Annotated in this window: 352 protein-coding genes, 11 tRNA genes, 3 pseudogenes and 1 riboswitch (1 of these 367 only partly in view); of the genes and pseudogenes, 151 read left to right on the top strand and 215 right to left on the bottom strand. The window is 72.3% G+C overall.

Annotated features, from left to right (window positions below; genetic code table 11):
* Positions 1-32: 32 nt before the first annotated feature.
* The 5 genes from IE241_RS07365 to IE241_RS07345 form a co-directional block, all read right to left on the bottom strand.
* Entirely contained in the window at positions 33-1,133 is a 1,101-nt protein-coding gene (locus IE241_RS07365) for an alpha/beta hydrolase (RefSeq protein WP_229898890.1), read from the bottom strand.
* Positions 1,134-1,280: 147 nt separating this feature from the next.
* A complete protein-coding gene (locus tag IE241_RS07360) occupies positions 1,281-2,579 on the bottom strand; it encodes a hemolysin family protein (protein ID WP_190020794.1) in 1,299 nt (432 codons plus the stop codon).
* Positions 2,576-3,073, bottom strand: a complete 498-nt coding sequence (gene ybeY, locus IE241_RS07355; protein WP_030368892.1) for an rRNA maturation RNase YbeY — start codon at positions 3,071-3,073, stop codon at positions 2,576-2,578. Before ybeY ends, IE241_RS07360 begins: the two co-directional genes overlap by 4 nt.
* 6 nt (positions 3,074-3,079) lie before the next feature.
* On the bottom strand, positions 3,080-4,081 hold the full coding sequence (locus tag IE241_RS07350; protein ID WP_190020793.1) for a PhoH family protein: 1,002 nt from the start codon (positions 4,079-4,081) through the stop codon (positions 3,080-3,082).
* Positions 4,082-4,217: 136 nt separating this feature from the next.
* A complete protein-coding gene (locus IE241_RS07345; RefSeq protein ID WP_190020792.1) occupies positions 4,218-5,399 on the bottom strand; it encodes a PfkB family carbohydrate kinase in 1,182 nt (393 codons plus the stop codon).
* 71 nt (positions 5,400-5,470) lie between these two features.
* On the opposite strand from IE241_RS07345, the gene IE241_RS07340 reads away from it, so the two are divergent.
* Positions 5,471-6,835, top strand: coding sequence for a 6-phospho-beta-glucosidase (locus tag IE241_RS07340; RefSeq protein ID WP_190020791.1), 1,365 nt, complete (start codon positions 5,471-5,473; stop codon positions 6,833-6,835).
* Positions 6,836-6,922: 87 nt separating this feature from the next.
* Positions 6,923-7,720, top strand: coding sequence for an HAD family acid phosphatase (locus IE241_RS07335; RefSeq protein ID WP_190020790.1), 798 nt, complete (start codon positions 6,923-6,925; stop codon positions 7,718-7,720).
* Between the two features lie 10 nt (positions 7,721-7,730).
* Here the strand turns inward: IE241_RS07335 and IE241_RS07330 are convergent, their stop codons facing one another.
* The 5 genes from IE241_RS07330 to IE241_RS07310 are packed head-to-tail and all read right to left on the bottom strand — an operon-like array spanning position 7,731 to position 12,066.
* Positions 7,731-8,639: a ribonuclease Z gene (locus IE241_RS07330; RefSeq protein WP_190020789.1), complete on the bottom strand. Its 909-nt coding sequence runs from the start codon at positions 8,637-8,639 to the stop codon at positions 7,731-7,733.
* 10 nt (positions 8,640-8,649) lie between these two features.
* Positions 8,650-9,006: a histidine triad nucleotide-binding protein gene (locus IE241_RS07325; RefSeq protein ID WP_190020788.1), complete on the bottom strand. Its 357-nt coding sequence runs from the start codon at positions 9,004-9,006 to the stop codon at positions 8,650-8,652.
* A gap of 42 nt (positions 9,007-9,048) precedes the next feature.
* Positions 9,049-10,203, bottom strand: coding sequence for a tetratricopeptide repeat protein (locus IE241_RS07320; protein WP_190020787.1), 1,155 nt, complete (start codon positions 10,201-10,203; stop codon positions 9,049-9,051).
* Positions 10,204-10,205: 2 nt separating this feature from the next.
* Positions 10,206-11,501, bottom strand: a complete 1,296-nt coding sequence (locus tag IE241_RS07315; RefSeq protein ID WP_190020786.1) for an ATP-binding protein — start codon at positions 11,499-11,501, stop codon at positions 10,206-10,208.
* Positions 11,502-11,535: 34 nt separating this feature from the next.
* Positions 11,536-12,066: a hypothetical protein gene (locus tag IE241_RS07310; RefSeq protein ID WP_190020785.1), complete on the bottom strand. Its 531-nt coding sequence runs from the start codon at positions 12,064-12,066 to the stop codon at positions 11,536-11,538.
* Between the two features lie 348 nt (positions 12,067-12,414).
* On the opposite strand from IE241_RS07310, the gene IE241_RS07305 reads away from it, so the two are divergent.
* The 5 genes and pseudogenes from IE241_RS07305 (at position 12,415) to IE241_RS07285 (ending at position 18,765) form a co-directional block, all read left to right on the top strand.
* A complete protein-coding gene (locus IE241_RS07305) occupies positions 12,415-13,671 on the top strand; it encodes a glycosyltransferase (protein ID WP_190020784.1) in 1,257 nt (418 codons plus the stop codon).
* The gene (locus IE241_RS07300; protein ID WP_373300599.1) at positions 13,668-15,347 is read left to right on the top strand and encodes an ArnT family glycosyltransferase; all 1,680 of its coding nucleotides are present in this window, start codon (positions 13,668-13,670) and stop codon (positions 15,345-15,347) included. Before IE241_RS07305 ends, IE241_RS07300 begins: the two co-directional genes overlap by 4 nt.
* A 74-nt stretch (positions 15,348-15,421) precedes the next feature.
* Positions 15,422-15,931 (top strand): annotated as a pseudogene (locus IE241_RS07295) (GtrA family protein); the annotation flags it as partial.
* A gap of 89 nt (positions 15,932-16,020) precedes the next feature.
* Entirely contained in the window at positions 16,021-18,405 is a 2,385-nt protein-coding gene (locus tag IE241_RS07290) for a galactose oxidase early set domain-containing protein (protein WP_229898952.1), read from the top strand.
* A 69-nt stretch (positions 18,406-18,474) separates the two neighbouring features.
* Positions 18,475-18,765 (top strand): hypothetical protein, encoded by a 291-nt coding sequence (locus tag IE241_RS07285; RefSeq protein WP_190020782.1) that lies wholly within the window; start codon positions 18,475-18,477, stop codon positions 18,763-18,765.
* On the opposite strand, the gene IE241_RS07280 is transcribed toward IE241_RS07285, so the two are convergent.
* The 4 genes from IE241_RS07280 to IE241_RS07270 all read right to left on the bottom strand — a co-directional run bounded on the left by IE241_RS07280 (position 18,762) and on the right by IE241_RS07270 (position 21,310).
* A complete protein-coding gene (locus tag IE241_RS07280) occupies positions 18,762-19,091 on the bottom strand; it encodes a hypothetical protein (RefSeq protein ID WP_190020781.1) in 330 nt (109 codons plus the stop codon). The two genes, IE241_RS07285 and IE241_RS07280, sit on opposite strands and share 4 nt — an antisense overlap.
* A 52-nt stretch (positions 19,092-19,143) precedes the next feature.
* A complete protein-coding gene (locus tag IE241_RS07275) occupies positions 19,144-20,148 on the bottom strand; it encodes a GlxA family transcriptional regulator (RefSeq protein ID WP_229898888.1) in 1,005 nt (334 codons plus the stop codon).
* A gap of 548 nt (positions 20,149-20,696) precedes the next feature.
* A complete protein-coding gene (locus IE241_RS34915; RefSeq protein WP_373300618.1) occupies positions 20,697-20,837 on the bottom strand; it encodes a DUF6255 family natural product biosynthesis protein in 141 nt (46 codons plus the stop codon).
* Positions 20,838-20,860: 23 nt separating this feature from the next.
* Positions 20,861-21,310, bottom strand: coding sequence for a hypothetical protein (locus tag IE241_RS07270; RefSeq protein WP_190020779.1), 450 nt, complete (start codon positions 21,308-21,310; stop codon positions 20,861-20,863).
* A 137-nt stretch (positions 21,311-21,447) separates the two neighbouring features.
* Here IE241_RS07270 and IE241_RS07265 point away from each other — a divergent pair, with 137 nt between their 5' ends.
* Positions 21,448-22,323 carry a helix-turn-helix domain-containing protein gene (locus tag IE241_RS07265; RefSeq protein WP_229898886.1) on the top strand — a complete coding sequence of 292 codons (876 nt, stop codon included), beginning with the start codon at positions 21,448-21,450 and terminating at the stop codon, positions 22,321-22,323.
* Positions 22,324-22,335: 12 nt separating this feature from the next.
* Entirely contained in the window at positions 22,336-22,536 is a 201-nt protein-coding gene (locus IE241_RS07260; RefSeq protein WP_190020778.1) for a DUF397 domain-containing protein, read from the top strand.
* Between the two features lie 580 nt (positions 22,537-23,116).
* Here the strand turns inward: IE241_RS07260 and IE241_RS07255 are convergent.
* From IE241_RS07255 to hrcA, 5 genes are all read right to left on the bottom strand, one after another.
* A complete protein-coding gene (locus IE241_RS07255; protein WP_190020777.1) occupies positions 23,117-23,863 on the bottom strand; it encodes a helix-turn-helix transcriptional regulator in 747 nt (248 codons plus the stop codon).
* Between the two features lie 98 nt (positions 23,864-23,961).
* Entirely contained in the window at positions 23,962-24,714 is a 753-nt protein-coding gene (locus IE241_RS07250) for a 16S rRNA (uracil(1498)-N(3))-methyltransferase (protein ID WP_190020776.1), read from the bottom strand.
* Positions 24,711-25,904, bottom strand: coding sequence for a nitronate monooxygenase (locus tag IE241_RS07245; protein WP_373300598.1), 1,194 nt, complete (start codon positions 25,902-25,904; stop codon positions 24,711-24,713). Before IE241_RS07245 ends, IE241_RS07250 begins: the two co-directional genes overlap by 4 nt.
* Positions 25,905-26,095: 191 nt before the next feature.
* A complete protein-coding gene (gene dnaJ / locus IE241_RS07240) occupies positions 26,096-27,232 on the bottom strand; it encodes a molecular chaperone DnaJ (RefSeq protein ID WP_190020775.1) in 1,137 nt (378 codons plus the stop codon).
* Positions 27,233-28,249, bottom strand: coding sequence for a heat-inducible transcriptional repressor HrcA (hrcA, locus tag IE241_RS07235; protein ID WP_179080842.1), 1,017 nt, complete (start codon positions 28,247-28,249; stop codon positions 27,233-27,235). It abuts the gene before it with no gap.
* A 186-nt stretch (positions 28,250-28,435) separates the two neighbouring features.
* Between hrcA and IE241_RS07230 the strand changes: the two genes are divergently transcribed.
* Both IE241_RS07230 and IE241_RS07225 read left to right on the top strand, forming a co-directional pair.
* Positions 28,436-29,179: an MBL fold metallo-hydrolase gene (locus IE241_RS07230; protein WP_190020774.1), complete on the top strand. Its 744-nt coding sequence runs from the start codon at positions 28,436-28,438 to the stop codon at positions 29,177-29,179.
* A gap of 68 nt (positions 29,180-29,247) precedes the next feature.
* Positions 29,248-30,075: a DUF3097 domain-containing protein gene (locus IE241_RS07225; RefSeq protein WP_190020773.1), complete on the top strand. Its 828-nt coding sequence runs from the start codon at positions 29,248-29,250 to the stop codon at positions 30,073-30,075.
* 127 nt (positions 30,076-30,202) lie between these two features.
* Here IE241_RS07225 and hemW read toward each other — a convergent pair whose 3' ends face one another.
* From hemW to lepA, 3 genes are all read right to left on the bottom strand, one after another.
* Positions 30,203-31,435, bottom strand: a complete 1,233-nt coding sequence (hemW, locus tag IE241_RS07220; RefSeq protein WP_190020772.1) for a radical SAM family heme chaperone HemW — start codon at positions 31,433-31,435, stop codon at positions 30,203-30,205.
* A gap of 84 nt (positions 31,436-31,519) precedes the next feature.
* Positions 31,520-33,409, bottom strand: coding sequence for an AMP-dependent synthetase/ligase (locus IE241_RS07215; protein WP_190020771.1), 1,890 nt, complete (start codon positions 33,407-33,409; stop codon positions 31,520-31,522).
* Positions 33,410-33,649: 240 nt separating this feature from the next.
* Positions 33,650-35,512: a translation elongation factor 4 gene (lepA, locus tag IE241_RS07210; protein ID WP_190020770.1), complete on the bottom strand. Its 1,863-nt coding sequence runs from the start codon at positions 35,510-35,512 to the stop codon at positions 33,650-33,652.
* 213 nt (positions 35,513-35,725) lie between these two features.
* Here lepA and rpsT point away from each other — a divergent pair, with 213 nt between their 5' ends.
* Positions 35,726-35,992, top strand: a complete 267-nt coding sequence (rpsT, locus tag IE241_RS07205) for a 30S ribosomal protein S20 (protein WP_168097138.1) — start codon at positions 35,726-35,728, stop codon at positions 35,990-35,992.
* Positions 35,993-36,291: 299 nt separating this feature from the next.
* Here the strand turns inward: rpsT and holA are convergent, their stop codons facing one another.
* A complete protein-coding gene (gene holA, locus IE241_RS07200) occupies positions 36,292-37,278 on the bottom strand; it encodes a DNA polymerase III subunit delta (RefSeq protein ID WP_190020769.1) in 987 nt (328 codons plus the stop codon).
* A 72-nt stretch (positions 37,279-37,350) separates the two neighbouring features.
* Between holA and IE241_RS07195 the strand changes: the two genes are divergently transcribed.
* On the top strand, positions 37,351-37,623 hold the full coding sequence (locus IE241_RS07195) for a hypothetical protein (RefSeq protein ID WP_079110497.1): 273 nt from the start codon (positions 37,351-37,353) through the stop codon (positions 37,621-37,623).
* Position 37,624: 1 nt separating this feature from the next.
* Here the strand turns inward: IE241_RS07195 and IE241_RS07190 are convergent, their stop codons facing one another.
* From IE241_RS07190 to IE241_RS07160, 7 genes are all read right to left on the bottom strand, one after another.
* Positions 37,625-38,524 (bottom strand): arylamine N-acetyltransferase family protein, encoded by a 900-nt coding sequence (locus tag IE241_RS07190; protein WP_190020768.1) that lies wholly within the window; start codon positions 38,522-38,524, stop codon positions 37,625-37,627.
* Positions 38,525-38,571: 47 nt separating this feature from the next.
* On the bottom strand, positions 38,572-41,298 hold the full coding sequence (locus tag IE241_RS07185; protein ID WP_190020767.1) for a ComEC/Rec2 family competence protein: 2,727 nt from the start codon (positions 41,296-41,298) through the stop codon (positions 38,572-38,574).
* Entirely contained in the window at positions 41,295-42,158 is an 864-nt protein-coding gene (locus IE241_RS07180; protein WP_190020766.1) for a ComEA family DNA-binding protein, read from the bottom strand. Before IE241_RS07180 ends, IE241_RS07185 begins: the two co-directional genes overlap by 4 nt.
* A gap of 122 nt (positions 42,159-42,280) precedes the next feature.
* Complete coding sequence (locus IE241_RS07175) at positions 42,281-43,126, bottom strand: DegV family protein (protein WP_190020765.1); 846 nt, start codon at positions 43,124-43,126, stop codon at positions 42,281-42,283.
* A gap of 142 nt (positions 43,127-43,268) precedes the next feature.
* Positions 43,269-44,018 carry a hypothetical protein gene (locus tag IE241_RS07170; protein ID WP_190020764.1) on the bottom strand — a complete coding sequence of 250 codons (750 nt, stop codon included), beginning with the start codon at positions 44,016-44,018 and terminating at the stop codon, positions 43,269-43,271.
* A gap of 168 nt (positions 44,019-44,186) precedes the next feature.
* On the bottom strand, positions 44,187-47,078 hold the full coding sequence (locus IE241_RS07165; protein ID WP_190020763.1) for a leucine--tRNA ligase: 2,892 nt from the start codon (positions 47,076-47,078) through the stop codon (positions 44,187-44,189).
* A 345-nt stretch (positions 47,079-47,423) separates the two neighbouring features.
* Positions 47,424-49,397, bottom strand: coding sequence for a S53 family peptidase (locus IE241_RS07160; protein WP_190020762.1), 1,974 nt, complete (start codon positions 49,395-49,397; stop codon positions 47,424-47,426).
* Between the two features lie 295 nt (positions 49,398-49,692).
* On the opposite strand from IE241_RS07160, the gene IE241_RS34595 reads away from it, so the two are divergent.
* Both IE241_RS34595 and IE241_RS07155 read left to right on the top strand, forming a co-directional pair.
* The gene (locus IE241_RS34595; protein WP_268254357.1) at positions 49,693-49,821 is read left to right on the top strand and encodes a hypothetical protein; all 129 of its coding nucleotides are present in this window, start codon (positions 49,693-49,695) and stop codon (positions 49,819-49,821) included.
* On the top strand, positions 49,818-51,353 hold the full coding sequence (locus tag IE241_RS07155) for an NADH-quinone oxidoreductase subunit NuoF family protein (protein WP_190020761.1): 1,536 nt from the start codon (positions 49,818-49,820) through the stop codon (positions 51,351-51,353). The genes IE241_RS34595 and IE241_RS07155 overlap by 4 nt, the downstream gene beginning before the upstream one ends.
* 102 nt (positions 51,354-51,455) lie before the next feature.
* On the opposite strand, the gene IE241_RS07150 is transcribed toward IE241_RS07155, so the two are convergent.
* A tRNA-Ala gene (locus IE241_RS07150) sits at positions 51,456-51,528 on the bottom strand.
* Positions 51,529-51,712: 184 nt separating this feature from the next.
* On the opposite strand from IE241_RS07150, the pseudogene IE241_RS07145 reads away from it, so the two are divergent.
* A pseudogene (locus IE241_RS07145) lies at positions 51,713-52,969 on the top strand (glycosyltransferase 87 family protein); the annotation flags it as partial.
* 37 nt (positions 52,970-53,006) lie between these two features.
* On the opposite strand, the gene phsA reads toward IE241_RS07145, so the two are convergent.
* The 9 genes from phsA to IE241_RS07100 all read right to left on the bottom strand — a co-directional run bounded on the left by phsA (position 53,007) and on the right by IE241_RS07100 (position 59,533).
* Positions 53,007-54,812 carry an O-aminophenol oxidase PhsA gene (gene phsA / locus IE241_RS07140; RefSeq protein ID WP_190020760.1) on the bottom strand — a complete coding sequence of 602 codons (1,806 nt, stop codon included), beginning with the start codon at positions 54,810-54,812 and terminating at the stop codon, positions 53,007-53,009.
* Positions 54,813-55,035: 223 nt separating this feature from the next.
* Positions 55,036-55,269, bottom strand: coding sequence for a hypothetical protein (locus IE241_RS07135; RefSeq protein WP_058044482.1), 234 nt, complete (start codon positions 55,267-55,269; stop codon positions 55,036-55,038).
* Between the two features lie 125 nt (positions 55,270-55,394).
* A tRNA-Ala gene (locus IE241_RS07130) sits at positions 55,395-55,467 on the bottom strand.
* A 124-nt stretch (positions 55,468-55,591) separates the two neighbouring features.
* On the bottom strand, positions 55,592-56,248 hold the full coding sequence (locus IE241_RS07125; protein ID WP_190021078.1) for a histidine phosphatase family protein: 657 nt from the start codon (positions 56,246-56,248) through the stop codon (positions 55,592-55,594).
* A complete protein-coding gene (rsfS, locus tag IE241_RS07120; RefSeq protein ID WP_190020759.1) occupies positions 56,245-56,694 on the bottom strand; it encodes a ribosome silencing factor in 450 nt (149 codons plus the stop codon). Before rsfS ends, IE241_RS07125 begins: the two co-directional genes overlap by 4 nt.
* Positions 56,695-56,800: 106 nt before the next feature.
* Positions 56,801-58,351: an LCP family protein gene (locus tag IE241_RS07115; protein WP_190020758.1), complete on the bottom strand. Its 1,551-nt coding sequence runs from the start codon at positions 58,349-58,351 to the stop codon at positions 56,801-56,803.
* 35 nt (positions 58,352-58,386) lie between these two features.
* The gene (nadD, locus tag IE241_RS07110) at positions 58,387-58,992 is read right to left on the bottom strand and encodes a nicotinate-nucleotide adenylyltransferase (protein ID WP_190020757.1); all 606 of its coding nucleotides are present in this window, start codon (positions 58,990-58,992) and stop codon (positions 58,387-58,389) included.
* Between the two features lie 59 nt (positions 58,993-59,051).
* Positions 59,052-59,216: a hypothetical protein gene (locus IE241_RS07105; protein WP_189383120.1), complete on the bottom strand. Its 165-nt coding sequence runs from the start codon at positions 59,214-59,216 to the stop codon at positions 59,052-59,054.
* Between the two features lie 149 nt (positions 59,217-59,365).
* Positions 59,366-59,533 carry a hypothetical protein gene (locus IE241_RS07100; RefSeq protein ID WP_190020756.1) on the bottom strand — a complete coding sequence of 56 codons (168 nt, stop codon included), beginning with the start codon at positions 59,531-59,533 and terminating at the stop codon, positions 59,366-59,368.
* A gap of 76 nt (positions 59,534-59,609) precedes the next feature.
* On the opposite strand from IE241_RS07100, the gene IE241_RS07095 reads away from it, so the two are divergent.
* Positions 59,610-60,725: a M48 family metallopeptidase gene (locus IE241_RS07095; protein WP_190020755.1), complete on the top strand. Its 1,116-nt coding sequence runs from the start codon at positions 59,610-59,612 to the stop codon at positions 60,723-60,725.
* A gap of 97 nt (positions 60,726-60,822) precedes the next feature.
* On the opposite strand, the gene IE241_RS07090 is transcribed toward IE241_RS07095, so the two are convergent.
* The 5 genes from IE241_RS07090 to proB form a co-directional block, all read right to left on the bottom strand.
* Positions 60,823-61,920, bottom strand: coding sequence for an SCO2583 family membrane protein (locus IE241_RS07090; protein WP_190020754.1), 1,098 nt, complete (start codon positions 61,918-61,920; stop codon positions 60,823-60,825).
* Between the two features lie 158 nt (positions 61,921-62,078).
* Entirely contained in the window at positions 62,079-62,717 is a 639-nt protein-coding gene (locus IE241_RS07085) for an SCO2584 family spore wall biosynthesis protein (protein WP_190020753.1), read from the bottom strand.
* A 50-nt stretch (positions 62,718-62,767) separates the two neighbouring features.
* A complete protein-coding gene (locus IE241_RS07080) occupies positions 62,768-64,087 on the bottom strand; it encodes a glutamate-5-semialdehyde dehydrogenase (protein WP_190020752.1) in 1,320 nt (439 codons plus the stop codon).
* 73 nt (positions 64,088-64,160) lie between these two features.
* The gene (locus IE241_RS07075) at positions 64,161-64,544 is read right to left on the bottom strand and encodes a DUF8830 family protein (protein ID WP_229898950.1); all 384 of its coding nucleotides are present in this window, start codon (positions 64,542-64,544) and stop codon (positions 64,161-64,163) included.
* Between the two features lie 357 nt (positions 64,545-64,901).
* The gene (proB, locus tag IE241_RS07070; RefSeq protein ID WP_190021076.1) at positions 64,902-66,002 is read right to left on the bottom strand and encodes a glutamate 5-kinase; all 1,101 of its coding nucleotides are present in this window, start codon (positions 66,000-66,002) and stop codon (positions 64,902-64,904) included.
* Between the two features lie 273 nt (positions 66,003-66,275).
* Here proB and IE241_RS07065 point away from each other — a divergent pair, with 273 nt between their 5' ends.
* Positions 66,276-68,312 carry a CDP-glycerol glycerophosphotransferase family protein gene (locus IE241_RS07065; protein ID WP_190020751.1) on the top strand — a complete coding sequence of 679 codons (2,037 nt, stop codon included), beginning with the start codon at positions 66,276-66,278 and terminating at the stop codon, positions 68,310-68,312.
* A gap of 333 nt (positions 68,313-68,645) precedes the next feature.
* Here the strand turns inward: IE241_RS07065 and obgE are convergent, their stop codons facing one another.
* The 15 genes from obgE to folC form a co-directional block, all read right to left on the bottom strand.
* Positions 68,646-70,082, bottom strand: coding sequence for a GTPase ObgE (gene obgE / locus IE241_RS07060; RefSeq protein ID WP_190020750.1), 1,437 nt, complete (start codon positions 70,080-70,082; stop codon positions 68,646-68,648).
* Between the two features lie 125 nt (positions 70,083-70,207).
* Positions 70,208-70,462 carry a 50S ribosomal protein L27 gene (gene rpmA / locus IE241_RS07055; protein ID WP_058044469.1) on the bottom strand — a complete coding sequence of 85 codons (255 nt, stop codon included), beginning with the start codon at positions 70,460-70,462 and terminating at the stop codon, positions 70,208-70,210.
* Positions 70,463-70,476: 14 nt separating this feature from the next.
* Entirely contained in the window at positions 70,477-70,797 is a 321-nt protein-coding gene (gene rplU, locus IE241_RS07050; RefSeq protein ID WP_030366503.1) for a 50S ribosomal protein L21, read from the bottom strand.
* A 303-nt stretch (positions 70,798-71,100) separates the two neighbouring features.
* Positions 71,101-75,276 carry an Rne/Rng family ribonuclease gene (locus tag IE241_RS07045; protein ID WP_190020749.1) on the bottom strand — a complete coding sequence of 1,392 codons (4,176 nt, stop codon included), beginning with the start codon at positions 75,274-75,276 and terminating at the stop codon, positions 71,101-71,103.
* Between the two features lie 221 nt (positions 75,277-75,497).
* Complete coding sequence (locus tag IE241_RS07040; protein ID WP_190020748.1) at positions 75,498-76,283, bottom strand: TIGR03936 family radical SAM-associated protein; 786 nt, start codon at positions 76,281-76,283, stop codon at positions 75,498-75,500.
* Positions 76,284-76,423: 140 nt separating this feature from the next.
* Entirely contained in the window at positions 76,424-78,349 is a 1,926-nt protein-coding gene (locus IE241_RS07035) for a TIGR03960 family B12-binding radical SAM protein (protein WP_190020747.1), read from the bottom strand.
* A gap of 117 nt (positions 78,350-78,466) precedes the next feature.
* Positions 78,467-80,005 (bottom strand): CYTH and CHAD domain-containing protein, encoded by a 1,539-nt coding sequence (locus IE241_RS07030; RefSeq protein ID WP_190020746.1) that lies wholly within the window; start codon positions 80,003-80,005, stop codon positions 78,467-78,469.
* Positions 80,006-80,124: 119 nt separating this feature from the next.
* Positions 80,125-81,324 (bottom strand): rod shape-determining protein RodA, encoded by a 1,200-nt coding sequence (gene rodA, locus IE241_RS07025; RefSeq protein ID WP_190020745.1) that lies wholly within the window; start codon positions 81,322-81,324, stop codon positions 80,125-80,127.
* Entirely contained in the window at positions 81,321-83,459 is a 2,139-nt protein-coding gene (gene mrdA, locus IE241_RS07020) for a penicillin-binding protein 2 (protein ID WP_190020744.1), read from the bottom strand. Before mrdA ends, rodA begins: the two co-directional genes overlap by 4 nt.
* Positions 83,456-84,073: a rod shape-determining protein MreD gene (gene mreD, locus IE241_RS07015; protein ID WP_190020743.1), complete on the bottom strand. Its 618-nt coding sequence runs from the start codon at positions 84,071-84,073 to the stop codon at positions 83,456-83,458. The genes mrdA and mreD overlap by 4 nt, the downstream gene beginning before the upstream one ends.
* Positions 84,074-84,075: 2 nt before the next feature.
* Positions 84,076-85,008, bottom strand: coding sequence for a rod shape-determining protein MreC (mreC, locus tag IE241_RS07010; RefSeq protein WP_190020742.1), 933 nt, complete (start codon positions 85,006-85,008; stop codon positions 84,076-84,078).
* 297 nt (positions 85,009-85,305) lie between these two features.
* Positions 85,306-86,325: a rod shape-determining protein gene (locus IE241_RS07005; RefSeq protein ID WP_058046895.1), complete on the bottom strand. Its 1,020-nt coding sequence runs from the start codon at positions 86,323-86,325 to the stop codon at positions 85,306-85,308.
* Positions 86,326-86,621: 296 nt separating this feature from the next.
* The gene (ndk, locus tag IE241_RS07000) at positions 86,622-87,035 is read right to left on the bottom strand and encodes a nucleoside-diphosphate kinase (RefSeq protein ID WP_190020741.1); all 414 of its coding nucleotides are present in this window, start codon (positions 87,033-87,035) and stop codon (positions 86,622-86,624) included.
* 56 nt (positions 87,036-87,091) lie between these two features.
* Entirely contained in the window at positions 87,092-87,436 is a 345-nt protein-coding gene (locus tag IE241_RS06995) for a DUF4233 domain-containing protein (protein ID WP_190020740.1), read from the bottom strand.
* Positions 87,437-87,438: 2 nt separating this feature from the next.
* Positions 87,439-88,965 carry a bifunctional tetrahydrofolate synthase/dihydrofolate synthase gene (gene folC / locus IE241_RS06990; RefSeq protein WP_190020739.1) on the bottom strand — a complete coding sequence of 509 codons (1,527 nt, stop codon included), beginning with the start codon at positions 88,963-88,965 and terminating at the stop codon, positions 87,439-87,441.
* Between the two features lie 129 nt (positions 88,966-89,094).
* On the opposite strand from folC, the gene IE241_RS06985 reads away from it, so the two are divergent.
* The 7 genes from IE241_RS06985 to IE241_RS06955 all read left to right on the top strand — a co-directional run bounded on the left by IE241_RS06985 (position 89,095) and on the right by IE241_RS06955 (position 96,905).
* Positions 89,095-90,231 carry a PAS domain-containing sensor histidine kinase gene (locus IE241_RS06985; protein ID WP_229898884.1) on the top strand — a complete coding sequence of 379 codons (1,137 nt, stop codon included), beginning with the start codon at positions 89,095-89,097 and terminating at the stop codon, positions 90,229-90,231.
* Positions 90,228-90,980, top strand: a complete 753-nt coding sequence (locus IE241_RS06980) for a response regulator transcription factor (protein WP_190020738.1) — start codon at positions 90,228-90,230, stop codon at positions 90,978-90,980. The genes IE241_RS06985 and IE241_RS06980 overlap by 4 nt, the downstream gene beginning before the upstream one ends.
* A 113-nt stretch (positions 90,981-91,093) precedes the next feature.
* The gene (gene wecB / locus IE241_RS06975) at positions 91,094-92,224 is read left to right on the top strand and encodes a non-hydrolyzing UDP-N-acetylglucosamine 2-epimerase (RefSeq protein WP_190020737.1); all 1,131 of its coding nucleotides are present in this window, start codon (positions 91,094-91,096) and stop codon (positions 92,222-92,224) included.
* 208 nt (positions 92,225-92,432) lie between these two features.
* Complete coding sequence (locus IE241_RS06970) at positions 92,433-93,800, top strand: XrtP-associated glycosyltransferase (RefSeq protein WP_190020736.1); 1,368 nt, start codon at positions 92,433-92,435, stop codon at positions 93,798-93,800.
* Between the two features lie 193 nt (positions 93,801-93,993).
* Positions 93,994-95,193 (top strand): hypothetical protein, encoded by a 1,200-nt coding sequence (locus IE241_RS06965; RefSeq protein WP_190020735.1) that lies wholly within the window; start codon positions 93,994-93,996, stop codon positions 95,191-95,193.
* Between the two features lie 117 nt (positions 95,194-95,310).
* Entirely contained in the window at positions 95,311-95,934 is a 624-nt protein-coding gene (locus IE241_RS06960) for an RNA polymerase sigma factor (protein WP_190020734.1), read from the top strand.
* Positions 95,931-96,905: a CU044_5270 family protein gene (locus IE241_RS06955; RefSeq protein WP_190020733.1), complete on the top strand. Its 975-nt coding sequence runs from the start codon at positions 95,931-95,933 to the stop codon at positions 96,903-96,905. The genes IE241_RS06960 and IE241_RS06955 overlap by 4 nt, the downstream gene beginning before the upstream one ends.
* A gap of 80 nt (positions 96,906-96,985) precedes the next feature.
* On the opposite strand, the gene IE241_RS06950 is transcribed toward IE241_RS06955, so the two are convergent.
* A complete protein-coding gene (locus tag IE241_RS06950; RefSeq protein WP_190020732.1) occupies positions 96,986-99,619 on the bottom strand; it encodes a valine--tRNA ligase in 2,634 nt (877 codons plus the stop codon).
* A 99-nt stretch (positions 99,620-99,718) separates the two neighbouring features.
* On the opposite strand from IE241_RS06950, the gene IE241_RS06945 reads away from it, so the two are divergent.
* The 3 genes from IE241_RS06945 (at position 99,719) to IE241_RS06935 (ending at position 102,419) form a co-directional block, all read left to right on the top strand.
* Positions 99,719-100,501: a hypothetical protein gene (locus tag IE241_RS06945; RefSeq protein ID WP_190020731.1), complete on the top strand. Its 783-nt coding sequence runs from the start codon at positions 99,719-99,721 to the stop codon at positions 100,499-100,501.
* Positions 100,502-100,600: 99 nt separating this feature from the next.
* Positions 100,601-101,362: a hypothetical protein gene (locus tag IE241_RS06940; RefSeq protein ID WP_190020730.1), complete on the top strand. Its 762-nt coding sequence runs from the start codon at positions 100,601-100,603 to the stop codon at positions 101,360-101,362.
* 136 nt (positions 101,363-101,498) lie between these two features.
* Positions 101,499-102,419 (top strand): hypothetical protein, encoded by a 921-nt coding sequence (locus IE241_RS06935; RefSeq protein ID WP_190020729.1) that lies wholly within the window; start codon positions 101,499-101,501, stop codon positions 102,417-102,419.
* Positions 102,420-102,473: 54 nt separating this feature from the next.
* Here the strand turns inward: IE241_RS06935 and IE241_RS34040 are convergent, their stop codons facing one another.
* The gene (locus IE241_RS34040; protein ID WP_229898882.1) at positions 102,474-102,881 is read right to left on the bottom strand and encodes a hypothetical protein; all 408 of its coding nucleotides are present in this window, start codon (positions 102,879-102,881) and stop codon (positions 102,474-102,476) included.
* Positions 102,882-103,033: 152 nt separating this feature from the next.
* On the opposite strand from IE241_RS34040, the gene IE241_RS06925 reads away from it, so the two are divergent.
* Positions 103,034-103,276 (top strand): GntR family transcriptional regulator, encoded by a 243-nt coding sequence (locus tag IE241_RS06925; protein ID WP_190020728.1) that lies wholly within the window; start codon positions 103,034-103,036, stop codon positions 103,274-103,276.
* Between the two features lie 18 nt (positions 103,277-103,294).
* On the opposite strand, the gene IE241_RS06920 is transcribed toward IE241_RS06925, so the two are convergent.
* The 9 genes from IE241_RS06920 to IE241_RS06880 all read right to left on the bottom strand — a co-directional run bounded on the left by IE241_RS06920 (position 103,295) and on the right by IE241_RS06880 (position 110,916).
* Entirely contained in the window at positions 103,295-103,714 is a 420-nt protein-coding gene (locus IE241_RS06920) for a hypothetical protein (RefSeq protein ID WP_190020727.1), read from the bottom strand.
* A 140-nt stretch (positions 103,715-103,854) separates the two neighbouring features.
* A complete protein-coding gene (locus tag IE241_RS06915) occupies positions 103,855-104,376 on the bottom strand; it encodes a DUF4232 domain-containing protein (protein ID WP_190020726.1) in 522 nt (173 codons plus the stop codon).
* Positions 104,377-104,565: 189 nt separating this feature from the next.
* Positions 104,566-104,982, bottom strand: coding sequence for an ACT domain-containing protein (locus IE241_RS06910; RefSeq protein ID WP_190020725.1), 417 nt, complete (start codon positions 104,980-104,982; stop codon positions 104,566-104,568).
* A gap of 72 nt (positions 104,983-105,054) precedes the next feature.
* Positions 105,055-105,786 carry a hypothetical protein gene (locus tag IE241_RS06905; protein ID WP_308433639.1) on the bottom strand — a complete coding sequence of 244 codons (732 nt, stop codon included), beginning with the start codon at positions 105,784-105,786 and terminating at the stop codon, positions 105,055-105,057.
* A 328-nt stretch (positions 105,787-106,114) separates the two neighbouring features.
* Entirely contained in the window at positions 106,115-107,404 is a 1,290-nt protein-coding gene (gene clpX / locus IE241_RS06900; protein ID WP_030366476.1) for an ATP-dependent Clp protease ATP-binding subunit ClpX, read from the bottom strand.
* A gap of 142 nt (positions 107,405-107,546) precedes the next feature.
* Positions 107,547-108,200, bottom strand: coding sequence for an ATP-dependent Clp protease proteolytic subunit (locus tag IE241_RS06895; RefSeq protein WP_058044444.1), 654 nt, complete (start codon positions 108,198-108,200; stop codon positions 107,547-107,549).
* Between the two features lie 96 nt (positions 108,201-108,296).
* Positions 108,297-108,902, bottom strand: coding sequence for an ATP-dependent Clp protease proteolytic subunit (locus IE241_RS06890; protein ID WP_058044443.1), 606 nt, complete (start codon positions 108,900-108,902; stop codon positions 108,297-108,299).
* A 364-nt stretch (positions 108,903-109,266) separates the two neighbouring features.
* Positions 109,267-110,643 carry a trigger factor gene (gene tig / locus IE241_RS06885; protein ID WP_190020724.1) on the bottom strand — a complete coding sequence of 459 codons (1,377 nt, stop codon included), beginning with the start codon at positions 110,641-110,643 and terminating at the stop codon, positions 109,267-109,269.
* A gap of 196 nt (positions 110,644-110,839) precedes the next feature.
* Positions 110,840-110,916 (bottom strand) — tRNA-Pro (locus tag IE241_RS06880).
* Between the two features lie 185 nt (positions 110,917-111,101).
* Between IE241_RS06880 and IE241_RS06875 the strand changes: the two genes are divergently transcribed.
* A tRNA-Gly gene (locus IE241_RS06875) sits at positions 111,102-111,175 on the top strand.
* A gap of 71 nt (positions 111,176-111,246) precedes the next feature.
* Here the strand turns inward: IE241_RS06875 and IE241_RS06870 are convergent.
* On the bottom strand, positions 111,247-111,441 hold the full coding sequence (locus IE241_RS06870) for a hypothetical protein (RefSeq protein ID WP_190020723.1): 195 nt from the start codon (positions 111,439-111,441) through the stop codon (positions 111,247-111,249).
* Positions 111,442-111,668: 227 nt separating this feature from the next.
* Between IE241_RS06870 and IE241_RS06865 the strand changes: the two genes are divergently transcribed.
* On the top strand, positions 111,669-112,751 hold the full coding sequence (locus tag IE241_RS06865) for an acyltransferase family protein (RefSeq protein ID WP_190020722.1): 1,083 nt from the start codon (positions 111,669-111,671) through the stop codon (positions 112,749-112,751).
* 30 nt (positions 112,752-112,781) lie between these two features.
* Here IE241_RS06865 and IE241_RS06860 read toward each other — a convergent pair whose 3' ends face one another.
* Together IE241_RS06860 and IE241_RS06855 are read right to left on the bottom strand one after the other, a co-directional pair.
* Positions 112,782-113,225, bottom strand: coding sequence for an HD domain-containing protein (locus tag IE241_RS06860; protein ID WP_190020721.1), 444 nt, complete (start codon positions 113,223-113,225; stop codon positions 112,782-112,784).
* A 39-nt stretch (positions 113,226-113,264) separates the two neighbouring features.
* Positions 113,265-114,404: a PP2C family protein-serine/threonine phosphatase gene (locus IE241_RS06855; RefSeq protein WP_190020720.1), complete on the bottom strand. Its 1,140-nt coding sequence runs from the start codon at positions 114,402-114,404 to the stop codon at positions 113,265-113,267.
* 148 nt (positions 114,405-114,552) lie between these two features.
* Here IE241_RS06855 and IE241_RS06850 point away from each other — a divergent pair, with 148 nt between their 5' ends.
* Positions 114,553-115,782, top strand: coding sequence for a GNAT family N-acetyltransferase (locus IE241_RS06850; RefSeq protein ID WP_190020719.1), 1,230 nt, complete (start codon positions 114,553-114,555; stop codon positions 115,780-115,782).
* A gap of 49 nt (positions 115,783-115,831) precedes the next feature.
* Here the strand turns inward: IE241_RS06850 and IE241_RS06845 are convergent, their stop codons facing one another.
* The gene (locus tag IE241_RS06845; RefSeq protein ID WP_190020718.1) at positions 115,832-116,650 is read right to left on the bottom strand and encodes an Fpg/Nei family DNA glycosylase; all 819 of its coding nucleotides are present in this window, start codon (positions 116,648-116,650) and stop codon (positions 115,832-115,834) included.
* A 169-nt stretch (positions 116,651-116,819) separates the two neighbouring features.
* The gene (locus IE241_RS06840) at positions 116,820-117,308 is read right to left on the bottom strand and encodes a ribose-5-phosphate isomerase (protein ID WP_190020717.1); all 489 of its coding nucleotides are present in this window, start codon (positions 117,306-117,308) and stop codon (positions 116,820-116,822) included.
* A gap of 167 nt (positions 117,309-117,475) precedes the next feature.
* On the opposite strand from IE241_RS06840, the gene IE241_RS06835 reads away from it, so the two are divergent.
* Positions 117,476-118,918, top strand: a complete 1,443-nt coding sequence (locus tag IE241_RS06835; RefSeq protein ID WP_190020716.1) for an amino acid permease — start codon at positions 117,476-117,478, stop codon at positions 118,916-118,918.
* An 89-nt stretch (positions 118,919-119,007) separates the two neighbouring features.
* Here IE241_RS06835 and IE241_RS06830 read toward each other — a convergent pair whose 3' ends face one another.
* Complete coding sequence (locus tag IE241_RS06830; RefSeq protein WP_190020715.1) at positions 119,008-119,610, bottom strand: biotin transporter BioY; 603 nt, start codon at positions 119,608-119,610, stop codon at positions 119,008-119,010.
* A 282-nt stretch (positions 119,611-119,892) separates the two neighbouring features.
* Here IE241_RS06830 and IE241_RS06825 point away from each other — a divergent pair, with 282 nt between their 5' ends.
* The 3 genes from IE241_RS06825 to IE241_RS06815 all read left to right on the top strand — a co-directional run bounded on the left by IE241_RS06825 (position 119,893) and on the right by IE241_RS06815 (position 123,723).
* Positions 119,893-121,287, top strand: coding sequence for an amino acid permease (locus IE241_RS06825; RefSeq protein WP_190020714.1), 1,395 nt, complete (start codon positions 119,893-119,895; stop codon positions 121,285-121,287).
* Positions 121,288-121,458: 171 nt separating this feature from the next.
* The gene (locus IE241_RS06820; protein ID WP_190020713.1) at positions 121,459-122,871 is read left to right on the top strand and encodes an amino acid permease; all 1,413 of its coding nucleotides are present in this window, start codon (positions 121,459-121,461) and stop codon (positions 122,869-122,871) included.
* A gap of 210 nt (positions 122,872-123,081) precedes the next feature.
* Positions 123,082-123,723: a superoxide dismutase gene (locus IE241_RS06815; RefSeq protein ID WP_190020712.1), complete on the top strand. Its 642-nt coding sequence runs from the start codon at positions 123,082-123,084 to the stop codon at positions 123,721-123,723.
* Between the two features lie 132 nt (positions 123,724-123,855).
* On the opposite strand, the gene IE241_RS06810 is transcribed toward IE241_RS06815, so the two are convergent.
* Both IE241_RS06810 and IE241_RS06805 read right to left on the bottom strand, forming a co-directional pair.
* On the bottom strand, positions 123,856-124,449 hold the full coding sequence (locus tag IE241_RS06810) for a hypothetical protein (RefSeq protein WP_190020711.1): 594 nt from the start codon (positions 124,447-124,449) through the stop codon (positions 123,856-123,858).
* 178 nt (positions 124,450-124,627) lie between these two features.
* Positions 124,628-125,269 carry a DsbA family oxidoreductase gene (locus IE241_RS06805; RefSeq protein WP_268254355.1) on the bottom strand — a complete coding sequence of 214 codons (642 nt, stop codon included), beginning with the start codon at positions 125,267-125,269 and terminating at the stop codon, positions 124,628-124,630.
* Positions 125,270-125,375: 106 nt separating this feature from the next.
* On the opposite strand from IE241_RS06805, the gene pepN (IE241_RS06800) reads away from it, so the two are divergent.
* The gene (pepN, locus tag IE241_RS06800; RefSeq protein ID WP_190020710.1) at positions 125,376-127,967 is read left to right on the top strand and encodes an aminopeptidase N; all 2,592 of its coding nucleotides are present in this window, start codon (positions 125,376-125,378) and stop codon (positions 127,965-127,967) included.
* Between the two features lie 334 nt (positions 127,968-128,301).
* A complete protein-coding gene (locus IE241_RS06795) occupies positions 128,302-129,357 on the top strand; it encodes a hypothetical protein (protein ID WP_190020709.1) in 1,056 nt (351 codons plus the stop codon).
* A 17-nt stretch (positions 129,358-129,374) separates the two neighbouring features.
* Here IE241_RS06795 and IE241_RS06790 read toward each other — a convergent pair whose 3' ends face one another.
* Entirely contained in the window at positions 129,375-131,123 is a 1,749-nt protein-coding gene (locus IE241_RS06790) for a TIGR03767 family metallophosphoesterase (protein ID WP_190020708.1), read from the bottom strand.
* A 497-nt stretch (positions 131,124-131,620) separates the two neighbouring features.
* Here IE241_RS06790 and IE241_RS06785 point away from each other — a divergent pair, with 497 nt between their 5' ends.
* The 5 genes from IE241_RS06785 (at position 131,621) to pepN (IE241_RS06765) (ending at position 140,327) form a co-directional block, all read left to right on the top strand.
* A complete protein-coding gene (locus IE241_RS06785) occupies positions 131,621-134,926 on the top strand; it encodes a S8 family serine peptidase (RefSeq protein ID WP_190020707.1) in 3,306 nt (1,101 codons plus the stop codon).
* 254 nt (positions 134,927-135,180) lie between these two features.
* Positions 135,181-136,095 (top strand): trypsin-like serine peptidase, encoded by a 915-nt coding sequence (locus IE241_RS06780; RefSeq protein WP_190020706.1) that lies wholly within the window; start codon positions 135,181-135,183, stop codon positions 136,093-136,095.
* Positions 136,096-136,151: 56 nt separating this feature from the next.
* Positions 136,152-136,442: a carboxypeptidase-like regulatory domain-containing protein gene (locus IE241_RS06775; RefSeq protein WP_190020705.1), complete on the top strand. Its 291-nt coding sequence runs from the start codon at positions 136,152-136,154 to the stop codon at positions 136,440-136,442.
* Between the two features lie 155 nt (positions 136,443-136,597).
* Positions 136,598-137,626 carry an aspartate-semialdehyde dehydrogenase gene (locus IE241_RS06770; RefSeq protein ID WP_190020704.1) on the top strand — a complete coding sequence of 343 codons (1,029 nt, stop codon included), beginning with the start codon at positions 136,598-136,600 and terminating at the stop codon, positions 137,624-137,626.
* Between the two features lie 127 nt (positions 137,627-137,753).
* Complete coding sequence (gene pepN, locus IE241_RS06765) at positions 137,754-140,327, top strand: aminopeptidase N (RefSeq protein ID WP_190020703.1); 2,574 nt, start codon at positions 137,754-137,756, stop codon at positions 140,325-140,327.
* Between the two features lie 583 nt (positions 140,328-140,910).
* Here pepN (IE241_RS06765) and IE241_RS06760 read toward each other — a convergent pair.
* The 3 genes from IE241_RS06760 to malQ all read right to left on the bottom strand — a co-directional run bounded on the left by IE241_RS06760 (position 140,911) and on the right by malQ (position 144,493).
* Complete coding sequence (locus IE241_RS06760) at positions 140,911-141,885, bottom strand: acyl-ACP desaturase (RefSeq protein WP_190020702.1); 975 nt, start codon at positions 141,883-141,885, stop codon at positions 140,911-140,913.
* A 190-nt stretch (positions 141,886-142,075) separates the two neighbouring features.
* Complete coding sequence (locus IE241_RS06755) at positions 142,076-142,282, bottom strand: hypothetical protein (protein WP_444545146.1); 207 nt, start codon at positions 142,280-142,282, stop codon at positions 142,076-142,078.
* A gap of 108 nt (positions 142,283-142,390) precedes the next feature.
* Positions 142,391-144,493: a 4-alpha-glucanotransferase gene (malQ, locus tag IE241_RS06750; RefSeq protein WP_190021072.1), complete on the bottom strand. Its 2,103-nt coding sequence runs from the start codon at positions 144,491-144,493 to the stop codon at positions 142,391-142,393.
* 222 nt (positions 144,494-144,715) lie between these two features.
* Between malQ and IE241_RS06745 the strand changes: the two genes are divergently transcribed.
* Positions 144,716-147,664: a glycoside hydrolase family 84 protein gene (locus tag IE241_RS06745; protein ID WP_229898879.1), complete on the top strand. Its 2,949-nt coding sequence runs from the start codon at positions 144,716-144,718 to the stop codon at positions 147,662-147,664.
* Positions 147,665-147,751: 87 nt separating this feature from the next.
* Here IE241_RS06745 and IE241_RS06740 read toward each other — a convergent pair whose 3' ends face one another.
* On the bottom strand, positions 147,752-148,288 hold the full coding sequence (locus IE241_RS06740) for an HNH endonuclease (RefSeq protein WP_030366446.1): 537 nt from the start codon (positions 148,286-148,288) through the stop codon (positions 147,752-147,754).
* A 254-nt stretch (positions 148,289-148,542) separates the two neighbouring features.
* On the opposite strand from IE241_RS06740, the gene IE241_RS06735 reads away from it, so the two are divergent.
* Positions 148,543-149,628 carry a mechanosensitive ion channel family protein gene (locus IE241_RS06735; protein ID WP_190020700.1) on the top strand — a complete coding sequence of 362 codons (1,086 nt, stop codon included), beginning with the start codon at positions 148,543-148,545 and terminating at the stop codon, positions 149,626-149,628.
* 88 nt (positions 149,629-149,716) lie between these two features.
* Here IE241_RS06735 and IE241_RS06730 read toward each other — a convergent pair whose 3' ends face one another.
* Positions 149,717-150,217, bottom strand: coding sequence for an FBP domain-containing protein (locus tag IE241_RS06730; RefSeq protein ID WP_190020699.1), 501 nt, complete (start codon positions 150,215-150,217; stop codon positions 149,717-149,719).
* 168 nt (positions 150,218-150,385) lie between these two features.
* On the opposite strand from IE241_RS06730, the gene IE241_RS06725 reads away from it, so the two are divergent.
* The 8 genes from IE241_RS06725 to IE241_RS06690 all read left to right on the top strand — a co-directional run bounded on the left by IE241_RS06725 (position 150,386) and on the right by IE241_RS06690 (position 159,848).
* Complete coding sequence (locus IE241_RS06725; protein WP_190020698.1) at positions 150,386-151,549, top strand: ROK family transcriptional regulator; 1,164 nt, start codon at positions 150,386-150,388, stop codon at positions 151,547-151,549.
* Positions 151,550-151,646: 97 nt separating this feature from the next.
* Positions 151,647-152,900 carry a 6-phospho-beta-glucosidase gene (locus IE241_RS06720; protein WP_190020697.1) on the top strand — a complete coding sequence of 418 codons (1,254 nt, stop codon included), beginning with the start codon at positions 151,647-151,649 and terminating at the stop codon, positions 152,898-152,900.
* Positions 152,891-153,922, top strand: coding sequence for an N-acetylglucosamine kinase (locus IE241_RS06715; protein ID WP_190020696.1), 1,032 nt, complete (start codon positions 152,891-152,893; stop codon positions 153,920-153,922). The genes IE241_RS06720 and IE241_RS06715 overlap by 10 nt, the downstream gene beginning before the upstream one ends.
* Positions 153,923-154,424: 502 nt before the next feature.
* Positions 154,425-154,829: an apotyrosinase chaperone MelC1 gene (gene melC1, locus IE241_RS06710; protein ID WP_190020695.1), complete on the top strand. Its 405-nt coding sequence runs from the start codon at positions 154,425-154,427 to the stop codon at positions 154,827-154,829.
* 61 nt (positions 154,830-154,890) lie between these two features.
* Positions 154,891-155,712 carry a tyrosinase MelC2 gene (melC2, locus tag IE241_RS06705; RefSeq protein ID WP_190020694.1) on the top strand — a complete coding sequence of 274 codons (822 nt, stop codon included), beginning with the start codon at positions 154,891-154,893 and terminating at the stop codon, positions 155,710-155,712.
* 238 nt (positions 155,713-155,950) lie between these two features.
* Complete coding sequence (locus tag IE241_RS06700; RefSeq protein ID WP_229898877.1) at positions 155,951-157,342, top strand: GlnX family signal transduction membrane protein; 1,392 nt, start codon at positions 155,951-155,953, stop codon at positions 157,340-157,342.
* Between the two features lie 44 nt (positions 157,343-157,386).
* Positions 157,387-158,421 (top strand): glutamate ABC transporter substrate-binding protein, encoded by a 1,035-nt coding sequence (locus tag IE241_RS06695; RefSeq protein ID WP_190020693.1) that lies wholly within the window; start codon positions 157,387-157,389, stop codon positions 158,419-158,421.
* 71 nt (positions 158,422-158,492) lie between these two features.
* Positions 158,493-159,848: a hypothetical protein gene (locus IE241_RS06690; protein WP_190020692.1), complete on the top strand. Its 1,356-nt coding sequence runs from the start codon at positions 158,493-158,495 to the stop codon at positions 159,846-159,848.
* A 10-nt stretch (positions 159,849-159,858) separates the two neighbouring features.
* On the opposite strand, the gene IE241_RS35085 is transcribed toward IE241_RS06690, so the two are convergent.
* Positions 159,859-160,275, bottom strand: a complete 417-nt coding sequence (locus tag IE241_RS35085) for a hypothetical protein (RefSeq protein ID WP_444545145.1) — start codon at positions 160,273-160,275, stop codon at positions 159,859-159,861.
* A 10-nt stretch (positions 160,276-160,285) separates the two neighbouring features.
* On the opposite strand from IE241_RS35085, the gene IE241_RS06685 reads away from it, so the two are divergent.
* From IE241_RS06685 to IE241_RS06670, 4 genes are all read left to right on the top strand, one after another.
* Entirely contained in the window at positions 160,286-162,448 is a 2,163-nt protein-coding gene (locus tag IE241_RS06685; RefSeq protein ID WP_444545144.1) for a serine/threonine-protein kinase, read from the top strand.
* A gap of 3 nt (positions 162,449-162,451) precedes the next feature.
* Positions 162,452-163,762, top strand: coding sequence for a PP2C family protein-serine/threonine phosphatase (locus IE241_RS06680; protein WP_190020690.1), 1,311 nt, complete (start codon positions 162,452-162,454; stop codon positions 163,760-163,762).
* A 128-nt stretch (positions 163,763-163,890) separates the two neighbouring features.
* Positions 163,891-165,270: a vWA domain-containing protein gene (locus IE241_RS06675; RefSeq protein WP_190020689.1), complete on the top strand. Its 1,380-nt coding sequence runs from the start codon at positions 163,891-163,893 to the stop codon at positions 165,268-165,270.
* Positions 165,271-165,404: 134 nt separating this feature from the next.
* Positions 165,405-166,478: an FHA domain-containing protein gene (locus IE241_RS06670; protein WP_190020688.1), complete on the top strand. Its 1,074-nt coding sequence runs from the start codon at positions 165,405-165,407 to the stop codon at positions 166,476-166,478.
* Positions 166,479-166,520: 42 nt separating this feature from the next.
* Here the strand turns inward: IE241_RS06670 and IE241_RS06665 are convergent, their stop codons facing one another.
* Positions 166,521-167,516, bottom strand: a complete 996-nt coding sequence (locus tag IE241_RS06665; protein ID WP_190020687.1) for a methyltransferase domain-containing protein — start codon at positions 167,514-167,516, stop codon at positions 166,521-166,523.
* Positions 167,517-167,600: 84 nt separating this feature from the next.
* On the opposite strand from IE241_RS06665, the gene IE241_RS06660 reads away from it, so the two are divergent.
* Positions 167,601-168,005 (top strand): globin, encoded by a 405-nt coding sequence (locus IE241_RS06660; RefSeq protein WP_190020686.1) that lies wholly within the window; start codon positions 167,601-167,603, stop codon positions 168,003-168,005.
* 24 nt (positions 168,006-168,029) lie between these two features.
* Here the strand turns inward: IE241_RS06660 and IE241_RS06655 are convergent, their stop codons facing one another.
* The 7 genes from IE241_RS06655 to IE241_RS06625 all read right to left on the bottom strand — a co-directional run bounded on the left by IE241_RS06655 (position 168,030) and on the right by IE241_RS06625 (position 177,732).
* On the bottom strand, positions 168,030-168,794 hold the full coding sequence (locus IE241_RS06655) for a DUF8010 domain-containing protein (protein WP_190020685.1): 765 nt from the start codon (positions 168,792-168,794) through the stop codon (positions 168,030-168,032).
* The gene (locus tag IE241_RS06650) at positions 168,791-169,261 is read right to left on the bottom strand and encodes an acyl-CoA thioesterase (RefSeq protein ID WP_190020684.1); all 471 of its coding nucleotides are present in this window, start codon (positions 169,259-169,261) and stop codon (positions 168,791-168,793) included. Before IE241_RS06650 ends, IE241_RS06655 begins: the two co-directional genes overlap by 4 nt.
* Before the next feature lie 2 nt (positions 169,262-169,263).
* Positions 169,264-170,928 (bottom strand): energy-dependent translational throttle protein EttA, encoded by a 1,665-nt coding sequence (gene ettA / locus IE241_RS06645; RefSeq protein WP_190020683.1) that lies wholly within the window; start codon positions 170,926-170,928, stop codon positions 169,264-169,266.
* Positions 170,929-171,168: 240 nt separating this feature from the next.
* Positions 171,169-172,674: a Cys-Gln thioester bond-forming surface protein gene (locus IE241_RS06640; RefSeq protein WP_190020682.1), complete on the bottom strand. Its 1,506-nt coding sequence runs from the start codon at positions 172,672-172,674 to the stop codon at positions 171,169-171,171.
* A 337-nt stretch (positions 172,675-173,011) separates the two neighbouring features.
* Positions 173,012-173,494, bottom strand: coding sequence for a single-stranded DNA-binding protein (locus IE241_RS06635; RefSeq protein ID WP_190020681.1), 483 nt, complete (start codon positions 173,492-173,494; stop codon positions 173,012-173,014).
* Between the two features lie 267 nt (positions 173,495-173,761).
* Positions 173,762-176,116, bottom strand: a complete 2,355-nt coding sequence (locus IE241_RS06630) for a GTPase (protein WP_308433638.1) — start codon at positions 176,114-176,116, stop codon at positions 173,762-173,764.
* Complete coding sequence (locus tag IE241_RS06625; protein ID WP_190021068.1) at positions 176,113-177,732, bottom strand: dynamin family protein; 1,620 nt, start codon at positions 177,730-177,732, stop codon at positions 176,113-176,115. The genes IE241_RS06630 and IE241_RS06625 overlap by 4 nt, the downstream gene beginning before the upstream one ends.
* Positions 177,733-178,037: 305 nt before the next feature.
* Here IE241_RS06625 and IE241_RS06620 point away from each other — a divergent pair.
* A tRNA-Arg gene (locus tag IE241_RS06620) sits at positions 178,038-178,110 on the top strand.
* Here the strand turns inward: IE241_RS06620 and IE241_RS34910 are convergent.
* Positions 178,072-178,485, bottom strand: coding sequence for an STAS domain-containing protein (locus tag IE241_RS34910; RefSeq protein ID WP_373300617.1), 414 nt, complete (start codon positions 178,483-178,485; stop codon positions 178,072-178,074). The two genes, IE241_RS06620 and IE241_RS34910, sit on opposite strands and share 39 nt — an antisense overlap.
* Positions 178,486-178,820: 335 nt before the next feature.
* Here IE241_RS34910 and IE241_RS06610 point away from each other — a divergent pair, with 335 nt between their 5' ends.
* Positions 178,821-179,243, top strand: coding sequence for a YjbQ family protein (locus tag IE241_RS06610; RefSeq protein ID WP_190020680.1), 423 nt, complete (start codon positions 178,821-178,823; stop codon positions 179,241-179,243).
* 22 nt (positions 179,244-179,265) lie between these two features.
* Here the strand turns inward: IE241_RS06610 and IE241_RS06605 are convergent, their stop codons facing one another.
* Positions 179,266-179,742 carry a DUF5994 family protein gene (locus tag IE241_RS06605; RefSeq protein WP_190020679.1) on the bottom strand — a complete coding sequence of 159 codons (477 nt, stop codon included), beginning with the start codon at positions 179,740-179,742 and terminating at the stop codon, positions 179,266-179,268.
* Positions 179,743-180,078: 336 nt separating this feature from the next.
* On the opposite strand from IE241_RS06605, the gene IE241_RS06600 reads away from it, so the two are divergent.
* The 4 genes from IE241_RS06600 to IE241_RS06585 all read left to right on the top strand — a co-directional run bounded on the left by IE241_RS06600 (position 180,079) and on the right by IE241_RS06585 (position 189,103).
* Entirely contained in the window at positions 180,079-180,645 is a 567-nt protein-coding gene (locus tag IE241_RS06600; protein WP_190020678.1) for a DUF5994 family protein, read from the top strand.
* Between the two features lie 2 nt (positions 180,646-180,647).
* Complete coding sequence (locus IE241_RS06595) at positions 180,648-180,956, top strand: hypothetical protein (RefSeq protein ID WP_190020677.1); 309 nt, start codon at positions 180,648-180,650, stop codon at positions 180,954-180,956.
* 63 nt (positions 180,957-181,019) lie between these two features.
* Complete coding sequence (locus tag IE241_RS06590) at positions 181,020-181,268, top strand: hypothetical protein (protein ID WP_190020676.1); 249 nt, start codon at positions 181,020-181,022, stop codon at positions 181,266-181,268.
* A gap of 419 nt (positions 181,269-181,687) precedes the next feature.
* Positions 181,688-189,103: a laminin G domain-containing protein gene (locus IE241_RS06585; protein ID WP_190020675.1), complete on the top strand. Its 7,416-nt coding sequence runs from the start codon at positions 181,688-181,690 to the stop codon at positions 189,101-189,103.
* 66 nt (positions 189,104-189,169) lie between these two features.
* On the opposite strand, the gene IE241_RS06580 is transcribed toward IE241_RS06585, so the two are convergent.
* The 5 genes from IE241_RS06580 to IE241_RS06560 form a co-directional block, all read right to left on the bottom strand.
* The gene (locus IE241_RS06580) at positions 189,170-190,285 is read right to left on the bottom strand and encodes a DUF5937 family protein (protein WP_190021066.1); all 1,116 of its coding nucleotides are present in this window, start codon (positions 190,283-190,285) and stop codon (positions 189,170-189,172) included.
* 2 nt (positions 190,286-190,287) lie between these two features.
* Positions 190,288-190,779, bottom strand: coding sequence for a methylated-DNA--[protein]-cysteine S-methyltransferase (locus tag IE241_RS06575; protein ID WP_190020674.1), 492 nt, complete (start codon positions 190,777-190,779; stop codon positions 190,288-190,290).
* 24 nt (positions 190,780-190,803) lie between these two features.
* Positions 190,804-192,279, bottom strand: a complete 1,476-nt coding sequence (locus IE241_RS06570; RefSeq protein ID WP_190020673.1) for an AlkA N-terminal domain-containing protein — start codon at positions 192,277-192,279, stop codon at positions 190,804-190,806.
* 188 nt (positions 192,280-192,467) lie between these two features.
* The gene (locus tag IE241_RS06565; protein ID WP_190020672.1) at positions 192,468-192,707 is read right to left on the bottom strand and encodes a chaplin; all 240 of its coding nucleotides are present in this window, start codon (positions 192,705-192,707) and stop codon (positions 192,468-192,470) included.
* Positions 192,708-193,063: 356 nt separating this feature from the next.
* The gene (locus IE241_RS06560) at positions 193,064-194,032 is read right to left on the bottom strand and encodes a polyprenyl synthetase family protein (RefSeq protein ID WP_229898874.1); all 969 of its coding nucleotides are present in this window, start codon (positions 194,030-194,032) and stop codon (positions 193,064-193,066) included.
* A 645-nt stretch (positions 194,033-194,677) separates the two neighbouring features.
* Between IE241_RS06560 and IE241_RS06555 the strand changes: the two genes are divergently transcribed.
* The 4 genes from IE241_RS06555 to crcB are packed head-to-tail and all read left to right on the top strand — an operon-like array spanning position 194,678 to position 197,372.
* Complete coding sequence (locus IE241_RS06555; RefSeq protein WP_190020671.1) at positions 194,678-196,069, top strand: styrene monooxygenase/indole monooxygenase family protein; 1,392 nt, start codon at positions 194,678-194,680, stop codon at positions 196,067-196,069.
* 36 nt (positions 196,070-196,105) lie between these two features.
* Entirely contained in the window at positions 196,106-196,585 is a 480-nt protein-coding gene (locus IE241_RS06550; RefSeq protein WP_190020670.1) for a fluoride efflux transporter FluC, read from the top strand.
* Positions 196,582-197,016, top strand: a complete 435-nt coding sequence (locus IE241_RS06545) for a DUF190 domain-containing protein (protein ID WP_190020669.1) — start codon at positions 196,582-196,584, stop codon at positions 197,014-197,016. Before IE241_RS06550 ends, IE241_RS06545 begins: the two co-directional genes overlap by 4 nt.
* Positions 197,013-197,372, top strand: coding sequence for a fluoride efflux transporter CrcB (gene crcB / locus IE241_RS06540; protein ID WP_190020668.1), 360 nt, complete (start codon positions 197,013-197,015; stop codon positions 197,370-197,372). The genes IE241_RS06545 and crcB overlap by 4 nt, the downstream gene beginning before the upstream one ends.
* A 6-nt stretch (positions 197,373-197,378) precedes the next feature.
* Here crcB and IE241_RS06535 read toward each other — a convergent pair whose 3' ends face one another.
* The gene (locus IE241_RS06535) at positions 197,379-198,272 is read right to left on the bottom strand and encodes a LysR substrate-binding domain-containing protein (protein WP_190020667.1); all 894 of its coding nucleotides are present in this window, start codon (positions 198,270-198,272) and stop codon (positions 197,379-197,381) included.
* Between the two features lie 89 nt (positions 198,273-198,361).
* Here IE241_RS06535 and IE241_RS06530 point away from each other — a divergent pair, with 89 nt between their 5' ends.
* From IE241_RS06530 to IE241_RS06520, 3 genes are read left to right on the top strand one after another with little or no spacing between them, the layout of a single operon-like run.
* A complete protein-coding gene (locus IE241_RS06530) occupies positions 198,362-199,066 on the top strand; it encodes a succinate dehydrogenase cytochrome b subunit (RefSeq protein ID WP_190020666.1) in 705 nt (234 codons plus the stop codon).
* 2 nt (positions 199,067-199,068) lie between these two features.
* Positions 199,069-201,024, top strand: a complete 1,956-nt coding sequence (locus tag IE241_RS06525; RefSeq protein WP_190020665.1) for a fumarate reductase/succinate dehydrogenase flavoprotein subunit — start codon at positions 199,069-199,071, stop codon at positions 201,022-201,024.
* Entirely contained in the window at positions 201,024-201,776 is a 753-nt protein-coding gene (locus tag IE241_RS06520) for a succinate dehydrogenase/fumarate reductase iron-sulfur subunit (protein ID WP_190020664.1), read from the top strand. Before IE241_RS06525 ends, IE241_RS06520 begins: the two co-directional genes overlap by 1 nt.
* 74 nt (positions 201,777-201,850) lie before the next feature.
* Here the strand turns inward: IE241_RS06520 and IE241_RS06515 are convergent, their stop codons facing one another.
* The 3 genes from IE241_RS06515 to IE241_RS06505 all read right to left on the bottom strand — a co-directional run bounded on the left by IE241_RS06515 (position 201,851) and on the right by IE241_RS06505 (position 205,801).
* Positions 201,851-203,554, bottom strand: coding sequence for a sigma-70 family RNA polymerase sigma factor (locus IE241_RS06515; RefSeq protein WP_190020663.1), 1,704 nt, complete (start codon positions 203,552-203,554; stop codon positions 201,851-201,853).
* 151 nt (positions 203,555-203,705) lie between these two features.
* Positions 203,706-205,265, bottom strand: coding sequence for a PH domain-containing protein (locus IE241_RS06510; protein ID WP_190020662.1), 1,560 nt, complete (start codon positions 205,263-205,265; stop codon positions 203,706-203,708).
* Positions 205,262-205,801, bottom strand: coding sequence for a PH domain-containing protein (locus IE241_RS06505; RefSeq protein ID WP_190020661.1), 540 nt, complete (start codon positions 205,799-205,801; stop codon positions 205,262-205,264). The genes IE241_RS06510 and IE241_RS06505 overlap by 4 nt, the downstream gene beginning before the upstream one ends.
* Positions 205,802-205,895: 94 nt before the next feature.
* On the opposite strand from IE241_RS06505, the gene IE241_RS06500 reads away from it, so the two are divergent.
* Complete coding sequence (locus tag IE241_RS06500) at positions 205,896-206,495, top strand: TetR/AcrR family transcriptional regulator (RefSeq protein WP_190020660.1); 600 nt, start codon at positions 205,896-205,898, stop codon at positions 206,493-206,495.
* A 456-nt stretch (positions 206,496-206,951) separates the two neighbouring features.
* On the opposite strand, the gene IE241_RS06495 is transcribed toward IE241_RS06500, so the two are convergent.
* The 6 genes from IE241_RS06495 to iolC form a co-directional block, all read right to left on the bottom strand.
* Positions 206,952-209,048, bottom strand: coding sequence for an FUSC family protein (locus IE241_RS06495; RefSeq protein WP_190020659.1), 2,097 nt, complete (start codon positions 209,046-209,048; stop codon positions 206,952-206,954).
* 61 nt (positions 209,049-209,109) lie between these two features.
* Positions 209,110-210,603: a CoA-acylating methylmalonate-semialdehyde dehydrogenase gene (locus IE241_RS06490; RefSeq protein ID WP_190020658.1), complete on the bottom strand. Its 1,494-nt coding sequence runs from the start codon at positions 210,601-210,603 to the stop codon at positions 209,110-209,112.
* Positions 210,604-210,622: 19 nt separating this feature from the next.
* A complete protein-coding gene (gene iolD, locus IE241_RS06485; protein ID WP_190020657.1) occupies positions 210,623-212,503 on the bottom strand; it encodes a 3D-(3,5/4)-trihydroxycyclohexane-1,2-dione acylhydrolase (decyclizing) in 1,881 nt (626 codons plus the stop codon).
* Positions 212,500-213,360: a 5-deoxy-glucuronate isomerase gene (gene iolB / locus IE241_RS06480; RefSeq protein ID WP_190020656.1), complete on the bottom strand. Its 861-nt coding sequence runs from the start codon at positions 213,358-213,360 to the stop codon at positions 212,500-212,502. Before iolB ends, iolD begins: the two co-directional genes overlap by 4 nt.
* A gap of 326 nt (positions 213,361-213,686) precedes the next feature.
* Complete coding sequence (locus IE241_RS06475) at positions 213,687-214,574, bottom strand: Cgl0159 family (beta/alpha)8-fold protein (RefSeq protein WP_229898872.1); 888 nt, start codon at positions 214,572-214,574, stop codon at positions 213,687-213,689.
* Positions 214,571-215,653 (bottom strand): 5-dehydro-2-deoxygluconokinase, encoded by a 1,083-nt coding sequence (gene iolC / locus IE241_RS06470; RefSeq protein WP_190020655.1) that lies wholly within the window; start codon positions 215,651-215,653, stop codon positions 214,571-214,573. The genes IE241_RS06475 and iolC overlap by 4 nt, the downstream gene beginning before the upstream one ends.
* Positions 215,654-215,844: 191 nt before the next feature.
* Between iolC and IE241_RS06465 the strand changes: the two genes are divergently transcribed.
* The 5 genes from IE241_RS06465 to IE241_RS06445 all read left to right on the top strand — a co-directional run bounded on the left by IE241_RS06465 (position 215,845) and on the right by IE241_RS06445 (position 219,822).
* Positions 215,845-216,771 carry a sugar phosphate isomerase/epimerase family protein gene (locus IE241_RS06465; protein ID WP_190020654.1) on the top strand — a complete coding sequence of 309 codons (927 nt, stop codon included), beginning with the start codon at positions 215,845-215,847 and terminating at the stop codon, positions 216,769-216,771.
* Between the two features lie 55 nt (positions 216,772-216,826).
* On the top strand, positions 216,827-217,846 hold the full coding sequence (locus IE241_RS06460) for a Gfo/Idh/MocA family protein (RefSeq protein WP_190020653.1): 1,020 nt from the start codon (positions 216,827-216,829) through the stop codon (positions 217,844-217,846).
* Positions 217,847-217,953: 107 nt separating this feature from the next.
* Positions 217,954-219,003 carry a Gfo/Idh/MocA family protein gene (locus IE241_RS06455; RefSeq protein ID WP_190020652.1) on the top strand — a complete coding sequence of 350 codons (1,050 nt, stop codon included), beginning with the start codon at positions 217,954-217,956 and terminating at the stop codon, positions 219,001-219,003.
* A 189-nt stretch (positions 219,004-219,192) separates the two neighbouring features.
* Positions 219,193-219,399, top strand: a complete 207-nt coding sequence (locus IE241_RS06450) for a helix-turn-helix transcriptional regulator (RefSeq protein WP_058046882.1) — start codon at positions 219,193-219,195, stop codon at positions 219,397-219,399.
* 192 nt (positions 219,400-219,591) lie between these two features.
* Positions 219,592-219,822, top strand: a complete 231-nt coding sequence (locus IE241_RS06445; protein ID WP_190020651.1) for a heavy-metal-associated domain-containing protein — start codon at positions 219,592-219,594, stop codon at positions 219,820-219,822.
* Positions 219,823-220,329: 507 nt separating this feature from the next.
* Here IE241_RS06445 and IE241_RS06440 read toward each other — a convergent pair.
* On the bottom strand, positions 220,330-221,616 hold the full coding sequence (locus IE241_RS06440) for a citrate synthase (protein WP_190020650.1): 1,287 nt from the start codon (positions 221,614-221,616) through the stop codon (positions 220,330-220,332).
* A 265-nt stretch (positions 221,617-221,881) separates the two neighbouring features.
* Entirely contained in the window at positions 221,882-224,116 is a 2,235-nt protein-coding gene (recD2, locus tag IE241_RS06435; RefSeq protein WP_190020649.1) for an SF1B family DNA helicase RecD2, read from the bottom strand.
* Between the two features lie 322 nt (positions 224,117-224,438).
* Between recD2 and IE241_RS06430 the strand changes: the two are divergent.
* Positions 224,439-225,113, top strand: a pseudogene (locus IE241_RS06430) (sugar phosphate isomerase/epimerase family protein); the annotation flags it as partial.
* Here IE241_RS06430 and IE241_RS06425 read toward each other — a convergent pair.
* The gene (locus tag IE241_RS06425; protein ID WP_190020648.1) at positions 225,103-226,077 is read right to left on the bottom strand and encodes an EamA family transporter; all 975 of its coding nucleotides are present in this window, start codon (positions 226,075-226,077) and stop codon (positions 225,103-225,105) included. The pseudogene IE241_RS06430 and the gene IE241_RS06425 sit on opposite strands and share 11 nt — an antisense overlap.
* Positions 226,078-226,181: 104 nt before the next feature.
* Here IE241_RS06425 and IE241_RS06420 point away from each other — a divergent pair, with 104 nt between their 5' ends.
* The 3 genes from IE241_RS06420 (at position 226,182) to IE241_RS06410 (ending at position 228,793) form a co-directional block, all read left to right on the top strand.
* Entirely contained in the window at positions 226,182-227,087 is a 906-nt protein-coding gene (locus IE241_RS06420) for a LysR family transcriptional regulator (protein WP_190020647.1), read from the top strand.
* A 104-nt stretch (positions 227,088-227,191) separates the two neighbouring features.
* Positions 227,192-227,812, top strand: a complete 621-nt coding sequence (locus tag IE241_RS06415; RefSeq protein ID WP_190020646.1) for a TetR/AcrR family transcriptional regulator — start codon at positions 227,192-227,194, stop codon at positions 227,810-227,812.
* Between the two features lie 357 nt (positions 227,813-228,169).
* Positions 228,170-228,793: a hypothetical protein gene (locus tag IE241_RS06410; protein ID WP_229898870.1), complete on the top strand. Its 624-nt coding sequence runs from the start codon at positions 228,170-228,172 to the stop codon at positions 228,791-228,793.
* Between the two features lie 24 nt (positions 228,794-228,817).
* On the opposite strand, the gene IE241_RS06405 is transcribed toward IE241_RS06410, so the two are convergent.
* The 6 genes from IE241_RS06405 to speB form a co-directional block, all read right to left on the bottom strand.
* Complete coding sequence (locus IE241_RS06405) at positions 228,818-230,248, bottom strand: S28 family serine protease (protein WP_190020645.1); 1,431 nt, start codon at positions 230,246-230,248, stop codon at positions 228,818-228,820.
* A 114-nt stretch (positions 230,249-230,362) separates the two neighbouring features.
* Positions 230,363-230,944 carry a dihydrofolate reductase family protein gene (locus IE241_RS06400; protein WP_190020644.1) on the bottom strand — a complete coding sequence of 194 codons (582 nt, stop codon included), beginning with the start codon at positions 230,942-230,944 and terminating at the stop codon, positions 230,363-230,365.
* 77 nt (positions 230,945-231,021) lie between these two features.
* The gene (locus tag IE241_RS06395; protein ID WP_190020643.1) at positions 231,022-234,948 is read right to left on the bottom strand and encodes an ABC transporter ATP-binding protein; all 3,927 of its coding nucleotides are present in this window, start codon (positions 234,946-234,948) and stop codon (positions 231,022-231,024) included.
* A gap of 46 nt (positions 234,949-234,994) precedes the next feature.
* On the bottom strand, positions 234,995-236,098 hold the full coding sequence (locus IE241_RS06390; protein WP_190020642.1) for an esterase-like activity of phytase family protein: 1,104 nt from the start codon (positions 236,096-236,098) through the stop codon (positions 234,995-234,997).
* Positions 236,099-236,159: 61 nt separating this feature from the next.
* A complete protein-coding gene (kdpB, locus tag IE241_RS06385) occupies positions 236,160-238,142 on the bottom strand; it encodes a potassium-transporting ATPase subunit KdpB (protein ID WP_229898942.1) in 1,983 nt (660 codons plus the stop codon).
* Between the two features lie 374 nt (positions 238,143-238,516).
* Entirely contained in the window at positions 238,517-239,488 is a 972-nt protein-coding gene (speB, locus tag IE241_RS06380) for an agmatinase (protein WP_190020641.1), read from the bottom strand.
* Positions 239,489-239,669: 181 nt separating this feature from the next.
* On the opposite strand from speB, the gene IE241_RS06375 reads away from it, so the two are divergent.
* Positions 239,670-240,458 (top strand): phosphatase, encoded by a 789-nt coding sequence (locus tag IE241_RS06375; RefSeq protein WP_190020640.1) that lies wholly within the window; start codon positions 239,670-239,672, stop codon positions 240,456-240,458.
* Between the two features lie 86 nt (positions 240,459-240,544).
* Here the strand turns inward: IE241_RS06375 and IE241_RS06370 are convergent, their stop codons facing one another.
* The 4 genes from IE241_RS06370 to IE241_RS06355 form a co-directional block, all read right to left on the bottom strand.
* Positions 240,545-240,790 (bottom strand): hypothetical protein, encoded by a 246-nt coding sequence (locus tag IE241_RS06370; RefSeq protein ID WP_190020639.1) that lies wholly within the window; start codon positions 240,788-240,790, stop codon positions 240,545-240,547.
* A 52-nt stretch (positions 240,791-240,842) separates the two neighbouring features.
* Positions 240,843-241,748: an acyl-CoA thioesterase II gene (gene tesB / locus IE241_RS06365; protein ID WP_190020638.1), complete on the bottom strand. Its 906-nt coding sequence runs from the start codon at positions 241,746-241,748 to the stop codon at positions 240,843-240,845.
* Positions 241,749-241,768: 20 nt separating this feature from the next.
* Positions 241,769-242,926, bottom strand: a complete 1,158-nt coding sequence (locus IE241_RS06360) for an acyl-CoA dehydrogenase family protein (protein ID WP_190020637.1) — start codon at positions 242,924-242,926, stop codon at positions 241,769-241,771.
* A gap of 134 nt (positions 242,927-243,060) precedes the next feature.
* Complete coding sequence (locus tag IE241_RS06355) at positions 243,061-243,726, bottom strand: SACE_7040 family transcriptional regulator (RefSeq protein ID WP_190020636.1); 666 nt, start codon at positions 243,724-243,726, stop codon at positions 243,061-243,063.
* 104 nt (positions 243,727-243,830) lie between these two features.
* On the opposite strand from IE241_RS06355, the gene IE241_RS06350 reads away from it, so the two are divergent.
* From IE241_RS06350 to IE241_RS06335, 4 genes are read left to right on the top strand one after another with little or no spacing between them, the layout of a single operon-like run.
* A complete protein-coding gene (locus IE241_RS06350) occupies positions 243,831-245,462 on the top strand; it encodes a carboxyl transferase domain-containing protein (RefSeq protein ID WP_190020635.1) in 1,632 nt (543 codons plus the stop codon).
* Between the two features lie 8 nt (positions 245,463-245,470).
* A complete protein-coding gene (locus tag IE241_RS06345) occupies positions 245,471-247,618 on the top strand; it encodes an acetyl/propionyl/methylcrotonyl-CoA carboxylase subunit alpha (RefSeq protein ID WP_190020634.1) in 2,148 nt (715 codons plus the stop codon).
* Positions 247,615-248,553, top strand: a complete 939-nt coding sequence (locus IE241_RS06340; protein ID WP_190020633.1) for a hydroxymethylglutaryl-CoA lyase — start codon at positions 247,615-247,617, stop codon at positions 248,551-248,553. The genes IE241_RS06345 and IE241_RS06340 overlap by 4 nt, the downstream gene beginning before the upstream one ends.
* A gap of 9 nt (positions 248,554-248,562) precedes the next feature.
* Positions 248,563-249,723: an acyl-CoA dehydrogenase family protein gene (locus IE241_RS06335; protein WP_190021061.1), complete on the top strand. Its 1,161-nt coding sequence runs from the start codon at positions 248,563-248,565 to the stop codon at positions 249,721-249,723.
* 229 nt (positions 249,724-249,952) lie between these two features.
* On the opposite strand, the gene IE241_RS06330 is transcribed toward IE241_RS06335, so the two are convergent.
* Positions 249,953-251,593 (bottom strand): beta-N-acetylhexosaminidase, encoded by a 1,641-nt coding sequence (locus IE241_RS06330; protein ID WP_190021060.1) that lies wholly within the window; start codon positions 251,591-251,593, stop codon positions 249,953-249,955.
* A gap of 171 nt (positions 251,594-251,764) precedes the next feature.
* Here IE241_RS06330 and IE241_RS06325 point away from each other — a divergent pair, with 171 nt between their 5' ends.
* The 3 genes from IE241_RS06325 (at position 251,765) to glmS (ending at position 254,936) form a co-directional block, all read left to right on the top strand.
* On the top strand, positions 251,765-252,682 hold the full coding sequence (locus tag IE241_RS06325; RefSeq protein WP_190020632.1) for a DUF4429 domain-containing protein: 918 nt from the start codon (positions 251,765-251,767) through the stop codon (positions 252,680-252,682).
* A gap of 86 nt (positions 252,683-252,768) precedes the next feature.
* Positions 252,769-253,044, top strand: coding sequence for a hypothetical protein (locus tag IE241_RS06320; protein ID WP_190020631.1), 276 nt, complete (start codon positions 252,769-252,771; stop codon positions 253,042-253,044).
* 77 nt (positions 253,045-253,121) lie between these two features.
* Positions 253,122-254,936, top strand: coding sequence for a glutamine--fructose-6-phosphate transaminase (isomerizing) (gene glmS / locus IE241_RS06315; protein WP_190020630.1), 1,815 nt, complete (start codon positions 253,122-253,124; stop codon positions 254,934-254,936).
* 323 nt (positions 254,937-255,259) lie between these two features.
* Here glmS and IE241_RS06310 read toward each other — a convergent pair whose 3' ends face one another.
* Complete coding sequence (locus IE241_RS06310; protein WP_058044349.1) at positions 255,260-255,781, bottom strand: universal stress protein; 522 nt, start codon at positions 255,779-255,781, stop codon at positions 255,260-255,262.
* Between the two features lie 379 nt (positions 255,782-256,160).
* Here IE241_RS06310 and IE241_RS06305 point away from each other — a divergent pair, with 379 nt between their 5' ends.
* The 4 genes from IE241_RS06305 (at position 256,161) to IE241_RS06290 (ending at position 259,009) form a co-directional block, all read left to right on the top strand.
* Complete coding sequence (locus tag IE241_RS06305) at positions 256,161-256,493, top strand: hypothetical protein (RefSeq protein WP_190020629.1); 333 nt, start codon at positions 256,161-256,163, stop codon at positions 256,491-256,493.
* Between the two features lie 368 nt (positions 256,494-256,861).
* Positions 256,862-258,223, top strand: a complete 1,362-nt coding sequence (locus tag IE241_RS06300) for a helix-turn-helix domain-containing protein (protein WP_190020628.1) — start codon at positions 256,862-256,864, stop codon at positions 258,221-258,223.
* 5 nt (positions 258,224-258,228) lie between these two features.
* Entirely contained in the window at positions 258,229-258,837 is a 609-nt protein-coding gene (gene orn / locus IE241_RS06295; protein ID WP_190020627.1) for an oligoribonuclease, read from the top strand.
* Positions 258,838-258,936: 99 nt separating this feature from the next.
* A tRNA-His gene (locus IE241_RS06290) sits at positions 258,937-259,009 on the top strand.
* 133 nt (positions 259,010-259,142) lie between these two features.
* Here IE241_RS06290 and IE241_RS06285 read toward each other — a convergent pair.
* Complete coding sequence (locus tag IE241_RS06285) at positions 259,143-260,579, bottom strand: NsdA family TPR-like regulatory protein (protein ID WP_229898864.1); 1,437 nt, start codon at positions 260,577-260,579, stop codon at positions 259,143-259,145.
* Positions 260,580-260,856: 277 nt separating this feature from the next.
* On the opposite strand from IE241_RS06285, the gene IE241_RS06280 reads away from it, so the two are divergent.
* Together IE241_RS06280 and IE241_RS06275 are read left to right on the top strand one after the other, a co-directional pair.
* Positions 260,857-261,303: a hypothetical protein gene (locus tag IE241_RS06280; protein ID WP_229898863.1), complete on the top strand. Its 447-nt coding sequence runs from the start codon at positions 260,857-260,859 to the stop codon at positions 261,301-261,303.
* Between the two features lie 67 nt (positions 261,304-261,370).
* Complete coding sequence (locus IE241_RS06275; RefSeq protein ID WP_190020626.1) at positions 261,371-262,240, top strand: spermidine synthase; 870 nt, start codon at positions 261,371-261,373, stop codon at positions 262,238-262,240.
* Positions 262,241-262,292: 52 nt separating this feature from the next.
* Here the strand turns inward: IE241_RS06275 and IE241_RS06270 are convergent, their stop codons facing one another.
* The 4 genes from IE241_RS06270 to IE241_RS06255 are packed head-to-tail and all read right to left on the bottom strand — an operon-like array spanning position 262,293 to position 267,508.
* Positions 262,293-263,660, bottom strand: coding sequence for an AAA domain-containing protein (locus IE241_RS06270; protein WP_190021057.1), 1,368 nt, complete (start codon positions 263,658-263,660; stop codon positions 262,293-262,295).
* A gap of 17 nt (positions 263,661-263,677) precedes the next feature.
* Positions 263,678-265,219: a hypothetical protein gene (locus IE241_RS06265; protein WP_190020625.1), complete on the bottom strand. Its 1,542-nt coding sequence runs from the start codon at positions 265,217-265,219 to the stop codon at positions 263,678-263,680.
* Positions 265,210-266,568 (bottom strand): hypothetical protein, encoded by a 1,359-nt coding sequence (locus tag IE241_RS06260; RefSeq protein WP_229898861.1) that lies wholly within the window; start codon positions 266,566-266,568, stop codon positions 265,210-265,212. The genes IE241_RS06265 and IE241_RS06260 overlap by 10 nt, the downstream gene beginning before the upstream one ends.
* On the bottom strand, positions 266,489-267,508 hold the full coding sequence (locus IE241_RS06255) for a phosphatase PAP2 family protein (RefSeq protein WP_190020624.1): 1,020 nt from the start codon (positions 267,506-267,508) through the stop codon (positions 266,489-266,491). Before IE241_RS06255 ends, IE241_RS06260 begins: the two co-directional genes overlap by 80 nt.
* A gap of 372 nt (positions 267,509-267,880) precedes the next feature.
* Between IE241_RS06255 and IE241_RS06250 the strand changes: the two genes are divergently transcribed.
* From IE241_RS06250 to IE241_RS06215, 8 genes are all read left to right on the top strand, one after another.
* The gene (locus tag IE241_RS06250) at positions 267,881-268,474 is read left to right on the top strand and encodes a histidine phosphatase family protein (protein ID WP_190020623.1); all 594 of its coding nucleotides are present in this window, start codon (positions 267,881-267,883) and stop codon (positions 268,472-268,474) included.
* A 224-nt stretch (positions 268,475-268,698) separates the two neighbouring features.
* Positions 268,699-270,021, top strand: a complete 1,323-nt coding sequence (locus tag IE241_RS06245) for an ABC transporter substrate-binding protein (protein WP_229898859.1) — start codon at positions 268,699-268,701, stop codon at positions 270,019-270,021.
* Positions 270,022-270,066: 45 nt separating this feature from the next.
* A complete protein-coding gene (locus tag IE241_RS06240; RefSeq protein WP_190020621.1) occupies positions 270,067-271,059 on the top strand; it encodes a carbohydrate ABC transporter permease in 993 nt (330 codons plus the stop codon).
* Between the two features lie 9 nt (positions 271,060-271,068).
* Positions 271,069-272,031, top strand: coding sequence for a carbohydrate ABC transporter permease (locus IE241_RS06235; RefSeq protein WP_190020620.1), 963 nt, complete (start codon positions 271,069-271,071; stop codon positions 272,029-272,031).
* A gap of 46 nt (positions 272,032-272,077) precedes the next feature.
* Positions 272,078-273,466, top strand: a complete 1,389-nt coding sequence (locus tag IE241_RS06230) for a GH1 family beta-glucosidase (protein WP_190020619.1) — start codon at positions 272,078-272,080, stop codon at positions 273,464-273,466.
* 95 nt (positions 273,467-273,561) lie between these two features.
* Positions 273,562-273,930, top strand: a complete 369-nt coding sequence (locus tag IE241_RS06225; protein WP_190020618.1) for a DUF8844 domain-containing protein — start codon at positions 273,562-273,564, stop codon at positions 273,928-273,930.
* Positions 273,931-274,148: 218 nt separating this feature from the next.
* Positions 274,149-274,814 (top strand): bifunctional DNA primase/polymerase, encoded by a 666-nt coding sequence (locus IE241_RS06220; RefSeq protein WP_229898857.1) that lies wholly within the window; start codon positions 274,149-274,151, stop codon positions 274,812-274,814.
* A 103-nt stretch (positions 274,815-274,917) separates the two neighbouring features.
* Positions 274,918-274,991 (top strand) — tRNA-Lys (locus IE241_RS06215).
* A 63-nt stretch (positions 274,992-275,054) separates the two neighbouring features.
* On the opposite strand, the gene IE241_RS06210 is transcribed toward IE241_RS06215, so the two are convergent.
* Entirely contained in the window at positions 275,055-276,278 is a 1,224-nt protein-coding gene (locus IE241_RS06210; RefSeq protein ID WP_190021055.1) for a M6 family metalloprotease domain-containing protein, read from the bottom strand.
* 356 nt (positions 276,279-276,634) lie between these two features.
* Here IE241_RS06210 and IE241_RS06205 point away from each other — a divergent pair, with 356 nt between their 5' ends.
* Positions 276,635-278,443, top strand: a complete 1,809-nt coding sequence (locus IE241_RS06205) for a putative bifunctional diguanylate cyclase/phosphodiesterase (protein ID WP_190020617.1) — start codon at positions 276,635-276,637, stop codon at positions 278,441-278,443.
* A gap of 27 nt (positions 278,444-278,470) precedes the next feature.
* Here IE241_RS06205 and IE241_RS06200 read toward each other — a convergent pair whose 3' ends face one another.
* Entirely contained in the window at positions 278,471-279,559 is a 1,089-nt protein-coding gene (locus IE241_RS06200) for an LLM class flavin-dependent oxidoreductase (protein WP_190020616.1), read from the bottom strand.
* 273 nt (positions 279,560-279,832) lie between these two features.
* Between IE241_RS06200 and IE241_RS06195 the strand changes: the two genes are divergently transcribed.
* From IE241_RS06195 to IE241_RS06170, 6 genes are all read left to right on the top strand, one after another.
* Positions 279,833-280,591, top strand: coding sequence for an IclR family transcriptional regulator (locus IE241_RS06195; RefSeq protein ID WP_190020615.1), 759 nt, complete (start codon positions 279,833-279,835; stop codon positions 280,589-280,591).
* Positions 280,592-280,685: 94 nt separating this feature from the next.
* Positions 280,686-280,759 (top strand) — tRNA-Lys (locus IE241_RS06190).
* A 138-nt stretch (positions 280,760-280,897) separates the two neighbouring features.
* On the top strand, positions 280,898-281,374 hold the full coding sequence (locus tag IE241_RS06185) for a hypothetical protein (RefSeq protein WP_229898853.1): 477 nt from the start codon (positions 280,898-280,900) through the stop codon (positions 281,372-281,374).
* 57 nt (positions 281,375-281,431) lie between these two features.
* A complete protein-coding gene (locus IE241_RS06180) occupies positions 281,432-281,830 on the top strand; it encodes a hypothetical protein (protein WP_190020614.1) in 399 nt (132 codons plus the stop codon).
* Positions 281,831-281,909: 79 nt separating this feature from the next.
* On the top strand, positions 281,910-282,755 hold the full coding sequence (locus IE241_RS06175; RefSeq protein WP_190020613.1) for a DsbA family protein: 846 nt from the start codon (positions 281,910-281,912) through the stop codon (positions 282,753-282,755).
* Positions 282,756-282,764: 9 nt separating this feature from the next.
* The gene (locus IE241_RS06170) at positions 282,765-283,613 is read left to right on the top strand and encodes a cytochrome c biogenesis CcdA family protein (protein ID WP_190020612.1); all 849 of its coding nucleotides are present in this window, start codon (positions 282,765-282,767) and stop codon (positions 283,611-283,613) included.
* A gap of 79 nt (positions 283,614-283,692) precedes the next feature.
* Here the strand turns inward: IE241_RS06170 and IE241_RS06165 are convergent, their stop codons facing one another.
* The 3 genes from IE241_RS06165 to IE241_RS06155 form a co-directional block, all read right to left on the bottom strand.
* Positions 283,693-284,283: a lytic polysaccharide monooxygenase auxiliary activity family 9 protein gene (locus IE241_RS06165; RefSeq protein WP_190020611.1), complete on the bottom strand. Its 591-nt coding sequence runs from the start codon at positions 284,281-284,283 to the stop codon at positions 283,693-283,695.
* A gap of 71 nt (positions 284,284-284,354) precedes the next feature.
* Positions 284,355-285,011 carry a nucleoside/nucleotide kinase family protein gene (locus IE241_RS06160; RefSeq protein WP_190020610.1) on the bottom strand — a complete coding sequence of 219 codons (657 nt, stop codon included), beginning with the start codon at positions 285,009-285,011 and terminating at the stop codon, positions 284,355-284,357.
* A gap of 126 nt (positions 285,012-285,137) precedes the next feature.
* Entirely contained in the window at positions 285,138-285,647 is a 510-nt protein-coding gene (locus IE241_RS06155) for a C40 family peptidase (protein WP_190020609.1), read from the bottom strand.
* A 142-nt stretch (positions 285,648-285,789) separates the two neighbouring features.
* Here IE241_RS06155 and IE241_RS06150 point away from each other — a divergent pair.
* The 3 genes from IE241_RS06150 (at position 285,790) to glxA (ending at position 290,004) form a co-directional block, all read left to right on the top strand.
* Positions 285,790-285,863 (top strand) — tRNA-Lys (locus IE241_RS06150).
* A gap of 305 nt (positions 285,864-286,168) precedes the next feature.
* A complete protein-coding gene (locus IE241_RS06145) occupies positions 286,169-288,052 on the top strand; it encodes a glycosyltransferase family 2 protein (RefSeq protein ID WP_190020608.1) in 1,884 nt (627 codons plus the stop codon).
* The gene (gene glxA, locus IE241_RS06140; protein ID WP_190020607.1) at positions 288,049-290,004 is read left to right on the top strand and encodes a radical copper oxidase GlxA; all 1,956 of its coding nucleotides are present in this window, start codon (positions 288,049-288,051) and stop codon (positions 290,002-290,004) included. The genes IE241_RS06145 and glxA overlap by 4 nt, the downstream gene beginning before the upstream one ends.
* A 57-nt stretch (positions 290,005-290,061) precedes the next feature.
* Here glxA and IE241_RS06135 read toward each other — a convergent pair whose 3' ends face one another.
* The 12 genes from IE241_RS06135 to IE241_RS06080 form a co-directional block, all read right to left on the bottom strand.
* Positions 290,062-291,096, bottom strand: coding sequence for a glycoside hydrolase family 6 protein (locus IE241_RS06135; RefSeq protein WP_190020606.1), 1,035 nt, complete (start codon positions 291,094-291,096; stop codon positions 290,062-290,064).
* Between the two features lie 151 nt (positions 291,097-291,247).
* Entirely contained in the window at positions 291,248-291,913 is a 666-nt protein-coding gene (locus tag IE241_RS06130; RefSeq protein ID WP_190020605.1) for a class F sortase, read from the bottom strand.
* 19 nt (positions 291,914-291,932) lie between these two features.
* Positions 291,933-292,580, bottom strand: coding sequence for a hypothetical protein (locus IE241_RS06125; protein WP_190020604.1), 648 nt, complete (start codon positions 292,578-292,580; stop codon positions 291,933-291,935).
* Positions 292,581-292,717: 137 nt separating this feature from the next.
* On the bottom strand, positions 292,718-293,497 hold the full coding sequence (locus tag IE241_RS06120; RefSeq protein ID WP_190020603.1) for an HAD-IIA family hydrolase: 780 nt from the start codon (positions 293,495-293,497) through the stop codon (positions 292,718-292,720).
* Between the two features lie 122 nt (positions 293,498-293,619).
* Positions 293,620-294,735, bottom strand: coding sequence for a 2-aminoethylphosphonate ABC transporter substrate-binding protein (locus IE241_RS06115; RefSeq protein WP_190020602.1), 1,116 nt, complete (start codon positions 294,733-294,735; stop codon positions 293,620-293,622).
* A gap of 31 nt (positions 294,736-294,766) precedes the next feature.
* Positions 294,767-295,588: an ABC transporter permease gene (locus IE241_RS06110; RefSeq protein ID WP_190020601.1), complete on the bottom strand. Its 822-nt coding sequence runs from the start codon at positions 295,586-295,588 to the stop codon at positions 294,767-294,769.
* The gene (locus IE241_RS06105; protein WP_190021053.1) at positions 295,572-296,414 is read right to left on the bottom strand and encodes a 2-aminoethylphosphonate ABC transporter permease subunit; all 843 of its coding nucleotides are present in this window, start codon (positions 296,412-296,414) and stop codon (positions 295,572-295,574) included. Before IE241_RS06105 ends, IE241_RS06110 begins: the two co-directional genes overlap by 17 nt.
* A gap of 29 nt (positions 296,415-296,443) precedes the next feature.
* Positions 296,444-297,586, bottom strand: coding sequence for an ABC transporter ATP-binding protein (locus IE241_RS06100; RefSeq protein ID WP_229898851.1), 1,143 nt, complete (start codon positions 297,584-297,586; stop codon positions 296,444-296,446).
* On the bottom strand, positions 297,583-298,284 hold the full coding sequence (locus tag IE241_RS06095) for a phosphonatase-like hydrolase (RefSeq protein ID WP_268254354.1): 702 nt from the start codon (positions 298,282-298,284) through the stop codon (positions 297,583-297,585). The genes IE241_RS06100 and IE241_RS06095 overlap by 4 nt, the downstream gene beginning before the upstream one ends.
* 5 nt (positions 298,285-298,289) lie before the next feature.
* Positions 298,290-299,414 carry a TIGR03364 family FAD-dependent oxidoreductase gene (locus IE241_RS06090; protein WP_190020600.1) on the bottom strand — a complete coding sequence of 375 codons (1,125 nt, stop codon included), beginning with the start codon at positions 299,412-299,414 and terminating at the stop codon, positions 298,290-298,292.
* A gap of 140 nt (positions 299,415-299,554) precedes the next feature.
* Positions 299,555-300,340: a GntR family transcriptional regulator gene (locus IE241_RS06085; protein WP_229898849.1), complete on the bottom strand. Its 786-nt coding sequence runs from the start codon at positions 300,338-300,340 to the stop codon at positions 299,555-299,557.
* Positions 300,341-300,439: 99 nt separating this feature from the next.
* Positions 300,440-301,282, bottom strand: a complete 843-nt coding sequence (locus IE241_RS06080) for a hypothetical protein (protein WP_190020598.1) — start codon at positions 301,280-301,282, stop codon at positions 300,440-300,442.
* Between the two features lie 211 nt (positions 301,283-301,493).
* Between IE241_RS06080 and IE241_RS06075 the strand changes: the two genes are divergently transcribed.
* Positions 301,494-301,700, top strand: coding sequence for a DUF5988 family protein (locus IE241_RS06075; protein ID WP_190020597.1), 207 nt, complete (start codon positions 301,494-301,496; stop codon positions 301,698-301,700).
* A gap of 2 nt (positions 301,701-301,702) precedes the next feature.
* Complete coding sequence (locus IE241_RS06070) at positions 301,703-302,161, top strand: hypothetical protein (RefSeq protein ID WP_190020596.1); 459 nt, start codon at positions 301,703-301,705, stop codon at positions 302,159-302,161.
* Here the strand turns inward: IE241_RS06070 and IE241_RS06065 are convergent.
* Complete coding sequence (locus IE241_RS06065; RefSeq protein WP_190021050.1) at positions 302,109-303,290, bottom strand: ROK family protein; 1,182 nt, start codon at positions 303,288-303,290, stop codon at positions 302,109-302,111. The two genes, IE241_RS06070 and IE241_RS06065, sit on opposite strands and share 53 nt — an antisense overlap.
* An 83-nt stretch (positions 303,291-303,373) precedes the next feature.
* On the opposite strand from IE241_RS06065, the gene IE241_RS06060 reads away from it, so the two are divergent.
* From IE241_RS06060 to IE241_RS06050, 3 genes are all read left to right on the top strand, one after another.
* Complete coding sequence (locus IE241_RS06060) at positions 303,374-304,507, top strand: Gfo/Idh/MocA family protein (RefSeq protein WP_190021049.1); 1,134 nt, start codon at positions 303,374-303,376, stop codon at positions 304,505-304,507.
* A 97-nt stretch (positions 304,508-304,604) separates the two neighbouring features.
* Complete coding sequence (locus tag IE241_RS06055; RefSeq protein WP_190020595.1) at positions 304,605-305,306, top strand: hypothetical protein; 702 nt, start codon at positions 304,605-304,607, stop codon at positions 305,304-305,306.
* Complete coding sequence (locus IE241_RS06050; protein ID WP_190020594.1) at positions 305,303-306,268, top strand: phosphotransferase; 966 nt, start codon at positions 305,303-305,305, stop codon at positions 306,266-306,268. The genes IE241_RS06055 and IE241_RS06050 overlap by 4 nt, the downstream gene beginning before the upstream one ends.
* Before the next feature lie 33 nt (positions 306,269-306,301).
* On the opposite strand, the gene IE241_RS06045 is transcribed toward IE241_RS06050, so the two are convergent.
* Positions 306,302-306,958: a TetR/AcrR family transcriptional regulator gene (locus IE241_RS06045; RefSeq protein WP_190020593.1), complete on the bottom strand. Its 657-nt coding sequence runs from the start codon at positions 306,956-306,958 to the stop codon at positions 306,302-306,304.
* A gap of 96 nt (positions 306,959-307,054) precedes the next feature.
* Here IE241_RS06045 and IE241_RS06040 point away from each other — a divergent pair, with 96 nt between their 5' ends.
* Positions 307,055-307,984 carry a zinc-binding dehydrogenase gene (locus IE241_RS06040; RefSeq protein ID WP_190020592.1) on the top strand — a complete coding sequence of 310 codons (930 nt, stop codon included), beginning with the start codon at positions 307,055-307,057 and terminating at the stop codon, positions 307,982-307,984.
* A 44-nt stretch (positions 307,985-308,028) separates the two neighbouring features.
* On the opposite strand, the gene IE241_RS06035 is transcribed toward IE241_RS06040, so the two are convergent.
* Positions 308,029-308,838, bottom strand: coding sequence for an alpha/beta fold hydrolase (locus tag IE241_RS06035; RefSeq protein ID WP_190020591.1), 810 nt, complete (start codon positions 308,836-308,838; stop codon positions 308,029-308,031).
* Positions 308,839-308,989: 151 nt separating this feature from the next.
* Here IE241_RS06035 and IE241_RS06030 point away from each other — a divergent pair, with 151 nt between their 5' ends.
* Positions 308,990-309,850 carry a helix-turn-helix transcriptional regulator gene (locus tag IE241_RS06030; RefSeq protein ID WP_190020590.1) on the top strand — a complete coding sequence of 287 codons (861 nt, stop codon included), beginning with the start codon at positions 308,990-308,992 and terminating at the stop codon, positions 309,848-309,850.
* Positions 309,851-309,857: 7 nt separating this feature from the next.
* On the opposite strand, the gene IE241_RS34905 is transcribed toward IE241_RS06030, so the two are convergent.
* Positions 309,858-310,094 (bottom strand): DUF6255 family natural product biosynthesis protein, encoded by a 237-nt coding sequence (locus IE241_RS34905; RefSeq protein WP_373300592.1) that lies wholly within the window; start codon positions 310,092-310,094, stop codon positions 309,858-309,860.
* Complete coding sequence (locus tag IE241_RS06025; protein ID WP_190021111.1) at positions 310,091-310,438, bottom strand: hypothetical protein; 348 nt, start codon at positions 310,436-310,438, stop codon at positions 310,091-310,093. The genes IE241_RS34905 and IE241_RS06025 overlap by 4 nt, the downstream gene beginning before the upstream one ends.
* A gap of 199 nt (positions 310,439-310,637) precedes the next feature.
* Here IE241_RS06025 and IE241_RS06020 point away from each other — a divergent pair, with 199 nt between their 5' ends.
* Entirely contained in the window at positions 310,638-311,501 is an 864-nt protein-coding gene (locus tag IE241_RS06020; RefSeq protein WP_190020589.1) for a helix-turn-helix domain-containing protein, read from the top strand.
* Positions 311,498-311,740, top strand: a complete 243-nt coding sequence (locus IE241_RS06015; protein WP_308433635.1) for a DUF397 domain-containing protein — start codon at positions 311,498-311,500, stop codon at positions 311,738-311,740. The genes IE241_RS06020 and IE241_RS06015 overlap by 4 nt, the downstream gene beginning before the upstream one ends.
* On the opposite strand, the gene IE241_RS06010 is transcribed toward IE241_RS06015, so the two are convergent.
* From IE241_RS06010 to IE241_RS05980, 7 genes are all read right to left on the bottom strand, one after another.
* A complete protein-coding gene (locus tag IE241_RS06010) occupies positions 311,725-311,967 on the bottom strand; it encodes a hypothetical protein (RefSeq protein ID WP_190020587.1) in 243 nt (80 codons plus the stop codon). The genes IE241_RS06015 and IE241_RS06010 overlap by 16 nt on opposite strands.
* A 97-nt stretch (positions 311,968-312,064) precedes the next feature.
* Entirely contained in the window at positions 312,065-312,922 is an 858-nt protein-coding gene (locus tag IE241_RS06005; protein WP_190020586.1) for a fumarylacetoacetate hydrolase family protein, read from the bottom strand.
* A gap of 132 nt (positions 312,923-313,054) precedes the next feature.
* The gene (locus IE241_RS06000; protein WP_229898845.1) at positions 313,055-314,164 is read right to left on the bottom strand and encodes an amidase domain-containing protein; all 1,110 of its coding nucleotides are present in this window, start codon (positions 314,162-314,164) and stop codon (positions 313,055-313,057) included.
* A gap of 234 nt (positions 314,165-314,398) precedes the next feature.
* On the bottom strand, positions 314,399-314,908 hold the full coding sequence (locus IE241_RS05995) for an RICIN domain-containing protein (RefSeq protein ID WP_190020584.1): 510 nt from the start codon (positions 314,906-314,908) through the stop codon (positions 314,399-314,401).
* Positions 314,909-315,022: 114 nt separating this feature from the next.
* Entirely contained in the window at positions 315,023-316,483 is a 1,461-nt protein-coding gene (locus IE241_RS05990; RefSeq protein ID WP_229898938.1) for a sodium:solute symporter family protein, read from the bottom strand.
* A 41-nt stretch (positions 316,484-316,524) separates the two neighbouring features.
* Positions 316,525-316,722 carry a DUF3311 domain-containing protein gene (locus IE241_RS05985; RefSeq protein ID WP_229898843.1) on the bottom strand — a complete coding sequence of 66 codons (198 nt, stop codon included), beginning with the start codon at positions 316,720-316,722 and terminating at the stop codon, positions 316,525-316,527.
* A gap of 189 nt (positions 316,723-316,911) precedes the next feature.
* Complete coding sequence (locus IE241_RS05980) at positions 316,912-318,210, bottom strand: DUF445 domain-containing protein (RefSeq protein ID WP_190020582.1); 1,299 nt, start codon at positions 318,208-318,210, stop codon at positions 316,912-316,914.
* Between the two features lie 406 nt (positions 318,211-318,616).
* Here IE241_RS05980 and IE241_RS05975 point away from each other — a divergent pair, with 406 nt between their 5' ends.
* Positions 318,617-319,942 carry an SGNH/GDSL hydrolase family protein gene (locus IE241_RS05975; protein WP_190020581.1) on the top strand — a complete coding sequence of 442 codons (1,326 nt, stop codon included), beginning with the start codon at positions 318,617-318,619 and terminating at the stop codon, positions 319,940-319,942.
* 37 nt (positions 319,943-319,979) lie between these two features.
* On the opposite strand, the gene IE241_RS05970 is transcribed toward IE241_RS05975, so the two are convergent.
* The gene (locus tag IE241_RS05970) at positions 319,980-320,675 is read right to left on the bottom strand and encodes a DUF1707 SHOCT-like domain-containing protein (protein ID WP_373300591.1); all 696 of its coding nucleotides are present in this window, start codon (positions 320,673-320,675) and stop codon (positions 319,980-319,982) included.
* A gap of 334 nt (positions 320,676-321,009) precedes the next feature.
* On the opposite strand from IE241_RS05970, the gene IE241_RS05965 reads away from it, so the two are divergent.
* Positions 321,010-323,391 (top strand): transglycosylase domain-containing protein, encoded by a 2,382-nt coding sequence (locus IE241_RS05965; RefSeq protein WP_190020580.1) that lies wholly within the window; start codon positions 321,010-321,012, stop codon positions 323,389-323,391.
* A 34-nt stretch (positions 323,392-323,425) separates the two neighbouring features.
* On the opposite strand, the gene IE241_RS05960 is transcribed toward IE241_RS05965, so the two are convergent.
* The 3 genes from IE241_RS05960 to IE241_RS05950 form a co-directional block, all read right to left on the bottom strand.
* A complete protein-coding gene (locus IE241_RS05960; protein ID WP_058044297.1) occupies positions 323,426-323,746 on the bottom strand; it encodes a DMT family transporter in 321 nt (106 codons plus the stop codon).
* Between the two features lie 31 nt (positions 323,747-323,777).
* Positions 323,778-323,838: riboswitch (guanidine-III (ykkC-III) riboswitch) on the bottom strand.
* Between the two features lie 11 nt (positions 323,839-323,849).
* Positions 323,850-324,152, bottom strand: a complete 303-nt coding sequence (locus IE241_RS05955; RefSeq protein ID WP_058046871.1) for a GroES family chaperonin — start codon at positions 324,150-324,152, stop codon at positions 323,850-323,852.
* A gap of 103 nt (positions 324,153-324,255) precedes the next feature.
* Positions 324,256-324,576, bottom strand: a complete 321-nt coding sequence (locus tag IE241_RS05950; RefSeq protein ID WP_190020579.1) for a DUF3618 domain-containing protein — start codon at positions 324,574-324,576, stop codon at positions 324,256-324,258.
* Positions 324,577-324,717: 141 nt separating this feature from the next.
* Here IE241_RS05950 and bcp point away from each other — a divergent pair, with 141 nt between their 5' ends.
* Positions 324,718-325,185 (top strand): thioredoxin-dependent thiol peroxidase, encoded by a 468-nt coding sequence (bcp, locus tag IE241_RS05945; protein WP_190020578.1) that lies wholly within the window; start codon positions 324,718-324,720, stop codon positions 325,183-325,185.
* A 44-nt stretch (positions 325,186-325,229) separates the two neighbouring features.
* Here bcp and IE241_RS05940 read toward each other — a convergent pair whose 3' ends face one another.
* Together IE241_RS05940 and IE241_RS05935 are read right to left on the bottom strand one after the other, a co-directional pair.
* Entirely contained in the window at positions 325,230-326,471 is a 1,242-nt protein-coding gene (locus tag IE241_RS05940) for a sensor histidine kinase (RefSeq protein WP_190020577.1), read from the bottom strand.
* A complete protein-coding gene (locus tag IE241_RS05935) occupies positions 326,471-326,998 on the bottom strand; it encodes a hypothetical protein (RefSeq protein WP_190020576.1) in 528 nt (175 codons plus the stop codon). The genes IE241_RS05940 and IE241_RS05935 overlap by 1 nt, the downstream gene beginning before the upstream one ends.
* Before the next feature lie 234 nt (positions 326,999-327,232).
* Between IE241_RS05935 and IE241_RS05930 the strand changes: the two genes are divergently transcribed.
* Positions 327,233-328,726 carry an MFS transporter gene (locus IE241_RS05930; RefSeq protein WP_190020575.1) on the top strand — a complete coding sequence of 498 codons (1,494 nt, stop codon included), beginning with the start codon at positions 327,233-327,235 and terminating at the stop codon, positions 328,724-328,726.
* 92 nt (positions 328,727-328,818) lie between these two features.
* Positions 328,819-328,902, top strand: a tRNA-Leu gene (locus IE241_RS05925).
* 101 nt (positions 328,903-329,003) lie between these two features.
* Here the strand turns inward: IE241_RS05925 and rdgB are convergent.
* From rdgB to IE241_RS05905, 4 genes are all read right to left on the bottom strand, one after another.
* Positions 329,004-329,606: an RdgB/HAM1 family non-canonical purine NTP pyrophosphatase gene (gene rdgB, locus IE241_RS05920; protein ID WP_190020574.1), complete on the bottom strand. Its 603-nt coding sequence runs from the start codon at positions 329,604-329,606 to the stop codon at positions 329,004-329,006.
* A gap of 38 nt (positions 329,607-329,644) precedes the next feature.
* Positions 329,645-330,025: a hypothetical protein gene (locus IE241_RS05915; RefSeq protein ID WP_190020573.1), complete on the bottom strand. Its 381-nt coding sequence runs from the start codon at positions 330,023-330,025 to the stop codon at positions 329,645-329,647.
* 106 nt (positions 330,026-330,131) lie between these two features.
* A complete protein-coding gene (gene rph, locus IE241_RS05910) occupies positions 330,132-330,863 on the bottom strand; it encodes a ribonuclease PH (RefSeq protein ID WP_190020572.1) in 732 nt (243 codons plus the stop codon).
* 88 nt (positions 330,864-330,951) lie between these two features.
* On the bottom strand, positions 330,952-331,185 hold the full coding sequence (locus IE241_RS05905) for a PTS sugar transporter subunit IIB (protein WP_030369451.1): 234 nt from the start codon (positions 331,183-331,185) through the stop codon (positions 330,952-330,954).
* A gap of 203 nt (positions 331,186-331,388) precedes the next feature.
* Here IE241_RS05905 and IE241_RS05900 point away from each other — a divergent pair, with 203 nt between their 5' ends.
* Complete coding sequence (locus tag IE241_RS05900) at positions 331,389-332,714, top strand: PTS transporter subunit EIIC (protein ID WP_190020571.1); 1,326 nt, start codon at positions 331,389-331,391, stop codon at positions 332,712-332,714.
* Between the two features lie 377 nt (positions 332,715-333,091).
* On the top strand, positions 333,092-334,303 hold the full coding sequence (locus tag IE241_RS05895; RefSeq protein ID WP_190021046.1) for a PTS transporter subunit EIIC: 1,212 nt from the start codon (positions 333,092-333,094) through the stop codon (positions 334,301-334,303).
* Positions 334,304-334,401: 98 nt separating this feature from the next.
* Here the strand turns inward: IE241_RS05895 and IE241_RS05890 are convergent, their stop codons facing one another.
* Complete coding sequence (locus tag IE241_RS05890; protein WP_190020570.1) at positions 334,402-335,154, bottom strand: MBL fold metallo-hydrolase; 753 nt, start codon at positions 335,152-335,154, stop codon at positions 334,402-334,404.
* 258 nt (positions 335,155-335,412) lie between these two features.
* On the opposite strand from IE241_RS05890, the gene IE241_RS05885 reads away from it, so the two are divergent.
* Positions 335,413-337,608: an NACHT domain-containing protein gene (locus IE241_RS05885; RefSeq protein ID WP_190020569.1), complete on the top strand. Its 2,196-nt coding sequence runs from the start codon at positions 335,413-335,415 to the stop codon at positions 337,606-337,608.
* A gap of 28 nt (positions 337,609-337,636) precedes the next feature.
* Here IE241_RS05885 and IE241_RS05880 read toward each other — a convergent pair whose 3' ends face one another.
* From IE241_RS05880 to clpS, 6 genes are all read right to left on the bottom strand, one after another.
* Complete coding sequence (locus IE241_RS05880) at positions 337,637-338,587, bottom strand: PLP-dependent cysteine synthase family protein (protein ID WP_190020568.1); 951 nt, start codon at positions 338,585-338,587, stop codon at positions 337,637-337,639.
* A gap of 15 nt (positions 338,588-338,602) precedes the next feature.
* A complete protein-coding gene (locus IE241_RS05875) occupies positions 338,603-338,884 on the bottom strand; it encodes a MoaD/ThiS family protein (protein ID WP_190020567.1) in 282 nt (93 codons plus the stop codon).
* Between the two features lie 119 nt (positions 338,885-339,003).
* On the bottom strand, positions 339,004-339,426 hold the full coding sequence (locus IE241_RS05870; RefSeq protein ID WP_190020566.1) for a M67 family metallopeptidase: 423 nt from the start codon (positions 339,424-339,426) through the stop codon (positions 339,004-339,006).
* A gap of 109 nt (positions 339,427-339,535) precedes the next feature.
* A complete protein-coding gene (locus tag IE241_RS05865; protein WP_190020565.1) occupies positions 339,536-341,032 on the bottom strand; it encodes an amino acid permease in 1,497 nt (498 codons plus the stop codon).
* Positions 341,033-341,350: 318 nt separating this feature from the next.
* Positions 341,351-341,953, bottom strand: coding sequence for a DUF2017 domain-containing protein (locus IE241_RS05860; RefSeq protein WP_190020564.1), 603 nt, complete (start codon positions 341,951-341,953; stop codon positions 341,351-341,353).
* Positions 341,953-342,264 (bottom strand): ATP-dependent Clp protease adapter ClpS, encoded by a 312-nt coding sequence (gene clpS, locus IE241_RS05855; protein WP_190020563.1) that lies wholly within the window; start codon positions 342,262-342,264, stop codon positions 341,953-341,955. The genes IE241_RS05860 and clpS overlap by 1 nt, the downstream gene beginning before the upstream one ends.
* Positions 342,265-342,434: 170 nt before the next feature.
* On the opposite strand from clpS, the gene IE241_RS05850 reads away from it, so the two are divergent.
* Positions 342,435-343,763, top strand: coding sequence for a nicotinate phosphoribosyltransferase (locus tag IE241_RS05850; RefSeq protein ID WP_190020562.1), 1,329 nt, complete (start codon positions 342,435-342,437; stop codon positions 343,761-343,763).
* A 176-nt stretch (positions 343,764-343,939) separates the two neighbouring features.
* The gene (locus tag IE241_RS05845; RefSeq protein WP_190020561.1) at positions 343,940-344,533 is read left to right on the top strand and encodes an isochorismatase family protein; all 594 of its coding nucleotides are present in this window, start codon (positions 343,940-343,942) and stop codon (positions 344,531-344,533) included.
* A gap of 141 nt (positions 344,534-344,674) precedes the next feature.
* Here the strand turns inward: IE241_RS05845 and IE241_RS05840 are convergent, their stop codons facing one another.
* Positions 344,675-345,001 carry a hypothetical protein gene (locus IE241_RS05840; RefSeq protein ID WP_190020560.1) on the bottom strand — a complete coding sequence of 109 codons (327 nt, stop codon included), beginning with the start codon at positions 344,999-345,001 and terminating at the stop codon, positions 344,675-344,677.
* A gap of 147 nt (positions 345,002-345,148) precedes the next feature.
* Positions 345,149-347,560, bottom strand: a complete 2,412-nt coding sequence (locus tag IE241_RS05835; protein WP_190020559.1) for an immune inhibitor A domain-containing protein — start codon at positions 347,558-347,560, stop codon at positions 345,149-345,151.
* A gap of 362 nt (positions 347,561-347,922) precedes the next feature.
* Between IE241_RS05835 and IE241_RS05830 the strand changes: the two genes are divergently transcribed.
* Positions 347,923-348,180 (top strand): hypothetical protein, encoded by a 258-nt coding sequence (locus tag IE241_RS05830; RefSeq protein WP_190020558.1) that lies wholly within the window; start codon positions 347,923-347,925, stop codon positions 348,178-348,180.
* Here the strand turns inward: IE241_RS05830 and IE241_RS05825 are convergent.
* Positions 348,166-348,813: an RDD family protein gene (locus IE241_RS05825; RefSeq protein WP_190020557.1), complete on the bottom strand. Its 648-nt coding sequence runs from the start codon at positions 348,811-348,813 to the stop codon at positions 348,166-348,168. The two genes, IE241_RS05830 and IE241_RS05825, sit on opposite strands and share 15 nt — an antisense overlap.
* Before the next feature lie 120 nt (positions 348,814-348,933).
* Positions 348,934-350,445 carry an RDD family protein gene (locus IE241_RS05820; RefSeq protein ID WP_190020556.1) on the bottom strand — a complete coding sequence of 504 codons (1,512 nt, stop codon included), beginning with the start codon at positions 350,443-350,445 and terminating at the stop codon, positions 348,934-348,936.
* Between the two features lie 358 nt (positions 350,446-350,803).
* On the opposite strand from IE241_RS05820, the gene IE241_RS05815 reads away from it, so the two are divergent.
* Positions 350,804-351,214, top strand: a complete 411-nt coding sequence (locus tag IE241_RS05815; protein ID WP_190020555.1) for an SsgA family sporulation/cell division regulator — start codon at positions 350,804-350,806, stop codon at positions 351,212-351,214.
* Positions 351,215-351,267: 53 nt separating this feature from the next.
* Here the strand turns inward: IE241_RS05815 and IE241_RS05810 are convergent, their stop codons facing one another.
* Complete coding sequence (locus IE241_RS05810; RefSeq protein ID WP_190020554.1) at positions 351,268-352,659, bottom strand: FAD-binding oxidoreductase; 1,392 nt, start codon at positions 352,657-352,659, stop codon at positions 351,268-351,270.
* A gap of 38 nt (positions 352,660-352,697) precedes the next feature.
* Entirely contained in the window at positions 352,698-353,840 is a 1,143-nt protein-coding gene (hppD, locus tag IE241_RS05805) for a 4-hydroxyphenylpyruvate dioxygenase (protein ID WP_190020553.1), read from the bottom strand.
* 121 nt (positions 353,841-353,961) lie between these two features.
* Between hppD and IE241_RS05800 the strand changes: the two genes are divergently transcribed.
* The 5 genes from IE241_RS05800 to IE241_RS05780 are packed head-to-tail and all read left to right on the top strand — an operon-like array spanning position 353,962 to position 358,236.
* Positions 353,962-354,441 (top strand): Lrp/AsnC family transcriptional regulator, encoded by a 480-nt coding sequence (locus IE241_RS05800; RefSeq protein ID WP_190020552.1) that lies wholly within the window; start codon positions 353,962-353,964, stop codon positions 354,439-354,441.
* A gap of 50 nt (positions 354,442-354,491) precedes the next feature.
* Positions 354,492-355,139 carry an ABC transporter permease gene (locus IE241_RS05795; protein WP_190020551.1) on the top strand — a complete coding sequence of 216 codons (648 nt, stop codon included), beginning with the start codon at positions 354,492-354,494 and terminating at the stop codon, positions 355,137-355,139.
* Positions 355,132-356,370 carry a betaine/proline/choline family ABC transporter ATP-binding protein gene (locus tag IE241_RS05790; protein WP_190020550.1) on the top strand — a complete coding sequence of 413 codons (1,239 nt, stop codon included), beginning with the start codon at positions 355,132-355,134 and terminating at the stop codon, positions 356,368-356,370. The genes IE241_RS05795 and IE241_RS05790 overlap by 8 nt, the downstream gene beginning before the upstream one ends.
* Positions 356,371-356,375: 5 nt before the next feature.
* On the top strand, positions 356,376-357,197 hold the full coding sequence (locus tag IE241_RS05785) for an ABC transporter permease (protein WP_229898934.1): 822 nt from the start codon (positions 356,376-356,378) through the stop codon (positions 357,195-357,197).
* A 1-nt stretch (position 357,198) separates the two neighbouring features.
* Positions 357,199-358,236: a glycine betaine ABC transporter substrate-binding protein gene (locus IE241_RS05780; protein WP_190020548.1), complete on the top strand. Its 1,038-nt coding sequence runs from the start codon at positions 357,199-357,201 to the stop codon at positions 358,234-358,236.
* Between the two features lie 35 nt (positions 358,237-358,271).
* Here the strand turns inward: IE241_RS05780 and IE241_RS05775 are convergent, their stop codons facing one another.
* From IE241_RS05775 to IE241_RS05760, 4 genes are all read right to left on the bottom strand, one after another.
* Positions 358,272-359,081, bottom strand: a complete 810-nt coding sequence (locus tag IE241_RS05775) for a hypothetical protein (RefSeq protein ID WP_190020547.1) — start codon at positions 359,079-359,081, stop codon at positions 358,272-358,274.
* Between the two features lie 93 nt (positions 359,082-359,174).
* Positions 359,175-359,816 (bottom strand): IclR family transcriptional regulator, encoded by a 642-nt coding sequence (locus tag IE241_RS05770; RefSeq protein WP_190020546.1) that lies wholly within the window; start codon positions 359,814-359,816, stop codon positions 359,175-359,177.
* Positions 359,817-360,117: 301 nt separating this feature from the next.
* Positions 360,118-361,905, bottom strand: coding sequence for a DEAD/DEAH box helicase (locus IE241_RS05765; protein WP_190020545.1), 1,788 nt, complete (start codon positions 361,903-361,905; stop codon positions 360,118-360,120).
* 70 nt (positions 361,906-361,975) lie between these two features.
* Complete coding sequence (locus tag IE241_RS05760; protein ID WP_190020544.1) at positions 361,976-363,445, bottom strand: MFS transporter; 1,470 nt, start codon at positions 363,443-363,445, stop codon at positions 361,976-361,978.
* 208 nt (positions 363,446-363,653) lie between these two features.
* On the opposite strand from IE241_RS05760, the gene IE241_RS05755 reads away from it, so the two are divergent.
* Positions 363,654-364,235 carry a hypothetical protein gene (locus IE241_RS05755; RefSeq protein WP_190020543.1) on the top strand — a complete coding sequence of 194 codons (582 nt, stop codon included), beginning with the start codon at positions 363,654-363,656 and terminating at the stop codon, positions 364,233-364,235.
* Positions 364,236-364,278: 43 nt separating this feature from the next.
* Here IE241_RS05755 and IE241_RS05750 read toward each other — a convergent pair whose 3' ends face one another.
* The 3 genes from IE241_RS05750 to IE241_RS05740 all read right to left on the bottom strand — a co-directional run bounded on the left by IE241_RS05750 (position 364,279) and on the right by IE241_RS05740 (position 367,004).
* Positions 364,279-365,370, bottom strand: coding sequence for a YeiH family protein (locus tag IE241_RS05750; protein WP_190020542.1), 1,092 nt, complete (start codon positions 365,368-365,370; stop codon positions 364,279-364,281).
* Entirely contained in the window at positions 365,370-365,924 is a 555-nt protein-coding gene (locus tag IE241_RS05745) for a cysteine dioxygenase family protein (RefSeq protein ID WP_190020541.1), read from the bottom strand. Before IE241_RS05745 ends, IE241_RS05750 begins: the two co-directional genes overlap by 1 nt.
* A 174-nt stretch (positions 365,925-366,098) precedes the next feature.
* Positions 366,099-367,004, bottom strand: coding sequence for a LysR family transcriptional regulator (locus tag IE241_RS05740; RefSeq protein ID WP_190020540.1), 906 nt, complete (start codon positions 367,002-367,004; stop codon positions 366,099-366,101).
* Positions 367,005-367,101: 97 nt separating this feature from the next.
* On the opposite strand from IE241_RS05740, the gene IE241_RS05735 reads away from it, so the two are divergent.
* The gene (locus IE241_RS05735; protein WP_190020539.1) at positions 367,102-368,103 is read left to right on the top strand and encodes an alpha/beta fold hydrolase; all 1,002 of its coding nucleotides are present in this window, start codon (positions 367,102-367,104) and stop codon (positions 368,101-368,103) included.
* A gap of 88 nt (positions 368,104-368,191) precedes the next feature.
* Positions 368,192-368,263 (top strand) — tRNA-Cys (locus tag IE241_RS05730).
* 54 nt (positions 368,264-368,317) lie between these two features.
* On the opposite strand, the gene IE241_RS05725 is transcribed toward IE241_RS05730, so the two are convergent.
* On the bottom strand, positions 368,318-368,938 hold the full coding sequence (locus IE241_RS05725; protein WP_190020538.1) for a hypothetical protein: 621 nt from the start codon (positions 368,936-368,938) through the stop codon (positions 368,318-368,320).
* 309 nt (positions 368,939-369,247) lie between these two features.
* A complete protein-coding gene (locus tag IE241_RS05720; RefSeq protein WP_190020537.1) occupies positions 369,248-370,003 on the bottom strand; it encodes a GntR family transcriptional regulator in 756 nt (251 codons plus the stop codon).
* Positions 370,004-370,501: 498 nt separating this feature from the next.
* Here IE241_RS05720 and IE241_RS05715 point away from each other — a divergent pair, with 498 nt between their 5' ends.
* Positions 370,502-370,690: a hypothetical protein gene (locus IE241_RS05715; protein ID WP_190020536.1), complete on the top strand. Its 189-nt coding sequence runs from the start codon at positions 370,502-370,504 to the stop codon at positions 370,688-370,690.
* The gene (locus IE241_RS05710; RefSeq protein WP_190020535.1) at positions 370,687-370,929 is read left to right on the top strand and encodes a hypothetical protein; all 243 of its coding nucleotides are present in this window, start codon (positions 370,687-370,689) and stop codon (positions 370,927-370,929) included. The genes IE241_RS05715 and IE241_RS05710 overlap by 4 nt, the downstream gene beginning before the upstream one ends.
* Positions 370,930-371,018: 89 nt before the next feature.
* On the opposite strand, the gene IE241_RS05705 is transcribed toward IE241_RS05710, so the two are convergent.
* The 5 genes from IE241_RS05705 to IE241_RS05685 form a co-directional block, all read right to left on the bottom strand.
* Positions 371,019-371,486: a barstar family protein gene (locus tag IE241_RS05705; protein WP_229898841.1), complete on the bottom strand. Its 468-nt coding sequence runs from the start codon at positions 371,484-371,486 to the stop codon at positions 371,019-371,021.
* Between the two features lie 43 nt (positions 371,487-371,529).
* The gene (locus IE241_RS05700) at positions 371,530-371,949 is read right to left on the bottom strand and encodes a hypothetical protein (RefSeq protein WP_190020534.1); all 420 of its coding nucleotides are present in this window, start codon (positions 371,947-371,949) and stop codon (positions 371,530-371,532) included.
* Between the two features lie 111 nt (positions 371,950-372,060).
* On the bottom strand, positions 372,061-372,498 hold the full coding sequence (locus IE241_RS05695; protein ID WP_190020533.1) for an SMI1/KNR4 family protein: 438 nt from the start codon (positions 372,496-372,498) through the stop codon (positions 372,061-372,063).
* 134 nt (positions 372,499-372,632) lie between these two features.
* Positions 372,633-373,085 (bottom strand): hypothetical protein, encoded by a 453-nt coding sequence (locus tag IE241_RS05690; protein ID WP_190020532.1) that lies wholly within the window; start codon positions 373,083-373,085, stop codon positions 372,633-372,635.
* 10 nt (positions 373,086-373,095) lie between these two features.
* Entirely contained in the window at positions 373,096-373,272 is a 177-nt protein-coding gene (locus tag IE241_RS05685) for a hypothetical protein (RefSeq protein ID WP_190020531.1), read from the bottom strand.
* 301 nt (positions 373,273-373,573) lie between these two features.
* Here IE241_RS05685 and IE241_RS05680 point away from each other — a divergent pair, with 301 nt between their 5' ends.
* The 3 genes from IE241_RS05680 to IE241_RS05670 are packed head-to-tail and all read left to right on the top strand — an operon-like array spanning position 373,574 to position 375,891.
* Positions 373,574-374,044 carry a hypothetical protein gene (locus tag IE241_RS05680; RefSeq protein ID WP_229898839.1) on the top strand — a complete coding sequence of 157 codons (471 nt, stop codon included), beginning with the start codon at positions 373,574-373,576 and terminating at the stop codon, positions 374,042-374,044.
* Positions 374,045-374,082: 38 nt separating this feature from the next.
* Positions 374,083-375,366, top strand: a complete 1,284-nt coding sequence (locus tag IE241_RS05675; RefSeq protein WP_229898837.1) for a hypothetical protein — start codon at positions 374,083-374,085, stop codon at positions 375,364-375,366.
* 33 nt (positions 375,367-375,399) lie between these two features.
* Positions 375,400-375,891, top strand: coding sequence for a hypothetical protein (locus IE241_RS05670; protein ID WP_190020529.1), 492 nt, complete (start codon positions 375,400-375,402; stop codon positions 375,889-375,891).
* Positions 375,892-376,417: 526 nt separating this feature from the next.
* Here the strand turns inward: IE241_RS05670 and mycP are convergent.
* The gene (gene mycP, locus IE241_RS05665) at positions 376,418-377,545 is read right to left on the bottom strand and encodes a type VII secretion-associated serine protease mycosin (RefSeq protein WP_190020528.1); all 1,128 of its coding nucleotides are present in this window, start codon (positions 377,543-377,545) and stop codon (positions 376,418-376,420) included.
* 1,203 nt (positions 377,546-378,748) lie between these two features.
* Between mycP and IE241_RS05660 the strand changes: the two genes are divergently transcribed.
* Positions 378,749-378,940: a hypothetical protein gene (locus tag IE241_RS05660; protein ID WP_190020527.1), complete on the top strand. Its 192-nt coding sequence runs from the start codon at positions 378,749-378,751 to the stop codon at positions 378,938-378,940.
* A gap of 319 nt (positions 378,941-379,259) precedes the next feature.
* Here the strand turns inward: IE241_RS05660 and IE241_RS05655 are convergent, their stop codons facing one another.
* The 10 genes from IE241_RS05655 to IE241_RS05610 all read right to left on the bottom strand — a co-directional run bounded on the left by IE241_RS05655 (position 379,260) and on the right by IE241_RS05610 (position 391,889).
* A complete protein-coding gene (locus tag IE241_RS05655; protein WP_190020526.1) occupies positions 379,260-379,787 on the bottom strand; it encodes a DUF2563 family protein in 528 nt (175 codons plus the stop codon).
* A 107-nt stretch (positions 379,788-379,894) separates the two neighbouring features.
* Positions 379,895-382,216 carry a xanthine dehydrogenase family protein molybdopterin-binding subunit gene (locus IE241_RS05650; protein ID WP_190021043.1) on the bottom strand — a complete coding sequence of 774 codons (2,322 nt, stop codon included), beginning with the start codon at positions 382,214-382,216 and terminating at the stop codon, positions 379,895-379,897.
* Positions 382,217-382,248: 32 nt separating this feature from the next.
* Entirely contained in the window at positions 382,249-384,558 is a 2,310-nt protein-coding gene (locus IE241_RS05645; RefSeq protein WP_190020525.1) for a 2Fe-2S iron-sulfur cluster-binding protein, read from the bottom strand.
* The gene (locus IE241_RS05640) at positions 384,555-385,451 is read right to left on the bottom strand and encodes an FAD binding domain-containing protein (protein WP_190020524.1); all 897 of its coding nucleotides are present in this window, start codon (positions 385,449-385,451) and stop codon (positions 384,555-384,557) included. The genes IE241_RS05645 and IE241_RS05640 overlap by 4 nt, the downstream gene beginning before the upstream one ends.
* A gap of 298 nt (positions 385,452-385,749) precedes the next feature.
* Positions 385,750-387,417: a beta-N-acetylhexosaminidase gene (locus IE241_RS05635; protein WP_190020523.1), complete on the bottom strand. Its 1,668-nt coding sequence runs from the start codon at positions 387,415-387,417 to the stop codon at positions 385,750-385,752.
* A 5-nt stretch (positions 387,418-387,422) separates the two neighbouring features.
* Positions 387,423-388,280, bottom strand: coding sequence for a carbohydrate ABC transporter permease (locus IE241_RS05630; RefSeq protein WP_190020522.1), 858 nt, complete (start codon positions 388,278-388,280; stop codon positions 387,423-387,425).
* Complete coding sequence (locus IE241_RS05625; RefSeq protein ID WP_190020521.1) at positions 388,277-389,197, bottom strand: carbohydrate ABC transporter permease; 921 nt, start codon at positions 389,195-389,197, stop codon at positions 388,277-388,279. The genes IE241_RS05630 and IE241_RS05625 overlap by 4 nt, the downstream gene beginning before the upstream one ends.
* Before the next feature lie 3 nt (positions 389,198-389,200).
* Positions 389,201-390,505: an extracellular solute-binding protein gene (locus IE241_RS05620; protein WP_190020520.1), complete on the bottom strand. Its 1,305-nt coding sequence runs from the start codon at positions 390,503-390,505 to the stop codon at positions 389,201-389,203.
* Between the two features lie 221 nt (positions 390,506-390,726).
* The gene (locus IE241_RS05615) at positions 390,727-391,023 is read right to left on the bottom strand and encodes a DUF3039 domain-containing protein (RefSeq protein ID WP_190020519.1); all 297 of its coding nucleotides are present in this window, start codon (positions 391,021-391,023) and stop codon (positions 390,727-390,729) included.
* Between the two features lie 269 nt (positions 391,024-391,292).
* A complete protein-coding gene (locus IE241_RS05610; protein WP_190020518.1) occupies positions 391,293-391,889 on the bottom strand; it encodes a YqgE/AlgH family protein in 597 nt (198 codons plus the stop codon).
* A gap of 229 nt (positions 391,890-392,118) precedes the next feature.
* Here IE241_RS05610 and murA point away from each other — a divergent pair, with 229 nt between their 5' ends.
* Positions 392,119-393,462 (top strand): UDP-N-acetylglucosamine 1-carboxyvinyltransferase, encoded by a 1,344-nt coding sequence (murA, locus tag IE241_RS05605; protein WP_190020517.1) that lies wholly within the window; start codon positions 392,119-392,121, stop codon positions 393,460-393,462.
* Between the two features lie 356 nt (positions 393,463-393,818).
* Here the strand turns inward: murA and IE241_RS05600 are convergent, their stop codons facing one another.
* The 5 genes from IE241_RS05600 to IE241_RS05580 form a co-directional block, all read right to left on the bottom strand.
* Complete coding sequence (locus tag IE241_RS05600; protein WP_004951951.1) at positions 393,819-394,100, bottom strand: HU family DNA-binding protein; 282 nt, start codon at positions 394,098-394,100, stop codon at positions 393,819-393,821.
* Between the two features lie 273 nt (positions 394,101-394,373).
* A complete protein-coding gene (locus tag IE241_RS05595; RefSeq protein WP_190020516.1) occupies positions 394,374-395,807 on the bottom strand; it encodes an NAD-dependent malic enzyme in 1,434 nt (477 codons plus the stop codon).
* A 488-nt stretch (positions 395,808-396,295) separates the two neighbouring features.
* On the bottom strand, positions 396,296-398,737 hold the full coding sequence (locus tag IE241_RS05590; protein ID WP_373300586.1) for a HelD family protein: 2,442 nt from the start codon (positions 398,735-398,737) through the stop codon (positions 396,296-396,298).
* A 110-nt stretch (positions 398,738-398,847) separates the two neighbouring features.
* On the bottom strand, positions 398,848-399,609 hold the full coding sequence (locus IE241_RS05585; RefSeq protein ID WP_190020515.1) for an anti-sigma factor family protein: 762 nt from the start codon (positions 399,607-399,609) through the stop codon (positions 398,848-398,850).
* Positions 399,606-400,151: a sigma-70 family RNA polymerase sigma factor gene (locus IE241_RS05580; protein WP_190020514.1), complete on the bottom strand. Its 546-nt coding sequence runs from the start codon at positions 400,149-400,151 to the stop codon at positions 399,606-399,608. Before IE241_RS05580 ends, IE241_RS05585 begins: the two co-directional genes overlap by 4 nt.
* A gap of 273 nt (positions 400,152-400,424) precedes the next feature.
* Here IE241_RS05580 and IE241_RS05575 point away from each other — a divergent pair, with 273 nt between their 5' ends.
* On the top strand, positions 400,425-401,390 hold the full coding sequence (locus tag IE241_RS05575; protein ID WP_190020513.1) for a CHRD domain-containing protein: 966 nt from the start codon (positions 400,425-400,427) through the stop codon (positions 401,388-401,390).
* Between the two features lie 34 nt (positions 401,391-401,424).
* Here IE241_RS05575 and IE241_RS05570 read toward each other — a convergent pair whose 3' ends face one another.
* The gene (locus IE241_RS05570; protein WP_190020512.1) at positions 401,425-402,012 is read right to left on the bottom strand and encodes a CGNR zinc finger domain-containing protein; all 588 of its coding nucleotides are present in this window, start codon (positions 402,010-402,012) and stop codon (positions 401,425-401,427) included.
* A gap of 314 nt (positions 402,013-402,326) precedes the next feature.
* Complete coding sequence (locus IE241_RS05565) at positions 402,327-403,286, bottom strand: LysR family transcriptional regulator (protein WP_190020511.1); 960 nt, start codon at positions 403,284-403,286, stop codon at positions 402,327-402,329.
* 84 nt (positions 403,287-403,370) lie between these two features.
* Here IE241_RS05565 and IE241_RS05560 point away from each other — a divergent pair, with 84 nt between their 5' ends.
* A protein-coding gene (locus tag IE241_RS05560) for an MFS transporter (RefSeq protein ID WP_190020510.1) crosses the window boundary here: on the top strand, positions 403,371-404,438 show its 5' portion. Its footprint extends 165 nt past the window's final position; the window shows 1,068 of its 1,233 coding nt (coding positions 1-1,068); the start codon lies at positions 403,371-403,373; its stop codon lies off the right edge, out of view.

Genomic DNA, 404,438 nt, shown 5'->3' with positions numbered 1-404,438 from the left:
CCCTCCGCGTGTGAGATCCGTAAGAAGGGTGATCAGGAGGAGGGCGTCGGCCCCTCCATCTGGTCGCCGATCCACTTCATGGGCTCTTCCATGTTCTTGAGGTAGGTGGCGCCGTTGTGGGTGCCGCCGGGTATCTCCCAGGTCTTGGTGTGGACCGGGCCCTTGCCGTAGGTGGCGGTGAACTTCTTGACGTCGGCGATCATCTTGGCGTTCTCTTTGGAGCCGTACTGGAAGGCGATGTAGACGTCCGGCCCCTTGGTGGCCGCCAGCTGCTTGGCCAGCACCTCGGGGTTGTTCTCCGCCTTCTCCTTCTCGTGGCCCCGCCACAGCGGCGAGTCGGGCACGATGTCCGGGCCGTTGGCGATCGCGGTCTTGAACTTGTCGGGGTGCTTCAGCACGGACTTCAGGCTCGCGAAGCCACCGGTGGAGGAGCCCATGTAGCTCCAGCCGTCGCGGGACTTGATCGTGCGGAAGTTGGCCTTCATCAGGTCCGGGACGTCCTCGGTCAGCCAGGTGCCCATCTTCGCCTGGCCGGGGATGTCACTGGCGTCCCAGTAGATGCCCTTGTCGTCCGGGCCGGGGTTGAGGATCGGCATGGCCAGCAGGAACGGCTTGCTCTTGCCCTCCTGGTACCACTTGGAGACGCTCTTCTCCAGCGAGAGCTTGTCCGGGCCGAACTCGCCGAACGCCCAGTAGTTGCTGTCGTTCCCGGGGCCGCCGGGCAGGGCGATCATGACGGGGAAGCCGCTGGAGGCGAACTTCGGGTCGTCGGTGTACTCCTTGGGCGCCCACACCCACACCTTGCCCTTGAACCCGGACTTCTTGCCGTCCAGCGTGACGACGCTGACGTGGGTGCCGTCGGCGAGCGTCTTGGCGTTCTTGAAGGACGCCTGCGGTCCCGTGGGCATCAGGGTCTTCGCGTCGGCGCCCTTCCCGCCGGTGCCGCCGCCGGCCTGGCCGTAGCTGACGGGATCGCCCTTGTCCGTGAAGGGCGGTATCTCGTAGTAGCTCATCACGGGCCAGGCGATCAGCCCGAGCGTGGCTACGGACGCCACCGCGATGACCCAGCGTCGGGCGCGGTGGGAACGGCGGCGGCCTCGGGACTGGTAGGCCCCGGTGGACGGGTTCGTCATCGTGGTGCTCCGGCAGGCAGTGGCGATCGGTTCTGTGCCTGCAGATGAACGAATCCGGCCCCGGGGTTCCGGATTCGCCCCGGCAATCCGCCTCTGATACGAAATGCTCATAAAGCCCCCGGCCGCGACGCCGGGGGCTTTACAAGATCAGTGCACCGGTTCCACCAGCACCGTCACGATGCGGTTCCGCCGGCCCGCCGCCGCCTCCGCCGTGAGCCGCAGGCCCTGCAGCCCGCCCCCGGGCTCGCCGAGCCCGTAGTCGGCGAGGTCCACCTCGGCCACGGCGCCCGCGATCGGCACCCGGCCCAGGGACTTGGCCAGCAGGCCGCCCACCGTCTCCACGTCCTCGTCGTCGAGCTCGTCGAGGCCGTAGAGCTCGCCGAGGTCGCCGAGGTCGAGGCGGGCGGTGACGCGGTAGCGGCCGTCGCCGAGGTCCTCGACGGGCGGCAGCTCGCGGTCGTACTCGTCGGTGATCTCGCCGACGATCTCCTCCAGGATGTCCTCGATGGTGACGATGCCGGCGGTGCCGCCGTACTCGTCGATGGCGACGGCGCAGTGGTTGCGCTGCTGCTGCATCTCCCGCAGCAGGTCGCCGGCGTTCTTCGTGTCGGGCACGAAGACGGCGGGCCGCATCGCGGTGGAGACCAGCTCGGACTCCGCGTCGCGGCTGATGTGCGTCTTGCGGACGAGGTCCTTGAGGTAGACGACGCCCACGATGTCGTCCTCGCTCTCGCCGGTGACCGGGATCCGGGAGAAGCCGGAGCGCAGGGCCAGGGTGAGGGCCTGGCGGATGGTCTTGCCGCGCTCGATGACGACGAGGTCCGTGCGCGGCACCATCACCTCGCGCACGAGGGTGTCGCCGAGCTCGAAGACGGAGTGCACCATGCGGCGCTCCTCGTCCTCGATCAGCGACTCCTGCTCGGCGAGGTCGACCATCGCCCGCAGCTCGGCCTCGGAGGCGAAGGGGCCCTTGCGGAAGCCCTTGCCGGGGGTGAGGGCGTTGCCGATGAGGATCAGCAGCTGCGGCACCGGGCCCATGATGCGGGCGAGCGGCAGCAGCACGTAGGCGGCCGCGGTGGCGGTGCCCAGCGGGTGCTGGCGCCCGATGGTGCGCGGGGAGACGCCGACGGCCACGTACGAGACGAGGACCATGACGGCGATGGCGACGGTCAGCGCCTGCCAGGTCTTCTCGAAGCCCTGCAGGCAGACGTAGGTGACCAGCACTCCGGCCGCCATCTCGCAGGCGACGCGGACCAGCAGGGCCACGTTCAGATAGCGGGTGGGGTCGGCGGCGACGGCCAGCAGCCGGGCGCCGCCGCGCCGCCCGGACCGGACGGCCTCCTCGGCGCGGAACCGGGTGGTCCGCGCGAGGCCGGCCTCGGCGCAGGCGGCGAGCCAGGCGACGACGAGCAGCAGGACCGCGACCGCGATCAGCTGCCCGTTCACGTGATCGTGGGCGCCGGGGAGGGCCCCTCGATCCCGCGCTCGGCGCGCCAGCCGTCGACGATGGCGGCCTGCAGGCCGAACATCTCGGCCTTCTCGTCGGGCTCCTCGTGGTCGTAGCCGAGGAGGTGGAGGACGCCGTGGACGGTGAGCAGCTGGAGCTCCTCGTCCATGGAGTGACCGGTGGGGGCGTCCTCGCCCTGCTTCTTGGCGACCTCCGGGCACAGCACGATGTCGCCGAGGAGGCCCTGCGGGGGCTCGTCGTCGTCCTTGGCCGGGGGACGGAGCTCGTCCATCGGGAAGGACATCACATCGGTCGGCCCGGGCAGGTCCATCCACTGGATGTGGAGCTGCTCCATGGCTTCGGCGTCGACAACGATGACCGAGAGTTCGGAGAGCGGGTGGATGCGCATCCGGGCCAGGGCGTAGCGGGCGATGTCGAGGACCGCCTGCTCGTCGATGTCCGTGCCGGATTCGTTGTTGACGTCGATAGCCATCGTTTTTTACCGGGGGGTGCTTTCGTTTCGGCTGTCGTACTGCTCGTACGCGTCGACAATACGGCCGACGAGCTTGTGCCGGACGACGTCGTTGCTGGTGAGCAGGGAGAAGTGGACGTCCTCCACCCCTTCGAGGATCTCCCGCACCTGGCGCAGTCCGCTCTTCGTACCGCCGGGGAGGTCGACCTGGGTGATGTCGCCCGTGATGACGATCTTGGAGTCGAAGCCGAGCCGGGTGAGGAACATCTTCATCTGCTCGGGGCTGGTGTTCTGGGCCTCGTCCAGGATGATGAAGGCATCGTTGAGGGTGCGGCCGCGCATGTACGCGAGCGGCGCGACCTCGATCGTCCCGGCGGCCATCAGGCGCGGGATGGAGTCGGGGTCGAGCATGTCGTGCAGCGCGTCGTAGAGCGGGCGCAGGTAGGGGTCGATCTTCTCGTAGAGCGTGCCGGGCAGGAAGCCGAGCCGCTCGCCCGCCTCGACGGCCGGGCGGGTCAGGATGATCCGGTTGACCTGCTTGGACTGCAGGGCCTGGACGGCCTTGGCCATCGCCAGGTAGGTCTTGCCGGTGCCGGCGGGGCCGATGCCGAAGACGACCGTGTGCTTGTCGATCGCGTCGACGTAGCGCTTCTGGTTGAGCGTCTTGGGCCGGATCGTGCGGCCGCGGCTGGAGAGGATGTTCTGGGTGAGGACCTCGGCGGGGGTCTCGGCCCCCTGCTCCTCGTTCCTGAGCATGGCGATCGAGCGTTCCACCGCGTCCTCCGTCATCGGCGCACCCGTGCGGAGCACCAGCATCATCTCGTCGAACAGGCGCTGTACGAGGGCGACTTCCCGCGGCTCCCCGGTGGCGCTGACCTCATTGCCCCGTACGTGGATGTCCGTCGACGGGAACGCTTTCTCGATGACCCGCAGGAGGGAGTCACCGGAGCCCAGGACCGTCACCATGGGGTGCTTGGCCGGGACCGTGAACCTCGCCGTCGCCTGCGGTCGTGTGGGTGTCTGAGTCATGGGCCGGCCCGAAGGCCTGCTCATCGCCTCTTTTCTGCACTCCTGTGTCCGGCCGGTGTCCGGAAAACCTTGGAATACCAGGGTACGACGGCAGGCCCTGGGGCCCGAGAGTTTTTCCTGCGCCTCCGGCGGGGGCCTACGGCCTGCGGAAGCCCAGCGTGGGCACGGCCCGGCGCAGCGGCCAGGGCCGGGCGGCCGCGGGCAGCAGTCCGTCGAGGAAGCCGTAGCGGCGGCGGACGGCCGGGCTCTGGTCGTCGTAGGAGCGCACGTGGTTCCACCAGGCGGCGATCTCGACCCACCCGGGGGCCGACAGCGACCCTCCGAATTCCTGTACGGACAGGGCGGCCGTCAGCCCGGCGAAGGCGAGCCGGTCGGCGAGCGGCCAGCCGGCCAGGGTGCCCGTGACGAAGCCCGCGACGAAGACGTCCCCGGCGCCGGTGGGGTCGAGCGCCTCGACGGCGATCGCGGGGACCTCCGCGCTCTCCCCCGTACGGCTGTCGACCGCGAAGGCGCCCTTCTCCCCCATCGTGACGACGGCGACCGGCACCTTCTCGGCGAGCGCGCGGGCGGCGGCGCGCGGGCAGTCGGTGCGGGTGTAGCGCATGGCCTCCTCGGCGTTCGGCAGGAAGGCCTCGCAGTGCTCCAGGCCCGCGAGGTCGGCCGGATCCCAGCGGCCGGTCTCGTCCCAGCCGACGTCCGCGAAGACCCTGCTGCCGCGGGCCGCCGCCCGGGCGATCCACTCCTCCTCGCGGCCGGGCACCAGCAGGGCCACGCAGGCCCGCGACGGGGGCGGGCACTCGGGCGCGGGCACCCCTCCGTCACCGGGCGGCGGCACCTCGTGCCCGTGCGAGACCATCGTCCGCTCGCCCTCGTAGGCCATCGAGACGGTCACCGGCGAGTGCCAGCCGGCCACCGTGCGCGACAGGCCGAGATCGATTCCCTCCCCTTGCGCGAGCGCCTCCCAGCAGTACTCCCCGTACATGTCGTCGCCGAAGGCCGCGGCGAGGGAGGTGCGCAGGCCCAGCCGGGCCAGGGCGGTGGCCATGTTCGCGATGCCGCCCGGGCTCGACCCCATGCCGCGCGCCCAGGACTCCGTGCCGCGCACGGGGGCCGAGTCCAGGCCCGTGAAGATGATGTCGAGGAAGACCGTTCCGGTCAGGTACACGTCGGTGGGCGGGTCCTCCGCCGAGCGGACCTCGGCCAGCGGGTCGAGGACGGCAGCCGCCCCCTGGAACTCGAATCCCTCGGTGCGCTCGCCCGGGCAGTGCCCGTTCCGGATGTCCTGCCGGGGCGTCGAGTGGGGCGAAGAGGTCGTCATACGCGCTCGCTGCTCCTCTCACGGGGTGCGGATCCGGACAGTGTGCCCGATGCTGAGGTACCTTCCGGAATATGAGGCTGACGATTCTCGGCGGTGGCGGGTTCCGGGTGCCTCTGGTGCACCGGGCCCTCCTGGACGACGCGCGGCGCGACACCCCGGGCCGCTGTACGGAACTCGTGCTCTACGACACCGATTCCATGCGCATGAGAGTGATCGCTTCGGTGCTGGCGGCGCAGGCCGAAGGGGTGCCCGGCGCCCCTTCCGTGCGCATCGCGCACAGCCTGGACGACGCACTGCGCGGCACCGACTTCGTGTTCTCGGCCATCCGGGTGGGCGGCACGGCCGGCCGGGTGCTGGACGAGCGGATCCCCCTGAGCGAAGGGGTGTTGGGGCAGGAGACCGTCGGCGCGGGCGGGGTCCTGTACGGCCTGCGCACGGTGCTGGTGGCGCTGGAGATCGCGGAACGGGTCGCGGCGGTCGCCCCCCGCGCATGGGTCATCAACTTCACCAACCCTGCGGGGATGGTGACGGAGGCGATGTCGGCCGTCCTGGGCAGACGGGTGATCGGCATCTGCGATTCACCCGTGGGGCTGGTCCGGCGGGCGGCGCGGGCCGCCGGAGCCGACCCGGATCGGGTGACCTTCGACTACGTGGGGCTCAATCACCTCGGCTGGCTCAGATCGTTGAGCCTGCACGGCAAGGACCTGCTGCCGGGGCTGCTGGCGGACGACGACGCCCTCTCCTCCTTCGAGGAGGGCAAGCTCTTCGGCGCGGACTGGCTGCGCGCCCTGGGGGCCCTGCCCAACGAATACCTCCACTACTACTACTTCCGCAGGGAGACCCTGCGCTCGGTGCTGGAGTCCCCGGAGACCCGCGGCCAGTTCCTCGACCAGCAGCAGAGCGGCTTCTTCACCGAGGCGGCGGCCGCGCCGGAGCGCTCGTACGAGCTGTGGGAGCGCACCCGGCTGCAGCGCGAGTCCACCTATATGGCGGAGAGCCGCGCGGCGAGCGGCGGCTGGCAGCGCGACTCCTGCGACCTGGACGGCGGCGGCTACGACAAGGTGGCGCTCGCGCTGATGCAGGCCGTCGCCCGGGACGAGCCCACGCGCCTGATCCTCAACGTCCCCAACGGCACGACCGTCCCCGGGCTGGCCCCCGAGGCCATCATCGAGACGGTCTGCGAGGTGGACGCCCGGGGCGCCCGGCCGCTGCCGTGCGCGCCCCTGCGCGAGGACCAGCTGGGGCTGATGCTGCAGCTCAAGGCGGTCGAGCGGGCCGCGATCACGGCGGCGGTGCACGAGGACCACGACGCCGCGCTGCGCGCCCTGGCCCTGCACCCGCTGGTCGACTCGCCGGCGGTGGCGGCCCGCATCCTGGAACGGGCCGGGCGGGGCGCCCGGCGCAGGGGCGGGGAAACGACGCCCCTACTCGCGTAGACAAGGCTTGACCTGCACTTGCTTGACCTGCACCGGCCAAGGCCCTAGCTTCGCGCTGCACCGCCCTTGCTACTCAGGAGTACACACGTGCAGCTCAGCCTTGCGTCCAAGCGCGTCCGCATCGCCGCGGCCGGCGCCGCCCTCGCCGTCGGCGCCGGTCTCTACACGGCCGGCGCCGCCAGCGCCGAGCACTCCGTGCCGCGCACGGACAAGGAGATCCCGAACCTCACCAAGGTGACGGACAAGATCAAGGCCTACTACGGCGACACCGTCGACAAGAACGGCCAGCACTACGCGTCGCCGGACAGCAACTACGCCAAGCAGGTCGCCGACATCGAGAAGAAGGCGAAGGCGCAGCTGGAGAAGGCCGTCAAGAACCAGGCGGGCAAGAAGGGCGCCCCCAAGCCCGCCATCGTCCTGGACGTGGACGACACGACCCTGCTCACCTACAACTACGAGCTCCAGCAGGGCTTCCACTTCACGCCCGAGTCGCAGGACGCGTACCTGAAGTCCACCGACATGGCCCCGGTCTTCGGCATGCCGCAGCTCGTCAACTGGGCGCAGTCCAAGGGCATCACGGTCTTCTTCGTCACCGGCCGCGACGAGCACCAGCGCGACTGGAGCGTGCGCAACCTCAGGAACGCCGGCTACAAGCCCGCCGCCGACACCGCGCACTTCTACCTGAAGAACAAGAAGACGCCGCCGGCGTACCTGCCGTGCGGCGCCACGTGCACCACCGTCGAGTACAAGGCGGGCACGCGCAAGCACATCGAGTCGCAGGGCTACCGCATCGTCGCCAACTTCGGCGACCAGTTCAGCGACCTGCAGGGCGGGTACGCGCAGCACACGTACAAGCTGCCGAACCCGATGTACTTCCTGCCGTAACCGCCTTGCCCTAACGCCTTTTGGGCACGGGCACCCGCATCAGGTCCCGGGCGACGGTGAGTTCGCCCTCGAAGCCCGCCGCCCGGGCCTGCTCCGCGAAGACCGCCGGGTCGTCGTACCGCTGCGAGAAGTGCGTCAGCACAAGGTGCCGCACTCCCGCCCCGGCGGCGACCCGGCCCGCCTGGCCCGCCGTCAGGTGGCCGTGGTCCTCGGCGAGGGAGGCGTCCTCGTCGGTGAACGTCGACTCGATGACGAGCATGTCGCAGCCCTCGGCCAGCTCGTACACCCCGTCGCACAGGCGGGTGTCCATCACGAACGCGAACCGCTGCCCGCGCCGGATCTCGCTCACCTCGTCCAGGGTGACGCCGCCGACCGCGCCCTCGCGCTGCAGCCGGCCCACGTCCGGCCCGGCGATGCCGTGCGCGGCGAGCCGCTCGGGCAGCATGCGCCGGCCGTCGGGCTCGACCAGGCGGTAGCCGTAGGACTCCACCGGGTGCGAGAGCTTGCGGGCCTCCAGGCGGTACGAGGGCTCCTCGGCCAGCACCCCGCCCGCGCCGGAGACGGGCTCCTCCACCAGCTGCACCGTCTCGCGGTAGGCGGTGGCGTACCGCAGGCGCTCGAAGAAGCGCTTGCCGCTGCGCGGGTAGTGCGCGGTGACCGGGTGCGGCACCTGGTCGAGGTTGATGCGCTGGATCACCCCGGCGAGGCCGAGGGAGTGATCGCCGTGGAAGTGGGTGACGCACAGCCGGTTCAGGTCGTGCGCGGCCACCCCGGCGCGCAGCATCTGCCGCTGCGTGCCCTCGCCCGGGTCGAAGAGCAGGCCGGTGCCGTCCCAGCGCAGGACGTAGCCGTTGTGGTTGCGGTGTCGCGTGGGCACCTGGCTGGCGGTGCCCAGGACGACGAGTTCACGTACGGACAAGGGGTGCTTCCTAGCCGGGGGGCCAGTTGAAGCCACGGCCGCCGAGGACGTGGGCGTGCGCGTGGAAGACGGTCTGGCCGGCGCCGGCGCCGGTGTTGAAGACGATGCGGAAGCCCTTGTCCCCGTTCTCCTGGAGGGCCACCTCGCCGGCCGTCTTCAGCACGTCGGCGGCGAGCAGCGGCTCGGCCGCGGCGAGAGCGGCCGCGTCCGGGTAGTGCGCCTTGGGGATGACCAGGACGTGCACGGGCGCCTGGGGGTTGATGTCCTGGAAGGCGAGGGTGGTCTGCGTCTCCTTGACGACCGTCGCCGGCACCTCCCCCTTGACGATCTTGCAGAACAGGCAGTCCGCCTGCGGTTCTCCCGCCACCGGTGGGCTCCTCACGGGTCGTCGGCTCGTACCGTCCGGATGTTACCGGGCGGCCTCCGATTCCTTCCGGCGGGCGCTCTTCAGCCGCTTCTCCTTCGCCTTCCTGGCGTCCTCGCGCTCATTGCGCCGCCGGGCGTTGCCCCACCACATGGCGAGCACCACGGGAACGCCGCCGATCCACGCGAGCGCCTGCTCGTAGCCCCGGTCCGTCCAGGGCACGGTCACCAGCAGCACCGCGCAGAGCGTGCCCCACAGCGAGTGCACCACGGCCAGCTTCGCGGCGAAGGCGCGCCGGATCACCGACAGCAGGGTGAGCTGGGCGCCCTGCGGGAGCTTGTAGTACGTGCGCCAGATGCACAGCCCCCACGCCACGCACATCAGGAAGAAGAACCACATCCGGGTGCCGAGCGGTGCGGGCAGGGAGGTCGGGTCGTCGCCGGTCGGGAAGGCCCGGGAGGTGATGGCGGCGTACACGAGGCAGAGCAGGGCGACCCAGCGGGTGCGGCGCACCAGGCGCAGGGCGACGTCCTCCAGCTTGGAGGCGACGTACGCGTTCCCGGGGTCGGTCCCCAGAGCCGCGGTGTACTCCCTGGCCAGCTCCGGCAGCCTGAGCTCGCGGGACTCGTCCTTGAGCCCGGCGAGCACGGCGCGCGCGTCGGCATCCTCGGGGGCGAAGCTCAGGACGTCGCGCATCGTCTGCTGCGCGCCCGCCTTGTCCCCCATGTCGATCAGGACGGAGTACCGGGCGAAGTGCGAGTTCACGGACTCCGGGCTGACGCGCACGGACTCGTTCGCGGCCGCCAGCGCACCGTCGAGATCGCCCGTCGCGCGCAGCGCCTTCGACAGCGACTGATAGGGCGTCTGGTGGTGCGGCGAGATCCGTATCGCCTCACGGGCCGCGGTGACGGCCTCGTCCGCACGGCCGAGGCGCCACAGCGCCTCGCTGCGGTAGATGTGGCCGTCGGTGTGGGACGGGTTGAGGCTGAGCGCGGCCTCCGCCATGACCAGGCTCGCGGGCCACGCCTGCTTCCGGTAGAGGCAGCAGGCGAGCAGGGCGTAGACGTCGGCGTCCTTGTGGGAGACCTCTCTCGTGTGCCGGGTGAGGAGGTCGCAGGCGTCGTCGACCCGGCCGACGGTCAGCAGCGCCTCGGCACGGGCCACGTTCGGGTGCCCACCGCCGTAAGGGGTGTCACTCACGCTCAGAGCATCCTCTTCTTCTTCAGGTACGCCAGCAGCTCGTCGTACTGCCCGCCCTCGTTGGCGAACTGGGCGACGCTGCGCGCCGAGTCGAACCACGGGCCGGTCGACGGGCGCAGCTGGGCGAGGGCCGCGAGCAGGTCGTCCGTCTCGATCATGCGGGGCCGGCCGGTGCGGACCGAGTCCATCAGGGCGCGCTCGGCCGCGCTCTCGCACAGGTGGCGCAGGTCCGCGCCGGAGAAGCCGTCCGTGCGCTTGACCAGCTTGCGCAGGTCGATGCGGGCCACCGGGCGGTCCTTGAGGTGGTGGCGCAGGATCGACTCGCGGGCGGCCTCGTCGGGCGGCAGCACCAGCACCGTGCGGTCGAGGCGGCCGGGGCGGCGCAGGGCGGGGTCGACGTCCCAGGGGTGATTGGTGGCGGCGAGCACGAACAGGCCCTCGTTGGCCTGGGCGTCCACGCCGTCCAGCTCGGTCAGCAGCTGGTTGACCGTGGTGCGCAGGCCGGAGTGGCGGATCTGGCTGCGCTTGGCGCCGAGGGCGTCCAGCTCGTCGAGGAAGACGACGCAGGGGGCGTTGCGGCGGGCCGTCTCGAAGAGTTCGCGCAGGTTGCGCTCGGAGTTGCCGATCCACATGTCGAGGACGTCGGTGATGCTGACCGTCATGAAGCGGGCGCCCAGCTCGCCGGCGACGGCGCGGGCGATGTACGTCTTGCCGCAGCCGGGCGGCCCGTACATCAGCAGTCCGCCGCGCAGGCTCTTGCCGTAGAGCTTGCGGAGTTCGGGGTTGCGCATGGGGGCCAGGAAGGCGGCCTGGAGGCGCTCCTTGACCTGCTCCATGCCGCCGACGTCGGCGAGGGAGAGGCCCGCGGTCTCCACGTCCCAGGCGCTGACGCCGGCCGGGTCGTCCTCGCCGTCGGCGGACAGCGGCTGCGGCTGCTGATCCGGCTCCGGCTCCGCCTCCGAGGACTCGACGAAGCGCGGCGGGATGACGTCGGACAGCTCGTCCTCGGCCTGCTTCCAGTCGTAGCGGGGCGGTTCGGCGGGCGCGGGGGCAGGTGCGGGGGCGACCGGCGCCGTGGCCGGGGCCGTCACCGGCGGGGCGACGGCGCGGGCGATCAGCGCCTGCGCCTCCGCATTGCCCGGTTCCCGCTGCAGGGCCGCGGCGACCTGGGATATCGCGTCCTGGCCGTGCCCCGCTTCGAGGAGGAGCTGGGCGAGGTGCAGGCGCAGGGGCACGTCGTCGGGCGCGGCGTCGACGGCCGCGCGCAGGCTCTTGATGAGCGGGGACTCTTCGGGCATGGACCAAGGGTAAGCGGGGGCCGGGGAGGGCTCTTTACTTGGATTGCTGATGCCCGTCCTGCCAGTGTTTGTCACCCTTGTTGTCCACGGGCTTGTCGCCCTTGTTGCCCTTGTTTCCGGTGCTCTTGTCGCCGCCGCCTTTGCCGCCGCCACCGCCGCCGCAGTCGCCGCCGCCGTTCGTCACGCCGCTCCCCGAGCAGTCGCCGAGGACGCTCGCCGTGAAGACCGTCTTCCCGTCGACCTTCGCCGTCAGCTTCCCCTGCACGCACGAGTCGTCGTAAAGACCCGTCACCCGCCCGTAGACGATGATCTTCTGCCCGCCGCTGGTGCGGCCGTCGCAGTCGACCCCGACGGCGGTGACCGGGCGCGCGCCGCCCTTCTCCGTCACGCCGGGGTCCTCGGCCTTGCCCGTGCAGGTCAGCCACTGGACGGGATAGCCGTCGTGCTCCAGTCGGGCGGTGGCCCGCTTGTCGGCGGTCACGGCGACGATCACCGAGTCCAGCCCGCCCGGGCCCTCCTGGCGGCAGCCGGTGAGCCCCACTGCGGCCGCGGCCGTGAGCGCCACCGCACCCGCTGCACACAGCACCGATCGTCCCCGTAGGCGCCTCAATGCCCGCATACGCGGCAGTTTCCCACTCACGGGCGCCGGGCGGAAGGCCGGGCCGGTCCGGCAACGTCCCAACTCCCCATGATCGACCGTAAGTTCGGAAACACAGGATTTATCAATTACGTACCTGAGTTTCACCTGCCCCCCTTAATCTCTCCTGCGAAGGGGGACACACGCGCACTGGGGAGTCGCGTGAGGGGGCATTCAACGACGCTGCGGGGGCCGGGGGGTCTTGGCCGCCGTGCGGCTCGTGGCTGACTCAGCGCTTCAGGGCGCGCCCACGGCATCGGTTCAGGGGGGAAATCTTTGCTGACGTCCGTATTGGTCTGCGCCGTGTCACTGGCACTGTTCTGGATGGCCGCCTTCACGCTGTGGTGGCAGATGCACGCCTGGCGCACGCCCGAGACGCTCGCGGCGACGCGCTTCGAGCCGGCCGGTGACACCGGCGCCCTGTCGTTCTCGCTGCTGGTGCCCGCCCGGCACGAGCAGGCCGTCCTCGAACACACCGTCAGACGCCTGCTGGAGTCCACGCACGCGCGCTACGAGATCCTCGTCATCGTCGGGCACGACGATCCGGAGACCGCGGAGGTCGCCGAGCGGATGGCCGCCGCCGCGCCCAACCGCGTCCGGGTGATCACCGACACCCACGCCGTGAAGAACAAGCCCAAGGCGCTCAACACCGCGCTCCCGCACTGCCTGGGCGACGTGGTGGGCGTCTTCGACGCCGAGGACCAGGTGCACCCCGCGCTGCTCGCGCACGTCGACCACGCCTTCCGCAGCACCGGCGCCGACGTCGTGCAGGGCGGCGTCCAGCTCATCAACTTCCACTCCAGCTGGTACAGCCTGCGCAACTGCCTGGAGTACTTCTTCTGGTTCCGCAGCCGCCTGCACCTGCACGCGGAGAAGGGCTTCATCCCGCTCGGCGGCAACACCGTCTTCGTCCGCACCGATGTGCTGCGCGAGGCGGACGGCTGGGACGCCGAGTGCCTCGCCGAGGACTGCGACCTGGGCGTCCGGCTCTCCAGCAAGGGCAAGCGCGTCGTCGTCGCCTACGACCCCGAGATGGTCACCCGCGAGGAGACCCCGGGCTCGCTGATGAGCCTGCTCAAGCAGCGCACCCGCTGGAACCAGGGCTTCCTGCAGGTCTACCGGAAGCGGGACTGGCGGCAGCTGCCCGGCTTCGGGCAGCGGCTGCTCGCCCGCTACACCCTGATGACACCGTTCCTCCAGGCCTTCACGGGCGTGGTCGTCCCGCTCAACATCGCGGTCACGCTCCTGCTCCACGTCCCCGTGTACGTCGCGTGGCTCACCTTCCTGCCGGCCGTCACCGCCCTCGTCACCTTCGTCTTCGAGATCGTCGGCCTGCACGACTTCGGCGTGCAGTACGGCCTGCGCGTGCGCTTCGTGCACTACCTCAAGCTCGTCCTCGGCGGCCCCTGCTACCAGCTCCTCCTCGCCGGAGCCGCGATCCGCGCGGTCTGGCGCGAGCAGCGCGGCCGCAAGGAGTGGGAACTCACCGCCCACGCCGGCGCGCACCTCAGCCGAGAGGACGTCACGACGTGACCGCCGCCTTCCCCGCCGCCCCGGCCCGCCCGGCGGCGGCCCTCCGCCACGCCTCGGCCCGGCCCGCGGCCCGCCCCGTGCTGCGCCTGCGCCGCTCCCGCCCCGACCTCCTGCTGTGCGGACTGCTACTGGTGGCCGTCCTGCTCGTCCAGGGCTGGAACATCACCGGCTACCCGGGCCTCAGCGACGACGAGGGCACGTACCTGGCCCAGGCGTGGGCCGTCCAGCAGGGCGAAGGCCTCGCCCACTACACCTACTGGTACGACCACCCGCCGCTGGGCTGGATCCAGATCGCCGCGCTGACGTGGCTGCCCTCGCTCGTCTCGCCCGAGACGCTGACCGTCGCCCCGATGCGCTGCGCGATGCTCGCGGTCACGGCGGCGAGCTGCGTCCTGCTCTACGTACTGGCGCGCCGGCTCGGCCTGCAGCTGTGGGCCGCGGGCCTGGCCACGGCCCTGTTCGGGCTGTCCCCGCTCGCCGTCGTCCTGCAGCGGGAGATCTTCCTCGACAACATCGCCGTGATGTGGATGCTGCTGGCCTTCTGCCTCGCGGCCTCCCCCCGGCGGCACCTGTGGCACCACTTCGGCGCGGGCGTGGCCGCCGCGGTCGCCGTGCTGTCGAAGGAGACCATGCTGGTCGTCCTGCCCGCGCTGCTGGTGACCATGTGGCGGCACAGCCACCGCGACACCCGCAAGTTCGCGGTGACGGGCGCGATCACCGTGTGCGTGCTGATCGGCCTGTCCTATCCGCTGTTCGCGCTGCTCAACCACGAGCTGTTCCCCGGCCCGGGGCACGTCTCGCTCGTCGACGGCGTCACGTACCAGATGAGCCGGGCCGGCTCGGGCTTCCTCCTCGACACCTCGTCCGCCGCGCACGACGTGCTGGGCTCCTGGCTCTACTACGACCGGGTGCTGCCCGCCGGCGGCCTCGCCGCCGCCGTCGTGCTCCTGGCCGCCTTCCGCCGCTCCGTGACCGGCCGGGCGCTCGCCGGGCCCGCGCTGGCCGTGCTGCTCCTGGCGGCCGTGGCCATGCGCCCCTCGGGCTACCTGCCCGCCATGTACGTCATCCAGGCCCTGCCGTTCCTGTCCCTGGCCCTCGCCGGAGCGGCCGCGTCCGCCGGCTGCGCGCTGCTGCGCACCCGGCCGGGCTTCCGCCGGCGCTGGTACGCGGCGCGCTGGACCGCCCTCGTCCTGCTCGGCGTGACGGCCGCCGCGTACGTGGTGCCGCGCTGGTACGACGGCGACCGCGCCGCCCTCACCACCGACGTCAACGCCCCCTACCGCGCCGCGAAGGCCTGGCTGTCCGACCGGGGCAACGTCCCCGACCCGGCCCGTACGCGCATCCTCGCCGACGACGCGATCTGGCTCGACCTGGTGCACTCGGGCTACGGCCCGGGCACGGGCGCCATCTGGTTCTACAAGGCCGACCTGGACCCGGCCGTGAGCAGGACGCTGCCGCGGGGGTGGCGGGACCTGGACTACGTGGTCGCCTCGCCGACGGTGCGGCGCGACGCCTCCCATCTGCCGCTGGTCAAGGGGGCGCTGGAGCACTCGGAGGTGGTGGCGGCCTTCGGGCGGGGGGACGACCGGATCGAGGTCCGGCGGGTGGGGCAGAGAGGGCTTGGTGGGCAGGGCGGACGGGACGGGCGGGGCGGACCCGCGGAGGGCGCCCCGTGACGCTCTTCGAGACGGGGGCGCCTCAGGGGGCGGACGCGGCCGAGGCCACCGCTGAGGCCACCACGGAGGCGGCGCCCCAGGAAGGGTTCCGCTTCCCGGGGCGCCTCGCGACGCTGCACGCCTCCGCCCCCTGGGCCCGGATGCTGCTGTTCGGCCTCATCGGACTCACCGGCTTCCTGCCCAACCTGCTGGGCCTGCACCTGCTGACGGTCGCCGGGCTGCACTACGTACCGGCGGAGATCGCCGCCAACCAGCTCGGTGTGCTCTGGAACTTCCTCCTGATCGAGCACCTGCTCTTCCGCGACCGGCGCCGCCACCGCCACTGGGCGGACCGGGTGGCCCGCTTCGCGCTCCTCGCCAACGCCGATCTGCTGCTGCGGATCCCGCTGATCGCGCTGTTCGCCGGCGTGCTGCACCTCGGCGTGCTGCACGCGACGGTCATCGCCCTGCTGACGACCTTCGTGCTGCGGTTCGCGGCCACGGAGGCCCTGGTCTATCTGCCGCGCAAGGCCCGCAAGGGCCCCGAGAGCCGCAAGAGCCGCAAGAGCCGCGAGCGGCACAGTGGAGAAGGGACGGATGCATGACCCTGCCGACGGGACGGAACCTGCTGAGGGGACACAGCAGACGCAGCAAGCGCAGTAGACGCAGCAGACGCGCACGGCTGGCGGCGGCGATGCTCGTGACCTGCGCGGCCTCCGCCGGTCTGCTGCTGTCGTCGCCCGGCCCGGCCAGCGCCGGCTCGAACCTGCTGGTGAACCCCGGCTTCGAGTCCGTACGCGGGGACGGGGAGCCGGCGTGCTGGGAGAAGTCCGGCTGGGGCGACAACGACTTCTCGTACGCGCTGACGGGTGCCGCGGAGGCCCACAGCGGCGGGCGGGCGCTGTCGGTGACACTCACCCGGCGGCTGAGCGGGGACCGCAAGGCCCTGATGCTGGAGGACACCTCCTGCGCGCCGAACGTGAGCCCGTCCCACCAGTACGACCTGTCCCTCTGGTACAAGTCGACGACGCCTGACGCGTCCGTCACCGTCTTCCGGCACGACGTGAAGGACGGCTGGCAGTACTGGACCGATCTGAAGACCCTGCCGGTGAGCGCGGGCTACGCGCGGGCGGAAGTCCGTACGCCCGTCGTGCCGCCCGGCACGGACCAGATCACCTGGGGCGTCTCGGTGTACGGCACGGGCACGGTCACCACCGACGACTACGCGATGGAGGACGCCACCCAGCCGGCGCCCGGCGACGCCTGCACCGCGGGCGACGCGTGCACCAAGGGCAGCTGGGCCGTGATGCCGTTCAGGAACCCCGTCCGCAGCATGCACTCGGTCGTCCTGCGGAACGGCAAGGTGCTGCTCGTCGCGGGCTCCGGCAACGACCCGGAGCTGTTCAAGGCGGGCACGTTCACGTCGGCGGTCTACGATCCGAAGACGGGGGCGATGAAGACCGTCCCGACGCCGGTGGACATGTTCTGCGCGGGCCACGTCCAGCTCTCCGACGGGCGCGTCCTCATCATGAGCGGCAACAAGGCCTACCCGGCGGCCGACGGCAGCCACGGCTACGAGGGCTTCAAGGACTCGTACCTCTTCGACCCGGCGACCGAGTCGTACGTGAAGACGAACGACATGAACGACGGCCACTGGTACCCGTCCGCGACGATCCTCGGCAACGGCGACGTGATCTCCTTCGGCGGGCTGCGCGAGGACTCCACGGGCAGCGTGACCGCCGAGAAGTTCAGCCAGGCGCAGCAGAAGTGGCTGCCGGTGAACGAGGTCAACCAGACCTGGTCGTACTGGGGCCTGTACCCGTCGATGATCCTCATGCAGGACGGGCGGCTCTTCTACTCCGGCAGCCACGTGTTCGGCAACGGCACGCCGGGCACGGGCGCGTCGGTCTACGACTACGGCACCAACAAGATCACGGACGTGCCGGGGCTGCAGGACAAGGACCACCGCGACCAGTCGGCGAGCGTCCTGCTGCCGCCCGCGCAGGACCAGCGGGTGCTGACGATGGGCGGCGGCAACGTCAACACCAACCCCGAGGCGAACCGCTACACGGACATCATCGACCTGAAGCAGCCGAACCCGGCGTACACGCCGGGCCCGCTGCTCCCGCAGGGCGAGGTGGACCAGGGCCGGGGCCGGAAGCCGGAGACGGGCGGCCAGGGGAAGATGTACGTCTCGGCGGTCCTGCTCCCGGACGGCAAGGTCCTGGAGACGGGCGGCGGCCTGCACGACCGGGCGGACCCGGTCTACGAGGCGTCGCTGTTCAACCCGGCCGCGGGCACGTTCCAGCCGGGCCTGGCGACGGACCCGATCCCGCGGACGTACCACTCGTCGGCGTTCCTGCTGCCGGACGGGCGGGTGATGGCCGTCGGCGACAACCCGGGCAACGGCACCTTCGACGACCACGTCTCCGTCTACACCCCGCCGTACCTGTACAAGGGCGCGCGCCCGCAGATCACGTCGGTCGCGACGGACCAGTGGAGCTACGCGAGCACGCAGCGGATCACGGTGGACCGCCCGGTGGTCAAGGCGGAACTGATCCGCCCGGCGGCGGTCACCCACTCCTCCGACCCCAACCAGCGCTTCGTCGACCTGCCGATGAGCGTCGGGTCGGACGGCAAGACGATCGACCTGAACGTGACGAGCAACCCCGACCTGGCGCCGCCCGGCTGGTACATGCTCTTCACGGTCGACGCGGCGGGGGTGCCGTCGGTGGCCTCGTGGGTGCACCTGGGCGGGCCGCAGGCGATGGCGGCGGAGGCGAGCCCGAGCGCGAGCCCGATGGTGCACGGCTTCGCGGGCGGCATGCCGCACTCCGCGGAGAAGAAGCCGGAACCGAAGCGCACGTCGGCGAAGGTGGACACCCGGATCGCAGGCTGCGACCGCCACTACGGCGCGGAGAACGTGTGCGTGCCGACGGTGTTCCCGAAGGCGGTGGCGCCGACGACCGCCGCGCGCTGCGAGTGGCTGGGCAAGCACGGCTACAAGGGCCTGAGGGTGAACGGGAAGGACGATCCGCTGAGGCTGGACCCGGACGGGAACGGGAGGGTGTGCGGATGAGTACGTAGCCGCCGGACTGCGGCCCCTGCCGGGGGAACTCGCGGCGGGGGCCGCATATGATCCGGCATCATGCGTATAGCAATTCCCGCCCTGGTCGCCGTCGGCGGCCTCGCAGCGGTCGTCTTCGGTCTGCGTCTCGCCTTCAACATCGGCGGCGCCGCCGACTCGTACGCGGCCATGGCCCGGGCGCGGTCCGAGCGGATCTACCGCCGCCTCACCGGCTCCGACAGCCTGAGCCTCCCGTCCGTCACCCACAGGGGCCTCACCACGACCAACTTCCGTCTGCGTGGTGCGGCCCTGACGTTCGCAGGCCTCCTGATGACGACGGCGGGAACGGCTCTCCTGTCGATGCGCCTCTAGACATCCCGTGGATCGGCAGCCGCCAACAAGCCGATCACCGGAGGCCCTTCCCGGTACGCCCAGGTGGACGGCCGACGCAGCGCCTCCTCAAGAACGTCGCCGGTCAACCGCTCCCCGGCCTCATGCGCCGGCCACTCGTCGCTCCGGTAGACCTCGACGTATCCGGCGCGCTCCCACCGGCCGATGATCTCGGTGAAAACGGGAACGACGGCCGAGCACTCGGCATCATCTCCGCCACGGGTCCAATCGGCCACGACGGACCAAAGGGGCGACATTTCCCGGGCGTTGACGAGAACGCATTCCTCTTCCTCGGACAGCTGGTCCACGGTCACTCCCACCCCTTGGCCGCAATCACTCCATGTGGCACAGCGCAAACGATCATGCCAGTCGGGGTCCGGAACCGGAACCCTCTGCCCCCGGCGGGGACTGGCGTCGGAGTTGGCCCGGGGTGGTGGCGAGGCGTTCGCGGAGGAGAGTGGTGAGGGTGGTGGCGTTCTCGTAGCCGACGCGGCGGGCCACGGCGTCCGTCGGCAGCCCGGTCGTACGGAGCAGGTGCGCGGCCTGTTCGAGACGGATGCGCTGCGCGAAGCGGAGGGGCGAGATACCGAGGACGCGGTCGACCGCGCGCTGCAGGGTGCGCTCGCTCACGCCCAGGCTGCGGGCGGCGTCCGCGATGCGCAGGGGCCGGTCGAGGTGTTCGCGCACCCAGCGCTCGTACCCGGCGACCATCGGGTCGGTACGCGCCAGGTGGCCGGGCACGGCGTAACCCGCCTGGGCGGGGCGGGTGTCGATGAGCAGGTAGCGGGCGGTGAGCTCGGCGAGGGCCGGGCTGCCGTCCCGTACGAGCGAGAGCGCGAGGTCCAGGTGCGCCGTGGCGGCGCCGGCCGTGCTCACGCCCGGCGCGTGGGTGAGCATGCGCGTCTCGTCCAGCAGGACCTCGGGGTAACGCTGCCGGAAGTCGGGAGCGAGCCACCACGTGGTGGTGGCGGGCTGCCCGTCGAGCACCCCGCTCTCGGCGAGCAGAAACGTGCCGGTGCAGGCGGCGGCGAGGGGCGTACGGGCGGCGCGGGCCTGCCGGACGAGTTCCCGTTCGGGCGCCTGGTCCGGCGAGGCGACCCACGCGGTCAGCGGCCCCGGCCGCTTGTGCCCGACTCCGGGCACGACAAGGGCGCCGGGCGCCGGGGCGGCCTCCGGAGCCACGGTTTCCACCCGGTGCCCGACGGCGGTCCGTACGGGCCCGCGCGGACTGACGCAGGCCACCTCCCACGGGGGCGGGGGCTGCGGCACCTCGTGGCGCAGTTCGTTGGCCGTCCGCAGGACGTCGAGCACGGACGCGAGCCCGGAGTCGAACACGCCGTCCACGACCAGAACCGAGATCTTCACGCCGGAAACGGTAAGGGAGGCGCCGGGTCCGCCAGGGGGACGGCGTGGCCGGGGCCCGTCGATTGCCCGCATGACCACACCGAAGGACGCGCGAACGTGCGTACGCACGAACGGGGGAGCGGGCTCGTCCCGTGCCGGTCGGGCGCTGTCAGCGAGGGACTTCACCCTCACCGTTGCACGAAGTGCACGGTGCTTCGTGCTGCCACCCCTCCTCGTCCTCCCACTCGATCTTTCCGCTCCCCTGGCACGATGAGCACAGCGGCATCAGTACCGACACCCCGATCCGGTCGTATACGGCGTCCTCTTCCAGGAGGATCGCGCCCACCCCTGGCGGCGCGTTCTTGGTGACCTTGATCCGCAGACGGCCTTCCCACGTCCCGGCGACAACGCCCTCAACCCCGTCGGCCCAGCCTGTACCGCTCGCTTCGACACGGATCCTGTCGCCATCCCGGACAGCCACTGCCGATCACTCCCATCGCCCTGTTTCCCCGTCAGGGAGCCATGCTGCTGCTCACGGACAGTGGCACACAAGCCGTCCCGGCCACCCGCTATGTGCCGCCGCCCGGCTCCCATTGCGGCAACTCCGGGATCAGCAGCGCCGCATAGCCCGTAAAGCGCCGGGTTCCGCAGCGGTCGCACCTCGCCGCGTCCCCCTCCTGCGTCCACCCCGACACATGCGCGCACCTCACCACGAGCCTGCCGACCACGGTGGTCACCCGGTCGCCCCTTCCACGACGCGGTGCGCGTTGCGGAAGTGCCTGCGTACGGCGATGGCCGCGTCCACGGCCCCCTCCCCACCCCGCGCTACCGCCTCGCGCCGGGCCGCCTCCAGTTCGGCGCACTCCTTGCACCCGACCAGCGATACGGACGACGCTGCGCGGGCGTGCCGCTCGGTCACCTCGGCGATGTGGCCACCCACGCTCACCTGCAGCCGGCCGCCGCCCTCTCCCCCACGCAGCCGCAGCCGCAGCGGTGCCCCTGCGGGGGCCGGCGCGTTGGCGATGAGCTCGGCCGTCAACGTCTCGGCGGCGTCCGCCAGTTCCGTCATTCCGCGCTCCCCGAGGACGGCCCGCAGCACGGCCCGTGCGACCGCTTGTGCGGACGGGTCGCATGGCAGTTCGAGGGTGTACGTCCAGGGCAGCGGTACGGATACGGTTGCCACGAGGCCTCCCGACGAAGAGGTGGATTGGGCCATCCGAGGTGGCCCGCGTCACACCGTAGCGGCCTCATGAGATACATCCCATGGAAAGCGTGGGATGCGTCCCACTTGCAATCCGTTCGAGCGATGGCGTCATACACATGCACGAGCAGCGAAGGAACGCGATGCCACCGAGTACACCTCCACCGACCATCCGGCGGCGTCGCCTGGGCGCTGAACTGCGCAGGCTTCGGGAGCGTGCCGACCTGACCGCAACAGAGGCCGGGGCGCGTCTCGGCATCACGCAGTCGCGAATCAGCAGCATCGAAGCCGGGCGCTACGGTGTAAGCGCCGACCGGGTACGCGCCCTGGCACGTGCCTACGACTGCTCGGACGAATCGCTCGTCAACGTACTTGCCACGATGACAGGCGAACGCAAGCGCGGCTGGTGGGAGGAGTATCGCGAGCTGCTACCGGCGAACCTGATCGACATCACCGAACTTGAGCACCACGCCACGGCCGTGCGCGTGACCCAAGTGGTGAACATCCCCGGGCTGCTCCAGAGCAGCGAATACACACGCGCCGTCTTCCGCGAAGCTGTACCGACGCTGCTGCCCCACGAGATCGAGCACCGGGTTTCTCATCGGATCAAGCGCCAAGCAGTCCTCTACAAGGACAACCCGCCACCCTACGAAGCCGTTGTCCATGAAGCCGCCCTGCGTATGCAGTTCGGTGGGGCCGAGGCTTCCAGAAACCAGCTCAAGCACCTGATCGACATGAGCGAACGGGAGAACATCACCATTCTGGTGATCCCCTTCGGGGTGACCTTCCCCAGCACGGGCGTGGGAGTTGACTACTTCCACGGTCCGGTCTCCCAGCTCGACACCGCAGCAGTCGACATCGCTTACAAGGACTCGTTGATCGACGCCCCGGCACAGCTGGAGAGGTACAGCGCAATGCTCAGCAGGATGCGTGCAATCGCTCTCGATCCCGAGCCTTCACGTAACCTCATCCACCGTATTGCCGAAGCCACCTGAGAGGAGTCGACTGTGACCGCACTGCACTGGCAGAAGTCCACCTACAGCGAGCATGGCAGCTCTTGCGTCTACCTCGCCGCCACCCCCGGCGGCACCGTCCTCCTCCGTGAGAGCGACGCCCCCACCGACATAATCGCCGCGCCGCCGAGCAGACTGCGCCCCCTGATAACCCGCATAAAAACCGGAACGCTCAGCGCGAGCGCCCCCCGCTGACGCGGCGGGCCGCCGGTACCCCCGTATCCGGCGCCCCGCCGCGACCGTTCCGTAGGAGTAGCCTCGCCGAGAAGGGGCCCGCCGGGCCATAGGAAGATCTTCCTACGCCGGAGCTGCGCCACCGAGGCTCCGGCCGCTGCCGGTCATGGTGCGACCTCCGGCGCAAGTGCTAGCTTGGTATGCGTGCGGCTGGGCGCCCGGTTGCACACATAGAGACCCCCGTCCCGGAGGGCTAGTCCGTGACGAGGGTCGACCGAAACCGACTCGGACGGCGTGTGGCCGTCAGCCCTCAGGTTCTGTGAGGACTGCCGGTCACCGTCCGGTCAACCACCTCCCGAACTCGCGGATCACCGCGAAGATCCGTTCGCGAAGAGGCTTCTTCCGGTGGCGTCCCATGGGCGCCCCCTCCCTACAAACGCACCCTGCCCGGGGGTGCTCCGGGAGGACGCCCACGCCGGGCGCCCTGGGCGAGCGTCCGGAGAGATGTATCCACGTCCTCGTGGGAGGGGGCGCACTAGGTGCGCCGCAGGTCACAATACCGCTTCCAGGCAGTCGAGTTGGGGCCGGACGAGTCACCCGTTCAGGCGACCAGCCCCTCCGCCCGCGCCACGACCAGCGTCGACACCCGGTTGTTCGTGCCCAGCTTTCGATAGATCCGTTCCAGGTGGCGGTTCACCGTGTGCGGGGAGATCGCCAGGCGGCGGGCAATGGCGGCCGCGGTGAGGCCCTCGGCCAGCAGGCCGAGCACCGTCGCCTCGCGCGGCGTCAGATCACACGACGGCACGGGAGCCACCGCACTACGCAGCCGCTTCAGTTCGTACACGTGGCTGGCCATCGTGCGGATCACCGGCTGGATCCGGGTCAGGAAGGCGAGGTCGTGCGGTGTGAAGTCGCCCCGGCGGCCGATGAGGGCGACGCACATCTTGCCGTCCTCGCAGGCGAGGGGCACGCCGACCTGCTGGGTGACGCCGAAGTCGCGGCGGGCTTCCTCGTACCAGGCGGTGTTGCGCCAGCCGTCGCAGATGTCGGCGATGTTGACGGGGGCCTGTTCGGACAGGCCGTAGTCCAGGAGGGGGTGGCGTTGCCGGATGCGCCGCTGGACGAGGCCGTCCACGACGGTGCTCAGCTCGTCCGGCGCCCACCCCCGTACCGTCCCCGTGCCTTCCGACAGCAGTACTTCGGAGAACGTGGCCGAGTCACAGCCCAGGGAGTCCAGGAGCTCCCGGGAGATCACATGCCAGACCGAGTCGACGTTCTCGTTCTCCAGGACCGCGACGACGAGATCGAGCATCTGGCCGTAGTCCCGTGTACGGAGTTGTGCTGCCATGGCAGACCTCGCTCCCCCCTCGTGACCCCCGTCATCCTCATACCTCTCGAAGTCGTCTTACTCGGACCGCGGGCCGCAGGCCACACCGCCCGGAACCCTCAGGACCAGCGGCCCGTACGCCCCAGCAGCAGCGCCGTGGCCGCCGTGCCCGCCGTCGACGTGCGCAGGACGCTCGCCCCCAGGCGGTACGGCCGGGCGCCCGCCTCGGCGAAGGCCGCGAGCTCCTCGGGGGAGACGCCTCCCTCGGGGCCGACCACGAGGACGATATCGCCGGTCGGAGGCAGCGGGGCCGTGGCGAGGGGGGCGCTGTGGCCCTCCTCGTGGAGGACGGCGGCGAAGGCCGCGCCGGCGAGGAACGCGGCGACCTGGCGGGTCGTCATCACCTCGGCGACCTCGGGGAAGCGGAGGCGGCGGGACTGCTTGCCGGCCTCGCGGGCCGTGGCGCGCCACTTGCCCAGCGACTTCAGACCGCGGTCGCCCTTCCACTGGGTGATGCAGCGGGAGGCGGCCCACGGGACGATCGCGTCGACGCCGGTCTCGGTCATCGTCTCGACGGCGACTTCGCCGCGGTCACCCTTGGGCAGGGCCTGGACGACGGTGATACGGGGTTCGGGCTGCGGCTCGGAGCGTACGGACGTCACCGCGACGTCGAGCCGGTCCTTGCCCTCGACGGCGGCCACGGTGCCGAAGGCACCCGTACCCTGACCGTCCGTCAGGCCGATCTCCTCGCCGACCCGGAGGCGGCGGACGGAGACCGCGTGGCGCCCTTCGGGGCCGTCGAGGGGGAAGACGGTACCGGGAAAGACACCCGTCAGGGCGTCCTCCTCGACCAGGAACACCGGCGCTGTCATGACTTGCTCCCTCGCATTTCACTGCCCCGCATTTCACTGCCCCGCGTCTCGCTGCCGCGCGATTCGCTGTCCCGCGATGCGCTCCCCCGTACCGTGCCCTGCTCCCCCTGCGTCGATGTACCGCGCGCCGCGTCGAGTTCGCCGATGAGCGTCTCGACGAGCGCGGCGGCGGGCAGGGGCCGGACCAGGCGGTGGCCCTGGCCGGCCCACAGGGCCATCGCCTGCGGGTCGCCCGCTTCGGCGGCGGCCTTGCGCAGCCCGGCCGTCAGGTAGTGGACCTGGGGGTAGGCGGCGGGGGCGTACGGGCCGTGCTCGCGGATGAAACGGTTCACCAGGCCGCGGGCGGGGCGGCCCGAGAAGGCCCGGGTGAGCTCCGTACCGACGAACAACGGGTCGGTCAGGGCCTGTTTGTGCAGGGCGTGGGCACCGGACTCGGGGCAGGCCAGGAAGGCGGTGCCGAGCTGCGCGGCGCTCGCGCCCGCGGCGAGGACGGCGGCTATCTGCTCGCCGCGCATCAGCCCGCCGGTGGCGATCACGGGGAGGTCGACGGCGTCGCGGACCTGGGCGAGCAGGGACAGCAGGCCGAGGCCCGCGCCCGCGCCGTCGGCGTGCGGGTCGTCGCGGTGGGTGCCCTGGTGGCCGCCGGCCTCGACGCCCTGGGCGCACACGGCGTCCGCTCCGGCATCGCGGGCGGCCAGCGCCTCGGCGGCGGAGGTCACGGTGACGACGGTCAGCGTGCCGACGGCGGCGAGGGCGGCGACGGCCTCGGGCGAGGGACAGCCGAACGTGAACGAGACGACCGGCACCGGGTCGTCGAGGAGGATCGCGAGCTTCGCGTCGTAGGCGTCGTCACCGCCGTGATCCCGGTCGCCGAGCGGCGTCTCGTACCAGGCGGACTCGCCGGCGAGCTGCTCGGCGTAGACCTCGACGGCGGCAGGGTCGGCGACGGGGGGCTGCGGCATGAACAGATTCACACCGAAGGGCGCGGCGGTGCGGGCGCGAAGCTGCTTGATCTCTTCGTACATCGCCGCGGGCGTCTTGTACCCGGCGGCCAGGAAGCCGAGGCCGCCGGCCTCGCAGACCGCGGCCGCGAGCGCCGGCCCCGAGGCGCCGCCGGCCATGGGCGCCTGCACGACCGGGTGCCGGCACAGGCCGGCGAGCGCGGAGGCCACCCTGGGTTCGAATGCCATGACCACATCGTGTCACAGACCATGTCAATCACCGGACGGGCTCGATCCGAGCCCGTCCGGTGAAAAAGACCACAGAGAACCGTAAGGGCTCAGCGCCCGTTGAACGCGTCCTTCAGCCGCGAGAACAGCCCCTGCTGCCCCGGCTTGCTGTGCCCGCCCGGGGGCCAACCCCCGGACCCCCGGCCCGGCGCCTACCGCCCGTTGAACGCGTCCTTCAGCCGCGAGAACAGCCCCTGCTGCCCCGGCTTGAACTCGCCCATCGGACGCTCCTCGCCCCGCAGCTTCGCCAGCTGCCGCAGCAGGTCCTCCTGCTGCGGGTCCAGCTTGTTGGGGGTGATGACCTCGACGTGCACGATGAGGTCGCCGCGCCCGCCGCCGCGCAGGTGCGTGACGCCGCGCTGGTGCAGCGGGATCGACTGACCCGACTGCGTGCCGGGCCGGATGTCGATCTCCTCGATGCCGTCCAGGGTCTCCAGCGGCACCTTGGTGCCGAGGGCCGCGGCCGTCATCGGGATGGTGACCGTGCAGTGCAGGTCGTCGCCGCGGCGCTGGAAGACCGTGTGCGGCTTCTCGTGGATCTCCACGTAGAGGTCGCCGGCGGGGCCGCCGCCGGGGCCTACCTCGCCCTCGCCCGCGAGCTGGATCCGGGTGCCGTTGTCGACACCGGCCGGGATCTTGACCGTCAGGGTGCGCCGCGAGCGGACGCGGCCGTCACCGGCGCACTCCGGGCAGGGGGTGGGCACGACCGTGCCGAAGCCCTGGCACTGCGGGCACGGCCGGGAGGTCATGACCTGGCCGAGGAAGGAGCGGGTGACCTGCGAGACCTCGCCGCGGCCGCGGCACATGTCGCACGTCTGGGCGGAGGTGCCGGGGGCCGCGCCCTCGCCGCTGCACGTGGTGCAGACGACGGCGGTGTCGACTTGGATCTCCTTGGTCGTCCCGAAGGCGGCCTCGTCGAGGGTCACTTCGAGACGGATCATGGCGTCCTGGCCGCGCCGGGTGCGCGAGCGCGGGCCGCGCTGCGACGCCTGTCCGAAGAAGGCGTCCATGATGTCGGAGAAGTTGCCGAAGCCCGCGCCGAAGCCACCGGCGCCGCCACCGCCCCCGGATGCCGAGAGCGGGTCGCCGCCGAGGTCGTAGACCTGCTTCTTCTGCGGGTCCGAGAGCACCTCGTAAGCGGCGTTGATCTCCTTGAACCGCTCCTGCGTCTTCGGGTCCGGGTTGACGTCCGGGTGCAGCTCGCGGGCGAGGCGGCGGAAGGCCTTCTTGATCTCGTCCTGCGAGGCGTCGCGGCGTACGCCCAGGACCGCGTAGTAATCCGTGGCCACTTACGACTCCGCCAGGATCTGTCCGACGTAACGTGCCACTGCGCGTACCGCTCCCATCGTTCCGGGGTAGTCCATGCGGGTCGGTCCGACCACGCCGAGTTTGGCGACTGCCTCGTCGCCCGAACCGTAGCCGACGGCGACGACCGATGTGGAGTTCAGTCCCTCGTGAGCGTTCTCATGGCCGATGCGCACCGTCATCCCGGAGTCCTTGGCCTCGCCCAGCAGCTTCAGCAGCACGACCTGCTCCTCCAGCGCCTCCAGCACGGGCCGGATGGTGAGGGGGAAGTCGTGACCGAAACGGGTGAGATTGGCGGTGCCGCCGATCATCAGCCGCTCCTCGGTCTCCTCGACCAGCGTCTCCAGCAGGGTGGCCAGCACCGTAGAAACGGTTCCGCGGTCCTCCTGCTCGAAGGACTCGGCCAGATCCGCCACCAGCTGCGGGACGTCCGTGAACCGGCGGCCCACGACGCGGCTGTTGAGCCGGGCGCGCAGATCCGCGAGAGAGATCTCACCGATCGGGGCCGGGCAGTCGATCATGCGCTGCTCGACCCGCCCGGTGTCCGTGATCAGCACGAGCATGACGCGGGCCGGAGCCAGCGAGAGCAGCTCCACATGGCGCACCGTCGAACGGGTCAGCGACGGATACTGCACCACCGCGACCTGCCGGGTCAGCTGCGCCAGCAGGCGGACCGTGCGCCCCACGACGTCGTCCAGGTCGACGGCGCCGTCCAGGAAGTTCTGGATGGCGCGCCGCTCCGGCGTCGACAGGGGCTTGACGCCCGCCAGGCGGTCGACGAAGAGCCGGTAGCCCTTGTCGGTCGGGATACGGCCGGCGCTGGTGTGCGGCTGGGCGATGAAGCCCTCCTCCTCCAGCGCGGCCATGTCGTTGCGCACCGTGGCCGGGGAGACGCCCAGCCGGTGCCGCTCGGTGAGGGCCTTGGAGCCGACCGGCTCCTCGGTGCCCACATAGTCCTGGACGATGGCGCGCAACACCTCGAGCCTGCGTTCGCTCAGCATCGCGCGCACCTCCAAGTCCAGACCGTCTTACGGGGCCCGTTCCTGGCACTCAGCAGTCGCGAGTGCCAAAGCCCTCCAGCCAGTGTACGGCCGTGCACCACAGGCAGGGCAAGAGCCGTCCCCGCCGCGTGCCCGCGGGGGCCCGCCGGGCGGGCAACCGTACCGCGCTCCCGCTAGCGTCCTGGTATGGACAGCGGTCAGCAAGGCCAGGGGGATGCAGCACGGTGGGAGCGGCTCGCGCCGGGCGTCGCGCGCCGCCGAATGCCGACGTGGGACGCCACCGTAGGGGTCGTCGCGGGCAGTACGGGCGTGCTGCTCGTGGACACCGGGTCGACGGTCGCGGAGGGCGCGGAGCTCGGGCGCGAGGTGCGCGAGCTGTTCGGCCGGGGAGTGACGCATATCGCTCTGACGCACCCCCACTTCGATCACGTCTTCGGCACGGCGGCCTTCCCGGGCGCGGAGGTGTACGGGGCCGTGGGCGCCGCCGAGCTGATGCGGCGCGAGAGCGAGGAGCTGCGCCTGGACGGCGAGCGGTACGGGCTCGCGCCCGAGGCCGCGGCGGAAGCCGTCGAGCGGCTCGTCACGCCCCGGCACCCGGTCAGCGGGGAGCTGACGCTGGACCTGGGCGGCGGGCGGCAGGCGCTCCTCGCCAACCTCGGGCCCGGCCACACCGCGCACGATCTGGCGGTCTTCGTCGCGGGCTCCGGCGGGGCGCCCGAGGTCGTCTTCTGCGGGGATCTGGTGGAGGAGTCCGGCGAACCCCAGGCGGGTCCGGACGCGCTGCCTCACCGGTGGCCCGCGGCCCTCGACCGGCTCCTCGCGCTCGGCGGCGAGGACGCGGTGTACGTACCGGGGCACGGGGCGGTGGTGGACGCGGCGTTCGTACGGGCGCAGAGGGACGCCTTGGCGGCGCGCTTCGGCGTGTCGTAACCGTGAGTCGTAGCCGTGCGTCGTAGCCGTGAGTCGTAGCCGTGCGCGCCGCGGGAAGAATGATCTCCATGCGCAGCAGACAGTACGGACCCGATCTCACTCCCCCGTGGAAGAAGCAGCAGCCCGCGCCCGAGGTGCCCGCGGACGTCGATCTCGTGGTCGAAGAGGTCACCACCGGGTTCTGCGGAGCGGTGATCCGCTGCGAGAAGACGGCGCAGGGGCCGGTGGTCACCCTGGAGGACCGCTTCGGCAAGCACCGCGTCTTCCCGATGGAGCCCCGCGGCTTCCTGCTGGAGGGGCGCGTCGTCACCCTCGTACGCCCCACGGGTGCGGCACGCACGCCTGCCGTGCCCGCACGGACGGCCTCCGGCTCGATCGCCGTCCCCGGAGCCCGGGCCCGCGTCGCCCGGGCGGGGCGCATCTACGTGGAGGGCCGCCACGACGCGGAGCTCGTGGAGCGGGTGTGGGGCGACGACCTGCGCATCGAGGGCGTGGTCGTCGAATACCTGGAGGGCGTCGACGACCTCCCGGCGATCGTCCGCTCCTTCGCCCCCGGACCGGACGCCCGGCTGGGTGTCCTGGTCGACCACCTCGTGCCGGGGTCGAAGGAGTCGAGGATCGCGGCGGAGGTGACGGGCGAGCACGTACTGGTCGTGGGTCACCCGTACGTGGATGTGTGGGAGGCGGTCAAGCCGTCGTCCGTGGGCATCCGGGAGTGGCCGCGGGTGCCGCGGGGGCAGGACTGGAAGACCGGGGTTTGCCGGGGGCTGGGGTGGCCGGAGAACACGGGGGCCGCGTGGCAGCGGATCCTTTCGGGCGTGCGCTCGTATAAGGACCTTGAGCCGGAATTGCTGGGGCGCGTGGAAGAATTGATCGATTTCGTGACGGCCCCCTGACCCCGGGCGCCGGGCGCCGGGCGAGCTGAAAGTTTCAGCCCGTCCGGCGTTTGAGGACGACGCGCGTCAGCGCGGACAGGGGGCTGGGGCGCAGCCCCAGGAAACGGCGAAAGGGTGGGACCGGGGCTCAGTCCACCAGGTCCCGCACGACCGCATCGGCGAGCAGCCGCCCCCGCAGGGTCAGCACGGCGCGGCCGGCCTCGTACGGGCCGGAGGCCAGCAGGCCGTCCGCCAGGGCGCGCTCGGCCGCCGCCAGGCCCGCCGGCTTGAGCAGCGACAGCGGGCACCCGTCCACCAGCCGCAGCTCCAGCAGGATCCGCTCCACCCGCTGGTCCTCCTCCGGCAGGACCTCGCGGCCCGCGCCGGGCGACCGTCCCTCGGCCAGCGCCTGCGCATACGCGCCCGGGTGCTTCACGTTCCACCACCGCACGCCCCCCACGTGGGAGTGCGCGCCGGGGCCTGCGCCCCACCAGTCCGCGCCGCGCCAGTAGAGCTCGTTGTGGCGGCAGCGGCCGGCGTCGGTCGTGGCCCAGTTGGAGACCTCGTACCAGGAGAAGCCCGCGGCCGTGAGCGCCTCCTCGGCGATGAGGTAGCGGTCGGCGTGGACGTCGTCGTCGGTCATCGGGACCTCGCCGCGGCGGATGCGGCGGGCGAGCTGGGTGCCCTCCTCGACGATCAGCGCGTACGCGGAGACGTGGTCGGGGCCGGCGCCGATGGCCGCGTCCAGCGAGGCCCGCCAGTCGTCGTCCGACTCTCCGGGGGTGCCGTAGATCAGGTCCAGGTTGACGTGCTCGAAGCCGGCCGCGCGCGCCTCCGCGACGCAGGCCTCGGGGCGGCCCGGCGTGTGCGTGCGGTCGAGGATCTTCAGGACGTGCTGCCGGGCGCTCTGCATGCCGAAGGAGATCCGGTTGAAGCCGCCCTCGCGCAGCTCCGCGAGATAGCGCGGGTCGACGGACTCGGGGTTGGCCTCGGTGGTGACCTCCGCGCCGTCCGCGAGGCCGAACTCGTCGCGGATCGCCGCGAGCATCCGTACGAGGTCGGCGGCGGGCAGCAGCGTGGGCGTGCCGCCGCCGACGAAGACGGTCTCGACGGGGCGCGGGTCGTCGCCCAGCACCTTCCGCGCGAGGCGGATCTCCTCGGCGACCGTCTCGGCGTAGTTGTCCCGCGAGGCGAGCGCGCCGCCGGAGCCGCGCAGCTCGCTCGCGGTGTACGTGTTGAAGTCGCAGTACCCGCAGCGCGTCGCGCAGTAGGGCACGTGCAGGTAGAACCCGAGCGGCCGCTGCCCGGCGCCGGCAAGGGCGTGGCGGGGCAGGGCCCCGTCCTCGGGCATGGGTTCGCCGTCAGGCAGTACGGAAGGCATGGGTCCATTGTCCGGCATCGCCGGAGCGGGCCGGCCGGGCCGGGACCGCGCCGGTTCCGCACCGGCCGGGTCACCTCCCTGCGATCACTTCTCGCGGGCCCCCTCGTACATCTCCTCGATCAGGTCCTTGTAGCGCCGCTCCACGACCGGCCGCTTCAGCTTCAGGCTCGGCGTGAGCTCGCCGTGCTCGACGTCGAGGTCGCGCGGCAGCAGCCGGAACTTCTTGATCGTCTGCCAGCGCTGCAGGCCCTCGTTGACCCGCTCCACATAGCCCTGGACGAGCTCGGTGGTCTGCGGGTCCGCGACGACCTCGGCGTAGGACTTGCCGGCCAGGCCGTGCTCGGCGGCCCAGGTCATGAGGGTGGGCTCGTCGAGGGCGAGGAGAGCGGTGCAGTAGTTGCGGTCGGCGCCGTGCACGACGGCGTTGGAGACGAAGGGGCACAGCGCCTTGAAGCGGCCCTCGATCTCGGTCGGTGCGACGTACTTGCCGCCCGAGGTCTTGATCAGGTCCTTCTTGCGGTCGGTGATGCGCAGATAGCCGTCGGGCGAGAGCTCGCCGATGTCGCCGGTGTGGAACCAGCCGTCGCTCTCCAGGACCTCGGCGGTCTTCTCGGGCAGGCCGTGGTAGCCGGCCATGATGCCGGGGCCGCGCAGCAGGATCTCGCCGTCGTCGGCGATGCGGACCTCGGTGCCGGGCAGCGGCTTGCCGACGGTGCCGGTGCGGTAGGCCTCGCCGGGGTTGACGAAGCTGGCGGCGCTGGTCTCGGTGAGGCCGTAGCCCTCCAGGATGTGGATGCCGGCGCCGGAGAAGAACAGGCCGATGTCCACGGGCAGCGCGGAGGCACCGGATACGCAGGCGCGCAGCCGGCCGCCGAAGGCCTCGCGGATCTTCGCGTAGACGAGGGCGTCCGCGATCTTGTGCTGGGCGGCGAGGCCGAAGGGGACGGTCCTGATGCCGGTGCGGCGGAAGTTGTCCTGCGAGACCCTGGCATACTCGCGGGCGACCTCCGCCGCCCAGCGGAAGATCTTGTACTTGGCCCCGCCGCCCTCGCGGGCCTTGGCGGCGACGCCGTTGTAGACCTTCTCGAAGATGCGCGGGACGGCGGCCATGTAGGTGGGCCGTACGGCCTGGAGGTTCTCGGCGATCCGGTCCTGCCGCCCGTCGATCGCGCTGACGTGCCCGGTGCTGATCTGGCTGCAGGTCAGCACCTTGCCGAAGACGTGGGCGAGCGGCAGCCACAGGAACTGCACGTCGTCGGGGCGGACCATGCCGGTGGCCTGGATGGCGCGCGCCATGTACGACCAGGTGTCGTGGGGCAGGCGGACGCCCTTGGGGCGGCCGGTGGTGCCGGAGGTGTAGATGAGCGTCGCGAGCTGATCGGAGCGCAGGGCCGCGATCCGCTCGCGGACGGTCTGGGGCTCGGCCTCCAGGCGGGCGGCGCCGCGCCGCTCCAGCTCGGCGAGGGAGAGCACCCAGCCGTCGGGGTCGCCGTCGGCGGGGATCGCGTCCTTCTCGTCGATGACGACGACGTGGGCGAGCCCGGGCAGGTCGGCGCGGTGCTCGCGGGCCTTGGCCAGCTGGGCGGCGTTCTCCGCGATGAGCACCCGGCTCTCGGAGTCGGAGAGGATGAACGCCGTCTCCTCGGCGTTGGTGCTGGGGTAGACCGTGGTGGTGGCGGCGCCGGAGCAGAGCACCCCGAGGTCGGCCAGGATCCACTCCACGCGGGTGGCGCTGGAGAGGGCGACGCGCTCCTCGGCCTGCACGCCGAGGTCGGCGAGGCCCGCGGCGATCGCGAGGATCCGCTCGGCGGCCTGGCCCCAGGTGAGCGAGGCCCAGGTGTCGGGACCCTGGCCGGAGGGGGCGGGGACCGGATAGCGGTAGGCCTCCGCGTCGGGTGTCGCCTCGACGCGTTCGAGGAGGATCGTCGCCACGGAGGGCGGCCGGTTCTCGATCAAAGCCTGTGTCTCGGTCACGGCGTCCTCCGGGGCCCGAATTCGTTGCTGGTGACTCACGAGTAACCTTCCAAGCAGTGATCAGCGTAAGCCGCCCGGGCCCGCTGCGTAAGAGCCTGAGATGGGCTTGTCGAAGCTGTGACCAGCACGCGCGCCCCGGGAGCGGTCAATGACGCGAAAGCGCCCGTCCCCCGGAGGGAACGGGCGCTTTCGCAGGCGCTGAGGACGGCTGGGGACGAGTGTCCCCGGGGGTTACGGGGGTTACTTCTTGCCCTTCTCCCCGGCCTCGTCGCTGGACAGCACCGCGATGAAGGCCTCCTGGGGGACCTCCACGCTGCCGACCATCTTCATCCGCTTCTTGCCTTCCTTCTGCTTCTCCAGCAGCTTCCGCTTACGGGAGATGTCACCGCCGTAGCACTTGGCGAGGACGTCCTTGCGGATGGCGCGGACGGTCTCACGGGCGATGACGCGGGAGCCGATCGCGGCCTGGATCGGCACCTCGAAGTTCTGCCTCGGGATGAGCTCGCGCAGCTTGGCGACGAGGCGGACGCCGTACGCGTACGCCTTGTCCTTGTGGGTGATCGCGGAGAAGGCGTCGACCTTGTCGCCGTGCAGCAGGATGTCGACCTTGACCAGCTCGGCGGTCTGCTCGCCGGTGGGCTCGTAGTCCAGGGAGGCGTAGCCGCGGGTCTTGGACTTCAGCTGGTCGAAGAAGTCGAAGACGATCTCCGCGAGGGGAAGGGTGTAGCGCAGCTCGACCCGGTCCTCGGAGAGGTAGTCCATGCCCATCATGGTGCCGCGACGGGACTGGCAGAGCTCCATGATCGCGCCGACGAACTCGGTGGGCGCGAGGACGGTCGCCTTGACGACCGGCTCGTGCACCTCGGCGATCTTGCCCTCGGGGAACTCGCTCGGGTTGGTGACGACGTGCTCGGCGCCGTCCTCCATCCGCACGTTGTAGACCACGTTGGGAGCGGTGGCGATGAGGTCGAGGCCGAACTCGCGCTCCAGCCGCTCGCGGACCACGTCCAGGTGGAGCAGGCCGAGGAAGCCGACGCGGAAGCCGAAGCCGAGGGCGGCCGAGGTCTCCGGCTCGTAGACGAGGGCGGCGTCGTTGAGCTGCAGCTTGTCGAGGGCCTCGCGCAGCTCGGGGTAGTCCGAGCCGTCCAGCGGGTACAGGCCCGAGAAGACCATGGGCTTCGGGTCCTTGTAGCCGCCCAGGGCCTCGGTGGCGCCGTTCTGCTGGGAGGTGATCGTGTCACCGACCTTGGACTGCCGGACGTCCTTCACACCCGTGATGATGTAGCCCACCTCGCCGACGCCGAGGCCGTCGGCCGGGAGCATCTCGGGCGAGTTGGTGCCGATCTCCAGCAGCTCGTGGGTGGCGCCGGTCGACATCATCTTGATGCGCTCGCGCTTCTTGAGCTCGCCGTCGACGACACGGACGTAGGTGACCACGCCGCGGTAGGAGTCGTAGACCGAGTCGAAGATCATCGCGCGGGCGGGGGCGTCCTTGACGCCGACCGGGGCCGGGACCTCGCGGATGACGCGGTCGAGCAGCTCGGGCACGCCGACGCCGGTCTTGGCGGAGACCTTGAGGACGTCCTCGGGGTCGCAGCCGACGAGGTTCGCGAGCTCGGCGGCGAACTTCTCCGGCTGGGCGGCAGGCAGGTCGATCTTGTTGAGGACCGGGATGATCGTGAGGTCGTTCTCCATCGCCAGGTAGAGGTTGGCGAGAGTCTGGGCCTCGATGCCCTGCGCGGCGTCGACCAGGAGGATGCAGCCCTCGCACGCGGCGAGCGAGCGCGAGACCTCGTAGGTGAAGTCGACGTGACCAGGGGTGTCGATCATGTTGAGGATGTGGGTGTTGCCCTCATCGTCCGTGGGCGCCCACGGCAGACGGACCGCCTGGGACTTGATCGTGATGCCGCGCTCGCGCTCGATGTCCATCCGGTCGAGGTACTGCGCGCGCATCTGCCGCTGGTCGACCACGCCGGTCAGCTGAAGCATCCGGTCGGCGAGCGTCGACTTGCCGTGGTCGATGTGCGCGATGATGCAGAAGTTGCGGATCAGAGCCGGGTCGGTACGGCTCGGCTCGGGCACGTTGGTAGGGGTCGCGGGCACGCAGGATCCATTCGGTGACTTCGGCGCTTGAACGCCAGTCTCGGCGGGAGTCGGGTATACGACTCCCCCATCGTCCCATGACCGGCGGGCTCGGTCCGGTTTGGGCGGCCGGAGGGGCTACTGGTAGCCTGGTCCACTGTGCCTGTCGTGCCCTCTACACGGTGGTCACACCACGCAGTACTCGAAATCCAACGAACCTGAAAAGGCTCTTTCGTGGCGAACATCAAGTCCCAGATCAAGCGGAACAAGACCAACGAGAAGGCGCGCCTGCGTAACAAGGCCGTCAAGTCCGCGGTCAAGACCGCTGTCCGTGCGGCCCGCGAGGCCATCGTCGCCGGTGACGCCGCCAAGGCCACCGCCGCCGTTGCCCTGGCCGGCAAGAAGCTCGACAAGGCCGCCACCAAGGGTGTCCTGCACAAGAACGCCGCCGCCAACAAGAAGTCGGCGCTGGCCAAGCAGGTTGCCGCCCTCAAGGGCTGAAGCCTCTCCGGGGCGTGAGCCCCGGTCCTTCGCCGGCACCGGAACCAGCGGACCCTCTCTACCGCTCCGGTACGGCACCCCGCCGCGCTCGGTCGTTCGCCACGCGTGCGCGGCATGAGCCTCACGGCTCGATGAACGAACCCGGGGCCCCGGGTCACCCTTTCCCCAAGGGTGACCCGGGGCCTTTGGGTATTCTCGGCGCCTTTGGGCATGCTCAGCGTCTTTGGCGCATTCTCGGCCTGTTTGCGTGCCCCCCCCCGGCTGCAGCTGGGGGGCACGCAAGCAAGACAGGCAGCGGGTCAGCCGCGGCTACGGGCCGCCCTCGCAACGGCGACGACGGCCTTCTCCAAGGCGTACTCCGGATCATCGCCCCCGCCCTTGACGCCGGCGTCGGCCGCCGCGATGGCCAGCAGCGCCGCGGCCACCCCGTCCGCCGACCAGCCCCGCATCTGCTGCCGCACCCGGTCGATCTTCCACGGCGGCATGCCGAGATCCCTGGCCAGATCCCCGGGGCGTGCCCCGCGCGGGGCGGAGGCGAGCTTGCCGATGGCGCGGACGCCCTGGGCGAGCGCGCTCGTGATCAGGACGGGGGCGACGCCCGTGGACATCGACCAGCGCAGCGCCTCCAGCGCCTCGGCGGTCCGCCCCTCCACCGCGCGGTCGGCGACGGTGAAGCTGGAGGCCTCGGCGCGGCCCGTGTAATAGCGGCTGACGACGGCGGCGTCGATCGTGCCGTCGATGTCGGCGACGAGCTGCGCGCAGGCGCTGGCAAGCTCCCGCAGATCGCTGCCGATCGCATCCACCAGGCTCTGGCAGGCCTCGGGCGTCGCGGAACGGCCGGCCGCCCGGAACTCGCCCCGGACGAACGCCAGCCGGTCGGCAGGCTTGGTCATCTTGGGGCAGGCGACCTCCCGCGCCCCGGCCTTGCGCGCCGCGTCCAGCAGGCCCTTGCCCTTGGCGCCGCCCGCATGGAGCAGCACCAGGGTGATCTCCTCGGCGGGCGCGGAGAGATACCCCTTCACGTCCTTGATCGTGTCCGCGGAGAGGTCCTGGGCGTTGCGGACGATCACGACCTTGCGCTCGGCGAAGAGCGAGGGGCTGGTCAGCTCGGCGAGGGTGCCCGGCTGGAGCGCATCGGGGGTGAGGTCGCGGACGTCGGTGTCGGCGTCGGCGGCGCGGGCGGCCGCGACCACCTCCCGGACGGCGCGGTCCAGCAGGAGATCCTCCTGGCCCACGGCGAGCGTGAGGGGGGCGAGCAGATCGTCGGTTGCAGTCTTCCTGGCCATCGCGTCCAGCATCCCACGCGCTACTGACACCTCCCCCCGCACAGCCGCCCCGCCATATCGCACAATGTGCGAGTGAGCAGCCGTTATCTCTCCTCAGACACCGATTCCGTACGACACCTCCTGGTGCTTCCCGACCGTGACGCCGCCGAGGAGGCGGCCGAGGAGGCCGCCCAGCGCTTCACCCTGGACGACGACCCTCAGATAGTGCGCGAGGCCCTGGCCGGCGAGGACGACGCCGAGGACGCCCAGTGGCTGGTCGTCCTGGAGGACCCGGAAGGGGAACTCGACCTCGCCGCCCTGCGCGAGCTGGCCGAGGAGTACGACGGCTGGCTCGAAAGGGAGTGACTCACCCCTGCGCGGGGACGGGGCCGCGCGCCTGCGGGCCGCGCGCCTGCGGGCCGGGCGCCTGAGGACCGGAGGCTTGCGGGCCGGGTGCCTGGGGGCCGCGCGCCTGCGAGCCACTCGGCTGCAGGCCGCCCGCCGGCGGTATGCGCTCCAGCTCGATGCCGAAGTGCTCCCGGAAGGCGGGCAGGACCTCCTCCTCCGTCAGCGCCCGCACCTGACGGCCCGTCGGACCGGTGGTCACCAGAGTGCGCTCGCTGATGGTGACCCGGCCCTCGCCGGCAAGCATCGAACAGATCACCGCCTGCGTGAAGTGGGACTTGGGCGAGGTGCGGTGCCACCAGCAGCAGCCCTCGAAGTCCGCCAGCTCCCGGGGCCGGCGTTCGAGGCGGTACTGCAGCTCACCGTCCTTGAGGACATCGAGGTCCCCGTCCTCCGTCTCGGCTATCCGGAAGGTCCCGGCGGGGTCGGGCTGTTCCCCCCGCTCGTCGAACCGCAGGGGATAGTGGCTGTTCCTGCCGAAGCCGACGTCCACCAGCCACGGCTCCCCGGCCTCCACCCGCAGCGCGAGGTGGTCGAAGGGCGGGCCGAACGAGCCGTCGGGCCCCACCACCCGCCCGGCCAGCAGCGTGACCCGGTAGCCCAGGGCACTCAGCAGCGCGGCGAAGGCACCGTTGAGTTCGTAGCAGAATCCGCCGCGCCCGGCGGTCACCTTGGCCACCAGGGCGGCAGGGTCCAGCACGACCTCCTCGCCCAGGTGGACCGAGAGGTTCTCGAAGGGCACGGCGTGCAGGTGGCGGATGTGGAGCTCTCGCAGGGCGGCCGCCTCCGGCGCGGACGGGCGGGCGGCGCCGATACGGGCCAGGTAGGCATCGGCGTCCGCACTGCTGATGATCTTGTTCATGGGTCAGTTATCCCTCAGGTCGTGGGTGATGTCATCGGCCCGTGGTCTTAGGTTGTGGTCCTGGCGACCGCGGTGACCGTCGCCCCGCTGCCGGTCACCGCGACCGGCCCGTCGGTGTCCGTGCGCACGACGGCCGCGCCCTGCTCCCGGAGCGCGCCGAGGGTGCGCGGCGACGGGTGCCCGTACGGGTTTCCGGCACCGGCCGAGACGACGGCCAGGCGGGGGCGGAGCCTGCGTATCAGCTGCGGGTCCTGGTGCGCGGAGCCGTGGTGGGCGACCTTCAGGACGTCCACGGCGGGCAGTTCGGGGTGCGCCTCCGCGAGGGCATGCTGAGCGGGCGGTTCGAGGTCGCCCAGGAGCAGCGCGGTCAGGCCGCCGCTGCGGACCAGCAGGGTGACGCTGGCGTCGTTGGGGCCCTCCTCCGCCACCGCCGACGTGCCCGCGGGCGGCGGCCACAGCACCTCCCACTCCAGCTCCCCCAGGCGGCCGCGCTCCCCCGGCCGGGCCGTGGTCACGGGCACGTGCGCGCGCCCGGCCTCGCGGCGGACGAAGGCGGCCCGGCCCGGGGGTTCGGCGAGCGACGTCGTCTCGACGGCCCCGACCGCGCGCCCGCGCAGCACCCCGGGCAGGCCGTCGACATGGTCGGCGTGGAAGTGGCTGAGCAGCACGAGCGGCACGCGGTCGACGCCTAGGGCGCGCAGGCACCGGTCGACCGCGCGGGGCTCCGGCCCGGCGTCCACGACCACCGCGCTCCCCTCGCCCGCCGCGAGGACCAGCGCGTCTCCTTGCCCCACGTCGCACGCGGCCAGGCGCCAGCCGGGCGGCGGCCAGCCCGTCACCGCCCGGGTCAGGGGCGCCGGGCGGACGATCGCGACGAGCAGGAGCAGTGCACAGCCCGCGCAGGCCCAGGGGCTGCGCAGCAGCCCGCGGGCGGCGAGCACGGCCGCAGCCGTGACCGCGGCCAGCAGCAGGCCGCCGGCCCAGCCGCCCGGCCAGCCGAGCTCCGCACCGGGCAGGTCCGCGCCCGTGCGGGCCACCGTGGCGGCCCAGGACGCCGGCCAGGAGGCGAGCCGGGCCAGCCACTCGGCGACCGGCGGGGCCACGGGGGACACCGCCATCGCGGCGAAGCCGAGCACCGTGGCGGGCGCGACGGCCGCCTCGGCGAGGAGATTGCAGGGCACCGCCACCAGGCTCACCCGCTCCGCGAGCACGGCGATCACCGGCGCGCAGACGGCCTGCGCCGCCGCGGCGGCCGCCAGAGCCTCGGCCGGGCGCCGTGGCACCCCCCGGCGCTGCAGGGCGGCGCTCCAGCGCGGCGCGAGGGTCAGGAGGGCGCCGGTGGCCAGCACCGACAGCAGGAAGCCGGGGCTGCGGGCGAGCCAGGGGTCGTAGAGCACGAGCAGCAGGGCGGCAGCCGCGAGAGCGGGCAGCAGACTGCGTCGGCGGCCCGTGGCGAGGGCGAGCAGCAGCACCAGGCCGCACGCGGCCGCACGCAGCACGCTCGGCTCGGGGCGGCACACCACGACGAATCCCAGCACGAGCCCCGAGCCCAGCACCGCCGTGGCCCGCAGGGGCACCCCGAGCCGGGCCGCGAGCCCGCGGCGCTCGGCGCGCGCGGCCAGGTGCGGCGGGCCGACGAGCACCGCCAGCAGGATCGCGAGGTTGCTGCCGGAGACGGCCAGCAGGTGCGTCATCCCCGTCGCCCGGAAGGCGTCGTCGAGATCCTCCGGCACCCGGGAGGTATCCCCCACCACCAGCCCGGGAAGCAGCGCGCGTGCGTCCGGGGCCAACCCGTCCGTGGCGGCCCGCAGGCCCGCGCGGAAGCGAGCCGCCACGCGCTGGACCGTACTGGGGCCGCCGACGACGGCGGGCGGCTCCCGGCCGCCGATCCGCAGGACCGCGGCGGGCGGAGGCCCGGAACCTCCCGCCCGGAACGGCAGGGCCAGACGCCCCTCGGCCCGGACCCGGGTCGAGGGCAGCAGCCCGGCCCACGAGGGCGGCGCGATCAGCAACACGGGCGTCCGGACGACGCTGGTGACGCCCCCGGCGGCGACCTTGGCGGCCTCGGCCCCGATCACGACGCCGGGCGCCGCATGGACGGCTCCCCGCGCGTGGGGACGCGTGGCCCTGGGGTCGGCCGTGACCGTGGCCTCGACGGTGACACCGGCCTGCCTGCGGGCCAGCTCGGGCAGCGGCCCCCGGCGGGCCTCGGTACCCCGCAGGGCACCCACCGCGGCACCGGCGGCGGCACACAGCAGGACGGCAGCGAGGGCGACGACGATCCCGCGCCACGGCCCTCGTGCGGCGGCCGGGGAGCCGTCTCGCGGGCCCGGCGGGCCGGCCGGGGCACCGCCTTGCGGGGCTCGCGGCTCTGGCGGATCTGACGCGGCGCCGCCCTGCGGGCCGGGTAAGCCGACCACGCCACCGCTCGAGCCCCGCGAGCCGGTCGCGGCGCCACCCTGCGAACCTCGCGAGCCGCTCGTGCCGCCGTCCAGCTGACACGGCGAGCCCGCCGCAGCACCGCCCCGCAGGCCCCGCAAGCCCGTCGCGCCTCCGTCTCCCCCGCCGACCATGAGCGCGCCGGCCATCAGCGCACCCGCCGCCAGCGCCCCCGTCCCCGCCGCCACGGCCACCGCCCACCCCGTCGCCGTCAGGGCCGCGGCCGCAGCCGCCCACGCCGCGAGCGCGGGTGCAACCAGCCGCAGGTCCGGCGGGCCCTCGCGGCGGGGACCCGGCAGGGTCTCGGGCGGCCCGGTGGCGGTGGCGGTCGTCATGGCTGCACCAGGGGGCGGAGGTCGGTGAAGCGACGGCTGCCGATGCCGTTCACCCGGCGGAGCTCCTCGACGGAGCGGAAGCCGCCGTGCTGCGTGCGGTAGTCGAGGATGTGCCGGGCCAGGACGGGCCCGACGCCCGGCAGGGCGTCCAGCTGCTCGGCCGTCGCGGAGTTCAGGCTCAGCGGCCCGCCCGGCGGCGCCGGAGGGCCTCCCGCAGCCGCCGAAGCCCCGGAGGCCCCGGAGGCCGCCGCGGATCCGGGGCCGCCCGGAGCGCCCGTGGCCCCCGGAGCGCCCACCACGATCTGCTCGCCGTCCACGAGGACGCGCGCCCGGTTGATGCCCGTCGTATCCGCTCCCGGGCGGGCTCCCCCGGCCGCGGCCAGCGCATCGGCCACCCGCGAACCGGGCGGCAGCCGCAGCACGCCGGGCCGGCGGACCTTGCCCGCCACGTCCACCACCACCGCCCCGCCCGTCGTACGGGCCGCGGAGGGCACGGCGGGCGCGGGCGAGGACGGGAAGGCACCGGCCGCCGCAGCCGGTGCCTCCCGCGCGGGCACCCGCACGGTCTGCGGGCGCCCGGCCACGAAGTGGTACGCGGCGAACGCGCACGCAGCGACCAGCACGACCGCCAGCGCCGCGAGCGCCCTCGGCTCGATACCGCACCGCAGCTGCACCCACAGCGGCAGCCGCTCCCGCAGCGCCAGCCGCCAACCCGCCCCTCTCCGGGGGTGGTTGACAGTGCCGGAATCCTCCGGAACCGAGGCGGACCCCATCGACCGCCCCGGGAACAGCTCCCCCGCCCGCTCACGCAGCGAAGGGCCGCCGGGCTCAACTGCCGTGGCTTGCGGGCGATCCGTCATGCGCAAGACCGTAGGGCGATCGACGCGATCCCGCTCGGACGGCCCGATTCCCGTGGAAAACCCGGTAGTTGTGGATAACCCCGTCACCCCATCAGGGGAATGGCGGGCACGGGCCCCTCTCCCTACTTCGCTGCCACCACCACGCCCAGCAGCCCCGGACCCGTGTGCGCCCCGATGACCGCCCCCACCTCGCTGACGTGCAGCTCCTCCAGCGCCGGCAGCCGCTCCCGCAGCCGGTCGGCCAGCAGAGTCGCACGGTCGGGAGCGGCCAGATGGTGGACGGCGATGTCGACGGGAGCCGCCCCCGCGCGCTCGACCGCGATCTCCTCCAGCCGGGCGATCGCCTTGGACGCCGTACGCACCTTCTCGCGCAGCACGATCCGGCCGCCCTCCAGCTGCAGCAGCGGTTTGACGGCGAGCGCCGAGCCCAGCAGGGCCTGGGCCGCGCCGATGCGGCCGCCCCGCCGGAGGTAGTCGAGGGTGTCGACGTAGAAGAAGGCGGCCGTGCCCTGGGCCCGCTTCTCGGCGGCGGCGACGACCTCGTCGAGGGTGCCGCCGGCGTCCGCCGTCTCGGCCGCGGTCAGCGCGCAGAAACCGAGGGCCATGGCGACCATGCCGGTGTCCACGACCCGCACCGGCACCTGCGCATCGCGCGCCGCAAGCACCGCGGCGTCGTACGTGCCGGAGAACTCGGCCGACAGGTGCAGCGAGACGATGCCCTGCGCACCCGCCTCGGCCGCCGCGCGGTAGGCGGCCGCGAAGACCTCGGGGCCGGGCCGGGAAGTGGTCACCGACCTGCGCTTCTGCAGCGCCTGGGCCACACAGCGGGCCGAGATCTCGGTGCCCTCTTCGAGCGCCTCGTCACCCAGCACGACGGTCAGCGGTACGGCGGTGATGCTGTGCCGCTCCATCGCCCGCTGCGGCAGATAGGCCGTTGAATCAGTAATGACAGCGACATGGCGGGACATGTTCCGGAGATTACCCGCAGGGGCGCTCCGACGGCAGTACGGGCCCCGTACAGGTGATCATCCCGCGGGACCGCCGGACAACGGAAGCCCGCATGGGGTACACCCCACATGAGGTACACCCCGCATGGGGTACACGCAGAGGTCAGGTGGTGCTCTCCGGGCGGCTCGTCTTCTGCCAGGAATAGCCCGGCTGCCGCCATCCGTCCCGCTCCCGCCCGGTGATCGCACGGGGCTCGGGCTGCTCCCCGGCCGGTGCACCGGCGCCCGGAGCTCCGGCCGGCTCCCCGGCCGCCGCGCCTGCCATACCCGCCGAACCCGCCGAACCCGCCGCCGCTCCGCCCACCGGCTCGTCGCTCCAGTGCCGCAGCGCCCCCGCCTCCATGCGGATCTGGCCGCTCAGCGTCTCCAGGTCGTCCTCGGCGAAGCGCCGGGCGCGGTCCTGGGCGGCGAAGCGCAGCGAATCCGCCGAGTCCTTGACGCGGGCCGTGCGCTCGCGGAGCTCGGGCAGGCAGGCCGCGACGCGGGCCTTGTCCGGCTCGCTCTCCAGGCGCTTGAGGTCCTCGTCCAGCTCGTGGCCGTGGGCGCTGAGCCGCTGGAAGAGGGCCAGGGCCTCGGAGAGCGAGGGGTCGTCGGGTGCGGCGGTCTGCAGGGCGTCCTGCGTGGCGCGCATCGACGTGCGCAGCGACAGGCGCAGCTGGGCGACCTCCCCGGCGGCTCCCGGCTGGGCGAGCTGTCTGGCCTTCAGGCGGGTGTCCTCGACCGTGCGGCGCGCCTGGTGGACCGTGCGGTCCACTCCGCGCTTGACCGCCCGGACCGTCCTGACCGTGGCGATCACCCCGAGTGCGACGAGGACCGCGAAGATCAGTACGACGATCACGGCCACGGCTTCCATGACGCTCCTCGGGACGGTGTGGGGACGGCGTCCGCCGCCTCCCCTCCACCGTAAACGGCACGGGCAGGCCGGGGGTTCCAAACGAACCCCCAACCTGCCCGTAGGGAAGAACCCTCAGGGAGAACCCTCAGGAAGGGCCCTCAGGGAGACCCCTCGGAAGAACCCGTGTTACGCCGGGACGATGTTCACCAGCTTCGGCGCCCGCACGATGACCTTGCGGATGCCCGCGCCGCCCAGCGCCGCGACGACCGCCTCGTCACCCAGCGCCGCCTTCTCCAGCTCCTCGTCGGAGATCGACGGGGAGACCTCGAGCCGCGCCTTGACCTTGCCCTTGATCTGGACGACGCAGGTCACGGTCTCGTCGACCAGGTAGGCCGGGTCGGCGACGGGGAAGTCCTGGTGGACGACCGAGGCGTCGTGGCCGAGCTTGTGCCACAGCTCCTCGGCGATGTGCGGGGCCAGCGGGGCGATCAGCAGCACCATGGCCTCGGCGACGGACCGCGGGACCTCGCTCAGCTTGGTCACGTGGTTGTTCAGCTCGGTGATCTTGGCGATGGCGGTGTTGAAGCGCAGGTTCGCCAGGTCCTGGCCGACGCCGTCGACGGCCTTGTGCAGGGCGCGCAGCGTCGCCTCGTCGGCCTCGCCGTCCACGACGGTGACCTCGCCGGTGGCCTCGTCGATCACGTTGCGCCACAGGCGCTGCAGCAGCCGGTACTGGCCGATGACGGCGCGGGTGTCCCAGGGGCGGGAGACGTCCAGCGGGCCCATCGCCATCTCGTACAGGCGCAGGGTGTCGGCGCCGTACTCGGCGCAGATCTCGTCCGGCGTGACGGCGTTCTTCAGGGACTTGCCCATCTTGCCGAGCAGCCGGCTGACCTTCTCGCCCTGGAAGTAGTACGCGCCGCCGCGCTCCTCCACGTCGACGGCGGGGACGGGCATGCCGCGCGAGTCGCGGTAGACGTACGCCTGGATCATGCCCTGGTTGTAGAGCTTGTGGAACGGCTCGGCCGAGGAGATGTGGCCCAGGTCGAAGAGGATCTTGGACCAGAAGCGGGCGTACAGCAGGTGCAGCACGGCGTGCTCGGCACCGCCGACGTACAGGTCGACGCCGCCGTGCGGCTGGCCCTCGCGCGGGCCCATCCAGTACTGCTCGGCCTCGGCGGAGACCAGCTTCTCGTCGTTGTGCGGGTCGAGGTAGCGCAGCTCGTACCAGCAGGAGCCCGCCCAGTTGGGCATGGTGTTGGTCTCGCGGCGGTAGCGCTTGGGGCCGTCACCGAGGTCGAGGGTGACGTTGACCCACTCCTCGTTGCGGGAGAGCGGGGTCTCGGGCTCGGTGTCGGCGTCGTCGGGCTCGAAGGTGCGCGGCGAGTAGTCCTCGACCTCGGGCAGCTCCAGCGGCAGCATCGACTCGGGCAGCGAGTGGGCGACGCCCTGCTCGTCGTAGACGATCGGGAAAGGCTCGCCCCAGTAGCGCTGACGGCTGAAGAGCCAGTCGCGCAGGCGGTAGTTGACGGTGGCCTCGCCGATGCCCTGCTCCGTCAGCCACTCGGCCATGCGGGTCTTCGCCTCGGAGACGACCAGGCCGTCCAGGGAGACGCCCTCGCCGGCCGAGTTGATGATCTCGGCGTCGTAGGAGTCGAAGGACTCCGCCCAGGCGGACGGGTCGGTGCCGCGGTCGTCGGCCGGCTGCACGACGCAGTGCATCGGCAGGTCGAAGGCGCGCGCGAAGGCGAAGTCGCGGCTGTCGTGGGCGGGGACGGCCATGATCGCGCCGGTGCCGTAGCCCATCAGGACGTAGTCGGCGGTGAAGACGGGCAGCTTCTCGCCGTTGGCGGGGTTGACCGCGTAGACGCCGGTGAAGACGCCGGTCTTCTCCTTGGCGTCGGCCTGCCGCTCGACGTCGGACTTGGCGGCGGCCTCCTTGCGGTAGGCGGCGACGGCCTCGGCCGGGGTGGCGTGCCCGCCGGTCCAGTCCTCGTGCGTGCCCTCGGGCCAGGCGGCCGGGACGACGGAGCGGTGGGCCTCGTCCTCGGTGACCAGCTGGTGCTCGGGGGCGACGACCAGGTACGTGGCGCCGAAGAGGGTGTCCTGGCGGGTGGTGAAGACGGTGACCTTCGCGTCCGGGTGGCCGTCGACGGCGAAGTCGACGCGGGCGCCGACGCTGCGGCCGATCCAGTTGCGCTGCTGCAGCTTGATGGCCTCGGGCCAGTCCAGGGCGTCCAGGTCCTCCAGCAGGCGGTCCGCGTAGGCGGTGATCCGCATGTTCCACTGGCGCAGCTTGGACTTGAAGACGGGGAAGTTGCCGCGCTCGGAGCGGCCGTCGGCGGTGACCTCCTCGTTGGCCAGCACGGTGCCCAGGCCGGGGCACCAGTTGACCGGCGCGTCGGAGGCGTAGGCCAGGCGGTAGCCGCCCAGGACGTCCTCGCGCTCGGCGGCGCTCAGCTCGCTCCACGCGCGCGTGCCGCCCGGCACCTCACGCTGCCCGCTCTCGAACTGCGCGACCAGCTCGCCGATCGGGCGGGCCTTCTTCGCCTCCTCGTCGTACCAGGAGTTGAAGATCTGCAGGAAGATCCACTGGGTCCACTTGTAGTAGGCCGGGTCGATCGTCTCGAAGGAGCGGCGCTTGTCGTGGCCCAGGCCCAGACGGCGCAGCTGCGCCTTCATGTTCTCGATGTTGGCCTCGGTGGAGACCCGCGGGTGCGTGCCGGTCTGCACGGCGTACTGCTCGGCGGGCAGGCCGAAGGCGTCGAAGCCGAGGGTGTGCAGGACGTTGTGGCCGGTCATGCGGTGGTGGCGCGCGTAGACGTCGGTGGCGATGTAGCCGAGCGGGTGGCCGACGTGCAGGCCCGCACCCGAGGGGTACGGGAACATGTCCATGATGAACTTCTTGGGGCGGGCCACGACCGCGGCGTCGCCCGCGAGGTCGCCGCTCGGGTTGGGCGCCTCGTACGTGCCCTCGGCGTCCCAGGCGTCCTGCCAGCGTGCCTCGATGTCGGCGGCCAGCGCGGCCGTGTAGCGGTGCGGGGCAGCCACCTCGGCGGCGGTATTGGTCTCGCTCATCGTCCTCTAAGCTCCATCGATCGTCGTCGTCTCTACCTGCGGCACCTGCGGAAATGAAAAATCCCCTCGCACAGGAGGGGACGCCGCGCCGATGCCGACCGTGGTCACCGGTCGGTACTGATCAGCGCGGCCCGCTAAGCAGAAGGCGTACGGCACGCATGGATTCAGATTACCGCAGGGGCCACAGGGCCCGCACCGTCGGTGCGGGCCCTGTGGCCCCGGGTGAGCGCCGTGCCGGCGGGCCTTGTCCGGCGGGTGCGGGCCGTACGTGGCCGGTCGCGCCCACGCGGCGGAGCCGCATATAGAAACCGCCCCGCGCCCCTTACGGGGCGCGATTCGGCCTGCTCAGCGCCGGTGACCCGGGACGTACGACGTCACGTACGAGTCGCCCGGCGAGCCGACGCCCGTGACGTCGTCATAGCCGACGACGGCCGAGAGCGAGCTGTCGCCGCCGAGGCTGCGCAGCGAGGTGACCAGGCCGTCCTTGGCGTCCACGCTGTTCTTGTAGTCGACGCGGACGACGCCGATGCCCCGGCCCTTGCCGAGCGGGTGGTCGGTGACGTCGTGGTAGGCCGCGGTGCCGTAGCGGTCGTAGATCGCGGGGTTGGCGAAGCCGATCGGCACGCCGTGGCGGGCCTGCTGGGCGAGCGCCTGGACGCCGGCGATCACGGGTGCGGCGAGCGAGGTGCCGCCGATGCGGTACTCGTCGTACTTCACCGAGCCGTCGGGGAAGGTCTGGGTCTGGCCGACGAGGAAGCCCGTGCTGGAGTCGGCGACGGCCGCGATGTCGGGGCCGACGCGCATGGGGGTGCTGCCGTTCGCCTTGGCGAGGGCGTCGGGGACGACGCCGCGCTGGTAGAAGGGCTGCTGGTGGATCTTGCTGGTGCCGCCGCCGGCGCCGCCGGTGAAGGCGGAGCCCTCCCAGCTCAGGCCGTCCTTGGAGAGCTCGGCCTTGTGGGTGCCCCAGCCGGTCTCCCACATGTACTTGTCGCCCTTGCCGACGGCGAGCGAGGTGCCGCCGACGGAGGTGACCCACGGCGAGTTGGCGGGGGTGTCGACCTGCTTGGTGCCGTGCTTGGTGACGTTGTCGCCGTCGTCGCCGGAGGAGAAGTAGAAGCCGATGCCCTCGACGGCGCCGGTCTGGAAGACCTGGTCGTAGGCGGCGGCCACGTCCGGGGTCTCGTTGCTCTCGACGTCGCCCCAGGAGTTGGAGACGATGTCCGCGAGCCGCCCGTCGACGATCTTGTGCAGGGCGTCGATCAGGTCGTCGTCCTGGCAGGAGCGGCCTGCGACGTAGACGATGCCGGCGTCGGGGGCGACGGCGTGGGCGGCCTCGATGTCGAGGGTCTCCTCGCCGTACCAGCCGGCGGCGTCGCACTCCTTCTCGCCGGTGTGCGTCCAGTCGCCCGGCAGCACCTGGGAGTACTGGCCCTTGCTCCAGCCCTTGTCGCCGTTGCGCTTGGCGTACTGCTGGACGTCCTGGGCGATGGTCGGCGAGGCGTACGCGTCGGTGATGGCGATCGTGACGCCCTTGCCGGTGAAGTTCTTCGCCCCGTACGCGGCGCGCAGCTGCTTGCCCGTGTAGCCCTTGATCGCGTACGGCGCGTGCGAGCCGTACGCGGACGGCAGGGTCGTGTTCACGTTCGAGCCGTAGTACGTGGAGAACGGGCCGGCGTTGCGGAAGGCCGTCGACGGGCCGGGGAGGGTCTCGCGGTGCTTGGCCAGGCGCGGGGCGTCGTTCAGGCCCACGACGGTCAGGACGGCGCCGTCGAGGGAGGCGGGGACGGAGGCGGCGGCGGAGGGCGCGTGGTAGGTGTGCCCGTCCTTGGCGTAGCGGTGCAGCTCGGTGCCGAAGGCCTTCTTCGCCGCGGCGGCGTCGCCGGTGACGGAGACGTAGTGGTCGTTGGTGCCGGTCACCTTCAGGCCGGAGGACGTCAGCCAGCCGGTGACCCCGGCTATCTGGTCCTTCGTCGCGCCGAACCGTTCCTTCGCCTGACGCGCCGTCAAGTACTTGCCGTAGGACTGCGACGCCGGGTCGGAGACGGCCCGGGCGTAGGCGGCGAGGCCCTTGGCGTCCCGGCCGGCCAGGTAGACGCGGGCGGTGACGTTCTCCGACGGGGCGGCGGTGCCGCGGTCGGCCGAGGGCGTCGCCCACAGCGGCTTGGTGCCCGCCAGCGTCTGCCGGTCGTGCGGTCCGGGCCCCTGCGGGGCCTGGGCCGCCAGGGCGGCGGGCGTGCCGAGCGCGAGCGCCCCGGCGGCCAGCGGCAGCGCAGCCGCCAAGGCCATTCCGGCACGCACGCGGGTGCGGCTTGATCTCATGGAACCCCCTGCGAAACGAGTGGTCGCGAACAGAGGGCGCGCCGCCCGCACACGAGTGCCGGCATGGGCACGCCCATAGCGCGTCACTCTTTCGGCGAACGGCTCATCCATGGGACATGGCTGCGCCAAGAAGAGCCCAAGAAGAGATCAAGGAAGCGCCACGAAAGCCCCGGGAGCCGGCAGAACGGCCGAAGTGGCGCTGAACGAACCGACGTTAGCAGTGGTGAGGCCCCTCGTACCGAGGTTGTGCGAAGCGGACCGCACGCCGCCGGTGAGCTCCCTACGGTGCCGTGCCATGGACCTCCTCGACTTCCTCGACCGCACCGGTGGCGCCCTCGGCCCGGCCCCGCTCACCGCGACGGCGGCCCGGGGGCGCATAGGGGCGGACCGGCTGCCGCCGGGCGCACCGGGCGGGGCCCGGTGAGCGCCGCGCTCCCGGAGCAGCCGGCGGTCCTCTCCCTGGGGCCGCCGCGCCTGCTGGCCGGGCTGGACAGGGCGGCCCGGCTGGACCGCAGCGCGCACCTGTCGGTGCACGGCTCGCTGCCCCAGCACACCGAGGCGCAGCTGACGGCGCTGGCGGAGGCGGTCGCGCTGCGCGGCCGCGGCGGCGCGGGCTTCCCGTTCGCGCAGAAGCTGCGGGCGGTGGGGCGGACGGCGCAGCGGCGCGGCACGCGCCCCTCGGTGGTGGTCAACGGCTGCGAGGGCGATCCGGCCTGCCGCAAGGACACCGTGCTGCTCGCGCGGGCGCCGCACCTGGTGCTGGACGGGGCGCTGCTGGCCGCGGCCGCGCTCGGCGCCGGCTCGGTGGTGGTCGGGGTGACCCGGGCGGCGGCCGAGGCCTCGGTGCGGGAGGCGCTGGCCGAGCGGGGCCTCACCGACCGGCACGGGCGGCCCGCGCGCGGCCGGTCCGTGCGCGCCCGGGTGGTGCGCCTGCCCGAGCGGCTGGTCTCGGGCGAGTCCTCGGCGCTGCTGCGGGCCGCCGACGGCGGGCTGCCGCTGCCGCCCGGCCGGCACGGCAGGGCCTCGCAGGAGGGCCTGGGCGGGGCGCCGACGCTGCTGTCCAACGCCGAGACCTACGCCCAACTCGCCCTCGCCGCCCGCCTGGGAGCCGAGGGCCATGCGGCCGTCGGCACCGCGGGCGAACCCGGCACGCTGCTGCTGACCGTCTCGGGCGCGGTGCCGGAGCCGCAGGTCGTGGAGGTGCCGTGCGGGGTGCCGCTCGCCTCCGTCCTGAGGGCGTGCGGCGCCGCACCGGCCCCGCAGGCGGTGCTGACCGGCGGCTATCACGGCGCCTGGCTGGACGCGGCGACGGCTGCCGGGGCCCCGGTGTCGTACGAGGGCCTGGCCGCCCGCGGCGGGGCGCTGGGGGCGGGCGCCGTGCTGCCGCTGCCCCCGGGCACCTGCCCGCTGGGCGAGACCGTACGGGTCGCGCACTGGCTGGCCGCCGAGTCGGCCGGGCAGTGCGGGCCGTGCAGGCTCGGGCTGCCCACGCTCGCCGGGGCACTGGCGGACGTCGCGGCCGGCGGCGGGCGGAGTGCGCTGGAGACCGTACGGGAGGCCGCCGGGGCCGTTCGGGGGCGGGGAGCGTGCGGGCATCCGGACGGTGCCGCGCGGTTCGTCCTGAGCGCGCTGTCGGCCTTCACGGACGACCTCGCGGCGCACGTCCTGGGCGGCGGCTGCGGGCGCCCGACGGCCGGGGTGCTGCCGCTGCCCCCGCCCGGCGGTACGGACGCCGCCACGGGCGCCCCGCGGCGCGTGGAGCGGCTGGCGGTGGACTGGACGCTGTGCAAGGGACACGGGCTGTGCGCGGACCTGCTGCCGCAGCTGGTGCGCACCGGGCCGGACGGCTATCCCGCGCTCGCGGACGCCGGGGTGCCGGACCATCTGCGGGGCCGGGCGCAGCGGGCCGTGCGCCGCTGCCCCGCGCTGGCCCTGCGGCTGGACAAGGAGCGCTAGCGACCCGGCGGCCGCGCGCAAGAACGAAGGAGCCGCGTAGGGATTAGGGATAGGGAAACGATAAGCGGGCCGTCCGATTCCGGACGACCCGCTTATCTCCTGTGGAGCTAAGGAGAATTGAACTCCTGACCTCCTGCATGCCATGCAGGCGCTCTACCAACTGAGCTATAGCCCCGTGTTCTGTTATCCGCCGGGATCGGTTCGGGTCGTTTCCCTTGCCGGTTCCCCCTGGCGACATCGACAACATTACACGGAGACCCCCGCCACCTGCCAAATCGGCCGCCCGGCAGCACCGAAAACCTGGGCGAATGGGATAACATCGCCCACTATTCGCCCGATTTGTCACCCGTGGAACCGGAGTGCTCCTCGTGCCAGCCTGGCCCGGCCGCCCCGGCCGCCGCAGCACCCTGGCCGCCGCCGCGGGCTGTCTGGTCTCCTTCTGCCTCTTCCTCCTGGCCCAGCGGGCCTCCCACGTCGCCTCCATCGACGTCCTCGTCTACCGCGCCGAGGGGTGGACCGTGCGCACCGGCGGCGACCTCTACGCGATGCGCGCCACGCACCGCGGCCTGCCCGCCACCTACCCGCCCTTCGCCGCCCTCCTGTTCACCGCCCTGACCCTGCCCGGCACGACCGCGCTGCGCATCCTCACCGAGCTCGCCAACCTCGGCCTGCTGCTCGCCCTCGTCCACCTCTCCGTACGGCTCGTCGACGGGCGCCCGCGCGCCGCCGTGACGCTCACGGCGGCCGCCCTGTGCGTCTGGTGCGAGCCCGTGTGGCAGACCCTGCGCAACGGGCAGATCAACCTCCTCGTCGTCGTGCTGGTGCTGTGGGACCTGACGCGGCCCGCCGGCCACCGCTGGGCGGGCCTGGGCACCGGCCTCGCGACGGGCATCAAGCTCACCCCCGCCCTGTTCGTCGTCCACCTGGCGGCCACGGGCCTGGCCCGCCGGGCGGACGGCGCGGGCGGTGACGGCGGGGGCGGTACGGGCGACGCAGGCAAGGCAGCAGGCAAGGCAGGCAACGGACCGTGGCTGCGCCGGGCGGCCGTCGCCACCGCCGCCTTCGCCGGCACGGTGGCCCTCGCCGCGCTGGCCCTGCCGCACGACTCGCGCCGTTTCTGGACGGACGCCGTCTTCACCACCGAGCGGGTCGGTCACGCCGAGGGCACCGCCAACCAGTCGCTGCGCGGCGTCCTCGCCCGGTTGCTGCACACCGGCGACCCCGGCCCGTGGTGGGCGGTCACGGCGGTGGCCGTCACGGTGCTCGGCCTCACGGTCGCGGTCCGGACACAGCTGTCCGGGCCGCGGGCCGCCGCCTGGGGCGCCCTGTCCTGCGCGGCCACCGCACTGCTCGTCAGCCCCATCTCCTGGTCGCACCACTGGGTGTGGTGCGTTCCGGCCGGGCTGCTGCTCGCCCGCGAGGCGGCCGCCCGCGGCAGCCGCGTCTGGTGGGCGGGCACCGCGGTGGCCGCCGTGCTGTTCTGCTCCTACGTGCTGTGGCGGGTCCCCCACGGCGCGCAGCGGCCCGAACTCCGGCAGAACGGCGGCCAGATGCTGCTCGCCGCCGGCTACCCGGCGGCCGGGGCGGCCTTCCTCGCCCTGGCCGCCGCCCGGGCCGCGGGCACCGGGGCGCACCGCCCGGCGCGGGGCGGCCTCAGTGGCCGTGACCCCCGTGACCCCCATGGCCGCCGTGCTCCCCGTGATGGAACTTCAGTACCTCACCCGGCATCACCACGAACGGACGCATCATCCCCATGTCCTCGTGCTCCAGCAGGTGGCAGTGGTACATGAACCGGCCCCGCGCCCCGCGGAAGCGGCCGATCACGTTGACCATCTGCCCGGCCGGCACCTGGATCACGTCCTTCCAGCCCGCGTCGCCCTCCGACACCGGCGCCCGCCCCCCGAACTCCAGCGGCGTGCGCGTGCCGCCCAGGGCGGCGTCGAAGGGGCTCTGCGGGCCCGCGGGGTAGAGATCGCGACTGAGGACCTGAAAGTCGATCAGGTGGATGTGCATCGGGTGCGTCGGGCCGCCCAGGTTGAGGAAGCTCCACTGCTCCCAGCCGTCGTAGGTGACCATGAAGCCGAGGGCGTCGTCGAAGGACTGGGCGGCCCTGCGGTACGTCCGCAGCTTGCCGTCCGCGCCCTTGACCTGGATCACCCCCTCGCCAGGGATCTGTACGTCCCCCGGCTCGGCCTTCTGCATCTCCCACATGCCGGGGTGGGCGTTCCCGGCCGTGCCGGGCGGGACCAGCGCGATCAGCCGGTGCTCGTGCTCGGGCACCGTGTCGTGGGTGAGCCGCTCGAAGGAGCTGGAGATCACCGACGGCAGCACAAAGGGGTCGCGCTCCTCCTCGTCCGCCACCCGGAACTCCATGACCTGCGGGTACGGCACTCCCGGGGCCTCGTTGACCAGCCGGACGCGGCGGCCCCGCAGCAGCCCGAAGTCGATCAGCAGGTCCATCCGCTCGGCGGGCGCCACGGACAGCGGCCCGTCCAGCGGCAGCGGACGCGGCAGCAGCCCGCCGTCCGTGCCGATCTGCCAGGCGGCGCCCTGCACCGGCGCACCGGTCTCCTCGTCGATCAGCCGCAGCGCGTAGGTCCGCGCGTTGGAGCCGTTGAGCAGCCGGAAGCGGTACCACTGCGCCGTCACGTCCAGGTACGGCCAGATGACGCCGTTGACAAGGGTGTAGGGGCCGTTGAAGGACCGGGTGACGTTCTTGCCCTGGGCGTCCTTGCCGACGATCACGGTCTTGTGGAGCAGCCGGCCGGTCAGCTTGCCGTCCGGGTCCTGGTCGAGGTTGCGGTCCTGGATGATCAGCGGGATCTCGCGCTCGCCCGAGGGCAGGTGCAGCGCGTCCTCCTCGGCGTCCCGGACGAGGTACATCCCCGCAAGGCCCGCGTAAACGTTCCAGCGGGTGATGTCCATGGCGTGGTCGTGGTACCACCAGGCCACCGCACGGTGGTCGTTGGGATATTCGGAGAGCTGGCTGTCGCCCGGCGCGACGGCGTTCTCCGACCAGCCGTCGTTGCCGCCGCCGGTGGGCGCCCCGTGCAGGTGCGTCACCGTCCACGCGGGCAGCGCCGCGACGTCGGCCAGCGGTACGGCGCCGCTGCGGCCGGGCACGGTGTCGGGCGCCGGGGCGCCGGGCAGCTGCGCCGCCTCCACGGCGGTCACCGGGTGAGGGCCGGTGAGGCGGTTGCTCCAGGTGACGCGCAGCCTGCGGCCGCGGCGCACCTCGATGGTCGGTCCCGGAACGTGGCCTTCGTAGGCCCATACGCGGGTGGGCGGCAGCTGCGAGTGCAGCCGGACCCAGGTGGTGGTCTGTTCGATCTCGATGCCGCGGAGCGCTTCGGTCCGGCCGGGCCGCAGCACCGGCGGGACGCGCAGGGCGTCGAGAAAGGGTGTGAGTTCGGCCACGGCCTCTTCGGAGCCGGCCGGGCTGATGACGATTTCGGTCACGCGGTGTCCTCCGCATGCTTCCCCCGTACCGCCGGCCGTTCCCGGCGGCAGCTTCACCCCTCAGGACGCGTGCGCCTCTGGCGAGGTTGCCGGACATGAAGGAAATCCGGGGAAAAAACGGGAAACCACAGGTTCCGCCACCCTGTGGTGCGCGGTCGTGTGCGTTCCGGTCCGCGGCCGTTCAGGCCGGCGCCGGGGGCCTCCGCCCCCGGCCGGAGAGCCGTCAGGCCGTCGCGAAGGAGTAGAAGCGCTTGAGCGTGCAGTGCTCGTCCAGCAGCCGCCCGTAGATCGGCTCGCCTTCCAGCTCGCGGTAGGTCTCGATGGGGTCGCCTTTTATGATCAGCGCCCGTGCGCACTCCACGCACCAGTACTGGAAGGCCGAGTTGAGCGGTTCCATGTCACGGACGATCGGCGTGCCGCTGCCGCACCAGTCGCACTTCCGGCTGTGAGCACCCATGGGTCAGCCGTTCCCTCCCCTTCGGCCCGTCCTCCGCTCCCTGACGGTCGGATTCTGCCACGGGAATGTGCCCCCAAAGCAAACGATCCCGCCTCCGGTGAGGGAGACGGGATCGTTTCGAACTGTGGAGCTAAGGAGAATTGAACTCCTGACCTCCTGCATGCCATGCAGGCGCTCTACCAACTGAGCTATAGCCCCGCTGCTCTCAGGTCTTCCGGCGTTTTCCCCCGGCGTTCCCCGCGAACAAGAAGAACTTTAGCCTGCCACCTGCCCGGATGTGAAATCCGGGCCCCGGGAGCACCCCGGGGCACCCCGGAGGCGCTCAGTCGTCGTCGCCGAGCACCGGCTCGGGGAGCGTGCCCGCGTTGTGCTCCAGCAGGCGCCAGCCGCGCGCGCCCTCGCCCAGCACCGACCAGCAGCAGTTGGTGAGGCCGCCGAGCGCCTCCCAGGAGCGGGACTCCAGCTGGAGCAGCCGGCCGATGGTGGTGCGGATGGTGCCGCCGTGGCTGACGACGACGAGGGTGCCGTCGTCCGGCAGCTTCCCGGCCTGATCGAGGACCACCGGGGCGGCCCGGTCGGCGACCTCGGTCTCCAGCTCACCGCCGCCGCGCCGGACCGGCTCACCGCGCTTCCACGCCGCGTACTCCTCGCCGTGCCGCTCGATGATCTCGTCGTGCGTGAGGCCCTGCCACACGCCCGCGTACGTCTCGCGCAGCTCGGCGTGGGTGGTCACCGGCAGGCCCGTGACGACGGCGAGCTCGGCCGCCGTGGCCGTGGCCCGCCTGAGGTCCGAGGCGATGATCGCGTCCGGCCGGAGGCCGGCCAGCAGCCGGGCGGCCCGGCGCGCCTGCGCCACGCCGGTCCCGGTCAGCTCGATGTCCGTGGAGCCCTGGAAGCGGCGCTCCAGGTTCCAGGCGGTCTGGCCGTGCCGCCACAGGACGATGCGGCGGCCCCGGCCGCCGCTCTTGCCGCTGCTCAGCTCAGCTCACCGTCCGTGCCGTCGAAGCCCGCCTCCGCGCCCGTCTCGCGGGCGTGCTCCTCGCCCTTGCCGCGGGTCGCGACGGCGTCGGCGGGCAGCTCGATCTCCGGGCAGTCCTTCCACAGCCGCTCCAGGGCGTAGTAGACACGCTCCTCGCTGTGCTGCACGTGGACGACGATGTCGACGTAGTCGAGCAGCACCCAGCGGGCGTCGCGGTCGCCCTCACGGCGCACCGGCTTGGCGCCGAGCTCCTTGAGCAGGTGCTCCTCGATCTCGTCGACGATCGACTTGACCTGGCGGTCGTTGGGGGCCGAGGCCAGCAGGAAGGCGTCGGTGATCGACAGCACGTCGCTGACGTCGTACGCGATGATGTCGTGCGCGAGCTTGTCGGCGGCCGCCTGGGCGGCGGCCTTGATGAGCTCGATGGAGCGGTCAGTGGCGGTCACAAGCCATGCTTTCGTTGAAGAGGATCCGGGTACCCACCAAGGGTCTCACGACCCACCGGCGGCCCTCCTGGGCATTACGGGCGGCCCGCAGGCCGCGGCCGCCCGCTCAGCCCTTGTAGTCCTTGCCCAGGACCACGGTGACGTCGGCCGTCGTCGCGTCCTTCGCCTGCTTCACCGCGCCCGCGGGCAGCCCCAGCGTCTTGGCGACCTCCCTGGCCTCCGCCGCCCGCTTCTCGTCCGCGTAGAGCACCGCCGAGGCCGTCGCCGCGGATCCCGCCGTGCCGCCGTCGATCACGCTGTAGCCGCTGTTGACCAGCGTGATCTGCGCGGAGGTGGCGGCTCCCTTGCCGCCTGTGGCGTTCTTCACGCTCACCCGGGGCGCCGCGTTCCGGTCGGTGTTCCTCACCGTGCCGCCCAGGACCTCCTTGACGACGCCTCCGGTGGCCTTCTCACCGAGGGTGCCGTCCTTCTCCGCGGGCAGCAGCGCGGTGGCGTACGAGCCCTTGCGGGCCAGCGCCGCGATGTGGGCCAGGGAGGCGCCCAGCTGCTCGGTGGAGAGCGAGGGGTCGGGGATCTGCGCGAGCGACTCCACGGTGCGCGTGGCCGAGGCGCTGTCGTCCGGCACCTTCTTCAGCACCGCCTGCATGACCTGGCCGAACCGGGACAGCTGCTTGCCCTCGTCCTCGCCGGGCCCGCGGTAGGTGGCGTAGGCGACCGCCGTCCGGCCGCTCAGGCTCTGCGCGGTGCCGCGCCGGACCACCGGGCTGTCGCCGGGCTTCTCGCCGGGGACGTCGGTGTCGGTGTCGGTCTCGATGCCGCCGACGAGCTCGACGAGGTTCTCCAGGTAGGGGGTGTCCAGCCGCCAGCTGCCCTTGATGTCGGAGCCCAGCAGCGTGTTCAGGGCGTCGCGGGTGGCACCGGTACCGTCGTCCTGCACGGACTTGCCGAGCGTGGTGGAGCCGGCCCCGCCCTCCTTGGCGACGGCCAGGGTGTTCGGCAGCAGGACGGTGGTGGCCTTCTTGGTGGTCTCGTTGTCGACCAGCAGGGCGGTGGAGGAGCCGCCGCCGTGGGTCTGCCGCAGATGGACGACGATCACGTCGCGCTTCTGCCCCCCGCCGGCCGCGGCCGCGCTCTTCTTGTCGTCCGAGCCGGTGAGGAACAGATAGCCCGCCGCACCGCCCAGTGCGAGGACGAGCACCACGACGAGGGCGACGATCCGGTTGCGGCCCTTGCGCTTGCGCTCGTCGCGCCGCTCGGTGCGGCTCTCGCTGAACTTGAGCCAGTCGATGACGTCCTCGGAGTCCTCGTCGGGCTCCTCGATGAACGAGAACTGCTCGGTGCGGTAGTCCGCTGCCGCGGTGGGGACGGGCGCCGCCTCGCCGGGTGCCCGCCGCGGCTCCGGGATGCGCTGCTGCGCCTGCTGCGGCTGTTCCGGGGCGTACGGGGCATAGCCGTCGTAGCCGTCGTAGGTCTGCTGGACGGGCTGCTGGGCCTGCTGGGCGTACGGGTCGTAGCCGTACGCCGTCTGCTGCTGGAGGGGCTGCCCGTAAGCGTCATACACCCGCTCGGGCGCGTCCGGGTGGTACACCGGCTGCCCGTGGGCGTCGTAGCCGTACACCTGCGGCTGATGTGCGTACGGGTCCTGTCGGTCGTTCACCGGTTCCCCTCAGTGCCCCTGTTGTTGCGTGCCGCTCAGCGCCGGTAGAGCTTGCGCTTGTTGATGTAGCGCACCACACCGTCGGGGACCAGATACCAGACCGGGTCGCCCTGCGCCACGCGCGCGCGGCAGTCGGAGGAGGAGATCGCGAGGGCCGGCACCTCGACGAGGGAGACGCCGCCCTCCGGCAGCCCCGGGTTGGCCAGTATGTGGCCGGGCCGGGTCACGCCGATGAAGTGGGCCAGGGAGAACAGCTCCTCCGTGTCCCGCCAGGTCAGGATCTGGGACAGCGCATCGGCGCCGGTGATGAAGAACAGGTCCGAGTCGTCGTTGAGGGAGGCGAGCTCACGGAGCGTGTCCGTGGTGTACGTCGGCCCGCCGCGGTCGATGTCGATCCGGCTGACCGAGAACTGCGGGTTGGACGCCGTGGCGATCACCGTCATCAGATAGCGGTCCTCGGCCGGGGACACCTCCCGGTGGCTCTTCTGCCACGGCTGCCCGGTCGGTACGAAAACCACCTCGTCCAGGTGGAAACGCGCGGCCACCTCGCTCGCGGCGACCAGGTGGCCGTGGTGGATCGGGTCGAAGGTCCCGCCCATCACGCCGAGTCGCCGCTTCACGGGCCCTGTCTGCTCTCCCATGCGTGCAGACCCTACTGGGCGGGGCGGAGCGCCCGACCCGCAGGGACCGGCTCGCTCGCTCAGCGGTCGCGGTTGAAGCGGGTGGTGACCCACAGCAGGAGCAGCAGGATGACCAGGGCGGCGCCACCGGTCATGAAAGGGCTGATGCTGGGGTGCGTGTCGACGTGCTCGCCCTCGGAGGCGAGGGTGGCGAGGGCGGTGTGCGCTGAAGCGAAGGCAGTCATCGTCGGCAGGACCTATCCGGGACGGTAGCGGGCAGAGATTTCTGCCACATCGTATGCGGGGGCCGCCGCCGGGCTCACGCCGACTCCACGCTTTACGCCACGCGTCGGGGCGCGTCCGGGGCCCGCCGGGCCCCTTGCGTCCGTTTGCGTCAGTCCTTCTTGTAACCGCGCAGCAGGAACCAGGCCAGGAAGACGATCCCGACGACGCCGACGATGAGCACGGTGCGGATGACCACGCCCGGGCCCTGGTCGTCCTTGGAGACGGCGAGGAGCTCGGTGAGGCCCGGCTGGGCGGCAAGTGCATGCAGATGGGGCATGTCTCCACGGTAGCCCTGTCGGTGGCAGCGCCTAGGGTGGGGTCCGGAAGGTGCATACGCCGCCGAGGGGGTCTCGATGAGTGACAGCAGCAACGGCAGCCACGGCCACGCTCCGGAGGAGCGCCTGCCGGGGCGGCAGCGCAAGCGCTTCCCGGACATCTCGTCGCGCGCCTACGAACACCCGGCGGACCGCTCCGCCCTGGTGGCGCTGCGCAAGCTGAGCGGCTTCGACACGGTCTTCAAGGCGCTGAGCGGGCTGCTGCCCGAGCGCAGCCTGCGCCTGCTGTTCCTCTCGGATTCGGTGCGCGTCGGCGAGCAGCAGTTCCAGCACCTGCACACGATGCTCCTGGACGCCTGCTACATCCTGGACCTGCCGAAGGTCCCCCCGATGTACGTCACCCAGGACCCGCAGCCCAACGCCATGTGCATCGGCCTGGACGAGCCCGTCATCGTCGTGACGACGGGCCTGGTCGAGCTGCTGGACGAGGAGGAGATGCGGGCCGTCGTCGGCCACGAGGTGGGGCACGCCCTGTCCGGGCACGCCGTCTACCGCACGATCCTGCTGTTCCTGACGAACTTCGCGGTCAAGGTGGCCTGGATCCCGCTGGGCAACGTCGCGATCATGGCGATCGTGACGGCCCTGCGCGAGTGGTTCCGCAAGTCGGAGCTGTCCGCGGACCGGGCGGGCCTGCTGGTCGGGCAGGACGTCCGGGCGTCGATGCGCGGCCTGATGAAGATCGCCGGCGGTAACCACCTGCACGAGATGAACGTGGACGCGTTCCTCGCGCAGGCCGAGGAGTACGAGGCGGGCGGCGACCTGCGCGACTCCGTCCTGAAGATCATGAACATACTGCCGCGCAGCCACCCGTTCACGACGGTGCGGGCGGCGGAGCTGAAGAAGTGGTCCGAGAGCCGGGACTTCCAGCGGATCATGGACGGGCACTACCCGCGGCGCGCGGAGGACAAGGACACCTCGGTGACGGACTCCTTCCGGGAGTCCGCGAACCACTACGCGGAGTCGGTGCGGTCCAGCAAGGACCCGCTGATGGGGCTGGTGCGGGACATCGCGGGCGGCGCGGGTGACCTGGGCGGTCGGCTCAAGGACGTCTTCACGGGGCGCCCCGGGGGCCCGGCGAACGGTTCCCCGAAGGAGGGCCCGGAAAGCCCGCCGGAGGGCGGAGGAAAGGCCTAGCGGCCACGCCGGAGGCCGTTCGGCACCGCCGGACATGCCGGTGGGAGTTGCGCGCCGCTGCGGCGGCAAGAACTCTGCCGGGCTCGGCGAAGCCCGGCTAGCGCGCCGGCGGCGGCGCCGGCTGGGCGCTGGCCGCGAGCGAGCCGCACACCGCGGCGCCGGCCGACCCCGTGGCGTACGGGTCCGTGTCGCCCGGCACGGACCCGTCCGGCTTCTGGCCGGCCAGCAGCGGCCGCAGGTAGACCTCGTCGTCGGCCGAGCAGGACTCGGGCCCGGCCTGCACGTAGCTCTGGACCACGATCAGGTGGTGCTCCTGCAGCCCGTCCCGGTCGAAGCGGAACTTCATCGCCCGCCGCACGGTGAACAGCGAGGACTTGTCCGCGTCCGCGCCGTGGTCCGCGGAGGCCTTCGCCGGCCGCAGGGCGTAGACGAAGGTGTGGTCGGTCGTGACCTCCAGCGTGGCCGGTCCGCTCTCGGCTATGGAGAACACGCCGCGGGTGCGCACGGGGGTGTCGACGAGGGAGACCTGGGCGGGATCGAAGCGCACGAGCCAGCCGGTGGCCGCGTGCCGCCCGTCGTCGACGGGCCGGTCGAAGCTGCGATCGAACTGGTCGAGTTGGGCGGGATCCAGCAGCAGCCGGACGGTCCGCTGGCCGCCTCCGGTGAGGACGGCGGGGTCGAGGGCGGACTTCACCGTGTACTCCTTGGCGGCGGCGAGGGCCGCCATCACCTGGCTCTCGGAGAAGTGCGCGGTGCTGCGCGCGGCGGGCAGGTTGACGCCTTCGGCGCCCAGCCGGAACTGCGCGGCGGGGCTGTGCTCGAACAGCTCCTGCGCGCCGCCTCCGGGCACGGGGTCGTGCGGGGCGAGCGGGACGAGCGTGGCCCGCATGGGCTCGGCGGAGGGCACGACCGGGTCCTTGTAGGGATGGCGCAATCCCATATAGACGGCCGTACCGAAGGCCAGGGCTATGAGGATCACCAGGACGATCACCTGGCGTGAGGTGCTGACCCGGGACCACACGTGCCGGTTACGGACGGCGAGCGCGTGGTCACCCATGCGCTCGCTGGCCGAGAGCTCCTGGAGCCGGGCAGCGCGGACGAACGATTCGTCGAAGACGACGGATCGGTACTCGTCGTCCCCACCTGCCGGGACACCCTCGGGCGTGCCCTCAGGTGGGTCTCCAGGCCCGTCCATACATCAAGAGTAGGTCTGCCGGGGCTTCGATAAACGCCCTGGTACACGACAAGTTCCGAAGAAAATCTGCCTGCCGGGGGCACGCACATATGTGCTGGTCACAGCGGTTGCGGGGGGTGAGCCCCTGGCCCGGGGCCGGGTGGCTTCCCCGGTCCCGCTCAGGGCCGGGGCACCGCCGAGGCCACCGGAGGCTCGGAATCCGCCGATACGGACGGCAGCGGGCCCGGCCGTGCCCCCGCCGGGGCGTCCACCCCGGTGGTCGCGGGCGGCGGATCGGAGCTCGGCCGATTGCCCGAGGAGGCGCTGCGGTAGACGGCGGCGAAGGCGAGGGCCACCACGCCTATGCCCATCACCACGGCGAGCACCCAGGCCACCGGCCGGTGCCAGCGGGCATGGCCCCGGTAGGGCCGCCGGGGGGCGCCGTGGCGGCCGTACGGCCCGTAGGCGTCATCGGGGTCGAGGTCGTGGGTGAGGGTGGGCCAGGTGCCCGCACGGCCCGGGTGGTACCCGGGCGCGGCGCCGCCGAAGCCGTCCTCGTAGTCGTCGTAGGGATCGTCGTCGGCGGGGCCTGCGCCGGACCGGGAGCGCTGAGCGGACTGCGAGGTCTCGCTCTCGGCGCGGGCCCGGTCGGCGGCGAGCATCCGCTCGACCGCTGAGGGCTCGTGGATCCTGGCGGACCGCACGAACTCCTCGTCGAAGACCACGGAGGCGAAGGGGTCGTCCCGATCGTCCCCGCTGCGGTAGCTGTCGGGCTCCTCGCCGTCCGGGAACGGCTGGCCCCCCACGTCGTCCGGCACCCGTCCAGCGTAGCCCCGGAAGGGTCAATCCGTGCGGCCCGTAGGGGAATTCAGCTCGCGGGCAGCCCGCCGCCGCGCACGTGCCCGTCGCCCGTGACGATGTACTTCGTCGAGGTCAGCTCGGGCAGGCCCATCGGGCCGCGCGCGTGGAGCTTCTGCGTGGAGATGCCGATCTCGGCGCCGAAGCCGAACTGGCTGCCGTCCGTGAACCGTGTCGAGGCGTTGACCGCGACCGTCGTCGAGTCCACGAGCTGGGTGAAGCGGCGGGCGGCGGCCTGCGACGTGGTGACGATGGCCTCGGTGTGGCCGGAGGACCACAGCCGGATGTGGCGGACGGCGGCGTCCAGGTCGTCCACGACCGCCGCGGCGATGTCGTACGAGAGGTACTCGGTCTCCCAGTCCTCGACGGTCGCCGGCACCACGGTGGCCGGGCTGCCCTCGGCCAGCGCGAGGACGCGCTCGCAGCCGTGCACCGTCACCCCGGCCTCGGCCAGGGCGGCGAGCGCCTTCGGCAGGAACTCCTGCGCGATGTCCCGGTGGACGAGCAGGGTCTCGGCGGCGTTGCACACGCTCACGCGCTGCGCCTTGGAGTTGACGAGGATGTCCACCGCCATGTCCAGGTCGGCCTGCGCGTCCACGTACACGTGGCAGTTGCCGGTGCCCGTCTCGATGACCGGGACCGTGGACTCCTCCACGACCGTACGGATCAGGGAGGCGCCGCCGCGCGGGATCAGCACGTCGACCATGCCGCGGGCGCGCATCAGCTCGCGCACCGACTCGCGGCTCTCGCCCGGCACCAGCTGCACGGCGTCGGCCGGCAGGCCCGCGCCGCCCACGGCGTCGCGGATGACGCGCACGAGCGCGGTGTTGGAGGCGTACGCGGAGGAGGAGCCCCGCAGCAGGACGGCGTTGCCCGACTTCAGGCACAGCGCGGCCGCGTCCACGGTCACATTGGGCCGGGCCTCGTAGATGATCCCGACGACGCCGAGCGGCACCCGGACCTGCCGCAGGTCGATGCCGTTGGGGAGGGTGGAGCCGCGGACGACCTCGCCCACGGGGTCGGGCAGGGCCACGACGTCCCGGACGTCCTTGGCGATGGCCCGCACCCGCTCGGGGGTGAGGGTCAGGCGGTCGACCACGCTCTCGCTCGTACCGGCGGCACGGGCCTTGGCCACGTCCTCGGCGTTGGCGTCGACGATCTCCTTCGTCCGCACCTCAAGGGCGTCGGCGATGGCCAGCAGCGCCTCGTCCTTCACCGAGCGCGGCAGTGGCGCGAGCTCCGCGGCGGCGCCACGGGCGCGGTAGGCGGCGCGCAGCACCGGGGACTGCGGCATCGGGTCGGCGAGGGGGGAGGGGAAAACGCTGCTCATGGCTCGAAGGGTAATCGTGCGGGGCCGGGGGCCACCACGTGTTCCGGACTGTGGACGTCCTGCGGCCCGCCGCTCAGAACGGGTGCACCCCCACCGGCGTGGCCGGAAGCGGGCCGTAGCCCTCCGCGATGCGCTGGTGGTAGGTCTCCCGGTCGATGACCTCCAGGCCCACGATCTCCCACGGCGGGAGCCGGGCCGTGGAGCGGTGCTCGCCCCACAGCCGGAGCGCGACCGCCGCGGCGTCGTGCAGATCGCGCGCCTCCTCCCAGTACCGGATCTCGGCGTGGTCCTGGGCATAGCGGCTGGTCAGCAGAAAGGGATGGTCGTGGGCGAGCTGCTCCAGCGCGCGCCGGACCTCGGCGAGCGGCGCCTCGGCCCCCGAGACGCTGAGGGTGATGTGCCACAGCCGGGACACTTCCACCGCATCGCCCCCGCCCCCACCGCCGATGCTGGTCAGTGTGCGCGGCTCCGTGCGCGGCTCCCCCACGGCCCCGCGGGCCTGGGCGGAGGAGCCCACAGCCGTGGCCGGGGGCGTACCTCCAGCGCGGGGCAGCGCCCCTGGGCGCCCTCGTCTCACCGGCGGCCTCCTGTTGCTCGCTGCTCCGCGTGCGTGCGGCGGAGCGGTGGTGCGCGGGAACCCGCCTGCCCGGAACGGCGCCCCGCATGTGCCTCGCATCAAAGTTGACCAGTCTGCGGGCGGCTGCGTGGCGTTTTTACGGAAAGGCCCCATGGAAAGGCTGGACTTACCACACTCTGTCGTCACCCTGTCGCGCGTTGTTCGACGCCCGTCAACGGCACAGCACGATGAGGCCTGTCAACGGCGCAGCACGACGAGGTCGTCGCGGTGCACGACCTCGCGCTCGTACTCGGGCCCCAGCTCCCTGGCCAGGTCGCGGGTGGAGCGGCCGAGCAGCTGGGGGATCTCCGCCGCGTCGAAGGCCACCAGCCCTCGTGCGACGGCCCGGCCCGCGGCGTCGCGCAGCTCGACCGGATCGCCCGCGCTGAATTCGCCCTCGACCCGGGCGATGCCCGCGGGCAGCAGGGAGCCGGTGCCGTCGACCACGGCCCGTACGGCGCCGTCGTCGAGTGTCAGGGCGCCGCGCGGCGTGGAGGCGTGGGCGAGCCACAGCAGGCGGTCGGCGGAGCGGCGCCCGGTGCGGTGGAAGAACGTGCCGGTGGGGCGGCCCGCGAGGGCGTCCGCGGCCTGGCTGGCCGAGGTCAGGACGACCGGGATGCCGGCGGCGGCCGCGATCCGGGCGGCGTCGACCTTGGTGACCATGCCGCCGGTGCCCACGCCGGCCTTGCCCGCGCTGCCGATCGAGATGCCCTCCAGGTCCTTCGGCCCGGTGACCTCGTCGATCCGCGAGGTGCCCGGCGTGGACGGGTCGCCGTCGTAGAGACCGTCCACGTCGGAGAGGAGCACCAGCAGGTCGGCCCGTACGAGGTGGGCCACGAGGGCGGCCAGCCGGTCGTTGTCGCCGAAGCGGATCTCGTCCGTGGCCACGGTGTCGTTCTCGTTGACGACCGGGACCGCGCCCATGGCCAGCAGCTGGTCCAGCGTCCGGCGGGCGTTGCGGTAGTGCGCGCGGCGGCTGGTGTCGTCCGTCGTGAGGAGCACCTGTCCCACGCGCCGGCCGTAACGGGCGAACGACGCGGTGTAACGGGCCACGAGGAGGCCCTGGCCGACGCTGGCGGCGGCCTGCTGGCGCGCCAGGTCGCGCGGGCGCCGGTCGAGGCCCAGCGGGGCCAGGCCGGCCGCGATCGCGCCGGAGGAGACCAGCACGACCTCCTTCTCGCCGGTGGCCTTGGCGAGCGTGTCGACCAGCGCGTCAACGCGGTCGGCGTCCAGCCCTCCGCCCGCGGTGGTGAGCGAGGAGGACCCCACCTTGACCACGATCCTGCGGGCCCCCGCCACGGCCGCCGCGCGGGCCCCTTGCTGCTCCCCTGCCCCAGTCACTGCACACACCTCGGGTGATCGCCGGTCGCCCGCCTCTTCCGGGCTGCCTCAGGCCCGCAAATCTACCGTCTGAGATTGTGGTCGTTCGGCCCTGTTTTGCGATGATTGCCGTCACGGAAGATTGCTCGTGGACCGGCCCGCGTCATACGGTCGGTAGTCGACCGTTGCCCAGGCACGGTTCCCCCACGCCCACCCGCCCCCCCTCTAGTCCGCCTGCCAGGAGCCCTCCCAGTGCCTTCTGCCGGAACAGCCTCCCGACGCGCCGTCCAGGCCGCGGCGCTGATCGCGATGCTGGTGTTCTTCGCCACGCAGCTCGTCGGCGCCCTGCTGCCCAACGTGCCGTTGCTGATCGCCGCCTCCGCGGCGGGGCTCGCCCTCGATCTCTACCTGCAGCACCGTGACCCCGGTCTCGTCGCCGTCCTCGGCAAGGTCCGCTTCGACGTCATGGTCCGGCAGCTGCTGCGCGACATGCTGGTCCTCCTCGGGCTGCTGCGGCTCCAGGGCGACGGCTCGCTGCGCGGATACGCCCCCGTCTTCGTCGGGCTCGTCCTCTTCTACGCCGCGCACCTCGCCTGCCAGGCCACCGCGATCCTGGTCCGGCGCAGCCGCACGCTGCCCTTCGTGACGCGCAACATCGACACCTCCGGCCTGCGCCTGACCGCCGCCCCGCCGCGTCTGCTGGCCCGCCAGCACGGCCGCCGGCTGCTGCGCTTCGCGATCCCGGCCACCGCGGGCCTGCTGGTCACCGTCGGCACCGAGAAGCCCCTGTGGGGCGTGCTCGGCGTCGGCGCGGCCTTCCTGCTCGCCGCCGGCGGCACGCTCCACCTCGCGGGCTGGCTGCGGCCGAAGAAGCGCATCGCCAGCGAGCAGCGCGCCCTGGAGTGGCTCGACCGCTGGCTGGCCGACTACAAGCCCTCCGCCGGCATGTACTTCTCGGGCGGCACCACCTCGGCCTACCAGGCCAACATGTGGCTCTCCACCCTCGCCGCGCTCGACGGCAACCCCGTGATCGTGCTCCGCGAGCGCTTCATGGTGCAGAAGATCGAGGCCACCGACGTGCCGATCATCTGCATCCCCAAGGTCGTCCACCTGATGGCCCTGGAGAAGTCCTCGCTGAAGATGATGATCCACCCGGCGAACTCCGGTAAGACCTCGCAGGTCCTGCGGATGCCGTCGATCAAGCACGCCTTCATCAACCACGGCGAGAGCGACAAGCTCTCCAGCTGCAACCCGTACTCCAAGGCGTACGACGAGATCTGGGTCGCCGGCCCCGCCGCCCGCGAGCGCTACCAGCTCGCCGACATCGGCGTCGACGACCGCGACGTCGTCGAGGTCGGCCGCCCGCAGCTGGCGCCGATCCGGCCGTACGCGGGCGCGCCCACGCGCGAGTTCACCACCGTGCTGTACGCCCCCACGTGGGAGGGCTGGGACGGCAACCCCGGCAACACCTCGGTGATGCTCGCCGGCGAGAACATCGTCCGCGCGCTCCTCGCCGACCCCAAGGTGCGCCTGCTCTACAAGCCGCACCCGATGACCGGCTCCGTCGACCCGCGCGCGGGCCGTGCCAACGAGCGCATCCAGGCCATGATCCGCGAGGCCGTCGCCGCGCGGACCGGCGCCCGCCCGGGCCCGGAGGCCGCCGCCGAGCTGGCCCGCCGCACGACCGAGCTCGACCGCCTGACGACGAGCACGTTCCGCGACAGCGCGGACGAGATCGAGCGGATGATGCTCCAGGGCACCCCCGAGGCGGGCCGCGCCGCGACCGTCGAGGCCGCCACCGCCGCCTGGGAGGCCGCCTACTGGGCCTCCCTGCCGGAGTGGGAGCACCAGATCATCACCACCGCCCGCCCGGCGCTCTTCAGCTGCTTCAACGAGGCGGACGTCCTGATCAGCGACGTGTCGAGCGTCGTCTCGGACTACCTGATCAGCGAGAAGCCGTACGCCGTCGCGAACACCAGCGGCATGACCGAGGAGGAGTTCCGCACGAACTTCCCGACCGTCAGCGCGGCGACCATCCTCACCCCGGAAGCCGGGGAGGTCGCGGGGCTGCTCGCGGCCGTCCGCGACCCCCGCCTGGACGGCCTCGCCGAGGCCCGCGCCGAGCTCAAGGTCCAGCTGCTCGGCCCGTCCGACCCGCCGTCGCTCGTCCGCTTCAACGCGGCGGCGCTGGCGCTCGCCGCGGAGGCGGACGCCCGCCGCGCACGGATGGAGGCACGCGCCTCCGAGATCCCGACACAGCGCGAGGCGGACACGGCTGCCGCCGTGTAACGCCGCGTCACCTTCGTGCCCCGTAAGGGGCGCGGGGCTGTGCCGATCTGCGGCTCCGCCGCGTGGGCGCGACCGGTCGGCGCGCGGCACCACGCCCCGTAAGGGGCGCGGGGAACTGCGCGAGCAACCACAGTCGGCCCGCAGCCGACGTAGCACCTGGCCTCCGGCCATACGTAAGGCCCCCGGGAGGGATCTCCCGGGGGCCTTACGTGTCAGTCACGGCCCAATGAGCCTGCGCGCTGCGCCAGTCGGGCGGCTGCGGGCCGCCTTCGGCTGGTCGCGCAGTTCCCCGCGCCCCTTACGGGGCGCACGGACGCGCCCTGCGCGGAGCCGTTAGAACGGGTTGAACTCGTCGAACTCGCGGTCCGCCTCGTCCCGCTCCGCGTCACGGTCACGGCGCCGCTGCGCCGCAGGCCGCGGCGCCTCAAGGCGGTGGTCCTCGCCACGGCGGCCCAGCATCTCCGCACCGGCGGCCATCGACGGCTCCCAGTCGAAGACGACCGCGTCGTCCTCGGAGCCGATGGCGACGCCGTCGCCCGCGCGGGCACCGGCCTTCATCAGCTCCTCCTCGACGCCGAGGCGGTTGAGGCGGTCGGCCAGGTAGCCGACGGCCTCGTCGTTGTTGAAGTCGGTCTGGCGCACCCAGCGCTCCGGCTTCTCGCCGCGCACGCGGTAGAGGCCGTCCTCCTCCAGGGTGACGGTGAAGCCCGCGTCGTCGACGGCCTTCGGGCGGATGACGATGCGGGTCGCCTCCTCCTTCGGCTTGGCGGCGCGCGCCTCGGCGACGATGCCGGCCAGCGCGAAGGACAGCTCCTTCAGGCCCTGCCGGGAGACGGCCGAGACCTCGAAGATGCGGTAGCCGCGGGCCTCCAGGTCCGGACGGATCATGTCCGCGAGGTCCTGGCCGTCGGGGATGTCGACCTTGTTGAGGACGACGATGCGCGGCCGGTCCTCCAGACCGCCGTACTGCTGCAGCTCCGCCTCGATGACGTCGAGGTCGGTCAGCGGGTCGCGCTCGGACTCCAGCGTGGCGGTGTCCAGCACGTGCACGAGCACCGAGCAGCGCTCGACGTGGCGCAGGAACTCCAGGCCGAGGCCCTTGCCCTGGCTGGCGCCGGGGATCAGGCCGGGCACGTCGGCGATGGTGTAGACGGTGGCACCGGCCGTGACCACGCCCAGGTTCGGGACGAGCGTGGTGAAGGGGTAGTCGGCGATCTTCGGCTTGGCCGCGGAGAGCACCGAGATCAGCGAGGACTTGCCGGCGCTCGGGTAGCCGACGAGGGCCACGTCGGCGACGGTCTTGAGCTCCAGGACGACGTCGCCGGTCTGGCCGGGCTCGCCCAGCAGGGCGAAGCCGGGCGCCTTGCGGCGGGCCGAGGCCAGCGCGGCGTTGCCGAGGCCGCCGCGGCCGCCCTGGGCGGCGATGTAGGTGGTGCCCTCGCCGACGAGGTCGGCCAGGACGTTGCCCTTGGCGTCGAGGACGACGGTGCCGTCCGGGACGGGCAGGACGAGGTCGGAGCCGTCCTTGCCGGAGCGGTTGCCGCCCTCGCCGGGCTTGCCGTTGGTGGCCTTGCGGTGGGGGCTGTGGTGGTACTCCAGCAGGGTGGTGACGGACTGGTCCACGACCAGGATCACGTCGCCGCCACGGCCGCCGTTGCCACCGTCCGGGCCGCCGAGCGGCTTGAACTTCTCACGGTGAACGGAGGCGCAGCCGTGGCCTCCGTTACCCGCGGCGACGTGCAGCTCGACGCGGTCCACGAAGGTGGTCATAGCGGTGTGCCTCCAGGTACATACGGGATTGTCTCTGTTGTAACGCAACGAGGGCGGCCCCACTTCCCGGCAGGGAAGGGAGGTCCGCCCTCGCTTATCGCTCTACGGCTATCCGATCCGAAGGATCAGACGGCCGGAACGATGTTGACGACCTTGCGGCCACGGTGGGTGCCGAACTGCACCGCACCGGCCTCAAGCGCGAACAGCGTGTCGTCGCCACCGCGACCGACACCGGCGCCCGGGTGGAAGTGGGTGCCACGCTGGCGGACCAGGATCTCACCGGCGTTGACGACCTGACCGCCGAAGCGCTTCACGCCGAGCCGCTGAGCGTTGGAGTCGCGACCGTTCCGGGTGGACGATGCGCCCTTCTTGTGTGCCATGTCTCCTCAGTCCCTTACTTCGCAGCCGTGGGGATGCCGGTGATCTTCACCGCGGTGTACTGCTGGCGGTGACCGATGCGCTTGCGGTAACCGGTCTTGTTCTTGTACTTCAGGATGTCGATCTTGGCACCCTTGTGGTGGTCGACGATCTCGGCCGAGACCTTGATGCCGGCCAGGACCCACGGGTCGCTGGTGACGTTCTCGCCGTCGACGACGAGCAGCGTCGAGAGCTCGACCGCGTCGCCCACCTTGCCGGTGGAAATCTTGTCAACCTCGACGATGTCGCCGACAGCAACCTTGTGCTGGCGACCGCCGCTACGCACGATTGCGTACACGCGGATCTCACTCTCTCGCTAGTAAAGGGACCTCTGATGCCAGCCGCTCGCACGGGCCGGGGCCCGTGACTGTCCGAGTGGACGAACGGCCTCTCCCGGCGGGCCGGGAGGGGTTTGCTCAGTGGCGTGGCGCCGTAACAGACACCGACCGTCAAGATTACGTGCCCTTGACGAACGGGTCAAACCGGCCCCTCGCCGGGGTGGCCGTCTCCGCGCAGGGCACGCACGACCACGCCGAGCTCGGCCCCGGCGGGGCCGGAAGACGGGGCCCGGCCGTCACCGGCCGGGCCCCGTCCACGTCACTCAGTCCTCCGAGGAGGACACCGCTTCCGCGGCCTTCTTCGTCGCCCGCTTGGCCGGGGCCTTCTTGGCCGCCGTCTTCGTGGCGGCCTTCTTGGCCGTGGCCTTCTTCGCGGTCGTCGTCTTCTTGGCCGCCGTCTTCTTGGCAGCGGCCTTCTTCGCCGGAGCCTTCTTGGCGGTGGCCTTCTTCGCGGCCGTCTTGCGGGCGGGCTTCTCGGCCGGGGCCTCGGCCTCGGCGACGCCCTCGGCACCCTCGACGCCCTCGGACACCGGCTCGGAGGCCGGCTCCGCGGCCGCGGCCACGGACGGGACGACCACCACGGCGGCCTCCGTGTCCGACGGCGAGCCCGCGGGCGCGGACGCCCGGCGGGTCACCCGGCGGCGCGGCCGGGCGGGCGCGGCCGGGGCCGCCTCCGCCACGGGCTCGGCCACGGGCTCGGCGACGGCCTCCGGAGCGGCGGCCTGCGGCGCAGGCGCCTCCACGACGACCTCGGGCTCGGCTGCGGCGGCCCGCGGCGCACCCGCCGGGGCGGACGCCTTACGGGTCGCCCGGCGGCGCGTACGGCCACGCTTGGAAGAGGCGGCCTCCGCCTCCGCGGCGCTGCCGAACCACTCCTCGTCGCCGCCGATCGACGGCTGCAGCTGCGCCTCCGTGACGGCCACGGGCTCCAGCTCGGGCTCCTCGTGGGCCGGCTCGGCGGCGGCCGCGGGGGCCTCCTCGACGGCCGGAGCCGCCTCGTGCACGTGCTCGTGCTCGGGCGCGGCAGCCGCACCCTTGCCCTTCTTCTTGCCGCGCTTGCCGCCACCGCCGCCGCCGACGGACGCCGGCTGGTCCATGTGGACGATCACGCCGCGGCCGTTGCAGTGCACGCAGCTCTCGGAGAAGGACTCCAGCAGGCCCTGGCCCACCCGCTTACGGGTCATCTGGACCAGACCCAGCGAGGTCACCTCGGCGACCTGGTGCTTCGTCCGGTCCCGGCCCAGGCACTCCAGCAGGCGCCGCAGCACCAGGTCCCGGTTGGACTCCAGCACCATGTCGATGAAGTCGATCACGATGATGCCGCCGAGGTCGCGCAGCCGCAGCTGGCGCACGATCTCCTCGGCCGCCTCCAGGTTGTTCCTGGTGACCGTCTCCTCCAGGTTGCCGCCCTGGCCGGTGAACTTGCCGGTGTTGACGTCGACGACGACCATCGCCTCGGTCCGGTCGATCACCAGCGAGCCGCCGCTCGGCAGCCAGACCTTGCGGTCCAGCGCCTTCATCAGCTGCTCGTCGATCCGGTACGTGGCGAAGACGTCGACGTCCGACGTCCACTTCTGCAGCCGCTCGGCCAGGTCGGGCGCGACGTGCGAGACGTAGCCGTGGATGGTCTCCCAGGCCTGGTCACCGCTGACGATGACCTTGGAGAAGTCCTCGTTGAAGATGTCGCGGACGACGCGGACGGTCATGTCCGGCTCGCCGTAGAGCAGGCTCGGCGAGCTCGTCGAGATCTGCTTCGACTTCTTCTGGATGTCCTCCCACTGCGCCTGCAGACGCTCGACGTCACGGCGCAGCTCGTCCTCGCTCGCGCCCTCGGCGGCGGTGCGCACGATGACGCCCGCGTCCTCGGGGACGATCTTCTTGAGGATGGTCTTCAGGCGCGCGCGCTCGGTGTCGGGGAGCTTGCGGCTGATGCCGGTCATCGAACCCTCGGGCACGTACACGAGGTAGCGGCCCGGGAGGGAGACCTGGCTGGTCAGACGCGCGCCCTTGTGCCCGATCGGGTCCTTGGTGACCTGGACGAGCACGGACTGGCCGGACTTCAGCGCGGTCTCGATGCGGCGCGGGCCGTTGCCCATGCCGAGCGCCTCGAAGTTGACCTCGCCGGCGTACAGGACGGCGTTGCGGCCCTTGCCGATGTCGACGAAGGCGGCCTCCATCGACGGCAGCACGTTCTGGACCTTGCCCAGGTAGACGTTGCCGACGTAGCTGGTGGCCTGCTCCTTGTTGACGAAGTGCTCGACGAGGACGTTGTCCTCCAGCACGCCGATCTGGGTGCGCTCGCCGCTCTGGCGGACGACCATCACCCGCTCGACGGCCTCGCGGCGGGCCAGGAACTCGGCCTCCGTGATGATCGGCACACGGCGGCGGCCCTGCTCGCGGCCCTCACGGCGGCGCTGCTTCTTCGCCTCCATACGGGTCGAGCCCTTGATGGACTGCACCTCGTCGAAGCCGGTGCCGGGCTCGCGCTCCTCGCGCTTGCGGGGCTCGCGGACCTTGACGACCGTACGCTCCGGCTCGTCCGCACCCGGCTCGGTGTCGACGGCCTCACCGCTGCGGCGGCGACGGCGACGGCGACGACGGCTGCCGGCGCTGCCGGCGGCCTCCTCGGCCTCGGCCTCGCCCTCCTCGGGCTCCTCCTCGCGGGCCTCGGCCTCCTCGGCCTCGGCGGCCTGCTCGTCCTCGAACTCGCCCTCGGCGTCCGCGGCCTCGCCACGGCGGCGGCGACGGCCACCCCGGCGACGGCGACGCGACGGGCGCTCGCCCTGCTCCTCGTCCTCGGCGGCGGCCTCGGCCTCCTCGGCCTCCGGCTCCTCCTCGGCGGCCGGGGCGGCGGCAGCGGGCTGCGCCTGCTCGGCCTCGGCGGGCTCGCCACGGCGGCGGCGACGGCGGCGGCCGGCGGGCTGCGCCTCGACGACGCGCTCCTCCACGGCCTCGACCTCGGCCGGCTCCTCCTCCTCGGCGGCCGCGGCTGCGGCAGCCGCGGCGGTCTCCGGGGTCTGGAACATCGGCTCGGTGAAGACGGGCGCCTGGAAGACGGCCGTCGGGGGGCGCACGGCGCGGCGGCGGCCACCACGCGCAGGGGCGGCGGCCTCCGCGGCCGGTGCGGCCTCGGTGGTCCTGGCCTCGCGGGCGCGGCTCGCCTCCTTGGCGGCCTCAAGAGCGGCGGCGGCCTGCTCGGCGTCACCGGCGGCGACGCGGCGACGCGTCCGCGCACGGGCCGGAGCCGGCTCGGCGGCGGCCTCGGCGGGCTGCTCGGCCGGGGCGGCGGCGGGGGCGGTGGCACGGCGGCGCGTACGGCGGCCACGGGGCTCGGCGGCGGGGGCCTGCTCCTCGGGCTCGGCGACGGCCTCGGCGGGCTCGGTGACCTGCTCGGCGGCCTGCGGGGCACCCGCCGGAGCGGTCGCCTTACGGGTGGCACGGCGGCGCGTACGGGCCGGAGCGGCGCTCTCCTGCGGCTCTTCGGCCACGGGCTCGGCGACGGCCGCGGACGGCTCCACGACGGCCTCGGCGGCCTGCGGCGCACCGGCCGGAGCGGAGGCACGGCGCACGGCGCGACGGCGCGGACGGGCAGGAGCAGCGGCCTCTGCAGCCTCAGGGGCGGCCTCGGCGACCGGGGCCTCCACGGCCTCGGCGACGACCGGCTCGGCGGCCTCGGCAGCCTGCGGCGCACCCGCCGGAGCGGAAGCACGGCGCACGGCGCGACGGCGCGGACGGGCAGGAGCAGCGGCCTCTGCAGCCTCAGGGGCGGCCTCGGCGACCGGCTCGGCGGCGGCCGGGGCCTCGACGGGCTCGGCGGCGGCCTCGGCGGCCTGCGGGGCACCCGCCGGGGCGGTGGCCTTACGGGTGGCACGGCGGCGCGTACGGGCAGGGGCTGCCGGAGCGGCCTGCAGCTCCTCGGCCTCCTCCTCGGCCTCTTCCGCGACGGCGGCGGCGACGGCCGGCTCGACCGGCTCGACGACGGCTGCGGCACCCTTCGGCGCACCCGCCGGCGCGGTGGCCTTACGGGTGGCACGGCGGCGCGTACGGGGAGCGGGCTCGGCCGCGGGCTCCTCGGCGGGCTCGGCGGTCAGATCCACCGGCTGCGGGGACTCGGCCACCTCGGGGGCGGTCGCCACGGCCGGCTCGGCGGCCTTCGGCGCACCGGTGGACGCGGTGGCCTTACGGGTGGCGCGGCGGCGCGGGCGGGCGGGCGTCGAAGGAGCGGCCGAGGCCTCGGCCTCCGGCGCCGCAGGGGCCTCCGCCGCAGGTGCGGCGGCGGCTTCGGGGGCCTCGGACGAGGCTGCGGCTGCGGCCGGCGGGCCCGCGGGGCGGGAAGCCGCACGGCGGCGGCGACGTGCCGGCAGCGTGTCGCCGGGGCCGGTGTTGTCGGATTCGGTCCCGGCAGGGCCGGGCTCAGTGGGCTCAATGGATTCGAGCATGCGGGCGGTTCTCCCGTCACGCTCCCGGGCGCCGCGCCGGTTCCGGCCCGCCGGCCCGCGTGATGTGCGCGGTACCGCCGTCCGGGGCGCGGTCGCCGCACGGGAGCTGTCGTCTCGCTCGCCGGGTCCGATGCTCATCGGCACCGGCGAAAGTCTCCTGGTCAGTGCGCCTGCCGCACCGGGTGGCTCCCTGGTGTCCGGCGGCGCTTCGACGGCCGTCCTTACGCGGAACCTTCCGGCACCTGCACATCGCCTGCGGGGCTCGGCCCGGCGGCCGTGGTGGGGAAGGCCGGGGCGGCTTCGCGGTCGGGCGCGAGCGGGTCGGTCACCGTGCCGGACTCCTCATCGAGCAGCCCCTGCGCCAGCCTGGTCACCGCAGCGGGGACCGGCGGCGCCAGGTCGGCCGTAGCGCGGAGACCGGACAGGACGTCGTCGGGTCGAACGGCGGGTGTGGCATGCCGAACAACCAGCCGCAGTATCGCACAGGGACCGTCGCCGGGCCTATCGGCCGCGGCGTCCCGCGCTTCGAGCCGGACCACGGCGCCACGGGCGTCGAAGGTCCGCACCCCGTTTTTGGTGCGGCGCTGGACGTCCACCTGCTCGGCGGCCGTGAACGCCGCCACGGCGCGCTCGGCGTCCGCGGCCTCCACGCCGTCCAGCCGCAGCTCCCAGACGGAGGCCTCCAGCCGGTCGGCGAAGGAGGACGTACGGGCCTCCACGGCGTCCGTGATGTCCAGCCCGTCCGGCAGCGACTCGTCGAGCAGCTTGCGCAGCTGCTCCACGTCGCGGACCTCGGCGAGCTGGATCTCCAGGTACTCGGCCTCACTGCCCGTGCCGGTGGGTGCGGCATTGGCGTACGACACCTTGGGGTGCGGGGTGAAGCCCGCCGAGTACGCCATGGGCACCTCGGCGCGCCGCAGGGCGCGCTCGAAGGCGCGCTGGAAGTCACGGTGGCTGGTGAACCGGAGGCGGCCGCGCTTGGTGTAGCGCAAGCGAATGCGCTGCACCGCGGGAGCGGGCGGGGGGCCTTCGGGCTGTCGCTTGCCCAGTGGTCTGATTCCTTCGTGAGAGCGGTCGTACTGCTACCTAGAGTACGTGCCGCGGGGGCCCTGCCAACCCGGCAGGACCCCCACTCGAACAAGCGTTCTTACTTGACGACGGAGAGCGGCAGCAGCTTCTTGCCCGTCGGGCCGATCTGGATGGACGTGTCCATCTGCGGGCACACGCCGCAGTCGAAGCACGGCGTCCAGCGGCAGTCCTCGACCTCGGTCTCGTCAAGGGCGTCCTGCCAGTCCTCCCAGAGCCAGTCCTTGTCGAGACCGGAGTCCAGGTGGTCCCAGGGCAGGACCTCCTCGTACGTACGCTCGCGCGTCGTGTACCAGGCGACGTCCACGCCCTGCTCCGGCAGCGTCTGCTCGGCGCACTTGATCCAGCGGTCGTAGGAGAAGTGCTCGCGCCAGCCGTCGAAGCGGCCGCCGTCCTCATAGACCGCGCGGATGACTGCGCCGACCCGCCGGTCACCGCGCGAGAGCAGGCCCTCGATGATGCCGGGCTTGCCGTCGTGGTAGCGGAAACCGATCGAACGGCCGTACTTCTTGTCACCGCGGATCTTGTCGCGCAGCTTCTGCAGGCGGGCGTCCGTCTCCTCCGCGGAGAGCTGCGGGGCCCACTGGAACGGGGTGTGCGGCTTGGGCACGAAGCCGCCGATGGAGACGGTGCAGCGGATGTCGTTGGAGCCGGAGACCTCGCGGCCCTTGGCGATCACGTTGACCGCCATGTCGCCGATCTGCAGCACGTCCTCGTCGGTCTCGGTCGGCAGGCCGCACATGAAGTACAGCTTCACCTGGCGCCAGCCGTTGCCGTACGCCGTGGCGACGGTACGGATCAGGTCCTCTTCCGAGACCATCTTGTTGATGACCTTGCGCATGCGCTCGGAGCCGCCCTCGGGGGCGAACGTCAGACCGGAGCGGCGGCCGTTGCGCGTCAGCTCGTTGGCGAGGTCGACGTTGAAGGCGTCCACGCGGGTGGAGGGGAGGGACAGACCGATCTTGTCCTCCTCGTACCGGTCCGCCAGGCCCTTGGCGATGTCACCGATCTCGGTGTGGTCGGCGGAGGACAGCGAGAGGAGGCCGACCTCCTCGAAGCCGGTCGCCTTGAGACCCTTGTCGACCATCTCGCCGATGCCGGTGATGCTTCGCTCCCGCACGGGGCGCGTGATCATGCCGGCCTGGCAGAAGCGGCAGCCGCGGGTGCAGCCGCGGAAGATCTCGACGGACATGCGCTCGTGGACGGTCTCCGCGAGCGGCACGAGCGGCTGCTTCGGGTACGGCCACTCGTCCAGGTCCATGACGGTGTGCTTGGACACGCGCCACGGCACGCCGGACTTGGTGGGCACGACACGGCCGATGCGGCCGTCCGGCAGGTACTCGACGTCGTAGAAGGCCGGGACGTACACCCCGCCCGTCTTCGCGAGACGGAACAGCAGCTCCTCGCGGCCGCCGGGGCGGCCCTCCGCCTTCCAGGCCCGGACGATCTCGGTGATCTCCAGGACGGCCTGCTCGCCGTCGCCGATGACCGCGCAGTCGATGAAGTCCGCGATCGGCTCGGGGTTGAAGGCGGCGTGACCGCCCGCGAGGACGATCGGGTCGTCGATCGTGCGGTCCTTGGACTCCAGCGGGATGCCGGCCAGGTCGAGCGCGGTGAGCATGTTGGTGTAGCCCAGCTCGGTGGAGAAGCTCAGGCCGAAGACGTCGAACGCCTTGACCGGCCGGTGGCTGTCCACGGTGAACTGCGGCACCTTGTGCTCACGCATGAGCTCCTCAAGGTCCGGCCACACGCTGTACGTGCGCTCGGCGAGGACGCCCTCGCGCTCGTTGAGGACCTCGTAAAGGATCATGACGCCCTGGTTGGGCAGGCCGACCTCGTAGGCGTCCGGGTACATGAGGGCCCAGCGCACGTCCGTGCTCTCCCACGGCTTGACCGTGGAGTTGAGCTCTCCACCGACGTACTGGATGGGCTTCTGCACATGCGGGAGCAGGGCCTCGAGCTGTGGGAAGACCGATTCGGCAGTCATCTGGGGGGACCTTCGTGAGCTGGCAAGGGGCGACTCTCAAGCGTAACGTGCCGGGAATCGCCCCTTGCACGCGATCTTGACCAGCCCTGCATCTGCGGGGAGCAGCCGGGCTTAAGGTCACGCCCGCAGCTTCGCCCGGTACCGCTTCCGGGACGCCTTGCGCCACACCAGCGGCAGCTCCGTCTCGTCCCACGCGGCCCGCCGCTCCTCCCGGCCGTACAGCAGTCCCAGGGTGAACGTGCTCTCCCCCGCCGCGTGGGCCTCCGCCGCGAGGGTGCGCAGGGCCGTGCGGGTCATGACGCTGTCCTGGTGGTCGCCGAGGAGCGTCTGGACCTTCTTCATGCGGGACGTGAAGCGCTTGGCCGGCTTGCCGAGCGCGGGCACGGCGGCCTCGGCGGCGTAGCGGGCGCGCTTGGCCGCCTTGCGGGCGTCGTGGAGGGCGGTGTCGCGCCGGGGGCCGCGGCCCGTGGCGAGGGCGTGCTCGACGCGGCCGGCCAGCCGCTCGTAGTCGTGCAGGACGGCCCCGGCCAGGACCTCCGGCGCGGGGAGCGCGGCGGCCTTGCGCAGGGGCGGGTCGGCGAGGAGGGCGTCGAGCGCGTCCAGGAGGGCGAGGTAGCGCTCGCCGTCGAGGAGGGCGAGGACGCGCTTGCGGGAGCCCCTGACGCGGCCGGCCGCGTAGATCCGCAGCCGGGCACGGACGGGCCCGAGGACGAGCGCGTCCGGCAGTGCGGCGAGGTCTTCCTGCAGGCGGGCGGCGATGACCTCGCGGTCCCGGTCGGCGCCGAGCTCCTCGGCGAGCCACTTCAGCTCCACGCCGAGCGGGTCGGTGACCTTACGGTCCAGGACGTCGCGGTACGTGCGGAAGGCGCTGCGCAGGCGGCGCGTGGCGACGCGCATCTGGTGGACGGAGTCCTCGGCGTCGCGGCGGACGGCGGTGTCGTACACGAGCAGGGCGTCGGCCTGCTGCCGTACGTAGGCGAGGACGTGGTCCCCGGCGGTGGCGGGGCCCCGGTGGCCCTTCTTCCCCGGCTTCTCCGCCTTCTTCCCGTCCCCCGTTTCCTGCAGCGCCCTCGCCAGCTTCGACGGCGCGTCGGAGGGGCTCAGGCCCTCCTCCAGGAGGCACTCCTCGACGGTGTCGAGGAAGGCGGGATCGGTGCCGCTGCCGAGCTCCACCTCGAACTCGGTCCAGCGGGCGCTGCGGCCGCCGTCGCCGAGGCGGTCGGCTCTGACCTTGTCGGCGCTGGCCTCGGCGAGGAGCGTGCCCCGGGCGTCGAGGAGGCGGCTGACCTCGCGGCGGGAGCGGATGCGGACGAGGGGGACGAGCGCGGCCTGCCGGACGCGGGCCCGGACGAGGGCGGCGAGGGCACGCGGCACGTCCGGTGAGAGGGGCGCCCGGATCTCGTCCCGCACATTGGGGGCGACGGGCAGCTTGAGGTGCCAGCCCTCGTCGGAACCGCCGGTGCGGCGGCGCAGGGTGATGCCGGCGGCGGCGAGGCGCCGGTCCGCGGTGTCGTAGTAGACGGCGTCGAGTTTGTGCGTGCCTTCGTCGGTGACGCTCGCGACGCCCGCGACACGGCTCAGGTCGGGCAGCGACGCGCCTCCGGCGTGGTTCCCGGCTTCGTACTTCCGCTCGATCTCGCGCAGAGTGTCCGCCATAGTGCCGAATCTAGTGCGCATGTGCCCCACGGGGCAGCCCTTTGTCAGCCGCGCCGCCGTACCCGGGGCTCCGCCCCGGACCCCGGTCCTCAAACGCCGGACGGGCTGATTTTCTCCGGCTACGCCGACACCGGGCGCTGCACCTTGATCGACTGCAAGAGCCCGATCGCGATCCACGCCGCGAACATCGACGATCCCCCGTACGACACGAACGGCAGCGGCAGGCCCGTCACCGGCATGATCCCCAGGGTCATCCCGATGTTCTCGAAGGACTGGAAGGCGAACCAGGCGATGATCCCGGCTGCCACGATCGTCCCGTAGAGCTCGGTCGTCTCGCGGGCGATCCGGCACGCGCGCCAGATGACGACGCCGACGAGGAAGATGATCGCCCCGGCGCCGACGAAGCCGAGTTCCTCGCCCGCGACGGTGAAGATGAAGTCGGTCTGCTGCTCGGGGACGAACTGCCCGGTGGTCTGGGAGCCGTGGAAGAGGCCGGAGCCGAGGAGGCCGCCGGAGCCGATGGCGATACGGGCCTGGTTGGTGTTGTAGCCGACGCCGGAGGGGTCGAGCGCGGGGTTGGCGAAGGCGGCGAAGCGGTTGATCTGGTACTCGTCGAGGACGCCGAGCTGCCAGATGAGGACACAGCCGAGGACGCCGGTGCCGAGCAGCCCGGCGACCCAGCGGTTGGAGGCGCCGGAGGCCAGCAGCACGGCGAGGACGATGACGACGAGCACCATCACGGAGCCGAGGTCGGGCATCAGCAGGATGACGACGATGGGCAGCGCGGCGAGGCCGAGGGCCTCGACGACGGTGCGGTGGTCGGGGTGGAGCCGCTCCCCGGCGTCGACCTTGGCGGCGAGCAGCATCGCCATGCCCAGCGCGATGGTGATCTTGGTGAATTCGGAGGGCTGGAGGGAGAAGCCGCCGCCGAGCTGGATCCAGGACCGGGCGCCGTTGATGGTGGCGCCGAGCGGGGTGAGGACGGCGACGGTGAGCACGACGGAGATGACGTAGAGGATGGGCACGGCGCCACGCAGGGCGCGGTGGCCGACCCAGACGGCGCCGACGGCCAGGCCCAGGCCGATGCCGGTGTTGAGGATGTTGCGGAGCAGGAAGTAGTACGGGTCGCCCTGGTTGAGCTCGGTGCGGTTGCGGGTGGCCGAGTAGACGAGGAGGGTGCCGATGCCGGAGAGGGCGAGGGCGGCCCAGACCATCACCCAGTCGAGGCGGCGGAGGACGGAGTCGCGGGCGGTGAGGCGGCCCCAGGCGGAGCGCTCGGGGCTGTAGCGGCGGGCGCGGTAGCCGTCGGTGGCGGTCACGTGTCCTTCTCCTCCTTCCGGGCCGAGGGGCTGGGCGGGGGCGGCTCGATGGGCTGGGCCTCGATGGTGCCGTCCTTCTCGATCTTCGGCAGGCCGGTCTGCGGGTGCGGCAGGAGGGCCTTCTTGGCGTCGATCTTGCCCTTCTCGTCGACGCCGTAGAGGGCGTTGTAGATGTTGCGCACGGCGGGGCCGGAGGCGCCGGAGCCGGTGCCACCCTGGGAGATCGTCATGATGACGGCGTAGTCGCCGGTGTAGGTCGCGAACCAGGAGGTCGTCTGCTTGCCGTAGACCTCGGCGGTGCCGGTCTTGGCGTGCATCGGGATCTCTTTCTGGGGCCATCCCTCGAAGCGCCAGGCGGCGGTCCCCTGGGTGGCGACGCCGGCGAGGGCGGCGTCGATCTGGTCGCGCGTCCTGCCGTCGAACGGGAGCCTGCCGTGCGACTTCGGGGCGATCTCCTGGACGGTCCTGCCGTCGGGGCTGATGACGGCCTTGCCGACGGTGGGGTTCCAGAGGGTGCCGCCGTTGCTGATGGCGGCGTAGATGGTGGCCATCTGGAGGGGGGTGACAAGGGTGTCGCCCTGGCCGATGGAGTAGTTGACGGAGTCACCGGCGCGCATGCGCATGCCGGACTCGCAGTTCTCCTTGGCGATCTGCCCGGCGTAGCTGTTGTCGGTCTTGCCCTGCTTGCACCAGGAGTCCTTGTTGGCCTCCCAGTACTTCTTCTTCCACTCGCGGTCGGGGATGCGGCCGGTGACCTCGTTGGGGAGGTCGATGCCGGTCTCCTTGCCGAGGCCGAACTCGTGGGCGGTCTTGTAGAACCAGTCCCCCGGGTGCTTGGGGTTGTTGCCGCCGTCCTTCTGCCACTGGCGGTAGGCCAGGTCGTAGAAGACGGTGTCGCAGGAGACCTCCAGGGCCCGGCCGAGGTTGATGGGGCCGTAGCCCTTGGACTCGAAGTTCTTGAAGACCTGGTTGCCGATGCTGTACGAGGCGGAGCAGTTGTAGTTGTCGTTGAAGGCGTAGCCCGCCTTGACGGCGGCGGTGGCGGAGACGACCTTGAAGATCGAGCCGGGGGCGGCCTGGCCCTGGATCGCCCGGTTGAGCAGCGGGAAGCCGGAGTCCTTGCCGGTGAGGTTCTGGTAGTCCCTGGCGGAGATGCCGCCGACCCAGGCGTTGGGGTCGTAGGTGGGGTTGGAGGCCATGGCCACGACGCGGCCGGTCTTCGCCTCCATGACGACGACGGCGCCCGCGTCGGCCTTGTAGTTGGTGCCGGTGTTGCGGTCGACCTCCTTGCGGGCGTCCTTCATCGCCTGGTCCAGCTCCCGTTCCGCTATGGCCTGCACGCGGGCGTCGATGCTGGTGACGACGTTGGCGCCGGGGACGGCCTTGTCGCTCTTGGCCTTGCCGATGACGCGGCCGAGGTTGTCGACCTCGTAGCGGGTGACGCCGGCCTTGCCGCGCAGCTGCGAGTCGTACTGCCGCTCCAGGCCGGAACGGCCGACCTGGTCGGAGCGGAGCAGCGGGGAGCGGCCGGCCTTGGCCTTGATGATCTCGTCGTCGGTGACGGGCGAGAGGTAGCCGAGGACCTGGGCGGTGTTGGAGCCGCCGGGGCCGGCGTAGCGGCGGACGGCGGTGGGCTCGGCGGTGATGCCGGGGAAGTCCTCGGCGCGCTCGCGGATCTGCAGGGCCTGCTGGGTGGTGGCCTCGTCGGTGATGGGGATGGGCTGGTAGGGCGATCCGGCCCAGCAGGGCTTGGGGGTCTTGGCGTCGCACAGCCGGACCTTGGCGGTGACGTCCTCGGGCTTCATGTTCAGCACGCCCGCGAGGCGGGTGAGGACGGTGCGGCCCTTGTCCTTCATCTTCATCAGGTCGGTGCGGCTCGCGGAGACGACGAGGCGGGTCTCGTTGTCGGCGAGGGGGACGCCGCGGGCGTCCAGTATCGAGCCGCGGGTGGCGGGGGCGACGACCTGCTGGATGTGGTTGTCGGCGGCTTCGGCGGTGTACTCGTCGCCGTTGCGGATCTGGAGGTACCAGAGCCTGCCGGCGAGGGTGAGCAGGAGGGAGAAGACGAGGATCTGGATGACGACGAGGCGGATGGTGACACGTGAGGTCCGTCCACCGTCAGGCAGGTTGCTCACAGCCGCTTCACCCCCTTCATCCGTCCCGGCCGGCGCAGCCCGGTGCGCTGGCCGCCTACGCGTCCGGTGCGGCTGCCGCCCATCGTGCTGGGGCCGTCGGCGGACAGCGGGTCGGGCTGGACGCGCCTGGCCATGGCCATGACGAGCGGCACGACGAAAGGCGCCAGCAGCAGGTCGTAGAGGGCCGCGGTGAAGACGAGGCTGGTGAGGCCGACGTTGCGGGCGGCGGTGTCGCCGACGAGGGAGCCGACGCCCGCGTAGAGCAGCGTGGAGCCGACGGCCGCGGCGACGACGACGAGCATGGGCACGGTGGCCGAGCGCAGCTTGCCCGTCTCGGGCCGGGCGAGACCGACGAGATAGCCGATGACGCACAGGACCAGGGCGTAGCGCCCGGTGGCGTGGTCGGCGGGCGGGGCGATGTCGGCCAGCAGGCCGGCGCAGAAGCCGATGACGGCGCCGTTGGTGTGGCCGTGGACGAGGGCGAGCCCGACGACGACGAGGAGCAGGGGGTCTGGCACGGCTCCCGGCAGGTGGAGCCGTGCCAGGACGGTCACCTGCACGACGAGGGCGACCACCACGAGCGCGGTCGAGAGCAGGATCCGGTTGAGGCGCATCGTCAGTCCTCGGGTTTGGCGCTCGCGGAGGGCGTGACCGTGACGGTCACGGTGGGCGTGGGCTTGGGCGCTTCCGGCTTGGGCGGAAGCACGGTGTCGCGGGGGTCCGTCCGCGGGGGTTCGACGACGACGCCGACGATGTCGAGCTTGCTGTAGCCGACGAAGGGACGGACCTGGAGGGTGCGGGTCAGGCTGCCGCCGGCGGGTTCGACGCGGGTGACCTCGCCGACGGGGACGCCGGGGACGAACGGCTTGTCCCTGCTGGAGCCGAAGGTGACGAGGCGGTCGCCGGGGCGGACGGCCGCCTTGCCGTTGAGCAGTTCGACCCGCAGGACGCCGGCGCCCTGGCCGTTGGCGAAGCCGAGCTCGCCGCTCTTCTCCATGCGGGTGCCGACGGTGAACTTGGGGTCGTTGGCGAGCAGGACGGTCGCGGTGTCGCGGGCGACGGTGGTGACGCGGCCGACGAGGCCGTCGCCGTTGAGGACGGTCATGTCGCGCTTGATGCCGTCGCGGCTGCCGGCGTCGATGGTGACGGTCCAGGAGAAGCCCTGGGCCGCGCCTATGGCGATGACCTGGGCGCCCTTGATGCCGTACTGGCCGCGGCCGGCGGTCTTGAGCATGGCGTCGAGCTCGGCGGCCCGGCCGCGGTTGCGGTCGTCGCTGCCGAGGCGCTGTTTGAGACCGGTGTTCTCGCGCTCCAGGGCGCTGATGCGGTTGTGCCGCTCGTCGGAGTCACGCACGGCCGCCACGGCGTTGCCGACGGGGTCGACCGCGGAGGCGACGCCCTTCTCGACGGGGCCGAAGACGGAGGCCGCCGCGTGCCGGACGCCGTCGAGCGGGGACCGCTCGCCACCACGGATGTCGACCGTGATCAGTGCGAAGGCGATGGCGACCAGCAGCACCAGCAGCAGCCGGCTCTCTCGTGTGTCCCTCACGTGCGGCGGCGTGCCCTTCTCGTAGGACCGGCGGGCTGCGGGGCGGGCCGGTCATCCGGAGCGTTGTGCCTGTATATCAGGTTGTTTCCCGGCAGCGGCGGTACGCGGGGTGCCTTTGGCGCCACCCCCTGCCAAGGGGGTGGCACCGGTCCCCCGGCAGGTGGAACGCGCCGGGCGCGGCGCCCCGGGAGGCGCCCCCGGGCGACGTTCCGCAGCAGCGCTCCGGGGCGCCGCCCCCGGCGCCGGAGCGCCGCCTGCCGCCGCGGTCGCGGCGCACCCGCCCGGAGGGCGAGCGCGTCAGCGGCGCGGCTGGGCGTCCAGGACCTGCTGGAGGGCCTCGAACTCCTCGACGCACTTGCCGGAGCCCAGGGCGACGGAGTCCAGCGGGTCCTCGGCGATGTGGATCGGCATGCCGGTCTCCCGGCGCAGCCGCTCGTCGAGGCCGCGCAGGAGGGCACCGCCGCCTGTGAGAACGATGCCGCGGTCCATGACGTCACCCGAGAGCTCGGGCGGGCACTTGTCGAGGGTGGTCTTGACGGCGTCGACGATGGAGTTGACGGGCTCCTCGATGGCCTTGCGGACCTCGCCGGCGGAGATCACGACGGTCTTGGGCAGACCGCTGACGAGGTCCCGGCCGCGGATCTCGGTGTGCTCGTCCTGTTCGAGGTCGTAGGCCGAGCCGATGGTGATCTTGATCTGCTCGGCGGTGCGCTCACCGAGGAGGAGGCTGTACTCCTTCTTGATGTGCTGGATGATCGCGTTGTCGAGCTCGTCGCCCGCGACGCGGATGGACTGGGCCGTGACGATGCCGCCGAGGGAGATGACCGCGACCTCGGTGGTGCCGCCGCCGATGTCGACGACCATGTTGCCGGTGGCCTCGTGGACGGGCAGGCCGGAGCCGATCGCGGCGGCCATGGGCTCTTCGATGATGTGCACCTGGCGGGCACCGGCCTGGGTGGAGGCCTCGATGACGGCGCGCCGCTCGACGCCGGTGATGCCGGAGGGCACACAGACCACGACGCGGGGCCGGGCCATCCAGCGCCGCTTGTGGATCTTGAGGATGAAGTAGCGGAGCATGCGCTCGGTGATCTCGAAGTCGGCGATCACGCCGTCCTTCAGCGGCCGGACCGCGACGATGTTGCCCGGGGTGCGGCCGATCATCTTCTTCGCCTCGGCACCCACCGCGAGGATGCCGCCGGTGTTGGTGTTGATGGCGACGACGGATGGCTCGTTGAGGACGATTCCGCGGCCTCTGACGTACACCAGCGTGTTGGCGGTCCCGAGGTCGACAGCCATGTCACGGCCGATGAACGACATGTTGTTCCCCATGAGGATACGTCTGGCCTTCCCAGCTGGAGCGAGTGCTTACTTGAGGTCGGCAGGGTGTGCTGCTGCTGCGGTGCGCCGCGGGCGCGGAAGCTCTCATCGTAGTCTCGACCGGGCGAAGGCGGTGCGAGGGTTCCTCCGCCATTGTCGGCGGAAGTCGAGCTCCCCCCAGTAATGGTGACGTCGTGTCGGAGTGAGAGGTTCCCCCGTTCGCCACGCATATGCCAGGGGCGACCGAAATAAAATCGGTCGCCCCTGATCGGAAAGGCTCCGGGCCTGATGCGCTATCAGGCGAGGCCGGGAAAGAAAATCTTGATTTCCCGCTCGGCCGACTCCTCGGAGTCCGAGGCGTGGATGAGGTTCTCGCGCGTGATGGTGCCGAAGTCACCACGGATGGATCCCGGGGCGGCCGAAATCGGGTCCGTCGGGCCGGCCAGGGCGCGCACGCCCGGGATGACGCGCTCGCCCTCGACGACCATCGCGACGACGGGGCCGGAGGACATGAAGCCCATCAGCGGCTCGTAGAACTCCCGGCCCTCGTGCTCGGCGTAGTGCTGGGCGAGGGTCTCGCGGTCGAGGGTGCGCAGCTCCAGCGCGCTGATCGTCCATCCGGCCTTGCGCTCGATGCGGGCGACGACCTCGCCGACCAGCTTGCGCCTGACGCAGTCGGGCTTGAGAAGGACGAGGGTGCGCTGGCTCATACTGCGGCTCCTTGCGGACGATCGGGTCTGGTGGGCCAGAGGGTACAGGGGCCGGGCTAAGCGGCGTCGGCCGCCTGGGCGGCGAAGCGGGCCTTGGCCTCGTCGATCTTGCGGCCGAAGTGGACGGACGCCCACCACAGGCCGCCGAAGATCACCCCGAGGATGAACATCATCGGGACGATGAAGCCGCTCAGGACCAGGCCGATCTGCAGCAGCCAGCCCAGCTGGACGCCGCCGGGCCGGGAGAGCATGCCGCACAGCAGCACGCTGAGCACCATCGCCGTGGCACTGACGGCCCAGACGGTGCCCGCCGAGAGGTCGGAGGTCTGCATGGCCACCAGGCCGGCGAATCCGATGACGAAGAATTCACCGATCAGAGTGCTGGCGCACAGCATCCGCATGATCAGCCCTTTCCGAGGAGCAGCCGGGCCTCGCCGACCGTGATCACCGAGCCGGTCACCAGGACGCCCGCGCCGGAGAACTCGGCCTCCTCCTCCGCGAGGGTGATCGCGGCCTCCAGGGCGTCGTCCAGGCGGGGCTCGACCTGCACGCGCTCGGCGCCGAAGATCTCGACGGCGAGGGCCGCGAGCTCGTCGGGGTCCATGGAGCGCGGGGTGGAGTTACGGGTCACCACGACCTCGGCGAAGACCGGCTCGAAGGCCTCCAGCAGGCCGCGGACGTCCTTGTCGGCGCTGGCGCCGACGACGCCGATGAGGCGGCTGAAGCCGAACGCCTCGGTGACGGCCTCGGCCGTGACCTGCGCGCCGGCCGGGTTGTGCGCGGCGTCCAGCACGACGGTGGGGCTGCGGCGCACGACCTCCAGCCGGCCCGGGGAGGAGACCTGCGCGAAGGCGCGGCGGACGGTGTCGGTGTCGAGCGTGCGGGCGTGCTGCGAGCCGATCCCGAAGAACGCCTCGACGGCGGCCAGGGCGACCGCGGCGTTGTGCGCCTGGTGGGCGCCGTACAGCGGCAGGAAGACCTCGGGGTACTCGCCGCCCAGGCCGCGCAGCGTCAGCAGCTGGCCTCCGACGGCGACCTCGCGGGAGACGACGCCGAACTCCATGCCCTCGCGGGCGACGGTGGCGTCGACCTCGACCGAGCGCTTGAGCAGCACCTGGGCCGCATCCACCGGCTGCTGGGCGAGGACGACGGTGGCGTCCTGCTTGACGATGCCGCCCTTCTCGCCGGCGATGTCGCCGGGCGTCGCGCCGAGGCGGTCGGTGTGGTCGAGGGAGATGGGGGTGACGACGGCGACGCCGGCGTCGACGACGTTGGTGGCGTCCCAGGTGCCGCCCATGCCGACCTCGACGACGGCGACGTCGACCGGGGCGTCGGCGAAGGCGGCGTAGGCCATGGCCGTCATGACCTCGAAGAAGGACAGGCGGTAGTCCTCGCGGTCGTCGACCATCTCCACGTACGGCTTGATGTCCTGGTACGTCTCGATGAAGCGCTCGGCGGAGATCGGGGCGCCGTCGAGGCTGATGCGCTCGGTGATCGACTGGACGTGCGGGCTGGTGTAGCGCCCGGTGCGCAGGTCGAAGGCGCCCAGCAGCGACTCGATCATGCGGGCCGTGCTGGTCTTGCCGTTGGTGCCGGTGATGTGGATCGCGGGATAGGCGCGCTGCGGCTGCCCCAGGATGTCCATCAGGGCCTCGATGCGCACCAGCGAGGGGTCGAGCTTGGTCTCGCCCCAGCGGCCGGCGAGCTCGCTCTCGACCTCGCGCAGCGCCCGGTCGGTCTCGGGGTCCTCGGGGCGGGCGGGGATGTCGCCCTGCGGCGGCCCGGCCTGGGCGCGCAGGGTCCGGCTGCCGGCCTCGATGACGGCGAGGTCGGGGTCGCGTTCGGTCTCGGCATCGACGATTTCCGCGAAGCGGTCATCGCCGTCGGGGCCGGTGCTGCCGTTGTCGTCGTTCAGGGGGCGCTCGCTCACGCGGACCAGTCTACGGAGGGGGTACGACAGAGCGGGCGGCAGGCCCGGCGCCCTTGCCCTACGGTTTTCCCAGAAGGTCCCTTATTTCCCATAAGACCCCTTAGATCTCTTAAGTACGGGAGCCGGGTGGTGAGCGAAGACGCCGGGGTGAGCGACGAGGCGGGCGGCGGGGTGGGCGAAGACGACGGCCGGTGGCGGACACTGCTGGACGCCCTGCTGGAGGCGCTGCCCGCGGGCGCCGTCGTGCAGGGCCCGGACGACCGGGTGCTCGCGGCCAACCGCAGGTTCACCCGTATGTTCGGCGCGGAGGTCCGGGCCGGCGGCATGCCCGTGTTCGGCGCGGAGAGCCGGGCCGGCGGCATCCCGGGCGGCCGCCACGTCCACCGGACGGCCGAGATCCCCCTCGCCGACGGCCGCACCCTGCGCCGCGTGATCGAGCCGCTGCGCCACGGGGGCGCCTACCTGGGCGCCCTGTGGACCTACGACGACATCACCGAGCACAAGCGGCGCGAGCGGGACCTGGAGCGGGACAACGTGGCGCTCACCGAGCTCGCCCGGCAGCGCAACGCCTTCACCGCCGCCGCCTCCCACGAGCTGCGCACGCCCCTGACCTCCATCATCAGCTTCTGCGAGCTGCTCACCGACCCCGCCTTCGGCGCCCTCACCCACGAGCAGGCCTCCTTCCTGGAGGCCGTCCGGCGCAACGCCGACCGCATGCAGCGGGTGATCTCCGACCTGCTGCTGACCACCCGCATGCGGGCCACCGCGGGCCTGGAGCTCGAATTCGGCGCCGTGGAGGTGGACCGGATGCTGCTGGACGCCGTCCTCGACCGGATGGGCGCGGCGCAGGAAGCGGGATTGTTCACCGTTCTGGAGTGCGCTCCCGGCCCCCTCCTGAGGGGCGACCGGCACCGGTTGCAGAACGTCCTGGCCAATCTTCTGGAGAATGCCGCGAAATACACCCCCGCGGGTGGCCGGATCTCGGTCACGGCGGCACCGCACGGCGAGTTCTGGGAGATCGAAGTCGCGGATACCGGAATCGGCGTCCCGGAGGAATTCCGCGAGGAGATCTTCAATGGTTTCGTCCGGGCCCCGAACGCACGTACGGGGGGTTATCCCGGCACCGGTCTCGGACTCGCCATCAGCCGCGCGATCGTCCAGCTGCACGGGGGAGCGATCACGGTCGGCGGCGCGGAGGGCGGGGGCGCCGCGTTCGTGATCCGGCTGCCGGTCGCCGGGCCCCCTCCGGCCGGGGAGACGGCATGACCCGCGTGCTCGTCGTCGAGGACGACCCCGACCTCGCCCTCGCCCTGCGCACCCTCCTCACCCGTGCGGGCTACGAGGTCGCCCACGCCGACAACGGCCGCGAAGGGCTGCGGCTACTGTTCGCCGAGCGCCCCGCCCTCATGCTCCTCGACATCGGGCTGCCGCAGCTCGACGGCTGGGAGGTGCTGGAGCGCACCCGCGACCTCAGCGACCTGCCCGTCCTGCTGCTCACCGCCCGCGGCGCCGAGACCGACCGGGTCCGCGGCCTGCGCGCCGGCGCCGACGACTACCTGCCCAAGCCCTTCGGCAACGACGAGCTGCTCGCCCGCGTCGAGGCGCTGCTGCGCCGCACCGCGCCCACCCGCTGGGCCGGCGACTCCTTCGACGACGGGCTGCGGCTCGTGCCCGAGCGGCGCTCCGCCGTCTGGCAGGGACACGAGGCCCGGCTCAGCGACATCGAGTACCGGCTGCTGCAGGTGCTCGTCCGCAACCGGGGCCGGGTGATCACCACCGACCAGCTGCTCGACCGGGTGTGGGACGACCCCGAGGGCACCGGCCGCGAACGGGTGAAGTTCGCCGTGCTGCGGCTGCGGCGCAAGCTGCGGCAGGCCGCCGGCGACGAGGCCGCGGACCCGCTGGAGGCCGTACGGGGCCTCGGCTACCGCTACCGGGCCGACGGCGGGGACGAAGGCCCCGGGGACGAAGGCCCCGGCGACGGGGAGGACGAAAGTCCCTTCCGACGGCTTTAGGCACGCTTCAGGCGATTCGCAACCATCCGGCAACCGAAGACACCCCAGGGGTGCAACCGAGGCACCGCAAGGTCGTGAGCTGTCAGCAGCCCGTCGGCCCCAGGAGTCACCTCGTGCAGTCCCTGCCCGCCCGTAGCGTCGCCGTCGTCCTCGGCACCCGCCCCGAGCTGGTCAAGCTCACCGACCTCGTACGCCTCCTGGGCCCCGCCGCCCACCTGGTGCACACCGGTCAGCACTACGACGAGGAGCTGTCCGGCCGCTTCCTGACCGAGCTGGGCCTGCCCGAGCCGACGTTCCTGACGGGGGTGGGCGGGCAGCCGCGCGCCGTCCAGATCTCCACCGCCCTCGCACAGCTCGACGAGCTGTTCACCGCCGAGCCGCCGCTCGCCGTCGTCGTCCAGGGCGACACCAACGCGGCCCTCGCCGGCGCGCTCGCCGCGAACGCCCGCGGCATCCCGCTGCTGCACGTCGAGGCCGGCCTGCGCAGCCACGACCGCAACATGCCCGAAGAGCACAACCGCGTCCTCATCGACCGCATCGCCGACGTGCTGTGCGCGGCCACCGAGGACAATCGCGCGAACCTCCTCGCGGAGGGCGTCGAGGACGCCCGCATCGCCGTGACCGGCAACACGGTCGTCGAGGCCGTGCACGGGCAGCTGCCGTCCGCCGCCGAGCGCGCGGAGCTGCTGCGGCAGCACGGGCTGACCGCCGACGCGTACGTCCTGGCCACGATCCACCGCCCCGAGAACACCGACTCGCCGGAGGCCCTGCGCGCCATCTTCGGCGAGCTCGCCGCGCTCGCGGCCGACGGCCGGCCCGTCGTCCTGCCGCTGCACCCGCGCACCCGGGCCCGCGTCGAGGCCGCCGGCCTGGAGCACCTGCTGGCGGGGCTGACCGTCACCCGCCCGCTCGGCTACGGCGAGTTCCTCGCCCTGGCCCGGCACGCGGCGCTGCTGGTCTCCGACTCGGGCGGCATCCAGGAGGAGTGCACGGTGCTGGGCCGGCCGCTGGTGGTCGTCCGGCGCTCCACGGAGCGGCCGGAGGCGATGGCGGACTTCGCGGACCTGGTCGAGCCGGGCGCGGAGATCGGCTCTTCGGCGCGGCGCCGCCTCGCCGAAGGCCCTGCGGGCCTGGCCCGGCTGGCCGCGCTGCCGAGCCCGTTCGGGGACGGCCTGGCGTCGGACCGCATCGTGACGCTGCTGACGGCGATCGCCGCGCCGCAGCAGCTGGCGGCGGCCGCGTAGGGGGCCTCTCCCCCACCCCGCCCCTTCCCGTAACCGGGGGCAAGCCCCCGGACCCCCGAGTTCTCAGCCGTCCGGCGTTTGAGGACACCGCGCGGCAGCGCGGACAGGGGGCTGGGGCGCAGCCCCAGGAAACGGCGAAAGGGCGGGACCGGGGCCCCTCCCCCGCAGCAGACGGCCGCCACCACGTCACCCACCCCCGGAGCCCCGCATGTTCTCCAGCCCCTTCCTCCTCGTCTTCCCCTTCTTCCTCCTCGCCTGCTTCCTCCTCTACTGGGCAGGCGCGCGGCACGCGTACACGCGCCGCCCCGAGGCCGGGAACGGCGACCCCAACACCTTCGACTGGCACTTCTTCGTCCCGTGCCGCGACGAGGAGGCCGTCGTCGGCACCACCGTCGAGCGGCTGCGCGCCGATCACCCGCGCGCCCACGTCTGGGTCATCGACGACGACAGCGACGACCGCACCGGCGCCATCGTCGCCGGGCTCGCCGAGACCGACCGCCGCGTGCACCTGGTCAGCCGCGTGCGGCCTGACGCCCGCCTGGGCAAGGGCGCGGCACTCAACGCCGCGTACGACGAGCTGAACCAGTTCCTGTCGAAGGACGCCGACCGCGAGCGCGTCGTCGTGTGCGTCATCGACGCCGACGGCCAGCTCGACCCGCACGCGCTGGAGCGCGTCAGCGGCCCGGCCGGCTTCGGCGACCCGGAGACCGGCGGCGTGCAGGTCAGCGTCCACATGCGCAACGCCGGCGACCCGCGCCCGCTCGGCGAGGACAGCGGCCGCCTCCGCAACGCCTTCGCCCGCCTCCTCGTCCGCATGCAGGACATGGAGTTCTCCGTCTCCAACGCCGGCATGCAGCTGCTGCGCGGCCGCACCGGCTCCGTGGGCCTCGGCGGCAACGGCCAGTTCACCCGCCTCGCCGCCCTGGACCGCATCGCGGCCGCCGAGCGCCGCCCCTGGCAGCGCGGCGCCCTGCTGGAGGACTACGAGCTGGGCCTGCACATGATCCTGAACGGCGACCGGATATCCCACATAGCCGACACCTGGGTCTCCCAGGAGGGCCTCCCGCACGCCCGCCGGTTCCTCACCCAGCGCACCCGCTGGGCCCAGGGCAACCTGCAGTGCGTCCGCTACGCGCCGCGCATCGTCTCCTCGCGTCACTACGGCGGCAAGGGCGTCCTGGAGACGCTGTACACCTTCCTGCAGCCGGTCGCCCACCTGGTGACCCTGGCGCTGTGCGCCGTCATGTTCGTCCTGCTGGGCCTGACCGCCGCGCAGGACGGCGTCGGCGAGGCGTTCGGCGGCATGCTCGCGCTGTGGCCGCTGGTGCTGGGCCTGGCCGTCGTCTCGGTGCTGCCGTTCGTGCTGTGGGGCCCGGTCTACCGCCGCGACCGCGCGTCCGACCGCTCACTGCTGTCCGCCCTGCTGTGGGGGCTCGCGCTGTGGCTGTACGCGTACCACCTCTTCCCGGCGTCGGCGCGCGGCTTCGTCCGGATGCTGCGCGGCCGCAACGGCTGGGCGAAGACGCGGCGCAACGCCGAGGTCGTCACGTCGGGCCCGGTCGCGATCGAGAGCTGACGTCGAGAGCTGACGGGGGGCGGGGCGGCCACAAACGCGCAAACCATGAAGCGCGTCACACTTCCGCCCCGCCGGGCAACCTCCGCCCCCGTTCCGTCATCTGACCCCCGGTGACACATGTCCGGAGCAGGTCCGGGCAGCGGAACGGGAGCGTTGTGCGGTGCGGGTACGGGTACCGGAAATCAGCACACGGATGCACTTGCTGCTGCTGACGGCGTGGACCGCGCTGTGGTTCGCCCTGGTGGAGCCCAGCGGCGGCTTCTCCTGGCACTATCTGCGCACCGGCGGCGAGCTGATCTACCAGGGGGCGTCGGGCGACGGCACCGGCGGCCTCAACCTCTACGCCCACCACCCCGAGCTGCAGATGGGCCCCATCAGCTTCCTTGTGGCGGGCCTGTTCAACCCCTTCTCCGAGCACACCGGCCAGTTCCTGGCGGCGGCCGTCATGTCGGCGCTGGGCCTGGTCATCGTGGTGCTCGCGGGGCGCAGCGCCGCCATCCACTTCCTGGGCACCGGCACCAACCACCAGCGCCTGCGGCAGCGCGTCCTGATCGCGGGCGCGGCGTTCATCCCGATGTGGATCGAGGTGTCGGTCCGCTTCGGGCACCTGGACGACGTGCTGGCGCTGTTCTTCACCGCGCTGGCCGTCTGGTTCCTGACCCGCTGCAACCCGGCGGCCGTCGGCGCCTGCCTGGCCCTGGCCATGGACTCGAAGCCGACCGCCCTGGCCTTCGTGCCGCTGATCCTCGCCCTGCCCCGCGACCGCTGGCTGCGGGCGGTCCTGTGGTGCGCGGCGCTGCTGGCCGTCGCCTGGCTGCCGTTCTTCGTCGCGGCCCCGGACTCCTTCGCCGCGGCGAAGTTCACCATCCCCAACAACCCGGCCTCCGCGCTGCGCTGGCTGGGCGGCAACACCCCCGTGACCCCCGACTGGGCCCGCCCGGCGCAGGCCGCCCTCGGTCTCACGCTGGGCGCGGTCGCCGTGTGGCGCGGCCGCTGGGCCGGGGTCGTGCTGCTGGGCGCGAACGCCCGCATCCTCCTCGACCCCAGCGTCTACACGTACTACACGGCCTCGGTGCTGCTCGGCACCCTGCTGTGGGACGTGTGCGGGCAGCGCCGCCTCGTGCCGTGGTGGAGCTGGATCGCGCTGATCGTCCTCTACGGAAGCGTCTTCGCCGTCCCCGACGAGTCGGCCAAGGGCCTGATCCGGCTGGGCTTCGTGGCGGTGTCGACGGTGTACGTGCTGTTCTGGCCGCAGCACCGCCGCAAACGGCGCCGCCGCCCGGCCCAGGAGGACGAGGGGCTGGTGGAGGGCCCGTGGGGCCCGATGTGGGACCCGGGCCGCACGAAGCCGTGGGCCTCTCCGTACCCGGCGGAAAGGCCTGCCGGCCACTGACCCGCGGGCGCCCCGCAACCCGCCTCATGTGACCTGGATCACCGGAACCGCCTCCCGTCCGCGGAGAGGTACTGGTCATGAACGGAAAAAGAGGGAGAAAAAGAGGGAGGTGCGTGCATGCGCGACCGCATACGAGCGGGTGACCGCGAGGCGTTCGCCGAGCTCTACGACGAGCATGCGCGGACCGTCTACAACCACGCCTTCCGGCTGACGGGCGACTGGTCGTCGGCCGAGGAAGTCATGTCCGAGACCTTCCTGGACGCATGGCGCACCCGCGAGAAGGTGGAGCCGGAGGGCGGTTCGCTGCGGCCGTGGCTCCTGGGCATCGCCACCAACAAGGCACGCAACGCCAATCGGCGGGTACGCCGCCGGCTGGCCTTCCTGACCCGGCGGCCGCCGGCGGATCCGGTGCTGGACTTCGCGGACGAATCGGCCTCGCGCATCGACGACGCCCGTGAACTGGCCGCGGTGTTCAAGGCGGTGCAGGCGCTGCGCCGTCCGGAGCGCGAGGTCCTGGCGCTGTGCGTGTGGTCCGGCCTGGACTACGCCCAGGCCGCCCAGGCGCTGGGCGTTCCGGTGGGCACGGTGCGTTCCCGCCTCTCGCGCGCCCGCGCACGGCTGCGCCGGCTGACCGACGAACAGCTCACCGCGGATTCCGGGCGGGTGCGCCCCGGCCGCGCAGCAGGAGAGAACAGGACCGCCGCCATGGCGGCCCTGGCCGTCCAGGAGGAGGCCCGATGAACACCACCGAGTACCAGGACCTCGCCCGGCGGCTGCCCGCCCCGGCCGAACGGGACCTGCCGCCGGACCGGCACCGGCACCACAAGGAACTGCTGCTGCGCACCATCGACGGCGACCGGCCCCGGCCGCGCCGGCGCCTGGTGCGCCCGGCCTTCGCACTGCCCGCCGCGGCCGCGGTCGTGGCGGGCGCCCTGGCGGTCACCCTCCTGCCCGGAGCGCATGACCGCTCCCCCGGGACCCGGGTCCCGCTGGCCGAGTCCGGCACCCCGCGAGAAGCGGTGGTGCTGCTGGACCGGATCGCCGCCGTGGCCATGAAGACCGACACCGAACCGGTACGGGACGACCAGTACGTCTATGTGCGCAGCCTGGCCACCACCACGGAGCACATCAAGCCGGTCAAGGCGGGAGGGCTCAAGGAGCGGGAGGACTGGGTGCCGCAGGACCCGCACGCGACACATGAGGCGGGGGTCTTCCGCGAGGACGGGGAGTTCGTCCCCGTCACCAGCGCCGACAAGGATCCGGCGGGCATCGGCCGGCCCACGTACAAGTGGCTGGCCGCCCTGCCCACCGACCCCGGTGCACTGCACGAGCGGATCCGTAAGGAGACCAGGCCGGTCCGGGGCCAGGACTTCGACCAGACCGTCTTCGACACCTTCGGCACCCTGCTGTCGAGGGGCGTCATGCCGTCCCGGACCGAGGCCGCCCTCTACAAGGCCGCCGCGAAGATCCCCGGCGTGGTGGAGATGCCGGACGCCGTCGACGCGGACGGCCGCCACGGCGTCGCCATCGCCCGCGAGGACCGCCGGCTCGGCGAACGCACCGAATGGATCTTCGACAAGGAGTCCCTGAAGTTCCTCGGCGAGCGCACTTACCTCACCAAGACCGGTGAACGGGGCGAGGCAGGCACCTTGGTCTGGGCCAACGCGATCCTGGACCGGGCGGTGGTCGACCGGCCGCGCCAGGTCCCCTGACGCGACGCGGCCGCGAACGGCGGAGAGCCCCCCACACCTACGGGCGTGGGGGGCTCTTCCGCTGTTCGGCTTGCGGGGGCTCAGCCCTTCGGCAGACCCGCCAGCTGGGCCGTGATCCGCTCGATGTCGGCCTCGGCCGTCTCCAGCCGCTTGCGGATCTTCTCCACGGCGGCCTCGGCGGCCTTGGCGAGGAACGCCTCGTTGCCGAGCTTGGCCGTGGACTGCGCCTTGTCCTTCTCGGCCGCGGCCAGCGCCTTGGTCAGACGCTTGCGCTCGGCCTCGACGTCGATCGTGCCGGACAGGTCGAGGGCGACGGTGGCACCGGCGACGGGGAGCGTCGCGGTGGCGTGGAAGCCTTCCCCGGCGGGCTGGAGCCGCAGCAGCTGACGGATGGCACCCTCGTGGGCGGCCAGGGCCGTACCGCTCAGGTCGAGCTGCGCCGGGACCCGCTGGCCGGGCTGGAGGCCCTGGTCGGAGCGGAAGCGGCGGACCTCGGTGACGACCTGCTGGAGGACGGCGATCTCCTGCTCGGCGGCCGCGTCACGGAATCCACTGTCCTTGGGCCAGGCGGCGATGACGGCAGACTCCTTGCCCGTGAGCGTCGTCCACAGCGTCTCGGTGACGAAGGGGATGACCGGGTGCAGCAGGCGCAGCAGGACGTCGAGGACCTCGCCGAGGACGCGGCCGGAGACCTTGGCCGGCTCGCCACCGGCCATGAAGGTGGTCTTGGACAGCTCGACGTACCAGTCGAAGACCTCGTCCCACGCGAAGTGGTAGAGGGCGTCGGTGAGCTTCGCGAACTGGTAGTCGTCGTAGTACCCGTCCGCCTCCGCGATCGTGGCGTTGAGCCGGGAGAGGATCCACCGGTCGGTCGCCGAGAGCTGCTCGACGGGCGGCAGCTCGCCCTCGACCGTGGCGCCGTTCATCAGCGCGAAGCGGGTCGCGTTCCAGATCTTGTTGGCGAAGTTGCGGGACGCCTGGACCCAGTCCTCGCCGATCGGCACGTCGGCGCCGGGGTTGGCGCCGCGGGCCAGGGTGAAGCGGACGGCGTCGGAGCCGTAGGCGTCCATCCAGTCCAGCGGGTCCACCGAGTTGGGGTTGGACTTCGACATCTTCTTGCCGTGCTCGTCGCGGACGAGGCCGGTCAGCGCGATCGTGTGGAACGGCGCCTGGCCGTCCATCGCGTACAGACCGAACATCATCATCCGGGCGACCCAGAAGAAGATGATGTCGTGCCCGGTGAGCAGGACGTCGGTGGCGTAGAACTTCTCGAGGTCCGGCGTCTTCTCCGGCCAGCCGAGCGTGGAGAACGGCCACAGGCCGGAGGAGAACCAGGTGTCCAGGACGTCGGTCTCCTGGTGCCAGCCCTCGCCGGTGGGCGGCTGCTCGTCCGGGCCGACGCAGATCGTCTCGCCGTCCGGGCCGTACCAGACCGGGATGCGGTGACCCCACCACAGCTGGCGCGAGATGCACCAGTCGTGCATGTTGTCGACCCAGTCGAAGTAGCGCTTCGACATGTCCTCGGGGTGGATCTTCACCCGGCCGTCGCGGACCGCGTCGCCGGCGGCCTGCGCGAGCGGCTCGACCTTGACCCACCACTGCATGGACAGGCGCGGCTCGACGGTCGCCTTGCAGCGCGAGCAGTGCCCGACGGAGTGGGTGTACGGGCGCTTCTCGGCGACGATCCGGCCCTGCTCGCGCAGCGCGCCGACGATGGCCGAGCGCGCCTCGAAGCGGTCGAGGCCCTGGAAGGGACCGTGCACGGTGAGCACGCCGCGCTCGTCCATGATCGTCATCGACGGCAGGTTGTGGCGCTGGCCGATCGCGAAGTCGTTGGGGTCGTGGGCCGGGGTGACCTTGACGGCGCCCGTGCCGAACTCCGGGTCGACGTGGGTGTCGGCGACGACCGGGATCGTGCGGTCGGTCAGCGGCAGCTTGATCTGCTTGCCGATGAGGTGCGCGTACCGCTCGTCGTCCGGGTGGACGGCCACGGCGGTGTCGCCGAGCATCGTCTCGGCGCGGGTCGTCGCGACGACGAGGCTGTCCTCGCCCTCGCCGTACCGGATCGAGACGAGCTCGCCGTCGTCGTCCTGGTACTCCACCTCGATGTCGGAGATGGCGGTCAGGCAGCGCGGGCACCAGTTGATGATGCGCTCGGCGCGGTAGATCAGCTCGTCGTCGTAGAGCTTCTTGAAGATCGTCTGGACGGCCTTGGAGAGGCCCTCGTCCATGGTGAAGCGCTCACGGGACCAGTCGACGCCGTCACCGAGGCGGCGCATCTGGCCCAGGATCCGGCCGCCGTACTCTTCCTTCCACTGCCAGACCCGCTCGACGAACTGCTCGCGCCCGAGGTCGTCGCGGGACTTGCCCTCCTCGGCGAGCTGCTGCTCGACCTTGTTCTGCGTGGCGATGCCGGCGTGGTCCATGCCGGGCAGCCACAGCGCCTCGAAGCCCTGCATCCGCTTGCGGCGGGTGAGGGCGTCCATCAGCGTGTGCTGGAAGGCGTGGCCCAGGTGGAGGGTGCCCGTGACGTTCGGCGGCGGGATGACGATCGTGTAGGGCTTCTTCTCGCTCTTGGCATCGGCCTCGAAGTAGCCCCGCTCTACCCAGCGCTCGTACAGCGGCCCCTCTACGTCGGCCGGCGCGTACTGGGTCGGCAGGTCAGGGGTGCGGTCGGCGTGCCCGCTGTCGGGGCGCTGAGTGTTGTCGGTCACGGGGTGAATTCTACGGGGGCGCGCGTGGGGGTTTCGAACCCATTCCCACGGGATCGGCGAGGATGACGCCTCAGCAGACAGCGAAGCGATGAGAGAACCATGAGCAAGCAGCAGGCCGCCCTGTACGAGCCGCTCCCGGCGGCGTCCCGGTCCTACGCGCAGCCGGGCGGCCCGAGCGGCTACGGCGCGGCCGTCTGGCCGCCGCCGGTCCCGCCGCACCGGGGCGGCGGCCGGGCCAAGGTGGTGGCGGCCGTGGCGATCGGTTCACTCGTCATGGTGTGCACCCTTCTGGGCGGTTTTCTCATCCTCACGGGCGGCAGCTCGGCGGACGGCGGCACGCGCTACCGGCTGACGGCGCCCGACCGCGTGGGGGGCCTCGCCAAGACCGCCCCGGTGGACCGCACCTTCCGCGCGGACCACCTGGAACGGCTGCGGCGGCTGGGGGTACGGGATGCGGGGACGGTCACGGCGGGCTACTCGTCCGGCTCCTCCGCCCGCGGGATGCTCATGTACAGCGGGGTGTGGGGAGAAGTGAAGAACCCCGAGCGGGCCGTCGACGGCATGTTCGAAGCGATGGCGGAGGACGCACAGGCCCGGCCGGTGAAGCAGGGCGGCGCGCGGGAGGAGATCGAGGGCAGCCCGGAGAGGGTGAGCCCGCGGGGCCTGGACGGCGGCGACGCGGTGATGAAGTGCCAGACGGTGCACTTCACCCCTGCGGACGGCGAGGCCGGGGCGGCCCTGACCCTCCCGTACTGCGTGTGGGCCGACCACAGCACGGTGGGCGTCGTGGGCGCGGCCCTGGGCGGACGGACGGGGATCGCGGAGGCGGCGGAGGCCACGGGGGAACTGCGGGGGGCGGCGCGGGTGCGGGTGCGGGGCTGACCCCGCGATAAGAGTCGGATAAACGACAAGAAAGGATGTAGTCCGACTTCTTGCTGCAAAGACCTCCGCAAAGACTTCCGCAAAGAGACGTGGACGCCGATGTACGACACCCAGCCGACTCCGCCGCCGCCCCCGCAGATACCGCAGGCCCCGCAGGGCCAGTGGCCGCCGCCGATCCCTCCGCACCCGGGCAGCGGCAAGAGGAAGGCCATCGGCATCGCGGCGGGCGCGCTGGTGTTCGCGGGCGCGCTGGTCGGCAGCCTCCTGTACCTCAACAGCGGCGGCAACGGGACGGCGGCGTACCGGATCGAGCTGCCGGAGACGCTGATGGACGGCGACTACAAGAAGGATCCGGCCGACCCGGAGGACGACGAGGACCTCTCGTTCAGCGCCAAGGACCGCGCCGAGATGAAGGAGACCGGCATCGAGGACGCCGACGGTGACGCCGCCGGGTACCGGAACGCCAAGGGCAAGCAGCTGCAGGTCGTCGGCGTGTACGGCACCATCCCCGACCCGGGGAAAACCGTCGGCAAGATGATCGCGGACATGGACAAGAAGGACGCCGACGGCAAGGCCCCGCTGGGCGGCGACCTCGAAAGCGAGCCGTTTCGCGCCTACCACCCGCGCGGCTTCGACGGGGCAGTCCTGAAGTGCAAGTCCGAAAAGGTGTCGTACTCGTTCACCGGGATGAAGAAGACCTCGGCCAGGAGCCTGTGCATCTGGGGCGACAAGGGCGCCATCGGCCTCGTCATGAGCCACAGCATGGGCGACGTGGACAGCGACAAGTCCGAGGGGCTGTCGGCGGAGGAGCTGGCGGAGGCCACGGCCAGGATCCGCGACGAGGTCCGCAGGCCGAAGTAGGCGATTCGCCCGAAGTGGTCACGGCCGTGCGGCAACTGTTCCGAAACCGTTGCCGCACAGCGCTAAGACCCGCCTGGAGATCCGGAAGGATAGCGGGACTGTCACACGAGTCCCCCCACGGATCGAGAGAGTCGCAATGAGCTACAACCAGCCGGGCCCGTACGGCCAGCAGCCGCCCCAGCAGCCGGGCCCCTACGCCCAGGGGGCGCCCGCCGGCCAGCCCGGTTACGGTTACCCGCCGCCGCCCCCGCCGCCCCCGGGCACGCCGTACGGCGCCCCCCAGCAGCCGCAGCAGCCCTGGGGCGCCCCCCAGCAGCCCCAGCCCGGCTACCCCGGCCAGTACCCCCCGCCGGTCCCGCCCCAGAGCGGCGGCAAGGGCAAGGCGATCGGCATCACGATCGGCGCCGTGGCGGTCGTGGGCGCGCTCATCGCGGGTGCGATGTATTTCATGGGCGGCGGCGACGGTGAGGTCAAGCCGTACACCATCGTGATGCCGGACAAGCTGCTGGACGGCAAGTACACGAAGGCCAGCGTGAGCTCTCCGGGCGCCAAGCAGACGGACACGAAGGACCTCACCGACGACAAGGGCGCCAAGGAGCTCGGCATCACCAACGGCACGGGCGTGTCGGGTGCTTACACCAGCGCCGAGAAGATGTCGCTCTCGGTCACGGGTGTCTACGGCGAGCTCTCCGACCCTTCGAAGACCGTCGACGCGATGATCGCGAAGATGGAGGAGAACCAGAAGAAGAACGAAGGAACCATGCAGGGCTACAAGATCGAGACGGTCACGCCCTGGACTGAGTTCTCACCGAGCGGCTTCGACGGGGCAGTCATGAAGTGCCGGCTCCAGAAGGCCACGTTCACCGCGGGCGCCATGTCGAGCTCCAGCGAGGCCAGCAGCTGCCTCTGGAGCGACTCGAGCGCCATGGGCATTGTCCGGCATACGGCCCCGGGCAAGTCGCCCTACGGAGAGGCCTCCACCGGCAAGACGATGTCCGTCCAGGAACTGGCCGAGGCGACCGCCAAGGTCCGCAACGAGGTCCGCAAGGACAAGTAGCGGCGGGTGGCGCGGTGACGGCCGCCGAGGCGGCCGTCACCGTCCATCCATGACCTACTTCCCCCACCTGCTGGCGGAGTTGGCCGCCTGCACCTTGGCGCGGAGCAGCTCGGCCTCGCTGACGGGCCGGACCGCGTCGGCTTCCGCTTCCCACTCCTTACCGCCGGAGAGCGTACGCAGCAGCAGCTGCGGCCCGGCGTTGCGCATGACCTGCCCGACGACGCCGTCGCGGGTGTCCACGACGAACGTGCCGATGCCGGGCAGAGGTTGCTGATGCTCCTGGCCCGAGCAGGTACACGCGCCCAGCGGAGAACGGGGCCGAAGGTCGATGCCGTGGGCGGTGGCCCACACGTAGACCCTGCAGGACGGCCGCTCTGCGATACGGGGTTCCGGGGCAGGCGGTGGCTCGGGGGCGGAAATCTGCCGTTCCCGGCGGAACCAGCGGCGGATAAAGTTGCGCATGTCGACGCTCCTAGTAGGCGTTGGCCGCGCCCCGGGACCGTGCCAGCGGTCGCCGGGGTCTTCACGTGCAAGACTTTAGCGTAGCCATGCTATAGCACGCCGCAACATGGAATATCTCGACTAGGACGCCATGGTGTGCGTAGCGTGTTCAAGTGATCGAATTCGCTCCCGACATCCCGCGCTGGCGCCAGGTGGCCGAGGTGATCCGGCAACGCATCAAGGACGGCACTTACGTGCCTCGATCACGCGTGCCCTCCGTCGTCCAGCTCACCGAAGAGTTCGGCATCGCCAGCGTGACGGCCCAGAAGGTGCACCGCGCGCTTCGCGCAGAGGGCCTCATCTACACGGAGCCGGGCATGGGCTCGTTCGTCTCCCAGCAGCCGCAGGACCACTGAGGTCATTTCCGCCCCTACTCAGCTCATCTCAGTACCACTGATGTAGTAGACCTCCACGGTCGCGGTGCCGTGCAGGAACTGCTCGACCAGGGCACCGGTGTGGTCGCCGCGGTCCCAGGCGGCCTTGGCCTTGGGGCTCAGTTCCCGCAGGCCGAGGCCGGCGCTGGCCGGCCGGATGAGTTGGCCGGCCCAGCCGGCGCTGCGGAGGTACTTCTCCAGCGTGGCGCCGACGCTGGCCTTCGACTCCAGGTAGCGGTGGGGCGGCAGCCCGTCGCGGTTGCCGATCGCCTGGCCTGCGAGGGCCTTCGACAGCACGGCACGCGAGGCCGTGTTCCAACCGACGTTGGCGTGCTGCAGAGCGGACCACGTGGCGCCCTTGCTCGTCGCGATGGTCAGATCGCTGCTGGTGATGCTCTTGAGGATGAAGTGGCCGGCCATGTCCTTCTCCTGAAAGTCGGGGATGCACGAGCCCGAAGCCGGGCCGGACCCATGCATGCTCGCCCACCCCGCTTTCCCTGCCCAGAGCCCTAATCAGCCACCACCCGGGCTGCCTTGGGCTGCCCGGGCCGTCTGCGGCTTCACCACATCAGGGCACTTTCGGCATCGCTCTGCCAGTACGTCACCGCCGCCTTGCTGTCGACCCACGTGTCCTCGGGAAGCTTCACCGTGCGCGCCCGGCTCTCCGTACCGTCGCCCTCGTCGAAGCTCACCCGCAGGACGCTCGCGGTGCGCCCGTCCGTGCCGGAGCCGTCGGCGGCGGACAGGTTGATGCCCGCGTAGGCGGACCGGCCGGGCTCCAAGGAGACGACGGCCTGCGGGATGGAGTCCTCCACGACCGGCACCACGTGCTGCGCGGCGTCGAAGGCCAGGTGCGGGGCGCCGTAGGCGAAGCACGGCTTGGAGCTGGTGTTGGTGACGGTGAGCAGCTGGTGGTTGATCGGGCGGGACACGTTCTGCACCGTGGTCGTGGTGTTGGTGAGGGAGCACGCCGGAATGGGTGCCGGCTCCGCGGCCTGCGCCTGGGCGGTCGTGGCGGCTGTGCCGGCGAAGAGTGCGGCGGCGAGGGCGAGGCCGGTGGTGGTGATGCGGGCGGTACGCATACGGGGTCTCCAAGGGTGTCGAACGCCTCCCGGGGCGGGGTTGCCCGGGGCGTGCCGCCAGCCTGTCCACGGGCCCTCACCGCCGACAAGGCCCACCGCGTCATCCGGGACGCGGGAACACGTACACCCCGTCTGACCTGCGGAGACACTACTCCCCTGGAATGCCGCAGCGGGACACGCCGAGGCTCCTCAACCGCCGGACCGGTCCCACGCGGCCGCGCTCGCCAGCGTCTCCAGGACACCCACCGCCTCCTCCGCCCGCTCATACGGGACGAAGAGGTGGTCGTGGTGGAACCCCGCCACGACGTTGCAGCTGAGGTCGGCCTGGGCCAGGGCCTGGGACACCGCCGCGGTCAGCCCTACCGCCTCCAGCGCCGAGTGGATCCGCAGTGTGATCCAGCCCGCCACGTAGTCGTACGGGAGGCCGGCCGCGTCGGCCTGTTCCTGGCGTACGACCAGGGTCAGCCCTTCCGGCTCCCCTACCGTCACCACGGGGGTCACGCCCTCGGGCGCCTCCCCCGGCACCGTCACGTACACGTAGCGGCCGGCATTGAGCACCGGCTTCATACCGCTCAGCAGCTTCGCAAGGTCGCGTTCTCCAGCCATGGAGCCACCCTACGCACGGGCATGCGGAAGGGCGCCCGGCACTCGTCCGGACGCCCTCTTCCAAGCTACTGCTCAGCTCTCCCCGGCGAACACCTCGTCGATCGTGGATGCCGTGAGAGCACGGTCCATCCAGCGCTCCAGGACCTCCAGGTCAGTACAGCTCGTGATGCGCTCGCGGGCCGCCTCCGGCACGAGGATTTCCCGGTGATCGAGTACGCGCAGCACCATCGCCGACGCAGCTGCCCGGCCCTTGGCCTCACCCTTCAGGAGCGTCTCCTCGATGAGCGTGCCCCGGCCGGGGAAGTACGTGCGGATGGTCATCAGATTCCTCCAGGTCTCCCTCGCCGGGGTTTCTCCCAGGCCGATTTCCAGCAGTTCCGAGTAATACGCGACGGACTCTTCGTCTACCGTCCCCAGGGCACGCGCCAGCGCGTCCAGTATGGCCGGAGCGTCCTGGTCCCGCCCATGCGTCATGGCCGAGAAGGTCGCCATGGCCAGGTTCTGGGCGGCTTCCTCCTCGTCGATGATCGGAGGGACGTTTCCGGGCCCCAGGACCAGAGGGTGCACGGACAGCGCCTTCCACCCCTCGGGGCCGAGCTTGAAGGGGCCTGCCGCCCATTCCGCGGTCGTCTTGTCCTGGCAGACCACCAGCAGCAGCGCCGGGTCCCCGTACTTGGCCTTCAGAAACGCGAGGTAGTACGCCCAGCTGACCGCCTTGTCGCTGTCACGGCGCCCTTGTGCCTCGATGGCCAGGAGAAAGCTCTTCCCGCTGTCACGCGGCTGGATGCGCAACACGCTGTCCACGCGGCGCTCCAGTGGTCTGATCTCTGTGGTGTCCGGCGAGAGCACTTCGACGGACACCTCCCCCCGGCAGGGGAACGCCCAGGATCTGGAAGACCGGCGCGAGTAACTCCGGACGCTCCTGGAAGATCCGGTGCGATGCCTCGTGTTGCGATGTGACCATGATCCGACCGTAGGGACACGGCCCCGATCCCGTCCGGCCATCTCCAGTCGACCACTCGTTCGATACACGGATCGATCACCCGTTCTACGAACCCGCAGGCAGCAAAGAGGGGCACCCGGCCAACCAGGCCGGGCACCCCTCACGCACACACAAAGCTCAGCGCAGCGCCTACGCGCTCTTCTCGTGCCGCTCGTCCTTGCCCACGATCCGCGGTTCCCTCGGGACCAGCGTCGGGTTCACGTTCGAGTGGACGACGTCCGCCGTGATGACGACACGCGCCACGTCCTTCCGGGACGGGACCTCGTACATCACCGACATCAGGACTTCCTCCATGATGGCGCGCAGGCCGCGCGCGCCCGTCCCCCGCAGGATCGCCTGGTCGGCGATGGCCTCCAGGGCCGGGCGGTCGAACTCCAGCTCGACGCCGTCGAGTTCAAACAAGCGCTGGTACTGCTTCACCAGGGCGTTGCGCGGCTCCACCAGGATCTGGAGGAGGGCCTCGCGGTCCAGGTTGTGGACGGAGGTGATGACAGGAAGGCGGCCGATGAACTCCGGGATCATGCCGAACTTGACCAGGTCCTCCGGCATGACCTCCTGGAACTGGTCGCTGGCCTCGATCTCGCGCTTGGAGCGGATCGTGGCGCCGAAGCCGATGCCCTTCGCGCCCGCCCGCGACTCGATGATCTTCTCCAGGCCGGAGAAGGCGCCGCCCACGATGAACAGGACGTTCGTCGTGTCGATCTGGATGAATTCCTGGTGCGGGTGCTTACGGCCGCCCTGGGGCGGGACCGAGGCGGTCGTGCCTTCCAGGATCTTCAGCAGGGCCTGCTGGACGCCCTCGCCCGACACATCCCGTGTGATCGACGGATTTTCGCTCTTACGGGCGACCTTGTCGATCTCATCGATGTAGATGATGCCGGTCTCGGCCTTCTTGACGTCGTAGTCGGCGGCCTGGATCAGCTTCAGCAGGATGTTCTCGACGTCCTCGCCGACATAGCCGGCCTCCGTCAGGGCCGTCGCGTCGGCGATGGCGAAGGGGACGTTCAGCATGCGGGCCAGGGTCTGGGCCAGCAGCGTCTTGCCGGAGCCGGTGGGGCCCAGCAGGAGGATGTTGGACTTGGCGAGCTCAATGCCGTCGTCACGGTTGTGCGCGCCGGTCTCGCCGGCCTGCACACGCTTGTAATGGTTGTAGACGGCGACCGAGAGGGCCTTTTTCGCGGCCTCCTGGCCGACGACATAGCCTTCGAGGAACTCGTAGATTTCGCGGGGCTTGGGGAGTTCCTCCCAGCGCACCTCGCTGGTCTCCGCGAGCTCTTCCTCGATGATCTCGTTGCAGAGGTCGATGCACTCGTCGCAGATGTACACACCAGGACCCGCGATGAGCTTCTTCACCTGCTTCTGGCTCTTGCCGCAGAACGAGCACTTGAGCAGATCGCCGCCGTCACCGATGCGTGCCACGAGGTGCTTCCCCTTCGCCTGGGATCCGCCTTGCACTGCGAACCCGGGTGCTTGCCTATCGACGGTACCTTGCCGGGCCCCCCGAGCGGGCCCCCCTTGGCCTTACTCGGTCGGCTCAAGGGGGATACCAGCGGCACGGCGATCAAACGTTTACGGAACTCTTGCGGGTAGAAACGATCTGGTCGACCAGACCGTAGGCGAGCGCATCCTCGGCCGTGAGGATCTTGTCGCGCTCGATGTCGTCCCGGATCTTCTCGATCGGCTGGGTGGAGTGCTTGGCCAGCATCTCCTCCAGCTGGGTGCGCATCCGCATGATCTCCTTCGCGGCGATCTCCAGGTCGGAGAGCTGCTCGCGGCCCGTCTGGCTGGAGGGCTGGTGGATCAGCACGCGGGCGTTGGGCAGCGCCATGCGCTTGCCCGGGGTGCCGGCCGCGAGCAGGATCGCGGCGGCGGAGGCGGCCTGGCCCATGCAGACCGTCTGGATGTCCGGCTTCACGAACTGCATCGTGTCGTAGATGGCCGTGAGGGCCGTGAACGAGCCGCCGGGGCTGTTGATGTAGATCGAGATGTCGCGGTCCGGGTCCATCGACTCCAGGCACAGCAGCTGCGCCATGACGTCGTTGGCGGAGGCGTCGTCGATCTGCACGCCCAGGAAGATCACGCGCTCTTCGAAGAGCTTCGCGTACGGGTCGTACTCGCGGACGCCCTGGGAGGTGCGCTCGACGAAGCGCGGGACGACGTAGCGGGCCTCGGCCTGGGGGCCGGTGTACAGGCCGCTCGGGGACGAGATGTTCATGCGGGTTTCACCATCCTGGTGGCGGTCGATGGGCCGGGGAGCAGCCTCCCCCGCCCGGAAGCGGGCTGTCTGGCGGTACGTACTGCGCCGAGGCCGTCAGGCCCCGGTGCCGCCGCCGCCCGGAACGCCGGAAGCGTGGGTGATGATCTCGTCGATGATCCCGTACTCCTTGGCCTCCTGCGCGGTGAACCAGCGGTCGCGGTCGCCGTCGCGGATGATCGTCTCGACGGTCTGGCCGGTGTGGTGCGCGGTGATCTCGGCCATGCGCTTCTTGGTGCGCAGCAGCTGCTCGGCCTGGATCTTGATGTCCGAGGCGGTGCCGCCGAGGCCCGCGGACCCCTGGTGCATGAGGATGTCGGTGTTGGGCAGCGCGAAGCGCTTGCCCGGGGTGCCGCCGGTCAGCAGGAACTGGCCCATCGAGGCCGCGAGGCCCATGCCGATGGTGACCACGTCGTTCGGGATGTACTGCATGGTGTCGTAGACCGCCATGCCGGCCGTCACCGAGCCGCCGGGGCTGTTGATGTAGAGGTAGATGTCCTTGTCCGGGTCGGCGGCCAGGAGGAGCATCTGCGCCGTGATCTTGTTGGCGATGTCGTCGTCGACCTGCTGGCCGAGGAAGATGATCCGCTCCCCGAGCAGCCGGTTGTAGACCTGGTCGCCGAGGCCACCACCGATGGCGATCTCACCGGCGGCGGAAGGCATCAGATTCGTCACGTATCCACCTGCTCGTCTCTGACGGCAACGGGCCGTCTCCGCGTCTTCTCCGGGGACCGGGGTACGGGCGGCACGGCCGGCTGCTGCCGGCGGTCGCCAAGTGGTCCCCTGCCCTCGTATCTACGGACCCTAACGCGCTGTTCGGCGGGCGCCATCCCGCATCAGGAACTGTTCGCTCTGAGCGCAGGTTCGGCACGGATTCAGCGCAGGTTCCGCAGGTCGCACAACGGCCGGCAAGGGCCACGGCAGCCGTCCCCGGGGACACGGACGGGCCCGGACGCGCGAACGCATCCGGACCCGTTCCGTAGCTGCCTCACGGGCGCCCTGGGGCGCCTGCGCAGGAGACCGGGGCTCAGGCCTCGGTCGTGCCCTCGGCGGCCTCGACGACCTCGGTGGCGGCCTCGGCCGTCTCCTCGTCCTCGTCGTCCAGGCTGACGACCTCGCCGGAGGCGTCCTTGACGGTGGCGGCCTCGACCACGGTGGCCAGCGCCTTGCCGCGGGCGACCTCACCGACGAGCATCGGGACCTGGCCACCCTCGACGACCGCCTGGGCGAACTGGTCGGGGCTCATGCCGGAGGACTGGGCACGGCGCATGAGGTGCTCGGTGAGCTCCTCCTGGCCGACCGAGACCTTCTCCTTGTTGACGATCTCGTCGAGGATGAACTGGGTCTTGATGCCCTTCTCGGCCTGCTCCTTGAGCTCGGCGTCGAACTCCTCGGCGGACTTGCCCTGGATCTCCAGGTACTTCGCCAGGTCCAGGCCCATCTGGCCCAGCTGGTGGTGCTCGAGGTTGTGCTTGCGGGTGTTGACCTCGTCCTCGAGCAGCTTCTCCGGCATCGGGACCTCGACCAGCTTGATCAGCTCGTCGAGGACCTTCTCCTGGGCCTGCGTGGCCTGGTCGAACTTCTTCATCCGCTCAAGGCGCTTGCGGCTGTCGGCGCGCAGCTCCTCCAGCGTGTCGAACTCGCTCGCCAGCTGGGCGAAGTCGTCGTCGAGCTCCGGCAGTTCGCGGGACTTGACGGCGGTGACGTCGACCTTGACCTCGGCCTCCTTGCCCTCGGCGGAGCCGCCCTTGAGCTCGGAGGTGAAGGTGGCGGTGCCGCCGGCCTCCAGGCCGGTGACGGCCTCGTCGATGCCGTCGAGCAGCTGGCCGGAGCCGATGGTGTAGTCGACACCCTCGGCGACGCCGTCCTCGAGGACCTCGCCGTCGACCTTGGCCTCCAGGTTGACGGTGACGATGTCACCCTCGGCGGCGGCGCGCTCGACCGGGGAGGTGGTCGCGAAGCGGTCGCGCAGCTGCTCGAGCGACTTCTCGACGTCCTCGTCGGTGACCTCGACGGAGTCGACGGTGACCTCGATGCCGGAGTAGTCCGGGATCTCCAGGGTCGGGCGGATGTCCACCTCGGCGGTGAAGGCCAGCAGCTCGCCGTCCTTCAGCTCCGTGATGTCGACCTCGGGCTGACCCAGCGGGTTCAGGTCGGCCTCGTTGACGGCCTCGGTGTAGAACTTCGGAAGCGCGTCGTTGACGGCCTCCTCCAGCACCGCACCGCGGCCGAAGCGCTGGTCGATGACACGGGCCGGGATCTTGCCCTGACGGAAGCCCTTCACCGTGACCTGCTGGTTGATCTTCTTGTACGCCGCGTCGAGGCTGGCCTTGAGCTCCTCGAAGGGCACCTCGACAGTGAGCCGAACCCGAGTCGGGTTCAGGGTCTCCACGGCGCTCTTCACGGTTCGGTCTCCTTGGGGCTGACTTCTGGTGATTCTGCTGAGGTTCAGCGGATCGCGCCCGGTAGCCAGACTCGTAGGCAGACACACGGGCACGCAGCTTGCATAGTAACCGCAAGCAGGATGAGCCCCACAATGTGATCTTGGCCGGGGGCCCTGTGGCGGCCCCCTGGTGGCCCTGATGGTCCTGATGGTCCTGTGGTCGGGGTGGCCGGATTCGAACCGACGACCTTCCGCTCCCAAAGCGGACGCGCTACCAAGCTGCGCCACACCCCGTAAGTGCGAGACGTAGGGTACATGCCCGCGGGGGTAGCGGTGGCCGGATTAACGTCGGCGCCCGGGAGCACGGGGCGGCGCGGAAGCGGCGCGCGGAGGGGGCCGAAGGGGTGACGTGCGGCGCACGCCCCGGACCCGCTACGATGCACAACGTGCCGCACGGCCCTTCCGGGCCCGCGGCGCATGCGGGCGTAGCTCAATGGTAGAGCCCCAGTCTTCCAAACTGGCTACGCGGGTTCGATTCCCGTCGCCCGCTCCACCGACGCCTCCGGCCCTGCCGGAGGCGTTTGTCATTCCCGGGGAGCGCCGTCCGGCCGGCTCAGGACCGGCTCAGAACTTGATGCCGTTTATCGTCTCGGCGATCGAGTTCAGGAACCTCTGGATCGACGGCGCCATGCCCGTCGAGGCGAGGAAGAACCCGAAGAGGATGGCGACCAGTGCCGGGCCGCCCTTGATGCTGTTGGAGCGGAAGAGCACCACCAGCACGATCGCCAAGAGCAACACCACTGACAGCGAAATGGCCACAACTGATCACACCCTCGGTCGGATACCCACTGGTCTGCCCGGGAGACATGCTCCCCGCGGCCCTCGCCCGTCAACCATCGTGCCACCAACTTGCCTGTTTCCGTGGGACTGTGACATTTCATCGGCACTTCGTCCAGAAACTGCCTGCAAAGCCCTGGGCAGCGGATATCGGGGGACTTGCCGGTGCGCGTGGCGGCGGCCGCCGCGACGCCGCTAGGGTGCTTCGGATGTCCCCCGCTGTCACACCTCCCGCCCGCGCGGTGATCCCCTCGGGGCAGCCCGGCACTGCGTCCGCGCCCGCCGCCCCGGCACAGCGCGATCCCTTTTTCGACAACGCGAAATACCTCGCGATCGTCCTCGTGGCACTGGGGCACGCGTGGGAGCCGCTCTCGCACACCAGCCGCGCCGCAATGGCGCTGTACATCACCGTGTACACCTTCCACATGCCGGCGTTCATCCTGATATCCGGCTATTTCTCCCGCGGCTTCGATCTGAGCCCCGCCAAGCTCAAGCGCCTGCTCACGGGTGTGGTCGTGCCGTACCTGGTTTTCGAGGTCGCCTACACGTACTTCCAGCACTGGGCGGAGGACGACGCACCGCCGGAGCCGGTCTCCCTGCTCAACCCGTGGTACCTGAACTGGTTCCTGGCCGCGCTCTTCATCTGGCGGCTGACCACCCCGGTGTGGAAGCTGATCCGCCGGCCGGTCCCCGTCGCCTTCGCCGTGGCCGTCCTGGCCGCGGTCTCCCCCGAGGTCGGCGGCGATTTCGCCATGGAGCGGGTGCTGCAGTTCCTGCCGTTCTTCGTGATCGGCCTGCACCTGCGGCGCGAGCACTTCGAGCTGGTGCGGCGCCGCTGGGTGCGGATCGCGGCGGTGCCGGTCTTCGCCGCGGCGCTCGCCGTCGCGTACTGGCTCGCGCCCGGGCTCGACACCGGCTGGCTCTACCGCAGCAGCGCCGTCCAGGACCTGCACGAGCCGGTCTGGACGGCCCCGGTGATGACCTTCACCCTGTTCGCCTGCGCGGCCGTGCTCACGGCGGGCTTCCTGGCCTGGGTGCCGCGCCGGAAGGTGTGGTTCACGGCGCTGGGCGCGGGGACCCTGTACGGGTACCTGCTGCACGGCTTCCTGATCAAGCTGTCGCGCTGGTGGGAGTGGTACGACGCGGCCGCGTGGATCCGTAGGCCGGTCGGCGAGGTCGTGGTCACCTTGATCGCGATCGGGGTGATGACGGCGCTGTGTACGTCGCCGGTACGACGGGTGTTCCGGTGCGTGATGGAACCGCGGATGGAGTGGGCGTTCCGTAAGCCGTGAGGGCCGGGCCCCGGGCCCGGCCCCGGGGCCTCAGTTCAGGCCCAGCAGCTGCCGCATCCGCGCGTACTTCGCCTTCAGGCGTTCCCTCGTCGGCTCGTCGAGTTCCTTCGCCCGCTCCGGGTCGGAGTTGTGCGCGATGTCCGACTCCTTGATCAGGAGGGCGCCCGGCGTGGCCAGGATGCGGGCCGCGTACGCCTCCGGGGCCTCGCCCGGGCGCTTCGTCACCGCCAGGACCATGTCCTTGACCGGGCGGGGCAGCTCCGCCCCCTCCAGCCACTCCTCGCTCACGGCGCCGTCCTCGACGGCGTCGTGCAGCCAGGCCGCGGCTATCTGCTCGTCGCTGCCGCCGCGCCGCCGTACGCCCTCGGCGACGGCCGCCAGGTGCTCGGTGTACGGGCGGCCGGCCTTGTCCGTCTGGGCGGCGTGGGCGCGCCGCGCGAGTGCCTCTACGGCGGCGAGGTCGAGAGCGGTCATGGGCGTCCTCCGTGGTGCGGTGCCGGTCCGGCACCGGGTTCAGTGCCGGCAGATCAGCAGCAGGGCCCGGTCGTCGTTGACGTCCTTGGCGACGGCCTCGATGAGGTGCCAGGCGGCGCCCTGGAAGCCGGCGGAGACGTAGCGGTCGGCCTCGCCGGTGAGGCGGTCCATGCCCTCGGTGAGGTCCCGCTCGGAGGTCTCGACCAGTCCGTCGGTGAAGAGCATGAGGACGTCGCCGGGCTGCAGCGTGCCCTTTATCGGGTCGAACTGGGCTCCGTCGTACACGCCGAGCAGCGGGCCTTCCGCGGCCTTCTCCTCCCAGCGGCCGGTGCCGGCGCAGAGCTGGAGGCCGGGCAGGTGGCCCGCGGAGAACATCTCGTAGTCGCCGCTGTCGAGGTCGAGGACGAGGTGCACGGAGGTCGCGAAGCCCTCGTCCCAGTCCTGGCGGAGCAGATAGCCGTTGGCGGCGGGGAGGAAGGCGTGGGGCGGCAGGGAGCCCAGGGGTCCGCCGAAGGCGCCGGAGAGCAGGAGTGCGCGGGAGGCGGCGTCCATGCCCTTGCCGGAGACGTCCGTCAGGACGACCTCCAGGGTGCGGCCGCCGTTCGTGCGGGCGGCGACCACGAAGTCGCCGGAGAAGGACTGGCCGCCGGCCGGGCGCAGCGCCATCTCCCGGTGCCAGCCGCGCGGCAGCTTGGGCAGCTTGCTCTGGACGCGGATGCGTTCGCGCAGGTCGAAGAGCATGGTGCCGCCGCGCCGCCAGGGCACGCCGACGCGGCTGCGGAACTGGGCGATGAGCAGCCCGAGGAGGCCGACGGCGGCGACGACGAGGATCGTGCCGGGCGTGACGCGGACGCCGTCGCCGGACGCCTCGGGGTTCAGCACGGCGGCCTCGGCGACCAGGGCGGCGGCGGAGGCGGCGTACAGCGCGAGCAGGCTGGCGGGGCGCAGCAGCAGCCCGCCGGCGACGATCGGCAGGACGAGGGCGGTGGGCACGCACCAGGCGGGCAGCGCGATGGTGGTCAGGGCGAGGGCGGGGACGGTGAGCAGCAGGGCCGCGAGGGCGATCCAGTCGGAGCCGTCGCCGCGGAAGTAGTCGACCCCGGCTTTGCGCACGCTTGTGCGAGCCCGGTGCCATGCCTTGCGCATCCGGGCCGTCGGGGTCTCCGCACCGCCAGTCATTGCATCGTGACCTTATCCACCCATTCGGCGGTGCGTCGACTCACGCCGCGCCGACACGGCCGCGCACGGTACGTCCCGTGCGGCAGGGTCGGCCCCTTATGCGAAATTCCTTCGCCCGAGGGGCCGGGTCGCTGCTAGGCATGGGGGCATGACGACGGAGTTGCGAGTCCTGCGCGATACCGAGTTCGACGCCTGGTACGCCGCGGTGGAACTGGGGTTCGGCGGGGTCCCCGAGGCGCCGGAGGAGGCCGCCCTGTGGCGTGAACTCACCGGGTTCGACCGGTCGATCGGGGTCTGGGACGGCGCCGAGGCGGTGGGTACGACCGGGGCGTTCGCCCTGCGGATCACGGTTCCCGGGGGCGCCTGCGTGCCCGCGGCCGGGGTGACGATGGTGACCGTGCGGCCGACGCACCGCAGGCGCGGCGTGTTGCGGCAGATGATGCGGCGGCAGCTGGACGACGTACGGGCCTGGGGCGAGCCGCTGGCCGTCCTGACGGCTTCCGAGCCGGACATCTACGGGCGGTTCGGCTACGGCATCGCGACCCACTCCCTGAGCGTCCGTATCGATACGACTCGCGTGCGCGTGTCCGCACCGGCGGGCACGGACGGGGTGCGGTTGCGCTTGTCGAAGCCCGATGAAGCGCGCGACGCCTGCGAGGCGGTCTACGCACGCCGGGTAGCCGCCCGCCCGGGCATGCTCGCGCGGCAGCCGGGCTGGGACGCGCTGCCGCTGCTGGACCCGGCGGACGGGCGCGAGGGCGCGTCACCGCTGCAGTGCGTGCTCGCCGAGGAGGGCGGGCGGACGGTGGGGTACGCGCGGTACGCGGTCCGGCCGGTGTGGGCCGAGTCGGGCCCGGGCGGGACGGTGCTGCTGCGCGACGTCGAGGCGCTGGCCCCGGCCGCGTACGCCGCCCTGTGGCGCTATCTGGCGGACCTCGACCTGACGTCGCTCGTGACCAGCCACAGCCGCCCCGTGGACGACCCCCTGCTGCATCTCGTCAGCGACATCCGGCGATGCGAGCCGCGGGTGAAGGACGCCCTGCACGTGCGGCTGGTCGAGGTGGGGGCGGCGCTCTCCGCGCGGACGTACCGGAGTCCGGTGGACGTGGTGCTCGACGTCGCCGACGAGTTCTGCCCCTGGAACGCCGGGCGGTGGCGGCTGACGGGCGATGCGAAGGGCGCCTCCTGCGAGCGCACCGAGGACGCGGCCGACCTGGCCCTGTCCGTGCGGGAGCTGGGGTCGGCCTATCTGGGCGGGGTGTCCCTGGCCGCGCTGGCCGGGGCCGGCCGGGTGCGGGAGCTGCGCGAGGGGGCGCTGGAGGAGGCGGCGGCGGCCTTCGGCAGCGAGGTGGCGCCTTGGCTGCCGCACGGGTTCTAGCCGCACGGTTTCTCACGGAGGCCCGGATCACTTACGGCCTGACGGGGTGTCAGCGCTGCTGGCAGCCCGGGCACCAGAAGAGGTTGCGGGCGGCGAGACCGGCGGTGCGGATCTCGCCGCCACAGATGTGGCAGGCCATCCGGGCGCGGCGGTAGACGTAGACCTCGCCGCCGTGGTCGTCGACGCGCGGCGGGCGGCCCATGGCCTCCGGGGTGTGCTCGGGCCGTACGGTGTCGATTCTGTTGTTGCGCACGCCCTCGCGCATCAGCTCGACCAGATCCGACCAGATCCCCTCCCATTCGGAGCGGGTCAGATCACGGCCGAGACGGTAAGGGTCGATTCCGTGCCGGAAGAGGACCTCGGCGCGGTAGACATTGCCCACGCCCGCGATGACCTTCTGGTCCATGAGCAGGGCGGCGACGCTGGTGCGGCTCCGCGAGATGCGGTGCCAGGCCGCCTCGCCGTCGTCTTCGGCGCGCAGCGGGTCCGGGCCGAGGCGGTCGTGTATCGCCTGCTTCTCGGCGCCGGTGATCAGGGCGCAGGTGGTGGGACCGCGGAGGTCCGCGTAGGCGTCGGGGTTCGCCAGGCGCAGGCGCACCGTGTCGGTGGGGGGCGGGGCGTGCCCCGTCCCGAAGGTGTACTTGCCGAAGAGGCCGAGGTGGATGTGGATCCAGTCGCCGCCGGCGGGTCCGCCGAAGCCGAGGAAGAGGTGTTTGCCGTGGGCTTCGGCGGTCTCCAGGGGGCGGCCGTCCACAAGGGCCGCGCCGTCGGAGAACTTGCCCTGGGGGCTGGTCACGCGGACGGTTCGGCCCGCGAACGCGTCGCGGTGGTCCGCCGCGAGGCGGTGGATCGTATGCCCTTCGGGCATGGGGGCATCTCCTGTGTACTTCCGTCTGCAGGCGGCCGGTGGTTTCTCCCCTGACCCGCCCCTTCCCGAAACCGGGGCTCCGCCCCGGCCCCCGACCGCGCTCCGCGCGGCGCCCTCAAACGCCGGGCGGGCTGAAATTTCAGCTCGCCCGGCGCTCGGGACGAAAGGGTCAGCCCTGCTGGGGGTGGTGCGCCGGGATCTCCGGGAGCTCGCCCGTCTCCTCGTAGCGGGCCAGCATCTCGATGCGGCGGGTGTGCCGCTCCTCGCCCGAGTACGGCGTGGCCAGGAAGATCTCGACGAACTTCGTCGCCTCCTCCTGGGTGTGCATCCGGCCGCCGATGCTGATGACGTTGGCGTCGTTGTGCTCGCGGCCGAGGGCGGCCGTCTGCTCGCTCCAGGCCAGGGCGGCCCGGACGCCCTTGACCTTGTTGGCGGCGATCTGCTCGCCGTTGCCGGAGCCGCCGATCACGATGCCGAGGCTGTCGGCGTCGGCGGCGGTCTTCTCGGCCGCACGGAGGCAGAACGGCGGGTAGTCGTCCTGGGCGTCGTAGATGTGGGGACCGCAGTCGACGGGCTCGTGGCCGTGGGCCTTGAGCCACTCGACGAGGTGGTTCTTGAGTTCGTAGCCGGCATGGTCGGAGCCGAGGTACACGCGCATGCGTCCGAGTGTGGCACGAACGGGGACCGTGATCGGCCAGCAGGTCGTCGTAACGCTGAGTGAACACAACGAAATGGATTCGGGTCTTCCTAAAGTCGCCTTCGAAAAGTTCTAATGCGGTGGCTCGTAACCCGAGAACCAAAGGAACAACCCGAAGGAACGTGCATATGAGCGCGACACCGCCGACCATGACGAAGGGGTCGACGACCGGCGATCCCGGCAACGCCCCGGCGGCGGGCGGGGACGGCCTCAAGGCCGGACTCAAGAACCGCCACCTGTCCATGATCGCCATTGGCGGTGTCATCGGTGCGGGCCTCTTCGTGGGTTCCGCCTCCGGCATCGCCGCCGCCGGCCCCGGCATTCTGATCTCCTACGCCCTCGTCGGCGCGCTCGTCGTCTTCGTGATGCGGATGCTCGGCGAGATGGCCGCGGCCAACCCGACCTCCGGCTCGTTCTCCGCCTACGCGGACCGGGCGCTCGGCCGCTGGGCCGGTTTCTCCATCGGCTGGCTGTACTGGTTCTTCTGGGTCGTCGTGCTGGCGGTCGAGGCGACCGCGGGCGCCAAGATCCTCAACGGCTGGGTGCCGGGCGTCCCGCAGTGGGCCTGGGCCCTGATCGTGATGGTCGTGCTGACGGCCACCAACCTCGCCTCGGTCAGCTCGTACGGCGAATTCGAGTTCTGGTTCGCCGGCATCAAGGTCGTGGCGATCGCCGCGTTCGTCGGGATAGGCCTGCTCGCCGTCTTCGGCGTGCTCCCCGGCTCGGAGAACCCCGGCCACGGCTTCGACCTGCTCACCTCGCACGGCGGATTCCTGCCCAACGGACCGGGCGCGATCCTCACCGGTGTGCTGATGGTCGTCTTCTCCTTCATGGGCAGCGAGATCGTCACGCTCGCCGCCGGTGAGTCCGAGGACCCGCAGCGCGCGGTCCGCCAGGCCACCAACAGCGTCATCTGGCGCATCGCCGTGTTCTACCTCGGCTCGATCTTCGTCGTGGTCAGCCTGCTCCCGTGGAACAGCAAGGAGATCGCGGAGAAGGGCAGCTACGTCGCGGCGCTCGACTCGATCGGCATCCCGCACGCCGGCCAGTTCATGAACGTCATCGTCCTGACGGCCGTCCTGTCCTGCCTGAACTCCGGCCTCTACACCGCCTCCCGCATGGCCTTCTCCCTGGGCCAGCGCGGCGACGCGCCGAAGTCCTTCGCCACGGTCAGCAAGCGGGGCGTGCCGCAGGTCGCCATCCTCGGCTCGGTCGTCTTCGGCTTCCTGTCGGTGATCTTCAACTACGTCTGGCCGGACACCGTCTTCAAGTTCCTGCTGAACGCCTCGGGCGCCGTCGCCCTCTTCGTCTGGCTCGTGATCTGCTTCACCCAGCTGAAGATGCGCGGCATCATCCTGCGCGAGATGCCGGAGAAGCTCACGGTGAAGATGTGGCTCTTCCCGTACCTGACGTGGGCCACCATCGGCATGATCACCTTCGTGCTGGGCTACATGCTCTACACCGGCGGCGACAACCGTGAGACGGTGCTCGCCTCCGTGCTGGTGGGTGTGATCGTCGTGGCGCTGGGCCTCGTCCTGGACCGCCGCCACCGGGCGAACGCCGGGCGCTAGCCGTACCCCGTCCCGCATACGCAGCGGCCCGCGTCCCCTTCGAGGGGGACGCGGGCCGCTGCGTATGGAGGGGAAAGCCGAGGGGAAGGTCAGCCCCGGCGTCCCAGGAGCCTCCACGCAGTGGGAAGCGCTCCCATGGCCAGCGCGGCCTTCAGCGCGTCGCCGATGAGGAACGGCGTCAGACCCGCCGCCACGGCCTCGGTGAGGGACATGTTCGTCGCCAGGGCCAGGTACGGCACGCCGACGGCGTAGATGATCGCGGAGCCGAGCGCCATCGTGCCGGCGGTGCGCAGGACCGAGCGGTCGGCGCCGCGGCGGGCGAGGGCGCCGACGACGGTCGCGGCGAGCAGCATGCCGAGGACGTAGCCGAAGGACGGGAAGGCGGCGCCGGACTTGGCCTCGGCGAACCACGGCATGCCCGCGACGCCGGCGACGGCGTACAGGGCGAGGGAGAGGAAGCCGCGGCGGGCGCCGAGCGAGGTGCCGACCAGAAGGGCCGCGAAGGTCTGGCCGCTGACCGGGACCGGGGAGCCGGGGACGGGGACGGCGATCTGCGCCGTGAGGCCGGTGAGGGCGGCTCCGCCGAGGATCAGGGCCGCGTCGCGCACACGGGCACGCCCGGCGGTGGACGCGGGGAGCAGATCGGCGAGGACCGTACCGGTCCGGGGAACAGAGGCAGCGGCGGTGGCCATCTTTACTCCGCAGATAAGTGGTGGGGACAAGTGACTTTGTGACGTTAGCCGAGGGCACTCGAACGGACATCGCGCGGCAATGACAAAGGCGGGCCGTCCTGCTTGGAGACTTCCCCGGGTGGTTCCCGGTGCGGGCGGAATATCGCGTGATGCTTGTCACTGGAGCTCGGTGAGGCTTGGCTCGGACCGCATTGCCGGGAGAATGTGGAGTCACCTATACCCCTTTGCGCTCCGCGCGAAGATCGCCAGCGCCTTTTCGCGCGGATCCGAGAGTACGAAGCCATGCACGACGCACCCCCCGCCGCGGATTCCCTCGCGGCCGAGAAAGAACCCCTGTCGGCCGGGCTCAAGCAGCGGCATCTGACGATGCTCGGGCTGGGCGGCGTCATCGGCGCCGGCCTGTTCGTCGGTTCCGGCGCCGGCATCGCCGTGGCGGGGCCGGGCATCATCGTTTCGTATCTGATCGCGGGCGCGCTCGCGATGCTGGTGATGCGGATGCTCGGCGAGATGTCCGCCGCCATGCCCGCCTCGGGCGCCTTCTCGGTGCACGCCGAGCGGGCCCTGGGCCGCTGGGCGGGCTTCACCGTCGGCTGGCTGTACTGGTTCCTGCTGGTCGTCGTGCTGGCCGTGGAGGCCACGGGCGCGGCGCAGATCGCGAACGGCTGGGTGCCGGGCGTGCCGCAGTGGGCCTGGGTGCTGATCTTCATGGTGGTCTTCACGGCCGCCAACCTCACCGCCGTGAAGAACTTCGGCGAGTTCGAGTTCTGGTTCGCCGCGCTCAAGGTCGGCGCGATCGTCCTCTTCCTGGGCCTGAGCCTGCTGGCGATCTTCGGCGTGCTGCCGGACACCGAGGCGGTGGGCTTCACCAACCTCACCGGCCACGGCGGCTTCCTGCCCAACGGCGTGAGCGGTGTCGTCTCCGGCGTCCTCGCGGTCGTCTTCGCCTTCGGCGGCCTGGAGGTCCTCACGATCGCCGCGGCCGAGTCCGACGACCCGGCGCGCGCGGTCGGCCGTGCGGTGCGCAGCGCCGTGTGGCGCATCCTCTTCTTCTACGTGGGCTCGATGCTCGTCATCGTCACCCTGCTGCCGTGGACGTCCATGGAGCCGGGCAAGAGCCCGTACGTGGCCGTGCTCGACCACATCGGCATCCCGGCCGCCGGGCAGATCATGAACATCGTGGTCTTCGTGGCGCTGCTGTCGGCGCTGAACGCCAACCTCTACGGCTCCTCGCGCATGGTCTTCTCGCTCGCCGAGCGCGGCGAGGCGCCCAAGGCGCTGCTGAAGGTGTCGGGGAGCGGTGTGCCGCGCCGGGCCGTGCTGGCCTCGGTCGCGTTCGGTTTCGCCTCGGTGATACTCAACCTTCAGTGGCCGGATTCGATCTTCCGGTACTTGCTCAATGCCGTGGGTGCGGTACTGCTCTTCGTGTGGGGCCTGATCGCCGTCTCGCAGCTGCGGCTGCGGCGCCGCATCGAGCGGGAGATGCCGGAGCGGCTCGCCCTGCGGATGTGGTGCTTCCCCTATCTGACCTGGGTCGCTCTGGCCGGGATGGCCGGAGTGCTGGTGCTGATGCTGACCGACGAGGGGGCCCGGCCGCAGCTGATGTGGTCGGCCGTGGCGACCGGTGCCGTGCTCCTGGTGGCCGGTGTGCGCGAGCTCCGGCTGCGCCGGGCGGGCTGACCGGCCCGCCGGGTCGGCTCGTTTCCGTCGCCTTCTGGCGAGATGTCAGGCACGCACAGTCATACCTGCGTCTGAATATCGGACAGCCCTGTCACAGGTGTTGTCCTGGGCGAACATGACCCCCACACTGAGGCAACTTTTCCGCTCTCACCCCACGGGACACACACGACCATGACTCGGACTTCTGCGACCTCCGCGCCCGAGCGCGCGGTCAGCGACCAGGCGCCGGGCGGCACGGATCTGTCGCACGGCCTCAAGCAGCGCCACCTGTCGATGATCGCCCTCGGCGGCGTCATCGGCGCCGGCCTCTTCGTCGGCTCCGGCGCGGGCATCGCCGCGGCCGGTCCGGCCATCGTGCTCGCCTATGCCGTCTCCGGACTGCTCGTGATGCTCGTGATGCGGATGCTGGGCGAGATGGCCGCGGCCAATCCGGCCTCGGGCACCTTCTCCGTGCACGCCGAGAAGGCGATAGGCCCCTGGGCCGGCTTCACGGCCGGCTGGATGTTCTGGGTCGAGCTCTGTGTGGGCATCGCCGTGGAGGCGATCGGTGCGGCCCACATCATGCAGTCCTGGTTCCCCTCCACGGCCTCGTGGATGTGGGTGCTGATCTTCATGGCGGTCTTCTGCGGGACGAACCTCGCGGCGGTCAGCAACTTCGGCGAGTTCGAGTTCTGGTTCGCGACGCTCAAGGTCGCCGCGATCGGCGTCTTCCTCGTCCTCGGCGTCCTCGCCATTTGCGGCGTGCTGCCGGGCACGGAGGCGCCGGGCACCGACAACCTCACCGGCCACGGCGGCTTCGTCCCCAACGGTGCCAACGGCCTGGTCGTGGGCCTGCTCGCCTCGGTCTTCGCCTACGGCGGCCTGGAGACGGTGACGATCGCGGCGGCCGAGTCCGAGCAGCCGGTCAAGGGCGTCGCCCAGGCCGTCCGCACGGCGATGTGGCGGATCGCCCTCTTCTACGTCGGCTCGATGCTGGTCGTCGTCACCGTGCTGCCCTGGAACGACAAGTCGCTCCTGACGGACGGCCCCTACGTGGCGGTGCTGAAGTACCTGGACATCCCGGCCGCCGGGCAGATCATGAACGTCATCGTGCTGGTTGCCCTGCTCTCCGCGATGAACGCCAACATCTACGGCGCCTCCCGGATGTCGCACTCCCTGGTCATGCGCGGCGAGGGCCCCCGCTTCCTGGCCAAGGTCAGCAACGGTGTGCCGCGGCTGACCGTCATCGCCTCCTCCGCCTTCGGCTTCTTCGCCGTCCTGCTCAGCTACTGGTGGCCGGACACCGTCTTCAAGTGGCTGCTGTACATGACGGGCGCCGCGGTGCTCGTGGTGTGGGGCTTCATCGCCGTCACCCAGCTGCGGATGCGCCGGCAGCTGGAGCGCTCGGCGCCGGAGAAGCTCGTGGTGAAGATGTGGCTCTTCCCGGGGCTGACCTGGGTGGCCCTGGCCGGGATCGTGGCGGTCCTCTCGCTGATGCTGCGCGAGGAGGACACCCGCGTCCAGCTGTACTTCACCGCCGGGCTGACGGGCGCCCTCGCCCTCGTCGGCTACGTGCGGCAGCGCATGACGGCCGCGAAGCACTGACCGAAGCACTGACCGCGGACTGACCGCGAGCGGCTGACCGCACCTTCGGCCACCATCACACCCCCCACGAGGCGGGCTGGGTCCTGATCTTCAGGACCTAGCCCGCCTCGGTCTTTGGTCGGAGATCACTCCCCCTTACGGCCTGTCAGATGCTCTTGCTGGTAGCGTCTACCTGCAAGTTAATTGCAATAAGCAGTCGGAGGGCTCGGCATGGCCATCTACACACTTCCTGAACTTCCCTACGATTACGCTGCGCTGCAGCCGACGATCGACGCAAAGATCATCGAGCTGCACCACGACAAGCACCACGCGGCGTACGTCAAGGGCGCGAACGACACCCTGGAGCAGCTCGCCGAGGCCCGCGACAAGGACCAGTGGGGCGCCATCAACGGCCTGGAGAAGAACCTGGCCTTCCACCTCTCGGGTCACATCCTGCACAGCATTTACTGGCAGAACATGTCCGGTGACGGCGGCGGCGAGCCCCTCGACAAGGACGGCGTGGGCGAGCTCGCCGACGCCATCGCCGAGTCCTTCGGTTCCTTCGCCAAGTTCAAGGCGCAGCTGACCAAGGCCTCCGCGACCACCCAGGGCTCCGGCTGGGGCGTCCTCGCCTACGAGCCGATCAGCGGCAAGCTGATCGTCGAGCAGGTCTACGACCACCAGGGCAACGTCGGCCAGGGCTCGGTCCCGATCCTGGTCTTCGACGCCTGGGAGCACGCCTTCTACCTGCAGTACAAGAACCAGAAGGTCGACTTCATCGACGCCATGTGGGCGGTCGTCAACTGGCAGGACGTCGCCAAGCGGTACGGCTCCGCCAAGGAGCGGGCCAACAACCTGCTGCTCGTACCGTAAAAGCTCATTTTTTACGGGGGAGTTCTCCCCCGACCCCTCTGTCCTGCTCGTGATCGTCTTCTCACCCTTCACGTGGCAGGCGGACAGGCCCCCGCACTGCGGGGGCCTGCTCATTTCCGGCCCTTCTCCGGCTCACGCGTGGCCGAACGCCTCGCCCGTCACCGTGAACCCCTTCGCGAGTCCCACGTCGTGCAGCCGGGCGAACCGGCCGGCGTCCCAGCACGTGCACACCGCGAAGCGGTAGTCGGCCGACGTCGTCCCGTCGGCGGCGACCCGTACCGTGCCCGTCAGCCGGTACTCGAACGCGCGCAGCGCCAGCCACCAGTCGACGCCGCCCGGCCGCGGGGAGAGCCGTACCTCGCGCCGGCCGCTGTCCGCGGGGTACGCGGCGGCGGTGCGGGGCCCGTCGCGCCACCGCTCCAGCGCCTCGGCGCGCCAGCGCTCCAGCTGCGCCTCGGCGGCGGACCGCACGGCCGGAAGGGTGAGCAGTCCGTCCGCATCCACGCGGTGCGCGGCGCCGGTGCCGCGCAGGTAGTGGCGCAGCGTCGCCGCCGCGCGGCGCAGGCCCAGCGCGGACCGCAGCGGGACGAGGGCCTGGCAGCGTGCTCGCAGCAGCAGGTCGCACGGGCGTACGGACTGCTCGGCGAAGTGGCCTGCGGCCGGCGCGTCTGCTTCGGCCCGGCCCCCGTCGAAGCCCAGCGGCGGCGTGAGATCGGTCTGGCCCATACCGGGACATTAAGGGAGGGTGGGCCGGAGTGCGCGTTCAGCCGGGTCCGGCACCGCCGGTCCGGCCCGTCGTGGCTCGGCGCCGCTGCGGCGGAGAACAATTACCCGCCGCAACGGCGAGCACCCACCGCGGCGAGGGTCCGGCGGAATGCCCGCCCGGCGCGACGCGTACGTCTGTCTAGTCGAAGACCGGCCCGCTCGTGCGCGTCCGCTTGATCTCGTAGAAGCCCGGCGTCGAGGCGACCAGCAGGGTGCCGTCCCACAGTCTCGCCGCGGCCTCGCCCTTGGGGGCGGGCGTGACGACCGGGCCGAAGAAGGCGATCTGCTCGCCGTCCGCGCCCGGCACCGCGATGACCGGCGTGCCGACCTCCTGGCCGACCTTGGAGATGCCCTCCTCGTGCGAGGCGCGCAGCTCGGCGTCGAAGGCGTCCGACCGGGCGACGTCCGCGAGCTCGGCCGGCAGGCCGGCCTCCTCCAGGGCGGCGACGATCGTCGCGTGGTCCCGGGGCAGGCCCTGGTTGTGGAAGCGGGTACCGAGGGCCGTGTAGAGCGGGCCGAGGACCTGCTCGCCGTGCTTGGCCGCGGCCGCGATGCACACCCGCACCGGGCCCCACGCCTCGGTCTGCATGATCGTGCGCATGCGCTCGTCCATCGTGTCGAGCTTGTCCTCGTTGAGGACGGCCAGGCTCATCACGTGCCAGCGCACCTCGACGGGGCGGACCTTCTCGACCTCCAGCATCCAGCGCGAGGTCATCCAGGCCCAGGGGCACAGGGGGTCGAACCAGAAGTCGACGGGGGTCTTGTTCTCCACAGCGGTCACGCGGATCTCCTCGGACGAACCATTCGGTCGCCGTTTCAACAAACACACCCCGTGCCATGATTCCGCTGTCGCCCGAGACACACCATCCAGCCGAAGGAGTCCCGACGTGCCCGGTGAGAACCTGACCCGCGAGGAGGCCCGCGAGCGGGCCCGGCTGCTGGCGGTGGACGCCTACGAGGTGGCCCTCGACCTGCGGTCCGCGGTGGCGGCGGGACAGGAGCACCGGACGTTCCGGTCGGTCACCACGGTGCGCTTCCGCTGCACCGAGCCCGGGGCCGCGACGTTCGCGGACCTGCTGGCGCCCGCCGTGACGGCCGTGACCCTGAACGGCCGCGCCCTGGACCCGGCCGCGGTCTTCGACGGCTCGCGGATCGCGCTCACGGACCTGGCCGCCGAGAACGTCCTGGTCGTGGACGCTAGTTGCGCATACAGCCGGACCGGCGAGGGCCTGCACCGCTTCGAGGACCCCGAGGACGGCGAGGTCTACCTCTACACGCAGTACGAGCCCGCCGACGCCCGCCGCGTCTTCGCCAACTTCGAGCAGCCCGACCTCAAGGCGCCCTTCGCCCTCACGGTGACCGCGCCCGCCGGCTGGACGGTGCTGGGCAACGGTGCTCAGGTCGGCGAGCCCGAGCCCGTCGCGCCGTCCGCCGCCACCTGGCGCTTCGCGCAGACGCTGCCGATCTCCACGTACATCACGGCGGTCGTCGCCGGCCCGTACCACGTGGTCCGCGACCACTACAGCCGCAAGCTGCCCGACGGCACCGTCCTGGAGATCCCGCTGGGCGCGCTGTGCCGCAAGGGCCTGGCCCGGCACTTCGACGCGGACGACATCTTCACCGTCACCAAGCAGGGCCTGGACTTCTTCCACGACAACTTCGACTACCCCTACCCCTTCGGGAAGTACGACCAGGCGTTCGTGCCCGAGTACAACCTCGGCGCGATGGAGAACCCGGGCCTGGTGACCTTCCGCGAGGAGTTCGTCTTCCGCGGCAAGGTGACGCAGACGTCCTACGAGGGCCGGGCCAACGTCATCCTGCACGAGATGGCGCACATGTGGTTCGGCGACCTGGTCACCATGGAGTGGTGGGACGACCTGTGGCTGAAGGAGTCCTTCGCCGACTTCATGGGCACCTTCTCGATGGTGGAGGCGACCCGTTTCGACCACGGCTGGATCACCTTCGCCAACCGGCGCAAGGCATGGGCGTACCGTGCCGACCAGCTTCCCTCCACGCACCCCGTCACGGCCGACATCCACGACCTGGAAGAGGCCAAGCTCAACTTCGACGGCATCACCTACGCCAAGGGCGCCTCGGTCCTCAAGCAGCTCGTCGCCTACGCGGGCCGGGACGCCTTCCTGGAGGGCGCCCGGCGCTACTTCAAGCGGCACGCCTTCGGCAACACGCGCCTGACCCACCTGCTGGAGGTGCTGGAGGAGACCTCCGGCCGGGACATGGCCGCCTGGGCCCGCTCCTGGCTGCAGACCGCGGGCGTCAACTCGCTCACGCCGCTCGCCACGTACGACGCCGCCGACCGGATCACCGAGCTCGCGGTCCTGCAGGAGGCCTCGGCCGACCACCCCGAGCTGCGCCCGCACCGCGTGGCCGTGGGCCTCTACCGCCGCGAGGCGGCCGGCGCCCTGGTGCGCTACGCCCGCGCCGAGGTGGACGTCGCGGGCCCGCGTACGGTCGTGGCCGAGCTGGCCGGGGCCGAGCGCCCGGAGCTGATCCTGGTCAACGACGACGACCTGACCTACTGCAAGGTCCGCTTCGACGAGGGCTCCCTGGAGACGCTGCGCGCCCACCTGGGCGAGCTCGTGGACCCGCTCGCGCGCGCCCTGTGCTGGTCGGCGCTGTGGAACCTCACCCGCGACGGGCTGATGCCCGCCCGCGACTTCATCTCCCTCGTGGAGCGGTTCGCGGGCGCCGAGAGCGAGGTCGGCGTGCTGCAGATGCTGCAGGCGTGGGCGCGGACGGCTCTGGTGCACTACGCGGCTCCCGCGTGGCGCGAGGAGGGCGGGCGGGTGCTCGCCGAGGGCGCGCTGCGCGAGCTGCGGCTCGCCGAGCCCGGCAGCGGCCACCAGCTGGCGTGGGCGCGCTTCTTCGCCCAGGTCGCCTCCTCCCCCTCCGACCTGCAGCTGCTGCGCAGCCTGCTGGACGGGCCCGCGAAGATCGACGGGCTGGAGGTCGACCAGGAGCTGCGCTGGGCGTTCCTCGCCGCGCTGGCGGCGCAGGGAGCGGCCGACGAGGCGGCGATCGCCGCGGAGCTCGCCCGCGACAACACCGCCTCCGGCGAGCGGCACCGCGTCCGCTGCCTGGCCTCCCGGCCCTCCGCCGAGGTCAAGGAGGAGGCGTGGCAGACGGCCGTCGTCTCCGACAAGCTCTCCAACGCCCTCGCCGAGGCCACGATCGCGGGCTTCGACCAGCCCGGCCAGCGGGGGCTCCTCGCGCCGTACGCCGAGCGCTACTTCGCGGTGATCGAGGGCGTCTGGCGCGAGCGGTCCATCGAGTACGCCATGGCCGTCGTGCGGGGGCTCTTCCCGATGCTGCAGGACGACTCCCGCACCCTCGCTGCGGCCGACGCGTGGCTCGCGGAGCACGCGGACGCGCCCGCGGCGCTGCGACGGCTCGTGCTGGAGGCCCGCGACGACCTCGCGCGTGCGCTGCGGGCGCAGGAGCGGGACGCCGCCGCGGAGTAAGTCCCCGGGGGCGGGGGTACGGTCCGGCTGCGGGGTGGTCCCGCAGCCGGGGCGTTCCGGTTCCGGCCGAAGCCGGGCGTCGTCCGGCACCGCCGAATGCGTAGTACGGGGTTTCCCGCCGTCGCGGCGGACACGAGAAGCCGCCTGCGGCGCAGGCGAGGAGGGGCGCCGCCCCCGGGCCCCACGCGCCGGCCCGAAGGCCGAGGGTCCGCCCCGCGTCCGCAAGGCGAGCCGATCGTCGAACACCCGTACTTTAGGGCAGTGTTGTCCGGAATTGTCGACGAGCATGTAACACGGGGTTAGGGCGCGCGCGGCACGCGGGAACGTGCCGGGCATGAACTCCGACACCCCTCTCTCCCCGCGCCCCCTGCACCACCTCTCCGACGTCCGTCACCGTGTCATGACAGCACGTCAGCTGCGCGATCACGGTGTGTCCGGACCTGCCGCCGGGGAGCGCTGCCGCCCCGGCGGCCCCTGGCAGCAGCTGCTGCCCGGCGTCTTCCTGCTCCGCACGGGGCCCGCCACCAGCGAGGAACGGCTGCACGCCGCCCTGCTGTACACGGTCCCGCGCACCCAGGGCCCGCCCGCCCAGCCTGGCCCCGCCACGGCCACCGCCGCGGCCCGGGAGGCGGCGGCAGGCCCCTACGGGCCCGCGATGATCACCGGGGCGGCAGCGCTGGCCCTGCACCGCTTCACCTCCGTGCCCCCGCTGCTCGCCCTCGACCACATCGACGTGCTCGTCCCGCGCACCCGCCGGCTGCGGGCGTCCGGCTTCGTACGGCTTCTGCGGGCCCACGCCCTGCCGCACCCGCAGATGCTGACGGGGGTGCCCGTGGCGCCGGTCGCGCGGGCGGTCGCGGATGCCGTCGCCCAGCTCACCGACGCCTCCACGGTGCGCCGGCTGCTGGCCGAGGCGGTGCGCGGCGGGCACTGCGAAGCGGCCGCCGTCGTGAGGGAGTTGACGCGGGCGCGGCTGCTGGGGCGGGCGCACGTGGTGGACGCGGTGGACACCCTGCTGGCCGAGGGCCGGGCCGTCGCGGAGGGCCGGCTCTACGACCTGGTGCGCGACCACCGGCTGCCCGCCCCGCTGTGGAACGTCGACCTGCGGCTGCCGGGCGGCCCCTGCCTGGGCCGGGTGGACGCGTTCTGGCCCGAGCACAGCGTGGCCGTGGAGATCGACTCGCGGACGCCGCGCCAGGACGACGACGCGGTGTGGTCGGCGCAGTTCCGCAAGCGCGAGCACCTGGAGCGGCTCGGGGTCATGGTCGTGCACATCACGCCGAAGAAGCTGCGCGAGACCCCGGCGCAGCAGGCCGCGGTGGTCCGTACCGCCCTGATGGCGTCGGCCGACCGCGACCCTGCCGCGTATCTGGTGGTGCTGCCCCGGTAGGGCCGCAGGGCCTCTCCTCAGCGCCGGGAGAGCAGCAGCTCGGTGTTGCGGTCGGCGGGCGCGCCGGCCAGGGAGGTGTCCGAGCCGGGGGCGTTGAAGGCCAGTTCCCGGTAGAGGGAGGCGAGTCCGGTCTGGGAGAGATCGCCGAAGTCGGTGCGGTAGGGGGCGGCGGATTCGATGAGCGTGGTGAACAGCGAGACCGTGCCGTCGTGGTTGTCCGCGACCTCGATGACGCGCGCGAGCTGCGGGTAGTCGACGTGCGAGGCAGTGGCGATCTCCCAGAAGGTGCCGCGGGGGCGGATCCGGTTGCGGTGGCTGTGGCCGTTGATCCAGGCGAGGACGTTGCTGTGGTCCTGCAGGACGGCGATGAGCTCGTTGCCGTCGTGGCGGTCCTCGCCGGGGTGGGTGGGGTCGGGAACGAGGTTGTCCATGCTCCAGCTGGGGTGGTGGCTGAAGACGAGCGCGTACTTGTCGGCGTAGCGCTTCAAGGTGCGCTCCAGCCAGCGCAGTTGGCCGGTGCCGAGCGAGCCCTGGTAGTGGCCGCCCGGGTCGGTGGTGTCGAGGCTGATGCCGATGACCTTGTCGGAGATCTTGAAGGAGTAGTAGAGGTCGCCGGAGTCGAGGTTGTCGCGGGTGTAGCCGTGGCCGACGGGGCCGCGGCCCTTGTAGCGCGGGTCGAGGTGCGCGGCCACGTACTGCCGGGCGGTCAGCGGCACGCGGCGGGGGTCGGCGGTGACGGTGCGCATCTCCTTCTTGTGCGCCTTCAGGAGGGCCTCGATCCGCTTGCCCTTGGGGTCGACGCCCTTGGACTCGCCCTCCATCAGCCACTTGGCCTCGGCGGCGGAGACGGTCTGGAGCTTCTTGTTGCCGGTCGCGGCCTCGGCGATGAAGGTGCCCGCGGCCGGGTAGCAGCCGCCGGAGAGGCCGTCGTGGTTGCCGTAGGTGGAGTACCAGGGGACGTTGAGGCCGGGGCTGTTGACCTGGCGGACGGCGGCGCCGAGGTAGCCGGGGATGCGCGGGAAGCCGGCCTGCTTGTCCTGGTCGCGCACGGCGCTCTCGGGCTGCCAGAAGAGCTTCAGCCCGCTGTTCTGGACGCCCTCGTAGTGGCGCGGGTCACCGGTGTTGGGGTTCAGCCGGCCGCCGCTCATGGCGGTGAGGAACCACTCGACCTCGATGCGCGCGTTCTCGTCGCCGTTGTCCCCGGTGGTGATGACGAAGGACAGCGGCGCACCGGTCGCGGGCCCGTGCCGGAGCTTGTTGACGCGCTCGATCAGCGAGACCACGCCGGGCAGGGTCAGCGCCTCGTGCGGACGCCACGCGCCGGGCTCGCCGGCCCGGAAGAACTCGTAGCGCAGCGGGTGCTGTACGTCCGTCAGGTGCAGGTCGGTGAACTGCACGAAGGAGGCCAGCGTCGTGCGCCGGTCCTCGCGGCCGCGCTGCGCCTCGGCCAGCTCGCCGCGCACCTGCCGGGGCCAGCCGGGGCCGTCGCCGAGCTTGCGGTAGCCGCCGGTGCCGCGCGGGGCGGCCACGGAGACGAGGGTGGTCCCGGCGCCGTTCGGGCCGGCCACGGCCGCGGCGTCCGCGCTCGCCGAGGCGGCCTGCGCCGCTCCCGACGCGCTCGGATCCGGAGGCTGCGCCCCGGCCGCCACGGCGTCCGACCCCAGGGCCAGGCCGATGCCGGTGGCGGTGGTCACGGCCCCCGCTGCCGCGAGGAACGTACGGCGGTCGAGGCGGGCGTCTGCGGATCTGTCTGATCTGCGGTGCATTGCGGTCTCCCCGAGTGCGAACGCGAAGCGGGCTGAAGCGGGCTACGGGCTGCGGTGCGCGCCGGCAGCGATCCTTCCTACCGAGGATCGTTGGCAGCGGGGGTGACCTGGGCGTGAACGCGGCCGCAACGGCCGCCGCCGATCACCGCACATCGATCTTGGCGAATGCGAACGGACATACAGCACTCGTCCCCTGGCGGACTGACGCTCACTCAGCGTTCACTCTCGGGGGGAACGCTGGGCAGGTTCTGGGGCCGCTGCTGTAGTCCGTTTGCCCTACAGCCTCTGAGCTGCGGGAACGCCACTGACCGCTTCACGGCCTCCGTCACGCTTCCTCCCGACTGGCGCCTGGCGGGTTTACGCCATCCCTACGTTCCCTCTCCGACAACTCTCCCCAAACCCCCGTCACTTCCATAAAAGTGATCGGTCATCCGGCTCCGATTTCCGGACGCCCGCTGTTCAGCGGCACCTTCACGTCAATTCAGCCAGGGATGGACATGACCCCCGAGTCCCGTACCACGCGCCCCGGCGGCGCAAGACGCACGGTCCGAATAGCCGTCGCGGCCTCCCTCGTGGCCGCCCTCACGGCCGCGGGCGCCGCTCCCGCCTTCGCCGACGACCCGCTGCCCGCCCCGGGCCCGGTCAAATCGCCCGCGGACAAGCTCGGTTCGCACGACGCTGCCCTGCTCGCCGGCGCCAAGGCCGGCGGCGACAAGACGGTCACGATGATGATCGCCACCGCGCCCGGCCAGACCGGCCAGGTCGCCGGCAAGCTCGGGGCCATCAAGGGCGCCTCCGTGGGCCGCACGGACGACAAGCTCGGCTACGTCCGGGCCACCGTCCCCACGCCCAAGGCCGACGCCGCCATCGCCGAGGCGCAGAAGCTGGGCTCGGTGCACGGCATCGACCTCAAGCAGGAGATCAAGCTCCCGGACCCGACCCCGCGCGCCGACGCCGCCGAGGGCGCCCGCGGCGCCAAGGCCGGCGGCTTCCCGGGCCCCGGCAAGGACACCCCGGCGAAGAACCCCTACCAGCCGGCCTTCGAGACCGGCGCCGTGGACTTCACCGAGGACAACCCCAAGGCCGACGGCCGGGGCGTGACCATCGGCATCCTCGACTCGGGCATCGACCTGGGCCACCCGGCGCTGCAGAAGACCACCACCGGCGAGCGCAAGATCGTCGACTGGGTCACCGCGACCGACCCGCTCACCGACCAGGACGGCACCTGGCTGCCGATGACGGCCGACGTCTCCGGCCCGTCCTTCTCCTTCAACGGCCGCAGCTACACGGCGCCCGGCAACGGCCCGTACCAGGTGGCCCTGTTCCGGGAGAACGCGACCGCCGGCGGCGACATGAAGGGCGACCTCAACCGGGACGGCGACACCACCGACTCCTGGGCGGTCCTCTACGACAAGGCGAAGGGCACCGTCCGCGTCGACCTCGGCGACGACGCCGACTTCGGCAATGACGAGGAGCTCAAGCCGTACAAGGACGGCTTCCAGGTCGGCTACTTCGGCAAGGACGACCCGAAGACCCCGATCGCCGAGCGCATCCCGTTCGTCGTGCAGATCCGCAAGGACGTGCCGATGGACCCCAAGGGCGGCGACTGGGTCGGCAAGAAGGCCGACTTCGTCAACATCGGCGTCATCGAGTCCGAGCACGGCACGCACGTCGCGGGCATCACCGCGGCCAACGGCCTCTTCGGCGGGAAGATGAACGGCGCGGCCCCGGGCGCCAAGCTCGTCTCCTCGCGCGCCTGCACCTGGAGCGGCGGCTGCACCAACGTCGCCCTGACCGAGGGCATGATCGACCTCGTGGTCAACCGCGGCGTCGACATCGTCAACATGTCGATCGGCGGCCTGCCCGCGCTCAACGACGGCAACAACGCCCGCTCCGAGCTCTACACGCGCCTCATCGACACCTACGGCGTGCAGCTGGTGATCTCCGCGGGCAACAGCGGCCCCGGCGCCAACACCATCGGCGACCCCGGCCTGGCCGACAAGGTCATCAGCGTCGGCGCGTCGGTCTCCAAGGAGACCTGGGCCGCCAACTACGGCTCGGAGGTGAAGACCAAGTACGCGATGATGCCCTTCTCCTCCCGCGGCCCGCGCGAGGACGGCGGCTTCACCCCGACGATCACCGCCCCGGGCGCGTCGATCAACACGACGCCGACCTGGGAGCCGGGCGCGCCCGTCAAGGAGGCCGGTTACGACCTGCCGCCCGGCTACGGCATGCTGCAGGGCACCTCGATGGCCTCCCCGCAGGCCGCCGGCGCCTCCGCGCTGCTGATCTCGGCCGCCAAGCAGAAGAACATGAAGCTCACCCCGGCCGACCTGCGCACGGCGCTCACCAGCACCGCCAAGCAGATCAAGGGCGCACAGGCCTACGAGCAGGGCGCCGGCCTGATCAACATCGAGGACGCGTGGGCGGCGCTGCGCCACCGCGCCACCGCCCACGACTACACCGTGAAGGCCCCGGTCTCCACCGCGCTGTCCTCCGCGCTCAAGACCCCGGGCTTCGGCACCGGCATCTACGACCGCGAGGGCGGGCTGAAGGCCGGCGAGACCCGTACCTACGAGGTCACGGTCACCCGTACCTCCGGGCCCGAGGCGGCCGTGTGGCACGAGCTGAAGTGGCGCAACAACGACGGCACCTTCAAGCTCGCCGGTGACGACGAGGTCAAGCTGCCGCTGAACAAGCCGGTGACGGTCAAGGTCACGGCGAAGCCGAAGGCGGCCGGCCTGCACAGCGCGATCCTCACCGTGGACGACGACCGCACCGAGGGCATCGACAAGCAGGTCCTCGCGACCGTCGTCGCCGCGGAGCCGGTCGCGGCGCCCTCGTACGTGGTCAAGAAGACCGCCACGGCCGTGCGCAACGCCACCACCTCGTACTTCGTCAGCGTGCCGAAGGGCGCGAAGACGCTGGAGGTCGCGCTGGGCGGCCTGGCGAAGGACAGTCAGACCCGGTTCATCGCGATCAACCCCTACGGTGTGCCGGTCGACCCGACCTCCACGGTCAACTGCTACCCGAACTACCCGAACCCGGCCAACACCTGCCGCCCGGACCTGCGCAGCTACGCCAATCCGCTGCCGGGCGTCTGGGAGATCGAGGTCGAGTCGCGGCGCACCTCCCCGCTGCTGGAGAACCCGTACGCGCTGACGGCCACCGCGCTCGGCGTCACCTTCGACCCGGCGACGCAGACCGTCCCCGAGGCGAAGATCGGCACCCCGGCCGCCGTGACCTGGAAGGCCGTCAACGGCTTCGCGGCGCTGGACGGCACGCTCAAGGGCGGGCAGCTCGGCTCCTCGAAGATCGCCCGGCCGGTGATCAAGGAGGGCGAGAAGCAGGTCACCAAGGTCACCCTCGGGGCCGGCGTCACCCGCTTCGACGCCGCGATCGGCGCCACCGCCGACGCCAAGGCGGACCTGGACCTGACCGTCTACAAGGACGGCAAGGCCGTGGGCTCCTCCACCAGCGGCGGCTCCGACGAGCTCGTGAGCCTGAGCAAGCCGGCCGCGGGCGAGTACACCGTCGAGGTCACGGGCTACTCGGTGCCCGCGGGCTCGACCGCGTACGACTACCGCGACGTGTACTTCGCCCCCTCGCTGGGCGAGATCAAGGTCGCCGACGGTGCGGTGGTCAAGCTCGGCGCCGGGCAGTCCGCGCAGGTCGCGGCCGAGGTCGTGGTGGCGGGCGCGGCTCCCGAGGGACGCTCCTTCTTCGGGGACGTGCAGCTGGTCAACGCGGCCGGGACGGTCGCGGGGAACGGCAGCGTGAAGATCGAGAAGGTCGTCGGCTAGCCGGAGGCACGGCTGGACGTACGACTGGACGTATGGCGTGGCGTACGGCAAGGCCTACGGCTGAACGCACGGCATGACGAGGGGCGGGCGCACGGTATGGGTGCCCGCCCCTTTCGCGCTTCGAGCGCCCACTCGTGCGCTCCTCCGCGCTCCTACCGTGGCCCGGATTCCCGGAGGAGATTCGAGAACAGGGTGCGCTTACGCCCTATTCGATGCGGTCTGCGGACCTTGCCGTCGAAGGGACGGTTCCTCCCATGCCTCAGGACCCCCACACCCCCGTCTCCAGCGACCCCGCGGCGGGCCTGCTGCCCGCCGACGGACAGCCCGTCTCCCAGCCGCCCGGCACGGGCGCGGGCGGCGAGCCCGCCCCGGGCAGCTCCACGGGCACCGAGCCCGTCGAGGGCTACGAACTGCCGGAGGCGCCCGAGGCCGACCCCTTCGCCGGCCCCGTCGCCGACATCGGCGAGGCCTCGTTCGGGCGGCCCTCGGACCCGGAGACCGTGCACGGCCCGGACGACCGCGTGCAGATCACCAACACCTGCGTCTACCCGTGGCGCGTGCACTGCTTCCTGGAGATCACGGCCGCCGACGGCAGCGCCTGGCTCGGCACCGGCTGGTTCATCGGCCCGCACACGATCGCCACCGCCGGGCACGTCGTCCACATCAAGAACAGCGGAGTGCCCGGGCGGGACGGCTGGGTCCGCAGCATCAAGGTGTGGCCCGGGCGCAACGGCAGCACGGTCTGCTACGGGCCGGTCGTCAGCACGAGCTTCCGTTCGGTGACCGGCTGGACGGCGAACGGCGACGAGAACTACGACTACGGCGCGATCATCCTGCCCACGGACCTGGGCGCGCAGACCGGCTGGTTCGGCTTCGGCGTCTGGTCCGACGCGGACCTGCTCCAGGTCACCGGCAACATCGCCGGCTATCCGGCCGACAAGCCGTACGCCACGCTCTGGTACGACGCGCGCCGCATCGACTCGGTGGGCCCGCGCAAGGTGTACTACGACATCGACACCTTCGGCGGGCAGAGCGGCAGCTCCGTCTACCGGATCATCGGCAACGACCGGTACGGGATCGCCGTCCACGCGTACGGCGGGGCCCGGGTGAACTCCGGGACGCGGATCACCACGCCGGTCTACAACAACTTCGCGGCCTGGAAGGCGTGACCCGATCCGTATGACCGTCCGACGGAACCCCCGATCCGTATGAAGGCTCGATCCGCATGAGCACCCCCTCCGCGCCCGCCGGCGTGATCCGCGGCACGGTCCGCGACGCCGCGGGCGCGCCCGTCGCCGGCGCCCGCGTGGCCTTCGCCGGCGGGCCGGTGCCGCTGCCCGACGTCGCCGCCCTCACCGACGGCGAGGGCCGCTTCGCGCTCACCGCCCCGGCCGCGGGGACCTACACCGTGGTGTGCCGGGCGGGCGGCGCGACGGCCGCCGCCCGGGTGGAGGTCACCGCGGCTCCCGCGGCCGCCCGCCCGGAGGATGTCCGGGCCGACCTGCGCCTGGGCTGAAGATTTCCCGCTTCCCCCGGCCCGGTCTCGTACACCGGTCAAAGGATTGGACTTTTGGGGCGGGTGTGACCACATGATGGAACCGGCGTGCCAGGCGCGACGTCCCTGGCAGCAGGTTGCATGTTGCATGTGGTGTACATGAGTAGGGAGCCCTCATGAGGATCGGAATCGTCGGAGCCACCGGGCAGGTCGGCGGAGTCATGCGCAAGATCCTCGCCGACCGGGCGTTCCCGGTCAGCGAGCTGCGCCTGTTCGCCTCGGCGCGCTCCGCCGGGTCCACCCTCCCCTGGCAGGGCACGGAGATCACGGTCGAGGACGCCGCCACGGCCGACTACTCGGGCCTGGACATCGTGCTGTTCTCCGCCGGTGGCGCGACCTCCCGGGCGCTGGCCGAGAAGGTCGCCGGACAGGGCGCCGTCGTGATCGACAACTCCTCGGCCTGGCGCATGGACCCCGAGGTCCCCCTCGTCGTCTCCGAGGTCAACCCGCACGCGGTCAAGGACCGCCCCAAGGGCATCATCGCCAACCCGAACTGCACCACGATGGCCGCCATGCCGGTGCTGCGCCCGCTGCACGAGGAGGCCGGCCTGACGGCCCTCGTCGCCACCACCTACCAGGCCGTCTCCGGCTCGGGCGTCGCCGGCGTCGCCGAGCTCGACGGCCAGGTCCGCGCGGTCGGCGAGCGGGCCCCCGAGCTCGCCCACGACGGCGAGGCCGTCGAGTTCCCCGAGCCCGGCGTCTACAAGCGCCCCATCGCCTTCAACGTGCTCCCGCTGGCCGGCTCGATCGTCGACGACGGCCGCTTCGAGACCGACGAGGAGCAGAAGCTGCGCAACGAGTCCCGGAAGATCCTGGAGATCCCGGACCTCAAGGTCTCCGGCACCTGTGTCCGCGTCCCCGTCTTCTCCGGCCACTCGCTGCAGGTCAACGCCCGCTTCGAGCGCCCGGTCAGCGTCGAGCGCGCCTACGAGCTGCTCAAGGACGCCCCGGGCGTCGAGCTCTCGGAGATCCCCACCCCGCTGCAGGCCGCCGGCAAGGACGCCTCCTACGTGGGCCGCATCCGCGTGGACGAGACCGCCGAGAACGGCCTCGCGCTCTTCCTCTCCAACGACAACCTCCGCAAGGGTGCGGCGCTCAACGCCGTGCAGATCGCGGAGCTGGTCGCGGCCGAGCTTCGCGGCTGACGCCGTCTCACAGGGCCACAAGGGCCGGGCACCCTCCGGGGTGCCCGGCCCTTGTGATGTTCAGTGTTCCTGGGCCACCCCACATGGAAGGATGGCCGGAAAGTCGCGAAGTTAAGGAGATGCCCAGGTGCCTGGAACGAATCTGACCCGCGAAGAGGCGCAGCGAAGGGCTCGCCTGCTGACCGTCGACGCGTACGAGATCGATCTCGACCTCTCCGGCGCGCAGGAGGGCGGCACCTACCGCTCCGAGACCGTGGTGCGGTTCGACGCGGCCGAGGCGGGCGCGGAGACGTTCATCGATCTGGTGGCGCCCACGGTCCACGAGGTCGTCCTGAACGGGACCGCGCTCGATGTGGCCGAGGTGTTCGCGGACAGCCGGATCGCGCTGACGGGCCTGGTGGCCGGCCGCAACGAGCTGAAGGTCGTCGCGGACTGCGCTTACACCAACACCGGTGAGGGCCTGCACCGCTTCGTCGACCCGGTCGACGAGCAGGCCTACCTGTACACCCAGTTCGAGGTGCCGGACGCGCGGCGCGTCTTCGCGTCCTTCGAGCAGCCCGACCTGAAGGCCGTCTTCACCTTCACCGTGAAGGCGCCCGAGGGCTGGACGGTCATCTCCAACTCGCCGACCCCCGAGCGGCCCGCCGACAACGTCTGGCGCTTCGCGCCGACGCAGCGGATCTCCACGTACATCACGGCCCTGATCGCCGGCCCGTACCACGGCGTGCACAGCACGTACGAGAAGGACGGCCGCAGCATTCCGCTGGCCATCTACTGCCGCCCCTCGCTGGCCGAGTTCCTGGACGCGGACGACATCTTCGAGGTGACGCGCCAGGGCTTCGACTGGTTCGAGGAGAAGTTCGACTACGCCTACCCCTTCCCCAAGTACGACCAGCTGTTCGTGCCGGAGTTCAACGCGGGCGCGATGGAGAACGCCGGTGCGGTCACCATCCGCGACCAGTACGTCTTCCGCTCGAAGGTGACGGACGCCGCGTACGAGACGCGGGCCGAGACGATCCTGCACGAGCTGGCCCACATGTGGTTCGGCGACCTGGTCACCATGGAGTGGTGGAACGACCTGTGGCTGAACGAGTCGTTCGCCACCTTCACCTCGATCGCCTGCCAGGCCTCCGCGCCCGGCTCGCGCTGGCCCCACGCGTGGACCACGTTCGCGAACTCCATGAAGACCTGGGCGTACCGGCAGGACCAGCTGCCCTCCACCCACCCGATCATGGCCGAGATCCGCGACCTGGACGACGTGCTCGTCAACTTCGACGGCATCACCTACGCCAAGGGCGCGTCCGTGCTGAAGCAGCTCGTCGCCTACGTGGGCGAGGACGCGTTCTTCCGCGGCGTCCAGGCGTACTTCAAGGCGCACGCCTTCGGGAACACGCGACTGACGGACCTGCTCGGCGCGCTGGAGGAGACCTCCGGCCGCGACCTGACCACGTGGTCGAAGCTGTGGCTGGAGACCGCCGGCATCAACATCCTGCGCCCGGAGATCGAGACCGACGCCTCCGGCGTCATCACCTCCTTCGCCGTCCGCCAGGAGGCGCCCGCGCTGCCCTCCGGCGCCAAGGGCGAGCCGACCCTGCGGCCGCACCGGATCGCGATCGGCCTGTACGAGCTGGAGGGCGGCAAGCTCGTCCGCAAGGAGCGGATCGAGCTCGACGTCGACGGTGAGCTGACGTCCGTCGACGCGCTCGTCGGCAAGGCCCGGCCGGCCGTCGTGCTGCTCAACGACGACGACCTGTCGTACGCGAAGGTGCGTCTCGACGAGCAGTCGCTCGCGACCGTCACCGCCCACCTCGGCGACTTCGCCGAGTCCCTGCCGCGCGCCCTGTGCTGGGCCTCCGCGTGGGACATGACGCGCGACGGCGAGCTCGCCGCGCGCGACTACCTCGCGCTCGTCCTCTCCGGCATCGCCAAGGAGTCGGACATCGGCGTCGTGCAGTCCCTGCAGCGGCAGGTGAAGCTGGCCATGGACCTGTACGCCGCGCCCGAGTGGCGTGCGACGGGCCTCGCGCGGTGGACCGAGGCGGCCCTCGCCCACCTGAAGTCCGCCGAGGCGGGCAGCGACCACCAGCTCGCATGGGCCCGGGCGTTCGCCGCCACCGCCCGTACGGACGAGCAGCTCGGGCTGCTGCAGGGGCTCCTCGACGGCGGCGAGAAGATCGACGGCCTCGCCGTCGACACCGAGCTGCGCTGGGCCCTGCTCGGCCGCCTCGCGGCGACCGGCCGCGCCGACGAGGCCGCGATCGCGGCGGAGCTGGAGCGGGACCGGACGTCGGCGGGCGAGCGGTACGCCGCGGCGGCGCGGGCCTCGCGGCCCACCGCCGAGGCGAAGGAGGCCGCCTGGGCGTCGGTCGTCGAGTCGGCCGACCTGCCCAACGCCGTGCAGGAGGCCGTCATCGGCGGCTTCGTCCAGACGGACCAGCGGGAGCTGCTCGCGCCCTACAGCGCGAAGTTCTTCGCGGCGATCAAGGGCGTGTGGGAGAGCCGCAGCCACGAGATCGCACAGCAGATCGCGGTCGGGCTGTACCCGGCGCTCCTGGTCTCCCAGGAGACTCTGGACGCGACGGACGCATGGCTGTCCTCCGCACAGCCGAACGCCGCGCTGCGGCGCCTGGTGCTGGAGTCCCGCTCGGGCGTCGAGCGGGCGCTGCGGGCACAGGCGGCCGACGCGTCCGCGGCGAGCTAGCGCACGCTGCGCGAAGGGTGCGGGTACGCACCCTTCACCCCGCCGCGGGGGGGGTGCCGGGGGCCGCGTGCCCCTGGTGGTGAGGCCGCGCCTCACGCCTCCGCCGCGGCGGCGATCAGCCACAGCGACGCTGACCGGCGGTGCCGGGCCCACCTGAGCCCGTACGGCACCGCCGGACCCCACCGCGGGGGTTTCGCGCCATCGCGGCGGGAGAAGATGCCCGGGCCGACGGCCCTGGGCCCGCCCCGCCATCGGTCGTGAGGCCCGCCTCACAGAATCCGCCGCGGAGGCGGGGGAATGCGTCGCGGAGACACTTGCAGTTGTGAGGCCGCGCCTCACGCCTCCGCCGCGGCGGCGATCAGCCACAGCGACGCTGACCGGCGGTGCCGGGCCCACCTGAGCCCGTAGGGCACCGCCGGACCCCACCGCGGGGGTTTCGCGCCGTCGCGGCGGATTCAAGGGCGCAAGTGCCCTTGACCCGGGGCCACCCCGCCCGGAGGGCTCACGGCACCGCCGGACCCCACCGCGGGGGGCTCCCGCCGGGCCCGGCGGCCCTGGGCGGTCCCAGGGCGGAGGCTTTGCCTCAGGCCTGTTCGGCCCTCGCGGCGCGCCGCGCCAGCAGCGCGGCGCGGCGCTCGTCGAACTTCGTCGCCTGGTCGTCAAGGCCGTTCATGAACAGGCCCAGTTCCTCCTGGGCCCGGAGGCCCTCCGGGCCCAGGCCCGTGATCTCCAGGACCTTCAGGAAGCGCAGGACCGGCTGGAGGACGTCGTCGTGGTGGATGCGGAGGTTGTAGATGCCGCCGATCGCCATCTGGGCCGCGGCCCGTTCGAAGCCGGGGATGCCGTGGCCGGGCATCCGGAAGTCGACGACCACGTCGCGGACGGCCGCCATCGTCTGGTCGGGGGCCAGCTCGAACGCCTTCCCGAGCAGGTTGCGGTAGAAGACCATGTGGAGGTTCTCGTCCGTGGCGATGCGGGCGAGCATCCGGTCGCAGACGGGGTCGCCGGAGTGGTGGCCGGTGTTGCGGTGGGAGATGCGGGTGGCGAGCTCCTGGAAGGCCACGTAGGCGACGGAGTGCAGCATGCTGTGCCGGTTGTCGGATTCGAAGCCCTCGCTCATGTGGGACATCCGGAACCGCTCCAGGGCGACGGGGTCGACGGCGCGCGAGGTCAGCAGGTAGTCCCGCATGACGATGCCGTGCCGGCCCTCCTCCGCGGTCCAGCGGTGCACCCACGTGCCCCAGGCGCCGTCGCGGCCGAAGAGCTGGGCGATCTCGTGGTGGTAGCTGGGGAGGTTGTCCTCGGTGAGGAGGTTGACGACGAGCGCGGTGCGGCCGATGTCGGTGACCTTGGACTGCTCGGGCGCCCAGGCCTCCCCGCCCATGATGCCGTCGAAGTTGCGCCCGTCGCTCCAGGGCACGTACTCGTGCGGCATCCACTCCTTGGCGACCTTCAGATGCCGGTTGAGCTCGGTCTCGACGACCTCTTCGAGGGCGTACAGCAGGCGGCTGTCGCTCCATACGGCCCGGGCGTGGTGGCGGAGGGGGGCGATGGTCACGGACAGCTCCTGGGGGATGATCACACTTACGGTTCCGTAGGTTACGACACCGTAGGTTAAGTGGGCCGTAAAGCGAAATCCCCCGCTCCGGAAATGAGCGCCAGAACACATGCCCGGAACACATGCGAAAAGCCCGGTGCCCCCGGTCCAGAAGGACCGGGGGCACCGGGCTGAAGAAGATCGAGCAGGCTTAGCGCGTGCGCGGGTGGTGGGTGTCGACGGTGTGCGGGTTGTCCGAGTGCCTGGCGGCGACCATCGTGAGGCCGGCGATCACCAGGAAGAGGACGATCGGCGCGGCGACGTAGAGGCCGAGCGTGTTGATCACGCTCAGCTGCGGACCCGGGTCGTCACCGTCGTCGCGGGTGAGCGCGAACGCGGGGGACGACATCAGCAGCATCAGCAGCGTGCCGGCCGAGATGGCACCGGCTCGCACGGCGTTCTTGTTCTTAGTGCTCACGGCCTCAAGATATCGGGAGCATAAGCACCCCGCGCGCGCGGGGTGGCCCTACGGGCCCTCCGGGGGCCCGGCGCCCCGTCCCGCGGCCACCCGGGCCATGAGCGCGCGCAGCCGGGGCGAGGCCGTGAGCTCCTCCAGGGACAGCGGGCGCCCGTCCGGGCCGGCGACGGGCAACCGCCAGTTGGGGTACTGGTCCCAGGTGCCGGGGAGGTTCTGCGGGCGGCGGTCCCCGACGGCGTCCGGCAGCCAGACGCCGACGAGGCGGGCGGGGGTCAGCAGCAGGTAGCGGTGGACGGCCAGGACGGCCGTCTCCTCGTCGCAGGGCCCCTCGGGCAGCAGGCCCAGCCGCCGGAAGAGCTCCAGCCACTCGCCCACCTCCCGCGCGTCCTCCTGCCGCTCCTCGTCGAGCGGGCGGGTGAGCAGCCCGAGCCGGTGGCGCAGGGCGACGTGGTCGCCGGTGAGCCGGGCGGCCGTGCTGGGCAGGTCGTGCGTGGTGGCGGTGGCCAGGCAGCCGGCGCGCCACTGCCCGGGCTGCAGCGGTGCGGCCTCCCCGGCCGCGTAGTCCCGCTCGAACCACAGCACCGACGTGCCGAGCACCCCGCGCTCGGCCAGCGCCTCGCGCACACCGGGCTCGACCGTGCCCAGGTCCTCCCCCACGACCGCGGCGCCCGCCCGGTGGGCCTCCAGGGCGAGGACGCCCAGCATCGCCTCGGGGTCGTAGCGGACGTACGCACCCTGCGTGGGCTCCGCGCCCTCCGGCACCCACCACAGGCGGAACAGGCCCATCACGTGGTCGATGCGCAGGCCGCCCGCGTGCCGCAGGAGGCCGCGCAGCAGCTCGCGGTAGGGGCGGTAGCCGGAGGCCTCCAGGGCGTCGGGGCGCCACGGCGGCAGGCCCCAGTCCTGGCCGCGGGGGCTGAAGGCGTCGGGGGGCGCGCCGACGGACATGCCGGCGGCGAAGGCGTCCTGCTGCGCCCAGGTGTCCGCGCCCGAGGGGTGCACGCCGACGGCGAGGTCGTGGACGAGGCCGATGCGCATGCCGGCCGCCCTGGCGGTGCGCTGGGCGGCCGCGAGCTGTTCGTCGGTGAGCCAGGCGAGCCGGCTGTGGAAGCCGATGCGGGCGGCCAGGTCCGCTCGGGCGCGGGCGGTGCCGGCCGAACGGGGGTCGCGCAGGCCTGCGGGCCACGCGCGCCAGTCCGGCCCGTGCACCTCCGCGAGCGCGCACCAGGTGCTGTGGTCGTCGAGGGCACTGCCCTGCTCGGCGCGGAAGGCCTCGTAGGCGGCCTGGCGGGCGGGGCCGAGCGGAACGGCGTGGACGAGCTCCAGGGCGCGCCGCTTGACCTCCCAGACGGCGTCGCGGTCGATGAGCTCGCCCTTGTGGAGCACGGCGGCGCGCAGGGCGGCGGCCCGGCCGAGGAGCCGCCCGGCGCGCTCGCGCCGCTCGCCGGTGAGCAGCCCGAACTCGGGCACGTCCTCGACACGCAGGTGGACGGGGTCGGGGAAGCGGCGGGAGGAGGGCCGGTAGGGCGAGGGGTCGGTGGGGGCGCCGCCCGCGCCGGGCACGGCCGCGTGCAGGGGGTTGACCTGGACGAAGTCCGTGCCGAAGGTGCGGCCGGACCACTCGGCGAGGGCGGCCAGGTCGCCGAGGTCGCCCATGCCCCAGGAGCGGGCGGAGAGCAGGGAGTAGAGCTGGACGAGGAAGCCGTGGCCGGGCCGGGGCGGGGCGGGCAGCCGGTCCGGGGCGACGATCAGGGGCGCGGCGGCGGACCGGCCGTCGGGGGCGTGGGCGCGCAGCAGGTGCGTGCCCAGCGGGAGCGCGCCGCCGGCGGCTCCGGCAGCGGCCCCGGCTGCGGGGTCCAGGACGACGACGTCCCCGTTCTCCGTCTCCACGCACATCTCGGTGCCCGGCGGCAGGGCGGGCAGCGCGCCGCGCCCGGCGCGCAGGACGACCGTGGCGGGCAGCAGCCTGCGGCGGGCGGCGTCCTCGCGGGCGGCCAGGGCCTCGCGCACGGAGCCGGGCGTGGAGGCGTCGACGCCGAGAGCGGCGAGGACGGCGATGACGGTGTCCTCGGGCACGCCGACGCTGCGGCCGGGGGCGGGGCTGTACGCCGTCGCGATGCCGTGCAGTGCGGCGAGCCGCGCTCTGGCCATCTGCACCTCGGCCATCACCACCTCCGCAGGTGTCCGTGCCGAAGGCCGTACCCGCCGCCGGGCCGCGGGACACCACTCGAATTCCCGTTCACCCGCGCAGGTTCCGCTTTCGCCGTCGACGCGCCGGGCAATACAGGCACTTCGGTCACGTGCGTTGACACGCCCTGCGGCTGGTGATGGGCTCGCCCCCGTCTGGAGCACCTAGGGGCGAGGGAGACGGCCGTGCACTTCCGGGGCAGCGACTCCTCACCCGGCGGCCACGGGCCCGTGCGCCCCCGGCGCGCCGGGGTCACCGTCCTCGCGGCGGCCCTGCTCGGCGGGCTGCTGGCGGGCGCGCCCGGCACCGTCGCGGCACCCCGGCCCGGCGACGCCGCCGCGGCCGCGCCCGACCCGCAGGGCGAGGGCGCCCTGCCGCCGGTGTGGCCGCGGCCTCAGGCCTCGCGCGCGCTGGGCTCGTACGCCCAGGCCGGCGACGAGGTCACCCTGATGGCCGAGCCGGGCACGGACCCGTACGCGGTCGAGGCGCTGCGCGACATCCTGCACGCCGCGGGCGCGCGGACGGTCGTGGACGCGGCCCCGGGCGGCACGCCGCCCCCGCGCGGCCTGATCGTCTACGCGGGCGGGCGGGGCGCGGAGGAGGCGCTGAAGGCACTGGGCGCGCCGGAGGCCGGGGACCTGCCGTCCGGCGGGTACCGGCTGGCGACCGGCCAGGTGGCGGGCCGGCCGACGGCCGCGCTGGCGGGCGAGGGCCCCGACGGGCTGTTCCACGCGGCGCAGACGCTGCGGCAGCTGACGGTGGAGCGCGGCGGCGCGAAGGGCTTCGCCGGGGCGCTGATCCGCGACTGGCCGGGCACGGCGGTGCGCGGCCTGTCCGAGGGCTTCTACGGGGATCCGTGGTCGCGCGAACAGCGGCTGGCGCAGCTGGACTTCATGGGCCGCACCAAGCAGAACCGGTATCTGTACGCGCCGGGCGACGACCCGTACCGGCAGGCCCGCTGGCGCGCCGCCTACCCCGCGGCGCAGCGCGAGGAGTTCCGGGCGCTGGCCGAACGGGCCCGCCGCAACCACGTGACGCTGGCCTGGGCGGTGACGCCGGGGCAGGCGATGTGCTTCTCCTCGGCCGAGGACCTGCGGGCGCTCAAGCGCAAGGTGGACGGCATGTGGGCGCTGGGATTCCGCGCCTTCCAGCTGCAGTTCCAGGACGTGAGCTACAGCGAGTGGCACTGCGGGGCGGACGCCGACGAGTTCGGCTCGGGGCCGAAGGCGGCGGCGAAGGCGCAGGCGAAGGTCGCGGGCGCGCTGGCGGCGCACCTGGCGGCGAAGGGGGCGGAGGCGGCCCCGCTGTCGCTGCTGCCCACCGAGTACTACCAGGACGGGCGGACGGCGTTCCGGCGTGCGCTCGCGGAGAAGCTCGACCCGCGCGTGGAGGTGGCGTGGACGGGCGTCGGGGTGGTGCCGAAGACCATCACCGGCGGTGAACTGTCCGACGCCCGGGCCGCCTTCGGGCACCCGCTGGTGACGATGGACAACTACCCGGTCAACGACTTCGCGCAGGACCGTATCTTCCTCGGGCCGTACACCGGCCGGGAGCCGGCCGTCGCGGCCGGCTCGCGCGCACTGCTGGCCAACGCCTCGTCGCAGGCCACCGTCTCGCGCATCCCGCTGTTCACCGCGGCCGACTACGCCTGGAACCCGCGCGGCTACCGCCCCGAGGAGTCCTGGCGGGCCGCGGTCGACGACCTGGCCGGGCCGGACCCGCGCACCCGGGAGGCGCTGCGGGCGCTGGCGGGCAACGACGCCTCGTCGGTGCTCGGCGGCGCCGAGTCGGCGTATCTGCGCCCGCTGCTGGACGCGTTCTGGACCGCCCTGTCGGGGACGGACGCCAAGGCGCGGGAGGAGGCGGCGGGCCGGCTGCGGGCCGCCTTCGCCACCATGCGGGAGGCCCGGCAGCGCCTGTCGGGGCCCTTCGGGAGCGAGGTGGGCCCGTGGCTGGAGCAGCTCGCGCGGCACGGCGAGGCGGGCACGCGCGCGCTGGACATGCTGCTCGCCCAGGCGCGCGGCGACGGCGCGGAGGCCTGGCGGGCCCAGCTGGACGTGCAGCGGCTGCGCGGGCGGATCAAGGACAGTCCGGTGACGGTCGGCAAGGGCGTGCTCACCCCCTTCCTCGACCAGGCGCTGGCGCGCGCGAACGGCTGGACGGGCGTGGACCGGCCGGTGCGCTCCGCGGGCCTGGCCACCGACGGCGACCCGGCCACCGCCCTCACGCCCGCCGCGGGCGAACCGCTGACCGTACGGCTGGAGGGGCCGCGGCCGCTGACGGCCGTCACCGTGCTGACCGCGCCCGCGCCGGGCGCGCGCGGCACGGTCTGGGCGCGCGACGTCTCCAAGGGCTGGCAGCCGCTGGGCGCCGTTTCGGACGGCGGCTGGACGCAGCTGGCGGGCAAGGGCCTGCGGGCGGACGCGCTGCGGGTGGTGTGGGAGGGGGGCGGCACGCCGCCGCCCGTCCACGAGATCGCCCCGTGGTTCGCGGACACCCCTTCGGCCGATGTGGAGCTCACGCGCGCGGAGGCGGACGCCGAGCTCGGCGGCGCCCCGGCGGCCGTGGACGTCCGCATGATCAACAGGCGGCCGGAGGAGGTCCGGGAGAAGCTCGTCGTGAAGGCGCCCGAGGGCGTCTCGGTCAAGGCTCCCGCCGAGGTGGCCGTGGCGCGCGGCGGCGTGGCCACGGCCCGGATCGAGCTCACCGTCCCGGCGGGCGGTGCGGCCCGCACCTTCACCGTCCCGGTCCGCCTCGGCGACCAGGAGCGGACCCTGACCGTACGGGCGTACCCGCAGGCCGGCGGCCCGGACCTGGCGCGCGGGGCGAACATGAGCTCCCTGGGCGACGGGGGCGGCCGGCAGCTGGAGCTGGCCCGTCCCGTACGGCTGGGGCGGCTGGTGCTGCACTGGCGGGACGGAGAGGACGGCCAGGACGGGCAGGAGGCGGGCCGCTCCCGCATCCAGGTGTCGGCGGACGGCCGCACCTGGCGGGACGCGGCCGTGGCCTCCGGCAAGGAGGACACGGAGACGGTGCGCATGGACGCGCCGGACACACGCTTCGTGCGCGTGCAGGGCGAGAAGGCCGGGGACGCCCTGCGGGGAGTGGAGGCATACGCGGTGAACCGCCCCTGAGCGCGGCGCGCACGCCGTCCCCGGGCGCCGGGCGGGCCGGATCTTCAGCCCGCCCGGCGCCCGGGGTACGGAAATGGCCCGGAACCTTCAGGCGGAAATGCCGTCGATCCGGGCCATCGCATCCTCCGCGCCGAATGCCTCCAGATAAGGCAGCCAGCGCGGATCCCTATGGCCCGTGCCGATGATGCGCCAGGCCAGGCCGGACGGCGGCGCGGGCTGGTGGCGCAGCCGCCACCCCAGCTCGGCGACGTGCCGGTCGGCCTTGACGTGATTGCAGCGGCGGCAGGCCGCCACCACGTTCTCCCAGGCGTGCTGGCCGCCGCGGCTGCGCGGGACCACGTGATCGACGCTGGTTGCGACGCCACCGCAATACGCACAGCGCCCGCCGTCACGGGCGAAGAGAGCACGGCGGGTGAGCGGGACGGGCCCCCGAAAGGGCACGCGCACGAAGCGTTTGAGGCGGACGACGCTGGGAGCGGGGATGGTGCAGGTCGCGCTGTGCATATAGGCGCCGGTGTCCTCAAGGCTGACGGCCTTCTCATTGAGGACGAGTATGAGCGCGCGGCGGAGCGGTACGACGCCGAGCGGCTCGTACGACGCGTTGAGGACCAGGACATGCGGCACGGGTGCCTCCTTGTACGCCGGCGGCGCGTGGCTCGCGCCGGGACGATCTCCTGCAAGTGTCCCCCGGCCCCTGGTCGGAGCGCCACCATGACCAGGTAACGGGTCACGGGTGTTTTGGAACACATCCTGTTCATCCCCCGCTCAAGACCCGTCGCATCTCGAACACAGCAACGGAGGATCACCGCTGCCCCGATAGTGTGGTGAGTCCGCCTGCCCGCACCTCGGGCCGGCGTCCTACACGGAGGGTTCCTGCAGTGTTCTGGTCCGCTGCCCTGGCCGCAGAAGAAGACGCGACGCCCCGTCCTGTCTCTCTCGACGAGGCACAACGGACGGCGAACGACGCCGCCGGCTGGGTCGAGGAGAACTGGTCCATCTGGCTCAGCAACAGCCTGCGCATCATCCTGATCGTGGTGATCGCTGTGGTGATGCGCTCCCTGATCCGGCGCGCCATAACCCGGCTCATAGCGCGCATGAACCGCACGGCCTCGGCCGTCGACGGCACGGCCCTCGGCGGCCTGCTCGTCAACGCCGAGCGGCGCCGGCAGCGCTCGGAGGCCATCGGCTCCGTGCTGCGCAGCGTCACCTCGTTCCTGATCATGGGTACGGCGGCGCTGACGGTGCTGTCGGTGCTGCAGATCAACCTGGCGCCGCTGCTGGCGAGCGCGGGTGTGGCGGGCGTCGCCATCGGTTTCGGCGCCCGCAACCTCGTCACCGACTTCCTCTCGGGCGTCTTCATGATCCTGGAGGACCAGTACGGCGTCGGGGACAGCATCGACGCCGGGGTCGCCTCCGGCGAGGTGATCGAGGTGGGCCTGCGCGTGACCAAGCTGCGCGGCGCGGACGGCGAGATCTGGTACGTGCGCAACGGCGAGGTCAAGCGCATCGGCAACCTGAGCCAGGGCTGGGCGACGGCCGGCGTCGACGTCCAGGTCCGCTCGGACGAGGACCTCGACCGCGTCCGCGAGATCATCACCCGCACGGGTGAGGAGATGCAGAAGGCCGAGCCGTGGACCGAGCGGCTGTGGGAGCCGATCGAGGTCCTGGGCCTGAACGCCATCTACCTCGACTCCGTGGTCATCCGGGTCTCCGCCAAGACCATGCCGGGCAAGGCCCTCGGCGTCGAGCGCGAGCTGCGCTGGCGCATCAAGCAGGCGCTGGACGCGGAGGGTATCCGTATCGTCGGCCGCCCGCTGGATGCCAACCTGGAGACGGACGGGGCCGGGCCCGACCCGATGGCGGCCGTGGCCGCGCCGTCCGCCCTGGCGAACCCGGCGTCCCCGCAGTCCCAGGCCACGACGCCGATACCGCCGGCGGTGCCGGGGGCGACTCTGGGCAAGTGACGGCGGGCCGGCGCCCGCGGCGAGGAGCCGTGGGCCGGGGCCGTCCTGCGCGGCACGGCCCCGCCCGGCCCCGCTCGGCCTTACCCGGCTAGCCCCGTTCGACCTTGCCCAGGAAGTCGTCCAGGTTCACGAGCATGCGGGAGATCCTCTCCTCCACGCTCAGCGTCTCCTTGTACCGCATCGCCATCTGCGGGACCTTCTTGCCGCGCACATAGAGCGAGCAGGCCAGGTCCGCGCACATGTACGCGCCGACCGTATTGCCCTCGCGCCCGGCGGGACCGACCCTCCGGGCGGCGAGCAGGGAGACGCCCGAGCCCGGGTGCGAGGTCAGGCACAGCGAGCACATCGTGGACTTCGCCATGCTCCGCGGCCCGCCCTGCGGCACCCGCAGGGTCACGCCGACGAGCTTCCCCTCGCGCTCGGCGACGACATAGCCGCGGTCCGGCGCACCAGGATCCCGCCAGCCCAGGAAGTCGAGGTCCTCCCAGGGGAGTTCCGCGAGGTTGCGCGGGAGGGCGATCCGGCGCGCCTCTCCCTTGGAGCAGTTGATGAAGGACGTGCGTATGTCGCTGTCGGCGAGGGGGTGCATGGTCAGGGAAATTAACACCGGTTCGGGCGGATCGTCGCATGATTTTCGGGCGGGGCGATTGACGCCCGGCGCTACGGGTCCCTAGCCTCCCGCGTATCGATAGGAAAGTTTCCTAACAGTCAGGACGAGATGACCGGGACCCCGGGGACACCGCGCGTACTGCGCGCCATGAACGACCGCGCAGCCCTCGACCTGCTCGTCGCGCACGGCCCCCTCACCCGCACCCGCCTCGGCGAGCTGACCGGCCTGTCCAAGCCCACCGCCTCGCAGCTGCTCACCCGTCTGGAGGCCGCCGGCCTGGTGCGCTCCACCGGGAGCGTCACCGGGCGGCCCGGCCCCAGCGCCCGGCTGTACGAGGTCGACCCGGGCGTCGCCCACGTCGCCGCGCTGACCGTCAGCCCCGAGGGCATCACCGCGCTGGTCGCGGACATCGCCGGCACGGTGGTCGGCGAGCACCACGCGCGCGTGGAGGAAGCGGAGGAAGGAGCGGCGAAGAGCGACGGGACCGCGGCGCGCGTCGCCCGGGCCGTCGACGGCGCCCTGGCCGCCGCCCGGCTCGGCCGCGAAGCCCTGCACCGCACCGTCATCGGCACCCCCGGCGCCCTCGACCCGCGCACCGGCGTCCTGCGCTACGCCCCGCACCTGCCGGGCTGGCAGTCCCGCACCCTGCGCGGCGAGCTGACCGCGGCCCTGGGCACGCCCGTCGTCATCGAGAACGACGTCAACCTCGCCGCCGTCGCCGAGCAGCACGCCGGCGCGGCGCAGGGCTGCGGCGACTACGTCCTGGTGTGGGCGGACGAGGGCGTCGGCGCCGCGGTCGTGCTCGGCGGCCGGCTGCTGCGCGGCGCCACCGGCGGCGCCGGCGAGATCGGCTACATGCCGCTGCCGGGCGCGCCGCTCGCGCGCGGCGGGGACGACGCCACCGCGGGCCCCGACGGCGGCGGGGGCTTCCAGATGCTCGTCGCCTCCCCGGCCGTCGTCGCGCTCGCCCGCGCCCACGGAATCGACGCCCGTACGGCACCGGAGGCGCTCGCCCGCGCAGCGGCGGAACCGGGCGCGGGTGACGACGTCTACGCCGAACTGGGCAGGCGGCTGGCCGTCGGGCTCGCGGCGGTCGTCGCCGTGGTGGACCCCGAACTGGTGGTGCTCTCCGGCGCGGTGTGCCGGGCGGGCGGCGAGCGGCTTCGCGCCATGGTGGAGGCCGAGCTCACGGGGCTGGCCCTGCCCCGGCCGCAGCTGCGGCTGAGCACCGTGGCGGACCGCCCGGTCCTGGCGGGTGCGCTGCAGACCGCGCTCGCGGCGGCACGGGAGACCGTCTTCGACACGGCGTGAGCCGGCGGCCGCTTCGGCTTGGCAACCGGCATGGGCTTGGTGACCGGCATTGGTTTGGCAACCGGCATTGGCTTGGCAACCGGCAAAGGAGTCGAGGTTGAAGCTCGCAGTGGTGGGCGGCGGATCCACCTACACCCCCGAACTCGTCGACGGCTTCGCGCGGTTGCGCGACACGCTCCCCGTGACGGAGCTCGTCCTGATCGACCCCGACCAGGGGCGGCTGGAGCTCGTCGGCGCGCTGGCGCGGCGGATCCTCGCCCGGCAGGGCCACCCCGGCCGCGTCACCTGGACCGCGGACCTGGACGCGGGCGTGGACGGCGCGGACGCCGTGCTGCTCCAGCTGCGCGTGGGCGGCCAGGCGGCCCGGCAGCAGGACGAGACCTGGCCGCTGGAGTGCGGCTGCGTCGGTCAGGAGACGACCGGCGCGGGCGGGCTCGCCAAGGCGCTGCGCACGGTCCCGGTGGTGCTGGACATCGCCGAGCGGGTGCGGCGGCGCAGCCCGGACGCCTGGATCGTGGACTTCACCAATCCCGTCGGCATCGTGACACGGGCGCTGCTGGCGGCCGGGCACCGGGCCGTGGGCCTGTGCAACGTGGCCATCGGCTTCCAGCGGAAGTTCGCCCATCTGCTGGGGGTCGCCCCGGAGGAGGTGGCTCTGGAGCACGTCGGCCTCAACCACCTCACCTGGGAGCGGTCGGTGACCGTCGGCGGCGAGGACGTCCTGCCGCGGCTGATCGCCGAGCACGGCGACGCCGTCGCGGCCGACCTGCGCATGCCGCGCTCGGTGCTGGAGCGCCTCGGTGCCGTCCCCTCCTACTACCTGCGCTACTTCTACGGGCACGACGAGGTCGTGCGGGAGCTGCGCACCAAGCCCTCGCGCGCCGCCGAGGTGGCGGCGATGGAGCGGCAGCTGCTGGCGCTGTACGCCGATCCCGCGCTGGCCGAGAAGCCCGCCCTGCTGGCGAAGCGCGGCGGCGCCTTCTACTCGGAGGCGGCGGTCGCCCTGACGGCGTCGCTGCTGCGGGACACCGGCGACGTCCAGGTCGTCAACACCCTCAACAACGGGACCCTGCCCTTCCTGCCCGACGACGCGGTGATCGAGGTGCCGGCGGCGGTGGACGCCGGGGGCGCGCACCCCTTGCCCGTACGCCCCCTGGAGCCGTTGTACGCCGGGCTGGTCGCGAACGTCACGGCGTACGAGCACCTGGCGCTGGAAGCCGCGCTCGCAGGGGGCCGGGACCGCGTCTTCCGGGCGCTGCTCGCGCACCCGCTGGTCGGGCAGTTCGACCACGCCGACCGGCTGACCGACGCCCTCCTCGCGCACAACCGGGAGCACCTCGCGTGGGCGTGAGCGGCGCGCTGCTCGCGATCGACGCGGGCAACAGCAAGACCGACGTGGTGCTGGCGGGGCCGGACGGCGCCGTGCTCGGGGCCGCACGCGGCGGGGGGTTCCAGCCGGCGCGGGCGGGCGTGCGGCAGGCGGTGGACGGCCTGGCGGCGCTCGTGGAGCGGGCCGCAGCCGCTGCCGCGGGGGCGGCTCCGGCTGCAGATCCGGCCACGGCTGCGGCTGCTGCCTCACCGCCGTACGTCGCCCACGTCAGCGCGTGCCTGGCCAACTGCGACCTGCCGGTGGAGGAGGAGCTGCTGACCGCGGAGATCGCCGCCCGCGGCTGGGGCCGGACGGTCGCCGTCGCCAACGACACCTTCGCACTGCTGCGGGCGGGCCTGCCCGACGGGGGCGAGCCGGTGGGCGTCGCAGTGGTGTGCGGGGCGGGCATCAACTGCGCGGGGCTCGGGCCGGGCGGCCGTACGGCGCGCTTCCCCGCGATCGGACGGCTTTCCGGCGACTGGGGCGGCGGCGCGTGCCTGGCGGAGGAGGCGCTCTGGTCGGCGGCGCGCGCCGCCGACGGCCGCGGCGGGCCCAGCGAGCTGGCCCGCGCGCTTCCGGCTCACTTCGGCCTGGACGGCATGCCCGCGCTGATCGAGGCGCTGCACCTGGGCCGGGTGGCGGCCGAGCGGCGCCACGAGCTCGTACCGGTGCTGTTCGCGGTGGCCGCCGCGGGCGATGCGGTCGCCCGCGCGCTCGTGACCCGGCAGGCCGAGGAGGTCGTCGCCATGGCCGCGGTCGCGCTGGAGCGGCTGGGGCTGCTGGGGGCCGGGGTGCCGGTGGTGCTGGGCGGCGGGGTGCTCGCGGCCCGGCACCCGCTCTTGCACGAGCAGGTGGTGGCACTGCTGGCCGGGCGGGCGCCACGGGCGGTGCCGGTGGTGGTCACGGCGCCGCCGGTGCTGGGCGCGGCGCTGCTGGCGCTGGACCGTGCGGGAGCTCTGGCGGCGGCCTACGCGCGGCTGCGTGCGCACTACGGCGACGCGTAGGTCGGACCGCGGGGCCGCCCGGGGCGAACGGGGCGCGGGGCGAGCGGGGCGGGCGGCTTGAGGTCCGTTTGGCGCCTGTTTTCCCGCGTGACGACCGGTATCGCGGAATCTGTCATTCCCTGGCCGGAATCCGTGATACCGCCGCCTTCTTCACGTCATGTTCACATCGTGAGAGACGTCACCGCACCCCGGCCCCGGCCGGAAGATCTTTCGCCGAGCCCCCCTCGTAGCGGCCAAGTTTCCTGACATGGCGTCAACAAGGTCATTCGTCAGAAATTTCTCCCCTGAGATTCGTTGACCGTTCATTTACCTAATGTCCCAAAAGCGGCCAACCGTTTCACGCCCTCTTCCCGATCATGCGAGCATCCGCCCGCACGGATTGATCACGAAATACAACAAGCAACCGCCATCAAAAGGGATTTACGGCTGCATTCGTGACAACTTCCGCAACTGATCGACTATTCCGCGCCGTGCCGGCGCGCATACGAGGGGGGACCGACCCATGTCGTCCAACGTCAGCCGACGCGTCGTGCTCAGAGGAACCGCCGCTGCCGCCGCCGGAGTGGCGCTGCTCGCCACCGCTGCCCAGGCCACCGACCACACCGGCCACACCACCACCGAGGACCACACCGGTCACGGCGGCCACGGCACCGGCCCTGCTGCGTTCGACGAGGTCTACAAGGGCCGCCGCATCGTCGGCAAGCCCGTGACGGGCGGCCACGAGGCCCACCACGGGGGCTTCGCCGTCACCATCGACGGCAAGGAGCTGCACGTCATGCAGAACGCCGACGGCTCCTGGATCAGCGTGGTCAACCACTACCAGGTCTTCGACCAGCCGCTGGCGCTCACCCGCGCCGCCGTGGACGCGCTCCGCGGCGCGACGCTCGTCCCGATCGCGATGAACTGACCGGCCACTGCCGCACGCACCCCACCGATCCACACTTCTCACTCACGAGGACACGAACCCCATGGCAGTGCGCAAGAACCAGGCGAACCTGACCGCCACCGAGAAGCGCAACTTCGTCAACGCCGTGCTGGAGCTCAAGCGCACCGGCGTGTACGACGGCTTCGTCCGGACGCACAACGAGTTCATCATGAGCGACACCGACAACGGCGACCGCGTCGGCCACCGCTCCCCCTCCTTCCTCCCCTGGCACCGCCGCTTCCTGATCCAGTTCGAGCAGGAGCTGCAGAAGATCGACTCCTCGGTCACGCTGCCCTACTGGGACTGGACCGCCGACCGCACGGCCACCGCCTCGATCTTCGCCGCCGACTTCATGGGCGGCAACGGCCGCAGCCGTGACGCGCAGGTCACCACCGGCCCGTTCGCCTACTCCACGGGCAAGTGGACCATCAACGTCAGCGTCGACAACCGCAACTTCCTGCAGCGCGAGATGGGCGCCGCGGGCACGCTGCCCACCCGCGCCCAGGTGGACGCCGTCCTGGCCATGCCGGTCTACGACACGGCCCCGTGGAACAGCGCCTCCGAGGGCGGCTTCCGCAACTACCTCGAGGGCTGGCGCGGCGCGGGCCGCGTCCACAACAACGTCCACGTGTGGATGGGCGGCCAGATGGCCACCGGCGTCTCCCCCAACGACCCCGTCTTCTGGCTGCACCACGCCCACATCGACAAGCTGTGGTCCGACTGGCAGCGCATGCACCCGCAGTCCGCGTACCTGCCGGCCGCCGGCACCGCGAACGTCGTCGACCTCAACGACACCATGCGCCCGTGGAACAACGTCACCCCGGCCCAGATGCTCGACCACAGCTCGTACTACACGTACGCGTAAGGCTCAGGCGTACGCACAGGGCGTACACGCGTCCGGCCCGGTGCGGGGAACCGCACCGGGCCGGCGGGCGTGATGGGCAACAAGAGCCGCCCCGGGCCCCGGGTGAAGATCGCGATACGAACAAGATCGCACCGGCACCGGTGTGTTTGTCAGCCCTTGCGGCCATACTGCTGGCCGGGCACCTGTTCCCGGCCACGCCGGGTGACGGGCCGCCCTCAGCGACCGAGGGGGAGGTCACGTGTCACAGCCGCAGCCGGCCGGCGGGCCGCGAGGAGCGCCCGTCCGTAAGCCCGCCGCCCCGGCCTGGCGCGAGGCCCTGGAGCGCGTGCGGGCCGCGGCGGTCACCGAGCCCGGCAGGCTGCGGGTCATCGGCGCCGTCCTGGCCGTGGCCCTCGTCGCGTTCGGCGCGGTCACCGCCTGGCAGGTCGCCTCCAGATCCGCCGCGGCCGATTCCGTCGTCCGCACCAGCCAGCCGCTCAGCGCCGACGCCGCCGACATCTACCGCTCGCTCGCCGACGCCGACACCACCGCGGCGAGCGGATTCCTCGCGGGCGGCCAGGAGCCGCGCGCGGTCCGGCAGCGCTACGAGAAGGACATCGCGCTCGCCTCCCGGCTGCTGGTGAAGGCCTCCGCGAACGCCGAGGGCTCGGCCGCGGCCCGCGCCCGCATCGCCACCCTCAACGAGGGACTCCCGCGCTACACCGGCCTCGTGGAGGCCGCGCGCGCCAACAACCGCCAGGGCCTGCCGCTCGGCGGCGCCTACCTGCGCTACGCCGGCGACCGCATGCGCGAGGAGCTGCTGCCCGCCGCCCGCGGCCTGTACGAGGCCGAGACGGGCCGCCTCGGCTCCGACTACGACGATGCGAAGTCCTGGCCGTGGGCCGCCCTCGCCCTCGGCGCCGTCGTGCTCGGCGCCCTCGCCTGGGCCCAGCGCCGCAACTACCTCCGGACGAACCGCGTCTTCAACCACGGCATGCTCGCCGCCACCGCGGCCGCCGTCGTCGTCCTGCTGTGGCTGGTCGTCGGCCACGCCGTGGCCCGCTCCGGCCTGGAGACCTCCTACGCCCACGGCGCCAGATCCCTGCAGGTGCTCAACGAGGCCCGGATCGGCTCGCTCCAGGCCCGCGGCGACGAGAACCTCACCATGGTCGCCCGCGGCGCCGTCCTCGGGAAGAACGGCGACGACGCCTACGAGACCAGCTACCGCGACGGCATGGGCCGGCTCGTCGGCGGCAGCCAGGGCCCGGCCCGCGCGGACACCCTGCTGGACCGCGCCCGGGCCCTCGCCGACGACGCCGAGGGGCGCGATCCGGTCGACGCCGCCATCAGGGACGTCCGCGAGTGGCAGCAGCGCCACGTCCAGGCCCGGACCCTCGCCGACGACCGCGGCGACTACGACGACGCCCTGCGCAAGGTGATCGGCGACAAGGACAGCACCGGCGAATCCTTCGACCGGGTGGACACCGAACTGCAGCGCGCACTCGCCCACGAGCAGAGCGAGTTCCGGCAGGCGGCCGACGACGGGCGCGGCGCCTTCTTCGGCCTCGCCGCCGGAGCGGCCGTGCTGACCGTCCTCGGCGCCGCCGGTGCCGTCGTGGGCGTGGGCCGCAGGCTGTCGGAGTACCGGTGAGGCCGGTGCAGGGGGACGAGGGGAAGGCGGTGGAGGCGGTGCACATGGCAGGAGCCCGGACGAAGAACCGGACGAAGAAGCGGCTGCGGATGCGGGCCGGTCCCACGGCGGTGGCGGCCGCCGTGTGCGCCCTCGCCGCCACCGCGGCGTTCGTGCTGCCCACCGGCGGCGCACCCGCGCAAGGCCCGCCGGCGCGGGCCGGCGCGCCCGCGGCGCCGGCCCCCGGGGCGCCCGCCCCCGAAGCCGCTGCACGCGAGGCCGCGGCACCCCAGCAGTGCACGGACCCCGAAGCCAGCCTGCGGCCCTCCGGCGGGACGGACGGACCGGCCGTGCAGCGCATCAAGGCCCGCGGCCGGCTGATCGCGGGCGTCGACCAGAACAGCTACCGCTGGGGCTACCGCAACCCCGCCGACGGCGAACTCAGCGGCTTCGACATCGACCTCGTCCGGGCCGTCGCCAAGGACATCCTCGGCGACCCCGGCAAGGTCACCTATCTCGCGATCCCCACGAGCCGGCGCATATCCGCCCTGCAGACGGGCAAGGTGGACATCATCGCCCGCACGATGACCATCACGTGCGACCGGGTCAGGCAAGTGGCCTTCTCCACCGCCTACTTCGAGTCCGGGCAGCAGGTGATGGTCCCCAAGGGGTCACCGGTGACCGCGTTCGACGACTCGCTGAAGGGGAAGAAAGTCTGTACGTCGGAGGGCTCCACGGCCGAGATCAAGGTACGGGAAGAGCCGCACGGCTCCTCCCTGCTGACGGTCCCCAACCAGCTCGACTGCCTGGTGCGGCTCCAGCTCGGCGAGGTCGACGCGATCGTCAACGACAGGGCGCTGGGGGCGGGCCAGGCGGCGCAGGACCCCTCCGTGCAGCTCGTCGGAAAGCCGTTCACCACCGAACCGTACGGCGTGGCGATGAACCTCGCGGACACGGACCTGGTACGCCGGGTCAACAAGGTCCTGGAGGACTACCGCGGCGGCGGCGCCGCAAGCCTCTGGATGAAGGCGTACGAGAAGTGGCTCGCCGCCGACCTGAAGGGCATCACCGCCCCGCCGGCGCCCAAGTACCGGGACTGACGGCGGGCCGGGGAGCACGGCCGTAACGGACACGCCCGCGGCGCGCGCCGCGGACAGGAGAGAGGGGATCGATGGCGGTCGCGGAGCCCACCGGGCCGGCCTTGACCCGCGAGGAGGTGGACCGTGCGCTGGCCAGGCTCGGCGCGGAGCACGAGGCCGTCGAATCCTCGCTGCTCGCCCTCCAGGACCACGCGGGGCGGCGCCTGCTGGAAGGGGCGGAGCTCACCGGGGAGACCAGCAGCCGGTGGGCGGCCGCCGAAGCCCTCATCGGGCAGCTGTGGGCGTACTTCGACGCCTACACCGCTGCCCTGACCGCCGCCCGCGAGCTGCGCGCCCGCCGCCGCTGGCCCACCCAGGGCGAGCTGTCCGAGCTCACCGAGCTGCTGCGCGGCTCCGGCATCACCCTGCCCGGCCACGGCACGGCCGTGCTCGGCACGGCGGGCCTCACCGGGGCCGCGGCGGGCCCGGCGGGCGCTGCGGGCATGCCGGCCCGGCTCAGCGAGCACCTGAGCCTGCAGGAGCTGCTGGACCGGATGAACGGCTGGTACGCCCAGGCGCTCGACGTCGTCGTGATCGCCGACGCCGTGTGGTCCGCGCTGCCCGCCCGGATCGACCTGCTCGCCGCCGAGCTCGGGCGCACCCGCTCCCTCGCCCACTCGGTCGGCGTCCGGCCCGGCGAGCACCCCGCCGGTGACGACCTGGAGCAGATCACCCGGGAACTGGCCGCGCTGCGCGAAGAGGTGATATCCGATCCGGTCGTCTTCTGGGCCGGCGGCCCGCCCAGCTCGGCCCCGGGCGGCGGCCGTCCGGACACCACGCGCTACGACCGCGCCGCGCGGGCCCTGGAGGACGTCCGCCGGGAGGTCGAGGCCGTGCTGGACGTCCGGCAGGACGCCGAGCAGCGGCTGATGCGCGTACGCGACGTCCTCTCGCGCGCGGACCGCACGCTGAACGAGGCACGGCAGGCGCGCATCGAGGTCCTGTCGAAGATCGCCGCGTCCGTGGTGCCGGCGGTCTCGGGCCCGCCGACGGCCCTCTACGAGCAGCTGTCGGCCGCCGCCGAGCACCGCAGACACGCCCGGTGGCACCGGCTCTCGCCGCTCCTGGAGGGCCTGGAGCAGCGCGCGGAGGAGGAGCTGCTGCGCGCCCGCGAGTCGCTGACGGCGGTGACGGCCCCGCTGGCGGTCCGCGCCGAACTGCGCGGCCGCCTGGACGCGTACAAGGCGAAGACCGCCCGGCACGGCCTCGCGGAGGACTCCCTGCTCATCGAGCGGTACGACGCGGCGCGGCGCATGCTGTGGAGTGCGCCGTGCGATCTGATGGCCGCCGAGCAGGCGGTGCTGCGCTATCAGCAGGCGCTGGCCGAGGCGCTGTCGGCGCCGTCGGGCACCGGGGAGCAGCCCACGGGGCGGAGGGGGGAAGCGTGAGCGAGGCGTGTCAGCGGCCGGGGTGCGCCGGTTCGTACGAGGACGTCGGCGACGGCGAGCTGTACTGCGACACGTGCGGCCTGGCGCCGGTCGTGTCGCCGAACGGGATGGTCTCGTCGCCCGCCACGGGGGTGAGCGCCTCTCCGGGCAGCGGCTCGCCCGGCAGGGGATCGGAGGGCAGAGGATCGGAGGGCAGAGGCTCGGAGGGCGGTGCGAGAGCGGGGTCCCAGGGCTCGTCCCGCTCCGCGTCCTCGGGTTCGTCGCGCTCGTCGTCGCGTTCCTCGTCGTCCCGCAGGTCGGTGTCGGGGCGGCTGTCGCGCTCGCTGCCGGGGGCCGAGAGCGCGGGCACGCGGTCGGTGTCGGTGCGCAGCGCCGGCTCTGTGCCGTCGTCGTCGGGGCGCGGCAGGCTGGGCGCGGGCCTGGTCAAGGTGCCGGAGGTGCCGCGTCCGGAGCCCCGGGCGGCGGTGCTGGACAACCCGGAGGTGCCCGAGCGCAAGCGGTTCTGCAGCCGCGGCGACTGCGGTGCGCCGGTGGGCCGGGCCCGCGGCGACCACCCGGGCCGTACGGAGGGCTTCTGCACCAAGTGCGGCCACCCGTACTCCTTCGTGCCCAAGCTGCGCGCCGGAGACGTGGTGCACGGGCAGTACGAGGTGGCGGGCTGCCTCGCGCACGGCGGTCTCGGCTGGATCTACCTGGCCGTCGACCGGGCCGTGTCGGACCGCTGGGTCGTCCTCAAGGGCCTGCTGGACACCGGCGACGAGGACGCGCTGGCGGTGGCGGTCTCCGAGCGGCGCTTCCTCGCCGAGATCGAGCACTCCAACATCGTCCGCATCTACAACTTCGTCGAGCACCTCGACCAGCGCACCGGCAGCCTCGACGGCTACATCGTCATGGAGTACGTCGGCGGCAAGTCGCTGAAGGAGATCGCCAACGAGCGGCGGACGCCGGACGGGCGGCGCGATCCGCTGCCGGTGGAGCAGGCGTGCGCGTACGGCATCGAGGCGCTGGAGGCGCTCGGCCACCTGCACAGCCGCCACCTGCTGTACTGCGACTTCAAGGTCGACAACGCCATCCAGCAGCAGGACCAGCTCAAGCTGATCGACATGGGTGCGGTCCGGCGGATGGACGACGAGGACGGCGCGATCTACGGCACGGTGGGCTACCAGGCCCCCGAGGTCGCGGAGGTGGGCCCGTCGGTCGCCTCCGACCTCTACACGGTGGCCCGCACACTGGCCGTGCTCACCTTCGACTTCCAGGGCTACACCAACGTCTTCCGGGACAGGCTGCCCGAGCCGGAGCACATCGAGGTGTTCTCCCGCTACGAGTCCTTCTACCGGCTGCTCGTGCGGGCCACGGATCCCGATCCGGCGCGGCGGTTCGCCTCGGCGGAGGAGATGGCCGACCAGCTGACGGGGGTGCTGCGGGAGGTCGTCGCGCTGCAGACGGGCCGGCCGCGGCCCGCGCTGTCCACGCTGTTCGGGCCGGAGCTGCGGGTGGTGGACTCCCGGCTGTTCGAGGAGGCCGACGGCGAGGTCTCGGCGCTGGGCGGGCGGGTGCCGGCGGGCCGCAGAGCACTGCCGTCCGGGGCAGCGGCCCAGCCGGCCCTCTGGGGCGCGCCCTCCTCTCCTGCCACTCCCGCCTCTCCTCCCTCCACCGCCCCCGTCGCGACGCTCGACGCCCGGGCCGCGGCGCTGGCCCTGCCGGTGCCGCTCGTCGCCCCGGGCGACCCCAACGCGGGCTTCCTCGCGGGCCTGCTGGCCTCGCAGCCCGCCGAGGTGTACGCCGCGCTGCAGGCCGCGCCCGCCGAGTCGACGGAGCTGCGGCTGCGACGGATCCGCGCCCAGCTGGAACTGGGCGAGGAGGCCCAGGCGTCCCATGCTCTGGAGAGCCTCGAAGCCGCCCACCCGGGCGACTGGCGGATCGTCTGGTACCGCGGGCTCCACGCACTGGTCTGCGGTGACAAGGAGACGGCTGCGCTGTCCTTCGACGCGGTCTACGACGCCTTCCCGGGCGAACCCGCCCCGAAGCTGGCGCTGGGCGTGTGCGCGGAGGTCCTCGGTCAGCTGGACAACGCCGCCGAGTACTACCGGCTGGTGTGGGTGACCGACCCGAGTTACGTCAGCGCCGCGTTCGCTCTGGCGCGGGTGCGGCTGGCCGGCGGGGACCGCCGGGGCGCCGTGCGCGCGCTGGAGTCCGTGCCGGAGGCGTCCATCCACTACACCGCGGCGCGGGTCGCGGCGGTGCGGGCCCGGCTGCGGCGGCGCTCGCCCAAGGAGCCGCTGCTGGAGGACCTGGTGGCCGCCGCGGGCCAGGTGGAGCGGCTCGCGGACTTCGGGCTGGACGCCGTGCGCCGCGAGCGGCTCTCCACGGAGGTGCTGGGCAGCGCGCTGGACTGGGTGCTGTCGGGCTCCCCGGGCCCGGGCGGCGGGCCACAGACCGCCCGCCCGGGCGCGCTGCTGGGCCGCGGCCTGGACGAGCGCGAGCTGCGCTTCGGGCTGGAGCGCAGCTACCGCGTGCTCGCCCGGCTGGCCCAGCGCGGCGAGGAACGGATCGAACTGGTGGAGCGGGCCAACCGTTTCCGCCCCAGGACATGGGTGTGATCGATGTCGCAAGTGCCGCGCCCCTCACAGCTGACGGCGTGCCCCGCCTGCCAGGAACCGCTGGATCCGGCCGACAACTTCTGCGGCGGCTGCGGCGCCGACCTGTCGGCGGTGCCTGCGGTCCTCCCCGACGACGGCCCGTCCGACTACCGGCTCGCGCTGCCCGACCCCGGCGCCCGTACGGCCGCGCGGGCTCCCCGCGTGCCCCCCGCGCCCTCGGGCGACGGCCCACCACAGCCCGCGCGGCCGCCGGGAAGTGACGCCTCGGCGGCCCCCGGCGCGCCCGACCCCCGCACGGGGGCCGTGCTGGGCGGGGTCCCGGCGCAGGCGGCGCACGAGATCTCCGGGGTGCCGGCCGAGCCGGGTGCCGCCCACCCGGGTGCGGAAGGCGCCGGGCGGGTCTGCGGGTCGTGCCGATCCGGCATGATCGACAAGGACGGGTACTGCGAACACTGCGGGCATGCACAGCCGCGCGAACGGGATCACATGGAGCACCAGTTGCCAGGCGTCGCAGCGGTCAGCGACCGCGGACTGCGCCACCACCGGAACGAGGACGCGTACGCCGTGTCCGCCATCGCCCTCGCCGACGGGGCCCCGGCCACCGTCGCCGTCGTCAGTGACGGCGTGTCGTCCGCGACCCGCCCCGACGAGGCGTCGGCGGCGGCGTGTGCGGCCGCGCGGGAGGTGCTGGTCGCGGCCCTGCCGGAAGGCGGGGATCCGCGGCAGGCCACCCATGACGCGATCATGCGGGCGGCCGAGGCGGTCAACTCGCTGGCCGCTCCCGCGCGCGGGCCGCTGCAGCACGACCCGCACCGCCACGAGAACGCCCCCGCCTGCACGATCGTGACGGCCGTCGTGACGGGCGACCTGCTCACCGTCGGCTGGGTCGGCGACAGCCGGGCCTACTGGGTGCCGGAGGACCGTTCCACCCAGCCCGCCCGGCTCACCGAGGACGACTCCTGGGCCGCGCAGATGGTCGCCGCGGGCCTGCTGACGGAGGCCGAGGCGTACGCCGACGAGCGGGCCCACGCCATCACCGGCTGGCTGGGGGCGGACGCCTACGAGGTCGAGCCGCACACCGCGTCCTTCCACCCCGACCGCAAGGGCGTGGTCATCGTCTGCACGGACGGGCTGTGGAACTACGCCGAGTCCGCCGAGCTGATGGCCGAGGTCACCCCGCCGGACGCCAGGACGCGGCCGCTGGAGTGCGCCCGGCAACTGCTGGCCCACGCCCTGGACGGAGGGGGCCACGACAACGTAACAGTGGCCGTACTGCCGTTCCCGCTGTCGCCCGAGGGGGCAGGATCGGCCTGAGACCAGGGCTCCCCCGGCTGCCGCCGGAGGTGCCCGCAGGGGGGATGCACGCCGGTGGCCTGTCCGGTGCCGCGCGCCGGTCCGCCCGGGTGTCCATGGCACGGACGGAGTACCGAGGAGCGGATCAGATGGCCAATTTCTCCAAACCGAGCGAGCACCGGTTCACGGTCGACGTGTACCAGAACGCCCACCTGCCGGAGGGCGGGCGCGAGGTCAACGCGATCGTCACGGTCACCGCCACGGGCGGAGGGACCATGGCGGAGACCCCGCTCGCCTCCCGCGCTCCCCTGGTGCCCCATCAGTCCCCGGCGTCCTACGGGCAGCGGGCCGCCGGCCCCGATGCGGCCGTCGTCGTCATGGTCGACTGCTCGGGCTCGATGGACTACCCGCCGACCAAGATGCGGGGCGCCCGCGCCGCCACGGCGGCCGCCATCGACACCCTGCGCGACGGCGTCGCCTTCGCCGTCGTGGCCGGCACCCACCAGGCGCAGGAGGCCTACCCCGGTGGCGGGCGGCTCGCGCTGGCCGACGCCACCACCCGGCAGCAGGCCAAGGACGCCCTGCGCAAGCTCACCCCGGGCGGCGGCACCGCCATCGGCACCTGGCTGCGCCTGGCCGACCGGCTGCTGGAGTCGTCCGAGGCGCCGATACGGCACGGCATCCTCCTGACCGACGGCCGCAACGAGCACGAGGAGCCCGACGCCCTGCGCGCCTCGCTGGAGGCCTGTGCGGGCCGGTTCACCTGCGACGCGCGCGGAGTGGGCACCGACTGGGAGGTCAAGGAGGTCACCGGCATCGCCTCGGCGCTGCTGGGCACGGCCGACATCGTCGCCGACCCGGCGGGGCTGTCCGCGGACTTCACGCAGATGATGGAGAACGCCATGGGCAAGGAGGTCGCGGACGTCGCCCTGCGCCTGTGGACGCCGCAGGGCGCCGAGGTGCAGTTCCTCAAGCAGGTCGCGCCGTCGCTGGAGAGCCTGACCGAGCGGCGCACGGACGCCGGCCCGCGCATCGGCGACTACCCCACCGGCTCCTGGGGCGACGAGTCGCGCGACTACCACCTGTGCGTACGGGTGCCCGCCGCCGCGGTGGGCGAGGAGATGCTCGCCGCCCGGGTCTCGCTCGTGCTGCCCGCGCCCGGCGGCGCCTCGCCGCAGGTGCTGGCGCAGGGGCTCGTCCGGGCGGTCTGGACGGACGACCTCTCCGCGTCCACCTCCCTCAACCCCCAGGTGGCGCACTACACCGGCCAGGCCGAGCTCGCCCAGGTCATCCAGCAGGGCCTGGACCTGCGCCGGTCCGGCGACATCGACGGGGCGACGGCCAAGCTCGGCCGCGCCGTCCAGCTGGCGAACCGCTCCGGCAACGAGGACACCGCGAAACTCCTCGCCAAGGTGGTGGACGTGGTGGATGCCGCGACGGGTACTGTGCGGCTGAAGGCGAAGGTCACCGCGGAGGCGCAGATGACCCTCGAAACGCGCTCGACGAAAACCGTACGGGTGAAGAAGTAGCGCCGGGAGGTGTGGCGGCCGCAGAGTGTGCCGCGGCGCGGACCGTCCGCCCCGACCCTGGAAGCAACCGCCGGCCGGGCACCGCCCCGCCGGCAACGACCGCAACGAACGGCACACGAGGGGGATCAACCGACATGCCGACCTGCCCGAACGGCCACCAGTCGACGGCCGAGGACTGGTGCGAGGTGTGCGGCCACCGCATGTCGGGGGCGCCCGAGCGGCCCGGCCCCGCCGGAGCCACGGGCGCCGTCCCGCCGCCTCCCCCCGCACCGCCCGCCGGCGCGCCCCTGCCGCCTCCGAGCGGCCCGCAGGGCGCCCCCGGCTACGGCTACGGCGGGCACACCGGGGACACGACCGTGCAGGCGGAGCTGTGCCCGCACTGCCGTACGCCCCGCGAGGCGCAGGCACCTTTCTGCGAGGAGTGCCGGTACAACTTCCTGACCCGGACGGGGGCTTCGTTCGGGCCGCCGCCACCGCTGTCCCCGCAGGGGCTGCAGTCGGCTCCGCCGCCCCCGCCGCAGCACACCCAGCCGCCGCAGTCGTACGAGTACTACGGCTCGCGCCCGTCGCGGATCAACCGCCCGGCGGAGCCGCTCACTCCGGAGACGCACACGGCCTCGCCGTACGCCGAGCCGGTCTACGCCGACGAGGCCGACGGCGACTGGATGCTGCCCCCGCCGAGCACGTCCGCGGCGCCGCCCGCCTCGCCCTACGGGTACGAGCACGCGGCGACGGGCGGTGCACCAGGTGGTGCTCCGGGCGGTGTGCCGGGACAGCAGGGGGCGCCCCAGCAGCACGCGCCGGCCGGGTGGACGGCCGTCGTGGCGCCCGACCGCGAGTACTTCATGGCGATGATGAACCGCAGCGGCCCCGAGGCCGCCGGTCTCAACCTCCCGGCGTACTCCCCCGAGCTGCAACTGCCGCTGAACGGACCCCAGGTCACGGTCGGGCGGCGGCGCCACAGCACCGGCGAGTCGCCGGACATCGACCTGTCGCGCCCGCCGGAGGACCCCGGCGTCTCGCACCAGCACGCGATGTTCGTGCAGCAGCCCGACGGCGGCTGGGCCGTGGTCGACCAGGACTCCACCAACGGCACGACCATCAACGGCTCGGAGACGCCGATCCAGCCCTACGTACCGGTGCCGCTGCAGGACGGCGACCGGGTGCACGTGGGCGCGTGGACGACGATCACGCTGCACCGGGGCTGACGGCCTGATGGCCTGATGGCCTGACGGCCTGACGGGAGCCTTTCAGGGGCGGTGCGTGCCGCCCAGCGGCCACCTGTAGGGGCCGTCGGGGCGGTCCAGCCACGCCCACTGGACGCCGGCCGCGACCGAGACGCCGAACCGCTCGCGCCCCGGGCGCCCCTCGGCGCGCCAGAGGGCGTGGGCGTCCGCCGGGTCCAGCGCCCCGGCGGTCAGCGTCAGCAGGAAGCGGAAGCGCTCGCTCTGCAGCAGCCTGCAGGGCAGGCCGCGGATGCGGGGCACCGGCCCGGGCTCCCCGCCGCGCAGCGGGACGAAGTAGGCGGGGGTGCGCAGGAAGCGGCCGTCGGCGTGCGTGGCGTCCGCAACCCGCAGCGCGATCAGGCCGGTGGCGAGCGGGGCGAGGATCAGCCCGTCCGGCCGGGTCTGCGCGATCCAGGCCGGCGGCACCCGGTTGACCGCGCAGGTCGCCAGGATGCGGTCGAACGGGGCGCGCCACGGGCAGCCGAGCGCGCCGTCGCCCGTGACGACCTCCGGGTGGAAGCCGGCCCGGGCGAGGTGGTCGCGGGCGGAGGCGGTGATCTCCGGGTCGAGGTCGACGGTGGTGACCCGGTCGTCGCCGAGGCGGTGGGCGAGCAGCGCCGCGTTGTAGCCGGTGCCCGTGCCGATCTCCAGCACGCGGTGGCCGTTCTGGACGTTCAGGGCGGAGAGCATCAGGGCCATCAGGGAGGGCTGGCTGCTGGAGGAGATCAGCTCGCCGTCCCGGACGCGGGTGGCGAGCGGCTCGTCCGCGTAGGCGCCCACCATCCAGCTCTCGTGGCCGAGGGGGCCGGGGTCGTCGCCGGAGACCCGGTGGCGGCCGCCCAGCGCTCCGGCGTAGTAGGCCGGGACGAACAGCTCCCGGGGCACGTCGGCGAAGGCGGCGCGCCACCTGGGGTCGGTGAGCTCGCCCGCGGCCTGCAGGCGCTCGACGAGACCGGCCCGCAGCGCGGAGGAGAGCTCCGCGTCCCCCTTCAGATGCGTACCGCGCGTGCCACCGGCCATGCCTCCACTGTGCGCCGCGGCCGCCGTTTGTGCGAAGGTCCTACATCGCCGGTCCTCGGCCGGTCCGTCTGAGACCATGGAGAGGTGATTGAGATTCCGCGCGGCACGCTTCAGGAGCAGACCTTCTACGAGCAGGTCGGCGGCGAGGAGACCTTCCGGCGCCTGGTTCACCGCTTCTACGAGGGCGTGGCGGGCGATCCGCTGCTGCGGCCGATGTACCCCGAGGAGGACCTCGGCCCGGCCGAGGAGCGCCTGGTGCTCTTCCTGATGCAGTACTGGGGCGGGCCGCGGACGTACAGCGAGAACCGGGGCCACCCGCGGCTGCGGATGCGCCACGCGCCCTTCACCGTGGACCGCGCCGCGCACGACGCCTGGCTGCGGCACATGCGGGACGCCGTGGACGAGCTGCAGCTCGCTCCGGAGCTGGAGCAGCAGCTGTGGAACTACCTCACATACGCGGCGGCGTCGATGGTGAACACCGAGGGCTGAGCTCCTGCTGCTGCGGGCCCGGCCTCAGGCGGGCGTGACCGTCAGCCCGGAGATCCCGCCCGTCCGTACCGCGATGGAGCCGTACGGCGTGGTCAGCCGAAGCCAGCCGGCCGCCGCGAAGAGCACCACCGGCGCCTCGGGCGCCAGGGCGGTGCCCGTGCGGACGCCCGGCGCCGACGAGCTGCTCACGGAGCCCGCACCGGCGCGCACGGGCCGCAGGAAGCCCAGCGACTGCGCGGCGTGGACCGCGCGCAGCGGCAGCCCGGTGCCGCCCAGCGTGCGGGACCAGATCTCACGGCCGATGCGGTCGCGCTCGACGCGCGTGCGGTGCTGCTCGGGCAGGGCCTCGTCGCGGGCGCGGAACTCCGCGACCGCCGCGCCGACCGCGCTCCTCAGCTCCTCCTGGCCGGGAAGGCCCTCCACACGCCGCCAGCCGCCGCGGGGCGGCAGCACACCGGCCCAGGGCGGGCCGGTGACGGCGCCGGGGACGGTGATCTCCAGCTCGCCCGAGGGCGCGGCGGGCGCCGCGTCCAGGGCGTCGGCGAGCTGTCCGGCCGAGACGGTGACGTCCAGCGCCCCGCCGTGGGCCAGCCGGGCCGTGCGGACCGCCAGCACCTCGAAGGAGGGCGGGCGGCCGAAGACGCCGAGCACCCCTCCGGCGGCCTGCAGCCGGACCGCGGCGGCCCGGTCGTAGTGGATCAGCCGGGCCAGGAAGGCGACCAGGTCGGCCGTCTCCCCGGCATCGGCGAACCGCAGCCGCTGCCCGGTCGGAGGCTGGAGCCCCGTCATACGGCGACGGCCTCCTTGGGGGAGCCGTCGCCGCGCCCGCGGGCGTTGCCGTTGCCGGCGTCCTCGTCCCGGAACTCCTCCAGGAACATCCGCTCCTCGGCGGTGATCCGCCGGGGGCGGCCCGCCTCGAAGTCGAAGGGGACGACGACGGTGCTGGCGCGGACGTAGACGTGCTCCTCGTCCTTGACCTCGTAGGCGACGGTCAGGGACGCGGCACCGAGCCGCGTCACCCAGGTCTCCACGGTCACCGGCGCATGCCGGTGCACCAGGGGGCGCAGATAGTCGATCTCGTGCCGGGCCACGACGGACCCGCCCTGGAACGACGTGCTCCCCTCCCCCGGCGCCAGCCGGAACATGAAGTCGATCCGCGCCTCTTCGAGGTAACGGATGAAGACCGCGTTGTTGACATGGCCGAAGGCGTCCATGTCCGACCAGCGCAGGGGGCAGGAGTAGAGGTGACGCGCCACGGTCAGCCCCGGGTGAGCTTCTTGTAGGTGGCGCGGTGCGGACGGGCCGCGTCCGGGCCGAGGCGCTCGATCTTGTTCTTCTCGTAGGACTCGAAGTTGCCCTCGAACCAGAACCACTTCGAGTTGCCCTCGTAGGCCAGGATGTGCGTGGCCACCCGGTCCAGGAACCAGCGGTCGTGGGAGACGACCACAGCGGCGCCAGGGAAGTCGAGCAGGGCGTTCTCCAGGGAGGAGAGGGTCTCGACGTCGAGGTCGTTGGTCGGCTCGTCGAGGAGGAGCAGGTTGCCGCCCTGCTTGAGGGTCAGCGCCAGGTTGAGGCGGTTGCGCTCACCGCCGGAGAGCACGCCGGCCGGCTTCTGCTGGTCCGGGCCCTTGAAGCCGAACGCGGAGACGTAGGCGCGGGAGGGCATCTCGACGTGGCCGACGTTGATGTAGTCCAGCTCGTCGGAGACGACGGCCCACAGCGTCTTCTTGGGGTCGATGTTGGCGCGGCTCTGGTCGACGTACGAGATCTTGACGGTCTCGCCGACCTTGATCGAACCGGAGTCCGGGGTCTCCAGGCCCTGGATCATCTTGAACAGCGTGGTCTTGCCGGCGCCGTTCGGGCCGATGACGCCCACGATGCCGTTGCGCGGCAGGGTGAAGGACAGGTCGTCGATGAGGACCTTCTCGCCGAAGGCCTTGGAGAGGTTGTTGACCTCGACGACGATGGAGCCCAGGCGCGGGCCCGGCGGGATCTGGATCTCCTCGAAGTCCAGCTTCCGCATCTTGTCCGCCTCGGCGGCCATCTCCTCGTAACGGGCGAGGCGCGCCTTGGACTTGGCCTGGCGGCCCTTGGCGTTGGAGCGGACCCACTCCAGCTCTTCCTTGAGGCGCTTCTGGCGCTTGGCGTCCTTCTGGCCCTCGACCTTCAGACGGGAGGCCTTGTTCTCCAGGTAGGTGGAGTAGTTGCCCTCGTAGGGGATCGCGCGGCCGCGGTCGAGCTCCAGGATCCACTCGGCGACGTTGTCGAGGAAGTACCGGTCGTGGGTGATCGCCACGACGGTGCCCGCGTACTTGGCCAGGTGCTGCTCCAGCCAGTTCACCGACTCGGCGTCGAGGTGGTTGGTGGGCTCGTCGAGGAGCAGCAGGTCGGGGGCCTCGAGCAGCAGCTTGCAGAGCGCGACGCGGCGCTTCTCGCCACCGGAGAGGTTGACGACCGGCCAGTCGGCGGGCGGGCAGCCCAGCGCGTCCATGGCCTGCTCCAGCTGGGCGTCGAGGTCCCAGGCGTTGGCGTGGTCGAGCTCCTCCTGGAGCTTGCCCATCTCGTCGAGCAGGGCGTCGGAGTAGTCCGTCGCCATGAGCTCGGCGATCTCGTTGAAGCGGTTGAGCTTGCCCTTGACCTCCGCGACGCCGTCCTCGACGTTCTCCAGGACCGTCTTGGACTCGTCCAGCTTCGGCTCCTGCATCAGGATGCCGACGCTGTAGCCGGGCGAAAGGAACGCGTCGCCGTTGGACGGCTGCTCCAGGCCCGCCATGATCTTGAGGACGGTGGACTTACCGGCACCGTTGGGGCCGACCACACCGATCTTCGCACCGGGCAGGAAGCTCAGCGTCACGTCATCGAGGATGACCTTGTCGCCGTGCGCCTTGCGCGTCTTGCGCATGGTGTAGATGTACTCAGCCAAGAGAAACCGTCCGGCAATCGAGAAGGGCCAATGTGCGGCTCCGCCGCGTGAGGGCAGATACACCCATCTTGCCGCACCGGACGCCCGGGGCGGAAACCAGATGTGGACGCGGCCGGCTCGCGGGCTGCCGCCGCGGGACCGGGAGGCCCCGCGGGTGCCCCGTCCGCGGCCGCGCGCCGGGTGCACACTCCCCAGCGCCCGGCCGCCCGGTGTTCATTCCCGGCACCCGATACCCGGAGGTCAGTCCCCGGAGGTCGCGCGCTCGCGGCGCAGGAGGTAGACCGCGCCGCTGCCGGCGACGATCAGGGCGATCGCTATGCCGGCGATCGTGGGGGTGGTGTTGCTGCCGCCGGTGGCGGCCAGGTCCCCGTCGGCCCGGACGGCGGCCGCCTTGCCCGAGCTCCCGCCTGCCGACGCCGGGCTCATGCGCGAGGCCAGAGTGGTCTTGGCACCGCTGTCCCCGCCATCCCCGCCGCCTGCTGCGCCGGAGGATCCCGGACCGGATCCCGGACCGGCTGTTGCGGCGCCTCCCGCGGGGGCCGCGGCCGCGGTGGCGGCGGAGGTCGCGCAGTCCATGATCCCGGAGAAGGTCCTGGACAGGCCGCCCGGACCCGTGATCGTGAACCGGTACGCGCGGTCCTCGCCGACCTTCACCAGCGTGGTCTCCGAGCGGCCCGGCGCGACGGTGTGCTTCTTGCCGGCCAGCTCGTAGGTGAAGGGGGTGTCGCCCTGGTTGTCGGCGGTGACGTCGACGCCGCCCTTGGCGCAGTTCTTCCGGGCGGACAGGGCCGGGGCGGCGCCCTTGGCCCTCCAGTGCGCGGTGGCGCCCGCGGAGACGGCGCTCTCGCTGGAGCCGGCCAGGATCTGCGTCTGGGTCGTGGTGTGGTCGCCGATGAGGACCCGGCCGACCGGCACCTTGGCGGCGCCCGTGGCCTTCAGCGACATGGAGCCGTCGGGGGCGCCCGCGGGGACGTCCACGTAGAACTCGCCGCCGTTGCCGGTGGAGGCCACGGGCTTGCCGTCCTTGTCGACGATCTTCACGCCGCGGGCCACGGCGTCACCTGAAGGAGTGATGGTCACACTGCTCGCCGTGGTCCGCACGGCGACCGGGCCGAGCTTCCGGCCGGGCTTGCCGGAGAGCGCCGGCGGGGTCAGCGTCAGGGACGCCTCGGGCTCCTCGACGTCCTTCGCGCTCTTGTAGAGGTAGTCGGCGAGCTTCTCGGCGGCGGGGTCCTTGGCGTCGACCTGGGCGCCGTCCGAGTAGCGCCAGATGGCCACCTGGGTGCCCGCGGCGGCGGTGTTCGCGTCGAGGGGGCCCGTACCGGCGTCCTTGGCGAGCGCGGCGAGGTCGTTCACCTGGGGATAGGAGTGCTGGAGGATCCAGCGGATCCTGCCCGCGTCCTTGTTGGCGTGCAGGGAGGACTCGCCCCAGCCGACCTCGCGGTAGCGCGCGCCGTCCACCCGGCCCGTGAGGATGTCGATGCAGTACGTCTGCAGCGATCCGCCCCCGTCGACCTTCATCTCGAACAGGCCCGCGGGGACCTCCGCCGTCTTGCGCCGGTCGTGCACCACGGCGCCCGAGCCGGCGGTGATGCTGCCGAGCGTGGCGGTGACGCCCCCCGGGTTCTGCGGCGCGTCGTCCGCGGCGGCGGGGCCCGCCGCGGCTATCGTGCCCACCGCGGCCAGACCCGTCACCAGGGCGGCTGCGGCAAGGCGGGCGGAACCCCGCCTCCTGACAGAAATCATCGACTTCCTTCCGGGCGAACGCAGAACAAGTCGGCGCGCCTCGCCACCGAACTCACGACTCAGAAGCCCCCGTTGCACGCTGTCGCGCGCGGCCGTTTTCACGCCGCCGCGGCCCCCCGTGGCACGTTGCTGTGAACGTGATCTTAAAGAGCGAGCGCGACACCATCCCCACGCGAGGGGCCGCTCAATCGATCCGAATCGGAATCGTTACCAGGGATACCTGGCCTGACCTGGCAATATCGATAAATCGCCGGGACAAACCACCTATTTCAGAAGCCGGCTCGGACGGGCGGCCCGGAGGGACCCGCGGCGGCCCGGAGCGGCTCGGACGGGCGGCTCAGAAGGGAGGCGTCTCCGCGCCCGCGGGGACGGCCACCCGATCCGGAAGGGATGGAACGGCCGGAACAGCCGGAACAGCCGGAGCGGACGGAACGGACGACTCCGCCGGCCGCGGCCTGGCCGGGGACACCCTGCGGAACACCGACGTGCCCCGGCTCAGGTCATGGCCGACCGACACGGCGTCAAGCTCCGCCGACACCCACCGCTTTCCCTCGCGCTCCTCCTCACGGATGCGCAACTTGCCCTGCACGACGACCGGTTCCCCCACGCCGAGCGACGCCACCACATTGGCCGCGAGCGTGCGCCACGCCCACACGGTGTAGAAGCTCGTGTGCCCGTCCGCCCACTCCTCCTTGGCCCGGTCCCAGCGACGTGCCGTCACCGCCAGCCGGAACCGCGAGGACGGCGAGCCGTTCGCCGCCTCCCGGTAATCCGGCTCCGTCGCGACGTTCCCCACGACCGTCACCAGCGTCTCGTTCATTCGGACCGCCTCCCCCGTCCGGCACCTGCTCCTGCGTGCCGCATAGCTGCGTACTTCGGCTTCGTGAGGCCATGCTGCCTTCGCGGGGCACATCCCGCCGGGGGCTGTGGACCGGGGGCCGGCTGTGGAGAACTCCGTCACCCTCACGCGCTTACGCGGGGCCCTCCACCCCTCTCACGCCCCGCCTTTCACGTGCCGCCTCCACGTCCCGCCTCCACGTCCCGCCTTCACGCCCGGCCTTCATGCCCGGCCTTCATGACTTGCCTTTCATGCCTCGCCCGCCGCGATCACATACTGGGCGCGCACCTCCTGATACCGCAGCAGCTCCGCCGCCACGGGCTCCAGCACCCGTTCCCGCCCGCAGCCCGCGGCCGCGTTGCGCAGCCGCCGCTCCGTCTCCAGCCCGTACCGGCGGGCCGGCCCGCGCGCCATCGCGCGGCAGCACCAGGCCAGGGCGGGCCCGCCCGCGACGCCGCCCGCCAGCAGCGGCCCCGGCACCCACCAGTCGCCGTCCCAGCTCCCGGTCAGCACGCCCAGCAGCCATGCCGCGGCGACGGCCTGCAGCGCCGACAGCACCCACTGCACCGCGGCGGCCACGGCCCACCACCCGGGCCGGAACGGCCGGGCGGCCGTACCGTCTCCGCGCGCACGCCGCCCGCCGACGATCCACCCGCCGGTGCGCCCGCCGGCCCGCCCGGGGGAACTCCCGCCGGCCGTCGGCGGCCCGGCCGGCCGGCCCACGCCCGTGCACCAGGCGCTCGCCCTGCGGGCGCCCGTGCGCCACATTCCCGGGCGGCCCAGCGCCCCCGCACCGGCCATCGCGGCGGCAGCGGCCGCGGACGCCGCGTCCAGAGCCTCCGCCAGCCCTTCGGCCCCGCGCCGCGCCGCCTCGCGCACGGCCAGGGCCCAGGGGTCGGGGAGTCCCGCGGACGCCTCGTAGGCCAGGGCGCGTACGGCCTGTTCCACGAGCGGGCGGGACACGGCACGGGAGGGGGGCGCGGCAGGAGCGCCCGCTGCCGCCCCCGTAGCCGCAGACACGGGCGCGGGCATAGGTGCAGGCACAGTCGCAGGCACAGTCGCGGGCACAGCCGCACCCGCCTTCGGAGCTGCACCCGTACCTGCACCGGTACCTGCACCCGCAGCCGCGCTCGCAGCCGCGCCCGCAACCGCGTTCGTACCCACGCCCGTATCCGAGCCCGCAGCCGAGCCCGTACGCGTACCGGCGGCCCCGTCCGCAGCCGCTCCGGCCGCTCCCGCGGCCTTCCTCGCCGCGCGGCCCCGTACATACCAGCGGCGGGCCCGCATCCACGGCGTCCCGCAGGCCCGTCCGGCGTCCCGCAGCCAGGCGCGTTCCGCGGCCAGACCCGCCGCCTGGGCGCCCACCGCCTCGGCCAGCCGGTCCTCGAACTCGTGCCGCGCCGACTCCGTCAGCCCCGGCCGCCCGTCCGCCACGTACGCGCAGCGCAGCCGCGCCGAGACCCCGTCCACGTCGGCCGTCAGCCGCCGCAGCGCCGCGCCCCGCGACGCCGTGAACTTGCCGAGCATCTCGCGCAGTTCCCCCACACCGTCGCCCGTGAGCGCCGACAGGGCCAGCACCTCGGCGCCCGGTTCGCCGTGCTCGCCGAGTGCGATGCCGTCGTCGTCGAGGAGGCGGCGCAGGTCGTCGAGCACCTGGTCGGCGGCGTCCGTGCCGAGCCGGTCGACCTGGTTGAGGACGATGAACGACACCTCGGCGTAGCCCGCGAGGGGGCGCAGGTAGCGCTCGTGGAGGACGGCGTCGGCGTACTTCTCCGGGTCCACGACCCAGATCACCGCGTCGACGAGCCCGAGGAGCCGGTCCACCTGCTCGCGGTGGCCGGGGGTGGCCGAGTCGTGGTCGGGCAGGTCGAGCAGGACGAGCCCGTTCAGGGCCGGGTCGTAGGGGCGGACGGGCTGCCTCCGCGAGCGGGCGGGGATGCCGAGCCGGTCGAGGACGCCGTCCGCGCGCTCGGGCTCCTCCGTCCACACGCAGGCCACGGGCGCGGCGGTGGTGGGGCGGCGCACGCCCGCCTCCGAGAGCTGCGCCCGGCCGAGCGCGTTGAACAGGGTGGACTTGCCGCTTCCGGAGGCTCCGGCGATGGCCACGACGGTGAGGTCGAGCGGGTGGCGCTGCCGTGCGACGGCCTCGTCCAGCACGCGCCCGGCCTCGGCGAGGGTGCGCCGGTCCAGGCGCGCCCGGGAGAGCCCGACGAGCTCGCGGAGGGCGTCCAGGCGGGGGCGGAGCACGGCGGCGCCGGGGTGCGGCACGGGCGCGGCCGGGGGGCGCGGGAGGGTCTCCGGGCGCGGTGGGGGTGCGTTGCGCGCCTCGGGTGTGCTGCCGACGCCGCCCGCGCGCGGGGGGCGGTCGGGCCGTGCGCGGCGGGCGATGAGGCCGTCGTCCCAGTTGCCGGCGGAGGTGGGGGCGTCGGGGGCGGGGGCGGGGTGGCGGCCGGCGGAGGATTCCGGGGCAGGGCGGCGGCCGACGGAGGATTCCGGGGCGGGGCAGCGGCCGGCGGACCGTTCGTCCCGGGTTCCGTCACGCCGGTCGGCGGATCGGTCGGCAGATCGATCGGCGGATTGGTCGGCGGGGCGCACGGTGGTCACCTCTCCCTCTGCAGTACGGACAGCGCGGCGATGAGCTCGACCTGGTGGTCGGGGGTGACGTCGAGGGCTTCGAGCGGGGCGGTCCGGCGGTCGCGCTCGGCATCGAGCACGCCGTCGAGGCATTCGGTCAGGAGCTGCCCGCCGCGGTCGCGCAGGCGCAGGGCGCCCTGGGCTCCCAGCAGTTCGGCGAGGCTCTCCCCGGCCGTACGGGCCGGCCTGCCGCCGAGCAGAGCGGCGGCCAGCAGCGCGGCGGTCCGGTCGGCGTCGAGGCCCGCGCCCTTCTCCGCGGCCCGCAGCTCCTCCTCCGCGACCTCCTCCAGGCAGCGCCGCCAGCGGCGTACGGCGACGCCGATCCGGCCGATGGCCCCGTCCGGGTCGCGCGGGGCGAGGACGGCGTCCGCGGCCGGGTCGCCCGTGCAGGCCGCGGCGACCTCCTCGTCGGCGGCGGCGACGGCGCAGCCGACAAGGGCGGCGAGGGAGGCGGTGAGCGCGCCCAGCAGCTCGTCGGAGGTGCTGTCGTCGGGGTGGCCGTGCCAGTGGGTGAGGGCGTCCCCGGCGAGGGCCTCCCCGGCGGCGACCCCGGACCGTACGCGCTCCGCGGCCCTGCCGTACGCGTCCTCCACGCGCTGCATCAGCCGGACGGCGGCGGCGTGCTGGACGGCGGCGGCGCCGGCGAGCCCGGGCAGCCGCGAGCCCAGGGAGGCCAGCAGCCCGGCGACGGTGCGGGCGGAGGCCACGGCGCGGGCGGCGGGGTCCTGGGCGCGCTGGTGGAGCCAGCCGCGCAGGCCCGCGACGGCGGTGTCGGGCAGCAGCCCGGTGCCGCCGCCCGCGGATTCCGGGAGCTCGGGGATGGTGAAGCGCGGCACGTCGCCGAGGCCCGCGGCCGCCAGCAGGGCGCCGTAGTGCCGGGAGACCTCGGTGGCGACCTGGTGGGGCACCCGGTCCAGCACGGTGACGAGGGTGACGTCGTACTCCTTGGCGGTGCGCATCAGGTGCCAGGGCACCGCATCGGCGTACCGGGTCGAGGTGGTGACGAGTACCCAGATGTCGGCGGCGCAGATCAGCTCGGCGGCGAGCTCGCGGTTGCGCGCGACGAGGGAGTCGATGTCGGGGGCGTCGACGAGGGCGAGCCCGGGCGGCATGGCGCGGTCCGTCTCGATGCGCAGGGAGGGGGGTTCGGCGGCGTCGTCCTCCTCCCCGCGGCGGCCCTCGGGGTCGGTGTCGTAGAGGGTGGTGACGTCCTGGGCGGGCACCCAGACGCGGCCCAGCTCGGGCAGCACGCGCTGGCCCGCGAACCAGTGGTGGTCGTCCGGGTGACAGACCAGCACAGGCGTACGGGTCGTCGGCCGCAGGACCCCCGCCTCGGTGACCCGCCGCCCCACCAGGGAGTTGACGAGGGTGGACTTGCCGGCCCCGGTCGAGCCCCCGACGACCGCGAGAAGCGGCGCTTCGGGGGCGCACAGGCGGGGCACCAAGTAGTCATCGAGTTGCGCCAGGAGTTCGGCACGGTTTCGGCGGGCGCGGGCGGCGCCGGGAAGGGGGAGGGGGAAGCGTGCGGCGTCGACACGGTCACGCAGTGCGGACAGCGCGTCGAGCAGTCGGGGCCGTACTTCCAAGGTCGCCACACGTGCAGAATGCCCAATTCTGGTGTGATTTTGAAGCGTATAAGCCATGGCGCGCGAGGCGTGGCGCACGGGGCTCAGGCATAACGAGTACACAACACCCGTCGCCTGGGGCGTGAAAAACGGTGCAAGATTCGTACCCGCCTGCGATTATCAGGACCGCTTCACTAAACCTCCACATCGTGGCACGGAGGTGAAGCAACCGGGACGAGGCGAGCGGAGCCCTATCCTTGTCCCCGGCAAGGTCACGGCACCACCGAGCCCGGGGCTTCAGCCGTCCGCGACCGCCGCACACACCGGCCCCCGTAGCTCAGTGGATAGAGCAGGCGCCTTCTAAGCGCTTGGCCGCAGGTTCGAGTCCTGCCGGGGGCGCTCGCTCCATATCGCACGCCCCTCCCTTCCGGGAGGGGCGTTTTTGCTGGTGCCCGGGCGCGGGGCCGGGCCGTCGCCTGTCCCGGCACCGGGCTGACCGTCATTGCCGGGAAGGACCGGGAGGAGCCTGCTCAGCCCGCTGGCCTTCAGGGCTCGGGCGACGGCGGGACGCGGCGCGACAAGGCAGAGGTCGCCGCCGGAGTCCCGGGCCCGGCGGGCGGCGGCGACGAGCAGTCCAAGGCCCAGGGCGTCACAAGAGGTGACGCCGGACAGGTCGAGGACCAACCGGCTTCCGGGGCTGTGGGATACGTGCAGGAGGCGCTCGCGCAGCCTCGGGACCCCGGAGAGGTCCAGCCTTCCGCGGACCGTGAGCACGCGGTCTCGTGGGCTGCCGGAGGGTGGCGAGTGACAGCGCGATGCGGACACTCGCCTGCCTGCCCCTCGGGGAGCTTCAGCGGGGGCGGGGACGGTTTTGCGCTCTACGGGCACCACGTGCCTCCTCGGAGCGGATCACATCTCGGTGCTGCCGGGGGCTGGGGCCTCACCCGGCAGCCTAGTCCTGCCCGTACGTCACGAACAGAGCTGAACAGAGCTGAACAGAACGGTCCTTGCGGGGGCCGGGCGGCTGGGCGACTCCGGCAAGCGGAGTCTTGGCGGAACAACCCGTCCAGCCGTCAGCGCTGCTCCCGTACAGCGGGTACTGGTGAACCATGACCGGCACCTTCACCACCCGCACTGTCGACGTTACAACCGGCTCCACCGAAACCATGCACGATCTGACGAGCGCGTGCTCCGTGTTCCTCCGGGAGGTGGCTCACGGGCGAGATGGACTGCTGAACATCTTCACCCCGCACGCGACGTCCGGGCTGGCTGTCATCGAGACCGGCGCGGGCAGCGACAACGACCTGCTGGCGGCCCTGGGTGAGGTTCTTCCCCCGGACGACCGCTGGCGGGAGCGGCACGGCAGTGGGGGCCCCGGCCGTGATCACATGCTCCCGGCTCTGGTCCCGCCGCACGCCACGCTGCCCGTGGTCGGCGGTGAGCTGGAGCTGGGGGCCTCGCAGTCCGTCGTTCTGGTGACCACCGGCCGGGGCGGCGCCGACGGCCGGGTCCGGCTGTCCTTCCTCGGCTGACCCCGGGCCGTCGCCCCGGCGTTCAGGTCTGCCGGGTGCTGCCGGTGTCGATGAGGATCTGTTCGGCCCGGGTGATGTTGTCGGCCCGTACGGCTCTGGCCATCGCGGCACGTGCCGCGTCGGGCGTGGCGTCGGGCGGGACCACCAGCAGGGCGAAGTGATCGTTCTCGCCCCGTGTGATGAGGACCGTGTCGTCACCGACGGGGAAGGAATCGATGCGTACGACCCGGTCGTCGATGGTCAGCCGGGTCGGGAGCTCTCCCCAGGCGCTCGTGTCCAGGCCGACACGGGTGATGGGGCCGAGGTGCTCGGTCAGGGCGGTGATCAGGCCGGGAAGCTCGGCACCGATGTCGCGGGAGCGCGGCCACCACGCGCCGTCCAGGACTCCCCCGCGCTCCTGTGTCGTCTCCAGCCGCAGGAGCGCCGTCCCGGGTGTCACGGCGTGGTGGATCGCGTCCGGCAGAAGCCCGGGAAGGCGTGGGGTGTCGGAATCGGCCATGGTGTGCTCGCCTGTCTCCGAGGATTCGGCGTGTGTGCGGCGTGTGTCGGCGTGTCCGGCCGTCGTCCGGGGTGCGTCGCAGTCACCGGGCGAAGCGCTCGCAGTAATCCCACGGTACTCCGCAGGCCGGCCGCGGGCCCGCCACACGGCCGTCGCACGGCCGTCGCACGCCGACGCTCCCGGGGATTGCCCTGGTCGCGCAAGGCCTGCGAACCGCCTGCCGGAGTAGGGTGGGGAAACCGGGAACACTTCGTACACCGGCCTCCATGCGGGTGTCGTTTCCGGCGAGTCACAACGCCGGGCAGTCGATGACGAGCCCGGGGGCAGGTTCGCATCATGGCTGTCGCCATCGACCATCCGATCACCGATGATCATGCCCCTTCGCCGCCCGCCCGCCTGTCCCTTGCGCCGGGGACGGCGCCGGGGCTTCTGGACGGCGCCTGGTGGCCCCGCTCACGCGACCTCTCCCGCGAGCTCCCCGCACTGGCGGAGCGGCTGGACCACTCCTGGGGGCGGGTCACCCGCGTCACGGTGAATCCGGCCTTCTGGCCCGTGATCCCGCGCAAGGTTCCCGTCACCGGGCACACGGTGCACGTGGGGTGGTTCTCGAACGAGCAGGACCCGCACAAGCTCCTCGTGTTCTCCTACTCCGCGGACCGCCTGGACCTGCTGATCATCCCGCCGGAGACCGACCCGGCCGCGGCAGCCCGGCTGATGTCCGCCGCGACCGCCCCCGGAGGCCTCCTCACCGCGAGCAGGCTGATGGAGGACGAACGAGCGGCCGACGACGCGACAGAGTCGCGAGACCGCGAAGAGGAGTGGGAGGCAGAGGGTGGGACCGCGCCGCCACCGGCCGGGAACCCGACCGGGCCTCCGCCTCCACGCTCCGGCCGGAGGAAGTGACCATGACGCCCGCACGCGCCACCCCCACCCCCACCCGCACACCGGCGGAGCCGGTGCCGTCGGCGGGACGGGCCGACATTCGCATCGTCGCGGCGTCCCCCGAGACCGCCCGCCGCGTCGCGGAAGTCGTCCGGCACTGCTTCGATTCCACCGAGCAACGCAGCTACCCGGCCGGCCGCGAAGGCGGTACCCGGCTCCACCTCACCGTCGATACCACGCATCCCGCCGGTCCCGCGCGGTCCTGGCTGGCGACCAGCCGAGCTTCGGGGGCGGCTCCGGGGGCCGGCCGACCGCCGAATGACGAGGTCTGAACAGCCCGCGACCTCCCCTCATCCCGGAGGGCGAGGCTCATGAAAGGACCGTACGGTTGGCTCATGAGCGTCTTCATCAAACTGGTGGAAAACCGTCCACCGAAGGAATACGCGAACGATCGCACGGCGGACATCTCCTACGACGACACCGTCGAGGGTAATGCCGAGATCACTTACCAATACGACGTACTTCCCGGTGGGACCCTGAGAATCCTGCGGGTCACGAAGGGAGAGGAAGCCGTCATCCACGCGGTCTACGCCCCGGGCCTGTGGTTCCGCGTCGAGGGCTTCTGCCGCGGCACTACGGAATAGCGGCCGGAACAGGAGCCCCCGAGGGTACGTCGCCGGGGAGTGGCCGTGGCCCGGACGGAAAGCGGCCGTGGAGGGCTGGATGTCCCGGCCGAAGCGCTTGGCCGCAGGTTCGGGTCCTGCCATCCCGCCATCCCGCCATCCCGCCATCCCGCCGGGGACACTCGCTCCACACCGCACGCCCCTCTCTCCGGGAGGGGCGTTTTTGCTTCCCTCCCACCCCGCACCCCCCGCGGCGCACTGGGTCCTGTTTCCGGACCGGGTGGCGGAAAGCGTTCCTTGACGGGGGAATCCCGCCGGTAAATCGTGTGATCGCTGCGCTCGCGGACGGGGAGCGGCGCAGGTCAGCGGGGGTCCCCCGCTCCTTTCCCCGGGTTCCGGTCTGCCCGGCCTCCCGGCCGCACCATGTGAGAGGACACGCCTTGTCCGGCGAGCAGCATCTGTTAAAGGTCTACAGCGACCGTTCCTACGTGCACACCACCACCGTGCGCCACCAGGGCACCACCGTCGCCCTGGCCCTGGACGACCGGCGGCGGCTCGTCTACACGGTCCTCGATCTGGCGCGGCACGACGAGGCCAAGGGGGAACTCGACGCGGCGTACTGGTCGGAGAACCCCCTGCCGCTGCCCTTTCCTTCCGAGATCACGGACGTGGGCTTCGCGGCCGCGGGTGCCACCGCGCTGCCGACCGTCAAGCGCGGCGGCCGGGTCGAGGCCGGGCCTCGCGAGCGGCTGGAGGAGGGCGAGAGCGACCCCTTCCTGTCCACCACCGCCAGGCTCACCGCGCTCGCCCCCTTCCACGCGCTGTCCGACGGAACCCACATCGTGGTGCTGCGCCAGTCCGTGGGTGCCGGTGACCCCGACGCGGTCCACAAGCTGGCCGGCGGGGCCTCCTCCGGGGACCCGGAGCGTGCGGATTACGTCAAGGACGCCGCGGGCGCCAAGGTGCCGCTGGTGAGCGACACCCTGCTGTGCGACCGGTTCCTGCTCGTCGGCGGGGAGCTGAAGCCCGTACTGGAGGCCCGCTACCGCCGCAGCCGGCACAAGGACCGGCCGGATTCGGCCAAGGACAGCCTGGGCACGACGGACATGGAGGGGCGCCCCTTCCGCGAGCCGACCCAGGAGCTGTCGTTCGTACGGAACCTCTCCGGCGGGCGGTTCGCCGCGCTGCTGGTCCCCACCGCCGTACACGGGCAGCAGCGCTGGCAGGTCTTCGCGCACAACGACGCCACCGGCCGCATCGACTCCTTCAACGTCGAGCAGGGCCGCGACGGGCTGTTCAACCTCCAGGGCACCCAGGCCTGGACGAGCCCCGACCCTGCCCACCGCGACGCCGTCTACGAACGCTCCCCCGGCACCTGCCCGTTCACCGGGCAGCCGCTGATACCCGTGGTGAGCACGGAGGGGCACGCGGAGACCGCGCTGGCCTTCGGCGAAGGTGACGCCCATGTGCGCGTCGCCGAGGGGCCGGAGCTGGCCGGCCGCGACTTCACCGTCGAGTTCTGGGCGCGGCGCACCGCCCACGGCCGCCAGGAGTTCCTGATCGGCCACGGAGACGAGTCGGGCAGCCCGCTCAAGTCCCTGCACATCGGCTTCCGCGAGGACGACCGCTTCACCTTCGCCTTCTACGCCGACGACCTCAACTGCGACGACCCCGTCACGGACACCGCCTGGCACCACTGGGCCTGCGTCTACGACCACAAGAGCCGCCGGCAGACCGTCTACCGTGACGGCGAGGAGGCCGGCAGCCGCACCACGGACTCCGGTTACACCGGCACCGGCCCCCTCCTGCTGGGCCGCGCCCTCGCCCAGGGCGCCCGCGCCGAGCTCGACGAGGTGCGGATCTGGGACCGCGCCCGCACCCCCGACGAGCTCAAGCGCGACAAGGGCCTCCGCCTCATCGGCGACGACTCCGGCCTCGTCGCCTACTACCGCTTCGACGAGGGCTCCGGCACCCGCCTGCACGACCAGACCGACGGCGCCCGCCACGGCGAGCTCCTCGGCGACCCGAAGTGGGTGACCTCCCAGGCGCCCGTCGGTGACCACCCCGGCGTGCGACGCGACAGCTTCGCCGTGACCGGCCGCGCGGTCGTCTCCGGCCTGTCCGCCGTCCTCTACCACCAGCAGGAGGAGACCGCCGTCGGCTACGGGCAGGAGCCCAAGCCGGCCAAGCGCCAGGCGCGCGTCCTCCTGTCGTACGCCACGTCCGGGCCCGACCCGAAGACCGGCGCCGCCACCGACGAGGCGTACGCGGCCACCGTCGACTTCGGCGTCGGCCGGGACGGCCGCCTCGCGCAGGTGCCGGACGAGCTGGCGCTGCCGGTGCTGGCCGCGCCGGAGGCCAGTGGCGACGTCGAGGCGATCAGCCAGCTGGACGCGCAGGTGCGGGAGCTGGACCGGGCGGCCGCGGGCAAGGAGACCGAGATCGCGCGGCTGGCGCCGCAGACCGCGGACGCCCAGCAGGCGCGGGAGGAGCGCGACGCGCTCAAGGCCCGGCTGGACGACAACCCGCTGGCGTGGTTCTGGCGCGTGCGGTTCACGCAGCAGCGCGACGGCCAGGATCTCTACCTCGCGGTGTCGGGCCGCCTCCAGAACGAGGCCCCGCTGGTCAGGACCGCCGACAAGGACGACGCCACCACCGTGTGGCACTTCGTCGAGCTCGGCGGCAGCCATGACGGCTACCCCCTTTACTTCATGATGAACGAGGCGGGCGCGCTCGACGTGCACGTGCGCGACGAGAGCCGGGACAACGGCGCCGAGCTGGTCCTGTGGCGGCGCAACATCAGAGGCTGGAACAGCCACTTCACCGTCCGCGACCTCGGCGACGGCCGCTCGGCCCTCGTCAACCGCTACAGCGGCAAGGCGATCAGCGCCATCGACCGCATCAACCGCGACCGGGTGGTCCAGTACGACCTCGGCACGGTCACCTCCAGCGGCGAGGGTGCGGTCGTCATGGAGCGGGTCCGGCCCTGCGTCTACGACTCCGAGCTCCGGAGCCTGCACGACCGCCTCGCGCTCGCCGAGGCCCGCCTGCGCCAGGCCGACGCGGGCCAGGAGAAGATCGACCGGCTCCAGCGCGAGCTGGCCGTCATCCAGGCCGAGCTGACCGCCAAGCGCGAGGAGCTCGCCCGCCTGACCGGCGGCCTCAAGGGCGCCGACGACATCGCCCTGCCGATGCCGCAGCTCGCCGTCGACCGCACCGGTCTCAGCTGCTCCGGCGCCCTGCTGGAGTTCGCCCGCGGCGCCGACCGCCCGTATCTGCTGGACAGCGCCACCGGCAGCGTCGTGCTGTACTTCCGGGGCGCCAACGGGCAGTTCTTCGCCACGTACTACGACACCCTCGTCTCCCGTGCCACCCGGCAGTTCGCGGGCCCCGACGGCACCGCGATGACGTTCGCCGCCCGCGACGCGGGCACCGACCTCGCCGGCCTGGACATCCTCATCATGGACGTCGGCGACGCCGGGCTGTGCGAGCTGACGATCCGGCGCGGCAAGGAGAGCGAGATCTGGCGGCGGCTGCCGCGCCGGGCCGCCGACTTCGCCGCCGTCGTCAACGGTGCGGCGGGCCAGGCGTACGACTACGCACAGCAGGCAGAGAGCAACCGCCCCGGTGTGCCGCTGTCCGCCGGTTCCCGGCTCCTGGTCGTCGACCCCGGCAAGGCGCAGGAGGTGCCGCTCGGCGCGGTGCCCGACCTCGTCACCGGTCACGGCCCCCGCTGGCGCGCGGACAAGCCCGGCCGGGCGTACGCCTTCGACGGCCGGCAGAACGTCCTGGCCATGGACGAGCGGCTGGACCGCGTCGCCGCGACGGGTGACCTGACCCTGGAGGCGTGGGTCAACCCCGAGCGGGTGCCCGGCGCGGCCCGCATCGTCCACGCCAACACCGGCGGCACCGGCGACAACCCGTACACCCTCGGCCTGTTCGCCCCGCCCGCGCCACCCGCGACCCCCGCCCTGTCCTTCGACGGCAAGAACGGCATCGCCGTCACGGACACGCAGCTCGACATGTCCTCAAGCGACTTCACGGTCGAGTTCTGGGCACGGAGGCCCACGGCCCCCGACGGCCGCCCGCAGATCGTGGTCGGCCACGGCACGTCCCACGCCGCCGACAGCTCCTCCTTGCACATCGGCTTCCGCGCGGACGGCGCCTTCACCTTCGCCTTCTACGGGGACGACCTCGACACGAAGGAGAAGTACACCGACACCGCCTGGCACCACTGGGCCTGCGTCTACACGAAGGCCTCCCGTGAGCAGGTGATCTACCGGGACGGCGCGGAGGTCGCCCGGCGCACGGCGACGCGCGAGTACCGGGGAGGCGGCCCCTTCAGCTTCGGCAGCTCCCACGCGGGCTGGATCCCGGACTACGCGCGCGTCGAGATGGACGAGGTCCGGCTGTGGGCGACCGCCCGTACCGCCACCGAGATCCGTGAGCGGATGGGGATGCGGCTCAAGGGCGACGAGAACGGCCTCTGGGGCTGCTGGTCCTGCACGGGGCCGGCTTCCGGGCCCGACGGCAAGCCGGTCGTCACCGACCGCTCGCCGCAGCACTACACCGTCACCCTGCGCGGCACCGTCACCACCGCCACCGCCCCCGAGGTGCTCACCTCCGGCGAGGCCCCCGGCTACCGCATCGTCGCCGCTGTGGGTAACCGCCTCACCGCCACCCGCGCCGCCTTCCCTCTGCGCGAGTGGACCCACCTGGCCGCCGCCTACGAGCAGTCGTGGGCGGTCGAGCTCGCCGACGGCGCCTATCTGGAGGTGCCCGACAACGACGCCCTCGACGTCACCGGCGACCTCACCCTTGAGGTGTTCTGCCGCACCGATGCCCTCGGCACCACTCAGGGCCTGCTCTCCAAGGGCCGGGCCGCGGACGGTGCCGGCGGCAGCGTCCCGTACCGGCTGCTCATCCTGCCCGACGGGCGGCTGGAGTTCGGCTTCGAGGAGCCGGACGGCAAGCTCGTGCGGTTCGCCTCCACCGAGGCCCTCACCGCGGGAACGTTCCACCGGATCGCCGTCGTCCGCAAGGGCGGCCGGTCGATGCAGGAACGCAAGGGCTCCAAGGAGATCACCGCGGCGGGCGCCGACGGCAAGCCCGTCAGGCAGACCGTGGAGCTCGTGGAGTCCGTGGACCTCCAGGAGTGGCAGGAGGTCCGCTTCTTCGTCGACGGCCGCGAGGCCGGCACCGCCCGCTACGAGGGGCCCGGCCCCAAGGGCAACACCGGCACGCTCGACCTCGGCCGGGCCCGGGACGGCCTGGAGACGCACTCCTTCACCGGCGTCGTCTCCGAGGCGCGGCTGTGGGGCGTGGCCCGCGACGCGGCCCAGCTCGGCACGCCCGTCTCCGCGCGCGACCGGGGGCTGACGGCACACTGGCGGTTCGAGGAGAACGCGGGCAACACCGCCGCCGACACCACCGGTTCGCACGCCGCCCGGCTGCGCGGGGCCCGCTGGACGGCCAACCCCGACCCGCGCGGCAGCGTCTTCCGCCTCTACCGCAACGGCGTCTCGGTGGCCTGCGACCCGCTGGAGCCCGCCGGCCTCCCGGCCGCGGGCTTCCCGGACGCGGGCGTCCCGAACGCGGACTTCGCGGACTACGGGGACGCGGCGCTCTCCCTCGGCGCCCGGCTCAAGGACGGCAAGCCCGGCCAGCCCTTCCACGGCGTCCTGGAGGAGGTGCGGATCTGGCGCACCGCCCGCACCCAGGAGCAGGTTCTGGACAACCTCTTCACCCGCCTCCGGGGCGAGAAGGAGGACCTGATCGCCTACTGGTCCTTCGACCGTGCCTCAACAGACGAGACGGCGGACCTCGTACGCGACGAGGGGCTGCGCGGCAACCACCTGACGCTGCGCGCCGCCCCCGCCCGCCCGGCCGCCGTCCTGTCCACCGCCCCCGTCTCCAGCGACACCGCACAGGTCCGCTCCGCGCTCGCCGCGATGCGCACGCCGTTCCACGAGACGGTCTCGGGCGCGCCGGCCGTCGCCGAGTACGCGGACATGCAGTACACCGTCAAGGGCGAGGCCTTCGGCGTGCTCAAGCGGGCGTACGGCTATCTGCGCGACGGCCGCTGGCACCTGGTCACCGGCTACAAGGTCGGGGACCTGGTCAGCGAGTGGGTCAGCCAGGTGCAGTTCGACCCGCAGCTGGTCGGCTACGTGGAGGGCGCCCCGCCGGTGCCCTCGGAGAACCTGACGCCCAACACGATCGACCCCGACCGCGCGACCTACGACGGCGTCGCCGCGGTGGAGTTCACCCAGGCCGAGCAGGTCGTCCACTCGCTGTCGTCGGCCAAGGAGCGCAGCGTCGACGCGGCGTTCAACTTCGCCCTCTCCAACGAGGTCGACGTCGACATGTGGATGATCGCCGCACCGCTGGGCTTCGGCGTGGCCAAGTCCATGGCGAAGGCCAAGGTGTCGGTGGGCGTGCGCGGCAGCCTGGAGTTCTCCAACAGCTGGGCCGACGAGACGGCCGTCTCGCAGGGCGAGAACACCGCCCGGGCGATGAAGGTCGAGCTCTCCGGCAGCTGGGAGGATCCGCTGAAGCCCCTCAACCCCTCCCTGGGCCGCCGCTACGTCCCCGTCAACACCGGCTTCGCCCTCGTCCAGTCCCAGACCGCGGACGTCTTCGCGCTGCGGCTCGCGCACAGCGGCACCCTCGTCGCCTACCGCATCCAGCCCAACCCGGACATCCCCAAGGACTGGAACGTCGTCCCGTTCCCCCTCAACCCCCGCTACACCAAGCAGGGCACGCTGGACGGAACGATCGGCTACGACGAGCGCGGCAGGGTCGCCGACCCCGACTACGCGGACGCCCGCGACCACGGCGAGTACAGCTACTACAAGCCGCGCGAGGCGTACGCGATCAAGCGGCGCATCCAGCGCGAGCAGCAGCGGCTGCGCGGCTACTACGAGTCGGTGTCGACCGAGACCCACGCCCCGGACCCGACCGCCGAGCGGGCCGGCCGGGTGCTGGGCGGCGCGATCGGCGGCGACACCGCGCCCGGCAAGGGGCGGGAGACCGCGGGCAGCTCCACCGGCGAGGGCTTCTCGCGCCGCGACCTGGTCAACACCTACGTCTGGACGGCGGACGGCGGCTTCTTCGCCGAGACGACGGAGACGACCGACGCCGTCAGCGAGACGACCTCCGGCTCGTACTCGCTGTCCGGCTCCGTGGGCGCCTCCGTGGGCACGTCGTTCGACGTGATGGGCATCGGGATCAACGCGCAGCTGGACGCGTCGGTCGGCGGCGGCATGTCCGTCACCCGGGCACGGGGCAAGGAGGCGACGCGCTCCTTCGGGCTGAACGTCACCTGCTCGCCGTCGGGCAACGTCCAGCAGTACGACACGAACCGCAAGCCGGTCTTCGACGCCGACGGCAAGCCCGTCAACGCGCCGGGCAAGGTGGATGCGTACCGGTTCCTCAGCTTCTACCTGGGCGAGGACACCGAGCACTTCGACACCTTCTTCCACAAGGTCGTCGACCCGTCCTGGCTGGAGAACGGCACGGACCCGAACGCGGCCGCGCTGCGCCAGGCCCGCCAGTCGGACCGCAAGCCGCCGTGCTGGCGGGTGATGCACCGCGTCACCTTCGTCAGCAGGCTCCTGCCGCCCGTCCCGGCCGACGGCGCCGCCCCGCTGGAGCGGACGATGCGTCAGCTCGACCTGGAGAGCAACTACGAGCTCGTCCGGCGCCTCGACCCGTACGTCAGGGGCGCGGCCACCGGGCGGGCCGAGCTCGCCGGGGCCGTGCGCGGCGCCCTCGCGACGCACCTGCCGGAGCTGACCCCGCACGCGGAGGAGGTGATCGGCTTCCTCGCGCAGTACTACGGCGTCGAGGGCTGATGCCGCGGGTGCCCGGGCCGGGAGGATCGGTTTCCCCGGCCCGGGCGTCCCCTCGCGGGCCGCGCCTCAGCGCAGGATCCCTTCCAGGAAGTCGCTGCTGAGGCGCGCCACCGACCTGACGTCCAGCTGGTAGAGGACGTAGCGGCCGCGGCGGCGGGCGGTGATCAGGCCGGCCTTCTTCAGCACCGACAGGTGCCGGGAGACCTCCGGCGCGCTGATGCCCAGGACGCCGGCCAGCTCCCCCGTCGTGTGCGCGGTGCGGGCCGTGCTGCGGCACACCTGCATCCGCACGGGGTGGGCCAGCGCTTCCAGGCGCAGTTTGAGCAGGTCGACCGAGGTGGGGGCGGGCAGTTCGGGCGAGCCGACGGGATAGTGGACGACCGGGCGCCACCCGGGCCGGTGCAGGACCATCAGGTGCGGCCAGCCGAAGTGCGAGGGCACGAACGTCACGCCCTGCCCCACGACGGGATCGACCGCCGTGGTCCTGCCGTCGGCGAGCTTGTCGACCCTGATGCGGTTGCCGCCGTCCTCCAGGACGATGGCCGGGGAGACGTCGGCCAGGGCCTCGCGCAGCCCCTTGCGGCGCAGCAGTTCCGTCTTGTGCCGGGTGTCGGCGGCCAGGCGGGGCTCGACCCGCTGCCAGATGTCCGCGAAGAAGGCGTCGTCGCAGTCCTCGAACAGCCGCCGCACCCAGGCCCGTACGGAGGCGGGGTCCTTCAGCAGGCGCTCGGCGAACTCCACCTGCCGGGGCCCGCGGGCGGCGGCCTGCTCCAGCGCCCGGGTGCGCGCCTGCGGGTCGGTGAGGGGCGACGTACCGCCCTGGTTGTAGAGGGCGAGGCAGGAGAACTCCAGGGCCGTGGTGACGAATTGCTCGTCGTCCAGCAGGTCCAGCAGGTCCAGCTCCTCGGCCAGGGTCGCCCCCGGGCTGACGGCGCGGCCGCCGCGCAGCCCGGCGAAGGGCATGAAGAGGTCGGAGAACGTGGTGCGCCACAGGAAGTCGGCCTCCTGCAGCCGGTCGGCGAGATCCGGCCGGAGCGCGGCGGCCGTCGCGGTGACCCAGCCGGCCAGCCCCGGGTGGTGACCGGGCTCGGCCAGCGCGTGCAGGGCGAGGCACAGCTCGCCCAGCGGCGAGGTCTCGAAGACGATACGTTCCTGAGGCAGCCCTGCGATGTTTATGCTCACGCTCACGACGTCATGATGCCTGCTTGTTCGAAAGTGAGCAGACGCCGCTTGCGCGGGAGGCCGCCGCCGTAACCGGTCAGGGCGCCCGTCGCGCCCACGACGCGGTGGCAGGGGACGATGATGCCGATCGGGTTCTTGCCGTTGGCCAGGCCAACGGCCCGCGCCGCGGACGGGCGGCCGATACGGGCGGCGAGCCGGCCGTAGGAGACGGTTTCGCCGTACGGGATCTCCAGGAGGGCGTTCCAGACGGTGCGCTGGAAGTCGGTCCCGTTCAGGGCGAGGGGGAGGTCGAACCCGGTGCGCTCCCCGGCGAAGTACTCCTCCAGCTGCTCCCGTACGCGGGCGAACGGGGCCGGGTCGGGCTCTCCGAAGGTCTCCTGGGGCGGCCGGTGGCGCTGGCCCTCCATGTAGAGGCCCGAGAGCCTGCCGCCGGTGGCCACCAGGGTCAGGGGGCCGTACGGGCTGTCCGTCACGGTGTGGGTGCGGTCGAACATGGTGTTTCCCATCGAGCGGGGCCGTCAGGCCGGGAGGCGGTTGATGGCGTGGTCGCCGGTCGCCCACAGGTGCTGGACGGCGTACGAGCGCCACGGCTGCCAGGCCCGGGACCTGCGGGTGAGGGCCGCCGGGGTGGTGGGCAGGCCCAGCGCGGCGGCGGCCAGACGGACGCCGAGGTCGGTGGCGACGAAGGCGTCCGGGTCGCCGAGGGCGCGCATCGCGATCGTCTCGACGGTCCAGGGGCCGATGCCGGGCAGTGCGGCCAGCCGCTCGCGAGCGCCCTGCCAGTCGCTCCCCGGGCCGAGGTCGAGCTCCGCGGAGGCGAGTGCGCCGGTGAGGGCGGTGAACGTCCGGCGGCGCGTGCGCGGCATGGCGAGGGTCTCCGGGTCGAGCGCGGCCAGGTCCCCGGGCGCCGGGAACAGATGGGTCAAGCCCCCTTCCGGGTCCTCGACCGGCGTGCCGTGGGCGGTCACCAGGCGGGCGGCGAGGGTACGGGCCGCTGCCGTGGACACCTGCTGGCCGAGCACCGCGCGCAGGGCGAACTCCGCAGGGTCCACGGTGTGCGGCACCCTGCGGCCCGGGGCGCGCACCACGAGCGGGGCCAGCAGCGGGTCCTCGGCGAGGAGGCCGTCGACGGCCTCGGGGTCGGCGTCGAGGTCGAGCAGGCGGCGGCAGCGGCTGACCGCGGCGGCCAGGTCACGCAGGTCGGTCAGGGCCAGCCGGCAGCCGATGTGCCCGTCCGCCGGGCGCAGGGTGGCGATGCCGTGCCCGTTCGGCAGCCGCATCGTGCAGCGGTACGCGCCCTCCCGCCACTCCTCGGTGCCCGGCACGGCGGTCGCCGCCAGGTGCCCGAAGAGGTTGTCCGGGAAGAGCGGCGCGCGGTAGGGCAGGCGCAGCGCGACCGTGCCGGTCGTCGCGGGGGCGGGGCGGCCGCGGCCGGCGGCCCGGGCCCGCAGCTCGCTCGGGGAGAGCCCGAAGACCTCCCGCACGGTGTCGTTGAAGGCGCGGATGCTCGCGAACCCGGCGGCGAAGGCCACCTCCCCCATCGGCAGCGGCGTCGTCTCGATCAGCAGCCGTGCCGTCTGCGCCCGCTGGGCGCGGGCCAGGGCGAGCGGGCCCGCGCCCAGCTCGGCGACGAGCTGCCGCTCGATCTGGCGGGTGCTGTACCCCAGCCGCGCCCCGAGCCCGGGCACGCCCTCGCGGTCCACGACGCCGTCGGCGATCAGGCGCATGGCCCGGGCGGCCAGGCCGGCCCGCTCGTTCCACCGCGGCGAGCCCGGGCTCGCGTCGGGCCGGCAGCGCTTGCAGGCCCGGAAGCCGGCCTGCTGCGCGGCGGCCGCGCTCGGGTAGAAGGTCATGTTCCGCGGCTTGGGCGGCACCACGGGGCAGCTCGGCCTGCAGTAGATGCGCGTGGTCGTCACCGCGGTGAAGAACCACCCGTCGAAGCGGGCGTCCTTGGACTGTACGGCCCGGACGCACCGGTCCACGTCGTTGTGCATGCCGCCAGTATTGGCGGACACCCCGGCCCCGATCTCGCGGAAATCCGACATCCATGTCGGAGCCCGTGACCCGTGTTGCAGAAGCAGCTGCGAAAGCAGCGTGGCGCCCGCGACGGAATCGGGGGCGCCACACCGGGGCGGCGGGCCGGGGCGGGGGCACCCCGGGGACCGCCGTTCGTCTCCTCGCGTCAGGTGTTGATGCAGACGTTGCCGGACGCGGGGTTCAGCAGGCCGACGATGTCGATCGTGTTGCCGCAGAGGTTGATCGGGATGTGGATCGGGATCTGGATGACGTTGCCCGAGATGACGCCGGGGGAACCGGCGGCCACACCCTTGGCGCCCGCGTCGGCGAGCGCGTGGCCGGTCAGACCGGCGAGCGCCGCACCGACGGTGGCGGTCAGGGCAGCCGTTTTGACGATTCGTGACATGGGGGAGACACCTTTGCTGCTTGGTCTTGCTCGGTCGTACTGGGGGGCGCCCGACCGGTGACGGCCGGGGTGTGGTTTTCAACGCCCGGTGCTCGCAAAGGTTTCGTACGTGGTGCGGATGGGTGACCGCCTTTCTCCCCCGGCGGCCCGCCCTTTCCACGCCCCTGTCCGTGCATGCGCCATGCGGAAATCCACGGCGATTATCGGGACTTCCGCGGCGCCACCCCCGGCGGATTAGCGGAAAAGCTCTCCGGGCCGGGGTCCGAAGAATGCCCCGTACGGCGCAATGCGTCCTCGCCGGGACCGCGCCGCCTCTCCCCGCGCCGCCTATCCCCCTCCGCCTATCCCCCCTCCGCCTATCCGCGCTCCGCCGCCATCCGCACCGCGAAGGCCGTCAGCTCCTCGCACCACCCGGCGGCCAGCCGCGAGGAGGCGGCGGTGCGCGAGGCCCGGTCCACCAGCTCGCGGATGAGGCGCTCGGCGATGCCGCGCTCCTCGCGCTCCAGGAGGATCTCCCGCAGCAGCTCCGCGTCCCAGTCGTACTCGGGGCCGCCGTCGAGGAAGCCGCGCAGCCGCCACGCGGCGTGCAGCGAGCGGGCGTAGGCGTCGTAGGCGGTGTCGAGGTCGGTCCGGCCGGCGAGCGCCGCGCCCAGCCGGAGCGGGTGCCGCAGGGCGTACCAGCCCGCCGTGCAGCCCCGGTCGCAGCCCGATATGCACCGCCCGGGCCACGGGTCGTCGAGGTATTCGGCGGCCATCGCCTCGTGCGCGTACGTGCCGATCACGCGCTCGGTGCGCATCTCGTCCCAGAGCTGCCACGCGGCGGCGGGCAGGCGTGCGGCGAGCCGGTCGCCGAGGGAGAGGGCGAGGTCGCCGGCCAGGGTGGCGGTGGACTCGCCGAAGCGCCGGGCCTCGCCGGCCCAGCCGTTGCGCTCGTGCTCGGCGGCGCGGCTGACGTGCAGCGTGGGGATGCCGCGGCGCAGTGCGGCGTTGTCGCGCACGTCGCTGCGGATGAGGGTGCAGGTGTCGAGGAGTTCGAGGGCGGCGGCGGCCTCGACGGCCTCGGGTGCTTCCGGGGCGCCGCCCGCCGCCAGATAGCCGGTGAGGAGGATGACCGGGCGGACCCGGTCGGCCCCCACGGCGACGAGCTCGGCGAGGGACTCGACGATGCCGGCGCCCCGCGCGTCGGCGGTGCGCCAGCGCCGGTGCTCGTCGTTGAGGAGGCCGCGCAGCCGTTTCTCGACCTGGTCGAGCATCCCGGCGCGCTGGAGCTGGGGGCACGGCTCCTGGGGCGCCACCGCACGGGGCAGCTGGGGTTGCGTCGTCATCGTGTGCCTCCCTGGATCGGTTTCGGTCCTGCGACCGACCCTGCCGGGCGGGAGCCCCGCCCTCGGGGGCGGAGCCTGACCGGCCAGAAGACTGCCCACGGGAGCGCGCGGGAAGCGACGGTTTCCTGCCATACCGGAATGCGCCGTCCCTCCTGCTTCATGGCGCTCTCGACCGCCCGGCCGGCCGGTCGGGGCAGGCTCAGAAGGCGGCTGACGGCCCGTGCGCGCGTACGAGGCGGGCTCACGTGTGGCTCATAATCGGCGGTCGTCGCACGGCCGTCCTGGGCCGTTGCGCAGGCCACCGGTCGTATCATCCTCCGATTCACCCGCGTGACCTGCGCCGAAGCCGTTCCCGGGACCGCCGCCGTACCGTCGCCATCAGGCCAGTGCCGTACGGGAGCGGCGCGGCCCGGACGATGATGGCGCCCGCACGTCATACCGCGGGCGGCGACGGGCGGTTGCGGGGCGGCCATCCTCCGGCCACCGTGCGCTCACCGGACGGTGGCGCGGCATGCGTCCGCCATTTGTACAGTCATCCCCTTTACAGCTGCCTTCTGTACAGCGCGCACCGCGCGCCGCTACAACGGGGAGGGGCCCGGTACCGGGACCACACGGCAGGCGACCTCCGGGCCCGCGGAGGCGGCGATGCGCAGGATCGCGGTGATCGGAGCGGGCCAGGCGGGGCTGCAGCTGGCCCTGGGGCTGCGGCCGGACGGCACGCCGGGCGGCAACGGCACGCCGGGACCGGACGGCCCGCCGGAAGGCAACGGCGCACCGGGAGACAACGGCACGCCGGGAGGCCCCGCGGATCATCCCCCGGAACCCTACGACGTCACCCTCTACGCCGCCCGCACGCCCGAGGAGGTGCGGCGCGGGCCGGTGTCCTCCACGCAGGTGATGTACGGTCCCGCCCTCGCCCTGGAGCGCGCCGCCGGGCTGCAGCTGTGGGAGGCGCGGGCGCCCCGCATCGCGTCCCTCGGCTTCGCCGTCGCGGACCCGCAGCACTCCCCCGCCGGAGGGTTCGGCGCTCTCCTGGACGAACCCGCACAGTCCGTCGACCTGCGGGTGAAGACGGCGGGCTGGCTGGAGCTGTTCGAGGCGCGGGGCGGGCGCGTCGCCTACGGCACGGTCGGGCCGGCGGACCTGCCGGGGATCGCCGCCGCGCACGACCTGACGGTCGTCGCCACCGGCCACGGCCCGCTCGCGGAGGTCTTCGCGCGCGACGCCCGGCACAGCCCGTACGACCGCCCGCAGCGCACGCTGGCCGTCTGCTACGTCCGCGGCACCCGTATGCCGGACGGCTTCGGCGGGCCGCACGTGCGGGTCACTCCCGTAGGAGGCCTCGGGGAGTTCTTCGTCATGCACGGCCTCACACTCGACGGCCCGTGCGAGATCGTGCTGTGGGAGGCGGTGCCGGGCGGCCCTCTCGACGTCTGGGCGGACCGGCCGGGCCCGGCGGAGGTCGTGGAGCGCACGCTGGAGCTGCTGCGCGGCCATCTGCCCGGGGAGTACGAGCTGTGCCGCGGCATGGAGCCGACGGACGCCGGTGCCGCGCTCACCGGTGCGCTGACGCCGGTCGTGCGCCGGCCCGTCGCGGAAGTCGCGCCCGGCGCGTACGTCCTCGGGCTGGGCGACGCCGTCGTCCTCAACGACCCGATCAGCGGGCAGGGCTCCAACAGCGCGGCCCGCGGCGCCGGCCACTACCTGAAGGCGATCACCGGGCACGGCGACGAGCCCTTCGACCGGACGTGGATGCTGCGCACGTTCGCCGGGCACTGGGAGCACGCGCGCCACGTGACGGCCTTCACCAACATGCTGCTGGGGCCCCCGCCGGAGCACGTGCAGCGCATCCTGGCCGCGGCTGCGCGCCACCCCGACGTCGCACACCGCTACGCCAACGGCTTTGCGGACCCCGCGGGCTTCCGGGAGTGGTTCACGGACGCGGACCGGGCCGACGCGTATCTGGCGGCCGTGGGAGCTGCCGGCGCGACGGTTCCGGCGGACGGTGGCGCGGCGGTTCCGGCGGACGGTGGATAGCCTGGGCGCACGACGAGGAGGAGGCGGACGGACCGTATGAGCACGACCCGGCCCGGGACGGTCACCGGCGGCCCGCGCACGCGCACGCCTTCCCCCGGGCGGCCGTCCGTGACACGCGGACAGGGCGCGGTCGTCTGCGCGGTCTCCCTCGGCGGCGGCGCGGGGGCCGCCGCCCGCTACGGCGCCGGGCTGCTGTGGCCCACGCCGGCCGGCGCCTTCCCCTGGACCACCCTGCTGATCAACGCGGTGGGCTGCGCCCTGATCGGGGTGCTGCTGGTGGCGATCGGCGAGCTCGCCGCGCCGCACCGGCTGCTGCGGCCGTTCCTCGGGACGGGGGTGCTCGGCGGGTTCACCACCTTCTCGACGTACACGGTGGACGTCCAGCGGCTGATCGAGGGCGGGCACGTGGCGACGGCGCTCGCGTATCTGGCGGGCACGCTCGTCGCCGCGCTGGCGACGGTCCTGGTGGCGGCCACGGCGACGAAGGCGTTCCTGCTGCGGAGGCGTACGCGATGACGCCGCAGGGGCGGCCGCAAGGCCCGCAGGAGCCACAGGGGCCGCAAGGACTGCAAGGCCCGCAGGGTGCGAAGCTCCGGGGCGGGGGCGGCGCCGGGGCCCTTCGCCTGACCGTCTTCCTCACCGAATCGGACCGTTGGGGGCACCACCCGCTCTCCAGCGAGATCGTGCACCGTGCGCACGCCGCCGGGCTCGCGGGGGCGACGGTCTTCCGCGGGTCCGAGGGCTACGGCGCCTCGTCCGTCGTCCACACCGCGCGGCTGCTCTCCCTGAGCGAGGACCTGCCGGTGACGGTGGTGATCGTGGACGCCGAGGAGGCCGTCCGGGCGTTCCTTCCGGCGCTTGCGGAGGTGGCCGGGGAGAAGCTCGTCACCCTGGAGCCCGTCGAGGTCCTCCGGCTCGGGCCCGTCGCCCCGGAGGGCGGCGCGTGAACTGGCTCCTCGTCGTCGCCGGCGCGATGGCCGGCGCGCCCCTGCGCTATCTCACCGACCGTGCGGTGCAGTCGCGCCACGACTCGGTCTTCCCGTGGGGCACGTTCGCCGTGAACGTCGCGGGCAGCCTGATCCTTGGCGTCCTCACCGCGGCCGCGCCCTCTCCCTGGCAACTGCTGCTCGGCACGGGCCTGTGCGGCGCCCTCACGACGTACTCCACGTTCTCCTACGAGACGCTGGTCCTGGCCCGCGAGGGCGGCCGCGGCTACGCGGCGGCGAACGTGATCCTGAGCGTGGTGTGCGGGCTGGGCGCGGCGTTCGCGGGGGTGGCGCTGGGGCGGGCGCTGTGGGGGTGAGCCTCCTCAGGGCTGCGTCGTCCCCAAGTGCTCCAGCAGGACCGTCCGCAGCTCCCGCGCCGCGCGCGGCGGGGCGACGTCCTTGCGGTGCGCCAGGGCGATCGTGCGGCGCATGCGGGTGCCCTCGAAGGGGGTGACCCGCAGGCCCGAGCGGGCCGCCACCATGCCCGGCACCACCGCCAGGCCCAGGCCCGCGCGGACGAAGCCGAGGACCGCGTCCATCTCGCCGCCCTCGACGGTGAAGACCGGTTCGAAGCCGGCGGCGCGGCAGGCCGCGGTGGTGATCTCGCGCAGGTCGTAGCCGCGGCGGAACATCACCATGGGCAGGCCCTCCAGGTCCGCCACGCGCAGGGCGCGGCGCCGGGTGGGCGGCGGCTCCCCGGGGGCGGTGACGACGACGAGGTCCTCGCGCAGGAGCTCGGTCGTGGCGAGGGCCGGGGCGCCGACGGCCAGGGGCGTGATGACCAGGGCGAGGTCGAGACCGCCTGCGGCGAGGGTGCGCACGAGGTCCTGGGAGCCGCCCTCGTCGACGAGGAGCTCGATGCCCGGGTAGCGGGCGTGATAGGCCCGCAGGACGTCGGGGACGAGGCTCGCGCAGAGGCTGGGCGGGGCGCCGAGGCGCACCCGGCCGCGCCGCAGCTGGGCGACCTCCTGGACCTCGCGCCGGGCCGTCTCGGTGTCGGCCAGGATCTGCCGGGCCAGCGGCAGCAGCGCCTCGCCGGCGTCGGTGAGGGTGATGTTGCCGCGGGCGCGCTGGAAGAGCTCCGCGCCCAGCTCCCGCTCCAGGGCGCGGATCTGCTGGGAGAGCGACGGCTGGGCGACGTGCAGGGACTCGGCGGCCCGGGTGAAGTGACGGACTTCGGCCAGGGTTGCGAAGTAGCGGAGCTGCTGGAGTTGCACGGTCAGCAGCATAGATAGGCAGAGCCTATGGAAACCAGCTTCATCATGTCTTGGACGGATCGACCTGCCGCTGCCTAGCGTCTGGTGCCATGGCACTGGCGACCCGGACGGACCGTCCTCCGTCCCTCATCGGCTCCGTGTGGCGGTCGACCGTCGGCAAGAAGGCGGTCATGGCGGTCACCGGCATGATCATGCTGGCGTACCTGGTCGCCCACGTGGTGGGCAATCTGAAGGTGTTCTTCGGGGCCGGGGAGTTCAACCACTACGGGCACTGGATCCGCACCGTGGGCGAGCCCTTCCTGCACTACGAGTGGTTCCTGTGGATGGCCCGCGCCGCCCTCGGGACGGCGGTCGTGCTGCACGGCGTCGCCGCGTACCAGCTCAGCCGCCGCGACCTGGCCGCGCGGCCGCAGAAGTACGCCCGTAAGCGACAGCGCGCGAGCTACGCCACGCGCACCATGCGCTGGGGCGGCGTGATCCTCGGGCTGTTCATCGTCTGGCACGTCCTCGACCTGACGACGCTGACGGTCAACCCCAACGCCGAGGAGGGCCGCCCCTACGAGAACCTCGTCGCCTCCCTCGACCGCCCCGCCGTCACGGCCTTCTACATCGCCGCGATGCTCGCCCTCGGGCTGCACATCCGGCACGGCTTCTGGAGCGCCGCCCAGACGCTGGGGGCGAACTCGGCCCGCCGCGAGCGGGTGCTGAAGTTCCTGGCCGACGCGCTGGCGCTGGTGCTGACCTGCGGCTTCATCGCCGTGCCCGTGGGCGTCCTGACAGGAGTCGTGAGCTGAGCATGTCCGACACATCCGACTACACGCACTACACGGCCGGCGAGCCGGTCACCGATGCCGCCGCCCCCGCCGGCCCCATAGCCGAGCGCTGGGACCGCCGCCGCTTCGAGGCCAGGCTGGTCAACCCCGCGAACCGGCGCAAGCACACCGTCATCGTCGTCGGCACCGGCCTCGCGGGCGGCGCCGCGGGCGCCACCCTCGCCGAGCAGGGCTACCACGTCGTGCAGTTCTGCTACCAGGACTCGCCGCGCCGCGCCCACTCCATCGCCGCGCAGGGCGGCATCAACGCCGCCAAGAACTACCGCAACGACGGCGACTCCGTGCACCGCCTCTTCTACGACACCGTCAAGGGCGGCGACTTCCGCGCCCGCGAGTCCAACGTCCACCGCCTCGCCCAGGTCTCGGTCGAGATCATCGACCAGTGCGTGGCGCAGGGCGTGCCGTTCGCCCGCGAGTACGGCGGGCTGCTCGACACGCGCTCGTTCGGCGGTGTCCAGGTCTCCCGGACGTTCTACGCGCGCGGGCAGACGGGCCAGCAGCTGCTGCTCGGGGCGTACCAGGCGCTCAGCCGCCAGATCGACGCGGGCAACGTCGAGATGCACGCCCGTACGGAGATGCTCGACCTGATCGTCGTCGACGGGCGGGCGCGCGGGATCGTGGCCCGGGATCTGATCACGGGCGCGGTGAGCACGTACGTCGCGGACGCGGTGGTCCTCGCGAGCGGCGGCTACGGCAACGTCTTCTACCTCTCCACCAACGCCAAGAACTCCAACGCCACCGCGATCTGGCGGGCCCACCGGCGCGGGGCCTACTTCGCCAACCCCTGCTTCACCCAGATCCACCCCACCTGCATCCCGCGCTCCGGCGACCACCAGTCGAAGCTGACGCTGATGAGCGAGTCGCTGCGCAACGACGGCCGCATCTGGGTGCCGAAGGCGAAGGGCGACACGCGCCCGCCGGCCGCGATCCCCGAGGACGAGCGCGACTACTACCTGGAGCGGATCTACCCGTCCTTCGGCAACCTCGTCCCGCGCGACATCGCCTCGCGCGCCGCGAAGAACGTCTGCGACGAGGGGCGCGGCGTCGGCCCGGGCGGCCAGGGCGTCTACCTGGACTTCGCCGAAGCCATCGCCCGCATGGGCCGCAAGGCCGTCGAGGCGAAATACGGCAACCTCTTCGAGATGTACGAGCGGATCACGGCGGAGAACCCGTACGAGGTCCCCATGCGGATCTACCCGGCCATCCACTACACGATGGGCGGCCTGTGGGTGGACTACGACCTGCAGACCACCGTGCCGGGCCTGTTCGCGATCGGGGAGGCCAACTTCTCCGACCACGGCGCCAACCGCCTGGGCGCCTCCGCGCTGATGCAGGGACTGGCCGACGGCTACTTCGTCCTCCCCTCCACCATCAACGACTTCCTGGCGCGGCACCCGCACGACGCCGTGCCCGGGGACCACCCGGCGGTCACCGGGGCCGTGGCGGGCGTCACCGACCGCCTCGCCCGCCTGCTGGCCAACGACGGCGACCGCACCCCGGACTCCTTCCACCGCGAGCTCGGCGAACTGCTCTGGGACGAATGCGGCATGGCCCGCACGGAGACGGGCCTGCGCAAGGCGCTCGGCCGCATCCCCGCCCTGCGCGAGGAGTTCTGGCGCCGCATCAAGGTGCCCGGGACGGGCGAGGAACTCAACCAGTCCCTGGAAAAGGCCAACCGCATCGTCGACTACCTCGAACTCGCCGAGCTGATGTGCCTGGACGCCCTGCACCGCACGGAATCCTGCGGCGGCCATTTCCGGGAGGAGAGCGCGACGCCGGAGGGCGAGGCGGCCCGCAAGGACGAGGAATTCTCGTACGCGGCGGCGTGGGAGTTCACGGGGACGGGCAGCGCGCCGGTCCTCCACAAGGAATCCCTGACATTCGAATACGTCCACCCCACCCAGCGGAGCTACGCGTAATGGACCTCACCCTGCGCATCTGGCGCCAGCGCAATGCCGGCGAGCCGGGCGCCATGACCACCTACCGGGTCACGGGAATCAGCGAGGACATGTCCTTCCTGGAGATGCTCGACCACCTCAACGAGGAACTGATCCTCGCCGGGGACGAGCCCGTGGCCTTCGACCACGACTGCCGCGAGGGCATCTGCGGGGCGTGCGGCATGGTCATCAACGGGCAGGCGCACGGGCCCGAGCGGACCACGACCTGCCAGCTGCACATGCGCCACTTCGCCGACGGGGACACCATCGACGTCGAGCCGTGGCGGGCGGCCGCCTTCCCGGTCGTGAAGGACCTGGTCGTCGACCGCTCCGCCTTCGACCGCATCATCGGCTCGGGCGGCTACGTCTCCGCCCCCACCGGCTCGGCCCCCGACGCGCACGCCACGCCCGTGCCGAAGCCGGTCGCCGACCTCGCCTTCGAGCACGCGGAGTGCATCGGCTGCGGCGCGTGCGTGGCAGCCTGCCCGAACGGCTCGGCGATGCTCTTCACCTCCGCGAAGGTCGTCCACCTCAACGTCCTGCCGCAGGGCGCGCCCGAGCGGGAGTCCCGGGTGCTGGACATGGTGGAGACCATGGACGACCAGGGCTTCGGGGGCTGCACGAACACCGGCGAGTGCGCCGTGGCCTGCCCGAAGGGCATCCCGCTCACGGCGATCGGGGCGATGAACCGGGAGTACCTGCGGGCGACGCTCAAGGGCGGGCGGCGGCGCTGAGCCGGCGCGCCGACGGGCCGCGCTCAAGGGCGGGCGGGCCGGCGGCCGGGGCGGCGGGCGCGGTCAGCGGGCGGTCAGCGGGCTCCGAAAACCTGGGTCCACCTCGGGCCGCCCGGGGCGTGGTTGACGCCTACGCCGATCTCCTTGAAGGAGCAGTTGAGGATGTTCTTGCGGTGGCCGTCGCTGTGCATCCAGGAGTCCATGACGGAGGACGCCGACTGCTGTCCGTAGGCGATGTTCTCGCCGTACGTGCTCCAGTTGTAGCCGGCGGCGGTGATGCGGTCGCCGGGGCCCTTGCCGTCGGGGTTGGTGTGGTCGAAGAAGCCGCGGGCGGCCATGTCGTCGGAGTGGCCCTGGGCGGCCGCGTCCAGGGTGCTGTTCTCCGTCAGGGGCGAGCAGCCGGCCTTGGCGCGCTCGGCGTTGACCAGGGCGGTGACCTGCTGGCCGAGCGAGCCGCCGCCGGGGTTCGCGGCCTTGGGGGCGCGCTTGGCCGGGCTCGGGCTCTTCTCCTCGGGCGAGGGCTTCGCCGGGGCGGAGGAGCGGCTCGGCTCCGCGGACGGCGAGGCGGAGGACGACGCGGACGCGGATGCCGATGCGGACGGCTTGGCCGAGGCGGACGCGCTCGCGGAGGGGGACGGTGAGGCGGCGGACGGCAGCGCGGACGCGCCGGCGTCGAGGGCCTGCACCCGGTTCTGGGGCGTCTGCCCGTCCTTGGCGGAGACGCTCTTGCCGTCCGAGGAGTCGGTGAAGAGGTAGAGGCCGCCGAGGACGCCGCCCGTGAGGAGGGCCAGGGCGGCGGCGCCGGCCGCGGCGCGCCTGGCGGTGCGGGGGCGGCGTGCGCGGTGGCCCCGGTTGCCGCTGCCACTGCCGTTGCCGTTGCCTGCGCGGCGGCGGCCCACGCGCGCGCCCGCGCGCGTGCCTTCGCCGGCGCCGGACGCGGAGGCCGACGGGGAAGCCGCCGGAGAGACGTGGGCCACCGGCTGTGTCTGCAGCACCGACCCGCCGCGCCACCAGCCCAGCAGGCCGGCACCCAGCGGCACGAGGCCCAGGCCGACGAGCAGCCCCTCGGCGGGGACCAGCGACGACGTCGCGCCGACGCAGCGGCCGCAGCCGCGCACGTGGCGGGCGACGCGCTTGCGCCACAGGGCGGAGGGGGCGCCGTCCCAGGAGGCGACGACGTCGCCGAGCTGCCGGCAGGCGGGCTGCGCGGCGAGGGCCCGGACGACGCCGCGGGCGGTGTCCAGCTGGGCCTTGGTGCGCTGGATACGGACGGCGGCGTGCTGCGGGGTCATGTCGAGGGCGGCGGCGACCTCGGCGCGCGTGAGCTCGCCGGCGGCCTCCAGCCACCACAGGGACAGCACGGTCTGCTCGTCGTCGTCGAGCCAGCGCGTGGCCTCGGCGACCTCCTTGCGCTGCCCCTGCAGACCGAGCCGGACGATGGTGATGTCGACGAAGTCCGCTTCCGGGTCGGGGACTTCGGCGACCTCCTGCAGGCCACTGACGGGAGTCTCCGGGCGCTCCCGCCAGTGGCTGCGTATCTGGTTCATGGTGATGGCGACGAGCCAGGACCGGAAGGCGGCGGCGTCGCGCAGCTCGCCGAGGCCGTTGATGACCCGGAGCATCGTCTCCTGGACCACGTCGTCGACGTCGGCGTGGCCGCCCAGGGCCCGGCCGACGATGTTGTAGACGAGCGGCAGGTGGGCGGCGACGAGCTCGTCCTGTGCCGCCGTGTCCCCGGCTCGCGCCGCCTCGACCACGGCCACGCTCTGACTGTTCACGCTCCGCCACCCTTCTCCGGCATTCCGTTCGGGAGTCGATCCGTTCGGTCCGACACATAGGAGATGCGGATGGGGCGCGACGATAACAAAAACTGCTCGGAAAACTTCAAGAGGACCGGACAAATCCCCTTATGAAGGGCCGCTTTTCGCCTTACGAGGGGCCGTCGTTCACCGCGCTCCGGGAAGGCTCCAGAAATTCCGCGAGCATCCCCGGCGTCGCCGCCTCCGCGAAGCCTGCGGCGGTATCGGCGGACATGTCCCGGATGCGGTATCCGCCCTCCCCCGCGGCGACGGCGGCGGTCGCGGTGACGACGCCGGCCCGGCGGGAGAAGGGGCTGTCGGTGAAGGTCCACGCCAGCACGGCCGACCGGTCCAGGGCCGTCGTCTCGCGGCCGAAGGTGCCGGACCGCACGAGCAGGAAGCGGCCCCGCAGGCCGTGGCCGAGCCCGCGGTAGGCGTCGCGCCCGAGCCCGTACGCGACGGGAGCGGCGAGGAGCACCCAGCCCGCCGCGCAGTACAGCAGGACGGGCGTGAGGAGCGCGCCCAGCACGGCGAGCACGACGGCAGGCGGCAGCACGCACCACGCGAGCGCCCGCACGAGGCGGCGGCGGAGCGCGGCCCGCGGGTGGGGCGTCAGCTCCGGCGCGCCGAGGGGCTCGCCCAGCACCCCGTCGCACACGCGCAGGGCTTCGGCGTACGAGGCGGGCGGCAGGACGACGCTGCGGCGGCGGTTCTCCTCCGTGTTGCCGAGGCCGCCGGCCACGGCCCGGACGCTCGCCCCGCCGCCCGCGCGCAGCAGGAGCGGCTCGCGCAGGGTCACGCCGCGCAGGCGGGCGCGCTCGATGGAGACCGACCGCGTGGTGAACAGGCCGTGGCGCACGCGCAAGGTGGCTGCGTCGGTCCACTCCAGGCGGTAGTCCCACCACTCCTCGGCGTACAGCGCGACCGCGCCGACGGCGCCGAGGACGGTGATCGCGAGGAGGGCGAGCGGGACGGTGACCCACAGGAAGCTGTGGCCGAAGTCGTCGAACGCGCGGCGCACGATGCCGATGCGCCAGGGCTCGATGCCGATCCCGTCGAGGATCCGCCACACACCGCCCGCGGCGGCGAAGACGCCGCCGACGGCCCAGAAGGTCAGCGGGGCGTAGCGCAGCCGGCGCAGGTCGGCGCCGGCGAGGACGGGGTCGTCGGCGCGGCGGGCGCCGGCTCGGGCGAGGAGTTCGGCGCGCAGCCGGACGGCTTCGGGGCGGGCGAGGGCCTCCAGGGAGATCTCGCCGCCGCGCCCCCCGCCGCCGGTGCCGGCGCGCAGCACGGCGAGGCCGAGGACGCGCTGGACGGCGTTCGCGGTGATGTCGACGTTGCGGACACGGTGCAGGGGGATCGCGCGGACGCTGCGCGTGAGCAGGCCCGTACGGAGCTCGACGGCGTCGGCGGTGACGCGGTAGCGGGTGCGCCGCCAGGTGACGACGCCGCTCGCGGCGATGCCGGCGAAGACGACGGCGATCACGGCGAGGGTGATCCACGCGCGCGTGTCGAGGCGGCCGCCGGTGGCGAGGGCGGTGAGGGCGAGCGAGCCGAGGGGGGCGCCCATCCAGGTGCAGTGCACGGCGATCGTGCGGGGGTCGAGGGTGCGCCACGGCTCGGGCGCCTGCGCGGGCGCCGCCTGCGCGGGCCATTGCTCCGGCTGCTGCTCCGGCTGCTGCTCGCTCATGCGGCGTCACCGTCCGCGGGGACGAGGCGGGCGGCGTCGGCGATCCGGGTCGCCAGCCACTCCGCGTCCTCGTCGGAGACGCCGGCGATGCGGACGTCGCCGGCCGTGGAGGCGGTGGTGACCGTGACGGTGGCGAGGCCGAAGCGGCTCTGGAGCGGGCCGCGGACGGTGTCGACGGTCTGGACGCGCGAGAGCGGGGCTATGCGGCGCTTGCGCAGGAGCCAGCCGCCGGCGGCGTAGACCGCGGCCTCCCCGACCTCCCAGGCGTGGATACGGCAGCGCAGGCGCGGCATGGCCAGGACGTAGGCGACGGCGGGCAGCACGCACGTGACGAGCAGCAGGGGGGCGAGCCAGGGGAGGGCGCCCGGGAAGAACAGCAGGGAGTTGACCAGCAGGGCGACCGCAACGAGGAGCAGGGGGCCGCTGACCGTCAGCAGGGCCTGAACGGTCCACCAGCGGCGGGCTCTCGGGTCGACGCCGTTGCGGGGCGGCCTGAGCATGAGCTGCGTCTGTGCACTGCGCCGGTGTCCTGCCATGGGCTTGCCGCTCCCCCTGCTGGTGCTTTCCAAGTCAGTTGTATGGCAATAAGCTATAGCAATACGAGCGACTTGGAAAGGTGAGGTGGTGGGCGTGCCCAAGCGCGTGGACCACGAGGAGCGGCGCCGGGCGATCGCGGAGGCCCTGTGGCGCATCGCGTGCGCGCGGGGGCTCGACGGCGCGAGCCTGCGCGACGTCGCGGCGGAGGCGGGGATCTCGCTGGGGCAGCTGCAGCACTACTTCTCCAGCAAGGACGAGATGCTCGTCTTCGCGCTCAAGTACTTGGGCGAGCTGGCGGAGAAGCGCATCCGGACGCGCCTCATGGGGCTCGCCGTACCGCCTTCACCGCGGGACGTCCTGCGGGAGACGGTCCTGGAGATGCTCCCCCTGGACGAGGAGAGCCGCACCGGGAACCTGGTCCAGATCGCGTACTTCGTACGCGCCCTCCACGACGAGCGGCTGCGCGGCCACGCGCGGGAGGGCGTACCGGCGCTGCGGGCGTTCTTCGCGGACCAGGTCCGGTCCGGGATCGCCCGGGGCGAGGTGGACTCGTCCCGCGCCGCGGACGCGGAGGCGATGCTTCTGATCGCCCTGACGGACGGCCTGACGACGTATCTCCTGCTGGAGGTATGCACACCGGACGAGGCGAAGGGGCTACTGGAGGGCCACCTGGAACGCCTGTTCACACCGTAAGGCCCCTGACAGGCCGGGCGGCTCGGCACCGCCGGGATGCGCGGCGGGGGTTGACCGCCGTCGCGGCGGAAGGAAACGCCCGGCACGGCCGGAAACGAAGGCCCGGGGCACCGGACCCTCCCGCCCCGGGCGGCCGGGCAGCCCGCACCACACCCCTCCGCCGCCGCGGCGCGGCACCACAGCGGGCGGAGACCGGCGGTGCCATGCCGGGCGGCCAGGCCGGCCCGGCACCGCCGGAAAGCGCCGCGCGGGCCGATCGCCGTCGCGGCGGAAGAAAGCGGCCGCCCGGCCGGGAACGCCAAGGCGCCGGGCGCACAAACCCTCCGCCGCCGCGGCGATCCGCCACGACGGCGGATACCGGCGGTGCCGGACCGGACGGCCGGGCAGGCCCGGCACCGCCGGACGCGCCGCGCAGGCCACCGCCGTCGCGGCGAAAGGCGAGTGGGGGGCGCCCCCTTACGGCCTGCGTGCCGCGCGGTTGCGGCCGCCTGGGCCCGGGGAGAGGGCCGTGGCCAGTTCGTCCAGGGCGTCCAGGAGGAGTTCCGAGCCGCGGACGGCCACGCCTTCCTCGCCTTCCTCCGACCGCCAGGCGGCGAGCGCCGCGTGGGGGGCCGTCCAGTCGAGGGCGCGGCGTTCGCGGACGGCTGTGGCCGCCGCCGGCAGGGAGTCGGCCAGGGCCGTGGCGAACCGGGCCGCGCCCTTCGACGGTTCGGCGTCCTTCTCCGGAAGGTGGGCCTCCATCAGCAGCGTCGCCCGGCCCATCGTGGTCAGCCCCGACTCCGCCGCCCGCTCCGAGCTGCGCGAGAGCCCGCGGTGCCGCACGGGCTCGGTCAGGGCGCGGCCGGCCATCTCCTCCCAGGCCGTGCGGGCGGCACGCGCGTCCAGCAGGGCCTCGCGCACCCGGCGCGGCTTGCGCTCCCCGGGTTCGGCGTACGTGCCGAGCACGGCGAGTGCGTAGCGCCCGTTGGCGGTGAGCCATTCGGCGAGCCGGTCCCGCAGCCGGGGCGTCTCCCAGGTGGGGAAGAGGGCGTACGCGGCCATGGCCAGGAGCCCGCCCAGGAGGGTGAGGGCGACGCGCGCCTCGACGGTCTGCGACCACCCCTCCCCCGCGATGCCGAGCAGGAAGACGACGTACGCGGTGATGCACGCGGACGTCACGCTGTAGCCGGTGCGCATCAGCAAGTACATCAGCCCGACGCAGACGACCGACAGCCCGGCGCACACCCACGGCCCGGGGTGCGTGAGGGCCATCAGCACGCCGGCGACGGCCACGCCGACGACCGTCCCCGCGAACCGGGCGACGCCCCGCGAGTACGTCTGGCCGAAGTCGGGCCGCATCACCATCACGGAGGTCATGGGCGCCCAGTAGGCGTGCCCCCAGGGCAGGGCGGTGCCGGCGGCGTAGCCGACGAGGACGACCGCGGCGCTCCGTACGGCGTGCCGCCCGACCGGCGACGACCAGCGCGCCTCGCGCCGCAGGGCGTGCAGCGCGACGGGCGCGAGCCGGGGCACGGAGGGCCGCAGCAGGTGCCGGTGTTCGGAACCGCCGCGCGCCGTGGTCCGGCGCACGGGTTCGTCGGTGGCGTCGACCGCGTCGCCGAGGAGCGCCATCAGGCGCAGGGCGGAGCGCCGCGCGGCGCCGTGGAGGACCGGCCCGGTGGCGGGCACGGTGAGGACGGCGGTGGCCTCTTCGGGGAGTTTGACGGGCTTGCCCCACCGGATGGCCCGCGCGACCGCGTCCAGCACGGTCGCCGCCGCGCCCAGCAGGTCCCGCGCGCGGTCCCGTTCGGGACCTTCCGCGGGGGCGCCGAGGACGGGGTCGGCGAGCGCGGCGAGGACGGGCCGCAGCCGTTCGGCGACGCCGCGCGGCCCGCCCAGCTGACGGGGCCGGTTGCGGGCCTGGCGGGGGGTCAGCTCGGCGGCCTCGCGGGCGTCCATGAGCGGCTGGGGGTCGAAGAGGGCCTGCGGGTCGTGCCGCAGCCTGCGCGCGTAGTCCGCCTCGGCGGCCAGCGCGTCGGCGAGCGCGTCCCGCTGGACGCCCCAGGGACGGACCGGCAGCAGCACGATGAGAGCCGCCTGCACCAGCCCGCCGACGGCGATCAGCCCGGCGTGGTGCAGCGCCCCCATGACGGACGTCGGGAGGGTGACGGTGACGAGCATGACGGCGATCGTCTGCGTGGCGACCAGGCCGGAGACCGGCCCGACCGCCCAGGCCATGCCCGCGAGCAGCGTCCACACGGTCAGCAGGGTGCCGAAGACGACGGGGTCGAAGGCGGCCACGTAGCCGAGGAACGTGCTGACGGCGAGGCCGGTCGCCACGGCGAGCGCCAGCACCGGGCGGGGCCGCCAGCTGCGCTGGAACGTCACCAGGCCCGCGGAGAACGCGCCGAACGCGGAGGACACGGCGAGCGCCGGGGTCCCCAGCCACAGGATGACCCCGACGACGATCGCCACGCCGAGCGCGCCACGGGCGGCGACCACGGGCGTCAGCTTGGTGCGCTCGATCGTCAGCCCGTCGCGGGCGGCGTTCCGCAGCGCGCTGGACCAGGTCATGGCCTGAGCTTACGTTCCGGACCGGTGTGTTCCGCGCAGCGGGGCGGGCTCAGCGGCGTCCTCAGCGGTGGCTCGGGAAGCCCAGGTCCACGCCGCTGTCGGCCGGGTCGGGCCACCGGGTGGTGACGACCTTGCCGCGCGTGTAGAAGTGGACGCCGTCGTTCCCGTAGATGTGGTGGTCGCCGAAGAGGGAGTCCTTCCAGCCGCCGAAGGAGTGGTAGCCGACCGGCACCGGGATGGGCACGTTGATGCCGACCATCCCCGCCTCGACCTCCAGCTGGAAGCGGCGCGCCGCGCCGCCGTCCCGGGTGAAGACGGCCGTGCCGTTGCCCCACGGCGAGGAGTTGATGAGCGCCAGCCCCTCCTCGTAGGACTCCGCGCGCAGCACGCACAGCACCGGGCCGAAGATCTCGTCACGGTAGGCGTCGGCCCCGACCGGCACCTTGTCGAGCAGGGACAGCCCGATCCAGTGCCCGTTCTCGTAGCCCTCGACGGTGAAGCCGGTGCCGTCGAGGACGACCTCGGCGCCCTGGGCGGCGGCGCCGTGCACGTAGGAGGCGACCTTGTCGCGGTGGGCCGCGGTGATGAGCGGGCCCATCTCGGACGCGGGGTCGTCGCCCGGCCCGATCTTGATCTTCTCGGCGCGCTCGCGGATCTTCGCCACCAGCTCGTCGCCGGCCGCGCCCACCGCGACGACCGCGGAGACGGCCATGCAGCGCTCGCCGGCCGAGCCGTACGCGGCGGAGACGGCGGCGTCCGCGGCCGCGTCGAGGTCGGCGTCGGGCAGCACCAGCATGTGGTTCTTGGCGCCGCCGAGGGCCTGGACGCGCTTGCCGTGCTCGCTCGCCACCCGGTGGATGTGGCGGGCGATGGGCGTGGAGCCCACGAAGGAGACGGCGGCGACGTCCGGGTGGGTCAGCAGCCGGTCGACGGCCACCTTGTCGCCGTTGACGACGTTGAGGACGCCCTCGGGCAGCCCCGCCTCGGCGGCCAGCTGCGCGAGGAGGATCGCGGGCGAGGGGTCCTTCTCGCTGGGCTTGAGCACGAAGGTGTTGCCGCAGGCGATCGCCAGCGGGAACATCCACATCGGCACCATGGCCGGGAAGTTGAAGGGCGTGATGCCCGCGACGACGCCGAGCGGCTGGCGGATCGCCGCCACGTCCACGCCGCCGGACACCTGGGTCGACAGCTCGCCCTTGAGCTGCGTGGTGATGCCGCACGCCAGCTCGACGATCTCCAGGCCGCGGGCGACCTCGCCGAGGGCGTCGGCGTGCACCTTGCCGTGCTCGGCCGTGATCAGCTCGGCGAGCTCGGCGCGGTGGGCGTCCAGCAGCGCGCGGTAGCGGAAGAGGATCGCGGTACGGGTGGCGAGGGAGGACGTGCCCCACGTCGCGAAGGCGGCCCTGGCCGCGGCGACGGCGGCGTCCACCTCCTCGGCGGAGGCGAAGGCGACCCGCGTCGTCTGCGCGCCCGTCGCCGGGTCGGTGACCGGCCCGTACGTGCCGGAGGTGCCCTCGACGGCCTTGCCGTCGATCCAGTGGTTGACGGTCTTCATCGGTCGGCCTCTCCTACGGTCAAAGATAGCGGCGGCGGGCGGCGGCGTGGCGCTCGTACTCCTCCCGGGCCCTGCGGGCCGCCGGGCGGGTCGCGGTCCCGGCGACAGGCACATCCCACCACGCCTGGGCAGGGGGCGCGCCCGGCACTGTGTCGGCTGTTTCGGTCTCCACATAGACACATGTGGGGCGCGCGGAGGCGCGCGCCTCGGACAGCGCATCCCGCAGCTCACCGGCCGTACGGGCGCGCAGCACGTGCATCCCGAGCGAGGCGGCGTTGGCGGCCAGGTCCACGGGCAGCGGGTCGCCGGTGTACGTGCCGTCCGCGGCCCGGAAGCGGTAGGCGGTGCCGAAGCGCTCGCCGCCGACGGCCTCCGACAGGCCGCCGATCGAGGCGTAGCCGTGGTTCTGGATCAGCACCACCTTGATCGGGATCCCCTCCTGCACGGCGGTGACCAGCTCCGTCGGCATCATCAGGTACGTGCCGTCGCCGACGAGCGCCCACACCGGGCGCCCGGGCTCGGCCAGGGCGACGCCGATCGCCGCCGGGATCTCGTAGCCCATGCAGGAGTAGCCGTATTCGAGGTGGTACTGGCGGCGGGAGCGGGCGCGCCAGAGCTTGTGCAGGTCGCCGGGGAGGGAGCCGGCGGCGTTGACGACGACGTCGGTGTCGTCGACGACGGCGTCGAGCGCGCCGAGGACCTGGGCCTGCGTGGGGCGGGCGGCGGCGTCCTGCGGGGTGAACGCCCGGGTGACGAGCCGCTCCCAGGCCTGTTTGCCGACCGTGTACTCCTTCTCGTACGCCTCCGGGACGCGGTGGCCGGCCAGGGCTTCCGTCAGCGCCTCCAGGCCGGTGCGGGCGTCCGCGACGAGCGGCAGGGCGGAGAGCTTGTGGGCGTCGAAGGGGGCGATGTTGAGGTTGACGAAGCGCACGTCCGGGGCGGCGAAGAGGGTGTGCGAGGCGGTGGTGAAGTCGCTGTAGCGGGTGCCCACGCCGATGACCAGGTCGGCCGTACGGGCCAGGTCGTCGGCGACGGCCGTGCCGGTGTGGCCGACGCCGCCGACGTCCGCGGGGTGGGCGTGGTGCAGGGACCCCTTGCCGGCCTGGGTGGAGGCGACGGGGATGCCGGTGGCGTCGGCGAGGGCGCGAAGCGCCTCCTCGGCCTCGCTGTGGTGGACGCCGCCGCCCGCGATCAGCAGGGGGCGGCGGGCGGCCCGTACGGCCTGCACGGCCGCGGCCAGCTCGGCGGGGTCGGGCGCGGGGCGGCGCACGCGCCAGACGCGCTCGGCGAAGAACTCCTCCGGCCAGTCGTACACCTCGGCCTGCACGTCCTGCGGCAGGGCGAGGGTGACGGCGCCGGTCTCGACGGGGTCGGCGAGGACGCGTACGGCCTGCAGGGCGGCCGGAACGAGTGCCTCCGGCCGGGTGATCCGGTCGAACCAGCGGGACACCGGGCGCAGGCAGTCGTTGACGGACACGTCGCCCGCGCCGGGGTGTTCGAGCTGCTGCAGGACGGGGTCGGCGGGGCGCGTGGCGAAGGTGTCGCCGGGAAGGAGCAGCACGGGGATGCGGTTGATCGTGGCGAGCGCGGCGCCGGTGACGAGGTTGGTGGCGCCGGGGCCGATGGAGGTGGTGACGGCGTGCGCGGAGAGCCGGTCGCGGTGCCGGGCGTAGCCGACGGCCGCGTGGACCATGGCCTGTTCGTTGCGCCCCTGGAGGTACGGCATGGCGCCGCCGGACTCCAGCAGCGCCTGCCCGACCCCGGCGACGTTGCCGTGGCCGAAGATGCCCCAGCAGGCGGCGATCAGGCGCTGCCGGCGACCGTCGCGCTCGGTGTACTGGCGGGCGAGGAACTCCACCAGGGCCTGGGCGACGGTGAGGCGGCGGGTGGCGGTCGTCATGGGTTCCCTCCCTCGTAGAGCGGCAGCCGCGGGTCGACCGGCTGGTCCGGCCAGGTCGTACGGATCCAGGTGTGGTCGGGGTGGTCGCGGATGAGCCATTCGCGCTCCGCGCCGGGCCCGGCCATGACGTTGAGGTAGTACATGGCGTGGCCGGGCGCGGCGATGGAAGGGCCGTGCCAGCCGTCGGGGATGAGGACGACGTCGCCCGTACGGACCTCGGTCAGGACGTCGGTGCCCTTGTCGCGCGAGGGCGACACGCGCTGGTAGCCGAGGCCGGGGACGCCGGCGGGCCCGTCCGCGATCTCGAAGTAGTAGATCTCCTCCAGCTCGGACTCCTCGCCGGGGTGGTGCTCGTCGTGCTTGTGCGGCGGGTAGGACGACCAGTTGCCGCCGGGGGTGAGGACTTCGACGGCGATGAGCTTGTCGCACGCGAAGACGCCGGCAGCGGCGAAGTTGTTGACCTGGCGGGAACAGGTGCCGGAGCCGCGCAGCTCGACGGGGACGGCGGAGGCGGGACCGTAACGGGCGGGCAGCCGCTGCTCGCAACGGGCCCCGGCGAGAGCGAAGCGGCCTCCGGCCGGGGCGGTGAGGGTGGCGGTGCTGTCGCGGGGGACGTAGGCGAAGTCGGTGACGGCGGCGAAGGGGGATGCGCGGCCGTGGAGTTCGAAGGCGTCGCCGTCGCCGGTGGTGAGGGCGCAGCCGCCGCGGAGGGGGAGCACGATCCACTCGCTGTCACCGGTGGGGAAGGTGTGACTGCCGCCGGGGGGAAGGCTGAGCACACGCAAGGAGGAGTACGCCCAGCCGGCCTGCTCGGGGGTGACGTCCACGTCGTAGGGGTGGGGGTGGGGATGGGTCATGGGGGTTCGCTTCCTGGTGAAGGTGGATCCGGCACCGTCGAATGGGCGAGGGAACCCCGGGAGGCTGGGGGCTTGCCCGCTTCTTCTCCCCCTTGGGGGGCTGGGGGCTTGCCCCCAGGAAACTGGGGGCACCTCCCAGCGGTAGCTGGGGGAGAAAGGGTGGGACCGGGGCCTCTTTCCCGCCGCAACGGCGGGCAACCACCCCGGAACGGACCCGGCGGTGCCGAACCCACCCCGCTGACGGGGCGGGCAGGCGGCCCGACGAGCCGTCACCCGCCCACGGCCGCACCCCGTAGCATCCGGCCGAGCCGCGCGCAGCGCGAACGTCACAGCAACGACACCGCCCTGTCCACCGCCCCCGCAACGTCCCCGTCCACGGGATAGAGCAGGGCCCGGCCCACCACCAGCCCCTGCACCGTCGGCAGGCGCAGCGCCGACCGCCAGCGCTCGTACGCCGCGTCCCGGGCGCCCCGGTCGTCCCCCACGTCGCCGCCGAGCAGCACGGCCGGCAGCGTCGACGTCTCCATCACCCGGGCCATGTCCGCGGGGTCCTCCGTCACCGGCACCTTGAGCCAGGTGTACGCGGACGTCCCGCCCAGCCCGGAGGCGATGGCGATCGCGCGGGTGACGGCGTCGGCGCCGAGGTCGTTGACGACGCGGCCGCCGAGCCGCCGCGACAGGAACGGTTCGATGAACACCGGCAGCCGCCGCGCGGCCATCGCGTCGACGGCGCGGGCGGCCGCGTGCAGGGTCGTGAGCGAGCCGGGGTCGCCGGGGTCGATGCGCAGCAGCAGCTTGCCCGCGTCGAAGCCCAGCGCGGCCAGGTCCTCCGCGCGGGGCCCGGTGAAGCGGTCGTCCATCTCGAAGGCCGCGCCGGCCAGCCCGCCGCGGTTCATGGAGCCGATGACGACCTTGTTCTCCAGCGCGCCGAGGAGCAGCAGGTCGTCCAGGATGTCGGCGGAGGCGAGGACTCCGTCGACGCCGGGCCGGGACAGCGCGAGGCAGAGCCGCTCCAGCAGGTCGGGCCGGGCGGCCATGGCGAGGGGGCGGTCACCGACGCCGAGGGCGCCGCGGGCGGGGTGGTCGGCCGCGATGATCATCAGGCGTCCGCTGTCGCCGACGAGCGGCCGCCGGGCACGCCGGGCGGCGGCTTCGGCGATGGCCTCGGGGTGCCTGCTGCGGATGCGGGCGAGTTCGGCGATCTGTACGGTCACGAGCGGGGAACCTCCGTACGGGGAGCACCGGCGTCCGCGCCGGACGGGGCGGACGCCGAGCCGGCTCCCGAGCCGAGCAGCTCCTCGATCTCCTCCCCCGTCGGCATCGCCGCCGAGCACGACAGCCGTGAAGCCACCAGCGCGCCCGCCGCGCCCGCGAACCTCAGCGTCCGCTCCAGCGGCCACCCCGCGAGCAGCCCGTGGCACAGGGCCCCGCCGAACGCGTCGCCCGCGCCGAGGCCGTTGACGACCTCCACCTCCACCGGCGGCACTTCCGCCGTCGTCCCGTCGCGGTGGACGGCGAGGACGCCCTCGGGTCCCCGTTTGACCACGGCGAGTTCGACGCCGGCGGCCAGCAGCGCCCGCGCGGCGGCGTGCGGGGCGCGCTCGCCGGTGGCGACCTCGCACTCGTCGGCGTTGCCGACGGCGACCGTGGCGTGGGCGAGGGCCGCGGCGTAGTGCGGCCGGGCGGCGGCCATGGCGGCGGGGCCCGTACGCCCGCCCGCGCCCGAGGCGCCGCCCTCGCCGCCCCAGAACAGCGGCCGCCAGTCGAGGTCGAGGACGGTGAGGCCGCGGCGCCCGCGCGCCGCGAGCGCGGCCAGCGTCGCGGCCCGGCTGGGCTCCTCGCACAGGCCCGTGCCGGTCGCCCAGAAGATGCGGGCGGCCCGGATTGCGTCCAGGTCGAGCTCGCCGGGGTGGATCTCCAGGTCGGGCGCCTTGGGGCGGCGGTAGAAGTAGAGCGGGAAGTCGTCCGGTGGGAAGATCTCGCAGAAGGTCAGGGGCGTCTGGTACGCGGCGACGGGCGTCACCCACCGGTCGGAGACGCCGAAGTCGCGCAACGCGCCGTGGAGGTAGTCGCCGAAGGGGTCGGCGCCGGTGCGGCTGATGAGGGCCGTGCGCCGGCCGAGCCGTGCCGCGGCGACCGCGACGTTCGCCGGCGAGCCACCCAGGAACTTCCCGAAGGTCTCGGCCTGCGCCAGCGGCACGCCGGTCTGCAGGGGATACAGGTCCACCCCGAGCCGGCCCATGGTGATCAGGTCGAACGGGGTGGGGGACGTACGCGGACTCGGCTGGCTCATCGGCGCCCTTCCTGACGATTCGGCTCAGGTCTAGCCGGGTCCGCCGGACCCTGTCAAGGATTTGTCCTTACATATAGACGTGAACGGAAGATGCCTTGACGTTACGTCCGTATGTCCGGACGAAGCCTTGACACTCTCCCGCCCCGCTAGGAAGCTACGGGCAATCCCGCCCTCGCCCGAGGAGAGCCACCATGCCCGCTCCCCACGCGACGCCCCCCGCCGCCGACCGCCGCCGGATCCGGGTCGGCTCCGCCCCCGATTCGTGGGGAGTGTGGTTCGCCGACGATCCTGAACAGCTGCCGTGGCAGCGGTTCCTGGACGAGGTCGCCGAGGCGGGCTACGAGTGGATCGAACTAGGCCCGTACGGCTATCTGCCGACCGACCCCGCCCGGCTGCGCGACGAGACGCAGCGGCGCGGCCTCACGGTCTCCGCCGGCACGGTCTTCACCGCACTGCACCGCGGGCCGGACACCTGGGAGGCGACCTGGGCGCACGTCGCCCCCGTCGCGGAGCTCACCGCCGCGACGGGCGCCCGCCACCTCGTCGTCATCCCCTCCTTCTGGCGCGACGACAAGACCGCCGAGATCGTCGAGGACCCCGAGCTGACCGCGGAGCAGTGGCGCCACCTCACCGCCGGCACCGAGCGGCTCGCCCGCGAGGTCCGCGAGCGCTACGGGCTCGGCATCGTCGTCCACCCGCACGCCGACACCCACATCGACAGCGAGGCGCACGTCGAGCGCTTCCTGGACGCCACGGACGCGTCGCTGGTCAGCCTGTGTCTGGACACCGGGCACTACGCGTACTGCGGCGGGGACAGCGTCCGGCTCATCGAGACGTACGGGGAACGGATCGGCTACCTCCACCTCAAGCAGGTGGACCCGGAGGTCCTCGCGGACGTCCTCGCCAAGGGAACGGCCTTCGGGCCCGCCGTGCGACAGGGCGTCATGTGCGAACCGCCGCGCGGGGTTCCCGCGCTGGAGCCCGTCATCGACGCGGCCTCCCGGCTGGACGCGGACCTGTTCGCCATCGTGGAACAGGACATGTACCCGTGCCCGCCGGACCGTCCGCTGCCGATCGCGCGGCGCACGCGGGGTTTCCTGCGCGGCTGCGGCGTCTGAGGGAGCTGAGGGGTCCAAGAGGTCCGAGGGGTCCGAGACGAGGAAAGTGACACACATGAAGCACGAAGGCATCCTCGGCGTCGCCGTCATCGGCACGGGGCGGATGGGGTCCGACCACGTCCGGCGCATCGACGAGGTCATCAGCGGGGCCCGGGTGGCCGCGGTCATAGACGTCGACGGCGAACGCGCGGAGAAGGCGGCGGCGGGCATCCCCGGATGCGCGGCCCACACCGACGCCGCCGCAGCGATGGACGCGCCCGGCGTGGACGCCGTCCTCATCGCCTCGCCCGGGCCCGCGCACGAGGCGGCGCTGCTGGACGCCCTCGCGCGCGATCTGCCGGTGCTGTGCGAGAAGCCCCTCACGCCGGACGCGGCGGCCGCGCTGCGGGTGATGGACGCCGAGGTCCGGCTCGGGCACCGGCGGGTCCAGGTGGGCTTCATGCGGCGCTACGACGCCGAGTACGTGCAGCTCAAGGCCCTCCTCGACGGCGGGGCGCTCGGGCGGGCGCTGATGCTGCACTGCCGGCACCGCAACGTGGCCACGCCGCCCGGCTTCACCGAGGCGATGATGATCAACGACTCGGTGGTGCACGAGATCGATGCCACACGGTGGCTGCTGGGGCAGGAGATCACGGCGGTGAGTGTGGTGAAACCGGCCCCTTCGGCCGCCGCGCCGGGCGGCCTGAGCGACCCTCAGCTGGTCATCCTGGAGACGTCCGGCGGAGCGGTGGCCGACGTCGAGATCTTCGTCAACTGCGGCTTCGGCTATCAGGTGCAGTGCGAGGCGGTGGCCGAGCGCGGCAGCGCGCGGCTGGGCGACGCGCACGGGCTGTACGTGAACGCGGCCGGCCGCTGGGGCGGCGCCGTCGCCCAGGACTACGTGGACCGCTTCCGCGACGCGTACGACCGCGAGATCCAGCACTGGGTCGACGCCACGCGGCGCGGGGTGACGGAAGGACCGAGCGTGTGGGACGGGTACGCGGCGGCGGCGGTCTGCGAGGCGGGCGTCCGGGCCCAGTCGTCCGGCACCCGGACGGAAGTCGACTTGGCGCCTCGCCCGCCCTTGTACGCGTGACGCAGTCTTGTACGCGCGACACCGCCTTGTAGGCGCGACGGCGTAGACCGGCGGTGCCGGACCACCCGCAGCACCGGCAAAACCGGCCCCCACAGGACGGAGTAGTCATGCGTATCGGAGTCGTGGGGGCCGGGCGGATCGGGGCGCACCATGCGGCGGTCCTCGCCTCGGCCACCGGAGTCGACGAGCTCGTCATCGCGGACACCGAGCGCGACCGCGCTGCGGCCCTGGCCGCACGCGTCGGCGCCCGTACCGCCCCCTCCCCCGAGGCCGTGTTCGACGGCGGCGTCGACGCGGTCGTGATCGCGGCGGCCACCTCCGCCCACCCCGAGCTGATCGTGCGCGCCGCCCGCGCCGGCCTGCCCGCGTTCTGCGAGAAGCCGGTCGCCCTCGACGTCCCCGGGACGCTGCGCGCGCTGCGCGAGACCGACGCCGCGGGGACGCTGCTGCAGCTGGGGTTCCAGCGCCGCTTCGACGCCGGCTTCCGCGCCGCCCGCGAGGCCCTGCGCACGGGGCGGCTCGGCCGCGTGCACACCATCCGCGCCGTCACGTCGGACCCCGCGCCCCCGCCGCCCGCGTTCCTGGCCGGCTCGGGCGGGCTGATCCGCGACTGCCTCGTCCACGACTTCGACGCCGTGCGCTGGCTGACGGGCCGGGAGGTGACGGAGGTGTACGCGCGGGGCGCGACCGGCGGCGCGGGCGCGGCGGCCTTCCGGGAGGCGGGCGACGTGGACACCGCCGCCGTCCTGCTCACCCTGGACGACGGCACCCTGGTGACGGCGACGGCCACCCGCTGCAACGGTGCGGGCTACGACGTGCGCATGGAGCTGTCCGGGGAGCTCGACCAGTGGGTCGTGGGCCTGGACGCCCGTACGCCGGCCACGTCCGCCGAACCGGACGGCCCGCCCCCTCCGGACCACCCCTGGACCGGCTTCCTGGAGCGGTTCGGTCCGGCCTACCGCGCCGAGCTGGCCGCCTTCGTACGGGCGGCCCGCGGCGAGGCGCCCAACCCCTGCCCGGGCCGTGAGGGCCTGCACGCGCTGCTGGTGGCGGAGGCCTGCGAGACGTCCCGCCGGGAGAACCGGCCCGTCCGCCCGGCCGACCCGGCCGACCTGACGGAACCGGTAGAACCAGCAGAACCGGACCCGAATAGCTGATACATGGTCATACGCGCGTCACATCCGTCACGTTCCCGCCGCCCTTCCGTCACAGCCGCACGACGGCGCCGCATCGACGGTCACTCTGCGTCGTTCCAACGGACGACAGTCGTGCTGATCGACAAGGCCGCGTCGCAGCTCCCCCGACGGATCCCCCTCCGTCGCTGCGGCGCAGCGGAGAGGCGTGAGATGACTGACCGTCGACTCTGGTCCTACAAGGAGATCGCAGCGCACATCGGAGTGCAGACCGATACCGTGCGGACCTACCGGAAGCACGGGCTGCTGCCCAAGCCCGACCTGACCGAGGGCGGGAAGCCCTACTGGTTCGCGGACACCGTCCGCGCCTGGGTGGCAGCCCGCCCGGGCAACCGTTCCCGGCGCGACACCGGGAACTGACCCCCGCCCACCCCTCCGGCCCCGGACCGCGCACCTGCGGTCCGGGGCCCTTCCGTCGGGCCGGCGAACCCCCGGCCGCGGATGTCCGGTTCACCCCACAGGAATACCCCCAGGGGGTAAGGTGTTCCCACTGGTGCACGGCATCACGACCGAGCACGACACCACGACCGACCCCTTCCGAGGAGAACCGTCATGAGCTCGCAGACCACCGACTCCACCACCGTCTACCGCGTGACCGGCATGACCTGCGGCCACTGCGAGTCCGCGGTGACGGAGGAGATCTCCGCCCTGCCCGGCGTGGTGTCCGTCAAGGCCGTGGCGGCCTCCGGCCAGGTCACCGTGACCTCCTCGGCCCCGCTGGACGACGAGGCCGTGCGCGCCGCGGTGGACGAGGCGGGTTACGAGCTCGCCGGCCGCGACTGACACGAAACGGCGGCACGGGCCGGGGCGCGGCCATGCAGTCATAGGCCATGCAGCCATATAAGTGACACAACACCCACACACTTGACCTCTTGCCCGAGTGCGCCCGTTATGGCAGGAGACCTAGATCACAGCAATACCAACGTAACCATTGCGGGGGGTCGGGGGTCTAACCGGGCAGTGCTGGATCGTCTTGGGGGACGGTACCGGCCACGCGTGGCCGGGGCACGTACCCGGGGAGCTTTGAGCGGCCCTCCCGTACGTACGCGTCCCGGCAGATCGCGTCGGCCGCGCGCACCGAGGCTCCCGGCCGGATCCCGTGGGGGGAATCCGTACCGGGGAACGGGAAGTGCCCCGCTTCCGACCCGTGGGGGGATCGGAGGCGGGGCGCTTTTCCCGGCCCTTGCGAAAAGCCCTGAGAGCCATGGCGGCTCTCAGGGCTTTTGTCGGCTTGACGCCTCTTACGGCCTTGCCTGCGGCCTCATGCGGATCAGGCCGGCCTCAGGCGGATCAGGCGCGCTCGACCGGCAGGTCGCGCTCGACGACGCCGGTGTAGATCTGGCGCGGGCGGCCGATGCGGGAACCCGGCTCCTTGATCATCTCGTGCCACTGGGCGATCCAGCCCGGGAGGCGGCCGAGGGCGAAGAGCACGGTGAACATCTCGGTCGGGAAGCCCATGGCCCGGTAGATCAGACCGGTGTAGAAGTCCACGTTCGGGTAGAGGTTGCGCGAGACGAAGTAGTCGTCGGAGAGCGCGTGCTCCTCGAGCTTCAGCGCGATGTCGAGCAGCTCGTCGGACTTGCCGAGGGCCGAGAGGACGTCGTGCGCCGCCGCCTTGATGATCTTCGCCCGGGGGTCGAAGCTCTTGTAGACGCGGTGCCCGAAGCCCATCAGGCGGACGCCGTCCTCCTTGTTCTTCACCTTGCGGATGAAGGCGTCGACGTCGCCGCCGTCGGCCTTGATGCCCTCGAGCATCTCCAGCACCGACTGGTTGGCGCCACCGTGCAGCGGGCCCCACAGGGCGTTGATGCCGGCGGAGATCGACGCGAAGAGGTTGGCCTGCGAGGAGCCCACCAGGCGCACGGTCGAGGTCGAGCAGTTCTGCTCGTGGTCGGCGTGCAGGATCAGCAGCTTGTCGAGCGCGCTGACGACGACCGGGTCCAGCTCGTACTCGGCGGCGGGCACCGAGAAGGTCATGCGCAGGAAGTTCTCGACGTAGCCGAGGTCGTTGCGCGGGTAGACGATCGGGTGGCCGATCGACTTCTTGTACGCGTAGGCCGCGATCGTCGGCAGCTTGGCCAGCAGACGGATCGTGGACAGGTGACGCTGCTGCTCGTCGAACGGGTTGTGGCTGTCCTGGTAGAAGGTCGACAGCGCGCTGACCACGGAGGACAGCATGGCCATCGGGTGGGCGTCGCGCGGGAAGCCGTCGAAGAACCGCTTGACGTCCTCGTGCAGCAGGGTGTGCTGGGTGATCTCGCCCTTGAAGGCGTCCAGCTCGTCGCCCGAGGGGAGCTCGCCGTTGATCAGCAGGAAGGCGGTCTCGAGGAAGGAGCTGCGCTCGGCGAGCTGCTCGATCGGGTAGCCCCGGTAGCGCAGGATGCCCTGCTCGCCGTCGAGGTAGGTGATCGCGGATTTGTAGGCGGCGGTGTTGCCGTAACCGGAGTCCAGGGTCACCAGCCCGGTCTGGGCGCGGAGCTTGCTGATATCGAAGCCCTTGTCGCCGACGGTGCTGTCGACCACCGGGTAGGTGTATTCGCCGTCCCCGTACCGCAGTACTACAGAGTTGTCGCTCACGTCATCCCTCACCGACGTTGTGCCTCTTCTTCGAGGTGCCCTGACTACCCCTACCTTCCCCCATTTGGACGATGCACGTGCACTCGGGGTCGGCCATAGGGCCTAAAGACGGCACTCAGTGCCGTCCAGCCTGGCCATACTGCCCCCTTCGCCCCGGTTGGTAAACCGATGAGAGACGAATCCCACCCCGGATCCGCGCGCTCCGGGGCTCCTTCGCGCCCCGGAATGGCCTTTTCGACCCTTCACAAAACCTCCCCGAGCGGACTCACCTCGCCAGCCGGTGATCGAGCGCCGTACACCTCCTGCCTGCGGAGACGGTCCGTACGGCCTGGCCGAGCGCCCTCCGCGAGCCCACCAGCACCACCAGCCGCTTTGCCCTGGTCACCGCCGTATAGAGAAGATTGCGCTGGAGCATCATCCAGGCACCCGTGGTGACGGGGATCACCACGGCCGGATACTCGCTGCCCTGCGAGCGGTGGATGGTCACGGCGTAGGCGTGGGCGAGCTCGTCGAGTTCGTCGAAGTCGTAGCCCACTTCCTCGTCCTCGTCGGTGCGCACCGTCAGCCGCTGCTCGACGACATCGAGGCCGGTGACCACCCCCACCGTCCCATTGAATACCCCGTTTTGCCCCTTTTCATAGTTGTTGCGCACCTGAGTGACCTTGTCGCCGACGCGGAAGACCCGGCCGCCGAAGCGCTTCTCCGGCAGATCGGGCCGGGCGGGCGTAATGGCCTGCTGGAGCAGCCCGTTGAGGGTGCCGGCGCCCGCCGGGCCGCGGTGCATCGGCGCCAGCACCTGGACATCCCGGCGGGGGTCGAGCCCGAACTTGGCGGGGATGCGCCGGGCCGCCACGTCCACGGTGAGCCGGCCCGCCTCCTCGGTGTCCTCCTCGGCGAAGAGGAAGAAGTCCGTCATCCCGTGAGTGAGGGGCGGGACCCCCGAGTTGATGCGGTGCGCATTGGTGACCACACCGGACTGCTGGGCCTGGCGGAAGATGCGGGTGAGGCGGACGGCGGGAACGGGGCTGCCGGGCGCCAGGAGGTCGCGGAGCACCTCCCCGGCGCCCACGGAGGGCAGTTGGTCCACATCTCCGACCAGGAGCAGGTGCGCGCCCGGCGGCACGGCCTTGACGAGCTTGTTGGCCAGCAGCAGGTCGAGCATGGACGCCTCGTCCACGACGACCAGATCGGCGTCCAGGGGGCGGTCCTTGTCGTAGGCCGCGTCTCCGCCGGGCTTGAGCTCCAGGAGCCGGTGGACGGTGGACGCGTCGGCGCCGGTGAGCTCGGAGAGCCGCTTCGCGGCCCGCCCGGTGGGCGCCGCGAGCACCACCTTGGCCCCCTTGGCGCGGGCCAGTTCGACCACGGACCGGACGGTGAAGGACTTGCCGCAGCCGGGCCCGCCGGTGAGCACGGCGACCTTGCTGGTGAGCGCGAGCCGGACCGCCTCCCGCTGCTCGGGGGCCAGCTGCGCGCCCGTGCGGCCCGCGAGCCAGGTGAGGGCCCGCTCCCAGTCGACGTCCCGGAAGGCGGCGAGCCGGTCGCCGTCGGCGCCCAGCAGCCGCTTCACCTGCCCGGCCAGGGACAACTCGGCGCGGTGGAAGGGAACGAGGTAGACGGCGGTGACGGGCTGCCCGTCCTCGGGGCCGGGGACGCTCTCGCGGACGACGCCCGGCTCCTGCCCGCCCTCCTCCCCCTCCGGGCCCTCCGGCGCCGCCAGTTCGGCGAGGCAGTCGATGACGAGCCCGGTGTCGACCTGGAGGAGCTTCACGGCATCCGCGATCAGCCGCTCCTCGGGGAGGTAGCAGTGACCCTGATCGGTGGACTGGGAAAGGGCGTACTGCAGGCCGGCCTTGACCCGCTCGGGGCTGTCGTGCGGGATGCCGACGGCCTGGGCGATGCGGTCGGCGGTGAGGAAGCCGATGCCCCAGACGTCGGCCGCCAGGCGGTAGGGCCGGTTGCGGGTGACGGAGATGGAGGCGTCGCCGTATTTCTTGTAGATGCGCACGGCGATGGAGGTGGAGACGCCCACCCCCTGGAGGAAGACCATGACCTCCTTGATGGCCTTCTGCTCCTCCCACGCGGCGCCGATCAGCTTCGTGCGCTTCGGGCCGAGGCCGGGGACCTCGACGAGGCGGCCGGGATCGCTCTCGATGACATCGAGGGTGTCCGTGCCGAAGTGCTCGGTGATGCGGTCGGCGATGCGCGGGCCGATGCCCTTGATCAGGCCCGAGCCCAGATAGCGGCGGATGCCCTGGACGGTGGCGGGCAGGACGGTGGTGTAGTTCTCGACGGTGAACTGCCGCCCGTACTGCGGGTGGGAGCCCCAGCGGCCCTCCAGGCGCAGCGACTCCCCCGGCTGCGCGCCGAGCAACGAGCCGACCACCGTGAGGAGGTCGCCGCCACCGCGGCCGGTGTCGACGCGGGCGACCGTATAGCCGCTCTCCTCATTGGCGTAGGTGATCCGCTCCAGGACACCTTCGACGACTGCCATCTGGACCATGCACCGACGGTACCGCCGCGGTCTGACAGGTGTTCGGGCCTGTGGACAACTCCCCCGGGGCGAACGGCAGAGGGGCCCGGTCCGACGACCGGGCCCCTCGTTTCCCCCCAAAACCGGCTTCCCCTGAATCCCCCCGGATCCCTCCCCGGGAAGCCCGATGACAAGTACGACCCGCCCCGGCCGCAAAGGGTTGCAGCGCTTTCAAGGAGTTATCGTTCCGTTACCCCTTGTGCGATTCTGACGCCGACGGCTACCCCCGGTAAACCCAGGTCGTACCGAAGGTAAGGTTCCGGCGCCTCCGGGCCGGGGAACGCGTACCCCCATGAAGCTCGCTTTCTCCACCCTCGGAGTGCCCGGACTGCCCCTGCCGGAGGTCGTGCGGCTGGCCCGCGCCCACGGCTGGGACGGCGTGGAGCTGCGGGCGCACCCGGAGGAGCCCGTACACCCCGGGTGCGGGCCCAAGGAGCGGGCGGCGGCGGTCGCGGAGTTCGCCGGTTCGGGCGTGGAGATCCTGGCGGTGGCCGGGTACGCCCGGGTGGCCGCCCCCGGCGACGACGCCCCCGTGCTGCAGGAGCTGACCGGCCTGATCGACCTGGCGGCCGACCTCGGCGCCCGCTACGTACGGGCCTTCCCCGGCGGGGGCGACCGGCCCGCGGAGGAGGCCGACGCGACGGCGGCCCGGCGGCTGGGCACGGTGGCCCCCCTGGCCGCCGACCGCGGCGTCCACGTCCTGCTGGAGACGCACGACTCGCACCGCCGGGCCGCGGACGCCGCCCGTGTGCTCGGCCCCGTCGGGCACGCGAACATCGGCGCCCTGTGGGACGTCCTGCACACCTGGCTCGGCGGCGAGACCCCCACCGAGAGCTTCCCCGTGCTCGCCCCTCACCTGGGCTACGTCCAGGTGAAGGACGTAGCGTCGGCCGAGGCGCTCGATCCGCTGCCGCTGGGCGCGGGCGTGCTGCCGCTCGGCGAGTGCGTCCGGGCGCTCACCGGGTCGGGCTGGGACGGCTGGCTGTGCTGGGAGTACGAGAAGCGCTGGTACCCGCAGGCGGCCGATTTCGGGCAGCTGGCGGGGCCGGGAGCGGAGTACTTGCGCGGGCTGCTCGCCGCCGCCCCGCCAGGGCCGTGACGCCCACCCCGGACACCAGCAGCACCGCCGCGCCCCAGCGCAGCGGGCTCACTCCCTCGCCCAGCAGGAGCGCCGCCGACGACATGCCGAAGACGGGCACGAGCAGGGTGAAGGGCGCGACCGCCGAGGCGTCGTAGGTGCGCAGCAGGAAGCCCCACGCGCCGAAGCCGAGGACCGTGGAGACCCAGGCGACGAAGAGGATCGCCCCGGCGCCGCTCCAGTCGAGCGAGCGCAGCGCAGCGGCGTCCGCCTCCGGGCCCTCGAAGAGGAGCGAAAGCAGCAGGAGCGGCAGCACCGGCACGGTGCTCACCCACACCATGAAGCGCAGCGCGTCCGGCGGCGCGGCCTTGCGCGTGATCACGTTGGACACGCCCCACAAGGCCGCGGCGGCCACGACGAGCGCGAAGCCGAGGAGCGTTCCGGAGGTGCCCTCGTCGACGGCGGCCACCGCGATGCCCGCCAGGGCCAGGCCCATGCCCAGCAGGTGGGTGCGGCCGAGCCGTTCGCCCAGTGCGGCCACGGCGAAGAGGGCCGTGAAGACCGCCTGGACCTGCAGGACGAGCGAGGACAGGCCGGCGGGCATCCCCAGGTGCATGCCGGTGAACAGGAGCCCGAACTTGCCCACGCCGAGGACCAGTCCGACGGCGACGATCCACCGCCACCCGACCTGTGGCCGCCCGACGAGGAAGACGGCCGGCACGGCGGCGGCGAGGAAGCGCAGGGCGGAGAAGAGCAGTGGCGGGAAGTGGTCCAGGCCGACGTCGATGACGACGAAGTTGACGCCCCATACGGCGGCGACGAGAACGGCGAGGGCGAGGTGCAAGGGACGCATACGAGCCAGCCTCGCCGCCCGGACTCTGTAGCACCAGCACAGGTTCCTTCATGATGGGATTCAGCAACGCTGAAATGACGAGCTGAAACGACGAGGGGACTTCCGTGCTGGACCTGGCCCGCCTGCGGGCGCTGCACGCGGTGTCGGTGCACGGTTCGGTGAGCGCCGCGGCCGTGGCCCTGGGCTACACGCCGTCGGCCGTCTCGCAGGCCGTCACCAAGCTGGAGCGGGAGACGCGCACGACGCTGCTGGAGCGGCGCGGGCGCGGCGTGGCGCTGACCGACGAGGGCCGGCACCTGGCCGCCACGGCCCGGCAGTTGCTGGCTCTGGTCGAGCGGGCGGAGACGGAGCTGGAGGAGCGCCGCGGGCAGCCTGCGGGCCGGCTGGTCATCGGGGCGTTCCCGTCGGCCGCGCGCGGTCTGCTGCCCGGCGTGCTCGCCCGGCTCGCCGGCGCCCACCCGGCGCTGGACGCCCGCCTGCTGGAGGTGGACCCGCACCTGTCGGGCGACCTGGTCTCCCAAGGGGTCATCGACCTTGCGGTAACTCACGACTGGGACATCGCCCCGCTGGCCGCCCCGGAGGGCCTGGAGCGCGCAGTGATCGGCGAGGACCGCTGCGACGTGCTGGTGCCCGAGGGGCACCCGCTGGCCGGCCGTGAGGTGCTGGGCCGGGCGGACCTGCCGCACCACCGCTGGATCTGCCAGCCGCCGGGCGCCGTCTGCCACGACTGGCTCGTCCGGACGCTGCGCGCCACGGGCCACGAGCCGGACCTCGCCTACCAGGTCGCCGAGAACCACACCCACATCGCTCTGGTGGCCGCAGGCCTCGGCATCACGCTGATGCCCCGCCTGGGGCGGGGCCCGCTGCCGGCGGGTGTGCGCGCCGTGCCGCTGGAACCGGTGCCCGTGCGGCGGCTCTTCGCCCTGTGGCGCACGGGCGCGGCCCGCAGGCCGGCGATCACCGAGACCGTCCGCACGCTTCACGAGCAGTGGCCCCTGCGGACGTTCTGAACGACCGGCCGGACGACGTTGAGCAGCCGGTTAACCCACTTGAGCACATGGTTGCACCACCCGCTCAAATCGTATGATGCAGCCTCGGCGAGAGGGCTGCACACATGACGGTGGACACCAAGGAACGGCTGATCCGGGCGGCGGACACCGTGCTGCGGACGCAGGGGTACGCCAAGTCGAGCGCGCGGACGATCGCCAAGGAGGCAGGCGTCAATTCGGCGCTGGTCTTCTATCACTTCGGGGGCGTCGACCCGCTGCTGTTCGCCGCGCTCGACCGCTCCTCCGCCGAGCGCATGGGGCTGCTCACCGAGGCGGTCGCGGGCGCCCGCACCCTTGAGGACCTGGTGGACGCCGGCACGCGCGTGTACCGCAGCGACGTCGAGGGCGGGCACCTGACGATGTTCTCCGAGCTCGTCGCCGCCGCCGTCGCCAAGCCGGAGCTGCGCGCGGAGATCCGCGAGCGGGCCGAGCCGTGGATCGCCTTCGTCGAGGAGACCCTGGAGCGGGTCATCGGCGGGACGCCGCTCGCGCGCCTGACCCCGCCGCGCGACCTCGCCAACGCCGCGATCACCTTCTACCTCGGGGTCAACCTCTTCACCGTCCTGGACAGCGACCGCTCCCGTACGGAGTCGGTCTTCGCCATGGCCCGGCGGCTCGCGCCGCGCGCACGGCTGCTGACCCGGCGGCTGCCCGCGCTCGGCGGGAAGCGGCGCGCGCACGACTGACGTGCGCCGGGTGCGGGAACCGCTCCGGGGCGCCGCCCGTCCAAGGGCCGTGCTGCCGTCGTACCCCGCAGAGCGGTGTCGGCCCGCGCCGCCGGCCGGTTGCTGACCTCCCTCTCCGCCGCCTGCGGAAGGCAGCACACCGTCGTCGGCGCGCCCCCCGCTCCACAGCGCCGGCGGCGGGTCCGGCCGGGCGGACGGGTGGGTACGGCGTACGAGTACGGCGTGCGCACCCGGCGTACGCCCGGTGGCATGCGCCCGCACACACCTCGTTTCCACCGCCGCCGTGCGCCCCGCACGTCTGGTGTGCGCCGGGCCCGGGAAGCCAGGCTGGAGCGCATCGGGGGGACGGGGGTCATCATGGGCCATGGCGCGCCGCGGACGGCGCTGCTCGCGCTCGTGCTGCTCGCGTCCGGCGCGACCGCCGCGCTGAGCGGCTGCCGGGCCCAGCAGCCCGCCGCCGGCGCCGCAGGCACACCGGCCGCCCACGCCCGCCCGGGGCGCGATCCGGCGTTCCTGGCCCGCGGCGAGTGCGCGGGGCGCGCCACGGGCTCCTTCACCGAGGTCTCCTGCTGGAGCGGGGAGGCCGCAGCGAGGGTCCTCGCCCGCTACAACGGCCCCCGCGCGGGCGGCCCGCGCTGCCCCGACGAGACCGACTTCGTCCTGCACATCACCGCCGTCGACCAGGGCGCCTCGGAGGAGCACAGCGCGCCCGAGGGCTACGCCTGCATGCGCAATCTCCAGCCGCCGCACCCGGGCGACCCCGGCATGGGCGGCGGTCCGCTGACGGTGACCGGCGACTGCCTCTACACCCAGCGGGACGGGGTGGTGAAGGAGACCGCCTGCGACGGCTCGGCGGCGCACGCCCCCGAGTACCGCATCACGACCGAGGTCGGGGCCCGGCCGGAGTGCCCGCCCTCGACCGACCTGTACGTACAAGTGGGCGGCGGGGCACCCGTCGGGTGCGCCCGCCGCCTGGTCTAGCCCGCCCCGGGGGGACGGTCGCGGTTACGGCCGCAGGGCCTGCCGCTGCTCGACGACCGGCTTGTCGAGCTTCGCGTCGTACGCGGCGAGCGGCTTGGCGTGCGACTCGTCCTGCCGGACGGCCGCCGGGGCGACGCCCGCCCACTCCAGGACCTTGGCCGTGGCCTTGGCCCGCTCGTCGGCGACCAGCTGGGCGATGTTCGAGCCGTGGTTGCCGCCGGGCGCGTAGAAGCGGTAGTCGTCCCGCGCGGCCGCGTTCCTGCCGAGGCGGAACGGCTCGCCGCTCCACGGGTCGTTCTGCCCGTAGACGAAGAGCATCCGCTTGCTGTCCTCGCGCACCCAGCGGTCGACGTCGGCCATGACGCCGCGCTTGAACTTCATCGGGATCTCCCGCGGCACGTACGCGCGCGGGTTGAGGGTCTCGGGGTGCCGGAGCAGGCCCTTGAGGTGTGCGTTCTTCGGGCTCGGGGCGCCGAGCTCGGTGCCCGCCTGGTAGTAGTACGGGGTGAAGCGCTCCAGGCCCTGGTCGGTGTAGCCGTCGAAGCCCGAGATGGTGTCGACGAACTTGTACAGGTCGTCGGTGGAGGCGTTCGTGGCGGGCACGGACGCGCACTCGCTCTGCAGGTGGTACTGCCAGAACGACCAGACCAGGTCGACCACGACGTTCTCGAAGGACTGGTCGATGCCGCCGAGGGTCTTGAACGTCTTGCCGTTCTCGTCGGCCCACTTCTGGTAGCGGGCGACCATCTCGTCACGGCGCAGCAGCGCCTGGCGCTGCACCGAGTTGAGCTGGGTGCGGCAGGCCTGGTCGCCGACGTTCGCGAAGAAGCGGTCGTAGGCCGAGTCCTCGTCGTTGTCGATGTCGTTGGGCGCGACGTAGGCGACGGTGCCGTTCATGTCGTTCGGGTAGTAGCGGCGGTAGTACGTCGCCGTCATGCCGCCCTTGGAGCCGCCGGTGGCCAGCCAGTTCTTGCCGTAGACCGGCTTGAGGGCCGCGTAGAGGCGGTGCTGGTCGCTGGCGGCCTGGTAGATGTCGAGCTTGGACCAGTCGGCGGGCTGCGGCCGCGACGGGGTGAAGAAGCGGTACTCCAGCGACACCTGGTTGCCGTCGACGATGCGGGTCGGCTCGCTGCGGCCGGGGTTGGTGTTGACGTTGTAGCCGGAGGTGAAGAAGACGGTCGGCCGGTCCGTCGACTTGTGCAGCAGCGTGAAGCGCTGCTGGAAGGTGCCCTTGGCCGGGTTCCGGTGGTCGACCGGCTGATCGTAGGTCAGGACGAGGTAGCGGTAGCCCTCGTACGGCTTCTCCTCGACCAGCCTCATCCCCGGAATCTTCAGGACGCGTTCCTTGATGTCCGGCTCGGTGGCCTTGGTGGCCGCCCCCGCCGTGGCGCTGCCGGCACCGACGGTGCCCACGAGCACCGTCAGCGCCAGCAGCCATCTGAGAGCCCTGCGCATTCGCCCTCCCCTGGGTTCGCAAGTTCGCCGCGAACCTACCGGGGGGCCGACCGGCGCACCAGACCCTTTTCTCTCACCCCTCGTGCAACCCTCTGGTGCAACCCTCTTCCGCCGTCAGCCGGTCCGCTTGGCGTACGTCACCATCACGACGCCGTTGCCGAACGAGCGGGTCCCCTTCAGGTCGTAGCGCTGCGGGGAGAACTCCGCCGAGAACAGCGGGATGCCCTTCCCCGCGACGAACGGGTTGATCTTCACCACGAGCTCGTCGATCTCACCGCGCAGCTGGCCCGCGAGGTTCGCCCCGCCGCACAGCCAGATCCCCTTGCCCTCCTGCTGCTTGAGGTCGCGGACCAGCTCCACCGGGTCGCCGGAGAAGACGGTGACCGCGGGGTCGGGGCTGGTGGCGAGGGACTTCGAGACCACGTACTGCCGCAGGTGCGGGTACGGGCTGGTCATGCCGATCGACAGGCCGGGCTCGTAGGTGTTGCGGCCCATCAGGACCGTGTCGAAGTCCCGGTTCTCCGGGCCGAGCCCGACGGCCTCGCGGCCCCGCGCGGAGACGGTGTCCGGGTAGGCCTCGATCAGGGCGCCGACGTACTCGTCGTCCAGGATCGACATCATGAAGTCGAACTCGTCGCCGGGGCCCGCGATGAGGCCGTCGATGGTGGTGGCGATGAAGTAGGTGAGCTTGCGCATGGGGTTCCCCGCTCGGTACGAAGCGCCTTGTCTGAGGTCTTCCGGCGCCAACGTACCGGGCGGGGAGCCCCCGCGGCCTACGCCGGCACCGCCTCACCCGTGAACGTCCGCCACAGCTCCGCATAACGCCCCTCGCGGGCCAGCAGGGCGGCGTGCGTGCCGTCCTCGACGACGCGGCCGTGGTCCAGGACCACCACCCGGTCCGCACGGGCCGCCGTGGTCAGCCGGTGGGCGACCACGAGCGTCGTACGGCGCCCGGCAAGCCGGTCCGTGGCCTGGTTGACCAGCGCCTCGGTGGCCAGGTCCAGGGCGGCGGTGGCCTCGTCCAGCAGCAGGATGTCCGGGTCGACCAGCTCCGCCCGGGCCAGGGCGATCAGCTGGCGCTGGCCGGCGGAGAGGTTGCGGCCGCGCTCGGTGACCGCGTGCAGGTAGCCGCCGTCCAGCGTGGCGATCATGTCGTGGGCGCCGACCGCGCGCGCCGCGGCCTCCACCTCGGCGTCGGTGGCGTCCGGGCGCCCGTAGGCGATGGCGTCGCGCACCGTGCCCGGGAAGAGGTAGGGCTCCTGGGGGACGACGCCGAGCCGGTGCCGGTAGCCGGTGGGGTCCAGGTCGCGCAGGTCGTGGCCGTCCACGCGGACCGCGCCGTCCGTCGGGTCGTAGAACCGCGCGACCAGCTTGACGAGGGTGGACTTGCCCGCGCCGGTCTCGCCGACGAAGGCGACGGTCTGGCCGGCCGGGATCGTCAGCCGGACGCCGGACAGGGCGTTCTCGCCGTCGCCGTAGTGGAAGGCGACGTCGTCGAAGACGATCTCGCCGGTCAGCTCCCGCACCGCGCGCGGCCGCTCGGCCACGGGCGTGGTGGTGGGCTCGCGCAGCAGGCCCTGCACCCGGCCGAGGGAGACGGTGGCCTGCTGGTAACCGTCGAAGACCTGCGACAGCTGCTGGACGGGCGCGAAGAACAGGTCGATGTAGAGCAGGTAGGCCACCAGCGCGCCCGCCGTGAGCGTGCCGTCGCTCACCCGCCCCGCACCCACGATCAGGACCGCGGCGGCGGCCACGGACGACAGCAGCTGGACGAAGGGGAAGTAGACCGATATCAGCCACTGCCCGCGGACGCGCGCCTGCCGGTAGGACCAGCTGCGCTCCGCGAACCGCCGGGCGCCGGCCGCCTCGCGGCGGAACGCCTGCACGATGCGCAGGCCCGCGACGCTCTCCTGCAGGTCGGCGTTGACGAGCCCGACGCGCTCGCGCGCCAGCTCGTACGCCTTGACGCTCTGCCGCCGGAAGACGACGGTCCCGGCGATCAGCGGCGGCAGCGTGGCGAAGACGACGAGGGCCAGTTCGACGTCGATGACGAGGAGGGCGACGAGTATGCCGAAGAAGGTGAGGACGGAGACGACGGCGGTGACCAGGCCGGTCTGCAGGAACGTGGACAGGGCGTCCACGTCCGTGGTCATCCGCGTCATGATCTTGCCGGTGAGCTCGCGCTCGTAGTAGTCGAGCCCCAGCCGCTGGAGCTGGGCGAAGATCTTCACGCGCAGGGCGTAGAGGATGCGCTCGCCCGTGCGGCCCGTCAGCCGCGTCTCGGCGACCTGGGCGGCCCACTGGGCCGCCACCACGAGCAGAGCCAGCCCTGAGGCCGCCCAGACCGCTCCCAGGGCGAGCTGCTGGACGCCCTGGTCGATGCCGTGCCGGATCAGCACCGGCAGCAGCAGCCCGGCGACGGCGTCGACCGCCACCAGCAGCAGGCTCAGCACCAGCGGCGTGCGGAAGCCGCGCAGCAGCTGCCGCAGCCCGTACGCCTCCTCCGGGCGCGCGGCCCGCTCCTCGTCCACGTCGGGGGTGTCGTCCGCGGGCGGCAGTGCGGCGACCTTGGCCAGCAGCTCGGGCGTGGCGGGCATGCCCGTGACGCCCTCGGGAGCCGCGGAGGGCTCGTCCTTGCGCACCCACAGGGACGGGGTGACGCCGTCGAGCAGGACGCGCCGGGGCTTGAGCGGCGCCGCGTCGACCTCGGGGCGGGAAAGCGCCTCCACGCGCGCGTGGCCGTCCGTGCCGTCCGTACGGTCCAGGACGTCCTTACGGTCCAGCACGTCCGTGCGGTCGAGGAGGCCCGCGGCGGACGCCTCTCCGCCGAAGACGCCGGCGAGGGCGACCGGAGCGGTGCGTCCCGCCGGGTCCTTCGTCACCCCGGCCAGCTCTCCCGGGTCCGTCAGCAGCGCGCGGTAACGCTCGCAGCGCTCCTCCAGCTCGTCCGCCGTGCCGACGTCGATGAGCCGGCCGCCGTCCAGCACCGCGATCCGGTCGGCGAGCGCCAGCGTGGAGGCGCGGTGGGCGATGAGCAGCGTCGTACGGCCCGCCATGACGCTGCGCAGCGCCTCGTGGATCTCGTGCTCCACGCGCGCGTCGACCGCGGAGGTCGCGTCGTCCAGGAGCAGCAGGCGGGGGTCGGTGAGGATCGCGCGGGCCAGGGCGATGCGCTGGCGCTGGCCGCCGGAGAGCGTCAGGCCCTGCTCGCCGACGGCGGTGTCGTAGCCGCCGGGCAGCTCGCTGATGAAGCCGTCGGCCTGCGCGGCGCGCGCGGCGGCGCGGATCTGCTCGTCGCCGGCGTCCGGGTGCCCGTAGGCGATGTTGTCGCGGATGGTGTCGGAGAACAGGAAGCTGTCCTCGGGGACGAGCCCGATGGCGGCGCGCAGGGAGGGCAGCGTGAGGTCGCGGACGTCGTGGCCGCCGACGCGCACGGCGCCGCCGGTGACGTCGTAGAAGCGCGGCAGCAGCAGCGAGACGGTGGACTTGCCGCTGCCGGAGGCGCCGACGACGGCCACGGTCTCGCCGGGCTCCAGGCGCAGGGAGAAGCCGTCGAGGACGGGCCGGGCGGGGTCGTAGCCGAAGGTGACGTCGTCGAACTCGACGGTGGCGGGGGCGTCCCCGGGCAGCTCGCGGGCGCCGGGGCGCTCCTGGACGACCGGCTCGGTGTCGACGAGTTCCAGGACGCGCTCGACGCCCGCGCGGGCCTGCTGGCCGACGGTGAGGACCATGGTGAGCATCCGCACGGGGCCGACGAGCTGCGCCAGGTAGGTCGAGAAGGCGACGAACGTGCCGAGGGTGATCTGGCCGCGGGTGGCCATCCAGCCGCCGAGGGCGAGCATGGCCACCTGGCCGAGCGCGGGGACGGCCTGCAGGGCCGGGGTGTAGCGGGAGTTGAGGCGCACGGTGCGCAGGCGGCCGGCGAAGAGCCTGCGGCTCACCTTGCGGAGCTTGGCGCTCTCCTGCGCCTCCTGGCCGAAGCCCTTGACCACGCGGACGCCGGTCACCGCGCCGTCCACGACGCCGGCGACGGCCGCGGCCTGCCCCTGGGCGTACCAGGTGGCGGGGAAGAGCCGGGTGCGGCTGTGCTTGGCGAGGATCCACAGGGCGGGGGCGACGGCGAGGGCGACGACGGTCAGGAGCGGGGAGAGGACCACCATCACGACGAGCGAGATGGCGAAGAGCATGAGGTTGCCGATCATCATCGGCAGCATGAAGAGCAGGCTCTGGATCAGCTGGAGGTCGCTGGTCGCGCGGCCGACGACCTGGCCGGTGGACAGCTCGTCCTGGCGCCGGCCGTCGAGCCGCGCGATGGCCTCGTGCATCTCGGTCCGCAGGTCGTGCTGGACGTCGAGGGCGAGGCGGCCGCCGTAGTAGCGGCGGATGTACGTCAGGCCGTAGACGACGACGGCGGCGACGATAAGGAGCGTGGCCCAGGGGGCCAGCGGGCGCTGGTGCGAGCCGATCACGTCGTCGATGATCAGCTTGGGTATGAGGGGCACGAGCGCCATGACGGCCATGCCGGCGAGCGAGGAGCCGAGGGCGAGGAGCACCGTGCCGCGGTAGCGCCAGCAGTAGCCGGCGAGCCGCCTGGCCCATCCTTGACCTGTCGTTTCCCTCGCCGCTGCCACCCGAGCCTCCTGCGCTGCCGCTCTCGTCCTGCTGACGGAGGGCCCAACGCCGTGGGCTGCGGATTTCATCCCGCCGCAACAAAGTACGGGTGCGAGGCCGGGCGGTGCGCTCCCCCTACGGCCGCGGCAGGCGCACGGTGAGCGAATAGAGCCGGGTGACCTGCACAGGGTTCTGGTTGTCGTCGCTCACCAGCAGCAGGCGGAGGAATCCTCCGTTCCGCCGGGTGGCGGGCCGGGTGACGGCGAGCCCCTCGATGTTGTCCAGCAGCGGGTTCGGCTGCGGCTGCCGGGCGGTCGCGCCCAGGGACGGGCAGGCGCCCATGTCGGCGAGGAGCGTCTTGTGCACGGGCCGCACGGACGGACCGCCGGGCAGGTTCGTGACGGCGGTGACGTCGCTCGCGCGGCGCGGGTCGGCGAGGTAGAGCCGCACGGTGTTGCCGACGCCAGCCGTGAAGCCGCGCTCCAGGACGAGGAGGCGGCCGTCGCCGGCCGCGGTGATCTCCGCGACGCCGAGGCCCTTGTCGGCCGGGTAGGCGTACTGCGGGCCGAGGACGAAATCCTGCCGGCCGTGCCGACCATGCTGGCCGTGCCGCTGCCAGCTCTGCAGGCGCACGAGCGGTCTGCCGGCGGCGTCCGGCCCGTCCCCGGCCAGGGCCTGCTCCATGGAGGCGATCAGCGTGCGCCCGCCGGGCTGGAGGGTCAGGCCCTCGAAGGTCTGGTTGGGCACGGCGCGCCCGGCCGGGGCGACCTGCAGCGCCTCCGGGACGGGCAGCCGCCCCAGCAGCTTGCCGTCCCTGTCGTAGCGGCGGACGGACGGCTCGGTCTCGGACGTCACCAGCCGGGTGCCGTCACGGTCGACGACCAGTCCTTCGGAGTCGAGGGGGCCGCCCTTCTCGTCGGCGAGGTTCACGGCCCGCACGGGGGTCGCGGACGGCGCCTTGCCGGTCTTCTGCTCCACGTCGAGGGAGAACAGCTGGGAGCGGTCGGAGAGCGCGGCCACGGTGCCGTCCTCGTCGACCGCCAGGGCCGAGAGGTTGCCGACGAACGAGCCCTGGAACGTCGTCTTGTCCAGACCGTCGGAGAAGCCGTCGATCCGTACGGAGGGCGAGCACGCGCGCGTGGGCGCGTGCGCCTGCGCCGGAGCGGCGCCGGTGGTCGTCAGGCAGGTGGCCGCGGCCAGTGCGGCGGTGGCGGCGGCGAGCACGGAGCGGGTGCGCATGGGGCGGGCCTCCTGGGTCGGAAACAACACCCTGGAAAAATACGGTGGTCGGCCACCGGCCTCACAGACCCGGGACGAACTGCAGGAGCAGATCGATGAGTTTGATGCCGGCGAAGGGCGCGATCAGCCCGCCCACCCCGTACAGGCCGAGGTTGCGGCGCAGCAGGGCGTGCGCGCTGGAGGGGGCGTAGCGCACGCCGCGCAGGGCGAGGGGGATCAGGGCGACGATGACCAGCGCGTTGAAGATGATCGCCGAGGCGATGGCCGAGGACGGGCTGTGCAGGCCCATGACGTTGAGCTTCTCCAGGCCCTCGTAGCCGGCGACGCCGCCGAACATGGCCGGGACGATCGCGAAGTACTTGGCGACGTCGTTGCAGATGGAGAAGGTGGTGAGCGCGCCGCGCGTGATGAGCAGCTGCTTGCCGATCTCCACGATCTCGATGAGCTTGGTGGGGTTGGAGTCCAGGTCCACCATGTTCCCGGCCTCCTTGGCGGCCGAGGTGCCGGTGTTCATGGCCACGCCCACGTCCGCCTGGGCCAGCGCGGGCGCGTCGTTCGTGCCGTCCCCCGTCATCGCCACCAGCTTGCCGCCGGCCTGCTCCTCGCGGATGCGGGCGAGCTTGTGCTCGGGGGTCGCCTCGGCCATGTAGTCGTCCACCCCGGCCTCCGCGGCGATGGCCTTGGCGGTGAGCGGGTTGTCGCCGGTGACCATGACGGTCCTGATGCCCATGGCGCGCAGCTCGGCGAAGCGCTCGGCGATGCCGGGCTTGACGACGTCCTTGAGGTGGACGGCGCCCAGGACCCGGCAGCCGTCGCGGTCCTCCAGGGCGACGAGCAGCGGGGTGCCGCCGCCGGCCGCGATGGAGTCCGCGATCCAGCCGGCCTCGGCGGGGATGTCGCCGCCGCGCCGGGCCACCCACTGCAGGACCGCGTTCCCGGCGCCCTTGCGGATGCGGCAGAACTCGCCGTCGTAGGCGAAGTCCGCCCCGCTCATCCTCGTCTGCGCGGAGAACGGCACGAAGCGGCCGTGCGCGAACTCCGCCTCGGCGTGGTGGATCCCGTACTGCTGCGCGAGGGCGACGATCGAGCGGCCCTCGGGCGTCTCGTCGGCCAGGGAGGCGAGCTGGGCGGCGTCGGCCAGCAGCTCGTGCGGGACGTCCTTGACGGGCACGAAGGAGGCCGCCTGGCGGTTGCCGAGGGTGATGGTCCCGGTCTTGTCCAGCAGGAGCGTGTTGACGTCCCCGGCGGCCTCCACGGCCCGCCCGGACAGCGCGAGGACGTTGCGCTGGACGAGGCGGTCCATCCCGGCGATGCCGATCGCGGACAGCAGGGCGCCGATGGTCGTGGGGATGAGGGTGACGAGGAGGGCGACGAGGACGGTGATGCTCTGCGGGGCGCCGGACCAGCCCGCCATGGGCTGCAGCGACACCACGGCCAGGATGAAGATCACGGTCAGGCAGGAGAGCAGGATGTTCAGGGCCAGCTCGTTGGGGGTCTTCTGCCGGCTGGTGCCCTCGACCAGGGCGATCATGCGGTCCAGGAAGGTGTGCCCGGGGCGTGAGGTGATGCGGACGACCACCCGGTCGGAGAGCACCTTCGTACCGCCGGTGACGCCCGAGCGGTCGCCGCCCGCCTCCCGGATGACGGGCGCGGACTCGCCGGTGATGGCGGACTCGTCGACCGATGCGACGCCGTCGACGACCTCGCCGTCGCCGGGGACGGTCCCGCCCGCCTCCACGACCACGAAGTCCTGCGGGCGCAGGTCGGCGGCGACCACGCGCTCCTCCACCCAGTCGCGCCGGTCCATGCCCACCCGCCAGGTGCGCAGCCGCCGGGCGACGGTGGTGTCGCGGGTGCGGCGCAGCGTCTCGGCCTGCGCCTTGCCACGGCCCTCGGCGACGGCCTCGGCCAGATTGGCGAAGAGCACGGTCAGCCAGAGCCAGACGCTGATGAGCCAGGCGAAGGCGGACGGGTCGAGGAGCGCGGAGAGCGTGGTGAGGACGGAGCCCGCCTCGACCACGAACAGCACCGGGTGCTTGACCATGAGCCGCGGGTGCAGCTTGCGGAAGGCGTCCGGGAGAGAGGCGGCCAGCTGACGGAGGTCGACGGCGCCTCCGGCCACCCGCCGGTGCCGTTTCCGCCCGGAGGGCGGGGCCGGGATCGGCGGGCGGACGTCCTGTTCGGGGAGGAGGTGCAGGGTCAACGGGGTGGCCTTCGACGGGGGTGGGTGATCACCCCAGCCAACCGTCCGGGCACGGCCCGTCACCGGATCCTTACGCGCCCTTGTCGGGCCGCAGGTCCGGACTGACGCACCTTTGACGCGGCGCAGCGGCCCCGGGAGCTCCCCCTCCCCCGGAAACGGCGAGCGCCGTGCAGCCCGGTTTCCCGGCCCGCACGGCGCTCGCCGAAGGGGTGGCGTCAGCCGCGCGACGCGGCGATCTGCCGCGACATGATCGTCGTCAGCTCGTAGGCCGCGTGGGAGGCGGCCACCGACGTGATCTCGGCGTGGTCGTAGGCCGGGGCGACCTCGACCAGGTCGGCGGAGACCAGGTTGCAGGACGACAGGCCCCGGATGATCTCCAGCAGCTCGCGGGAGGTCAGGCCGCCCGCCTCCGGCGTGCCGGTGCCGGGCGCGTGGGCCGGGTCCAGGACGTCGATGTCGATGGAGATGTACAGCGGGCGGTCCCCGACGCGCTGGCGCAGCTGGTCGGCGATCTCGTCGACGCCCCGGCGCATCACGTCGGCCGAGGTGACGATGCCGAAGCCCATCTTCTCGTCGTCGGTGAGGTCCTTCTTGCCGTACAGCGGGCCGCGCGTACCGACGTGGGACAGCGCCTCGGTGTCGAGGATGCCCTCCTCGACGGCGCGGCGGAACGGCGTGCCGTGGGTGTACTCGGCGCCGAAGTAGGTGTCCCAGGTGTCCAGGTGCGCGTCGAAGTGCAGCAGGGCGACGGGGCCGTGCTTCTTGGCGACCGAGCGCAGCAGGGGCAGGGCGATGGTGTGGTCGCCGCCCAGGGTCATCATGCGGGCGCCGGTGCCCAGGAGGTCGTCGGCCGCGGCCTCGATGGTCTCGACGGCCTCGTCGATGTTGAACGGGTTCGCGGCGATGTCACCGGCGTCCGCGACCTGCGCGAGGGCGAAGGGGGAGGCGTCCTGCGCCGGGTTGTACGGGCGCAGCAGGCGGGAGGCCTCGCGGATGGCGTTGCCGCCGAAGCGGGCGCCCGGCCGGTAGGAGACGCCGGTGTCGAAGGGCACGCCGACGACGGCCACGTCCGTCGTGCCGACCTCGTCCAGGCGCGGCAGGCGGGCGAAGGTCGCGGGGCCTGCGTAGCGCGGGATGCGGGAGGAGTCGACGGGGCCGCGCGGTTCACGGGGGGCGGGGGTGCTCATGCTGGGGAGCCTCTCGAATCACGGACGCGTTACGGTCGAACCAACGTCGGGGCGGCTGCGGTGGACGTACCCGAGGGTAGGCAGGGCGGCGGAATCCGCACATGTACGTAACCGTGGGTCCGGCCCCTCCATATGGACACCGCGTCCAGCAGCAACATGATCGGGGGAGACAATGAGCGGTATGCCCATACCGACCCGCAGCGAACTGATCGGCCACCTCGTCCGCACGCGCATCGCCGGTGCCGTGGCGACGCCCCGCGAGAACAACCTCGACCACTACCGCAAGCTGTCGAACGGCGACCGCCGCTACTGGCTCGGCCTGGAGCTCGGCGACCGCTGGACGGACGAGCAGGACGTGCTGGCCGTGATGGCGGAGCGCTGCGGCGTGAGCGACGACCTGAACCACCGGGCCGGCCAGGACCACATCGACCCCGAGCTGACCGCCGACGCCCTGGACCGCATGGCGAACGTGCTGCGCAAGGCGGCGGAGAGCCGGCAGAGCGTGCTCTTCGCGACCGGCCACCCGGGCGCCCTGCTGGAGACGCACCGCATGACCGCGGCGGCCATGCGCGCGGCGGGCTGCGAGGTCGTGCGGATCCCGGGCGGGCTGACCGCGGACGAGGGCTGCGTCGTGCAGTTCGCCGACGTCGCGGTGTACGAGGGCGGGGCGACGCTCTGGCACACCCACTCCCCCCACCCGATGACCGCGATCCTCGACGGGCTGCTGCGCGAGGGCCGCCCGCTGCCGGACCTGGTCGTCGCCGACCACGGCTGGGCGGGCTGCGCGGCGCAGCGCGGCATCGACGCCGTGGGCTACGCGGACTCCAACGACCCGGCGCTCTTCCTCGCGGAGGCGGAGGGCACGCTGCAGGTGGCCGTGCCGATGGACGACCACGTGGTGGACCCGCGCTTCTACGAGCCGATGACGGCGTACCTGCTGGCCGCGGCGGGGCTCCTCACGGAGGGCTGAGACGGCCCTGCGGTTCCGGTGGCCCGCAGGCCGCCGGACTCCCGCCGCGGCGGCCGAGCGCCGTTGCGGCGGGACCTTTCCCGGGGCTAGCCCTCCGCCGGGTCGGGGCCGCCGTTCCAGCCCCGCACGCAGAGCCATGCGCCGCCCCAGACCAGGGCGGCCTCAACTCCCCGGAACACGAGGAAGCCCACCAGCTTGGGCACCCCCGTCGCCTCGACGAGCGGGCTGTGCCAGAGGAAGACCACGAGAACGCCGAGGACGATGCTCAAGGCGCCTCCGGCCATCAGCAAGGACCTCGATGCCCTGCCCATCCGTGCGGTCGCGCGCGCCATCGGACCCCCTCCGTCGCACCGGCTACGTCAACTCGCCGATGTTACCGGCCCGTCAGGCACGCCCACGCGGAACCCTGACCACGCCCTCTTGGATCACCGACACCGCCAGCTGCCCGCCCTCGGTGAAGATGCGGCCCCGGGCCAGCCCGCGGCCGCCCTGTGAGGTGGGGCTCTCCTGGTCGTACAGCAGCCACTCGTCGGCGCGGAACGGGCGGTGGAACCACATGGCGTGGTCCAGGCTCGCTCCGACGACGTCGCCGACGGCCCAGCCGCCGCGGCCGTGGGCCAGGAGGACGGAGTCCAGGAGCGTCATGTCGGACACGTAGGTGGCCAGGCAGATGTGCAGCAGGGGATCGTCGGCCAGTTTGCCGTTGGTACGGAACCAAACCTGCGACTTCGGCTCGCGCGGCTCCCCCACGCTGCCGAACGGCGGCTCGTCCGCGTACCGCAGGTCGACCGCCGAGCGGGCGTCCAGGATGCGGTCCACGACGCCCTGGCCGCCCAGGAGCTCCGCGTACCGGGGCAGCATCTCGGCCGCCGTGGGGAGGGTCTGAGGATCCGGCGCAGGCGGCATGGCCTCCTGGTGTTCGAGGCCTTCCTCGTGGCGCTGGAAGGACGCCGACAGGTGGAAGATCGGCTGCCCGTGCTGGACGGCGACGACGCGGCGCGTGGTGAAGGAGCCGCCGTCGCGGATGCGGTCGACGGTGTAGACGATGGGCACGGCGGGGTCGCCGGGCCGCAGGAAGTAGGAGTGCAGGGAGTGCGGGGCGCGGTCCGCGGGGACCGTGCGCCCCGCGGCGACGAGGGCCTGCGCGGCGACCTGGCCGCCGAAGACGCGCGGCACGAGGATGGCACGGCCGGTGGTGCCGCGGAAGATGTCCTCCTCGATCGGCTCCAGGTCGAGGAGGGCGAGCAGTTCGTCCAGCGGCGTACGGGTGCGGGTAAGGGGCTCGTTCATGGGTGCAGGGTCTTACCGGCCTACAGGCCCATCGACTTGGCGACGATGGACCGCATGACCTCGCTGGTGCCGCCGTAGATGCGGCTGACGCGGGTGTCCGCGTACAGGCGGGCGATGGGGTACTCCATCATGTAGCCGTAACCGCCGTGGAGCTGGAGGCACTTGTCGATGACGACGGCGGCGCGCTCGGTGGTGAAGAGCTTGGCGGAGGCGGCGTCGGCGGCGGTGAGCTCGCCCGCGTCGTGGGCGTCCAGGGCGCGGTCCACGACCGCCTCCATGGCGTCGACCTCGGACTTGCAGTCGGCCAGCACGAACTTGGTGTTCTGGAAGGACGCGACGGAGGCGCCGAAGACCGTGCGGTCCCGCACGTACTCCTGGGCGAACCGGATGGCCGCGGCGGCCTGGGCGTAGGCGGCGACGGCGATGCCCAGCCGCTCCTGCGGCAGGTTCTGCCCCAGGTAGCCGAAGGCCTTGCCCTCCTCGCCGAGCAGATCCTCGACGGGCACCTTGACGTCGGTGAAGGACAGTTCGGCGGTGTCGGAGGTCTTCAGACCGAGCTTCTCCAGCTTGCGGCCGACCGCGTAGCCCTCGGAGGCGGTGTCGACGACGAGGATGGAGATGCCGGCGCGGCGGTCCTCGGGGGTGGGCGGGGCGGTGCGGGCACAGACGAGCACCCGGTCGGCCTGGACGCCTCCGGTGATGAAGGTCTTCGCACCGTTGAGGACGTAGTGCGTGCCGTCCTCGGAGAGCCGGGCGGTGGTCTTCATGCCGGCCAGGTCGGAGCCGGTGCCGGGCTCGGTCATGGCGATGGCGGTCATCATGTCGCCGGAGACGAAGGACGGCAGCCAGCGCCGCTTCTGCTCCTCGGTGGCGTACTTGAGGAGGTAGGGCAGGCACAGCGCCGTGTGCACGCTGCTGCCGCCGAAGCTGACGCCCGCGCGGGCGCACTCCTCGGTGATGACGGCCTGGAACTTGAAGCTGCTCTCGCCCGCGCCGCCGTACTCCTCGGGCACCTCGATGCCGAAGACCCCGAGCTCCCCGAGCTTCTTGTAGAAGTCGCGGGGGGCGGCGCCGGCCTCCCGCCACTCGTCGTAGACGGGCACGACCTCGGCCGCGATGAAGTCGCGGATCGTCTCGCGGAAGGCCTCGTGGTCCTCGCTGTACACCGTGCGACGCATTGGCTGCCATTCCCCTCGTACGGGCCCGGCGACCCCGGGCTCATGCCTGGCCAAGCGCTTGCTCAGGCGAAAGCTACCCGGGAGTCACCAGGGCTGTCCAGAGCGGGCAGGGCCGAACGGGTGACCCCGGCAGGTCACCCGGCGGACGGCTTGACAGACGGCCCGGCGGGCCCCGCCGGCGCGCCGTCCGACAGCGACGCGAAGGCCCCGTGGGCCAGGCGGCGCAGCAGGGCCGCCGTGGCCGTACGGCCGGGGAGCGCGCCGGGGCGGCCGAGGTGCGGCGTGGAGTTGAGCAGGCCGAAGACGGCGTGCACGGCGGCGCGCACCTCCGCCTCGCCGGAGCCCGGGTGCAGGCGGCCGACGACGTCGACCCACAGCTCCACGTACTGCCGCTGCAGCGAGCGGACCTGCTTGCGGTCGCTGTCGCGCAGCTGGCCCAGCTCGCGGTCGTGGAGGGTGATCAGGGCCCGGTCGTCCAGGGCGAAGTCGATGTGGCCGTCGATGAGGGAGCCGAGGACGGCGGCCGGGCCCCCGCCCGTCGAGGTGGCGTCGATGACGCGGCGCTGCCCGCCCGCGAAGAGCCGCTCGCTGATGCCGATCAGGAGCTCGGCGAGCATGGCGTCCTTGCCGGCGAAGTGCCGGTAGAGGCCGGGCCCGCTGATCCCGACGGCGGCGCCTATCTCGTCGACCCCCACGCCGTGGAAGCCGCGCTCCGCGAAGAGGCGGGCCGCCTCCCGCAGGATCTGCTCGCGGCGGGTGGGGGCGGCCGGGGCCGGGGTGCGGGTTGGTGCGTCGTTCACGAAAGTGATTCTAGACAGCGGCGTTAGTGGTCGTTAACCTGAAGGAGTCGTGTTAACGCTCATTAACCGAGCGGCTCATTGACCGAGCAAGGGAGCTCGAGTACATGCAGCAGGCACCGGCGCTGGGGAGCGCCGCCGATCCGGCCTCCGACGCCTGGCGGGTGAACGAGGCCGCGCACCGCGAGCTGTCCGCGGAGCTGCGGGAGCGGCTGGCCGCGGCGCGGCTGGGCGGCGGGGAGCGGGCCCGGGCGCGGCACACCGCCCGCGGCAAGCTGCTGCCGCGCGACCGCGTCGACGCCCTGCTCGACCCCGGCTCGCCCTTCCTGGAGCTCGCCCCGCTGGCCGCCGAGGGGATGTACGGCGGGTCCGCGCCCGCCGCGGGCGTCATCTCCGGCATCGGGCGGGTCTCCGGGCGCGAAGTGGTCGTCGTCGCCAACGACGCCACCGTCAAGGGCGGTACGTACTACCCGATGACGGTCAAGAAGCACCTGCGGGCGCAGGAGATCGCCCTGGAGAACAGGCTGCCCTGCCTGTATCTGGTGGACTCCGGCGGCGCCTTCCTCCCCATGCAGGACGAGGTCTTCCCCGACCGCGACCACTTCGGCCGGATCTTCTACAACCAGGCCCGGATGTCCGGCGCGGGCATCCCGCAGATCGCCGCGGTCCTCGGCTCCTGCACCGCCGGCGGCGCCTACGTCCCGGCGATGAGCGACGAAGCGGTGATCGTCCGCGGCCAGGGCACGATCTTCCTGGGCGGCCCCCCGCTGGTGAAGGCCGCCACGGGCGAGGTCGTCACGGCCGAGGAGCTGGGCGGCGGCGAGGTTCACTCGAAGGTGTCGGGCGTCACCGACCACCTCGCGGAGAGCGACGAGCACGCCCTGCGGATCGTCCGGACGATCGTCTCCACGCTCCCCGAGCGGAGCGCCCTCCCCTGGCCCGTCGAGCCGGCCGAGGCGCCTGCGGTCGATCCCGCCGGGCTCTACGGCGCCGTCCCGGTGGACTCCCGCACTCCGTACGACGTGCGCGAGGTCATCGCCCGCGTCGTCGACGGCTCGCGGTTCGCCGAGTTCAAGGCCGAGTTCGGGCAGACGCTGGTGACCGGCTTCGCCCGCATCCACGGCCACCCCGTCGGCATCGTCGCCAACAACGGCATCCTGTTCTCCGAATCCGCCCAGAAGGGCGCGCACTTCATCGAGCTGTGCGACCAGCGCGGCATCCCCCTGGTCTTCCTGCAGAACATCTCCGGCTTCATGGTCGGCAGGCAGTACGAGGCGGGCGGCATCGCCAAGCACGGCGCGAAGATGGTGACGGCCGTGGCCTGCACCCGCGTCCCCAAGCTCACCGTCGTCATCGGCGGCTCCTACGGCGCCGGCAACTACTCGATGTGCGGCCGGGCCTATTCGCCGCGCTTCCTGTGGATGTGGCCCAACGCCAAGATCTCCGTCATGGGCGGCGAGCAGGCGGCCTCCGTCCTCGCCACCGTCAAGCGCGACCAGCTCGAAGCCCGCGGCGAGAGCTGGAGCGCCGAGGACGAGGAGGCCTTCCGGGCCCCCGTCCGCGAGCAGTACGAGACCCAGGGCAGCGCCTACTACGCCACCGCGCGCCTGTGGGACGACGGCGTCATCGACCCCCTGGAGACCCGGCAGGTCCTGGGCCTGGCGCTGACGGCCTGCGCCAACGCCCCCCTGCCCGAGAAGGACACCACCGCGCCCGGCTACGGCGTCTTCCGGATGTGAGGCGGAGCATGTTCGAGACTGTCCTTGTCGCCAACCGCGGCGAGATCGCCGTACGGGTCATCCGCACGCTGCGCGCGCTCGGCATCCGCTCGGTCGCCGTCTTCAGCGACGCGGATGCGCAGGCACGGCACGTCCGCGAAGCCGACACCGCCGTGCGGATCGGCCCTGCGGCCGCCGCGGAGAGCTATCTGTCGATACCGCGCCTGCTGGAGGCGGCCGCCCGCACCGGCGCCCAGGCCGTCCACCCCGGCTACGGCTTCCTCGCCGAGAACGCCGCCTTCGCCCGCGCCTGCGCCGGTGCCGGGCTCGCCTTCATCGGCCCGCCGGCCGGGGCCATCGAGCTGATGGGCGACAAGATCCGGGCCAAGGAGACGGTGCAGGCCGCGGGCGTGCCCGTGGTGCCCGGCTCCTCCGGCAGCGGTCTGACCGACGCCGAGCTCGAGGCCGCCGCCCTCGGCATCGGCATGCCCGTGCTGCTCAAGCCCTCCGCGGGCGGCGGCGGCAAGGGCATGCGCCTCGTGCGCGACGCCGCCCTGCTCGGCGAGGAGATCGCCGCCGCCCGGCGCGAGGCCCGCGGTTCCTTCGGCGACGACACCCTGCTCGTCGAGCGCTGGATCGACCGCCCCCGCCACATCGAGATCCAGGTCCTGGCCGACGGCCACGGCCAGGTGATCCACCTGGGCGAGCGCGAGTGCTCCCTGCAGCGCCGCCACCAGAAGATCATCGAGGAGGCGCCCTCGCCGTTCCTCGACGAGGCCACGCGCGCCGCGATGGGCGAGGCGGCGGTCCAGGCGGCGCGCTCCTGCGGCTATGCGGGCGCGGGCACGGTCGAGTTCATCGTGCCGGGCGACGACCCCGCCTCGTACTACTTCATGGAGATGAACACCCGCCTCCAGGTCGAGCACCCCGTCACCGAGATGATCACCGGCCTGGATCTGGTCGAGTGGCAGGTGCGCGTCGCCGCCGGCGAGCGGCTGGGGATCTCCCAGGATCAGGTGGCCCTCCGCGGCCACGCCGTGGAGGCCCGCATCTGCGCCGAGACCGCGCGCGTGAGCGCCGACGGCGGCCGGGTCGACTTCCTGCCGTCCGCGGGCACGGTGCGGCTGCTGCGCGAGCCCGCGGGCGAGGGCGTCCGCGTCGACTCGGGCCTGTCGGAGGGCACGGACGTCGGCACGTCCTACGACCCCATGCTCGCCAAGGTCATCGCCCACGGCCCCGACCGGGAGACGGCGCTGCGGCGCCTGCGGGCCGCCCTCGCGGGCACGGTCGTCCTGGGCGTCGACACCAACGCGGGCTTCCTGCGGCGGCTGCTGGCGCATCCGGACGTGGTGGCGGGCGCGCTGGACACGGGCCTGGTGGACCGGGATGCGGTCGCGCTGGTGGAGCGGGAGGTGCCGGCCGAGGCTTACGCGGCAGCGGCACTGCTGCGCCAGCAGGAGCTGGAGCCCGTGTCCCACGGCTGGGTGGACCCGTTCTCAGTCCCCTCGGGCTGGCGCCTGGGCGGCGAACCGGCGTGGACGCCGCACCACCTGCGCGTGCCGGGCCACGAGCCGGTGACGGTCCGGGTGCGCGGCACCGCGCGGCACGCGCAGGTCGTCGCGGACACCCCCGCGCCCGCCGCGGGCGGCGGGCAGCCCCCGGCCTCGGGCGGCACCGCGGACACAGCGCCGCCCGAGGCGGCCCAGGTCTCCGCCGGGCTGGCAGCCGCCGGGCCCGGCACGGCCGGCGGCGCGCAGCCGGTGCCGCACCCGGGGGCCGGCGCCGGAGGCGACATCACCCTCCACTACGACGGTGTCACCCGGCGCTTCACCGCCGTCACCGGCCCGGAGGGCACATGGCTCGGCCGTGACGGCGACGCCTGGCACCTGCGCGCCCACGACCCCGTCGGGGCCGCGGGCGGCGGCGCGGGAGCCGGCGGCGTGGACACCCTCACCGCCCCCATGCCCGGCACCGTCACCGTCGTCAAGGCGAGCGTGGGCGAGTTCGTCAGCGCCGGGCAGAGCCTGCTCGTGGTGGAGGCGATGAAGATGGAGCACGTCATCTCCGCCCCGCACGACGGCACCGTCTCCGAGCTCGACGTGACGGCCGGCGCCACCGTCGCCATGGACCAGGTGCTGGCCGTCGTCACGCCGGCCGCTCCCGCGGAGGAATCATGATCAGCGGACTGCCCATGGCCGTGCCGGAGCCCGGCCTCCCCTCCCGCGTCCGGATCCACGAAGTGGGCCCGCGCGACGGCCTGCAGAACGAGAAGACGGTCGTCCCCGTCGAGGTGAAGGCGGAGTTCATCCGCCGCCTCGCCGCGGCGGGCCTGTCCACCGTGGAGGCCACGAGCTTCGTGCACCCCAAGTGGGTGCCGCAGCTCGCGGACGCCGAGCAGCTGATGCCCCTGCTGGAGGGCGTGGACGCCCGTCTGCCCGTCCTCGTGCCGAACGCCCGCGGCCTGCAGCGCGCCCTCGCCCTCGGCGCCCGCGAGGTCGCCGTCTTCGGCAGTGCCACCGAGTCGTTCGCCAAGGCGAACCTCAACCGCACGGTCGACGAGTCGCTGGAGATGTTCGCCCCGGTCGTGGCCGAGGCCCGCGAGGCCGGCCTGGCGGTCCGCGGCTATCTGTCCATGTGTTTCGGCGACCCCTGGGAGGGCGCCGTCCCGCTGGAGCAGGTCGTCCGGGTGGCCGGCCGCCTGCTCGACCTCGGCTGCGACGAGCTGAGCCTGGGCGACACGATCGGCGTGGCCACGCCCGGCCATGTCACCGCCCTGCTGACCGCCCTGAACGAGGCGGGCGTGGAGACCGGCCGGCTGGCCGTGCACTTCCACGACACCTACGGCCAGGCCCTGTCCAACACGCTGGCCGCCCTGCGGCACGGCGTCGCCACCGTCGACGCCTCCGCCGGCGGCCTCGGCGGCTGTCCGTACGCGAAGAGCGCCACGGGCAATCTCGCCACCGAAGACCTTCTCTGGATGCTCGCCGGCCTCGGTATCGACACCGGGGTCGATCTCGGCCTGCTCACCGCGACGAGCGCGTGGATGGCCGAGCAGCTGGGGCGGCCCAGCCCGTCCCGTACCGTCCGCGCCCTCTCCCAACAGGAGTCCTGAGCCATGCCGCTGGACCACCGCCTCACCCCCGAGCACGAGGAACTCCGCCGCACCGTGGAGGAGTTCGCCCACGACGTGGTCGCACCCAAGATCGGCGACTTCTACGAGCGCCATGAGTTCCCGTACGAGATCGTGCGGGAGATGGGCCGCATGGGCCTCTTCGGGCTGCCCTTCCCCGAGGAGTACGGCGGCATGGGCGGCGACTACCTCGCCCTCGGCCTGGCCCTGGAGGAGCTGGCCCGGGTCGACTCCTCGGTGGCCATCACCCTGGAGGCCGGGGTCTCGCTGGGCGCCATGCCCATCTACCGCTTCGGCACCGAGGAGCAGAAGCGCACCTGGCTGCCGAAGATGTGCTCCGGAGAGGTCCTGGGCGCCTTCGGCCTGACCGAGCCCGAGTGCGGCTCGGACGCCGGCGGCACGCGCACGACCGCCCGGCTGGACGAGGCCACCGGCGAGTGGGTGATCAACGGCACCAAGTGCTTCATCACCAACTCCGGCACGGACATCACGGGCCTGGTCACGGTCACCGCCGTCACCGGCCGCACGCCGGAGGGCAAGCCGCTGATCTCCTCGATCATCGTGCCCTCGGGCACGCCCGGCTTCACCGTCGCCGCCCCGTACTCCAAGGTCGGCTGGAACGCCTCGGACACCCGCGAGCTGTCCTTCTCGGACGTGCGCGTCCCCAAGGCCAACCTCGTGGGCGAGGAGGGCCGCGGCTACGCCCAGTTCCTGCGGATACTGGACGAGGGCCGCATCGCGATCTCGGCGCTGGCCACGGGTCTGGCGCAGGGTTGCCTGGACGAGTCGGTGAAGTACGCCAAGGAGCGGCAGGCGTTCGGCCGGCCGATCGGCGCGAACCAGGCCATCCAGTTCAAGCTCGCCGACATGGAGATGCGGGCGCACACGGCGCGCCTCGCGTGGCGCGACGCCGCGTCCCGGCTGGTGCACGGCGAGCCGTTCAAGAAGGAGGCCGCCCTGGCCAAGCTGTACTCGTCGGAGATCGCGGTGACCAACGCCCGCGAGGCCACGCAGATCCACGGCGGCTACGGCTTCATGAACGAGTACCCCGTGGCCCGCATGTGGCGCGACTCCAAGATCCTGGAGATCGGCGAGGGCACGAGTGAGGTCCAGCGCATGCTGATCGCCCGCGAACTGGGGTTCGCGGGCTGACAAACCGGGCGGCCCCGCCGGTGCCCCGTGCGGGGGGCCTCACGCCGGTTCGGCACCGCCGGAATCCGCCGCTGGGGTTGCGCACCGCTGCGGCGGATTGAAGAGTGCGGCCCTGCACTCTTCACACCGGGGCCCGCCCCTGAATCCGCCGCAGCGGCGATCAGCCCCCGCGGCGGATTCCGGCGGCGCCGGGCCCACCGCACTCCCTGCGCAGAGCCCCGTGCCCCGGTCACGGCGCAGGCCACGCCACCTGCGGCGAGCGGTAGTGCGCGATGCCGAGCGCGTCCCACCGCGGCCCCTGCGCCGCAAGGCGCACCCGGTAGGACGCCCAGTCGTGCGTGGCCCGCGGGGACCAGCCGAGTTCGGCGATGCCCGCCAGCCGGGGGAACGCCATGTACTCCAGCTGCGCGCTCGTGGTGATCGTCTCCGTCCACAGCGGCGCCTCGACGCCGGCCACGGCCTCGGCAGGCGCGCCCTCCAGGTAGCCGCCGGGGTCCCAGTCGTAGGACTGCCGCACCTCGACCAGCCCCGCCCACTGCAGGCCCAGCGGCGTGTCCTTGGTGTACTTCATGTCCAGGTACGCCCGGTCGGCGGGCGAGAGGATCAGGCCCGCGCCCGCCCGCGCCGCGGAGACGACCTGGTCCCGTTCGGCGGCCCCGGTCCGCCCGTACCCCCAGTACTGCAGGAGCGCGCCCGGCGCCGGCCGCGCCCCGGCCAGCTGGTGCCAGCCGATGACCGTCTTGCCGTGCCGGGCGACGACGGGCTGCACGCGCTCCATGAAGGCCGCGTAGTCGGCATGGCCGGTGGAGTGCGCCTCGTCGCCGCCGATGTGCAGGTAGGGGCCGGGAGTGAGCGCGGCGAGCTCGCCGATGACGTCCTCCACGAAGTCGTACGTGTCCTGCTTCGCCACGCACAGCGAGCTGAAGCCGACTTCGGTGCCCGTATAGAGGGGACGGGCGACGCCGTCGCAGTTGAGCCGGGCGTACGAGGCGAGCGCCGCGTTGGTGTGGCCCGGCATGTCGATCTCGGGCACCACCGTGAGGTAGCGGCTCGCGGCGTGGCGGACGATCTCGCGGTAGTCGTCCTGGCTGTAGAAGCCGCCCGCGCCGCCGCCCACCTGTGTGCTGCCGCCGTGCCCGGCCAGCCGCGGCCAGGAGCGGACGGCGATGCGCCAGCCCTGGTCGTCGGAGAGGTGCAGGTGCAGAGCGTTGTACTTGTAGAGGGCGAGCTGGTCGATGTACCGCTTCACCTGGTCCACGGTGAAGAAGTGCCGGGCGACGTCGAGCATGGCGCCGCGGTATCCGTAGCGAGGGGCGTCGGTGACGACGCCGCCCGCCACGGTCCAGGGGCCGGGCTGCCGCTCGGTGCGCTCGGCGCGGGCAGGGAGCAGCTGGCGCAGGGTCTGGACGCCGTGGAAGAGCCCGGCGCCCTCCCGGGCGGAGATCGTCACGGCGTGGGCGGTAACGGACAGCCGGTACCCCTCGCCGCCCTCGTCCCCTTTCCCGGCGTCCCCGGTGTCCCCGGTGTCCCCGGTGTCCTCGTCGAGCACCAGCCGGATGCCGGGGCCGTCCGTCCCGCCGGGCAGGACCGGCAGCCGGTAGCCCGTCGAGGGGCGCAGCAGCCCGGCCAGGTAGCCGCCGATCCGCGCCGCCTCCGGGTTGCCGGGCGGCACCCGGACGACGGTGCGGGAAGTGATCTCGTACGGCTCGCCGCCGGGCCGGACGGACGCGGGGGCGGGCACGATGCGGTCGAGCGGGGCGGGGGCGGCCTCCGCGGACCGGGCCGGGACGGCCGTGCCGGCGGCGGTGAGGAGCAGCAGGGCGAGGCCGGTCGTCGCCAGACGCCTCACGTTCCTGCACCCGGGGCTCATGCGTCTCAAGAGGAAGTCCCTTCAGCGTGCTGCTCACGGGAATTCGCGCATACGAACGACCGCTTGGGTAGCGCCGGCCCCGGCGGGCGTCAAGGTCCGGGGCAAGATCCGGGGAAGATCCGGGTCGAGGTCCACGCCCTCCCGAGCGTACGTCCCTGAAAGAATCCATCCATGGCTGAGATCCTCCAGAAGGACGGTACGTGGACCTTCGACGGCGACACGATACGGATCGTTCCGGGCCGCGAGCGCGGCGTGCACCTGATGCGCCAGACCCTCGGTGAGCTGGCCGTTCCGCTGCAGGCGGTGGCGGGGATCTCCTACGAGCCGGGCCGCAGGAGCGGCCGTCTGCGGCTGCGGCTGCGCGACGGGGCGGACCCCCTGCTGCATGCCGCGCGGGGCCGGCTGACGGACGGCGCCGACCCGTATCAGCTGACGGTCGAGTCCGACCGCTCGGGCGTCGCCGAGTACTTCGTGGACGAGGTGCGCAACGCCCTTCTCCTGGAGCAGGTCCCGGACGGCCCCTCGGACCGCTTTCTCCTGCCGGGCCCGACGCTGCCGCTGTCGGTGAGCGCCGGGGACGGCACGGTGACGTTCGACGGCGAGCGGGTCCGCCTGGAGTGGAACTGGATGACCGAGGAGGGCAAGAAGTCCGCCGGTCCGCAGTCGCTCGCCCTCGCGGAGATCCGCTCGGTGGAGTGGCTGCCCTCCGTCGGCCTGAAGAACGGATACCTCCGTTTCGTGATCCTCAGGGAGCCGACCAAGGCCCCGCCCAAGCACGACCCCCACGCGATCGAACTGCTCGGTTTCAAGAAGGACCTGCTGATGGCGGTCGTCGCCGCCGCCGTCGTCGCCCGGCTGCCGCACCCGTCCGGCGCCGGCGCACCGAGCGCGCCTATCGCGTCAAGCGCACCGCTCGCGCTCACCAAGGCCCCGGCCGCCCCCGGCGCACCCGCCCTCGACGCCACTTCCGATTCCGATCATGACGCCCTGCTGCGGCGGCTGCGGGAGCTGGGCGAACTGCACCGGGCCGGGATCTTGACCGAGGACGAATTCACCGCGGCAAAACAGGCCGTACTGAAGCGTTTCTAGTCGATTCCGGCACCCGATCCACCCACGCTTGCCCGATATCGGGCAGGATTCTTGCGATTGTCGCCGCCACCCCTCAGTATCGACGGGTGCTCGAACGCCGTATGAATCATGACGACCTGGTGGATCACCTGGTGCGCAGCACGCCGCTTCAGCGCGGCGAGGCCGCCCGGGTGGTCCTGGACGTCCTGGCGTACTTCGACGAGACGACCGAGGTCTTCGTCCGCCGCCGTCACCGCGAGCTGCAGTCCGGCGGACTGCGCAACGCGGAGATCTTCGAGCGGATCTCGGCCGAGCTGCCGCACCGGGCGGTGGCTCCGCCGGAGCTCTCGCTGCGGCAGCTGCGCCGCATCGTCTACGGCTGAGGCAGCGGGGGCGGCGCCGCTACCGCCGCCCCCGCTGCCGGGCACCACTGATCGTTTCTCTGGGAGGGTCACCACTTATGTGCGGAATCGTCGGATATATCGGTAAGCGCGATGTTGCACCGCTGCTGCTGGAGGGTCTGCAGCGGCTGGAGTACCGCGGCTACGACTCCGCCGGCATCGCCCTGCACGGCAAGACCGGTGGCCTGAAGTCCGCCAAGGCCAAGGGTCGCGTCCGCGAGCTGGAGTCCCGCCTGCCCAAGCGCTTCGCGGGCACCACCGGCATCGCGCACACCCGCTGGGCCACCCACGGCGCGCCGAACGACGTCAACGCCCACCCGCACCTGGACGCGGAGGAGAAGGTCGCCGTCGTCCACAACGGCATCATCGACAACGCCTCCGACCTGCGCACCAGGCTGACGGCCGAGGGCTTCGTCTTCGTCTCCGACACCGACACCGAGGTCCTCGCCCACCTCATCGCCCGCTCCGAGGCCGGCACGCTGGAGGAGAAGGTCCGCGAGGCGGTCAAGCACATCGAGGGCACGTACGGCATCGCCGTCCTGCACGCCGACTTCCCGGACCGCATCGTCGTCGCCCGCAACGGCTCCCCCGTGGTCCTGGGCATAGGCGAGAAGGAGATGTTCGTCTCCTCCGACGTCGCCGCCCTGGTCAGCCACACCCGCCAGGTCGTCACCCTCGACGACGGCGAGATGGCCACCCTGCGCGCCGACGACTACCGCACGTACACCACCGAGGGCTCCTCCACCTCGGCCCAGCCGACCACCGTGGAGTGGGAGGCCGAGTCGTACGACATGGGCGGCCACGACACGTACATGCACAAGGAGATCCACGAGCAGGCCGAGGCGGTCGACCGCGCCCTGCGCGGCCGCATCGACGACCGCTTCTCCACCGTGCACCTGGGCGGCCTGAACCTCGACGCCCGCGACGCCCGCGCCGTGCGCCGGGTGAAGATCCTCGGCTGCGGCACCTCGTACCACGCCGGCCAGATCGGCGCCCAGATGATCGAGGAGCTGGCCCGCATCCCCGCCGATGCCGAGCCGGCCTCCGAGTTCCGCTACCGCAACCCGGTCGTGGACCCGGACACCCTCTACATCGCCGTCTCCCAGTCCGGTGAGACCTACGACGTGCTGGCCGCCGTCCAGGAGCTCAAGCGCAAGGGCGCCCGCGTCCTCGGCCTGGTCAACGTGGTCGGCTCCGCGATCGCCCGCGAGACCGACGGTGGCATCTACGTCCACGCCGGCCCCGAGGTCTGCGTCGTCTCCACCAAGTGCTTCACCAACATGGTGGTCTCCTTCGGCCTGCTCGCCCTGCACCTGGGCCGCACCCGCGACCTGTCCGTCGCCGACGGCAAGCGGATCATCGAGGGCCTGCGCAAGCTCCCCGGCCAGATCGAGGAGATCCTGGCGAACGAGGCGCAGATCGAAGAGCTGGCCAAGGAGTACGCCGAGGCCAAGTCGATGATGTTCATCGGCCGCGTCCGGGGCTACCCGGTGGCCCGCGAGGCCTCGCTGAAGCTCAAGGAGGTCTCGTACATCCACGCCGAGGCCTACCCGGCCTCCGAGCTCAAGCACGGCCCGCTGGCCCTGATCGAGCCCGCGATGCCGACCGTCGCGATCGTCCCGAACGACGAGCTGCTGGAGAAGAACCGCGCCGCGCTGGAGGAGATCAAGGCCCGCAGCGGCCGCATCCTCGCCGTCGCGCACCAGGAGCAGGAGAAGGCCGACCACACGATCGTCGTGCCGAAGAACGAGGACGAGCTGGACGCCATCCTCATGGGCATCCCGCTGCAGCTCTTCGCGTACTACACGGCGAAGGCCATGGGCCGCGACATCGACAAGCCGCGCAACCTGGCCAAGTCGGTCACCGTCGAGTAGTCACTCCCGGGCCCGCCGCGGCGGGCCCCCTCGGAGCTCTCTCGTACCTGTCCGCACCTGTCCGCGACAGGTCCGAGAGAAACGGCCTTCCCGCACGTGCCACCACGCGCGCGGGAAGGCCGCTTTCCCATGCGCCGGCATTCGCCCTCGCGCCGGCGGGGGATGCCGCCGCTTCCGGGAACCGTCACCTCCCGTACGGCAGCACGCCATCCGGGCGGTTCCTACCCGCGGTAGCGGCGCGTTCCACCCCCTACGCGCGGGTAGATTCACGGGCCGTCAAGTGGGGGCAGGAGTCATCACCCCTGCAGGGTGGGGGAAGTCGGCTACGGAATGACGACGACGGGCCGCTGGGCCCGGCGGGCCAGCCGACCCGCCACCGAACCGAAGATCCGGCCGACCAGTCCGTGCGTCGAACCGACGACGATCGCATCGGCCGCGTACTCCCGGCCGACCTCCTCCAGTTCATGGCAGATGTCCCCGCCGCGCTCGACGAGGATCCACGGCACCTCCGACAGATGGTCCGCACAGGCCAGTTCCAGGCCGAGGACCTCGGTGCGGTGGTCGGGGACGTCCACGAAGACGGGGGGCTCGCAGCCCGCCCAGACGGTGGTGGGCAGGCGGTTGGCGACATGCACGATGATCAGCCCGGAGCCGGAGCGCCGGGCCATTCCGATTGCATACGCAAGCGCCCGTTCGCTGGACGTGGAGCCGTCGAAGCCCACCACGACGCCGTGCTGGAACGCCGGATCGCAGGAATGGCGTGTTTCTTCCGCCGCTTCGGGGTGCGCCGCGTGATCGGCGACCCGCTTGCGGTCCGCAGGTTCGGAGAATTCGTGACCGGCCATCGGTATCTCGGCGAAGGGTGTCCTCGGGCGGAGGGAGATCGGCGGTTGCTCCCCCGGGGCGGATCTTGAAGGCAAAATCCGTCCGGGATTCATCTTTTCAATCACTTACCCACCAGGGTACGGCGACACTCGCCGCCTGCCCAGAGGCCGACCGGCGACCCGGAGCCCCGGGGTCGCACGAGCGTGGCACGCGGTGCCCGCCCGGGCCGCCGGTGGGTGGGGTGGCGGGCGGGCGTTCCCCGGAGCATGCACGAGGGCGGCGCGTAGCGCAATGCCCCCGCCGCGCTCCGGGTGTACTCCCGATGCGCTCCGCGCAGTGACCGAGGGCCCCGGCACGGCGTTGTACCACCGCCAGCCCGCCGCCAGCAGGGAGCGCTCCGTGCCCGGAACCCGTGACCACGCCCGCGCCGACGCCCCGCCCCAGGACTCCCCCGATCCGGTGAGCGACGTGGTCCGCTGGGCCGCCTTCAGCTGCGTGCTCGTCCCGGTGACCCTGCTGATCTGCGGTCAGTCCTTCGGCGGCGCCGCGGGCACGGCGGCCGGGCTCGTCGCCGTCACCTGCACCTGCCGGGCCCTGCTGCGCCAGTCGGAGCGCAGTGCGGCCAGGGCACTGGCGGAACAGACGATTCCGCACCGCGGCCGGCACGGCCGGACGGGCACGGGAGCGCACCGCGGCGGGCGTCATCCAGGTGGCACCGCGCCGGGAGAATGACACTTTCGCACGCCCGCACCCACCACTTTTCAGCCAACTTCAGTCCGAACCCCATACCTTGGCTTGAGACGCCCCTAACAGCCGGTCGACCAGCAAGGAAAGGACCGCGGAGGGCGGTTGCACCCTACGGGGATTGGGCATGGGCGAGAGGCGTACTTTTCACCGAGGCCTGCAAGTGCAACGCTTCGTGATCGAACGCTTCGCGCCAAGTTGCCATGTCGACATAGAGCCGAGTGGTGAACTGGTCACTGCGTCTCCATCCGACGCAGTAGATTCGATCTTGGCCATGACCGGCGGGGGAACCGTTCAGGACCGAGGGGAAACGTGCAGGACCGAGAGGACTCGACCGCCGAGGGGGGCTTAGCGCCATGAGCCAGGACTCCACGACCGTACCGGAGACCACGCGCAAGCTCTCCGGACGCCGCCGCCGGGAGATCGTCGCAGTGCTGCTATTCAGCGGCGGCCCCATCTTCGAAAGCTCCATTCCGCTCTCCGTGTTCGGCATCGACCGACAGGATGCCGGAGTCCCTCGCTACCGCTTGCTGGTGTGCGCGGGCGAGGATGTGCCATTGCGAACAACCGGCGGTCTTGAATTGACCGCACCGTACGGCCTGGAGGCGCTCTCCCGGGCCGGCACCGTCGTCGTACCGGCCTGGCGGTCGATCACCCAGCCGCCGCCCACCGCCGCACTCGACGCACTGCGCCGTGCCCACGAGGAGGGCGCCCGCATCGTCGGGCTGTGCACCGGGGCCTTCGTACTGGCCGCAGCGGGCCTGCTCGACGGCAGGCCCGCGACCACCCACTGGATGTACGCGCCCACGCTCGCCAAGCGCTATCCGTCGGTCCATGTGGACCCGCGGGAGCTCTTCGTGGACGACGGCGACGTACTGACGTCCGCGGGCACCGCGGCAGGCATCGACCTGTGCCTGCACATCGTCCGCACCGACCACGGCGCCGACGCCGCGGGGGCCCTGGCCCGCCGCCTCGTCGTACCGCCCCGCCGCAGCGGAGGACAGGAGCGCTACCTCGACAGGTCTTTACCGGAGGAGATCGGCGCCGACCCGCTCGCCGAGGTCGTCGCCTGGGCGCTGGAGCACCTCCACGAGCAGTTCGACGTGGAGACGCTCGCCGCCCGCGCGTATATGTCCCGCCGGACCTTCGACCGGCGGTTCCGTTCGCTCACCGGGAGCGCGCCCCTGCAGTGGCTGATCACTCAGCGGGTGCTCCAGGCGCAGCGGCTGCTGGAGACCTCCGACTACTCCGTGGACGAGGTCGCCGGCCGCTGCGGCTTCCGCTCGCCGGTGGCCCTGCGCGGCCACTTCCGCCGGCAGCTGGGGTCCTCCCCGGCCGCCTACCGGGCCGCGTACCGCGCGCGCCGTCCCCAGAACTCGGCCGACCGCCCCGAGCGGGCCGAGCGCGAGGGGCGTACGGAGCGGGAGCGTCCGGACCGGTTCGACCGGCCGGAGCTGGGCGAGCAGCGGACCGGGGAGCCGTCGGTGATGGCGCTCCGGCGGGCGGCCATGGCACCGGCGCATGCCGCGTCCGGGGGCGGCGGCGTGCTCGGCGGTCCGCCGCCGGCGCACGGAGGGCACCAGGGCCACGGCCCGCACGGCACCCACCCGGGCGGGCATAGCGGTGGATACGGGATAAGTGGTGCGGAACCGGGCAAGCCGGAGTCGGACCTCTACTCCCCGCGCCTGCCCGGCCAGCGGGAACGCCCCGTAGGGTGAGGAACATGAACGATCGCATGGTGTGGATCGACTGCGAGATGACCGGGCTCTCGCTGTCGGACGACGCGCTCATCGAGGTGGCCGCCCTGGTGACCGACTCGGAGCTGAACATCCTCGGCGACGGCGTGGACATTGTCGTCCGCCCGCCCGCCGAGGCCCTCGTCACCATGCCCGAGGTGGTGCGCCAGATGCACACGGCCTCCGGGCTGCTCGCGGAGCTGGACAAGGGCACCACCCTCGAGGACGCCGAGCAGCAGGTCCTCGCCTACGTCCGCGAGCACGTCCCGGAGCCGGGCAAGGCCCCGCTGTGCGGAAACTCGGTCGGCACCGACCGCGGTTTCCTCGCGCGGGACATGCCGGCCCTGGAGTCCCACCTGCACTACCGGATCGTCGACGTGTCGTCGGTGAAGGAGCTGGCCCGCCGCTGGTATCCGCGGGCCTACTTCTCCAGCCCGAAGAAGAGCGGCAACCACCGCGCCCTCGCCGACATCCGCGAGTCGATCGCCGAGCTCCGCTACTACCGCGAGGCGATCTTCGTGCCGCAGCCCGGCCCGGACTCCGACACGGCGAAGGCCATCGCGGCCAAGCACGTCCTGCCCGCCAAGACGGTGTGACACAGCTCGCTCCCGGCTCGGCGGAAAGCCGGGAGCGAGCACCCCCGAAGACCCTGTAGACTTCTTCTCGGCCGGTGGGAAACACGCCGGACGAACATGGTGGGTATAGCTCAGCTGGCAGAGCACCTGGTTGTGGTCCAGGATGTCGCGGGTTCAAGTCCCGTTACTCACCCTGACAGAGGGCCCCGGTCCGCGAAAGCGGACCGGGGCCCTTGTCGTATGCCGCCGCATACCGTCGTATGCCGGAGTCGTACGGCGGGCTCGTTTGGGCCGTACGGGGTTTCGTGCGGCGTGTCAGCGGTGTGTCACGCGCCGGCCCTCCGCTCCGCCGCGTGGCGCTCCAGGAACCCCGCCACCGACGGCACGCCGCCGTGGCGGCCGAGCAGCCGGGCCGTGCCGGCGAGCATCGTCCGGATCCGGGTCGAGCGGACCTCGGTCAGCAGGTCCAGCGTGCGCTCCCCCGCGGCCGCCGCCGCGTCCGGCGCCCCGCCCCGGGCGAGGTCACCGGCGAGCTGCGCGGTGAAGAGGGCGGTGTTGCGGGCGAAGTGGGCGTCCTGGAGGCCGACGGCGCGCCGGGCGTGCTCCGCCGCCCGCGCCCAGTCGCCGAGCGCCGACCGGCACTGGGCCTCCAGCCCCTCCAGCTCGGCCTCCCCGAAGAAGCTCATCCACTCGGGGTCGGCGTCGCCCGGCCCGCGGCCGAAGAGCGTCCGGGCCCGTAGCAGGGCGGCCTCGCAGGCGGCCCGGTCGCCGAGCCCGGCCCAGCCGCCGGCCTCCCGCAGGGACAGCAGGGACATCAGCCGCGCGGAGGCCAGCCCCTTCGCGGCGCCCTGCGCGGCCTGCGCCGCACGCACGGCCTCGCGCGGGCGGCCCGCGTCCCGCGCGAGGAAGGCGGTGTTGCAGAAGGCGTGGGCCTCCAGCGCCGCGTCCCCGGCCACCCGGGCCGTCGCCAGCGCCTCGGCGTAGTGGGAGCGGGCGTCCGCGAACCGCCCGGAGTCGTGGGCCAGCCAGCCGACGGAGAGCGAGAGTTCACCGGCGCCCCCCTGCAGCCGCTCGGCGACGGACCGGCGGCGGGTGTCGGCGTCGAGCAGCTCGTAGGCGATCCGCAGCGGGCGGGTGGCGCGCCGGTAGAGGCCGTCGGCGCCGTGCCGGTCGTCCAGCAGCCGGATGCGGCGGACGGCCTGCTCGACCGCGGACGCCTCGGCCTCGCCGGCGCGGCGCGGGCCGCGCGGCGCGGACGCGGCGGGGACGGCGGTGCTCAGGGAGGCCGCGGCCACCGCCGCCGCCGTGCCGCCGGTCATGAACGCGCGACGCAACACGTCGCTCTCCTTGGGCTGCTCGATGCGAAGTTCGGTGCGCTGTTCGGTGCGATGCTCGGCGCGCGCGCCCCGTCCGCGGACCACCTCGCGCGGGACGAAGCCCATGTCCTCCGGCTCGCGGCCGGGGAACATGTGCCGGAACACCCGCTCGTAGGCGTAGTTGGGGCAGCGGATCTCCCCCGACTCGACCCGGCCGATGTAGCGCGCGTCGCACGAGACCTGCTCGCCGATCTCGCGGGCGGCCCGCCGCACGGCCGCCGCGAACTCGGCCGGCGAGCGCGCGCCCCGCAGCTGCCTGAAGACCGTGTTCGGACGGCTGTCCCGGCCGTCCGGGCCACCGGGACCCACCGGTCCGACCGGCTCAACCGGTCCGCCCGGCTCGGCGGGCCCGGAGCGGGGGGACGGGGACACGTGGGACGACACCATGGCCGCACCCTTCTGGCGAGTGACTCCGCCGACTGCGCTCGGCGGGAGAAGACCGTACCGGCAATCGGCGCCCCGCTCCCCCCGTTCGGCCCCGGATTCAGCCCCCCGTTTGACTACAAACCGGATATCTCACCCGCGATCCGCCATGAACTGCCATCCTTTGTGACGGCATGTACCCGTTGCCGTTGACGCCCCTCGCGCGTTGAACCCTCCGAGCACGCTCGACGCGGAGCGTAGTGGCACGGCGGAGGAGGGGTTTCCCTTGGTGGAGGCCGGAGTGGACAGCAGCAGCTCGCGGACGACGGCCCTGCACCAGCCGCGTCAGGACCGCAGCCCTTCGCCCTGCGCACCCCAGGCACCGGGCCTCGGGCCCGACGCCGGCCCGTGCGACCTCGTCACCGTCCCCGCCCGCCAGGGCCTGGAGGCGGTCGACATCCTCCGGCTGCGCGACGGCGTCGGCCCCGTGCTGCACGACGGCGAGTGCGACACCCTCGGCTTCCTGGTGCCCCCCGGCACCGCCGACGCCTGGGACGTCCCGGGCAGCGCCTGCACCCAGACCCACGGCCGGGGGCTGCGCGTGGTCCCCGACGAGCAGCCCCTCACCGGCGCCGGCTGGCTCGTCGCCCCGGAGGCCGCCTTCTCCTCCGCCACGGACCCGGCGGTCCTGCGCGACGCCCTCGGCGAGGCCGCCCGGACGATCGCCGCGGTCGACCGCTGCCGCTAGCCGCTCCGCGCCGGCCGGTCCGGGCGGTGTCGCGGGCCGGTCCCCGTCCCTGGGCGATACTTGCCGGGTGGGCAAGGTCAAGAAGAAGCAAGGGCGCGGCCGCGCCGCCGAAGCGGTCACGGAGCAGGTGGCGGGCGGGCTCGCCGAGCTCGTGCCCGACCGTGACCGCCCCCGCGGCTTCACCCTCCTGATCGACGGCGCGCCCCAGTCCCACGTCGACCTCGACGACCCCTCCTACCTGGACTTCGCCTACCAGCGCAGGCTCGGCCACCTGGCCGACCTCGTGGCGCCGCCCGGCAAGCCCGTCCAGGCCGTGCACCTGGGCGGCGGAGCCTTCACCCTCGCCCGGTACGTCGCCGCGACCCGCCCCCGCTCGACCCAGCAGATCGTCGAGATCGACGCGCCGCTCGTCCAGTTCGTACGGCGCGAGCTGCCGCTGGACAGCGGGTGGCGGATCCGGGTGCGCAGCGTGGACGCCCGCGAGGGACTGGCCAAGGTGCCGGACGGCTGGGCCGACCTGATCATCGCCGACGTGTTCTCCGGCGCCCGCACCCCCGCCCATCTGACCAGCACCGAATTCGCGGGCGAGGTGCGGCGGGCCCTGCGGCCCGGCGGCTTCTACGCCGCGAACCTCGCGGACGGCCCGCCGCTCGCGTACGTGAAGTCCCAGATCGCGACCGTGGGCACCGTCTTCCCCGAGCTCTGCCTGACGGCCGATCCGGCGGTGCTGCGCGGCCGCCGCTTCGGCAACGCCGTGCTGCTCGCCTCCGACCACGCGCTGCCGATCGCCGAGCTGACCCGCCGGGCCGCCTCCGACCCGCACCAGGGGCGCGTCGAACACGGCCGGGCGCTGGCGGACTTCACGGGCGGCGCGGCACCGGTCACGGACGCGGCCGCCAAGCCGTCGCCGGAGCCGCCGCCGTCCGTGTTCGAGTGACCGTCCTTGTTCGAGTGACCGTCCTTCGACTGACCGCGGCACCGGTTGCCGGTCAGGGCCGCCAGCGCACCCGGTGCTCCGACCAGTGGTCCCACGTCGACATCATGGCCTCCCAGCCGTCCGGGAACTTCACCGTGACCCCCAGCTGCACCGGCTCCGTCGACGGGTGCTCGTCCAGCAGCCGGTCCACGCCCGCGCGGCACACCACGATGCACGCGTGCCGGTGCCGGGAGGCGAGGACGCACAGGCGGCCGGTCTCCAGGTGGAAGGCCGTCGCGTCGGGGCGGCCCGAGAGCGGGTGCAGCATGACCGTCACGTCGAACTCACGGCCCTGCAGCCGGTTCGCCGTATCGACCGTGACGCCCTGCACGCCCAGGCCGGCGAGCGCCGCCCGGACCGCCGCGGCCTGGTCGCGGTGGGCGGTGCCGACCGCTATCCGGGCGGCCGTCAGCGGCACCGGATCGGGCGCCGCCTCGCTGACCGTCACCCCGCCGCGGTCCAGCAGCCGCCGGACGACGTGCGCCACCGCGCCCACGGCCTCCGGGTCCGTGCGCGGCGTGTGACGGGCCGGCAGCTCCAGCAGGCCCCAGCCCGAGACGGCCGCCTCGTCCAGCACGCGGTCCGGGCCGGAGCCGTCCGAGGCCACGCCGAAGGACAGCCGGCGGTCGCCGTGGTCCGTGCCGCTGCGGAAGGGCGTGTACGGATAGAAGGCGGCCGACACCAGGGGCGCGGCCGAGGCGGGCAGCCGCCAGGAGACCGGCAGCCGGTGCTGGGGCAGGCCGGGGTTGTGGGCGAGCAGCGTGCTCACCGCGCTCGCCGACGGGTCGTACGAGAGCCCGGCCCACTGCGCGACGCCGTCGGCCCCCACCACGCTGAACGGGTCCAGCTGGCCCGGGTCGCCCACGAACAGCGCCCGCTCGAAGAGCCCGGCCACGGCCAGCAGGGCGTCCGACCGCATCTGATAGGCCTCGTCCACGATCGCGTGGCCCCACGGCTCGGCGACCTTGGTGTGTGCCCACTTCGCGGCCGTGGACACCACGACCGGCAGCCCCGCCAGCTCGGCCGCCTTCGCGGACGTCACCACCGAGGGCAGGGCGTCGAGCGCGCGGTCGTAGGGGCTCGCGTCGCTGCTGTGCAGCCGCCCGACCGGCAGCTCGGGGTCCTTCGCGGCCAGCCGCAGCACCAGGTCGTCCACCTGGGCGTTGGTCTGGGCGACGATCATCAGCGGGCGGCCCGCGGCGGCCAGCTCCCGCGCGGCGCGGACGACGAGCGTCGACTTGCCCGCGCCCGGCGGGGAGTCGACGACGACCCCGCGCTCCGGGCTGTGCAGCGTGTCGTGCAGGATCCGGGCCGTCACCGCCTCGGCGGCCGCGCCCGGATCCGCGGCGCGCCCGCGCTGCGGCGGCAGGGCACCCTCCATGGGCACCGTGAACGTCTTCACAGCAGATCCTCCGAGGTCACCGGGTCGGGCAGCTCGGCCGCCGGCTCGCCGGGCGGGCCGCCGTGCGTCCAGGGCGTGCGGTCGGGGTCGGGCAGCTCGGGGCCACCGCGCGGGGCGTGCTCGAAGAGCGTCCAGCAGACGCGGTCGCCCTTCTCCGGGACCGAGCCGGGCTCGGGCACCTTGCCGCGCCCCATGCCGCCGGTCAGACGCACCGTCAGCGCGCCCGGATCGCCGGGCACATGGCCCGCGAACTCGGCCGACTGCGACTTGCCGCCCGGCAGGGCGCGGTGCACCTTCACGCCGTCGGCGAGGAACGGGCTGTCGTCCGTGCGCAGCGTGACCAGCGGCCTGGGCCGCGGCACCTTCGCCTCCGTGTACTCCATCACCACGTCGGTGACCTCCCCCGCGAACGCCTCGCCCGCCAGCCGCCGCCCGGCCATCACCAGCGGATCGTCCAGTGCCTCCTGGGCGTCCAGCTGGGCCTGCGCCGTCTCCCGCGCCGCGAGCTTGCGGGCGGCCGTCACGGCGTCGTCCCGCCGGGGCTGCGGGGGCTCGCCGGCCCGTACGCGGTCGCGGTGCGCGGTGTAGGACCAGCGGTCGCGCTTCCAGCGCTCGCCGACCCGCTCCCCCTCGGGCAGGGCGCGCAGCAGGTCGACGCCGCGCCAGACCGCCTCCCACGTGGGGCGCAGCTGTGACTCCAGGAGCTCGCGGATCTCCTGCTCGGCGCCGGGCAGGCCCGCGTCGAAGCGTGCGGTGGCCGGGGCCAGGAGCTTGTTGTCGAAGGCGGGGTCGGTGGCCGGGCCCGCGGGCGGGTGGAGCAGCTGCCCCGCGGCGTCGCGCGCGAGCTCCGCGCGCAGCGCGGCCTCCGCGCCCGTCAGCCCGGCCGGGGGGTCGGTCCAGGCGAGCAGCGCCCCCAGGTGCTGGTCCTCCAGGGTGCTCTGGCCCGTGGCCCAGTGGCGGGCCAGGAGCTGCGTCACCGGCAGGAGCAGCGACGAGCCGGGGACGCGGGCGCGCTCGCCGAAGTGCGTGAGCCAGCGGCCCAGGAGCGGGACGCGCGGCGGGGCGGGGTGGGGCGTCTCCGGATCCTGCTCGGCCGTGCGGCGGAAGCGCATGGAGCGCCCCAGCAGCCGGACGTAGGCGACGCCCGCCGCGCTCGGCACCAGCAGCTGCGGCGCGCCCGCGCACAGCTCGACCTCGACCGTGACCTTCTTGCCGGTCTCGGGGTCGGTCTCCTTGCGCTCCTCCGCGGTGACGTCCTCGGCGAAGCCCTCGATGTACGGCAGCATCTCCTCGGCCAGCTCGGCGAGGAAGGCGGAGCGCAGGTCGCGGTCGCGCGGCTGCGGCACGGCCAGGAGGCGGGGCCGCTCCCGCTCGGTGCCCACGAGCGCGCCGAGCGGGGCGCCCGCCTCACCGGCGGTGGTCAGCGGGACGAACACCAGCGGGCGCTCGGCCAGGTGACGGTGGCGCACGGTGGTGAGGGGCCGGGCCCGGCCGTCCCGCACGGCCTCCATCCGGGCGAGCGTGGCGATCAGCGACATGCGGCCTCCGTTCCGGCGAGGGCAGGTGCAGGGGCAGGCGCGGGGAAGGGCGCGAGGGCGAGGGCCTCGGAGCGGAGGGCGGCGGCGCGGCGCAGCGCGACGACGGTGGGGTCGGGGGCGGCATCCGCAGAGGCGCCCGGGGACGCAGGACCGCCGCCGACCGCCCCGCCCGCCGTCCCGTCGAGCGCCGCGGCGAGCACGGACTCCACCGTGGTCAGGCCGCCCAGCTCCCCGCGCAGCCCGCGGCCCAGGGCGGCCACGGCTCCCTCGGCCCGGGCCCGGGCGCGGCAGTGGAAGGCCAGCTCGCAGGCGGCCAGGCACTCCGGTGCATAGGCGGCGTCGACCGCTTCGACGGCGGCGGCGAGCTCTTCGGCGGGCCGGGTGGCCGTCCGGCCGTCGTCGGCCAGGCGGAGGTCGAAGGTGGTGCCTGCGGGCAGCGCCGCGGCGATGTCCTCGACGCGGGCGAGCCGGGCGAGCTGGCGGCGGGTGGTGGCGCGCGGCTTGCGGACGTCGACGAGCTCGGCGACCGGGACGTTGGCGAAGTCCTTCGGGCAGACGAGCAGGATCTCGTGGCGTACGCGCGCGCCGCCCCCGCTGTCCCCGCCGTCCCTGCCATGCCCGCTGTCCCCGTCATCCCCACTGCCCACACCGCCCCCAGCGTCCCCACCGGCGGTGCGGGCCGCGAGCTCCTCCAGGGCCAGGACGTAGACGGCGGCCTGCCGGGCGGCGGCGCCGACCTTGCCGGGGTCGGCCGCGCCGTCGATCACCGGGAAGGACTTGATCTCGACGACCGTCCACGAGCCGTCGGGGTGGACGACCACGGCGTCGGGCTCCAGGAAGGCGGGGGTGCCGGACACCGGGAGGGCGAGCAGGGGGTGGTCGAGGAGGGCCCAGCGCCCGGCGGCCGTGGCCTCGCGCAGCGCGAGCGCCGTCCGGGCGGTGCGGCCTTCGGGGCCGCTCGCGGTGAGGTCGGGGACGTCCACGGAGCCGGGGCCCGGGGCGGGCGTGCCGTCGCGCAGGCGCTCGTGGAGCAGGCGGACGAGCTCCGTACCGCCGTCGGCCTTGGCGCGGGCCTCGAAGGAGTGGCCGCGCACGATCGCGAACTGCGACTGGCCGAAGGCGGCCGGCGAGCCGAGGGCCGTGGCCAGGGCGCCCTTGTCGACGCCGGCGCCGTCGAGCAGGACGCGGCGCCGGCAGCCGGGGTTGGCGGCGAGGGCCGCCAGGGCGCGGGCGTCGAGCGGGCGGGGCGGGCGGCCCGGCCCGCGCAGCTCAGCGAGCCGCTGCCGCAGGGTCGCCGGTGCGGCTGTCGCCGGCCGTGCCGTGGGCCGGCTGTCGGGGGATGTGGTCACTGGCGTCCGCCTCGTGAGGTCGCTGCGGCGCTCCCGGACGGCCGTCTCCGGCGGCGGTGCCGGAGGCCGCAGCCCGGGGAAGCGCTGTACCCGCCGAAGTCTCGCACCCGCCACTGACATTCGCGGGCGTCCCGGCCGTTTCGCCGCGTCCCGCGCCGACCGGGCGGCCCTTGACCAGGCTGCCCTTGAACAGGCGGCTCTTGAGCCGGTCCGCGAGGCGCAGCGCGGGCTTGGCCAGCAGCAGGCCGGCGACCATGACGGCGGCGCCCGCGACGGCGTCGAGGAAGTAGTGGTTGGCGGTGCCCATCACGACGAGGGTGATGGCGAGCGGGTAGACGACTCCGGCGGCCTTCGCCCAGGCGGTGCGGCCCTGGCGCCAGAGGACGACGCCGCACCACAGGGCCCAGCCGACGTGGAGGCTCGGCATCGCGGCGTACTGGTTGGTCATGCCGCCGAGGCCGCGGGGGGCGCTGGCCTCACCGCCCCACCAGCCGTAGGAGGCGTACTGGGCCATGGTGTCGACGAAGCCGTAGCCGGTGTCGAGCAGCCGGGGCGGGCAGGTGGGCAGCAGGGTGAAACCCACGAGGCCGATGAGGGTGGAGATCATCAGCCAGCTGCGCTGGAGGCGGTATTCGGCCGGGCGCCGCTTGAAGAGCCAGATCAGGATCGCCGGGGTGAGCAGATAGTGCAGCGAGGCGTAGGCGAAGTCGGCGGGTATGCCGATGGCCGGGTGGTCGGTGAACAGCCGGTTCAGCGGGTGCTCGAAGTTTATTCGGAAGGTTTTCTCAAGATCGAGAATCGCCAGTCCGTGGTCGACGGCGGGCTGCACGCCGCCGCGGACCAGCAGCCGGCCGGCGGAGTACAGCGCGTACACCACGGCGATCAGCGGCAGTTCGGTCCACCAGCGCGGCCGCTTTCCTTGTGGTGCGGTGCGGTACATCCGGACGCTCTCCATTAGTCAGACGGCCAACAAGCGCGCATGCCACCGTACGGTGTACGTCGCATCGATCGCACACCGCCCCGCGACTTGAAGGAAACCCCGAGTTCGCCCGCTGTTCTGCCGTGCCGACAGGTGTGCGGGGGAGGAGACGCCTCGATTGACGCCGGGGTTGCCTGTGACCGGTGTGAGGAACGCGTCGGCCGGGTGAGCGATGATGGAGGACGAGCAGATCGTTTCTGTCGTTGTCCTTTTGAAATACAGGGGCAGTGCGGTGATCTGTGACGAGTTCTGTTGGAAAAATCACCGAAGACCCGTCGCCGAAGACCGTCGCCGAAGACTGTCACGAAGACGAAGACTGTGAAGGGGCGCTTCATGGCACCGCGGATCCTGCTGGCCCGGCACGGACAGACCGAGTGGTCGCTGTCCGGCAAGCACACCGGCCGCACGGACATCCCGCTCCTCGACGAGGGCCGCCGCGGCGCCAAGCTGCTGGGCGAGCGGCTGCACCGCGCCCCCTGGGACGGCCTGCCGGACACCGAGATCCGCACCAGCCCCCTGCTGCGCGCCCACGAGACCTGCGAGCTGGCCGGTTTCGGCGACCGGGCGACCGCCTGGGACGCACTGATGGAGTGGGACTACGGCGCCTACGAGGGGATGACGCCCGCCGAGATCAAGGCGCAGCGCCCCGGCTGGCTGATCTGGCGCGACGGCGTGCCCGGGGGCGAGACCCTCGCCGAGGTCAGCGCCCGCGCCGACGAGGTCGTCGAGTGGGCCCGCTCCGCCGACCGCGACGTGCTGGTCTTCGCCCACGGCCACATCCTGCGCACCATCGCCGCCCGCTGGATGGGCGAGGACATCTTCTTCGGCTCCCGCATCCGCCTCGACCCCACCTCGCTGTCCATCCTCGGCTGGGCCTACGGCGCCCCGGCGCTCGAACGCTGGAACGACACCGGTCACCTCGCCTGACGCCCCCGCCCGTCCCGGGCGCCCCCGCGCGAGCTCCCTCCTACGGGTGAGGAGGGCGCGGCCGGAGCGACGATCGCCTCATCCGAGGGAATGATCGGATGCCGGAAGGGACACGGCGCGGCTTCGCGGAGCGGGACCGTGCCGTCGACAGCGAAGGGCGTGAGAGCGATGGCACCCGGCAGCGTGACGGAAACGGGCACCCCCGGGCGCCCTGCGCAGGTGCCGTGAGCCGCGCCCGCCGTCGCCGCGAGGCGGCCGCCGGCATCGCCGCCACCACCCTCGCCGCGCTCCTCTTCGCCGCCTGCGCGGAGGATGCCGGGAGCGGTGAGGACGGCGGGAGCGGCACCGGTGGCCGGAGCACCACGGTCACCGTCGGCACCTTCGGCGTCTTCGGCTACAAGCAGGCCGGTCTCTACGCCGAGTACGAGCGGCTGCACCCCGACGTCACGATCAAAGAGAGCGTGATCGAGCGGAACGACGCCTACTACCCGCAGCTCCTCACCCACCTCGCGGCCGGCGGCGGCCTCGCCGACGTCCAGGCCGTCGAGACCGGCAACATCAACGAGATCGTCACCACCCAGGCCGACCGCTTCGTCGACCTCTCCCGGGCCGCGGGCGTCCGCAGGAGCGACTGGCTGCGCTGGAAGTGGGACCAGGCCACCACCCGCAGCGGCCGCACGATCGGCCTCGGCACGGACATCGGCCCCATCGCCGTCTGCTACCGCAAGGACCTCTTCCGCAGGGCCGGGCTGCCCACCGACCGCGAGAGCGTCGGCAGGCTCTGGGCCGGCGACTGGCAGAAGTACATCGACACCGGCAAGCGGTACAAGGCGCACGCCCCCGCGGGCACGGTCTTCACCGACTCGGCCGCCGGCATCTACAACGCCTCCGTCCACGCCCACGCCGAGCGCTACTACGACCGCGGCGGCCGTCCGGTCTACCGCTCCAGCCCGGCCGTCAAGGAGTCCTGGGACCTGGCCATGCAGGCCGCCCGGGGCGGGCTGACCGCCCGGCTCAAGCAGTTCGAGAAGCCCTGGGACCAGGCCTACGCCAACGGCCGCTTCGCCTCCGTGGCCTGCCCGCCCTGGATGCTGGGCTACATCAAGGAGAAGGCGGGAGCCGCCGGCAAGGACAAGTGGGACGTCGCCGCCGCGCCCCGCCCCGCCAACTGGGGCGGCTCCTTCATCACCGTGCCCAGGGCCGCCCGGCACCGCGCCGCGGCCACCGCCCTCGCGGTCTGGCTCACCGCCCCCGAGCAGCAGGCCAAGCTCTTCGGCCGGCAGGCCAGCATCCCCTCCACGCCCGCCTCCTACGCGATGCCCCTCGTCCGGGACGCCCGCAACCCCTACTTCGGCGGCGCCCCCGTCGGCCGGATCTTCTCGGATGCGGCCCGTGCCATCCCGACGCTGGTCATCGGCCCGAAGGAGGCGCAGATCGGCACGGCCTTCACCGACGTCGGCATCCCCCAGGTCGAGCAGCAGGGCAAGTCCCCCGAGGCCGGCTGGAAGGCGGCGCAGAAGGAGATCGAGAACGCGGTGGACGCATGAACAGGGCGCACGTATACAAGGCGCACGCATGAACAGGGCGGACGCATGACGGCCACGGCCGGGACCGTCGAGGAGGCCGGGGCCCCCGTCCCCCGCCCGCCGGGCACGCACGGCAGGGCCCGCCCGGGCCCCTGGCGCAGCCGCCTCTACCGCTGGGACGTCCGCTACAGCCCGTACGCCTTCATCGCGCCGTTCTTCCTCTTCTTCGGCGCCTTCGGCCTCTTCCCGCTCCTCTACACCGGCTGGGCCTCGCTGCACCGGGTGGAGCTGGCCGCGCCGGACCACATGGAGTGGGTGGGCCTGCACAACTACACCCGCCTGCTGGACGACGCCTTCTTCTGGAACGCCCTGCGCAACACCTTCACCATCGGCGTGATCTCCACCGTCCCGCAGCTGCTGATGGCGCTCGGCCTCGCCCACCTCCTGCACTACCGGCTGCGCGCCGCCACCTTCTGGCGGGTCGCCCTCCTCACCCCGTACGCCACCTCCGTCGCCGCCGCCACCCTGGTCTTCGTCCTCCTCTACGGACGCGACTACGGCATGGTCAACTGGGCCCTGGGAGGCCTCGGCATCAGCCCCGTCGACTGGCAGAACGGCACCTGGAGCTCCCAGTTCGCGGTCTCCTCGATCGTCATCTGGCGGTGGACGGGCTACAACGCCCTGATCTACCTGGCCGCCATGCAGGCCGTGCCCGACGAGCTGTACGAGTCCGCGGCGCTGGACGGGGCCTCCCGCCGGCAGCAGTTCCGCTACGTCACCGTGCCCGCCCTGCGCCCGACCATCCTGTTCACCGTCGTCGTCTCCACCATCGGCGCCACCCAGCTCTTCGGCGAGCCCCTGCTGTTCGGCGGGGCGGGCGGGCAGAAGGGCGGGGCCTCGCACCAGTTCCAGACCCTCGGCCTCTACCTCTACGAACAGGGCTGGTTCAACTTCCACCTCGGGCGCGCCTCCGCCGTCGCCTGGACGATGTTCCTGATCCTGTTGCTGATCGCCGCGGCCAACATGCTCATCGCGCGGCGGCTGCGGAAGAGCCACTGAGGGACTGCCGTGACGATCACGACGACCGGACGACCGAGACCCGAGGGCCCCGGGCCCCAGCGGGCCCCGTCCCGTGCGGCGGCCCTGCGCCGGCTCCGCCGCCCCCGGCTGCCGCACCGGAGCGCGTCCGGCGCGGCCCGCACGCGCGCGGGCCGGCAGCTGCACGGCGGCCCCCTGACCTACGCGGTGCTGTCGCTCTTCACCGCCGGCTCGCTCTTCCCGCTCGTCTGGACGGCGGTCACCGCCTCCCGGGACAACGCCCGTCTGGCCAGGACCCCGCCGCCCTTCTGGTTCGGCACCCGGCTCGCCGAGAACGCCGGCACCGCCTGGACCGAGGCCAACATGGGCCTGGCCCTGCTCAACACCCTGCTCGTCGCGGGCACCGTCGCGCTCGGCACGGTCGTCTTCTGCACCGTCGCCGGCTTCGCGTTCGCCAAGCTGAAGTTCCGCTTCAGCGGCGCGCTGCTGCTGCTCACGGTCGGCACGATGATGGTGCCGCCGCAGCTGAGCGTCGTCCCCCTGTTCATGGTCATCGCCGAGCTCAAGTGGACCGACCAGCTGCAGTCGGTGGTCCTGCCCACGCTCGTCAGCGCCTTCGGCGTCTTCTTCATGCGGCAGTACTTGCTGGAGGCGCTCCCCGGCGAGCTGGTCGAGGCGGCCCGCGTGGACGGGGCGAGCAGCCTGCGCGTCATCTGGCACGTCGTCTTCCCCGTCGCCCGGCCCGCGATGGCCGTGCTCGCCATGCTGTCCTTCGTCCAGGCCTGGAACGACTTCTTCTGGCCGATCATCGCGCTGACCCAGGAGAACCCGACCGTGCAGGTGGCCCTCACCGGGCTCGGCCGCGGTTACGTCCCCGACCAGTCCGTGATCATGGCCGGCGCGCTGCTGGGCACCCTGCCGCTGCTGCTCGCCTTCACCCTCTTCGGCAAACAGATCGTCGGCGGCATCATGCGGGGCGCCGTCAAGGGCTGACCCCGCGCCGCTCCCCCTCCACGCCCCCACCTCCCGGGAGACCCCGATGACCGTGAACTTCCCGCCCGGCTTCCTCTGGGGCACCGCGACCGCGGCGTACCAGGTCGAGGGCGCGCCCCATGAGGACGGCCGCACGCCCTCCATCTGGGACACCTTCTCCCACACCCCGGGCAAGACCCTCGGCGGCGACACCGGCGACACGGCCACCGACCACTACCACCGCCGCGCGGACGACGTCCGGCTGATGGCGGACCTCGGCCTCGGCGCGTACCGCTTCTCCGTCTCCTGGCCGCGCGTGCAGCCCACCGGCCGCGGCCACGCCAACCAGCCGGGCCTGGACTTCTACCGCGCTCTCGTCGACGACCTCCTCGACCACGGCATCCGCCCCGTGCTGACCCTCTACCACTGGGACCTCCCGCAGGAGCTGGAGTCGGCGGGCGGCTGGCCCGAGCGCGGCACCGCCCACCGCTTCGCGGACTACGCCCACCTCGTCGCCGAGGCCCTCGGCGACCGCGTCGAGATGTGGACCACCCTCAACGAGCCCTGGTGCAGCGCCTTCCTCGGCTACGGCTCCGGGGTGCACGCCCCCGGCCGCGCCGACGACGTCGCGGCGCTGCGCTCCGCCCACCACCTCAACCTGGCCCACGGCCTGGGCGCCCAGGCCCTGCGCGCGGCCCTGCCCTCGCACGGGCAGGTGTCGGTCACCCTCAACCCCGGCGTCGTCCGCGCCTTCACCGACGCCCCGCAGGACGTCGACGCCCAGCGGCGCATCGACGCCCTGGCCACGCGCATCTTCACGGGCCCCATGCTGCACGGCGGCTACCCCGAGGACCTGCTCGCGGACACGGCGGCGATCACGGACTGGTCGTTCGTGCACGACGGCGACCCGGCGGTCATCAAGCACCCGCTCGACTCGCTGGGCATCAACTACTACACGCCGACGGTGGTGGCGGCCGCCACGGACAACGTCCTGCCGGGTGAGGCCCGCGAGCCTTCGCCGTTCCCCGGGGCCGCGGGCGTCGCCTTCCACCGCCCGCCCGGCAAGCGCACCGCAATGGACTGGTCCGTCGACCCCACCGGCCTGTACGACCTGCTGGTCCGCTTCGCCGAGGAGGTCCCCGGGCTGCCCCTGGTGGTCACCGAGAACGGCGCCGCCTACGACGACAAGCCCGACGGCGACGGCGCGGTGCACGATCCGGAGCGCATCGCCTACCTGCACGCCCACCTCGACGCCGTCCGGCGCGCGATCGCGGACGGCGCCGACGTGCGCGGCTACTTCCTCTGGTCGCTGCTGGACAACTTCGAGTGGGCCCACGGCTACAGCAAGCGCTTCGGCGCGGTGCACGTCGACTACGCCACCCAGGTCCGTACGCCCAAGTCCAGCGCCCGCTGGTACTCCCAGGTGGCCCGGACGGGCCAGCTCCCGCTGTACTGACCGGTAGCGGGATCGGGGACGGCCGCCGGGGGGGGGGCGCCCTTGCGTCGCGCAGGACAATGGATGGCGGTGCAGACGATCCTGGAGGTATGTACATGTCCGAGCCGCAGTCGGCTCCCGACGCGGGCCCGACCGAGCGACCGCGCCGCCTGAAGCCTGCGCAGCTGCTCTTCGAGCCCCCGGAGGCGGTCGCCGACCCCGAGCACTTCTTCGACCTGGAGTCGATCGAGGACCCCCGCGAGCTGCTCACGCGCTCCACGGAGCTCGCGCTGGCGTTCCGCGCCGCAGCCGACCGGGCGACCGAGTACCAGGCGGTGGCGGCGGCGCAGCTCGCCGACCCCCGGCGGTTCGACCGGCTGACCACCGCCGTGATCGCCGAGCGCGCCGAGTGGAGCGAGGACTACGCGAAGAAGATGGTCGAGTTCGGCCGCGATCTGCTGCGCGGCAGCCGGACCGGCGAGTGACCCGCGTGCCGTGACGCGCGCCGCACCCCGGCCCCGCGGCACCGTGCACCCCGAACGACCCCGGCACCCCGGCCACCCCGGGCGACCGGAACGGCCCATGGCGGAGACCATGGGCCGTTGGCATATGCGGCGCGAAAAATAGCGCACCGCACCCCGCCCTGTCCCGACTTCCGCAACTACCGGATTCCGCAGCGCCCGCACCGCCCAGCATGGGCGCCATGACCTCTCGGCAGTACGACCCGCGCGATCCCTTCTCCCTGCGCCCCGGCGCTCCCGGCACCCCCTCCCGGCTGCCCCGCTCCGCCCACGTCACGCTCGCCGGGGCGGACTGGCTCGCCTCGGCCAGCCCCTTCCCCCGCAGCGTGCACGCCTTGTGGATCGACTGCCCGGCCAGTCCGGTGGTGCTGCCCTGCGGCGTCGCCTTCGACGTGGTCAGCGCCCCCGACCTGTTCGGCCGCCGGGTGCTGGACCGGTTATGGGAGAAGGGGCCGGGCTCCGGGCCGGTCGCCGCCCAGCGCGGCCGGCTGCAGCTGTTCGCGGCCCCCGGCACGGCCCAGCGCCTGCCCGCGCTGCTCGGCTGGGAGGAGTGGGCGCGCGCGATGCCGCCGCTGCTGTGCCACGGCACGGGCGACGCCGTGACCGTCCCGCCGCTCTACCCCTCCGGCCCGGAGGAGCCCGCGCCGCCCGTCTCCCGCTGGGTGGTCGCCCCCGAGGTGCGCCATCCGTGGCTGCCGGACGCCGAGGCGCTGCTGTGGGCCTGTGTGCGGGTGGCCCGCGCGGCGGCCGGCGCGCCGCTCGCCGAGCCCCCCGCCCGGGCGGGACAGCGCTCTGCAAACCTCTCCCCCAAGCTCTCCTCCAAGGTCGCCCCCGAACCCGCCCTGTGACCCGGGCCACCCCGCTGACCTGCACGAGCGCCCTCGCAGCCCGCTGAAACATGCGGATTTTCGTTCCACCCGATCAGGGTGCTAGAGTCTTCTCTGTCAGCAGGCGCCGCTAGCTCAGTTGGTTAGAGCAGCTGACTCTTAATCAGCGGGTCCGGGGTTCGAGTCCCTGGCGGCGCACAGACAGCCGAAGGCCCTCACCGTCAGGTGAGGGCCTTCGGCGTGTATGCGGGGGTGCGCGTCCTACGCCCGGGTCACCCCGACGGTCCAGGACCCGCCGGCCGTCCTCCCCCGTACGGTCACCCGCACCCCGTCGGTCTCCGAGGCGAGGGACTCCCCCACGCCCAGCGGCGCATCGGCCAGCGGCGGGTAGACGGACTCGCCCCAGCAGGCCTGGTGGCCCGGGTGCCCGTCGAGCACCTGCACCGGACCGCTGCCCGAGGCGGTGTCGCTGTGCACCCGGTAGACGAGGACGCCCTCGGTGCAGGCGCCGCTGTCGTTGCCGGAGGCGGAGCGCGCCTCCACGACGAGGGCCGTGGTGGTACCCGTACGGATGACGACCAGGCGGGTGCGGCCGTCGCCGCCCGGCTGCATCGGCGTCTCCAGCGGCTGGAGGGTGTAGAGGGCGCCGCTGGGGCCGCGGGCACAGGCGACCTGGGCCGGCGTGAGCCAGCCGAGTTTCCACTTGTGCCAGCCGAACGGGTCGGAGGCGAGCCCGAACTGGCTGCCCATGAGGTCCCAGTCGCCGACGTGGGTGTCCCAGTCGCCCTTGCCGTCGGTGGGCCGGTGGTAGAGGTCGGGCAGGTCCAGGACGTGCCCGGTCTCGTGGGCGAGGACGTTGCGGTCGGGCGGGTGGTGCTCGAAGACGGTGACGATGCGGCGCAGCTGCGTGCCGTCGGCCTGCAGCGGGCGGTCGAGGTTGACGACCTTGGTCGCATCGGAGTCGACGCCGGGGGCGTCGGGGTCGGCGACGAGGTAGACGAGGTCGTAGCGGCTGAAGTCCACGCCGGGGTCGGCCGCGGCGACGGCGTCGCGCAGGTAGTCGGAGCGCCGGTCGCCGTCCCAGTCGCGCTGTATCCGGTACGAGGTGGCGGACCGGGGCATCCTGACCCACCGCTTCACCGGGTGGGCGCGCAGGGAGAACCTTCCGTAGGAGGCCCGTTCGAAGAAGCGGCTGGTGGCGGGGAAGTGGTCGGCCGCGAGCTTCTCCGGGGTCACCGCGGGCCTGGAGTCAGGGAAGGACAGGAAGATCATGACGGCGTCGAGCCGCCCGACGGGCCGTGGGTAGGCAGGGTTCCAGCTGTCGAGCCCTTCGGAGTGGTGGGCCTGGCTGCGCGGGAGCGCGCAGGGCCCGCCGGGCCCCACGGCCTGGGCGGGGACGGCGACGAGGGTGGTCGCCGCGATGGCGCACAGGACGGTGAGGACGGCCCCGACGCGGCGCAGCGGCCGCGGCCGGTCCACTCCCATGGGTGTCTGCGGACGCACCACGTCGACCTCCCGGGACGGATTCGGGACACCTCATCCACCCTCGGTGGATTTATGGTGTTATGCCCTATTCCGCTGCTCCGGTCGAGTGACTAGGCCGACTTCTGGGTACATCACACTCAGTCACTGATGGTCAATCGAGATGGTGTGGCACAACAGCCTCAGGCACGAGCGCGCACGGTCGTGCAGAAGTGGACACCCCGGGGGCCGCGGCCCGGCCTCTCGCGGAAGGACCGCTGGAACGGTCCTCTCGCGGGCTCTATGATCGCCACATTTCCAGCACGGATACCCCGGACGGACGGCCTCCCGCCGCCCGTTCGGACACGCGTACGAGATCCATGAGACCCATACGAAACCAGTGCGGAACGAATGCCTTGCGGGAGCGAGCGGTGAGCGGAACCCTCGATGGCCAGGGCGGCGTGCCCTGCCCAACGCCTACAGTCGTCACGCAACGTAATGAATCCAGTGATTTTCGTGCCGCGTTCAATGCCGCGCAGCTCGCCATGGCCGTGGTCGGCCGCGACGGCCTGGTGCGTACCGCCAACCATGCGCTCGGGGCGCTGCTGGGCACCGATCCGGCCCGGCTCGCCGACGCCCCGGCCGCCGAGTTCACCGGCCTGCGTGAGGACTCGCGCACCTGGAGCGCGTACCGCGAAGTGCTGCTCGGGCGCCGCGACCGGCTGCACTGCACCCGGCGGCTGAAGCACACCGGTGGCCAGGGGGTCTGGGCCGAGGTGATCGTCACCCCGCTCCCCGACAGCTGCGACACCCTGCTGTCCGTCGCCGACATCAGCGACCGGCGCGACCTGCGCGCCCGGTTGCGGCACCTGCGGATGCACGACCCCGTCACCCGGCTGCCCAACCGCAGCCTGTTCTTCGAGCGGCTGACCGCCGCGCTGGCCACGGCCTCCGCCGCCCGGGGCGGAACGGGCCGGATCGGGGTCTGCTATCTGGACCTCGACGGCTTCAAGGCCATCAACGACACCCTCGGCCACCGGGCCGGGGACCGGCTGCTGGGCGCGGTGGCCCGGCGGCTGAGCGAGTGCGCGGCGCCCGGCGGGCACCTCGTGGCCCGGCTCGGGGGCGATGAGTTCGCGCTGCTGGTGGAGGAGTCCGAGGGCACCGAACATCTCGTCGAGCTCGCCGCCTGCATCCAGGACGGGCTCCAGCGGCCGTTCGAGGTGGCCGGGCAGCAGCTGTCGGTCTCGGCGAGCATCGGCGTCGTGGAGCGCCCCGCGGCCGGCACCCACGCCACCGAGCTGATGCAGGCCGCGGACACCACGCTCTACTGGGCGAAGGCCGACGGCAAGGCCCGCTGGACGCTCTTCGACCCCGAGCGCAACGCCCACCGGATGACCCGCCAGGCCCTGTCCAGCACGCTGCGGCCCGCGGTCGAGCGCGGCGAATTCGTCCTGCAATACCAGCCGTTGGTGGGGCTGGGCGACGGGGTCGTCCGGGGCGTGGAGGCGCTGGTCCGCTGGCGCCACCCGCAGTTCGGGATGCTCGCGCCGAATCGGTTCATCGGCCTCGCCGAGGAGACCGGCGCAATCGTCCCCCTGGGCCGCTGGGTGCTCGCGACCGCCTGCCGCCAGGCACGGCGCTGGCAGCTCGCACACCCCGCGGAGCCGATCGTCGTCAGCGTCAACGTCGCGGTGCGGCAGGTGTGGGACTCCGACCTGGTCTCCGACGTGGCCGCGATCCTCGCCGAGACGGGGCTGCCGCCCCGGCTGCTGCAACTGGAGCTCACCGAATCGGCCGTGATGGGCTCGGCCGGCCGGCCGCTGCAGCAGCTGCGCCAGCTCAGCGACATGGGCGTGGCCATCGCCATCGACGACTTCGGCACGGGCTACTCCAACCTCGCCTACCTCAGCCGGCTGCCGGTCTCCACGCTCAAACTCGACGGCTCCTTCGTCCGCGGCTTCCGCTCCGGGGAGCCGCCGAACCCCGCCGACGAGACGATCGTCGAAGCCCTCGTGCAGCTCGCGCACCGGCTGGGGATCACGGTGACGGCGGAGTGCGTGGAGAGCGCGGAGCAGGCGGAACGGCTGGGGCGCATCGGCTGCGACACGGGACAGGGCTGGTTCTACTCCCGCCCCGTGCCGGCGGACTCGATCTCATCTCTGCTGACGACGGGGGTGCGCCCGTAGCACCCCCGCCCCGGGGCGGAGCCCCGCTCACATGCCGTACGCGTCCGCAATCAACTCGTAGCTGCGCAGCCGCGCCTCCGCACCGTGCGCGTTCGTGGTGATCATCAGTTCGTCGACGCCGGTCGTCTTCGCCAGGTGGTTCAGGCCCTCCTTGACCACCTCGGGCGTGCCGTGCACCACATTGGCGATCCGGCTGTCGACGAACTCCCGCTCCGCCGGGCTGAAGTCGTACGACGCCGCCTCCTCGGGCGTCGGTACGAGCCCCGGCCGCCCCGTGCGCACCCGCAGCATCGACAGCGCCCCGGTGAGCACCTGCCGGCGGGCCTCGCCCGCGTCCTCCGCCGCGAACGCCTGCACGCCGATCTTGGCGTACGGGCGGTCGAGGACCGAGGACGGCCGGAAGCACTCGCGGTAGAGCTCCAGCGCGGCGAGCGTGTTGCCGGAGGAGAAGTGGTGCGCGAAGGAGAAGGGCAGGCCGAGCGCGCCCGCGAGCCGCGCGCTGAAGCCGGAGGAGCCGAGCAGCCAGATCGAGGGGCGGTCGGCGCGCTGCACCCCGCCGGGGACACGGCCCTGGACCGGGCCGGGCACGGCGTGGATCCCGGCGTAGCGGTGGCCGTCGGGGAAGTCGTCGTCGAGGAAGCGGATGAGCTCGGCCAGCTGCTGCGGGAACTCTTCCGCGCCCTCGCTCAGCCGGTCGGTGCGGCGCAGCGCGGCGGCGGTGGCACCGTCCGTGCCCGGGGCGCGCCCGAGGCCGAGGTCCACGCGCCCGGGGGCGAAGGCCTCCAGGGTGCCGAACTGCTCGGCTATCACCAACGGCGCGTGGTTGGGCAGCATCACCCCGCCGGAGCCGAGGCGGATGCGCTCGGTGTGGGCGGCGAGGTGGGCGAGGACGACGGCCGGGGCGGAGCTCGCGATGGCCGGCATCGAGTGGTGCTCGGCGACCCAGAAGCGGTGGTAGCCGCGGCGCTCGGCCAGGCGGGCCATGTCGACGGTGGTGGCGAGGGCCTGCCGGGCGGTCCGTCCTGCGCCGACGGTCGCCAGGTCCAGTACGGACAGGGGAACGGGGGCGCTGCCCGGGGCCTGCCCCCGGATGAAGTCGTCCTGCGCGTCGGGCACGGTGGTCCGCCTTCCTGTTCCTGATCGTCTGCATCGTCATCGTCTGCATCGTCCGCGGCGCGCTGTGCGGCACGCGCCGGGAGCCGGTCCGCTGCGACCGGCCGAAAGGGGCAGCCGGAGTTCGTCTCCGGTTATTCCCCCGCGCCTGTCGCAGGCGCGCACCGTCCGGCATGGCAGCGGCATATGCCGACCCGCCAACACCCCCTGCTCGCGATACGTTTCGCCGTTATCGTGGTCGGCGGGACACTCGCCGGAAGCCCGTAGGGGGAGACCGTGGCGCTCAAGCCCGACCCGACCGCACCGTTCCACTCGGTGCAGTACGCCCTGCGGGTGCTCGAGGCCGTCGCCCGGCACTCCGGCGGGGTGACCACGGCCCAGATCGCACGCGAGACCGGGCTGCCCGCCGCCCATCTCGCCCACCTCCTGCCGATGCTCCGCCGCGAGGACTACGTACAGCGCACCGGCGACGGCGGGTACGTCACGGGTGACGCACTCGTCCTGCTCAGCTCCGGCGGCGACCGCAGCGCCGCCCTGAGCCACAAACTGCAGCAGTCGCTGACCGAGCTGCGCGATTCGCTCGGCGCGGCCGTGTACCTGAGCCGCTACATCGACGGCGAGGTCAGGATCACGCAGGTCGCGGACGCTCCGCATACGCCGCGGGTCAACGAGTGGGTCGACTTCCGCTCCGCCGCCCACGCCAGCGCCGTCGGCAAGTGCCTGCTCACCCAGCTCGACCACGACGACCGCCGCGACCACCTCTCGCGCCACCGGGCCGCCCGGCTCACCTCCCGGACGATCACCAGCGAGAAGGTGCTCCTCAGCACCCTGGAGCGGCAGCCCGCGACCGTCCCCGTCCTCGATCTCCAGGAGTACGCCGTCGGCACGGTCTGCGCGGCCGTCCCGGTCACCGCGGGCAGCGCCGTCGGCTGCCTCGCCCTCTCGCTTCCGCTGGCCCACGCCCACCGGCTGCGGCAGGCCGCGGAGACGCTGAACCGGAGGGCCGCACCCCTGATGCTGTCGATGGCTCTGTGAGGACGGGGAGGGCCGGGAGGGCCGGAGAGGAGAGCCGGAGGGAAAGGCGGTCGAGAGCACCCCTGCGGACCAGGTATATTTATCTCGTCAGCAGGCGCCGCTAGCTCAGTTGGTTAGAGCAGCTGACTCTTAATCAGCGGGTCCGGGGTTCGAGTCCCTGGCGGCGCACAGACAGCCGAAGGCCCTCACCGTCAGGTGGGGGCCTTCGGCGTATCCGCACGCTGCGGCCGGCGATGACTTATGTCATCGGCGACCCGTGATCGGCGAATCTGCCCGGCGGCGCGCCGGAACGGCAGAGTTATGGGCATGGACACGATGACGCTCGCCCCCGCCGCCGCCACTCCGGTCACCGCCCCGGTTGCTGCCCCGGTCACCGCCCCGGCCACCGCAGCCGCCACCGCCGCGATCAAGCCGCTGCCGGTCTGGTTCTTCGCCTTCGAGGGCCTGATGTCCGCCGGCTACGACCTCTTCCAGGCCGACCACCGGACCCTGTGGGCGCTGGGTGCCCTGGGCATCGTCAACCTCGTCGTGTCCCTGACCGTCCTGCGCTCGCGGCTGCAGCTGGCCAAGCGGATGTGGCGCGGCAAGAGCACCCGCAAGGTGGCCATCGGCCTGCTCGGCCTGCGGCTCGGCGCCCACCTCCTCCTCACCCTCGCCGGGTTCGCGGTGATCCCGGCCGCCGGTCACCTGCTCTTCGCCGTCGTGATGTCCGCCACCACCGTGAGCCTGCTCTGGTACGCCCAGCGCGTCTCGCTGCGCGCGCTCGCGCGAGAGGGCCTCTGATCAGGCCCCGTAGCATGGGGGCCGTCCGTCTTCGGCGCGCGTGAGGAGAGGAGAGCCGTGACCAGTACGTCCAAGGGTCACCGGTCGGCGGCCGCGGCCGCGCTCCTGCTCCTCCTCGCGGTGATCTTCGGCCCGCTCCCGGGCGGCGCACAGCCGTCCGCCACGCAGGTCGTACGCGGCGCAGAGGCCGTACGCCACGCGGACCCGTCGCGCGCGAACGCCGCACAGGCCGTACGGGCCGACGCCCCGGACACCGGCTCCAGCTGCCGGCAGCAGGACGTGCCGCTGAAGGACGCCGAGACCGCCGTCGCCTCCGGGCACGCCGACCCCGTCACCGCACCGGGCACCGCCCGCGCCCCGCTCCCCCAGGCCACCGCGCCCCGGGCGACCGCGCCGCGCGCACCGCCCGCCCCCGCCGCCGGCTGCGCCGAGCTGCTCCCCGTTCTGCGGATCTAGACCCGACCACCACGGCCCCCACGCCGGGCCGTGTTCCGGTGTACCCAGATTCCGCACGCTCCAGGGAGCTTTCTCCTTTATGTCCCCTCAGTCCTCCGGTAAGTCCCCCAAGCCTGCAAAGCCTTCCCAGGCAAAGGCCAAGGCCAAGGCCCAGGCCCAGGGCAAGGCCAAGACCAAGGCCCGTACCGCCTCCCTTCCCCGCCGTCTCGCCGCCCTCGGCGCCGTCCTCGCCCTCGTCGTCGCGGTCGTCGCGGTGGGCATGGCGATCGGCAAGAGCGGGAGCGGCTCCGGCAAGCGCGGGCCCTCCGCGTCCGGCACGTCCTCCGCCGACCCGATGCAGCCGATGTACGAGCAGGCCGAGCGGGCCACCAGCCGCCGCCAGGACGGCGACCCCCTCGCCCTCGGCCGGAAGGACGCCCCGGTCGTGCTCGTGGAGTACGCCGACTACCAGTGCTCGTACTGCGGCAAGTTCACCCGTGACAGCCAGCCCGAGCTGGTCAGGAAGTACGTGGACGAGGGCGTGCTGCGCATCGAGTTCCGTAACTTCCCGATCTTCGGCAAGGACTCCGAGCGCGCCGCCCGCGCTTCCTGGGCGGCCGGTCAGCAGGGGAAGTTCTGGCAGTTCCACGACGAGGTCTACGCCAAGCTCCGCAAGGGTGACGCGCTCGCCGAGGACAAGCTCGCCGACATGGCCGGCAAGGCCGGCGTGAGCGATATCGACCGCTTCCGCTCCGATCTGAACGGGTCGGCTTCCGAGGAGGCCGTCAAGAAGGACCAGAAGCAGGGGTACGACCTCGGTGTGACCTCCACCCCGTCCTTCCTCGTCGGCGGGCGTCCCATCGCCGGCGCCCAGCCGATGGCCGCCTTCGACGAGGCCATCGCGCAGGCGCGGGCAGCCGCCGCCGCGAAGAAGAACGGCAAGTAAGGGGCCGGCGTGACCGACATCGGCTACCTCGCCGCGTTCCTCGGCGGCGCCCTCGCCCTGGTCAGCCCGTGCAGCGCGCTGCTGCTGCCCGCGTTCTTCGCGTACTCCCTCGCGAGCCCGGGCCGGCTGCTGGCCCGCACCGGAGTCTTCTATCTGGGCCTCGCGACCACGCTCGTCCCGCTCGGCGTGGCCTCCACCGCCGCGAGCCGGCTGTTCAACGGCCACCGCGAGGTGCTGGTGACCGCCGGCGGCTGGATCGTGATCGCCCTGGGCGCCGCCCAGATCCTGGGCCTGGGCTTCGCCTCGAAGAAGGCCCAGGCCGCGGCCGGACGGATCACGCCGCGCTCGGCCGCGTCGACGTTCCTGCTGGGCTGCGTGTACGGGCTGGCCGGGTTCTGCGCCGGGCCGATCCTCGGGGCGGTGCTGACCGTGACGGCCGTGCACGGCAATCCCGTCTACGGCGGCTCCATGCTCGCCGTCTACGCCCTCGGCATGGCACTGCCGCTGTTCCTGCTGGCGGTCTTCTGGGACCGCTTCCGGCTCGGCAGCCGACGCTGGCTGCGGGGCCGGGAACTGCGTCTCGGACGGCTGCGGCTGCACACCACCTCGCTGGTCTCGGGCCTGTTCTTCATCGGCATCGGGGTGCTCTTCCTCGCCTACGACGGCACGACGGGCCTGCCCGGGCTCCTGGACGCCGACCAGGAGTTCCGCCTGGAGGAGCTCGCCTCGCGGCTGGGCAACGCGGTGCCGGACTATGCGCTGCTGGCAGGGATCGCGCTGGTGGTCGCAGGGGTGCTCGGGCGGATCGCGCTGCGCACGGAGAAATCGCGGGGCTCCGCAGACGCCGACGGCGAGTGAGCCGGGGGCGCCTCCCCGGGGTGGGGGCCGGGGAGGCGCCGGGAGGCTCCGTCCGTCCGTGCGGCCGCCGGTGGGGCCGTCAGAACTGGACGTCGGAGCAGGCGTAGAACGCGTTGCCCGTGTCCGCGATGGTCCACACGGCGAGGACGAGCTGCTTGCCGGTCCGGCCTGCGGGGAGCGTGCCCTGGTGGGAGACGGTGGCGTCGGGCACCCGGCCGCCGTAGGGAACGGTCAGGAAGGGCTGGAGTTCGAGGTCGGCTCGGGTGAGCGGCCGGCTCGGGTCGTAGGTGGGTTTGGTGAGGTAGTAGCGGAAGTCGGTGGTGGCGTGGCGGGCCGTGAGCCGCCACCGGAAGGCGTAGCTCTGGCCCGAGGTGACCTTGGTGGCCGGCCACTGGCCGCTGCGCGGGGCGTCGAGCTCCGCGAAGCGGCTGTTGCCGCCGGAACAGATGGTGCCGTCGGCGGGCCCGCGGGCCGGGAAGCCCTTGGAGCCCTCGACGCTCTGCGGCTCCCACTGGATCTCGCCGCAGTCCTTGACGGTGCCGTTGGCGCAGTACACCTGGCGACTGGCGGGGGAGTCGGTGTAGCCGTGGCCGCTCGCGCTGCCGGTGGCGAACAGGGACACGCCGGCGATACCCAGGCCGATGATCGCCGCACTGATCTTTTTGCGCATGCTTCGCTCCTCGGAGAGAACGTGGGGGGTTCTGTGAGCCGAGTGAAATGCGGTCTAGACCAAGGCGGAGGCTAGTACCGGCCGTTTGGCATGTCTAGGCCAACGGTCGCAAGAATCCGGTCACACTGCCGACGGGAAGCCTTCACCTGTTCGCCGTTGGGACCGTCGTTGCCCTGCACCCATGCCCGTGCGGCGGCCGCGTCCCGCCCTCCGGTCATTTGCCGTTCAAGCAGGCGGTCTTGACGGAGTTCGTCAGGTGTCTCGAGGTACCAGACCTCGGCCAGGTACCGGCGGGCGTCACGCCAGCCCGGCTCGTCGCAGGCCAGGTAGTTGCCCTCGGTCACCACCAGCCGGGCGGACGGCGGGACCAGGTGCCGGGCGGCCACCGGCTCGTGCAGCGTGCGGTCGTAGTCCGGCACGTAGACGTCCCGGCCGCGCTCCTGCGTCACCCGGCGCAGCAGGTCGGCGTAGCCCCAGACGTCGAAGCTCGGCGCGGAGCCCTTGCGGTCGGTCAGGCCGAGGCGCTCAAGCTGCGCGTTGGAGAGGTGGAAGCCGTCCAGCGGCAGGTAGGCGGCGGAGCCGGCGCCGTGCTGCCGCCGCACCTCCGCGACCAGGGCCCGGGCGAGCGTCGACTTCCCCGCGCCGGGCGGGCCGGCGAGGCCGAGAAGGGTCCGGCCGTCCGCGGCCGCGAGGGCCCACGCGTCGGCCGCCCATGCGGTGATCGTCATGCGGGCACGCTAACGCCGCGCGTCGCCGGCGTACGGGGCAGGGCGGGCGAGGCAGGGCGTACGGGGCAGGGCGTACGGGGCAGGGCTACGGGGCTCCGGCGCCCGGGCGGCGATCCGCCGGAGGGCTCACCGCACCCGCCCGTAGAGGTTCGGCCGGTAGCGCGAGAAGGAGGAGATCCGCACCTTGCCGCCCGGCCGCGGCGCCTCGATGTAGCGCTCACCGCCCAGGTAGAGCGCCACGTGGTGGACTCCGGAGGCCCGGCCGTTGCGGGACCAGAAGACCAGGTCGCCGCGGTGCAGCGCGCGGCGGCCGACCCGCTTCACGGCCCGGTACTGGTCGGAGGCGATGCGCGGCAGCCGCACACCCGCACGGCGGTAGGCCTGCTGGACGAGCCCGGAGCAGTCCCAGCGGCGGGGGCCTTCGCCGCCCATGGCGAAGGGGTCACCCAGATGGGCCAGGGCATAGCGGATGGCCGGTTCCAGACGGTCGTCGGCGGGCCGGGCCGCCGGGAACACCGCCCGGGGGCCGCCGCGGGCCGCCACCGGACCGGGGGCCGCGGCCGCGGGGCCCGTGCCGGGCCCGGCCAGCACCGCCGCCCACACTGCCGCCACGACCGCGCCGCGTATTCGCACCACGCCCGTCGCCTTCCTTCGCTCCTGCGCCCTGCCGGTACTCGGGCACAGCTTCTCAGCGGCCCCGGAGAACCGCACGTCGGAGCGGCCGGCCGGGTGGTCGGGAGCACCCTCCGGGATCAGGTAGAGTTTTCTCTGTCAGCAGGCGCCGCTAGCTCAGTTGGTTAGAGCAGCTGACTCTTAATCAGCGGGTCCGGGGTTCGAGTCCCTGGCGGCGCACGCGAGTCTCAAGGCTCCTCACCACCGGTGAGGGGCCTTGAGTCATTTTCCGGTCAATGGCATGACCCATCGCGGCAGGTCGCACCACTTTGCCCGGTAAACACCTTGTTTCACCCTTGCGATCATGCCCGGGCGTCCGAGATCCTGAACGGACAGCGATGACCCAACATCACTGAGTGACTCTTGAGTTGAGTTGGGCTGCGCCGGGGGGGCCGGTGCTCTTGGGGTCCGTGCGGCCGTGGGGGGCCGGATGAGACCCGCGATCTGACACACGCAGTCAGCATGCGTGCGGGGGGCAATGACACATGACGTCCACTCCTGCCGGCGCCCGGCGGCAGCTCCACGACCCGACGGCGGCGGCCGGGCTCCGCACATCCGTCAGCACATCCGCCGGCACACCTGTCAGTACATCCGCCGGCACATCCGCCGGCCAGGGAACGATTCCCCAGCAACCCGGCCATGACCGGGCGCTCCCCGCACGTCCGCCGAGAGCCCGGCCCCGCTTCGACTACGAGCACTACAGCCGGCTGGCCGGCCCGCTCACCCAGCCCGACCCGGACCGCCCGTACCGGGTGCGCTACCGCAGCCTGCTCGCCGAGGAGACGCACCGCGTCCTCGGCGCGGCCCTCCTCGGCGTCGCGCCCGTCGTATCGCTGGGCCTGCTGATGTGGCTGATGCAGCCGGCGCACTGGACCGAGCGCGAGCACGCCACGCCCCTGATGCGGGCGCTGGATGCGGTGATGCTGGTCTCCATCGGCCTCATCGAGCTCTTCCGCACGATGAACGTCGCCTCCAACGCCCATGCCACGCTCGTCGCCCGCGACCCCGTCCCGGTCGTGCCCGAGACCGGCACCAAGGTCGCCTTCCTCACCTCGTTCGTGCCCGGCAAGGAGCCGCTCGAGATGGTCACCCGGACCCTGGAGGCGGCGGTCCGGCTGCGCCACCGCGGCCCGCTCGACGTCTGGCTGCTCGACGAGGGCGACGACCCCGCCGTCAAGGCCGTCTGCCGGCGGCTCGGCGTGCGCCACTTCTCCCGTAAGGGCATCGAGAAGTGGAATCAGCCGAAGGGCTCCTTCCGCGCGAAGACCAAGCACGGGAACTACAACTCCTGGCTCGACGCCCACGGCGACGCCTATGACTTCTTCGCCTCGGTCGACACCGATCACGTCCCGCTGCCCAACTTCCTGGAACGCATGCTCGGGTACTTCCGCGACCCCGATATCGCGTTTGTCGTTGGTCCTCAGGTCTACGGGAACTACGATGCGGCCGTGACCAAGGCCGCAGAAAGCCAGCAGTTCCTTTTCCACGCCCTGATCCAACGCGCCGGCAACCGCTATGGCGCGCCCATGTTCGTCGGCACCAACAATGCCGTCCGCATCAGTGCCCTGAAGGGAATCGGCGGCCTCTACGACTCGATCACCGAGGACATGGCCACCGGCTTCGAACTGCACCGCCACCGCAATCCCGCGACCGGCCGGAAGTGGCGCTCGGTCTACACCCCGGACGTCCTCGCGGTCGGCGAGGGCCCGGGCGCCTGGACGGATTTCTTCACCCAGCAGCTGCGCTGGTCCCGCGGCACCTACGAGACCATCATCAAGCAGTACTGGAAAGGCCTCTGGAGTCTCTCCCCCGGGAAATTCCTCAATTACACCCTGATGGTCATCTATTATCCGATGACCGCACTCAACTGGATGCTCGGCGCCCTCAGCTGCGCCCTCTTCCTCGGGCTCGGCGCCTCCGGAATCCAGATCAATTCCGAGGTCTGGATGATGCTCTACAGCGATGCGGCCGCGCTGCAGATCGGGCTCTACATCTGGAACCGCCGGCACAATGTCTCGCCGCATGAGCCCGAGGGTTCGGGCGGGCTGGCCGGCATGGTGATGTCCGCGCTTTCCGCCCCGATCTACGCCCGCTCGCTCACGGATGCCGTGCTGCGCCGCAAGAGCCGTTTCGTGGTCACGCCCAAGGGGGATTCGGCGAGCCCCGACACCCTGTTCGGGACGTTCCGCATCCATCTGTTCTTCCTGCTGGTCTTCGGCGGCTCGCTGGCGGCTTCCTTCTGGCTCGGCCACACGCACGTCGCCATGCGCACCTGGGCGTCGCTGGCCCTCGCGATCACCGTCGCCCCGATCGTCGCGTGGTGGTGGACCGCGCACCATGCCAAGAGAGCCGTGGAGGCCTCCCGATGAACTTCCGGCACTACCGTGTCAGCCGCCGCACCCGCCGCTTCGCGGTCGGGTCGGCGGTGGTGCTCGCCCTGGCGGGCATGAACGGGCCGGCCATCTGGGGCTACGCCTCCCACCAGTACCACGACTACAAGATCAACCAGCCGGAGTACAAGGCGAAGAACGGCCACTGGACCGTGGTCGACGTCCCCGAGCGGTATCGCATCAACACGATCCATGCGGCGCTGCTGCACACCGGGAAGGTGCTCCTCGTCGCCGGCTCGGGCAACAACGCCGCCAATTTCCGGGCGAAGTCCTTCCGCACGGTCCTGTGGGATCCGGTGAACAACACCTACAAGGACATCCCGACCCCGAAGGACCTCTTCTGCGCCGGTCACACCCAATTGCCCGACGGCCGCCTCCTGGTGGCCGGCGGCACCCAGCGCTACGAGAAGCTGGACGGCGACGTCGACAAGGCCGGCGGCCTGATGGTCGTCCACAACGAGGACCCGGACAAGCCGATGACGCTGCCCGCGGGCACCCGCTTCACCGGCCGCAAGAACGGCAAGACCTTCGAGGCGAAGGACGCCGTGCTCGTCCCCCGCGCCAAGAAGGAGCAGGACAAGCAGACCCGTAAGGTCACCGTCACGGTCTCCACCGCCCGCGTCTACGTGGAGGCGCTGCAGAAGGGCCATCGGTACGAGACGGGCCTCACCGACAATTACCGGGTCGAGGGCCTCGCCGGCAAGGACGCCCAGAACGTCTACGGGATCGCCAATAAACTCTCCTTCGACAAGAAGGACTTCCAGGGCATCAAGGACACCCTGGAGTTCGACCCCGAGGCCGAGCGCTACATCACGGTCGACCCGATGAACGAGGCCCGCTGGTATCCGACGCTGACCACCCTCCAGGACGGCCGGGTCCTCTCCGTCTCCGGCCTCGACGAGATCGGCCAGGTCGTCCCCGGCAAGAACGAGATCTACGACCCCAAGACCAAGAAGTGGGCCTACCTGCCCAAGGAGCGCTTCTTCCCGACGTATCCCGCCCTCTTCCTCACCGACAAGGGCCGCATCTTCTACACCGGTTCGAATGCGGGATACGGCCCGGCGGACAAGGGCCGGGTGCCGGGGCTGTGGGATCTGACGAACAACGAATTCACCGAAGTCCCCGGCATGAGCGACCCGGACACCCTGGAGACCTCGATGTCCGTGCTGCTGCCCCCCGCCCAGGACCAGCGGTACATGGTGCTCGGCGGCGGCGGGGTCGGCGAGGACAAGAAGTCCACGGCCAAGACCCGCATCGTCGACCTGCACGACCCCAGCCCGCGCTTCCGCGACGGCCCCGAGCTCTACGCCAAGGCCCGCTATCCCAGCAGCGTCATCCTGCCGGACGACACGGTGCTGACCACCAACGGCTCGGGCGACTACCGCGGCCGCAGCGACTCCAACATCCTCAAGGCCGAGATCTACGACCCGGCGGCCGGCAAGGGGCGCGCCGTCGCCGATCCCCTGGTGGGCCGCAACTACCACTCGGGCGCGCTGCTGCTGCCCGACGGCCGCGTGATGACCTTCGGCTCCGACTCGCTCTTCGGCGACAAGGCCAACACTCAGCCGGGCGTCTTCCAGCAGCAGATCGACCTCTACACCCCGCCGTACCTCTACCGGAAGGGCCGCCCGGAGCTGAAGGACACCGAGCCGAGGACGGTGGAGCTGGGCGGCACGGCCACGTACCGCACGGACCGCCCGCGCGACATCGCCAAGGTGCGGCTGATCAGACCGGGGTCGTTCACGCACGTCACCAATGTGGAACAGCGCTCGATCGCGCTGGAGTTCACCAAGGCGGCGGACGGGATCACGGTCACCCTGCCGAAGGACCCCTCGCTGGTGCCCCCCGGGTGGTACATGCTCCATGCCGTCGACGGCCGGGGGACGCCCTCGCCGGCGGTCTGGGTGAAGGTGCCCCCGGCGAAGTCGTGAAGGCCGTAGCCGTGGGAGTCGTAGAGCCCGTGGGAGTCGTGGCGGACCGGCGCGGGTTCAGCGGGCGTTGCGCGCCAGGTCCAGCGCGTAGGTCTCCCACCACTTGCCCGCGTCCGGGCCGCCCTTGCACGTGCCGTCGGACTCGCCGGGCCGCTTGACCCACAGGTACGCATCGACCCTGGAGTCGCCGGTGCGCGTGGTGGGAGGCTCGCCCAGCGCGCGGCCGCGGGGGTTGCACCAGGCCTTCTCATGGTCGGCGGCGCGCAGCGGGCCGTTGCCGTTGCGGCTGGTGTCGATGACGAAGTGCTTGCCGCTCAGCAGCTGGGACAGCCGGTAGCCGTAGTCCTTGTTGGCCTTGGTGGTCTGGAAGTTGGAGACGTTCAGCGCGAAGCCGTCGGCGCGGTCGATGCCGGCGCGGCGCAGCGGCTCCTCCATCCGGTCGGGCGGAGTGACCCAGCTGGGGTTGCCCGCGTCGAGGTAGACCTTGGTGTGCGGGAGCGACTTGAGCCGGCCGACGGCCTCCTTGAGCAGCGCGAAGCGCTCCTCGTGGTGCTGCTCGGGGGTGCAGCCGTCGGAGATGTGGGGCAGGGCGTCGGGCTCCAGGATCACGGTGGCGGCGCGGTCGCCGATGCCCCGGGCGGCGCCGTCCAGCCAGCCCCGGTAGGCGTCGCCGTCGGAGGCGCCGCCCTGGGAGTACTGACCGCAGTCGCGGTGGGGGATGTTGTAGAGCACGAGGACGGCGGTCCGGTCGGCCTTGGCGGCGGCTTCGGTGAAGCCCCGGGCCTGCCCCTCGGGGTCGTCCGGCCCGATCCACTCGGCGACGGGCTGGGCCGCGATCTTGCCGAGGAGCTCGGCCTGGCCGCTCCGGCCGCCCTTGCGGAGCTCGGCCGCCCGCTTGGCCGCGGTGGACTCCGGGTTGACCCAGAACGGGTCCTGCGCCTTGGGCTGCTGGGCGGGTGCCTGCGGAAGCTGGGCTTCCTCGGGGGGTTCGGCAGAGGACGAGGAGCAGCCGGAGAGCAGCAGCAGCGCCCCCACGGCGGCCCCGGCGGTGGTCAGCGCCGCGCGGGCGCGGCCGGTGAGACTGCCGTACATCGATTCCCCCTCGGGTGCATTCCTGCAGGGGTGTCCCCACGCCCCCACGGGACATGACCGGTCCCTGCAATGCTGGCACACGCCACCGCGGGACGGTGAGTGATCCGCCGATGACAGGTGGTCGATTCGCCCGGTTGGAGCACCCATACGCTCAACTCCGTCCGGTTCCGGTCAGATAGGCGGAGACGACGACGTTCGCGCTGTACGAGCGGCGGTCGCGGTCGTAGTCGCCGCCGCAGGTGATCAGGCGCAGCTCGGCGCGCTTGGCGTCGCGCGGGCCGTAGGCCTTGGCGGCGTCGAAGCGGTCCTTGGTGAAGACGGAGACGTCCTCGACGGTGAATTCGGCGGTGGTGCCGTCCGCGCGGCGGACCGTGAGGGTCTCGCCGGGCCGGAGGCTGCCGAGGTCGTAGAAGACGGCGGGCGCGTTGTCGGTGTCGACGTGGCCGACGAGGACGGCGGCGCCGGGCGAGCCGGGCGGCGGCCCGCTGCGGTACCAGCCGACGGTGCCGGCCCGCGCGTACGGGGGCGGGTCGACGGCGCCGAGCCGGTCCAGTCCCCGCTCCTCGACCGGGGCGTTCACGTCCAGGGCCTTGATGGCCAGGGCGCGGGGCCGGACCGGGGGCAGGGGCACGTGGGCCGGGGGCAGCGGTTCGGCGAGCGGCCGGCCGGCCGCGGCGACGTCCCCGGCCGTGGGGGTGGCGGACGACCCGGGCCCGTCGGTGATCTCACGCCCCCACAGCCACAGGGCGAGCAGCACGACGGCCCACACCGCCCCGGTCAGGAGGCGGCCGTGGCCGCCGGCACGCGATTCGGACATGGGCTGCGGTCGCCTTCCCTCACTGCTGCCCGGACGACTCGGTGCGGCGGCGGTGCCAGATCAGACCCGAGGCGATCAGTGCGGTGATGCCCGCCAGGACGAGGCCGGGCGTGCCCGGGGCGTTCTCCGCCGCGGTGCCGCCCCCGCCCGCGGGGACGGGCGCGACGGGCGCCTGCTGTTCCGGCGGCTTCTGCTGCTCCTGCGGGTGGACGGACGGACGCTCGGGCACGGCGCGCTGCGGGGAGGGCTGCGGCACCTGGGCCTGAGGGGGCAGCGCCACCTGGTCGTGGCCCCGCGAGGGGGGCAGGGGCTTGCCGTGGGGGACGACCGTCAGCTTGCCCTCGGCCACCGCGTCGTAGCCGTCGCAGTTGACCCTGACGGGGTAGACGCCGGGGTCCACGGCCCCGCGGACCGTGGCCTCGGCGAAGAGCCCCGCCGAGTCCTTGGCGAGCTTGGCGTCGGTCACGAAGGCCTCGGAGGCGGCGGTGGCCCTGTTCCCGCCGCAGCCGGCGACGCGCAGCTGCACCTGGCCCCCGGGGTGGCTGCTGACGGGGGTGAGTTCGATCGTTCCGGACATGGTGGCGGGCTCGTCGTTGGCGTGCGCGGCGGGCGCGCAGACCGCGACGGCCGCGAGAGCACCGCACAGGGCAAGGCGGACTGAGTCCATGGTGAACCTCCTGATGTTCAGAGATTCACCCGCTCTTCCCGGCGGGCGCATCCGCTCCGTGGGCGAGTTGCTCCGTTCGGTGCCGGACGGGGCCCGTTCGGTTCAGGGTTCCCGCGCCGGGGCGGCGGCCCGGGGCCTCAGACGAGGTCGGTCAGGTCGGCGATGGAGTCGACGACGTGGGAGGGCCGGAAGGGGTGGCGGTCGACCTCCTCGGGCCGGGTCAGCCCGGTCAGCACGAGGTACGTGCGCATCCCCGCCTCCAGGCCGGCCAGGATGTCGGTGTCCATCCGGTCGCCGATCATGGCGCTGCCCTCGGAGTGCGCGCCGATGGCGTTGAGCCCGGCCCGCATCATCAGGGGGTTGGGCTTGCCGACGAAGTACGGCTCGCGGCCGGTCGCCTTGGTGATCAGCGCGGCGACGGAGCCGGTGGCGGGCAGGGCGCCCTCGGCGGAGGGGCCGGTCTCGTCGGGGTTGGTGGCGATGAAGCGCGCACCGGCGTTGATCAGCCGGATGGCCTTGGTGAGCGCCTCGAAGGAGTACGTCCGGGTCTCGCCCAGGACGACGTAGTCGGGCTCGGCGTCGGTGAGGACGTAGCCGATGTCGTGCAGGGCGGTGGTCAGGCCCGCCTCGCCGATGACATAGGCGGTGCCGCCCGGCCGCTGGTCGTCCAGGAACTGGGCGGTGGCCAGCGCGGACGTCCAGATGTTCTCGACCGGCACGTCCAGCCCGATGCGGGCGAGGCGGGCGTGCAGGTCACGGGGGGTGTAGATGGAATTGTTGGTCAGGACGAGGAAGGGCTTGCCGGACTCTCTGAGCTTCTTGACGAAGGCGTCGGCCCCGGGGATCGGGATGCCCTCGTGGACCAGCACGCCGTCCATGTCGGTCAGCCAGGACTCGATCGGCTTGCGCTCTGCCATGCGGTACTCCTGCCGTACGCGCCCGCTCGCGGGCGTGGGGGACACAGGGTGGGGGACACAGGGTCGCACCTCTTCGTGCCACCGCCTGCCCCTCCAGCCTAATCAGCTCCCGTCAGCTCCCGTCAGCTCCCGGTGGCCTGCTTCCACGCCGCGACGTAGGAGGCGAGGTTCTTGTCGATGTCCTGCCAGTCCGGGCGGACGATCTCGACGCCCTTCATGATCTCCGCGAGGGCCTTGGCATTGGGGTCGTCGGCCCGTACGGCGCTGCGGGCCGGGAAGCCGCCGCCGACGGAGGAGACCTGCTGCTGGACGTCGTCGCTCAGCAGGAAGTCGAGGAACTTCCTGGCGTTGTCCGCGTGCGGGGCGTTCCTGACCAGCCCGGCGGCGTAGGGCATGGCGACGGTGGTGGGCTTTCCGGCCGGGCCCGCGGGGAAGAAGATGCCCAGGCGGGGCATGGATTTCATGGTGGCGTAGTTCATCTGGACGTCGCCGTTGGCGACGAGCAGCTCGCCCTTGTCGGTCTTGGGCGCGAGCTGCCCGGTGGAGGAGGACGGGCCGACGTTGTTCTCCTGGAGCCTCTTGAAGTAGGCCATGGCCGCGTCCTTGCCGCCGAAGTCGTGCAGGGCCTTGACCAGGACGGCCGTGCCGTCGCCCGCGACGCCGGGCGTGGAGTACTGCAGCTTGCCCTTGTAGCGGGGGTCGAGGAGGTCGTCCCAGGTCCTGGGCGCGGTCTTGACCTTGTCGGTGTTACGGAGGAAGCAGAGGTAGTTGTTGACCACTGCGGTCCACTTCCCGGCGGGGTCCTTGTCGCCCGCGGCGACCCCCTCCGAGCCCTGCGGCCGGTAGGTGCCGAGCAGGCCCTTGCCGTCGGCCTGCTGGATGAACGGGGGCAGGGTGACGACGACGTCCGCCTTGGTGTTGGCCTTCTCCCGGGCGAGGCGCTGCACCATCTCGCCGGAGCCGCCCTCGACGTACTTCACCTTGATGCCGGTGCGCTTCGTGAACTGCGCGAAGACCTTGTCGTAGAAGCCGGATCCGTCCTCGGACTTGAGGCCGTCGGCGCTGTAGACGGTGAGTTCGGCGGCGTCGGCGTCCGCTCCGGCGGAGCCGCCGCACGCGGTGAGCGGGGCGAGGAGGGCGAGGGCGGCTGCGGGGGCGGCGACGCATGCGAGGGGGCTGCGCAGGCTGCGGGAGCCGCGGGGACTACGGAAGCTGCGGGGGCTGCGGGGGCTGGGCATGGGGAAGCTCCTGTCAGAAGGGGCGGCCGGTTCAGGAGGGCTGCCGGTAGGACGCTTTGCTGCGGATGCGGGAGACGGCCAGCAGGACGGCGAGCGTCGTCGCCATGAGGACGACGGCGAGGGCGGCGCCCGTGAAGAGCGCGCCGCGGTCGGTGGCGGCGTGGATCCGGACGGGCAGGGGCAGCCAGTCGGGCGGGTAGAGCATCATCGTGGCGCTCAACTCGCCCATGGACAGGGCGAAGCACAGCCCTGCCGCCGCGGTGAGGGAGGGCAGCAGGAGCGGCAGCTTCACCTGCCACAGGACGCGGGCGGGGCTCGCCCCCAGGCTCGCGGCGCTCTGCTCGTAGGCCGGGTCGAGGCGGGCCAGGGCGGCGGTCACCGACTGGTGGGCGAAGGCCGTCACCAGGACGGTGTGGGCGATGACGACGATCTCCCGGGTGCCGTTGAGCAGGAGCGGGGGCTCGGAGAAGGCGACCAGGAAGGCCAGCCCGACGACGACCGACGGCACGGCGACGGGCAGTACGAACAGGGCGTTCACCGCTCTGCGCACCCTCCGCGGCAGGGCCTGCGCGGCCAGCGCCGCCCAGGTGCCGGTCAGCAGGGCGAGCCCGCTCGCGGCGGCCGCCGTCAGGAGGCTGACGAGCAGGGCGTCCGCGGAGTCGCCGCGCGCGAGGTCCGCGTAGTGCGCGGTCGTCGCCCCGTTGGGCAGGGCGCCGCTCCAGCCGGTGGCGAAGGACGCGGCCGCGATCACCAGCAGAGGGAGCGCGAAGAGGGGCAGGAAGAGGACGAGGAAGAGGGCCCTGAGCGCCCAGCGGGCGCCGCGGCCGTGGACGAGGCTATACGGGGCGGGCACGGTGGGCTCCTGTCCGGGTGAGGAGCATGCGGTAGAGGCCGTACAGGGCGGCCGACAGGGCGACGTTGACGACCGCGACGACGCAGGCGCCCGTGTAGTCGCCGTCCAGGATCGCCTTGCCGTAGACGAGCGTCGGCAGGGTCGTCACGCCCTTCGCGCCGGTGAACAGCACGATCCCGAACTCGTTCAGGCACAGCACCAGGACGAGCCCGCCGCCCGCGGCCAGGGCGGGCAGCGCCTCGGGCAGGACGACCTGCCGCACGATGCGGCCGGGCCGCGCGCCGAGCGAGGCCGCCGCCTCCAGCTGCGCGGTCTCCGTCTGCGCGAACGCGGCCAGCAGGGGGCGCATCACGAAGGGCGTGAAGTAGGTGACCTCCGCCAGCAGGACGCCCCACGGGGTGTGCAGGAAGTCGAACGGCCCGGAGGACGCTCCGGTGACGTCCGTCCAGAGACCGTTGGCCATCCCCACGGTCCCGTAGACGAAGAGCAGGGCGAGCGTGATGAGGAAGGAAGGGAACGCGAGGAAGACGTCGATGAACCGGCTCAGCGCCCTGCTGCCGGGGAACGGCACGAACGCGACGACGAACGCCAGCACGAACCCCAGGACGAGGGTCCCGGCGGTGGCCCCGGCGGCGATCCCGATGGTGTTCAGGAGCGCGTCCCGGAAGGACGCCTCGCCGAAGACGTCGCTGTACGCGCGCGTGGAGAGCGCGCCTCCGCCGGCGCCGTCCGGCGAGAGGGAATCGCGCACGACGAGGGCGAGGGGGTAGAGGAAGAGCAGGGCGAGGAGGAGGACAGGCGGCAGGATCATCCCCGCCCGCATCATCCCTGTACGCCCCGCGCGGGCGCGCAGCGTCACGGTGTTCCTCCGGGCGGCAGCACCACGGCGTCCGCGGCCGCGAAGTGCACGGACACCTTCTCCCCCAGGGCGGGCGGGGAGCTCAGCTCCCGTACCTCCGCGGTGAGTTCCGCGCCCGAGGGCGGCAGGCTCACCGTGACCCGGTGGGAGGCGCCCCGCCACTGCAGGCCCGTGACGGCACCGTGCAGGACGTTCATGTCCGGCACGTCCGGTGATGGAGGGCCGGAGGGCCCGGGGGGCTCGCCCAGGCCGATCAGGTGCGGGCGGATGCACAGCGTCGCCTCCCCCTCTCCGCCTCCGGAGCCCCGTACGCGGATCCGTACGCCGCCGTCCAGCTCGACCGCGTCCTCCCCGCACCAGCGCGCCGCGAGCAGGTTCGCACTGCCGACGAACGACGCCGTGAACGCGCTCCCCGGCGCCCGGTACAGGCTCTGCGGCGTGCCGCAGTCGCGCAGCCGGGCGCGGTCCATGACCGCGATGCGGTCGGCGAGGGTGAGGGCCTCGGACTGGTCGTGAGTGACGTAGAGCATGGAGAGCCCGGGCAGTTCCCGGTGCAGGCGGGCGAGTTCGGTGAGCATCCCCGCGCGCAGCCGGGCGTCCAGTGCGGACAGCGGTTCGTCGAGGAGCAGCACCCCGGGCCGTACGGCGAGCGCCCGCGCGATGGCGACGCGCTGCTGCTGGCCTCCGGAGAGCTCGCGCGGATACCGCTCGGCGAAGCCGTCCATGCCGGTCATCTCCAGGGCCTCGGCGACGCGCCCGGCGATCTCGCCGCGCGGTACCTTCCGTGCCTTGAGCCCGAAGGCGACGTTGGCCTCGACCCTCATGTGGGGGAAGAGCGCGTACTGCTGCACGACCATGCCGATGCCGCGCCGGTGCGGCGGCAGGGCCGTGACGTCCTGCCCGCCGATCAGCACCCGGCCCGTGCGGGGGCGGACGAAGCCTGCGACGGCCCGCAGGGCGGTGGTCTTCCCCGAGCCGGAGGGGCCGAGGAGCGCCATGACCTCGCCGGGCTCGACGGTGAGGTCGAAGTCGTCGAGGACGACGGTGGCGTCGTAGGCGACGGTGACGCCGTCGAACCGGATGCCGCCGTTGCGGATGCCGCCGTTCATGGCCCGGACGTTCGCGGCTCGGACGTTCATGACTCGTACTCGGCGATCGCGTCCGGGAGTTCCGCCACGGACGGCAGCACGCGGTGCGCCCCCGCCGCCCGCAGGGCCGCCTCGTCGTGCGCCCCGGTGCGGACGCCGGCCACCAGGCCGGCTCCGGCGCGGCGCCCGCTCAGCATGTCGTACGAGGTGTCGCCGGCGACGGCGACGTCCGTGACGGCGTCCGCGCCGCGGGTCCGCAGGAGGGCGGCGAGCACCATGTCGGGGTACGGGCGCCCGCGGCCGCCCGCGTCGGCCGGGCAGAGGGTGAGGTCGGCGAGGTCCTGCCAGCCGAGGGCGGCGGTGATGGCGTCCTGGGTGACGCGGGCGAAGCCGGTCGTGAGGACGACGGTCCGCCCCTCGGCGCGGAGTCGCTCGACGGCCCGGCGGGCGCCGGGGACGGGCGCGCAGCGGCCCGCGTCCACCAGCCGCCCGTAGGCCGCCTCGAACTCCGCGTTGGCGGCCTGAGCCCGCTCCTCGTCCCCGAAGAGGTGACGGAAGACGGAGATCTTGGACTCGCCCATGGTGGCGCGGACGTAGGCGAGCTGCTCCGCGTGCCGCGCGCTGCCGGACGCCACGCCGAGCGCTTGCGCGGCCTCGGCGAAGGCCTGCTCCACGAGGCCGTCGTCGGCGACGGTCGTGCCGGCCATGTCGAGGACGACGAGGCTGATGCGCCGGGTCGTGGAAGTCACCGCGCTCACCAGCCCAGCTCGTTCGCCGTGGCCTCGGCGATGGCCGGCGAGCAGGTCATCCCGCGCCCTCCGGGGCCGGTCACCAGCCAGACGCCGTCACGGACGCGCTCACGGTGCACCACGCGCGCGGTGTCGGTGCACTGCGCGTACACCCCGGCCCAGCGGCGCCGGACGGGCGGCAGGGGGCGGCCGAGGAGCGACTCGGCGACGCGCGCGAGGTGCTCGTACGGCTCCTCCTGTACGTCGAAGGCGAACGGGGCCTCGTACTCGTGGGTGTCACCAATGGTCAGCCCGCCGTCTGCGCGCTGGACCATGAGCAGCTGCATCCGGTGCTCGGCGGCGACCGGCGGCTGGGGGCGGGCTGCGGCCAGGGCGTCGAGGGCGGCGCCCCCGTAGGCCGGGTAGTAGCGGAAGCTGTCGGCGTCGGCGACGGAGGTGGGCAGGGTCTCGCCGAGGGGTGCGGTCTGCATCATCTGCAGGCGGACGCGGCGCACGGGCAGGGCGGGTGCCAGCTCGCGGACCAGGCCGCCCAGCCAGGCGCCGGTGCACAGCACGACCGCGTCGCCGGTGTGCACCTCGCCGTGGTCGTCGCGGACGGCCCGTTCGCCGACGACCTCGCGGATCTCCCGCCCGCCGAGGAAGGTGTACCGGCCGGAGGCCGACAGGGCTTCGCGGAGGGCGCGCTGGGCGGTGCGCGGCTCGACGGCGGCGTCGCGCTCGCACCACAGGGCGCCGAGGATGCCCTCGCCGCGCAGGGCGGGGTTGAGCGCGCGGGCCTCGGCGGGGCCGAGGAGGGTGAAGCCGCGGGCGGCGGCGTCGGGGCGGGCGGCCGCGGCGCGGGCGACGGCCAGTTCGGCCTCGTCCGTGACGACCGTCAGCGAACCGTTGGGGCGGAAGCCGAGGCCGGGGACGTGCTCGGCGATCCCCTCCCACAGCTCGCGGGCGCGCAGGGCCGTCTCCAGCTCCTCGCCCCCGGCCCGGCCGCCGACCCAGACCAGGCCGAAGTTACGGACGGAGGCCCCGCGGGCCTCGGTCTCCCGCTCGATGTGGACCACTTCGTGGCCGCGCTGCACTGCGTGCCAGGCGTGCAGGGTTCCCACCACGCCGGCTCCGACGACTATGACTCGCATGCCGGGAACGGTCCTCGGGGCCGGTGACCCGCTGCGGTCCGGGCGGCGACGCGGGGGTGAACGCGCCGTCAAACTTGGCCTAGACCCGTTACTGTTTCGTTATGCGAGTGGGGTGCGGGAGCCGGCGCCCCGCCGGTTGTTCAGCTCCCCTGCCCGCCCCCGCGGAGATGTGTCGTGAACGAGAACCGGTCCCCCCGGTACAGCGACCGCACCCGCTCCAGCGGTCTGCCCTCCGTGTCGCGGGACAGGCGGTGGATGAGCAGCATCGGCAGCGCCGGGGGCGTGCCGATCAGGAGTGCCTCGCGCGGGGTCGCCAGGACCGTCTCCAGGCGCTCGTCCGCATCGCCGAAGCCGATGCCGAGGCGCTCGCGCAGATAGCCGTAGAAGGAGGAGTCCGGGGCGAAGTCCGTATCCAGCCGCGGCACCCGGGCGACCGCCACGTACGTGCTCTCCAGGCCGACCCGCTCGTCGTCCGCGAGCAGCACCCGCTCCATGTGCCACACCGGCTCCCCCTCCGCGACGCCCACGTCGGGCGCGAGCGCGGCCGGGCACGGGAAGCGGTCGAGGCCGATCAGGGAGCGTCCCGGCCTGCGCCCCTGGCGCCGTACGCCCTCCGTGTAGCTGGCGAGGGCCAGCGGCTGTTCGAGCTTGGGGCCCGCGACGACGGTGCCGCGCCCCGAGCGGCGCAGCCGGCCCTCCAGGAGGAGTTCACGCAGCGCCTGCCGTACGGTCTCGCGCGAGACCTCGAAGCGCAGGGCGAGGTCGCGTTCCGTGGGCAGCGCGCCGCCTTCGCCGAGGGTGTCCAGCAGGGCGGCCACCTGCGTCTTGACCGCGTAGTACTTGGGGATCCGGCCGTGCTCGGGGATGCCGTCCCGGACGGGGGCGCCGGGCAGGGGCCGGGGAGGTTCGTCGTCCGTGTGCTTCACGGCGCGCATCCTCGCACCTCCGCCGCGCGGCGGGGGCCTCCGGACCGGCCTCGGCGAAGAGCGAACCGGCCTCGGCGGCCCAGCCTGGACGGCCCGGCCTCAGCGTCCCGAGCGGCGCGCGCCGACCACGAGGGACGCCCCGGCGAGCACCAGGGCGCCGGCCGCCGCGGCGATGGCGAGGAGGGGCCGCTGGGAGCCCGTGTCGGCGAGGATCGGCTGTTCGCCGTCGTCGGCTCCCCGCTTCTTGCCGGGGGTGGCACGGGCGGGGGCCTTGCCGATGCCGAACGTGTAGTCGTTGGACTCCCCCACCCAGTCGCCGTCGTCGCCGCGCCGCTGCACGGCGGTGACGTTGGCCGTCACAGGACCTTCGGGGGCGCCTTCGGTGAAGCCCAGGCGTACGCGCACGGGCACGCTCCCGTGCGCGGGGACGGAGAAGCCGGGGAACGCGGGGGCGCGGTCGGCACGGTCCGCACGGTCGGTGCGGACGGTGCGGACGGAGTCCCTGCGGGCGCGGCCGGGGTTCTTGTCGGCACGGCCCGGGTCCTTGCCGCCGTCGAAGACGCCGACGTTCTCGGCCTCTTCGGTCCGCTCGAACCGCACGGGGCGCCAGCGCGCCGCCCCCGGGTCGTAGAAGTCGAGGCGGATGTCCCCGGGGCTGAGCGCGCGACCCTTGTCGGCGAGGACGGCGACGGGGTGCACGGCCCGGCACTCGGTGCCGGAGTCGTTGCGCAGTTCCAGCCGCCAGGTGCGGGGCGGGGCGCCGCGCTCGTACGTCTCGGGGCCGCCGCTCAGCCGCGCGGCGATGGGGAAGTCCGGCTTGCCGGGCGAGGCGCGGTGGGGACGGGCGGCAGCCTCGTCCGCCGGGGAGGCGGGGGCGGGTGCCGCCGTCGAGAAGATCGCGAGCGCGGTGGCGCCGAGGACGAGCACACGGGGCTTGGGCATCGCGGGACCTTTGCGGTGGGGGTTCGTAGGGTCCTGTTGTCCTGTTGCTGCCCCGAACCTCCCACCGCCCGGCCGCCGCCCCCGGCCCGGCGCGGCCACGTACCCCCGACCAGCCGTCACATACCGCCCGATGAGCCTATTTTCGTGTCATCCGAGTGGAGCCGGTGCGCCGGGCCGTGCCGCCCGGGTGCCGCGCGGTCAGGATCGGGACATGGCCACTGCTGACAAATGCGTCCTCCAGGGCGGGCCGGAAGGCATCCCGGAGCACATCGTCCCGACCGCCGCGCCGGGCGAGGAAGTGAAGGTCCCCTTCCGGGGCGGATACGAACATTTCAAGGCCACTTCACGGCAGTGGGACACGGCCGAGGGCCGGCTGCCGGTCTACGAGTGGGTGGGTCGCACGGAGGTGGCGGAGTAGCGGTGAGGAAGGAGCGAGGCGGCCGCGGGGCGCCGGGCCCGCGGAGCGGGGACGACGCCGAGACGTACCGGAGGAACCCCCTCAAGAGCCTGGCGGGCCTGCCCCTGGTCGGGGATCTCCTGGAGCCCCTCCTCGGGCACTACCCCGGGAAGGAGCTCCCCGCGCTCTTCTCGGCGCCGCACTTCCGGGGCCGGTGGCAGGAGTTCCTCCCCGGCACGTACGAGTACGCCGGTCCCGTCCGGTCCGTGCTGGTGCCGGAGCGGCGCGGCAGGCCGGGGAAGGGACCGCGGCCGCGGTGGGTGGTCACCCTGTACAGCGGCCCCGGCCAGACGGGCACGAGCACGCGCATCGAGGAGGGCGACGACGCGTCGGAGCTGGAGGAGGCACTGGCCGCCGGGGTCTCCTCGCTCAGGGTCGAGAAGTTCCTGGGGACGGAGACGAGGACGGGGACGGGGCCGTGAGTCCGGGCGCGGACATGAGTCCGGCCTTCTCCAGGGGCTGCAAGGCCCCGTCCCGCTCCCGCCCTCCCCGGCCGAACAGCGACGCCAGGACGAGCTCCGCGGCTCCCTCCACGACGGTGCGCTCGCCGGCGGGGGCGACGGCCACCGGCGGCGCACCGCCGAGCACGTCCCGTACCCCGGCCGCGTAGGCGCCGGAGGCGTTCAGCAGCACCCCGCCCCCGAGCAGGACGAGGTCGATGTCCAGCAGCCGTACGAGGTTCGCGGCGCCGACGCCGAGCAGCCGGGCCGCCTCCGCGGTGTCGCCCCGGGCGACCGCGTCCAGGCACAGCACCTCGATGCAGCCGCGGTTGCCGCAGCGGCATCGCGGCCCGTCCAACCGGAGCACCTGGTGTCCGAACTCCCCCGCGCCGGTCCGCGCACCCCGGTGCACCGCGCCGCCCAGCACGAGGCCGGCGCCCAGGCCGGTGCCGAGGTGGAGGTAGGCGAAGGAGCCGGACGGCTCGACGCAGCCGCGGAGCACGAGGCCGAGGGCGGCGGCGTTGGTGTCCTTGTCGACCACGACGGGCAGCCCGAGCCGCCCGGCGAGCGCGTCCCGCAGCGGGAACCCGTCCCACTGGGGGAAGCCGGTGACGCGCTGCAGGACGCCGCTGCGGTGGTCGAGGGGGCCGGGGAGGGCGACCCCCGCGCCGAGAACGCCGAGGAGGGAGCCGCCGGCCTCGGCCCGTACGCGCGCGACCTCCGCCGCGACCGCCTCCAGGACCGCCTCCGCACCCGCCCCGAGGTCGAGGGGGGACGTGCGGGTCGCGGCCTCGGCCCCGGACAGGTCGACGAGGGTGACCGTCAGGGCATCGCGCTCCAGGTGTACGCCGATGGCGTGCGCGGCGTCCGGGACGAGGCGCAGGGCCGTGGCCGGCTTGCCGCCCGTGGACGCCCGGCGGCCCGCCTCGGCGGCGAGGCCCGCGGCCCGCAGCCGCGCGGTGATCTTGCTGACCGCCTGCGGGGTGAGGCCCGTACGCCCCGCCAGCTCGGCGCGGCTCGCGCCTTCCGGGCCCGCGTCGCGCAGCAGGCCGAGGACGAGGGCGGCGTTGTGGTCGCGGAGGGCGGCGAGATTGGCGCCGGGGGAGAGCATGCGGTTCACCAGTCCATTGTCACTGCCGCTTGCGGTTTCGCAACAGCGTTGCCAAAGTGGAGAGCATGAATGGCGCGAACGACATGAGCGGCACGAGCAGCGAGAACGGCAAGAACGGCGAGAACAGCGACGGCGGAGCCCCGCACGGGGACCTCCGGGTGGGCCTGATCGGCTACGGCCTCGCGGGCTCCGTCTTCCACGCCCCGCTCATCGCCTCCACGGACGGCCTCGCCCTCGACACGGTGGTCACCGGCAACCCGGACCGGCAGCGCCAGGCGGCCGCCGAGCACCCCGGCGTGCGGACCGTCGCCGACGCCGGAGCGCTCTTCGACCGCGCCGCCGGGCTCGACCTCGTCGTCATCGCCTCTCCCAACCGCACCCACGTGCCGCTGGCCCGCACCGCCCTCGAAGCCGGCCTGCCGGTCGTGGTCGACAAGCCGCTCGCCGCGACCGCCGCCGAGGCGGAGGCCCTCGCGGATCTCGCGGAGGAGCGCGGCCTGCTGCTCAGCGCCTTCCAGAACCGCCGCTGGGACAACGACTTCCGCACCGTGCAGCGGCTCCTGTCCGACGGCGCCCTCGGCGACGTGCTGCGCTTCGAGTCCCGCTTCGAGCGCTGGCGGCCGCAGCCGAAGGGCGGCTGGCGCGAGTCCGGCGACCCCGCGGAGATCGGCGGCCTCCTCTACGACCTGGGCAGCCACGTCGTCGACCAGGCCCTCGCCCTCTTCGGCCCGGCCGCGTCCGTCTACGCCGAGGTGGACGTCCGCCGCCCGGGCGCCGAGGCCGACGACGACACGTTCATCGCCGTGACGCACGCGAACGGCGTCCGCTCCCACCTGTGGGTCAGCGCCACCACGGCCCAGCTGGGCCCGCGCTTCCGGGTGCTCGGCAGCGCGGCGGGCTACGTGAAGTACGGCCTGGACCCGCAGGAAGCGGCGCTCCGGGAAGGCCTGCGCCCCGGCTCCGGCCGCAGCGACTGGGGCGTCGAGCCCGAGAGCCTCTGGGGCCGCCTCGGCGCGGGCGAGTCCCCGCAGACGGGCGGCGGCGACCCCGTCCCCACCCTGCCGGGCGACTACCCCGCCTACTACGCGGCGATCGAATCCGCCCTGCGCACGGGCGGCGAGCCGCCGGTGACGGCGCGCGAGGCGGCGGCGGCGCTGCGGGTGCTGGAGGCGGCACGGGTGTCGGCGGACGAGGGGCGCACGGTGCGGATCGGGTGAGTTCCGCGCGCCCCTCAAGGGCGCCTCAGGGTGACCTCGGGGTGGCCTCGGGGTGATCACCGATGATCGGCGGGGCCCGGCGGAGCAGGATCGGAGCATGACCTACGACCCGCGGGGACGGCTCCGGTTCGGCCCGCTGACACGCATCTCCCTCATCGGCGCGCCGGCCCTCATCGTCGTCTACGGCACCATCAGGCTGCTGTCCCCGCGCGGCGTGCCCGGCCCCGGCTGGACGGCGGGCCATCTGGCCCTCCTCTTCGGCCTGGCCCTGTTCGGGCCGGTCCTCGTCGGCCTGCGCCGCCTGGCCCCCGAGGGTGCCGTCGCGCGCCGCCGCACAGCAGGCGCCGGAACCGCACTCGCCCTCGCCGGCCTCGCCGCGTCCCTCGCGCAAGCGGCGATCGACCTCGTCGTGGGCTTCCGGGCCGAGGACGGCGCGGAGATGGCCGAGCTCTTCGGCCGGGTCCAGTCGCACGCCGCGGTCAAGCTCGCCGTCTACTCCCTGGGACCGCTCCTCTTCTACGTGGGCCTGCTCGCCTTGGTCAGTTCGCTGATCTCCCGTCACGGCCCGGTGTCCGTGCGGACCTTGGCATCGATAGTCCTCGGCATAGTCGTCATGGGCGTGAGCCTCGACCTGATGCCGGCCGGAGGCGCGCTCTTCCTCCTGGCGCTGGCCCCGTTGAGCCGGGTCCGCACCGCCGGTCCGGACGGAGCCCCGGCCACCGGCCCGGATGGCGGCCCGGCTGCTGAAGGAAATCGCTTCGACAGCCCCGCACTCCCCCGGGCAGGATCGCCCGTATGACCGGCTCTGACCTCACCCCTGCGGCCCTCACGGCGGACCAGCGCGCCGAGCACGCCATCGACCTGGCCACCAGGGCCGGTCGCAGCCTCGGGCTGGAGGCGGGCGAACCGCGCGTCCTGCACAACGTGTTCAACGTGCTGGTCCACCTCGCCCCGCACCCCGTCGTCGTCCGCGTCCCCTCGCTGGCGGTCGCGCCCGTCGAGGAGCAGGCCGCCAAGCAGCGCCGCGAGCTCGCCGTCGCGGGCTGGCTGGCGGACCGGGGTGCGCCCGTCGTGGCGCCGAGCCCTCTCGTGCCGCGCGAGCCCGTCGAGCTCGACGGACGGTCGCTGACCTTCTGGGAGTTCGTCGCCGAGACGGACCCGCTGTCCGCCGTCACCGACCCCGAGGTCCTGCAGAAGCGCTTCACCGAGCAGACGGGCTGGACGGCCGAGCTGCACGCACTGCTCGCCGAACACCCCGGCGACGACCTGCCCGTCCTGTCCCCCGTCGTGCCCGCGGTGGGCCTGACCCTCGCCGCGCTCGCCGAGAACCCGCACCCCCTCATCTCGCCCGGGGAACTGGACCGGGCCCGGCAGGAGTACGCGGTCCTGGAGACCCTCGTCCAGGACCTGCCCGCCCGCTTCCCCGGCGCGCGCCTGCAGACCCTGCACGGCGACTCCCCCGCGTACAACCTCCTGCGCACCGCCACCGGCCACCTCTTCAGCGACTTCGAGGACGCCACCCGCGGCCCCGTCGAGTGGGACCTCACCCTCGTCGGCCCGCTGGGCATCGAGGAGTACGAGCGCGTGAGCGGCACGCGCGTGGACCGTGCCCTGCTGGACGTCATGGAGGGCGCACGGTTCCTGCAGATCGTCGGGGCACTGGCCCTCGCGCCCCTCAAGCCGGACCTGGCCCCGATGCTGGAACCCGCCATCGACCAGTGGCGCGCCCGCGCTCCGCTGGGCCTGGAGAACCTGGGCTGATATTCCCCGGGCGCATGGCCCCTGACGCGCCTACTACGCCCGCAGGTCGACGGTCAGCGTGAGGCTGCCGGGGAGCGCGGCGAAAGCCTCGCGCAGGTCGGCGGCCAGGTCACTGCGGGTGGGAGTGCCGGGGCGGGACGTCCACCTGTCGAGGGCGCAGTGGAAGGCGGAGACCAGCAGGTCCAGGGCGAGTTGGGGTCGCAGGTCGTCGGGGGCGGCGAAGTGGAACCGGCGGTGCAGGGTCGCAAGCGCCGTGCGGCTGGTCCGGTGGCAGAAGTGCAGGCCGTGCGCGTCCATCGACGGGGTCTCCCCGGCCAGCCGCCGGCTGAGCAGGACGCGGCGGACCCAGCCTTCCCCGGTCATGCGCTCCAGCGCGGCGAACAGGACCTGCTGAAGCATCTCCGCCAGCGGGCGGCCGTCGGGCTCGTGGATTTCCAGCTCGTCGAGGAAGGCCACCCACAAGTCCTGCGTCGGCGCCATGGCCACGTCTTCCTTGCCGGCGAAATTGCGGAAGAACGTGCGCTTGGAGACGTCCACCGCATCGCAGAGCTCGTCGAGGGTCACCCCGCTGAAGCCGCGCGTGGTGAACAGCTCCAGGGCAGTGTCGATCAGCGCCTGTCGCGTACGCAGCTTCTTGCGCTCGCGCAGCGGGAGCCGGCCACTGCCGGTTGACGGGAGCTCAGCGGTCATGGCCCGATCGTAGCCGAGAGGCAAGCGCCCCTTGCGCGCTTATGCCACTCAGTGGCATAACTGTGGTCCTTGATCCTTAGCGAAGGGTGCAACGCCATGCGTGCTCTGCTCGTCGACCGCTCAACACCCACCGGACTGCGGCTCGGTCACGTGCCCGATCCCGAACCGGCCCCGCATCAGGCGCTGATCCGGGTGACGGCGACCTCCCTCAACTACGGCGAAGTGCGGTTCGGCCTGCAGGAAGCGCCCGACGGCGCCGTCCTCGGCTGGGACGCGGCCGGGGTGGTGGAACGAGCCGCCGCAGACGGGTCCGGTCCGGCGGCCGGCACAGCCGTCGTCACGCTCGGCATCGACGGCGCCTGGGCCGGACTCCGCGCCGTGGACACCGACTGGATCGGTACGGCCCCGCCCGGAGCCGATCCCGGAGCCCTCAGCACGGTCCCCGTCGCCGGAATCACCGCCCTGCGCGCTCTGCACCGCACCGGTCCGCTCCTGGGCAGGCGCATCCTGGTCACCGGCGCCACGGGCGGCACCGGCCGGTATGCCGTGCGGCTCGCCCGCCTCGGTGGAGCGCACGTCATCGCGTCCACCGGAGACCCGGACAGGCATGGCGACAGCCTGCGGGCGAACGGCGCGCACGAGGTGGTGGCCGGGCCGCTCGAAGTCAGGGAGCCGGTGGACGGCGTCGTGGACCTGGTCGGCGGCCGGCAACTCGTCGACGCTTACGGGATGCTCTCCCAAGGAGGAACCCTGGTCGCGGTCGGGCACTCCGCGCACCAGGGCGAGACGTTCCCCTTCGGCGCCCTCTTCGGCGACCAGGGCCGGCACGATCGCTCGATCGTCACGTTCTTCCTGCCCGCCTGCACGGGCCTCGCACCCGACCTGACCTGGCTCGCCCACCGCGTCGCCGCCGGCGAACTCGACCCGCAGATCTCCTGGCGCGGCGACTGGGACGGGGCCGCCGACGCCATCGACGCCCTCCTCCACCGCCGGCTCCACGGCAAGGCGGTCCTGGACATCGCGTGATCCCACCGGCCTGCACATCGTGTGATGTCGCCGGCCGTTCCCGCCTAGGCCACCGCCTCCGAGCCGCCTTCGGCGAAGTCGGTCACGAGCTTGACGAAGGCGTCCTCCTGCTCGAAGAACGCCACGTGGCCCGCGTCGATCTCGGCGTACGCGCTGCCCGTGATCGCGGCGTGGAGGGCACGGCTGTGTTCGACCGGGACCGTGATGTCCTGGGTGCAGCCGATGACGAGCGTGGGGGCCTGGATGCGCGGCAGCAGGGGGCGGATGTCCACGCGCAGGTCGTACGCGATGTGGCGCAGCGTGCCCTCGGTGGGGGGCATATTGGGGATCAGGGCTTCGAACTGCTCGCGGCCGATGGTGTTGAGGAACCCGCGGCTGAAGCCGGTCATCGCCACGGCGCGGCCGAAGGATGCGGGGTCGCTCGTGCCGAGGTTCTGCCAGAGGGTGAAAAGGCTGCGCAGGTACTCGTCGCTGTCGGTGTGGGCCCAGCCGGCCACCAGGATCAGCCGCCGTACGAGGTCGGGGCGGAGCGCCGCGACGGCGGCGGCGACCGTGGCGCCCATGGAGAAGCCCAGCAGGTCGACCGGCCCGTCCGCCGCGTCCTCGATGACGGCGATGACCTGGGCGGCGAGCCCTTCGGCGGTCAGCGGCGCGCCGTCGTCGACGGTGGCCTCGGTGCCCGACAGATCGGGGGTGATCACGGTGCGGTGCGGGGTGAAGCGGGGGGCGGTCTGGCCCCAGTTGACGGCGGCGCCCGCCGATCCGGTGCCGTGCACCAGGACGAGCGCGGGGCCCGACGCCGAGCCGGTCCGCTCGTAGTGGACCTGGGCGCCGTTGACGGTGACGGTGGCCATGAATTGCTCCTTGCGTATGCTCTGCGGCTGCTCTGACCAGGGCGGTTGCGCTCCGGCCCGACCAACAGTGCCGCCCCCGTGCGGAGGCCGGGAGAGCCTTGCCGACCCTGGGACCGGCAGTCCCTGGTTGAGCCGGGGGCCGTCCGGCAGGATGATCACCATGACGATCGACCGCTCCGAACTCGCCGACTTCCTGCGCCGCGCCCGCGACCGGGTGCGCCCGCAGGACGTGGGTCTGCCTGCAGGCCCGCGGCGCCGCACCCCGGGTCTGCGCAGGGAGGAGGTCGCCCAGCTCGTCGGCATGTCCGTCGACTACTACATCCGCCTCGAACAGGCCCGCGGCCCGCAGCCTTCGCCCGAGATGCTCGCGGCCCTGGCCCGCGCCCTGCGCCTGAGCACCGACGAACGCGACCACCTCCACCTCCTCGCCGGCCGCCGCCCGCCCGCCGCCCGGACCGCGGGCGATCACGTGAACCCGGGTCTCCTGCACCTGCTGGACCAGCTTCCGGCCACACCGGTCCAGGTGCTCAGCGACCTCGGGGACGTCCTGGCTCAGAACGCGATGGCCGAGGCCCTGCTGAGCGGCGTGTGCACGGTGTCCGAACACGGGCGCAACGTGGTCTGGCGCTGGTTCACCGACCCCGCCCAGCGCGCCGCGTACCCGGCCGAGGAGCACGACTACTACAGCCGCCTGCACGTCGCCGACCTGCGGGCAGCCGTGGGACGGCGCGCGGGCGACCCCGCCGCGACCCGCCTGGTGCAGCGGCTGCGGGACGCGAGTGAGGAGTTCGCGGGCCTGTGGGAACTGCACGAGGTCGCCGTACGCCGGGCCACGCGCATGCGCGTCCTGCACCCGCTGATCGGCCCGGTCGACCTGGACTGCCAGATGCTCCTCGCACCGTGCGGCGACCAACGCGTCGTCCTGTACACCCCGCCCCCCGGCACGGATACGGCTGAGCGCCTGGCCCTGCTGAAGGTCGTGGGTAACGGGCAGTTCGCCGCGGCGGGCTGACGTACACCTACGCCGCTGTGGTCAGCCCCCACCACGCCGTCCTGCGGGGCAGGTTCGCGATCCGGGTTGCTGCGGCGCGGTCCGCTCGGCGGGCGTCCCTCGGTTTCGGGGTGAGCGCGCTCGGCAGCCCTGCCGGGCGCAGCGCGCCATAGTCCGCGAAGCGGACGACTCCGCAGGCCTTGCAGCGGGACTCCCCCTGAGCGGGGTGCGCCCACCCTGCGGTGTGCTTGCACTGGGGCCTCATGAGGTCGCCCCGCCCGCCATGTGCGACCGCCAATGCCGCCGCACCGCGACGAGGGCATCCCCCGCCTTGAAGGGATCCCCCTCGACCGTCGCCTTCCACCAGGCCGCCTTCAATGCCGGGCATTCCTGACAGTCGGCGATCGTCGGGCGGCCCATGGATTCCGGGTTCGTACGCGCCGCGGCTCGCTCCGCGCTTGTCGCCAACCGCAGGGACGAGAAGGGGACTTCCCACTCCAGGCCGCCGCCGGGCTGCCTCACCTGCACGCAGTGCCCTTCGCTGCCGATGACCTGTGCCATCCGCCCCTCCCGGGTGTCCACCACGAACGCGCCGTTCCTGTACGTCATCGCTCCCGCAACCTTCCCCCGGCACCCGCCGCTACCCGCCGTAGCCGCGCATCCACGATGGCCCTCCTCGCGCTTAGACCGCAACAATTTGACCTCCAAAGTGGAGAGTTCACCCCTGTGAGTGACGGACGCAATCGCCCAGCGAGGCCGCCGATCTCGTGCAGCACACTGGGCGAGCACGGCCAGCAGGGGAGGAAGCATGAAACATCCGCGCCGCACAGCCCGTCGTCGCAAGCTGGGCGCCGAGCTGAGAGCACTACGGGAAGCCGCAGGCGTGTCGCCTGAAGCGGCGGCCAAGGCGATCCATGGCGACAGAACGAAGATCAGCCGACAGGAGACCGGGCAGCACCGCGTCACGCGACTCGAACTCGAGGTCCTGTTCACCCTCTATGGCGTCGGTGACGAGAAGCTGCGCGAGTGGCTCGTTGCACTCGCATCCGAGGGCAACAAGCGGACTTGGTGGCGTCGCCACAGCGGCATGCTCGCGGACGGTTTCAAAGAGGCCTTGGACCTGGAGTCCGAAGCCGCACGGATCTCGGCGTTCCAATCACAGGTCGTGCCGGGGCTTCTGCAGACCCAGACCTATGCGGCCGCACTCATCTCCGGCGCCTCGACATCACTGACCGAGCAACAGCTGGACTTCTTTGTCGACCTCCGGATGAGTCGACAGAGCATCTTCCTGCGCGGAAATCCACCGCAATACACGGCGATTGTGACAGAAGGCGTACTCCACCAGCAGTTCGGTGGCCCAGAGGTGCTGGCCGAGCAGCTTCGACACCTTGCGGATTTGAGCCAGTCTCCCGACATCACGATTCAGGTCATCCCCTTCACGCAGACGTCGTTCACCGACTCCGGTGGATCCTTCGCGCTTTACTCGTACCCGGACCCGCTCGACCTGGACGTCGTACAGGTGGAACACCTCGACGGTGCACTTTGCCTGGAGGATGATGAAACCGTTGCGAAGTACCGCCGCGTTCTGGACAAGTTGCGTTCCTCAGCGCTGCCGCCAGGACGGTCCATTGAGCTGATCGCGTCGATCGCACGCGGGCTTGAACATGAGTGAGGGACTCCCCCGTGATACGTCACGACCTGCCCGAAGATGCATGGTGCAAGTCCTCGTACAGCACAGACACCGGTCCGAATTGCATCGAGATGCAGTCAACCGAAGACCACCTCGTCGCCATAGGCGACAGCAAAGACCGCCCCCGCGGCGCGCTGACCCTGTCACCCGCCGCGTGGGCGACCTTCGTGCACTCCATACGCAACAGCCGCCGCGAGGACGTTTTTCAACCGGTCCTCTGACGGGGCCGGTTGCAAACCAGGACGCCGAGGGCCAGGCCCGCGCCGACGGCGACCATCCCCGCGCCCACCAGCAGCGTGTCGACGCCCGTGGGGCGGCCGTCGTCGGCCAGGGCGCGGCCGTCGGGTGCGACGTGGCGTTCACGGGGCGCGGGCGCCCCCCTCGGTGCCGGGAAAGTGAACGCGCACACCAGTACTACGCCCGCCACCACGGCGAGCGCAGCGACCACCGCCGGCTTCGTTCTCCGCGTCCTCCGCATATCGGAAAATATGCCCTACAACCAGAGCAAAACCCCGCCTTACACGCCGGAGGCCGGACGCCGGACGCTACGCGTCCTTCAGTTCCTGCCGCTGCCGACCCAGCCCCGCACCCTCCAGCTCCACCACATCCCCCGCCCTCAGATACGGCTTGGGGTCCGGGCGGCTCACGGCCGCGCCCGCCGGGGTGCCCGTCAGGATGACGTCGCCCGGGTACAGGGTCATGAAAGAGCTCACGTACCGGACCACCTCCCCCACCGGGAAGATCTGGTCGGCCGTGCTGTCGTCCTGCTTGAGGTCGCCGTTGACCCACAGCCGCAGCCGCACGTCCTGCGGGTCGCGGATCTCGTCCGGGGTGACGAGCCAGGGGCCCAGCGGGGTGAACGTCTCGTAGTTCTTGCCCTTGACCCACGCGCCGCCGCGGTCGAACTGGAACTCGCGCTCGGAGACGTCGTGCGCGAGGACGTACCCGCCCACGGCCGACAGCGCGTCCTCGTCCGTCTCCAGGCGGCGCGCCCGGCGGCCGATGACGACGGCGAGTTCGACCTCCCAGTCGGTCTTCTCGCTGCCGGGCGGCAGCAGGACCGGGTCGTCGGGGCCCACCACCGTGTCCGCGGCCTTGAGGAAGAGGACGGGTTCGGCGGGGACGACGGAGCGGGTCTCGGCGGCCAGGCGGCGGTAGTTCAGGCCAACGCCCACGATCTTGCCGATCCGGGCGAGGGGCGGGCCGGTGCGCAGGCCGGCCGGGTCGAGGGCGGGGAAGATACGGGCGCCGACCCCGGCCCGTATCCGCGACAGCGCGGACGCGTCGGCCAGCAGCGCGCCGTCGACGTCGGTCACCAGCGCCGACAGGTCGCGAAGGGTGCCGTCCTCATCCAGCAGCGCCGGGCGTTCCGCCCCCACGGGCCCCACACGCAGCAGTTTCATCGCTTGATCGTCCAAGAACGGAGGCGTTCTCCGCAAGGGCCGTTTCGGACTGCGAACAGCGCTTTGCGGGCCACGCCCCGCCCAAAAGCCCAGGACAGCCCAGGGCAAGGACAGGACGTGGCCCACGCCACCTCAGGTGCGGTAGGCGTAGTAGATCGCCCCGGGGTACGACGCGATGATGCTCGCTACCGACTTCCGGTAGGTGTTGGTCGAGTGGTACGTCACGTACGGGACGCCCATCCGGCTGCGGTACGTGGTGATCATCGAGTGATCCTTGGACCCGTCACCGTCGAAGTCCATCTGCAGGATGTCGCCGACGTCCATCTGGTAGACGTTCGACAGGTTCGCCGCCCGCTTGGTGGACAGCGTGTGCCACGCCCACTCGTTGGCGCCGACCCAGGAGTCGGACTGGTTCGCCTTGCTGTACCACCACTTGTGGTAGTCGGAGGTGTCCGAACCCGGCACGTCCTTCCAGCCGCCCGCCTTCAGCGACTGGCTGATGAAGTTGGTGCAGTCACCGCCCGCGACGTTGAAGCTGCGGTAGGCGGGGTTGTAGTTACGCCAGTACTTCTCGGCGTAGGCGGCCATGGCCTTGTAGTCCAGACCGCCCTTGGCGGGGGTCAGGTTCTTCGGCTTGGCGTTCCTGCTGCCGGGGTACCGGGTCGAGGCCGGGCTGCCGTTGAGGTCGATGCTGCCGGTCGCCGCCACCGCCGTGCGGGGCTCGTTGATGGCGCCGGGGCCGTCGTCCTGCGGACGAATACCCGTCAGCTCCCACTTCCCGCCCTTGCCGAGGGAGAAGCTGAGCTCGTGGTGAGCGGTGAAGCCGGTGGTCGACGGCTCGTCACCGCGGATCTTCTTGTACGTGAGAACCGTGGTCTCGGTGACGCGGACCGTGGCCCGGTCGCCCTTGACGGTGGTCTTGTCGACCGAGGTCTTGGTGTCGGCGTCCGTGTACGCCTCGCCGAGGGCGGCGAGCCAGGACTTGCGCATCTTCAGCGACGACAGTCCGGTGTCCTCGGCCTTCGAGAGGCCGGCGGAGAGACGGGCCTTCCCGTCGAGCTTGGTCGCCTTGCGGTCGGCCGAGCGGGAGTCCAGAAGGACCGAGGTGCGGTCGTTCAGTACGGCGTCGGCTATTCGCCCGAAGGCCTCGACCGTCGCGCTGTCCGCCGTGCGGGACTCCGGCTTGCCCGCCGCGAACGCGGCCGAGGTGGGCAGGAGAGCGGCCGTCGCGGCCACCGTCACAGCCGCCCCAACAGCGGCTCTGAATCTCGTTATGTGCACGATGTTTCCCCTTGTCGCCCGGTCCGAGCGGACCGGGGACGGAATCTTCGCACATACCTCGGATTACCGGTGGTATGAGTGATCATTGCATGGATCGGCGGCTTCTCCCGAACGCGTATGGTCAAAAAATGGTCCAGACCGACGAGTCGAGCCCGTCGGCCTGGTCTCATTTCGTCAGCCGACCCCCACCCACCACTACTTGTCGTACAGCGTCCACAACTGATTGTTGGGTCCCTCGCCCTGCTCCTCGACCGTCACGGCCTTGTCGGTGCCGTTCGCCTGGAGCACCGTGTCCTCGAACTTCTTGTTGATGATCTCGGTCTGGCTCTGCGTGAGGTCCACGATCCAGCGCTGGGCCAGGTTGCCCTTGTCGCACTTGGCCAGTTTCGCCGCGCTGTGCACGGCCGCGGCGGTGATGCACGTACCGAAGCGCGTGTTCTTGATCGTGTAGACGCCCAGCCCGTCGGGCTGGGTCGCCACTCGGTCGAACGTCCACACCTGGTCCGCGTAGCCGGCGTCTCTCGCCCAGATGTCGGCGCCCTCATGGGCGTCGAGGTTGGTGTTGTCGAGGTACGACTGAACGGACTTGGTAAAGGACTCGGGAGGCACATCCGCGGCCGCGGCCGGGTTTCCTGTTGCAACGAGGGTGCCCGCCAGCAGGGCCGGTACCGCCGCCGCAAAGATCGACTTGCCGGTGACACGCATTGCATCGCTCCATTCGGTCGAAACCATGCGATCCGGAGAACAGCGCGAACATTTCCATTCGCTTTTGCTTACGGCAAGTGCCGAAACCGGCCAAGCAATCGACGCATTCGCCCCTTATGCCGGAACCGACTCCTCCGGTCGCGGATCGGTCGCCAGCACGTCCTCGTCCGGACGGTCATCGATCGGCCGCGGCCCGAGCCAGGAGACCGCCAGGGCCACCACCAGGTTCACCCCCAGCGCGAGCGCGCCCGCGTTCACGCCCCACAGAGGGTCGTGTTCGGTGAAGACGAGGGCGCACACCAGCGCCCCTCCCACCACGAGCCCGCTCACCGCGCCCCACAACGTCAGTCGCCGCCACACCAGCCCCAACAGGATCATCGGGACCAACTGCGCCATCCCCTCGTACGAAATCAGCGAGAGCCGCACGAGCGTATTGGGCGTCAGATACGTCAGAACGAGCGCCAGCGCACCCGCCACGACCACGACGACCTGCGCCGCGAGCCGCTGCCGCCGCGGCCGGCCGACCAGAGCGGGAATCACCCCCAGCACGCTCTTCCCCCACATCGTGCCGATGACCAGCATGAACACGGCCATGGGAACGATCGACGAAAGGGCCGCGGCCACACCGGTGACTCCGACCGCCCACGCAGGCAGCGAGTCGGTCACGAGCTTGAACAAGGCCAGGTTGGACCCGGCACCCACCAGCCCCGGCACCACGAAGAGAGCCGCCATACCCAGCAGCATCGGAACGAACAGCAGCACGTTGTAGAACGGCAGAAGCACCGCATTACGACGCAAGGCGTCGGCACTGCGCGCGCCCAGATACCCCGCCACGGTGGTCGGGAAGATGACGACCGTCAGCGAGTTGAGGAAGCTCGTGGTCGCGAACCAGGTCGCGTCAAGGCCACTACCACCATGCCCGGAGAGCGTCAGCCACCCGGGCTTCTCCGCGACGAGCCGGTCCAAAAAGGGACCATAACCATCAAAGTAATGATGCGGGACATAGATCGCCAGAAAGCCCAGCGTCACAATGACCATCACGTCCTTCAGCACCGACACCCAGGCGCTCCCCCGCAGCCCGCTCACCACCACGAACCCGGTCGTCACCGCGAAGGCGATGAAGTAGGCCCAGTTCAGGCTGATGGCCCCGTACGAGATGGTCGAGACGACGACACCCATGCCGGTGATCTGCAGCTGGATGTACGGGAGCAGACACACGGTCGCCAGGACCGCGACCACCGTGCCGAGCCAGGGGCGGCCGTAGCGGTGGGCGACCATGTCGGTGATGGTGACCAGGCCGTGACGCCGGGCGTACGACCAGAGGGTCGGGCCCACCACGTAACCGATCGCATAGCCGCAGGACATGTAGGCGATGACGTAGAGCACCGGAGCGCCGTGGTTGTAACCCCACCCGGCGGCGCCGAGGTAGCTGAAGCTGGTGTAGCCCTCGCCGGCCATCAGCACCCAGATGAAGACGGTGCCGAGGCTACGGCCGCCGACGGACCATTCGGCGAGGCCGGTGGAGCGTCCGTGGCCACGCACGGCCAGCAAGCCAAGGGCCACGGTCAGCACCATGAAGACCCCGAAGACGGTCGTCGCGACCGCCGCGTTGCCGCTCACACCCGCCCCCGCTTGCGATCGCCCCGCCATGCAAAGAAGACGGCGACAGGAGTCAGCAGAGTGGCGGCAAGCAGCCAGAAGAAGAAAAAGGGAAGCCCCAGAACCGTAGGCCGCACCCGATCAACGAGCGGAAGCACCCCAAGGAAGAGCACATACGGAACGAGCAACCACAACAAGGCGGGACGTTTCAACACAGGCCGACCCTAACCGGGTCGATGGACGCGACCGGAGGCGACGGGACCGCAGGGGTGGGGGTCCGGGGCGCTGACGTGTATTTGTGGGCCAATCGCGGGTGCCCGTGACGTCCGGGGCGCCGGCCCGTAAATATACGGCCCCGGACCCCCACCCCGGAGGGCCCGGCGCCGCCCCCTTACGGACGGGGCTCAGCCCCCCAACCCCCTGGTCAGCCCGTAAATGCACAACCCCGCCAACGCGCCCACCACCGTGCCGTTGATCCGGATGAACTGCAGGTCCCGCCCGATGTGCGCCTCGATCTTCCGGGACGTGTGCTCCGCGTCCCAGCCCGCGACCGTGTCCGTGATGAGCAACGTGATCTCATCCCGGTACGTCGTCACGACGTAAACGGCCGCATCCTCCAGCCACCCGTCGACCTTCTCCCGCAACCGCTCGTCGCCGGCCATCCGCGCCCCGAGCGACAAAATCCCCGCCCGCACCCGCAGCCGCAACTCACTCCGCTCGTCCTCCGCCGCCGCCACGATCATGGCCCGCACCGACGCCCACACCGACGCGATGACGTCCTGCACCTCACCCCGCCCCAGCAGGTCGGACTTCAGCCGCTCCACCCGCGCCCGCGTATCCGTATCGGACTGCAAGTCGCGCGCGAAATCCCCAAGAAAACGATCGACGGCGCCGCGCGCCGGATGGTCAGGCATGTCACGCATCTCGCCGGCGAACCGCAGCAGCTCCTTGTAGACCCGCTCGCCGACCTTCCGGTCGACGAACCGCGGCGTCCACCCGGGCGCACCCCCGGTGACAGCCTCCATCACGGAGTCCCCGTGGGCGACGAGCCAGTCGTGGGCGCGGACGCACACGAGGTCGACGACCTTCCGGTGCCCGCCGTCCGCGACGACCTTCTCCAGCATCGCGCCGATGCCGGGCGCGACTTCGGCGGCGTCGGCGCGCCGGGTGATGGCCTCGCCGACAACGGCCTGCACATCGGAGTCACGCAGCACGGTCAAAGCACCACGCACCGCCGTGGCCAGCTCATCGGTGACCCGGTCGGCGTGCTCGGGCCGGGAGAGCCAGGCGCCGAGCCGGGAGCCGATGCCGACGGCCCGCAACCGGACCCGCACCACCTCACCGCTGAGGAAGTTCTCGCCGACGAAGTCGCCGAGGCTCTGACCTAGCTGGTCCTTCTTCGTGGGAATGATCGCGGTGTGCGGGATGGGCAGGCCCATCGGGCGCCGGAAGAGCGCGGTGACGGCGAACCAGTCGGCGAGGGCGCCGACCATGCCGGCCTCCGCGGCGGCGGCCACGTAGCCGGCCCAGGCCCCCGCGCCCGCCGACTGGGACCACTTCGCAAGCCCGTACACCAGTGCGACGGCCAGCAAAAGCCCTGTTGCGAGGGCCTTCATCCGCCGCACTCCCCGGCGTTTCTCCTCGTCGGCCGCGCTGTAGGTGAGACTGCCCAGCGGAGCGGGCATCACCCGTTTGGCGGACATCACCGCATCACCCGTTCGGCGGTACCCGCGTCCTCACCGGCGGTACCCGCGTCCCCATCGGCAGTACCCGCATCCTCACCGGCAGTACCCGCATCCTCATCGGCGGTACCCACGCCCCCGCCCGGCGACCGTTTCATCCGCACCACCCGTTCAAGCCGACTTCCCGTGCATTGTCCTTACCCGGCCTACTCCTGGAACGGACCGGGAGTTCCCCGCGTCTGACAAGTCGCATGTGACACGTTGCGTGACCCCTCAGGCCGACGGGCGACCCCCGAGACCCCCGTGGGATCATGGAACGGCGATCGGACCGCGAGGGCGCTGTTGCTGATCAGTCGCTGTTTCCGTCCCCGGTTCCGCTTCCGCACCCGGAGCTTCCCGCTCCGCTCTCTTCCAGGAGACACCCGCAATGAACAGGCCACCCCTGCCCCGCGGTACGGCCTATGCCGTCCTCGCCGCGCTGGCGGCCGTGGTGATCATCGTCTCGACCGCGATATTCATCGGGGTCGGCGGTCATGACGGACAGGCTGTCACCAGCTCGCACGAGACGCACCGCTCCGCCGAGCCCGCCGCCTCCGGGGAATGGGTCGGCTCCTGGGCCACCGCGCCGGCCGCGGCCGAGCCGAACACCGCCAAGGGCTTCGCGGGCATGTCGATCCGCAATGTGGTCCACACCAGCATCGGCGGCACCGGCGCCCGCATCCAGCTTTCCAACCTCTACGGGACCCTGCCACTCGCCGTCACCCACGCCTCGCTCGGCGTGGCCGCGGCCCCCGGCTCCCCGGCCGCCGCACCCGGCAGCATGCAGCGCCTGACGTTCGCCGGGCAGCCCACGGCCACCGTGCCGGCCGGCGGGTCCCTGCTCAGCGACCCGGTCCGGATGGCCGTCCCGGCCGCGGCCGACCTGCTCGTCACCACATACTCGCCGACCCCGTCGGGCCCGGTCACCTACCACCCGAACGCCCGGCAGATCTCCTTCGTCGCGCACGGCGACCACACCGAGGAGCCCCTCGGGACCGCGTACACCACGAAGACGCCGTACTGGCGCTACCTGACGGCCGTGGACGTGTGGAGCCAGGAGGCGCACGGCGCGGTCGTCGCCCTCGGCGACTCCATCACGGACGGCGTGACCTCCACCGTCGGCGCCAACCGCCGCTGGCCGGACTACCTGGCCGCCCGGCTGCGCACGGAGCCCGGCGCCCCGCGCTACGGCGTCCTGAACGAGGGCATCAGCGGCAACCGCATACTCCTGAGCAACTCGGCCTCGCCGGCGGCGAACAACCCCAGCGGCCTCTCCCGCTTCGACCGCGACGTGCTCAACCGTACGGGTGCCCGCGTCGTCGTCATGGCGCTCGGCGTCAACGACATCCTGCGCAAGCCGCAGGTCGAGAACCCGCAGCAGATCGTCAACGGCCTGCGGGCGATGGTGCAGCGGGCGCACGCGCGCGGCCTGCGGGTGGTCGGCTCGACGCTGATGCCGTTCGGCGGGCACAAGGGCGCGGTGGACCGCCAGGAGATGACGCGTCAGGGGGTCAACGAGATCATCCGCTCGGGCGGTGTCTTCGACGCGGTCGTGGACTTCGACCGGACGCTGAGGGACCCGGAGACCCCGGAGCAGCTGCTCCCGGCGTACGACTCGGGGGACCACCTGCACCCGAGCGACGCGGGCTACGAGGCCATGGCGCGTGCGCTGGACCTGGAAAGCCTGAAGGGCGAGGCGGCCGCAGCACTGTAGGTCTGGGGGCTTCGCCCCCGGGCTCCCGGTGAGCGCCCTACTCCAGCGACTTACCCCGCTCCTCGCGATCCAGCCGCCGCTGTTCACGCCGCTCCTCGCGGAGCCGCTGCCGCTCCTCGCGCGTGACCTTCCGGTCCACCCCCACCCCGCCCCAGAAGGCGAAGCCGGTCACCCGTACCCGCGGGGAGCCCGGGGTGCCCGGGCCGGAGGCCTTGTCGTCGAAGCCGCCCATGATGCCGATGCCCCCGACGTGCACGTCGAGGTCGGGCGGCACGATGACCTGCACGCCGCCCATGACGGCGAAGCAGCGGATGACGATCTCGTCGTCCTCGAAGCGCGCCTCGCGCAGGTCGATCTCGCCGCCGCCCCAGAAGGCGAAGGCGGTGAAGCGGCGGGGTACGGTCCAGGTGCCCCGGCGCTGGAAGCCGCCCAGGACGCCGACGGCCACCGTGCCGCCCGCGGGGCCGCCGATGCGCCCCGCCCAGCTCGGATCCGACGGCGCGGGCGCGGTCGCGCCGGCGGGCTTGGTGAGGGAGACGACGGCGCCGGGGGCGGGCAGGTCGCGCACGAGGGGTTCGAGCTCGCCGTGCGTGCGCGCCTTGTAGGCCGCTTCCAGCCGTTCCTCGAACTCCTCCATGGTCAGCCGGCCCTCGGCGACGGCCTCGCGCAGGGCCTCGGCGACGCGCTCCCGCTCCGCGTCGGAGGCCCGCATGTCAGGAAGTTCGCTCATCATACGAACAGCGTAGCGAGCGGAAGAATCGATTCGGGCTGTTCTCCCAGAGGGGACATTCACCGCAACGGCCCCGCCGGGGCGCATCTCGTACCGCATCCGGTCGTTGAACCTCGGCAGCGTCGGCCCCGGTTTTCACCCCCCGGAGCGGCCGGCGCCCGACCCGGACGGCCGAGCCGGGTCTGCCCGGTGTGCCGAACGCGCCATTGGCGCGGAACGCATGATGCGACAGTGTTCGACGGGATGTACGACGTGTACGAAGCACAGCGGACCGCCCGACACGAGACCGCGCCGCCGTGACCGAACCAACGGCGGCGGCCGAGGAGTCCCTACAGACATGAGCGACGAGCACGCACAGCGGGCCGCCGGGGGCGGCCGTGGCGCACCGGCGGGCTGGGCGCCCAGGGAGACCAACGGCCCGGGCCGCGGCGGCGGGCACGGCGGCCGGCCCGGGACACCGGGGCGGCCGGAGCGGCCCGGTGGCGGCAACGGAAACGGGAACGGCAACGGCGGCAACGGAAACGGCCGCCCCCGCCGCACCGGCTGGCGGCGCCTCCTGCCCACCTGGCGGATGGTGCTGGGCGGCTTCCTGCTGATCGTCCTGCTCGTCGCGGGCGGCCTCATCGCCGGGTACATGCTCGTGCAGATCCCCGCCGCCAACCAGGCCGCGGTCGCCGAGAGCAACGTCTTCCTCTACGCCGACGGCAGCCAGCTGGCGCGCGACGGCGAGGTGAACCGCGAGAGCGTGCCGCTCAGCAAGGTCCCCAAGGACGTCCAGCACGCCGTGCTCGCCGCCGAGGACCGCGACTTCTACTCCGAGTCCGCCGTGAACCCCGAGGCGATGCTGCGCGCCGCCTGGAACACCGTCACCGGCAAGGGCAAGCAGTCCGGCTCCACCATCACCCAGCAGTACGTGAAGAACTACTACCTGGGCCAGGAGCAGACCATCACCCGCAAGGTGAAGGAATTCTTCATCGCCATCAAGCTGGACCGCGAGGAGAGCAAGGACGACATCCTCGAAGGCTATTTGAACACCAGCTACTTCGGCCGCAACGCCTACGGCATCCAGGCCGCCTCGCAGGCGTACTACGGCAAGGACTCCGACAAGCTCGACACCGCCGAGGGCGCCTACCTCGCCACGCTCCTCAACGCCCCGAGCCTGTACGACGTCGGCGCCCACCCCGAGAACCAGGCGCGCGCCACCGCCCGCTGGAACTACGTCCTCGACGGCATGGTCAAGAAGAAGTGGCTGAGCCAGGCCGACCGCAGCGCCATGAAGTTCCCCGCGCCCGGCAAGGCGCGGGCGCGGCTCGGCATGTCCGGCCAGCGCGGCTATCTGGTGGAGGCGGTCAAGGACTACCTCACCAGCAACAAGATCGTCGACGAGCAGACGCTCGCCCGCGGCGGCTACCGCATCACCACGACCATCGAGAAGAAGAAGCAGGACGCCTTCGTCGGCGCCGTGCAGAAACAGCTGATGGACGAACTCAGCGACGACCGCACGGTCGACCGGTACGTGCGGGCGGGCGGGGCCTCCATCGACCCCCGTACCGGCAAGGTCGTCGCCCTCTACGGCGGCATCGACTACACCAAGCAGTTCGTCAACAACGCCACGCGGCGCGACTTCCAGGTCGGCTCCACCTTCAAACCGTTCGTCTTCACCTCGGCGGTCGCCAACGACGCGTCCACGCAGGACGGGCGCACCATCACCCCTTACACGCTCTACGACGGCACGAACAAGCGCCCGGTCCAGGGCCCGAACGGGCCCGTCGGCTATGCCCCCGCCAACGAGGACGACATCTCGTACGGGCAGATCACCGTCACCAAGGCCACCGACCTGTCCGTCAACGCCGTCTACGCCCAGATGGCCCAGGACGTCGGCCCGGCCAAGGTCAAGGACACGGCCGTCGCCCTCGGCATCCCCGAGAACACCCCCGACCTCAACGCCAACCCCTCCATCGCCCTCGGCGTCGCCAACGCCAGCGTCCTCGACATGACCCAGGCCTACGCGACGCTCGCCAACCACGGGCGGCACGGCGCGTACACCCTGGTCGACAAGGTCGCCAAGGGCGCCGAGATCGTCCCGCTGCCCGCCAAGGACGTCAAGCAGGCCGTGACGCGCACGGCCGCCGACACCACCACCTCGATCCTGGAGAGCGTCGTCGACAACGGCACCGGCCGCGGCGCGCAGGCCGCGGGGCGGCCGGCGGCAGGCAAGACCGGCACCGCGGAGGACGACAAGGCCGCGTGGTTCGCGGGCTACACCCCCGATCTCGCGACGGTCGTCGCCGTGATGGGCCAGGACTCCGACACCGGCGAGCACAAGTCCCTCTACGGGGCCGCCGGGCAGGCCCGCATCAACGGCGGCGGCTTCCCCGCCGACATCTGGGCCGCCTACACCTCCGCCGCCCTGCGGGGCACCCCGGTCAAGGACTTCGACCTGGAGCTGGAGAGCGGCGCCCGGATCCCGACCATGGAGCCGCCGGTCACCTCGGCGCCGCCGGAGACCTCCGCGCCGCCGTCGGTGCCGGCGCCGCCCACCGGGCCGCCCACGCCGTCGTTCCCGCCGCTGCCGCCCACCGGGCCGCCGACGGGCTTCCCGACGGGGCCGCCGTCGCCGCCGTCGTTCCCGGGGATCCCCACGTTCATCCCGAACGAGCCGAAGGACGGGCGGGGGGTCGGGGGCCTGGACCGGGACCTGCTGGGCGGCGACTACTGACCACCTGGGCCGCGGGCGGCCCCGGCCGGGCAGGTCAGTGGCCCGAGGTCGCCTTCAAACCCACGACCGCCACCAGCAACAGCACAATAAAAAAGATCCGCGCGGCCGTGGCCGGCTCGCCCAGGACCAGCATGCCCAGGACGGCCGCACCGGCCGCGCCGATGCCGACCCACACGCCGTAGGCCGTACCGATGGGGAGGGACTTCGCCGCCTGGGACAGCAGCAGCATGCTGGCGGCGATACCCGCGATGGTGAACACGCTCGGCCACAGCCGGGTGAACCCTTCGGTGAACTTCATGCCGATCGACCAGCCGACTTCGAGCAGACCGGCGACGGCGAGCAGGACCCATGCCATGACGGCACCTCCGTGGATGACGGTTTCCAGGGGTGCGTCGTCTTGTCCTGACCCGGTACGGCGCGTCTCGTCGGGTTCAGACAACCGTACCAAAAGGGGCGTACTACAGGTACAGCCCCGTCGAGTCCTCGGACCCCTCCAGCCGCTCCGCGGCCACGGCGTGCAGATCGCGCTCGCGCATCAGCACGTACGCCACGCCCCGGACCTCGACCTCGGCGCGGTCCTCGGGGTCGTACAGCACGCGGTCGCCCGGCTCCACCGTGCGCACGCTCTGCCCGACCGCCACCACCTCGGCCCAGGCCAGCCGGCGGCCCACCGCCGCCGTCGCGGGAATGACGATGCCGCCGGAGGACCGGCGCTCGCCCTCCGGGATGTCGGTCCGGACCAGCACGCGGTCGTGCAGCATCCGGATGGGCAGCTTGTCGTGCGTGGTGTTCGTACTCACGCAGACGACCGTACCCGCCCGCACGCGGCCCCGCGGCCACAGATCACGGATCCGCGGATGTGAGCTACGCCCCGCGGCGCTTCGACGATACGGCGATCAGCCCGATCACACCGACGGCGACCATCGCCACCGGTACGATCCGCTCCAGGCGGGGAGCGCCCTCCTCGGTGGTGAAGCGCGCCTTCGCGTCCGACACCAGGCGGTGCGCCGCCGCGCAGGCGCGGCCCGCGGTGTGGTCCACCTTCGCGGCGACCTTCGCCTTCGCGTCGCCCATGATCGTGGCCGGGTGCATCCGCACGCCGATCTCGTCGAGCGTCACGGCGAGCTCGCTCCGCCTGCGGGCGATGTCCGCCTCGATCTGCGCAGGGGTCCTGGCTTCCGACACCGCGCTGCCTCCGTCGTCTCGATAAGAGTGATGATGAGTGATGACGACAGTCTGTCAGCTCGCCGGACCCCGTGCCCCGCGGCACCCCCGATCGGGCCGGTGACTACGCTCGGGACGCAGGCCCACGACCCGAGGAGAGCCATGAGCGAGCGACTGCAGCCCGGTGACACCGCCCCCGCCTTCACCCTTCCCGACGCCGACGGCAACCCGGTCTCGCTCGCGGACCGCAAGGGCCGCAAGGTGATCGTCTACTTCTACCCCGCCGCGCTCACCCCCGGCTGCACCAAGCAGGCCTGCGACTTCACCGACAACCTCGACTTCCTCGCCGGCCACGGCTACGACGTGATCGGCGTCTCCCCCGACAAGCCGGAGAAGCTCGCGAAGTTCCGCGAGAAGGAGAGCCTCAAGGTCACGCTCGTCGGCGACCCCGAGAAGAAGGTGCTGGAGGCGTACGGGGCGTTCGGCGAGAAGAAGCTGTACGGGAAGACCGTCACCGGGGTGATCCGGTCGACGGTGATCGTCGACGAGGACGGGAAGGTCGAGCGCGCGCTCTACAACGTGAAGGCCACGGGCCACGTAGCGAAGATCATCAAGGACCTGGGCCTGTAAGGCCGGACGCCGGGCGGGCTTGATCTCTTCAAGCCCGTCATCCGTCACTCGCCCTCCGCAGGAGCCTCCGCCTCCGGTAGTTCCAGGACCGCCCGCGCGCCTCCGCCGTCCGCCGTGCCGAACTCCAGCCGTGCCCCCAGGACCACCGCCTGGCCCACCGCGATCGTCAGCCCCAGGCCGTGGCCCGTGCCGCGCTCCGGGGCCGCGGTGCGGAAGCGGCGCGGGCCCTGGTCCACCAGGTCCGGCGGATAGCCGTCGCCGTGGTCGCGCACCACGATCCGCGTGCCCTCCACCGTGACCTCGATCGGCGGCTTCCCGTGCTTCGCCGCGTTGGCCAGGATGTTCACCAGGATGCGCTCCACCCGGCGGGCGTCGGTCGCCACGATCCGGCCCTCGCCGACCACGTCGACCGCGACGTCGTTCACGCCGCGCTGGCCCTGGGCCCGCTTGACGATCCCGCGCACCAGCGTGGGCAGCTCCACGGCGTCCAGCTGGGCGCGCTCCCGGCCGGCGTCCAGCCGGGACACCTCCAGCAGGTCCTCCACCAGCACCCGCATCGTCTGCGCGCGCTCGCGCACCATCTCCACCGCGCGCGGGTGCGGCAGCAGCTCCGCCGAGGCCACGAGCCCGGCCACCGGTGTGCGCAGCTCGTGCGCGACGTCCGCCGTGAACTCCCGCTCCGCCTCCACGCGCGCCGCCAGCGACGTCGCCATGTGGTGCACGGAGCGGCCCAGCTCCGCGACCTCGTCCCGGCCGCCGGCCGCCAGCGCCTCCGCGTCCGGCGGCTCGCCCGCCGCGATCCGCCGGGCCGCGGCCGCACTCATCCGCAGCCGCCGCGACAGGCTCTGCGCCACGAACCAGGCGACCACCGCCATCAGCGCCACCGTCGCCGCACCCGCCACCAGCAGCGCCTTGTCCAGCGCCGTCATCAGCGGATCGCGGTCCGGGTAGGGGGCCGACACCGACAGCACCTTGTCGCCGCCGACCGCCGTGGCCGCCCACACCCGCGGGTCCTCCCCGCCGCTGATGTACGTACCCGAGCGGCCCCGCGCCACGGCCTGCGCCAGCGGGAACGGCAGCGCCGCATCGTCCAGTTGGGCGCCCAGGGCGAGCGTGCTGTCGCGCTGGTAGATCTGCAGCGCCGAACTCAGCAGGTCGTCCTGGTAGGCCTGGGCCTGCCGGTCGCGCTCCGCCGCGGAGATGTGGTGCACGGCCAGCCCCAGCACCACGACGGCGAGCGCGGTGACGAAGGAGATCGCGAGGGCGATCCGGCCACGGATACCCATCACGCGATCGTGTACACCTCTTTCGCCTTCGCATGGGGGGTGGCACCCGTGTAGCTGACCTCGATGCCCGTGAAGGCCATCATGCCGTCGACCTTCGTGACGTCGTACAGCCGCAGCCGCGCCGGGAAGGAGGCCGGGGAACCGCCGCCGGCCGCGCCCGAGACCAGCACCACGCCGGAGCCGTCCGCGCCGTCGGCACCGAACGAGTCCCACTTGATGTCGCTGGCCACCACCCCGGCGTTCGAGCAGTTCAGCGTGATGATCTTCGGCTCCACGACCGGCTTGCCGACCCCGCACTCGCGCACGCCCGGCATCTCCCGCGGGGCCCGCTCCGGCGTCGCCTCCGCCGCTTCCCGGACGGGGTGCGCCTTCTGCGCCGCCGCCGTCTTCGGGGCGTTGGCGACCGTGCCCGACCGGTCCTCGGCCCGGCTGAACCACACGCCGCCGAGCGCCAGCACCGTCACCGCCGCGAAGATCGCCAGGACGGTGCGCATGCCGGGGCGGCGGGGCGCAACACGGTCGGCCATCGGCCCTCTCTCTGGTCTTTCCGGTGTTCGTGGGTCCGGCTGCTGTACGTCCCCGCTGTGAGGGACGGTGAAATCGGGCCGCGCGTTCCCTTCATGCCTATATCAGCTTCCGGGGCGCGCCGGGCGCCGGGCGTGACCAATCTCCCTATCGGCGGGCGCACCGGTTTGAGCCGCGGCACAGCGTGCAGACGCAGGCCCGTACGCAACGCCGCGCAACCGTGAGGGGGCCGAGCCGTGCCCAACGGCAGCAGCACCGAGGCCGGGAACAACGGGACCGCCGGGAACGCCGGGCACGACCCGGCCGCCGTCAGACGCCACCCGGCCCTCTTCCGGGCCGTCGCCCGCCGCCGCAACCCGCGGCTGCGGCGCACGGACATCACCGTCACGGACGAGCGGACGGTCAGACGGGCGGTCAAGGCGGCGGCGCTCGGCAATGCCATGGAGTGGTTCGACTTCGGCATCTACAGCTATCTCGCCGTCACCCTCGGAAACGTCTTCTTCCCCTCCGGGAACGACACGGTGCGCCTGCTGTCCTCGCTCGCGACCTTCGCCGTGGCCTTCCTCGTCCGGCCGCTCGGCGGGATGTTCTTCGGCCCGCTCGGCGACCGGATCGGCCGCAAGCGCGTCCTGGCCCTGACGATGGTGCTGATGGCCTCCGGCACCTTCGCCATCGGCCTGATCCCGTCGTACGCGGCCATCGGCTTCTGGTCACCCGTGCTGCTGATCTGCTTCCGGATGCTGCAGGGCTTCTCCACCGGCGGCGAGTACGGGGGCGCCGCGACCTTCATCGCCGAGTACGCGCCCGACAAGCGCCGCGGCTACTTCGGCAGCTTCCTCGAATTCGGCACCCTGGCCGGGTACGTCGGCGCGGCCGGCCTCGTCACCGCCATGACCTCAGCCCTCGGCGGCGACGCGATGACCGACTGGGGCTGGCGCGTCCCCTTCCTCGTCGCCGGCCCGCTCGGCCTCGTCGGCCTCTACCTGCGGATGAAGCTGGAGGACACCCCGGCCTTCCGGAAGCTGGAGGAGGAAGAGGAGACCGGCGGCACCGAACTCAAGGAGATCTTCACCGCGCAGTGGGCGCGGCTGCTGCTGTGCATCGTCCTGGCCGGGGCGTACGGCATCACCGACTACATGCTGCTGTCGTACATGCCGACGTACCTGACCGACCAGCTCGGCTACGACGACACGCACGGCCTGCTGATCCTCATCGCCACGATGGTCCTGCTGATGGCCGTCATCACCGGCGTGGGCCGGCTCAGCGACCGCATCGGCCGCAAGCCGCTGCTGATGGCGGGCCTGGGCGGCTTCGTCGCACTGTCGGCCCCGGCGTTCCTGCTGCTCAAGCAGGGCAGCCTCGCCGCGGTCCTCGGCGGCATGCTGATGCTCGGCCTGCCCCTGGTGTGTCTCCTCGGCACGATGTCCGCCGTCCTCCCCGCCCTCTTCCCCACCCACGTCCGCTACGGCTCCCTGGCCATCGGCTACAACATCTCCACGTCCCTCTTCGGCGGTACGACACCCCTGGTGATCACGGCCCTGATCCACGCCACGGGCAGCGACATGACGCCGGCGTTCTACACGGCGGGCGCTGCGCTGATCGGCATGGTCGCGGTCGCCTTCATGCGGGAGACGGCCCGGCAGCCGCTGGAGGGCTCACCGCCGGCGGTGGCGACGCGGGAGGAGGCGGAGGAGATCGTCACGTCCCGGTCCCCCGAACCGAAGTTCTGACGGTCCGTGGGGTGCGCGGAGGTGCGCACGGGCCGGCTTGGCCGGTCCGCCTACAGGGCCGGCGGCCGGCCCGATAGCATGGTCAGCGCCTCGCGGCCGTGGTGGAATTGGCAGTCACGCTGGGTTTAGGTCCCAGTGGGGTAACACCCGTGAGGGTTCGAGTCCCTCCGGCCGCACGGACACACGAAGGGCCGTCCCGCACCGGCGGGACGGCCCTTCCGTCTGTGGTCGGCTCTGCCTGTGGTCCGCTCCGTCTGCGGTCCGCTCCGTCTGTGCTTCAGCCCAGCAGCTCGCGCACCACCGGCACCAGCCCCCGGAACGCCTTCCCGCGGTGGCTGATCGCGTTCTTCTCCTCCGCCGTCAGTTCGGCGCAGGTGCGACTCTCGCCCAGGGGCTGCAGGACCGGGTCGTAGCCGAAGCCGCCGCCGCCCGCCGGCTCGTGGCGCAGGGTCCCCTCCAGGCGGCCCTCCACCACGCGCTCCGTGCCGTCCGGCAGAGCCAGGGCCGCCGCGCAGGCGAAGTGGGCGCCGCGGTGTTCCTCGGCGATGTCGGAGAGCTGGGCGAGGAGGAGGTCCAGGTTGGCCTTGTCGTTGCCGTGGCGGCCGGCCCAGCGGGCGGAGAAGATGCCGGGGGCGCCGTTCAGGACGTCCACGCACAGGCCCGAGTCGTCGGCGACGGCCGGGAAGCCGGTGGCCCGGGCGAGGGCGTGGGCCTTGAGGAGGGCGTTCTCGGCGAAGGTGACGCCGGTCTCCTTGACGTCCGGGATCTCGGGGTAGGCGTCGGCGCCGACGAGCTCGACGTCGAGGCCGGCCGCCTCCAGGATGGCGCGGAGCTCGGTGACCTTGTTGGCGTTGCGGGTGGCGAGGATCAGGCGCTTCATACGGCGATTATCCCGGCCCTCCCCCGGTCCGCTGCGGCCTACTTCGACGTGCACACCTTCGACAGCTCGCCCGCCGCGTCCGTCAGCGGCGTGAGGTCCGGGTTCTTGTCGTCCCGCAGGGCGTCGCGGACGTTCCCGATGGCCTTCTGGAGGTGGTCGAGAGCCTTGCCGACGTCGACATTGCCGCTCTTGTCCTTGAGCTTCTTCGTGTCCTTCTCGAGGTTGTCGAGGATCTTGCCCGCGTTGTCGGTGTCGGACGCCGTGTCGGTGACGCTGCGCTGGAGGTCGTCGACGTCGTCCGATATCTCCAGGCCCAGGCGGGCGCAGTCCACGGCCTTCTGGGCGGTGGAGCAGCCGGCGGCGAGCGGTACGGCGAGCGCGGCGGCGGCCAGTGCCAGTGCTGCCTTACGTGCGGGCATGAGGGTTCCCTCCCCTGTGAGACTGCTACGGGCGTACGGCCCGGTCTTCCCGGCCGTACGCCCGTAGGAACGCTCCGGATCCCTCCGGTGGTTGCCCGGCGGTCGCTTACAGCGTCGCCGCGAGCGCCTCGCGCTGGGCGGCGTCGAGTGCGGCGCAGCCGCTGACGGCGAGGTCGAGGATGCCGTTGAGCTCGTCGCGGGTGAAGGGCTCGGCCTCGGCGGTGCCCTGGACCTCGACGAAGCGGCCGTCGCCGGTGCAGACGACGTTCATGTCGGTCTCGGCGCGGACGTCCTCCTCGTAGCAGAGGTCGAGGAGGGGGACGCCGTCGACGATGCCGACGCTGACGGCGGAGACGGTGCCGGTGAGCGGCTGCCGGCCGTGCTTGATCAGCTTCTTGCCCTGGGCCCAGGTGATGGCGTCGGCGAGGGCGACGTAGGCGCCGGTGATGGCGGCGGTGCGGGTGCCGCCGTCGGCCTGGAGGACGTCGCAGTCGAGGACGATGGTGTTCTCGCCGAGGGCCTTGAAGTCGATCACGGCGCGCAGGGAGCGGCCGATGAGGCGGGAGATCTCGTGGGTGCGGCCGCCGATCTTGCCGCGGACGGACTCGCGGTCGCCGCGGGTGTTGGTGGAGCGGGGCAGCATCGAGTACTCGGCGGTGACCCAGCCCTCGCCGGAGCCCTTGCGCCAGCGGGGCACGCCCTCGGTGACGCTGGCGGTGCAGAAGACCTTGGTGTCTCCGAAGGAGATGAGGACGGAGCCCTCGGCGTGCTTGCTCCAGCCGCGCTGGATGGTCACGGGGCGGAGCTGGTCGGGCGTGCGGCCGTCGATGCGAGACATGGTGATGAGCCTACTGGCATCACGAAGGGCCCCGTTCCGGATCCTGCGGGTTCCGGGAGCGGGGCCCTTCGCGGGTGAGCCGGGTGGCTCACATCATGTCTTCGATCTCACCGGCGATCGGGTCGGCGTCGGTGCCGATGACGACCTGGATGGCGGTGCCCATCTTGACGACGCCGTGGGCGCCGGCGGCCTTGAGCGCGGCCTCGTCGACCAGCTCCGGGTCGGCCACCTCGGTGCGGAGACGGGTGATGCAGCCCTCGATCTCCTCGATGTTGTCGATGCCGCCGAGGCCGGCGACGATCTTCTCAGCCTTGCTGGCCATGTCCACTCCTGGTTGTCTTCGGCCCTTCGGCGGTACCACCGACCGGCTTCCACACGGTAAACCACGTTCAGCCCAACTATGCGGGCAAATGTCCGCCATCCGGCACAGGATGGCCTCACTCACCACCTCGCATAAGTGGTCTACACCAGTATGCGGCAAGTACCGAGTGGACCGTCGCCCGGGCGGCGGCCGGGAGGACGCAGATGAGCACGGACGCCACGGCGGCACCGGGGCAGGGCCGGTGGCGGGAGCGCCGGCAGACCCTCTTCTCCAACCTGCAGAAGATGGGCCGCAGCCTCCAGCTGCCGATCGCGGTGCTCCCGGCCGCGGGCATCCTCAACCGGCTCGGCCAGCCCGACGTCTTCGGCAAGGACGGGCTGGGCTGGACGGACGTGGCGAAGGTCTTCGCGGGCGCGGGCGGCGCCCTGCTGGACTCGGGGCTCGGCCTGCCGCTGCTCTTCTGCGTGGGCGTGGCCATCGGGATGGCGAAGAAGGCGGACGGCTCGACGGCGCTGGCGGCCGTGGTGGCCTTCCTCGTCTACTTCTCCGTGCTGCACCAGTTCCCGCAGGACTGCCCGGCCGAGACGACGTTCACCGGGGCGGGGCTGTGGAGCGGGGTGTGCGTCTCCATGGGCGGGCAGCTGTCCCCGGCGAGCTTCCAGAACCCGGGGGTCTTCGGCGGCATCGTGATCGGCCTGCTCAGCGCGTGGTTCTGGATGCGCTTCCACCGGGTGCGGCTGGTGGACTGGCTGGGCTTCTTCAACGGGCGGCGCCTGGTGCCGATCCTGATGTCGTTCGTGGCGCTGCTGTTCGCGGTGGTCTGCCTGTTCGTCTGGCCGCCGGTGGGCGATGCGCTGACGAGCTTCAGCAAGTGGCTGTCGGACCTGGGATCGGGGGGAGCCGGCGTCTTCGGCGTCGCGAACCGCGCACTGCTGGTGGTGGGCCTGCACCAGTTCCTCAATACGTTCATGTGGTTCCAGTTCGGCGATTACACGAAGCCGGACGGCACGGTGGTGCACGGTGACATCAACCGCTTCCTGGCGGGCGATCCGCACGCGGGCCAGTTCACGACGGGCTTCTTCCCGATCATGATGTTCGCGCTGCCGGCGGCGGCGCTGGCGATCGCGCACTGCGCGAAGCCGCACCGGCGCAAGGAGGTGGCGGGCATGATGCTCTCGGTGGGCCTGACGTCCTTCGTCACGGGCATCACCGAGCCCATCGAGTACTCGTTCCTCTTCATCGCGCCGCTGCTGTACGCGGTGCACGCGCTGCTGACGGGCGTCTCGATGGCGGTGAGCTGGGGACTGGGGGTGCACGACGGCTTCAGCTTCTCGGCGGGCCTGATCGACTACGTGATCAACTGGGGGCTGGCGACCAAGCCGTGGCTCATCATTCCGATCGGGCTGTGCTTCGCCGTCGTCTACTACGCGATTTTCCGGTTCGCGATTACGAAGTTCGACCTGCCGACTCCGGGGCGTGAGCCGGAAGAGCTCGCGGAGGAGATCGAGCGCGGGAACGTGAAGGAGTAATCGCAGCCCGTCACCGAGAGCAGGACGTCACCAAGGGCCCCGGAGCCGCCCCGCCCCGGGGCCTTTCCGTGCGCCCGGAGCTGTGCGCGAAGCCACTGGGAAGGACGGATTCCTTTATCCCGGACTCACGTGCTACAACAGGTCTAAACCACTGAGTGGTGTAGACCAAAAGCGGGCCGTCCCCCCTTCCCCCGAGCGCCCGCCTCACCTGGAGGAATCCGATGAGTAAGAGCGCCAAGGCGGCAAAGGCGGCGCCTGACGACGCCGCTTCGCCGGAGAAGCCGGAGAAGAAGCCCGCGGAGAAGCCCGCGGACAAGAAGCCCGCGAAGAAGAAGGACGCGGCTCCGGCGGAGAAGAAGAAGTCCGGCGCCGGCGCCATGGCGATCGCCCAGCGTATCGGACGCAGCCTGATGCTGCCGGTCGCGGTGCTCCCCGCCGCCGCGCTGATGGTCCGCCTCGGCCAGGGCGACATGCTGGGCAAGGAGTCCTTCCCGGCGTTCCTCAACAAGATCGCCGAATTCATGTCCGCCGGCGGCGGCGCGATCCTCGACAACATGGCGCTGCTGTTCGCCGTGGGTGTCGCGATCGGCTACGCCAAGAAGTCGGACGGCTCGACGGCCCTGGCCGCCGTGGCCGGTTACCTGGTCTTCAGCAAGGTCCTCGGCACCTTCACCGACGGCAGCCTCCCGAAGAAGGAGGCCGTGGTCGACCACAAGGTCGCCATGGTGGAGCAGGCCGTCGACGCCAAGGTCCTCGGCGGTGTCGTGATCGGCCTCGTGGTGGCGCTGATATACCAGCGCTTCTACCGCACCAAGCTGCCGGACTGGGCGGGCTTCTTCGGCGGCCGCCGCCTGGTGCCGATCCTGTCGTCCTTCGCGGGTCTGCTCATCGGTGTCGCCTTCGGTTACATCTGGCCGGTGCTCGGCACGGGCCTGCACAGCTTCGGCGAGTGGCTGGTCGGCTCCGGCGCGGTCGGCGCAGGCATCTTCGGTGTCGCCAACCGCGGTCTGATCCCGGTCGGCATGCACCACCTGCTCAACTCCTTCCCGTGGTTCCAGGCCGGTTCGTACGACGGCCCCAAGGGCACCGTCAACGGCGACATCGCCCGCTTCCTCGCCGGCGACCCCAACGCCGGCCAGTTCATGACCGGCTTCTTCCCGATCATGATGTTCGCGCTGCCGGCCGCCTGCCTCGCGATCGTGCACTGCGCCCGCCCCGAGAACCGCAAGGTCGTCGGCGGCATGATGTTCTCCCTCGCGCTCACCGCCTTCGTCACCGGCGTGACCGAGCCGATCGAGTTCACCTTCATGTTCGTCGCGCCGGTGCTCTACGCGATCCACGCGGTGCTGACGGGTGTCTCGATGGCCCTGACCTGGGCGCTCGGCATGAAGGACGGCTTCGGCTTCTCGGCCGGCGTCATCGACTTCCTGCTGAACCTGGGCATCGCCTCGAAGCCGTGGATGCTCGTCCTCGTGGGTCTGTGCTTCGCCGCGATCTACTATGTGGTCTTCCGCTTCGCCATCACGAAGTTCGACCTCAAGACCCCGGGCCGCGAGTCCGCGGAAGAGTCCGCCGAATTGAAGGCGTGACCCCTTAAGTAACGGCCTTACCGGCAAATGCCCCCGGAATCCATGGATTCCGGGGGCATTTGCTTGCCTATTTATAAGAAACAAAAAGAGCCGGTGAGTCAGAGCTCGTACACCGCGCCCGCCCGGGCGAGTTCGACCGGCCCGTCGTAGACGGCACGCGCATCGCGCAGGTTGGTCAGCGGGTCCGTCCACGGCGGGATGTGGGTGAGGACCAGCCGGCCCGCCCCGGCCCGCGCGGCGTGCTCGCCCGCCTCGCGGCCGTTGAGGTGGAGGTCGGGGATGTCCTCCTTGCCGTGGGTGAACGACGCCTCGCACAGCAGGAGGTCGGCGCCGTCGGCCAGGCCGTGCAGCTCCTCGCACGGGCCGGTGTCACCGGAGTAGACGAGGGCGCTGCCGTTGTGCTCGACGCGGAAGGCGAAGGCCTCCACGGGGTGGCGCACCCGGTCCGTGCGGACGGTGAGGGGGCCCAGCGAGAAGGTGCCGGGGGTGAGCGTGCGGAAGTCGAAGACCTCGCTCATGCACGAGTCGTCGGGCACGTCCCCGTACGCCGTGGCCAGCCGGTGCTCGGTGTCCCGCGGGCCGTAGACGGGGATGGCCTCGGCGCGCCCGCCCTCGTGCCGGTAGTAGCGGGCCACGAAGTAACCGCACATGTCGATGCAGTGGTCGGGGTGCAGGTGCGACAGCAGGATGGCGTCGAGGTCGTAGAGGCCGATGTGGCGCTGCAGCTCGCCGAGGGCGCCGTTGCCCATGTCGAGGAGCAGCCGGAAGCCGTCGGCCTCTACGAGGTAGCTCGAGCAGGCCGATTCCGTGGACGGGAACGACCCCGAGCATCCGACGACGGTGAGCTTCATGCGGGCCTGAACCTCCGTTGACTCGTGACGGGGGGCCATGCGGTCCGTCGAGCGTAAAGCGCGAACGGGACGGCCGCTCCTCCGCGAGGTGGGGTTGTGGCTGAAGTCACCGGTACGGACCCTTCTGGGCGGGCGGCGCAAGGGGGGTTCCGGGCGGATCCGCCGTCCGGGAGGATGTGTGACCGCATAGTCATGTGATCCGGCGCATCGGACAGCGGCTGACGGTGCGGCGGGAACAGCAGGAAGCAGAGGTGGCGTATGCGGCGCCCCGCACAATTCATGACGGCCCTGGTCTCCTTCCTCACCGCGCTGGTCCTCCCGCTCGCCACCAACCTGGCGAGCGGTTCGGTTCCCGGTCCCGTGCAGCCGTATCTGTGGCTGGCGTGGCCTGCCGCGGCGGTATCCGCCGGCGCCGCGGCCGTGTTGGAGGTCCACCGCAACCGGACCGCGGCCGACGGCGGACCGGGAAGCGCCGAGGCCGCCGAGCGGCTGTGCCGGGCGGCGGACCAGCTCGCCCGTACGCTGCACGAACAGTGGGCGGCCGAAGCGGAGCTGAGGATGCTGCACCGGCCGCAGCCACTGCACGTGCGGTGGTCCTCGACCGGCAGGCCCGTGGCCGGCGATCCTGTGGGCGTGCTCGGCCAGGGGACGGTCGGCGGGCGGCCCCTGCGGCTGCACCTGCGCGGCGGGATCGGCGGGACGGGCCGGGACACCGGCATCGTCGAGACCTTCTCCCGGCTGCCCCGGCGGCGGTTGGTGGTCCTCGGGGAGCCCGGCGCGGGCAAGACCGTCATGGCCATCCTGCTCACCCTCGACCTGCTGGAGCACCGGCGCGCGCAGGACGGCGGGCCGGTGCCGGTCCTGCTCACGCTCTCGTCCTGGGACCCGCGCGCCGAACACCTGCACACGTGGGTGGCCCGCCGGCTGCTGGAGGAGTACCCGGCGCTGGCGAACACCGCGGTGTTCGGGACGGATGCGGCCCGGCGGCTGGTGACCGAGGGCAGGGTGCTGCCGGTCCTCGACGGCCTGGACGAGCTGCCGGTGCCGCTGCACGCCAAGGCGGTCGAGGCGTTGGACGGCATCGCCCCGGGCGCCCCCTTCGTGCTCACGTGCCGCAGCGCGGAGTACGAGGCGGCGGTCGTCGCCGGGGGGACGGTGCTGGCCACGGCCGCGGTGGTGGAGCTGGAGCCGGTGGGGGTGCGGGAGGTGATCGCGTTCCTGACGGCGCGCGGGGTGGCCGGCGGCGACCGGTGGGCGGCGGTGGCGGCCCGCTTGCGGGAGGACCCGGGCGGGGTGGCGGCGAAGGTCCTCTCGCTGCCCCTGATGGCGGCGCTGGCCCGGGCCGTCTACACCGATCCGGCCAGGGATCCGGCGGAGCTCCTCGCTCCCCAGCGGTTCGCGGACGCGGAATCCATCGAGGGTCATCTGCTGGACGCCTTCATACCCGCGGTGTACGCGCACCGGCCGCTGCCCTCGGCCGGGGGCACGCCGGGGGCGGCCCCGCCCTACCCGGCCGAGGCGGCCGGCACGTGGCTCAGGTTCCTCGCCGGGCATCTTCAGCGGCAGCGGACGCGTGAACTGGCCTGGTGGCGGCTGTACACGTTTCTCTCCCCCCGCAAGCGGAGGGTCATCGCAGTGCTGTTCCAACTCGTGGCCGGATTCCTTGCCGGACTGGGGATCACGATCGGGACCGGGCCCGGGATCGGGCTTCCGACGGGAGTCGTCGCCGGGCTTGCCAGCGGGTTCGTGGTCGCCTCTCCCGCGCCGCCGGCGTACGCCAACTTCCGCATCCGCGGGCGGCTCGTGCTGTTCTGCAGGAAGACGCTCCACGGGCTGGGGATCGGGCTCGTGTGCGGAATCGGAGCACTGGTCACCCTCAGCCTCGCGGCGGCTTTCGGCGCGGAATTCGCAAGCGGTCCGAAGGAACTTCTCACCGTCGCCGTGGGGACGGGGGCGGGTGTCGGAACCGGCTTCGGTGTCATGATGTGGCTGCACACCCCGGCGGACGCGATCGGCTCACCGACTCCCCGGTTCGCGCTGCGGGACGACAGGCGTGTCAGCTGCATGCGGATCCTGGTGGAGTCGTTCGGGTCCGGGCTTCTCGCGGGGGTGCTGATCGGACGCCCCGGCTTCGGGCTTGTCATCGGTCTCCCTGCCGCGATGGCCGCGGGCCTCGGCGGGGGCCTGGCCATCGGGCTTGCCGACAGGTTCGCGCAACGACGGCGTTTCGGTCTGGGTGCGAGCAGTTGGGGCTGGTTCCTGCTCACCCGGACGTGGTTCGCACTGCGCGGCAAGCTCCCCTGGGGGCTGATGACGTTCCTGGACGACGCTCACCGCCGCGGCGTCCTGCGCCAGGTCGGCGCGGTCTACCAGTTCCGCCACGCCCGCCTGCAGGACCGCCTTGCGCCGCCACCTCCCGGCGGCCACGGCGGGGGAACCGGCCCGCGGCCATGACCCCTCCGTGACCCCGCCGGGACGGGCCCTACGCCCAGAGCTGGCCCTGCAGGGCCTCCACCGCCGCTTCCGTCGTGGGTGCCGTGTAGATGCCCGTCGAGAGGTATTTCCAGCCGCCGTCGGCCACGATGAAGGCGATGTCGGCGCTCTCCCCGGCCCGTTCGGCCTTGCGGGCCACGCCGAGGGCCGCGTGCAGGACGGCGCCGGTGGAGACGCCCGCGAAGATGCCCTCCTCGGCGAGGAGCTCGCGGGTGCGGCGCACGGCGTCCTCGGAGCCGACCGAGTAGCGCGTGGTGAGGACGGAGGCGTCGTAGAGCTCGGGGACGAAGCCCTCGTCGAGGTTGCGCAGGCCGTAGACGAGGTCGTCGTAGCGGGGCTCCGCGGCGACGATGCTCACGCCCGGCTTGTGCTCGCGCAGGTAGCGGCCGACGCCCATGAGCGTGCCGGTGGTGCCGAGGCCGGCGACGAAGTGGGTGATCTCGGGGAGGTCGGCGAGGAGCTCGGGGCCCGTGCCGGCGTAGTGCGCCCCGGCGTTGTCGGGGTTGCCGTACTGATAGAGCATCACCCAGTCGGTGTGCTCGGCGGCGAGCTCCTTGGCGACGCGGACGGCGGTGTTGGAGCCGCCCGCGGCGGGCGAGGAGATGATCTCCGCGCCCCACATGGCGAGCAGCTGCCGCCGCTCCTCGCTGGTGTTCTCCGGCATGACGCACACGATGCGGTAGCCCTTGAGGCGGGCGGCCATGGCCAGGGAGATGCCGGTGTTGCCGGAGGTGGGCTCGAGGATGGTGCAGCCGGGGGTCAGCCGCCCGCTCCGCTCCGCCTGCTCGATCATGTGCAGGGCGGGGCGGTCCTTGACCGAGCCGGTGGGGTTGCGGTCCTCCAGCTTGGCCCAGACGCGGACCGACTCGGACGGGGAGAGCCTGGGCAGCCGCACCAGCGGGGTGTTGCCGACCGAGGCCAGGTGGCTGTCGTAGCGCATGCTCTACGCCGCGCCTCAGACCATTCCGCCGGCGACGGCCGGGAGGATGGTGACGCTGTCGCCGTCGGTGAGCTCGGTGGCGATGCCGGCGAGGAAGCGGACGTCCTCGTCGTTGAGGTAGACGTTGACGAAGCGGCGCAGCTCGCCGGACTCGTCGACCAGGCGCTCGCGGATGCCCGCGTGGCGGGCGTCGAGGTCCTTGAAGAGCTCGTCGACGGTGGCGCCGTTGCCTTCGACGGCCTTCTTGCCGTCGGTGTAGGTACGGAGAATGGTCGGAATGCGGACCTCGATGGCCATGATGCGGCTCCTGTCGGCGTGCGGGTGGGGCACCTGGGGCGATCGTATCGATTCCGTGTGCGGCCGCCGGAGGTTCGTACCGGCATGCGGACAGCGGCGGCCGGCCGGAGGGCCGGAACTCAGTGAGCAGGGACCACGCTGACGTCCTCTTCGGTCACCTGGCCGTCCACTATGCGGAACGAGCGGAACTGGAAGGGGCCCTCGCCGTCGGTGTCGGCGGTGGAGACGAGCACGTAGTGGGCGCCGGGCTCGTTGGCGTAGGAGATGTCCGTACGGGACGGGTAGGCCTCGGTGGCCGTGTGCGAGTGGTAGATGACCACGGGCTCCTCGTCGCGGTCGTCCATCTCGCGGTAGAGCTTCAGCAGGTCCGCGGAGTCGAACTCGTAGAACGTGGGCGAGCGGGCGGCGTTGAGCATGGGGATGAACCGCTCGGGGCGGCCGCTGCCGGCCGGCCCTGCGACCACGCCGCAGGCCTCGTCGGGGTGGTCCGCGCGGGCGTGCGCGACGATCCGGTCGTACAGGTCCTGGGTGATGGTCAGCATGCGCCCCAGGATAGGCACGCGGGGATCGCCCGGGTAAAGCGCAGGGCCCGCCCGTACCGAGGAGTGGTACGGACGGGCCCGGATGCCGGACGGGTGAGGCCGTAAGGCCTTACGCGACCTGCTCGACCTTCTGCTCGGCCTCGGCCTGCGCGGCCTGCGTGTAGTCCTTGCGCTCGAAGGCCTGCGGGTTGCGGGCCTTGAGGACGAGGTAGGACACCCACATGATCGCCGCCCAGACGGGGGCGCAGTACAGCGAGACCCGCGCGTCCTTGTCGATGCCCATCATCACGATGACCATGACGATGAAGGCGAGGGCGAAGAGGCTGGTCCACGGCGCGCCGGGGGCCCGGAACGCGGACTGCGGGAGCTCGCCGCGGTCGGCCTTGCGGCGGTAGCGCAGCTGGGCGACGAGGATCACGATCCACGCCCACATGCCGGAGATGGTCGCGAAGGAGACGACGTAGTCGAACGCCTTGCCCGGCCACTGGTAGTTGATCCAGACGCCGACGAGCATCAGCGCGGCGGAGAAGGTGGTGCCGCGCAGCGGCAGGCCGCCCTTGGTCAGCTGGCCGAAGAACTTCGGGCCCTGGCCGTTGAGCGAGAGGTCGCGCAGCATGCGGCCGGTGGAGTACATGCCCGAGTTGCAGGACGACAGCGCCGCGGTGAGGACGACGAAGTTGACGATGCCCGCACCGGCCGGCAGGCCGATCTTCTGGAAGGCGGCCACGAAGGGGCTGACGCCCGGCATGAACTCGCCCCACGGGACCACGGCCAGGATGATGATCAGCGCGCCGATGTAGAAGACCGCGATGCGCCACGGCACGGTGTTGATCGCCTTGGGGAGCGTCTTCTCCGGGTCCTTGGCCTCGCCCGCGGTGACGCCGACCAGCTCGACGGCGAGGAAGGCGAACATCACGATCTGCAGGGTCATCAGGGTGTTGCCGATGCCGTGCGGGAAGAAGCCGCCGTCGTTCCAGAGGTTGGCGACGGTGGCGGTGTCACCGGCGTCGGAGAAGCCGATGGTGAGCACGCCGATACCGATGAGGATCATGCCGATGATGGCGGTGACCTTGACCATCGAGAACCAGAACTCCAGCTCACCGAAGAGCTTCACGGAGATCAGGTTGGCGAAGTACAGGATGACGGTGAAGACCAGCGCGGAGACCCATTGCGGAATGGAATGGTTCCAGTACTGCACATAGGAGGCCGCGGCGGTCACCTCGACGATTCCGGTGACGACCCAGAAGAGCCAGTACGTCCATCCGGTCACATAGCCCCAGAAGGGACCGAGGAATTCCCGGGCGTAGTCCGAGAAGGAGCCCGACACCGGGCGGTACATGAGCAGCTCACCGAGCGCTCGCATGATGAAGAAGATGACCAGGCCAGCTATTGCATAGGCCAGGATCAGGCTCGGGCCGGCCTTGGAAATGGCCTTCCCCGCGCCGAGGAAGAGGCCGGTGCCGATGGCGCCACCAATGGCGATCATCTGAATCTGTCGGTTACCGAGTCCCCGCTCGTAACCCTCGGAAGCGGCCTTGCCGCTTCCCTTGTGCCCCGTTTCCGCGACTGCGTCCGCGGTACGGGCCGCGACCTGCTCAGAGGTCATGGTGGTGCGCCTTTCTCCATACCGATCCGGTTGCTCCGGATCGGGTTCCGATCCCCCCGGATGGAGTCCTGCGAGTGCCGACGGTCGGCCGGCTCAGCGCTCCCGCCGTGAACATGGGTGGCGTCACGGAGGCAGGTCGCCAAGATGTACCACGAGTGGCCGGTAGATCGTCTGAATGCCGATCATGAGCCAGTGACGCACACCACAAAGAAAAGCGGACAATAAGGAGAAGATAAGGCAATAGCCGCTACCGCGGTGATCCGATCGTTATCCGGACTTGATTGTTCCCTGAGCGAACGCCCGGACGCATTTGATCGATCAGCCGATAAGTGCCTCTACCAGCGATTCCTGCAGGCCACCGAGCCAGAGGTAAGCCATCACCATCGGCTTGCGCGGATCCTCGTCCGGCAGCCGGAGCAGCGCTTCGCTGTCGTCGTCATGAGCGATTTCCAGCCGCGCGCCGATGGCCAGCCGGAGATCGTTGAGCGCGCCCAGCCAGCGCCGGCAGTCCTCGGGCGCGAGCCGCAGGACGGCGGCGTCGTCCCCGGCGTCTCCCCCGACGGTCAGCGAGTCGAGCGAGCGGACGACGGCGAGGGCGTCCTCGCGCTTGCGGTCGCGCAGGTCGTTCTCGGTGTAGCGGCGGAATTCCGAGGCGTACGCGCGCTCCTGCGGGTCCTGCTCGGCGCCCGGGTCGCCGTAGGCGTCGGGGAAGAGCCGGGCCAGCGCGGGGTCGGACGGCGGCTCGCTGGGACCCTCGGCGAAGAGCCGCGCGAGCGGATCGGCGCCTTCGGGGCCGGCGGCGTCGCCCGGGCCGATCAGCTCAAGGAGCTGCACGGCCAGGCTGCGCAGGATGGAGACCTCGACCTCGTCCAGGGCCACGGCGGCCCCGCCGCCGGACAGCGGCTCGAAGTGGCCGGCCATCAACGGTCCTGCGACAGCGTCGCCCACAGCCCGTAGCCGTGCATCGCCTGCACGTCGCGCTCCATCTCTTCACGGCTGCCGCTGGAGACGGTGGCGCGCCCCTTGTGGTGGACGTCGAGCATCAGCTTGTGGGCCTTGTCCTTGGAGTAGCCGAAGTACGCCTGGAAGACATACGTCACATAACTCATGAGGTTGACGGGGTCGTTGTGGACCAGCGTGACCCAGGGGACGTCGGGCTCGGTCACCGCGTACGGGGACTCGCTCAACTCGGGGCGTTCGATCTCGACCGGTGCAACACTCACGTTTCCCATGCTGCCACTCGCGGGGACGCGATGCACAAAGGGGGTGCCTCCGGCCGCGCGTCGGGGACGGGCCCGGCGGACGCGGCGGGGGACGCGCCGGGAGGCGTACCGGGGGACGTGCCGGGCAGCACACCGAGAAATCGTCACTCTGACGAGTATTGGGGGTAGCATCTCTTTCCATGAACGCTGCGGACTTGAGGCTGCCGGTGGACGTTCCGTCGACGGCCCTCTTCACCGACCGGTACGAACTCACGATGCTGCAGGCCGCGCTGCGCTCCGGCACCGCCGACCGCCGCTCGGTCTTCGAGGTCTTCACCCGCCGGCTCCCCGAGGGGCGCCGCTACGGCGTCGTGGCGGGCACCGGCCGGGTCCTGGACGCCGTGGAGAACTTCCGCTTCGACAGCGGCGTGCTGGACTTCCTCGCCGCCCAGCGGATCGTCGACGAACCGACCCTGGCCTGGCTCGCCGACTACCGCTTCCGCGGTGACATCTGGGGCTACCCCGAGGGCGAGGTCTACTTCCCCGGCTCGCCGATCCTGCGCGTCGAGGGCACCTTCGCCGAGGCGGTGCTGCTGGAGACCGTGATCCTGTCGATCCTCAACCACGACTCGGCCGTCGCCGCCGCGGCCTCCCGGATGGCCGTGGCCGCAGGCGACCGCCCGCTGATCGAGATGGGCGCCCGGCGCACCCACGAGCTCGCGGCCGTGGCCGCCTCCCGCGCCGCCTACGTCGGCGGCTTCACCTCCACCTCCGACCTCGCGGCCGGCTTCCGCTACAGCATCCCGACCGTCGGCACCAGTGCGCACGCCTTCACGCTGCTGCACGACAGCGAGCGCGACGCCTTCACCGCCCAGGTCGACTCGCTCGGCGGGGGCACGACCCTGCTCGTGGACACGTACGACGTCACCGAGGCCGTCCGGACGGCCGTGGAGATCGCGGGCCCGGAGCTCGGCGCCGTCCGCATCGACTCCGGCGACCTGCTGCTGCTCGCGCACCGGGTGCGGCAGCAGCTGGACGACCTGGGCGCCGCCAAGACGAAGATCGTCGTCACCAGCGACCTCGACGAGTACGCCATCGCCTCGCTCGCCGCGGCCCCCGTCGACGCCTACGGGGTCGGCACGCAGCTGGTGACCGGCAGCGGACACCCCACCTGCTCGATGGTCTACAAGCTCGTGGCCCGCGCGGACGAGGCCGGGCCGGACGCCCCGCTGCGGGCGGTCGCCAAGAAGTCCATGGGCGGCAAGACCTCCATCGGCGGCCGCAAGTGGGCCGCGCGCCGGCCCGACGCGGACGGCGTGGCCGAGGCCGAGGTCGTCGGCACCGGGCCGGTACCGGCGGAGCTCGCGGACCACCGGCTGATCACCGAGCTCGTCCGCGGCGGCGAGGTCGTCGCCCGCGAGCCCCTGGACGCCGCACGGGACCGGCACGCCGCCGCCCGGGCGGGGCTCCCGCTCTCCGCCACCCAGCTCTCGCGCGGCGAGCCGGTACTCCCCACCGAGTACCTCTGACGCTCCCCGCCGCTCCCCGCGCGCCCGGTGGGCCTTCCCCGCTCCGGGTCCCTCTCCCATTGCGCAACGGAAGTCACTACCCTCGGTCACAGAGAGGCGATCCGTACAGATCCGCACATCCGTACAGTCGTGATCCGCACTGTCGGCCGAGGGCCCTTCCACAAAGGATCCGCATCATGCAGCGTGCACTGATCATCGTCGACGTGCAGAACGACTTCTGCGAGGGCGGCAGCCTCGCAGTGGCCGGCGGCGCCGACGTGGCCGCGGCCATCACCGACCTCGTCGGCGAGGCCACGCCCGGATACCGGCACATCGTCGCCACGCGCGACCACCACATAGACCCCGGCGCGCACTTCTCCGCCGAGCCGGACTACGAGACGACCTGGCCGCCGCACTGCGTCGCCGGCACGGAGGGGTCCGGGTTCCACCCGAACTTCGCTCCGGTGATCGCCTCCGGGGCGATAGACGCCGTCTTCGACAAGGGTGCCTACGCGGCCGCATACAGCGGGTTCGAGGGCACCGACGAGAACGGGGTGTCCTTGGCGGACTGGCTGCGGGAGCGGGGGGTCACGGAGGTCGACGTCGTGGGGATCGCGACGGACCACTGCGTCCGCGCCACCGCGCTGGATGCGGCGCGGGAGGGGTTCTCGACCCAGGTGCTGCTCGACCTCACGGCGGGGGTCGCCCCCGGGACGACGGAACGGGCGCTGGAGCAGCTCCGGGACGCGGGCGTCGAGCTGAGCGGGAAGCCGGTGGTTCAGGCCGGGTGAGCTCCGGCCGGCAGGGCTCGGCACCGCCGGATGCGCCGACGCCGGATGCGCGCCGTCGCGGCGGAGGGAGTGGCCCCGGTCCCACCCTTTCACCGTTTCCTGGGGGCGAGCCCCCAGCCCCCCGGTGGCCGGGCGCAGCCCCTACGCCGCCGGAGCCCCGCGGAGCAGGGTCCGTATCGGATGCCACGACTCCGTGTCGTCGTCCGGCGCCGCGCGCCAGACCAGCCCGTCGGGATGGTGGAGCACCGCCGTTATCTCGTCCGGCGTCGGCGGCTCCGTGTTGCCGCGCAGGTACACGGCCCGCAGGCCGAGGTTCCGCAGGCGCGTCAGCGCACGCGCCCGGTTGGCGGCGTGCACCAGCACCCGCACCCGGGCCCCGGGCGAGGCGCCCCCGCCGGGCGGGCCCGGAAGGTACAGGGCCACCACCACACTGCCGCCCGGCAGCTTGCAGAAACCTCCGCCTGCCATGCCCGTGTCACCTCTCCCCGGACCGGGGTGTCCCTAACGGTGTCAATAACAGCGCCACGGCAGTCATCTAAACGCGATCGGCCGCCGCCCGCTAGGGGGCGACGGCCGATACCGCTCTGACCTGCACAGATGCAGGCCGTACGGGGATTACTTGCCCGAGGGGCCCACCTGGACGGTCATCGTGGAGCCGCTGGGCGCCTGCCACAGGATCTTGATCCGGGTGTTGGTGTCAGTAACCTGCACACCGCCGGTCGGGTTGTCCTTGCTCCAGTAGGTGCCCTTGCGGTCGTCGAAGGACGGCGCGCCGAGCTTGCCCTTCACGCGGGTCGCCACGCCGTCCTGGTGGACGGTGTAGCCCTCGCTCGGGAACCAGCTGAAGGTCGAGTCGTAGGCCTGGAAGCGGTTGCGCATGACCGAACCGTCGGCCCACTTCTCGATCTGCGGGTGCGCGTCGATCGGCAGGATGCGGCCGACACCGGGGTGCACGCCGACGTTGTTGTCGGCCTGCGAGGTGTCCCACTTCCAGATGAGCAGGCCCTTCTGGTACGGGTAGTGCTCGACCCAGCCCGGGCGGTCCTTCTTCCAGCCGAAGTTGTACGGGCCGGACTTGAGGGTCTCGTCGTACGACACGTACTGGCGGTTCTCGGCGATGTAGTACTGCGCGTACTCCTTGGTGAAGGACTCGCCGATGCGCGAGAAGCCCTTCGCCGTCCAGCCGTTGTCGTCGCCCTCGGCGCCGTCGGTGAAGAGGGTGGCGCCGTCGGCGGTGAGGCTGATGGCGTCGGCCGTGAAGCCCTTGCCGGTGGTGCCGCCGTCGGTGGAGTAGCGGAAGCGCAGGTCGATCTTCTTGCCGGCGTACGCGTCGAGCGGGAACGACAGCTTCTTGTACGCGCCGGACTGGCCGGTCAGCGCGGGCTTGTCGCCGCCGTCGCGCGGGATGGACTTGCCGTCGGCGGTGCCGTCGACGGGGGTCCAGTTCTTGCCGCCGTCCGTGGAGACCTCGACGTAGGCGTAGTCGTAGTTGGCCTCGATGTCCCACCAGGCGGAAAGGTCCAGGCTCGCCTTGGACTTGCCGGTGAGGTCGACCGGGCGGGAGAGGGTGTTCTTCAGGTCGTCGGCCTGACCGCCCCACCACTGCTTGGCGCCCTCGGCAGGCTTGACGACGTCGGTCTTGACCGCCTTGTTGGGCAGGTCGACGACGAGCGCCTGCTTGTCCTTGGTGTTGTACTCGGCCACGCCCAGCTTGTGCGTCGACTTCGTCGCCGCCTTCGCCTTGTCGTAGTTGAGCCAGCCGAGCTGCAGCTTGTCCCAGGCGCTCATGTCGCCCGGCAGGTCACCGATGGTGTCCTTGCCGCGGCCCAGCCACGAACCGGAGGACATCAGCGACCAGTACGCGACGGAGGACTCACCGGTGCCGGTGGTGTCGTACTCGTCGGGCAGGCCGAGGTCGTGGCCGTACTCGTGGGCGAAGACGCCGAGGCCGCCGTTCTCCGGCTGCATGGTGTAGTCGCCGACCCAGATGCCGGTGTCACCGATCTGCGTGCCGCCGGCCTTGTTGTTCCCGGGGCCGGTCTTGCCGGCGTCCGAGCCGTAGGCGTACCAGCGGTGGGCCCAGATGGCGTCGGTCTTCTGCTCGCCGCCGCCGGCGGACTCGTCCTCGCCGGCGTGCACGATCTGGAAGTGGTCGATGTAGCCGTCGGGCTCGTTGAAGTTGCCGTCGCCGTCGTAGTCGTTACGGTCCCACTGGTCGTACTTGGCCAGCTCCGCCTTGATGTCGGCGTCGCTGCGGCCGGCCGCCTTCTGGTCCTTCACCCACTGGTTGACGCCGTCGCGCACCAGGTCCCAGGCGCTGGGGCAGTTGGTGGAGCCGCAGTAGTTGGAGCCGTAACGGGCCTCGTTCCACTGGACCTTGACCCAGTCGGTGACGTTGCCGTCGACCGAGTAGCGGCCCGAGGACTGCTTCTCGTAGTACTTGGCGAGGGATTCCTTGCCCTTGTCGTGCGAGAAGTACAGGTCCTGGAAGTACTGGCGGTTGTAGTCCTTCTCCCAGGCCGTGCTGTTGTCCTTCTTGCGGTCCGGCTGCTTGATCTGGTTGTGCGCCGGGCCCGGCTGGCCGCCGAACTTCTTCACGGGCGGCTTGGGGCCGTCCGGACCGTCCGGGTCGTACATCGTGGTGTCGTCGACCTTGTCGCCGAAGTCCACGAGGATCGTGAAGATCTTGTCGGTCTTCTCCCGGGCCAGCTCGACGTACTTCCCCTTGCCGAGCTGGACGACCTTGGACGCACCGCGCTGCTCGGCGCGGGCGTCGCCGGATATGACCTTGTCGAGGGCAGCCTTGCGCTGCGCCTCGTGCTTCTTGGTGTACGGGCCCTTGAGGTCGTGCTCGACGCTCTTCCCGGCCTGCTCCGGGTCGTGGCGCTCGATGCCCGACGGCGTGTCGGCAGTGGTGGCCGCCTGCGCGATCCCGACCGTGGTCCCCGCGGACAGGGCCGTCGCGGCGAGGGCGACGACCGTGGCCACGGCGGCGGATCTGGCGAGCCTCCGTTGGCTGCTGTTCACTTGTGAATGTCCTCCCCAGTAAGAACTGTGGAGGTATTTGACCGGAGTGACGCCAGAAAAGACAGACCTTGACTGAAGCCGGAAGAGCAAGTACGTTATCCGGCCTTTAAGTTACGGATTTCGGACACCAACGGGCGCGCTCATCTCACCCCCTGGACCGCTGGATGACTCCGTGCGCCCCCCGTGCTCCGGCACCGTGTGTTAGGTCACGCTTACCGGCAGTTCCCCTCGGGCAGACAGGACCGTAGAGTCGTTTTGGTGTACACCTTTACCCCCGGCCCCCGCCGGGGGCGCCCCGACGCAACACCTGTGCACCAGCCGGCTCCGCACCCCACACCTTTGCTCCGAGGACGGATCCCGCCATGCCGCGTCCGACCCCCGCACAGATAACCTACGGATCGGCCACCGTCGTCTTCTCGACCCTCGCGATGCTGCTGCTCTCGCAGACGAGCTCGGGGTTCGGGATCGCGGTCATCGCCGTCGCATCGCTCGCGCTCGGCCTGTTCGTCGCCGTCGCCTTCACCGTGCCGCGGGCCGGCTCCCGCAGGCCACGCGTACCCCGGCAGCGCACGCCCATGCCCGCCGAACGGAGAATCGGCGAGCACTCACTGCACGGCTGAGACCACCACGGTCTTGGCAGCCTTGTCGTGGATGCAATGGTGATACGGCTGGTCCCAGGTACACCAGAGCACGTTGATGAGCCAGAAGACGAAGCCGCAGCACGGCACCACCTGCGGCAGGGAGTACACGGCGGCGCGCGTCCAGCCCGGGCTTCCCTCGGGGATCGCGCCGTTCTCCAGCATCGCCACCCGGATGCCCATCGTCATCTTGCCGACGGTCTGCCCGCGCTTGGTGAGCATCAGCCCCTCGTAGACGAAGTAGACGACGGAGACGATGATGCCCAGGCTCGTGGACCTGCCGTCGTTCCAGTCCCCCGGATCCCAGTCCCACACCGCCGCCTTGAAGACCGCGGTGACCGGGATGGAGACGAGCAGCCCGTCGATGATGCGGGCGAGGAGCCGCTTTCCGCGGTTCGCGAGCGGCGGCATGCCCGCGAGCGGGTCGGCCGCGCCGTACTGGTTCCCGTAGGGGTTGCCGGGGTCGCCCGGACCCGGGGCGCCCCCTCCGCCGTACGGGTCGCCTCCGTACGGGCCTGGCGGCGGCCCGGGCGGCGGTCCGGAAGGCGGCCCAGGAGGCTCCGACGGCCGCTTCCGGAACGGGTCCTCGTCGTCGCGGGGCTGCTCGGTACTCATGGGCCGAGTAGAACCCAGGGTTGCGCGGGCCGCATCCGAAGAGGTGCCGTTCGGGCTCAAAAAAAATTTGGAGCCTGTCCGGCGTTTGAGGACCGGGGTCCGGGGCGGAGCCCCGTGGGGTCAGCGCTTCGACGCCGCCACGAACGTGCGCGCCGCCTTGTCGTGCCAGCACTGCCGCCAAGGCCGGTCGACGAGGCACCACAGGGCGCCCACGACCCCGATGCCCAGGGCGCCCAGCCCCCCGTACACCAGCCAGCGGCGCAGCGCCGCCCCGAAGCGCGGGGTGTCGTGCGACTCGATGTCCAGCACGCGCACCCCGCACAGGCGCTTGCCCAGCGTGCGGCCCCACTTGGCGGCCGGCAGCGCCTCCAGCACCACCCCGGCGACCAGCAGGACGCCCAGCACGATGGCCAGATACGTACCGGTCGTGCCGTCGAGCAGCCAGACCGTGACCGTCTCGCCGGACTGCTTCGCCTGCTCGACCTTGGCGTCGATGTGCTCCACGGCCTTGGCCCACAGCGGCACGGCCGCGGCGGACACGACGGCCCCCAGCACGACGGAGTCGACCAGCCGGGCGGCGAGCCGGCGGCCCAGCGGCGCGGGCCGGCCCTGCTGTTCCTGCGCGGCCCGCAGGAAGGGGTCGTCCTTCAAGGGCTTCCACGGCGCGGGCGCGTCGGAGGAGCCGGCGGCGGACGTCTGCGCGGGCTGCTGCTGGGCCAGTTGCTGCACCTGCTGGGCCCAGCCGCCGGACGCGGGCCCGGCCCGCTCGGCGGTGCGGGGCGCCTCCCGCCGCTCGGCGGGCAGGGCCGCCGGTGCGGAACGCGCGGAGGCGGGCAGCGCGGGCGCCGGGGCCGCGGCCGGCAGTGCGTGGCGCTCCGGTGCGGACGAGGACGGCGACGCTGCCTGCGACGACGGCTGTGACTGCGGGCCGGAGGGCGCCTGCTGCGGTTCGGCCCGGGACTGTGCCTCGTCGGCACGGGCGTCCGGCCGGCCCGTCGCGGCCGACGCCGGGACGGGCCGGCCGGAGGCGCGCAGCTGCATGGTGCCGCCCGGGCGGACGGCGGGGACGCTCTTCGCGCCGGAGGGGGTCTCCTCGGCGCGGGGCTGCTCGACGCCGCGCGACTGCTCGGTGCGGGACGGCTCGGCGGGCGTGCCGGCCGGGGCGACGCGCGGGTCGCGGGGCGTGGGCAGGGCGCCGCCGGGCCCGCTCCCGCTCCCGTTTCCGGGGCCGTCCCCCCAGGAGACGCGCCGGTCCTGCTCCCCGCCGAAGCCCTCCTGCCGGGCCGGCTCCGCGCGCCAGGCGGGGGCCTGCTGCCCGGCGGCGCGGGCGTCGCGCAGGGCGGGCTCCTCGTCGAGGAACATGGGGCCGGTCTCATCCGGCCGGGGCTCCTGCCGGACGGGCTCGGTGCGGCGCGGGGTCGGCGGCACGGGCGCGGCGAGCGCGGGCGCCGCGGGCTTGGGGAGGCCGGCGGGCGGCGCGGGCATCGGCTCGCCCTCGGCGGGCGCGGGCCGGGACGTGCCGGGCACCCAGGCGGAGCCGCTCCAGTACCGGATATAGCCAGGAATGGACGGGTCCGGGTAAAACCCCTGGACGGGGCTGTTGTCGGCGGATCCTGAGGAAGGGGCGCTCATGGTCTCCGATGTCCCGTATCTGCTCGGCCGTACTGCGGTGTCACTGCGGTGTCGGTGCTCGGTGGGGCGGCGACGACAAGCAGTCTGCCGCACACGAGCGACGTGGGGTGCGCTGCTCCCGTACCTCATGCCTCATGACCTCTATGCACAAAAGGCAACCGGGGGCGCAGCACACAGGTCTACCAGACGGCTCTGCACTCTGCGGCCGTCCCGCGGGCGGGACCACTCACACGTGCGACCGGCGCACCGGTTCGGCGAAGTCGCGTAATGGTGTGGGGGTCGATGCGCTCTCAGTCGGTGCGGGCCCGTTCGCGAGGGGCCACGGACCGAGAGAAGCACAGCAGAGAGGGCGCACTTCATGCACACCGTGGTGGAAAGAGAGCTGGAGATCGACCTGGTGCTGTCGCCCGAGCGCAGCATTCCCGTGCCGTCGCGGCTGAGCTATCGCACGACCGACCCGTACGCGGTGCACATCCTCTTCCACGTCACCTCGGACGCCCCGGTGCACTGGACGTTCGCGCGCGAGCTGCTGGTGGAGGGCGTCTTCCGGCCGTGCGGGAGCGGGGACGTACGGGTGTGGCCGACGCGGACGGACGGGCGCAACGTGGTGTGCATGGCGCTGTCCTCGCCGGACGGGGCGGCGCTGCTGGAGGCCCCGGAGCCGGCGGTGTCGGCGTGGCTGGAGCGGACGCTGCGGGTGGTGGCGCCGGGGTCGGAGCCGGAGCGGCTGGCGCTGGACGCGGCGCTGCGGGAGATCCTGGACGTGTAGCCCGGGCGGGCCGTCAGGTCTCCTGCAGGTCCGTCAAGTCTCTTGCGTGGCCGTCAGGTCTCCTGCGGGGCCGGCAGGTCCAGCACCTTGCCCGGGTTGAGGATGCCCTGGGGGTCGAGGACCGCTTTGATCCCCCGCTGGATCTCCAGACCCACCGGGCCCAGCTCCCTCGCCAGCCACTCCTTCTTCAGGACGCCCACGCCGTGCTCGCCCGTGATCGTGCCGCCCAGCTCCAGGCCGAGGGCCATGATCGCGTCGAAGGACTCGCGGGCGCGGCGCGACTCGTCGGCGTCGGCCGGGTCGAAGCAGACGACGGGGTGGGTGTTGCCGTCGCCCGCGTGGGCGCAGACGCCGATGGTCAGCCCGTACTTGCGGGCGATCCCGGCGGTGCCTTCGAGCATGTCGGCGAGGCGGGAGCGCGGGACGCACACGTCGTCGATCATGGTGGCGGGGCGGAGGGTCTCCAGAGCGGTGAGGGCGAGCCGGCGGGCCTGCAGGAGCAGCTCGGACTCCGCGGCGTCCTCGGCGGGGACGACCTGGTCGGCGCCCGCGGCCGTGCACAGTTCGGCGACGGCGGCGAGGTCCGCGGCCGGGTCGGGGGTGTCGAAGGCGGCGAGCAGGAGGGCCTCGGTGGTCTCGGGGAGGCCCATGCGCGCCATGGCGTTGACGGCGCGGATCGTCGTGCCGTCCATGAGCTCCAGCAGGGAGGGCGCGTGCCCGCGGGCCATGATCTGCCGCACGGCCTCGCCGGCTGCGGCCACGCTGGGGAACTCCGCGGCGAGCGCGAGCTGTTGGGGCGGGGCCGGGCGCAGCGCGAGGACGGCCCGTACGACGATGCCGAGGCTGCCCTCGGAGCCTACGAAGAGGCGGGTGAGGTCGTAGCCCGCGACGCCCTTCGCGGTGCGGCGGCCCGTCTTCAGCAGCCGGCCGTCGGCGAGGACGACGTCGAGGCCGAGGACGTATTCGGCGGTGACGCCGTACTTCACGCAGCACAGGCCGCCGGAGGCGGTGCCGATGTTGCCGCCGATGGTGCACTGCTCCCAGCTGGAGGGGTCGGGCGGGTAGTAGAGGCCCTGTTCGGCGACGGCGCGGGAGAGCACGGCGTTGACGACGCCCGGTTCGACGACGGCGACGCGGTCGACGGGGTCGATCTCCAGGATGCGGTCCATCTTTACGAGGGAGAGGACGATGCAGCCGTCGCTAGCGTTGGCCGCGCCGGACAGCCCGGTGCGGGCGCCTTGCGGGACGACGGGGACCCGCAAGGCGGTGGCGGTGCGCATGATGTGCCGGACGTGCTCCACGGTGCGGGGCAGCGTGACGACGGCGGGTTGCCCTGCGGCGCAGAAGCCGGCCATGTCCTTGGCGTAGGACGCGGTGACGTCGGGGTCGGTCAGGACCGCTTCCGCAGGGAGCCCTTCGCGCAACAGCTTGATCAGATCGCCCATGGGGGGCTCATTCCCCGGGCACCCTTGTGCGAATCGGGCTACAGGTTGCCCCTCTTTTCCTGCTCACGCTCGATCGCCTCGAAGAGCGCCTTGAAGTTGCCCTTGCCGAAGCCCATCGAGCCGTGCCGCTCGATCATCTCGAAGAAGACCGTCGGCCGGTCCTGCACCGGCTTGGTGAAGATCTGCAGCAGGTAGCCGTCCTCGTCGCGGTCCGCGAGGATCTTCAGTTCGCGCAGGGTGTCGACCGGCACGCGGGTCTCGCCGACCCACTCGCCCAGCGTGTCGTAGTACGAGTCCGGGGTGTCGAGGAACTGCACGCCCGCCGCCCGCATGGCGCGCACGGTCGCGACGATGTCGTTCGTGGCGAGGGCGATGTGCTGGACGCCGGGGCCGTTGTAGAACTCGAGGTACTCGTCGATCTGCGACTTCTTCTTGGCGATGGCAGGCTCGTTGAGCGGGAACTTCACCTTGCGGGTGCCGTCGGCGACGACCTTCGACATGAGCGCGGAGTACTCGGTGGCGATGTCGTCGCCCACGAACTCCTTCATGTTCGTGAAGTGCATGACGTTGTTGTAGAACGACACCCACTCGTCCATCTTGCCGAGCTCGACGTTGCCCACGCAGTGGTCGATCGCCTGGAAGCGGCGGTCCCCCGGCTCGACGAGCGGCTTGGCGGCCACGTAGCCGGGCAGGTACGAGCCCGTGTAGGCGGAGCGCTCGACGAGCGTGTGGCGGGTCTCGCCGTAGGTGGCGATGGCGGCGAGGACGACCTTGCCGTGCTCGTCCTCCAGCTCGTACGGGGCCTCCAGGCCGGTGGCGCCGTGCTCGATCGCGTAGGCGTACGCGGCGCGCGCGTCCGGCACCTCGATGGCGAGGTCGACGACGCCGTCGCCGTGCTCGGCGACGTGGGCGGCGAGGGCCCGGCCGCGGTCGGTCGCGGCCTTGATGACCGTGGTGAGGACGAAGCGGGCGCCGCCCGACTCCAGGACGTAGGCGGCGAATTCGCGGCTGCCGGTCTCCGGTCCGCGGTAGGCGACGAGCTTCATGCCGAAGGCGGTGGAGTAGTAGTGGGCGGCCTGCTTGGCGTTGCCGACGGCGAAGACCACCGCGTCCATCCCCTTGACCGGGAAGGGGTCGGCCTGCCGTGCGGTGTGCGGGGTGTGATCCGTGGTCTGAGTCATGGCGGCAGGGTCCCGCCGTTCCACAAGGTGCGCAATAGTTTGCGTATTCACTGGGCAGACTGCATAGCAGACCGCCGGTAACACCGGACGTTCTGTACATGCTGACCACTGGGAGGACCGCATGGCGATCGATCGTTTGGACGGCCGGCTGATCGAGCTGCTGGCCGAGGAGCCGCGGATCGGCGTGCTGGAGGCCTCGCGCCGGCTGGGCGTGGCGCGCGGCACCGTCCAGGCGCGGCTGGACCGGCTGCAGGCGCAGGGCGTCATCCGCGGCTTCGGCCCGGACGTGGACCCGGCGGCGCTGGGCTACCCGGTGACGGCCTTCGCGACGCTGGAGATCAAGCAGGGGCAGGGCGGCGACGTCCGGGCGCACCTCGCGACCGTCCCCGAGGTGCTGGAGCTGCACACCACGACCGGGCGGGGCGACATGCTCTGCCGCCTGGTCGCACGCTCGAACGCCGACCTCCAGCGTGTGATCGACCGGGTTGTGGGTTTTGATGGCATCGTGCGGGCCTCCACGGCGATCGTCATGGAGAACGCCGTGCCGCTGCGGATCATCCCGCTGGTGCAGCAGGCGTCGCAGGCCCCGTACGTGCCCTGAGGTTCTGTTCCACAGCCCTGAGTTCCGAGGCGCGACAGGGAGGCGAGCGGGTGAGCTTCTGGGAGTACGTGGCCGGCCGCCGCGCCCAGCTGCTGGCGGACGGCTGGCAGCACGCCAGCGCCGTCTTCCAGTGCATGGTCGTCGCGACCGCCGTCGGCGTGGTGATCGGCGTGCTCACGTACCGCAGCGAGTGGGCCGGCAACCTCGCGGTGACCACGACGGCGACCCTGCTCACCATCCCCTCGCTGGCCCTGCTCGGCCTGCTCATCCCGCTCACCGGCCTGGGCGTGGCGCCGACGGTCACGGCGCTCGTGCTCTACGGACTGCTGCCGATCGTCCGCAACGCGGTGGTGGGGCTGCGCGGGGTGGACCCCTCGCTGGTGGACGCCGCCAAGGGGATCGGGATGTCGCGCGCGGCGCAGCTGGTGCGCGTCGAGCTGCCGCTCGCCTGGCCGCCGATCCTGACCGGGATCCGGGTGGCCACGCAGATGCTGATGGGCATCGCGGCGGTGGCCGCGTACGCCTCCGGGCCGGGGCTGGGCAACGAGATCTTCCGCGGCGTCTCCTCGCTGGGCAGCGCCAACGCCCTCAACCAGGTGCTCGCCGGGACGCTCGGCATCATCGTGCTCGCCCTGCTCTTCGACGCGGCGTACATGCTGATCGGCCGGCTGACCATCCCGAGGGGGATCCGTGGCTGACGCGCCCGGAGCCACCATCCAGCTGGAGAACCTCACCAAGCGCTACCCCGGCAACCCCGCCCCCGCCGTGGACTGCGTGAACATGGACATCAAGGCCGGGGAGCTGGTGGTCTTCGTGGGCCCGTCCGGCTGCGGCAAGACCACCACCATGAAGATGATCAACCGGCTGATCGAGCCGACGTCGGGGCGCATCCGCATCGACGGCGAGGACGTCACCGGCATCGACCCGGTGCGCCTGCGCCGCAAGATCGGCTACGCCATCCAGGCCTCCGGGCTCTTCCCCCATATGACCGTCGCGCAGAACATCTCGCTCGTCCCGCGCATGACCGGCTGGCCGAAGCGGCGGATCGCCGAGCGGGTGGAGGAGATGCTCGACCTGGTGGGGCTCGACCCCGGCGAGTTCCAGGGCCGCTATCCGCGCCAGCTCTCCGGCGGGCAGCAGCAGCGCGTCGGCGTGGCCCGCGCCCTGGCCGCCGACCCGCCGGTGCTGCTGATGGACGAGCCGTTCGGCGCGGTCGACCCGATCACCCGCGACCACCTGCAGGACGAGCTGATCCGGCTGCAGCACGAGCTGCACAAGACGATCGTCTTCGTCACCCACGACTTCGACGAGGCCATCAAGCTCGGCGACCGGATCGCGGTGCTCCGCGAGCGCTCGCACATCGCCCAGTTCGACACCCCCGAGGCCATCCTCACCAACCCCGCCGACGACTTCGTCTCCGGCTTCGTGGGCGCGGGCGCGGCCCTCAAACGGCTCAACCTCACGCGCGTACGGGACGTGGGCGTCGTCGACTTCCCCACCGCCACCGTCGACGACCCCCTCCAGACGATCTTCGACCGGCTGCGGCGCGGCACCACCAACGAGGTGCTGCTGCTGGACCGGCACCAGCGCCCGTACAAGTGGCTGCGGCGCGGCGACCTGATGCGCGCCGAGGGCTCCCTGGCCCGCGCCGGGACCCTCGTGCACGACACCGTCACCCGCGACGCGACGCTGCGCGACGCGCTGGAGGCCGTCCTCATCGACAACGCGGGCCGGGTGCCCGTCACCGGGCGGCGGGGCCGCTACGAGGGCGTCGTCGACATGGAGACGCTGATGAACTCCGTGCACGAACTGCTGGAGGAGGACCGGCTCGACGCCGTCGAGCACCAGCACCTGCTGGAGGAACAGCGCGCCCAGCAGGTGCTGGAGGAACAGGAGGGCACGACGGACGCCCCGGAGGAGCTGGCGTGAGTGGTGTGCGGCCGGAGGCCGCGGACCCGGATGCCCTTCCGGGCCGCGACGGAGCGCCCGGTCCTCCCCCGCGCGCCGCCGCGCGCCCCGCGCGCCGTGTCACCTGGCGGAAGCTGCTCCTGCGGCCCTGCTTCCTGCTCGTCCTGCTGCTGGCCACCTGGCTGTGGTTCCGCGGCGCCGGCCTGGACTCCGTCGCCCGCAACTCCATCGCCGACGGCAACGTCTGGCTGCGCCTGCGCCAGCACGTCGTCCTCACCGTCGTCTCGACCTTCTTCGTCCTGATCATCGCCATCCCGCTGGGCATCCTGCTCACCCGCCGCCGGCTGCGCCCCGCCGCACCCGCCGTCGTCGCCGTCGCCAACGTCGGCCAGGCCACCCCCGCGATCGGCCTGCTGGCGCTGCTGGTGATCTGGATGGGCATCGGCATGCAGGCCGCGCTCGTCGGCATCGTCGTCTACGCGGTGCTGCCCGTCCTGGCCAACACCGTCGCGGGGCTGCGCGCCATCGACCCGACGCTCGTGGAGGCCGCGCGCGGCATCGGCATGTCGGCCGCCGGGGTGCTGCGCCGGGTCGAACTGCCGCTGGCCGTACCGCTGATCCTCGCGGGCGTGCGGACCGCGCTCGTCCTCAACGTGGGCACGGCGACGCTCGCCTACTTCGGCGGGGGCGGCGGCCTCGGCGACCTGATCGCCTCGGGCATCACCAACCAGCGGATGCCGGTGCTGGTGCTGGGCTCCGTCCTGACCGTGGCGCTCGCGCTCCTCGTGGACTGGCTGGCGTCCCTGGCCGAGCTGCTGCTGCGGCCGCGCGGCCTGGAGGCCTCCTGAGATGGCCGGGCGGCCGGTGACCGGGCGGCGGACGGCGGGGCGGCGCGCAGCGGGGCTGCGCGCCGTGCTCCGGGCGGCGCCGGCGCTCGCCCTCGCCCTCGTCCTCCTCGCCTCCCTCACCGGCGGCTGCGGGCTGACCAGCGGCTCCCCCATGGCCGACAGCGTGCGGCCCGGTTCGGTCGGGCAGGGCCTGCCGCTCAAGGGCGCCGACCTGACGGTCACGTCCAAGAGCTTCAGCGAGAACATCGTGCTCGGGCAGATCATGGGGCTGGCCTTCAAGGCCGCGGGGGCGCACGTGCTGGACCGCACCAACATCCAGGGCTCGGTCGGGGCCCGCGAGGCGGTCCGGTCCGGCGAGGCGGACGGCATGTACGAGTACACGGGCACCGCCTGGATCACCTACCTCGGCCACGACCGGCCCATCCCCGACCCCGCGCGGCAGTGGCGGGCCGTCGCCGACGCCGACGCGCGCAACGGCCTCACCTGGCTCGCCCCCGCGGCCCTCGACAACACCTACGCGCTGGCGATGAACCGGGCCGACGCGCGCAAGTACGGCACCCGCACCCTCTCGGAGGTGGCCGCGCTGTCGCGGCGGGACCCGCGGGCGGTGACGCTGTGCGTGGAGAGCGAGTTCGCCGCGCGCGACGACGGGCTGCAGGGCATGGCGAAGGCCTACGGGATGAACGTGCCCGCCTCGCGCGTCCAGAAGATGGACGGCGGCATCATCTACACCCAGGTCTCCGGCGGCGGCTCCTGCACCTTCGGCGAGGTCTTCACCACCGACGGCCGCATCGCGGCGATGCACCTCGTCGTCATGAGCGACGACAAGCGCTTCTTCCCCAACTACAACGCCGCACCGGAGATCAACAGCGCTACGTTGCGCAGGTACCCGGCGATCAAGGACGTGCTGGACCCGATCACGGCGCGGCTCGGCGACGACGTGGCGCGGGAGCTCAACGCCAGGGTGGACGTGGACGGGCAGGACCCGCACGAGGTCGCCAGGGAATGGCTGCTGAAGGAGGGTTTCATCGGCCGGTGACGGGCGACAGCAAGGCCGGCAGGTGACGGGCGAGATCAGCAGGTGGGAACGTTTCCCTCGTCCCCCGACCGCAGGGCGCGCAGCGACGTGATCGCGTCCTGCAGCTCCCGCACCGGGACCAGGCGCAGCCCCTTCGGCAGGTTGGCCTTGGCCGCCGAGCACTCGGCCTTCGGGACGAGGAAGACCGTCGCGCCGTCGCGCCGGGCCGCCTGCGTCTTCAGCGGCACGCCGCCGACCTCGCCGACCGTCCCGTCGGCGTCGATGGTGCCCGTGCCCGCGATGGTCCGCCCGCCGGTGAGGTCGCCGCCGCGGCCGTCGCCGTCGACCTTGTCGATGATCCCGAGGGTGAAGAGGAGCCCCGCGCTCGGGCCGCCCACGTCGCCCAGGCTGAGGCCGACCTTCAGCTCGTCCGGCGAGCGGTGCAGGTAGCGCAGGGCGGCGTCCGTGGCGGCGTCCTGCGACTTCTTCATGTCCGCCTTGTTGTGCGCGTCGACCTCCTCGTCGGAGTCACCGACGGGGTAGACGGCGTCGTGCGGCATCACGGCGCGGTCCGTACGGGACCAGCCGCTGATCACGTCGCCCAGGTCCACGTCGACGCGCGGGCCCGTCACCACGATCGTCGTCATGCGCAGCTGGCCGGTGGTCTTGCGGGCCGGCGCGCCCTTGACCTCGATGACCTGTCTGCCCTCGTGCGTACCGAGCACGTCCACCGTCGAGCCCGGCTGCGCGACCGAGAACGGCAGCGGCACGAAGGGCACCGAGGCGAGCAGGGCGACGACGGGCACGGCACAGACGGCGAGGGTCCGGGCGCGGCGGGACCGGGCGGGCGTGGTCGGAGCGGGCATGCAGCGAATCTAGTTCACGTGCGTCCCTTCCGTGACATGCGCCCTCGCCGGGCGAGGCGCGGCGAGGGCCTGCCGGTACCCGGGGCGGCGGCGTCACCGCAGAGCGTCGGCGACCTCCTTGGCCGCCTCCACCACGCGGGGCCCGACACGGTCGGGGATCGAGTCCGTGAGCATCACCACCCCCACGCTGCCCTCGATTCCCAGGACGCCGAGCAGCGGCGCCGCCGCGCCGCTCGCGCCGGCCTCCAGCTCGCCGTGGGTGAGGGCGTAGCCGGGGCCGTCGCCCTCGCCGCGGCGGGCGGCGAGTATGGCCCGGCCCGCCGCACCCCGGTCCAGGGGGTGGCGGAAGCCCGCGCGGTAGGCCACGTGGTAGTCCGTCCACGTCGGCTCGACGACGGCGACCGCGAGCGCCTCGGTGCCGTCGACGAGCGTGAGGTGGGCGGTGGCCCCGATGTCCTCGGCCAGGGAGCGCAGGGCGGGCAGCGCCGCCTCGCGCACCAGGGGGTGGACCTGGCGGCCGAGCCGGAGCACCCCGAGGCCCACGCGGGCGCGGCCGCCGATGTCACGGCGGACGAGGGCGTGCTGCTCCAGCGTGGCGAGCAGGCGGTAGACGACCGTCCGGTTGACCCCGAGCCGGGTGGACAGCTCGGTGACGGTCAGGCCGTGGTCGGTGTCGGCGAGCAGTTTGAGGACGCGCAGTCCTCTGTCGAGCGTCTGCGAGGTCTCCGCTGTCACGACGCCCCTCCTCCGATGTATGGCGGCTCTCGGGGTGGGGTGCGCCGCCGGTCCGCAGCCGGCAGCGCGCGAGGAGAGGCCGCCGGCGGCTTGTCGCTTCTTGCAGCTCTTCTGTACCGGCTGCGCTCCGCGGCGGCGCTGCCACGGGGCGTGTGCGTGACCGGCACCGTAGCGCCGCCGGTCCGCTCAGCGAAAGAGTCTGCCCGCGATCCGGTCAGGGCAGGGCCGATTTACGGATATCGGGGCCGGCGTCCCATCATGCGGACGCCGGCCCCGGTGTCCAGAAGGCGGGGCGGGGGCCCTACTTCATGCGCGTGGCCCACTCGCGCACCTTGCGGATGCGCTCGTTGAGCTGCCCGGCCGTGGCCTCCGCGCTCGGCGGACCGCCGCACACGCGGCGGAGTTCGGTGTGGATGACGCCGTGGGGCTTGCCGCTCTGGTGGACGTAGGCGCCGACCAGGGTGTTCAGCTGCTTGCGCAGCTCCAGAAGCTCCTTGTGGGTGACCACCGGGCGGCGCTCCGCGGGCAGTTCGAGGAGGTCCGCCTCGGCGTCCGGGCGCTTGCGGCTGTGGGCGATCTGCCGGGCCTGCCGCTTCTGCAGCAGCAGCTGCACCTGCTCGGGCTCCAGAAGGCCGGGGATGCCGAGGTAGTCCTGCTCCTCCTCGCTGCCCGCGTGCGCCTGCATGCCGAACTCGGCGTTGTTGTAGAGCACCCGGTCGAAGACGGCGTCGGACTCCAGCGCCTCGAAGGAGAGTTGGTCGTCGCTGCCGGTGTCCTCGTCCTGCTGGCGCTCCGCCTCGGCGAGCTCCTTCTCGGACTCGGCGTAGGGGTCCTCCTCGCCCTCCTTCTTGGGCTTGTCGAGGACGTGGTCGCGCTCGACCTCCATCTCATTGGCGAAGGTCAGCAGGTTCGGGACGGTCGGCAGGAAGACGGACGCCGTCTCGCCGCGCCGCCGCGAGCGCACGAAGCGGCCGACGGCCTGCGCGAAGAACAGCGGCGTGGAGATCGTCGTGGCGTAGACGCCGACGGCGAGGCGCGGCACGTCCACGCCCTCGGACACCATGCGGACGGCGACCATCCAGCGGTCGTCGCCGTGCGAGAAGTCGTCGATGCGCTGGGAGGCGCCGCTGTCGTCGGACAGCACGAGCGTGGCGCCCTCGCCGGTGATCTCGCGGATCAGCTTGGCGTAGGCGCGGGCGGACTCCTGGTCGGAGGCGATCACGAGGGCGCCCGCGTCCGGGATGGACTTGCGCACCTCGGTCAGGCGGCGGTCGGCGGCCCGCAGCACGTTCGGCATCCACTCGCCGCGCGGGTCGAGCGCCGTGCGCCACGCCTGCGAGACGGCGTCCTTGGTCATCGGCTCGCCCAGGCGGGCCGCGATCTCGTCGCCCGCCTTGGTGCGCCAGCGCATGTTGCCGCTGTAGGAGAGGAAGATGACCGGGCGGACGACGCCGTCGCCGAGGGCGTTGCCGTATCCGTACGTGTAGTCGGCGGCGGAGCGGCGGATGCCGTCGTTGCCCTCCTCGTACGTGACGAACGGGATGGGGTTGGTGTCGGAGCGGAAGGGCGTGCCGGTCAGGGCGAGCCGGCGGGTGGCCGGCTCGAACGCCTCCAGGCACGCCTCGCCCCAGGACTTGGAGTCGCCGGCGTGGTGGATCTCGTCGAGGATGACGAGGGTCTTGCGCTGCTCGCTGCGGTTGCGGTGGAGCATGGGGCGCACGCCCACGCCGGCGTAGGTCACGGCGACGCCGTGGTACTCGCGGCCGAGGGGGCCTGCGCTGTACTCCGGGTCGAGCTTGATCCCTATCCGGGCGGCCGCCTCGGCCCACTGCTTCTTCAGGTGTTCGGTCGGGGCGACGACGGTCACCTGCTGCACGACGTGGTGGTGCAGGAGCCAGGAGGCGAGGGTGAGCGCGAAGGTGGTCTTTCCGGCGCCCGGGGTCGCGACGGCGAGGAAGTCGCGGGGCTGCTCCTGGATGTACTTCTCCATCGCGCCCTGCTGCCAGGCGCGGAGCTTGTTCGCGGTACCCCAAGGGGCCCGGCCGGGGAAAGCAGGGGAGAGATGGTGATTGGCGGTGGTGGTAGTCACGGTCTCCGTCGGCGTGGTCGGCGGTCGGCAACCGCGTCAGCCTACCGGTGCCGGGGTTCACGCTCCGGGGTTACGCCCCGGGGTCACCCGAGGGTGGGACCGAGGTCACATCGCGTCCGGCGGGCGCGCGCGGGGTGAGCCGGGTGGCCACGTACGCGCCCACCAGCGCGAACGCCGCCGCTGCCGCGAAGACCGCCGCGAAGGCGTGCGGAGGGGCGGCGGAACCGGCCGTGGCCACGGTCACCGAGCCCCCGCCGAAGGAGACGAAGAGCACTCCCGCCAGCCCGAGCAGGACGATGCTGCCGAGCGCGTCCGCCGTCTGCAGCGAGGCCGCGTTGGTGCCCTCCTCCCCCGGCCGGGACAGCTTCAGCAGCAGCACCGCGCCGCTGGAGATCGTCAGCCCCATGCCGTAGCCGCCGATCACCCAGGACGCGCCCGCCACCCACACCGGCACGCCGTGCACCAGCACCGCGGACATCAGCGCGACGGCGAGCGCCACCAGCACCATGCCGAGGCTCATCAGCCGCTCGCGGTACGGCTCGGCGCGGCGGCGGCTCTGGGTGTACGAACCGAGCGCCCAGGTCAGGCCGCCGCCGGTGAGGGAGAGCCCGGCGAGGGTCGCGGACAGGCCGCGCTCGGTGACGAGCATCAGCGGGATGAACGTCTCCGCCGCCAGGAACGAGCCCTGCGCGATGCCGCGCAGCAGCACGACCGACGGCAGCCCGCGGCCCGCCCGGAAGGTGCCGCGCGGCAGCAGGCGCCGTATGCAGGGCACCAGCAGGGCGAGCCCGGCCACGGCCGGGACGGCGGCGAGGGGGCGCAGGTCCTGGCCCGCGTACTGCAGCAGCCCCGCGCCCGCCGCGACCGCGAGCGCCAGCAGGATCCGGCGGCGGTCCGCCGTCCCCGGCGCGACGGCCGGCGGCAGGGCGCGCAGCGCCGGGAGCATCACGGCGAGCGGCAGCAGGATCAGCACGGGGATCGCCAGGAACACCCAGCGCCAGCCGATCTGCTCGGTGACGGTGCCGGCCACCAGCGGGCCGACGATCACCGGCACCACCCAGGCCGCCGAGAACGAGGCCATGACGGAGGCGCGCAGCCGCTCCGGGTACGCCCGGCCGACCACCACGTACAGGGCCACGATCACCAGCCCGCCGCCGATGCCCTGCACCCCGCGCCCGGCGACGAACATCCACATGCGCTGCGCCGAGCCCGCGATCACCAGGCCGGTGCCGAAGGCGGCGATGCCGGTGAAGAGCGGGACGAGGGGGCCGGAGCGGTCGCACCACTCCCCCGACAGGGTCATCGCGAACAGGCTCGCGGTGAAGAACGCGGAGAAGGCGAAGGCGTAGAGCCCGATGCCGTCGAGGGCACGGGCGGCGACCGGCATCGCGGTGTTGACCGCGCTCGACTCGAAGGCGATGAGCGAGACGACGGAGATGATGCCGAGGGTCAGCGCGCGGTAGCCGGGGCCGAGTACCCCCTCGGCCGGGTCGTGGTGCGGGGCTGCGGCCTGTGGGGCCACGGATTCGGCTGCGGTCATACCGCTTGAGCGTACGGACGGAGTCCGTTTCCGGCGCCTGTCGCGGGGACGAGATCGCGTCGGACTTGGGTCCTAGGTGCGGGTGCGGGTACGGGGGTGCGCGGCGCACGCGCACGAAGCCCATACGAACATGCCCATGTCATAAGCTGCGCGAATCGTCCCGGCCGTCGGAGCCGGGCATCATCACGGGGAATTCACGATGTCTGTTGTGTCCGTTCGGCATGCCGTCGCATCCGCGCTCGTCCTCGCGAGCGCACTCGTCCTGACCGCCTGCGGGCCCGAGGAGGACAAGGGCGCGGGCGGATCGTCGCCGTCGGCTTCGGCTTCGGCTTCGGGCAGTGGAAATGGGAAGGGGCAGGGCACGGGCAAGAGCGACTGCCCGACCCCGAAGCCGGGCCACAAGGTCATCTGGGTCAACAACGTCGAGGGCGCGATGAACAACGTCATCGCCAAGGACACCGAGATGAAGTGCAACCCGTCGATGAACCAGGGCGCCGCCTACCACCCCGTCGGGGAGCTCAAGACGTACTCCCTCGACCCCGCCGCCAAGTTCGTCCTCATCACCAAGGGAGGCGGCGGGAAGATCCCCGGGCCCACGGCGGGCCCGGGGAGCGGCGTCGCCCACGTGAAGACGTGCGCGGACCCGGACGGCAAGCAGTACGACGGCGGGCAGCAGAACGGGCAGCAGAGGACGAAGAACGGGGAGTTCTGCTGGGGCCTGAACTTCTACGACGTCGTCGTGGGCTCGGACAACAAGATCACCGAGATGACCGAGGTGTTCTCCTCGTAGCCCCGCGTAACCCCGCGGCGGGGCCTCGTCGGCGGTCAGGCGGTCAGGTGGTCAGCAGCACACCCCCGTACGAGGCCCCCGCGATCACCACCCACGAGCACAGGCCCAGCGCCGCGACGCGCCCGCCGGTGCGGACCAGCGAGGGCAGGTGGACGGCGCTGCCGAGCCCGAAGAGGGCGGCGGCGAGGAGCAGCTCCTGGGCGTGCTGGGCGGCGTCCAGCACGCCGGAGGGCACCCATCCGGTGGTGCGGACGGCGACCATGGCGAGGAAGCCGAGCACGAACAGGGGGACGAGCGGGGGCCGCTTGCCGGACGCCTTGCCGGACGTCTTCTCGGACGTCGGCACGGAGCTCTGACGACGCTTGCGCACCGAGACGGCAACCGCCGCCACGAGCGGCGCGAGCAGCGCCACCCGCATCAGCTTGACCAGCACGGCGTCGGTGAGCGCCGCGGGCCCGGCGGTCTGTGCCGTGGCCACGACCTGGCCGACGTCGTGGACGCCCGCGCCGACCCAGCGGCCGAACTGTGCGTCGTCCAGGCCGAGCGGGTGGTGCAGCAGCGGCAGGACGGCGATGGCGAGGGTGCCGCACAGGGTCACCAGGGCGACGGACGTGGCCACGTCCTCCTCGTCGCTGCCCGACACTTCGCTGACCGCGCCGATCGCCGAGGCGCCGCAGATCGAGTAGCCGGTGGCGATGAGGAGCGGCTGGTCGCCGCGGAGCCCCAGCCTGCGCCCGAGCCAGAGCGTGCCGGCGAAGGTGGCCGCCACGACGGCGACCACCATGGCGACGGTGGCCCAGCCGAGGCCGAGGACGTCGTCGAGGCCGAGCTTGAGCCCGAGCAGCACGACGCCGATCCGCATGAGCCGCTTGCCGGCCAGGGTGAGGCCGGGCCGGGCGGCGCCGCGCACCCAGCCCCGTACCCGTACGCCCGGCGCGTGGGCCGCGGCGATGCCGAGGACGACGGCGGCGGTGAGCATGGGGACGGCGGGGACGAGCAGGTGCACGGCCCACGCGACGGCCACTCCTGCGGCGGCGGTGGCGAGGCCGGGGAGTGCGCCGGGGAATGCGCCGGGGGCGGGCCGCGTCGGCGCGCTCGTGGGTGTGCTGTTCGTCCGTGCGGTGGTGAGTGCCATCAGAGTTCGTCGGCCGGGAGGTCGTAGACGCGCCGGACGCTGGAGCCCAGGCGGGAGATGTCGGCGCCGTAGATGTGGAGGGAGATCGCCTTGGCCGTACAGGCGTTGCGGACGCGGTGGATGTCGCCGGGCGGCGCGAAGCCGCACACGTCCCCCTGGTGGTTGACGACGTCCTCGGTCGCGACCAGGCGGGCGGTCGTGCCGTCGGGCACGAGCCGGTAGCGGCGCTCGCTCTCGGTGCCCTCGTGGACGCCGGTGACGCACCAGGAGACGTGGTCGTGGACGGCGGTCTGCTGGCCGGGCATCCACACGAGCGCGACGACCGAGAAGCTGCCGTCGTGCTCGGCGTGCAGGATGTGCTGCCGGTAGTGGCCGGGGTCGCCCTCGCGCTGTTCGGCGGTGAGCAGGTCGTCGGCGCCGAGGTGGGCGGCGAGCCGCTCGCCGACCAGATAGGCCGTCGTGTCGGGCGCCAGGCCACGGCCTACGGCTTCCCGGACGTCGTCGACGAGCTGGGAGAGACGCGCGGTCGTCGGGGCTGCTGTGGGGGTGGTCATATCTGCAGGGTCGGGGTGCGGAGATCCATGAGTCCAACGACAGTTCTTTGGCTGGAACCCAACGAACGCTTATGAGTTGAGTGCGCCCTGCGTCGTTTGCATCAGCCGCATCAGCGTCCGATGACGTCGGCATCCGATGGCATGCATCAGCCGACATGCATCAGCTGACATGCATCAGCATCCGACGCGCCGGGCCGCCACCGCCTTCAGCTCGTCCACGACGAGTGCGGTCGCCGGGATCCGCAGATGGTCGCGCAGCACGTAGGCCGAGACCTGGCGGCGCGAGGCCGGGTCGAGCGCCCGCCCGGTGATCCGGTCGTGGCGCATGAAGGACAGCACGAGGCCGGGCATCATCGCGATGCCGAGGCCTTCGGCGACCAGGGACTGCACGACGAGGTTGTCGTCGGTGGTGAAGGCGATGTCGGGCGCGAAGCCGACTTCGGCGCACTCGTGGAGGAAGTTGGTGCGGCAGCGCAGGCAGCCGGCGATCCAGCGCTGCTCGGCCAGATCGGCGAGCTGGACGGCGCGGCGGCGGGCGAGGGGGTGCCCCGTGGGCATCAGGACCATCAGCTGGTCCTCCATGAGCGGTATCTCCACCAGCTCCTCGGGGACCTGTTCGTGCAGGCCGGGATAGGTGAAGGCGAGGGTGATGTCGCACTCGCCGCGCACGAGGCGGCGGAGCGAGTCGGGCGGCTCGCCCTCCAGCAGCTCGACGCGGATGCCCGGGTGGTCGGCGGCGAGCCGGGCCAGCGCCTCCGGTATCAGCGTGGCGCTGGCGCTGGGGAAGGCGCAGACCCTGACACGCCCGGCGCGCAGCCGGGTCAGCGAACTCATCTGCTGCTGCGCGGCCGTGAGGCTGTCGAGGATGGTCTCCGCGTGCCGGGAGAGCGCCTCGCCGGCCTCGGTGAGCCGCATCCGGCGGCCGACGCGGGTGAACAGCGGGGTGCCGACGGCGCGCTCCAGCGCCTTCATCTGCTGGGTGATCGCGGGCTGGGTGTAGCCGAGCACGCGGGCGGCCGCGGAGTACGAACCGGCCGTGACCACCGCGTGGAACGTCTTGATGTGCCGCGAGTCGAACACGCCGGAATCATAAGCGGAATTTGGGATAGCAGGGAGAGAGGCGAGGGGTAGCTTCTGGATCAGCGGGATTAGCGGGCAGATAGGGCAAGGTGGACTTATGCCGCATTACGCATCGTACGACGGAGTGGAACTGAGCTACCGGGTACTGGAGGCGCGCGAGGACCGGGGCGTACGCGAGGGTCAGGGCGCGCGCGAGGACCGGGGCGTACACGAGGACCGGGGCGGGGACACGGGGCGGGGTGGGGACACGGGCCCCGACCCGGACCCGGGGGCGCCGCCGCTGCTGTGCCTGGCCGGCGGCCCGGGCAGGGACGCCGCTTACCTGGGCGACCTCGGCGGACTGGACGCCCGTCACACCCTCGTGATCCCGGACGCCCGCGGCACGGGCGCCTCGCCGCCCTCCCCCGACCCCTCCGGCTACGCCTTCCCGGCCCTCGCCGAAGACCTCGAATCCCTCCGCGCCCACCTCGGCCTGGAGTCGTTCGCCCTGCTCGCCCACGACGCCGCGTGCGCCACGGCCCAGGCGTACGCGGCGCTCTACGGCCACCGCCTCACCCGGCTCGTCCTCGTCACCCCCGGATCACGGCTCCAGGGGCAGCTGCCGGACGACGCCGAGGAGATCTTCGAGTCCCGGGCGGAGGAGCCCTGGTGGCCGGACGCGTACGTAGCCGTCCACACCCTCCCGACGACCGCCGGCATGGACGAGGTCCGCAGCCTCCTCCTCCGCGCCGCCCCCATGGGCTACGGCCGCTGGGAAGCCCCCCAGCGCGCCCACGCCGCCACCGAGCCCGACCAGCTGGGCCCGGTCCCTCGCGCGGGTTTCTGGCAAGGCGTAGACGAACCGGCCCGCGTGGCTCTCCTGGACCGCCTCCGCGAGGTGAAGTGCCCCGTCCTCGTCATCACAGGCGACCGCGACGCCCTGGCAGGCCTCCGCGCAGGCGAACTGGTGGCCGCCTCCTTCCACACGGCAGCCGTCCGCACCCTCCACGGCGTGGGCCACTACCCCTGGGTGGACGAACCGGACCTCTTCCGCCCGGTAGTGGAGTCCTTCCTGACGCGGGGCCACGACCCGGAGGCCCACGAGGGCGGAACCGCGTGAACGCGACATGGCAGTCACATTGCGCCACCCCCAGAACCGTTGCCGCCCCCGGACCCGCCCCGTACGGTGAAACCACTGAGCACAACTTGGCCGTGTGCCCGAGTGGTTGAGGGACTCGCCTGCAAAGCGAGTTACGCCGGTTCGATTCCGGTCACGGCCTCTTCGCCTTACGGCGCGTGATGAGAATGAGGGCGCGTCCGCGCCCCGGTCGGCGTCACTGCGGGCTCCACGCAGAGGCGGGCCAAGCGTATTCATCGAAACCCTGCGGGACCTTCCCGCAGGGAGTGAAGATGCGGACGGCGAGCGTCCCGGTGGGCTGATGCCAGTCCACGTCGACATGGTCGCCGGTTTCCGGGTCCTCGTAACGGAAGCCCATGTCGGAGCCGACGTTCTCCATGGCGAATTTCCAGCCCTGCTGCTCCAATCGCCGCCGCACACGCTCCTGCCCGGCGCGAGCGATGTCCCGCGAGGTATCCGTCACCCGCCACTCGAGTACGAAGCTGCTCACGCCGGGGAGGCCTTGGTCGATGTGACCGATGGACCGCAGCCCGCGGTAGTAGCACGTGCCCGTCCCGACCCCATCGGAGCCCACGTCAGGCCGACCCGGCAGGGCCACCTCCTCGTACACCCGCTGAGCCTGCCCCTTGAGCCGCACCGCGACCTGATCGGGATCAGCGGCCGGATACGGTTCCCCGTTCCACAACCGCCCAGCCGCCGCGTCCATCCAGGTCCCCGCCCCGTACGCACCGGCAGCGAGCAGGACAACGGCGCCGCACAGCAGCAGACGAGCCCAGCGCTTGCCGAGGAGACTGCCGGAGACCCGAAACGAACGCATGCCGTGGAGCGTAAAAGGAAAGCCGCGCAAGGCGCGTGGGCTCAGCTACTCACATCGGGCTGAGTACCGTATTGGGTCGCAGGCCTGCAGACCGGAGGCCGACGTCCGGCTACGAGAGCAGGCGCCAGCCAACACCTGGACCGCAGACTAACGACGGCCGCCACGGCCCAAGCCGCGGTCGCATCCTGCGCCGTAGCTGTCGCCTGGCCACCCGCAATCGCGGCATCCGTCACGGTGCTGGTCCCGCTACTCCCCTGCCGGGCCCTGGATGGCAGAACGTTCGGCACCTGAGCCTTGGCTTAGCGGCTTTCAGGAACCGAACGACACGTCATAGACAATCTCGCACAGGGCGGTCGGCACGACGATGTCCGCCGTCTCGACGGCCTGGCCGTCCTCGCTGTAGTACGTGCGCTGGATCCGGGTCACCAGCGCACCCTTCTGAATGCCGAGGAGGTTGGCCTCCTCGGCATCCGCATGCCCGGGCTCCGGCCGCTCCGCGGCACGGGTGACCCTGATCCCGACCTCGGCCATCCGCCGCACCACGCCTTCACCCGCCAGCGGACCGGCCTCGGGCATCACGACGAGCGAGCCCGCGGTGATGCTGTACGGCTCCCAACTGGTGGACAACTGCACCGGCTTGTCGTTGGCCAGGTACTCGTACGTGGTGCGCACGCAGTAGTCGCCCTCGGGAATGCCGAGTCGCGCGGCGATGTCCGCCGGGGCGGGCACCATGGCGTCCGACCTGCTCTCCCACGTGGCCCGCTTGCCCAACGCCGCCATGTCCGCCTCGAACGCGGAACCGCTCGTCCGCTCACGCTCGGGCGACCGCACGACGCGCACGCGCTCGCGGGGCTCGGCGACGTAGGTGCCCGAACCGGCGCGGCCCGTCAGAACGCCCTCCGCGATGAGCTTCTTCTGGGCTCGACGGACGATGCCGTCGGTTACGCCGCACTCTTCAGCCAGCTGGGCGCGAGAAGGGAGTCGCTCGCCCGGCATCCACTCCTGGTCTTCGATGCGCTTCCGAAGCTCATTAGCGAAACGGAGGTAAGGGGCCTGCTCATGCATATGCAGAATCTAGGGCCCTTACCTCACTCTAGGATCCTAGACTAAGTCTGGTCATCCAGTTTAAGCTGCTAGGCGCGCCCCTACGCCTAGCATGGGGGGGTGATGGAGGGGTGCGTTGTGCCCACACCCTGAAGTTCGCGTCGACGCCATCGCTGCACGACTCTCCGGCGCCGGCTTTACCCCGCGGGTCACCGCTCACCAGACCCACGCACACATCGACACGGAGGTGCCGGACCCACTCCCTCCCGAGTCCTGGCGCGAGCTCTTCGCGGCGCTGGCCATAGGGGACGGGTGGGGAGTTTCCATCGACAGCAAGAGCGGCCGGCTGGCATGGGCCGCTGTGAAAAGAGAGACCCCCGCGGTAGTAGGCGCTACCCGGGGGCGTGGCCGACAGCTTTGAAGGAGCAGATCAGCGTGTTCGAGCATATCCGCCGGGCCGTCACATGGACGAGGAAGCCATCCGCACCGACTCCACCGAAGGAGCGCCCGGAAACGGAGATGACGCCACCGCCGCCCAGGCCCCCGCACCGGCCGTCGTGGCATCAGAACCTCATCCACGCCGAAGAGACCAGCCTCGTCCGCCTGTACCTGCTGACCGACGGAGAACACGCACGCCTCCGGCTCCAGCCGCGCTGGCAGCCGCTCCAGGCGGCCGGGCACTGGCAGATGGCGGAGGCCGGCCGATGATCGCGAGCTCTGCCACGCACACCTTCACATCCGTCAAAGTCACCAGCGACACCATGGAGCCCGGGGACGTCATCGCGATCGGCAACGTGCCGTTCAGGGTGCTGGATGTGACGGAGGTGGGCCGCATGAAGGCGGTCCGCTTCCAGTCCGGGGAACTGATCTACCTCCACCCCGCAACCGAAGTCTCCGCCGTCCGAACCATCCCAACCCAGAACACACCCCAACCCCACCCGCGCTGACCCCACCAACCAGCCCGGCCGAAACACAGCCCGGCCGGGCTGGTGCCACGGGACCTACTTGAAGGACCGAAGCCCTTCACCCCAGCCCATCACTTGGTTGGTCGTTCGGTCTCACTCTCCACCCGAGCCGGCACGGCTCGAAGGGGATCGGCCTCGTCCGGCTCGCACAGGAGCAGTACAGCGAAGGGGATTGCGACGTTGCCTGGCTTCATGTGCGGATTGCGCCAGTGCTCCACAACCTCTTTCAAGACCGAAAGGAACACGGCCACATCCTCCGGGACTCCTGAGAGCAGGCTTGACGAGTTCTCGATCACGACGAGATATCGATCGGCGCGCATCCAGTGGAGGTCGCGCAGACAGTCAGAGAGTGCGTGCCAGTTCCACCCGAAGTAGTCGGGAAACCTAAACCGATCCCAGAACTGCTCGAAGACACCGTCAGTGTCACCCATCTTCGCGCCGTCCAGGCGCCCGACGAACGTCGCACCGGTCGGGGGAAGAAAGTCCATGAGCACCCCAACCGCCGTCCGCGGCAGCACATGCAACCACGGCCCGCTCACACTCCAAAGCCCAGGGCCGCCTATCGCCACCTGCGCCCACCTCCTATCGACTCTGATCCCGGATTCCGTAGAAGTCAAAAATGGCTGCACGCTGCTCTTCGACACTCACAACATCCTCAGGGCCGGCGGGAGCAAGGATGTCCACCGTTTCCTCATTGACCGTCCTCGATGCACGATCAAACTTATAGACATACCTCCCACCCGCCATCTGAGCCTGCATACCAGAACTGGTCACGTCACGACGCGCCCCCTGGCAGCACAGCAAAAGCCCGTCTCGCTCCAAATCCCTCCTGAGTGCCAAGAGGCAGGCGAACAGATTATCCCCCGAATACACGACACCATGGCCGCCGTCCCCGCCTCTGAAAACAGTCAGCCTGCACGGGCGAGCATCAGAAGGTTCCACGCTCACAACCTCAACCAACTCACCGTTGCGCACACAGCCGACCTTCACACGGGCGCTCACGAGGTTCCTTCATGTTTGAGGTTCAGGGGCAACTTGGGCACCGCTATGCCTTTCAGGCGGCCCCATCCAGGATCGTCCACTCGGCTCCCCAACCGGCCGCAGCGCGCCAGGTCAGTCCCGGTACCAGTCCTCACCGCCGCTCTCCAGGCACCTGACGACGTACCGCTCCAAGGACTCTGCGACCACGCGCCGCTCATCGGTCTCGTGATCCCATACGACCACCTCGCTGCGATCCGGGTTGCAGAAAAACGCGAATTGATCACCTCCGCCGTTATCGCCGAAGAACAGCATGGAATCAAATGAAGCATAGAGCTCGGCGAACGAAGGGTTCGCCCGGAAGGCCGCATTTTCATCAACGATACGTTCCGCAGACCACACCAGATCGGTACCGTACTCGTCTGTTACGCCGTTAGCCTCAAGGAGGAGGCTCTTCAGATCCCCAGGAACATTCTGGCGGAGGATTCCCTCAACCGCCTCCACCGCCGAGCGACTCGCAGCGGGAGCAGTTTCACCCACAGGGTTCAAACTCAAAATCAGTTCCCGCCACATACCATCTCCCAACATCTCAGACCGGCCGGGAACCTACAGTGACGCCTTACCGCACACAACAGTCGGCCCGTCGCCAGTGCCCAAGACCCGCACGCCGGCGAACCGGTTTACGGAAAGGCCCGACCAAGCACCGCTCAGCAACTGGCCAGCAACCTGCCTTCTTCCATTGCATAGAAGGCGGCTGCCCCGGGCACCAACTCCACCATCCGCCGGAAAAATTCCCCACCCGCATCTCGGAACGCTGACAGGAGTTCACCCTCCCCGACGAGGGCAGAGAGTGTTCTGCCATTCACAACAGACTGAACCAGCACCCTCGCGCCCTTCCGAGAGAATTTGAACTCGATCGGCTGATCAGGGAATCCAGTCGCAACAGAGTCAGATTCCTTCAACCCTTCCAGCATGCTGACAACATACGACCACAATTGATCAACATAGTCCCAATGCTCGCGGGAGAGGATCTCAACTCCATCTACCGTGACCACCAAGGCGCCTTCAATGTAATCCGGATCAGGAACTGGGGATTCCATCTGATCAAGAGAGGCGAAAGAGCCGTTCGAGCTCCTCAGGGAAGTTGCAACCGTCAGCATCGAATTTCCCTCACCCTTCAAGGGGATAAAGTTGACCGACACGCCCTCGGTTCATGCCTAGCTTGTACTTCATCCCGTTCACTTCACCTTCAATCTGATAAATTCCGCGCGCGCCGCGCCTACTCACCTCATCATGATTTTGCTTCAGGACTTCGCGAACGACACCCTTCAGCTCATCAACGGTCATACGCGAGAGGGAGTTGGTTTGGGTCGCCTTCCCTTGCTACCCGACCTGTCTTGACCCGCACCGGCGGACGACGCCGACGATCGGTAAAGCACTCCCCGAGTTCCTCCGTGGGTGCCGCGTCAGGCGACGGCAGATATGGGGCGTCAGCCCCAAACCGGCGTTATCTCCGCGCCTGGACCGACTACCACAGTGTCAACCTCCGTAGAGGACAGAACAACGATCTCTGTAAGGTACACGCCAGGCACCTGCGCTACGCCGCTCGGCGCTGAGCAGGTGGAGGCGCATACACAGGGGGGCACCTGTGAGTTCCGGGGACTCTGCAGAACAACGGTTGCAGCTGAACCAAGCAACTAGCGGCGGGGCGGGCGGCGGTCAGGAAGCCTTGGCGAGCTCCGCGAGCGACAAGCAGCGGGCCGCGAAGTTCATGGAACAGCATCTGCTGCCGGACACCCAGACCGCCAGTCGCCTGACCGAAGGCGGTGGCCATGTGCAGCCGCCCCTGGCCGGTCCAGGGGTATCGCGGTCGAGTCTGCTGAAGCCGGACACCGGGTTGAAGGGACTGTCCGCCTGGGCCACGGAGGAGGGCCTGTCGGAGGCAATGGCCCTCTGGCAGGCGCAGGCGAACAGGCTGATGAGCCGGCTGAACCAAGAGCTGAGCGCGCTGCGCGGCACGAACACGCTCTTCCAAGGCCAGGACCACGCCATCGGGGCGCAATTCGACTCTACGAGCACTGCGCAGCGACCGTTCCGCAGCCGCATAAACGAATGGTGACCGGGGGGGCGACCGTGCCACTGAGCTACAGAGATGTCATGACGGCCGACCTGTCGCCGCTACTGAGCTCATCCGAGCTGTGGCAGAAGATGGGAACGCGCTTCGGCGAGCTCAAAGACGACTACGTAAAACACGTCCAACGCGCCCTGGCCAACGGCAAGTGGCAGGGGCAGGCCCTCGCCGCGCATCAGAACAGTGCCACGGCCACGGCCTCCGAATACGCCGCGGCCAAGACGGAGGCACTGGCCGTCGCCAGTCTGCTGAAGCAGGCGCACACCGAGCTTTCCCGGCTGCAGAAGGCGGCGAAGGACCTGGTCGCCGACGCCGAGGCGAAGGACTTCAAGGTCGATGGCTCGGGCAAGGCCACATACGTCGGCTTCGACAAGCTGTCCGGCCAGGAGAAGCGCGCCCTCCAGCACGATCCGGACTACCCGCGGGCGGTGGCCGATGCCCGGCAGAAGGCGCAGGAGTGGACCGCCGCCGTAGCCAAGGCGGTGCAGGCAGTGGACGAAGCCGATCAGAGCGTCAGACGGGCACTGATGCGGGCGGCGGGCACCGGCGTCGGCATCGGCGGGTTCAACGCACATGCCGAGGGCGACTTGGCAAAGGCCGGGGCGCCGGAGACGGGCACCCCGAAAGCCGATGGGTGGAAGGTCACGACGACCGGGCCGGGCTCCGGTTCCTCCGCAACCGGCAGCCCTTCGTACGGCAAGGAAGGCAGGCTCAAGACGTATAGGGACCTGGGCCATGTAACCGCGGAAAGATCGCTGACCGACGGGCCGGCGGATGTCTCGGTGAAGGCCGACGCCTACGCGGGTGAAAGATTCACGGCAAATTACGGTTTCACCAACAAAGGTGCCAGCGCCGCGGCTGAGGTGTCCGCGGGCGGGCGGGCCATGGCCGAAGAACGCGAATACAGCGGGGTTATTCCCTTCTACATGCGGGCTGAGGGATTCGCTGGTGGCGAGGTCGGACTATCCGCCAAAGCAACCAAGGAAGAGGTCACTGTCGGCGCAAAGGTGTTCGCCGGCGCCAAGGGCGGCGTGGCGGGTGGCTTCGAGATAGCCGGGATCGGTATCGGCGGGACGGTCGAGGGATGGGCCGGCGCTGGCGCAGAGGCCAAATGGGGCCTCATGAAGAACGAGGACACCGGCAAGTGGAAGCTCGGCGGCAAAGCAGGTGCCGCCGATGCCCTCGGCGGCGCCCTGGGAATCGAGTTCACCGTCGATACGCATAAGTTCAACAAAACCGTCGACCATGCGGCCGACGCAGTTGGTGATGCCGTCGGCTCCGTCAAGAAGACCATCAGCAGCTGGTTCTGACGCACTCCCCATGGAAGGAGGGCCGGAGAAATCATGACACTGCCGGTACCGATCGAATTCCGCCTGCCCGAGGGCTGGCTCCCGGCCGATCCGGAGTCGGGCGGCGCCATGGGCGTGGCCTTTGCCGCAGTGCATCCACGGCCGCACGCCGGGTTCACGGCCAACATCACCATCGATGGCGAGTACCGGCCGGACGCGACGTCGCTGGGTCATCTCGCCGACGAGTCGGTGGAGCGCCTCCGCGAGGTCGCCGAATCGGTGGTGGTGACCGATCGCCGCGAGGTCGGCTCCCCGGACACACCCGCCTTGATCCAGCGACTGGCCTTCTCGACCGGCGATGGCGACGCACGCCGCGACCTCGTCCAGTCCCAGGTGTATCTGTCCATGCTGGACATCGCAGACTCCCGTAAGCGAGCAGTAGTCCGTCTGGCTCTGACCGCCAGCCCGGCCCAGCACGACACCGTTCTCGGAGACTTCCAGGACTTCGTGCGCACGGTGCGCCCCGGCACCGGAACGGAGATCTAGCCATGGGCCGTCTTCAAGACAAATGGCTCGGCACCAAGTACCCCGACAGCGATGTCGTACCGCTTTCCACCGCGGAGGTTCAGGACGCGCTACTCGCGGTCAATGGCCCGGGCGTGCCGTACCGCGTACGCAACGCCAACCCTTCGGAGGAGGGCGACCTGGTGGCGGAGTGGCTGATCCAGACAAGTGGATTTGAGCCCGGTCAGCAGGAGCTGCGGAAACTTAGGATCCGGATGTGCCTGGGCGCATCAGGGCACGAGGTGCGAACTCTCCAGGAACAGTGGACTTCCAGCAGGGGCCGGCTGTCCAGATCGCGCGGTTACAGCCGTGGGCGAGGGTTCATGGTGGAGCGGGCGTACGAGCGAGGACCGGACGGCCGTCGGCGCTGGGTCACGACCTTGGACACGCGCGACATGAGGAATGCCCTGAGGAAAGTAGTCCTCAGTTCGGGATGGACCTGGCGTGGAGTGCGCAGGCTGTGACTGGCCCACGGACCGTCATGCCCGCGTCCCGGGACCGCTGCAGGTCATCGCGTGGCGTTGCGTCGGCGGGTAAGGAGGATCGGGGTGGTGATGGCTGCACCCACCAGGACGGCTGCTCCGGCGCCGAGGGCGATCCATTTGGCAGGGCTGCCGTTGTCTTTCGCTGAGTCGCCGGTCGCTGCTTTCTTCGGGAGGCTTTCGGCGACGGACGCGGTGTCGTCGCTCTTCGGATCCTGCGAAGGGGCCGGTCCCGGCAGCGGGTTCACGTCGGCCGGGCCCGGGTCGCCCGGGTCCTTGAGGGCGATGCGGGGGCGGACGGCGCCGTAGCCTACGTAGTCGTTGCGCTTTTCAGCCGTGCCGGTGCTGCCGGCGGTGTTGATGAGGACGCGGGTTACCTGGTTGGCGGTCCAGGTGGGGTGGACGGACCAGATTAGGGCGGCGGAGGCGGAGGTCAAGGCGGAGGCAGCACTTGTGCCACTGCCCTTGCAGACCTCGCTGCTGCCGGGGCAGGCCGAGACTGCGTCCACTCCAGGTGCGGACAGGTCGACTTGAGGGCCGTGCTGCGACCATGAGGCTGAGCTACCGTTCTGGTCGAGCCCGGCCACTCCGATGACGCCAGGGTAAGCGGCGGGGTACTGAACCATGTTGGTCTTGTCACCGGTATTGCCGACACCAGCAACGATCATTTTGCCCTTGCTGAGGACATACGCGATGGCCTTCTCTTCATCGTCATTCCGCCCGGGGGTGGCAAGCGAGATGTTGATGACTTGGGCATCGGACTCCGCCGCGTACCGCAGCGCTGCAACCATCGCCCGAGTGTCCTCGGCGTAATTCTTACCGCCGACACGGAGAGGGAGAATCTTCACGCCAGGCGCGAGACCGTACGATCCGGTCTCGCTGCCTCTTTGGCCAGTCGCTGCAATGAGGGCAGCCATGTGAGTGCCGTGGCCATCGGCATCGGTCTGCGCGTCGCCCGAATCGGATGTGAAGTCCCTCCCTGCAAGCACTTGCCCTCGCAGGTCAGTCAAGCTCGCGTCCACTCCGGTATCGATCACCGCCACCGTGACACCAGCCCCAGTGCTCGTCTGCCACATTTCTTCTGCGTGCATGGCATCCAGATGCCACTGACGGGAGCGGATGGTGTCGGCCTGGGCTGGCGAGGCGGCGATCACGACGAGTGAGGCGAGAACAGCGACGGCCGTTCCCGCCCAGGCCCCGCGTACGGCACGGGCACTGCACATGTAGATGTCCTCTACTCGATGACCGGCGGCACGACATCCCGGCCGCCCTGCTGCCAGGTCTCTTCATCCTCGACCAGATAGTCGGGGCGCCTGCCACCGGTCCTTCTGTCCGACGAAACAGCGCCCGCTCCTGCCGCGGGCAGGAACCCACCCGCCATGCCCTGTCTGGTCGACGACGTACCACCGCCTTCTCCTGGGGCCCCACGTCGGACCAGCCCCGTACCGCCTGGGGTGAAGTGCGTGCTACCGCCACCAACCGAGCTGCGGCCCGCGACACCACCACCGACGACGCCACCGGGTTCGGTCACCTTGTAGCGGCCCGTTCCTCCGACCCCCGACCCAACGGCCGTGGGCCCAGGTACTGCGCCAAACCCCGTGCCAGGAACCATGGGTGGCCGCGTCTGGCCCTGTCGCGAAGGAGGCTCCGTGCCGAAGACCGCGGCCCGGCCAGGAGGCTGAGTCGGCATGGAAGGCCCCCGGGCCGTGGGGCGGCCACCGACGATCCCGTCGCGCGGCGTATTCGGCACTCGGACGTCCGGGCGACGCCCGGGACCCGCCCCCACGGGTCCGGGGCCCGGGATCCTAGGTGTCGGCTGTCGCACTGGGTCAGGGATCGAGCCTCCCGGACGGCGGCCTGGATCAGGACGTCGTGCGGGGCCCGGCCAGTTGGGTGTAGGGACGTGAGGCGCGGGGATCTGAGGCCTACCCGCATCTGGTGGAGTGACCGGGGGCTGGCCAGGGTGGGGAACCGGTACGCGTGTCGGTGTGTCGATGCCACCCGAGAGGTCCAGGTCTGGCCGCCTGCTCGGCCGGTCAGTAGAACCTGACGGGTCCGACAGGCCTACGCTTCCGCTGCTCCCTGAACCCCCATAGCCAGCCCTAGCGGCCCCAGCAGCCAACGACCCGTCGGACTCACCGCCAGGCAGGCTCACGTGCTCCGGAGCGTCGATCTGCTTCCGGTCCGGCATCACCTTATCCGGCATAGGCCGAAAATTAGGCCGAACCGCCTGCAAGATCTGCTTCCCCGACTCGTCGTACGACTCCGCCAGCGCCTTTATCAACTCGGCTGCCGCGTCCTTGTTCTCCTTGAGTCGCCGCTGGGCGTCGTACGCCTCCTCCTGCGTGGGGCCGCCCGTGACGCCGTCGCCTCTGGGAATCGGGATGCTGCCCGGGCCCGGCATGGGAACCTCGCCGAACGCCAGCGGGCGGCTCTTCAGCCAGGCGTCCACGGTGGCCTGGTCCTCAGGGGAGTACTTCGGCATTCGCCTCGCGCTGCCCAGGCTCGTGGACGCCATGCCCATCCACTTGTCGACTTCCCGGACGTAATCGCCGAGCCGGAGCGTCTCATTGGCCATGGAGTTGCCCCACTTGCGGAAGGCCTCGCCGGCCTCGCCCGACCAGACGACGCCCTCCATGTGCTTCTTGAGGTCGTCCCCGAGTTTCTTGATGGCCTGGGACGCGCTGTTGAGCGAGAGGGCGGCGGCGAAGACCTTGTGATGGTCCGCGTGCTCGACCATTGCCTGGAGCTTCTGGTGCGGGATGGTGTGGAAGTCGACAGCAGGAGCGCATACCGGCAGTTGGCGCGGGTCCTTGTCGCTTTTGACCTTGGCTCGGTCGATCATGGGTCTGTGCGTCCTTCCCGCCTCTAGAAGTGGCTGCGTCCGCTCGATCCGTCGCTGCCGCGCAGGTCCGTACGGGCTCCCGTCCGCGACGCGTGCGGCTGCGGCTGCCGCTGCGGCTGCGCCTTCGTCGGCTCGGCTTCCGGGTCCAGCTTCGGGTCGTACTGGCGCTGCATCCGCTCGTGGATCGCCCAGAGCTTCTCCCGCTCCTCCGCGTCCGTGTGGGCGTAGCCCGAATGGGCGTCCAGCACGGCCGAACTCAACGCCTGAATCTGGTCGTTGAGGAGCTGAGCGAGAGTCACCAAGTCGGCGTGGACATCGTAATAGAGGCCGAAGAGGGTCTCCGCCGCGTGGAAGCCCTCGCCCAGGTGGGTCTGGGTCAGGGCCGTATCGGCGACCTTTCCCGGCGCTCCCTCGGACTCGTCGAGTGTCCTCAGGAGATCGTCCACCCGGCCCTTGAACTTTTTCAGGGAGGACAGTTCGGCGGCCAGGCCGCCTTTCGGGCCCGGGCCCTGCCCCTGCCCCGCTCCCCCCGGAGATGCCTGCTCAGTCACGTGCGTCTCGTCACTGCCTTCCCCACCCACCGGCCGCCCCACCAACCACCGGCCGTCCCATGTAACTTCACGCTACACAGTAACGTCGCGCAGTGACACGCAAGTACTCAGCCGGACGCGGCCACCGCCGCCTGCGGCCTGATCGGCAGCCGGTTCACCGGGCGCCCCGTGGCCGCGCGCACCGCCGCCGCCACCGCCGCCGGCGACGTCACCACCGGCACCGCGCTGATCGCCTTGGCCCCGAAAGGAGCAACGACGTCGCGCTCCTCGACCAGCTTCACGATGTGGACGTCGGGGGTGTCCAGCGACGTCGGCAGGGCGTAGCCCGTGAAGTCCGGGCGGCGGATCATGCCCGACGCCGTGCGGAGGTTTTCCGTCAGGGCCGCGCCGACGCCCTGGGTGATGCCGGCCTCGATGCGGGCCCGGGCCTGCTTGGGGTTGAGGACTCGGCCCACGTCCTGGGCCACCGCCATTTCGACGACCCGGACGGAGCCCAGTTCCACGTCCACGTCCACGACCGCGCGGACCGCGCAGAAGGCGATGCCCACGAAGGCGTCGCCCTGGCCGGACTCGTCCAGGGGCTCCGTCGGGTGGGGGCGGCACTGGGCCGTGGCCCACAGTTCCTTGCCCTCCAGGGCCTCGGCGACCGTCGTGCTCAGGACCCCGTCGTACGACGTGATCTTGCCGTCGGTGATCGTCAGCAGCTCCGCGGACATGCCGAACTGCGCGGCGAGCGGCTGCAGCAGCTGCGTGCGCACCATCCGCGCCGCCCGCTCGACCGCGCCGCCCGAGACCCACGTGTGGCGGCTGTGCGCGCCGGGGCCGGAGGGGGGCTGGTCGGTGTCGACGGGGGCGATGTAGACCTCGTCCAGGCCCAGGACCTCCTGGACGATCTGGCGGGCCAGGGTGGAGAAGCCCTGGCCCGTTTCCACCGCCGCGCAGATCACCGTGGCCACCCCGGCACTGACCTTCACCGTCGCCGTCGAGACCTCGTCAGCGCCCTCCGCGCCGAGCATGTGCACCATGCCCAGCCCGTAGCCGACGCCGCGCCGCACCGCGCCGGGCTCGCCCGCGCCGTCGGGGCCGCCGGGGAGCACCCACTCCTCCTCGGTGTCGTCCGCGGGGAGGGCGGGCAGCGGGTAGTCGCGGACGGCGCGCAGGAGTTCGGCGACGGGCGCGGGGCAGGTGACCGTCTGGCCGGTCGGCAGCAGGTCCCCCGTCGCCATCACGTTGCGCAGGCGCAGCTCCGCGGGGTCCAGGCCCAGGCGTGCCGCGAGCTTGTCCATCTGGCCCTCGTACGCGGCGCACACCTGCATGGCGCCCTCGCCCCGTACGTGGCCGGACGGCGGGTTGTTGGTGCGGACGGCCCAGCCCTCGACGAAGGCGTGCGGGACGACGTACGGGCCGCAGGCGAACGCGACCGCCGCGGCGAGCGCGTCCGAGGACGAGTCGGCGTAGGCGCCCGCGTCCAGCAGGATCTGCGCCTCGACCTTGACCAGCTTGCCGTCGGCGTCCGCGTGGTGGCGGTAGCGCAGCAGCGTGGGGTGGCGGTGCGGGTGGCCGAGGAAGGACTCCTCGCGGGTGGCGACGAGCTTGACGGGGTGGCCGGTGCGCAGCGCGAGCAGGCCGAGCGGCAGCTGCATGCCGGGGTCCTCGCGGTCGCCCATCGCCCCGGGCACACCGGTGACGACGATCTTCACGCGCTCGGGCGCAAGTCCGAAGCAGGCGGCGGCCAGGTCGCGGTCGGCGTGCGGGTCCGTCGAGGAGGTGTAGATCTCGACGCCGCCGTCGGGGCGCGGCACGGCGAGGCCGGCCTCGGCGCCGATGGGCGCCGGGTCCTGGCGGCCGATCCGGTAGAGGCCCTCGACGATCACCTCGCCGACCACCTCCGGGTCGCCGAAGCGCAGCGGGATGTGGCGGATCAGATTGCCGTCGGGGTGCAGCGGTTCCGCGGAGAAGGCCTGCTCGGGGTCGGTGACCGGCTCCAGCACCTCGTACTCGACGGCGATGGCCGCCGCGGCGAGCCGCGCGGTGTCGGGGTGGTCGGCGGCGACGGCGGCGATCGGCTCGCCGTGGTGGCGCACGATGCCGGACGCGAAGACCGGGCGGTCGGCGACCTTACGGCCGTGGGCGGCATCGCCCGGCACGTCCGCGTGCGTCACGACCGCGCGGACGCCCGGCATCCGGGCGGCCTCGGTGGTGTCGATCGACAGGATGCGGGCATGCGGGTGCGGGGAGCGCAGGAGCGCGGCCCACAGCAGGCCCTCGGCCCACAGGTCGGCCGCGTACGGGTAGATGCCCTGGGTCTTGGCCTCCGCGTCGGCCGGGGTGAGGGAGGCGCCGATGCCGTGCGTCGGCTCGGCGTGGCCGGGCGAGGGGAACGCGGGGACGGTGGTGGCCGTGGCGCCACCCTCGGCGATGCCGGCCATTCCCGTCATTCCGCCCATTCCGCCGCTTCCCGTCATGCCGTCGCCTTTCCGCTGCCCCCGCCGTGCGGGCCCGCCTGGTGCGGGATACGGGCCTGGTCCGCATCCGGCTGCACAGCCTCGTGCTGATGTTGCTGATGCTGGTGCTGGTGCTGCTGCTCGAAGCCGTGCTGCTGCTGCGCGTCCTGAAGCTCCTGCTCGTGCGCCGCGGCCGCCTCGCGCTCGTCGACGACCTGGCGGACCGCGTCGAGCACGCCCCGGTAGCCCGAGCAGCGGCAGAGGTTGCCGCAGATGGCCTGGCGGGTCTCCAGCTCCGTCGGAGCGTGGTTGCCCTCCAGCAGGTCGTGCATGGTCATCGCCATGCCGGGCACGCAGAAGCCGCACTGCACCGCGCCGCACTCGGCGAGCGCCCGCTGCACGTCGGACGGCCGGCCGTCGGCGGCCAGACCCTCGACCGTACGGACCTCCGCGCCGGCGGTCGTGGCCGCCGGGACGAGGCAGGACGCCACGAGCCGCCCGTCCACCTGGACCGAGCAGGCTCCGCACTCGCCCTGCGAGCAGCCGTCCTTCGCCCCGGCGAGGCCGAGGCGCTCGCGCAGGACGTAGAGCAGGGACTCGCCGATCCAGGCGTCGGTCACGGGCCGGTCGGTGCCGTTGACCCGCAGGACGTACGACGCGCAGGGGTGCTCGGTGTGGGCGGCGGCGCCGAGGGGGCCCAGGGGGTCGGGAAGGCCGAGGGGATCGGCGGCACCCAGAGGGTCGGCAGCGCCCAGGGGGTCGGCAGCGCCGAGGGAGTCGTGCGCCGGGATGCCGGGGCCGGGAATGGCGGGCGCCGGGACGCCGGGGCTCTGCATGCCGGAGTCCGGGGCGGCCTCGGCGCCCGCGGCGGCGTCCTGGACCGGCTCGGGGGCGTCGGCGGGCACGGGCGCGGGCGCCGCCTCGGCGTCCACGGCTACGGCATCGGCATCGGCATCGGCATCGGCCGCCGCTACGACGTCGGCGGCATCCGGCGAGCCCTGCGACGACCCCTGCGGCGGTACGAACTGCCCGGGCAGCGTGGGCTGGGCAGACCGCTCGGGCTGCGCGAGCTGCTCGGCCTGCTCGGCCGGGCCCGGGTGCGCGAACGACTCGGCGTGCACCGCCTGCTGCGTCGGCTGCTGCTCCTGCTCGGCGGCGCCCGAACCCTCCGGCTGCCCCGGAAGCTCCGCATCCACCGCGGACGGCCGCTCCCGCTCCTCGGAAGCCGCCGAAACGGCAGCGAGCGACTCGCTCTCCGTCCCGGCTCCGCCCGGATTATCGCCCGTACCGGTGACGCCGCTGACGTACGCCGGCACGGTGAACGTGCTCGTCGCGTCCACGGCCGGAGGCTCGGCGTCCCGTACGTACTCACCGGATGCGTACTCACCGGACGCTTCCGCCGCACCCGCCGCGTCCTCGGGCAGAACCGGAACCGACCACTGGCCGGTGTCGGCGCCCGGCACGGGCGTACCGGCGGCCGGGGTGGCCGCGGCCAGCGACTGGCGCCAGGAGTCGTCGACGGGCTGCGCCGACCAGGGGGCCGGGTCCGCAGCCGGAGCCGGCGGCGTCACCGGCGCCGCGGGCGCCTCCGGGACGGCACCGCGGACGAGGTACTCACCGGACTCGTCGACGGGGTCGTCGCCCGCGGCCGGCACGGACCACTGGCCCGTCGAACCGGCACCGGGCGCCGGCCACTCCGCCGTGGCGTGCGGGTCGGCACCACCGTCGTGAAAGCCGCTGTCGTGAAAGCCGGTGTCGTGAGCGCCGGTGTCGTGAGCGCCGGTGTCGTGAAGACCGGCGTCGTACGCACCGGCCTCGTGAAAGCCCCCGCCATGGACGTCCCCACCGTGAAGGCCGCCCTCGTGGACACCCTCGGTGTGGGCACCCTCCCCGTACGCCTCACCGTAGGCAGCCTCATGGGCACCGCCCTGCGCACCACCGTGGACATCACCATGGACATCACCATGGACGTCGCCATGGACGCCGCCATGAGTCTCATGACCCTCAGCGGCCTCGCCCGCCGGGTAGCCCCCTTGCTGCCCGTGCCCGTACGCCCCAGGCGCCCCCCACTGCCCCTGCGTGCCCGCAGCGGCCGCCGTCGCCGGCGCCTGCTGCCAGGAATCGGCGGAGGGCGGGGTGTAGCCCCCCGAACCGGCCGCGGCCAGGGGGTCCCAGGCGCCGGTGCCGGACATGGCCGCGCCCGGGTGCGCGAGGAGCTCCGGGGGCAGCTGCAGGAACGTGGTGCCCTCGTCGTACTCCCCGCCGCGCGGGATCGGCTGCCAGCCGACCGGGCCGGCGGCATGGGCCTGTCGCTGTTCGTCACTCACGCGAGTGCCCTCCCCAGTGCTCGGCGGGCCAGAGTCGCCACCGTACGACGCAAGTGCAGCGCGGCGGGCGGCAGGGTGCCCGGCTCCCCGCCGTCGGGAGCGGGCGCGGGGTCCGGGATGCAGGCCGCGGCGACGTACTCGCCGAAGGCGGCGCACGCCTCGGGGGCGAGCGTGCGCTCGCCGTCCCAGTCGATGAGGGAGGCGACCCAGCGCTCGGCGTCGAGCGGGCGCAGCGGCATGGGCGCGACGGCGCCCACCGCGCAGCGCACGCCCCGCCGGGCGGGGTCGAGGACGACGGCCACGGACGCGGTGGCGCGGCCCGGGCCGGTGCGTCCGGTGGCCTTGAGGAAGGTCTGCGGGGCGTGCAGCAGGGGCACGCGGACGTAGCCGATGAGCTCGCCGGGGGCGAGCATCTCGTAGCCCGTCAGGAGGTGGCCGACGGGGATCTCGCGGCGGCTGCCGCCGGGGCCCGCGATGATGAGCGTGGCCTCGAGGGCGGCGAGGACGGGCAGGGCGTCACCGGTCGGCGCGGCGGAGGCGATGTTGCCGCCGAGGGTGCCGGCGTTGCGGATCTGGGGCGGGCCGGCGGCGCGCGCTGCGGCCGCGAGCGCCGGGATGAGGGCCGCGAAGTCCGGGCGGCCCATCCGGGCGTGGGTGAGGCCGGCGCCGAGCAGGGCGTGGCCGTCCTGGTACTGCCAGCCGCGGATCTCGCTGATGCGGCCGAGGCCGACGAGGCCTGCGGGCCGCAGCAGGCCGGAGTTGACGGCGGCCATCAGATCGGTGCCACCCGCCACGGGCACGGCCGCGGGCATGGCGGCCAGCGCCGCCACGGCCTCGTCGAGCGAGCCCGGCAGCGTCACCGTGTGCGCTGCCTGCGGTGCGTGCGTGGTCAACCCAGCTGCCCCTTCCCCGGTGGTCCCGGCTGTCCGGCCTGATCCCGCCGTACGATCCCGCCGTACGGTACGTCCTCACGGCCCGGACGTGGCAACTCTGGCACATCTTCGGACTCCGTCGTCGCGAGGGTCCACGAACCGCCGATCCGTCCCCGGCAATGCGAATGGTCCGATTTTCGGGAGTGTCCCCGCTGTGTACGGATTGGCATTGTTAGGGGGCCTTTTTACGACTTACGGCAGTGTGTGAAGGACCACCGTGCCAGCCGTCCGGCGCAACGGCGCGCAGCTTGGCCGTGGCTCACACGATCGGGGGCGCGCCCTCGATCGGGCGTCCGAGGACGCCGGGGCGGCGCTGCCAGGGCCGGGGGCCGCCGGGCGGCCGGTAGTCCACGCCCAAGGCGTCGAGCCGGGCGTAATGGGCGGTCATACGGCGTTCGAAGGCCGGGTAGTCGCGCTCGGCGGGCGCGGGCAGCTCCGACCAGACGGCCTCGGCGAAGGCGGCCAGGCGCGGGAAGGCCTGGTAGTCGACGCGCTGCTGGGTCTCCGTCACCTCGCTCCAGAGGTTGGCCTGGGCGCCCAGGACGCGGGCGGCCCCGGCGCCGGTGAGGCCGGGCGGCACGGGGTCGAAGCGGTAGACGTCCTCCAGAGTGCGGACGTAGCCGATGGGTACGGGCTCGTCGGTACCGGCCGCCTGCCGGTGGTCGAGGTACACCTGCTGTTCGGGGCACATGACGACGTCGTGCCCGGCCCGCGCGGCGGCGATACCGCCCGCGTACCCCCGCCAGGAGGAGACGGTGGCGCCCTCGGCCAGGCCCCCTTCGAGGATCTCGTCCCAGCCGACGAGGCGCCGGCCGCGCTCGGCCAGCCAGCGGTCGAAGTGCCGTACGAACCAGCTCTGCAGCCCGTCCTCACCGGCCAGGCCGAGCTCCCGGATCCGGGCCTGCGCGGCCGGCGAGGCCTTCCACTGGTCCTTGGGGCACTCGTCGCCGCCGATGTGCACGAAGGGGGACGGGAAGAGGCCGAGGACCTCGGTGAGGACGTCCTCGTAGAAGGCGAGCGTGGCGTCGGAGGGGGCGAGGACGTTCGGGCTGACGCCCCACGTGTCCCACACCGTCAGGGCGGCGGTGTCGACGACGTCCGCGTTGCCGAGCTCCGGATACGCGGCGATGGCGGCCTGCGAGTGACCCGGGATGTCGATTTCCGGGACGACGGTGATGTGCCGCTCGGCGGCGTACGCGACGATCTCGCGGATGTCGTCCTGCGTGTAGTAGCCGCCGTGCGGCCGCTCGTCCCACAGCGGCGAGGCCCGGTGCCCGAGCTTCGTGCGCGGGCGCCAGGCGCCCACCTCCGTGAGCCGCGGGTGCCGCAGGATCTCGATCCGCCAGCCCTGGTCGTCCGTCAGGTGCAGATGCAGGACGTTGAGCTTGTGCGCGGCGAGGAGATCGAGATAGCGCAGCACGCCGTCCTTGGGGAGGAAGTGACGGGCGACGTCGAGGAGGACGCCGCGCCAGCGGAACCGCGGGGCGTCCTCGACGGCGACCGCGGGCACGGCCCACTCGCGCTTCCCCGTGACCGGCGCCCGCCGGAAGGCCTCGGGGCCGAGCAGCTGACGGAGGGTCTGGGCGCCCCAGAAGACCCCGGCCGCGCCGGCGGCGTGGATGGAGACCCCGTACCCGGTGTTGAGGAGCTGGTAGCCCTCGGGCCCCAGCCTGGGCTCCAGGTCGGCGTCGATGCGCAGGCCGATGCGGTTGTCACCGGCCTCACCGGCCGGCAGCGGGAGCCCGGTGGCGGCGCCGACGGTGGCGCGCAGCCAGCGGGCGACGCCTTCGGTGCCCGGCCGGGCCTCGATGCACGTCGCCTCGTCGAGGACGGAGAACCGCCGGTTGCCGGGGCCGACCACCGGGGCGGCTTCCCGGGCGGCGGGAATCAGGTCCCCGGGGGACGATGACGATGCGGAATGACTCATCGGATTCAGTCCTTCACCGCTCCGCCGAGGCCCGAGACGAGCCTCCGCTGTACGAGTACGAAGAAGACGAGTACCGGGACGGTCATGACGGTCGACGCCGCCATGATGCCGCCCCAGTCGTTGCCCTCGTCCTTGAAGAAGACGAGGAGCGCCATCGGCAGGGTGGAGTTCTCCGTGGCGCTGACGATGAAGGACTTCGCGAAGAGGAAGTCGTTCCACGTCGAGATGAAGGAGAAGACGCTCGTCGCGACGAGCCCGGGGAAGACCAAGGGGAAGAGGATCTGCCACAGGAAGCGGGAGCGGCCGGCCCCGTCGAGGTAAGCGGCCTCCTCCAGCGCCTCCGGCACGGCCCGGACGAATCCGCGCAGCATCCAGATCGCAAAGGGCAGCGAGAAGGCGATGTGGGGCAGGATCAGCGAGCCGAGGGTGTTGAGGCCGATGCCGGGGACGGTCTGCCCCGCGTCGCGCAGGAGGAAGAACAGCGGGATGGTGAGGGCCTCGACCGGCACCATCTGGGCGACGAGGAACATCACGAGCAGGGTCGTCCGGAACCGGAAGCGGAACCGGGTGACGGCGGTCGCGGCGAGAAAGGCGACGACCGCGGAGACCATGACGACGGTGCCCGCGACGAGCAGGCTGTTGAGGAAGTAGCGCGCGAAGTCCTGCTGGCCGAAGACGCGGCGGAAGGCGTCCAGGGAGGGCTGCGACGTCCAGGGGCGGGGGTCCTCCGACTGCACTTCGCCCGCCGGTTTCACCGCGGACAGGACCATCCAGTAGAGCGGGAAGGCCACCACGGCGGCGGTCAGCACGGCGGCGGCCTCGGCGGCGAGGCGCCACGGGCGGCGGACACGGGGAAAGCTCATATCTCCTCCCCCTGGCGCCTGAGCAGCCGCAGGTATCCGAGCGTGACGGCGAGCAGGATCAGCAGCATGACGACTCCGATCGCCGAGCCGAGGCTGTACTGCGAGGAGGCGAACGCCTTCTGGTAGGCGTAGACGTTCAGGGTCAGGTTCTGCCCGGCGATCCCTCCCCCGTTGGTCATCACGTAGATCTGCGTGAAGACCTTGAAGTCCCAGATGACCGACTGGATGGTGACGACGACCAGGATCGGCCTGAGCATCGGCGCCGTGACCCCGCGCCAGATGCGCCACTGCGAGGCCCCGTCCAGGGCGGCCGCCTCCAGGACCGCGCGGGGGACGGCCCGGATGCCCGCGTAGACGGTCACCATGACGAAGGGGAACGAGCACCAGACGACTTCGAGGAGGACGAGGGCGAAGGCGCTGTAGCGGTCGTAGGTCCACGCGTAGCCCTCGAAGCCGGACAGGCCGATCCCGGTGAGCGCCTTGTCGACGGGCCCGAAGTCGGGGTCGAAGAGGAAGAGCCAGACCGTCGAGCCGGTGACGGCGGGCGTCGCCCACGCGCCGAGCGCGGCGGCCATCAGGGCGAGGCGGGGCAGGGCGCGCACGCGCGTGAGGAGCACGGCGAGCGCGCAGCCGACGGCGAGGGTGGAGAGCACGCACGCGGCCGCGAAGAGGACGGTGGTGACGAGCACGTCCCGGAACTGGGGGTCGCCGAAGAGGGCCGCGTAGTTGCCGAAGCCCTGGAAGGAGGTGGGCCGGCCGCCGCTGACCTGGGCCTGGGTGTACTCCAGGAAGGAGATGAGGCCGAGCTCGTAGACGGGGTAGACCAGCAGTCCGCCGATGAGGACGAGGGCGGGGGCGAGGTAGAGCCAGGGCGTCCACCTGCTGTGGGTGCGCATGGCCGTGCTCCGGGTACGCATCGCTCAGCCCGCCGCTCTGAAGGCGGCGTTCATCTTCCGCGCGGCCCCCGCGGCGGCCGCGTCCACGCTCCTGCGGCCGCTCGCGATCTCCTGGAGCATCGTCGGCAGGACCTGCCCGGCGTCGATGGCGGCCCAGGCCGGGGTCACGGGCACGAAGGCGGCGCCCGCCGCGAGCGTCTTCACGAACGGCTCGACGAAGGGCTGCCGGCGGGCCGCTTCCCGGCGCACGTCCGTGTAGGTGGGCAGGAAGCCCATGGCGTCGAAGAGCTCGGCCTGGGTGCGCTTGCCGGTGAGGGTCCGCATCAGCGCCACGGCGAGGGTGCGACGGGAACTGCCCTTGAGGACACCGAGGTTGTTCCCGCCCGCGAAGGCGGGGGCGATGCTGCCCTCCTCGGCGCCGGGCAGCGGGACGACCGCGTACGCGCCCCGGGCCTTGCCGTTCTCGACGGCCCGGTGGCTGAAGTCGCCGCCGATGGCCATGGCCGCCTTGCCCGAGGCGAAGGCCTCGACGGTGGTATTTCCGCCCATCTGCGCGCACTTGGCGGGCGGGCAGTTGTGGTCGCCGAACAGGCCGGTGTACGCCTCGATGCCCTTCTTCGCGGACTCGGAGTCGATCGCGGCGGTGTACTTCCTGCCCTTCTGCTGCGCCAGCGCACCGCCGTTGGCCCACAGGAAGGGCAGGGCGCCGTACGTGTACGCGCCGCCGACCACGATCCCGTACATCCCGGGGCGCTCCCGGTGGATGCGGCGCGCGGCCTCGGCCAGCTCCGCCTGGCTCCGCGGCGGCCGGAGGCCGAGTTCGCGGAAGACGTCGGTGCGGTAGTAGAGGGCGCGCACGCCGACGAAGAGCGGGGCGCCGTAGACCTTTCCGTCCACGGTCACCGAGCGGCGCGCGGCGGGGTCGGTGTCCTTCGCCTCGGGCCAGGCGGCGAAGTCGGCGCTCACGTCGGCCAGTCCGCCGTCCCGTACGTAGCCGGCGGTGTCGGTGTTGCCGTACTCGATGACGTCCGGGGCGCTCGCGGGGTCGTTGAAGGCGGCCTTGATCCGCTGCGCGCGCGTCTCGACGGGAATGTAGGTGACGTCCACGGTGACCCCGCGGTGTTCCCGGGTGAACGCGGCGACGGCCTTGTCCACGACGGCCGCCTTGGGCGCGTTGTCGACCTCCCGGAAGAGCCAGACGCGCAGCCGTCCCGTGCTGTCGTCGCCGCGTGCGCCGCCGACGGAGGTCGAGGGGGCACAGGCGGTCAGGGTGAGGGCGGCCGCCGCCAAGGCCGCCCAGACGGATAAGCGGCGGCCGGGCGGTGTCATAGGGGTCCCCTCCCCGCGTGGCGTTGCAACATACGCAATGGGCGTTTCGCTCAGCACAACTGGCAGGAGACTAGGGGCGCGCCATGGCCCCGACAAGAGGTCTCCACCACTCTGTGATCGGCGAAAGCGCTCCGTGCAACGCACGCGGCCCCCGGGACGCGCCTCAGCGCATCCCGGGGGCCGGGAAAGATCCGGTGGTGCCGGCGGCGGGGAGCCGGGCTCTACTTCTTGTCGCCGCCCTTGCCGCCCTTGCCGTCCTTGTCCCCGCCGGCGCCCATGCCGTCGAAGATCTCCTTGCACATCGGACAGACCGGGTACTTCTTGGGGTCGCGTCCCGGGACCCAGACCTTGCCGCACAGGGCGACGACCGGGGAACCGGAGAGCGCGCTCTCCATGATCTTGTCCTTCTGGACGTAATGGGCGTAGCGCTCGTGGTCGCCGTCGCCGTGCGACACCTGCGGCGTCGGCTCTACGAGGGTGCCGGTCCCTGCCCCGCGCTCGGGCTCAAGAGTGCTCATGGTCTCCAAGGGTACTGGGGGACACCGCCGGGGACCGATCCCCGGTCCGGTCGCCTCCCCCGCCTGGAGGACGCCCTGCGCGCACCCTGCCGGGAGAAGGTGCTGCGACTGGGGTTCACCCGGCTGCTGCCGGAGGCGTGCGCACGGCTCACGGCGGACTCCGAGGCGGCTACGGGCGCGGGCGTACCGCTCGTACGCCGCGCTCGTACGCCGCGGCGCGGCCCTCCGCAGGGCCCGGTACGGGTCGCTTCGGGCCCGGGTCATGCCGGTCAGTTCAGGCTCGGGTCGTCCGGATACGTGGCGACCATCGCCAGTTCGTTCCGCTGCCGCCGCAGCACCGCACGCCACAGCTGCGAGGGGTCGGGCGAGGAGACGTCGCCCGGCTCGGACTCCACCACGTACCACGCGCCCTCCACCAGCTCGTCCTCCAGCTGGCCGGGGCCCCAGCCGGCATAGCCGGCGAAGATCCGCAGCGAGCCGAGGGCGGCCGCGAGGAGCTCAGGCGGGGCCTCCAGGTCGACGAGGCCGATCGCGCCGTGGACGCGGCGCCAGCCGAGCGGGCCGTCGCCGGCGACCGCCGGGGCTCCCGCCTTGTCGTTCCCCTCCCCCGGCACCACGGCCACGCCCAGCGCGGAGTCCAGCGAGACGGGGCCGCCCTGGAAGACCACGCCCGGCTCCCCGGCCAGCGCGGCCCAGGACTCCAGGATGTCGGCCACGCCGACCGGGGTCGGCCGGTTCAGGATCACTCCGAGGGAACCCTCCTCGTCGTGGTCGAGCAGCAGCACCACCGCGCGGTCGAAATTCGGGTCAGCGAGCGCCGGTGTCGCGACAAGCAGTCGTCCTGTGAGCGAGGACACCTCGGACATGGGCACATGATCCCGCATTTCGGGCCCGTGCGGGGGGTGGACGCCCACTCCGGCAAGAAAGGGGCGGCCACCGGCGCCCCGCCGATAACCGGTAGCGACCATTCCATTAACGGAGCGTGTTGTTGCAAAGCCATGACGTGCCCGGAGCCCCCCAGGGCATACAGGACGGCCCCCTCGTCGCATTACCCTTTCTTCTTGCCCCCTGCCCAACTCCAGGAACGCGAGATCCATGACCGGCCCTGACGATGTCCTGCTTGTCCACGGCGGTACCCCGCTCGAGGGCGAGATCCGTGTCCGCGGCGCGAAGAACCTCGTGCCGAAGGCCATGGTCGCCGCGCTGCTCGGGCACGGTCCCAGCCGGCTGCGCAACGTCCCCGACATCCGCGACGTGCGCGTCGTGCGCGGACTGCTGCAGCTGCACGGTGTGACCGTCCGCCCCGGCGACGAGCCCGGCGAGCTGGTCCTCGACCCCACGTACGTGGAGAGCGCCAACGTCGCGGACATCGACGCGCACGCCGGCTCCTCGCGCATCCCGATCCTGCTGTGCGGCCCGCTGCTGCACCGCCTCGGCCACGCCTTCATCCCGGGCCTGGGCGGCTGCGACATCGGCGGCCGGCCGATCGACTTCCACTTCGAGGTGCTGCGCCAGTTCGGCGCGACCATCGAGAAGCGCGAGGGCGGCCAGTATCTGGAGGCCCCGCAGCGGCTGCGCGGCTGCAAGATCCGCCTGCCCTACCCCTCGGTCGGCGCGACCGAGCAGGTGCTGCTGACCGCCGTCCTGGCGGAGGGCGTCACCGAGCTGTCCAACGCGGCCGTGGAGCCGGAGATCGAGGACCTCATCTGCGTGCTGCAGAAGATGGGCGCGATCATCGCCATGGACACCGACCGGACCATCCGGATCACCGGTGTCGACAAGCTCGGCGGCTACAACCACCGCGCGCTCTCCGACCGCCTCGAGGCCGCCTCCTGGGCGTCCGCGGCGCTGGCCACCGGGGGCAACATCTACGTGCGCGGCGCCCAGCAGCGCTCGATGATGACCTTCCTCAACACCTACCGCAAGGTCGGCGGCGCCTTCGAGATCGACGACGAGGGCATCCGCTTCTGGCACCCGGGCGGCTCGCTCAACGCCATCGCGCTGGAGACGGACGTCCACCCCGGCTTCCAGACGGACTGGCAGCAGCCGCTGGTCGTGGCCCTGACGCAGGCCTCGGGCCTGTCGATCGTCCACGAGACGGTGTACGAGTCGCGCCTCGGTTTCACCTCCGCGCTGAACCAGATGGGTGCTCACATCCAGCTGTACCGCGAGTGCCTGGGCGGGTCCGCCTGCCGCTTCGGCCAGCGGAACTTCCTGCACTCGGCGGTCGTCTCCGGCCCGACGAAGCTGCAGGGCTCCGACATGGTCGTCCCGGACCTCCGCGGCGGCTTCTCGTACCTGATCGCGGCCCTGGCGGCCGAGGGCACCTCGCGGGTCCACGGCATCGACCTGATCAACCGCGGCTACGAGAACTTCATGCAGAAGCTGAAGGACCTGGGCGCGAACGTGGAGATGCCCGGCGGCGAAGCCGGCGCCTGACCCCGCCGCGCCGCCACGACGGGACTCCCGGCTGGGGGTCCGGGGGTTATCCCCCGGGAAGAGCAGCATGCAGAAGCTGAAGGACCTGGGCGCGAACGTGGAGATGCCCGGCGGCGGCACGGACGCCTGAGTGCGTCGCACCCGGGGCGGCACGGACGCCTGAGTCCAGTCGTTCTGACGGGCCGTAAGCGCCTGTACGAGCCATTCAAGGCCCGTACAGGCGCTTTCCTGTATCCGGGCGGGCGTGCGCCCCGTACGGGCCGCTCAGGGCCCGTAGAAGCCCGGGAAAGCCCGAAGGGCGGTCACCCCGGCCCGGGGTGACCGCCCTTCCAGCGCTGAGCGCAGCGCTAAAGGCCTTACTTGCCCTTGGCGGCTTCCTTGAGCTTGGAGCCCGCGGAGACCTTCACGCTGTAACCGGCAGCGATCTGGATCGGCTCACCCGTCTGCGGGTTGCGAGCGGTCCGAGCGGCACGGTGGGTGCGCTCGAAGGTCAGGAAGCCGGGGATGGTGACCTTCTCGTCGCCCTTGGCGACGACCTCGCCGACGGTCTCGGCGAGCGCGGCCAGAACGGCGTCGGCGTCCTTGCGGGTCACCTCGGCGCGGTCGGCCAGCGCGGCCACCAGCTCACTGCGGTTCATGTTGTACTCCCGTGTTCTTCTTGCCAATGAGGCGTGAGATCGAAGCCGATGCTGCCAGGGCCCTCGGACAGTCCCCGGACCCGGGTCCGTTGCCAGACCCTCGCGCCCGGTTACGCATCCTGCCCCCACCAGTGGCGGGAAAGCCAATCCGGCACCCTGGAGAGTCACACGGAAAGCGGCACAGCCTCGGATACAGCCGCATTTCTGCGGCCTGATTTCTGCCCGACACCTTAGGGGCAGGTCGCGGGCCCGTGGGCCCGCGACGCGCCGTCATCAGACGGTCGTGGTGCCCGTCACAGCCGCACCGGCGGCCTTCGCGGCCTCGCGGACGGCGCCCGCGACCGCCCCGGCGACCTTGTCGTTGAAGACGCTGGGGATGATGTAGTTCGCGTTGAGCTCGTCCTCGGCGACGACGTCGGCGAGGGCGCGGGCGGCGGCGAGCATCATGTCGGTGTTGACCGTGCGGGACTGTGCGTCGAGGAGGCCGCGGAAGACTCCGGGGAAGACCAGGACGTTGTTGATCTGGTTGGGGAAGTCGGAGCGGCCGGTGGCGACGACGGCGGCGGTCTGGCGGGCGATGCCGGGCTCGACCTCGGGGTCGGGGTTGGCGAGCGCGAAGACGATGGCGTTGTCGGCCATCGCGGCGACGTCCTCGCCGTTGAGGACGTTGGGGGCGGAGACGCCGATGAAGACGTCCGCGCCGCGCACGGCTTCCTTGAGGGTGCCGGTCATCCCCTCGGGGTTGGTGTTGTCGGCGATCCAGCGCAGCGCCGTCTCCGGGCCCGCGTCGACGAGATCCGCACGGCCGGCGTGCACCACGCCGTGGATGTCGGCGACGACGGCGTGCTTGACGCCGGCGGCGATGAGGAGCTTGAGGATGGCCGTACCGGCCGCGCCCGCACCCGACATGACGACCCGTACGTCACCGATCGCCTTGCCGACGACGCGCAGGGCGTTGGTGAGGGCGGCGAGGACGACGATGGCGGTGCCGTGCTGGTCGTCGTGGAAGACGGGGATGTCGAGGGCTTCGCGCAGGCGGGCTTCGATCTCGAAGCAGCGGGGGGCGGAGATGTCCTCGAGGTTGATGCCGGCGAAGCCGGGGGCGATGGCCTTGACGATCTCGACGATGGCGTCGGAGTCCTGGGTGTCCAGGCAGATGGGCCAGGCGTCGATGCCGGCGAAGCGCTTGAAGAGGGCGGCCTTGCCTTCCATGACCGGGAGGGCGGCCTTGGGGCCGATGTTGCCCAGGCCCAGGACGGCGGAGCCGTCGGTGACCACGGCGACGGAGTTGCGCTTGATGGTCAGGCGGCGGGCGTCCTCGGGGTTTTCGGCGATGGCCATGCAGACGCGGGCGACGCCGGGGGTGTAGATCATGGAGAGGTCGTCGCGGTTGCGGATGGGGTGCTTGGACGCCATCTCGATCTTGCCGCCGAGGTGCATCAGGAACGTACGGTCGGAGACCTTGCCCAGCACGACGCCCTCGATGCCGCGCAGCTTCTCGACGATCTCGTCGGCGTGCTCGGTCGAGGTCGTCGCCATGGTGACGTCGATCCGGAGCTTCTCGTGACCGGAAGCGGTCACGTCCAGGCCCGTCACCGATCCGCCGGAGGACTCCACGGCCGTGGTGAGCTCGCTGACCGAGGTTCCGCTCGCGGGGACCTCCAGCCGGACCGTCATCGAGTACGAGACGCTTGGCGCCGTTGCCATGGCCGACTTCCTCTGCTTTCCCTTGTTTCGCTGGTGCGCGCACCGCCGGGCCGGCGGGACGCCGACCGAGGGAGCGCAAGTAACGATCGTCCCACCTACCGACTGGTAGGCGGTAACCAGGGGCGATTTTCGGAATTAAAGTTCCGCAACTCAAGAGAGCGTCGGAGGGTATTGGAGGGCGTCGGAGAGCGCCGGAGGGCGTCGGAGGACATCGTGGCCCTCCCGGGGGCCGTGCTGCCCGGAAATACCGGTGGGCGCCCCTCCCTGAAGAGGGGCGCCCACCGGGACGCTGATGACACCGACCCGCCATGCTCGCCTCGCGGCAAGTGGTCGCTCGAAGCGACTAAGGTTGGGCCCGGGGGCTTGGATCGAGCCGGTGCCACACCCAGGCTAACAAACCGCCCCGGGAAGTCATTCCGCCAGGGGAAGTTCGCCCTTGAAGGCGCCCCCGGCGGTACCGCGGCCCCCGTACCCCCTCAGCCCCGCCCTCAGTCCCGCAGCAGGTCCGGCACGCCGTCGGCGTCCGGGTCGTCGCGCTCGCCGGAGAGCACCGTCAGCCGCTGGGTGGCGCGGGTCAGCGCCACGTACAGCACCCGCAGGCCCGCCGGGGACTCGTCGGCGATCTCGGCGGGCGAGACGACGATCGTCGCGTCGTACTCCAGGCCCTTGGCCTCCAGGCTGCCCAGCACCACGACGCGGTCGCCGAGGCCGGCCAGCCAGCCGCGGGCCTCCGCGCGCCGCGCCATCGGCACGACCACGCCGACCGTGCCCTCGACGTCCGCCAGCAGGTGCTCCGCCTCGGCCCGGACGGCCGGGGCGAGCGCGGCGCCCGCGACGGCGAAGCGCGGCACGACGCCCGTGGAGCGGACGGCCGCCGGGGACTCCATGCCCGGCATCGCCAGCGCCAGCACCTTGGCCGCGAGCTCGGCGATCTCCGCGGGGTTGCGGTAGTTCACGGTGAGCCGGAAGCGGGTGCGGCGGCGGGCGCCGAGCGCCTCGTCGCGGGCGGCGGCGGCCTCGTCCGGGTCGGACCAGGAGGACTGCGCCGGGTCGCCGACGATCGTCCAGGTGGCCGTACGGCCCCGGCGGCCCACCATGCGCCACTGCATGGGCGTCAGGTCCTGCGCCTCGTCCACGATGACGTGCGCGTAGTCGCGGCGCTCCTCGGCCAGGCGCTCGGCGCGCTCGCGGCGCGACTCCGAGCGCTGCGGCATCAGCTCCTCCAGCCCGGTGAGATGGTCGAGCGGGTCGTACTCGCGCGGCTTCCTCGGCCGGGCCGGGGCGCCGAGGAGCGTCTCCAGCTCGTCCAGCAGGGCCACGTCGTGGACGGACAGCGGGCCGCGCCCGGCGGCGTCCAGGCGGCGCAGCGAGCGGGCCAGCAGCCGGGTCTCGCGCGGGTTGAGCACCCGGCGGGCGGAGCGGGCGAGGCGCTTCTCGTCGGCCATGCCCGCCAGCACCTGACGCGGCGTCAACTCCGGCCACCAGGCGTCGAGGAAGGCGAGGAAGTCGTCCTCGGTGGTGATGTCCTCGTCGAAGGCGGAGCGGGCCTCGGCGGCCAGCTCGGGGTCGGTGTAGCGCTTGGGGCCGCCGGCCCTGGACCACAGGGCGTCGAGGATCAGCCTGCGGGCGCGCGGGCGCAGCAGGTTGACCGGTGCGGTGCCACCGAGGGCGGTGTTGCGGATGCGCTTGAGGTCCTCGGCGCCGAGCTCGATGCGGGCGCCGAAGGCGACGACGCGCAGACGGTCGGGCGGCCCGGCCGGGCCGCCGCGGCGTCCGCCCCCGTTGCCGTTCCCCTCGGCGAGGGCGCCGTCCAGGGACAGCTGCCCGTCCTCCCCCGCCGGAGCGGGGCGTACCGCCGCCGTCCCCGGGCCGGAGCCCTCCAGCGCGCCGCGGACCGCCTTGCGGAGGACCTTGAGCATGCGCGAGGAGCCCTTGATGCGGGCCACGGCCGGCTCGTCGTACGTGTCCGCCTCGGCGCCGTCGACCAGCGAGCCGACGGCGCGGATGGCGACCTGCCCCTCCTCGCCGAGCGAGGGCAGCACGCCCTCGGTGTAGGCGACGAGCAGCGGGGTCGGGGAGACGACGAGGATGCCGCCCGCGTAGCGCCGCCGGTCCTGGTAGAGCAGGTAGGCGGCGCGGTGCAGGGCCACGGCGGTCTTGCCCGTGCCGGGGCCGCCCTCGACCTCGGTCACCGACGCGGCGGGCGCGCGGATGACCATGTCCTGCTCGGCCTGGATGGAGGAGACGATGTCGCGCATCGTGTGGCTGCGGGCCTGGCCGAGCGCGGCCATCAGCGCGCCGTCGCCGACGACCGGCAGGGTGTCCCCGCCGAGCGTGGCCGTCAGCTCCGGGCGCAGCAGGTCGTCCTCGACGCCGAGGACGCGGCGGCCCTTGGAGCGGATGACGCGGCGGCGCACGACGCGGCCGGGCGCGACGGGCGTGGCGCGGTAGAAGGGCGCGGCCGCGGGCGCCCGCCAGTCGATGACCAGCGGGGAGTAGTCGGCGTCGAGGACGCCGATGCGGCCGATGTGCAGGGTCTCGGCGATCTCGGCCCGGTCGCCGCGGACGGCGTCGTCGGCGGGGTCGACGGAGGTGTAGGCGCCGTCGGGCCCCTTCTTGCCGTCCTTGCCGAGCAGCAGGTCGATGCGGCCGAAGAGGAAGTCCTCGAATTCGCTGTTGAGCCGGTTGAGGTGCACTCCGGCGCGGAAGACCTGGGCGTCCCGCTCGGCGAGCGCGCCGGGCGTGCCGACCTGCCCGCGCTTGGCGGCGTCGTCCATGAGGAACTCGGCCTCGTGGATCTTCTCCTCCAGGCGCCGGTAGACCCGGTCCAGATGCTGTTGTTCGGTACCGATCTCGCGATCGCGGACCCCGTCGGGCTCGCTCTGCGGTCCGGTCGCCACCTGCGCGTGTGTGGCGTTCTGCGCGGCCACCCAAGCCCCCTTCTGCTGTGCCTAGGGCAGCCGTCAACCGTACGCGAACAGAGGTACTGAGCGCACCTGTCGGTACATGACTGTTTTCATCGGGGTTGATGGGTTTTTGGTCACACCTTGACGGTGGCGAGCAGTTTGCCGTCGAGCGTCCGCACCTCGAACCGGGAGATATCGCTCCGGTTCAGCGCGGCGCCACCGTGGGTGTACAGCGGCTCCTTGCTCCACTTGTCGCCCTTGCCTGGCTCGTCCAGGCCGTATCCACTCGGCGGGACCGCCCACGTCGTCACCGTCTGCCGCTCCCCGTTCTTGCCCACGGCGACGAGATCGCAGGTCAGCGGGCCTCCGACGTGGGACAGCCGCAGGGCCACATGGGTGCCCCACGCCTTCGGCTGCAGCGAGACCGTCGCATCCACCTTCGTGGCCGGGTCGACCGCGCCGATCTTCTCGCCGTCCTCGTACATCTGCTTGGCCGCGCTCACGCCGCTGTGGTCCGGGGCCTCCTCGGAGAAGACCGCGGCGCCCACCAGCGGGCCCGCGACGATCAGCGCGGCGGCGGCCGCGACCAGGCACAGACGGCGGGTGCGCTGCGCCCGGCGGGTCGCCGTGACGCCGGCGAGCAGGCGGTCGAGCAGCACCGGGTCCGGGCGCGGCGCGAGGGCCTCCGGTCCGGGCGCGGACTCCTTGAGGTCCGCGAGGAGCGGGGTCAGGCCCATCAGGCCGTCGAGCTCGGCGGCGCACCGCGGGCACCCGGCGAGGTGCTCCTCGAAGCGGACGGCGTCCGCGTCGTCGAGGACGCCGAGGGCGTAGGCGCCCACCTCGGTGTGCCGCTCGTCCTGCTCGTGCTGCTCATGGTCCGGTGCCGGCCGGTTCATGCCGTCACTCCTCGTTCTTCGAGCGAGAGCTTCATCGAGCGCAGTGCGTAGAAGACCCGGGACCGCACGGTCCCCGCCGGCACGCCCAGCACCTCGGCCGCCTCGCTCACGGTACGTCCCCTGAAATAGGTCTCGATCAACGCCTCCCGGTGGGCCTCCGTCAGGTCGCCCAGCGCGTCGGAGATGGTCATCAGGCGCAGCGCCCGGTCGATCTCGTCGGCCGCCGGGAGCAGTTCCAGCGGCCCGGGGTCGACCTCGCGGGGCCGCGCCTGCCGGCTGCGGTGGTTGTCGATGACGATGCGCCGGGCGACGGTCACCAGCCAGGGCCGTACGGAGCCGGGGGCCCCGCGCAGCCGGTCGGCGTTGCGCCATGCGCGCAGCAGCGTCTCCTGGACGACATCCTCGGCGCGCTGGCGGTCACCGTCCACCAGCCGGAGGACGAAGGCGAGGAGCGGGCCCGCGTGCTCGTCGTAGAGCGCCCGCATCAGGGCCTCGTCGGGACTCGGACTCGTCCTGTCAGCCACGGCGGCATCCTTGCGCAAGGCTTCCCCCTGGTCGATAGCGCGCGTCGGTGTTCGCTGTCAGTGCGCGTGCCTCCGTTCCGGCCGGTGCCTCCCGGCGCCTCCCGGTGCCTCCCGGTGACGCGGGTGCGCCGGGGCACTCGGCCAGGGGTACGGACGGGACGGCGCCTGCGTTCAGCGGCGGCGGCGTGATGCAGGTCTCTGTTCCCGGCTGAACGGGGGACCGGGCCGGCCCCGTACGACAGCCCGTAAAGCCGGCGCAGGGGGCGCCGGCTCCGTACGGGGAGGTTCGCCGTGAACCGTTTCGGCAAGCGCAGGGCCGTCGTCGCCACCGCCACCGCGGCGGCCGTCGCCGCGGGGGTCGGCATCGCCTTCGCGGTGGTGCCGGGGGACGGCGGGAACGGCGGGGACGGCGGGAATGGGCGCGGGGCGGACCGGCAGGACGCCGTCTTCTTCGCCGGCAGCCTCAGCGGGGCGAACGAGGTGCCCGCGGCGGACGGCAAGGCCGTCGGCGACAAGGACGGCCGGGCCGTCGCCTTCCTGCGCGTCCAGGGCGACGAGGTCACCTTCGCCTTCACCTTCCGCGGCATCGCCACGCCCACCGCCGCCCATCTCCACCAAGGCGGGCGCGGCAAGAACGGCGACGTGCGGATTCCCTTCTTCGCGGAGAAACTGCCCGACGGGCGGAGCAGTGCCAACGGCACGGTGAAGGTCGCCGACCGGAAGCTCCTGGACGCGCTGAAATCCGGTCCGGACGGCTTCTACTTCAACCTGCACACCGGTGAATTCCCGGGTGGTGCGGTACGGGGGCAGGCACACCGGCTGAGTGCGCCGCTCGACATGGACACCGCCGTGAAGAGCGTGCAGGCGTCCGTCGTCGAGGGCAGCCAGATCTACGCGTGCACCCGGCAGGACGGCGGCGGGTTCGCCTTCGTCCAGGACAACGTCTCCGCCGCGCTCGACGGGAACATCGCCCACTCCTTCGTACGGCCCGGAGGCGACCCCCAGTGGATCGCGCCCGACCGCTCCGCCGTCACCGGCAAGGTCGTCGCCAAGACGCCCAACGGGGACGGGAACATCCCCGAGCTCGACCTGCGCGCGACGAAGTCCGGCGCCGGGACGGGCGTCCTCGCCTCCACGACGGAGATCCTGCGGCTGAACACGCGGGGCGGCGTGGCCCCTGCCGGGCCCTGCGACCCGCAGCGGCAGCCGAAGGCGGCCGTGCCCTACCGGGCGGACTACCTCTTCATCGGACGCTGACGGCCCGGATTCACCGGGCGGTCACGGCGCCGCTTCACCGGGCGTCGACCGCGCGGCGGCGGTGGCGGGCCACGCGCTCGCGGTTGCCGCACACCTCGCTGGAGCACCAGCGGCGCCGGCGGCCGCGGGAGGTGTCCAGGTAGACCAGGGAGCACGTCTCGCCCTCGCACCGGCGCAGCTGGCCGCGGGCGGCCGGGTCGGTGAGCAGCTCCACCGCGTCACGGGCGATCCGGCCCACGACGGCGCCGCAGTCGGGCGCGGCCGCGACCGTACGGACCAGGGTGCCGTCCTCGGCCCGCACGGCGCGCAGCGCGGGCGGCGCCGTGGCCGCGAGGGCGTTGACCCGCTCCAGGTCCGGATCGGCGGCCCGGCCGTCGACCTCGGCGTGGACGATCCGGTGCAGCAGGTCGCGGACCGCGCGGAAGCGGGCGAGCCAGGCGGCGTCCACGGCGGCCAGGGGGGTGCCGGGCGGGACGGCGCCGGAGGCCAGGAGCCAGTCGCGCAGCCGGTCGGGGGTGTCGAGCCGCTCGACCGGCTCACCGCCGAACCGGCCGCCGACCGTGGCCACCAGATCCAGACAGAGCCGCCCGGCATCGAATCTCAGGTCAGAGAAGCCCGTCACCACCCCACCAGAGTGCCTCGCGGCAGGCGCCCGTGAAACCCCTAGCCCTACGGGCGGTTCGCAGCGCCGCCCTCACCGGCAGCCGGGCACCGCCGAGCACCCCGGTGGGGGCTGAGCACCGCTGCGGCGGAAGAAGTGCTCGGCAGCCCCGCCACCTGCGTGCCGCCCCGGCACAAACCCCCGCCGCAACGGCGAACAACCCGAACGGCGCAGCCCGGCGGTGCCGGAGCCACCGGCAGTGCGGCACCGCCGGACACCCCGGCGGGGGCCGATCACCGCTGCGGCGGGAGCAGGCGCCGTGCAGACGCCGTGCTTCAGACCGTCATCAAGGCCGCATCGAGCCGTGGCAGCCACGCCCCCGCAGGGCGGGTCAGCCAGTCGTGCCGGGAGGCCAGGGCCGTGGCCGCCGTCTGCAGAGCGGACACCGCCGGGTGGCGGAGGCCGCGGCGCCAGACCATGGAGACCGGTGAGAGGGGCACGGGGTCCACGAGGGGGCGGAGCACCATGTCGGGGACCTCTATGAACTCCACGCTCGCCAGCACCGACCAGCCCCGCCGCCGCACGACCCGTACGAACTCCCCCTTCCCCTCGATCTCCGGGAACGGCGCGGCGATGCCGATCCCCCGCCCGGCGAAGAGCCGCTCGGCGAGGTCGGTCCACTCGGCGGTGGCGGGGTTGCCGGCGGCGGCGTAGAGCGTCTCGCCCGCCAGGGAGTCCAGCGGCACCTCGGGCAGGCCGGCCAGCCGGTGCCCGGCGGGCAGGAGCACGGCCATCGGCTCGTACCGGACGGGGCGGTGCTCCAGCTCCGCCAGCACCGCCGGGCCGAGGCCCGCGACCCGCCCGAAGGAGACGTCGAGCCGCCCCGCGAGGATCTCGCCCGCGGCACCGGTGAGCCCGCTGTGGAAGCGGGCCACCAGCTCGTGCTCGGGCGCGGCCTGCCGGGCGGCGGTCAGGACCCGGTACGCGGTGCCGACCGTCGCCGCGCAGTCCACGATCAGCGGCCGTTCCTCACGCGCCCAGGCGGCGTCCAGCTCGTCGTGGGCGGCGAGCACCCGCCGGGCGTACGGCAGCAGCCGCGCCCCTTCCGCGGTGAGCGTGACCTGCCGCGTCGTGCGCGCGAACAGCTCACCGCCCAGGCGCGCTTCGAGCCGGCGGACGTCCCGGCTGAGCGCCTGCTGGGCGGTGAACAGCCGAGTGGCGGCACGGGTGAAGTGCAGTTCCTCGGCCACGGCAACGAAGGCGCGCAGCAGGCGCGGCTCTATGTCGTAGGGCACGCACGGCAGTTAACAACAGAACCGCGTGAATGGCGAGCGATCAGGTGTTGGACCGTGCGACGGGATCACCACGAGGCTTGCCCCATGCCCCCGCACAGACCCTTCGCCCCCTACGCCCGTCTCTTCGCCCTCCCCGGCACCCGCGCCTTCACCGCCTGGAACCTCCTCGCCCGCCTCCCCATGGGCATGTTCGGCGTCGGCGCCGTGATGATGATCTCCGCCGGGCGCGGTTCGTACGCCCTGGCCGGCGCCGTCACCGCGACCGGCCTCGCCGCGACGGCGCTGGCCGGCCCCTGGACGGCCCGTCTCGTGGACCGCCACGGGCAGGCCCGCGTCACCGTGCCGGCCGCCGCGTTCGCCGCCCTGGGCTCACTGTCCCTGGTGCTGTGCGTGCACCTCGACGCCCCGGCCTGGACCCTGTTCGCGTCGTACGCGGCGACCGCGACCACCCCCAACACGGGCGGCATGTCCCGCGCCCGCTGGGCGCACCTCCTGCGCGCCGACCCGGCCGCCCTGCACACCGCGAACGCCTTCGAGCAGGCCGCGGACGAGGCGTGCTTCATGCTCGGCCCGGTCCTCGCGACGTTCCTGTGCACGTCCTTCTTCCCCGAGGCGGGCACGCTCGCCGCCGCGCTGATGTTCCTGACGGGCGCGGTGCTCTTCGCCGTGCAGAAGCGCACCGAGCCGCCCATATCCGCCCGGCCCCTCCACCGGAAGTCCCCGCTGCGGGGCAATCCCGGGCTCGTCGCGCTCCTGGCCGTCTTCGTCTGCACCGGCGCACTGTTCGGCTCGCTGGAGGTGGTCACCATCGGCTTCGCCGACGCACAGGGCCACCGCGCGGCCGCGGGGGCCGTCCTGGCCCTGCAGGCGGCGGGTTCGTGCGCGGCGGGTCTGCTCTACGGGCTGACGCGCCCGTCCTCCCCCGCGGCGGCCCGCTTCCCGCGCTGCCTGGCGGCGATGGCCGCCCTGGCGCTGCTGCCGCTCCTGACGACGGCGGCGGGCGGCGGACTGCCGCTCCTCGCGGCCGCGCTGCTCATAGCGGGCATGGCGACGGCGCCCACCATGGTCACAGGCATGGGCCTGGTCCAGGGCCTGACCCCGCCGGGCAGCCTGAACGAGGGCATGACACTGGCCGTGACGGGCCTGCTCACG

It is taken from the genome of Streptomyces hiroshimensis (assembly GCF_014650335.1).
GTDB lineage: Bacteria > Actinomycetota > Actinomycetes > Streptomycetales > Streptomycetaceae > Streptomyces > Streptomyces hiroshimensis.
The sequence above is the reverse complement of the archived record's forward strand: the minus strand, read 5'-3'. Positions and strand labels throughout refer to the sequence as shown.

Excerpts from the sequence above, each read along its gene's own strand:
- IE241_RS06545 (WP_190020669.1), top strand. The coding sequence starts at position 196,582 with ATGACGCCGCAGGGGCGGCCGCAAGGCCCGCAGGAGCCACAGGGGCCG.
- IE241_RS06350 (WP_190020635.1), top strand. The coding sequence starts at position 243,831 with ATGCAGCAGGCACCGGCGCTGGGGAGCGCCGCCGATCCGGCCTCCGAC.
- IE241_RS05635 (WP_190020523.1), bottom strand. The coding sequence starts at position 387,417 with ATGAGTCATTCCGCATCGTCATCGTCCCCCGGGGACCTGATTCCCGCC.
- IE241_RS06300 (WP_190020628.1), top strand. The coding sequence starts at position 256,862 with ATGAGCCAGGACTCCACGACCGTACCGGAGACCACGCGCAAGCTCTCC.
- IE241_RS06160 (WP_190020610.1), bottom strand. The coding sequence starts at position 285,011 with ATGACGATCACCGCATGGGCGGCCGACGCGTGGGCCCTCGCGGCCGCG.
- IE241_RS06670 (WP_190020688.1), top strand. The coding sequence starts at position 165,405 with ATGCCGACCTGCCCGAACGGCCACCAGTCGACGGCCGAGGACTGGTGC.
- IE241_RS05820 (WP_190020556.1), bottom strand. The coding sequence starts at position 350,445 with ATGAGCGCCCCTTCCTCAGGATCCGCCGACAACAGCCCCGTCCAGGGG.
- IE241_RS06560 (WP_229898874.1), bottom strand. The coding sequence starts at position 194,032 with ATGACGACGCAACCCCAGCTGCCCCGTGCGGTGGCGCCCCAGGAGCCG.
- IE241_RS05875 (WP_190020567.1), bottom strand. The coding sequence starts at position 338,884 with ATGGCCATCGAGGTCCGCATTCCGACCATTCTCCGTACCTACACCGAC.
- IE241_RS06855 (WP_190020720.1), bottom strand. The coding sequence starts at position 114,404 with ATGACTGGCGGTGCGGAGACCCCGACGGCCCGGATGCGCAAGGCATGG.
- IE241_RS06075 (WP_190020597.1), top strand. The coding sequence starts at position 301,494 with ATGGCCACTGCTGACAAATGCGTCCTCCAGGGCGGGCCGGAAGGCATC.
- IE241_RS06955 (WP_190020733.1), top strand. The coding sequence starts at position 95,931 with ATGAACACCACCGAGTACCAGGACCTCGCCCGGCGGCTGCCCGCCCCG.
- glxA (WP_190020607.1), top strand. The coding sequence starts at position 288,049 with ATGAACTTCCGGCACTACCGTGTCAGCCGCCGCACCCGCCGCTTCGCG.
- IE241_RS05900 (WP_190020571.1), top strand. The coding sequence starts at position 331,389 with ATGAGCACGGACGCCACGGCGGCACCGGGGCAGGGCCGGTGGCGGGAG.
- IE241_RS05720 (WP_190020537.1), bottom strand. The coding sequence starts at position 370,003 with ATGCATGAGCAGGCCCCTTACCTCCGTTTCGCTAATGAGCTTCGGAAG.
- IE241_RS06450 (WP_058046882.1), top strand. The coding sequence starts at position 219,193 with ATGACTGACCGTCGACTCTGGTCCTACAAGGAGATCGCAGCGCACATC.
- IE241_RS05715 (WP_190020536.1), top strand. The coding sequence starts at position 370,502 with ATGACGCCACCGCCGCCCAGGCCCCCGCACCGGCCGTCGTGGCATCAG.
- IE241_RS06665 (WP_190020687.1), bottom strand. The coding sequence starts at position 167,516 with ATGGCCGGTGGCACGCGCGGTACGCATCTGAAGGGGGACGCGGAGCTC.
- IE241_RS06415 (WP_190020646.1), top strand. The coding sequence starts at position 227,192 with ATGACGGTGGACACCAAGGAACGGCTGATCCGGGCGGCGGACACCGTG.
- IE241_RS06565 (WP_190020672.1), bottom strand. The coding sequence starts at position 192,707 with ATGTCACGAATCGTCAAAACGGCTGCCCTGACCGCCACCGTCGGTGCG.
- IE241_RS07170 (WP_190020764.1), bottom strand. The coding sequence starts at position 44,018 with ATGGAAGCCGTGGCCGTGATCGTCGTACTGATCTTCGCGGTCCTCGTC.
- IE241_RS06550 (WP_190020670.1), top strand. The coding sequence starts at position 196,106 with ATGAGCACGACCCGGCCCGGGACGGTCACCGGCGGCCCGCGCACGCGC.
- IE241_RS05585 (WP_190020515.1), bottom strand. The coding sequence starts at position 399,609 with ATGAACCGGCCGGCACCGGACCATGAGCAGCACGAGCAGGACGAGCGG.
- IE241_RS05675 (WP_229898837.1), top strand. The coding sequence starts at position 374,083 with ATGACGGCCGACCTGTCGCCGCTACTGAGCTCATCCGAGCTGTGGCAG.
- IE241_RS06915 (WP_190020726.1), bottom strand. The coding sequence starts at position 104,376 with ATGCGTACCGCCCGCATCACCACCACCGGCCTCGCCCTCGCCGCCGCA.
- IE241_RS06490 (WP_190020658.1), bottom strand. The coding sequence starts at position 210,603 with ATGAAGACCGTCAACCACTGGATCGACGGCAAGGCCGTCGAGGGCACC.
- nadD (WP_190020757.1), bottom strand. The coding sequence starts at position 58,992 with ATGGGAGAGCAGACAGGGCCCGTGAAGCGGCGACTCGGCGTGATGGGC.
- IE241_RS06780 (WP_190020706.1), top strand. The coding sequence starts at position 135,181 with ATGCCTCAGGACCCCCACACCCCCGTCTCCAGCGACCCCGCGGCGGGC.
- orn (WP_190020627.1), top strand. The coding sequence starts at position 258,229 with ATGAACGATCGCATGGTGTGGATCGACTGCGAGATGACCGGGCTCTCG.
- IE241_RS06375 (WP_190020640.1), top strand. The coding sequence starts at position 239,670 with ATGCCCATACCGACCCGCAGCGAACTGATCGGCCACCTCGTCCGCACG.
- IE241_RS06890 (WP_058044443.1), bottom strand. The coding sequence starts at position 108,902 with ATGCCTTCCGCCGCCGGTGAGATCGCCATCGGTGGTGGCCTCGGCGAC.
- IE241_RS06680 (WP_190020690.1), top strand. The coding sequence starts at position 162,452 with ATGTCGCAAGTGCCGCGCCCCTCACAGCTGACGGCGTGCCCCGCCTGC.
- IE241_RS06820 (WP_190020713.1), top strand. The coding sequence starts at position 121,459 with ATGACTCGGACTTCTGCGACCTCCGCGCCCGAGCGCGCGGTCAGCGAC.
- IE241_RS07255 (WP_190020777.1), bottom strand. The coding sequence starts at position 23,863 with ATGGCAGCACAACTCCGTACACGGGACTACGGCCAGATGCTCGATCTC.
- IE241_RS05840 (WP_190020560.1), bottom strand. The coding sequence starts at position 345,001 with ATGGCAGGCGGAGGTTTCTGCAAGCTGCCGGGCGGCAGTGTGGTGGTG.
- IE241_RS06145 (WP_190020608.1), top strand. The coding sequence starts at position 286,169 with ATGACGTCCACTCCTGCCGGCGCCCGGCGGCAGCTCCACGACCCGACG.
- IE241_RS07180 (WP_190020766.1), bottom strand. The coding sequence starts at position 42,158 with ATGACGGATCGCCCGCAAGCCACGGCAGTTGAGCCCGGCGGCCCTTCG.
- mreD (WP_190020743.1), bottom strand. The coding sequence starts at position 84,073 with ATGCGCCTCAACCGGATCCTGCTCTCGACCGCGCTCGTGGTGGTCGCC.
- IE241_RS06850 (WP_190020719.1), top strand. The coding sequence starts at position 114,553 with ATGACGACGGAGTTGCGAGTCCTGCGCGATACCGAGTTCGACGCCTGG.
- IE241_RS07100 (WP_190020756.1), bottom strand. The coding sequence starts at position 59,533 with ATGCCCCATCTGCATGCACTTGCCGCCCAGCCGGGCCTCACCGAGCTC.
- IE241_RS06860 (WP_190020721.1), bottom strand. The coding sequence starts at position 113,225 with ATGACCGCTCTCGACCTCGCCGCCGTAGAGGCACTCGCGCGGCGCGCC.
- IE241_RS06795 (WP_190020709.1), top strand. The coding sequence starts at position 128,302 with ATGAACTCCGACACCCCTCTCTCCCCGCGCCCCCTGCACCACCTCTCC.
- IE241_RS06020 (WP_190020589.1), top strand. The coding sequence starts at position 310,638 with ATGAAACATCCGCGCCGCACAGCCCGTCGTCGCAAGCTGGGCGCCGAG.
- IE241_RS05980 (WP_190020582.1), bottom strand. The coding sequence starts at position 318,210 with ATGTCCGCCAAACGGGTGATGCCCGCTCCGCTGGGCAGTCTCACCTAC.
- IE241_RS06600 (WP_190020678.1), top strand. The coding sequence starts at position 180,079 with ATGGCTGTCGCCATCGACCATCCGATCACCGATGATCATGCCCCTTCG.
- IE241_RS05600 (WP_004951951.1), bottom strand. The coding sequence starts at position 394,100 with ATGAACCGCAGTGAGCTGGTGGCCGCGCTGGCCGACCGCGCCGAGGTG.
- IE241_RS06555 (WP_190020671.1), top strand. The coding sequence starts at position 194,678 with ATGCGCAGGATCGCGGTGATCGGAGCGGGCCAGGCGGGGCTGCAGCTG.
- IE241_RS05885 (WP_190020569.1), top strand. The coding sequence starts at position 335,413 with ATGCGGCGCCCCGCACAATTCATGACGGCCCTGGTCTCCTTCCTCACC.
- IE241_RS05685 (WP_190020531.1), bottom strand. The coding sequence starts at position 373,272 with ATGACCGTTGATGAGCTGAAGGGTGTCGTTCGCGAAGTCCTGAAGCAA.
- IE241_RS06825 (WP_190020714.1), top strand. The coding sequence starts at position 119,893 with ATGCACGACGCACCCCCCGCCGCGGATTCCCTCGCGGCCGAGAAAGAA.
- IE241_RS07265 (WP_229898886.1), top strand. The coding sequence starts at position 21,448 with ATGCACGAGCAGCGAAGGAACGCGATGCCACCGAGTACACCTCCACCG.
- IE241_RS06655 (WP_190020685.1), bottom strand. The coding sequence starts at position 168,794 with ATGACGGGGCTCCAGCCTCCGACCGGGCAGCGGCTGCGGTTCGCCGAT.
- hemW (WP_190020772.1), bottom strand. The coding sequence starts at position 31,435 with ATGCCTTCCGTACTGCCTGACGGCGAACCCATGCCCGAGGACGGGGCC.
- IE241_RS06135 (WP_190020606.1), bottom strand. The coding sequence starts at position 291,096 with ATGTACGGCAGTCTCACCGGCCGCGCCCGCGCGGCGCTGACCACCGCC.
- IE241_RS06400 (WP_190020644.1), bottom strand. The coding sequence starts at position 230,944 with ATGCGCAAGCTCACCTACTTCATCGCCACCACCATCGACGGCCTCATC.
- IE241_RS06455 (WP_190020652.1), top strand. The coding sequence starts at position 217,954 with ATGCGTATCGGAGTCGTGGGGGCCGGGCGGATCGGGGCGCACCATGCG.
- IE241_RS05965 (WP_190020580.1), top strand. The coding sequence starts at position 321,010 with ATGAGCGACGAGCACGCACAGCGGGCCGCCGGGGGCGGCCGTGGCGCA.
- IE241_RS06675 (WP_190020689.1), top strand. The coding sequence starts at position 163,891 with ATGGCCAATTTCTCCAAACCGAGCGAGCACCGGTTCACGGTCGACGTG.
- IE241_RS07315 (WP_190020786.1), bottom strand. The coding sequence starts at position 11,501 with ATGCCCGAAGAGTCCCCGCTCATCAAGAGCCTGCGCGCGGCCGTCGAC.
- iolC (WP_190020655.1), bottom strand. The coding sequence starts at position 215,653 with ATGAGCCAGCCGAGTCCGCGTACGTCCCCCACCCCGTTCGACCTGATC.
- IE241_RS05990 (WP_229898938.1), bottom strand. The coding sequence starts at position 316,483 with ATGGTGCTGACCGTGGCCCTTGGCTTGCTGGCCGTGCGTGGCCACGGA.
- IE241_RS07175 (WP_190020765.1), bottom strand. The coding sequence starts at position 43,126 with ATGTCCCGCCATGTCGCTGTCATTACTGATTCAACGGCCTATCTGCCG.
- recD2 (WP_190020649.1), bottom strand. The coding sequence starts at position 224,116 with ATGGTCCAGATGGCAGTCGTCGAAGGTGTCCTGGAGCGGATCACCTAC.
- IE241_RS07345 (WP_190020792.1), bottom strand. The coding sequence starts at position 5,399 with ATGACGACCTCTTCGCCCCACTCGACGCCCCGGCAGGACATCCGGAAC.
- IE241_RS06785 (WP_190020707.1), top strand. The coding sequence starts at position 131,621 with ATGACCCCCGAGTCCCGTACCACGCGCCCCGGCGGCGCAAGACGCACG.
- IE241_RS05760 (WP_190020544.1), bottom strand. The coding sequence starts at position 363,445 with ATGACCGCAGCCGAATCCGTGGCCCCACAGGCCGCAGCCCCGCACCAC.
- IE241_RS05880 (WP_190020568.1), bottom strand. The coding sequence starts at position 338,587 with ATGCGCTACGACAGCCACCTGGCCTCGGTCGGCAACACCCCGCTGGTG.
- IE241_RS06570 (WP_190020673.1), bottom strand. The coding sequence starts at position 192,279 with ATGCACAACGACGTGGACCGGTGCGTCCGGGCCGTACAGTCCAAGGAC.
- IE241_RS07245 (WP_373300598.1), bottom strand. The coding sequence starts at position 25,904 with ATGGCATTCGAACCCAGGGTGGCCTCCGCGCTCGCCGGCCTGTGCCGG.
- IE241_RS06935 (WP_190020729.1), top strand. The coding sequence starts at position 101,499 with ATGAGCTACAACCAGCCGGGCCCGTACGGCCAGCAGCCGCCCCAGCAG.
- IE241_RS07160 (WP_190020762.1), bottom strand. The coding sequence starts at position 49,397 with ATGAGATCAAGCCGCACCCGCGTGCGTGCCGGAATGGCCTTGGCGGCT.
- clpS (WP_190020563.1), bottom strand. The coding sequence starts at position 342,264 with ATGGGAAACGTGAGTGTTGCACCGGTCGAGATCGAACGCCCCGAGTTG.
- IE241_RS05895 (WP_190021046.1), top strand. The coding sequence starts at position 333,092 with ATGGCGATCGCCCAGCGTATCGGACGCAGCCTGATGCTGCCGGTCGCG.
- IE241_RS07135 (WP_058044482.1), bottom strand. The coding sequence starts at position 55,269 with ATGGGTGCTCACAGCCGGAAGTGCGACTGGTGCGGCAGCGGCACGCCG.
- IE241_RS06590 (WP_190020676.1), top strand. The coding sequence starts at position 181,020 with ATGAGCGTCTTCATCAAACTGGTGGAAAACCGTCCACCGAAGGAATAC.
- IE241_RS05810 (WP_190020554.1), bottom strand. The coding sequence starts at position 352,659 with ATGGGCGATCTGATCAAGCTGTTGCGCGAAGGGCTCCCTGCGGAAGCG.
- IE241_RS06100 (WP_229898851.1), bottom strand. The coding sequence starts at position 297,586 with ATGAACGTCCGAGCCGCGAACGTCCGGGCCATGAACGGCGGCATCCGC.
- IE241_RS05890 (WP_190020570.1), bottom strand. The coding sequence starts at position 335,154 with ATGAAGCTCACCGTCGTCGGATGCTCGGGGTCGTTCCCGTCCACGGAA.
- murA (WP_190020517.1), top strand. The coding sequence starts at position 392,119 with ATGACCGGCCCTGACGATGTCCTGCTTGTCCACGGCGGTACCCCGCTC.
- IE241_RS06030 (WP_190020590.1), top strand. The coding sequence starts at position 308,990 with ATGATCACCATGACGATCGACCGCTCCGAACTCGCCGACTTCCTGCGC.
- IE241_RS05650 (WP_190021043.1), bottom strand. The coding sequence starts at position 382,216 with ATGGCCGGCATCGCCGAGGGTGGCGCCACGGCCACCACCGTCCCCGCG.
- IE241_RS05865 (WP_190020565.1), bottom strand. The coding sequence starts at position 341,032 with ATGACCTCTGAGCAGGTCGCGGCCCGTACCGCGGACGCAGTCGCGGAA.
- IE241_RS05845 (WP_190020561.1), top strand. The coding sequence starts at position 343,940 with ATGCAGCGTGCACTGATCATCGTCGACGTGCAGAACGACTTCTGCGAG.
- IE241_RS06270 (WP_190021057.1), bottom strand. The coding sequence starts at position 263,660 with ATGGAGGGTGCCCTGCCGCCGCAGCGCGGGCGCGCCGCGGATCCGGGC.
- IE241_RS07340 (WP_190020791.1), top strand. The coding sequence starts at position 5,471 with ATGAGGCTGACGATTCTCGGCGGTGGCGGGTTCCGGGTGCCTCTGGTG.
- IE241_RS05735 (WP_190020539.1), top strand. The coding sequence starts at position 367,102 with ATGCCGCATTACGCATCGTACGACGGAGTGGAACTGAGCTACCGGGTA.
- IE241_RS06310 (WP_058044349.1), bottom strand. The coding sequence starts at position 255,781 with ATGGCCGGTCACGAATTCTCCGAACCTGCGGACCGCAAGCGGGTCGCC.
- IE241_RS06445 (WP_190020651.1), top strand. The coding sequence starts at position 219,592 with ATGAGCTCGCAGACCACCGACTCCACCACCGTCTACCGCGTGACCGGC.
- IE241_RS05905 (WP_030369451.1), bottom strand. The coding sequence starts at position 331,185 with ATGGCCAGCAAGGCTGAGAAGATCGTCGCCGGCCTCGGCGGCATCGAC.
- IE241_RS06635 (WP_190020681.1), bottom strand. The coding sequence starts at position 173,494 with ATGAACGAGACGCTGGTGACGGTCGTGGGGAACGTCGCGACGGAGCCG.
- IE241_RS06815 (WP_190020712.1), top strand. The coding sequence starts at position 123,082 with ATGGCCATCTACACACTTCCTGAACTTCCCTACGATTACGCTGCGCTG.
- IE241_RS06865 (WP_190020722.1), top strand. The coding sequence starts at position 111,669 with ATGTCCCCCGCTGTCACACCTCCCGCCCGCGCGGTGATCCCCTCGGGG.
- IE241_RS06410 (WP_229898870.1), top strand. The coding sequence starts at position 228,170 with ATGGGCCATGGCGCGCCGCGGACGGCGCTGCTCGCGCTCGTGCTGCTC.
- rpmA (WP_058044469.1), bottom strand. The coding sequence starts at position 70,462 with ATGGCACACAAGAAGGGCGCATCGTCCACCCGGAACGGTCGCGACTCC.
- IE241_RS06465 (WP_190020654.1), top strand. The coding sequence starts at position 215,845 with ATGCCCGCTCCCCACGCGACGCCCCCCGCCGCCGACCGCCGCCGGATC.
- IE241_RS05800 (WP_190020552.1), top strand. The coding sequence starts at position 353,962 with ATGGCGATCGATCGTTTGGACGGCCGGCTGATCGAGCTGCTGGCCGAG.
- IE241_RS06605 (WP_190020679.1), bottom strand. The coding sequence starts at position 179,742 with ATGGCCGATTCCGACACCCCACGCCTTCCCGGGCTTCTGCCGGACGCG.
- IE241_RS06115 (WP_190020602.1), bottom strand. The coding sequence starts at position 294,735 with ATGCCCAGCCCCCGCAGCCCCCGCAGCTTCCGTAGTCCCCGCGGCTCC.
- IE241_RS05830 (WP_190020558.1), top strand. The coding sequence starts at position 347,923 with ATGCCGCGTCCGACCCCCGCACAGATAACCTACGGATCGGCCACCGTC.
- IE241_RS07005 (WP_058046895.1), bottom strand. The coding sequence starts at position 86,325 with ATGTCGTTCATCGGCCGTGACATGGCTGTCGACCTCGGGACCGCCAAC.
- IE241_RS05870 (WP_190020566.1), bottom strand. The coding sequence starts at position 339,426 with ATGCTGACCATCACCCAGGACCTGTACGACCGGATCGTCGCGCACGCC.
- IE241_RS06995 (WP_190020740.1), bottom strand. The coding sequence starts at position 87,436 with ATGCGGATGCTGTGCGCCAGCACTCTGATCGGTGAATTCTTCGTCATC.
- IE241_RS06980 (WP_190020738.1), top strand. The coding sequence starts at position 90,228 with ATGACCCGCGTGCTCGTCGTCGAGGACGACCCCGACCTCGCCCTCGCC.
- IE241_RS07225 (WP_190020773.1), top strand. The coding sequence starts at position 29,248 with ATGCGCAGCAGACAGTACGGACCCGATCTCACTCCCCCGTGGAAGAAG.
- IE241_RS07045 (WP_190020749.1), bottom strand. The coding sequence starts at position 75,276 with ATGCTCGAATCCATTGAGCCCACTGAGCCCGGCCCTGCCGGGACCGAA.
- IE241_RS06405 (WP_190020645.1), bottom strand. The coding sequence starts at position 230,248 with ATGCGCAGGGCTCTCAGATGGCTGCTGGCGCTGACGGTGCTCGTGGGC.
- tesB (WP_190020638.1), bottom strand. The coding sequence starts at position 241,748 with ATGAACGAGCCCCTTACCCGCACCCGTACGCCGCTGGACGAACTGCTC.
- IE241_RS06130 (WP_190020605.1), bottom strand. The coding sequence starts at position 291,913 with ATGTCCGAATCGCGTGCCGGCGGCCACGGCCGCCTCCTGACCGGGGCG.
- IE241_RS07165 (WP_190020763.1), bottom strand. The coding sequence starts at position 47,078 with ATGAGCGAGACCAATACCGCCGCCGAGGTGGCTGCCCCGCACCGCTAC.
- obgE (WP_190020750.1), bottom strand. The coding sequence starts at position 70,082 with ATGACCACCTTCGTGGACCGCGTCGAGCTGCACGTCGCCGCGGGTAAC.
- IE241_RS06040 (WP_190020592.1), top strand. The coding sequence starts at position 307,055 with ATGCGTGCTCTGCTCGTCGACCGCTCAACACCCACCGGACTGCGGCTC.
- IE241_RS06265 (WP_190020625.1), bottom strand. The coding sequence starts at position 265,219 with ATGTCGCTGATCGCCACGCTCGCCCGGATGGAGGCCGTGCGGGACGGC.
- IE241_RS07035 (WP_190020747.1), bottom strand. The coding sequence starts at position 78,349 with ATGACTGCCGAATCGGTCTTCCCACAGCTCGAGGCCCTGCTCCCGCAT.
- IE241_RS06970 (WP_190020736.1), top strand. The coding sequence starts at position 92,433 with ATGTTCTCCAGCCCCTTCCTCCTCGTCTTCCCCTTCTTCCTCCTCGCC.
- IE241_RS05955 (WP_058046871.1), bottom strand. The coding sequence starts at position 324,152 with ATGCTGCACGACCGCGTGCTGGTCCGGACCGACATCCCGGAGGGCGAG.
- rph (WP_190020572.1), bottom strand. The coding sequence starts at position 330,863 with ATGTCTCGCATCGACGGCCGCACGCCCGACCAGCTCCGCCCCGTGACC.
- IE241_RS05725 (WP_190020538.1), bottom strand. The coding sequence starts at position 368,938 with ATGCGTTCGTTTCGGGTCTCCGGCAGTCTCCTCGGCAAGCGCTGGGCT.
- IE241_RS06835 (WP_190020716.1), top strand. The coding sequence starts at position 117,476 with ATGAGCGCGACACCGCCGACCATGACGAAGGGGTCGACGACCGGCGAT.
- IE241_RS06520 (WP_190020664.1), top strand. The coding sequence starts at position 201,024 with ATGGACCTCACCCTGCGCATCTGGCGCCAGCGCAATGCCGGCGAGCCG.
- IE241_RS06595 (WP_190020677.1), top strand. The coding sequence starts at position 180,648 with ATGACGCCCGCACGCGCCACCCCCACCCCCACCCGCACACCGGCGGAG.
- IE241_RS06945 (WP_190020731.1), top strand. The coding sequence starts at position 99,719 with ATGAGCAAGCAGCAGGCCGCCCTGTACGAGCCGCTCCCGGCGGCGTCC.
- IE241_RS05975 (WP_190020581.1), top strand. The coding sequence starts at position 318,617 with ATGAACAGGCCACCCCTGCCCCGCGGTACGGCCTATGCCGTCCTCGCC.
- IE241_RS05630 (WP_190020522.1), bottom strand. The coding sequence starts at position 388,280 with ATGAGCTTTCCCCGTGTCCGCCGCCCGTGGCGCCTCGCCGCCGAGGCC.
- IE241_RS06325 (WP_190020632.1), top strand. The coding sequence starts at position 251,765 with ATGGCTGAGATCCTCCAGAAGGACGGTACGTGGACCTTCGACGGCGAC.
- IE241_RS05915 (WP_190020573.1), bottom strand. The coding sequence starts at position 330,025 with ATGCCCGCACGTAAGGCAGCACTGGCACTGGCCGCCGCCGCGCTCGCC.
- IE241_RS05935 (WP_190020576.1), bottom strand. The coding sequence starts at position 326,998 with ATGGCCGACCGTGTTGCGCCCCGCCGCCCCGGCATGCGCACCGTCCTG.
- IE241_RS34905 (WP_373300592.1), bottom strand. The coding sequence starts at position 310,094 with ATGAGGCCCCAGTGCAAGCACACCGCAGGGTGGGCGCACCCCGCTCAG.
- IE241_RS06065 (WP_190021050.1), bottom strand. The coding sequence starts at position 303,290 with ATGCTCTCCCCCGGCGCCAATCTCGCCGCCCTCCGCGACCACAACGCC.
- IE241_RS06940 (WP_190020730.1), top strand. The coding sequence starts at position 100,601 with ATGTACGACACCCAGCCGACTCCGCCGCCGCCCCCGCAGATACCGCAG.
- IE241_RS06185 (WP_229898853.1), top strand. The coding sequence starts at position 280,898 with ATGGACACGATGACGCTCGCCCCCGCCGCCGCCACTCCGGTCACCGCC.
- IE241_RS06530 (WP_190020666.1), top strand. The coding sequence starts at position 198,362 with ATGGCACTGGCGACCCGGACGGACCGTCCTCCGTCCCTCATCGGCTCC.
- IE241_RS34595 (WP_268254357.1), top strand. The coding sequence starts at position 49,693 with ATGGACCTCCTCGACTTCCTCGACCGCACCGGTGGCGCCCTCGGCCCG.
- IE241_RS05775 (WP_190020547.1), bottom strand. The coding sequence starts at position 359,081 with ATGCCCGCTCCGACCACGCCCGCCCGGTCCCGCCGCGCCCGGACCCTC.
- IE241_RS07290 (WP_229898952.1), top strand. The coding sequence starts at position 16,021 with ATGCTCGTGACCTGCGCGGCCTCCGCCGGTCTGCTGCTGTCGTCGCCC.
- IE241_RS06510 (WP_190020662.1), bottom strand. The coding sequence starts at position 205,265 with ATGAGCGAGCAGCAGCCGGAGCAGCAGCCGGAGCAATGGCCCGCGCAG.
- IE241_RS06910 (WP_190020725.1), bottom strand. The coding sequence starts at position 104,982 with ATGGCTGGAGAACGCGACCTTGCGAAGCTGCTGAGCGGTATGAAGCCG.
- IE241_RS05670 (WP_190020529.1), top strand. The coding sequence starts at position 375,400 with ATGACACTGCCGGTACCGATCGAATTCCGCCTGCCCGAGGGCTGGCTC.
- IE241_RS05745 (WP_190020541.1), bottom strand. The coding sequence starts at position 365,924 with ATGACCACCCCCACAGCAGCCCCGACGACCGCGCGTCTCTCCCAGCTC.
- IE241_RS06330 (WP_190021060.1), bottom strand. The coding sequence starts at position 251,593 with ATGAGCCCCGGGTGCAGGAACGTGAGGCGTCTGGCGACGACCGGCCTC.
- IE241_RS06790 (WP_190020708.1), bottom strand. The coding sequence starts at position 131,123 with ATGCACCGCAGATCAGACAGATCCGCAGACGCCCGCCTCGACCGCCGT.
- IE241_RS07090 (WP_190020754.1), bottom strand. The coding sequence starts at position 61,920 with ATGGACGGGCCTGGAGACCCACCTGAGGGCACGCCCGAGGGTGTCCCG.
- IE241_RS05710 (WP_190020535.1), top strand. The coding sequence starts at position 370,687 with ATGATCGCGAGCTCTGCCACGCACACCTTCACATCCGTCAAAGTCACC.
- IE241_RS05615 (WP_190020519.1), bottom strand. The coding sequence starts at position 391,023 with ATGAGCACTCTTGAGCCCGAGCGCGGGGCAGGGACCGGCACCCTCGTA.
- IE241_RS34040 (WP_229898882.1), bottom strand. The coding sequence starts at position 102,881 with ATGCGCAACTTTATCCGCCGCTGGTTCCGCCGGGAACGGCAGATTTCC.
- IE241_RS05690 (WP_190020532.1), bottom strand. The coding sequence starts at position 373,085 with ATGCTGACGGTTGCAACTTCCCTGAGGAGCTCGAACGGCTCTTTCGCC.
- IE241_RS06505 (WP_190020661.1), bottom strand. The coding sequence starts at position 205,801 with ATGGCAGGACACCGGCGCAGTGCACAGACGCAGCTCATGCTCAGGCCG.
- IE241_RS05970 (WP_373300591.1), bottom strand. The coding sequence starts at position 320,675 with ATGATGAGCGAACTTCCTGACATGCGGGCCTCCGACGCGGAGCGGGAG.
- IE241_RS06210 (WP_190021055.1), bottom strand. The coding sequence starts at position 276,278 with ATGGGAGTGGACCGGCCGCGGCCGCTGCGCCGCGTCGGGGCCGTCCTC.
- IE241_RS06390 (WP_190020642.1), bottom strand. The coding sequence starts at position 236,098 with ATGCGCACCCGCTCCGTGCTCGCCGCCGCCACCGCCGCACTGGCCGCG.
- IE241_RS06060 (WP_190021049.1), top strand. The coding sequence starts at position 303,374 with ATGAGCGGCACGAGCAGCGAGAACGGCAAGAACGGCGAGAACAGCGAC.
- hppD (WP_190020553.1), bottom strand. The coding sequence starts at position 353,840 with ATGACTCAGACCACGGATCACACCCCGCACACCGCACGGCAGGCCGAC.
- IE241_RS06610 (WP_190020680.1), top strand. The coding sequence starts at position 178,821 with ATGACCGGCACCTTCACCACCCGCACTGTCGACGTTACAACCGGCTCC.
- IE241_RS06830 (WP_190020715.1), bottom strand. The coding sequence starts at position 119,610 with ATGGCCACCGCCGCTGCCTCTGTTCCCCGGACCGGTACGGTCCTCGCC.
- ndk (WP_190020741.1), bottom strand. The coding sequence starts at position 87,035 with ATGAGCCAGCGCACCCTCGTCCTTCTCAAGCCCGACTGCGTCAGGCGC.
- IE241_RS06090 (WP_190020600.1), bottom strand. The coding sequence starts at position 299,414 with ATGCGAGTCATAGTCGTCGGAGCCGGCGTGGTGGGAACCCTGCACGCC.
- IE241_RS06695 (WP_190020693.1), top strand. The coding sequence starts at position 157,387 with ATGGCAGGAGCCCGGACGAAGAACCGGACGAAGAAGCGGCTGCGGATG.
- IE241_RS06205 (WP_190020617.1), top strand. The coding sequence starts at position 276,635 with ATGAGACCCATACGAAACCAGTGCGGAACGAATGCCTTGCGGGAGCGA.
- IE241_RS07080 (WP_190020752.1), bottom strand. The coding sequence starts at position 64,087 with ATGAGCAGCGTTTTCCCCTCCCCCCTCGCCGACCCGATGCCGCAGTCC.
- IE241_RS07285 (WP_190020782.1), top strand. The coding sequence starts at position 18,475 with ATGCGTATAGCAATTCCCGCCCTGGTCGCCGTCGGCGGCCTCGCAGCG.
- speB (WP_190020641.1), bottom strand. The coding sequence starts at position 239,488 with ATGAGCACCCCCGCCCCCCGTGAACCGCGCGGCCCCGTCGACTCCTCC.
- hrcA (WP_179080842.1), bottom strand. The coding sequence starts at position 28,249 with ATGCTGAGCGAACGCAGGCTCGAGGTGTTGCGCGCCATCGTCCAGGAC.
- IE241_RS07230 (WP_190020774.1), top strand. The coding sequence starts at position 28,436 with ATGGACAGCGGTCAGCAAGGCCAGGGGGATGCAGCACGGTGGGAGCGG.
- IE241_RS06105 (WP_190021053.1), bottom strand. The coding sequence starts at position 296,414 with ATGATGCGGGCGGGGATGATCCTGCCGCCTGTCCTCCTCCTCGCCCTG.
- IE241_RS06165 (WP_190020611.1), bottom strand. The coding sequence starts at position 284,283 with ATGCGCAAAAAGATCAGTGCGGCGATCATCGGCCTGGGTATCGCCGGC.
- IE241_RS06730 (WP_190020699.1), bottom strand. The coding sequence starts at position 150,217 with ATGCACCCCCTCGCCGACAGCGACATACGCACGTCCTTCATCAACTGC.
- IE241_RS06495 (WP_190020659.1), bottom strand. The coding sequence starts at position 209,048 with ATGACCTGGTCCAGCGCGCTGCGGAACGCCGCCCGCGACGGGCTGACG.
- IE241_RS06250 (WP_190020623.1), top strand. The coding sequence starts at position 267,881 with ATGGCACCGCGGATCCTGCTGGCCCGGCACGGACAGACCGAGTGGTCG.
- IE241_RS07030 (WP_190020746.1), bottom strand. The coding sequence starts at position 80,005 with ATGGCGGACACTCTGCGCGAGATCGAGCGGAAGTACGAAGCCGGGAAC.
- IE241_RS06395 (WP_190020643.1), bottom strand. The coding sequence starts at position 234,948 with ATGAAATCCGCAGCCCACGGCGTTGGGCCCTCCGTCAGCAGGACGAGA.
- IE241_RS06725 (WP_190020698.1), top strand. The coding sequence starts at position 150,386 with ATGAACGACCGCGCAGCCCTCGACCTGCTCGTCGCGCACGGCCCCCTC.
- IE241_RS06050 (WP_190020594.1), top strand. The coding sequence starts at position 305,303 with ATGACCGGCTCTGACCTCACCCCTGCGGCCCTCACGGCGGACCAGCGC.
- IE241_RS05695 (WP_190020533.1), bottom strand. The coding sequence starts at position 372,498 with ATGTGGCGGGAACTGATTTTGAGTTTGAACCCTGTGGGTGAAACTGCT.
- holA (WP_190020769.1), bottom strand. The coding sequence starts at position 37,278 with ATGGCCAGGAAGACTGCAACCGACGATCTGCTCGCCCCCCTCACGCTC.
- IE241_RS05815 (WP_190020555.1), top strand. The coding sequence starts at position 350,804 with ATGCACACCGTGGTGGAAAGAGAGCTGGAGATCGACCTGGTGCTGTCG.
- IE241_RS06965 (WP_190020735.1), top strand. The coding sequence starts at position 93,994 with ATGCACTTGCTGCTGCTGACGGCGTGGACCGCGCTGTGGTTCGCCCTG.
- IE241_RS06005 (WP_190020586.1), bottom strand. The coding sequence starts at position 312,922 with ATGAAACTGCTGCGTGTGGGGCCCGTGGGGGCGGAACGCCCGGCGCTG.
- bcp (WP_190020578.1), top strand. The coding sequence starts at position 324,718 with ATGAGCGAGCGACTGCAGCCCGGTGACACCGCCCCCGCCTTCACCCTT.
- iolD (WP_190020657.1), bottom strand. The coding sequence starts at position 212,503 with ATGACGACCGCCACCCGCCGCCTCACCGTCGCCCAGGCCCTGGTGGAG.
- IE241_RS05625 (WP_190020521.1), bottom strand. The coding sequence starts at position 389,197 with ATGCGTACCCGGAGCACGGCCATGCGCACCCACAGCAGGTGGACGCCC.
- IE241_RS06125 (WP_190020604.1), bottom strand. The coding sequence starts at position 292,580 with ATGGACTCAGTCCGCCTTGCCCTGTGCGGTGCTCTCGCGGCCGTCGCG.
- IE241_RS07105 (WP_189383120.1), bottom strand. The coding sequence starts at position 59,216 with ATGACTGCCTTCGCTTCAGCGCACACCGCCCTCGCCACCCTCGCCTCC.
- IE241_RS06810 (WP_190020711.1), bottom strand. The coding sequence starts at position 124,449 with ATGGGCCAGACCGATCTCACGCCGCCGCTGGGCTTCGACGGGGGCCGG.
- IE241_RS05825 (WP_190020557.1), bottom strand. The coding sequence starts at position 348,813 with ATGAGTACCGAGCAGCCCCGCGACGACGAGGACCCGTTCCGGAAGCGG.
- IE241_RS06770 (WP_190020704.1), top strand. The coding sequence starts at position 136,598 with ATGAGGATCGGAATCGTCGGAGCCACCGGGCAGGTCGGCGGAGTCATG.
- IE241_RS06255 (WP_190020624.1), bottom strand. The coding sequence starts at position 267,508 with ATGTACCGCACCGCACCACAAGGAAAGCGGCCGCGCTGGTGGACCGAA.
- IE241_RS06175 (WP_190020613.1), top strand. The coding sequence starts at position 281,910 with ATGTCCCCTCAGTCCTCCGGTAAGTCCCCCAAGCCTGCAAAGCCTTCC.
- IE241_RS06120 (WP_190020603.1), bottom strand. The coding sequence starts at position 293,497 with ATGGCAGAGCGCAAGCCGATCGAGTCCTGGCTGACCGACATGGACGGC.
- glmS (WP_190020630.1), top strand. The coding sequence starts at position 253,122 with ATGTGCGGAATCGTCGGATATATCGGTAAGCGCGATGTTGCACCGCTG.
- IE241_RS05995 (WP_190020584.1), bottom strand. The coding sequence starts at position 314,908 with ATGCGTGTCACCGGCAAGTCGATCTTTGCGGCGGCGGTACCGGCCCTG.
- kdpB (WP_229898942.1), bottom strand. The coding sequence starts at position 238,142 with ATGGTCAAGCACCCGGTGCTGTTCGTGGTCGAGGCGGGCTCCGTCCTC.
- IE241_RS06055 (WP_190020595.1), top strand. The coding sequence starts at position 304,605 with ATGACCTACGACCCGCGGGGACGGCTCCGGTTCGGCCCGCTGACACGC.
- melC1 (WP_190020695.1), top strand. The coding sequence starts at position 154,425 with ATGTCGTCCAACGTCAGCCGACGCGTCGTGCTCAGAGGAACCGCCGCT.
- IE241_RS07190 (WP_190020768.1), bottom strand. The coding sequence starts at position 38,524 with ATGAACAAGATCATCAGCAGTGCGGACGCCGATGCCTACCTGGCCCGT.
- iolB (WP_190020656.1), bottom strand. The coding sequence starts at position 213,360 with ATGACCCATCCCCACCCCCACCCCTACGACGTGGACGTCACCCCCGAG.
- IE241_RS06425 (WP_190020648.1), bottom strand. The coding sequence starts at position 226,077 with ATGCGTCCCTTGCACCTCGCCCTCGCCGTTCTCGTCGCCGCCGTATGG.
- IE241_RS06025 (WP_190021111.1), bottom strand. The coding sequence starts at position 310,438 with ATGACGTACAGGAACGGCGCGTTCGTGGTGGACACCCGGGAGGGGCGG.
- IE241_RS05780 (WP_190020548.1), top strand. The coding sequence starts at position 357,199 with ATGGCCGGGCGGCCGGTGACCGGGCGGCGGACGGCGGGGCGGCGCGCA.
- IE241_RS06080 (WP_190020598.1), bottom strand. The coding sequence starts at position 301,282 with ATGCCCAAGCCCCGTGTGCTCGTCCTCGGCGCCACCGCGCTCGCGATC.
- IE241_RS06840 (WP_190020717.1), bottom strand. The coding sequence starts at position 117,308 with ATGCGCGTGTACCTCGGCTCCGACCATGCCGGCTACGAACTCAAGAAC.
- IE241_RS06755 (WP_444545146.1), bottom strand. The coding sequence starts at position 142,282 with ATGCTGCTGATGTCGTCCCCCGCGTTCGCGCTCACCCGCGACGACGGT.
- IE241_RS06240 (WP_190020621.1), top strand. The coding sequence starts at position 270,067 with ATGACGGCCACGGCCGGGACCGTCGAGGAGGCCGGGGCCCCCGTCCCC.
- IE241_RS06360 (WP_190020637.1), bottom strand. The coding sequence starts at position 242,926 with ATGCGTCGCACGGTGTACAGCGAGGACCACGAGGCCTTCCGCGAGACG.
- IE241_RS06285 (WP_229898864.1), bottom strand. The coding sequence starts at position 260,579 with ATGGTGTCGTCCCACGTGTCCCCGTCCCCCCGCTCCGGGCCCGCCGAG.
- IE241_RS06035 (WP_190020591.1), bottom strand. The coding sequence starts at position 308,838 with ATGGCCACCGTCACCGTCAACGGCGCCCAGGTCCACTACGAGCGGACC.
- IE241_RS07250 (WP_190020776.1), bottom strand. The coding sequence starts at position 24,714 with ATGACAGCGCCGGTGTTCCTGGTCGAGGAGGACGCCCTGACGGGTGTC.
- IE241_RS06960 (WP_190020734.1), top strand. The coding sequence starts at position 95,311 with ATGCGCGACCGCATACGAGCGGGTGACCGCGAGGCGTTCGCCGAGCTC.
- IE241_RS07095 (WP_190020755.1), top strand. The coding sequence starts at position 59,610 with ATGAGTGACAGCAGCAACGGCAGCCACGGCCACGCTCCGGAGGAGCGC.
- IE241_RS06340 (WP_190020633.1), top strand. The coding sequence starts at position 247,615 with ATGATCAGCGGACTGCCCATGGCCGTGCCGGAGCCCGGCCTCCCCTCC.
- IE241_RS05595 (WP_190020516.1), bottom strand. The coding sequence starts at position 395,807 with ATGGCAACGGCGCCAAGCGTCTCGTACTCGATGACGGTCCGGCTGGAG.
- IE241_RS06220 (WP_229898857.1), top strand. The coding sequence starts at position 274,149 with ATGACCTCTCGGCAGTACGACCCGCGCGATCCCTTCTCCCTGCGCCCC.
- IE241_RS06345 (WP_190020634.1), top strand. The coding sequence starts at position 245,471 with ATGTTCGAGACTGTCCTTGTCGCCAACCGCGGCGAGATCGCCGTACGG.
- melC2 (WP_190020694.1), top strand. The coding sequence starts at position 154,891 with ATGGCAGTGCGCAAGAACCAGGCGAACCTGACCGCCACCGAGAAGCGC.
- rdgB (WP_190020574.1), bottom strand. The coding sequence starts at position 329,606 with ATGAAGCGCCTGATCCTCGCCACCCGCAACGCCAACAAGGTCACCGAG.
- IE241_RS05960 (WP_058044297.1), bottom strand. The coding sequence starts at position 323,746 with ATGGCATGGGTCCTGCTCGCCGTCGCCGGTCTGCTCGAAGTCGGCTGG.
- IE241_RS06525 (WP_190020665.1), top strand. The coding sequence starts at position 199,069 with ATGTCCGACACATCCGACTACACGCACTACACGGCCGGCGAGCCGGTC.
- IE241_RS06460 (WP_190020653.1), top strand. The coding sequence starts at position 216,827 with ATGAAGCACGAAGGCATCCTCGGCGTCGCCGTCATCGGCACGGGGCGG.
- IE241_RS05940 (WP_190020577.1), bottom strand. The coding sequence starts at position 326,471 with ATGGGTATCCGTGGCCGGATCGCCCTCGCGATCTCCTTCGTCACCGCG.
- IE241_RS07350 (WP_190020793.1), bottom strand. The coding sequence starts at position 4,081 with ATGACTCAGACACCCACACGACCGCAGGCGACGGCGAGGTTCACGGTC.
- IE241_RS06690 (WP_190020692.1), top strand. The coding sequence starts at position 158,493 with ATGGCGGTCGCGGAGCCCACCGGGCCGGCCTTGACCCGCGAGGAGGTG.
- IE241_RS05620 (WP_190020520.1), bottom strand. The coding sequence starts at position 390,505 with ATGACACCGCCCGGCCGCCGCTTATCCGTCTGGGCGGCCTTGGCGGCG.
- IE241_RS06845 (WP_190020718.1), bottom strand. The coding sequence starts at position 116,650 with ATGCCCGAAGGGCATACGATCCACCGCCTCGCGGCGGACCACCGCGAC.
- IE241_RS06370 (WP_190020639.1), bottom strand. The coding sequence starts at position 240,790 with ATGGCGCGCGCGACCGCACGGATGGGCAGGGCATCGAGGTCCTTGCTG.
- IE241_RS05610 (WP_190020518.1), bottom strand. The coding sequence starts at position 391,889 with ATGTCCGAGGTGTCCTCGCTCACAGGACGACTGCTTGTCGCGACACCG.
- IE241_RS07365 (WP_229898890.1), bottom strand. The coding sequence starts at position 1,133 with ATGACGAACCCGTCCACCGGGGCCTACCAGTCCCGAGGCCGCCGCCGT.
- IE241_RS06895 (WP_058044444.1), bottom strand. The coding sequence starts at position 108,200 with ATGAACATCTCGTCCCCGAGCGGCCTGTACACCGGCCCCCAGGCCGAG.
- IE241_RS05850 (WP_190020562.1), top strand. The coding sequence starts at position 342,435 with ATGAACGCTGCGGACTTGAGGCTGCCGGTGGACGTTCCGTCGACGGCC.
- IE241_RS06230 (WP_190020619.1), top strand. The coding sequence starts at position 272,078 with ATGACCGTGAACTTCCCGCCCGGCTTCCTCTGGGGCACCGCGACCGCG.
- IE241_RS06225 (WP_190020618.1), top strand. The coding sequence starts at position 273,562 with ATGTCCGAGCCGCAGTCGGCTCCCGACGCGGGCCCGACCGAGCGACCG.
- IE241_RS06045 (WP_190020593.1), bottom strand. The coding sequence starts at position 306,958 with ATGACCGCTGAGCTCCCGTCAACCGGCAGTGGCCGGCTCCCGCTGCGC.
- IE241_RS06775 (WP_190020705.1), top strand. The coding sequence starts at position 136,152 with ATGAGCACCCCCTCCGCGCCCGCCGGCGTGATCCGCGGCACGGTCCGC.
- IE241_RS06575 (WP_190020674.1), bottom strand. The coding sequence starts at position 190,779 with ATGTTCGACCGCACCCACACCGTGACGGACAGCCCGTACGGCCCCCTG.
- IE241_RS07185 (WP_190020767.1), bottom strand. The coding sequence starts at position 41,298 with ATGACGACCGCCACCGCCACCGGGCCGCCCGAGACCCTGCCGGGTCCC.
- IE241_RS05860 (WP_190020564.1), bottom strand. The coding sequence starts at position 341,953 with ATGGCCGGCCACTTCGAGCCGCTGTCCGGCGGCGGGGCCGCCGTGGCC.
- IE241_RS06640 (WP_190020682.1), bottom strand. The coding sequence starts at position 172,674 with ATGATTTCTGTCAGGAGGCGGGGTTCCGCCCGCCTTGCCGCAGCCGCC.
- malQ (WP_190021072.1), bottom strand. The coding sequence starts at position 144,493 with ATGGCCAGAGCGCGGCTCGCCGCACTGCACGGCATCGCGACGGCGTAC.
- IE241_RS06920 (WP_190020727.1), bottom strand. The coding sequence starts at position 103,714 with ATGGCCGGCCACTTCATCCTCAAGAGCATCACCAGCAGCGATCTGACC.
- ybeY (WP_030368892.1), bottom strand. The coding sequence starts at position 3,073 with ATGGCTATCGACGTCAACAACGAATCCGGCACGGACATCGACGAGCAG.
- IE241_RS05750 (WP_190020542.1), bottom strand. The coding sequence starts at position 365,370 with ATGGCACTCACCACCGCACGGACGAACAGCACACCCACGAGCGCGCCG.